The following is a 445,261-nucleotide window of genomic DNA, read 5'->3' as shown; positions in this document are numbered from 1 at the left end:
TGGGTGGTCCCCGGCCGTGGCTTCGCGGCTGAGCGGCATTAAGCCAAACTGTCACATTCCGCCCGACTAAAATCGGACACATTCTTAGGAGTTCTCCATGGGTTCTTTTTCCATCTGGCACTGGCTGATCGTGCTGCTCGTAGTGGTCATGATCTTCGGCACCAAGAAGCTGCGGAACATGGGTTCGGATCTTGGCGGCGCCGTCAAGGGCTTCAAGGACGGCATGAAGGACGGCGGCTCGTCCGACGCTGCCGCCGCTTCGTCGGCCCCCGCCCAGCAAGTGACCGGCCAGCCGGCCAACAGCGACAAGCCGACGATCGACGTCGAAGCGCGTCAGAAGTCCTGAGCGCGGACCGCACGTGCTCGACCTCGGCATTGAGAAGCTGGCGCTGATCGGCGTCGTGGCGCTGATCGTCATCGGCCCGGAAAAGCTGCCGCGAGTGGCCCGCACCGTTGGCACCCTGCTCGGCAAGGCGCAGCGCTACGTGAACGACGTCAAGGCCGAAGTCAACCGCTCGATGGAGCTCGACGAGCTCCGCAAGATGAAGACTACCGTCGAGGATGCGGCGCGCGACGTCGAGCACAGCATCCACACGGGTGCGAGCGAATTCGAGAAGCAGTTCAGCGGTTCGGGCGAAACCCTCTCGGCGCTGGCCGAACCCGAGCCATCGCCGCCCGAATACAAGCACCCCCGCAAGAACTGGCGCCTGAAACAGGGCGCCACGCCACAGTGGTACAAGGCGCGCAACGGCGTGCGCACCAAGGCGCTGTCGGGTGCCGCGCGCGTCGCCCGCTTCCGTCCGCACAAGATCAACTAGCGGACCCCCCACCACCGCGTTCCTCGGGCGCCGCACGCCGGCCGACGTCACGCTATCTTCTTTTCCAATGGCCGATTCCGACAACAAGAACAAAGACAAAGAAGACGAGCTGGCGGGCACCGAACAGCCGTTCGTGGCGCACCTGGTCGAGCTTCGCGACCGCCTGCTCTACTGCGTCTACGGCCTCGTGGTCGCGGGCATCCTGCTGGCCATCTGGCCTGGCCCGGGCGGGCTGATCGACCTGATCGCGATGCCGATCAAGGCGCACATGCCGCACGACGCGAAGCTGATCGCCATCGGCGTGTTCTCGCCGTTCTTCGTGCCGCTCAAGGTGCTGATGATGGCGGCCGTGCTGCTGGCGCTGCCCTGGCTCATGTACCAGGCGTGGATGTTCATCGCGCCGGGGCTCTACAGCCATGAAAAGAAATTTGCGCTGCCGCTGATCTTCTTCGGCAGCCTGCTGGCCTATGCAGGCATCGCGTTCGTGCAGCTCTTCGTGCTGGACAAGATGTTCAGCTTCATCCAGCGCTTCGCACCATCTGCGGTGCAGGCAACGCCCGATATTTCCTCGTACGTCGAGGCGATCCTGTCGCTCTACATCGCCTTCGGCGTGGCCTTCCAGGTGCCCATCGTCGTGATGCTGCTGGTGCGCTTCGAGATGGTGACCATCGAGAAGCTGAAGTCCTTCCGTGGCTACTTCATCGTGGTCGCATTCGTCGTTGCCGCGGTGCTCACGCCGCCCGACGTGGTGTCGCAGCTGGCGCTGGCGGTGCCGATGTGCCTGCTGTACGAGGTGGGCATCATCGGTGCCAGGTACTTCGCCAGTTCCGGCAAGAAGTCCGAGGAAGAGGAAAGCGCTGATTCAGCGCAATCCTGATCGACCAACCCGACAGCTCGTTATTCGGGCTGACTCGGCGGTACCTGCCGGACCGGGCTCTTCGGGCGCAGACCCGGCGTCACATCCAGCTCCATCTTGTCGCTGCCGCGCTGCAGCGCGAACCGCGAGGTGCTGCCGGGCTTCAGGCCGGCCACCGCGGTCAGCAGCGCCTGCACGTTGTCCGTCTTCTTCTCGCCTACCGAGGTGATCACGTCACCCGGGCGAATGCCGGCCTTGGCGGCCGGGCCGTTCTGCAGCACGCCGGTGATGATCACGCCCGCGTCCGCCTTCACGCCGAAGGTTTCGGCGAGTTCGGGCGACAGGTCGCTTGGCTCCACGCCGATCCAGCCGCGGCGCACCTGGCCCTCCTTCACGATCCCTTCGAGCACGATCTTGGCCATCGACACCGGAATGGCGAAGCCGATGCCCATGCTGCCGCCCGAGCGCGAGTAGATCGCGGTGTTGATGCCCTGCAGGTTGCCGTTGACGTCGATCAGCGCGCCACCCGAGTTGCCGGGGTTGATGGCTGCGTCGGTCTGGATGAAGTTCTCGAAGTTGTTGATGCCGAGCTGGTTGCGGCCCAGCGCCGAGACGATGCCGCTGGTCACGGTCTGGCCCACGCCGAAGGGGTTGCCGATGGCCAGCACCTGGTCGCCCACCTGCAGCGCGTCGGAATCGCCCAGCACGATCACCGGCAGCTTGTCGAGCTCGATCTTCAGCACGGCCAGGTCGGTGTCGGGGTCGGTGCCGATCACCTTGCCGCGCGCATGGCGGCTGTCGTTCAGCGTCACTTCGATCTCGTCGGCGCCCTCGACCACGTGGTTGTTGGTGAGGATGTAGCCGTCGGGGCTCACGATCACGCCGCTGCCCAGGCCCACCTGGGGCTGGTCGTCCTGGTCGCCGAAGAAGAAGCGGAACCACGGGTCGTTGCTGCGCGGATGGCGCTGCGCGGCCTTGCTGGTGTTGATGCTCACCACCGCCGGGGAGGCCTTCTTGGCCGGCACGCTCAGGCTGCCGGGCGTTGTCACGCCCGGGTTGCCGGCCGGCGCCTCGACGATCGACACCACGCCGCCCAGCGAGGTCGCGCGCTTGTTGATCCACTCGGGCTTGAGCGTCGCGACGACGAAGTAGGCCGCGAGCAGGACGGTCACGGCTTGGGCGAAGAGCAGCCAGGTGCGTTTCATGAAAGATTGGTGAAAAAGACGTTGGAAGGCCGCAGTGCAACGCAGCAATGTTGTCAATTGTCCCTCAACCGCCTGGTGCAGAAACCGCTCGCAGAGGTCGAGATTAAGACTTCCTGTGTACGTAAAGCCGGGTTAACACCTAGCATCGCAGGTCGGTCCCATCCGGCCCGTGTTTTTTCAGGCCTCCCGCGCTGCCCACCCGGTGGAAGCGGCCAGGCATTTCGCCAGCGCGCCATTTTTCCGTTTTCTCACCCGGTCTCACGGGCTGGCGCGCGATCACGATCTCCCTGCCAGCCATGACTTCAGAAGCAACCTTCCCGGACGGCGCGCAGCCGGCGCCGGCACGCACGCTCGACTCGAGCGACTACAAGACCCTCGGCCTGTCCGCCCTCGGCGGCACGCTGGAGTTCTACGACTTCGTCATCTACGTGTTCTTCGCCACCGTGCTGGGGGCGCTGTTCTTCCCGGTCGACATGCCCGACTGGCTGCGGCAGCTGCAGACCTTCGGCATCTTTGCGGCCGGCTACCTCGCGCGCCCGGTGGGCGGCATCGTCATCGCGCATTTCGGCGACATCTTCGGCCGCAAGCGCATGTTCACGCTGTCGATCTTCCTGATGGCTGCGCCCACGCTGGTGATCGGCCTGCTGCCGACCTACGCGAGCATCGGCGTCGCGGCACCCCTGCTGCTGCTGGCGATGCGCGTGCTGCAGGGCGCGGCCATCGGCGGCGAGATGCCCGGCGCCTGGGTGTTCGTGGGCGAGCACGTGCCGGCAAAGCGCTACGGCTTCGGCATCGGCATGCTGACCTCGGGCATCACCGGCGGCATCCTGCTGGGCTCGCTGATTGCGGTGGCCATCAACCGCCACTATTCGCCCGAGCAGGTGAGCGACTTCGCCTGGCGCATTCCCTTCATTTTGGGCGGCGTGTTCGGGCTGGTGTCGGTGTACCTGCGCCGCTTCCTGCACGAGACGCCGGTCTTCAAGGAACTGGCCGGCCGCCGCAGCGTGGCGCGCGAGATGCCGCTGCGCACCGTGCTGCGCGAGCACCGCATGGCTTGCGTGTACGTCGCGCTGCTGACCTGGGTGCTGTCGGCCGCCATCGTGGTCGTGGTGCTGTACACGCCCACGTATCTGCAGAAGGTGCACCACATTCCCGCTGCGCTGGCGCTCGAAGCCAACGCGCTAGCCACGCTCACCCTGACCATTGGCTGCATGCTGGCCGGCTGGGCCAGCGACCGCATCGGCACGCGCATCGTGATGCTTGTCGGCTGGGGCGGCCTGTTCGTTACGGCCTACCTGTTCTACAGCGGGCTGCCCGGCACGCCGGCCACGCTGTTCTGGCATTACGGGCTGGTGGGCTTGTTCGTGGGCACCATCGCCACCGTACCGATCGCAGGTGTGCGCGCCTTCCCGGCACCGGTGCGCTTCATCGGGCTTTCGTTCGCCTACAACATGTCTTACGCGGTCTTCGGCGGGCTGACGCCGGTGATCCTCACGCTCTGGCTGCAGCGTGACACGATGGCGCCGGCGCACTACGTCGCGGTGCTGGCCGGGCTGGGCTTCCTGCTGGCGTTCCTGCCCCTGGCCGCGCGCGGCCATGCCATGCGGGATGGCGCGGCCCCCGCGGGCGGCGCGACAATGGCGCGATGAGCACCACCCGCCACGAACTGCTCCACGCATTCGACCTGCTGCTGGCCCCCGGGCGCTTCAAGGATTACGGACCCAACGGCCTGCAGGTCGAAGGACGTACCGTGGTCCGCAAGATCGTCTCGGGCGTGACCGCCAGCCGCGCGCTGATCGAGGCCGCGATCCAGGCCGAGGCCGATGCCATCTTTGTTCACCACGGCCTGTTCTGGCGCGGTCAGGACGGCTGCGTCACTGGCTGGATGAAGCAGCGCCTTGGCCTGCTGCTGGGCGACGACGTCAACCTGTTCGCCTACCACCTGCCGCTCGATGCGCACCCCGAGCTCGGCAACAATGCGCAGCTCGGCCTGAAGCTGGGGCTCGTGGCCCATGCCGGTTCGGCGGGGCGCTTCGGCGAGCAGGAACTGGGCTTTCTCGGCACCACGGAAAACGGCGAGAGCTTTGCCAACGCCAAGGCGCTCGCCACGCATGTCGAAAGTGTGCTGAAAAGGCCGGTCACGCTCGTCGATACGGCGCATCGTGCTATTAAAAACATAGCTTGGTGCACGGGCGGCGCGCAGGGCTACTTCGAGGCTGCCATCGCGGCCGGCGCCGATGCCTTCATCACCGGCGAAATCTCGGAACCCCAGGCCCACTACGCGCGCGAGATGGGCGTGGCCTTCCTGGCCTGCGGGCACCACGCCACCGAACGCTACGGCGCGCCGGCTGTGGCCGGGCATGTGGCGGCGCAGCTCGGGCTGAAGCACGAGTTCATCGACATCGACAACCCGGCATGAGCGGTGCCATTGCCATCACCTTGGGGGATCCCGCGGGCATCGGCCCCGAGATCATCGCCAAGGCGTTTCGCGATGCGTCTGACGCCACGCGCGGTGCCTTCGTCGCTGGCGACGTGAGCACGATGCGCCAGGCCTCGCAGGCTCTGGCCGGACCGGGACAGCTGGCCTGGCCGGTGCTCGAGATCGAATCCGTCGCCGAAGCCGCGACCGTGCCGCCGGGCTGCATTCCTGTGCTGCAAGTGATCGCGCCACCTTCGCACATCGAGACGGGCCGCATCAGCGCCGAAGCCGGCCGTGTTGCGGGCGAGTGCGTGATCTGGGCCGCACGGGCCGCACTGCGCGGCGAGATCGGTGCCATCGTGACCGCGCCGCTGCACAAGGAAGCGCTGTCGGCCGCCGGCTTCCCGTACCCCGGCCACACCGAGTTGCTCCAGGCAGAGGCGGCCGCGCACCTGGGCCGCACCGTGGCCGACGTGCCGGTGCGCATGATGCTGGCCAACGACGAGCTGCGCACCGTGCTCGTCAGCATCCACATGTCGCTGCGCAATGCCATCGAGGCCGTGCGCTTCGAGGGCGTGCTCGAAACCCTGCGCATCACGCACCGCGCGCTGACGCATGCGCTGGGCCGCGCGCCGCGCATCGGCGTGGCGGGCCTCAACCCGCATGCGGGCGAGGGCGGTCTGTTCGGTTCGGAAGAGCGCGAGATCATCGCGCCGGCCATCGAGGCTGCGCGCGCCGAAGGCATCGACGCCAGCGGGCCCTATGCGCCCGACACGGTCTTCATGCGCGCACGCGCCAAGCACGGCGTGCCCTCCAGCGGCGAGTTCGACGTGGTGGTTGCGATGTACCACGACCAGGGCCTGATCCCGGTCAAGTACCTGGGTGTGGAGAAGGGCGTGAACGTGACGCTGGGCTTGCCGCTGGTGCGCACCAGCCCCGATCACGGCACCGCGTTCGACATCGCGGGAACGGGGCTGGCCGATGCGTCGAGCCTCGTCGAGGCGCTGCGCATGGCCCGGGTGCTGAAGGGCGCTTGATCAGGGGCGCTTGAGGCTGTCGCGGATCTCGCGCAGCAGCACCACGTCTTCGGGTGTCTCGGGGGCCGCGGCCGGTGCCGGCTCTTCGTTGCGCTTCAGGCGGTTGATCTGCTTGACCATGATGAAGATGATGAAGGCCAGGATCACGAAGTTGACAGCGATGGTGATGAAGTTGCCATACGCCAGCACCGGAACGCCGGCTTTCTTCAGGTCTGCCAGCGTGTTCGCCACGCCGGCGGGCGCTGTGCCCAGCACCACATAGAGGTTGGAGAAATCGAGCTTGCCGAACACCACGCCGACCAGCGGCATGATGATGTCGGCCACGAGCGAGTCGACGATCTTGCCGAACGCTGCACCGATGATCACGCCGACCGCGAGGTCGATGACATTGCCCTTGACGGCAAATTCCTTGAATTCACTGAGGATGCTCATGATTCAAAAGGCTGCTGGAGCTCTGCTGTTGAAGGAAAGTCGAGTATGCCCGCGATTGCTCACTTCTCCAGCGAGCGTGGTGCAACATCGACGTGCGCGGCCGGCAACCCTTCACGACTGCGCGCGGTAATTTGCCTGAAGCCGTCCTCGAGATGGCGCACGAAGCGCGGCGTGTCGAAGTAGCCGCGGCGCGCGTCCTTGGCCGCCGCGAGCCGTGCGCGCAGCGCCGCCAGCTCCTCCGGATGCGTGGCGTAGTGGGTGGCGTTCTGCACGTACTCGTCGTGGTTCGTGGCCACCAGCTCCGGCAGCCCGATGGCGCCGAGCAGACTGCCCGCCATGCGCGACACCATCGTCGTGCCCGTGAGCGCCAGCAGAGGCACGCCCGACCAGAGCACGTCGTTCGCTGTGGCGCCGCTGCTGTAGGGGAAGGTGTCGATGAACAGGTCGGCCAGGCCGATGCGCGCCAGATGCTGGTCGACCGGCATGCGCGGCGACACGATCAGGCGCTCGGCCGGCAGGCCCGCTTTGTCCCATTGCGCGCGCAGGTTGCGCTCGAAGCCGTGCGGGCCCTGTGCCAGCCACAGCACCGAGTTCGGAATGCCCTGCACGATGCGCACCCACGCCTCGAAGGTCTCGGGCTGGATCTTGAACGACTGCGAGAAGTTGCAAAGCACGAAGGCGTCTTCGGGCAGGCCGTGCTCGGCGCGCGTGGCCTTGTGCGGATTGACGGACCGCTTCGTGTCGATCACCTGGAAGGTCTCGGGCAGGCGCAGCAGCTTCTCGGTGTAGCAGTCTTCCGTGCCCGGCGGCGAGAGGAAGTTGTCGGACACCAGGTAGTCGTAGTTCGGCGTGCCGCTGGTGCCCATGTAGCCCAGCCACATGAGCTGCGCCGGCGCTGCGTGATAGGCCATGACCTGCGGCTTGGCGCCGCGCGTGTCGCCCGAGAGGTCGATCAGGATGTCGATCTCGTCCTCGCGGATGCGCTCGGCCATCTGCTGGATCGACTGGCCGTGCATGTCGACGAAGTGCTCGGCCGACGCGGCGATGCGCGCGCGCGCTGGGTGCCCGTCGTCGGGGCCGTAGGAGTAGACGAACACTTCGAACGCATTGCGGTCGTGCAGGCTGAACAGCTCGGCCGTCAGGTGCGCCACGGGGTGGTTGCGGAAGTCGAAAGAGTAGTAGCCCACGCGGATGCGCGGCGACGTGCGGCGCGTGAGCGCATCGCTGAAGGGCCTGATGCCCGTGCTCCGGCCGGCCAGCGTGGCGGAGCGCTGGGTCCAGTTCATCAGCCGGCGCGCATCGTCGTAGTTCGACATCAGGATGAACGACGACACGGTCTGGTCGTTGTTCGGGTTGTCCAGCAGCGCCGCGATCCTGGCGCGCAGTTCGGGCACGCCGTTCCAGTCGGCGATGTGCGCCTTTTCGCCCAGCATCCACACCATGGCCGGCATGAAGTCGGGGTCGTCGCGCAGGCACTGCTCGAACTCCGCGATGGCCGCCTCCGACTGGCCGGCCATCACATAGGTCACGCCCAGGTTGCAGCGTGCGAGCACCTGGCGTGGATGCACTTCGAGTGCCTTCTTGAGCACTTCGATGGCAGTGTCGAAATGGCCGAGCCGGAAGTTCACCGTGCCCAAGTTGTTCAGCAGCAGCTCGTGCTCGGGCAGGCTTTCCAGCGCTAGCTTGTAGAGCTCAGCCGATTCTGCAAAACGCATCGACACGCCCTCGAGCGCGCCGCACACGCCGTAGAGCGCGGCCACGCCTTCGGGGTCGGACAGCGCCTTGTGGCGCTCCTCGGGCGGCCAGTTGCGCATGGCGCGCTGCATGGGCGCGATTGCCTCCTCGGTGCGGCCGCAACTCTGCAGCGCCCTTGAGAGCATGAAGGCGGCCTCGCAATCCTGCGGGTCGGCCGCGGCCCGCTCGTACGAGTCGAGCGCGGCGGCCCAGTCTTTCTGGTGCGCGCGGATCTTACCGATGTTCTTGTGCGCGGCTGCATAGCCCGGGTCGAGCGCGAGCGCCTGGCGGAACTGCGCGATCGCTTCGTCGAAGCGGTCCTGCTCCATGTCGATTGCGCCGGCGTTGTTCCATGCTGCGGGCGCCTGCGGTGCGAGCCGCGTGGCTTCGGCCGCGGCCTCGCGGGCCTGGCGGAACTTCTTCTGCTGGCGGTACACCGCCGACAGGTTCACGTAGGCCTCGGGGTAGTTCGGCAGCGCCTTGATCGCGCGGCGAAGGTCTTGCTGCGCTTCGGCCGGCAGGCCCATGTGCATGAAGATCGTCGCGCGGGTGTTGAAGTAGAAGTGGTGCGGCGACCGCGCGATTGCGCGGTTCACGTAGTTCAGCGCCAGCTTCGGCCGTCCTTGCCGGTACAGCGCTTCGCCCGTCAGGTGCAGCGCGTCGGCATGCTCCGGAAAGCGCGACAGCAGGGCTTCGTAGACCTGGATGGCTTCGGCGAAACGGCCCACCCGGTGCAGCACCAGTCCCTGTTCCAGAAGGCTGCCGGCATCTGCTGCCGATGTGGAGGGTGCGGGGGCGAGAGAAGGTGAGTTCATGAAGCCGTGTGATGGACGGATCAGGAGGTCGGCCGCTGGAGGAAACGCCGGCCTTCATGCAAGTGAAAAAGGCCGATAACCCAGTATAGGGGCCGGCCTTGCCGCTGCTGTGTCCGCAAAGCCAACGCCCATACGGCTTTGCAGACATCGCGCAAATCGCGTGGTGACGTTCCGATACGCGTTCCGGAGCGCGTTTCGTGTGGCGCGGTGCTACGTAACACACGCAGTAACCCGCACGTAACAACGGCGGAAAAACGGTCTTTTCAAGGCCTCCTCAAGCCCTCGTTTTTCAGGTCGTTCGAGGCAATTTCTTCAATGAAATCAAAGTACTACACGCGCTGGCGCGCCATGCGCCCCGGTGTTCCTTCGCGTGGGCATCGTTCCTGCGGTATCTGAAACGAAAGTCAACATTTCGTCACTACCTGCGGGTAGCTACAGAGCCAGAGGACGCCGCGTGATCAATTTTTTCTTGGGCATTGAAAACACATGCAGCGCGGGCGAAGTCCGTTGCGTGCCGGCAGGAGAACGGTCATGGAAATGAACATGCAATACGCCGCCGTCGCGCGGCATGTGCCATCGGCCGCGCAGTTGTATGGCGGCGTTTTTCACGCAGCGTTGATCGTCGCGGACGATTCCATCGCCGCCGACCGCATGCGGCGCATCCTCGCCGAACTCGCACCGCATCGCCGCGTGGTGATCGCGTCGGGCCGGGCCGAGGCGCTCAACCTGCTGGCGGCATTGCCCTATGACCTCGTGCTGGTCGACATGCGGCTGCCGGGCAACGACGGCGCCGCGCTGCTTCAGCATGTGCGCCAGGCCTATCCGCGCATCGAGAGCATCGGCATGTCGGCAACCGACGACCAGGAACTCGTGAACGCGGCAATCGCTGCCGGCGCCATCGGCTACCTGCTGACTGAAGCCGACGACGCCGAACTCGCCTATCTGCTGCGCTCCATCGAGCGCGGCGGCTCGCCGATGGATTCGCGCATCGCGCGGCGCATCCTCGGCTCGATTGCCGCCTACGCGAAGGCGCGCACCATCGAGCCCATCCGCGTTCAGGCCCCGGTGCCGTCGTCGTCGTCGTCGGAGCAGGCTTCTTCCGCCAGGCTGCCGCAGGGCCTGCTGTCGCCACGGGAACTCAAGGTGCTGCGCCTCATCGCACAGGGCTGGAGCAACCGGCAGATCGCGGATGCGGTCTATCTGTCGGTCAACACCATCGAGTTTCATGCGAAGAGCATCTATCGCAAACTTTCCGTCAAGTCGCGGACCCAGGCGGTCCACGAGGCGATGCAGCACGGCCTTCTGAACTGAAGTCCCCGCGGCGACAGCCCTTGTCGCCCCCGGCGGGCGCCCCGCGAATGCGGCGCGCCTTGCCGTCGTTCGCCGGCCACGCGCATGGCGGCCATTGAATATCCCTTGAGCGCCCCGCTACAATCGCGGGTTGACTCCTGCTCCAGCGAAGAAGACAAGAGGATCCCCATGAGTGACATGACCTCCGGCTCGCCCCGGATCGACACCAGCAAGCGGACGTGGTTGATTGCATCCAGTTGCGCCGGCGTGGTGGGCGGCGTGGCAACCGCCGTTCCCTTTGTGAGCACTTTCCAGCCTTCCGAGAAGGCCAAGGCCGCGGGCGCCGCGGTCGAGGTCGATATTTCGGGCCTCAAGGTCGGCGAGAAAATCACCGTCGAATGGCGCGGCAAGCCGGTCTGGATCCTCAAGCGCACCCCCGCGCAGATCGCCGAACTTCCCAAGCTGGACGGCCAGTTGGCCGACCCCCTCTCCAAGCGTCACCCCGACGAATTCACCCCCAAGTACGCGCAGAACGAGCACCGCTCGATCAAGCCCGACGTGCTGGTCGTGGTCGGCATCTGCACCCACCTGGGCTGCTCGCCGACCGACCGCTTCCAGGCCGGTCCGCAGCCTTCGCTGCCGAACGACTGGGAAGGCGGCTTCCTCTGCCCCTGCCACGGTTCCACTTTCGACCTGGCCGGCCGAGTCTTCAAGAACAAGCCCGCGCCCGACAACCTGCCGGTGCCGCCGCACATGTACCTGTCGGACACCAAGCTCCTGATCGGTGAAGACTCCAAGAAGGCCTGAGGCGGAAGAAGAACATGGCTGAATTCCACGAGATTTCCCCCAACGCTCCTGCCAGCGAGAAGCTGCTGAACTGGGTCGACAACCGCTTCCCGCTCAGCAAGCTCTGGAACGACCAGTGGGGCAAGTACTACGCGCCGAAGAACTTCAACTTCTGGTACATCTTCGGCTCGCTGGCCATGCTGGTCCTGGTGATCCAGATCGTCACCGGCATCTTCCTCGTCATGCACTACAAGCCCGACGCGAACCAGGCGTTCGCATCGGTCGAGTACATCATGCGCGACGTGCCGTGGGGCTGGCTCATCCGCTACATCCACTCGACGGGCGCCTCGGCGTTCTTCATCGTGGTGTACCTGCACATGTTCCGCGGCCTCATGTACGGCAGCTACCGCAAGCCGCGCGAGCTGATCTGGGTGTTCGGCTGCGCGATCTTCCTGTGCCTGATGGCCGAAGCCTTCATGGGCTACCTGCTGCCCTGGGGCCAGATGTCCTACTGGGGCGCCCAGGTGATCGTGAACCTGTTTGCCGCCATTCCCTTCGTCGGCCCTGACCTGGCCCTGCTGATCCGCGGCGACTACGTGGTGAGCGACGCCACGCTGAACCGCTTCTTCAGCTTCCACGTGATCGCCGTGCCGCTGGTGCTGCTCGGCCTGGTGGTGGCCCACCTGATCGCACTGCACGAAGTGGGTTCGAACAACCCCGACGGCATCGAGATCAAGGCCAAGCGCGGCCCCGACGGCCATCCGCTGGACGGCATTCCGTCGCATCCGTACTACACGGTGCACGACATCTTCGGCGTAGTGGTGTTCCTCACGATCTTCTCGGCGGTGATCTTCTTCGCCCCTGAAGCCGGCGGGTACTTCCTCGAATACAACAACTTCATTCCGGCCGATTCGCTGAAGACGCCGAACCACATCGCGCCGGTCTGGTACTTCACGCCCTTCTATTCGATGCTGCGTGCGACCACCGACGACATGGTCAACGTGTTCGCGCTCATCGTTGCCGCGGCCGCCATCTGGAACCTCGTCAAGGGCAAGTCGGGCATGGGCCTGAAGATTGCCGGCGTCGTTGTGGCGGCTGTCGTGATCTTCCTGCTCAAGAACTTCGACGCCAAGTTCTGGGGCGTGGTCATCATGGGCGGCTCGGTCATCATCCTGTTCTTCCTGCCGTGGCTCGACCACAGCGAAGTCAAGTCGATCCGCTACCGTCCAGGCTGGCACAAGTACGTGTACGGCGTGTTCGTGTTCTTCTTCCTGATCCTGGGCTACCTGGGCATCCAGGCGCCCGGCGTCTGGGGCAACCTGGTCATCGGCTCTTTCGCCCTCGACATCGCGCAGACCATTTCGCAGATCGGCACGCTCTTCTACTTCGGCTTTTTCCTGCTGATGCCGTGGTGGAGCCGCAAGGGCGAGTTCAAGACCGTGCCCGAGCGCGTGGTCTTCGCCGCTCATTGAGAACCAGAAGCGCAAGAGAGCTGAGAGAAACACGATGAAGAAAAGCATTTCCGGCTGGCTCGCGGTCCTGGGTCTCGCACTGGGCCTGACCTTTTCCGCGGCGGCATCGGCCGAGTCCGAAGGCATCGCGTGGGACAAGGCGCCCAACAAGACGACCGACGTGGCTGCCTTGCAGAACGGCGCGAAGTTGTTCGTCAACTACTGCCTGAACTGCCACTCGGCGGCCTTCATGCGCTACAACCGCCTGCAGGACATCGGCATCACCGAGCAGCAGATCAAGGACAACCTTCTGTTCGCGACCGACAAGGTCGGCGAAACCATGAAGGCCAACATCGATGCGCGCCAGGCCAAGGAATGGTTCGGCACCACGCCGCCCGACCTGACGCTGGTCGCCCGCTCGCGCGCCGGCCACGGCGGCACCGGCGCCGACTACCTCTACACGTACCTTCGCACCTATTACCGCGACGACACCAAGGCCACCGGCTGGAACAACCTCGTGTTCCCGAGCGTCGCCATGCCGAACCCCCTGTGGGAACTGCAAGGCGAACGCCGCCCGGTCTACACCAAGGTCGAACAGCACGGCCACGAAACCGAAGTGTTCAAGGGCTGGGAGCAAGTCACTCCCGGCACCCTGACGCCCGTGCAGTACGACAATGCGGTCGGCGACCTGGTGAGTTACCTGCAATGGATGGCCGAACCGGCACAGAACACCCGCATCCGCATCGGCGTGTGGGTGCTGCTGTTCCTGGCCATGTCGGTGGTATTCGTGTGGCGACTGAACGCCTCGTACTGGAAAGACGTCAAGTAGTTCCGTCCACGCCGACCGGATACCCTCGGGCATCCGGTCCCACAGAGTGGGTTGCCAACGCGACCCACTCTTTTTGATTTTTAGGAGTCTCTCGCCATGATGGTCTTGTATTCAGGAACGACCTGCCCCTTTTCCCACCGCTGCCGCTTCGTGTTGTTCGAAAAGGGCATGGACTTCGAGATCCGCGACGTCGATCTCTACAACAAGCCCGAAGACATCAGCGTGATGAACCCGTACGGCCAGGTGCCGATCCTGGTCGAGCGCGACCTGATCCTGTACGAGTCGAACATCATCAACGAGTACATCGACGAGCGCTTCCCGCATCCCCAGCTGATGCCCGGCGACCCGGTCGACCGCGCCCGCGTGCGCCTGTTCCTGCTCAACTTCGAGAAGGAACTCTTCGTGCACGTCTCGACGCTCGAGAACCGCACCACCAAGGGCAACGAGAAGGCGCTGGAAAAGGCCCGCTCGCACATCCGCGACCGTCTCACGCAGCTGGCACCCGTGTTCCTCAAGAACAAATACATGCTGGGCGACAACTTCTCGATGCTCGACGTGGCCATCGCGCCGCTGCTGTGGCGCCTCGACTACTACGGCATCGACCTCAGCAAGAACGCGGCACCGCTCCTGAAGTACGCCGAGCGCATCTTCTCGCGCCCGGCCTACATCGAAGCACTCACGCCTTCTGAAAAGGTCATGCGAAAGTAAGTAAGCTTCGTGCCTGCTTCCATCGCTTCCCGCAGTTTTTCATGATCAACGCGCTCGAGTCGTCCTCCACCCGCCCGTACCTCATCCGGGCGCTGTACGAATGGTGCACCGACAACGGGTTCACGCCCTATGTCGCGGTGCAGGTCGACGACACCGTGCAGGTGCCGCGCGAGTACGTGAAGAACGGCGAGATCGTGCTCAACATCAGCTTCGACGCGACCAGCTCGCTCAAGCTCGGCAACGACTTCATCGAGTTCAAGGCCCGTTTTGCGGGTACGGCGCGTGAAATCAGCGTGCCGGTTGGGCGCGTGATTGCCATCTACGCACGCGAAAACGGACAGGGCATGGCGTTCCCCGCGCCGGCACCGTCGGTTCCCTCGGAGCACGATGGCAGCGATGGCCCGGTTTCCATGCCTTCGCCCCAGGGTCCGGCCCGCATGCCCTTGCGTGACGCCTCGCGCGGCACCGAAGGCGATGCCGGCAAGATCGTTCACCTGGTGACGGGCGAGGACGGCGACGAAACGGTCGATGCGGGCTCGCCCGCTGATCCGGTCGACGAGCCGCCGCGCCCGCCGGCCGGTGGCGGCACCAGGCCCTCGCTCAAGCGCGTCAAGTAGCGGCAGGAGCGAGCAGCCGGCCATGCCGGCTGGCGCTACTAGAATCACGCACTGGAATTTCGCCGCTTTAGCTCAATTGGTAGAGCACCCGCCTTGTAAGCGGAAGGTCGTCAGTTCGATTCCGACAAGCGGCACCAAGCAAAAAACCCCTGAGTCCTGAACCGGCTCAGGGGTTTTTTCATGCCGAGGCCGATTGCGCCACGCCCTGCATCAGCAAGCCCAGCATTGCCAGCTGCGCCACCAGCGCCGGCCTTTGCGCCGACCGCAAGTTTTCGAGCACGGCCTCCAGCAGCGTTGCGCCTCGCCCCAGCCCGGCCTGTTTCAGCCGCAGCACCTGCGCTTGCGCCTTCGACATTGCGCCACCGCCCTGATGGCGCAAGCCTTGGCGCAGCCACAGCGCCAGCAGTTCCAGCGTGTCGCCGGCCAGCGCGTTCAACGCGGGCACATCTTCGGCGTCGCTTTCCAGATCCAGTGGCTTCGGCGCGACCGCTTCGACCTGCAGCACCACCGCGCGTTGCGCCGTCAGCAGGCTCAGAGGCTGCATGACTGCCTGGCTGCCCTGCAGATGCACAGTGCCCGCCACGGCACGCAGCGCGCCGTATTCGCCGGCGAGCGTGCGTGCCAGCGCATCGACGGCACCGGGCGTGGCCGCGCGATGCGGCAACGCCAGGTGCAGCCATGCGTCTTCGGCCTTGGCTTCGTTCGCCTCGTCCGCCGCCGCCTGTCCAAGCCGCGCATGCAGCACCTGCGCCGCCGCATCCCAGTGACAAGACGCCACATCCATGCGTTCGAACGCCACCACATGCAGCTGCCCTGAGGCACCAGCCGATGCGCCACTCGCCGCCTGCCGCGGCCGGACGAAATCGGGCTGCGCTTCTTTCAGATGCGCCACCAGCCCCGCCACGCTGTCCTGCCGCAGCGGCGCGACCAGGTCGTCCCACGACTTCGGCGACAGCGGCAGTACGCCGGTCTGCCGCGCGCCTGCCGTGATGTCGACCAGCCCGTTGGCGCGCCGCGTCGCGGTCTTGGTGATGACCTGTCCGCTTGCCAGCTGCCGCAGCGGAAAGCCCGCGACACGCCGGTTCAGCAGGTTGGGTGCCGCGCCGCCGGCTGCGGCGTCGGCCTCGCGCGACCACTGGCGTTCCAGTACGGTCACGTTCTGCGTGTCGGGGTCGGCAAAGAGAATGTTCGCGCCTTCGGCCGCCTCGTCGGACCAGAGCTCCGCGCCGAGCGACACCAGCCGCAGATGGTCGAGTGCGACCTCGCCCTTCACGCCGATGCCTAGGATCTGGCTGGCCGGCAGCGCTGGCCGTGCGGAGCCATCCTGCGGCCGCCCGGCATGCGCCGCCGCCTGCAGCCGCGCCCACAGCTCGGTCAGCACGCGCACCAGCCGCAGCGGCTCGAATCGGCTGCTGCGCGCCTGCTGGGCCTGCAGCAGTTGCCAGAGCTCGTCGAGCGCGTCGTCGATCCAGTTCCAGCCCAGCGCGCGCGTCTGGCTGCGCACGGCCTCGAAGCGGGCCGCCAGCGCCATCAGCGGCTGGCTGGAACCGTCGAGCCAGAGCGACAGCAGCAGGGCGTCGATCTGCGTGCGCAGGGCTAGCGCGGCTTCGCCTTGCATTGCTGCGGGCTGCGGTGTGGGGTCCGCAGCATCCATGCCCGCCGATGCGGACGGCTGCACCTCGACCATCACCTCCGCCGAGCCGGGCGCCAGCGAGCCGGCCTGCCGGAAGGCCCACACCGCGATCACCACGTGCGCGCAGCCGCTGCCCTGCTTGCAATCGCAGCGCGCATGAACCAGCGAGCTGCGCGAGAAGAAGCGCACGCTGCACATCGGCAGCCGCGCCACGGGCGGCGCGCTGGCGCTGCGCCAGGCCTGCACGCCGACCACCGGGCGCGCGGCGGCGAGCTTGTTCGCCTGTTCGAGCACGGAGGGCGCGAGGCTCGCGGCCAGCGCAGCATCGTCGAACTGGGCGGGGCTCCATGCGCCGTCCGGCTCCGCTGAAACCTCGTCGGCCGCTGCCGGCGCATCGGCTTTTTCCGACGCAGCTTGTGCCTGGTAAGCCAGCACCAGCATCACCCGATGCCGGCACATGCCGCTGGCCGGACAACTGCACTGCGCATCGCGCAGCGTGCGCCCCGGCGGCAGGCTGGTGCGCACGCCGTCATCGAACTGCGCCTGCACTACGCCGTCGGCGCCGGTCTCCAACTTCGGCAGCAGGCCGGCGGCTACGTCTTTCTGCGCGCGCTTGACGAAGCCCGCGTTGGCCAGCGCCGTCAGCGCCTCGGGCGTCAGCTCGAGCAGGTCGGCACGCCATGTTGTCGTGGAGCCGCTCATCCCTGCACCTTCTCGGCCAGCCAGCCGGCGAGCTGGCCCGGCGTCATCGCGCCGATCTGCGCACCTTCGCGCACCAGCCGCGCTGCCATCTCGCGGTCGTAGTTGGGCTCGGCCTTCGAGTCGAGCGCAGCCAGCCCCAGCACCTTCGCGCCGGACTCGACCAGCGCCTTCACGCGGCGCACCAGTTCATGCTCGCTGCCGCCTTCGTAGAAATCGCTCACCAGCACCACGATGCTCTTGCGCGGATTGGCGACGAGCGACTGCGCATAGGCCACAGCCTTGGCGATGTCGGTGCCCCCGCCCAGCTGCACCTTCATCAGCAACTCGACCGGGTCCGACACGTCGGCGGTCAGGTCGACCACCGCGGTGTCGAAGGCCACGAGCCGCGTGCGCATGCCGGGCAGCTGCCACAGGCAGGCGGCCATCACCGCGCTGTGGATCACCGAGTCGACCATCGAGCCGCTCTGGTCGATCAGCAAGATGATGTCCCAAGGCTCGGCATGCCGCTTGGTGCGGCTGATGAACACCGGCCGTTCCACGTAGAGCTTGCGGCGCTGCGGGTCGTAGCGGTGAAGGTTGGCCGCCAGCGTCTGCTTGAAGTCGAAGTTGCGCGCCACCTTCATGCGCGAGCGGCGGCGCCGGTCGCGGCTGCCGCTGAAGGCCTGGCGCACTTCGGTGGCGAGCTTTTCCATGATGCGCCGCACCACCTCGGCCACCAGCTTGCGCGCGGCCGCCAGCACCTGCGGGTTCATCAAGTGCTTGGTGTGCAGCACCGCGCGCAGCAGCGATTCCGAAGGCTCGATGCGCTCCAGCACTTCGAGGTTCGTCACAACCTCGTCGATGCCGTAGCGCTCGACCGCGTCCTGCTCCAGCCGCTCGATCACTTCCTTCGGAAAGAGCGTGTGGATGGCGTTGATCCAGTCCGGCGTGGTCAGCGCCGACGGGCCCAGGCCCGCGCTGCGTTCGCCACGGGTCGCGCGGTCGCCGTCGCGGCCGTAGAGCCAGTCGAGCGCGGCATCGGCGGCCTGCGCCTCGGCGCTCAGGCTGCCGCAGGCCGATTCGGCCGGGTCGCCCAGCAACAGGCGCCAGCGCTGAAGCGGATCGGGAATGTCGAGGCTCATGGGTGGGGCCTTCCTTGCGCGTCTTCCAGTGTCACGCCCCAGGCTGCGAGGCGCGCGAGCACGGCGTCTTCCACGCGGCGTGCTTCGGCCAGCTGCTCGGGCGCAGCCTCGCCGGTGCGATGGGCCGTGAGCGCGCGGCGCGACAGGTGCGTGGCATCGTGCAGCGCCAGCACCTGGTCGGCCAGCAGCCCGCGCTCCTGCGGCGGCAGCCAGGCGAAGGCGGCGCGCAGGCTGGGCATGGCGCGCACGAAGTCGGCGTTGTCCAATGCCTGCACGGTGCGGTCCATGCCGGCGACGAAAGCGGGTTCGGACGACAGCGTTTCGCGCGCCAGCGCCAGCAGCCCGGTGAGCGCGTCGCCGAGCACCGGCGCGGGCAGCGAGTGCAGCAGCTGCATGGCTTCGCTCACACCGTGATCGCTGTGCGTTTGGGCATCGGTAATCCGGCCAGCGAGGCTCAGCGTTGCGCCCAGCGCCGCACCGCGGCTCACGGGCGCTGCGCTGGTGTCGGCGGCCTTGCGCTGCCACACGGCGAGCGCGCGGGCTGGCTCCACATCGAGCAGCGACGGTGCGTGCGCATCGTGCGCGTTGTCCTGCGCATGGGCCAGCACGTCGGCCACGATCCGGCGCAGCGCGAGGTGGCCTTCGAGGTGCGCCTGCATGTCTGCCGGTGTGATGGCGGCGGGCGGCTCCAGCAGCCACAGCGCACGGTCGAAGCCCGATTCGATCACCACGCGCAGCACCGGCGCATCGGCCATGCCCAGCATCTGGCCGTGGCGCAGCAGCGTGTGCAGCACCGACAGCGCAGGGCCCAGCGCCTCGAAGCGCGGCTCGCTGGCAATTGCGCCGCGCAACTCACGCAGCAGCGCATCGCTGAGCGCCGACAGTCCTGCCCACGCGGCCTGGTTGAGTCCGTCGGCCAGCGGGCCGATGCGGCCGTGGGCCTGGCGCAGATCGTCTTCGAGCCGGGCGCGCGCCGCATCGTGCAGGCTCGCGCCCCAGGCGCCGGCCTCGATCAACGCGGCCTGCTGCTCCAGCGGCTCGCTCAGCGACCAGAGTTCGGTGCGTTCGCCCGACATCGCGAGCTTCGGCCCCTGCGTGCGGCGCACGCCGGGCAGCCGCAGGATCGACAGCCGGTGCAACACGCGGCTCTTCGCGCGGTCGGTTTCGAGCAGCAGGTCGAGCTTGAGTTGGCCGCGCAGCACGATGCCATGCGCCGCGAGCTCGGCCTGCACGGCGGCCACCAGCGGCGGCTGCGGCGTGCCGGGCGCGAGGCGGCCGACGGTGTCGCCGGCCAGCACGTCCATGGCCTGCACCAGCACGGGGTCGGTGCCGGGGCGGATCGCGCCGCGATAAGTCCAGGGCAGGGGCGCATCGAGCGCGTCTTTCACCAGCGCGCCGGCCAGCGCGTCGAGCCAGTCGGAGCGCAGCGGCTTCTCGTGCCCGCGCAGCCGCGCGAGCCCTTGTGCGCGCAGGTGCACGGCCATCAGGTCGGCGGTGGAAGCGGGCAGTTTCTTTTCGCGCAGGCGCTGCATCACGTGTTGCAGCGCGCGGTGTGCGGCGCCTTCGGGGCCATGGTCCCAGACCCACTGGTAGTAGGCCGGGGAGGGCATGCCCGATGCGTAGCCCGCGAAGGCGTCGAGGCGCTTGAAGGTGTAGGGCACGAGGTAGGAGCCGAAGCGCAGCGTGGCCTCGGGGTCGGGCGTCCCCGGCGCTTCTTCATCGTCGGAGGATTCGAGCGAGGGCTGCGGCGTGGCGGGCAGTTCAGTCGGCACGCTTTGCCACAGCCGCGCCAACGCGGGCGCGTGATAGCCGCCGCACACCACCAGTGCCTGCGCCCGGCCCGGTTCGCCCGGCTGCGCCATCGCCCAGGCGATCCAGCGCGCCATCATCTGCTCGCGTGCCTGGTTGCCTTGCGAGCCGCGGTCTTCGCCGCGCAGGTGGTCGAAATAGGTCGAGAGGCGCTGCGCCAGCTCAGCCGCATCGCAGCCGTCCTCGAACAGGTGGTCCCACAGCGCATCGCGGCCCTGCACCGAGAGCTTTTCGGTCAGCGCGCGCTCGTAGGCTTCGGCGCGCTCCTCGTGCTCGTGGTCTGCCACGTCGGCGTAGCGGTTCTCCATGCGCGAGAAGGCGTCGTGCCAGGCCGGCAGGTCGATGAAGCGCACGGTGGCGCCGACCTCGCGCGCCACCTGCAGCGCCTGCCACTCGGGCGAATGTTCGGCAAAGGGCGACCACGAACCGCGGTGCGTCTGGTCGCCCGAGAGATAGCTGTAGATCGCCACCGGCAACTGGTGCGGCAGGTACAGCTCGTCGAGGCGTTCGTTGAAATCGGCCGGGCCTTCGATCAGCACGTACGCCGGGCGCAGCGTGCGAATGCGCTCGGCCACCAGCCGCGCGCAGGCCGGGCTGTGATGGCGCACGCCAACGATATGGGGTTGCTGCATCGGCGCGTGTTCAGGGCAGACGGTGGCGTGCTTCGTAGTACGCGCGCCAGTGGGCACCGTTGCGCTTGGCGGCCTTCTGCTCGAAGTAGCGCCGCAGCTTCGCGCGGTCGTCCGCGTTGTCCTTCACCACCGTGCCGGCGATGCAGTCGACCAGGTCGGCCGGCGAGCCTTCGCGCTGTTCGAGGAACCAGGCGCGCACGCCGACCGCATGCGCCACGTTCACGGCTTCGGCGGTGGACATCACGGCGGTGAGCCGGTCCATCGCGGCATCGCCTGCGTTGCCGTTGTCACCCTTGGTCGGCGCGCCACGCAGGTCGCGGAAGGTCGACACCAGCAGCTCCAGCACAGGTGCTGGCACGGTTTTCGGAATGCCGCTCTGCGCGAGCAGCCGCGTCGACGACTCCTGCACCAGCGCCAGTTCGCGGTCGAAGTCGAGGATGGGAAACACCGTCTCGAAGTCGAAGCGCCGCTTCAGCGCCGCGCTCATCTCGTTCACGCCGCGGTCGCGCGTGTTGGCGGTGGCGATGATGTTGAAGCCCTCGCGCGCATAGAGCATGCCGTGCTCGCCCGACAGCTCGGGCACCGCCATCACGCGGTCCGACAGCATGCCGAGCAGGCAGTCTTGCACTTCCAGCGGCGCTCGCGTGATTTCTTCGAAGCGCACCACCTGCCCCTGCTGCATGCCGAGGTACAGCGGCGCCGGCACCATCGCGCGCGGACTCGGGCCTTCGTTGATGAGCAGCGCGTAGTTCCACCCGTACTTGATCTGGTCTTCGGTGATCGACGCGCCGCCCTGGATGGTGAGCGTCGAGATGCCCGAGATGGCCGTGGCCAGCAGCTCCGACAGCATCGACTTCGCCGTGCCCGGCTCGCCCACCAGCATCAGCCCGCGGCCGGTAGCCAGCGTGACGAGCATGCGCTCGATGCTTGCCACGGGCGCGACGATCTTCGGTGCGATGTCGAGCGCCGCATCGCCGAGGATGAACGAGCGCGCGGCCTTCAGGCCCAGTGCCCAGCCGGGCGGGCGCGGGTCTTTGTCCTGCGCCTGCAGCCGCGCGAGCTGTGCGGCGTAGAGGATCTCGGCTGGCGGGCGCTGCAGTTGCTGCTGCTGCGCCGCGTCTTTGTCTTTGGTCTTGCTGGTGGTGGCCATCTTTGAAACAGGTCAGGTCAAATTTCGGGGAACACCGCGGAACCGGCTTTGCCGGGCCGCAGGTGTTGCCCCCGGTAGGGGGAAGGCGCAGCGACACGAAGTGCGCGAAAGCCTGGGGGCGAGCCTCATTCCACGAGCCTCATGCCCGAAGGCCCTCCATGTCACGAATGAGTTCGCTCGCGGAAATCGGATCGAGCTGGTGCAGCTTCTCCGCGTCCTGCATGTTGCCCCAGCCCGAAGGCTTGCCGACCTGCACCTCGCCGAGCTGCTGCTCGGGGTACTCGTCGACCATGCCGACGATGATGCCTGGGTCGAGGTACAGCTCGATCACCCGGTCGGTGCCCAGCGGCTTGGTGAAGTACCAGATGCCGCCGCCGTCCTGCGCCTCGCCGCGGCGCCAGCCCTTGTTGGCGAGGCCGAGCACGCGGCCCGTGGGCACCTTGGCGTTCTTCCAGCGTTCGAGCTTGTTGTTGTTCTTCTCTTCCTCGGTCAGCGTGTAGACGTCGCGGCCGATCTGCGCGAAGGGCTGCAACAGCTCGTAGTCGGCGAACACCTGGCCGAAGGCCGCGGCGTCGGCGGCCGAGAGGTCCAGCGCATGCGGCACGCCGATGCGGACGTTCTCGCCCGTAGGCAGCTCGAAGGCGTCGTCCTCCGCGGTGGTGTAGCCGCCGTCCTCGGCCACGCGGAAGCAGGCCTGCAGCCGGCCGCCGTAGCTGCCGCCGCCGTCGACCTCGTACACGGCCCAGATCAGGCGCTGCACCAGGTGGCGCACCAGCGGATGCTCAACCAGGAAGGTGCGGAACACCTCGGGCGTCCATCGGCGGCGCGCGCACATCGCGACCTCGAGGCGCAGCAGCTGCTGGCTCGCGATGGTGCGCGCGTCCTTCTTGAGCAGCTTGAAGCGCTCGACCGCTTCCTTGCCCAGTTCCGCGTCGTCGGTCTTCTTGGGCTTGGGCAGGTCGGGCAGGCGCGCGCCATCGACGCCGTCGGCGCCGGTTTCGCGTACATAAGGCTTGAGTGTCTCGTCGAAGCCGACCTTGAATGCGCGTGGGCCGAAGTCCAGACGCATCGTGCCCTGCTCGTCGAGGCCGAGGTCGGGCGCGAGCCGGTCCTCGAGTTCTTCGGTGCTCAGGCCGCGCGCCTCGGCAATGGCGTCGATCTTTTCGCGCGCCTTGTCCTGCAGGCCCTTGAACTTGACCTTCTGCGCGATGCCGTTGAGCAGCATCAGCGCCACGTCGCTGCCGATGTTGGCGAGCACGTCGAGCCCGGTGACGGCGCGCGCGTGGGCCGCCTCGCCGGGCCATGCCCGGATGAAGGGGGTGAGCTTGCGGGCCGTGTCGTCGTTGCCTAGCTGGCCCAGGCTGGTGAGGGCCCAGCCTTCCTTGCTCGGACCGCTGGCCTCGAGCCAGGCGGTGAAGGCGTCCCAGGCGAAGTCGGCGAGCGATTCCGCGTCGCAGGCTTCCTTGGCGACGGCAATGCCGCCGTAGATTTCCTCGTTGGTCGGAAAGGTCAGCATCTGGCCGAGGTTGTCGAGCGCGTCGTCGGGCAGGGCCTTGCCGTTCTTCAGCACCGGCCGGCGCCAGCCGCGCGGTTGCCAGAACTCGGGCAGCTTCGCGCGCTTGGTGGGGAAGCGGTCGAGCGGGCTCTCGTCGAGCACGGCACGCAGTGCTTCCACCACCTCGGGCTTGCCGTAGCGGCCTGCGACTTCGAGCAGCAGTGCCTCGTGGCCATTGGCCTGCAGCAGCCGCAGCGCCGAGCCCGCGCAGTCGCGCGCCTCGCCAGCCTTGCCGAGCGCCGGTGCGATCAGCCCGCAGGCGGCGTGCTCGGGGTACTTGAGCAGCCATTCGCGGCCGGTGGCGCGCAAGGTCTTGAGCTTCGCGAAGGCGCGCGCGGCGGGCAGCGCGAGTTCGGGAGCGCCGTAGTAGAGCGCGAAGGCCAGGTTCTCGCCCGGCTTGGCGCGCACCATCGACAACAGGCCCGGCAACACCGCCAGGCCGTGCGTCGCGAGGATGCGCCCGATGCCGTAGTCCTCGGCCTCGCCGGCGATCGCGTTCCAGAAGGGCACACCGACGGCGGCCGGCAGCATCGCCGCATAGGCCGACTGGAACCGGAACCAGTAGTAGCGCTCCTTCTTGCGCTCGGCCACCATGGCGCGCCAGCTGGCGACCAGCGCATCGGCATCGCCGGCGGCAACAGCTGCTGCTGCGGCATCGCCCAGGGGGCGCAGAGCCTGCTTGCTGCGGTCGAAGCCCAGTTCCTCGAGCAGGACATGCACGTCCTGCTGCGCGCTCGAGTGGCGGCTCTTCTGCCAGGTATTGGTGCTCAGCGCGTTCGCGTGCGCGGCATCGTCCCAGCGCTCGACAGGGGCCAGCGCCAGTGGCTCCAGCACGAGCGAGCCGGCCGCCTTCTTCTGTAGCTTGGCCAGCCATGGCGGCGCGGCCAGTACGCCCGGCAGCTCGTCCGCGCCGGCCACTTCGGCCGGGCCGGCCAGCAGCGCGAGCTGCCGGTCGATCACGGCCTGCGCGCCGGCGTCGAGCCAGGGGCGCAGCGCGTCGACCGAGCCTGCGTGCGCGCGCAGCAGCCGCGTGAGGCTGGGCGTGACGAGGTTGGCGTCCTTGCCGCCGGCCGCGACCAGCCGCGACAGCGCCACCAGCGCCGCCTGCGGCCAGCGGTCGACCGAGAGCGAGAAGCGCGCGAGCGCAGCCTTGGAACTGCCGGCCACGCGCGCCAGCGCCTGCACTGCCTCGGGTGTGCCGATGGCGGCGAGGCCGTCGCCGGCTTCATCGTTGGCGGCGCCGCGCTCCAGCCCTTCGACCGCATCGAGTCCGCGCTCCTGGATCAGCGTGGCCACCATGTTGTCGTGGCCCCAGAAGCCGGTGGAGTAGCCGACCCGCGCCTTCGCCGCCAGCGCGATGGCCGCGGGGTCGGTGGCGGTCAGCGCCAGCCAGTGCAGGGTCTCGGGCGTGTCGCTCTCGGCCGCGAGGGCGTGCGCCAGCGCATTCGAGATTTCTGGCGCGTCGGGCAGCAGCATCGCGATGACCGGGCGGCGGATCGCATGCAGTTGCGGCAGAGCGGCTTCGATACGGTCGCGGCACTCCTGCCAGACCTCGGGCCCGGCCGCGGCCAAGTGGCGCCGCATGGCCTGTTCGCCCTGGCCCAGCGGGCCGCGCCAGCCGTTGCTCATTGGCCGGGTCACGGTGCCGGAAAAACGGCTCTTGCGGGTCTTGGTCTTGTAGTCGTGGTCGGTCTCGATCTGGACGCGCTGCGCGTCCAGCATGATGTTCACGGCGTCGGCCAGGCCGTATTGCGCGACCAGGTAGTCGACGATCGTTTCAGCCGGCTCGTTCTCGCCGTAGTAGCCCGAGGTGGCCAGCGCCAGCGCGAGCATCAGCGCGTCGGCCTCGGCGTCCGGGCCGGGCGCCGAGCCGGTGGATGGTGCGGCCATGCGCTCGAGCAGGCGCTGCGCGGCGGGGCGCAGCGCGGCGTCGGTGCCGTCGAGGTCGATCGAGGCTTCGAGCTTGCGCTGCGCCAGGAACCACGCGGCTGTCTCGCCACGGCTCTCCACCGGCTGGGGGAAGCGGCGCGACGCGAAGGCCACGCGCCGCATCTCGGGCGTGAAGCGGATCGGCGTGCCGGCGGCCAGCCAGGGCGGCGTGTCGGTGCCGTTCGCGGCATCGACGGCAGAGGGCAGGGTGAGCGGCGCAGCGGTGCTGCCGGCCGTGGTCGCGAGCTGCCGCGCGATCTCCTTTGCGCGCTTGCCCGGCGTGGCGGTGGTACCCCAGCCGGAAAGCAGCCCCTGCTCTTTGAGCCGCTTGAAGGCGAGTGCCGCGCCCTGTTCGCTCACGCCGTGCTGGCGCTTGAGCACCGCCACCGACAGCGCGTCCGTCGGCTTGAGCTGGTCGGCTTCGAGTTGCGCGCGCACTGCCTCGAAGGCGCGGTCGGCCTGTGCGTCGATGCTTTCGGTGGGGGCCGCGGGTTCTTCCGCGGCTGTGGCTGCGCTCGATGGGACCTCGTGCGTCGTCGTTGCAGCTGCCTTCTCGGCCTTGGGCTTGGCCTCGACCTTCGGCTTCGCCTCGGTCTTGCCGATGGCCGCGCTGGCGGCCACGCCCACTTCAGAGTAACCCTTGCCGGTCTTCTCGGTTACCAGCTTGGTCAGCGCGGTGGCAGCCTTGGTGGCGTCGTCGAACGACTTGGTCTGGCTCTGGCCCGCGGTGCCGATGCGGCCCCAGCGAATGTTGAGCTCGGTGTCTGCCTGCTCGATTTCCCAGAATTTGCTGGCGGTTCCCTCGATGAGTTCAAAGCGGCGCATGGAAAAAACATCCTCCTGTGAGTTCGCCGCAAAGGATAAAGGGCCTGCGTGAAAGCTCGGCCCCTCTACAGCAAGAAGATTTCGCTCCGCGCGACAACGTTTACGAAGAAATCATTCACGTGCCGCCGCGCCGCCCGCATGTTCCCCCGCGAAGACGTAGGCCGGCCCCATGCGCTGCCGCTTGCAATGCTGAAGCGCGCGGCCGGCCGATTCGAGCAGGCCGGCCAGCGTGCTGCCGTCGGCAGGGTGGCAGGCAATGCCCATGCTGAGCTCGCCGCCCGCGAGCAGCCGGCCTTCGTAGGCCACCGGCCTGGCGCCTGCGGTCTCGATGCGGATGGCCATCTCCGCGAGCTTCTGCCGCGGCGGGCTGCCGACCAGAAGAATCGCGAACTCGTCGCTGCCGAGCCGGGCGACCATGTCGTCGGCGCGCACCTGCTCGCGCAGGCGCTGGGCGATGGCGGCCAGCACCGCGTCGCCGCCCGCGCGGCCATGCCGCTTGTTCACGGCCTCGAAGCCGTTCAGGTCGATCAGCATCAGCGAGAAAGGCCGGCCGTTGTGCAGCCATTCCTCGCCGCGTTTCTCGAAGCCGGCGCGGCTGGCGGCGCCGGTGAGCGCGTCGGTGCCCGAGTCTCCCGCCTTCTGCTGCGTGCGTGCCTCGCCGGCGCTATCGCCCCGCAGGCGCATGCCGAGCGCGAAGATGAAGACCACCAGTTCGGCGATCACCGCGGCCTGCACCAGGTTCGGCTGGGGCGGCGCCCACGCCGGCCCGATCCAGGCCGACATCCGCTCGGTCGAGAGGCCGCCGAGCAGCAGTGCCGCGCCGGCCAGGAACAGCGCTGCCGGCCACGGCTGGCGGCGCAGCACCTTCACAGCGCCCGCCGCGAGGACCATGGTGGAAGCCACAGCCAGCGCCTGCACCATGCGCAGTGTCCACAGGCGCTGCGTTTCGAGCGCGGCATAGAGGGTGGCGATCGCGAAGATGACCAGCGTTGCCTGCGCGACCCGGTCGAGTCGGGGCGCGAAATCTTCCAGCCGCAGCAATTGCCGCACGAACTGCAGACGGCATGCCGTCCACAGCACCAGCGCCGCCGCGGGCCATTGCGCGAATTGCGCGGAAGGCGCGAGGCTGTTCAACCCGGCGAAGGCCACCAGCGCGCACGCGCAACTCAACGCGTACCAGCCGTGGACCTGCGTGCCGAACACCAGCAGCAGCATCAGGCCGCTGGTCGTCAGGCCGGCCAGCAGGCCGTAGCTCACGCCGTCGAACATCGAGGCCCCTTAAAACTCAGCGCCTTCGACCAGGAAGCGCAGCCTGCGCACGCCCTGCCATTCATCGGCATCGAGCCGGAACGCCAGCTTGACCTTCGGCGGCAGCGGCTCGGTGTGGCTGAACCAGATCGCGTCGATAGGCTGACCCTGGTGCCTGAGCTTGAGCGAGAGGTGCTTCTCGCCCACCAGCCGCTGCGACACCACTTCCACTTCTTCGCTGAAAGTGGGCGGCGCAAAGCCCTGGCCCCACACCTCGCGGTGCAGCGTGTCGACGAGGTCGATGCGCATGTACTCGCGCTCGATCGGCCCGTCGGTCTCGATCTGCCGCGTGAGCGCGGCCTCGGCCAGCCATTCGCCGGCCACCTGTGCGAAACCTTTCTCGAAAGTCTCGAAGTGCTCGCGCGCGACCGTGCAGCCAGCCGCCATCGCATGGCCGCCGAAGCGCAGCAGCACGCCAGGGTGGCGCTTGGCCACGAGATCGAGCGCGTCGCGCAGATGGAAGCCCGGAATCGACCGGCCCGAGCCTTTCAGCTCCTGCTCCTTGCCCGGCGCGCCGCTCGCGGCGAAGACGAAAGTGGGGCGGTGAAAGCGGTCCTTGATGCGCGAGGCCACGATGCCCACCACGCCTTCATGAAAGCCCGCGTCGAACACGCTGATGGCCGGCGGCGGGGCTTCGATGCCCTCGCCGTCGGTGGCGAACAGCGATTCGGCCAGCAGCAGCGCCTGGTCGCGCATGCCGCCCTCGATGTCGCGCCGCTCGCGGTTGATGCCGTCGAGCATGCGTGCGAGTTCCTCGGCGCGGCCTGCGTCGTCGGTCAGCAGGCATTCGATGCCCAGCGTCATGTCGGCCAGCCGGCCGGCGGCGTTGATGCGCGGGCCGAGGGCAAAGCCGAAGTCGAATGTGGTGGCCGCCGATGCATTGCGGCCAGCGGCCTTGAACAGCGCAGCCACGCCGGCGGGCATCGTGCCGGCGCGGATGCGGCGCAGGCCTTGCGCCACAAGGCGGCGGTTGTTGGCGTCGAGCTTCACCACGTCGGCCACCGTGCCGAGCGCGACCAGCGGCAGCAGCACATCGAGCTTGGGCTGAGTGGCGGTGTCGAACACACCGCGCTTGCGCAGCTCGGAGCGCAGTGCGAGCAGCACATAGAACATCACGCCGACACCGGCGATGCTCTTGCTCTCGAACTCGCAGCCGGGCTGGTTCGGGTTGACCAGCACGTCGGCCGAAGGCAGCTCGGGGCCGGGCAGATGGTGGTCGGTTACCAGCACCTGCAGGCCGCGCACCTTGGCGGCGGCCACGCCTTCGACGCTGGCGATTCCGTTGTCGACGGTGATCAGCATGTCGGCACCGCTGTCGGCCACGCGCTCGGCAATGGGCGGCGTGAGGCCGTAGCCATCGACCACGCGGTCGGGCACGAGGTAGCTCACGTGCTTGGCGCCCAGCAGGCGCAAGCCGCGCACGCCGACCGCGCAGGCGGTGGCGCCGTCGCAGTCGTAGTCGGCGACGATGCACAGGCGCTTGTCTTGGGCGATGGCGTCGGCCAGCAGCACCGCGGCCTCGTGCGTGCCGCGCAGCGTGTCGGGAAGCAGCAGGCGTGCGAGGCCGTCGTCGAGCTCTTCCTTGGCGCGCACGCCGCGGGCGGCAAAGAGCCTTGCCAGCAGCGGATGCACGCCGGCCTGCTCCAGCGCCCAGACGGTGCGCGGGGGGATCTCCCGGGCGATGATCTTCATAGCGCCTCCAGCACGGTGGCGGCCCGCTTGCGGTCGAACAGGCTCCTGGCCCAGCCGGCCAGCCCGCGCGGCTGCACGGTGTAGCGTTGGGCGGTGCGGTCGCCGCACAGCGTGAGCGACACGGTGTCGCCGCGCGTGTAGTCGGCCAGAAGCGCGGCGACGGGGCCCGCATCGAGCTCTTGCCAGGCGGCGGCCCAGGCCATGCCGTCGTCGCGCAGGGCGGCGATGCGCAGGGCGTCGCTCACTGTCGGTGCCGCGGCAGGTGCGGCTTCTTTATTCAGCGCGCCGGTGCCGCTGAGCCAGAACGAATTGATGGGTGGCACGCCGCGCGCGGCGCGGTCGTCGTTCACGCGCTGCGTGTACAGCAGCATCTGCATTTCGTTCTGCAGCCGGCGCAGCGGCCGCGCGGCATCGGCCAGCGGCGACCATTGCGAGATCGGGTAGCCCACGGCGCGGTCGATGGAGGCGGTGGCCAGCCCGTCGAAGATGCGCGCGCGCGCCAGCCATCGGCCGGGCACGGGGGAGGGGTGCAGCACGATGCCGTCTTCCTCGAAGAAGGGACGCGCGGCTTCCAGCAGGGCGGTCGATTCGTCGGCGTCGATCTCGATGGCGGCGGGGTCGCCCAGCACCACGTCGTCGATGCCGACCTGCCAGTTGCACAGCATGACGACGCCCCAGCCTTCGGTGTCGCCGGGTGCGGCGATGCCCAGCCGCCGCGCATCGAGCGCGCCCCAGGGGATGCAGCCGTCGGCGGCCGTGATGCCCAGCGCCTGCGCCAGCGCGCGTTCATGCGGAGGCGAGCGCGTGCTTTCGTCTTGTGTGTCGGTGTCCGCGAGGGTGAGGCGCTGCAGCAGGGTTTCGAGATTGGGGAGCCGAAGCGTCGGCAGCGCCGCGCGGCATGCCGGGGAACCGCGGCCGGCAAAGGGGATCAACAAGTGACGTGGGAGGGTTTCGGCCATCTCCCTATTGTCCGGGAAGCCCTGAGGTCATCCGGAATGCCACAATTCCGCCGTATGACCTACCCCCTCGCTCCTCACTTCGTGTATTCGCTGCCCCCCGAGGGCGGGCAAATTTCCCTTGAGGCGGCTCGGCGGGAAATTTGATGCGACTCCCTTATGAACTGCAGCTCGGCTGGCGCTACACGCGCGCAGGCCGGGCGACGCGGCGCAACGGCTTCATCTCCTTCATCTCCGGTGTCTCGATGCTCGGCATCGCGCTGGGCGTGGCGGCGCTGATCATTGTGCTCAGTGTGATGAACGGCTTCCAGAAGGAGGTGCGCGACCGCATGCTCGGCGTGGTGTCGCACATCGAGATCTTCTCGCGCGACGGGCAGGCGCTGCAAAGCCTCGACCAGATCATGGCTGCGGCGCGCAAGCACCCCGAAGTGATCGGCGCGGCGCCCTTCATCAACACGCAGGCGCTGATTGCGCGCGGCGAGGACATGAAGGGCACGATCGTGCGCGGCATCGATCCCAAGCTCGAACCCGAAGTCACCGACATCAACGGCATCGCCTCGAAGGGCACCTTCGACAAGCTGGTGCCGGGCGAGTTCGGCATCGTGCTCGGCGCCGAGCTGGCGCGCTCGCTCTTCGTGCAGCCGGGCGACCAGGTCACGCTGGTGGCGCCGGGCGGGCAGGTCACGCCGGCGGGCGTGGTGCCGAGGCTCAAGCAGTTCACCGTGGTCGGCACCTTCGATTCGGGCCATTACGAGTACGACTCGGCGCTGGCCATGGTCCACGAGCAGGACGCGGCCAAGGTGTTCCGCCTCGAAGGGCCGACCGGCATCCGCCTGAAGCTCAAGAACCTCAACGAGGCGCGCGACGTGGCGGACCAGCTGGCAGTGACCCTGCCGGGCGAGTTCCTCATCCGCGACTGGACGCGCCAGAACAAGACATGGTTCGCGGCCGTGCAGGTCGAGAAACGCATGATGTTCATCATCCTCACGCTGATCGTGGCGGTGGCGGCCTTCAACCTCGTCTCCACGCTGGTGATGACCGTGACCGACAAGCGTGCCGACATCGCCATTCTGCGCACGCTGGGCAGTTCGCCGCGCAGCATCATGGGCATCTTCGTGGTGCAGGGCGCGATGGTGGGCGTGATCGGCACCGTGGCCGGGCTGCTGCTGGGGCTTGGCATCGCCTACAACATCGACGTGATCGTGCCCTTCCTGGAGCAGCTGTTCCACGCGAGCTTCCTGCCGAAGGACATCTACCTGATCAGCAAGATGCCGAGCGATCCGCAGCGCAGCGACATCATGCCCATTGCAATCATCTCCCTCGTGCTGGCCTTCCTGGCCACGCTGTACCCGAGCTGGCGCGCCAGCCGCGTGAACCCGGCTGAGGCCTTGCGCTATGAGTGAAGTTGTTCTGAAGGCCCGTGGACTCACCAAGCGCTTCCACGAGGGCCGGCTCGACCTGACCGTGCTGCACGGCGTGGACCTCGACGTGCATGCCGGCGAAACGCTGGCCATCGTCGGCGCCTCGGGCTCCGGCAAGAGCACGCTGCTGCATTTGATGGGCGGGCTCGACGAGCCCACGGCCGGCAAGGTCGAACTGCTGGGCAAGGACATCGCGCACGCCGATGCGGCGGAGCAGGGGCGGCTGCGCAACCAGCACCTGGGCTTCGTCTACCAGTTCCATCACCTGCTGCCCGAGTTCAGCGCGCTGGACAACGTGGCCATGCCGCTGAAGATCCGGCGCGTGGAGCCCCATGCGGCCGCGCAGTCGGCCACGAAGATCCTCGAGAGCGTGGGGCTGGGCCAGCGCCTGCATCACCGGCCGGCCGAACTGTCGGGCGGCGAACGCCAGCGGGTTGCGATTGCGCGCGCACTGGTCACGCAACCGGCCTGCGTGCTGGCCGATGAGCCCACTGGCAACCTCGACCGCAGCACGGCGGACACGGTGTTCGAGCTGATGCTCGAACTTGCGCACCGGCATGGCACGGCCTTCGTGATGGTCACGCATGACCAGGATCTGGCGAAGCGGTGTGATCGGGTGCTGCAGTTGGTGGCGGGGCGGCTGGCGGGCTAGACAGCCAGCAGTTCGGTCATTTCTTCCTGTTGCCGCACATCCAGCGGCAGCACGCACAACACCTTTCCACCCAGCGTGAGCACAAGGCCGAGCCGGCCGCCGATCTGCATCATCTGGCAGACCACGCGCGGAGCATCAGGCCTTGGGGCAGCCGTTGCCGACACTGCGACAGCACGCGTCGGCGGCTGCCGCAGCATCGCGAACAGCGTTCGTGCATCGCAGTCGCTCAGCGCCTGCCGATACACATGGAAGGCCGCTTCCGAGCCGCTTTCTGTTCCGTCCTTGTCCTGCCGAAGACGCAGCAGCGCCCGATGCAACTGCTGCCGGCAAGCCGCCTCGGTCTTGCCGCTGGCTTGGGCAATTTCCTTGAAGCTGGCTTCGAATACTTCGCGCAGCAGCACCGCGGCGCCGTCCGAAGGCGACAGCCTGGCGGCAATCAGGCGCAGCGCCTGTTCAATGGACTCGGCCTGCGCCGCATCGGCTTCCGCCGAAGGTGCTTCGGGCGCAAGCCCTTCAGCATCGCGCAGCCAGCGCTGCATCCAGTTCTCCCGCCGCAACTTGTCGATGGCAATGTTCTGCATCACCGTCGTCAGCCAGGCCTGCACCGAATCGGGCTCGGGCATGTCGCCAGCTTCGAGCGCGCGCAGGTAGCTTTCCTGCACCACGTCTTCGGCATCCGCCGGACCACCCAGCATTCGCGCCGCTGCGCGAACCAGCCGGCTTCGCAGCGCCGGGAATTGCGAGAGATAGCGTTCATCGAGCATCGCCGCAGCTTGCCATAGCGCGCAATGTCACGAAACTGTGGGCTTGTTCGTCAAGACAGTTCAACCACAGGAGCTTTCTCCATGCAGCCCATGTTTTCAATGGAATCCGAAGACGACACCAAGCCCGCCGCCACCGCCGAGCCGCGCAACTCCTATCTGGAGGAAAAGGCGTTCAAGTCGCGCACGCTGCTGATCTTCGGGACCATCAGCGATTCGGTGGCGGCCGATGTGACGCGCCGGCTCATCGCACTCGACGCCGACAGCCCCGACAAGCCCATCGACATCCTCGTGAGCTCGCCGGGCGGGCACCTGGAGTCGGGCGATGCCATTCATGACATCGTGCGTTTCATCAGCGCGCCGGTGAACATGATCGGCACCGGCTGGGTCGGCAGTGCGGCCACGCACCTGTTCCTGGCGGCGCCGCGCGAGCGCCGCGTGTGCCTGCCGAACACGCGCTTCCTGATCCACCAGCCCAGCGGCGGCGCGGGCGGGCAGGCGACCGACATCGCCATTCAGGCGCAGGAAATCATCAAGGCCCGCCAGCGCATCGCGCACGAGATCGCGCGCGAAACCGGCAAGCCCATCGACGTGGTGCTGGCCGACATCGAGCGTGACCGCTGGCTCTCGGCCACGGAGGCCGTCGAGTACGGGTTGGTCTCGCGCATCATCCAGCGCAAGACCGAACTGCAGGCCTGATCAGGCCTTGGGCTTGTAGGCGACGACGTCGATCTCGACCTTGGCGTCGACCATCAGCCGCGCCTCGGTCGTCGAGCGCGCCGGCTTGTTTTCACCGAAGTAGCTCATGTAGATGCGGTTGAAGGCACCAAAGTCGCGCGCGTCCTGCAGCCAGACGGTGCTCTTGCACACGTCGTCGAGCGTGGCGCCGGCCAGCGCGAGCACGGTCTTGAGGTTTTCCATCACCTGGCGCGTTTGCGCCTCGATGCCGCCCACCACGATCTCGCCGTCCTTGTTGGCGGGCACCTGGCCCGACACATAGACGAAGTCGCCGGCGCGCACGGCCGGGGAGAAGGGGCGAACCTGGCGGTCGGAGGCAAGGGGCGGGGCGCCGAGGTATTCGAGAGGCATGGGAGGGCTCCTGGGGTTGAAGTGAACGATGGAAGGGGATTGGCGAGTATCCATCCAATCTGAAAATCTATTTCAGAGAAACCCTCTATCGAGGGTTAACACGGATGATTTGGCATGAATACTGCTTCAAAGTCCGGGCCGAAGAGAAATTTTCTTTCACAAACTCGCCCGCCCCATCAAGGAGTTCCCCATGCCCCACGTCGGTCTTGTCCAGCGCCTGCCCATGCTGTCGAAGCGCAGCCTGCTGGGCGCTTCCTTGCTCGCGATGCTGTGCGCCGCGCTGCCCTACCAGAGCGCCCAGGCCCAGGGCCCGCGCAACTTCGCCACGCTGGCGATGGTGGCCGAGCCGCAGACGCTCGACCCGATGGCCTCGACCGCCGACCTGGTCGGAACCATCATGCAGCACGTGTACGAGACGCTCTACACCTTCGACGCCAAGTGGAACGTGGTGCCGATGCTGGCCGAGGGCATGCCGAAGATCTCGGCCGACGGCAAGACCTACGCCATCACATTGCGCCGCGGCGTGATGCTGCACAACGGCCGCGAACTCACGGCCGACGATGTGGTCGCCAGCCTGCAGCGCTGGATGGAACAGTCGCCGCGCGGCAAGGCCGTGGGCAAGGAAATCGACAGCCTCAAGGCCAAGGGCCCGCTGGCGGTCGAGGTGGTGCTGAAGGAACCGTATGCACCGCTGCTCTCGCAGCTCGCGCTGCCCAGCGGCATGGCCGCCATCATGGCCAAGGACTCCATCGCCTCGCCGCTGAAAGACTTCGTCGGCACCGGCCCCTACAAGTTCAAGGAGCGCCGCCCCGACCAGTTCGTGCTGCTCACGCGCTTCGACAAGTACACGGCGCGCAAGGAGCCCGCGAGCGGCTACGGCGGCAAGCGCGAGGCGGCCATCGAAGAGCTGCGCTTCGTGCCCGTGCCCAACGCCAGCACGCGCGTCGAAGGCGCGCTGGCCGGCCAGTACGACTTTGCCGACCTGCTGCCGGTGGAGGCCCTGCCGCGCCTGGAAAAGTCCGGCGGCAAGACCGTGCCGATCATGACGCCCTCGTTCGGCTTCCCGTACCTCGTGCTCAACACCAAGGAAGGCGTGGCCGCCAGCCAGCCGGTGCGCCAGGCGATCCAGACCGCGCTGGGCGAAGGCGAAATGCTCGCGGCCGGCTTCGGCGACACGCGCTTCTTCGTGGCCGAGGGCAACCATTTCCCCAAGGGCTCGCCGTTCTATTCAACGGCCGGCACCGACCAGTACAACCAGCGCAATGCCGCCAAGGCCAAGGAAGCCGCGGCCAAGGCCGGCTACAAGGGCGAGCCGATCCGCGTGCTCACCAGCCGCCAGTACGATTTTCACTACAACATGGCGCTGCTGATGGCCGAGCAGCTCAAGCGCGCCGGCTTCAAGGTCGACCTCAACGTGGTCGACTGGGCCACGCTGGTGCAGCGCCGCAACGACGCCAAGCTGTGGGACATCTACGTCACGCACTCGGGCCAGTTCCCCGAGCCGATGCTCTCGCCGCCGCAACTCGGCGACGGCGCACCCGGCTGGTGGGACACGCCCGCCAAGAAGTCGGCGCTGCAGGCTTTCAACGTCGAGAGCGACCCTGCCAAGCGCGGTGCGCTGTGGGGCAAGGTGCAGCAGGTCGTGTATGACGAAGTGCCGTACATCAACGTCGGCAAGTTCAACGGCCTCTCGGCCAAGAGCCCGGCGCTGGACAACTACACGCCCGCGACCTGGCCGTTCTTCTGGAACGCGAAGATCAAGTAAGGCCGCAAGGAACCCCGCCATGCCATCGCGTCGCCAACTTCTGCAAGCCAGCGCACTGGCCTCCGGCCTCGGAGCCCTCGGCCTCACGGCCTCTACCGTCCAGGCCGCAACCTCCGGCCCCGTCTACGCCTACGTCGGCACCTACAGCGACGGCGGCAAGCCGTGGCGTGGCGGTCGCGGACTGGGCGTGCACCAGTTCGTGCTCGACAGCGCCACCGGAGCGCTCAAGCCCATCCTCGGCGCGCCGCCGGCGGTGACCAGTGCGGGCGAGGGCGCGAAGCTGCGCAACCCCGCGTCGCTCGCGCGCCATCCGAAGTTGCCGATGCTCTATGCGGCCAACGAGTTCGAGGCCGGCTCGGTCTCGGCCTTTCGCATTGGCGCGGACGGCGCGCTGTCGTTCGTCTCTGAGACGGCCTGCGGCGGCAAGGACCCGGCCTACATCAGCGTGCACCCCGACGGCCGCTTCCTGTTCACGGCCAACTACGCGAGCGGCGACGTCAGCGTGATCGCGCTGCGCGCCGACGGCACGCCCGATGCCAATGTTCCCGCAGTCGTCTACAAGGACATCGAGGCCTGCGGCGCATCCACGCCCTGCAAGCCCGGCGCCGACGTGGTGCCTGCAGCTGCGCGCTCGCACGAAGGCTTTGCCACCAGCGACCACGACGGCCCGCACGCGCACATGGTGCACGCCGACCCGAAGGGCAACTTCGTGCTGGTGGCCGACCTTGGGCTGGACCGCGTCATTTCCTACCGCTTCGACCGCATCACCGGCGTGCTGAGCCAGCCGAGCACGGTGGCCGTGTCGGAAAGCTCGGGCGCGCGGCATTTCGTGTTCCACCCGAACGGCAAGTGGCTCTACCTGGTGAACGAAGAGGCATCGACCATCGCCTTCATGCGCTACGACAACGCCACGGGTGTGCTCACGCTGGTGAGCGAAACCTCGGCGCTGCCCAAGGGCTTCAAGGGCACCAGCTACGCATCGGGCATCCGCATGCTGCCGGACGGCCAGCACTTCGTGTCGCTCAACCGCCTGCACGACTCGATCTCGCTCTTCAAAATCGACGCACGCACCGGCGCACCCACGCTGGTGCGCGAGGAGTGGTCGCGCGGCAACTACCCGCGCAGCTGCACGCTCGACCCGAGCGGCAGGTTCCTCTACGTGTGCCACAACAAGCAGGGCGACAACGTCACCGTCTTCCGCGTGCAGGGCGGCGACATCAAGTTCACCGGCCAGTACGTTGCGGTAGGCAGCGCCGCCGCCATCGAGTTTTCCGCGTGATGAAGAAATCGATGTTCCGCTACATCGCCTCCCGCGCGGCCGGCATGCTCGTCGTGCTCGCCATCGTGGCGGTGCTCGTCTTCGTGCTCACGCGCGCGGCCTCGGGCGATCCGGTTTCGGTGCTGCTGGGCGACCAGGCCACCGCGGCCGACATCGCCCGCGTGCAGAAGGAGTACGGCCTCGACAAGCCGCTGCCCGTGCAGTTCGGCTACTGGCTGCGCGAGGTGCTGCAGGGCAACCTGGGCACTTCCATCTTCCTGCAGCGCCCCGTGACGCAGGCGCTGTGGGAGCGCTCCGAACCCACCACGCTGCTCGCGCTGATGGCGGTGGCTATCGCGGCGCTGATCGGCGTTCCGTGCGGCATCGTCTCCGCCGTGTTCCGCGGCCGCGTTATCGACCAGCTGTTCACCGGCGTCGCGATGCTGGGAGCGAGCATTCCGAGCTTCTGGCTCGGCATCGTGCTGATCCAGATCTTTGCCGTGTCCTTCGGCTGGTTCCCGGTGTCGGGCTATGGCGCGCCCGATGCGGCGCTGGCCGAACGGCTGCATTCGCTGGTGCTGCCGGCGACGGTGCTGGGCCTGCTGAACTCCGCGCTCATCATCCGCTTCACGCGCGCCTCCATGCTCGACGTGCTCGGTGAAGACTATGTGCGCACCGCGCGCTCCAAGGGCCTGAGCGAAAGCACGGTGGTGCTCAAGCACGCGCTGCGCAATGCGCTGGTGCCCATCGTCACGGTGATCGGCCTCACGGTCGCGCTGATGATCGGCGGCGCCGTCATCACCGAAACCGTGTTCGGCCTGCCTGGTGTGGGCAACCTCGTGGTCAGTGCCGTGCTGCGGCGCGACTACCCCGTCATTCAAGGTGCGCTGCTCGTGATTGCCGCGATCTATGTGCTCATCAATTTCTCGATCGACCTGCTGTACGCGGTGGTCGATCCGCGCGTGAAGGTCTGAGCGATGCGTATGCCCCGAATGCTCCGTCAGCTGATGCATCGCCGCATCGTGATGGTTTCTGCCCTGGTGCTGCTGGTGATCGCGGTGCTCGCGATCGGCGCGCCGCTGTTCGCCTCCATCGACCCCAACGACACGGCCGTGCTGGAGCGCCTGAAGGCGCCGAGCGCCGAGCATCTGCTCGGCACCGATGAACTGGGCCGCGACTTGTATTCGCGCATCGTGCACGGCGCGCGCTACTCGCTGGCCATCGCGGCGCTCACCGCGCTGGGCGCGGTCATTGCCGGCACGGTGCTGGGCTTGATGGCCGGCTTCTTCCGCCGGCTCGACGCGCCGCTGATGCGCGTGGTCGACGCGATGATGTCCTTCCCCGACATCCTGCTGGCCATTGCGCTGGTGGCCATCCTCGGGCCCTCGCTGATGAACACTGTGCTTGCGCTGGTGCTGGTCTATACGCCGCGCGTGGCGCGGGTGGTGCGGGCCTCGACGCTGGTGGTGCGCGAACTGCTGTTCGTCGAAGCCGTGCGCGCGCTGGGCGTACGCACCTCGCGCATCCTGTGGCGGCACATCTTGCCGAACCTGATGTCGCCGATCCTTGTGCAGGTGTCGTTCATCTTCGCGTACGCGATCCTGGCGGAGGCGGGCCTCTCCTTCCTCGGCGTCGGCGTGCCGCCCGAGATCCCGACCTGGGGCACCATGGTCGCGGGCAGCCAGCAGTACGCGCACCAGGCCTTCTGGGTGGTGCTGTTCCCGGGGCTCGCGATCATCTTCACGGCGCTGTCGCTGCAACTGCTGGGCGATGGCGTGCGCGACCTGCTCGACCCGAAGCTCAAGAAGACATCGTGATGAACAACGCCACCAACACCCCGCGTCTCACGGTCAGCAACCTGAGCACCAGCTTCCCCACCGAAGATGGCCTCGTGCGTTCGGTGGCCGACGTGAGCTTCTCCATACAGCCCGGCAAGACGACCGCGCTGGTCGGCGAATCGGGCTCGGGCAAGTCGGTTACCAGCCTCACGCTGATGCGTCTGCTGCCCAAGACCGCGAACGCGCAGGTCAGCGGCACAGCTTCTTTCGTGACGCGCGAAGGCAAGACGCTCGACCTGCTGCAGATTGGCGAGCGCGAGATGCGCTCGCTGCGCGGCAACCAGCTGTCGATGATCTTCCAGGAGCCGATGACCAGCCTGAACCCGGTGTTCACCATCGGCGAGCAGATCGCGGAAAGCGTGCGCCTGCACAAGGGCCTCGACCGCAAGGCAGCGCTGGCGCACGCACTGCGCATGCTGGAGCTGGTCGAGATACCGGCCGCCGCGCAGCGCATTCACGAGTATCCGCACCAGCTCTCGGGCGGCATGCGCCAGCGCGTGATGATCGCGCTGGCCATGGCCTGCGACCCGACGCTGCTGATCGCCGACGAGCCCACCACCGCGCTCGACGTGACCATCCAGGCGCAGATTCTCGAACTCATGCGCCGGCTGCAGGCCGAGACGGGCATGAGCATCCTCTTCATCACGCACAACCTCGGCGTGGTCGCGCACCATGCGGACGACGTGGTGGTGCTGTATGCGGGCCGCGTGGTCGAAAGCGCGCCGGTGCGGCCGCTGTTCGCGCAGCCCGAGCATCCTTACACGCAGGGCCTGCTGGCCTGCCTGCCGGGCAAGGCGCGCCTGCCCGGCCAGCCCAAGCCCAAGCGCCTGTTCGCCATTCGCGGCCAGGTGTCGAGCCCGCTGGCACCGCCGCCGGGCTGCGCCTTCGAGCCGCGCTGCGACCTCGCGCTGGCCGGCTGCGCCGCCGAGATGCCACCGCTGATCGAAACGCACCACGGCCGCCAGGCGCGCTGCATCCGCGTGCAGCCGGCGCAACCATTGGCGAGGGTCGCATGACGCGCACGCCGCCTCCGTCTTGCTCCCTCTCCCGCTTGCGGGAGAGGGCTGGGGTGAGGGTGACCCCAGCGGCCTTCGCATGCACCCTCATCCCCCGCCTTCTCCCGCAAGCGGGAGAAGGAGCCAATACCGAATACCCACGATGACCACCGCAGCTCCCCTCATCGAAGTCCGCGGACTCAAGAAATACTTCGGCAGCAGCGACCGCCCGGTGCGTGCGGTCGACGACGTGTCGTTCGCCATCCAGCCCGGCGAAACGCTGGGCCTGGTCGGCGAATCGGGCTCGGGCAAGAGCACCATCGGCCGCACCGTGCTGCGCCTGCTCGAACGCACCAGCGGGCAAGTGCTGTACCGGGGCGACGACATCGGCACGCTGTCGGGCGAGCGCATGCGCAAGCTGCGCAGCAAGCTGCAGATCATCTTCCAGGACCCGTACGCCAGCCTGAACCCGAAGATGCGCATCAGCGCCATCCTCGGCGAGGCGCTGTCCACGCACGGCCTGCACAAGGGCGCGGCGGCGCGCGACAAGCGCATTGCCGAACTGCTCGAGACCGTGGGCCTGCGCGCCGAGCATGCGAGCCGCTTTCCTCACGAGTTCTCGGGCGGGCAGCGCCAGCGCATCGGCGTGGCGCGCGCGCTGGCCGTGGAGCCCGAATTCATCGTGGCCGACGAGCCGCTGTCGGCGCTCGACGTGTCCATCCAGTCGCAGGTCATCAACCTGCTGGCCGACCTGCGCGAGCGGCTGGGCCTGACGATGCTCTTCATATCGCACGACCTCGACGTGGTCGAGTACCTGTGCGACCGCGTGGTGGTGCTGTACCTGGGCAAGGTGATGGAAGTCGCCACCACCGAGGAGCTGTTCGCGCGGCCCTCGCACCCCTACACGCAGGCGCTGCTGGCTGCGAGCCCGAAGCCCGACCCCGAGGTGGCGACCGAGCGCATTGCGCTCAAGGGCGACATTCCCAGTCCCATATCGCCACCCTCGGGCTGCGTGTTTCGTACGCGCTGCCCGCATGCCATCGAAGCCTGCGCGCAGACCGTGCCGCCGCTCGAAGAAATTTCGGCAGGACACTACAGCGCCTGCATCCGCAAAGAACTGCTCTCCAACATTGCCGCATAGACCATGACTGACAAAGCCGTCGCCGCCAACGATTTCAACGACCCGCTGCTGGGCAGCAACTTCAAGGGCTACCCGCGCACCCAGGCGCCGCGCCGCCGCAGCGAGATCGGCGCTGCCGGATGGAACGTGCTCGCCGGTGACCTGCCGCTGCCACTGGCTGTGCTCAAGCGCGAGGCGCTCGAACACAACCTCGCGTGGATGCAGTCGCGCGTGCGCGAGTGGGGCATCGACCTCGCGCCGCATGGCAAGACCACCATGTCGCCGCAGCTCTTCCAGCGCCAGCTCGACGCCGGCGCGTGGGGCCTGACCTTTGCCACAGTCACGCAGCTGGCTGTTGGCGTGGCGGCTGGCGCGCGTCGCACGGTCATCGCCAACCAGGTGGTGAGCGACGAAGACCTCGCGGGCATCCAGATGCTGCTGAGCGAGCATGTCGACCTGCGCATCGTGTTCCTGGTCGATTCGCTGGCGCAGCTCGCGCTGATCGAGGACTGGGCGAAGCGCCACCCCGCGAGCGTGCCCTTCGAGGTGATGATCGAGATCGGCGTCGACGGCGCGCGCACCGGCTGCCGCACGCACGAGCAAGCCGTGGCGCTGGCCACGCGGCTGCGCGCGAGCGATGCAGTGAAGCTTGTGGGCATCGAGTGCTACGAAGGGCAGGGCGCCACCGGCCAGAGCGAGCCCGACGCGGCCTATGCGAAGACGCTGATGGACCGCGTGGAAGCCGTTGCGCGCCATTGCGATACCGAGAAGCTTTTCGAGACCGGCGAGGTGCTGGTTTCGGCCGGTGGCTCCGCCATCTTCGATCTCGTGGCTGGGCGCCTGAAGCCCGCGCTCGGCGCGCCGGTGCGCGGCCTGCTGCGCTCGGGCTGCTACGTTACGCACGACCATGGCTTCTACAAGCGCATGGTGAGCGCGGTCGATGAGCGCCTGGGCTGTGGTTGTGGCGAGAGCCTGGTGCCCGCGATGGAGGTCTGGGCCACGGTGCAATCGCGCCCCGAGCCGGGCCTGGCGATTCTTGCGGTCGGCAAGCGCGACATCTCCTTTGATCTTTCGCTGCCCGTGCCCATCGCACGCGCGGCACGCGGCGCGCTGCAGCCGCAGGTCGTGCCTGCGGGCTGGAAGATCACCGCGCTCAACGACCAGCACGCCTACCTGCGCTGGGATGCGAACGAGGAAGCCGAAGCGCCCAAGGTCGGCGACCGCGTCGGCCTCGGCATTTCGCACCCCTGCACCACTTTCGACAAGTGGCACTGGATGCCCGTGGTCGAGAACGACTACCGCGTGAGCGACGCCGTCGCCATGCACTTCTGAGCACGCTGCGATGACACCCTCCCTGCTTCAGAAAATCGCGCAGATCCGCAGCGACGCCCCGGCGACGCGGCGCGCGATTCTCGACCTGATCCTCGAAGACCCCGACCGCGTGCTTGAAGAAAGCTTCGAGCAATTGGCCGAGCGCTCGCGCAGCTCGGTGCCCACCATCATGCGCACCTGCCGCGACCTCGGCTTTGCCGGGCTGCGCGAGTTCAAGCTCGCGCTCGCGCAGGAGCTGGCGCTCGGCGGCTCACCGCTGCACCGCCGCGTGAACATCGAGGACGCGGCCGACGAAGTGGTCGGCAAGATCGCGCGCAGCGCGGCGGCCTCGGTCTCCGGCGTGCGCGGCCAGCTCGACATGCAGGTGCTCGATGGCGCCGTGGCGGCCATTGCAGCGGCGCCGCACGTGGATCTGTACGGCGCGGGCGCCACATCATGGTTCATGGCCAACGACCTTCAGGCGCGGCTCTTCAGGCTGGGCCTCTCGGCCAATGCCTGGGCCGACTACCACCTGCAGCAGGTGGCCGGCGCGGCGCAGCGGCCGGGCGGCGTGGTCATCGCCATCTCGCACGTGGGCGGCATGCCCTCGCTGCTCGATGCGGTGGACATTGCGCGCGGGCAGGGCGCCAAGGTGGTCGCGCTCACGCGGCCCGGCACGGCGCTCGCGGCCAAGGCCGACTTTCTGCTTGGCCTTTCGGTGCCCGACGACGCGGTGATGCACGTGGGCATCGACGCCTACCTGACGCACCTCACGGCCATCGAGATTCTTACCGTGCTCGTGGCCCAGCGCCGCGGCGAGCCCGCCGTGCAGCGCCTTCAGCGCGCGCGCGAGGCCTTTCAGCGCCACGGCATCGACGCCACTACACACCCGCTGCAAAGCTGGGACGGCGGCGGCATCAATAGCAACAAGGGAGCCGCATCGTGAGTGCGACGACAGGCAAGGCCATCCTGCTCGAAGCTGGCCTGGTGGTCGACGGCTCGGGTGGCCCTTCGTGGCCCGGCGACGTGCTGCTGCAGGGCGACCGCATCGTCGCACTCGGCGAAGGCCTGCGCGAACGGCTGCCCGATGGCCTTGCACTGGCCGACGTCGAAGTCGTCGACTGCCGCGCCAAGGTCATCGCGCCCGGCTTCATCGACGCGCACACGCACGACGACGCCATCGTGCTGCGCGACCCGCTGTGCCTGCCCAAGGTGTCGCAGGGCATTACCACGGTGGTGACGGGCAACTGCGGCATCTCGCTCGCGCCCTACCGCACGCCGCAGTCGCTGCCGCCGCTCACGCTGCTGGGTGCCGATTCGTTCAAGCACGCGACCATGGCGGAGTACCGCGCTGCCGTCGATGCGACGCAGCCGGCGCTCAACGTGGCAGCGCTGGTCGGCCACACCACGCTGCGCTTTGCCACCATGGAAGCCCTGGACCGCCCCGCCAGCGCCGACGAGCTGGCGCGCATGGAAGCGCTGCTCGACAGCTGCATGGCCGACGGTGCGCACGGCATGTCGTCGGGCCTGTTCTACGAAGAGGCCTTTGCTGCGCCCGCCGAAGAGGTGACGGCGCTGGCGCGCGTCGTGGCCCGCCACGGCGGCGTGTACGCCACGCATCTGCGCAGCGAGATGCAACAGATCATCGAGGCGCTGCACGAGGCCGGCGACTCGGCCTTCAACGCAGGCGTGCCGCTCGTCATCTCGCACCACAAGTGCGCCGGCCCCGCCAACTGGGGCCGCACCAAGGAGACGCTGCCGCTGATCGAGTCGCTGGCGCAGCGCCAGAAGATCGCGATGGACGTGTATCCCTACGTGGCCGGCTCGACCGTGCTGCGCGAAGATCTTGTCGATGGCGTGATCGATGTGCTGCTGACTTGGTCCGATCCGCATCCGGAGATGATGGGGCGCCTGGTCTCCGACATCGCGCGCGAGTGGGGTGTCACCGAGCAGGAAGCCTGCCTGCGCCTGAAACCGGGCGGCGCCTGCTACTTCCAGATGCAGGAAGAAGACGTGGAGCGCGTCATCGCGCATCCGCTCACCATGATCGGCAGCGACGGCCTGCCGCACGACCGGCATCCGCATCCGCGCCTGTGGGGTGCTTTCCCTCGCGTGTTCGCGCGCTACTGGCGCCAGCGCAGGCTGTTCACGCTGGAGCAGGCGGTGCACAAGATGACCGGCATGACCGCGCGCAACCTGCGCATCGCCGACCGCGGACTGCTGCGCACCGGCGCGATGGCCGACGTGGTGGTGTTCGACCCCGAGACCATCGCCGACACCGCGACCTACGACCAGCCGCATGGCGTGAGCCTGGGTGTGGAGCGTGTGTTCGTGAATGGCGTGCTGGCCTACCGCGGCGGCGAGGCCGAAGCACGGGTGCTGGCGCGTGCGGGCAAGATGCTCACGCGCGGGAACTGACTAGGCAAACACCAGGCAGGCCGGTGTCGGCACTTGTGCCACCTGCACCGGCTGGTCCAGCTTGCCGCTCGCGGGGTCGATGCGCAGACGCAGGATGGTGTCGCCTTTCTGGCTGAGCGCGTAGAGGTGACTGCCACTGGGCGCCATCGCCAGCGCGCGCGGGAAGCGCAGGCCTTCGCTCCAGTGCTGCAGCGGTGTCAGCGTGCCGCTGGTTGCATCGACGCGGAATGCTGCAATGCTGTCGGCCAGCGGGTGCTCCGATTTCAGCCGGCGGTTGCTCGCGTAGAGAAACTGCCCGGAGGGATGCATCACCAGCGCCGCCGAATTTCTCTGGCCGGTGAAGCCTTCCGGCACGGTCGAGATCTGCTGGCGTTGTTCGCCTACCTTGCCACTCGCCGCGTCGTAGCCGAAGCAGGCGACGGTGGCATCGAGTTCGTTCACCAGATAGAGAAAGCGCTGTGACGGATGCAGCGCCAGGTGGCGCGGGCCGCTGCCGGGCTGCGTGGCCGTGCGGCCGAGCAATGCCAGCTTGCCATCGGCGAGCGTGAAGACGTTGATGCGGTCGCTGCCGAGGTCGGTAGCGAGCACGCGCTGGCCCGAGGCATCGAACTGCACCATGTGCGGGTGCGGCGATTCCTGCCTTTCGGTGTCGGGGCCGGAGCCGGTTTCCTTTTCAATGCTCGAGACCTTGCCGAGCTTGCCGTCTGCATTGATCGGCAACACGTTGTAGGCGCCGCCGCCATACAGCGCCACGACGAGGGCGCGCCCGTCGGGCGACACGGCGAGATGTGCCGGGATCACTCCCGACAGTGACAGCGGCTGGCGGTTGATCAGCGTCAGGCGGCCACTGCGCTCATCGATGGCATAGGCTTCGGCCGTTCCGGTGGGCAGGCCCTGGTAGCTATCGATTTCGTTGATCGCGTACAGAAATCGCTGGCTGGGGTGCACGGCGAGAAACGAGGGGTTCGCGCTTGGGACCGCTTGCACTTGCGTCCAGGCACCGTCGTTGATGGCGAGCACATAGATGCCCTTCGATGCTGGTCCGCCGGCTGTGCCGCCCGGGGCGTCGCTGGTATAGGTGCCGACATAGGCGAAACGCGGTGTGGGTGTGTTGCGGCTGGCAGCTACGTCTGGAGCTTGCGCATTGGCAGGCAGCCATGGCGTCAGGGCACCGAGGGCGGAGGTGCTGCCGATCCATTGCATGACTGTGCGGCGTTGTGTCATGGGGTTCCTCTCTTGATTGGACTCAGTGGCTTCTGTTCATGGTGTGTGCGAATGACACCGGGTACTCCCCTCCGCGAATGTCCCCCGGCCTGCGGCCTCCTCCTTTATTTCGCTGCGGGGAGCACCCGGTGCCATTCGCACATGAGCGTGGTCGTTGTGCCGGCCGTACAAGCGCTGCGCCCATCGATCACGCCGATGGGGTGCCTTGCGCAGCGAAATAAAGGAGGAGGCCGAAGGCCGGGGGACATTCGCGGAGCAAGGTACCCCGTCGGCGTGATCGCGCCCCGAAACGCAGCGCCTCGAAAAGCCGGGATTCATTTCAGGGCCGTACCGACATGGCGTGATGAAAGATGTTGTTCGGGTCATACCGACGCTTCACCTTCCGCAGGAAGTCATAGAGCCCCTGGTCGCCGTAGTAGAGCTGCGACCAGAACGGGTAGGCCAGCATGTCGCTGTCCGGGTAGTTGATGTAGCAGCCCTCGTAGCGCTCGCCGGGGTAGGGCGTGCCGGCGTAGCGTTCGGGTACGTCGGGCGTGCCGTACACGTCGCGGAAGAAATCGCCGATCCAGCGCAGATGCCCGGCATCGTCCTTCGCATCGCGCCAGTAGGTCTGGTACTGCAGCTTCATGATCGAAGCGCGCTGCGGCACCGCGGTGTCGGCGATGCGTTCGGGCTTGTTGACGGCGCCGCCGTACGAATCGACCTGCACCAGCGACTGGCTGAGGTCGACACCCGGTATCACGCGCGTCAGGTGCGTGTAGATGCGCTGCGCCTCGCGAGCGCTGAAGTTCTGCTTCATGTAGGCCGACTTGTATTTGCCGCGCTGGTTGTCGCCCGAGCCGTTGAGGTACTGGGTGGCCGTGAGCCAGTCGTAGCGTGTCACCGTGTGTGGCTTGGAGCACAGGAGCTGCCCCGCGTCGCGCTGCGGTGCCGGGCCCACGCCCGGCGGCCGGCCCTTGGCGGGCACCGGCGCGCAGGCGCGAAAGCGATCGAGGAATTCGTTGAGCACCGTCAGGTCGTTGCAGGTGCCGTCGGGGTTGCAGAACTGCGTCAGCATCACGATCTGGCCCGACGAGCGATGCGTGAGCTTGAGCAGCGAGAACATGCCCCAGGTGTCGGGCGATTTGCCGCGCGTTGCCCAGTATTCGCCGTAGGTGGAGAGCAGGGCGGCAAAGCGCTCGGGCGTCATGGTGGCCCAGTCGAACGCGACCACCGCCAGCGCGACCTCGCGCGGCGCGGGCGGCAGGGTGTCGAACACGTAGCTGGTGATCGCGCCGAAGTTGCCGCCGCCCGCGCCGCGGCATGCGCGGAACAGATCGGGCTCGCGGCTCGCATCCACGGTGCGTGGCACTACCTTGCCGCGGGAGTCGACCGTGAGGATGTCTACCGCCGAAAGCCAATCGACCGTCAGCCCCTGCAGGCGCGACAGCAGGCCATAGCCGCCGCCGCAAATGTGCCCGCCCGCGCCGACCGAATAGCAGGAGCCGCCAGGCAGCGTGACGTTGCTGCGCTTGTACAGGTCGAGGTATTCGTTCCAGTTCTGCGTGCCGGGGCCGACGCGATAGCGCCCGTCGCCGCTGGTGGGGCTCGCCTGGTTGAGCAGGCTCAGGTCGAGGATCGCGCCGTCGGGGTTGTTGGAGACGAAGTCTTCATAACAATGCCCACCGCTGCGCAACGTGGGCCGAAGGCCAGCATCGACGATGCGCTGCAGGGCAGCGGCTGCATCGCCAGCGTTCTCCGCCAGTTCGATGCGCGAAGCGGCGTCTGACTCCGTTGCAGGCCATCGCAGGTTGAAACCCTTTTTCAGGGTGTTGTAGCGAGCATCCTGGCGTGTCACGGTGATGGTCATGGGCACTTTCTGATGGTCGTCTTGCGACGGTGAGCGGGAAGCAGGCGCCTGAAATGAAAGACTTTTTCTTAATTTACTTGATTTGACGAAAATGTCGCGTAACGCCGTCTATATTGACGTCAATTATTGGATTGTTTGAAAGATATTTTCATAAGGACAACCCCGAATCAGCGGTCCTCAAAGTCAGCGGCTGTGGCACCGGCACTGCGTCGTATCCAGTTGGATATGACCCCACGACCCCTAAAGTTCTAACGCTCCCGGCAAAAATCGGTCAAACTGACGCACTCACCGGCCGTCGAATTCCGACTTGGAGCAAAGATGGACAAGGACGCTGAAGGCCTTGGCGCCGATTTCGAGCTGTGGCAGCAGCTCACTGACGACTACGAAGCAGCATTGGGCGCACTGGCCCGGGGTGAGCCGGGGGCGCGGGAGCGAGTGCTCCAGTTGTCGCTGGCGCTGCGGCAATTGCACCCGGACCTGTCCCCCGTCGAGCACAACGACTGAGGTGTTCCCCGCAGGGGCGCCACACAAGTCCGGCCCGGTAGGATGTGGCTCCCATCGCCACATCACCGCATACATGCACCCCGCCGCGCGTCACCTCGTCTTCCATGGCGCCATCGTTCTCCTGTTCGGGCTGTTGCTGGGCGCACCCTATGCGAAGGCGATCAAGTGTGAAGCCGCCGCTCACATCGTCAACTCGTGGCGCGTCGCGCATCTGAGCCTGCCCATTGGTGCGACGCTGATGCTCGCGACGGCGGCCGTGCTGCCCTGGCTCACCGTTCCTGCATGGATGCTCTGGCTCATTGCCGTTGCGCTGATCGTGTCGGCCTACGGGTTCTGCGTGTCGACGCCGCTGGCGGCGATCTCGGGGCAGCGTGGGCTGTCTTCCGAAGGCACGGCAGGGTGGGGGAAGCTGGTCTATCTCGGCAACATGGTCGGCGCCGTGGCGTCGATCGTCGCTGCAGTGGCATTGCTGATCGCCGCCTTTCTGACGCTCTGACGGCAACGAGGCAGGCGTTCTCACCCGCGATCAATCCCGCACCGACTCCTCATCCGCCTGCGCCTGGAACATCCGAGTGAAGTCGCAGCATTCCTGCGCCAGCATCACGATGGACGAAGTGAGCGCGCTGCGGTGTTCGCCCTTGTGCATCGCCACGTAGCGCACCACCGGCAAGGCTGGCGTCACGTCGATCACCGTAAGCATGCCCGCCGCCACCAGCGGCTGCAGGCACTCGCGCGGCAGGTAGCTCACGCCCAGCCCCGACACGGTGAGCCCGGTCAGCGCCACCAGGTTGCTCACCACGATCACGTTGGCGGGCTGCACGCCTTGCTCTTTCATCCACGCGTCGTAGGCGCGGCCCGTGCCCGAGTTGTTGCCCTGCACCAGCATGCGGTGTCGCGCCAGTTCGTGCAGCCGCAAGGTGCCATTGGCCGGCACCACGCCGGGCTTGCACATCCACGAGCTCTTCACCTGGCCGATGACCTTGTGCGGCAGGCGCGAGTCGGCAAAGGTGTCGGGCACGATGACCAGGTCGAGCTCGTCGGCCAGCAGCTTGTCGCGCAGTTGCAGGCTGTCGTCCACGTCGGGCTCGAGGATCACCTTGGGGTAGTGCTGCTGGATGAGTCCGACCAGCCGCGGCAGCCACGTCATCGCGGTCAGCTCGGTCACGCCGACGCGGATACGGCGTTCCACCACGCCGGGCTTGCCGAACTGCTCGACGGCGGCGTCGCGCTGCTCCAGCAGCTTCCGGGCGAGCACGAACATCTCTTCGCCCTTCTCGGTGAGCCGCGCGGCGCGCTGGCTGCGGTCGAACAGTTCGGTGTCGAACAGCTGCTCCAGCTCGTGCACCCGCTTGGAGATGGCCGACTGCGATGTGTTGAGCTGGTTGGCCGCCTGCGCGAAGCCGCCGAGCCGGGCGATCCAGTACAGGGCTTCGAGTTGCTTGAAGGTCATCACGGTGCGTTGCTCCTGTGAAGGCTGGCCGAAAGAACGCTTTTATTCATGCAATTCGATCACAAAAAATCGCTTTTAGAAATTCATCGCGAAGCCGAAGATTCGCCAAAACCACCGCGTTCGACCAACGTCATCGACTCTTCAAGGAACTCTCCATGGACTTCAAGAAACTGCCCCTCGCGCTCGGACTTGTCTTTGCCTTCACCTGCGGCGCCGCCAGCGCCCAGGACGGCGGCACGCTGCAGAAGATCAAGGAGAGCGGCACGATCCAGATCGGCGCGCGCGACAGCCAGATCCCGTTCTCGTACAAGCTCAGCGCCGACAGCGCACCCATCGGCTTCACCAACGACATCTGCCTGAAGATCGTCGACGCCGTGAAGGCCAAGCTGGGCCTGGCCAAGATCGAGGTGCGCTACACCATGCTCAACTCGACCAACCGCATTCCGCTGCTGCAGAACGGCACCGTCGACCTCGACTGCGCCACCACCACCAACACCACGCAGCGCCAGCAGCAGGTCGACTTCGCGCCCAGCCACTTCGTCACCAACATCACCGCCGCGGTGAAGAAGGCTTCGGGCATCAATGCACTGGGCGACCTCAACGGCAAGAACGTGGCTACCGTCTCGGGCAGCACCTCGATCCAGCTGCTGCGCGGCGCGCGCAAGAGCGGCACCATCGAAGTGAACGAGATCGCCGGCAAGGACACTTCCGACGGCTTCCTGCTGTTGTCCACCGGCCGCGCCGACGCCTATGTGCTCGACGACGTGCAGCTCGCCGGCATGATCGCCAGCGCGACCAACCCGGGCGACTACAAGATCCTGAAGGAATCGCTGCGCCAGGAGCCCTACGGGATCATGCTGCGCAAGGACGACCCGCAGTTCAAGGCGCTGGTCGACGAGACCGTCACGGGCCTCATGAAGTCGGGCGCCATCGAGCAGCTCTACACCAAGTGGTTCCTCTCGCCGATCCCGCCGAAGAACGCGAACCTCAACTTCCCGATGACGGACGCGGTGCGCGAGATCTACAAGAACCCGAACAACAAGGGCGTCTGAGCGATGACTCTCCAGCTTCCTGATCTCGACCGCGGCCAGGCTTTTTCCGATGCGCTGATGCGCGAGGTGAAAGCCCGCTTCCTGCAGGTCGACCATGACCACCACGGCCGCGAGCGCCTGTACTTCGACAACGCCGGCGGCTCGTTCCGCCTGAAGGCCGCGGTCGAGCGCTTCGCGCAGGTCGATGCCATTCCCGACAACGCCGAGCGCATCCACGCCACGGCCGTCGAGCTGCAGGACATCCAGGCCAAGGGCAGCGCAGACCTGCGCACCATCCTCAACGCCACGGGCGGCAGCGTGTACGCCTCGTTCAGCGCCTCGGGCGCCATGTTCGACATGGTGCGCGCCATCGCCGAGAACGTGCCGGGCACGAACATGGTCACCACTGTGCTCGAACACCCGTCGGCCTTCGATGCGATGAGCCTCTACGCCCAGCGCCTGGGCCGCGAGCTGCGCGTGGCGCAGAGCAACCCCGTCACCGGCGGTGTGGACGTGGAAGAGATCGTGCGGCTGGTCGACAAAGACACTTGCCTGCTCAACGTGATCTATGCGTCGAACATCTCCGGCGCCAAGCTCGACATGGCCGAGATCGTGCGCCGCGCGCGCGAGATCAAGCCCGACCTCTACATCCTGGTCGACGCCGTGCAGCACGCGCCGCACGGCCTCATCGACCTGCAGAAGACGCCGGTGGACGGCATCAACCTCGCGCCCTACAAGTTCTTCGGCTGCCGGGGCTCGGGGCTCTCATGGGTGTCCGAGCGCGCGGCCGTGCTGCCGCACCACAAGCTGGCGGGCAAGAAGCCCGACTACTGGGACCTGGGCAGCGCCGCGCCGTGGCAGTTCGCGGTGCTCACCGAAATCGTCGACTACGTTTGCTGGCTTGGTGGCCACTTCAGCGATGCCACCGACCGCCGCGCATTGTTCGTCGCGGGCATCACGCACATCGAGCTGCACGAGCGCGCGCTGCTGGCGCTGCTGCTCGACGGCAACGCGAACGCCACCGGCATGCGCGAGATGAAGGGCGTCAACGTCTTCCTCGATCACGAAGACCTGACCAAGCGCGACCTGATCCTGGGCATAGGCTTCGACCGCATCGACTGCACGCAGGCCGTGGTCGAGTACGGCAAGCGCGGCGTGACGGTCTACGAGCGCGTGGCAACCAGCATCTACTCGAAGCGCATGCTCGAATCCTTCGGGCTCGCGGGCACTGTGCGGGTGTCGCCGCTGCATTGCAATTCCGTCGCCGACATCGAGAAATTCCTGCGCATTACCCAGGAAATAGCCACCGACATCTGACTGTCACAAACCGTCATATTCGGTAGTTAGCATGTTTCTCGACCCCCGCTCACAGGGGGCGAGGAGCATGAGATTTGGAAATCCGCAAGCTGATCGCACCAGCGCTGGCCGTCGTCCTGCTGGCCGCGGTCGGGTCCGGCGTCTGGTATTCGAACACCCGCCTGCACGATGAATCGGCCACCGCCGCCGCTGCGCGCATCGAGCAGCAGAAACAGGTCACGCTGCGCGGCCTGATCGGCTCGGAAAAAGAAACCTTCTTCGCCGACCCGCGCGTGCAGAAGGCGCTGGCCGCACAGGGCATCACAGTCACCGTCGAGAAGGCCGGCTCGCGCGCCATTGCCAGCCGCTACGACGCCAGCAAGTTCGACTTCGGCTTTCCCTCGGGCGCGCCCGCGGCGGCGCAGCTCAAGACGCTGGCCAAGGCGCCGAATGTCTTCAATCCGTTCTACACGCCCATCGTGCTGGCCAGCTGGCGGCCGATTGCGGAAATTCTCGTGGCCAACGGCATCGCGCAGAAGCAGGGCGACTTCTACTACGTGGTCGACCTGCCGGGCCTGATGGCCATGATCGAGAAGGGCACGCGCTGGAAAGAGCTCAAGGCCAGCAGCGCTTTCTCCACCAGCAAGTCGCTGCTCATCAACTCGACCGACGTACGCACCTCCAACTCGGCGGCGATGTACCTCGCGCTGGCGAGCTACCTCGCCAACAGCCAGCAGATCGTGCAGAGCCAGGAAGACGTGGACCGCGTCATGCCCGTGGTTGCGCCGCTCTTCCTGCGCCAGGGCTTCCAGGAGCAGTCGTCGGCCGGGCCCTTCGAAGACTACCTGGCGCTCGGCATGGGCAAGGCGCCGCTGCTGGTGGCCTACGAGTCGCAAATGATCGAGTTCTGGCTCAAGAACCCCGACCGCCTCAAGAGCGACATGGTGCTGCTCTACCCCAAGCCCACCGTCTACTCCAAGCACGTGCTGGTGCCCTACACGCCCGGCGGCGCGCGGCTCGGCGCGGCACTGGAGAACGACCCGGCCCTGCGTGAGCTCGCACACGAATACGGCTACCGCACCGGCGGCGACACCAAGGGCCCCGAGACCTGGGCCGCGCGCGGCGTGAAGGTGCCCGACGTGCTGGTCGACGTGATCGACCCGCCGAGCTTCGAGTGGCTCGAACGGATGACCACGGGCATCGAAGCCCGCTTCAAGTGAACGAACCGAACGAATGAACGAATCAAGGAACGACCTCATGAACGCGCCTGTCACCGCAACCACCACCACCACCACCGCAACAGCCCCCGCGCCCATCGACCTGCAGCCGCCGCAGGCCTTCACGCTCGAACCGCCCGCGCCCGTCGCCCTGGTGCCGGTCGAGTCGGCCAGCGGCAAGGTACGGCTGAAGCCTGAGGACGTGGCCGAGCTCGATGCGCAGGTGGCGCGCTTCATCGACGACATCACCGCGCACGACAGCCAGCATCCGCAGTTCAAGGAGGCCGTGGAGCGCATCCACTCGATGGGCAACAAGGACATCGAGGCCTCTGCATCGGTCTCCAACCGCATGCTCGACCGGCCCGTGGGTTCGCTGCGCAACGGCCTGTTCGACAAGGGCGCGCAAATCGGCCAGTCGCTGATCGACCTGCGCCACCAGGTGGAAGACCTCGACCCTTCGAAGCAGGGCGACCTGTTCTCGGCGCGCAAGCTGCTGGGCATCATTCCGCTGGGCAACAAGCTGCTGGCGTACTTCGAGCGCTACCAGTCGTCGCAGACGCACCTGAACGCCATCATCGAATCGCTCAAGCGCGGCAAGGACGAACTGTTGCGCGACAACACCGCCATCGAGCAGGAAAAGGTCAACCTCTGGACGCTGATGGAGCGGCTCGAGAAATACGTGCACATCGGCAAGGCCCTCGACGGCCAGCTCGACGCCAAGGCTCGCGCGCTGGAAGCCACCGACCCCGAGAAGGCCCGCGTGATCCGCGAAGAGATGCTCTTCTATTCGCGCCAGAAGGTCACCGACCTGCTCACGCAGCTCGCAGTGAACATCCAGGGCTACCTTGCGCTGGACATGATCCGCAAGAACAACCTGGAGCTGATGAAGGGCGTGGACCGCGCCACCACCACCACCGTGGCCGCACTGCGCACCGCCGTGATCGTGGCGCAGGCGCTGTCCAACCAGAAGCTGGTGCTCGACCAGATCAGCGCGCTCAACGCCACCACCGGCAACCTCATCGCCAGCACCAGCGAGATGCTGCGCGACCAGAGCAGCGCCATTCACCAGCAGGCCGCCTCCAGCACCATCGAGATCGCCAAGCTGCAGCAGGCCTTTGCCAACATCTACCAGACCATGGACACGATTGCCGACTTCAAGAGCAAGGCGCTTGACTCCATGCAGACCACGGTGGACACGCTGACGAATGAAGTCGCCAAGAGCCGCACCTACCTCGACCGCGTGCGCCGCCAGGAAACGACCGAGGCGCTGCAATCGCCGCGCGGCGAGGTCGCGCTGTGAGCTTGCTGCCCCGGTTGACGCGGCTGTTCGCACTGGCTGCCCTGGCACTGGGCCTCGCTGCATGCGGCAAGGAAGAGCCGCCGCAGGCGATGAATGCAGCGCCGGCTACGGCGTCCACCGCGACCTTCACCATCCTCGCGGGCTCGGAGCTCAAGGACCTCGAAGCCCCCATCGTCGCAGCCGCAAAGGCAGCCGGTGTGGACGTGAAGCTCTCGTACGCCGGCACGCTCGACATCGTCGAGCGCATCAACGCTGGCGAGCGCTTCGACGCCATCCTGCCGCCCAACGGCGCGTATCCTGCGCTTGCGCTGCAGACCAAGCCGCTGGCGCGCGACAAGCTCTTCTATTCGCGCATCGCACTCGGCGTGAAAAGCGCAAAGGCCGCGCAGCTCGGCTGGAACAAGAAGCCGCCGGGCTGGGCCGAAATCGCGAAGGCCGCGGGCGCAGGCCAACTGCGCTACGGCATGACCAACGCCACCAGCTCCAACACCGGCATGAGCGCGCTGTTCGCGGTGGCCTCCGCGCTCGCGGGCAAGACCGAAGACCTGACCGCGCAAGACGTGGACGAGAAAACGCTGAAGGCCTTTCTCTCCGGCCAGAAGCTCACCGCCGGCAGTTCGGGCTGGCTGGCCGACGCCTACATCAAGGACCCGTCCGCCATCGACGCGATGGTCAACTACGAAGCCGTGATCCTGCGTGCCAATGAGAAGCTGCCCGCCGCCGACCAGCTCACGCTGATCTACCCGCGCGACGGCATGATCTCGGCCGACTATCCGCTGATGCTGCTCAACGCCGACAAGCGCGAGGCCTACACCCAGCTCGTGGCCACGCTGAAGGCCGCGCCGTTCCAGCGCGATGCGCTCTCGGCAGCCTTCCTGCGCCCCGCCAACCCCGAGGTTGCCGCCGCCGGCGCCTTGCCTACCGCCGCCGTGGCCGAGCTGGGCTTTCCCAACCGCCTGGAGGTGATCGATGCGGTGCTCGGCACCTACCAGTCGAAATGGCGCAAGCCCGCCACTTCGATCTTCGTGCTCGACCTCAGCGGCTCGATGGCGGGCAAGCGGCTGGCCTCGATGCGCGAGGCGCTCAAGCTGCTCTCGGGTGCTGACGAAGCCACCACCGCCAGTGCCCGATACAGCGCCTTCCAGAGCCGCGAGCGCGTGGTGCTGATCACTTTCTCCACCGAGGTGCAGGAGCCCGTGTGGGTGCGCTTCGACGCCGACCGGATCGACGCGGCCCGCGCCACGCTGCGCGAGCAGGCCGACGCGATGACGGCCAACGGCGGCACGGCCATCTATTCGGCGCTTGCCGCCGCCGAAGAACTGGCGCGCAAGGAACAACAGCGCGAGCCCGACCGCTTCGTGAGCATCGTGCTGCTGACCGACGGCGAGAACAACGCGGGCCTGAAGCCGCGCGAGTTCCGCGAGCGGTACGCGGCGGGCGGCCTGCCCGCGCGCATCTTCCCCATCCTCTTCGGCGAGGCCAACGTGAGCGAGATGCAGGAGATCGCGCAGCTCTCCGGCGGGCGCGAGTTCGACGGCCGCAAGCTGCAGCTGGGGCAGGTGTTCAAGGAAATCCGGGGCTACCAGTGATGCCGGAGCGCTCGCTCAAACTGCGCGCGCTGCTGTTTCTCTACGGCAACGGCAACATCCTCGGCTGCGCGCTGGCGCTGCTGGGGCCGGCACTGCTGTTCGCCGGCGTCATCGACAGCGGGTGGCTGCTGATTACCGCCGGCCTGTACGTGGCCGGCTGGCTGCTGGGCCGCAGGGCACCCGAACTCGAACGCCGCATCGAAGACAGCCTCAGCGTCGAGCAGACGCTGGAGCGCCTGGACCGCGTGGTCGCGCAGGCGCAGCCGCACCTCACCGAAGACATGCGCAAGAGCCTCGACAACGTGCGCGGCTCGGTGGGCGAGGTGCTGCCGCGCCTCGTCGGTACGGGCTCGCATGGCGATGACCTGTTCACCGTGCGCGAGACCGTGCTGCGCTACCTGCCCGAAACCCTCGCCAACTACGTTGCGCTGCCGCCGGCCTTCCGCATCACCCATGCCGTGAAAGACGGCAAGACCGCGCGCCAGCTGCTCGGCGAACAGCTGGGCCTGCTCGATGCGAAGCTGCGCGAGATCGTCGCCAACGTGGCTTCGAGCGACGCGGCCGCGCTGGTGGCCAACGGGCAGTTTCTTGAGAAGAAGTTTCGCCAGCCGGACTTCCTGGCGGGCTGAACGCAGCCGCTCAGAACGGATAGTGCCGCGGCGTTGTCTGCACCGTGATCCAGCGCAGCTCCGTGAAGGCCTCCACGCCGGCCCGGCCGCCGAAGCGCCCGTAGCCCGATGCCTTGACACCGCCGAAGGGCATCTGCGCCTCGTCGTGCACCGTGGGGCCGTTGACGTGGCAGATGCCGGACTCGATGCGCTGCGCCACGTTCCACGCACGCGCCACGTCGCGGCCGAACACGGCCGATGAAAGGCCGAACTCGTTGTCGTTGGCAATGGCCACGGCTTCTTCCACGCCGCTCGCGCGCACCACCGCCTTCACCGGCGCGAAGGATTCCTCACGGTAGATCTCCATTGCGGGCGTCACATGGTCGAGCACGGTGGCGGGCATCAGCGTGTTCTGGGCCTTGCCGCCGCACACCAGCTTCGCGCCCTTGGCCAGTGCGTCGTCGATGAGCGCATTGCAGCGTTTCACCGTGCTCATATCGACCACCGAGCCGAGCACCACCGGGCCTTCGCGCGGATCGCCGAGCGGCAGTGCCTGCGCGCGGGCCGCGAACTTCGCGACGAATTCATCGGCCACCGCGTTGTCGACCACGATGCGCTCGGTCGACATGCAGATCTGCCCCGAATTGGCGAACGAGCCGAAGATGGCAGCGTTCACGGCCGCGTCGATGTCTGCGTCGTCCAGCACCACGAAGGGCGCCTTGCCGCCGAGTTCGAGAACTGCGGGCTTCAGATACTTGGCGCAGGTCTGCGCGATGAGCCGTCCCACGCGCGTCGAGCCCGTGAAGTTGACGCGCCGCACGGCCGGGTGCGCCACCATCGCCTCGACCACCGCGCCGGCATCGGCAGGCGCGTTGGTGACGAAGTTGACGACGCCCTTGGGCAGCCCGGCCTCGCTCAGCGCTTCGATGATCAGCGCGTGCGTCTCGGGGCACAGCTCCGAGCCCTTCAGCACCACCGTGTTGCCGCAGGCCAGCGGCGTTGCGATGGCGCGGGTGGCGAGGATCACCGGTGCATTCCACGGTGCGATGCCGATCACCACGCCGGCCGCCTGCCGCACGCCCATTGCCAGGCTGCCGGGCACGTCGGACGGAATCACCTCGCCCGCGATCTGCGTGGTGAGCGAGGCTGCTTCGGTGAGGATGCCGGCCGCGAGGTGCACGTTGAAGCCGGCCCACAGCGCCGAAGCGCCGGTCTCGCGCGCCATCGCCTGCACGAAGGCGCCGGCGCGCGCTTCGAGTGCATGCGCGGCCTTCAGCAGCAATGCACGGCGTTCGTTGGGTCCGGCTGTCGACCATGCGGCGAAGGCGCGGTGCGCAGCCTCGACGGCAGCGACTGCGTCGGCTGGCGTGCCGGCCGGTGCGCGCGTGGCGATGCCGCCGTCCAACGGGTTGCGGCGCTCGAAGATTGCGCCGCCTGTGGCAGCGCGGCGTTCGCCGTCGATGAGCATGGAGATGTCGGTCATGGGTGTCCTTTGCAAAAAGAGGGGAGGGGTTGTTCAGGCGACGCCCAGGTAGGCCTGGCGCACCGCGTCGGAATGCAGCAGCGCCTGCGCCTCACCCGAGGCCACGACGCGGCCGCGTTCGAGCACATAGCCGCGGTCGGCGGCTTGCAGCGCCTTGCGCACGTTCTGCTCGACCATCAGCACGGTCACGCCCTGCGAGGCGATGCGTCGCACGATGGCCAGCAGCTCGTCGACCATGCGCGGTGCGAGGCCCAGCGAGGGCTCGTCGAGCATCAGCAGGCGTGGTCCGCTCATCATGGCGCGCGCCACCGCGACCATCTGCTGCTCGCCGCCGCTCATGGTGCCGGCGAGCTGCGTGGCGCGTTCCTTCAGGCGAGGGAAGTCATCGAAGGCGCGCGCGAGGCGTTCGGTGCGCAGCCGCGCCGGAATGAGCCAGCCGCCGAGTTCGAGGTTCTCGGTGACGGTCATCTGTGGAAACAGCTGGCGGCCCTCGGCGACCAGCGCAAGACCACGCCGCACGCAGGCCGTGGCATCGGCCGAAGGCAGTGCCGCGTCGTCGAGCAGAACTTCTCCGGTTCGCGGCAGCAGCCCGGCCAGCGCCTTCAGCAGCGTGGTCTTGCCTGCACCGTTCGGGCCAAGCACGACAGTGATGCCGGGCTGCACGTCGAGGTCCATGCCTTGGATGACCTGGAAGCCGTGATAGCCGGCTGACAGCCCGCGCACGCTCATCTGGCTGGTGCTCATGCTGTCGCCTCCATCTCGTCGCCGAGATAGGCCTCGACCACCTCCGCATTGCGCACCACCTCGGCCGGCGTGCCATCGGCGATCTTGCGGCCCTGGTGCAGCACCAGCACGCGCTCGACGTACTTCAGCAGCGTGGTGGCCGCATGCTCGATCCACACGACCGTGAGCCCGTGCTCGTCGCGCAGCCGGCGGATGCGCCGCGCCATCGCATCGACCTCGACTTCGGTGAGGCCCGCGGCCACCTCGTCGAGCAGCAGCACGCGCGGCCGCGTGCCAAGCGCCATGCCGATCTCCAACAGCCGCTGCTGCGACGGCGTCACATCGGCGGCGATGTTCTGCGCCAGGCCTCCCAGGCCCAGCATATCGAGAATCTCGCCCGTGCTGCCCAGCCCCGCGATGGGTGCGCGATGCCGCCCCGCGAACTGCATGCCGAAGCGCACGTTGTCTTCGAGCGTCATGTCGGCCATCACGCGCGGCGTCTGGAAGGTGCGCGCGATGCCGTGGGCGGCGTAGAGATGCGGGCCACGCCGCGTCAGGTCGATTCCGTTCTCGACCAGCAGCGTGCCGGATGTCGGCATGACTACGCCCGAGATCGCGTTGAAGAAGGTCGTCTTGCCCGCGCCGTTCGGTCCGATGATTCCGACGATCTCGCCCGCATGCAGCGTGGCGCTGACCGCATCCACGGCTGTGAGGTCCCCGAAGCGCACCGTGAGTTCGCGGGCTTCGAGCAGGAGCTGCCGGCTACTCATGGCCGTGCCTCCGCAACACCATCGCCTTGCGCTGCCACAGCGACGCGAGGCCGTTGGGCAGGTACATCACGCACAGGATCAGCAGCAGCCCGAGCACCATCATGTAGCCGTAGGGCAGCTGCAGGCGCAGCGTTTCCGACAGCAGGCTGAACACGATGGCCGCGGCCACCGGACCGCCGATGCTGGCCGCGCCGCCGATCATCGCGATCAGCACCGTCTGGAAGCCGATGAAGGGGCTGAACACTGCGGGCGGGTCGATGTAGGTCCAGCGCACCGCCATGGCCGCGCCGACTGCGCCGGCGAAAGCGGCGGTGAGCGCGAAGCCCATGATCTTCACGCGCCGTGTGTCCACGCCCAGTGTCTGCGCCCGCTGCTCGTCCGCGCCGATGCCCGACAGCGCCAGCCCGAAGCGGCTGCGCTTGACCAGCAGCGCCGTGGCAATCGCCGCACCCGCAATCGCAAGCACCGTGAGATACACCGTCTCGTTCGACGGCACGACAGTCAGCACGCGCCCGACCGTGCCCGACACCTGCTTCTCGACGAAGGTCACGGCATGGCGGATCAGCTCCGTCATGCCGAAGGTCAGCACCGCGAAGTAGGTGCCGCGCAAATGCAGCACCGCCGCGCCCATCAGCACCGCGACCGCGCTCGCGATGGCCGCGCCGCTGAGGATGACCAGCGGCCACGGGAGCAAGTCGAGCAGCGTCGCACTCGCATACGCGCCGAGCCCGAAGAAGGCCGAGGTGGCGAGCGACAGGTAACGCGTGGCGCCGCAGAACAGCGACCAGCTGGTGGCCAGCGCGATGTACATCAGGCAGCCGAGCGCCACCGAGGCCATGAACTCCGACGCGACCCACGGCACGCCGGCCGCCAGCACGAGGCCGATGCACAGTACCCACCACGGCTTGTTTCGGGAAAGGGAAGGAATCATTTTCTGGAGAACAGTCCGTTGGGCCGCCAGATCAGCACGCCGATGAACACGGCATACGACAGCAGCATCTTGAGCGAGGGGCTCGTGAAGTACATGCCCAGCGCTTCCACCACGCCCAGCAACAGGCCGCCGACAAGGCTGCCCGCGATGCTGCCGAAGCCGCCGAGGGTGATGACGATCAGCGCCGTCACCGTGTAGGGCTCGCCCATCGAGGGAGAGATTTCATAGGTCATCGACAGCAGCGCGCCGGCCACACCCGACAGGCCCAGGCCGATGCCGAACATCAGCGGATGCAGCCGCTTCGTGTTGATGCCCACGAGTTGCGCGCCGGTGGGTGACTGCATCAGCGCGCGCACCGCCTTGCCCAGCAGCGTGAGCTTGAGCAGCGCGATCAGCACAAGGCTCAGTGCCAGCGCCACGCCGAACAGCACCAGCTTGTTGGCGGTGAAGCGCATCTCGCCCAGCTGCACCGGGTCGGCCAGGTAGTCGTAGCCGCGCAGGTCGCCGCCCCACACCAGCAGTGCAGTGTTCTGCACCAGGAACATCAGGCCGAAGCCCACCATCAGGCTGCGTGCCTCGAATACGTCGACGTTCGGTGCGCGCGCCGCCACCTGCCGGAAGCACAGCCAGTGCACCGCCATGCCCAGCGCCATCAGCAGCACGAAGGCCACCGGCATGAACAGCAGCGGCGAGATGCCCCAGGTGCTGTGCGCCCACCATGTCGCGAAGGCGCCCAGCATCAGGAACTCGCCGTGCGAGATGTTCATGATGCGCATCAGCCCATACTGCAGGTTCAGGCCGATAGCCACCAGCGCGTAGATGCCGCCCGTGATCAGTCCGCCGGCGAGGAGTTCGGCCCATCCAGAGAAAGACACGTGCTTACTTCCAGGCCGGCTTTGGCATCAGCTGCGCGGTGGCGCGGTCTTTGGGCCACACGACCTCGAACTCGCCGCCCTGCCATTGCGACACGGTGCCCGGAATGGACGCGTTCTCGCTTCCCTCGAAGCGGATCGGCCCGAGGATGGTCTTGAACTCGTTCTTCGCGATCTGCTCGCGCAGCGCCTTGCGGTCGAGGCCCACTTTCTCCACGGCCTGCTGAAGAATCTGCAGGCCCGCCCACGCGTGGCCGCTGGCCCAGCGGTCGGGCTCCTTGCCGAACTTCTTCGTGTGTGCGTCGAAGTACGCCTTGGCCTCGGGGCTGGTCTTGCTGTTCCACGAGCCCATGCCGATCACGCCTTCGGTGTTGGCCGCCAGCACGTTCTTGTAGAGCTGGAAGGCCGTGCCCACCGAGGCATAGAAGTACTTGGGGTTGAAGCCAACTTCGCGCGCCTGCCGGCTCGCGAGGATGGTGTCCGGCGGGTAGGTGATGCCGATGAAGGCGTCGGGGTTCAGGTCTTTCATGGCGCGCAGCACCGGCGCTAGGTCTTTCACGCCCAGCGGATAGCTCTTGCGGTCGAGCACCTGGATGCTTGTTTTCTTCAGCGCGTTGTTCAGCGCCGCGAAGTTCTCCAGCCCGAACAGGTCGTCCATGTAGACGATGGAGATGGTCTTCACGCCGTTGGCCACCAACATGTCGACCAGTGCGCCCATCATCTTGTCGGGCTGCTGCAGCAGCGAGAAGAAGAAGGGCAGGCGCATGTCGATCAACTTGCGCGACAGGGCAGTGGGCGCCAGCAGCGGATAGCCGAAGCGGTTGGCCAGCGGCGCAACCGCGAAGTTGGCGCCCGAACCCCAGGGCGGCAGCACCAGGTCGACCTTGTCGCTGCCCATGAGCTTTTCGAAAGTGCGCACGCAGGTCTCGGTCTCGCTGCGATCGTCGTAGCCGATCAGCTCGATGGGGCGCTTCGCACCCTTCACCGAGAGCCCGCCCGCCGCGTTGACCTGCTCGGCCCACAGCAGGTAGTTGGGCTCCTGGCTCACCTGCGCGCCGGCCGCCCATGGGCCGGTGCGCGCGATGGCGTAGCCGATCTTCACGGGGCCGCCCGGACTGCTTTGTGCGAACAGCTGCGGCGCGACGGCGGCGGCGCCCAGCGCGGTGGCGGTGCCCTGTATCCAGCGGCGGCGATTGGGGTGGTTGTGCATCGAAGTCTCCTGCCGGGCGTCGACATGCGCCCGCTGCCTGGAATCGTAGAAACGGGCGCCTCCGGCCGCTGTGCCCGCCGTGCACAAAGCACTTGACGCAGCGTGCACGCGCCTAGTGGTTAACCCGCAAAGCCGGGGGGCTTGCATGCGCTTCACAATGCGCAGCAATCTGGCCCCGATCTGCAAGCTTTCGTTTTCCTCATGACCGCCTCCCTGCTCCTGTCCACTGACGAGATCCCGCCCAAGGAGCGCGGGCCGCTGTGGTGCGAATGGGTGTGGCGCCACTTCGGCGGCCTGGGCTCCGACCTGTACGACGACAGCGAATTCGATGGTCACCTCGCGGCCTCGCATGCGGGCGACGTGATCCTCACGCGGCTCGAGGCCAACCGCCACCGCGTGCTCAGAACGACGCAGATGGCGCGCCTGAGCGAAGCGCCCTACCTGAAGATCGTCGCGCCCTGGCAGGGCTCGGCCGAGGTCACGCAGCGCGGCCGCGCCGCCGCCGTGCGCTCGGGAGGATGGACGCTCTACGACACCACCGCCGACTACACCGTGGCCAACCCCGAGCGCAGCGACCACCTGATCGTGATGTTGCCGAAAGACCAGATCGCGTCGCCCGCGTTACCGCTCAACGACCTGGTGGCGCGCCGCATCGGCGGTGGCAGCGGCATCTCGCGTGTGGCGCTGGAGACCATGCGCAGCACATATCTCGAACTGCCCTTCATGAGCGAGGCAGCGGCGCGCGGTGCGGGCGAACTGCTGATACAGCTGGTGCGCCTTTCGTTGATGGAGCTGGCAGGCCAGGAAACGCCGCAGACGCAGCGCGAGGCCCTGAAAGACCGCATCCGCCGCCACGTCGCGCAGAACCTGCATGACCCGGCCTTGTCGATAGACAGCATGGCGCTGGCCCTGCGCTGCAGCAAGCGCCTGCTGCACAGCGCCTTCGCCGACGATGATGAAACGCTGAACGGCTACATCCAGCACCAGAGGCTGGCTGCGAGCATCCGCGAACTGCTCGACCCGGCGAACGCAGCAAGGTCGATCACCGACATCGCGCTGGCTTCGGGCTTCGGCAACCTCTCGCACTTCAGCCGAGTGTTCCGCGAGCACACGGGCGGCAGCCCGAGCGAATTCAGGCGGCAGGCGGCGTTGCGCTGATCGACGCAAATACTGCGTCTGCGGTGACGCAGAAAAGCGGCAACTCGGGCCGCAACAAATCAATGTTCGGGTCGATATCATCCTGGGCGGGTGCATCGAAGCAAGCCTGCAGGTTGATGACTTGCATGTTCCGGGGTACCCACATCAACAACGAGAAATTCATTTCCGGGAGGCCGTATGGCAATTCAAATTGACACGGATGGAATGATCATTCACGCGAAAGTCCGCAATGCGCGCAGCCCTGCGATCGAACGCGGTAGACGTACGAGCACGATCACAGGCATCGTTGTGCACCAGACCGATGCGGACACTTCAGCATCCTCGCTGAACAGCTACAAACGCCCAAAGGCCAATGGCGCGCACTTTCTTGTCGACACCGATGGAACTATTTACCAGACCGCCGCGATCTACCAGCGCACGAACCATGTCGGGCCACTGAAGGCGAGGTGCCTGATCACCGGGAAGTGCTCTCCGCGAGACTACCCTGCGGGCGTGAACGCGGTGGATCCGATGCATCGCATCGAGATGCGCAGGGCACCCAGCGACCGGTATCCAGGCAACATGGAGGGCATTGGTATCGAGATGGTGGGCAGGGCCAGACTACCAGCAGGGTTCCAGGTACCACGAAACAACAAACTCTCCACGGATGAATTGAGAGGACGGTACGGTGTATACGACACGCCGACCACCGCCCAGAACCAAGCACTCTCGTGGCTTGTCAAGGCGCTCGAGGACTCCATGCAGATCGCACCGAGCGAGATATTTCGACATCCAGAAGCCAGCAGAAAAAATACGACCGAGGCACAAGGTGCGAATTGGAATCTGGTGGTCCCGACGCCATGAGAAAAGTCATCGTTCTTGCGGTAACGCTGGCTACCGTAGCTATGGCCCTGTCAGTTCACGCGGCAGACAAGCGCTATCCGGCAGCCTTCGTAAAGTCGATCAAGATCGACAACCCGTCGGGGAAAACAGCGTGGGAGAACAAAGATTTTCTAGATTGTCAGGATGTTGTTTTGACCGTCGAAGATGTGTTCTATGCGCTACGTCATATGCGGAGGGTCTCAAAGAGGTCGTATCTCGTGCCGCAGGCGCAAGAAACCGGATGCGAGGGCAGTGCGCTTGTTACATTCAAGAACGGAAAAATCCTCGCTATCGGCATTGAGCCCACGGGGAGAATCAGTACCGCGGAGTTGGACGAGGCGCTTGGGCCCACGACTGATCCCGGAAGCTACTACGACTGCGAACCCTGCAACGATCGCAAGATGGCACTGCTCAAAGATGCTCTCAATCGGGCAGATGAACGGCGCCTCAAGCGACTGGAGGCAGAAGGTCGGATTCCACCAGGTCAGGCGGAACCACGGCTTAAAACTCTGCGGGAAAGCCGCGAGCCCAAGCCACCCCCCAAGAGCTGAAATCCACACGGTTGAACACGCTGCCTCCGACGGCAGGTGATCAAGAAGACCGTGGCGTCCTGTTTTCTGGTTGCACCGCATCGTCGACGCTCCAGGGCGCGTACACCTCAGCATGCAGGTCGGGCGAATTCACCTTCGCGAGCAGATCGCGCACGTCGTCCTTCACGCGCGCCAGCGACAGGCGCAGGCCGCGCACCCGCACGTATGCAGCGAAGTCGCACAGCGCCTCGATGCTCGTCGCGTCGAGGTCGGCCGACTCTTCCAGGCTCAGCACCATGCGCTGCAGCCCCGGCGTCGCGTCGATGCGCGCGCGGATCGATGCGAACACCGCATCCGCATTGCCGAAGAACAGCGGCACATCGGGCCGCGCGATCAGCACGCCTGGCGGCACCACGGCCTCGGGGTGGCGCGCGGTGTCTACAAAGTCGTGGCTCTGCCCAAGCCGGCCGAGCCAGCTCACGGTGGTGCGCGAGAAGCCGCGCAGCAGCAACAGCAGGCTCACGCCGATCGCAGCCAGCAGCCCGTTGAGCACGCCCAGCAGCAGCACCGCGGCAATCGCCACCAGCGCCACCAGCCGGTCGCGCCGCCACTGGAAATACGGCCGCAGCGCCGCCGGGCTCAACGTGTGGCTCACCGCGTGGATGACGATGGCTGCCAGCAGCGGCTCGGGCGTGTGCGCGATCCACGGCAGCAGCGTGAGCACCGCCACCAGCACCACCAGCCCCGCCACGATGCCGGCCGCGCGAGTCTTCGCGCCGGCCGATTCGTTGGCCGACGTGGCCGAGTAGCCCGCACCCACCGGCATGCCCTGGAACAGCGCCGACAGCAGGTTCGCACCGCCGAGCGCCAGCAGGTCGCGGTTGGCCGACACGTTGTCGCCATGGCGCATCGCGAAGGTGCGGATAGACCCGTAAGACTCGGCATAGAGGATCAGCGCCATCGCGAAGGCCAGCCCGCCGAGGCTCTGCCACTGTTCCCGGTCGAGCTGCGGCACACCCGGGTGCGAGAAGTCGAGCGAGATCGGCCCCACCGCCGCCACGCCCCAGGCATGGCATAGGCCATTCACGTCGAGCACGATACCGGCCACGATCACCAGCAGGGCCGCCGGCACCGCGCGCCATCGCGCCAGGCCGCGCAGAAGCACCAGCGCGACAAGCGCCATGGCCGCGCCCGCAAGGTTCCAGTGCCGCCATTCGACCACCAGCCCCGCGGCAAGGCGGAAGAAATCGCTGTGCGCCGGCGGCACCGCAAGCACCTTGGGCAACTGCTTGACCACGATGGTCAGCGCCAGCCCCAGCGCGAAGCCGCGCAGCACCGGCTTGGCGATCAGGCTCGACACCGCGCCGAGCCTGGCGACGCCCGCGATGACGAAGAACACCCCGGCCAGCAGCACAATGCCCGCGCCCAACGCCAGCCGCGTGACCGCATCCACACCTGTCACCGACATCGTGGCCGCGAACAGCACGGCGGCGGAAGACGAAGTGGCCGAGACGATCGCGAAGCGGCTGCTGCCGAAGAGGCCGTAGACAAGAAGGCCCGCGAACAGCGCGATCACGCCGGCCTGCGGTGGCAGCCCTGCAATGCCTGAATAAGCCACCGCCTCGGGCAGCAGCAGGCCCGCGATGGAAACGCCCGCGACGATGTCGGCAAGGCCAGGGCGGCGTGGGGCGGTCGTGGGCGTGGGCATCAGGGAAGTTTCCGCGGTCATGGGCAAGTTTGTTGTTGTCGCTTCATGCTGGCAATGGGTAGCGGACCGGAACCTGACGGCGCAGGGGGATACCGGCGCGCGACCGTGCATACTCTCGCGCGCCCTAAAAACCATATTTCAGCAAGGATCCCATGTCAGGACACGGCTTTCACGTGCACGGCCCGCACGACCACGAACTGGAACACGCTGCATCAGGCGGCCATGGCAGCGGCCATGACGACACAGCAGCAGCGCATTCCGGCGGCATGAGCATGACGAGCAAGATCGCGGTGTGCACCGCCGTGATCGCCACCGTCGGCGCGATCTTCTCGTATATGGGCGGGGCCACGCAGGCCAACGCCGGCCTCTACAAGAACAACGCCGCCATCAAGAAGACCGAGGCTTCGAACCAGTGGAATTACTTCCAGTCGAAGAGCACCAAGCAGGCGCTGGCTGAGTTTGCGCGTGACACCGCGACCGACGATGCTCGCAAGCAGGGCTGGCAGGTCAAGGTGGCGCGCTACGAGCAGGAGAAGACTGAGATCCAGACCGAGGCGAAGAAGCTGGAGGCGGAGGCGAGCAAGTGGGATGCGCAGTCTGATGAGCAGATGCATCAGCATCATCGGTGGGCTCAGGCTACTACTGTGTTGCAGGTGTCGATTGCGCTGGCTGCCATTGCGTTGCTGACGAAGAAGAAATGGCTTGAGCGGGCGATGTTTGGTGTGGCGGCTGCGGGGCTTGTGGTGGGTGGGTTGGCGGCGTTTCACATCTAGCGCGCACCGCCTTCGCTCAAGGCGGCACGCCACGACTGGATCGTGGCTTCGGCCGCTTCAATTCGCCGTTGCAGTTCCTCATTGACCACCCGCACCAGCGCGCTGAGTTCGGTGCGGGTCGGATAAACCTCTTCCGTGTCATTCACGCCCTGTGGAACGATGAGCTTCTCGAGGCCCGCATACGCACGCTGCACCTCGTGAAGGCTGTCGATGTCATCGCAGGCTTGCAGCGCAAGCGATTCAACGCTCGTGGCTTCAGGAGATTCAGGAAGTGAAGAGACATGCGCGGACGCGCGAGCAAATGCAGCCATGAATGGCCTCCAAGGGTTTCGGTTTGCTGAAACCGACGCACCCGAGGCCAATCGGAGGCGGCGGCTCGACGGGTTGGCCTACCGGGAAACCACTTGCGTGAAACCGGCCGGGCTCGCGCCCGCCCATCGAGCCGCCAAAACTGGAGGCACGAACGACGAAGCCGCAGACCCTGCGGGGTGACTGCGGCTTGCGTCGCAGTGATTTCAGCGGGAGGCCAATCCCGATCACGCCTCTGTTTGACGTGACGGGCGCAGTATAGCCACGCAGGTCAAGCGCCTACGACCCGCGCATGCGCGATGTGCGCAGCACCAGCCACCGCTCATCGATCAAGCAACGCCCGCGCAAGCCGCCCCAGCCGCCGTACACCAGCGTCGATCCGCTCGGTCCAGGCGTGCCCCGCGCTCAGCCGCAGGCAATTGCGAAAGCGCCGGCTTGCAGAGAACACATCGCCGGGCGCAAAGCAGATGCCATGCTCCAGCGCTTCTTCAAACAGCGCGCGCGAGTCGAACTGTTTGGGAAGCTCAAGCCAGAGCATGAAGCCGCCAGCGGGCCGGCTCACTTTCGTCTCAGCCGGAAAACTGGCCTCTATCGCACGCACCATGCGCGTGAGGTTTTCCTCGAGGATGCGCCGAATCCGGCGCAGATGAATGTCATAGGCGTTGCTCGCCAGGAACTCCGCGACCGCGAGTTGCGGCAGGACCGGGCTGCAAAGACTGAACGCTAGCTTGCGCTCCATCACCTGCTGCGAATAGGCACCAGGCACGATCCAGCCGACCCGGTATCCCGGCGCAAGGCTCTTCGAGAAGGAACTGCAGTAGATGACCTTGTTAGCGCCCTGAGCCAGCGCGATGAATGGCTTGTGCCGGTCGCGGCCGAAGTGGATGTCGCCGTAGACGTCGTCTTCGATCAAGGGGATGGAGTGTTCCGACAGCAGCGCAAGCAGCGACCTCTTGTCTGCTTCAGCCATCGCGGACCCCAATGGATTGTTGAAGCTCGACGAAAGCACGCAGGCCGCTACTGGCTCTTTTCCGAGCAGGCGCGCCAGCGCCGCGATGTCGACGCCACGAGTTGGGTCCATTGGCAGTTCCAGCGCCTTCAGGCCCAGAACCTCGAGGGTGTGCAGTAGCCCGAAGTAGGTGGGTGATTCGACGGCTATCGTGTCGCCCGGCTTGGCCACGGCGCCGAGTGCGAGCGTCAGCGCCTCGGTGCAACCACTGGTGATGAGCACGTCGTCCGGAGAGAGTGCATGTCCGATGCGCATTGACCGCTTCGCGATCTCGCGGCGCAGGCTGGGCTCGCCGCGCGGCGGGCTGTAGACGTTGTGGCGCGAGCCGTGCTGGCGCGCCATGCGTGCGAGCGTGAAGTCGAGCCGCTGCGACTGCAGCAAGCCCGCATCGGGCACTGCGCATCCGAGCGGAACGAGCGACATGTTCGAGGCGTGCTCGAGCAAGGTTGCAACAACACCGCTGATCGAAACGGTCGATGCCCTCGCGCGAGGCCGGGAGGTGGAAGGCAGGGCGAATGCTGCATGGCGCGCATTCGAAACGTAGAAGCCCGACTGCGGCCTCGCCACAAGAATCCCCTGGTCCTCTAGCATGCGATATGCCTGCAGCGCAGTCGCAATGCTGATCCGGTGCTGTTCGCTGATGGCGCGAACGGACGGAACGCGCATCCCTGGGGAAAGCGCGCCGTTGTCGATCATGTCGACGATGAGGTCGGCCAACTGCTCGTATCGGTAGGGTGCGTGCACGTCCATGGTTGCGCTCATCGTGAAGACGAGTGCGATTGTCGATTGCATGAGTGCGCTTTGCCAAGCGAACTGTGCTGGTCGAAAAAGCACAAAACTGTGGCTGTTGCGGTTGCCTCCTGCTCGATACGATTCGCCCGTTCCAGTATTGAAAACGGGATCAAGGCGAAAGAATGACAGCTGTTCAAGAGAGTCTTGCCGATGGCCGGCGAGCCAACCTGCGAGAGGCAACTCCTTCGGTATGGCGTGGAAGGTTTCCCTACAACGAGATCATTTCTCTTCTCGATGTGAACCGTCCGTTCAACCTGGCGGAAAGCACGTCGCAGGACCTGAGCCTCGGCGAGTTGCTGGACTTCCCCGGCCTGGAAAACATTCGCGACCTGAAGCTTGGCTACGGCACGTCTGCCGGTGCACTCGCTCTTCGCCAGGAGATCGCGGATGCCTGCAAGGTTTCGGCAGAACACGTCATCACGACGCAAGGCACGGCGCTGGGGCTTTTCCTGCTTGCGTTCGAAGTCTGCCGTTCCGGCGACGAGGCGGTGCTGGCGACACCGTGCTTTCCGCCCAGCCGCGACTGTCTCCTGGGGGCCGGCGTGACCGTACGCGAGGTGAAGCTTTCGTTCGAGAGCGGCTACCGCTTGGACCTGAATCAGATCGAGGCGAATCTGACATCGAAGACAAAGCTGGTGAGCATCGCCTCTCCCCAGAACCCGAGCGGTGTTCGAACCTCTCGCGCTGATGTAGAGAAGCTCCTAGGATTGATGGAGCGCCTGTCTCCGGATGCGCTTCTCTTCATCGACGAGACCTATCGCGAGGCCACTTACGGAGACGACGCGGCGGCCGAGAGTTTTGCAAGTCTCGATCCACGCATCGTGACCGGCGCGTCTGTTTCCAAGGCGCTCGGCGCGCCGGGGCTGCGGACCGGTTGGCTCACGGTTGCGGACGCCGAGCTCAGGTCACGCCTCACGATCGCGAAGATGAACACCGTGATCTCCGGATCGGTTCTCGATGAAACACTCGCTGCTGCGTTGTTGCGCCACAGGGAACGCGTGCTTGCGCCGAGACGCCGGCTTCTTGCTGGCGCCCTGCAGGAACTGTCGGATTGGTGTCAGGGTGAGCAAAGGCGCATCGAGTGGATAAGGCCGGAGGGTGGCGCGCTGTGCTGCCTCAGGCTGCGCGCCGATGCGCTCGACGATGCCGCCGTCTCGCGCTTCTGGAGCCTGCTGCCTCAGCACGACTTGCAGCTTGCGTCGGGCAAGTGGTTTGGCGAAAGCGACAGGGTGTTCCGGCTGGGCTTCGGGTATCTGCCTCCCGCACGGCTGGGGGCTGCGTTGGCCGCTCTTTCGTCGAGCCTCGACGCCGCTGCAGAGTGATCGACACATGAGCCGTGTGTTTCCCTTCAAGAAAGTCGAGCAAAGCATGAAAGTACGAATCGCATACATCGAGGAGCCACCTTTCTACTGGACAGGCCCGAATCGAACGGCGACCGGGGCAGACATCGAACTGGCCAATGTGGTGCTTCGAGCGATCGGGGTCTCGAGCATCGAGCACCACCTGACCTCTTTCGAAGAACTCCTGCCCGGTGTGCAGGAAGGACGCTGGGACATGAATGTGCCGATCTTCGTGACGCCCGAGCGCGCCAGGAAAGTCACGTTCAGCGAGCCGGTCTGGGCGATCGGCGATGGGTTCCTGGTTCCGCGCGGAAATCCGAAGGCGTTGACGGGCTACCAGGCAATCGCGTCCCACCGCGATGCCCGCTTGGGCGCCGTCGTCAGCACCGTGCAGATTGATGCGGCAAAGTCTTCAGGAGTCACTGAAGACCGGATCGTGACGTTCAAGGATCAGCCTGCCGCTGTTGTCGCACTCCTGGCGGGGAAGATCGACGCATACGTGAGCACCACGGTCGGCAGTCGCGTTCTTGCAGCGACCCACAAGGACCTGGAGATGGTTGCGAATGAAAATAGCGCGGGCGGACGGCTCCCTGTCGGGGCCTTCTCGTTCAACAAGAACAACCTGGAACTCGTACAGGCGGTGAACAAGCAACTCCGGGCCTATCTGGGCACAACCGACCATCGAGCCCGGATGGCAAGGTACGGTATCGAAGCGACAGAAATCGATGGCGTAGTCGCGAGCGAGAGCTAGAAAGCCGAATCATGAAAAGATCCTACAGAGTGGTCGATGTCTTCACCTCCAGGCCTTTCCTGGGCAACCCGGTTGCGGTGGTCCTCGACGCCGAGGGGCTCGATACCGGCGAGATGCAGGCCATCGCGGGCTGGACCAATCTGTCGGAGACGACCTTCGTGCTTCCGCCCTCGTCGGGGGAGGCCGACTATCGCTTGCGGATATTCACTCCACGCAGCGAGCTTCCCTTTGCCGGTCATCCCACGCTCGGCAGCGCTCATGCGGCGCTGGAGGCCGGACGTGTCGTGCCGCGCAGCAGTGGGCGATTGATTCAGGAGTGCAGCATCGGCCTTGTCGAACTGACTGTTGCGCAAACGAGCGACGACCGCCGCCTGAGCTTCGCGCTACCACCGGCAAGGTTGGACGCCTTGGGCAAGGCAGACCTGGCAGAGCTGGAGTCGATTCTCGGAAGCAAGCTGAAGATTGAACCGGCTATCGTGAATGTGGGGCCGGTCTGGCTCATCGCACACATGGACGATGCGAGCAGCGTCATCGGTTTGCATCCGGATCTTGCGAAGCTGGCTGATCTCGAACGCCGCCTGGGCGTCACGGGTCTGACAGTGTTCGGACCGCATCAGGCCGGAGATGCCGCAATAGAAGTTCGCACCTTTGCGCCTTCGTGCGGCGTGACGGAAGACCCCGTGTGCGGAAGCGGCAACGGCAGCGTGGCCGCATTCCTGTGGGCGCGAGGCCTGTTGCCCGCCGATGGAAAGGACTACCTCGCGACCCAGGGGCGCTGTGTCGGTCGGGATGGACGCATCGAAGTGAACGTGGATGCAGGCGGGCGCATTCGCATCGGCGGTTCTTGCGTCACATGTGTCGAAGGCTCGATAGTGGGATGCGAGCTGGGCGCATGACAGGTACGATTTCGCCGTGACCGGCGCCAATGCGTTGCGCATCCGCCCAGTCACCGTCCGCCGGCTGCCCCGCGGACGAATCCCAACCTGAGCAAGCTCGCCTATGACCGCCTCCCACCGCCAGCCCGTTGCACTGAACAAAGCCTACCGCCTGCTGAACCACGGCCCCACCGTGCTGGTGAGCGCCGCGCATGGCGGCCAGCGCAACATCATGGCCGCAGCTTGGGCCATGCCGCTCGACTTCGATCCGCCCAAGGTGGCGGTGGTGCTCGACAAGAGCACCTGGACGCGTGTGCTGCTCGAAGGCGCAGGCAGCTTCGCGCTGCAGGTGCCGGTGCGTGCGCAGCTCGACCTGACCGAAGCGCTGGGCAACAGCTCGGGCCGCGAGATCGTCGAGAAGTCGGGGCAGGACAAGTTCGCCGCCTATGGGCTGGAGACTTTCGCGGGCACGGCCACCGATGCGCCGCTGCTCGAAGGTTGCGCGGCCTGGCTCGAATGCCGGCTGCTGCCCGAGCCCTCGATCCAGCAGCGCTACGACCTGTTCCTTGGCGAGGTGATCGCCGCGCAGGCCGATTCGCGCGTGTTCGCCAACGGTCGCTGGAACTTCACCGGGCACGACGAGCTGCGCACCTTGCACCATGTGGCGGGCGGGCACTTCATCGTCGATGGCGATGCGGTCGATGCGCAGCCTCTGCCGCCGCTGTCTCGCTAGAAGAAGTTCAGGCCGAAGTGCCCCGCGCCGCGCGCGGCACCAGCATCGCCCGCAAGGCCAGCACGCCGCACACGGCTGCCGCCAGCGCCAGCAGCACGGCCCACAGCAGGCGCGACGGCGACGCAGCGTCCAGCCGCTCGGCCAGCAGCAATGTGGTGATGTTGTAGGTGGCGTGCAGCGCAATGCACGGAATGAGCGAGCGCGTGCGCTCGTACAGCCATGCGAGCACGGTGCCCATCACGAAGCCGACCACGAACTGGTAGATGTTCATGTGCGCCGCGCCGAAGAACAGCGCCGACATGAAGATCGCCTGCCCCCGCGGATAGCGCTGCAGGAAGCCGCGCAGCACGATGCCGCGGAACAGCATTTCCTCCAGCAGCGGCGCCAGCACGCACACCGCGAGCACGGCGGCGATGCTGCCGTCGGCCATGCGGCTAAACATCGATTCTTCCCAGGCCGACAGCGGGACAACGCGCATCAGCAGGTTGAGCGCGGAAGTAATCGTCAGCAGCAGCGCGGGCACAAGCAGCAGCACCGGCGGCACCACGAGCATGAGCACTGCCCCGGCGGAAGCCGGCGACTGGTGGAACAGTTCGCGGTACGTGAGCTTCTGGGCGTGCATCACTACCGCGAACACGCAGCCGTTGCCCAGCACGGCTGCGAGCACACCGATCTGCATGGTGTTGAGCTCCAGCCATCCGTTGGCGTCGCGCAGCGCTGCACCAATGACGAACTCGCAGAGGAACAGCGCCACGAACAGGAGGGCGGCTTGCGCCACCGAGGGAAAGGCGGCGCTTTTCGGGGAGGGCATTGGGCAGGGCGCGGAGGGAGGGTGGCGCGGATGTTACGCGACCGGCTTGTCAGCCTCGCCGCAGGTGTTGCGAGAGCGGCGCGAGCGCTATCCCGTTGCTGCCGTCCTGCGGCGCCAGCACCAGTTCGCGCAGCAATGCGTACTCGCGCAACCGGGCAGCACCGTGCGGGTCGCCCGGCTCGATGCCGGCGGAGGGGTGGCACATGAGCACGTCGCCGGTATTGCACGCCGAGATCCATTCGGACAGGCGCTGCTCGTGTTGCTGCATGTCGCCCGAAAAATCGTAGACGCCCAGCAGGTGGCTGCTCATGGGAATGCCGCGTTGCGCGGCCAGTGTGGACAGTCGCGCGCCACCCAGGGCGTGGATGACCCGGGCCTTCAACCGGTCGGGGCCCCGGCGCAAGCCTGGTGCTGTGCTGCGGATCCAGGGCGGCAATGCGGCATAGCGCCGCGTGATTTCCTCCACCAGCAGATCGCGCACGACCGGAAACTGGTGCACGTGCCGGTGCCCGTCGACGAAGGCGGGCGCGCGGCCCATGGCGTCCTCGAAGCGCGTCAACTGGTCGCGGATGTCGGCCTGCAGCCCCGGTGCGAACGCCGTGCGTGTGTACGTCCGCGCGAGCAGCCCGAACAGGCCGGGTTCAGTGCCACCGGCACGCGCGGGCCGCGTGAGGTCCAGATGCAGGCCGGTATCGAACCGGGCCGGGTCGATGCGCCGCAGCATCCTCGTTCCGGTCAACCAGGCATCGCGTCGCACCATGCAACTGGTCGCGGAGATCTTTCTCTGCTCGGCCAGGTCGAACACGGCGGAGTTGATGCCCGCGCTCATGCCGAAGTCGTCCGCGCAGATGCAGAGGTAGCGCAGGGCCTCACTCATCGCCGTTCGTTCCAGAGGTTGGGGCGGGCGTGGCATCCAGGCAGTGTGGGTCGCTCGTGGCGCTGCCAGCGAAACGCCAGGCGGCGACGCCGTCGTTCACCGCCACCAGTTGCGCGCGAAAGAGCCAGGGGTGCGTGAGCTGCGCCGTGTTCGAAGCGACGAGCCATGTGGTGCGGGGCACGCACAGCGTGGCTGCGAGCTGCGTGTGGTCGATCAGCGTGCGGGCTGCGCGCTCCGGCTCGAAGCGGCCGGCGTCGGAGATCTCCTTGCGCCAGTTGTCGCGTGTGTCCAGTGCTGCGGCTTTCCAGTCGTCCGACACCAGCACCGGTTCGCGCAGGTTCCAGTAGAAGGGAATGTCGTAGTAGTAGCTGTCGAGCATCAGCACCTGGTCGCCGGGTGCGACCACCTGCCCGGCCGGCAGCCGCAGCCTTGTGCCCGGCGGCGATGAAAGGATCGAAATGGCAACCACGCAGGCGATGCACACGGCGGCGGCCCCCAACGCCATTGCGCGCACCTTGGGCAACAGCGTTTCCAGCGCGCGGCCCGCGAGCACGCGCTGCGCGATCAGGTAGGCCAGCGGCGGCAGGGCAGGCAGCACGTAGCCGACGAGCTTGGAGCGCGGCAGCGAGAAGAACACGACGATGACCGCCAACCAGATCCACATCAACCAGTCGACATCGCCGAGCCGGGCGCGCGCGGTGCCGTCCTTGCCCCTGGGCACGAACACCCAGGCGAACCATGGCAGCGTGAAGCCTGCGAGCACCGGCAGGTAGAACCAGAAGCCATGCTCGTTGTTGAAGCCCGATGAGGCAAAGCGGCGGAAGTGCTGCGTGATGACGAAGTAGTCGAAGAACTCCGGGTACTTCATCTGCATCGCGACGAACCACGGGCCGGCCACTGCCAGCACGATTGCCCAGCCGGGTAGCCACAACGCGAGCCGCAGTGTTGCGAGCCTGCGCGTTGCCGCGCACCAGATCGCGATCACCATCGCGGGCAGCACGAGGCCGATCAGGCCCTTGGCCAGCAACCCGGCCGCGGCGAACAGGTAAGCGCCAGCCAGCAGCGCGCGCCATGGTTCCTCGCGCTCCTTCGCCATTGCGGCGCCGGCCGCCAGCAGCACCGTGGCAGAGATGCAGCCGGCCACCAGCATGTCGAGGTTCGCGAACTGCGCGCCCAGGAAGAAGAAGGGCGTGGTCACCAGCACCACCGTCGACAGCAGCGCCTGCGGCACTGTCGTCCATCGGCGCAGGAAGAAGAACAGCGAAGCCGCCGCCGCACCACCACCAAGGACGGACGGCAGCCGCGCCGCCCATTCCACCGGCCCGGTCACCGCCATCGCGGCGGCGCCGATCCAGTAGAAGAGCGGTGGCTTGTGGAAGAAGGGCAGGCCGTCGAGCCGCGGCACCAGCCAGTCGCCGGAGTGCAGCATCGCGAGCGCGACGCCGCCGTAGCGGCCCTCGTCGGGCGCCATCAGCGGACGGAGCCAGGCGGTGGCCAGCAGCCACGCGAAGAGCGCGGCAATGAGCCACAGCGGCCGGGGCACGGTCCGCCATGGGGGGGCGAATTGCTTCATGGCTTGCCGGTCTCGATTCCCGTGCCGTGCTCTTCGCGCACCACGTACAGCGGACGGCCCTTGACCTCCTCGTAGATGCGCGCGATGTATTCGCCCACGATGCCGGTAGAGATCATCTGGATGCCGATGAAGAACATCAGGCTCACGACGATGGTGGTCCAGCCCGAGACGGCATTGCCGAACAGCAGGTGGTCGATCGCCACGAAGGCGCCATAGCCGAAGGCCGGCAACGCCAGAAGCAGGCCCACCACGCTGACCATGCGCAGCGGCCAGGTGGTGAAGGCGGTGAGCCCGTCGATGGCCAGGCGCACCAGCCGGCGTGCGTTGAAAGTGCTGCGGCCCTCAGCGCGCGGCGCGGGCGTGTAGGGCAGCGCCACGGCGCGAAAGCCTACCCAGGCGTACAGCCCCTTCATGAAGCGGCTGCGCTCGGGCAGGCTCATGAGCGCATCGACCACCTTGCGGTCCATCAGCCGGAAGTCGCCCGCATCCTTGGGGACGGCAAAGCGGTCCGACGAATTGACGAGGCTGTAGAAGAGCCGGCTGCCGAGTTGCTTGAAGCGGCTTTCATCGCTGCGCTCTTCGCGCACTGCGTACACCACCTCCGCGCCGGCCACCCACTGTGCGACCATCGTGTGGATGAGCTGCGGCGAGTGCTGCAGGTCGCCGTCGAGCAGCACCACCGCGTCGCCCGTGGCCGCTGCGAGGCCTGCTGTGAGCGCGGCCTCCTTGCCGAAGTTGCGCGACAGCGAGATGCAGCGAAAGCCCGAGAGCTCGCACCACGCCTCTGCTACCGCAGCGGTGTCGTCAGTGCTGCCGTCGTCCACCACGATGATCTCCCAGTGCATGTGCGTCGCCCAGAGGATGTCTTCGAGCAGCGGCAGCAGGTGCCGCAGGTTGGCCGCCTCGTTGAAGCAGGGGATCACACAGGAGATGCTGCGCGCTCCGGCCGGTGGGGTGAAAGGCGTGGCCGTGCGTGGCGCAGGAACCTCGGCCTGCGGCAGCCTGGCCGGTGCGCGCGAATGCCTGCTGGCGTTGGTCGGGGAGATCATGGATGCCTCCAGAAAGAAGCGGCCGCTGTCTTGTCGTCGCGCGTGCGGCCAGCGTGCGACGCCGGAAAAGAAATGAACCGGTGCGCGAGCCATTGCGCTGCGGCGAGCAGCCCTGCGATCGCGACCGCGAGCAGCAGGCCGGCTGCGATGTCGAGCGGAAAATGAACGCCCACGTAGACGCGCGCCCATCCGGTGACGGCTGCCAGCACCAGCAGCGGCACGCTCAGCCTGCGTAGGCTGGGGCGCAGCAGGAAGGCCAGCGCCACCATGAACATCACCGTCGCGTGCGTGCTGGGCAGCGAGCCGCGGCCCGCATGCTCGATGTACGACGGCACCAGCCCCAGCATGAAGGGCCGCGGCGCGTTGAGCGACAGCGCAATCGCGTGCGAGGCCATCGAGGCGAAGCCCGCGAGCGCTGCCACGATGCAAAGGTAGGCCCGGTCGGCGCGATGCCGCCACAGCGCCACGATGAGCACGCCCGCGCACAGCCAGCTGCCCCAGAGCGCGAAGGCTGATGCAACCGACAGCACCCACGGCGTCGGCTGGCTGCCGGCCGTGAGCCATTGAAAGAGTGTGAGGTTCAGCGCGTTCATGGCGCCACCTTCTTCGGCAAGCTGGAGAAAACAGTGGGCGTGCGACAGCACCCGGTGCGACGCGCGCACCAGAAAAAACCGGACATGGTCAAACCTTTCGAGAGGGACGCAGGAGCCCGCAGCGCGAAGCAGCGGACCACCAGACGCGGGAGGCGTCGTGTCTCAGATCCCGGAAGGTGGTGCAGCAGTGGGCGGCAGAAGCCGCCAGGGCTGCGAGAGAGGCGGAGCACCGCCGTGCGGCGGCACGTGCTCGGGCGCTTCGCGCACGATGGGCACCACCAGCCGCGCGACAGCCACGGCCAGCGGCAGCAGTGCCAGCACCATCGCCATCAGCGTGTTCAGCCCGAGCTTGAAGGCATCGGGGTGATCGATGCTCGCCGGCGCCTGGGTGAACACCGTCGTCTCGCGGTCGGACGGATGATCCGCGCGATCGTCGGCTTCGAACTGCGTGGTTTCGCTGAGGTTGCGCAAGCGCAGCATCGGCTCGTCTTCCAGCCCGTCGCAGCGGAAATGCACCGCGATGAAGGGCTGCAGAAAGATCAGCAGAATGCCCGCGACGCACCACCCCTTGTGGTGCGCTTCAGCGAAACGGCGAACGCGTGCGAGCAGCATGCGCGGATATTAGGAGTGCCGTGTGAACAGAACCTGATCGGGCGGGTCAGCATCCCGCAAGGTTGTGGATGACGTGCGTGTGAAAAGGCCTTCGTGGGCTGCTTCATCGACCCCTCGTGCCGCAAGGCTGCTTCTTGACCCTGGAGTGGCTTTGGGGCTTTCAATCGCCTGCATGAATCCAGCTCTTCAGCATCAGGCTTTTGACCGTGAAATGTCATTCGCGCGCGCCGCACTGGCAAACGGCGACACCGCACAAGGGTGGCGTGCACTCGAACTTGCACACGTCATCGGGCAGTCGCGCTTCCTTCTGCATCTGCGCGTCCATATGGCGATGCTCGGTGTCGCGGTGCGGCACAACGACCTGAAGGAAACGGGCGCACAACTGTTGCGCTTGGCCTTGGTTCCATTGGGTCACATGCTTGGCCGCCTGCCCGCCTTCAACCCCGGCAGTGGCCGCGTGAGTGCGCTATCGCCTGCTGACTGGCCTGGCGAACTCGACCCTCACTCTCTCGAGCGGATCGATCCTTCGGCATCACCACGCCGCCGTTAAACAGCGCTTACGCTTAGACGAATGTCAAAAGCTCGCTAGAGCAAGAACGGAATAAACCGCCGCGTACCCCGCATGTAAGCATGGTAGTCATCGCCGAAGTGCGCGATGCACTCCTGCTCGTCGCGCAGCGCCGTCAGAAACAGCAGCACCGTGGCCGCAACAACCAGCGCCAGCGTGAGCCAGGTGAACTGCTTGAGAAAAGCGCCCCAGGCCAGCAGCATCAGCGCCGTGTACATCGGATGGCGGATGTAGCGGAAGGCGCCGGTGCTGACGATGGTCGAGGTTTTCTCGAAACCGTACAGCGCGGGATCGTCGCTGCGCGCCTCGGTCGGCTTGCCCTGCGCCTTGAGCAGCCGCACCGCGTGGATCGGCAGCCAGATCGACAGCACGAAGAAGAGCGACGAGACGATCTGCTTCGGCGAGAACGGATCGTCATGCCACATGGGCAGGTTCACGACGATCAGCACCAGCATGCATTCCCATGCGAAGAAGCGGTAAAAACCGTGCGAGCCGGGCTGGCTCAGCGGGCCGCGCGACACGTACAGCAGCGCGGCCGTGCCGGCGACGAAAAGGAAGAGCTGAATCCAGAAGAGCATGGCGGGCGAATTTACACGGCCCGCGGGCTTCAGCCCGAGATGGAAAACCCGCCGTCGACGGGAATGGCCGTGCCCGTGACGTAGTCCGACGCGGGACTCGCGAGGAACACGGCGGTGCCGGCAATGTCGGCCGGCTGGCCCCAGCGGCCGGCGGCGGCGCGGGCCTTCACCCGCTCGTACAGGCCCGGAACCTGGCTGCGCGCGCCATCGGTCAGTTCTGTCTCGAACCAGCCCGGCAGGATCGCGTTGACCTGGATGTTGTCGGCCGCCCACGAAAGCGCCGTCGACTTGGTGAGTTGCACGATGCCGGCCTTGCTCGCGGCATAGGCCGGTGCGTAGGCCGCACCGAAGATCGACATCATCGAGCCGATGTTGATGATCTTGCCGCCGCCCGCGGCCTTCAGGTGCGGGTGCGCGGCGCGGCTGCACAGGAAGGCGCTGGTAAGGTTGGTGTTCATCACCTTGTGCCACTCGTCCAGCGAGAGCTGGTCGACCGGCTTGCGTATGTTGGTGCCGGCGTTGTTGACGAGGATGTCGAGCCGGCCGCAGCGCGCGGCGGCATCGTCGAACAGCTTCTGCACCGAGGCTTCGTCGCTCACGTCGGCTTCGAGCGCGAAGCTGTCGCTGCCCAGTGCCTTCAGCGCTTCGACGGCAGCGGCCGACTTCTGCGCATTGCGCGCGGCGACGATGACACGCGCGCCGGCCTTGGCAAGGCCCTGCGCCATGCCGAGGCCGATGCCCCCGTTGCCGCCCGTGACGAGCGCGACTTTGCCAGTGAGATCGAACATCAGGTAGAGGCTGGAGTGGAGGTGGTTTCGGGCTTCTTGGAAACGAGCGTCAGGATATCGTAGCTGGCGACCAGCTCGCCGTCCTGGTTCGTCACCTCAACGTCCCATGCCACCACGCCCTGGCCCTGGCCGCTCGCGTCCTTCTTGTTGCGGTCGATCTTGCGCTTGCAGGTCAGGCGCGCCTGGATGGTGTCGCCGATACCCACGGGCTTGGTAAAGCGCAGCGTGTCGAGGCCGTAGTTGGCCAGCACTGGGCCCGGCGACGGCGACACGAACAGCCCGGCCGCGGCCGACAGCACGAAGTAGCCGTGCGCAATGCGCTTGCCGAAGGGCGACTGCTTCGCAGCCACCTCGTCGAAGTGCATGTAGAAGTAGTCGCCCGAGATACCGCCGAAGGCCACGATGTCGGCCTCGCCGACAGTGCGGCGGTGCGTGAGCAGCGAGTCGCCGATGCGCAGGTCTTCGAAGTAGCGGCGGAAGGGATGCACATCGCTCTCGCGCACGGCCGCGCCGCGCACGTGCTCGCCGGTGATGGCGGCCAGCATGGTGGGCGAGCCCTGCACGGCGGCGCGTTGCAGGTAGTGCTTCACGGCGCGCAGGCCACCGAGCTCTTCGCCGCCGCCCGCGCGGCCGGGGCCGCCGTGCTTGAGCTGCGGCAGCGGCGAGCCGTGGCCGGTCGACTCGGCCGCGGCCTCGCGGTCGAGCACCAGCAGGCGGCCATGCCATGCGGCAGCAACCGGAATTGCCTTGGCCGCGATGGCCGGGTCGCGCGTGACCAGCGTGCCCACCAGGCTGCCACGGCCGCGCGCGGCCAGTGCCAGCGCCTCGTCGATGCCGTCATAGGGCATCAGCGTGCTGACGGGGCCGAAGGCTTCTACGTCGTGCGCAGCGTCGTGTTCGAGCGGCTTGCGGCTCAGCAGCAGCGTGGGCGCGAAGAACGCACCTTCGCTCACGCCGTCGCCCACCGGCGAGAAGCCGTCGCGCTCGCCGTACACCAGTTCCGCGCCCTTCAGCAGCGTGGCCACGCGTTCGGCCACGTCGGCCTGCTGGTCGCGCGAGGCGAGGGCGCCCATGCGCACTTCTTCGCGCGACGGATCGCCGACCACAGTCTTCGCGAGCCGCGCGCGCAGGCGCTCGGCCACCGCATCGAGATGCTGGCGCGGCACGATCGCGCGGCGGATGGCCGTGCACTTCTGGCCGGCCTTGGTGGTCATCTCGCGCGCCACTTCCTTCACGAAGAGATCGAACTCCTCGTCGTCGGGCGTCACGTCGGGCGCGAGGATCGCGCAGTTCAGCGAGTCGGCCTCGGCGTTGAACGGGATCGACTGGCGCACGATGTTCGGGTGTACGCGCAGCTTGGCGGCTGTGTCGGCCGAGCCGGTGAAGGTGACCACGTCGGGGCCTTCGAGCCGGTCGAGCAGGTCGCCCGTGCTGCCGATGACCAGTTGCAGGCTGCCCGCCGGCAGGATGCCCGACTGCACGATGAGGCGCATCAGCGCTTCGGTCAGGTAGCTGGTGGCCGTGGCCGGCTTGCCGATGCAGGGCATGCCCGCGAGGAAGCTGGGCGCGAACTTCTCGAGCAGGCCCCAGATAGGAAAGTTGAACGCGTCGATGTGCACCGCCACGCCGCCGCGCGGCACCAGGATGTGCGTACCCGCGAAGCCGCCCTTCTTGCCGAGCGGGAAGGCCGGGCCTTCGTGCACGAGATTGCCCGAGGGCAGCTCGTTGGTGCCGATGCTGGCGTAAGCGCTCAGCGTGCCTGCGCCGCCCTCGATGTCGATCCAGCTGTCGGCGCGCGTCGCACCCGTGTGGGCCGAGACGGCGTAGAGCGTTTCCTTGTTCGCGGCCAGGTACTTGGCCAGCGCCTTCAGGCGTTCGGCGCGCTGCTGGAAGTCGAGCGCCATCAGCGCGGGAATGCCGGTGCGGCGCGCATAGGCCAATGCTTCGGCGAAGTCGATGGCCTCGGCGTGCGTGCTTGCCACGGGCTGGCCGTTGACGGCGCTGCGCAATTGCTGCGCGGCCTGCTGGCCGATCCAGCGGCCGGCGATGTAGCTTTGGAGGGTGGTGGTCATGGTGCGTGTCCTTTGGTCAATGGCGCCGGGTCGAAGACTGGGTCAGTCTTTCTTGCCGATGCCCAGGTAGGTGTCGATGATTCGTTGGTCGTGCAGCAGGTCGCGCGCCTTGCCTTCGAGCGCCACGGCGCCCATTTCGAGCACATAGGCGCGGTCGGCCACTTGCAGCGCGGCGCGGGCGTTCTGCTCCACCAGCAGCACCGACACGCCATGGCTGCGCAGTTGCGACACCACGCGCAGCACTTCGCGCACCACCAGCGGGGCGAGGCCGAGCGAGGGCTCGTCGAGCATCAGCAGGCGGGGCCGCGCCATCAGCGCGCGGCCGATGGCCAGCATCTGGCGCTCGCCGCCCGAGAGCGTCGAAGCCATCTGCGGACGGCGCTCGCGCAGGCGCGGGAAGATCTCGAAGATCTCGTCCATGCGCGCGCGCTGGTCGCGCTTGCCCTTGCGCCACTGGTAGAAGCCGCCGAGCAGCAGGTTGTCTTCGACCGACATCTCGCCGAACAGCTCGCGCCGCTCGGGCACCAGCGCCACGCCGCGCGCCACCATCGTCTCGACGCCGGGGCGCGCGATGCGCTCGCCGCTCAGCATCAGCTGGCCGGTGGACTGCAGCAGGCCCATGGCAGCGCACAGCAGCGTGGTTTTGCCGGCGCCGTTGGGGCCGATCACGGTGACGATCTCGCCCTCGTTCACCTGCAGGCGCACGCTGTGCACCGCTTCCACGGTGCGGTAGGCGACGCAGAAGTCCTCGAGTTGAAGCAAAGGATGGCTCATCGTGCGTCTTCCAGCAGTTCGTCGTCGGCGCCGCCCAGGTAGGCTTCGAGCACGCGCGGGTTGGCCTGTACTTCGGCGGGCGTGCCGGTGGCGATGACAGTGCCGAATTCGAGCACCGTGATGCGGTCGGCGAGGTTCATCACGAACTCCATGTCGTGTTCCACCACGAGGATGCCGAGGCCCTCGGCGCGCAGCTGGCTCAGCAGCACAGAGAGGGCGCGCTTTTCAAGATGGCGCAGGCCGGCGGCGGGTTCGTCGAGCAGCAGCACCGAAGGCTGGCCGGCGAGCGCGCGGGCGATTTCGACCACGCGCTGCTGTCCCAAGGAAAGCGATGCGGCTGGCGTGTCGGCATGTGGGCCTAAGCCGCAGCGTTCGATCTGCTTGCGGGCTTCGGCCATCAGCGCGGCTTCTTCGGCGCGGTCCAGCCGCAGCATTGCCGCGAGCCAGCCACGCTTGGCGCGCAGGTGGGCGCCAAGCGCTACGTTCTCGACCACGCTGCGCTGCCCCAGCAGGCGCACGTGCTGGAAGGTGCGGCCCAGGCCCAGTGCGGCGAAAGCGCGCGAAGGCTTCGTGGTCATCGACTGGCCTGCGAGCTTCACCTCGCCCGAGGTGGGATCGTCCACACCCGAGATCATGTTGAAGAAGGTGCTCTTGCCCGCGCCGTTCGGACCGATCAGCGCGTGGATCTCGCCGGCCTTGAGCGTCATCGAGATCGCGTTGTTGGCGACCAAGCCGCCGAAACGCTTGCTCACGTCGCTGGCCTGCAGCAGCAGTTCGCCGCTGGGTGGCAGGGCGCGTTGTGCGAGCTGCACGGTAGGAGCCTTGGCGGTCGCTGCTGCTGCGGCTTTCTTGCCCGCCGAGTCATCGCGCACCCAGCGGCGCACGATGCGCGCCAGCGTGGGCCACAGGCCATCGGAGAAGCGCTGCAGCACGAAGAGCATCAGCAGACCGAACACGATCACTTCGAAGTTGCCGCTGCTGCCGAGCAACGCGGGCAGGATGTCCTGCAGCTTTTCCTTCAGCAGCGTGATCAGCGTTGCCCCCAGCACAGCGCCCCACAGATGGCCGGCACCGCCGACCACCGCCATGAACAGCAGCTCGATGCCGATGTTCAGGTTGAAGGGCGTCGGGTTCACGAAGCGCTGCAGGTGCGCGTAGAGCCAGCCCGACACCGCCGCGAGCAGCGCGGCCAGCACGAACAGCTTGATGCGGTGGCGTGCCGTGTCCACACCCATCGACTCGGCCACGAGCCGCCCGCCCTTGAGCGCGCGGATGGCGCGGCCTTCGCGCGAATCGAGCAGGTTGTGAAGCGCCCAGAGCGCGAGCAGCAGCGCCGCCCAGATCACCACGCCCAGCATGCGCGGCGTGGCCAGCGACACGCCGGCCACCACCAGCGGCGGCACGCCGGTGATGCCGGTCTGCCCGCCGAGGAAGTCCATGTTGCCCAGCAGGTAGTACAGGCTCAGGCCCCAGGCGATGGTGCACAGCGGCAGGTAGTGGCCTTGCAGCTTGAGCGTGACCGAACCCAGCGCCCAGGCGAGTGCGAAGGTGAACACCAGCCCAAGCAGCAGGCCGGCCCATGGAAGCAAGGCCGGGCTGACCGCGCCGCCCAGCCACGCGGCGGCGGTGGGCGACGTGCAGATCCATGCAGTGGCATACGCGCCCATGCCCACGAAGGCGGCCTGACCGAAGGATGTCATGCCGCCCACGCCGGTCAGCATGACCAGCCCGGCAGCGACCAGCGCATAGAGGCCAATGTTGCTGAGCACCGAGACGGTGAACTCGGGCAGGAAGCCCCAGGCCAGCGCCAGCAGCACCACGCACACCAGCGTGAGCTGGCGCGGCGTGACCAGCGGCTTGCCTTCGGGTTGTGCGGGCACGGCAATGTTGTTCGAAGAAGACGCGCTCATTCTTCGTCCTCCACATGATGGCTGTTGAGCGAACGCCACCACAGCACGGGAATGATCAGGGTGAAGACCAGCACTTCCTTGAACGGGCTGGCCCAGAAAGAGGCGAACGATTCGAGCTGGCCGACCAGCAACGCACCGGCCAATGCCAGCGGATAGCTTGCGAGCCCGCCGACGATGGCGGCGACAAAGCCCTTCAGGCCGATCAGGAAGCCGGTGTCGTAATACACCGTGGTGATCGGCGCGATCAGCAGGCCCGAGATGGCGCCGATGAGCGCTGCGAGCGCAAAGCTCAGGTCGCCCGACAGTTCGGTCGGAATGCCCGAGAGCCGTGCGCCCACCCGGTTGATGGCGGTGGCGCGCAGCGCCTTGCCCACCATCGAGCGGCCGAAGAACAGGAACATGGCAATCACCAGCAGCAGCGTGACACCAACCACCACCAGCGATTGCCCGCTGACCGGAATGCCGCCGATGTCGAAACGCGCCTCGGAGAACGGCGTGGTACGCGAACCCTCGGCACCGAAGAACAGCAGGCCCAGGCCGACCAGCACGCCGTGCAGCGCGACCGAGACGATCAGCAGCATCAGCACGTTGGCATCCGCCAGCGGCCGGTAGGCCAGGCGATAGAGCAGCGGGCCGAGCGGCATGATGAGCAGCAGCGTGGCGAGCGTCTGGCCCGCCATCGAGGTCGGCTTGAGCAGCAGCACCAGCGCGGCCGCGGCTGCCGGCAGCACCACGCACCAAGCGAGCGCGGAGGCCCAGTCGACCACCGCGCCGCGCTTCCAGCGCCAGAACTCCACCAGCAGCACCGCGACAGCCAGCACCAGCAGAAGCCACAGCGTGGCCGGCACGCGGCCGGCCTGCAGCATCGCCATGGAGAGCGCCCCGAAGGCGACGAACTCGCCCTGGGGAATGAAGATGACGCGCGTGACTGAAAACACCAGCACCAGCGCGAGCGCCATCAAACCGTAGACGGCACCGTTGACGATGCCGTCCTGCCCCAGTAACAGGGCGATCTGCAGATCCATACGAAAACTTTCGATCGGGCTCGGCCCGCTTCTCAACAAGTCAGGTCAGGCCGGATCGGCCGGGCGATATCAGGGCTGGTATTTCCAGGCGCCGTTTTCGATCTTGACCATCACGCGGGCGCGTTGGTCCAGGCCCAGGTGGTCCTTCTCGGTCATGTTGAAAACGCCATGCGCGCCGGACACTTCCTTGGTCTGCTCCAGCGCATCGCGCAGTGCGGCGCGGAACTCAGGCGTGCCAGGCTGTGCCTTCTTCAGCGCGACCGGCACGGCCGAGCTCATCAGCAGGCCGGCGTCCCAAGCGTGCGCGCCGAAGGTCGACACCGTGCCCTTGCCGTAGGCGGCTTCGTAGGCAGTCACATAGGTCAGGGCCGACTTCTTCACCGGGTTGCTGGCGGGCAACTGGTCGGCCACGAGCACCGGGCCGGCTGGCAGGAAGGTGCCTTCCACGTCCTTGCCGCCGACGCGCAGGAAGTCGGCGTTTGCCACGCCGTGCGTCTGGTACATCTTGCCGGTGTAGCCGCGCTCCTTGAGCGCCTTCTGCGGCAGCGCAGCCGGCGTGCCCGCACCCGCGACCAGCACGGCGTCGGCCTTGGAGGCCATCATCTTCAGGACCTGGCCCGTGACCGAGGTGTCGGTGCGCGCATAGCGCTCGTTGGCCACCACGGTGATCTTCTTCAGCGCAGCGGCCTTGGCGAATTCTTCAGACCAGCCTTCGCCGTAGGCATCGGCAAAGCCGATGAAGGCGACGGTCTTCACGCCGTTGGAGGCCATGTGCTCGGCAATGGCGAGCGACATCATGATGTCGTTCTGCGGCGTCTTGAACACCCAGCGCTTCTTGGCGTCCACGGGCTCGACGATGCGGGCCGAGGCGGCCACCGAGATCATCGGTACCTTGGCCTCGCTGACCACGTCGATCATGGCGAGCGAGGTGGGCGTGGTGGAAGAACCCAGCACGATGTCGACCTTGTTCTCGGTGATGAGCTTGCGCGTGTTGGCCACGGCTGCGGTGGTGTCCGATGCGTCGTCGAGCACGATGTAGTTGATCTTCTGGCCCCCGAGGGTCTTGGGCATCAGCGAGATGGTGTTCTTCTCGGGGATGCCGAGCGAGGCGGCAGGGCCGGTGGCCGAGACCGTCACGCCGACAGTGACGTCGGCCCACGATGCGGCGGCGGTGGCGCACAGCGCGGCGATCAGCAGGGGCTTGAAGAAGAATTTCATTTGGTCTTGTCTCCGGGTTGAAAAAACGTTGAAGTGCTAGCGCTCGTCGAATGAGAGCGTTACTCGTTCGGTCAGGGGGTGGGCCTGGCAGGTCAGGATGAATCCCGCGGCTACTTCATTCTTGTCGAGCGCGAAGTTTCTTTCCATGCGGACTTCCCCGTCAACGCACTTGGCGCGGCAGGTGCCGCACACGCCCGAGGTGCACGAGAAGGGCACTTCAAGGCCCGCGGCCGATGCCGCATCGAGGATGCTGGGCTGCCCTTCGGTGTAGGTGATCTCGCGCTGCAGGCCGTCGCGCACGATGACGATGCGCGCCTGCCTGGCGTCTCCGGGCTGCGCCTCGTGCACCACTGCACCAACCTGGGTGGCCGAAGGCAGGGCAACGCCGAAGCGTTCGATGTGGATGCGGTCTTCGGGCACGCCGGCCGCGAGCAATGCGGCCTCGGCTTCGTCGTTCATCTGGAACGGGCCGCACACGTACACGTGGTCGATCTGCGCGGCCGGCACCACGCTCTTGAGAAACTCGCCGATCTTCTCGCGATTCATCACGCCGAAGCCCAGCGGTGAATCGGTGTGCTCGTCGGAGAACACATGCTGCAGCACGAGGCGCGTCATGTAGCGGTTCTTCAGGTCTTCGATTTCTTCCTTGAACATCGTGGACTGCAGCTGCCGGTTGCCGTAGATCAGCGTGAAGCGGCTCGCGGGTTCGCGCGCCAGCACCGTCTTCATGATCGACAGGATGGGCGTGATGCCGCTGCCGCCCGCAATGCCGACGTGGTGGCGCACCGAGGCCGGCTCGATGGGCACGAAGAAGCGGCCCTGCGGCGCCATCACCTGCAGCGTGTCGCCGGGCTGCAGGCTGGCGTTGATCCAGTTGGAGAACACGCCGCCGCGCACCTTGCGCACGCCGACGCGCAGCTCGCCGTCGTCGAGGCCGGCGCAGATCGAATAGGAGCGGCGCAGGTCCTGGCCGTCGATGTCGTGGCGCAGGGTGAGGTACTGGCCCTGCGTGAAGCCGAAGACTTGCTGCAGGTCGCCCGGCACTTCGAACGAGACGATGACGGCCTCGGCCGTATCGGGCTCGATGGCCTTCACGCGCAAGGGGTGGAAGAGGGTGCTCATCGCTTGGGGCGCTTTTTCAGATTGGCTTGAAATGTTCGAAAGGCTCGCGGCAGGCCATGCAGCGATAGAGCGCCTTGCAGGCGGTCGAGCCGAAGGCCGAAAGGCGCTCGGTACGTTCGCTCGCGCAGCGCGGGCAGGCGATGCGTTCGCCTGCGATGCGGCCGAAGAGCTTGATCGGCATTGCGGTGTTGGCCGCGGCTTCGGGTGTGAGGTGGGCCGGCGGCGCGATGCCGTAGGCCTTGAGCTTGGCGCGGCCTTCGTCGCTGATCCAGTCGCTGCTCCAGGCGGGGGCGCGGCGCAGGGTGGCGCGGGCGTGACCGAGGCCGGCTTGCTCGATTGCGGCCAGCACGTCGTGCTCGATGGCTTCGGTCGCGGGGCAGCCGGAGTACGTTGGCGTGAGCACGATCTCCAGGCCGTCGTCATGCTCGATCACGTCGCGCACGATGCCGAGGTCGCAGACCGACACGGCCGGCACCTCGGGGTCGAGCACGGTGTGCAGCACGGCCCACGCGGCATCGACGTGCGAGGCTGCCATGAGGTCGGCCGTGGTCACCACACGCCCCCGGGGTAGCTGCGCTGCAGGTGCTGCATCTCCGCGAGGATGTAGCCCATGTGCTCGCTGTGCACGCCGCGCTTGCCGTTGCTGCGGAAGGCGGCTTCCTTCGGAATGGCGAGGCCGGCTGCGTCGAGCACCTGCTGCATCTCGCCCAGCCAAGGGTCGCGCAACTCGCTCCATGCCGGGCCGAGGCCGCTGGCGCTGGCTTCGGCATCGACCGCATCGCTTTCGAACAGCTCGGGCATGTAGAGCCACAGCTGCTTCAGCGCTTTTTCAGTGCGTTGGCGCGATTCGTCGGTGCCGTCGCCCAGGCGCACCACCCAGTCGCCCGAGTGCTGCTGGTGGTAGCGCGCTTCCTTCACGGCCTTGCCGGCGATGGCGGCCACTTCGGCGTCGTTCGACGCGGCGAGGCGCTGCCACAGCAGCTTGAGCAGAGTCGAAACCATCGTGTTGCGCACCACGGCAAAGGCGAAGTCGCCGCGCGGCAGTTCGGCGATGGTGAGGTTGAAGTAGTCGCGCTCGTCGCGCAGGTAGGCCAGCTGGTCTTCGTCGTGCTCGCGGCCGGCTCCTTCGAGCTTGCCGGAGTGCGTGAGCAGCGCGCGCGCCTGGCCGACGAGGTCGAGCGCGATGTTGGCCATCGCGATGTCTTCTTCCAGCACAGGTGCGTGGCCGCACCATTCACCCAGGCGCTGCGCGAGCACGAGGCAGGTGTCGCCGATGCGCAGCAGGTACTGCACGGCGGGCGTGCGGTTCAGTTCGATCGATGCTTGCATGGTCCTGGCCTTGCTCACATGTGGTCGACCGACTTGGGCAGCGCGTAGAAGGTCGGGTGGCGGTACACCTTGTCTTCCGCCGGGTCGAAGAACATGTCCTTGTCGCCCGGGTCGCTGGCCACGATCTGCTCGGAGCGCACCACCCAGATGCTGCTGCCTTCCTGGCGGCGGGTGTACACGTCGCGCGCCATCTGGATCGCCATCTTCGAATCGGCCGCGTGCAGGCTGCCGCAGTGCTTGTGGTCGAGGCCGGCCTTGCTGCGAACGAACACTTCCCACAGGGGCCACTCTTGCTTGCTGTCTTGGGTATTTGGGGCGCTCATGCGGCCTCCTTCATTGGTTGCTTGTTGGCGTGGGCCATCGCGGCTTCGCGCACCCATGCGCCGTCTTCCCATGCGTCGACGCGAGCCTGCAGGCGTTCGCGGTTGCAGGGGCCGTCTCCGGCGATCACGCGCCAGAACTCGCTCCAGTCGATGGCGCCGAAGTCGTGCGCCTGGCGCTCTTCGTTCCACTTCAGGTCGGGGTCGGGCAGGGTCACGCCGAGGATGGCGGCCTGCTCGACGGCGGCGTCGATGAACTTCTGGCGCAGCTCGTCGTTGCTGAAGCGCTTGATGCCCCAGCGCATCGATTGCGCGCTGTTGGGCGACTGGTCGTCCGGCGGGCCGAACATCATGATCGACGGCCACCACCAGCGGTTGACCGCGTCCTGCACCATCGCCTTCTGCGCGTCGGTGCCGTGGGTCATCATGGTGAGCAGGGCTTCGTAGCCCTGGCGCTGGTGAAAGCTCTCCTCGCGGCAGATGCGGATCATGGCGCGGGCGTACGGCGCGTACGAGCAGCGGCAGATGGGCACCTGGTTCATGATGGCCGCGCCGTCGACCAGCCAGCCGATGGTGCCCATGTCGGCCCAGGTCAGCGTGGGGTAGTTGAAGATCGAGCTGTACTTGGCCTTGCCGCTGTGCAGCGCGTCGAACATCTGGTCGCGCGAGGTGCCCAGCGTTTCGGCAGCGGCATACAGGTAGAGGCCGTGGCCGCCTTCGTCCTGCACCTTGGCCAGCAGGATGGCCTTGCGCTTGAGCGTGGGCGCGCGGCTGATCCAGTTGCCTTCGGGCAGCATGCCGACGATTTCGGAGTGCGCGTGCTGGCTGATCTGGCGCACCAGCGTCTTGCGGTAGTGCTCGGGCATCCAGTCTTTTGCCTCGATGAAGTCGCCGGCATCGATGTGCGCGTCGAAGCGCTCTTCGAGCCGCATTTCCTCTGCGGAGCGCACGGCCTTCTGCTTGCCGTCGCCTGCGTCCTTGCCCATGGTGTCCATTGCCTGGGTGTACATGTGCGTGTCCTTTCGGTGGGGTGTGAGGGGCGGCTCAGCGCGGACGCGTGTCGATCACGCGGCGTGCCTTGCCGGTCTGGGTGCGTTCCATCTCGTTGGGCGCATGGACCACCACGCGCGTGGAAATGCCGATGAGCGTCTTCACGCGGTGCTGCACCCATTCGCCGATGGCGGCGCGGTCTGCCGAGGCGGCGTCGGCGGGGTTGAGCTCGCAGTGCACTTCGACCTGGTCGAGCTTGTCGGCGCGGCTCACGTGCACCTGGTAGAGGCCCGACAGCGCCTTGTGCGCGAGCACGATTTCTTCGACCTGCGTGGGGAAGACGTTGACTCCGCGGATGATCATCATGTCGTCGCTGCGCCCGACGATCTTGCCCATGCGGCGGAACGAGCGCGAGGTGGGCGGCAGCAGGCGCGTGAGGTCGCGCGTGCGGTAGCGCACGATGGGCATGGCCTCCTTGCTCAGCGAGGTGAAGACCAGTTCGCCTTCTTCGCCGTCGGCCTTCAGCTCGCCGGTCTCGGGGTCGATGATCTCGGGGTAGAAGTGGTCTTCCCAGATGACGGGGCCGTCCTTGCTTTCGACGCATTCGCTGGCCACGCCGGGGCCCATCACTTCGCTCAGGCCGTAGATGTCGACGGCGTCGATGCCGGCCTTGGCCTCGATGTCGCGGCGCATGGCTTCGGTCCATGGCTCGGCGCCGAAGATGCCGACCTTCAGCGAGCTCTCCTTCGCGTCGAGGCCCTGGCGCTCGAACTGCTCGATGATCACCTGCATGTAGCTGGGCGTGACCATGATGATGTTCGGCTTGAAGTCCTGGATGATCTGCACCTGCTTCTCGGTCTGGCCGCCCGACATCGGGATGACGGTGCAGCCCGCGCGCTCGGCGCCGTAGTGCGCGCCGAGGCCGCCGGTGAAGAGGCCGTAGCCGTATGACACATGCACCATGTCGCCGGGCCGCCCGCCCGCAGCGCGGATGGAACGCGCCACGAGGTTGGCCCAGGTGTCGATGTCCTTCAGCGTGTAGCCGACCACGGTCGGCTTGCCGGTGGTGCCCGACGACGCATGGATGCGCGCGACGTTTTCGCGCGGCACGGCGAACATGCCGAAGGGGTAGTTGTCGCGCAGGTCGCTCTTCACCGTGAACGGAAACTTCGACAGGTCGGCGAGCGACTTCAGGTCGTCGGGGTGAACGCCCTTGGCGTCGAAGGCCTTGCGGTAGTGCGGCACGTTGTCGTAGGCGCGCTGCAGCGTGGCGCGCAGCCGGGTGAGCTGCAGCGCGGCGATCTCGTCGCGGCTGGCGGTTTCGATGGGGTCGAGGTCGCCGGGGGCGGGGTGCTTCACGGTCATGTCTGTTGTCTCCTCAGGCGGCAGCGGCGTTCGGGACGGCGGGGCGGCCCTTGGCTGTGTAGGAACGGCCGCGGAACATCGCGATGCGCTCGCCGCGCTGGTTGGTGATTTCGGTGTCGTACACGCCGGTGCGCCCGGCCTTCGACACTTCGTGGCAGCGCGCGGTGAGCAGGTCGCCCTCGCGCGCCGGGGCGATGAAGTCGATGGAAAAACCCGAGGCCACGGTCAGCTCGTTGTACGAGTTGCAGGCAAAGGCGAAGGTCGAGTCGGCCAGCGTGGCCATGAAGCCGCCGTGGCAGATGGCGTGGCCGTTGAGCATGTCGGCGCGCACGCGCATCTCGATGGTGGCCTGGCCGGGGCCGACCTCTACGATGCGCATGCCCAGGCCCTTGCTGGCGTTGTCGTTCTCGAACATGCCGTCGCGGACGTACTCGGCCGTCTGCTGGGGGGTGCGGGTGGTGTCGGTCATGGCTCAGCGATCCTTGAACACGGGGGCGCGCTTGGCGCGGAAGGCTTCGACGCCTTCTCGGTAGTCGTTGGCGTTGCCCATGTCGCGCTGGAGGCGGGCTTCTTCGGCGAGTGCCGCGTCGAGGTCCATGTCTTGCGCGGCGGCCATGGCCTGGCGCGTGGCGACGAGGGCGCGGGTCGGCATGCCGGCGAGCTTCAGTGCGAGCGCTGCCGTGGTTTCGGTCAGCGCCGCGTCGTCCACGCACTGCCAGATCAGGCCTATGCGCGCTGCTTCTTCAGCCGGCAGCTTGTCGCCCAGCAGCGCGATGCCGAGCGCGCGAGCCGAACCCACAAGGCGCGGCAGCAGCCAGGTGCCGCCGGTGTCGGGTACGAGGCCGATCTTGGTGAAGGCCTGGATGAAGCTGGCCGAACGGGCCGCCACCACGAGGTCGCAGCACAGCGCGAGGTTGGCGCCCGCTCCGGCCGCAACACCGTTGACGGCGGCGATCACCGGCACCGGCATCGAGCGCAGGCGCGCGACCAGCGGGGCGTAGTAAGTGGAGATGACGTGGCCCAGGTCCTTGGGCGCGGCGCCGGGCGTCGGGTCGGGGGCGACCGAAGGGTCGGCCAGGTCTTGCCCGGCGCAGAAGGCGCGGCCGGCGCCCGTGAGCACCACGCAGCGCACGCTCTCGTCTTGAGCCGCCAGCTCCAGCGCCGCCATGAGTTCGGCGTGCAGCTGCGTCGTGAAGCTGTTGAGCGCCGCGGGGCGGTTGAGGCTCAACGTGCGCACGGCGCCGGCGTTGCCGGTGAGTACCAAAGGCTCAGTCATCGCGTGTCTCTTTCATCCTTTGTGGGAGCGGATCGGAGTGCAAACACTATTGACCGACCGTTCGGTTGATTTTAGTATCGAGCCTGCAACCGGCACAAGCTGGAGCTATTCAGGGCAAACCCTGAGTCCCGCAAAAAATAAAGGAGACCGAATGCCCAGCTACTCCATCGACGGCGTGATCCCGGTCGTCGACCCGAGCGCGTACGTGCACCCCACTGCCGTGCTGATCGGCGACGTGATCGTCGGCCCGAACTGTTATGTAGGCCCCTGCGCCAGCCTGCGCGGCGACTTCGGCCGCATCGTGCTGGAGGAGGGCTCGAACGTGCAGGACCACTGCTGCGTGCACGGCTTTCCCGACAACGACACGGTGATCGAGGTCAATGGCCACATCGGCCACGGCGCGATCCTGCACAGCTGCATCGTGCGGCGCGACGCGCTGGTGGGCATGAACGCTGTGGTGATGGACGAGGCCGAGATCGGCGAGAAGGCCATCGTCGCGGCCTGCGCCTTCGTGCCGGCCGGCATGAAGGTGCCGGCGCGCTCGCTGGTCGCGGGCATTCCGGCAAAGGTGAAGCGCGAGCTGAGCGAGGACGAGATCGCGTGGAAGCTCGAAGGCACGCAGACCTATCAGGAGCTCACGGTGCGCAGCCTCGCGAGCCTGCATGAAGTGGCGCCGCTCGCGCAGGTGGAAGCAGACCGCCCGCGCCTGCCGGCCACCGAGGTGCGTTCGCTCATTGCCACCAAGCGGGGCTGACCCCATTCGCGCTTCGTGCAAGATCGCGCGTTGTCTCCAACAGTCCAACCCAGGAAACCGACCCGATGCCGCGTGGAAGATCCGCCACTTACGACGATCAGCGTGAACTGATCCTCGCGCAGGCCGCCCAGCTGTTCGCGCGCAGCGGCTATCCCGCCACCTCGATGAACCAGGTGGCCGAGGCCTGCGGCCTCTCGAAGGCCACGCTCTATCACTACTACAAGGACAAGAGCAGCCTGCTGATCAGCATCGCCGAGACGCACGTCTCCAAGCTCGCGGCGCTGGTGGCCGAGGAAGAGGCCTCGACGCATACCGACGAGCAGCGCCTGCGCCGCTTCATCTATCGCATCGTCGAGGAATATGCCGGCGCGCAGGACGCGCACCGCGTGCTGACCGACGACGTGCGCTTTCTCGCGGAAGCCGACCGCGAACGCGTGCTCGACAAGGAGCGCGAGGTGGTCGCGGGCTTTGCGCGCGCCGTGTCCGCGCTGCGCCCCGGTGCGCCGAGCGACGACCTCGCCAAGCCGCTGACCATGCTGCTGTTCGGCATGATCAACTGGATGTTCACCTGGATGAAGCCCGGCGGGCGGCTCGACCACGCGGCCATTGCGCCGATCGTGGCTGATCTGTTCCTGGGGGGCATCGGGGCGGTCAAGACGCCCGATGCGCCGGCTGCCAAGCCGCGAAGGCCTGCTAAAGAATCCGGTTGAACCAGAGCAGTGACAGCCCCGCCGACAGCAGCGTCAGCACCGCCGCGCACATCGCGAACAGCGCCGAGATTTCGGTTTCCTTTTTCTCCACCGTGAGCTTGGAGCTCAGTGTCTCGTAGACCTTCTTCAGGTCGTTCGCGGTGCCGGCGTAGAAGTACTCGGCGTTCGTCTTGTTGGCGATGGCCTTGAGCGTGTCTTCATCGAGCCGCACGCGCATCGACCAGCCTTCGAAGCCGATGGTTTCGCCATCGACCGTGCCCACACCCACCGTGTAGATGCGCACGCCGCGGTCGGCCGCGGCCTTGGCCGCATCGAGCGGGTCGACGCCGGTGGTGCGCTGGCCGTCGGTCAGCATGATGATCGCGGCCGAGGTGAATGAGCCCGGCGCCACGGGCGTGAAGTCCTTGAGCTTCTTCTCGTTCTGGTCGATCGGCATGCCGCGCTGGCGGCTCGGTGCGCTGAACTGTTCGACGTCGATGCCCGCGTCGGGGAACAGCGTGGCCAGCGACACCACGATGGCGTTGCCCGTGGCGGTGGCGCGCTGCAGCTGGAAGCTGTCGATGGCGGTCACCAGGTCTTCGTGGTTGGTGGTGGGCAGTTGCGCCACCTGCGCGCTGCCCGCGAAGGCGACGATGCCCACCTTCACGCTGCGCGGCAGGTCCTTGATAAAGCTCTTGGCCGCCTCCTGCGCCGCCACGAGCCGGTTGGGCAGCACGTCGGCCGCGCGCATGCTGCCTGACACGTCCATCGCCAGGATGATGGTCTGCTGGTTCGACGGCAGCACCACCACCGCCATCGGCCGCGCCGCGGCCACCAGCATCGCTGCCATGGCCAGCAGGAACAGCAAGGGCGGAATGTGCCGCCGCACGCTTTGCCCGGCGCCCATGGCCTCGCGCACGATCGACAGGCTGGCGTAGCGCACCGCCAGCTTCTTCTTGCGCCGCAGCAGCCAGAGATAGAGCAGGATCAGCAGCGGCAGGGCCGCCAGCAGCCAGAGGAATTGAGGCCAGAGAAAAGTCATGCTGCCACCGCCTTCATGCCAGCTGGGCCGCCGATGCGCGTGCGGCGCTTGCGCATGTCGGCGAAACGGACGATGGCTTCCACCAGGTCGTCCTGGGTAGAGAGCTCGAGTGCGTCGACGCCTGCCCTTGCCAGCGCCTCGCGCAATGCGGTTTCACGCTCGGAGGCCAGGCGCGCGAAGCGCTTGCGAAAGCCCGCGTCGTGGGTGTCGACCCACAGCTGCTCGCCGGTCTCGGCATCGCGCAGCGGCACCAGGCCGAGGTCGGGCAGTTCGAGTTCGAGCGGATCGAACAGGCGCACGGCGACCACTTCATGGCGCTGCACCAGTTGGCCCAGCGGGCGCTCCCAACCGGGCTCGCTCAGGAAGTCGGACACCACGAACACGGTGGAGCGGCGCGGCATCAGCGTGGCGGCTGACTTGAGCAAGTCGTCCAGCCGCGTCATGCCTTTCTGCGTGGGCGCGGTCTCGGCCTTGCCGGAGCGCTTTTCCATCGCATGCAGCAGGTGCAGCACGTGGCGTCGTCCGCTGCGCGGCGGAATCACTGCTTCGAGGTCGCTGCCGTAGACCAGCGCGCCGACCCGGTTGCCGTGCCGCGTGAGCAGCCGCGCCAGCACGCCGACGAAGCCCGCCGAGATCTCGCGCTTGGCCTTCAGGCCCGAGCCGAAGTCGACCGAGCGGCTCAGGTCGAGCACGAACCACGCGGCCATCTCGCGGTCTTCGGTGAACACGCGCACATGCGGCGTCTGCAGCCGCGCGGTGACGTTCCAGTCGATGTGGCGCACGTCGTCATGGTGCTGATACTCGCGCAGGTCGGCCAGGTCGAGCCCGGTGCCGCGCATCAGCGTGCGGTAGTCGCCCTGCAGCAGGCCGTCGAGGCGGCGGATCACGGTCCATTCGAGCCGGCGCAGCGCGCGTTCGGCCCCACCGGCTTCTGCGGCGAGCCGTTCGTCGTTTGCGGCCGCGGGGGCCTTACGCCACCAGCTTTTCATGTTCGAGAGGCTTGGGAGGGGCGGGGACTGCACGCATGATCTTCTCGACCAGGCCGTCGGGCGTCAGGCCCTCGGACAAGCCTTCGTAGGAAAGCGTCACGCGGTGGCGCAGCACGTCGGGCACCAGCGCCGTCATGTCTTCCGGCAGCGCATAGCTGCGGCCGCGCAGCAGCGCCAGGGCGCGCGCGCCCTCGGTCAGGCTGATGCTGGCGCGCGGGCTGGCGCCGAAGGTGATGAAGCGGCGCAGATCCTTCAGCCCGTGCTTCTCGGGCGTGCGCGTGGCCGACACCAGCTTCACGGCGTATTGAATGAGCGAAGGGTCGACGTACACGCGCCGCGCCTCGGCCTGCAGCGCCGCGAGCTGCTCGGTGGTGGCGACCGGCGTGGCGTTGACGGGCGGGCCGATCACGCGCTGGACGATGACGAATTCTTCCTCGTCGCTCGGGTAGTCGACCAGCACTTTCATCATGAAGCGGTCGACCTGTGCCTCGGGCAGCGGGTAGGTGCCCTCGGTCTCGATGGGGTTCTGCGTGGCCATCACGAGGAAGGGGCGCGGCACCTTGTGCGTTTCGCCGGCGATGGTGACCTGGCGCTCCTGCATCACTTCGAGCAGCGCGCTCTGCACCTTGGCCGGCGCGCGGTTGATTTCGTCGGCCAGCAGCAGGTTGGCGAACACCGGGCCCAGCGAGGTGCTGAACTCGCCGGTCTTCTGGTTGTAGATGCGCGTGCCCACGAGGTCGGCGGGCACAAGGTCGGGCGTGAACTGGATGCGCTTGAACTGGCCGCGCACGGTGTCGGCCAGCGTCTTGATGGTGAGCGTCTTCGCAAGGCCCGGCACGCCTTCGACCAGCAGGTGCCCGCCCGCGAGCATGCCGACCATCACGCGCTCCAGAAAGCGGTCCTGGCCCACGACCACGCGCTTCACCTCGTAGAGGATCTGCTCCATCAGTTCGGCGGTGCCGGCGGGCGTGGGGTTGGCGGTCTCTGCTGTGCTCATGCGAAGGACTTTCGAAGAAGGATCGGTCAGAACGGTGGAGAACCTGCGGCGGAAGCGGCGTTCTCGATGGGCACAGCGAAGCCGATGCCGATGAAGGTGCGCTGCTGCGTCGGGTTGAGGATGGCGGTGACGATGCCGAGCACCTCGCCATCCATGTTGATCAGCGGACCGCCCGAATTGCCGGGGTTGGCTGCGGCATCGAACTGGATCAGGTTGCCCAGCTCCTGCTTGCCCTCGGGCGAGCGGAACGAGCGCTTCAGGCCCGACACCACGCCAGCCGACACCGACGGCCCGATGCCGAATGGAAAGCCCACGGCCGCCACCTGGTCGCCGGGGCGCAGGTCGGCGGTCGAACGCATGGTGGCGGGGATCAGGTCGTCGGGAATCTTTTGTGCCTGCAGTACCGCGAGGTCGTTCTCGGGCTGCACGCCGGTGATGGTGGCGATGGCTTCCAGCCCGTCGTAGAAGGTGACCTTGATCTTGTCGGCGCCTGCGACCACGTGCAGGTTGGTGAGGATCACGCCCTTGTCGACGATCACCACGCCCGTGCCCACGCCGCGCTCGACCTCGCCCGGGGCCTCGCCGTCGTTGGGGGCTTCGGGCGGCTTGCCCTTGGCGATGTTGCGTCCGCGCTTCTGGGTCTTGGCTTCGGGCGTGTGCTTTTCTTCGCCGTAGCTCACCACCCGCACCACCGAGGGCCGGATGATGTCGGCCGCCTTGGCCGCGGGCGAGGGCAGGGTGTTGGTCTGCAGCGTGCGCAGCACGGCCGCGTCGATGTCTTTTTGCGTGAGTGCCTTGGCGCCTGGGCGCGGCATCCACAGCGCGGCGCCGGTGACCAGCGCGGCTGACAACATGATGAGCAAGGCGAAGCTGCGGCGGCCGGGTTGCCAGCCGGGTTTTTTCGCGGGAGCAGCCTGCAGGGCCTGACCCCCGCCGGCGTTTTCGGCCGATGCTGGCGCATCCGCCCGTTCGGCCGCCTCGTCTGCGGCCGGTGGCAGCGTGCGGGGCGAACGGCTGTAGAAAGCGGGCCTGCGCATCGGAGCACCTCCGGCTAAAAAATCGCGTGAAGGAGTTCACAGTAGCACGCTTTCCGCGCCTGCGCATCCCATCAGGCATCATCGTGCGATGGCTACCTTCGTCGATACCCACTGCCATCTGGATGCGCCCGAATTCGGTGCGGAGATGCCGGCCCTGCGCGTCCGCGCCGCCGGGCGAGGGGTGGCGATGTGCGTGATCCCGGCGGTGGCCGTCTTCAATTTCGCCACCGTGCGCGAACTGGCCCACGCGCAGGGCGATGCCTACGCGCTGGGAATCCACCCGTTGTGCACCGGCGAGGCGAAGGACGAAGATCTCGAAACCCTCGATGCCGAGCTGACCGCGCGGCGCGGCGACCCGCGGCTGGTAGCGGTCGGCGAGATCGGGCTCGACTACTTCGTCGAGGGGCTCGACGGCCCGAAGCAGGAGCGTTTTTTTCACACTCAGTTGCAACTGGCACGCAGGCATGGGTTACCCGTGCTCATCCACGTGCGGCGCTCGGTTGACAAGGTGCTCAAGCATCTTCGCCAGACGGCGGGCGGCAGGCCGTGGCAGGGCATTGCCCATGCCTTCAACGGCAGCGAGCAGCAGGCCCATGCGTGCATCGATCTCGGCCTGAAGCTGGGCTTCGGCGGCGCGGTGACCTTCGAGCGGGCCCTTCAATTGCGGCGGCTGGCCTCCACGCTGCCGATCGAATCGATCGTGATGGAAACCGATGCGCCCGACATCCAGCCGCACTGGCTGTACCGCACGCAGGCCCAGCGCGATGCCGGCGAGTCGCAGGGCCGCAACGAGCCGGCCGAGCTGCCGCGCATCGCCGAAGTGGTGGCCGGCCTGCGGGGCATGGGCATCGACGAACTGGCCGCGGCCACCACCCGGAACGCGCTCGAAACGCTTCCGCGTCTCGAAAACCTCATGGCCATGTCGGAACGCCCGCCGCAACCCGCGTAGGCCAATGCCCCGACCTGCCCGGATGCGTGCAGATGGCGTGGATTTGCTGTCATCCTTGAACTTCACCAGTTCGTTGCTGGTTCAGTGGCAAGTCAGTCACTCAAAACTTCATCCAACAAGGAGCTTTACATGACCACGTCTTTCATTCGCACCGTGCCCGTCGTCCTCGCGCTGGCGCTCGCCTCCATCGGCGTGTCGGCCGTGGCCCAGACCACCGCACCCGCTGCCACCGCCCCGGCCCCGGCCGAACCCTCCACCACTGAAAAAGTGAAGGAAGCCGGCAAGGACGCCGTGGACGCCACCAAGCGCACGACCAAGAAGGCCGTCGCCGCCACCGAAAAGGGCACCAAGAAGGCCTGGAGCGCCACCAAGCGCACCACCAAGAAGGCCACCACCGCCACCAAGCATGCGGCCACCAAGACCGGCGAAGTCGTCGAGAACGCCGGCCACAAGACGGCCGACGGCATGCGCAGCACCGGCAAGGCCATCGGCGAGAAGATCCCCGGCACGGCCGAGAACGAAGCCGCCAAGAAGTAAGAGCTGACAAGCCGGCTTCGGCCCTCGCGAAAGAACCCGCTTCGGCGGGTTTTTTCATGGGCCGCGCAAGTGCGTGCGAGACGGTGGCACGATGCCGGCCATGAATCCCCCCGCCACATCCGATGCCGCCAGCTCCATGCTCACGGGGTTGGCGCCCATCGTCTCGCCCGCAACGGCCGTGCTCATCCTCGGCAGCTTCCCGGGCGTCAAGTCGCTCGAACGGCAGCAGTACTATGCACACCCCCAAAACCAGTTCTGGAAGATCTTGCAAGCTGTCTGGCCCGAAGTCCCTTTGCCGTCGGGTGTAGACAGCTACGCGCAGCGCTGCCGCTGGCTGCTCGACCGCGGCCTGGGCGTGTGGGACGTGTATGCGTCCTGCGAGCGCGAGGGCAGCCTCGACTCGGCCATCCGCGCGCCCGTGGCGAACGACATTGCCGGCCTGCATCTGCCGAAGCTCGCCGCCATTGCGCACAACGGCGGCGAGAGCTTCAAGCATGCGCGCCACACGCGCACCCTCGGCGTGCCGGTCTACCAGCTGCCTTCCACCAGTCCTGCCAATGCGTCGTGGAGCTTCGAGCGCAAGCTTGCGGCGTGGCGCGAGGTGCTGGCCACCCACAAACTAGTCGTCTGACGGCATCGATGGCATCGAGCAAAACTTCTATTTCTCTCCCCGAAGTCAATTTCTCCGACTGGGGCGACATCCGCTACCTGCACCTGGGCACCGAATGGGTCCAGGGTTCGATGAAGCTCGACGCGCCTTTCGAGATCGAACTCGAATACGTGCAACGCATGATGGCTTGGCTGCTGTTCGCCGACGGCAAGACCGTGGCCAGCCGCCATGCGATGCAGCTCGGCCTGGGCGCGGCCACGCTCACCAAGTTCAGCCGCAAGATCCTGCGCATGCGCACCACCGCGATCGAGCTCAATCCGCAGGTGGTGTCGGCTTGCCGCGGCTGGTTCAAGCTGCCGCCGGACGACCCCAAGCTGCGCGTGGTGATTGCCGACGCAGCCGCCGAGATCCGCAAGCCCGAATGGCACGGCACTGTCGATGCATTGCAGGTCGACCTGTACGACCACGAGGCCGCCGCGCCCGTGCTCGACAGCGAAGACTTCTACGTCGACTGCCGCGCGCTGCTCACCGAAGACGGCTGCATGACGGTCAACCTCTTCGGCCGCTCTTCGAGCTACGAGCGCAGCCTCGAAAAGATTGCAGGCGCATTCGGCGCCGATGCCGTCTGGGCCTTCAAGCCGACGCGCGAAGGCAACACGGTGGTGCTCGCGCAGCGCACCCCGAGCCGTCCAAAGCGCGATGCGCTTGCCGAGCGCGCCCAAACGATCCAGACTCGCTGGGGCTTGCCCGCGCCGAAATGGTTGCGTGTCTTCAAGCCTCTGAATATTTCAATCACTCGACCTGCCGGCCCATGAGCGCTGTTCCCGCTGTTTCTGCTCCCGCCCCCCTGGCCGCCCGCCATGAAGGCCCGCTCGACCTTCGGCGCCTTATTGAATGGCTCGCCGCCGATGGCGTGATTTCCCCGGTCGAAGCCAAGCGCACCATCGCGCGCTGCGCGCAGGCCGAAAGCCGGCAGGCGCCGCTGGTGCGGCTGGCCAACGTGGCCATGACGCGGGAGAGCGACAACAAGCCGCTCGACCTTGAAATGCTCACGCAATGGCTCGCGGGCCGCGCCGGGCTCACGTACCTGCGCATCGACCCGCTCAAGGTCGACGTGGGCAAGGTGGCCGACACCATGAGCGCCGCGTATGCCGAGCGCCACAAGGTGCTGCCTGTGCAGGTGCTGCCCAACGAGGTGGTGGTGGCCACGGCCGAGCCCTTTCTCACCGACTGGATCGCCGAGGTCGAGCGGCAGGCGCGCCGCTCGGTGCGCCGCGTGGTCGCCAACCCGGCTGACATCCAACGCTACACGGCCGAGTTCTTCGCGCTGGCGAAGTCGGTGCGCGCCGCGCAGAAGGCCGGCGGCAACACCGGCGGCGCGAGCTTCGAGCAGCTGGTGGAGCTCGGCAAGAGCAACAAGCAGCTCGACGCCAACGACCAGAGCGTGGTGCAGGTGGTCGACTGGCTGTGGCAGTACGCCTTCGACCAGCGCGCGAGCGACATCCACCTGGAGCCGCGCCGCGAGCAGGGCGTGATCCGCTTCCGTATCGACGGCATCCTGCATCCGGCCTACCAGATGCCGATGGGCGTGATGAACGCAATGGTCGCGCGCATCAAGCTGCTCGGCCGCATGGACGTGGTGGAAAAGCGCCGCCCGCTCGACGGCCGCATCAAGACCCGCAACATGCGCGGCGACGAAGTCGAAATGCGCCTGTCGACCCTGCCGACCGCCTTCGGCGAGAAGATGGTGATGCGGATCTTCGACCCCGACACCGCGGTGAAAGACCTCGACGCGCTGGGCTTCGCGCAGCACGACGCGCAGCGCTGGGAACAGCTCGTCACGCGGCCCAACGGCATCATCCTGGTGACCGGGCCCACGGGCTCGGGCAAGACCACCACGCTGTATTCCACGCTCAAGCGCGTGGCGACCGAAGAGGTCAACGTGAGCACGGTGGAAGACCCGATCGAAATGATCGAGCCCTCGTTCAACCAGACGCAGGTTCAGCCGCAGCTGGACTTCGGGTTTACCGAAGGCCTGCGCGCGCTGATGCGGCAGGACCCGGACATCATCATGGTCGGCGAAATCCGCGATCTCGCCACCGCCGAGATGGCGGTGCAGGCCGCGCTCACCGGCCACCTGGTGTTCAGCACGCTGCACACCAACGACGCGCCGAGCGCCATCACGCGGATGATGGAACTGGGCGTGCCTTCGTACCTCATCAACGCGGTGATGCTGGGCGTGCTCGCGCAGCGGCTGGTGCGCACGCTGTGCCCCAACTGCAAGCAGCCCGACGACACCGTCACCCGCGAGAAGCTGGAGACCATCGTCAAGCCGTGGCAGATCACGGGCTCGGTGCGCGCCTACAAGCCGGTGGGTTGTGTCGATTGCCGCATGACCGGGTACATGGGCCGCATGGGGCTGTACGAACTGCTGAGCATCAGCGAGGCGTTCAAGGCGCAGGTCACGAAGGAGCCCAATCTGGGCGGGCTGCGCAGGCAGGCCGTGATCGACGGCATGCGGCCGCTGCGGCTGGCCGGCGCGCTGCGCGTGGCCGAAGGCGTGACGACCATCGAAGAGGTGCTGAGCGCCACGCCGCCGCTGGAATAATCCGGCGGTTCAACATCCGGGAGGCCGCTGAGACCTTTCGGGTTATCCCTAGGCCGGTGGTTAGTGGAATCCACATCAGTCTGACCGGAAGCTGACTCGACAATCCCGCATCGAAATTTGTTCGAGGAGACTGTTCGTGAAGATCAAGAGTCAGAAAGACTTTTTCTCGGGTCTGATGTTCACGGTGGTGGGTGTGGCGTTCGCATGGGGCGCCACTACCTACACCGTGGGCACCGGGGCCCGCATGGGTCCGGGTTATTTCCCGTTGATGCTCGGCATCCTGATGGCCCTCATCGGCCTCGGGATCATGTTCAGCGGGCTCACCGTTGAAACCACCGACGGCGAAAAGATCGGCAAGTGGGCCTGGAAGCAGGTGGTGTTCATCCTGGGCGCCAACCTTGCATTCGGCATCCTGCTCGGCGGCCTGCCGAGCATCGGCGTTCCTGCCATGGGCATGATCATCGCCATCTACGCGCTGGTGATCATCTCCAGCCTTGCGGGCCATGAGTTCAAGCTGCCCAGCGTGCTCGTCCTGGCCACTGTGCTGGCCGTCGGCAGCTATGTCGCGTTCATCTGGGCGCTGAAGCTCCAGATCCAGGTCTGGCCGACCTTCATCACCGGCTGAGAAGAAAGCTGCTCACATCATGGAATTGGTTGAACACCTCTCGATGGGTTTTGGCGTTGCCTTTACCTTCACCAACCTGCTGTACTGCCTCGTCGGCTGCATTCTGGGCACGCTGATCGGCGTGCTCCCGGGCATCGGCCCGGTCGCGACCATCGCGATGCTGCTGCCGGCCACGTACGCGCTGCCGCCCGTGTCGGCGCTGATCATGCTGGCCGGCATCTACTACGGCGCACAGTACGGCGGCTCCACCACCGCGATTCTGGTCAACCTGCCGGGCGAATCATCGTCGGTGGTGACCGTGATCGACGGCTACCAGATGGCGCGCAAGGGCCGCGCGGGTCCGGCGCTCGCCGCGGCCGGCCTGGGCTCGTTCTTCGCGGGTTGCGTGGGCACGCTGATCCTGGCCGCCTTCGCACCGCCGCTGACCGAGCTGGCCTTCAAGTTCGGCCCTGCCGAATACTTCTCGCTGATGATCCTGGGCCTGATCGGCGCCGTGGTGCTGGCCTCGGGCTCGCTGCTCAAGGCCATCGCGATGATCGTGCTGGGCCTGCTGATGGGTCTGGTCGGCACCGACGTGAATTCGGGTGTCGCTCGCTACAGCTTCGACATTCCGGAGCTCACCGACGGCATCGGCTTCGTGGCCATCGCCATGGGCGTGTTCGGTTATGGCGAAATCATTGCCAACCTCTCGCGCCCCGATGACGAGCGTGAAGTGTTCACTGCCAAGGTCTCGGGCCTGTTCCCGACCAAGGAAGACTTCAAGCGCATGGTTCCCGCGGTGCTTCGCGGCACGGCACTGGGCGCGGCTCTTGGCATCTTGCCTGGCGGCGGCGCGCTGCTGGCAGCTTTTGCGGCCTACACCATCGAGAAGAAGACCAAGCTGAAGCCGGGCGAAGTGCCCTTCGGCAAGGGCAACATCCGCGGCGTGGCGGCTCCCGAGTCGGCCAACAACGCCGGTGCGCAAACTTCCTTCATCCCGTTGCTGACGCTGGGCATTCCGCCCAACGCGGTGATGGCGCTGATGGTGGGCGCCATGACGATCCACAACATCCAGCCCGGCCCGCAGGTCATGACCAGCAACCCCGAGCTGTTCTGGGGCCTGATCGCCTCGATGTGGATCGGCAACGCGATGCTGATCATCCTGAACCTGCCGCTGATCGGCATGTGGATCAAGCTGCTGTCGGTGCCGTACAAGTACCTGTTCCCTGCCATCGTGCTGTTCTGCGCGATCGGCGTGTACTCGACCAACAACAACACCTTCGACATCTGGATGGTGGGCATCTTCGGTCTGGTGGGCTACACCTTCTTCAAGCTGGGTTGCGAGCCTGCGCCGTTGCTGCTGGGCTTCATCCTGGGGCCGATGATGGAAGAGAACCTGCGCCGCTCGCTGCTGCTGTCGCGTGGCGACTGGAGCGTGTTCGTGACGCGTCCGATCTCGGCGAGCCTGCTGGCTGCGGCTGCATTGCTGCTGATCATCGTGCTGCTGCCGGCTGTGAAGTCGAAGCGCGAAGAGGCCTTCGTCGAAGACTGACGGCGTTCTGCTCCCTTCAAGACGGCGCCTTCGGGCGCCGTTTTTCGTTTATGCGACGACTCTCTAGGTGCGCGTTCGGGGCGGCTTCATATGCTGCCGAGCCATCGCCAGAAAAGCCATGGCAGCCGGATTGAGCGGATGCTTGGCCAGCCGAATGGCAACCACCGGATATTCCAGCGTGGGCCGCACCACGCCCAGCGCGCGGAGGTTGGCCGGCATCAGCACTTCCACATAGCGCGGCAGCAGCGCCACTCCCGCGCCCGCCTGGATGAGGCCGAAGGCCGTCGACAGCATCGACACATGATGCACCACGCGCGGGTACACGTTGGCCATGCTCGAGAGTTGGCGGCTCACGGCACGCCACACATTGGCGTCGGGGTTGACGTGGATGAAGGGCAGCGCCTCCAGGTGCCGGGCCTCGACCACGGCGTGCTGCGCCAGCGGATGGTCGTCCCGCACGAAGAGGGCCATGCGGTCGGAGAACAGCGGCTCCGTCGCCAGCTCCGAATGCTTCTGGCCGATATCGGAGCCGAAGCCCAGGTCTGCCTCTTGCGAGAGGATGCGCGAGATCATCTGATCCGCCGTGCTGTCGAGCAGCGTGGTCGCGAGCGTCGGGTGCTTCTGCGAAAAGCGGCCGAGCAGCGGCGGCAGCAGGGCGCCTGCGGTCAGGTGGCCCACCGCCAGCACGATGCGGCCTTCGCGCAGTTGCGACTGCGAGCGGCAGGCATCGACGGATTCATCGATGAGGCGCAGTGCACGCACGGCCGTGTCGACCATCATCTGGCCCGCATTGGTCATGCGGATGCGGCGGCCGCGCACCACCAGCGGCTGCGCCAGCTCTTCTTCCAGGCGCTTGACCAGATGGCTGATGGCCGGCTGCGTGAGCTGCAGGGCCTCGGCCGCCAGTGTGAAGCTGCCTGTTTCGGCCACCGCCGTCAGCGCCCGCAACTGCTGCAGCGAGATCTCTTCAGCGGTGTTCCTTGCCATAAACAGCTTTGATAGTTGAATAAGCAGAATTATCTGGCTTGATGCGCTGCCGCTGCATAGCATCCTTTTTTCGTTCACAGGCACAGAATTCCGTACATGAAACGCCTCCAGTTCCTCCAGGTGCTCGCCGTTGCGCTCGGCATGGCCGCCTCGTCCGCCAGCCTGGCCCAGGGCTACCCGAACAAGCCGATCCGACTGATCGTGCCGTTCCCGGCGGCCGGCGCCACCGATCTCTTCGCCCGCACGCTGGGACAGAAGATGGGCGAGAAGCTCGGCACCGCGCTGGTGGTCGACAACAAGCCCGGCGCTGGCGGGGCCATCGGTTCCGACCAGGCTGCCAAGGCCCCGGCCGACGGCTACACGATCCTGCTGGCCACCACCAGCACGCACTCGATCGGCCCCGCCGTCAGCAAGCTGCCCTACGACACGGTGCGCGACTTCACGCCCATCGCGCACGTGGGCGACGCGGCCAGCATCATGCTGGTGCCGGTCAATTCGCCCGCCAAGACAGTGCGCGAGTGGATCGACTACGCGAAGAAGAACCCCGGCAAGCTCAACTACGCATCGAGCGGCAACGGCACCATCGTGCAGCTCACGGCCGAGCTGTTCAAGGCGCAGGCCGGCGTGTTCGTCACGCACATTCCCTACAAGGGCACGGCGCTGGCCATTCCCGACCTGATCAGCGGCAAGATCGACGTGCTGTTCGACTCGCTGCCCACCGGCATGCCGCACGTGCGTGACGGCCGCCTGCGTGCATTGGGCGTTACCTCGCTCAAGCGCAGCCCGCTGGCGCCCGAACTGCCGCCCATTGCCGACACGCTGCCGGGCTACGAGTCGAACACGTGGTTCGGCTTCTATGGCCCGAAGAACCTGCCGGCGGACATCGTCGCGAAGATTAACAAGGCGGCCAACGAGGCGCTGGCCGATCCTGAAGTGAAAGAGAAACTTGCGCGCCTGGGCATCGAGACCGCGACGCCGGGTACGCCCGATCAGTTCGCGAAGATGGTCGCCGCCGACGCCGCCAAGTGGAAGAAGATCGTCGTCGACCGCAAGATCACCAACGAATGAAGAAGAGAAAGAAGAGCACGCCGAAATGAACTTCGATTTCAACAACCCCTACCTCTCGACCCGCATCCCGATCTTCGCGCGCAACGTCGTGTCGACCTCGCACCCCTTGGCCTCGCAGGCCGGGCTGCGCATCCTGCAGCAGGGCGGCAACGCGGTCGATGCTGCCATTGCCACTGCCGCCGTGATGACGCTGGTCGAGCCAGTGAGCAACGGCCTGGGCAGCGACGCCTTCTGCATCCTGTGGGACGGCAAGGAACTGCACGGCCTCAACGCCTCGGGCCCCGCGCCCAAGGCCTGGACGCCGGAGTACTTCAAGTCCAAGTACGGTGCCGACGCGGCCAATCCGCCCATGCGCGGCATCGACTCGGTCACGGTGCCGGGCGCTGTGCGTGGCTGGGTTGCCATGAGCGAGCGCTTCGGCAAGCTGCCGTTCGCCGACCTGCTGGCGCCGGCCATCGACATCGCCGAGCGCGGCTATCTGGTGCCGCCGGTGGTGCAGGGCAAGTGGGCCGCGGCCACGCCGTTGCTGGGTTCGCAGCCGGGCTTTGCGCAGACCTTCCTGCCGTGGGGCCGTGCGCCCGAGGTGGGCGAGCTGTTCCGTTTCACGGCCGCCGCGCGTGCGCTCAAGGCCATTGCCCGCACCAAGGGCGAGGCCTACTACAACGGCGAAATCGCCGAGGCGCTGGCGAAGTTCTCGGCCGAGCAGGGCGGTGCGCTCACGGTGGCTGACCTCGCGGCCTACCAGCCCGAGTGGGTCAAGCCGATCTCGCGCGACTACCGCGGCCACACGCTGCATGAGATTCCGCCTAACGGCCAAGGCATTGCCGCGCTGATCGCGCTCGGCATTCTCGAAAAATTCGACATCGCCTCGCTGCCGGTCGACTCGGTGCAATCGCAGCATCTGCAGATCGAAGCGATGAAGCTGGCCTTTGCCGACGTGTACCGCTACGTGTCGGAACGCAAGACGATGGAAGTCACGACCGAGCAGATGCTCGACGATGCGTACCTCGCCTCGCGTGCCCGCCTCATCGACGCTCAGCGCGCACAGGACTTCAAGGCCGGCAACCCCGTGAAGGGCGGCACCATCTACCTCACGGCCGCCGACGAGAGCGGCATGATGGTGAGCTTTATCCAAAGCAACTACATGGGCTTCGGCTCGGGCTGCGTGGAGCCCGAATTCGGCATCAGCCTGCAGAACCGCGGCCACGGCTTCAGCCTGAAGGCCGAGAGCCCGAACGTGGTGGCCCCGGGCAAGCGCCCGTTCCACACCATCATCCCGGCCTTCCTCACCAAGGACGGCCAGCCGGTGATGAGCTTCGGCGTGATGGGCGGCAACATGCAGCCGCAGGGCCACATGCAGACGCTGGTTCGCATGCTCGACTACAAGCAGAACCCGCAGGCCGCCTGCGACGCGCCGCGCTGGCGCTTCAACGCGGGGCTCGAGATCAACGTGGAGGCCGCGATGAACCCGGCCACGGTACAGGGCCTGCGCGACCTGGGCCACCACCTGGAAGTGATCAACGACTCGTACCAGGACTTCGGCGCCGGTCAGTTCATCTGGCGCGCGGGCGAGCCATCGGTGGAGGGCTATGTGGCCGCCAGCGATCCGCGCCGCGACGGCGTGGCTGCGGGGTACTGAGCAAAAGCAAGGGTTTGAAGTTGCCGCGATGATCGGGGGATGAACAAGACAGCCGCATCGCTCGGCATCCCCACTCACGACGGCGCAAGAAAAGGCTATGCGTCCGGTCTGATCCTTGCCACGCTGGGCGCCATCGCGTTCAGCGGCAAGGCCATCATCGTCAAGCTGGCGTACCGCTACGGCGTGGACGCCATCACGCTCATCATGCTGCGCATGCTGTTCGCGCTGCCGCTCTTTGCCGTGATGGCATGGTGGGCGGGGCGCGGCAAGCCTGCGCTGACGGGCCGCGACTGGATCGGCGTGATCGGGCTCGGCTTCTCGGGCTACTACCTCGCGAGCTTTCTCGACTTTGCGGGGCTCGCGTACATCTCGGCCAGCTTCGAGCGGCTGATCCTGTATCTCAACCCCACGCTGGTGCTGCTGTTCGGCTGGCTGATGTACCGGCGGCGCGCCACGCGCCCGCAGGTGCTGGGCATGATCGTGAGCTATGCCGGCGTGCTGCTGGTGTTCGGCCACGAACTGTGGACCGGGGGGGGCGGCGGCAAGGGCGGCGGGGCGGCGGCGTGGGGCGCGTTCCTGGTGTTCCTGAGCGCGGTGAGCTATGCGGGCTATCTCGTCTACAGCGGCGAGTTCGTCAAGCGCCTGGGGTCGCTGCGGCTCGTGGGACTGGCCACCACCGTGGCTTGCGTGCTGTGCATCCTGCAGTTCGTGCTGACGCGGCCGATGAGCGTGGCGATGCAGGTGGCGCCCGAGGTGATCTGGCTGTCGGTGCTCAACGCCACGCTTTGCACGGCGGTGCCCGTGCTGATGGTGATGATGGCCATCGAACGCATCGGCCCCGCCGTGGCCGCGCAAACCGGCATGATCGGGCCGCTGTCGACCATCCTCATGGGGGTGGTCATACTGGGCGAGCCGTTCACGCCGTGGATCGCGGCCGGCACTGTGCTCGTCATTGCGGGCATTTTCGTTTTCACACGCAAGGGGCGCTGAAGCCCCTTGCCGTACTGACTGACTCACAGGAGCAACAACATGGATCTGGGTATTGCAGGCAAGACCGCGCTGGTGTGCGGCGCGAGCAAGGGGCTGGGCTACGGCTGCGCCGAGGCGCTGGTGCGCGAGGGCGTCAACGTGGTGATCGTGGCGCGCGGCGCCGAGGCACTGGAAGCAGCTGCGACGAAGCTGAACGAGGCGGCCGGTGCATCGGGCCCGTTCGTCAAACATGTGGCCGCCGACATCACGACCGAAGCCGGCCGCGCCGCAGTGTTCGCGCTGGGCCATGACTTCGACATCGTCGTCACCAACGCAGGCGGCCCGCCGCCCGGCGACTTCCGCAACTGGGACCGCGAGGCGTGGATCAAGGCGGTCGATGCCAACATGCTCACGCCCATCGAGCTGATCAAGGCCACGGTCGACGGCATGGCCAAGCGCGGATTCGGCCGCATCGTGAACATCACGTCGAGCTCGGTGAAGTCGCCCATCGACATCCTGGGCCTGTCGAATGGTGCGCGCAGCGGCCTCACCGGCTTCGTGGCCGGCGTGGCGCGCACGCCCATCGCGGCGCAGGGCGTGACCATCAACAACCTGCTGCCGGGCTCCTTCGACACCGATCGCCTCAAAGGCACGATGGCCGGCGCCGCGCAGAAGTCAGGCCAGGACTTCGACACTGTGTGGGAAGCCCGCAAGAAGAACATTCCTGCGAAGCGCTTCGGCACGCCGGCGGAGTTCGGCGCCATCTGCGCATTTCTGTGCAGCATGCAGGCCGGCTACATGACCGGCCAGAACGTGCTGGCCGACGGCGGGGCCTACCCGGGAACTTACTGAGCTCGCCCCCAGGCTGCGCGAGGCCCGGTGTTTTCAGCGCCGAGACGCCACCACGATTCCGCCCACGATCAGCAGGAACGCCGCGCCGTGATACCAATGTGGCGGCTCCCGCAGGAAGGCTGCTGACAGCACCGCCGCGAACAGCGGCGTGAGGTTCATGAAGATGCTTGCCGCCTGCGGGCCCGCGCGTTGCACGCCCGTGCCCCAGCAGCGATAGGCCACCACCGCGGGCCCGATGCCGATGAACAGCATCGCGGCGATGAGTGGCCAGCCCAGGTCGATGTGGGCGGGTGTCAGCGTCCATTCACCGGCGGCCAGCGCGCCCGACCATGCGACGCCGAACACCAGCTGCGACATCAGGAACGCGGCCCAGTCCTGCCGCACGGCCTTGGGCTCGTGCGTGCGCGCAAGCAGCCAGCTGTAGAAGGCCCAGGCGATGGTGCCCAAAATCATGTAGAGGTCGCCCGGCACCAGCCGCAGCCCAAGCAGTTGCTGCCATTCGCCGCGGCTGAGCACCAGCAGCACGCCCACCATCGACAGCAGCGCGCCGCCGATCTCGCGGGCACTGATGCGAGCGCCGAAGAACAACGCCCCGGTCGCGAGCATCCACAGCGGCAGGCTGGAGCCGACCAGCGTCACGTTGATGGGCGTGGAGGTTTGCAGCGCCAGGTACTGGAACGCGTTGTACAGGCCGATGCCCAGCAGCCCGAGCACCGCGTAGCGTTTCCAGTGCTCCCACAGCGGGCTGTTGCGGCGCAGCACCGGCGCAGCCAGCGGCAGCAGCAGCACGAACGCGATGACCCAGCGCACGAAGTTCAGCGTGAGCGGCGACACCATGTCGCGCACCAGCCGGCCGACCACGGCATTGCTGGCCCAGAGCAGCGGCGGAACGATGAGCAGGAGAACGGTAAGGGGAGCGAGGCGCTGCGGCTGTGTCTGCATGGCCGCCGACTCTACCGGGCAATGATGCCCCGCGCCGCCACGGGAAACCCAGACGTGGCAGGATGCCCATCCTTCTTCTTTTCCTGTGTGTGGAGACTGCAACGATGATGAGCAAAGCCGTCCGTATCGACCGCCATGGCGGCCCCGAAGAACTGAAGATCGTCGACGTGGAAGTCGGCGAGCCCGGCCCCGGCGAGATCCGCATCCGCCACAAGGCCGTGGGCCTGAATTTCATCGACACCTACCAGCGCAGCGGGCTCTACCCGTTCGCGATGCCGCTGCAGTTGGGCATGGAAGCCTCGGGCATCGTCGAGGCGGTGGGCGAGGGCGTGACGCACCTGAAGCCCGGTGACCGCGCCGCCTATGCCAGCCCGCCCCCGGGTGCCTACTGCGAACTGCGCGTGATGCCGGCCAAGTGCGTGTGCAAGCTGCCCGACGACATCTCCTTCGAGACCGGCGCGGCCATGATGCTCAAGGGCCTGACCACCCAGTACCTGCTGAAGAAGACGCTGCCGGCCGAAGGCCTGCAGGCCGGCGACTTCATCCTGTTTCATGCTGCGGCCGGCGGGGTGGGCCTGATCGCCTGCCAGTGGGCCAAGGCGCTGGGCCTGCAGCTGATCGGCACGGCCGGCAGCGACGCCAAGTGCAAGCTCGCGCTGGCGCACGGCGCGGCGCACGCCATCAACTACAGCACCGAGAACTTCGCGGCCCGCGTGAAGGAAATTACCGGCGGCAAGGGCGTGAAGGTGGTGTACGACTCGGTGGGCAAGGACACCTTCGAAGGCTCGATCGACTGCCTGCGCCCCTTCGGCCTGCTTGCCATCTTCGGCAACGGCTCGGGCCCGGTGCCACCGGTCAACCTCGGCTTGCTCGCGTCCAAGGGCTCGCTCTATCTGACGCGGCCGACGCTGTTCACCCACATGGCCACGCGCGAAAGCACGCAGGCGATGGCCGACGACCTGTTCGCGGTGGTGCGAAGCGGCGCGGTGAAGATTCCGATCGACCAGCGCTATGCATTGGCCGACGTGCAGCAGGCGCACCGCGACCTGGAAGCGCGCAAGACCACGGGCTGCACGATCCTGACGCTCTGAATGGCTCCGTGGGACAGGGCGCCAGTCTTGTCCTACCGGCGGTGGGGTGTCATGCCTTCGACTTGTGCCGGGTGCACTTTGTAGCCTGTGAACACAGCGTAGAGACGAGCCAGCCCATGACCACAGTTCGCACCTTCATCGTTGAAGACAACCCCACCATCCGCAAGAGCCTTGTGGGCACGCTGCGCGAGGTGGCACGGGTCGATCCGGTCGGCGAGGCCGAGTCGGAGGAGGAAGGCTCGCGCTGGCTGTCGGACAACTTGTCGCAATGGGACCTGGCCATCGTCGACCTGTTCCTGAAGGACGGCACCGGCTTTCGCGTGCTCGAGGCGTGCCGTCACCGCGGCCCGTCGCAGAAGATGGTGGTGCTGAGCAACTACGCCACGCCCGATATGCGGCGCAAGTGCGCACACCTCGGCGCCGATGCCGTGTTCGACAAGGCCACCGAAATCGACGACCTGATCGACTATTGCCTGCGCCATCGTCAGGCGCAGTTCAGTTCGCCCGCCGCACACTGAGGCAGGGGCATTTTTCGCTGACCGGCAGCCGCTGCCGGACTTCGCCGAAAATGCATCTCCAAAGGCGCGAGGAGCACGCGCCGGGCTCCGCAAATTGGCGACGAGATTCATGCGCGGAAATCACACATTCCCCTGCTGAGTCGGCCTGCGCGCCTGCAACGCGCGCAGCGCCCCAAGTTGCAACATGTCCCGCCCCCGTTTTCTTCCCGACAACTTCACCTTCGCGCTACTCTCGGTCGTGACCTTTGCCAGCCTGCTGCCCGCAAGCGGCAAGGCTGCACATTTCTTCGAGCTGCTGACGACTGCCGCCATCGGCCTGCTGTTCTTCCTGCATGGAGCCAAGCTGTCGCGCGAGGCGATCGTGAACGGGCTCACGCACTGGCGGCTGCACTTGCTGGTGTTCGGCAGCACCTTCGTGCTGTTTCCGATGCTCGGGCTGGCGCTCAAGCCTTTGCTCCTGCCGCTGGTGACGCCCGAGTTCTACACCGGCGTGCTGTACCTCTGCGTGCTGCCTGCCACGGTGCAGTCGGCTATCGCATTCACGGCGATGGCTCGGGGCAACATGCCCGCCGCCATCTGCAGCGCATCGGCCTCCACGCTGCTGGGTGTGTTCATCACGCCAGTGCTGGTCAACCTCGTGGTGCTGCCGAACGGCGGCCATGCAAGCTCGTCGCTGGACTCGATCGGACGCATCCTGCTTCAGCTGATGGTGCCCTTCGTCGTGGGGCACCTGCTGCGGCCGTTGATCGGCAAGTGGATCCAGCGCCGCGCCGCGGTGCTGAAATTCGTCGACCAGGGCTCGATCCTGCTGGTCGTCTACACGGCATTCAGCGCGGCCGTGATCGAAGGCCTGTGGAAGCAGGTGCCCGCGCATGCGCTGGTCGGGCTGCTGGTGGTGTGCGCGGTGGTGCTGGGGCTGGCGCTGAGCCTTACGACGCTGCTGGCGCGCAAGCTGGGCTTCGATACCGAGGACGAGATCACCATCGTGTTCTGCGGCTCCAAGAAGAGCCTGGCTAGCGGCATACCTATGGCGAAGGTGCTGTTCGCTTCGCACGCTGTGGGCGCGATCGTGTTGCCGCTGATGCTGTTCCATCAGATGCAGCTGATGGTCTGCGCCGTGCTGGCGCAGCGGTATGCGCGGCGGGGGCGCAAGGCTTCCGTGCTGAAGACGGCCGAGCAGGCCGACTAGTCGGTCAGCCCTCGATCTTTCCCAGCCGGGATTCCCTCAGCCGGCTGGGCGCCAAGGCTCCGGCCGACTCCAGGATCGGATACGCAATCGAGCAGATGTGCGAGTTGATCCGCTTCAGGTCGCTGATCAGGTCAATGTGCAGCGAGCTGGTCTCGATGCTCAGCGTGGTCCGGTCCGACAGCCGGTCCAGGTGGGTCGTGGCGTAGGCCCGCTCCAGGTTCCGGAAGCGCACCTTCTCTTCGAGCAGCTTCTGCGCATCGCGCACGTTGCCGTTCAGGAACACGCTCATGCTCAGCCGCAGGTTGGCCACCAGCCGCCCATGCAGCTCGACGATTTCCGCCATGCCCGCTTCAGAGAAGTTGCGCTGCGGTTTGATCTTCTTGTCTTCCACGTCGATGATCACGCGCTCGATGATGTCGCCGATCTGCTCCATGTTGATCGTGAAGCTGATGATGTCGGTCCAGCGCCGGCTTTCCTCTTCACCCAGCGCCTCGCGCGAGATGCGCGTCATGTAGTACTTGATGGCCGAGTACAGCTCGTCCACCGTGTCGTCGAGCTGCCTGAGCTCCTGCGCCAGCTTCAGGTCGTTGTGGCGAATCACGTCGAGCGTGCCGATCAGCATGGTCTCGACGATGTCGGCCTGGTGCAGCGCCTCGCGCGCCGCATTCGAAATGGCGAGCGACGGCGTCGACAGCGCCGATGGATCGAGGTGATGGGGCCGTGATGTGCCGGCCGGCTGCTGCGGCACCGGCAGCATGCGCGTTACCAGCTTGGCGACCCACTGCGTGAGGCCGATGAACCCCACGCTGATCACGATGTTGAACGCCAGGTGGAACAACACCACGCCGTGCGTCTGGTTGGGCAGCTGCGGTTGCACATAGCGGATCCACAGCCCGATGAAGGGTGCGACGACGGCCACGCCCAGCGCCTTGAAGAGCAGGTTGCCGACAGTCACCTGCCGCACCGACACCGCCGACTTGGCCGTGGTCAGCACCGCGAGCAGGCCGCTGCCCAGGTTGGCACCGAGCACCAGGCCGAGCGCCACGTCCAGCGGCACCACGTTCGACGTGGCCATGGCCGCGACCAGCAGCACCACCGCGAGGCTCGAATAGGCCACGATGGCCAGCACCGAGCCGATGGTGATTTCAAGCAGCACGTCGCTGCTGATCGATGCGAGCAGCGCGCGCACTGCCGGCGAGGAGAACAGCGGCTCGGTCGCCTCCACCACCAGCTGCAGCGCCAGCAGCATCAGCCCGAGCCCGATCAGCACCCGGCCGACGCGCCCCGCCACAGTGGCCGAGCGCGTGATGAACAGCACCACGCCCACGAAGATGAACATTGGCGAAAGCCACGACAGGTCTGCCGAGAACAGCACCGAGATCAGCGCAGTGCCCACGTCTGCGCCCCGCATCACCGCCAGCGCCGCCGGCAGCGTGACCAGGCCCTGCCCGACGAAGGACGAGGTCATGAGCGAGGTGGCGGTGCTCGACTGCACCAGGGCCGTCACGCCGATGCCCGAGAGGGCGGCCGTGAAACGGTTGCGCATGCTCTGCACGAGGATCTTGCGCAGGTTGGCGCCGAACACACGCAGCACGCCGGTGCGGACCAGGTGCGTGCCCCATACCAGCAGGGCTACGGCCGCCAGCAGATTCAGGAGATGCTTCATGGGGGTCGGGTTCTATCCTTTTCGTTTTGCTTCGTTTCGACCCCATTTTCCACAAGTGAGCGCTTCAGTCGATCAGTGCTCCGTTGTCGTGGAAAGGATAGGGGCCTTCGAAGCTGCCTGATGCCGCGAGGTGGGTGACGAGCCGGCGTCCTCGCGCTGACCACGCGTGCACCCGGAAAGAAGGCGGCTCCAGCGTCCAGGCCGAGTCAGCATCGGGGGCCAGGTCGAGGCAGACCTGATGAGCCTGCGCCGGCGAGGTGGAGGCGATAGTGCCGCCGAAGCGCACGTCGATAGCACGGTGCAGGTGGCCGCAGATCACGCGTTCGACGTTGCCGTAGCGCGAGAGCAGGGCTTCCAGCGCATCGGCGCCTTGAAGCAGGCCGATCTCGTCCATGTGGCCGATCAGCGTTTCGAAGGGCGGGTGGTGCATGGCAACGACCACAGGCTCGTCGCGGCAGGCGTCGAGCTGTGCCTCGAGCCAGGCCAGGCGCTTCTCGCATAGCGAGCCGTGGCTGGCGCCGGGCACGCAGGTGTCGAGCGTGAGCAGCCGCAAGTCGCCGACGCGCACTGAGTACTGGATGAAGCCGTCGGTATCGGTGCCCGTGCCCATGTAGGTATGGCTAGGGAAGCTGCGGCGCAGCTGGTCGCGGTCGTCGTGGTTGCCGGGCATGAGGTAGACCGGCATGGTCAGCGGGGCCAGCAGGCGGGCGAGGTGCTCGTACTCGGCGGCGCGGCCGAAATCGGTCAGGTCGCCGGTGACGACCACCGCGTCGGGCTGCTGGCGCAGGGCCAGCACCGACTGCACGGCGCGCTCGAGGTAGGGCGCGGTATCGATGCGGCCATAGGCCAGCCGGCCCGGCTCGCGGATATGCAGGTCGGTCAGCTGAACCAGGAAGGTGTTCTTGCTCTGAGTTGTCGTCATGCGCTTGTTTCCTGCGACGTCATCAGCCGGTCGGGGTGGATGCGAAGACCCACTGCGTCGCCCGGCCCGAAGGGATTGTCGCGCCCCACGTCGGCCACCAGCACGGGCTGGTCTCGCAGTCGCAGGTGCAACTGCACGCGGTCGCCGAGGAAGGTGCGGCGCTCTACGGTGGCGGCGCCCCAGTCGGGCTGCGGCGCGCCGACCTCGATGTCTTCAGGCCGCACGAGCAGCATCGCATGGCTTTGCCACGCGCCCGGGCAGGGCACGGTTGATCCACCGAGTCGGACAACGCCTTGCGCGATGGCATCGGCCTCGCGCTCCAGGCGATTGACCCGGCCCAGGAATTCGGCAACGAAAGGATGCGCGGGCGCGCGGTACAGGTCTTCGCCACGGCCCACCTGCACGATGCGGCCGGCGCGCATCACCGCGAGCCGGTCGGCGATGGCCAGCGCCTCCTGCTGGTCATGCGTGACGTGGATGGCCGTGATGTGCAGGCGGCGCAGCAGCTCGGCCAGTTCGTCGCGCAGCGATTCCTTGAGCTTGGCGTCTAGAGCGGCCAGCGGCTCGTCGAGCAGCAGCACGCGCGGGCGCACGGCCACGGCGCGCGCCAGGGCCACGCGCTGGCGCTGGCCGCCGGAGAGTTCGGCGGGGCGCTTGTTCTCCAGGCCGCCGAGACGCACCAGGTCGACCAGCTCGCCGACGCTGCGCTTTTCCTCATCGGGCGAGACGCCGCGAATGCGCAGGCCGTAGCCGATGTTGGCCGCCACCGTCATCTGCGGAAAGAGCGCGTAGCTCTGGAACACCATGCCCACGCCGCGGTGCTCGACCGGGCGCTGCGTGACGTCTTGCCCGCCGAACACGATGCGGCTGCCCGCGTCGGGTGCTTCGAGCCCGGCGATCAGCCGAAGCAGTGTGGTCTTGCCGCAGCCCGAGGGGCCAAGCAGCGCGAGCACCTCGCCAGCCTCGACCTTCAGGTCGGTGGGCTGCAGGCCGCGCGTGCCGTCTGCGTAGGTCTTTGCGCAGTTCGTAATGTCGACGGGGATACGTTCAAGTTCCATGGCGTTTCTGCATTAGGTTGGCAAGGTACTGCAGGCCCCACAGCACCGGAAGAATCACGGCGAAGAAGACCAGCGTGTAGGCCGATCCGATCTCGATGCGCATCGAGGCATAGCTGTCGGCCAGGCCCACGGGCAGCGTGCGGGTGAGCGGGGTGTGCAGCATCCACGTGAGGTTGAATTCGCCCACCGACAGCGTGAACACCATCAGGCTGCCGGCCACGATGGCCGGGAACACGGCCGGCACCAGGATGCCCATGAAGCGCTGGCGGAAGTTCGCACCCAGCGAGCGCGCGGCCTCTTCGAGCGCGAGCAGGTCGTCGCGCTGGAAGGCCGAACTCACCGTGCGCACCATGAAGGGCAGCGTGAAGATCATGTGGCCGACGAGGATGAAGGCGAAGCTCTGGCGAAAGGCAGTGAGCTGGCCATAGGCGAGGATCAACGCCAGTGCCGTCGCAAGGCCCGGCACCGCGACCGGCAGCGTCAGCAGCTCTTCGAAGATTCGCGCCGCGCGCGAGCGGCTGCGCGCCAGCGCATAGGCGCAGGGCACGCCCAGCAGCACGGTGCCGATGACGCAGGCCACGGCCAGCGCGAGCGACCAGCCGACGGTGCCGCCGTAGTTCTCCCACACCTCGCCGAGCCAGCGCAGCGTAAGGCCGCTCTTGAGCCCGGTGCTGTAGTTGTTGACGAGCCCCGCCATCACCGACAGCAACATCGGCGCGATCATGAAAAGGCTCACGATCACCGTGACGGCGAGCAGGAAAGGGGCCTTCGGTTGTGTGTTCTTGCGCATGTGCGTAGGCCTCAGCGTGCGACGGGATTCGCGCCGAAGCGACGCGCCACGAACAGCACCAGCCAGGTCACGATGCCCAGCGAGATCGACAGCGACGTGGCGAGCGCGAAGTTGGCGTAGTTGGTGAACTCGTTGTAGATGGTGATCGGGATCACCTCGAACTTGCTGGCCAGCGTGAAGGCCGTGCCGAAGGCGCCCATCGACGTGGCGAACAGGATGGCGCCGCAGGCCAGCGTGGTGGGCGCGAGCTCGGGCATCCACACGTCGCGCGCCACGCGCAGCCGCGAGGCACCGAGCGAACGCGCCGCTTCTTCGAACTGCGTGTTCATCGACTCGGCCGCCGCTGCATAGGTGGCAATGGCGCGCGGCAGCGAGAAATAAAGGTACGCCAGAAACAGCCCGAGCAGGCCGTAGGCGAAGGTGATGCGCTCGCCGAACAGACTGTCGCCGATGTCGGCCACCACGCCTTGCCGCCCGCCCAGCAGGATCACGAAGAAGCCGATGATCACGCCCGGAAACGACAGCGGCAGCGTGAGCAGCGACAGCAGCACGCGCTTGCCGATGAAGGCATGGCGTGCGAGGTAGATGCCCACCGCCGCGCCCAGTACCAGCGTGGCCAGCGTCACGGCCACAGAGAGCGCGACCGTGTTGGCCATGCTCGTGAGGTAACGCGCGTCGGTCAGCACGGCGAAGTAGGTGGCCCAGCCTTTGTCGGCCGGCAGCGTGAGCAGGCGCACCACCGGCAGCAGCCAGAAGGCCGCGAAGAAGGCGGCCGCGGGCGCGACGCAGGCCAGCAGGCGCCAGCGCGGGTTCCAGGCGTTGGAAGAAGCGTTGGAGATGGTGGCTTGCGTCATCGCTTGTGGCGTCCGCTCAGCGGACTTCCTTCAGGTACTCGTCGGAGAAGGCGCGCTGCGCTGCGGCCATGCGGCCGTAGTCCACGCTCTTGGCGCGGGCGTATTCGCTCGCGGGCAGGAACTGCGCCTCGATGTCCTTGGGCATCGCATTGGCGCGCACCGGCCGCAGGTAGGCCTTGGCCCAGATCGCCTGGCCTTCGTCGGACAGCGTGAAGTCGAGCACCTTCTTCGCGTCGGCCGCGTGCGGGGCCTTGGCGACCAGGCTCATCACGTAGGGCACTGCCAGCGTGCCTTCGCTCGGGATCACGAAGGCGACGTTGGCCTTGTCCTTGTACTTGGCGCGGTAGGCGTTGAAATCGTAGTCGAGCAGGATCGCGATTTCGCCCGACAGCACGCGCGCGTACGAGGTCTGCTTCGGCACGATGGGCTCGTTCTTCTGCAGTGCCTTGAAGTAGTCGATGGCCGGCTTGAAGTTGTCGAGCGTGCCGCCGCGCGCTTCGTTCACAGCAACTGCACCCACGTATCCGACGAAGGCCGAGGCCGGGTCGAGATAGCCGATCAGGCCCTTGTACTCGGGCTTGAGCAGGTCGGCCCACGACTTCGGAATCGGCTTGCCCTTGAGCGCGTCGACGTTGACCATGAAGCCGAGCGTGCCCGAGTGGATGGTGAACCAGTTGCCGGCCGGGTCCTTCAGGCCGTCGGGAATGTCTTTCCATGCGGCCGGCTTGTAGGGCTCGACCAGGCCGTCCTTGGCCGCCTGCACCGCGAAGGTCACGCCGAGGTAAGTGACGTCGGCCACGGGGCTGGCCTTCTCGGCCGCCATCTGAGCGAGCGACTGGCCCGAGTTCTTGTTGTCGGGCGGCACGGTGATGCCGGTCTTGGCCTTGATGGCCTTCAGCTGCGTGCCCCAGTCGGCCCATTCGGTCGGGCAGTTGTAGCAAATGGCGGTCTGCGCCATGGCGCTGCCGGCGACGAGCGTGGCGGCGAGCAGGCCGAGGCGGGCCATGCGGTGGAAGCGAAGAGACATGATGAAGAAGCTCCTTGGATGGATGTAGGCAAAGAACGAGAGAAGGGTCGGGGTCAGGAAATTGCGGCGTTGTTGTCGTCTTCGTGCACTGAAGCGCACGACTCGCCGTCTCGGAAGGCATGGGGAAGCAGCAGGCTTGCATCGGCCTGCAGCGTGGCGCCGCCGGCCATGGCCTGGATCAGCAACTCGACGCTGTGGCGGCCGATGTCGCTGTTGGGTTGGGTGATGGTGGTGAGCGCGGGCGTGAGGTCTTCACCGAGTGCGATGCCGTCGAAGCCGACGACGCTGAGGTCGCCAGGCACCGACAGGCCGCTGAGGTGCGCGGCGCGGATGCTGCGAATGGCCAGCAGGTCGTTGGAGCAGATCAGCGCGGTGGGGCGGTTGCGCGCCTGCAGCTGGCTGGAGAGTGCATCGACAGCTGTTTCGACGAAGGGCACTTCGATGAGTGCGGGCGCGGCGAGCCCGGCCTCGGCCATGCCCTTCAGGTAGCCGCGATAGCGCTGCTGCGCGCGGTCCGACGCGGCGAGCGTGCCGCTGACCATGGCGATGCGGCGGTGGCCCAGCAGCACGAGGCGCGTGACCGCGTCGGCAACCGCGCCTTCGCTGTCGACCGACACGCAAGGGTGGTCCGGGTGCCGGTTGTAGGCGAGCACATAGGGCACGCCGGCTGACTGGAGACGGGGCAGGGCGGCCGAGGTGGAAGGGTTCGACACCACGAGGATCAGCCCGTCGACATTGCCGGCGAGCAGTAGACGCACGGCGCGCTCTTCTTCGTCGAGCTTGTAGCCCGTAGTGACGGGAATGATCGCGTAGCCACCCGCGACGGCCGCGCGCGCGATGCCCTGCAGGCATTCGGCGAAGGTCGGGTTCAGGAGCGTGGGCAGCACCACGCCGAGCACGCGGCTGCGCTGGGTGCGCAAGGTGCGCGCGCTGGCGTTCGGCACGTAATTGAGTTCGCGCGCTACGCGCTCCACCAACTCGCGCGTGGCGGGCGTCACCTTGCCGGGAAAGTTGAAGGCGCGCGAGACGGTGGCCACGGAGACCCCGGCTTTGGCTGCAACGGCTTGAATGCTCATCGTGCGGTGTTCATGTAATCGATTACATTGAACCGCAGCAGTATGACTTTGTTATGACATCGCAAGAAGGCGGGAGAAACCCTCGGGGCTTTGCGAAGATGGACCGCCCCAAAGAAGAAGGGGCCCATCGGGCCCCTGAGAAAACTTACTTGCCCCGGCGAACCCGTCGGATCTCATCCAGGATCAAGCAGATAGCCCCGAGCGTGATCGCACTGTCCGCAGCATTGAAAGCCGGGAAGTACCAGTTTCCCGCATGAAAGCTCAGAAAGTCGACGACATAGCCGTGCATCATCCGGTCGACCACGTTCCCGATGGCCCCGCCCAGGATGCAGGCCATGGCGAACGAGAACAGCTTCTGCCCTGCGTGCGACTTCAGCATCCACACGATGAACACCGCGGCCGCCACGCCGATGATCGTGAACAGCCAGCGCTGCCACCCCGAGTGATCCGCGAGGAATGAAAAAGCCGCTCCCGTGTTGTGCGCACGCACGACGTTGAAGAAGCTCGTCACGTAGGTCGCGTCGCCGAGCTTGTAGTAGCCCAGGATCAGCGTCTTGGTGAACTGGTCGATGATCACGATGATCACCGCCAGCCCGAGCCACGGCCAGATGCTGCCGCCGCGCGAACGCGATGCAGAAGACATGGAGCGGGTGGCGGCCATCAGGCAACGCTCCGCGATTCGCCGGCGCCGAACAGGTTGCTCGTGCAGCGCCCGCAGATCGTCGGGTGTGCCGCATCGTGGCCCACGTCGTCGCGGTAGTGCCAGCAGCGCTCGCACTTCTGCGCGGCGCTTGGCGTTACCACCGTCGACAGCGCTTCACCGGCGGCCAGTGCAATGGCCGAGGTGATGAAGACGAACTTCAGGTCGTCGCCCAGCGAGCCCAGCAGCGCGAAGTCGTCGGCAGGCGCCGTCAGCTGCAGATTGGCCTGCAGCGACGAGCCGACCTTGCCTTCGGCGCGCACCGCTTCGATGTCCTTGTTCACCGCGTCGCGGATCTCGCGGATGCGGCTCCACTTGGCCAGCAGGGCTTCGTCGGGCGCGGCGAACTGGCTGTAGGTCTGCGCGAAGATCGATTCGCCCGGCTTGCCGGTGCTCACGAACTTCCAGGCTTCCTCGGCCGTGAAGCTCAGGAACGGTGCCATCCAGCGCAGCATGGCTTGCGAGATGTGCCACAGCGCCGTTTGCGCACTGCGGCGAGCCAGCGAGCCCGGGGCCGTCGTGTAGAGCCGGTCCTTCAGGATGTCGAGGTAGAAGCCGCCCAGGTCTTCCGAGCAGTAGATCTGCAGCTTGGCCACCACCGGGTGGAACTCGTACACCTTGTAGTGCGCGAGGACCTCGGCCTGGAACTGCGCAGCGCGCGACAGCGCATAGCGGTCGATCTCGAACAGCTGGTCGAGCGGCACCGCATCTTTGGTTGCGTCGAAGTCGCTCGTGTTCGCGAGCAGGAAGCGCAGCGTGTTGCGGATGCGGCGGTATGCATCGACCACGCGCGCCAGGATCTTGTCGTCGCCCGCGATGTCGCCTGAGTAGTCGCTCGCGGCCACCCACAGGCGGATGATTTCCGAACCCAGCTTGTTGCTGATTTCCTGTGGATCGATGCCGTTCTTGAGCGACTTGCTCATCTTGATGCCCTTGGCATCGACCGTGAAGCCGTGCGTCAGCAGGCCCCGGTACGGCGCGCGGTCTTCCAGCGCGCAGGCGATCAGCAACGACGAGTGGAACCACCCGCGATGCTGGTCGTGGCCTTCGAGGTACAGGTCGGCTTCCGGCCCCGTGTCGTGGTGCACGGTGGGGTGCGTGCCGCGCAGCACGTGAGAGAAGGTCGAGCCCGAGTCGAACCACACCTCGAGGATGTCGGTGCTCTTCGTGTAGTGCGGCGCGTCTTCGGCGCCGAGGATTTCCTCGACCGTGGCGCGGCTCCAGGCTTCGATACCGCCCTTTTCGACGATGTCTGCAGCCTGGTCGATGATTTCCATCGTGCGCGGATGCAGCTCGCCCGAATCCTTGTGCAGGAAGAACGGGATCGGCACGCCCCAGCTGCGCTGGCGGCTGATGCACCAGTCGGGCCGCCCGGCGATCATGTCGTGCAGGCGCGCCTTGCCGTTCTCCGGATAGAAGCTGGTCTGCTCGATGGCGTCGAGTGCTGTCTGGCGCAGCGTCTTGGGCGCCTTGTCCTTGGTGAACACGCCTTCGCCTTCGTCCATGCGGATGAACCACTGCGCCGCGGCGCGGTAGATCACCGGCGTCTTGTGGCGCCAGCAGTGCGGGTAGCTGTGCGTGATGGTCTCGGTGGTCAGCAGGCGGTTGGCATCGCGCAGCGCGGCGATGATTTCCGGCACGGCCTTCCAGATGTTCTGGCCGCCGAACAGCGGGAAGTCGGCCGCGTAGCTGCCGTTGCCCTGCACCGGGTTCAGGATGTCGTCGTATGCCACGCCGTGGGCGATGCAGGAGTTGAAGTCGTCCAGGCCGTAGGCGGGCGAGGAATGGACCAGGCCCGTGCCGTCGGTGGCGGTGGCGTAGTCGGCCAGGTACACGGGCGACAGGCGCTTGTAGCCCGCGTCGGCGTCGTACAGCGGGTGCTCGAATTCGAGCCCGCCGAGCTTCTCGCCCTTGACCGTGGCCAGCACCTTGCCGTCGAGCGCATAGCGCGTCATGCACATCTCGACCAGCGAGTTGGCCAGGATCAGCAGGCCGCGCTCGGTATCGACCAGCGAGTACTCGAGGTCGGGGTTGAGGTTGATCGCCTGGTTGGCCGGGATGGTCCACGCGGTGGTGGTCCAGATCACGGCGAAGATGTCGCCGAGGATCGTGTGGTCGGTGCCGAAGGCCTTGAGCACCTTCTCGCGCTCATGTGCCTTGAAGGCCACGTCGACGGTCTGGCTCTTCTTGTCGGCGTATTCGATTTCGAACTCGGCCAGCGAGGAGCCGCAATCGAAGCACCAGTACACCGGCTTCAGGCCGCGGTAGACAAAACCGCGCTCGATCACGCGCTTGAACGCGCGCAGCTCGCCGGCTTCGTTGGCGAAGTCCATCGTCTTGTAGGGATGGTCCCACTCGCCCAGCACGCCCAGGCGCTGGAAGTCGACCATCTGCTGGGCGATCTGCTCGGTGGCGAAGGCGCGACTCTTGGCCTGCATCTCGTCGCGGCTCAGGTTGCGTCCGTACTGCTTTTCGATGGCGTTCTCGATCGGCAGGCCGTGGCAGTCCCAGCCGGGCACGTAGAGCGCGTCGTAGCCTTCGAGCTGGCGCGCCTTGGTGATCATGTCCTTCAGGATCTTGTTCACCGCGTGGCCCATGTGGATCTGGCCGTTGGCGTACGGCGGGCCGTCGTGCAGGATGAACTTGGGCGCGCCGTGGCGGGCGTCACGCAGGCGGTGGTAGCGGCCTTCGTCGTTCCATTCCTTCACCCAGCCCGGTTCGCGCTTGGGCAGGTCGCCGCGCATCGGGAAGGGGGTGTCGGGCAGGTTCAGCGTGGAACGGTAATCTTTGGGGGAAGCAGCGTCAGACATGTTGGGGTGCGAAACAGGGGGCTTCGACAGGCTCAGCCCGAACTGCATGAAGCGTGTCGGTGCGGAAGGTAAAGCCGTTCGCCCTGAGCTTGTCGAAGGGCGGCAGCACGGTGCGTGCAGGGCTAAATTCGGTCGCGCGTGGTCTGGCGGTGGGTTTCGGCGTGGGTCGATGCAAAGAATGCGCGCGCGTCGCGGCCATCCTTCGCGATGCCCGCAGTAAGGGCCTCGAGGCTGGTGTAGCGCAATTCGTCGTGCAGTTTGTGCAGAAGTTCCACGCGGACGATTTTACCGTAGGCCCCTTCGGCGCCCAGATGGGAGGGCCACTCGAGGCAATGGGTCTCCAGCAAAACGCGTCCGGCGTTGACGTCGTTGGCGTCCAGCGAGGGGCGCACGCCGAGGTTCGCCACGCCCGGCAGCGGCTGGTCAGCCAGGCCGTGCACCAGCACTGCGAAGATGCCGTTGGCGGCCGGCTTCCAGTGCTTGAAGCGCAGGTTGAGGGTGCGGAAGCCGTCGTCCTTGCCTGGCGCCGAAGCGCCCAGCGCCCGGCCCAGCTTGCGGCCATGGACCACATGGCCGGAGATGGTGTACGGCCGCCCGAGCAGTGTCTGGGCGTCGGCCATGCGGCCTTCGGCCAGCGCCTCGCGCACGGCGGAACTCGAAACCCGCAGGCCGTGCACTTCGTAGCTGTTCATGCGCGCCACGTCGAAGCCACGGGCATCGCCGGCCGCGTCGAGCATGGCGTAGTCGCCGGCCCGCTTGGCGCCGAAGCGGAAGTCGTCGCCCACCAGCACGTAGCGCGCGCCCAGGCCGTCGATCAGCACGTTCTGGATGAATTCCTCGGGTGACCGGGAGGCCAGCCGGCCGTCGAATGGCAGCACGATGGTCTGCGCCACGCCGCAGGCAGCCAGCTCGCTGAGCTTGTCTCGCAGCGTGCCGATGCGCGCCGGCGCCAGGTCGGGCTTCTTCGTGATTGCGGCGAAATAGTCGCGCGGGTGGGGCTCGAAGGTGAGCACGCAACTCGGCAGCCCGCGCTGGCGGGCCTCGGTCTGCAAGAGCGCGAGCATGGCCTGGTGGCCGCGGTGCACGCCGTCGAAATTGCCAATGGTGAGGGCGCAGGCAGGAGCTACGCCCGGGTGCCGGAAGCCGCGAAAAACCTGCATCGGTGAGTATCTTTTTGATAGCGCCTTTCGCCCGTCAAATGGGCGAATCAGGCCGATTTGTCACAAAGCCGGTATATTGTGACGTAGTGCGTTGATTGGCGTGGCCTCCAATGTGCTCCGTGTCCCTGGTCTTTCCGTGTTCTCTCACTTTTCGAGGAGGCGTGTGTGAAGGTCTTGAAGCTGTCGGCCCAAGGGCTGCCCCAGTCATGGATTTCGCTGGAACAGGCGGTGATCCACTACGCGGCGGACGAAGTTCGCTGGGAAGTGGGCGCGCAGGTGGCGGTGTTCCGTGGCGGCCACAATGCGATCACGGGCGAGCAGTCGCAGATTGCGATCAACAGCATCATCGGCACCAAGGGCGTGCCGCGCATCAACCCCTTCGCGCAGCGGCCCGGGCTCACCAACAGCAAGCTTTTCTCGCGCGACCGCAACATCTGCGCGTACTGCGGCGGGCATTTCCACGAAGACGAGCTCACGCGCGAGCACATCATTCCATTCGCCCAGAAGGGCATCGACACCTGGATGAACGTGGTCACGGCCTGCAAGCCGTGCAACCACCGCAAGAGCAGCCGTACGCCGGAGCAGGCGAACATGCCGCTGCTGTATGCGCCCTACGTGCCCAGCCTCTGGGAAGATTTCATTCTGCGAAACAGGCGCATCCTGGCCGACCAGATGGAATTCCTGATGGCGCATCTGCCGCAAAGCTCGCGGCTGCACGACACTTAGCTTCAGCGCTTCCAGTCGGGCGGGCGCTTCTCGATGAAGGCCTGAACGCCTTCGAGTGCGCTCTCGTCCATCATGTTGCAGGCCATGGTCTGGCTGGCGTCGGCCAGCGCGGCCTCGATGCCGGTTTCGAGCTGGCGGTAGAACAGGGCCTTGCCCAGTGCAAGCGCCTGGCGGGGCTTGGCGACGATGCTGGCCACCAGCGCCTCGACCGCAGCGTCGAGTTCTCCGGGCGGTGCCACCCGGTTGACCAGCCCCTTTTCGCGCGCTTCCTGCGCGTTGATGAATTCCCCCGTCACCAGCATCTCGAAGGCTTCCTTGCGGCCGAGATTGCGCGAGAGCGTGACGCTCGGCGTGGCGCAGAACAGCCCCACGTTCACGCCGCTGACCGCAAAGCGCGCCTCGCTCGAGGCCACAGCCAGATCGCAGACCGCGACCAGCTGGCAGCCCGCCGCCGTCGCGATGCCGTGCACGCGCGCAATCACTGGCACGGGGAGCTTCTGGATCGACAGCATCATCGCGCCGCAGCGTTCGAACAGCTGCTGGTAGTAGCCAAGCGAAGGTTCCGCGCGCATTTCCTTCAGGTCGTGGCCGGCGCAGAAGGCCTTGCCCGCCGCAGCGATGACGACGGCGCGCACGGTTTCGTCGGCCGCGATCTCGCCGAGCGCCTGTTCGAGCGCGCCCAGCATGCCTTCGGAGAGCGCGTTGAACGAGGCCGGCCGGTTCAGCGTCAGCGTGACCACGTCGCGCTCGTCGCGTGCCTGCAGGACGAAGGGGGTGCCTGTGTCGGTCATGGCCGCCTGTGCCTCAATAGGTCAGCTCGAGCACGGTCGTGTGTTCGCTCGTGGCCGGCCAGGTCAGGCCCGTGATGCGCTCGCCGTTGAACTCACCGCTCACAGCGCGCGGCGCGCCGCCGCCCTCGATGCGCAGCCGCGATGTCGACACGCCCGACCCCTTCGGCGGCACGCCGGCGGGCGGGCTCTTGCCGTCGAAGCGCATGGTGTCGCGCTGCGCATCGAAGTAGCCACGCGGGCGCGTGAACACGACGACGGCGCTGGCCCCGTTGTCGGCGGGTATGACGCGCTCCGGCCGCAGGTTCACGACGCTGCTGCTGCGCGGGAACGGGCTGCGGTAGATGTGCGTGGTGCCGTAGCTGGGAGTGGCCAGGACGAACTCGTAGGCTGCGTCGCCGCGCGCCTTGAAAGGGCCCCAGCGACCATCGGCGCCGACTGACTTGGTGAAGACGGCTTCGCCGAGTCGCGCGCCAGTAGCTGGGTCGACGGCGTATACGGTCACCTTCGCACCGTTCAGCGAAAGGTTTTCCGCGCCGATTGCACGGCCGTTGAGCACCACATCCGCCTCCGCCGCGACATCCGTGCTGCGCGGCGCCTGACCCGTCAAAAATTGCCACGTCGCAGCGAACGCGGCGGGCGAGAACGAAGTCTCGCGGTGGTCGACGCGCGGCAGCACGATGTTGGTCGCACCCTTGAGCGCTGGCCCGTCGAAGCCGATGTTGGTCGGCTTGCCGGGCGCGCCGATCCACACGCCGTCAGGCTGTGCGTACTTGTCGTTGTTGTCGGAGCGCAGGGTCATCCATTTAACGCCCGGCGTGACTTCCTCGCCATTCGGTCCCTTCGGCGCATTGAGTTGCTGCATGAAGCCCGACAGCCCCGAGAACTCGTTGTTCTCGCGGAAGCCCTTCACCGCCCAGATGCCGTGCGCTGGATTGCCGCCCAGCACCACATGGCTCACCACTGCCGCGCCACCGCCGTTCTGCACGTAGTTGCGGATGGTGTTGCCGCCCCGCGAGTTGCCGATCAGCACGACCTTGCTGGCGCCCGTTGCCTTCAGCACCTTGTCGACTTCGGCCTTGAGGAATACCGCCGACTCGCCGGTCGAGCTGCGCCCGGGCTGGGCCACGGCGTCGTCGTCGCGCGCGACCGGATTGGGTTGGTCGACCGTGAAGAGCCGGTCGCGCGGCCAGCCGTTCGACTCGAAGCGCCAGATCGTCGTTTGCCAGAGCGCGGCCGAGTCGCCGTTGCCGTGCATGAACACGATGGGCGGGCGCTCTGTGTACGAAGGCGTTGGGGAGGTGGCGCAGGCGGTCAGCATGACGGTGGCGGCTGTCCCTGTGACGGCCATGGCAAGAAGAAGGGTGCGGCGGGATTGCATGTTTCGTTCCTGGGTTCCTGGAGTTTTGGGTTCCAAGTGAAAACGCCCGCCGGCGCGAAGGCGGGCGGGCGTTGGATGCTAGGGGAAAAAGTCCGTCAGGCGAAGACGCCAGCCGTGTCCTGCATGCGAGCCGACACTTCACCCAGATGGTGCAGCGTGTCGCCGAAGGTCATTTCCATCTGCGTGAGCTTGCGGAAGTAGTGGCTGCCGATGTATTCGTCGGTCACCCCGATGCCGCCGTGCAGCTGCACCGAGTTGGCGGCGACGTAGCGCATCGACGTACCCAACTGGTACTTGGCGCGGGCCAGCGCCTGGCGGCGCTCGTCGGCCGGGGCGTTGAGCTTGAGCGTCGCGTAGTAGCTCATCGAGCGCGCGAGTTCGAGCTGCATCTTCATGTCGGCGACGCGGTGGCGCAGCGCCTGAAAGGTGGAGATGGTCACGCCGAACTGCTTGCGCTGGTTCATGTAGTCGATGGTGACGGCCACGGTCTTGTCCATCACGCCGACCGCTTCGGCGCAGGTGGCGGCAATGCCGACGTCCACGGCGTACTCGAGCGCGGCCAGGCCGTCGAGCGTTACCAGCGTGGCGTCGGCCTTGTCGAACACCACTTCGGCTGCACGTGCGCCGTCCTGCGTGCCGTAGCCGCGGGCTTCGACGCCGCTGGCGCTGCGCTCGACCAGGAAGAGGGCGATCTTGCCGTCGACCTTGGCGGGCACGAGATAAGCGTCGGCTTCGTCGCCGACGGGCACCACGCTCTTGGCGCCGTTCAACGACCAGCCGGTGCCGGCCTTTGCTGCGTGGGCGTCGCACACGTCGAGGCGGTAGCGTGCCTTGCGCTCCTGGTACGCCAGCACCACGATGGCCTGGCCGCCCGCGATGCGCGGCAGCCAGCTGTCCTTGGTGTCGGCAGCGGCATAGCCGCTGAGCACCGCGCCGGCGATCAGCGTCTGCGCGAAGGGCTCCAGCACGATGCCGCGGCCCAGCTCTTCCATCACGACCATGCCGGCCACCGGGCCCATGCCCAGGCCGCCGTCGTCTTCGCTGATGTACAGGCCGCCCAGGCCGAGCTCGGCCAGTTCGTCCCAGGCCTCGCGCGAGAAACCGCCCTTGGCCTCGATGCCGCGGCGGCGCTCGAAGTCATAGCCCTTGTCGACCCACTTGCGAACGGCGTCGCGCAGTTGTTCCTGGTCGTCGGAAAAATTGAAATCCATGTGCGTGTCTCCTCAGCCCAGAACCGTCTGCGCGACGATGTTGCGTTGCACTTCGTTCGAGCCACCGTAGATGGTGGTCTTGCGCATGTTGAAGAAGGTCGACGTCAGCGGCGCGAGCGCCGGGTTGCCGCCCGGGAAATTGCCTTGCCAGCCGGCCTCCATCGCCTCGCGGATCAGCGGCAGCGAGTACGGGCCGCCGGCCAGCATCATCAGTTCGCTGTAGCGCTGCTGGATCTCGCTGCCGCGGATCTTGAGCAGGCCGGCCACGTCGAGCGAGTTCTTGCCCGAGGTGGCTGCCGACAGCACGCGCAGCACCATCATCTCGAGCGCGACGATGTCGACTTCGAGCTTGGCGATCTCGTCGCGGAAGCGCTGGTCTTCGTAGACGCCTTCGCTCCTGGCGATGCGCTTGAGGCGCTCGAGCTCGCGCTTGGCGCGGTTCACGTCGGCGATGTTGGTGCGTTCGTGCGAGAGCAGGTGCTTGGCGTAGGTCCAGCCCTTGTTCTCTTCGCCGATCAGGTTCTCGGCGGGCACTTCGACGTTGTCGAAGAACACTTCGTTCACTTCATGGCCGCCGTCGAGCAGCTTGATCGGGCGCACGGTGACGCCGGGCGACTTCATGTCGAGCAGCAGGAAGCTGATACCGGTCTGGGGCTTGCCTTCGTTGCTGGTGCGCACGAGGTTGAACATCCAGTCGCCGTACTGGCCGAGCGTGGTCCAGGTCTTCTGGCCGTTGACGATGTACTTGTCGCCTTTGCGCTCGGCCTTGGTCTTGACCGAGGCGAGGTCGGAGCCCGAACCGGGTTCGCTGTAGCCCTGGCTCCACCAGACTTCGCCGCTGGCGATGCCGGGGAGGAAGCGCTTCTGCTGCTCGGCATTGCCGAAGGCCATGATCACCGGCGCGACCATCACGGGGCCGAACGGGACAATGCGCGGTGCGCCGGCGAGGGCGGTTTCTTCTTCGAACAGGTGGCGCTGCACGGCGGTCCAACCCGGGCCGCCGAACTCGGTGGGCCAGCCGTAGCCCAGCCAGCCCTTCTTGCCGAGGATCTTGGCCCAGCCTTGCAGATCGTCGCGCGTCAGTTCGAGCGCGTTGTGCACCTTGTGCGAAATCTCCTTGGGGAGGTTTTCTTTGACCCAGGCGCGAACCTCTTCGCGGAACTTCTGTTCTTCGGGTGTGAAGCTCAAATCCATGCGTGCCTCGCTGTGTTGATCGGTTCACCGCAGACGCGGTGTGTCTCCGGAACTGCGAGTTTTAGCACGGTCGTGCTGTGATCTGGTGTCCGCGCGGCGACAAGACACGCGCCACGGATAATCCCGCCTCCCATGAAGAACATCGTGATCCTGATCTCCGGCGGCGGCTCCAACATGGCGGCCATCGTGCGCGCCGCCGGGCGCGACCGCTGGGCCGAGCGTTTCGGCGCGCGCATTGCAGCGGTAGTGAGCAACAAGGCCGAGGCCGGCGGGCTGGCGATTGCCAAGGCCCACGGCATCGACACCGCGGTGGTCCCGCACAAGGACTTCGCTTCCCGCGAGGCCTTCGACGAGGCGCTGGCGAAGGTAGTCGACGGCTACGCGCCGGCGCTGGTGGTGCTGGCGGGGTTCATGCGCATCCTGACGCCGGGCTTCGTCGGCCGCTATGCCGGTCGGTTGGTGAACATCCATCCCTCGCTGCTGCCGGCGTTTCCGGGGCTCCACACGCATCAGCGCGCCATCGAGGCGGGCTGCAAGGTGGCGGGTGTGACGGTCCACCAGGTGACCACCGAACTCGACCACGGGCCGATCCTGGCGCAGGCCGTCGTGCCGGTGCTGCCCGATGACACCGCGGCCACCCTGGCCGGGCGGGTCCTGGCGCAGGAGCATCTGTTGTATCCGCGTGCCATCGCCGGATGGTTGTCAGATACATCGAGTCACAAACCTTAAAGTTGTTTATATTCGCGGGTTTTCGGGAGTCCAGAAAGTGAAAACCAAATCGTTGCTGTTGGCCGTTGCCGGCGCTGCCCTGATGGCGGGCTGTGCTGCTCCGGCGCCCGCGCCCGCCCCGGCACCTGCGCCGCCGCCTGAACCGGTCTACCAATGCAACGCAGATGGCGCCCGCTTTGCCGTAGGCCAGCCGCTGACGCCCCAGCTCGAAGCTGCTGCCCGCGTGCGCTCGGGCGCCGGAGTCGTGCGCGTGCTGAAGCCTGGCGATGCGGCCACGATGGAACTCAACGGCGGCCGGCTCAATCTCGATGTCGACGCCCGCAACCGCGTGACGGACGTCCGCTGCGGTTGAAGGAATGCGGGTTGCTACTAAAAATGTAGCAACCTTTTGAGTCAGGACGGGCGTGCGCAGCCCGACTGACTAGATCGGAATGAATCTTCGCCGGAGCGCGCCGTCAATCTCGACGGTTTCGCCGAACATGGCGGCTGGCCGGACCCAGAGGCCGTGGGCGCCATACAGGGCACGGTACAGCGTCATCGGCTCCAGCGTCTCGCTGTGCCGCACGGTGCCGAGCACTTCGTATTCGCCGCCCTTGTAGTGGCGGTAGCGGCCAAGGGGCGTTTCGATCAGGGGTGGGAGGTCTTCGTCGTTCAACGGGGCTTCTTTCTTCAAAAACTGTCGGGGCTTGATTTGACGGGAGTCGGATGGATCGCGCTGATTTTGTTCACCTGGTTCGACTGAGCGAGCATGCCAGTGCGGACGACAGTGCGCGCTATCGACGCAGCGTCGCGGCCTTTGCCGCGCTCGGCTACCTGTGGGTGCTGAGCTGCCTCGGGCTCTCGGTAGGCCTCATCGTCTGGGTGCTTTCCTCGATCGGAGAGGTGCGATTCAACTTCACGCGGGGCTGGCTGCTGCTGTTCGCCACGGGCCTGCTGTGGGCCACGCTGCGCGCGCTCTGGGTGCGCTTCGATGAGCCTGAGGGCATCGAGCTCCATCGGGAAGACGCGCCGGCACTCTTCGAGGCGCTGGACCGCATTCGCAGCAAGATCAAGGGGCCGCCGGTCCACCACGTCTACCTAGACGACGAATTCAACGCCAGCATCCGGCAGGTGCCGCGCTTCGGGCTGTTCGGCGGCGCGGTCAACTCGCTGAGCATTGGCCTGCCGCTTCTGATGATGCTCGACCGGCGGCGGCTGCTGTCGGTGCTGGCGCACGAGTACGGCCATCTGCGTGGCAACCACGGCAAGCTGAGCGCGTGGATCTACCGTACCCGGCTGTCGTGGCTCAAGCTCGACGCCAACCTGCAGCGCAACGAGGGCGTGATGGCGCTGTTCTCGCAGGCCTTCTTCCGCTGGTACTTCCCGCGCTTCGCAGCCAAGACTTTCGCGCTGGCTCGCCAGGACGAGTACGAAGCCGACCGCATCTCGGGCAGGCTGCTGGGCGCTTCCGTGGCGGCGGCCGCATTGACCGAAATCGCGATCAAGGGCAACTGGTACGCCAACGAATTCTGGCCCTGGCACTGGGCCCGCGCCGAGCATGAACCGCAGCCGCCGGGTCCGTTCGCGGCCCTGCGCAAGCGCGTGCGCACACCGCCTGGCGACGACTTCGCACGCCAGGCGCTGCGAGAGGCAATGCGCCGTGTGAGCGATCTGGAGGACACTCACCCGGTCTTGCGGGACCGTCTGGAGGCGCTCGGCCAGAGAGCGGTCATGCCCGAGTGGTCGATGCATCCGGCATTCGAACTGCTGGCTGACCGCAAGAAGTGGATCGAGTATTTCGACAGCCAGTGGCGCCGCGCTCATGCTGCCGACTGGAAGCAGCACCATGCGCATCGGGCACGCATCCGAGAGCGCATCGCGGTGCTGGCTGCGCGCGGCGAGCGCAACACGCCGGACGAGATGGTTGAGTGGGCCGACTCCGAGCGGCGGCTCGATCCGGCGGCTCCTGTGCGCTTGCGTTACGAGAGCGCCCTGCAGATCGCACCGGAGCATCCCGGCGCGCTGCGGGGGCTGGCCCAGATGCTGCCCGCCAGCGATCGCGAGGCGCGTCTTGCCGTGCTCGAGCGCTTGCATGGTTCTGGCGCGGCCAGCCGGTGGTGGGCGGCCAGGAGCGCCGTGGCCTCGCTCGAAGACCCCGACGCGGGCCCGCACGATGAAGAGGCGCTGAAGCTGTGGCGCGGCCGTCTCAAGGAAGCGGAAGAGGCCGAGGAGCGCGCCTGGGAAGAGATTACCGGCACACCATTCTTCAGCCAGATCTCGCGGCACGACCTCAACGACTACGAGCTGGGCGAACTGCGGGCTGACCTCGTGCGTTGCCTGTCCGCCTCGCGGGCCTGGCTGGTGCGCAAGAACTTGCGCGAATTCCCGTGGCGCCGTGCCTACATCGTGTTCGTCGAACTGCCGGGGCTCGACGACGAAGACCGCTGGAACCTGTGCCGCCAGCTGGAGCAGACCCTTACCCTGCCGGGGGCTGCGCTGGTGCTGTGGGCCGGCCATTCGCCCAAGCTGGAAGACATCGAACGGGAAGCCTTCGGGGCGGTCTGGACGCGCGGCGCATAGCCCTTCGGGGCGGACAGGGCGGCGGCTGAGACAATCGGGGGATGCACCCCAAAGCCCTGTTGGAGGCCACCGCCGATCTGGTCGGCCTTGTCCTGAAATTCGATCACCCGGCCGACCAGGTCGTTTCGCGGTTCTTCCGCGACCACCGCGAGTTCGGTCCGCGCGAGCGCGCGACGCTTGCAGAAACCGTCTACGCCGTGCTTCGCAAGAAGCTGTTGTTCGACCACCTCTCGCCCTCGGGCAGTGGCTCGAAGGAGCGCCGCATGGCGATCCTGGGCTTTCACGGCCCGCGCGACTTTTTGAAGAGCGCACTCAACGACACCGAGAAGCGCTGGCTCGACAACTGCGACGCCGTGAAACCGGACGACTTGCTGGAGCGCCATCGCCACAACCTGCCCGAGTGGCTGGTGGCCCCGCTGAAGGCGCAACTGGGCGATGGTTTCTGGCCGCTGGTCGAAGCCCTGCAGCAGCCCGCTCCGCTCGACCTGCGCGTCAACGCGCTGACCGACAAGCGCGCCGAAGTGAAGGCTGAGCTTGCCAAGGCTGCTATTAAATCGGAAGCAACACCATTCTCGCCCTGGGGCTTGCGCATCGACGGTAAGCCGGCGCTGACCAAGCTGGATGCCTTTGTCCGTGGCGCCATCGAGGTGCAGGACGAGGGCTCGCAGCTGCTGGCGCTGCTGTTGGATGCCAAGCGCGGCGAGATGGTGGTCGATTTCTGTGCCGGCGCGGGCGGCAAGACGCTGGCCATTGGCGCGACGATGCGCAACACCGGGCGGTTGTATGCCTTCGACACGTCGGCACACCGGCTCGACGCGCTCAAGCCGCGGCTGGCGCGCAGCAAGCTCTCGAACGTTCATCCGGCCGCCATCGCCCATGAGCGCGACGACCGCATCAAGCGGCTGGCGGGCAAGATCGACCGCGTGCTGGTCGACGCGCCCTGTTCGGGGTTGGGCACGCTGCGGCGCAATCCCGACCTGAAATGGCGCCAGTCGCTCAAATCGGTCGAGGAATTGACGGTCAAGCAGACCGCCATCCTGCAAAGCGCGGCGCGGCTCGTGAAATCGGGCGGTCGTCTGGTTTACGCCACTTGCAGCGTGCTGCCGGAGGAAAACGAGGCGATTGCGGAGGCTTTCAGCGCCGCCAATCCCGATTTCATGCCCGTGGATGTGGCGGAATTGCTGCAGGGCCTGAAAATCGAAGGTTTCGAGGCGCTTTGCGCCGGCGGGGAGGGCGCAAAGCGCTACCTGCGGCTGTGGCCGCACCGCCATTCGACCGACGGTTTCTTTGCCGCGGTGTGGAACCGCAAATAGGGGCGGGACTCCAAACTAGGGTTAATCTGCGCTTTTCTTGAAGGTTTAAAGGCTTTGTTTTAGGCCTGCCGCTTTAAAATCGCGGGTTATCTGAAGGCTGCACCTTCGTGTGGCCATGGAGTACCTGACTCAATGTTGCTTCCTGACTCCGCCGTTTTGAACGCGGCCATCCAATGGCTCGGACACGGCCTGTGGGACATCGCATGGTGGCAAGTCGTGCTGTACACGCTCGTCACCACGCACATCACGATTGCCGCGGTCACGATCTTCCTGCACCGCACGCAAACACACCGGGCCATGGATCTGGGCCCGATCCCGTCGCATTTCTTCCGCTTCTGGCTGTGGCTCGGCACCGGCATGGTGACGAAGGAATGGGTCGCCATTCACCGCAAGCACCACGCCAAGTGCGAAACCCAGGACGACCCGCACAGCCCGCAGGTCAAGGGCATCGACGAAGTGCTCTGGCGCGGCGCCGAGCTGTATCGCGCCGAGTCGAAGAACAAGGAAACGATGGAGCGCTACGGTCACGGCACGCCCGATGACTGGATCGAGCGCAACCTGTATTCGCGCTACAGCTGGCAAGGCGTGGGCCTGATGCTGGTGATCAACCTGGCGCTGTTCGGCACGCTCGGCATGGCCGTGTGGGCTGTGCAGATGCTCTGGATTCCCATCACCGCTGCCGGCGTTATCAACGGCATTGGTCACTACTGGGGCTATCGCAACTTCGAGGCGCCCGACGCCAGCCGCAACATCATGCCCTGGGGCCTGATCATCGGTGGCGAAGAGCTGCACAACAACCACCACACTTACCCGACTTCGGCCAAGTTCTCGGTCAAGAAGTACGAGTTTGACATCGGCTGGATCTACATCCAGGCGTTCCAGAAGCTCGGCTGGGCCAAGGTCAAGAAGGTGCCACCGAAGATGCTGATGGGCGACATCCAGCCTGTGGCCAACGAGAAGACGCTCGAGGCCGTCATCGCCAACCGCTACGAAGTCATGGCCGGTTATGCGCGCGAAATGCGCCGTGCCACCAGCCAGGAGCTGGATGCGTTGAAGACCAAGGGTGCCGACCTGTCGGTGCTCAAGGCAGCCAAGCGCTGGCTGCACCGCGACGACGACAAGGTGCCTGCTTCGGCCCGCTCGCATGTCGTGCAGGCCCGCGCCGCCCACCCGGTGCTCGACAAGATGGTCACGATGCGCGAAGAGCTGCGCCAGCTCTGGCTGAACACCTCGCAATCGCGCGAGCAGTTGGCGGCCGATCTGGCGGCTTGGTGCCATCGGGCAGAAGCCAGCGGCATTGCCGGTCTGCGCGACTTCTCGACCCGCCTGCGCGCTGCTCGCGCTTAACGGTTCCGCGCTCAATGAAAAGCCGACCTCAGGGTCGGCTTTTTTGTGCCCGCCATCCTTGCATTGCAAATCGACGGGCAACAAAAAACCCGCTGGGTTAGCAGCGGGTTTTTATTGAGAAAACCGGGGAGCCGAATTACTTCAGCTTGATTTCCTTGTATTCGACGTGCTTGCGCGCCTTCGGGTCGAACTTCATGATCGACATCTTTTCAGGCATCGTCTTCTTGTTCTTGCTGGTCGTGTAGAAGTGGCCGGTACCCGCGGTGGATTCCAGCTTGATCTTTTCGCGTCCGCCTTTGCTCGTTGCCATGTTTCAGCTCCTTAAGCTTGGCCGCGTGCACGCAGGTCTGCGAGCACGGCGTCGATGCCGTTCTTGTCGATCAGGCGCAGTGCAGCGCTCGAAACACGCAGGCGAACCCAGCGGTTTTCAGTCTCGACCCAGAAACGGCGGTATTGCAGGTTCGGCAGGAACCGGCGCTTGGTTTTGTTGTTGGCGTGGGAAACGTTGTTTCCGACCATCGGGCCTTTGCCCGTTACGTCGCATACGCGTGCCATGAGGACACTCTTTCTTGAACAGCTGGCACCGGCGCAATCAGGGCGATTGCAGGGTGTTTTGCAGCTTGACCTCGCCAGAAACGGGTGGCGGTACCCCGACTTTGCCGAAGCTCGTGAAAGAGCCCAGTTTCGGCAAAGCCTCGGATTATAGCCCTTTTGGGCCCCGCACTGGCTACAGGGCGCCGTCCTGCTCCAGGAAGCGTTGGGCGTCGAGTGCCGCCATGCAGCCGGTGCCCGCGCTCGTGATGGCTTGGCGGTACACGTTGTCCTGCACGTCGCCGGCGGCAAAGACGCCCGGAATGCTGGTCATCGTGGCAAAACCCTGCAGGCCCGAGCGGGTCAGGATGTAGTTGTCCTTCATCTCCAGTTGGCCCTGGAAGATGTCGGTGTTGGGGTGATGCCCGATGGCGATGAAGCAGCCCTTGAGGTCGATCTGCTCGGTGGCGCCGGTTTGCGTGTTCTTGATCCGGATGCCCGTCACGCCCGAGTCGTCGCCCAGCACCTGATCGAGTTCGTTGTGCAGCTTCAACACGATCTTGCCTTCGGCGACCTTCTCCTTGACCTTGTCGATCAGGATGGGTTCGGCGCGGAACTTGTCCCGGCGATGGACCAGCGTCACCTTGTTTGCGATGTTGGCGAGATAGAGTGCCTCTTCGACGGCCGTGTTGCCGCCGCCGATCACGCAGACCTCCTGCTCGCGGTAGAAGAAGCCGTCGCAGGTCGCGCATGCGGAGACGCCGCGGCCCATGAACTTCTGTTCGGAATCGAGGCCCAGATACTTCGCGGAAGCACCCGTGGCGATGATCAACGAGTCGCAGGTGTAGGTGCCGCTGTCGCCGGTGAGAGTGAAGGGGCGCTTGCTCAGGTCGACCTTGTTGATGTGGTCGAACACGATCTGCGTCTTGAAGCGTTCGGCGTGCTCCAGAAAGCGCTGCATCAGGTCGGGGCCCTGCACGCCATGAACGTCGGCCGGCCAGTTATCGACCTCGGTCGTGGTCATCAATTGCCCGCCCTGGGCGATGCCAGTGATGAGCAGGGGCTGAAGGTTTGCGCGGGCTGCGTAGACGGCTGCGGTATAGCCGGCCGGACCGGAGCCGAGAATCAAAACCTTGGCGTGTTGGGAAGCGGACATGGGTAGAAAACCTAGGATATGCGCTGCGTCAGCGTGTACATTTTCAGGGTGGTAGCGATATATATGGAGTATCACTGCCCGGTTCAACACCGGGTGAACGGTGTTTTCAATGCGCGCGATTGTAGTAATCCATTGGCTTGCCTTCTGGAACGCTCCGTGCGCTGTCTCAGGGATTGATAAATGTCGATGCTGTCCAACCTCGAATTGCTTCGGCGCGTTCCTTTGTTCGCGTCGCTGACGGCCACGCAGTCCGCCAGCATCGCGGACGCGATCATCAAGAAGCGCTTCAAGCGCGCAGAAGTCGTCGTGGAGCAGGGCAAGAAGTCCGATGCGCTCTACATCATCCTGACCGGGCGCGCACGCGTCACCAGCGCCGACAGCCGTGGGCGCGAGGTCATTCTTGCCACGCTGCATCCCGGCGACTACCTGGGCGAGATGAGCCTGATCGACGACGAGCCGCACTCGGCCACCGTGCGCACCGAAATCCAGTGCGACGTGCTCATGCTGGGCCGCGACGCCTTCGCGCGTTGCCTGCCCGAGAACTCCTCGATGGCCTACAACATCATGCGCGGCCTGGTGCAGCGCCTGCGCCATGCCGACCGCAAGATCGAGTCGCTGGCGCTGATGGACGTCTACGGACGCGTGGCCCGCTCGCTGCTCGAATTCGCAATCGACGACGGTGCTGGCAATCTCAAGGTGCGTGACAAGATCTCCCGCCAGGACCTGGCCAAGATGGTCGGTGCCTCACGCGAAATGGTGAGCCGCGTGATGAAGGATCTCGAAGAGCGCGGCTTCGTGCAGACCATGGATGACGGATCGATGATCGTCAAGGAACGGCTCCTGTCACTGGCTTGAGCCTCCGGGGCCGGGCCCGCCGTTGCCGGCGGTCCCGGCCTTTTGTTGTAGTGTTCGTGCCTCCGGCCCTCGATTTCCCGGGCCGGGTGCCGTGTTTTTCATGACCTATTCGCTCAATACGCTTCAATCTTCTTCTGCTGCCGAGGGGCAACCCGTGCGCATGCGCGCGATGCGCTTCGCCCACGAAATCACGCTGATCGCAGGATTTGCCGCGCTGTTGTTCTGGCTGCTCGCGATGCTGAGCTTCACGCCTTCCGACGCCGCCTGGTCGACTTCAGGCACCGGGGGCGAAATCAAGAATTGGGGCGGCCGCATCGGCGCCTGGCTGGCCGATGGCAGCTACTACGTTGCAGGCTATTCCGTCTGGTGGTGCCTGTTCGCCGGGCTGCGCGCCTGGCTGTCGTCGCTGGCCAACTGGCTGCGTGGTGGCGAGCCGTCGTCCGGCGAACAACCTGTGCCGCGCGGTCGCTTCAATCGCAGCCGTCTCGCCTTCTGGTTCGGTCTCATCCTGCTGCTGTGCGCGAGCACCGTGCTCGAATGGTCGCGCCTGTACCGGCTCGAAGCCCATCTGCCGGGCTCTGGTGGCGGCGCACTGGGTTACCTCGTGGGGCCGGCCAGCGTGCGCTGGATGGGCTTCACGGGTTCGGCGCTGGTGGCCATCGCCGGCGGCGTGATCGGCTCGGCGCTGGTGTTTCGCTTCTCGTGGAGCCTGATTGCCGAGCGCATTGGCGCGCGCGCATACTCGTTGTTCGAGTCGCGCCGCGAGAAGCGTGAACTGGCCGCCGACATCGCCATGGGCAAGCAGGCCGCCCGCGAGCGTGCCGAGGCTGACGAACCGGCGTTCACGCGCGGCGGCGATCAGGGCCGCTCTGAGCCCTCGCTGGCGCCTTCGTCCGGCGCTTTCGCCGACGACGAAGAAGAAATCCGCGTCGAGCCACGCCCGAAGCGCCGCCCCCCTTCGCCGCCGGTGCAGATCGAGCCCGCGATGACCGAAGTGCCCAGGAGCGATCGCGTCGTCAAGGAACGCCAGAAGCCGCTCTTCAAGGAACTGCCCGACAGCAAGCTGCCCCAGGTCGACCTGCTCGACGCTGCGCAGACGCGTCAGGAAACGGTGTCGGCCGACACGCTCGAGATGACCTCGCGCATGATCGAGAAGAAGCTGAAGGACTTCGGCGTCGAGGTGCGCGTGGTGCTCGCTTCGCCGGGCCCCGTCATCACGCGTTACGAAATCGAGCCCGCCACCGGCGTCAAGGGCTCGCAGATTCTTGGCCTGGCCAAGGACCTGGCGCGTTCGCTTTCGCTGGTGTCGATCCGTGTGGTCGAAACCATTCCGGGCAAGAACTACATGGCGCTCGAACTGCCGAACGCCAAGCGCCAGTCGATCAAGCTCAGTGAAATCCTGGGCTCGCAGATCTACAACGAAGGCAAGTCGATGCTCACCATGGGCCTTGGCAAGGACATCATCGGCAACCCCGTGGTGGCCGACCTCGCGAAGATGCCGCACGTGCTGGTGGCCGGTACCACCGGTTCGGGCAAGTCGGTCGGTATCAACGCAATGATTCTTTCGCTGCTCTACAAGGCCGAGGCACGCGACGTTCGCCTGCTCATGATCGACCCGAAGATGCTCGAAATGTCTGTCTACGAAGGCATCCCGCACCTGCTGGCGCCGGTGGTCACCGACATGCGCCAGGCCGCCCACGGCCTCAATTGGTGCGTGGCCGAGATGGAGCGCCGCTACAAGCTCATGAGCAAGCTCGGCGTGCGCAACCTGGCCGGCTACAACACCAAGATCGACGAAGCCAAGGCGCGTGAGGAGTTCATCTACAACCCCTTCAGCCTCACGCCCGACGATCCGGAGCCGCTCAAGCGAGAGCCGCACATCGTCGTCGTGATCGACGAACTGGCCGACCTGATGATGGTGGTCGGCAAGAAGATCGAAGAGCTGATCGCCCGTCTCGCGCAGAAGGCGCGCGCCGCCGGTATCCACCTCATTCTGGCCACGCAGCGTCCCAGCGTCGATGTGATCACCGGCCTCATCAAGGCCAACATCCCGACCCGCATCGCGTTCCAGGTGTCGAGCAAGATCGACAGCCGCACCATCCTCGACCAGATGGGCGCCGAAGCGCTGCTCGGCATGGGCGACATGCTCTACATGCCCAGCGGCACGGGCCTGCCGATTCGCGTGCACGGCGCCTTTGTCAGCGACGAGGAAGTGCACCGCGTGGTGGCCTACCTCAAGAGCCAGGGCGAGCCCGACTACATCGAGGGTGTGCTCGAAGGCGGTACGGTCGATGGCGACGGTGAAGGCGATCTGCTGGGCGGCAGCGACAGCGAGAAAGACCCGATGTACGACCAGGCGGTCGAGGTCGTGCTCAAGAACCGCAAGGCCAGCATCTCGCTGGTGCAGCGCCACCTGAAGATCGGCTACAACCGCGCCGCGCGCCTTGTCGAGGACATGGAGAAGGCCGGCCTAGTCAGCGCCATGAGCGGCAGCGGCCAGCGCGAAATTCTGGTGCCGGCACGCGCAGCGGAGTAATTCGCTGCGAGCTTTCGTAATTCAGGTTACGTGCTGAAAGGCAATTTGCAAAAACGCCTTGCGGCATTGCAAATCTTCATCAAGGCCTACACCTGCCGCAATTCGCGGCGGGTAGGGTCGAAGCCCAGTGCCACAGCTATTTGAGGAATCCAAATTGAAATTGCGTCATTGGCTATTGATCGGCCTCCTGAGTTCCGCCAACGCCTGGGCCGGCGGGCTCGAAAGCCTTGAAACCTTCGTGAAGACGGTCAAATCCGGCCGCGCCGATTTCACCCAGACCGTGACCGCCCCGGCGCGCGAAGGGCAGCCCGGCCGCACAAAGACATCGACCGGCACCTTCGAATTCCAGCGCCCCGGCAAATTCAAGTTCGACTACCAGAAGCCCTTTGCGCAGAACATCGTGGCCGACGGCAAAACGCTGTGGCTCTACGACGCCGACCTGAACCAGGTCACGCAGCGCGCACAGGCGCAGGCGCTGGGCTCCACGCCCGCGGCGCTGATTGCCGCCGCGCCCGATCTGCGAGCCCTGCAGGCCGATTTCACGCTCGAAGCCGCGCCGGAGCGCGATGGCCTGCAGTGGGTCAAGGCCACGCCGAAGAACAAGGACGGCCAGTTGCAGAGCGTGCAGGTCGGCTTCCAGGGCGATGCGCTGGCGGCGCTTGAGATTCTCGACAGCTTCGGCCAGCGCTCGGTGCTCAAGTTCAGCAAGGTCGAGGTGAACCCCTCGCTGCCGGCCAGCGTGTTCGACTTCAAGCCGCCGGCCGGCGCGGATGTCGTCAAGCAGTAAGCCTACAGGCTTGGCCAACACCGCCCACCAACCCCTCGCCGAGCGCCTGCGTCCCAAGACGCTGGGCGAGGTGATCGGCCAGCAGCACCTGCTCGGCCCGGGCATGCCGCTGCGCATCGCCTTCGAGTCGGGTCAGCCGCATTCCTGCATCCTCTGGGGGCCGCCAGGCACCGGCAAGACCACCATCGCGCGGCTCATGGCCGATGCCTTCGATGCGCAGTTCCTGAGCATCAGCGCGGTGCTTGGCGGCGTGAAGGACATCCGCGAAGCCGTCGACCGCGCCACCTCCGCGCGCGACGGGCTGGAGCAGCGGCGCACCATCATCTTCGTGGACGAAGTGCACCGCTTCAACAAGAGCCAGCAGGACGCCTTCCTGCCGCACGTGGAGTCGGGTCTCTTCACCTTCATCGGCGCGACCACCGAGAACCCTTCGTTCGAAGTCAACTCGGCACTGCTCTCGCGCGCAGCCGTGTACGTGCTGCAGTCGCTCGGCGAAGACGATCTCAAGCAGATCGTGGCGCGCGCGCAGGCCATCCAGGCCGTGCCCGCCATCGATGCCGCGGCGGTCGACCGCCTCGTGGCCTATGCCGACGGCGATGCGCGCCGGCTGCTCAACACCCTTGAGACACTCGCCGTCGCGGCCCGTGCCGAAAAGCTCGACCACATCACCGACGAGTGGCTGCTGCGCGTGCTCGGCGAGCGCATGCGGCGCTACGACAAGGGCGGCGAACAGTTCTACGACACCATCAGCGCGCTGCACAAATCCGTGCGCGGCAGCGACCCCGATGCGGCGCTCTACTGGTTCGTGCGCATGCTCGACGGCGGTGCCGATCCGCGCTACATGGCGCGCCGGCTGGTTCGCATGGCCAGCGAAGACATCGGCCTGGCCGATCCGCGCGCGTTGCGCCTGGCGCTCGATGCAGCCGAGGTGTACGAACGCCTGGGTACGCCCGAGGGCGAACTGGCGCTGGCCGAATGCGTGGTCTACCTCGCGATCGCGCCCAAGTCGAACGCCGTCTACAAGGCCTACAACGCGGTGCGCGCCCTCGTGAAGACGGACAGCACACGCCCGGTGCCCATGCACCTGCGCAATGCGCCCACCAAGCTCATGAAGGAGCTCGACTACGGCAAGGGTTATCGCTATGCGCACGACGAGGAGGGCGGTTTCGCCGCTGGCGAACGCTATCTTCCCGACGGGCTGGAAGGCCAGGTTTTCTACGAACCTGTAGAGCGTGGGCTCGAGATCCGAATCGCGGAAAAGTTGCGCGAACTGCGCCGCCGGAACGCCGAAGGCAACGGCTGACAAGAACGTCGATACCCGCATCGATACCGTCTTGCAGCATGCGCGCAAAGCGTGCATGACCCCACGCGCATACAGCATGACGTGAGCGGGTAAACCCCGGTCCGTGCGCACCAAATCAGCGCTGGTGCGTGCTTACAATCCCGCCCACAAATCCGCCAGCGACACATGTTGGCTGGTTTTTTGCTTGTCAGCTCAGGGGCGCCAAACCGGTGCCCTGGTGGGTGAATGGCACCCCGCAACGGTGCAACACATAGGGAATCGCGATATGGACATTTTGCTGCAGCAGATCATCAACGGTCTGGTTCTCGGCAGCATGTATGCCTTGATAGCCTTGGGCTACACCATGGTGTACGGCATCATCAATCTGATCAACTTTGCGCATGGAGAAGTGCTGATGGTCGGGGCTCTCACGAGCTGGACCATCATCGGGCTCATGAAGGACGGCATGCCCAACACACCGGGCTGGCTGATCCTCCTCATCGCGTTGATCATTGCCTGCGTTGTCGCGGCAACCCTCAACTTCGTGATCGAGAAAGTGGCCTACCGGCCGCTGCGCAACAGCCCCAAGCTCGCGCCGCTGATCACCGCCATCGGCATGTCGATCCTGCTGCAGACGCTGGCAATGATCATCTGGAAGCCGACCAACAAGGCGTACCCCAACCTGCTGCCGACCGACCCCATCCACGTGGGCGGTGCGGTGATCTCACCCACGCAGGTGATGATCCTCAGCGTCACGGCGTTCTCGCTCGTGGTGCTCATGTGGCTGGTCAACTACACCAAGCTCGGCCGCGCAATGCGCGCCACCGCGGAGAACCCGCGCGTCGCTGCGCTCATGGGCATCCGCCCCGACATGGTCATCTCGGCCACCTTCATCATCGGCGCCGTGCTCGCGGCCATCGCCGGTGTGATGTACGCGTCCAACTACGGCATCGCGCAGCATGCGATGGGCTTCCTGCCCGGCCTGAAAGCCTTCACGGCTGCCGTGTTCGGCGGTATCGGCAACCTGGCCGGCGCGGTGGTCGGCGGCATTCTGCTCGGTCTCATCGAGGCCATCGGCTCGGGCTACATCGGCACCATCACGGGCGGTGTGCTGGGCAGCAACTACAGCGACATCTTCGCGTTCATCGTGCTGATCGTCATGCTCACGCTGCGTCCGTCCGGCCTGCTCGGCGAACGCGTGGCGGACCGTGCGTAAGGAGCGAGACATGAAGAACAGCAAGAACCTCGCCCTCTACGTCATCGGCATCATCGCGGTGCTCGCGCTGCCCCTGCTGCTGCAGATGCAGGGCAACGCCTGGGTGCGCATTGCCGACATCGCACTGCTCTACGTGCTGCTGGCCCTGGGCCTGAACATCGTGGTCGGCTACGCCGGCCTGCTCGACCTGGGCTACGTCGCCTTCTTCGCGGTGGGGGCCTATCTCTTCGCGCTCATGGGCTCGTCGCACCTGACCGAGACCTTCCCGTGGTTCGCCCAGATGTTCCCGAACGGCATGCACACCTCGCTGCTGATCGTGATACCGCTGGCGCTGGTGGTGGCCGGCTGTCTCGGCGTGCTGCTCGGCGCGCCCACGCTCAAGCTGCGCGGCGACTACCTCGCCATCGTCACGCTCGGCTTCGGCGAAATCATCCGCGTGTTCCTGAACAACCTGGACCAGCCGGTGAACATCACCAACGGTCCGAAGGGCATCACCGCCATCGACTCCATCAAGTTCTGGGGCCTCGACCTTGGCAAGGCATGGAAGTTCGACGGCTTCACGATCTCGTCGGTCTCGCTGTACTACTACCTGTTCCTCGCGCTGGTGGTCGCCACGGTGATCATCTCGCACCGCCTGCAGACCTCTCGCGTCGGCCGCGCCTGGATGGCCATCCGCGAAGATGAAATCGCCGCCAAGGCGATGGGCATCAACACCCGCAACATGAAGCTGCTGGCCTTCGGCATGGGCGCCAGCTTCGGCGGCGTGTCCGGCGCGATGTTCGCGGCCTTCCAGGGCTTCGTGTCGCCCGAGTCCTTCAGCTTGATGGAGTCGGTGATGATCGTGGCCATGGTCGTGCTCGGCGGCATCGGCCATCTGCCCGGCGTCATTCTCGGTGCCGTGCTGCTGGCAGCGCTGCCGGAAGTGCTGCGCTACGTTGCCGGCCCGCTGCAGTCGCTGACCGGCGGCCGCCTTGACGCGTCCATCCTGCGCCAGCTCTTCATTGCGCTCGCCATGATCATCATCATGCTGGTGCGTCCGCGCGGCCTGTGGCCGTCGCCGGAGCATGGCAAGTCCCTGACCAAGAAGGGCGGCGTGCCCGTCGACCCGACCCATGCGGCCGTGGCCCCCGGGTCGCTGCAAACGCATGCGCCGGGCATTGACTCTCCCGCTGACGAACTGCCCGGCGGTGCCGAGCGTCCCATGTCGATCAATCCCTGAACGCCGAAGGAAAAAATCAACATGACGACAGACACCATCCTCGACGTCCGTGGAATTTCAAAACGCTTCGGCGGGCTGCAAGCCCTGTCCGACGTGGGCATCACCATCAAGCGCGGCCAGGTCTACGGCCTGATCGGCCCCAACGGCGCAGGCAAGACCACCTTCTTCAACGTGATCACCGGGCTGTACACGCCCGACAGCGGCACCTTCGAACTCGCAGGCAAGCCCTACCAGCCGACGGCCGTGCATGAAGTGGCCAAGGCCGGCATTGCACGCACCTTCCAGAACATCCGCCTCTTCGCCGAAATGACGGCACTCGAGAACGTGATGGTCGGGCGCCACATTCGCACGCAGTCGGGCGTGTTCGGCGCGATGCTGCGCACCGGCAGCTTCAAGGCCGAAGAAAAAGCCATTGCCGACCGCGCGCACGAACTGCTCGACTACGTTGGCATCGGCAAGTTTGCCGACTACAAGGCGCGCACGCTGTCGTACGGCGACCAGCGCCGCCTCGAAATTGCACGCGCACTAGCCACCGACCCGCAGCTCATCGCGTTGGACGAACCCGCCGCCGGCATGAACTCCACCGAGAAGGTACTGCTGCGCGAGCTGATCGACCGCATCCGTCGCGACGACCGCACCATCCTGATCATCGAACACGACGTCAAGCTCATCATGGGCCTGTGCGACCGCGTCACCGTGCTGGACTACGGCAAGCAGATTGCCGAAGGTACGCCCGCCGACGTGCAGAAGAATGAAAAAGTGATTGAGGCCTACCTCGGCACGGGAGGCCACTGAAATGAGCACCGCAACCATGACAAGCGCTGAAGAAGCAACCCGGGCCAATGCCGCACAAGCCAAGGCCACCGGCAAGACGCTGCTGAAGGTCTCCGGCCTGAAGGTCGGCTACGGCGGTATCCAGGCCGTCAAGGGCGTGGACTTCGAGGTGCGCGAAGGCGAACTGGTTTCGCTGATCGGCTCCAATGGCGCCGGCAAGACCACCACCATGAAGGCCATCACCGGCACGCTGCCGGCCGGGGCCGGCAACATCGAGTTCCTGGGCCGCAGCATCAAGGGCCGCGGCGCGTGGGACCTGGTGGAAGAGGGCCTCGTGATGGTGCCCGAAGGCCGTGGCGTGTTCACGCGCATGACCATCACCGAAAACCTGCAGATCGGCGCCTACATCCGCAAGGACAAGGCCGCCATCGCGAGCGACATGGAGCGCGTGTTCGTCACCTTCCCGCGCCTGCGCGAGCGCAAGGACCAGCTGGCCGGCACCATGTCGGGCGGCGAACAGCAGATGCTCGCCATGGGCCGCGCGCTGATGGCGCGCCCCAAGGTGCTGCTGCTGGACGAACCCACCATGGGCCTGTCGCCGATCATGTGCGACAAGATCTTCGAGGTGGTGCAGACCGTGGCCTCGCAGGGCGTGACCATCCTGCTGGTGGAGCAGAACGCCAACCGCGCACTGCAGCTGGCCGACCGTGGCTACGTGATGGAGTCAGGGCTCATCACCATGAACGGTGATGCCAAGGAACTGCTGAGCGACCCGCGCGTGCGGGCCGCGTACCTGGGCGAATAACTCAGTCGACCTTCGCGCCGGTGGCTTTCACCACCGCTTCGTACTTCGAGAGTTCGGTCTTCATGAAAGCGCCGAACTGCTCCGGCGAGCTGGCCACCGGCTCCGCCAGCAGTCCGGCGAAGCGCGTCTTCGTTTCCGGCGCATTCAGCGCTGCCACGAAGGCCTGATTGAGCTTCACGACCACGTCGTGCGGCGTGCCCGCCGGCGCGACCAGGCCCCACCATGTGTCGATCGAGAAGCCCTTGAGCGTGTCGGCGATGGGCGGCACGTCTGGCAGCGAGGCGCTGCGCTGCAGCGTCGTCACCGCAATCGCCTTCAGCTTGCCTGAGCGGATGTTCGGTGCGGCGGTGGCGAGGTTGTCGAAGTTGAAATCGACCTGCCCCGAGATCAGCGCCAACTGCGCGGGGCTACCGCCGTTGTACGGAATGTGCAGCGCGAAGATGCCCGCTTCCTTCTTGAACAGCTCGCCCGCGAGGTGGCCGGCGCTGCCGTTGCCGCCGCTGCCGTAGTTGAGCTTGGCCGGGTTGGCCTTGGCATAGCGGATCAGGTCGGCCACGCTGTTGATGTTCAGGCGCTTGGCCGTGTCGGCGTTCATCACCAGCACGTTGGGCACGCGGACCATCTGCGTGATCGGCGCGAAGTCGGTTACGGCGTTGAACGGGATCTTGTTGTAGAGCCACGGATTTACCGCGTTGGTAGCGGTGGCCGCGATGCCGATCGTCAGGCCGTCGGTGGGCGCCTTCGCCACGATGTCGGCGCCGATGTTGCCGCCCGCACCGGGCTTGTTGTCGATGATGACCGGACCCAGCGTGTCCTTGACGCGTTCGGCCAGGATGCGAGCCGTGTTGTCGATCGGGCCGCCGGCTGCGTAGGGAACGACGAGGCGGATGGGGCGCTGTTGCTGCGCCATGGCATGGCCGGCGCCCAGCAGGGCGGTGGTGCTTGCGATCAGGGTGAGGAGGAAGTGTCTCGTTTTCATTTTTTCTTGGGGATCTTTTTCGGGTTTGTCTCAGGGAAGGGCCTTGTCGGCCTCTGTGGTGAACGCGTCGGCAAAAAATTCTTCTTCGGGCAGGCCCGCCAGCGCCACGTAGTCGCGCTTGGCCGAGTCGACCACGATGGGCGCGCCGCAGGCATAGACCTGGTGGCCCGACAGGTCGGCGAAGTCTTCGAGCACGGCCTGGTGGACGAAGCCGGTGCGACCGGTCCAGTTGTCTTCGGGCGTGGCGTTGGAGATGACGGGTACGTAGCGCAGGTTCGGCATCTGTGCCATCTGCTCACGCACCCATGCGTCCATGTACAGGTCTTCGGGCCGGCGGCCGCCCCAGTAGAGCGTGGCGGGCCGGTCGATGGCCTTGAACTTCATGTGCTCCAGCAGTGCCTTGATTGGCGCGAAGCCCGTGCCCGAGGCCAGCAGGATCATTGGCTTGGCGGAGTCCTCGCGCAGGAAGAAGCTGCCGAAGGGGCCTTCGATGCGCAGGATTTCCTTTTCCTTCATCGTGCCGAACACATGGTCGGTGAACTTGCCGCCGGGCAGGTGCCGCAGATGCAGTTCGATGCCCGTGCCGGGCTCGCCCAGCGTGTGCGGCGCATTGGCCATCGAGTAGCTGCGGCGCGCGCCGTCGCGCAGGATGAACTCCACGTACTGGCCTGCGTAGAACTGCAAAGGCTCACCGGCCGGCAGCTGCAGGCGCACCATCATCACGTCGTGCGACTGGCGCGTGAGGGCCAGCACCCGCACCGGCATCTTGCGGATTGGCAGCGCCCCGGCCTCCGTGACCTGGCGCGATTCGAGCACCACGTCGCTCTTGGCGTGCGCGCAGCAAGTCAGCACGTAGCCGGCGAGCTGTTCTTCGGCGCTCAGGGCCTTGCTCTGGTGCGGGCCGAGAGTGACCTCGCCCGAGAGCTTCTTGCACTTGCACGAGCCGCAGGCGCCGTCCTTGCAGCCATAGGGAAGGCCGATGCCCTGGCGAATGCCGGCTGCCAGGATGGTTTCGTCGCCGTGGACCACGAAATGGCGCCCGCTGGGTTCGACGTGGATGGAAAAGCCCGCCTCATGCGGCGCTGTAGCAGTCATCGGTATTCTTCGAGGGTGAACTCAGCCCGGGCCGTGCGTAAGACCCGGTGAGCACTGAATTGGGACAGGAACAGGATTTTGCCTTCAATCAATAGCCCCTCCGGCGCTCTGCCAGCGCGTTTCCGGCGCGAACGCCTGCTGATCGTCGGATGCGGCGACGTCGGCCAGCGCGTGGCGCGCGACCTGCGCGGCCGCATGCAACTGGTGGCGCTCACTTCGTCGGCCGACCGCGTGGGCACTCTGCGCACCGCTGGCATCCGCCCGCTGGTGGGCAATCTGGACGACGCAGCCACCCTGCGCCGCCTGGCGGGCATCGCCACGCGGGTGCTGCACCTGGCACCGCCCGCCCGTGACGGCGGCGCGGCCTGGTGGCGCGACCAGCGCACCACCGCACTGGCGCGGGCACTGCGGCTGCGGTCGGTGCCTTCCACCTTCGTCTACGGCTCGACCAGCGGTGTGTACGGCGACTGCGGCGGCGCCCGCGTGAGCGAAACCCGCGTCGTGCGCCCTGACACCCCACGCTCCCACCGCCGCGTGGACGCCGAACGCGCCGTGCGCTGGCTGGGCCGCAGCGCCGGCGTGCGCGCCAGCATCCTGCGCATTCCGGGCATCTACGCGCCCGACCGCGAAAACGGCACCCCGCGCGGCCGCCTGCAGCGCGGCACGCCCGTGCTGAGGCACGAAGACGACGTCTACACCAGCCACATCCACGCCGACGACCTAGCCCGCGCTTGCGTGGCGGCGCTGTTCCGCGGCAAGCCGCAGCGCATCGTGCATGCCTCGGACGACACCGAACTGCGCATGGGCGACTACGTAGACCTGGCCGCCGACATGTACGGCATGCCCCGCCCGCCGCGAGTGGCCCGCGGCGAGGCCGAGCGGCAACTGCCGCTGCAACTGCTGAGTTTCATGGGGGAGTCGCGCCGGCTGGACAACACACGTCTCAAGCGCGAACTGCGGGTGCGGCTTTCGCACCCGACGGTGCATACAGGCCTGCGCGAACAGAACGAGCCGACATAGGGGAGAGCAGGGCCCATTCCAGGGACACCGTGGAACCGGCTTCGCCGGGCCACCGGTGTCGCCCCCGGTAGGGGGAAGGCGAAGCGACACGAAGTGCGCGTAGCCTGGGGGAGAGCCAAAGTGTGGTGCCCGGGGCCGGAATCGAACCGGCACACCTTTCGGTGGGGGATTTTGAGTCCCCTGCGTCTACCAATTTCACCACCCGGGCAGGGTTCTGAACGAAGCCTAAAATTATGGCACAGTGGCTGCCATGAATTATCCGACGATCGAAGACGCCATTGGCAAGACCCCCCTGGTCGCACTGCAACGCATCAACGCCGCAGAAAACGCCAAGCGCGGCAACGTGATTCTCGGCAAGCTCGAGGGCAACAATCCCGCCGGTTCGGTCAAAGACCGGCCGGCCCTCTCGATGATCCGGCGCGCCGAAGAGCGCGGCGAGATCAAGCCCGGCGACACCCTCATCGAAGCCACTTCCGGCAACACCGGCATCGCTCTGGCCATGGCCGCGGCCATCAAGGGCTATCGCATGGTGCTCATCATGCCGGAGGACCTCTCGGTGGAGCGCGCCCAGACCATGAAGGCCTTCGGCGCCGAGCTTGTGCTCACGCCCAAGAGCGGCGGCATGGAATACGCGCGCGACCTCGCCGAGCAGATGGTCGCGCAGGGCAAGGGCCGCGTGCTCGACCAGTTCGCCAACCCCGACAACCCGCGCATCCACTACGAGACCACCGGCCCCGAGATCTGGGCCGACACCAAGGGCAAGGTCACGCACTTCGTGAGCGCCATGGGCACCACCGGCACCATCACCGGCGTCTCGCGCTTCCTGAAAGAGAAGAACCCGGCAGTGCGCATCATCGGCGCGCAGCCGGCCGAAGGCTCGCGCATTCCGGGTATCCGCAAATGGCCTGCCGAATACATGCCGAAGATCTTCGACCCGAGCCGGGTCGACGAAGAAATCAGCGTGAGCCAGGACGACGCGGAAGAAATGTGCCGGCGTCTCGCGCGCGAAGAGGGCATCTTTGGCGGCATCTCGGCCGCAGGTGCGTTGTGGGCCGCGCTCGAAGTGGCGAAGACGGTCGAGAACGCCACCATCGTGTTCGTGGTCTGCGACCGGGGCGACCGCTACTTGTCGACCGGCGTTTTCCCCGCATAAGCAACGACCGGCAGCAGCGCCCGCTCAAGGCGCTCAGGCAGCCACAAAAAAGAAAAGAGACCCCATGCCCCATCCCAAGTTCTGCCAGGTCTGCGCCACGCCGCTCGAGTGGATCGCGTTGATGGAAGACGGCGGCCCCAAGGAGCGCCTGCGCTGCCCCAACTGCGGCCATACACACTGGAACAACCCGACCCCCGTGCTTGCGGCCATCGTCGAGTACCGCGGCCAGGTGCTGCTGGCGCGCAATGCGGCATGGCCGGGCAAGATGTTTGCGCTGATCACCGGGTTCATGGAAGCCGGCGAGACGCCCGAGGAAGGCATTGCGCGTGAGGTGAAAGAAGAAACCAACCTCGACGTCAGCGCCACCAAGCTCGTCGGCGCGTACGACTTCCAGCGCATGAACCAGATCATCATCGCGTACCACGTGGTGGCCGATGGCGACGTGAAGCTCTCGCCCGAACTGGTCGACTACCGCCTCTATGACCTGCCCGATCTCAGATGCTGGCCCGCCGGCACCGGCTATGCGCTGGCCGACTGGCTGCGCACGCGCGGGCACGAGCCCGTGTTCTTCACCGCCGCCGAAAACGAAGAGCGCCGCCGCGGCCTGAACCTGCCGCCGGAGCCGGGCAATGCAAGTTGACCGTGAGCTCGACACGCGCGGGCTGAACTGCCCGTTGCCCATTCTCAAGGCGAAGAAATCGCTCAACGAGATGCTGAGCGGGCAATTGCTGAAGGTGGTGTCGACCGACCCGGGATCGATCCGCGACTTTCAGGCTTTCGCGCGCCAGACGGGCAACGAGTTGATGGAGCAGGAAACCGTCGGCAGCGACTTCATCCACGTGCTCAAGCGTCGCTGACAAAGCAAAAGAAACAAAACAAAAGGGCCGCAGCAGCGGCCCTTTGTTCGTGATGGCACCTCGAAGCAGAGGCGAGGCGATTACAGCTTCAGGCTCTTGAGGTATTCGCGGAATTCCGCGCCCACTTCGGGGTGCGCCAGCGCCAGTTCCACCGACGCCTGCAGAAAGCCTTCCTTGCTGCCGCAGTCGTAGCGGATGCCCTTGTACGAATAGGCGTAGACCGATTCCTTCTTCATCAGCGCCGCGATGCCGTCGGTCAGCTGGATCTCGCCGCCTGCGCCCTTGGGCTGGTTGCGAATCTCATCGAACACGCCCGGCGTGAGGATGTAGCGGCCCGCCACGCCCAGGCGCGAGGGTGCGTCTTCGGGCTTCGGCTTCTCGACCATGCGGTTGACCTTTATCAGGCCTTCTTCGACCGCGTCGCCGGCCACGATGCCGTAGCGCTTGACGTGCGCCAGCGGCACTTCCTGCACCGCCAGCAGCGAGCCGCCGAGGCGGGCGAAGGCCGAGGTCATCTGTGCCAGCACGGGCTCGCCGCCATCGGGGCCGACCATCAGGTCGTCCGCGAGCAGCACGGCAAAGGGTTCGTTGCCCACCAGGTGTTCGGCGCACAGCACCGCATGGCCCAGGCCCAGCATGCGCGGCTGGCGCACGTAGGAGCAGGTCATGTCGTCGGGCATGACCGAGCGCGCGATGTTGAGCAGGGCGGTCTTGCCGCTGGCCTCGAGCTGGCTTTCTAGCTCGTAGGCGGTGTCGTAGTGGTCCTCGATGGCGCGCTTGTTGCGGCCGGTCACGAAGATCATGTCGCGGATGCCCGCGGCGTACGCCTCTTCGACGGCGTACTGAATCAGCGGCTTGTCGACCACCGGCAGCATTTCCTTTGGCTGCGCCTTGGTGGCTGGCAAGAAGCGAGTACCAAAGCCTGCAACGGGGAATACGGCCTTGCGGATGCGGGTCGAGGAAGTGGACATGGGCAGCTCAGCGTCTTTCTTGAAGAGGGGAGTTAGGAGGCGCAGCGGCGCGCAGCCGCTCTTGGAATCCTAAACGCCTTCGAAGCCCTGCGTCTGTCAGCCGAGGCGCACAAGCTGGTCGCGCAAACGCTCCAGCATGGCCGTGAAGTCAGTCAGACGTTTACGTTCTTGCTCGATAACGGCCGGCGGAGCCTTTGCGACGAAGGCTTCGTTGCTGAGCTTGCCGTGCACCTTGGCGATCTCGCCTTCGATGCGCGCGATTTCCTTGCCGATGCGAACTTTCTCTGCAGCCTTGTCGATCTCCATGTGCAGGCACAGGCGCGCAGCGCCCACCACCGCCACCGGCGCCGCTTCGGCAGCGGCCGACCACGAGGCCTCGTCGTCGAAGACCTTCACTTCCTTCAGCTTGGCGAGTGCCTGCAGTACCGGCGCCGATTCGCGCAGGAAGGCCGCGCCCTCGGCATCGTCGGCCACTGCGTACAGCGGCAGGCGCGTTGCGGGCGAGACATTCATCTCGCCGCGCAGCGTGCGGCATGCATCGACCAGCGCCTTCAGCCGCGCCACATGCGCCTCGGCCGCTTCATCGATCTTCTCCGGCTGGCTCTTCGGATAGGCCGCGATCATGATCGACTCGCCCTCACGTCCTGCAACCTTCGACACCTTCTGCCACAGCTCTTCCGTGATGAACGGAATCACCGGGTGCGCCAGGCGCAGCAGCGTTTCGAGCGTGCGGATCAGCGTGCGGCGCGTGGCGCGTTTCTGTGAATCGTCGCCGGTCTGGATCTGCACCTTGGCAATTTCCAGGTACCAGTCGCAGAACTCGTCCCAGGCGAACTGGTAGATCGCATTGGCCACGTTGTCGAGGCGGTATTCCTCGAAGCCCTTGGCCACCTCGGCCTCCACGCGTTGCAACTGCGACACGATCCAGTAGTCGGCGCGGCTGAACTTCAGGTAGCCATGCGCCGGTCCGCCGACCTTGCACTCTTCCTTCGTGTGCTCCAGCAGGCCGCAGTCCTGGCCTTCGCAATTCATCAGCACGAAGCGCGTGGCGTTCCACAGCTTGTTGCAGAAGTTGCGATATCCCTCGCAGCGCTTCGAATCGAAGTTGATGCTGCGGCCCAGCGAAGCCAGCGAAGCGAAGGTAAAGCGCAACGCATCCGCGCCAAAGGCCGGAATGCCGTCCGGAAACTCCTTCTGCGTGTTCTTGCGCACCGCAGGCGCCGTCTCGGGCTTGCGCAGGCCTTGCGTGCGCTTGTCGAGCAGCTCGGGCAACTGGATGCCGTCGATCAAATCGACCGGGTCAAGCACGTTGCCTTCGGACTTGCTCATCTTCTTGCCCTGCGCGTCGCGCACCAGGCCGTGGATGTACACGTGCTTGAACGGCACCTTGCCAATGAAGTGCTTGGTCATCATGATCATCCGGGCGACCCAGAAGAAGATGATGTCGTAGCCCGTCACAAGTACGGTCGAGGGCAGGTACAGGTCGAGGTCCTGCGTCTTTGCAGGCCAGCCGAGCGAAGAGAAGGGCACCAGCGCCGACGAGTACCAGGTGTCGAGCACGTCCTCGTCGCGGCGGAGCGTCTTGCCCGGCGCCTTGGCTTGCGCGTCGGCCTCGTTCTCGGCCACGTAAACGTTGCCTTCCTCGTCGTACCAGGCCGGGATCTGGTGGCCCCACCACAGCTGGCGCGAGATGGTCCAGTCCTGGATGTTCTCCATCCAGTGGTTGTAGGTGTTGACCCAGTTCTCGGGCACGAAGCGCACCTCGCCCGACTTCACCACGTCGATGGCCTTCTGCGCGATCGACTGCCCGTCGGCGCCGGGGCGCGTCATGGCCACGTACCACTGGTCGGTGAGCATCGGCTCGACGATGGCGCCCGAGCGCGCGCAGCGCGGCACCATCAGCTTGTGCTTCTTCACCTCGACGAGCAGGCCCAGTGCGTCGAGGTCGGCCACGATGGCCTTGCGCGCCACGAAGCGGTCCAGGCCGCGGTACTTCTCGGGTGCGTTGTCGTTGATGGTCGCGTCCAGCGTCAGCACGCCGATCATCTCGAGCTTGTGGCGTTGGCCGACTGCGTAGTCGTTGTAGTCGTGGGCGGGCGTGACCTTCACCACGCCGGTGCCGAATTCCTTGTCGACGTAGTCGTCGGCAATGATCGGGATGAGCTTGTCCACCAGCGGCAGCTTCACGCGCTGGCCGATCAGGTGCTTGTAGCGCTCGTCTTCCGGGTGAACCATCACGGCCGTGTCGCCCAGCATGGTTTCGGGCCGGGTGGTGGCCACGGTCAGCGTGCCGCTGCCGTCTTCCAGCGGGTAGGCAATGTGCCAGAGCGAGCCGTCTTCTTCTTCGCTCTCGACTTCGAGATCGCTCACAGAGGTCTTGAGCACCGGGTCCCAGTTGCCCAGGCGCTTGCCGCGGTAGATCAGGCCTTCTTCGTACAGCTTCACGAAGGTCTGCGTCACGACTGCCGAAAGGTCGTCGTCCATCGTGAAGTATTCGCGGCTCCAGTCCACCGTGTCGCCCATGCGGCGCATCTGCTCGGTGATGGTGTTGCCCGACTTTTCTTTCCACTCCCACACGCGCGCCACGAAGTTCTTGCGGCCCAGGTCGTGGCGGCTGACCTTCTGCTCCTGCAGCTGGCGCTCCACCACGATCTGCGTTGCGATGCCGGCGTGGTCGGTGCCCGGCACCCACAGCGTGTTGTCGCCCTTCATGCGGTGATACCGCGTGAGGCTGTCCATGATCGTCTGGTTGAACGCGTGACCCATGTGCAGCGTGCCCGTCACGTTGGGCGGCGGCAGCTGGATCGCGAACGAATCGGCGCCTTCCTTGGGCTGCTGCGTGCCGCGGAAGCCGGCCTTGGCGTAGCCGCGCTTTTCCCATTCCGGGCCCCAGTGCGCCTCGATGGCGGCGGGTTCGAACGATTTCGACAGGCTGTCGAGGCCGGGCTGGGCGGAAGGGGTGATGGGTTCGCTCATGGGAAATGCAGAACGGCCCTTCAGGGAGCCGTTGGGGGACAGGGTGGGATAGCCCGCGATTTTACCGGGGCGGCCTGGCGTCACGGCAGCCACTGATAATTCCGGCATGCTCTTCCTGCTTTCCCCTGCAAAGTCGCTCGATTACGACACCCCGCTCCCCTCCGAACTCCCCTCCACCCAACCCCATTTCGAGTCTCCGCGCGGCCCCTCGGTCGAGCTGATCAAGCTGCTGCGCGAGAAGTCGCCCCAGCAGATTTCTGAGCTCATGCACCTGTCGGACAGGCTCTCGGCCCTGAACGTGGCCCGCTACGAGGCCTGGTCCAGCAAGAGCAGCGCGAAGAATGCCCGCCAGGCTGCCTTTGCCTTCGACGGTGACGTCTACGGCGGCCTCGACGCTCGCACGCTCACGAGGGCGCAGCTCGACTGGGCGCAAGACCACGTCTGCATCCTCAGCGGCCTCTACGGCCTGCTGCGCCCGCTCGACCTGCTGCAGCCCTACCGCCTCGAAATGGGCACGTCGCTCGCCAACCGCCACGGCAAGGACCTCTACGCCTTCTGGGGCTCGCGCATCGCCGAGCACCTGAACGAGCGCCTGGCGGCCGACCGCACCCCGGTGGTCGTCAACGTCGCCTCGCAGGAGTACTTCAAGTCGGTCGACAAGAAGGTGCTCAAGGCCCGTGTGGTCGAATGCGTGTTCGAGGAGTGGAAGGGCGACAAGTACAAGATCGTGAGCTTCTTCGCCAAGCGAGCCCGCGGGCTGCTGGCGCGCTGGGCCGTGCAGCACAAGGCGGCCACGCCCAAGGCACTGGAAAAGTTCGACCTCGAGGGTTATGGTTTCGACGCCGATGTGTCCACAGCCGAAAGGCTGGTGTTCAGGAGAAAAGTCTGATGTCCCAACCAATCAGTCCGGAACTGCGCGAGTGGCTGGTGGCCCAGCTCGCGGCCGGGCACTCGGTGCCGGCGCTGCGTGCGTCCATGCGCGCGGCCGGCTGGCACGATGCCGCCGCCGACACGGCGCTGGCCCAGCTCGAAGCCGGCTTCCCCAATGTGGAAGTGGCCTTGCCGCCCGTGCACACCGAAATGCCCGGGCCCGACCTCGACGGCGCGCCGCTGCACCTCGATGCGGGCGACCGGCAAGTGCAGGTGCTGCAGACCATGCGGCATCCGCGCGTCATCGTCTTCGGCAACCTGCTGTCTGGCGAAGAGTGCGAAGGCCTGATCGCGGCTGCGCGCGTGCGACTCGCCCGTTCGCTCACCGTTGAGACGCGCACCGGCGGCGAGGTGCTGAACGTCGACCGCACCAGCGACGGCATGTTCTTCGAGCGCGGCGAGAACGAGATCGTCGCGCGGCTGGAGCAGCGCATCGCGATGCTGCTGCGCTGGCCGCTCGAATTCGGCGAAGGCCTGCAGATCCTGCGCTATGCCCCCGGCGCGCAGTACCGCCCGCACTACGACTACTTCGACCCGAACGAGCCGGGCACGCCCACCATCCTCAAGCGTGGCGGCCAGCGCGTTGCCACGCTCGTGATGTACCTGCAGGAGCCCGAAGGCGGCGGCGCCACCACCTTCCCCGACGTGGGCCTCGAAGTGACGCCCGTGCGCGGCTGCGGCGTGTTCTTCAGCTACGACCGGCCCGACCCCGTCACCCGTACCCTGCACGGCGGCGCGCCGGTGCTGGCGGGCGAGAAGTGGGTCGCCACCAAGTGGCTGCGCGAGCGCGAGTTCAAGTAGAAGACCAAGGAAAGAAGACCAGGGAACCAATGAAAGTCACCGCCAACGGGCTGCAGATCGAAGTCGACGACACCGGAGGCGAAGGGCGCCCAGTCATCCTGCTCATCATGGGCCTGGGCATGCAGCTGGTGGCGTGGCCCACCGGCTTCGTGCAGCAACTGGTGGAGGCGGGTTTTCGCGTGGTGCGCCACGACAACCGCGACATCGGCCTGAGCCAGGGCTTCGACCATGCAGGCGTCGGCAACCTGGTGTGGGAAACGATTCGCCACCGCCTCGGCCTGAAGGTGCGCTCGGCCTACACCCTGCAGGACATGACTCTCGACTCGCTCGGCGTGCTCGACGCGCTGGGCATAGCCAAGGCCCACATCGTCGGCGCCTCCATGGGCGGCATGATTGCCCAGCGCCTGGCCGCCACCGCGCCGCAGCGCGCGACCAGCCTCGTGAGCATCATGAGTTCGAGCGGTGCGCGCGGCCTGCCCGGCCCGCGCCGCGAAGTCACCTCCATGCTCATGCGCCGTCCGTCGGGCAACAGCGAGCCCGAACTGGTCGCGCACAGCATCAGGCTGCTGCGGCTCATCCAGAGCCCCGCCTACCCGCAGACCGACGAAGAACTGGCCGAGCGCCTTACCTTCGGCATGCGGCGCTCGTACCACCCGGCCGGCCTGATGCGGCAGATGCTGGCCATCGGCGCCGATGCCGACCGCCCCCAGGTGCTGCCGCGCATCCAGTCGCCCACGCTGGTGCTGCACGGCGAGGCCGATGCGCTCGTGCCCATCGCCTGCGGGGAGGACACTGCCAAACGCATTCCGGGCTCGAAATTCGTCCCCATTCCCGGCATGGGCCATGACCTGCCGCCCGAGGTGTGCACCATCCTCGCCAACCACATTGCTCCGTTCGCGCATGCGGCCGAAGTCAAGGTATCCAGAGAAGCCAAGCCATGAGCCACGACCCGACGAACCCCAACACGCCCGAGCAATCGCAGCTCGGCCGCGCCTCGGCCTACGCCGACCACTACGACCCTACGCTGCTGTTCCCCATCGCGCGCGCCACGCAGCGCGAGGCCATGGGCATCAAGACCGGCGCCTTGCCGTTCTTCGGCGCCGACCTGTGGAGCGCCTTCGAAGTGAGCTGGCTCAACCTGCGCGGCAAGCCGCAGCTGGCCATCGCGCACTTCACCATTCCGTGCGAGACGCCCAACATCATCGAGAGCAAGAGCTTCAAGCTCTATCTCAACAGCTTCAACAACAGCCAGTTCGCGAGCATCGATGCGGTGCGTGAGCGCCTGCGCGCCGACCTGTCCGAAGCCGCATGGCGCGGCAGCGACCAGTCGGCCGGCATCGGCGTGAAGCTGCTGGCGCCCGACATGTTCGACCGCGAGCCGGTGCACGAACTCGACGGCCTCGACCTCGACCGCCTCGACATCGAGTGCACCCACTACCAGCCCGCGCCCGAACTGCTGAGCAGCGACACCACGCAGGCCCCGGTGAACGAAACCCTCACCAGCCGTCTGCTCAAGAGCAACTGCCTCGTCACCGGCCAACCTGACTGGGGCAGCGTGCAGATCCGCTACAGCGGGCCACCCATCGACCAGGCCGGGCTGCTCGCGTACATCGTGAGCTTTCGCAACCACAACGAATTCCACGAGCCCTGCGCCGAGCGCATGTTCACGGACATCTGGAACCGCTGCAAGCCGACCAAGCTCATGGTGTATGCGCGCTATACGCGGCGCGGCGGGCTGGACATCAATCCGTTCCGCACGAGTTCGCCGCAGGCGCTGCCGTTGAATATCCGTACGGCGCGGCAATAGGCCGAAGCTTCCCTTAAGCCCCTCTTCGGAAACCCGAAACCCGCTCCTGTCCCGCCTGTGGCATTCTGAAATTCGCCCGCGAACCCGCGGTCGAACGAACATCCGGAGCAGAGACAACATGGTTGAAGGAAAAGTGGTCGTCGTCACGGGCGCGGGCGGCGGCATCGGGCGCGACATTGCGCTGGCCATGGCGGCCCACGGCGCGAAGGTGGTGGTCAACGACATCGGTGCCGCGCTCGATGGCGCACTCGACGCCGAAGGCGGCGGCCCAACCCGCAGCGCAGGCCCTGCCCAGCAGGTGGTCGACGAGATTCGCGCGGCCGGCGGGCAGGCCGTGCCCAACACCGACAACGTGGCCGACGCCGCCAGCGTGGCGCGCATCGTGCAGTGCGCGGTCGACAGCTTCGGGCGCATCGATGTGGTGGTCAACAACGCAGGCATCCTGCGCGACCGCTTCTTTCACAAGATGTCGGCCGATGAGTGGGACTCGGTGCTCAAGGTGCACCTGTACGGCTCCTACTACGTGAGCCGCGCAGCAGCCACGCACTTCAAGGAGCAGAACTCGGGCGCGCTGGTGCACATGACATCGACCTCGGGCCTCATCGGCAACTTCGGCCAGGCCAACTACTCGGCCGCCAAGCTCGGCATCGTGGCGCTGTCGAAGTCGATTGCACTCGACATGCAGAAATTCAACGTGCGCTCCAACTGCATCGCACCTTTCGCCTGGAGCCGCATGATCGGCGCCATTCCCACCGACACCGACGAGCAGCGCGCCCGCGTCGACAAGATCAAGCAGATGACGCCAGCCAAGGTCGCGCCGCTTGCGGTGTATCTCGCGAGCGATGCGGCCGGCGCGGTCAACGGCCAGATCTTTTCGGTGCGCAACAACGAAATTTCGCTCATCAGCCAGCCGCGCCCGGTGCGCTCCATCCACCGCTCCGAGGGCTGGACGCCGCAGAGCATTGCCGAGCACGCCATGCCCGCGATGCGCGCCAGCTTCTTCCCGCTGGACCGCTCGGCCGACGTGTTCAGCTGGGACCCGGTCTGAGGACAAACCCGCAAGAGGGCGTACGCGGCACCATTCGCCGGACAATGCGCGTTCCCTTCCTCTTTGATGCCCGCGCCCGGTGAACCTGCACTTCGACCTGTTCGACCTGAAACTGTTCGTCTACGTGGCGGACGCGCGCAGCCTCACGCGCGGCGCCGAGAAGGTCTGCATCTCGCTGGCCGCCGCCTCCACCCGCATCAAGCAGATGGAAGAGGCCGTGGGCGGCAAGCTGCTGCACCGTAGCGCGCAGGGCGTGAGCCTCACGGCTGCGGGGCAGGCGGTGCTGTACCACGCCAAGCGCGTGATGCAGCAGATGGAGCACCTGCGCTGCGACATGCAGGATTTCGGCAAGGGCATCAAGGGCCACGTGCGCGTGTTCGCCAACACCACCTCGATCACCGAATACCTGCCGCAGAAGCTGGCCGGCTTTCTCACGCAGCATCCCGCCGTGCAGGTCGACCTGCGCGAATACCTGAGCGAAGAGATCGTGCGCGCGGTGGCCGACGGCGAGGCCGACATCGGCATCCTTGCTGGCGACGTGCACACGGGCGATTTCGATGCGCGCCCGTTTGGCAGCAACCAGCTCGTGCTGGTCGTGCCCACCACGCACCACCTTGCGGGTGCGTCTTCGGTGGCCTTTGCCGACACGCTCGACGAGCAGCACGTGGGCCTGCACCACGGCAGCGCCATCCACCGCTTCCTGCAGCGTCGCGCGGAGCTGGCGGGGCGGGGCTTCAACCCGCGCATCCAGGTCAGCAGCTTCGAGGCCATCTGCCTGATGATCGAAGCGGGCGTGGGGGTCGGCGTGCTGCCGGCGTCTTCCGCGCAAAGGCTGTCGATGGCGATGCGCATCTCGACCGTGGCGCTCAGCGATGCCTGGGCCGAGCGCGAGCTGAAGCTGATTGCGCGCAATCGCGAGCAGTTGCCGGCCTCAGCGCGCGAACTGTTCGATCACCTAGTCGCGCATTGAGGGCGCTCACGCCATGTCTGCCGACCTGAAGTCGCTGCGCCTGTTCGTGGCCGTGGCCGACCACGGCAGCATCAGCGAGGGCGCCAAGCGCTGTCACATCGCGCTCGCGGCGGCCAGCAAGCGCATCTCCGATCTCGAAGCCCGCGCGCGGTTGCCGCTGCTGGTGCGCCATGCACGCGGCGTCACGCTCACGTCGGCGGGGCATGGCCTGCTGCTGCATGCGCGCGCGGTGCTCTCGGCCATGGACCGGCTCGGCGCCGAGCTCGACGATTTCCAGAACGGCGTGGCGGGCGTGGTCAGCATCACGGCCAATGCATCGACCATCGCGCAGTTTCTGCCGGCGCAGATCGGCTCCTTCCTGCGTCTGCACCCGGTGCTGAAGATCGACCTGCAGGAGCGCGCCAGCACCGAGGTGGTGAAGGCCGTGCAGGCCGGCCTAGCCGACATCGGCGTGATCGAGGGCAACACGCCTGCCGACGGCCTCGAATGCCTGCCCTATCGAAACGACGAGCTGGCCGTGGTGATCGCGCGCGACCACCCGCTGGCGCGGCGCAAGCGCATCGATGTAGACGAGGTGCTGCGCCATGACCATATCGTGGTGCGCGAAGGCACGGCCCTGCACCGCGTGCTGCTGGCCGCCGCTCTGGAGGCGCAAGTGCCGCTCAAGGTGCGCATGCAGGTGGGCAGCTTCGACATGGTGTGCCGCATGGTGGAGCAGGGCGTGGGCATCGGCGTGCTGCCCTATGCGGCCATCCTGCCGCAGCTGCAGATACTGAAGCTGCGCTGCCTGAAGCTCGATGCGCCCTGGGCCATGCGCCGCCACCTGCTGTGCGTGCGCAGGCAGCAGGACCTGACCGTGGCCGCGCGCTCGGTGCTGGAGCACTTGGGCCGGCCCGACTGAGCACGAGCCTTCGCGCCGCGCGAAGCCTCGCGCCCGCCAAAAACGAATTGTTCTCCCGCGGCCCGCGCGCAAAGATCGCGCAAACCAAAGGAGACACCCTTGAAGATCGTTCGCGTCAGCGCCACGCCGCTGAACATCCCCGTCACCATCGACGTGGTCGGCCTGAACAAGCAAACCTCGCTGTCTCTGTGCCTCACAGAGATCGAGACCGACACCGGCCTCGTCGGCCACGGCATGACTGCCATCACCGAGGAAGAAATCGTCGCCGCAGCCGTGCGCGAAGTGGCCGGCCCTGCACTCATCGGCGAAGACCCGATGGCCACCGAGCGCTTGTGGGAGAAGCTCTATTGGCTGCTCTCGCCGCGCGGCCAGACCGGCTACGCCAGCCACACCATCGCCGCGCTCGACATCGCGCTGTGGGACATCAAGGCCCGCGCGCTGGGCCAGCCGCTGTGGCGCCTGCTCGGTGGTGCGCGCGCCAAGGTGCCGGTGTACGCCACCTTCGGGTTCGGCTTCTTCGAGCGCGACCAGCTCGCGGCCGCCGCCAAGCTGTGGGTCTCGCAGGGCTTCCAGCGCCTGAAGATGACCGTCGGCAACCACGCGCTCGCGCGCCGCGACGAGCCGCGCCCGCTCGACGAAGTCATCGCCGAAGACGTGCGCCGCGTCGCGGCCGTGCGCGAGGCCGTGGGCCCCGACGTGAAGCTGTACGTCGACGCCAACTGCGGCCTCGACCTGTTCCATGCCACCGAACTGGCACACCGCATCGAGCCCTACGGCATCAGCTTCTTCGAGGAGCCGCTCACGCAGAACGACGTGCACCAGATGGCCCAGTTGCGTGCACGCACCCGCATTCCGCTCGCGTGCGGCCAGAACGAAGGCCTGGCCTTCCGCTTCCGCGATCTGCTGGTGAATCAAGCGGCCGACGTACTGCAGCCCAACGTGACCATCTCGGGCGGCTATTCGCAGTGCCTGAAGATCGCGGGCATGGCACAGGCCTTCAACGTGCCCATCGACAACGGCGGCGCCTGGCCCTTCCACAACATGCATCTGCACGCGGGTGTGTCGAATGGCGGGCTGGTCGAGTACCACTATGTCGCGGTGCAGATGCTCAAGCAGATCTTCGACGGCCTGCCGGTGCCCGAGCAGGGCTGGCTCACGCTGCCCGAGACGCCAGGCCTGGGCTTTGCACCCAATGCCGAGCGCGTGCGCGAGCTGGCGAAGCTGCCGACCTCGCACGGCAAGGGCAAGGCCTGAGCCGCCCTGCGAATCAAAAAATAAGACGGAGACACGATGAGAGCCAGACAAGCGATTCGCGCGGCAGTGGCCCTGGGCCTTATCGGCGCACTGCTCGCCACGCCCATGGCCTGGGCCCAGAAATATCCCGACAAGCCCATTCGTCTCGTGGTCGGCTACTCGGCCGGCGGCGGCGTCGATGCCGCCGCGCGGCTGCTGAGTTCGCGTCTTTCCACGGTGCTGGGCCAGCAGGTGATGGTCGAGAACCGCACCGGCGCCACCGGCATCATCGCCGCCGACTTCGTTGCCAAGGCGGCGCCCGATGGCTACACGCTGATGATGGGCGAGAGCGCACTGCTGATCGCCAAGCTGCTGCAGCCGAAGATCCCGATCGATCCGCTGACCAGCTTCAAGCCGGTGGCGGGCGCGTTCATCGCGCCGCTGATGATCGTCACCGGCAACGACTTTCCTGCGAAGACGCCGGCCGAACTGGTCGCGCAGCTCAAGGAGAATCCGGGCCGCTTCTCTTTCGGCACCTCGGGCGTGGGCACCGTGCAGCACCTGGGCTTCGAGATGCTCAAGCAGTCCACCGGCAGCCTGGCGGTGCATGTGCCGTACCGCGGCGCCGCGCAGATCGTGCCCGACGTGATCGGCGGGCAGATTCCCATCGGCGTGGTGAGTGCCACGGCCGGCATGGCGCAGGCCAAGGCGGGCAAGCTGCGCGCTCTGGCGTTGATGAACACCGCCAAGCTCGAAGGTGTGGAGAGCGTTCCGCCGCTGGCCGATGCGGTGCCGGGTTTCGACGTGGCGCCGCGCATCTTCGTGCTTGCACCGGCCGGGACACCGAACGAGATTGTCGAAAAGCTTTCGGCGGCTGTGAAGGCGGTGCTCGATACGCCCGAGGCCGTCGCTGCCGCCGCTGCACAAGGCACGCTGCGCGCTTACGTCACGCCGGCCCAGCTTGGCAAGGACATGGCCGAGGAGACTGCGCGCTGGAAACGCATCATTGCCGAGCAGCACATCGTGGCGGAAGGGAACTAGGGTGAAACCTTGCCCTTCGATTCGCTGCGTTTTTTCGGGGCGCGCTCACGCCGACGGCGTGCTCTGCTCCGCGAATGTCCCCCGGCCTGCGGCCTCCTCCTTTATTTCGCTGCGCAGAGCACACCATCGACGTGATCGATGGACGCAGCGTTTGATCCGGCGGCACAACGACTGCGCTCATGTGCGAATGGCATCGGGTGCTCCCCGCAGCGAAATAAAGGAGGAGGCCGCAGGCCGGGGGACATTCGCGGAGGGGAGTACCCGGTGTCATTCGTACGCACCCTGAACACAAGCAACACATCACTCCACGGAGCCACTGAAATGAAGCAACCCCACCTGGGCCTGATAGTCCCCCCCGCAGCCGGCGCGGTGCCGGTTGACGGCCCGCTGCTCTACGGCGACCGCATCCGCTTCAGCGCGCGCGGCCTCGGCCTTGGAGAAATCTCCACACGCGGCTACACCGAAGTGATCGACTCGGTGGTCGAAAAGGCGTTGGCGCTCAAGGAGGAGGGCGTGACCGCGGTCTCGCTCATGGGTACATCGCTGAGCTTCTTTCGTGGCGCGGCTTTCAACCGGCAGCTCGAGATCGAGATGGCGCGCGCCACCGGCTTGCCCTGTACCACGATGAGCAATGCCATCGTCAACGGCCTGCGCCACATGAAGGTGCGGCGCGTGGCGGTGGCCACCGCCTATATCGATGAAGTCAACGTGCACTTGCAAAAGTACCTGGAGCAGAGCGACTTCGAGCCGCTGGCGCTCGAAGGCCTTTCCATCTCCGACGTGCAGGCGGTCGGCAAAGTGCCGACGCGGGAACTGGTCGACCTGTGCGTCAAGGTGTTCGAGGCGCAACCCGGCGCTGACGGCGTCCTGATCTCGTGCGGCGGACTCGTAACGCTCGACGCAGTGCGCGAGGTCGAAGCCCGTCTGCAGGTGCCCGTGGTGTCCAGTTCGCCCGCTGGCTTCTGGGATCTGGTGCGCACCGCGGGACTCGATGCGCGCTCGCCGGGCTGGGGGCGGCTCTTCGCCTGGAGCCTCGTCTGAGCCCTTTCAGGCCAGCCAGCGTTCCACGCGCGGCGTGTCGGCCAGTTGCCAGATGCGCTTGCACAGCGCCTTCGCTTCGTCGGCCGTCGCGCCTTCGCCGTAGTACGCCAGGCGCTGCATCTTGTCTTCGATCTCCGCGCGGTTCAGGCTGTTGCCGGGGTCGCCCTTGGGTTCGTCCACGCGGCCTTGCAGCGTGCGGCCGTCGGTGGTCTGCACGCTGACCTTGCCGATCCAGCGTGCGGGGTAGGCGGTGTCGACTTCTTCGTCGAGCTGCATCGTCACCTTGTCGCGGAAGGCAGAGACCTCGGGCGCTAGAAAGTCGCGGTCGAACTCGCCGAGACCCGCGCGGCCGTGCACGGCGATGAGGCCCAACACTGTGCCCATCGAGAACTTGCCCTGGTGCACGGTGGCCGGCACGGTCACGCGGCCGAGCACGTCGATGGCGCCCTGGTGCACGTGCGTGGTCACGTGCGACACGTCGGTGGGCTTCAGCTTGTTCTGCGTCATCACCTGCAACAGCGCGTCGGCGGCGGGGTGGGTGTGGCGGCAGGAGGCGTGGTATTTGAAGGAGGTCTCGGCCAGCGTCCAACGCGTGCCGAGGCCGTCGGTGAGCTTTGCCGGGTCTGCATCGCTCGACATGCCGGCGCCCAGGCCCTGCGCGCCTTCGAGGATCTTCGCCGCGCCGGTGAAGCCGTCCTGAGCTAAGTAAGCCGACATCAGCCCGCTTGCTGCGGCATGCGCGCAGTGCAGTTGCTTGGAGTCAGCCGCGTCGCGCAGGAACTCCCACACTCCGGCCGATTGGGTGCCGGCCGAGCCGAAGGCATGCAGCATCTGTTGCGGCGTGAGGTCCAGCAAACGGCCCACTGCGGCGGCGGCTGCGAGCGTGCCTGCCGTCGCGGTCGTGTGGAAGGTCTTGTAGTGCGAGCGGCCGAGGAATTCGCCGACACGGATGCCAACCTCGTAGCCCGCGACAACAGCGGTCAGCAGTTGCGCACCGCTCGCTCCGATGCTCTGCGCAACGGCGAGTGCTGGCGCAATGACGACTGCCGCCGGGTGGAACACCGAGCCGTTGTGCACATCGTCCTGCTCCACGAAATGCGAGGCCGCTGCATTGACCAGTGCCGCGAACACAGGCGAGCTGGTGCGGCGCGAAGTCAGTATCTCGCTGGGCCCGTCAGCGGGGCCCATCATCTGCGCGAAGCGTTCGATGCTGCGCACCGGCCGTGCCGTGCGGGCCGCGAGCACGGAGCCCAGCCAGTCGAGCATCAGGTCTTCGGTGCGGCGCAGCACTGGGGCAGGAATGTCGGCGAACTGCAGCTCGGCCGCGAAGGTCGCGAGCACTTTGCTCGGATGGTCGACTGGGTTCATGGCAATGAAGTCCTTCAGAACGAACGGGGCAGGCCGAGCATGTGCTCCGCCACATAGCTGAGGATGAGGTTCGTCGAAATCGGCGCCACCTGGTACAGCCGTGTCTCCCTGAATTTGCGCTCGATGTCGTATTCGCACGCAAAGCCGAAGCCCCCGTGGAACTGCAGGCAGGCATTGGCCGCCTCCCAGCTCGCCTTGGCCGCAAGGTACTTCGCCATGTTGGCCTGCGCGCCGCAGGGCTGGTGCGCATCGAACAGGCGACAGGCCTCATAGCGCATCAGGTTCGCCGCTTCTACTTCGATGAATGCCTCGGCGATCGGAAACTGCACGCCCTGGTTCTGACCGATGGGCCGGCCGAACACAACGCGCTCCTTGGTGTAGGCCGTCACACGGTCGATGAACCAGTAGCCGTCGCCAATGCATTCGGCCGCGATCAGCGTGCGCTCGGCGTTGAGTCCGTCGAGGATGTACTTGAAGCCCTGGCCTTCCTCGCCGATCAGATTCTCCGCCGGAATCTCGAGGTTCTCGAAGAACAGCTCGTTGGTCTCGTGGTTCACCATGTTCAGGATGGGCTGCACCGTGAGCCCCTTGCCGATGGCCTCGCGCAGGTCGACGATGAAGATCGACATGCCTTCGGACTTCTTCTTCACGTCCGCCAGCGGCGTGGTGCGCGCCAGCAAAATCATCAGGTCCGAATGCTGGATGCGCGAGATCCACACCTTCTGGCCGTTGATGACGTAGCGGTCACCCTTCTTCACCGCCGTGGTCTTGATCTTGGTGGTGTCGGTGCCGGTGGTGGGCTCGGTCACGCCCATCGACTGCAGGCGTAGCTCGCCGTTGGCGATCTTCGGCAGGTAGTTGCGCTTCTGCGCCTCGCTGCCGTGTCGCAGCAGCGTGCCCATGTTGTACATCTGGCCGTGGCAGGCGCCGGAGTTGCCGCCGCAGCGGTTGATTTCTTCCATGATCACCGAGGCCTCGGTCAGCCCCAGGCCCGAGCCGCCGTACTCCTGCGGGATCAGCGCGGCCATCCAGCCGGCCTTGGTGAGCGCGTCGACGAATTCGGCGGGGTAGCCGCGCGCCTCGTCGATCTTGCGGAAGTAGGCATCGGGAAACTGCGCGCAAAGGTCGCGCACGGCGTCGCGGATGTCGGGAAAGCTCTTGTCGTTGGCGTTGTTCATTGGTCGTTACTGCTCAGTCCTGGCGGGGGCCACCGGCTTCTTTTTCCACGCGTTGCCAGATCTCGATGGCCATCGGGTCGTCGATCTCTTCCAGGATGTGGCCCACGAGGCCGATGGCGCGCGCCATCACGCCGAAGCCGCGAATGATCTTCCACGGAAAGCCGAACTCGGCCGCAATCGCGCCAATGGCTCCGGTCGCGTTGATCGGCAGCGACTTGCCCGATACGCGCTCGGCTTCTTCCTGCACCGCCTGCATCAGCGCGACGTAGTGCGTGGAGAGCCCGTTCTCCGCCGCGATCTGAAAGAGGCGCGGCGTGCGTGGGTCGATGGGCTTGTGCAGCGGATGACCGAGGCCCGGCACGATCTGCTTGCGCGCGCGGTGGTCGGCCACGATGTCTTTTGCCATGTCGGCGAGCGGGCGCGTGGGCTTCTCGCCGAAGGGAATCGCTTCGTAGAGCATCTTGGCGGCGCCCTCGGTGCTGCCGACGAACACCGTGCCCAAGCCGCAAAGACCGGCTGCCACGGCGGCTTGCAGCGCTTCGGGTGCGCCGGCATAAGTGAGGCGCGCGGCCAGCGCGCTGGGCGTGATGCCGTGCTCCACCAGCGTAACGACGATGGCGTTGAACGTGACGGATTCCTGCGGCGTCGGGATGCGCCCGGTCAGCTCCAGGAAGGCCATGTCGCCGAGGTTGAGGTGGCCGAGGATTTCCGAAGGCAGGTCGCGCCCGCGCACGGTGATCTTGTCGGGCGTGCTGTGGCCCAGTTCGGTGTGCAGGGATTTCTTGATCTTGGTCATGGCAGCGAATCTAGCCCGCCCTCGCGCGGGGTGGTTCTCTGATTGCGAAACCCTCCCTTCGGCAAATGCAAATGCTCGTTGGCGGGGTCTTCAGGCACGCTGCGGCGATGGATCTTGAATCACTTTCGGCAGTGCGCGAATCGGCGCTCGACTACTTCGTTCGCAGTCGCGCCATCCAGCGGCGGCGCGCATGCATGGAACAACCTGATGCCGACGAGGCCGAAGGCTGGGGCGACGTCGTCGCGCTGGGCTGGCCCGGCATGCTGGCGCCCGAATCGGCTGGCGGGCTCGCGTTGGGGCTCGACGGCGCCGCGGAAATCCTGCGGGCCGCGGGTGAGCATGTCGCGCCCGAGTCGCTGCTGGCCGTGGCTGGCCTCAGCGCGCTGTTGTTGGCGCGGCTCGGCACGCCGGGCGCGGATGCCTTGCTCGCCGAACTGGTCGCGGGCCGCAGCCTGCCCGCGCTGGCATGGCAGGAAAGCGCGGGCGACCTGAGCGCGGTGCCGCTGGCCTGCGGCTGTGAGGCCCGGCCCGGGCACACAGGCGGCGTGCTGCTGCAAGGCGAAAAACTCATGGTGCTGCCCGGCGCGGCTGCCAGCGGCTGGCTGGTGTCGGCGCGCGGTGAAGACGACGCGGTGCTGCTGTGGGTGCCGCGCGGCACCGAAGGCGTGACGGAGGTGCTGGTGCCGCTGGTCGATGGCAGCAAGGCATCGAACCTGCGCTTCGAACAGGTCGCGCTGCCGGGTAGCGCAGTGCTGGCCGAAGGCCCGGCTGCGCAAGACGCCTTGCGCCATGCCCTCGCAGCCGGCCAGATACTGCAATCGGCCGAACTGCTGGGTGCGGGGCAGGCCATGCTGGCGCAGACGCTGGCCTACCTGCGCACCCGTTCGCAGTTCGGCAAGCCCATCGGCAGCTTTCAGGCGCTGCAGCACCGCTGCGTCGACATGTTCATCCACCTCGAAGTGGCACAGGCCACGTTGAACGAGGTGCTGGCTCTGGCGGCACAGGGTTTGCCGGCGGAGCGGATGGAAGCCGAGGCGAGCCGCGTCAACGCGCGCTGTACAGCTGCCGCACTACAGGCCTCCCGTGCGTCCGTGCAGTTGCATGGCGCCATCGGCTACACGCAGGAGTGCGACCTGAGCCTGTTCTACAAGCGCGTGCTGTGCCTGTCGGCCTGGCTGGGCAACGTCAGCGCGCACCAGCGCCGGCATGCGTCACTGTCGGGCGATGTGGAAGCCACGGTGGGTGCGGCCGAGTGGAGCGGCGAGTTTCCGCGCACCGCCGACTGGTCCGCTATGCCCGAGGCCGACTTCCGCCGCATGGTGCGCGCTTTCCTGCAGCAGCGCTATCCGCAGCAGCTGCGCTACCTCTCGCATCGGGCGCGCTGGGGCGAGATGCGCGAGTGGTATCTCACGCTGTCGGCGCAAGGCTGGATCGCGCCCGCATGGCCGCAGGCGCATGGCGGCATGGGCCTGCCGGCGGACAAGCTCATCGCGTGGATCGAGGAGCTGGAGCAGCACGGCGTGGCGCGCGCGCCCGACCAGGGCATCGTGATGATCGGACCGCTGCTCATCCAGCACGGCACGCCCGAGCAGCAGCAGCGCTTTCTGCCGCGCATTTTGAGCGGCGAGCATGTCTGGTGCCAGGGCTATTCGGAGCCCAATGCCGGTTCCGACCTGGCGGGCCTGCGCACCGAAGCCTTGCCTGCGCGCGATGCGCAAGGCGATCATTTCGTCGTCAACGGCCAGAAGATCTGGACCACGCTCGCGCAGGACGCCAACCACATCTTCATGCTCGTACGCACCGACAAGGACGCGCGCAAGCAGGAGGGCATCAGCTTCCTGCTGTGCGACCTGCGCACGCAGGGCATCACCATCCGGCCGATTCATACGCTGGCCGGCGAGCCCGAGTTCTGCGAAGTGTTCTTCGACAACGTGCGCGTGCCGGCAGAGAACCTCGTGGGCAAGCTGCATGGCGGCTGGACCATCGCGAAGGCACTGCTGGGCTTCGAGCGCATCTTCCTGGGCAGCCCCAAGCAGTCGCAGTACGCGCTGGGCCAGCTGGCGCGGCTGGCGCAGGCGCGGCGCCTGTTCGCCGACCCGGTGTTCGCGCAGCGCTTCGCGGCGCTGCGGCTCGACGTGCTCGACCTGTCGGCCGCCTACACGGGCTTCGCGAACATCGTGCGCGCCGGCAAGCCGCTGCCGGCTTCGGTGTCGCTGCTGAAGATCTGGGCGAGCGAGACCTATCACCGCATCGGTGCGTTGCTGGTCGAGGCGGGCGAAGAGCAGGGCGCCGTGGCCGGCGACCAGGTGCTCGACGGCCAGAGCTTCAACGTGCTCTCTCCGCTCATCGGCTCCACCGCCGCAATGATCTACGGCGGCACCAACGAGATACAGCGCAACATCCTCGCGCGGCAGGTTCTGGACTTGCCGGCCTGAGCGGTGCCGCAGCCGAAGAAATAAACAACAGGAGACAACGCTCATGACATCGACTCACTTCTCGCGCCGCCAACTGATGGCCGCGATGGCAGGCAGCGCGGCGCTGGCCACACTGCCGCATCGTGCTTTCGCGCAGCAGCCCCTGCCGCCGCTCATCAAGCTGGTGGTCGGCTATTCGGCTGGCGGCCCAGTCGACGGCGCCGCGCGCCTGCTCGCGCCCGCACTGAGCCAGGAACTGGGCACGCAGGTCATCGTCGACAACCGCCCTGGCGCCAGCGGCTCGCTGGGCGGCGACGCGGTCGCCAAGGCTGCGCCCGACGGCACGATGCTGTTCTTCGGCGCGAGCCCGACCATCACCATCAACCCGAACGTGCAGCGCAAGATGGCCTTCGACCCGATGAAGGACCTGACGCCCATCGCACCGCTGGTGGACTACACCAACGTGCTCGTCATCAACAACGAAGTGCCGGTGCGCAACCTCGCCGAGCTGCTGGCCTACGCGAAGGCGCGGCCCGGCAAGGTGTTCTACGGCTCGGCGGGCGTGGGCGCGTCCAACCACCTGAGCGGCGCGCTGCTGGAGAAGATGACCGGCGTGCAGCTCACGCACGTGCCCTACAAGGGCAGCGCACCGGCGCTCGCCGACGTGATGGGCGGCACCGTGACCATGATGTTCGACATCATCGCCACCTCGAAGCCCTTCATCCAGACGGGCAAGGTGCGCGCGCTGGCCGTTACCTCGCGCCAGCGCAACCGCATGCTGCCCGATGTGCCGACCATGATCGAGTCGGGCGTGCCCGGCTATGACGTGGGCGGCTGGTTCGGCCTCTACGGCCCGGCGCGCATGGACCCGGCGCTGGTCGCGCGCGTGAACGCCGCGGCGCAGAAGATGCTGGCGCGCGAAGACATCGCGAACCGGCTGCGCGAGCAGGGCTACGACGTGTGGTCTGGTGCGGCTGATCTGCTGGCGACAAAGGGCAAGTCAGACCGCCAGCTCTGGGCGACGGCGTCCAAGGGCATCGAGGCGGAATAGACGATGCAGAAAATTCATCAGTTGTTGGAGGCACGCGCGGCTCGCACGCCGGAGGCTGTCTTTCTTTTCGAACCCGGTGCAACGACGACGTATGCGGCGCTGCAATCGATGGTCGATGCCGCCACAAACGACCTGCTGGTCGCCGGCGTGAGGCCGACCGACCGCGTGGTGCTGGTGGCCGAGAACTGCGCCGCGCATATCGCGCTGCTCATGGCCTGCAGCCGCGTCGGGGCGTGGTCGTGCGGCGTGAATGCGCGCATGTCGCCGGGTGAGGTCGCGGCCATTGCCGAGCGTGCGGATGGGCGGCTTTGCTACTTCACGACCGGGGTATCCGAAGCCGCTGAAAAGCATGCGCAGAGGGCCAGCGCGATGCCGTCCGCGCTACCGGGCGTGATGCGCTCGACGGTGCGCGACGAAGCGCGTACCGAGCCCGATCCGGCATTGGCCGACACGGCCGCCATCATCTTCACTTCCGGTACCTCAGGCACGCCCAAGGGCGTGATGGTGTCGCACCGCGGCCTGCTGCATTTCGGCCGCGTCTCGGCCCAGGTGCGAGCCCTGAGCGAGCATGACCGCGCCTATGCCTTCCTGCCGATGACGCACATCTTCGGCATCGGCACGGTGCTGATGGCCGCGCTCACGGGCGGTGCCGCGCTGGTGCTGCGCGGCAGCTTCTCGCCGGCCGATATGCTGCAGGCGCTGGCGCACGAGCAGGTGTCGAACCTGCTCGGGCCGCCGACGATGTATGCGCGCCTGCTGGCCCACATCGAGGCGGAGGGTGTGGCGCCGCGCTTTCCGCAGTTGCGCTACGTCTACACCGGCTCTGCGCCGCTCGACCCGGCGCTCAAGCAGCGCGTGGAGCAGTTGTTCGGCCAGCCGCTGCACTATGGCTACGGGCTGTCGGAGTACGCGGGCTCGGTGTTTCTCACGCGCACCGAATCGCCGCGCGCGGACACCTCGGCGGGCTACGCGGTGGAAGGCGGAGAGGCCCGCATCGTGACCCTCGACGGCAACGACGCCGCGCCCGGCGATACCGGCGAGATTTGGCTGCGCGGCCCCGGCCTCATGCTCGGCTACTTCCGCGACGCCGCTGCCACGGCGCAGGTGATGCGCCCCGGCGGCTGGTACGCCACCGGCGATCTCGGGCGCTTCGGCAGCGACGGTGCGCTGTTCGTGGTCGGCAGGCTGAAGGAAATGATCATCCGTTCGGGCTTCAACGTGTACCCGGCGGAAATCGAGGCGGTGATCGGCCGTTTCGACGGCGTGCACCTGTGCGCGGTGGTCGGCGTGCCCGAGGCCGATGGCAACGAGCAGGTCGTCGCCTTCGTCGAGCTGAAACCCGGCGCCGCGCTCGACGAAGCGGCTCTGCGCGCGCACCTTGTCGAGCACCTGTCGCCTTACAAACGCCCGGCCCGCATCGAGGTGATCGATGCGATGCCCACCACGGCCAATGGGAAGCTGCTCAAGCGCGAATTGCAGGCGCGTTGCGCGCCGTTTTCGGACATTCCCAACCGGTGAGCGGGGCCATCGTAGGCACGCTCCTACACCCGCACCCGGGGGCGGGCACGATACTTGTTAACTCCCCCGTTTCAGGAAGTACCTCGTGACCGTGCCGATGAACCCGACGCCCGTGGCTGCTGCGCAATGAAGGCCTCGCCCAGCGCGCGCAGCTGGATCGCCGCCGGCGTGCGCCACGAACTGCTCACACGTGCGTTGCCCGCCTTGCGGCACGACATGGCGGCACCCGTCTCGGTGATCCGCATGGCGCTGCTGATGCTCAAGCGGCAGGTTGGCGCCGCCACCATCGACGCCGCGGCCTGCGAGGAGCGGGTGGCGCTGATCGACAACCAGGTGTCGGAGCTGATCGAAGCCATCCGCTCGCTGCGCGACTGGGAACTGGCCACCACCGACGACGGCATTACCCGCAGCGCGCTGGTGGCGCAATGCGTGGCGCTGATGCGCTCGGCCTTCGACCTGCACGGCGTGTCGCTCGACGCCGATGCCTCGCTCGATCCGCAGGAAGACGAGCACCGCTGGCCCGCCGCGGCCGCGCTGCGCTACCTGTTCCTCGGGGCGCTGGGCTACTTGCACGACGGCGCGGCCGAGGCAGGGGCGATCCGTGTCGAGGCGGATGGCGCGAATGCACTGCGCCTCACGGCCCTGCCGCGCGAGCCCGGCGGCACGCCTGCCGTGCTCGACGCGCACCGCGCACCGCGCGCCCTGGCCATCGATGCCGTCGCGCTGCAGAACCTGGCCGAAGACCTTGGCTACGCCGTGGCGCTGGATGGCGACAGCGTGCGCCTCGTGCTCGCGACCGGTAGCTGAGTCTTGCTGCTGCGGCTGGTGCCGCACACCGCTTGCCTCCGCTGTGGCGCTCGCAGGAAGGCCAGCAGCCGCCGTTCGGCCGCATGCAGCCCACGCGATGGCCTGGCCGTGCCGTGCCCGGTGATCTTCTCGAACAGCGCGCCGGTGGCTTCGTCGCCGTCCGACAGTGCACTGCCCAGCGCCAGCACAGCCGGGTGCACATACGCCTTCTTGCAAACCGCGGGCGTGTTGCCGAGCTGCCTGGCGACGGCCGCGAGGATGTCCTTTGCGCTGTAGCGAGTGCCGTCGGTCGCGGTGCGGCCCGGCTCGCAGGCCAGCCGGGTGAGTTCCAGCGCCTGCACGGTGCCGTGCCAGGTGCGGAAATCTTTCGCGGTGAAGCGCTCGCCTTGCGCGGCTTCGGCCAGGTAGTCGTTCACGTCGGTGGACGAGACGCTGCGCAGTTCGCCATTTCCGCCTCCGTCTGCATCCTCGTCCACGTACTGGAACAGCGCCTGCCCCGGCAGTTGCTGGCATTGCCGTACCACCCGGGCCACGCGCGGGTCGTCGAGCTTCGCCTCGTGCATCACGCCGCTCTTGCCCCGAAAGCGCAGCCGCAGGGCCTGGCCCTGTACGGCCGCATGCCGGTTGCGCAGCGTGGTGAGGCCGTAGGAGCCGTTGCTGCTCGCGTATTCCTCGTTGCCCACGCGCAGCAGCGTGGTGTCGAGCAGGCGCACCACCGCCGCGAGCACCTGGCTGCGGCCCGGCGCCTTCCGGCCCCTTGGCAATTTCAGGTCGCGCGCCACCCGGGCGCGGATGCGCGGCAGCGCGAGCGCGAAGGCTTCGAGGCGGTCGAACTTGGTCTCGTCCTTCATCGAGCGCCAGTCGGCGTGGTAGCGGTACTGCTTGCGCCCGCGCGCGTCGATGCCGGTGGCCTGCAGGTGGCCGTTGGGCAGCGGGCAGATCCACACCTGGGTGTAGGCCGGTGGAATGGCCAGCGTGCGGATGCGCGAGTTCTCGTCCACGTCGCGCAGCCATTGGCCCTTGGCATCGCGGTAGCGAAAGCGCTCGCCGTGCTTCAGGCGGCGGATGCCGGGCATGTCGGGGTTCACGTAGACGAGGCCGTTGGCGATGGGCGTCGGCTTCGAGGGAGGCTTCGAAGAAGGCTTTGCAGGAGTGGAAGAGTCCGGCATGGGGTTTGCGTGATGGCGTTACATCGCGCTTTTGCCAGCACCGACAATTGCCGCTTGTAGGACGCCGGGCGCGCTTGCTGTCCTTGTCCTGCCGTCTTTGTCTTTCTTACCGGGTTCCAGAATGACTTCTTCCAGGTCCTCCCTTTTCACCGCTCGCTGGCTGGCTGTGCCCGCCGCGGCGCTGCTGTTCACGGCCTGTGCTTCCACCTCCACCCCGACCGCCTCGGCCCCGGCCGCGCCCGTGAAGGTCAAGGTCTTCGTCGCCGCCATGTTCGAGATCGGCCAGAACACCGGCGACCGTGCCGGCGAGTTCCAGCACTGGTACGAGCGCTACTGGAAGGGCGCCAAGCCCATTGCGGTGCCCGGTGCGCTGCAGCCCGTGTACTGCAACACCGACGGCGTGTGCGGCGCGGTGCTCGGCATGGGCAAGGTCAACTCGTCGTCGTCGATGCAGGCCATCTTGCTGAATCCGCAGTTCGACTTCTCGCAGAGCTACTACGTGATCTCGGGCGTGGCCGGCACGCCGCCCTCGCGCGGAACCATCGGCGAAGTGAGCTGGGCCACCTGGCTGGTCGACTACGACCTGGGCCACCGCTGGGCCCCCGAAGAGAACAAGCCCGGCGAGCCGACCTTCATGCCGCGCAAGGGCTACGAGGAATACCGCCGCTTCAAGCTCAACCCCGACCTCGTGGGCTGGGCCATGAAGCTCTCGGCCGACACGCCGCTGAAAGATGCCGACTCGGCCCGCAAGTACCGCCTGCGCTACCCCGACGCCGCGGCCCGCCGCGCGCCCTTCGTGGGCACCGGCACGCACATGACCGGCGACACCTTCTTCCACGGCCCCGGCATGTCGAAGCAGGCGCAGTACATCGCCAAGCTCTACGGTGCCGACGACTACGTCATCACCGAAATGGAAGCCGCCGCCATCACCCTGGTCATCAAGCGCACCCACGGCACCGACCGCGTGATGAGCCTGCGCGGCGCCGTCAACTTCGACCAGGGCAGCCCGAAGGAAACCACGCTGCAGCACCTGGACCCGGCACCGGGCGAAACGGCCGGCGGCTTTGCGGAGACGGTGGAAAACATCGAACTGGTGGGCAGCCGCGTGGTCGATCACATCGTCGCGAACTGGCCGCAGTGGTCGGCCGGCGTGCCGAAGCCCTGAGCTTCGTCGCTCAGGGCCGCGCAGGCCTCAGGTGCCACGTCACCGTGAAGTCGAAGGGCGTCCAGCGGCTGACGGTGACGCCCGAGCGCCGCAGTCCGCGCCCGATCCAGGTGTTGCAGGTCTCGAAGAGGTTGTAGCCGCCTTCGGCTTCGTAGAAGGCGTCCTGGCTGTCGTAGTGCGCACCCGCAATGGGCGTGGCCTGGCCCGATGGCAGGGCGGCGCGCACGTAGCCGGCCAGCTGCGCGTACTGCGCCTGCGAGAGCGGCAGGCTGTAGGCGCCGCGCCCCAGCTGGTTGCGCCGCAGGTAGCTCACATGCATCAGCGCGCGGTTGCCGCCCGACAGCGCCCCGAAGGCGCGCGCCGCCGTGAGGTCGCCCCAGGTGGGCGTGTTCAGGTAGAACTCGCGGTCGCCCCAGCCGATGGCGATGAACTCGGCATCGGGCGGCGGCGCCTTGAAGTCCTTCAGCGGAAACACCTGCAGCCAGTCGACGGTGGCCGAACGGATGGGGAACACGTAGTCGGTGTGCACGCCGTTGCTCAGCACCCAGGCTTGCGCGTCGGCGGTTGCATCATTCGAGGGCTTTGCATTGGCTGGCCAGAACACCAGCACGCAGGCCGTGGCCACGTAGAGGCCGACCAGCGCGACGAAGCCCAGCAGCGTGAAGGCGATGCGTCGCAGCCAGCGTTTCACCATGGCGTGTTCAGAACAGCGACGCGGTGGTCGCCGCCGGTTCCGAGGCGGCGCGATGCGCACCGGCCCCGGCAGGCGCCAGCGCCTCGGGGCTGCCCGCCTTTGCCAGCGCGCCCACGCGCACGCCCAGCAGGCGCAGCGGGCGCTCCAGCGGCACGCGCTTCAGGCACAGACCGCCCGTGTGGCGGATGGTCTTCGCGTCGTCCGTGAAGCGGTCGATGGTCTGGTCGCGCGTGGCGATCTTGAAATCGTCGTAGCGCAGCTTGATGCCGATGGTCTTGCCCACGTAGCCCTTGCGCTGCAGGTCGGCGGCGAGCTGCTCGCACAGCTGCGTGAAGATCGCGCCCAGCTCGGCGCGGTCGCGCACTGCGTGCAGGTCGCGGTCGAAGGTGGTCTCGCGGCTCATCGACACGGGTTCGCTCTCGGTCACCACCGGGCGGTTGTCGCGACCCCAGGCCACCTCGTGCATCCACGCGCCGGTGGCCTTGCCGAAGGTGGCAACGAGCCAGTCGCGGTCGCGCGCCGCGAGCTGGCCCACGGTCTCGATGCCGAAGCGCTTGAGCTTCTCGTCGGCCTTGGGGCCGATGCCGTTCACCTTGCGGCAGGGCAGCGGCCAGATGCGCGATTCGAGATCGTCCTCGTAGACCACCGAGATGCCGTTGGGCTTGTTGAACTCGCTCGCCATCTTGGCGATGAGCTTGTTGGGCGCCACGCCGATGGAGCAGGTCAGGCCGGTGGCATCGAAGATGGCTTTTTGCAGCAGCCGCGCCAGCGAGCGTCCGCCGTCGCGCTGGCCGCCGGGCACGTCGGTGAAGTCGATGTACACCTCGTCCACGCCACGGTCTTCCATGAGCGGCGCGACCTCCAGGATGAGGTTCTTGAAGGCGCGCGAATAGCGCCGGTATTCGTCGAAGTCCACCGGCAGGATGATGGCCTGCGGACACAGCTTGGCGGCCTTCATGAGCCCCATGGCCGAGCCCACGCCGAACTGCCGCGCCGGGTAGGTGGCGGTGGTGATCACGCCGCGGCCGGTGTAATCCTTCAGCAGCGGAAAGGACTCGACCGGAATGTCGGCCAGCGTGCCGCCCTCGGGCAGGTTGCGGATGGCTTCGTCCACACGCCGCCGCCCACCGCCGATGACCACCGGCAGGCCCTTGAGCTGCGGATAGCGCAGCAACTCGACCGACGCGTAGAAGGCGTCCATGTCGAGGTGCGCGATGCGGCGGATCGGCGGTGTCGCAGGTGGCGGTGGCTGGGTCTGTGAACTCACGGCCACGATTGTCTCGCGGTCGGGCGGCGTGTGCCTGCGCGGGGGAGATACGGTCAGCGGGTTTCGACGGTCACGAGCAGAGGCGATTCGAACATCGCCACCGGCGAGATCACCGGCTCGTCCATCGGCACCTTGTCGCCATAGCGTTCGCGCATCTTGGCGCGCACAGCGGGGTCGCCCAGGTTGAATTCGCGGATCTTCTGCAGCTCGCCGATGCGCACGCCCAGCGCGCGCTGGTAGAGCTTCCACACCAGCTCGGAGCAGTAGATGCGCTTGTCCGACCACTCGAAGGTCAGGTCGTAGGGGCGGCCCTCGAAGTCCGAGGTGCCTGCGCGCAGTTTGGCCACCGCGCCCGGTGTCAGCAGCGTGTCGGCATTGCGCAGCCGCTTCACCACGTAGTGCCCGCCGTTGCCGCGTGCCGTCCATTGCGCGAGCGGCGTGTAGCGCACCGTCGACACCGCCTCGAACACATAGGGCTTGCCGCCCCGCAGCAGCACGATGCCCATGTGGCTGTAGCGCGAGCCGGTGGCGCGTTGCACGGCGATGCTCTGTGCCGAGCGCGAGGTGTGGAAGATGATGTCGCCGTCTTTCAGCGCTGCCGCATGGCTGGCACCGAAGGACAGGACCAGTGCGAATGCGAGTGCGACGGGGAGCTTGAAGGTCATACGCCGCGCATTGTGCGGCACGCCGCGGCGCTATTTCTCCTCTGGTGGAGCGGCGCTGTCGCCGGTGTCGGGCGGAGCCATCTCGCGCATCAGGCGGTCCACCGCTTCATCGTTCATCGGCTCGGCGGGCGCGAGCGCGGTGGGCGAGGTGCGCAGCCAGCGCGTGGTCTCGGGCAGCGCCATCACCAGCGCGGTCACGGTGGCGAGCACCGCCAGGTAAGGCGCCAGCGCCCGTGCCACGGCAGCCACCGGCGGGCGCGGCGAGACCTGCCCGCGCGCCAGCACCAGCGCATAGCCGAACGGTGGCAGCAGGAAGCCGGCTTGCAGCACCAGCAGGGTCAGCGTGGCGATCCAGGCCGCGTCGTCGAGCTGGGCGAGCACCGGCGGCATGACGATGGGCACGATGAGGAAGATCAGCTCGAAGGCGTCGAGCACGAAGGCGCAGGCAAGCAGCACGGCCAGCACCGCCATGAGCCCGACCATCGGGTGGCCCTGCAGCGACAGCATAAGCCGCGCGATCAGCCCGTCGGTGCCGAAGCCGCGCAACAGCAGCGAGAAGGTGGTGGCCGCCACCAGCAGCGCATACAGCGCGCCGGTGAGCGCCATGGCGTCGTCGAGTACCTGCCACAGCACCGCTCGCGTGAGCTGGCGCGACACCAGGCCCCAGCCGAGCAGCAGTACGCAGGCGGCGGCCGCACCCTCGACCGCGCGCACCCTGCCCAGCGTGATCAGCACGAGCAGGGCGCCGATCAGCAGGGGTACGAGCAGCAGAGTCCAGCCTTCGCGCTGCTGCATCGGCTCGCGCGGCACTGCCGTTGCGGCGGGCTTGTTGCGCCGTGCGCCGAAGCACGCGACCGCGAGCCAGCCGATCAGTAGCGCCGCTGCCGGTACCAGCGCGGCCTGAAGGATGTCCTGCGTGTTGACGATGCGGTTGGCGGCCATGGGCAGCGCCAGCGTGCGCGCCATGTTCACGCCCTCGGTGTGGGCGCGCAGCATCGCGTCGCCGAGCAGCAGCAACACCAGCGAGGGCGGCACGATCACGCCCAGCGTGCTGGTCACCGCCACGAGCGCGGTGCGTTGTGCAGCGGGCAGGCCTTCGGCTGCCCAGCCCTTGCCGGCCGTGCGCGCCAGCGTCAGCAGGCTGGCGCCGACCGAGCCGTTCATCGGCGCGAGCAGCAGGCCCAGCACCATGCCGGCCAGCTCCGATGCAGCGCGCGGTGCGACGAAAGCCAGCGCCTTGCGCAGGCCGTTGTACAGGTGCTCGGCCAGCGCCAGCCGGTTGAGCAGCGCGCCTACCAGCGCATAGAGCGCCAGCGCCTGAAGCAGGTCGTGCTCCAGCAGGCCGACGATGCGCCACGGCAGGTTCTGCAGCAGCGCCGCATCGAACGCGCCCAGCGCCAGTCCGGCCACCGCGCCCAGCGTGCACACGCCCAGCAGCACGGCGTAGGTCGGCCAGCCGGTGGTCATCATCAGCGCCAGGGCCAGCGCGAGCAGGGCGAGTCCGAGCCAGGCCATTCAGCGCCCGGGCGGATGAAGTTCGTGCCAGAGATCGAGCGCGCTCTGCACCGCCAGCAACACCGCGAGCAGCAGCAGTGCCACCTTGATCATGAAATAGCCGGGGTTGAAGGTGTCGGGGAACAGCTCGAACGCAGCCACCGAGCGCCACACCGGCACCGTGGCCGTCACGATCAGGAACAGCGCCCACGGCAGCACGCACAGCGCCGCGCCGATGCGGCGTGCCCGTGCAAAGCGCCCGCTGGTGTCGGCAGCCAGGTCCGGCCGTGCCACGAGGTGCGCGCCGCGGCGCCCGGCGTGCCGCAGCGCCACGGCCACGTACAGCGCGAACAGCCACTGCGCGAGGTCGTTGGCCTGCGTCGGCCCATTGCCCGAGCCGGCCAGGTCGCGCAGCGGCCATTGGGCGAACAGCAGCAGGGCGATGGCAATGGCAAAGGGCATCGCCGCGCGGTCGATCCAGTCGAGCCAGCGCGGCGCCGGCGGCGGGGGAGGGGCTGGAAGATCGGCTGGTGGCGGTGTCATGCGACGCCGATCGTCTTCCCGGAACCTGACCACCACCTGCGGCCGCGCGGGTCATTGCTTGCGCGGTGCAGCATGCCGGTGCCATCATCCGCGCCATGCAAACAGTCGCCTCCATCCTCTGGCGCAGGCTCGATGTACCGGGCCACGACGCCTGCCGTCTAGAACGCAATGCCTCGGCCTGGCAACTCGATGGCGCGGCCGTGTTCCGACAGGAAGACGGCCGCATTGGCCAGCTGCACTACCGCGTGCGCTGCGATTTGCACTGGCACACCCAATGGGGCACCGTGCGCGGCTGGCTGGGCGACGCGGCCGTCGACCTGTCGATTGCCCGCGACGCGCGCGGCCACTGGAAGCTCAACGACGAGGCGGTGCCCGACCTGTCGCACTGCGTGGATCTTGACCTGGGCTTCACTCCCGCCACCAATCTGCTGCAGCTGCGCCGGCTCAACCTGGCGAAGGGCGAGGGTGCCGATGCGCCGGCGGCCTGGGTCGACCTGGACGGTGGCGGCGTGCTGAGCGAGCTGGCGCAGCGCTATGAGCGGCGCAGCGAGAGCGAATATGCCTACGAGGCGAAGCGCTTCGACTACGCGGCGACGTTGAGCGTGACGGAAGACGGCTTCGTGCGCGACTACCCGCGGCTCTGGATCGCCGAGAAGTAGTCAGTCGAACTGCGAGCGGTCGCCCGCGACCAGTTCGCGATTGCGCCGCCGGTCGAGTGCTATCTCGTGCGCGAAGTCATCCGTGCCACCACCAGCCGGCAGGTTGTAGGCCCCACGCAGCCGCGCGCGCACCACACTGCTGTCCAGCACACGATTGATCTCCGCATTGAGCCGCTGCACCACCGCCACCGGCGTGCGCGCAGGCGCGAAGATGCCGAAGAGCGAATCGCGGTTCGCCTTCTCGAAGCCCAATTCCGCAAGCGTAGGCACCGCGGGAAGTGCCTCGATGCGTGCAGGCGCGCCTACTGCAAGCGCCTGGAAGCGCCCGCCTTCGATGTACTGCAGCTGCTGCGCCGCAACGTTGGTCGACAGCACTTCGAACTGTCCGCTCAGCGCATCGTTGAGCTGCGGTCCGCCGCCCTGGTAGGGGATGTGCGTGATGTCGGTGCGGCTTTGCACGCGCACCTGCGCCAGCACCAGGTGGCCGATGGTCGCCACGCCCGATGTGGCCCAGCGCACCTCGCCTGGTTGCCGGCGCGCCTGCGCGATCAGCTCGCCGAAGCCGTGCCCCGTGAAGGCCGGAGTGCCGACCACCAGCACCGGCGTGCGCATCACGCTGGCCACGGGCACGAAGGCGCGCTGCGGGTCGTAGGGCACGCGGGCCAGCAGCGGGTGCAGGGTGAGCGGGCTGATGGCGGAAAAGGCCAGCGTGCAGCCGTCGGGCGTAGCGCGCGCGAGCGCGTCCATGCCGAGGCTGCCGCCCGCACCGGGACGGTTTTCGATCAGCACCGGTACGCCCAGCGACTGCGCCAGCGGCTCTGCCAGCACACGCGCCATGCCGTCGCTCACGCCGCCGGGCGGGTAGACCACGATCAGGCGCACCGGTCGGCTTGGCCACGGCGCGGCATGCAACACCCCCGGCAGGGCGCACATCGCCGCGAGTGCGCCGCCCGCGCGCTGGATGAAATGACGGCGCCGCAGCAAGCTCATGACCCCGGGTTCTCGACAGCCAGCCTGCGCAGCAGCTCCGCGAAATGCTGCGCCGGCAGGTTGTCTTCCTCGACGCGCGACACCAGCGTGAGCGGTGCATCGAGCTGGCCGCCATCGGCCAGCCGCGCATAGGCGATGGCGTGTGCGTGCACGCCGGTCATGGAGGCGGGCACCACCGACAGGCCGACTCCGGCTGCAACAAGGTTCAGGTTGGTCATCATGCGATCGACTTCGGCCACCACGCGCGGGCGCAAGCCCTTGGCATGGCACAGCGCGAGCAGGTCGGCATAGAGGCCGGGCGCGCCCGGGCGGCGCACGAGGATGATGCCTTCCTCGCACAGCTTCGCGAGCGGCAGTGGGCGCGAAGCCTTGTTGCGGCCCAGGGCAAGGCGATGGTCGCTGGGCATGGCCACGAGCACAGGTTCGCGCAGCAGCGTCTCGAACACCAGCCCCTCGGGCCGCGCGACCGGCACGCGCAGCAGGCCGCAATGCAGGCGGCCCGCGGCCAATGCCTCAGTGAGTTCGGCGGCGTTGTCTTCGCGCAGCTGAAGCTCCACCGCTGGGTACGCGCGGCGGAACTCGCGCAGCGCCTCGGGCATGAAGCGATGCGCCGCGGCCGAGCTGGTGAAGCCGACCGCGAGCGTGCCGGCCTGGCCCTTGGCTACGCGCGCCATGCGCTGCTTCATGGCGTCCATGTCCTGCAGCATGCGCAGTGCCTCGGTCTGGAAGAGGCGGCCCGCATCGGTGAGCGCCACGCCGCGCGGATGGCGACGGAACAGCAGCACACCCAGCTCGCGCTCGAGCGCCTTGATCTGCTGGCTCAGCGGCGGCTGCTGGATGCCCAACTGCTCGGCCGCGCGTGTCATGTGGCCGGTCTCCGCGACGGCGGCGAAGTAGCGCAGTGCCCGTATGTCCATATTTTTTTCGTATGAAGAGTGCCTTGTTATTTTATTTGACCCTAAGTCACCCTGAACCTATCGTCCGGCCGCCTATTCAAAAAGCGGCCCACCGAGGCCGCATGCCGGAGACAAATCCATGCGCAAAACGCGCCCTGCCTCGATGCTTCGTGCAGTCCTTTGCACGATCGGTGTTTCGCTGATCCTTGCCGCCTGTGGCGGCGGTGGTGGGGGAGGCGGCGGTGCCGGCTTCCTCCCGATCTTGCCCACAACCCCGCCCGCCAGCGACGGCAATAACCCGCCCGCCGACAGCCCTCCGGACAACCCTCCCGACAACCCGCCGCCCCCGCCCGTGCAGCCGGTCGTCTCCTGTGCCGACCTGTCCGGCAAGAGCCTGCCCGCCTCGCTCATCAGCCTGCCCACGCAAGGCGCCACCGTCACCAGCGCCACGCCCGTGGCCGCCAGCGACGTGGGCAACACGCTCGGCGACTACTGCCGCGTGCGCGGCACCATCCAGCCGGTGGACCCCGCTTCGCAGGTCATCAACTTCGCGGTGAACCTGCCCGAGAAGTGGAACCAGAAGACCATTCACTTCGGCGGCGGCGGCTTCGACGGCGTGCTCATCGACGGCACCGAGGTCATCCGCTTCGGCCCTGCCGACAAGCCCGCGCCGCTGGCGCTGGGCTACGCCACCTACGGCGACGACTCGGGCCACCAGTCGGGCAGCATCACCGACGGCAAGTTCGCGGCCAACGACGAGCAGTTGGCCAACTACGGCGGCCTCTCGCTCAAGAAGACGCGCGACGTGGCGCAGGCGCTGGTGCTCGCGCGCTACGGCATGGCGCCCAAGCACGCCTACTTTCTCGGCACCTCGACCGGTGGGCGCGACGCGCTGAGCTACATCCAGCGCTGGCCGCTCGACTACGACGGCGTGATCGCCAATGAACCCGCGCTCAACTACACCGGCACGCGCCTGTCGAACGTGGCCGTGGGCCGTGCCCTGTACCGCAACGGCGGCGCGGGCTGGATGAACGTGACCAAGACGCTGCTGGTGCAGAAGACCGTGATGAACGCCTGCGACAAGCTCGACGGCGCGGCAGACAACCTCATCAGCAACGTGGAAAGCTGCCGCCTGCTGAACACGCAGATCCTGGCCTCGCTGCGCTGCCCCGGCGGTACGGACACGGGCAACACCTGCCTGTCGGACGCGCAGCTCGACACCGTGCGCGCCATCGAGAACCCGCTGGACTTCACGACCTACTCGCTGGCCAATGGAGTGAAGCGAGCGGGCGGCTACAACATCCTCGAAGGCACGCTGGTGGCCGGCCCGTACACCACGCGCGACCTCGGCACGCGCGCTGTGCCGGGCAACCCGGTCACCTCGCTGGACGCCAACATGTACGTCACCGGCGACCAGTGGGTGAAGTACTTCGTGACGCGCATCGATACCTTCGATTCGCTCACCTTCGATCCGCTCGACCCGGGCGCCTACGCCGCACGCGTGACCGAGGTATCGAACCTCACGGACGCGACCAACCCCAACCTGGCGCCGTTCTTCGGCCATGGCGGCCGGCTCATCATGCTGCACGGGCTGGCCGACGAGGTGATCAGCAACAACTCGACCATCGACTACTACAAGCAGGTCATCGCCACGCTGGGCCAGGCGGCGGTCGACCAGGGCATGCGCTTCTACACCGTGCCCGGCATGGGCCATGGCACCGGCAGCTTCATTCCCAACTGGGACTCGCTCGCCGCGCTCGAAGGCTGGGTGGAGGGCGGCCTCGCGCCCGCCACCGGCATCGCGGCCGACGCGGTGGCCGGCACCTACGGCCGCACGCGCCCGCTGTGCCGCTTTCCGGCATGGCCCAAGTACCGCGGCAGCGGCAGCCTCGACGCGGCCGTCAACTACAGCTGCGTGACCGAGGTCGGCGACCCGCTGGCCTGCCCGAACCTGCCCGCCTCCGTCACCAGCTACAAGGGCGGCAACAGCTTCGGTGAAGAGCTGCGCGTGCAGATCGACCCCGCCGCCATGACCTACGCCATAACCATCGACGCCAGCCTGCAGCGCACCGTGGGCACGCAGCGCACCGGCTCGCTCATTGCCGAGGGCAACTGCAGCTATTCGAGCGCCGAGAGCGGCGCGGTGTTCAGCTTCGGGCCCGGCGGCGTGGTGTCGGGCGGCGTGAACGCGCCCAGCGGCGGCGGCTTCGCGCCCCTGGTGGCGTTCCAGAACACCTTCGCGGCGGCGCCGGTGTCGGGCGACTTCAAGTCGGTGGCGAACATCTTCAACGCGGTGGGCGTGCAGCAGGGCACGGGCGGCAGCAGCGCGCAGTCGATGGCGGTGCGGCTGCGCAATGCGGGCACCTTCCAGTACTGCCGCGACCCGGTGTCGGGCGGCTTCATGATCTACGACGCCAACTGCACGCAGACCGAGAAGGGCTATGTTGCCTACAACACCACGCGCGCCTCGTTCGACCTGTTCACCACCTCGCCCACGGGCAGCGCCGTGACCACCGGCGGCACGCTCACCGGCTCCATGGTGATCGGCCTGGTCAACGGCGTGGCCGTGCCGGTGCACCTGGTGCGCGAGTCGGCCGCGAATGCGGGGCTGCGTGTGTTTGGCCTGCAGCAGAGCCTGACGCCGGGCACGGCCGACGGGAGCTATGCGCTGGTCAGTGTCAAGGGCGAGAACCACGATGCCACGGTGGCCGGCAACGGTTTCAATCTGGCGGGTGCGGCCGCGGTGCTGAGCTACGACGCGCCCGTGCTGGGTGCGGTGCAGGCCGATGCGGGCCGGCCAGGCAATTTCATCTTCAACAGCGGCGTTCTCGCCTTCGTCTCCGACCCGGGAGCGAACGCGGCGCTCGAATTCGGAGTACGCCATTGAAAAAACGACTGTCCAGCCTCGCGGCATTCGCACTGATCGGCACGGCGCCGATGTTGTCCGCGCATGCGGCGGCGACCGCACCCAGGGCCGCCACCTGCCCCGCGCCGGTGCCCGAGGCCGCGCGCTGCTACACAGGTGAGGACGGCACGGGCGCCCTCTACTGGATAGCGATCCCGAAGGACTGGAACCGCGGCGTGCTCGTCATGCACGCCCACGGCGGCCCCGAGACCGGGCCGCCCAAGCTCGAGCGCAGCGCGGAAGACCTCAAGCGTTGGGCCGTCACCGTGAAGGCCGGCTATGCCTGGGCCGGCTCCACCTACAGGCGCGGCGGCTACGGCGTGACCATGTCGGCCGAAGACACCGAGCGGCTGCGCCAGATCTTCGTGAGCCACTTCGGCCAACCGCGCCGCACGCTGCTGCACGGGCAGAGCTATGGCGCGGGCGTGGCGGCGAAGGCGGCCGAGCTGTATGCGCCGGCCGGCGGCGCGAAGAGCCCGTACGACGGCCTGCTGCTGACCAGCGGCGTGCTCGGCGGCGGCAACAGCGCCTACGACTTCCGGCTCGACCTGCGCGTGGTGTACCAGTACGTCTGCCGCAACCATCCGCGCCCCGACGAGCCGCAGTACCCGCTGTGGATGGGCCTGCCGATGGACTCGAAGCTCACGCGCGCCGACCTCGCAGAACGCGTGAAGGAATGCACCGGCGTCGGCTTGCCCGCCGCGCAGCGCACGCCCGAGCAGGCGGCGAAGCTGAAGACCATTCTCTCGGTCGTGAAGATCCAGGAGCGCTCGCTGCTGGGTCACCTCACATGGGCGACCTGGCTGTTCCAGGACCTGGTGCAGAAACGGCTGAACGGCCGCAACCCCTTCGGCAACATCGGCGTGGTCTACAGCGGCTCGGCCGACGACGCGGCGCTGAATGCCGGCGTGGCGCGCTATGCGGCCGACCCGCAGGCCAAGGGTGCACTGGCGGCCGACAGCCAACCCACCGGCCGCACCGCGCTGCCCACCGTGGGCCTGCATGCCATCGACGATCCAACCGCCTTCGTCGAACTGGAAAATTCCTACCGCCGCATTCGCGATGCGGCCGGCACCGGCGACCTGCTGATGCAGAGCTTCAGCAACGAGCGCGAGCACAGCTACCTCAGCGACTCGGAATACCCCGCGCTCTTTGCCGCGCTGCTCGACTGGATCGACAAGGGCGAGAAGCCCACGCCCGAAAGCCTCGCGCACCGCTGCAAGTCGCTGATGCCACGCTACGATGCCGACGGCAAGAACGGCTGCCACATCCAGCCCACGTGGCAGCCGCCCGCGCTCGAAAGCCGCGTGCCGTCACGCGCGCCCTGATCCACTTTTTTCATCCTCTTTTTCCAACGTCTCGGAGACTCCATGAAGAAACTGTTCGCCCTCGCGGCGATCGCCGCTGCCGCCGTCGCTGCCCATGCGCAGGACTTTCCGGGCAGCAAGCCCGTTACCATCGTCGTGCCCTTCGCTGCGGGCGGCCCGACCGACCGCGTAGCGCGCGACCTCGCCGAGGCGCTGCGCAAGCCGCTCGGCGGCAACACCGTCATCATCGACAACGTGCCCGGTGCCGGCAGCTCCATCGGCGCGGCCAAGGTGGCGCGCGCCGCACCCGACGGCTACACGCTGCTGCTGAACCACATCGCGATGGCGACCGTGCCGAGCCTGGTGCGCAACGTGCCGTTCAAGGTCGAGACCGACTTCGAATACCTGGGCATCGTCAACGATGTGCCGATGACGCTCATCTCCAAGCCCAGCATTCCCGCCAGCAACTACAAGGAGCTGAGCACCTGGATCGCCGCCAACAAGGGCAAGATCAACATCGGCAACGCGGGCGTGGGCTCGGCCTCGCACCTGTGCGGCCTGCTGTACCAGAGCGCCACCAAGACCGAGATGACGCCCGTGCCCTACAAGGGCACGGCCCCGGCCATCACCGACCTGATCGGCGGCCAGATCGACTTGCTGTGCGACCAGACCACCAACACCACGCCGCAGATCCAGGCCGGCAAGGTGAAGGCCTTTGCCGTCACCACGCCGAAGCGGCTTGCGCTGCCGATGCTGAAGGACTTGCCGACGCTCGACGAAGCCGGGCTGAAGAACTTCCAGGTCACGATCTGGCACGGCCTTTATGCGCCGAAGGGCACGCCTGCGCCGGTGCTGAAGAAGCTCAACGACGCTCTGAAGGTTGCGCTGAAGGATCCGGACTTCATCCACCGCGAAGAGCTGCTGGGCGCTGTGGTGGCCACCGACGGGCGCATCGAGCCTGCGGGTCACAAGAAGTTTGTGATCGACGAGATCGCGAAGTGGACGCCTGTGATCAAGGCGGCTGGCGTCTACGCGGACTGAGGGCTGGCTCCCTTTCCTCGCTGCGGATGATCTGGTGCAGGGTGCGCAGCAGCACCTCCGGCTGAACCGGCTTGAACATCACGACCAGGCCGCTGGCGTAGGCGGCACGCACACGCTCAGGGTCGGTATCGCCCGTGACCAGGATGGTGGGCACGCGGCGGCCGGCAAGCTGGCGCAGCTCCGCGGTCGCCTCGATGCCGTCCTGCGGGTCAGCAAGCCGAAAGTCGACGATGAAAGCGTCGAAGTCTTCCGGCGTTGCCCGCACCTGTGCGCAGGCATTGGCCAACCGGGTGGTGATTTCGATGCGCTCGCAGTAGGGCGCCAGCCACATGCGCACCGCCTCACCCACAGGTTGCTCGTCGTCGAGCAGCAGCACGCGTGGTGGCACCAGCGGTAGTTCCGTGGTGTCGATCGCGGCGGGAGCAGGCGCAGCCGTGGGCGCGAGGGCCAGGGCTGCCGGTGCTGCTGGTGGCCGGCGTGGCAGGTCGACCCAGAACACGCTGCCACTGTCCTGCCGGGAACGCACGCCGATTTCACCGCCGAGCAGGTCGACCAGGCGCTTGACGATGGCCAGCCCGATGCCCAGGCCACGCGCGACATCACGTTGCGGGTTGTCGACCTGGTAGAACTCGTCGAACACATGAGGCAGATGCTCGGGTGCGATACCCAGGCCTGTGTCCCACACGGCCAGGCGCAGGCGGTCGCCGCGTGGTCGCGCGCTCACGAGGATGCCGCCGCTGCGCGTGTACTTGAGCGCGTTGTCGACGAAGTTGGTCAGCACGCGCAGCAGCAGGTCGGCATCGGTCTGCAGCCATTCGGGCCCGGTATGGAACCGCAGCGAAAGCCCTGCCTGCTGGGCACGCGGCTCGAAGAGCTGCGACAGCCGCAGGAACAGCGGGTCCACTGCAAACTCCATGGGCTGGGGCACCACCGTGCCCGCGTCGATCTTGGAGATGTCCAGCATCGCGTTGAGCAGGCCGCTCACTGCGTCGGTCGCCTGCACGACGCGGCCGGCCACGGGGGCGAGCGGGTGGTCCGCGAGGTCGCGCTCCAGCGAGCGCGAGAACAGTGCCAGTGCATGCACGGGTTGGCGCAGATCATGGCTGGCCGACGCGAAAAACCGGCTGCGCTCGCGGTTGAGCCGCTGCAGCTCGAACGATTGGCGCAGCAGCTGCTCGCTCAGCAGTTCCTTGTCGATCTGGTCGGACAGGCTGCGCCGGATGAGCTGGTGCTGCGACAGTGCGTAGCGCGCCATCGAGCCGCCGAACAGCAGGCCGACCACGCAGGTGAACCAGCCGTCCGTACCGCCCATCCACGCGAAGCGCGTCACCACTCCCAGCGTGAGCGGAATGGTGACCACGGGCACCATGGCGCGCCATGTGGCGATCACCGGTACCGAGCCCATCAGCACGGCGAACATGCCCAGCAGCAGGATCAGGATGCGCATGGGCGATTCCGTGCCCGGCGGCATCAGCGCCCAGGGCGCCAGCGTCCACATGGACATGTAAGCGCCCAGCGGCAACATGAAACGCCACGCGCCGTCGGGCTGGCGCAAGGTGAACTCGGGCTCCGGGTACAGACGCGCGTTCCAGCGCATGAACACCAGTCTCAGGCCGAGCAGCGCGCAGATCACGAAGCCCCAAATCAATGCGCCGAGGCCGCGCGTCATCCAGAAGAACACGGCGGCCATCGCGATGGCCGCGGCCAGCGCTGTGAGCACCGTGGGCGGGCCCATCACGAACATGCGGCGCAACAGGCGTTCGCGAACCAGCTGGGCATGGGAGTCGCCGGGGCCAGGCGGTGCATCTGCGCCCGTGATCGTGTTGCCTGGCGCGGATGAGGGTGAGCCCTGCGTACTCATGAAGGGCAGTGTAAGGGAGGCGATACGTGTGCAAGGCTTGCAGGAGTTCGCGCGGTGCGCTCCGGTGCTTTCAAGGTGCGCGTGCAACGACCATCCAGCAAGCCGCGGTCAGGCGCACTTCGTCACCATGCACAAAAGGTTCGAAGGCGGCACGCACCGTGTCGATGACCTGTGCACGCACGTGCTCATCCGCCTGCTGAAGCACATTGCCGACAGGGCCGAGCCGGCTCAGGTAGCCGAGCAGTTCTGTCTCGCGCATGGTGCAGGGCACGTCGATGGGCTGGATGTCGATGTCGGCCCAGCCGCTCTCTTCGAGGATGGCTTGGACCCGGCGCTTGTCGCCGAAGGCGAACTGGCCCGGCGCATCCGGCCGGCGGGCGGGGAGGTTGGGCAGCAGCGGCGCGGCCGCGCGCTCGGCGGTGGTCATGAAGGGGTTTTCCGCCGCGCTGCGCCAGGCGATGAAGCGCAGCTCGGCGTTGTCCCTTGCGGCAGTCCGCAGGTTGGCAAAGGCCCGCACGGGGTCGTCGAAGAACATCACGCCGAAGCGCGACATGACGCTGTCGAAGCTCGCGGGCTCGAACGCGTGGGTCTGAGCGTTGGCGCAGATGAAGCTCGCCGGCGAGCCTTCGCGCTCGGCGCGGCTGCGGGCGACGGCGATCATCGGCTCCGAGATGTCGATGCCGACGCAGCCTGCTTCGGTGCCATGCAGCCGCGCGAAGGCGAGTGTGGTGCTGCCGGTGCCGCATCCGACATCGAGCACGCGGCTTCCCGGGCGGGCGGACGCAGCCTTGACGAGCAGGTCTTCGAAGGGCTGGAACAGGCGGTCGAGCGTTGCCTGCGTGTCGACCCAGGCGCGTCCGGCCGAGCCGTTCCAGAGCCTTGCCTGTTCGTCGCCGGCCTGCGGGGTGGTGTCGTCCATGGTCGTTTCCTTTGGCTTGCCTTCGTGAGGCGGAAATCGCACTATGCAAGTTCAAGTCGACTTGAGGTCAAGAGGGCAATGAAACATCTGGATATCGGCGAGGTTGCGCAGCGCTCCGGCGTGCCCGCCTCGACGCTGCGCTATTACGACGAGAAGGGGCTGATCGCCTCGACCGGACGGCAGGGCCTGCGCCGCCTGTTCGATGCCGGCGTGCTGGAGCGGCTCGCACTCATTGCGTTGGGGCGCGCCGCTGGCTTCTCTCTGGACGAGATCGCGCGCATGTTCGGGCCCAACGGGCAGCCGCGCATCGACCGGTTGATGCTCACGGCCAAGGCGGAAGAACTGGACAGGACGATCCGCAGCCTGAGCGCCATGCGCGACGGCCTGCGGCACGCGGCCGTGTGCCGCGCGCCCAGCCACATGGAGTGCCCTACCTTTCGCCGCATCCTCGGGGCTGCGGCGTCCGGGGCTATCGGCGGGCGAAAGAAGAAGGCGCCCAAGCCGCCCGGAAACTAGGCGTTCGCCAGCAGCGACAGGTCGCGCGCAGCCTGCAGCATCAGTTCGCGCGCGCGGTCCAGCGACGGAATGGCATGGCGGTCGATACGGCGGATGTACGGCGTGGTGAGCACCGCCAGCGCATGCCCGTGCGGGCCGAGGATGGGGCAAGAGATATCGATCACGCCGAAGTACTGCATGCTCTCGCGCTGCCGGTAGCCGGTGGCGCGCACGGCTTCGAGCATGTGCTCCAGTTCGTCGGGCGGAATCTGCACTTCGCCGTCGAGTGCCACGTGCTCGGCCACCATCTGCTTGCGCCGCTCATCCGATTCGCAGGCCAGCAGCACCTGGCCCGAACCGGTGTCGAGCAGGTTCACGCGCGTGCCGGGCCGCACTGTCATGTTGCTCGCGGCCGGGCTGTTGACCTGCGCCACGATCTGAACGTTGCCCCGGTCGTACACGCCCAGGTGGCACGACTGCTCGGCCTCCTTCACGTAGCGGTCCATCACCGGAAGCGCCTGCGTGACCAGCCGGTGGTTCGGCGGGTAGCGGTGCGCCAGGTCGAACATCTTCAGGCTCAGGCTGTAGCGGTCGCCCGCAAGCGAGCGCAGCACGTACTGCCGCGCCACCAGCCGTTCGAGCATGCGGTAGATCTCGCTCGGGCCGCGGTCGAGCGCCTTCACGATCTCGCCGCGCGTCAGGCCTTCGGGCTGGTCGGCCAGCAGTTCGAGGATGTCCAGGCCCTTGTCGAGCGCGGGCGCGCGGTAGCGCTCAGGGTCTTCGGCGGGCTTGCTCAGGATGTCAGTTTGAATCGATTTGTTCACTGATGAATTTCAACAGCAGACATCGCTTTTTGCAAGTTTCGTTCTACGGGTAAGCACCCATGAAGTGCGCTTGACGCCAAAAGTTCGTATGTAAATACTCTGTTCATACATGGACTAAAGAGGCAAGCCGCTCGGCAGCACATTTGCTGCCCGCGACCAGACATGATCCAGCGCATCGACTCGCACCAGCATTTCTGGCGGCCCGCACGCGGCGACTACACGTGGTTGCGCGCGGACGTGCCGGCTCTGGCGCCGTTGCTGCGCGACTTCCTGCCCGACGACCTCGCGCCGCTGCTGCAGGCGCACGGCGTGGGCCGGACCGTGCTGGTGCAGGCCGCCGAATCGACGGCCGAAACCGACTTCCTGCTCGACCTGGCCACGGCGCACGACGTCATCGGCGGCGTGGTCGGCTGGGTCGACCTGAGCCGGCCCGGCGCCGTCGCCTCACTGGAGCGGATGGCGCGGCACCCCGGGTTCAAGGGAGTGCGGCCGATGCTGCAAGACCTGCCCGACGACGACTGGATCGCGCACCGGCCGCGTCCCGATGCGCTGCGCACCCTGCTGCGGCTCGGCCTGCGTTTCGATGCGCTGGTGAAGCCACGGCACCTGCCGTCGCTGCTGCGCTTCCTGGAGCAATGGCCGGAGCTGCCGGTGGTGGTCGACCATGGGGCCAAGCCACCGGTCGGCGCGCACGGCAGCGAAGACTTCGAGCGATGGCGCAAGAGCATTGCAGCGGTCGCGGCACTGCCGCAGGTGTGCTGCAAGTTCTCGGGGCTGTGGGGCGAGGCGCCAGCGTCCACGCACGGCGATGTCGATGCGGCGGTGCACGCCGTGCGCCCGGTGTGGGAGCACCTGCTCGACGCGTTCGGCCCCGATCGCCTGATGTGGGGCAGCGACTGGCCCGTGCTCACATTGGCCGGCGACTACGCGGGCTGGATCGCCGTGAGCGAGGCCTGCATCGGCAGCCTTTCGCCGAGCGAGCAAGCCAGCGTGTGGCACGGCACCGCGCAGCGCTTCTACGACCTGTCACTGCACTGAGATCGATTGCCCATGACGCAACCCATCGTCACCCTTCGCGACCTGAGCAAGTCTTTCGCCGGCGTGCGCGCGCTCGACAAGGCGCAGTTCGATCTGCTGCCCGGCGAAGTGCATGCGCTCATGGGCGAGAACGGCGCCGGCAAGTCCACGCTGATGAAGGTGCTGGCCGGCGTGTACCGCAAGGACTCGGGCGAGGTGCTGCTCGACGGCCAGCCCGTGGACATCGCGAGCCCGCGCGCTGCGCAGGCCCTGGGCATCGGCATCATCCATCAGGAGCTCAACCTGATGAACCACCTGAGCGCCGCGCAGAACATCTTCATCGGCCGCGAGCCGCGCGGGCGCTTGGGCCTCTTCATCGACGAAGAGGCCATGTGCGCCGAGACGCAACGCATCTTCGAGCACATGAACCTGCGGCTCGATCCGCGCACGCCGGTCGGCGAGCTCACGGTGGCCAAGCAGCAGATGGTGGAGATCGCCAAGGCGCTGTCGTTCGATTCGCGCGTGCTCATCATGGACGAGCCCACCGCCGCGCTGAACAACGAAGAGGTGGCCGATCTGTTCCGCATCATCGGGCGGCTGAAGTCGCGGGGCGTGGCCATTGTCTACATCTCGCACAAAATGGACGAGCTCAAGCGCATCGCCGACCGCGTGACCGTGATGCGCGACGGCCAGTACATCGCCACCGTGCCGATGGCCGAAACGCCGATGGATTCGCTCATCGCCATGATGGTGGGCCGCCAGCTAGCCGAGGTGGAAACCGACATGCCCGACACCTCCGGCAACGAGATCGTGCTCGAAGCCAGGGGCATTTGCCGCGGAACGATGGTGCGCAACGCGAGCTTCGTGCTGCGCCGCGGCGAGATCCTCGGCTTCGCGGGCCTGATGGGCGCGGGCCGCACCGAGCTGGCGCGCGCGGTGTTCGGTGCCGACCGTATCGACGCGGGCGAAGTCTTCGTGCACGGCAAGAAGGTATCGATCAAGTCGCCCGAGGACGCAGTGGCCCATGGCATCGGCTACCTGTCGGAAGACCGCAAGCACTTCGGCCTGGCCACTGGCATGGACGTCGAAACCAACATCGCGCTGCCGAGCATGAAGAAGTTCCTGTCGATGGGCCTGTTCATCGACCAGGCCGCCGTCGAGGCGGCCGGCGAGCGCTACGTGAAGCAGCTCAGCATCAAGACGCCTTCGGTGCGCCAGCAGGTGCGGCTGCTGTCGGGTGGCAACCAGCAGAAGATCGTCATCGCCAAATGGCTCCTGCGCGACTGCGGCGTGCTCTTCTTCGACGAGCCCACGCGCGGCATCGACGTGGGCGCCAAGGCCGAGATCTACCGCCTGCTCAACGAGCTTGCCGCGCAGGGCAAGGCCATCGTGATCATCTCTTCCGAGCTGCCCGAGATATTGCGCATGAGCCACCGCGTGCTCGTGATGTGCGAAGGCCGCATCACCGGCGAGCTGCCGGCGCGCGAAGCCTCGCAGGAAAAGATCATGCAGCTCGCCACCCGGCGTGAAACCACCGCTGCTGCTGCCGCCACCGCATGACGATTGGAGACACCCTTTGACGACCCCCACCGCCACCACCGCAGTCACGCCCGGCTTCTCGCTGAGGGCCCGGCTTTTTCGCCCCGCCACCAGGCAGAAGCTGCTGGCCTTTGCCAGCCTCGTCGCGCTGATGGTGTTTTTCAGCGTCGCGTCGCCGCAGTTTCTGCAGGCCGACAACCTCGTGAGCATCCTGCAGTCGACCGCGGTGAACGGCGTGCTGGCCATCGCCTGCACCTTCGTCATCATCACCGCGGGCATCGACCTCTCGGTGGGCACGCTGATGACCTTCTGCGCGGTCATGGCCGGCGTGGTGCTCACCTACATGGGCATGCCGCTCGCACTCGGCATCGCGGCGGCGATTCTCTTCGGCGCGCTGGCCGGCTTTGTCTCGGGCGTGCTGATTGCCAAGCTCAAGATACCGCCCTTCATCGCGACGCTGGGCATGATGATGCTGCTCAAGGGCTTGTCATTGGTGATCTCGGGCACCAAGCCGATCTACTTCAATGACACGCCGGACTTTCCGGCGATCTCGCAAGACTCGCTCATCGGCTACTTCATTCCGGCGCTGCCCATTCCGAATGCGGTGCTCATCTTGTTCCTGGTGGCGGTGGCCGCGAGCATCGTGCTCAACAAGACCATCCTGGGCCGCTACACCTTCGCGCTCGGCAGCAATGAAGAAGCGGTGCGCCTGTCGGGCGTGAACACCGACTTCTGGAAGATCGTGGTGTACACGGTGAGCGGCGGCATCTGCGGCATTGCGGGCCTCCTGATTGCTTCGCGGCTGAACTCGGCGCAGCCCGCGCTGGGGCAGGGCTACGAGCTCGACGCGATCGCGGCCGTGGTCATCGGCGGTACATCGCTCAGCGGCGGCACCGGCACCATCGTCGGCACGATCATCGGCGCCTTCATCATGAGCGTGCTCACCAACGGCCTGCGCATTCTTTCGGTCGCGCAGGAGTGGCAGACGGTGGTCACGGGCGTGATCATCATCCTGGCCGTGTACGCCGACATCCTGCGCCGCCGCGGCAGCAAGACGCACTGATCCCCGGTTTTCGTTTCGTTCTACAACCACAGGAGACTTCGCATGATCCAGAGAAGAACAGCCGTTGCGTGCACGCTGGGCGCGGCGCTCATCGGCCTTGCCGGCATCGCGCAGGCGCAGACCCAGGAGGTCTACATCCCGCTCGTGTCCAAGGGCTTCCAGCACCAGTTCTGGCAGGCCGTGAAGTCGGGCGCCGAGCAGGCGGCCAAAGACTACAAGGTCAAGGTCACCTTCGAAGGCCCCGAGACCGAGGCCATGGTCGACAAGCAGATCGACATGCTCTCGGCCGCGCTCGCCAAGAAGCCGCAGGCCATCGGCTTTGCCGCGCTCGACAGCCAGGCGGCCATTCCGCTGCTGAAGAAGGCGCAGGCCGCGAAGATTCCGGTGGTGGCCTTCGACTCAGGCGTGGACAGCGACATTCCGGTAACCACCACAACCACCGACAACAAGGCTGCCGCCGCGCTCGCAGCCGACAAGATGGCCGAGCTGATCGGCAAGAGCGGCGAAGTCGCGCTGGTGGTGCACGACCAGACCAGCCGCACGGGCGTCGACCGGCGCGACGGTTTCGTGAACCGCATCAAGTCGACCTACCCGAACATCAAGATCGTGAGCGTGCAGTACGGCGGCGGCGACCAGCTGAAGTCGACCGAGATCACCAAGTCGATATTGCAGGCCTCGCCCAATCTCAAGGGCATCTTCGGCGCCAATGAAGGCTCCGCCATCGGCGTGGTCAATGGCGTGAAGGAGATGAAGCGCAACGGCAAGGTCGTGATCATCGGCTACGACTCCGGCAAGCAGCAGAAGAACGCCATCATGGACGGCAGCATGGCCGGTGCCATCACGCAGAACCCCGTGGGCATGGGCTACAAGACCGTCGAAATGGCCGTGAAGGCCATCAAGGGAGAGAAGCTGCCGAAGGTGGTCGACACCGGGTTCTTCTGGTACGACAAGACCAACATCGCCGATCCGAAGATCGCTTCGGTGCTGTACGACTGATCGCTCGCCTGCAAAGTCCCATGACCATCGTCCGATCCATGCGCGTGCTCGACGTGCGCTTTCCCACCTCGCAGCATCTGGACGGCTCCGATGCGATGAACCCCGACCCGGACTATTCGGCGGCGTACGTCGTGCTCGAAACCGACCAGCCGGGGCTCGAAGGCCACGGCCTCACCTTCACCATCGGCCGCGGCAACGAGATCTGCTGCGCTGCCATCGAGGCGATGCGCCATCTGGTCGTGGGGCTCGACCTGGCATGGGTGGCCGAGGACATGGGGCGCTTCTGGCGGCACGTGACTTCTGACAGCCAGCTGCGCTGGATCGGTCCCGACAAGGGCGCGATCCATCTTGCGACCGGCGCGGTGGTCAACGCGATGTGGGACCTGTGGGCCAAGTCCGAAGGCAAGCCCGTGTGGCAGCTGGTGGCCGACATGAGCCCCGAGGAACTGGTGCGATGCATCGACTTTCGCTACATCACCGATTGCATCGCACCGGATGAGGCACTGGCCCTGCTGCGCGCGGCGGCCGTCGGCAAGTCTGAGCGCATCGCCGCGCTGTAGGCCGAGGGCTACCCCTGCTACACCACATCGGCCGGCTGGCTGGGCTACTCCGACGAGAAGTTGCGGCGCCTCGCACAAGAGGCTGTGGATGCGGGCTTCAACCACATCAAGCTGAAGGTGGGGCGCGACCTGCAGGACGACATCCGCCGCCTGCGCGTGGCGCGCGAAGTACTCGGGCCCGAGCGGCACCTGATGATCGACGCCAACCAGATGTGGGAGGTCGGCCAGGCCATCGACTGGGTGCGCCAGCTGGCGTTTGCCAAGCCGTGGTTCATCGAGGAGCCCACCAGCCCCGACGACGTGGAAGGCCACCGCAAGATTCGCGAGGGCATCGCGCCGGTGAAAGTGGCCACGGGCGAGATGTGCCAGAACCGCATCATGTTCAAGCAGTTCATCATGCGTGGCGGCATCGACGTGGTGCAGATCGACGCGTGCAGGCTCGGCGGTGTGAACGAGATTCTTGCGGTGATGCTGATGGCCGCGAAGTACAGGCTGCCCGTGTGCCCGCATGCAGGAGGCGTGGGGCTGTGCGAGTACGTGCAGCACCTGTCGATGATCGACTACCTTTGCATTTCGGGTACGCGCGAAGGCCGCGTGGTCGAGTATGTGGACCACCTGCACGAGCATTTCGTCGAACCCTGCGAGATTCGCAATGCGGCCTACATGCCGCCCAAGGGCGCGGGCTTCTCGATCACGATGAAGCCCGAGTCGCTGGAGCAGTACCGCTTTCGCGGGTAAGAGATTAGGAAAGGCATCGCACAGCATGGACCTGAATCTGAAAGACAAGGTGGTGATCGTTACCGGCGGCGGCAGCGGCATTGGTGCGGCCATTTCGATGACGCTGGCGCAGGAGGGTGCGGTGCCCGTGATCTGCGGGAAGAACCCGCTCGAAGCGCCTTTTGAAGAAGCATTGCTTGCATTGCAGCCGCGTGCGCGGTTCTTCCAGTTCGAGCTGATGGAAGAGGCCGCCTGCGCGAAGGCCATTGCCGATACCGCCGCCGAGTTCGGCCGCATCGATGGCCTGGTCAACAACGCAGGCGTGAACGACAGCGTGGGGCTGGAGGCGGGACGCGAGGCCTTCGTACGTTCACTCGAACGCAACCTCATTCATTGCTACGTGATGGCGCACTACTGCCTGCCGCACTTGAAGGCCAGCCGTGGCGCTATCGTCAACATCTCGTCGAAGACAGCGATAACGGGGCAGGGCAACACCAGCGGCTACACCGCGGCCAAGGGCGGGCAACTGTCGCTGACGCGCGAATGGGCCGCTTCGTTGCTGGAAGACGGCGTTCGCGTGAACGCGGTGATTCCGGCCGAGGTGATGACGCCGCTGTACCAGCGCTGGATTTCCGCGTTCGACGAGCCCGATCGCAAGCTCGCGGAGATCACAGACAAGATTCCGCTCGGCCGCCGCATGACGACGCCGCAGGAGGTTGCGGACAGTGTCGTGTTCCTGCTCTCGGAGCGCGCCTCGCACACCACGGGGCAATGGGTTTTCGTGGACGGCGGCTATACGCATCTGGACCGGGCGCTGACCTGATTGATTCCCTGCTTTGATCGGAACAAGCCATGCGCCATTTCCTGGCCCTCGATTTGAAAGACGACCCCGCGCTGATCGCCGAGTACGAGGCTTATCACCGCAGCATCTGGCTCGAGGTGCGCGAGCACCTGAATGCGCACGGCATAACGGGCATGGAGATCTACCGGCTCGGCACGCGGATGGTGATGCTGATGGAAACGGACGATGCACGCTACGACGCCGATGCCATGGCGCTTGCCACGCAGAACAACCCAAAGATCAGGGAGTGGGAAGACCTGATGTGGAAGTTCCAGGCGCCCACGCCCTGGACGCCTGAAGGGGAGAAGTGGGTCGCAATGACGCGGATCTTCGCTTTGTAATCAAAAGATTCAAATTTGATCCAAGATTTGACATTCTTGTCCCGTGTTTACATTTGCTGGGCACAATGCCGGCATGCCAAACATTGCATCCATCCTTAAATCTGAAATCTCGCGCGTCGCCCGCAAGGAAGTTCGCGCAGAAATGGAAACCCTCAAGAAGGCATCGGTTCATCACCGCGCGGCCATAGCGGCATTGCGCCGCCAGGTGAGTTCGCTGGAGAAGGAACTGCGCAACGTTGCCAAAGGCACGGCCCGCAGTGCACGCGCCAGCGAACCCGACGAGTCGGATGAAGGCGGAACCAAGCGCCGGTTCAGTGCCGGGCGCCTGGCTGCGCATCGTACGAAGCTGGGTATTTCTGCCGCGTCTTATGGAAAGCTGGTGGGTGTGTCGGGCCAGACGATCTACCACTGGGAACAGGGCAAGGCCCGGCCCAGGGCCGCGCAACTCGAGAACCTTGCTGCGGTGCGCGGGCTGAGCAAGCACGAAGTGGTGCAGCGGCTGGAAGCCGAGTAGCCGCGAATAGCCGTCAGTGATCGTGATGAAGGTAGCTCGCTTGCCTCGGCAGGCGCAAGCTCACCAGGAACGCGATCACCATCATCGCGCTCACGTACCAGAAGAACGCCGACTCATGTCCCAGTGACTTGAGCCCCAGCGCCACGTATTCCGCCGATCCACCGAAGATCGCGTTGGCCACGGCATAGGCCAGACCTACGCCCAGGGCCCGCACCTCGGGCGGGAACATCTCCGCCTTCACGATCCCGCTGATCGACGTGTAGAAGCTCACGATGGCCAGCGCCACAATGATCAGCACGAAGGCCATCACCGGGCTCGTCGTGTGCTGCAGTGCGGTAAGGATGGGCACGGTCGTCAGTGCCCCCAGTCCGCCGAACAGCAGCATGTTGTTGCGCCGCCCGATGCGGTCAGACAGCGCGCCGAACACCGGCTGCATGCACATGTAGGCGAACAGCGCCCCGGTCATCACATAGCTCGCGGTCTTGATGGGCAGGTGCACCGTGTTCACCAGGTACTTCTGCATGTACGTGGTGAAGGTATAGAAGATCAGCGAGCCGCCGGCCGTGTAGCCCAACACCGTGAGGAAGGCGGGCGTGTGGTGCCTGAACAGGCCGGCCATGCTGCCGGCCTCCTTGTTCTTCTTCGCTTCGTCGGTTTGCGTTTCATGCAGCGTGCGGCGCAGCAGCAGCGCGACAACCGCTGCGATGGCGCCGATGACGAACGGAACACGCCAGCCCCAGGCCTTGAGTTCGGCCTCGGTCAGCAGCTGTTCGAGCACCACGATCACCAGCACCGCGAGCAGCTGCCCGCCGATCAGCGTGACGTACTGGAACGACGAGAAGAAGCCGCGCTGGCCGCGCAGTGCCACCTCGCTCATGTAGGTGGCGGTGGTGCCGTATTCGCCGCCAACCGACAGCCCTTGGAACAGGCGGCAGATCAGCAGCAGGAAGGGCGCCCACGCGCCGATCTGCGCATAGGTCGGCAGGCACGCGATGACGAGCGAGCCGGCGCACATCATCGTCACCGAGATCAGCATCGACGTCTTGCGCCCCAGCCGGTCGGCCACGCGGCCGAAGAGCCAGCCGCCGATGGGCCGCATCAGGAAGCCGGCCGCGAACACGCCAGCGGTGTTCAGCAACTGCGCAGTAGGGTCCGATTTGGGAAAGAAGGCCGGCGCGAAGTACAGCGCCGAGAACGCATACACATAGAAGTCGAACCACTCGACCAGGTTGCCGGAAGAGGCCGCCATGATCGCGAAGACGCGATGGCGCTTTTCTTCGGCCGTGTAGTGCGGGGGTGGCGAAGCAGAGGCCGCTGGGCCTCCCGGAACAGGCGTGACTGCGCTCATGGTGCCTTCTTGTGCCGTGCAGGCAATGTTGTTGTTGCCAAAACATTCTGCGCCGGCAGGGGGCTGCGGCGTGTCGGTCAACGCCGCATCGGCCTACCCCCGAAGTGGCCTTCGGAAGGCCCTCAGGCAAGCCTAGAACGTACCGGGCAGCAGGATGCTCGAATCGACCTCATCGATGTTCGTGCGGCCGCAGAAGGCCATCGTGATGTCGAGCTCCTTGTGAATGAGCTGCAGCGCGCGCGTCACGCCCTCTTGCCCGTAGGCGCCCAGGCCATACAGGAAGCTGCGGCCGATCATGGTGCCGCGTGCACCCAGCGCGCGGGCCTTGAGCACGTCTTGCCCGCTGCGGATGCCGCCGTCCATCCACACCTCGATCTCGGTGCCCACCGCGTCGACGATGGCGGGCAGCGCCGCGATGGACGATGGCGCGCCGTCGAGCTGCCGGCCGCCGTGGTTCGACACGATGAGCGCATCGGCGCCGCTCGAGGCTGCAAGGCGCGCGTCTTCCACATCCATGATGCCCTTGAGGATGAGCTTGCCGCCCCAGAGCTTCTTGATCCATTCGACGTCGGCCCAGCTCAGCGCGGGGTCGAACTGCTCGGCGGTCCACGAGGACAGCGACGACAGGTCTTTCACGCCCTTGGCGTGGCCCGCGATATTGCCGAAGGTGCGGCGCTTGGTGCCCAGCATGCCCATGCACCAGCGCGGCTTGGTCGCGAGGTTGATCAGGTTTTTGATGGTGGGTTTGGGCGGCGCCGTAAGGCCGTTCTTGATGTCCTTGTGGCGTTGGCCAAGGATCTGCAGGTCGAGCGTGAGCTGCAGGGCCGTGACGTTGGCGGCCTTGGCGCGCTCGATCAGGCGCTCGATGAAATCGCGGTCCTTCATCACGTAGAGCTGGAACCAGAAGGGGTGCCGGTCGGTGCCTTCGGCAATGTCTTCGAGCGAGCAGATGCTCATGGTCGACAGCGTGAACGGAATGCCGAAGGCCTTGGCCGCGCGGGCCCCAAGAATTTCGCCGTCGGCGTGTTGCATGCCGGTGAGCCCGGTGGGCGCAATGGCCACGGGCATTGCAGCCTCCTGGCCAACCATGGTGGTGCGGGTGGAGCGGCCTTCCATGTTCACGGCCACGCGCTGGCGCAGCTTGATCTTCTGGAAGTCGCTCTCGTTGGAGCGGTAGGTGCCCTCGGTCCAGGCGCCGGAGTCGGCGTAGTCGTAGAACATCTTCGGCACACGCCGCTTGGCGATCACCCGCAGGTCTTCGATGCTGGTGATCTTGGAAAGGTCGGACACGGGCTGTCTCCTGGCTGGTTCTTGTGGGTTGACGAAGGCGAACCGGCCATTATCGGCAGGCGCCCCGGCGCGCCATCTGAAAAAAGCCGGGCTCGCAACTGAAAAAAATTCAGATCGACCGCTTCACTCGCGCAGGGCCTCGCGCAGCCACTCGACGAAGGTCGCGCACTCCCAGCGTTCCATGGCACCGGGCCGCCAGCACAGGAAGTAGGCGTTCGGCGAGGGCACGCTGCGCGGCGACAGCCGCACCAGTCGCCCGTTGTCGAGCCAGGCGCTGCCCAGCCGCAGGTGCATCAGCACCACGCCGAAATCTTCAGCGGCCGCGTCGAGCGCCAGCCCGAGGTCGTTGAACTGGTGCCCCGTGGCCGGCTCGGGCAGGCCCACGCCGCAGGCCTTGAACCAGGTGCGCCACGACTCCAGCGGCGTGCGCAGCAGTTGCGCGCGCGACACCTCGGCATCGGTGGCAAAGCCCTCGAATGGGCCGTGGCGCTTCAGGTAGGCGGGGCTGCACACCGGCGAGACCTCGTCGGCCAGCAGTTGGAAGAACTCGCGGTCGTGAAAGGGCCCGGTGCCGAAGCGCAGTTCGATGTCGGCTTCTTCGACCGTGATGTTGCGCACCGGCGTGGTCACCTGCAGCATCAGCTCGATGTTCGGGTACGCGTCGCGAAACCGCGCGAGCCGCGGCAGCAGCATCTGCCGCGAGAAGGTCGGCGTGACCGCCACGCGCAGCCGCCGCACCTGCGACTCGGGCTCGCGGCCCGGCACCTGCTGCAGCGCCGCAATGGCCTCGCGCACGCGCGCCAGGTAGGCCATGCCGTCGGCGCTGAGGCTGAAATCGCTACCCACGAAGAACTTCAGGCCCAGCAGCAGTTCGAGCTGGCGGATGCGGTGGCTCACCGCGCTGGGCGTCACGCTGAGCTCTTCGGCGGCGAGGTTCACGCTGCGCAGGCGTGCAACGGCCTCGAAGGCCTGCAGGCCCTGGGTCGAGGGGAGACGCGGAGAAACCATCTTTTGCTGGCGAGGGGAGCGGGTTAGGATGGTAGCGAACGCTTTCGGCCGCTCGTGGCAGGACCATTCCCGCCTCGTGTTGCCGACTCAAAAAGATTCCAACAACGAGGACAAGCGCATGGTCTGGCAACAGGTTTACAACCCGTTCGGCAACATGATCGTATCGACGGCACTGGCCGCGATACCGGTGGTGGTGATGCTGGTGTGCCTGGGGTTGCTTCACGTCAAGGCGCACTACGCGGCGGGGCTCGGCCTGCTGAGTGCGGTAGTCATCGCGGTGTTCGCGTTCGGCATGCCGGCCGACATGGCGGGCAAGGCGGCCTTTCTGGGCGGCATCACCGGCCTGCTGCCCATCGGCTGGATCGTGCTGAACATCATCTTCCTGCAGCAGCTCACGCAGCAGAACGGCAGCTTCCAGATACTGCAGGACTCGATTGCCGGCATCACAGAAGACAGGCGCCTGCAGCTGCTGCTCATCGCCTTTGCCTTCGGCGCCTTCTTCGAAGGTGCGGCGGGCTTCGGCACGCCGGTGGCGGTTACGGCCGCCATCCTCATCGGACTTGGCTTCTCGCCGCTTGCGGCATCGGGACTCTCGCTCATCGCCAACACGGCGCCGGTGGCCTTCGGCGCGCTGGGCACGCCGGTCATCACGCTGGCCAAGGTGCACGGCTACGACCTGATGGCGGTCACCGCAATGATCGGGCGGCAGCTGCCGTTCTTCTCGCTGCTGGTGCCGTTCTGGCTCATCTGGGCCTTCGCCGGGCGCAAGGGAATGGCTGAGGTGTGGCCGGCCATCCTGGTGACGGGCGTGTCCTTCGCGATTCCGCAGTTCCTGGTGTCGAACTACATCGGGCCCGAACTGGTGGACATCATCGCGGCCATCGTGTCGATGGTGTGCCTGGTGCTGTTCCTGCGCGTGTGGAAGCCGAAGAAGATCTGGACCTCGGTGTCGCTCAAGGGGCACGAAACCGACGGTGGCGAGGCCGGCCCGGCCGTTGCGCCCGCGAAGCATTCGAGCGCTGCCGTGATTCGCGCCTGGACGCCGTGGCTCATCCTCACCGTGTTCGTGTTCATCTGGGGCCTGCCGGTGGTGAAGACCTGGCTCAACGGCATCTTCGCGCCCAACTTTCCCATCGACGGGCTGCACAACATGATCGAGAAGGTGGCGCCGGTGGTGCCCAAGCCGACGAAGGAAGGCGCGGTGTACCAGTTGCTGCTGCTCTCGGCCACGGGCACCGGCATCCTGTTGTCGGCCGTCGTGGGTGGGCTGGTGATGAAGTACAACCCGATCCAGCTCGTGGCCGCCTATGGCCGCACGCTGTGGCTGGTGAAGTTCTCGCTGCTCACCATCATGCTGATGCTCGCGCTGGGCACGCTCACGCGCTACTCGGGGCTGGACACCACACTGGGCCTGGCCTTTGCCAACACCGGCGTGTTCTATCCCTTCTTCGGCACGCTGATGGGCTGGCTGGGCGTGGCGCTCACGGGCTCCGATACTGCGTCGAATGTGCTCTTCGGCGGCATGCAGAAAGTGGCGGCCGACCAGCTGGGCCTGAGCCCGAACCTGATGGGCGCGGCCAACAGTTCGGGCGGCGTGATGGGCAAGATGATCGATGCGCAGTCGATCGTGGTGGCCTCCACCGCCACGCGCTGGTTCAACCATGAAGGCGAGATCCTTCGCTACGTGTTCTTCCACTCCATCGCGCTGGCCTGCCTCGTGGGCTTCTACGTGACCTTGCAGGCTTATGTGTGGCCGTTCACGCTGATGGTCGTGAAGTGACGAGCGTGGCTGTCAGCGCCTGAAGCAAGCGGCGCAGGTCGTCGACCGCTTCGCGCGCGAGTGCGGCGTTGCCCATCTGCGCCTTGACGATCGCGCCGTCGACACCCAGCGCAGCCGCTTGCGCAATCGCCATGCGCTGTGGTCCGTCGGGCATGAGGCCCGCAATTACCTCGACCATCTCGCGCTTGTGCTCGCGCGCGATGTCGCTGGCGCCGGCCACGCTCGTGCCCACTTCCACCACCGAGTTGATGAACGCGCAGCCGCGGAACACCGGGTCGGCAAACCACTCGGCCATCACATCGGCCAGCATCTCCAGCGCCTGCGCATCGCCGATGCGCTGTTGCGCGCCGCGCCGGCCCAGCGCATCGATGAACCATGCCATCCATCGTCCGTGCCGGTGGTCGAGAAAGGCACGCACCAGATCGTCCTTCGAAGGAAAGTGCCGATAGAAGGTGACCTTGGTGACGCCCGACGCGGCAATGACGCGGTCGATGCCGGTGGCGCGAATGCCGTCGGCATAGAAGAGGTCGTGCGCGGTGAGCAGGATGCGCTCGCGTGCGGGGAGCGCAGAGATGGCGGAGATGTCCATGCCGCGATTGTAGGCATGTAGACAGGTCTGTCTACGTGTGGCACATTGCGGCGCATTCCCCTTCACCACTTCAACGAAAGACCCTCATGGAATCCCGCCCGCCGCTGCCGCCCTTCACCCTCGAATCGGCCACGAAGAAAGTCCAGGCCGCCGAAGACGCCTGGAACTCGCGCGACCCCGTGCGTGTGAGCCTGGCCTACACGCCCGACACCGAATGGCGCAATCGCGCGGAGTTCGTCAATGGCCGCGAGCAGGTGGTCGAGTTCCTGTCGCGCAAGTGGGTGCGCGAGCTCGACTACCGGCTGAAGAAGCAGCTGTGGGCTTTCATGGACAACCGCATCGCGGTGCGCTTCGAGTACGAATGGCACGACGATGCGGGCCAGTGGTATCGCAGCCACGGCAACGAGAACTGGGAGTTCGCGGAGAACGGCCTGATGCAAAGGCGCTTTGCGAGCATCAACGACCAGCCCATCAAGGAGGCGGAGCGCAAGTTCCATTGGACCCGTTGACCCCGTATTGTTCCCTCTCCCCTTGGGGAGAGGGCTAGGGTGAGGGCAGCAGCCTCGACATCGTCGCGCTCCATCCATCGCCGACGCACCCTCACCCCAACCCTCTCCCCAAGGGGAGAGGGAGCAAGACCCCCAGGCACGGCTGTTGCTTGCTTTTGGTGCATGGAGACGCCCGTACTGAACCCCACCGCCAGCCACCCGCTCTGGCAGCACCAGCTTGGCCTGCTGCTGGAGTCGACGGGCGAGGGCATCTTCGGCATCGACCTCGACGGTCATTGCATGTTCATCAACCGGGCAGGCGCGCAGATGCTCGGCCACGAGGTGCGCGACGTGCTCGGCTCGAACATGCACGAGCTCACACACCACTCGCACCCCGACGGCTCGCACTACGCCGACACCGACTGCCCCATCTTCAACGCCTTCAGACGCGGCCTGCCGTGCCGCATCGACACCGAGGTGTTCTGGCGCCGCGACGGCACCGCCTTCGCAGTCGAGTATTCGAGCCACCCCATCATGGACGGCGCGCAGGTGCGCGGCGCCGTCATTACCTTCGTCGACATCACCGAGCGTCGCCGCCAAGCTGAAGCATTGCAGCAGGCAAAGGACGAACTCGGCCTGCGCGTGCAGGAGCGCACCCGCGAACTCAGCGACGCGCTGGTGCAGCTGCGTGAACTATCTGCCTGGCTCGACAAGGTGCGCGAGGACGAACGCACCCGCATCGCGCGCGAGGTGCACGACGAGCTCGGAAGCCTGCTGGTGGCGCTGAAGATGGACGTCAACTGGATCGGCAAGCGCTTGGGCGAACAGCAGGAGCGCACGCCCGACGCGGCACAAGCCATGCGCGACCAGATGCGCTGCAAGTGCACGAACATGAGCCAGCTCATCGAACGCGCGGTAGACAACGTGGGGCGCATCATCACCGACCTGCGTCCCAGCATCCTCGACCACCAGGGTCTGTGGGCCGCGCTCGAATGGCAGGCGCACGAGTTCGTGCAGGCGGCGGAGCTCGAACTGGATTGGCGCTTCGACGTGCCGCCCGGCGTGGAGCTGCCCGAGCCTGCGGCTATTGCAGTGTTCCGTATCTTCCAGGAGATGCTGAGCAACGTCGGCCGGCATGCGCGGGCGCACAGCCTCGACATTCGCATCGGTGTCGAACAAGGGCAGTTGGGCATCAGCGTGCGTGATGACGGCGTCGGCGCACCAGCGCAGGCCTTCGAGGCGGCCACTTCCTACGGTGTGCTCGGCATGCGTGAGCGTGCGCGCCACTTCGGCGGGCGCATAGATATCGAAAGTCGTGTGGGGGAGGGCAGCACCTTCTGCTTGCACCTGCCGCTGCCATGAAGCCCTGTCTTTCGATTTGCTGCGTTGGTTCGGGGCGCGATCACGCCGATGGGGTACCTTGCTCCGCGAATGTCCCCCGGCCTTCGGCCTCCTCCTTTATTTCGCTGCGCAAGGCACCCCATCGACGTGATCGTTCAGCGCAACGGTTGATCGGCCGGCACTACAGCCGCGTCCATGTGCGAATGGCATCGGGTGCTCCCCGCAGCGAAATAAAGGAGGAGGCCGCAGGCCGGGGGACATTCGCGGAGGGGAGTACCCGGTGTCATTCGCACGCACCCCGAACAAGAAGAACAAGCACGGACCAATGAGATGACCGACATCCGCGTACTGATAGCCGACGACCACCGCATCGTGCGAGAGGGCCTCAAGCAGATGCTCGGCGATGTCTCCAACGGTCTCCCTACCATGACCGTACGAGCCGAAGCGCAGACCGGCCAAGAAGTGCTGGAGGCGGTACAGGCGCTCGGAGGCCAGGAAGGACTCGACGTGGTCCTGCTCGACATCGCGCTCCCGGGCCGCGACGGCCTCGACGTGCTGCAGGCCCTGCGCAAGCAGTGGCCCACGCTCCCGGTGCTGATGCTCAGCACCTACCCCGAGAAGCAGTACGCCGTGCGCTGCATCAAGCTAGGCGCCTCGGGCTACCTCAACAAGAGCGCCGATTCCGACGACATGGTCGGTGCGGTGCGCAAGGTAGCGGCCGGTGGGTTGTACGTGTCGGCGGCCACGGCCGAGGCGCTGGCCACTGCCGTGGGCCGTGGCGCAGGGCAGGGCGCCGAGATGCTCTCGCACCGCGAGCATCAGGTGTACCGCCTGCTCAGCGCCGGGCACAGCGTGAGCGAAATCGGTGCACAGCTGGGCCTGGCGCCCAACACCGTGAGCACCTACCGCGCACGCATCCTCGAAAAGACCGGCACCAAGAACGACGTGGAACTCGCCCTGTATGCCGAACGCCACGGCAAGCAGGGTGCGACTGGCTGAAAACACGGCCGGCGTGCACCGGCTTGTAGTGCCAGCCCTACAAGGCCTCGACATCGGCGGCACGATCTGAAGCCGCACCGCGCCGGACGGCCGCAAACGGGGCATTTCCGGCCCGGCGCTTGCAACGGCTGCTGCATCTTTCCAACGAGGTGCACCACCATGTCCAGCCCGCTCGAACCGACCGCCTGCGATCCCTACGATGCCGACCGGCCACTGAACATGCGCTGCGCCTGCGGGCGCGTGCACGGCGCGGGTGTGCTGCCAGAAGACAAGCTCGAAGCCAGTCTCATGAAGGCGCTGTTCCCCGTCGACAGCGTGCGGCGCGGCTTCCTGCGCGCCGTGGGCGCCAACACCGCGCGCGCCGCCATCGCCTCGGTGTTTCCGCTCGGCGCGCTGCAGGCCATGGCGCAGGAGAAGGCGCCGCTGGAGAAGACCAAGCTCAAGATCGGCTTCATTCCCATCACCTGCGCTACGCCGCTCATCATGGCCCACCCGCTGGGCTTCTATCAGAAGCAGGGCCTCGACGTGGAGGTGGTGAAGACGGCGGGCTGGGCGCTCATCCGCGACAAGATGCTCAACAAGGAGTACGACGCCACGCACTTCCTGTCGCCCATGCCGCTGGCCATTTCGATGGGCGCGGGCTCCAACGCGGTGCCCATGAACGTCGCGACCATCCAGAACACCAACGGCCAGGCCATCACCCTGGCCAACAAGCACAAGGACAGGCGCGACCCCAAGACCTGGAAGGGCATGAAGTTCGCCGTGCCCTTCGAGTACAGCATGCACAACTTCCTGCTGCGCTACTACGTGGCGGAAGCGGGCCTGAACCCCGACACCGACATCCAGATCCGCGTGGTGCCGCCGCCCGAGATGGTGGCCAACCTGCGCGCCGGCAACATCGACGGCTACCTCGGCCCCGATCCGTTCAACCAGCGCGCCGTGTTCGAGGAAATCGGCTTCATCCACCTGCTCACCAAAGAGCTGTGGAACGGCCACCCGTGCTGCGCCTTCGGCTCCTCGACCGAGTTCATCGAGAAGAACCCCAACACCTTCGCCGCGCTGGTGCGCTCGGTGCTCACCGCATCGGCCATGGCGCGCGACCCGAAGAACCGCGAGCTCATCGCGAAGGTGATCGCGCCCGCGCAGTACCTGAACCAGCCCGAGACCGTGCTCATGCAGGTGCTCACCGGCAAGTTTGCCGACGGGCTGGGCAACATCCGCACCGTGCCCGACCGCGCCGACTTCGACCCTATCCCCTGGCAGTCGATGGCCGTGTGGATGCTCACGCAGATGAAGCGCTGGGGCTACGTGAAGGGCGACATCAACTACAAGCAGATCGCCGAGAAGGTCTTCCTGCTCACCGACGCGAAGAAGCGCATGAAGGACCTGGGCCAGGCCGTGCCCGATGGCGCCTACCCCAAGTTCACCATCATGGGCAAGGTGTTCGACCCCGCGAAGCCAGACGACTACGTCAAGAGCTTCGCCATTGCGAAGATGGCCTGAGCCATGCCGAAGAAGGCCCTCTCGCTCAAGGCGGCGCTGGTGTCGCTGCTGATGTTCCTGCTGCTGGTCGGCGTGTGGCAGCTGGCTACCGCGCCGACTACCGGTGCCTCCGCCGCGACTGGCATGACAGCCGAGCAGATCGAATACCAGAAGATGCTCGGCAAGGATCCGACGCAGGGCCAGGTGAAGAGCTCGGGCTTTCCCACGCCGGCCGAGATGGGCGCCACCGCGTGGAAGCACCTGTCGAATCCGTTCTACGACAACGGCCCCAACGACAAGGGCATTGCCATCCAGCTGGCCTATTCGCTGGCGCGCGTGGGTCTGGGGTTTGCGCTGGCGTGCCTGGTTGCGGTGCCGCTGGGCTTCGTCATCGGCATGTCGCCGCTGCTGCACAAGGCCTTCGATCCGTTCATCCAGGTGCTCAAGCCGATCTCGCCGCTGGCGTGGATGCCGCTGGCGCTCTACACCATCAAGGACTCGTCGGTCAGCGGCATCTTCGTGATCTTCATCTGCTCGGTGTGGCCGATGCTGCTGAACACGGCCTTCGGCGTGGCCTCGGTCAAGCGCGAATGGCTCAACGTGGCCAGCACGCTCGAGGTGAAGCCGCTGCGCCGCGCGTTCCGTGTGATCTTGCCGGCGGCAGCGCCGACCATCCTCACGGGCATGCGCATCAGCATGAGCATTGCGTGGCTTGTCATCGTGGCGGCCGAGATGCTGGTGGGCGGCACGGGCATCGGCTACTTCGTGTGGAACGAGTGGAACAACCTGTCGCTCACCAACGTGATCTTCGCGATCTTGCTGATCGGCGTCGTGGGCATGCTGCTCGACCAGGCCTTTGCGGGCCTGCAGCGGAAGGTGACGTATGTGGAGTGAGCGCACCGATCTTCCGACTCAAGGCGAAGTCATGACCGAACCCGTTGCATCCACTGCCATCGCCGAGGCGCCGGGCGCCCGCGGCTTCCTGCGCATCGAAGGGCTGGCCAAGGCCTTCGTGCCCGCGCGGCCCGTGTTCGCGGACGTGTCGTTCACGCTCGACCGTGGCGAATTCGTCTGCATCATCGGCCACTCGGGCTGCGGCAAGACCACCATCCTCAACGTGCTGGCGGGCCTCGACCAGGCCAGCGCGGGCCACGTCTTCATGGATGGGCGAGAGGTGGCGGGCCCCAGCCTGGAGCGCGGCGTGGTGTTCCAGAGCCATGCGCTCATGCCGTGGCTCACCGTGCGCAAGAACATCGCGTTCGCCGTGGTCTCGCGCTGGCCCGACTGGTCGGCCGCGCAGGTCGATGCGCAGGTGGAGCGCTTCGTGGCCATGGTCGGCCTGCAGGCAGCCATCGACAAGAAGCCATCGCAGCTTTCGGGCGGCATGAAGCAGCGCGTGGGCATTGCGCGCGCCTTTGCCATCCAGCCCAAGATGTTGCTGCTCGACGAGCCCTTCGGCGCGCTCGATGCGCTCACGCGCGGCACCATTCAAGATGAATTGATGGCCATCGTGCGGCAGACGCAGCAGACCGTCTTCATGATCACGCACGACGTGGACGAGGCCATCCTGCTGGCCGACCGCATCCTGCTGATGACCAATGGCGCCGACCTGCCGCAGGGCGGCTACCGCGCGGGGAACATCGTCGAGACGGTGGTCAACCCGCTGCCGCGCGAGCGCACGCGTGCCTCTCTGCACCACCTCGACGGCTACTACGCGCTGCGCAATCACATCGTCGACTTTCTCGTCACGCGCGCGAAGGCGTCGTGAGCCTTCCGCTTTTCTTCAATCCAATCAGGAGCAAACCCGCATGAACCGCAACGACGTCACCGAGAAGATCATCACCGTCAAGGTGAGCAAGGGCATCCAGTGGGCCGACGTGGCCAGGAAGGTCGGTCTCTCGAAAGAATGGACCACCGCCGCCTGCCTCGGCCAGATGACGCTCGACGACAAGCAGGCCAAGATCATCGGCAAGATCTTCGGCCTTACCGTCGAAGAGCAGAAGTGGCTGCAGGTGGTGCCCTACAAGGGCTCGCTGCCCACGCCCGTGCCGACCGATCCGCTCATCTACCGCTGGTACGAGGTGGTGAGTGTGTACGGCACCACCATCAAGGAGCTGATCCATGAAGAGTTCGGCGACGGCATCATGAGCGCCATCGACTTCAGCATGGACATCCAGCGCCAGGCCGACCCGAAGGGCGACCGCGTCAACGTGGTGCTGTCGGGCAAGTTCCTGCCCTACAAGACCTATTGAATTACTACTGAACGTACACGGAGGGATGCGGCTTCTGCCTGCCGGGCGGCCGCATCGTTCCGGCCGTGATGCCGTAGCCCTCGATGGCCCCGGCAATCGACCGGGCCACCGCATCCACCGGCACTGCAAGGCGCCGGTTCGTGCGCATGCGTTCGCGGGCGTAGCTGGCCGCGATGCGTTCAGCCAGCGGATCGCTTGGGCCGTGCACGTCGGGGCTCACCACCGTCACGTGCAGACGGCCGGCGTGCTCCTGCCGCAGCCCTTCGGAGATCGCGTTCACCGCGTACTGCGTGCCGTGGTACACGGCCGAGTTGGGCGACACGCCCTGCATCGCCACAGGCGCCACGTTCACGATGTGGCCCCAGCCCTGCTCCTGCATCGTCGGCAGCACGGCTGCGATGCCGAGCAGCACGCCGCGCAGGTTCACGTCGATCATGAGTTCCCACTCCTCGATCTTGCGGTTCCACAGCGGCGACATCGGCATCACGCCCGCGGCGTTGACCAGCACGTCGATCTGCTCATGCGTTTCGAGGGCGAACTCGGCAAAGGCTTCCACGTCGGGCCGGTGCGTCACGTCGAGCCGCTGAAAGCTCGCCGTGCCGCCCGTGGCCTCGATCTCGGCCACGAGTGCCGCGAGCCTGTCGGTGCGGCGCGCACCGAGCACCACCTTGGCGCCGCGCCGCGCAAGCAGCCGCGCGGTCGCTTCGCCGATGCCGCTGCTCGCGCCGGTGATGAGAACGACTTTTTCCTGGATTGCGGTCATGGAGAACTCCTCGTGCTGGTCTGGTTGCCGTGGGGCTCACACAGAAAGGAGCGTGAGCCGGGCATGGAAAGAAGTTTCGCTTCCGAGGTGCCTGAGGTGGTATCCGAATCGAACGTGGTTTTTGCCTGATCCTGCAAAACGCGAGGCCGATCCGGTTGCCGCTCAGCGCCGCATAGTGCTTTTGCTTTCGCGGTAGAGCACCATGCCCGCGTGGTACAGCACGCCGTTGCGGAACTCGCCGTCGGCCGTGAAGCCGGTGTCGTCGACGTAGTCGATGTGATTGCCGGTGAGCGTGTAGCGGCCCTGGTAGGCGCTTTGGCGCGTGCCGCGGGCTTCGTCGTAACGGCCGTTTGGAAGCAGTTCGTGGCGGATATGGCCGTCTTGTGTCACCCACATGCCCACGTAGCGGTTCGGGTCTTCGAGCAGCCTGGGGCGTTGCGACTGGGCCTGCGAAGGCCCGGAGGCCATGGCGAGGGACAGCGAGAGCGCGGTGAGTGCGCCGGTGCGATGTGCGGTGTTCATGGTGCGCCTTGGTTCGTGAATGGAGGGAGCGTCCATTCTTGAAAAAGGCGCGGGCGGGGCGGTAGTCGCTTTATGCGAGTTTCTTGCCTGATTCCCCGGTGGTTGGAGTTCTGTACAAGAGGACGGTAGCGCTGCCTATGGCACTGATTCGCTGTTGAGGCTCAGTGTTGGCAAAGCACTCTTCGAGGCCTAAAGAGGTGCGAGGTGCGTCGCGCCCCGAATCTCGGTCTTCCCACTAGCGGCAAGAGGACAGGCCCAAGCGCGGACTTGCCGCATTACGCAATGCCGCCCTGACGCCGTTGGCCTCGCTCGAAGTGAGCATCGGCGTTGAGGCCATCAATGATCTTGAGTTGGCACGTCCAAATGTCGGCGTGAGACAAAGTGAGGTAGGTATCTTGATTGAGGTAAATCACTAGGGCCAATTTCGGAATGCAGGGCTTACGATAGTTAGGTTTGCCGCGTAGTGCTTAAAAATAATTGACCGAAATAGTCATTGAAAGCAGTGTTGAACGGTTGATGGGGCGAAAATTTTCTGAGCGAAATGCGATAAATCCGTTGACTTCACTGGCAGTTGGAGGTGTTTGGGTAATTCTTGCGAGGCTCTCATCTTGAGGTGTTGTTTACCGTCGAAAATTGACCCAGCTAGCGCAGTAATTTCCGTCTAAGACTGACCCACGTAAAACCCTACCCTGCTGTTTTTTAAAGCAGGGGATCCTAGGAGTGATAGACGTGGCGACATTGAGTGTCATCAGACGTTGGGCCCTGCGCGAGCAGATGTCCATCCGCGAGATAGCCAGGCGTACAGGCCTGTCTCGCAACACCGTAAAGAAGTACCTGCGAGGCGGCGAAGAAATGCCGCGCTACGCCAAGCGGACGGGCTCGAGCAAGCTCGATCCCTATGCCGAGAAGCTCGCGACCTGGCTCGCGATCGAGGCCACCAAATCGCGGAAACAGCGGCGCAATCTGCGGCAGATCCACACACTCAACCTAAAAAGGAGAACACCAAGCACTTATCCACACCGTGAAGCCTTCAAGCTCACAAAGCGGGTGGGTCAGTATTCAATGGAAATCTAGGGTCAGAGATCGGCGGAATTCAACACACTGGGCTTAGTTGAAGCCATAGGAATGGTCGAGGTTATTGGACGTCAGAAATTCGAAACAAAAAATCGTGTTTCGCTTATTTTGTTGGATAGCAATTTTGAAATTGCGCTGAAAGAATTCATTGTTCATCGTAAAGATTTATTCCCTTCTTATAAGTACAACAATGTAAAACTTGGTCAGCTTTTTGGGAATCGAACGGAAGTGGTTAAGGAGGTTTCAGTCCATGTGAAATTCCCCAAGGTTCTTCTTGCGAAGGTTGGGCACTACTACGATCTGCGGAACAATCTAGTTCACCAGAGAGCTACGATCCCAATTTCGGATGCGGACATCCAGGACTACCGGGATGTAATCGAAAAAGTACTCAAGAAGCTCTTCAACTTGAAGTTTCCAGACGAATGAGGTAGTCGCGATTGGCAAACTTGATTCATACTATTTAGCTCATATTGAGCTGAGCATAAAAATGAAAGATGCTCTGTTGATGAATGAATCTCTTGAAACTTCGATGCGTCCGTGGATTTATCTGGCTGGCCCCGATGTCTTTCGTCCAGATGCAAGAAACCATTTCGTCAGACTCGCAGCAACTTGTGAATCGCTGGGCCTCGCAGCACTACTGCCCGCCGACGGCAACGAGGAGCAAACCCCCGACGCCCCGGAAAAGCAGATCTACCAAGCCAACATGCAGCGCCTTCGCAGTGCAGACGGTGTCGTTGCCAACCTCCAGTGCTTCAGAGGCATGGAGCCCGATTCCGGCACGGTGTTCGAAGTCGGCGCGGCGATCGCGCTGGGGATTCCGGTGGTGGCCTACGGCGTGCCCGAGGGCAGCTACGCAGATCGCGCGCGTGTGGCTTTGCGATGCGAGGTCGACGCGAACGACGTGCTGCGCGAAAGCGGCACCGGCATCGCGGTCGAAGACTTCGGCCAACCGCTGAACCTGATGCTGGCCTGCTCGATCCACATCGAGCCGACGCCGGAAGCGGCGCTGAAGAAGATGGCCCAATTGCTCGCTACCCGGTGACAGCGTCGCGTTGTTCCGAGCAAGGCATCCGCAACGTCTGCCGCCTCGACCAACCAGAAAGCCGGATTCGCGATTTTGCTGCCCGCTCTTGACTTAGAGCGCGCTCCAACTTTTAGCATCGTTTCCATGGCATCCCATCCAACCATTGCCGAGGTCACGCAGCGAACTGGTCTGGGTACGCACACGCTGCCCTGCCGCGAGCGGACGGGCCCGATAGCGCCGGTGACGAGGGCCCCTGGTGGTTAGCGTCGTTGTGCGGTCTCGGACATGGACTGGATCGGATTCCTGCCGCGCTTGCGTGGGAACTGCATGCCCATAGGGCAGACGCAGGCCTTCGCCAAGCTTCGCGGTGAGGGGAGCGCAACGGCATCCGGACGCCGCCGGACGATCGAGGCTTCCCTTCAGGCCGCATCCACGCCAACTGAAAGGAAACCCCGTGCCAAACATTCATCTCCCATCGGACCGCTGCCGCAAAGGGCTCGCGAAGCGGCGCGGGATTGCCGTCACCGCCGCGCTCAACGTGGGCTTCACGCGTGAGGAAATCGTTGAGGTCATCGTGCAGACGCAAGCCGAAGGAGTATCTGCATGAAGCGCCGCATGTTGCTCGGTGGTCCTGCCGTTCTATGCGCAACCGCCGCCTTGACGATTGCCCGTGCTCAGTTGGCAAGTCCAGCGGCTTGGAGACTGGAGTCGCAGCCGATTCACGATGGCTTGAGTTCGCCGGTGGGCACAGGCTATGACCGCGCGGGCCAACTGTACGTGGCGAACTGGTCGGCTGGTACGGTGTTGCGCTTCTCGCCGTCGGGCGAGCGCAGTACCTTGGCCAGTGGGCTCAGTGGCCCCTCGGGCTTGGCAATCTCTCGGACTGGAGACATCTTCGTCGCGTCGTACAACGATGATCTGGTGTGGCGATTCACCCCTGAAGGCAAGAAAGCGGTCTTCGTGCGTGGGCTTGCGACTCCGGCCGGTCTGTCCTTCGACGCGCGTGGACGCCTGCTGATCGCCAATCGGCGTACGAACCAGATCCTGGCTGCCAATCCGGAGGGGCGCATCGAGGTCGCCGCCGAGGGCTTGCAAACACCGGTGGGTGCGGTTGAACTGGCCAACGGCGATCTGATGGTCAGCAACATCGCAGGGGGCATCTCGCTCGTGCGCTCGGATCGCCAAGCCCGCACGGTGAACGCCGACCTGCGTAGCCCCGGCCCCGGCATCGTGCGTGCGGCCGACGATGCGGTATATGTGGTGGACTACGGTGGTAGCACCGTTAGCCGAATCGACACCCAAGGGCGTCGCAGCATCGTGTCTGACGGGCTGTCCAGCCCGGTGGGGCTGACGCAGGCGCCCGACGGGCACCTGATGGTTGCGACGTGGGGCGCCAATGCGGTGTTCAGGGTTCGCCGATCCTGACTGGGGCAGGATGCCTTGAGGTCGCCGCTTTCAACTTGCGAGCGGCCATGGAGTGCAAACGAGAACGAGCAGGAAAGCCCTGATGCCGGGCGCAATCGGCACGCCATAGGATGACAGCCCATTTTCACCGGAGCCCTGCATGCCAACCACCGAGACGCACTTCGAACTGACCGCCAACGATGGTGTCACGGTGGAGGTCCATCGCTGGCAGGGCGCGACGCAGCGGGCCGTCATCCAGCTGGCGCACGGCATGGGCGAGCATTCGCTGCGCTACCGGCATCTGGCGGATGCGCTGGTGCAGGCCGGCTACGTGGTCTATGCGAACGAGCACCGCGGCCATGGCAAGGGCGCTTCAGAGCGCGGCGAACTGGGCGAGTTCGGACCGCGCGCGTTCGACGGGCTGGTGGACGACATGGCGCTGCTGAGCCACCACGTGCGCGGTGTGCATCCCGGGCTGCCGCTGATTCTTGTGGGCCACAGCATGGGCTCGTTCGCTACGCAGTACTACCTCGTCAAGCACAGTGCGCTGCTGGCGGGTGCGGTGCTCTCGGGCACTTCGGCGCTCGACCTGCTGGGTGCAGCCTTGCAGTCAGGCTTCAAGCTGGAAGACATGAACGCGGCGTTGCCCGAGGTTCGCACGCCCTTCGACTGGCTCAGCCGCGATCCGGCGCAGGTCGATGCCTACATTGCCGATCCGCTGTGCGGGTTCACAGTGTCGGCCGAGGGGCTGGGTTCGATGTTCGCGAATCTTGCCGACCTGACGTCTGCCGCGATGCAGAAGCACATTCGGCCCGAACTACCGCTCTATCTCTTCATCGGTGATGAGGACCCGGTCAGCAACAAGGCCGAGTGGTTCTATCCGCTGGTGCAGCGCTACCGCGAGGCGGGGCTGCGCGATGTGTCATGCCACGTGTTCGGTGGCGCGCGTCACGAGACGCTGAATGAGGTCAATCGTGAGGAAGTCGAGGCGGTGTTGCTGGCGTGGATTGCGCGGGTGGTGGGGAAGCGCTGAGCGCTGCCCCATCTACTTCCTGCAGTCGCCGCCGACGGACACGGTGCCGTCCTTGCATTCGGTGAGGATCGGTTCGCCCGACGATGTAGGCGGGACCGCCGGAGCCGAGCCCGGGCCGGTCCCGGCGTCCTTCAGGTACACGACCTTCTTGCTGCCGAGCTCGCAGCTGCCCACCACCTGGCCGCTCGCCGATGCGTTGGCATCGACGACGGTGACGGTGAAGCGCGCCACGCCGGCCGCGGCGATCTTCGATTCGACGCGGGTGCGCAGGGCTTCGCAGTCTTCGGCCCCGTGCGCAGTGCCCGCCGCGCCAGCCAGGGCCAGCGCGGCGGGAAGCATTGCGAGCCAGGGCTTCACGGCTGCCACCCGCTCGATACCCATCAGCCCTGGGCCGACGCCAGCGCCGCGTTGAGCGTGGCGCTCGGGCGCATCACGGCTTCGAACTTGGCGGGGTCCGCCAGGTAGTAGCCGCCGATGTCCACCGGCTTGCCCTGCACGGCCGAGAGTTCGTCGACGATCTTCTGCTCGTTGCTGGCAAGCGTGCCGGCCAGCTTCACGAACTGGGCCTGCAGTTCCTTGTCGTCCGTTTGCGCGGCGAGTTCCTGCGCCCAGTACATGGCCAGGTAGAACTGGCTGCCGCGGTTGTCGAGCTGGCCGGTCTTGGGCGACGGGTTCTTGTTGTTGTCGAGCAGCTTGCCGGTGGCGGTGTCGAGCGTCTTGGCCAGGATGGCGGCTTTCTTGTTGCCGGTCTTCAGGCCCAGGTCTTCCAGGCTCACGGCCAGCGCGAGGAATTCGCCCAGCGAGTCCCAGCGCAGGTGGTTTTCTTCCACCAGCTGCTGCACATGCTTGGGGGCCGAGCCGCCCGCGCCGGTCTCGTACAGGCCGCCGCCGGCCATCAGCGGCACGATCGACAGCATCTTGGCCGAGGTACCCAGTTCCATGATGGGGAACAGGTCGGTCAGGTAGTCGCGCAGGATGTTGCCGGTGGCGCTGATGGTGTCCAGGCCGCGCACGACGCGCTCCAGCGTGTAGCGCATGGCGCGCACCTGGCTCATGATCTGGATGTCCAGGCCCGAGGTGTTGTGCTCGTGCAGGTACATCTTGACCTTGGTGATCAGCTGCGCCTCGTGCGGGCGGTAGGCGTCCAGCCAGAACACCACCGGCATGCCCGAGTTGCGCGCACGGGTAACGGCCAGCTTGACCCAGTCGCGGATCGCGGCGTCCTTGACCTGGCACATGCGCCAGATGTCGCCTTGCTCCACGTTCTCGCTCATCAGCACTTCGCCGCTGTCCAGGTCGGTGATGTTGGCGACGCCGTCCTCCGGGATCTCGAAGGTCTTGTCGTGCGAGCCGTATTCCTCGGCCTTCTGGGCCATGAGGCCCACGTTGGGCACCGTGCCCATGGTCTTGGGGTCGAAGGCGCCGTGCCACTTGCAGAAGTTGATGATCTCCTGGTAGATGCGGGCGAAGGTCGATTCGGGCATCACGGCCTTCACGTCCTTCAGGCGGCCGTCGGCGCCCCACATCTTGCCGCCGTTGCGGATCATCGCGGGCATCGAGGCGTCCACGATCACGTCGTTGGGCGAGTGGAAGTTGGTGATGCCCTTGGCCGAGTCGACCATGGCCAGCTCGGGGCGGCCCTCGTGGCAGGCGTGCAGGTCGCGCTTGATCTCGTCCTGCGTGCTCTGGGGCAGAGTGGCGATCTTGTTGTAGAGATCGATCATGCCGTTGTTGACGTTGATGCCCAGCTCGTCGAACAGCTTGCCGTGTTTCTCGAAGGCTTCCTTGTAGAAGATCTTCACGCAGTGGCCGAACACGATGGGGTGCGAGACCTTCATCATGGTGGCCTTGACGTGCAGCGAGAACATGACGCCGGTCTTGTGCGCGTCCTCGATCTCCTTTTCATAGAAGGCCAGCAGTGCCTTCTTGCTCATGAACATGGAATCGATGACCTCGCGGTCCAGCAGCGCGACCTTGGGCTTGAGCACGATGGTCTTGCCGCTCCTGGTGATCAGCTCCATCTTGACGTTGCGCGCGCGGTCCAGCGTCATGGACTTTTCGCCATGGTAGAAGTCGCCGCCGTGCATGTGCGAGACGTGCGAGCGCGAGGCCTGGCTCCAGTCGGCCATGCTGTGCGGGTTCTTGCGTGCGTATTCCTTGACGGCCTTGGGCGCGCGGCGGTCGGAGTTGCCTTCGCGCAGCACCGGGTTCACCGCGCTGCCGGTGCACTTGTTGTAGCGCGCGCGGATGTCCTTGTCCTCGTCCGAAGTCGGGTTCTCCGGGTAGTCGGGGATCTTGTAGCCCTTGCCCTGCAGTTCCTTGATAGCCGACTTGAGCTGGGACACCGAGGCGCTGATGTTGGGCAGCTTGATGATGTTGGCCTCGGGCTTGAGCGTGAGCTTGCCCAGTTCGGCCAGGTTGTCGGACACCTTCTGGTCGTCGCTCAGGAATTCGGGGAATTCGCCCAGGATGCGGGCCGCCACGGAGATGTCGCTGGTGGCTACGTTGATGCCGGCCGGGTTGGTGAAGGCGCGGATGATGGGCAGAAACGCGTAGGTCGCCAGGAGGGGCGCCTCGTCGGTGAGGGTGTAGACGATGGTGGGTTGCTTCGAGCTCATGCGCTTGCTTCCGTAGATCCTGGGTTGTCGGGTTGGCTGGAACTTCCGGCGGAAAGAGGGATAGGGGTGTTTTCGCCGGAATCCCCGATTGTCGCCCGGCTGGGGCCGGGTTCGGCCAGACGGGGCCCGATGACCCCCTTCGGCGGGCGTTTTAAGGCGCCGGGCGGCCGGCTTCAGCCCAGCGGCAGCTCGACGGTGCCCGCGAGCGGCACCGTGTCGACACGCGCCGCGCTGGCCACGATGACCGCCTGTTTCGACTGCGCCGCAAAGCCGGTGAGCGTGGCCCACAGGCAGCGGGTCGACGGTGCATCGAGCCCGGCCGTCGGCTCGTCGAGCAGGATGAGCGGGCGGCCCGATGCAAGCCCGGCCGCCATCCACACCTTGCGCTTCGAGCCTGTCGAGAGCATGAACATCTTCTTGTCCAGATGCGGGGCGAGCGCAAAGCCGTCGGCAATGGCCTGCCACTTCGCTTCGCTGAAGCCAGCGTCGCCCTCGACGAGCGAGGTCGTGCATTCGCGTGCGGTGAGCTGGTCGAAGCGGTCGGTCACCGGATCGACGAAGAACACCTGGCGGCGATACGCCTCGGGCGCGGCATCGAGGCTCGCCCCCGCCACCGTCAGCCGCCCGGCGGCGGGCAGCGTGCCCGCGATCACCTGGAGCAGCGCCGATTTGCCGGTGCCCGTGTCGCCAAAAATCAGCGTGATGCCCGGGCCGATGGATGCGTTCCAGTTCGACACCAGCGCAGGCTGGTCAGGGTAGGCAAAGCGCAGCGCATCGATCCGGAGGAGGGGAGCAGAAGAGAGATTCATGGTCGGAGCCGACTTTAGCAAGCGACCCTCGCGCAACGCCCGGGCCGTGGCTACCATTCGGCTCCATGAAAAAGCTGTTGCCGCTGCTGCTCGCCCTGCCGTTCGCCGCCCCCGTGCTTGCCGCGCCGTCCGCGCAGGTGTTCGATGCCGTGAAGAAGCCCGAGTCGCTCGATGCGCAATGGCGAGCGCACCTCTGTGCCTTGCTGCCGCAGCCCTGCGACGTGCAGGAGCTCGGCCTGTACCGCCCGCGCGGCGCTTCGCCCAATGACTACGTTGTGCTCTCTGGCGAGCCGTTGGTCATGGCGCGCATCAAGCGAGGCGCCGATGCGAAGAGCTGGCAGCTCGATCGCCTCCATGACTTCTCGGACTATGTGCAAGGCCTGAAGAAGGACGCCGACCGACCCGACACGCACCTGTCGCTCGCGCCCGCGCTCTACCCGCTGGCCGAGGGCAAGTGGGCCGTGGCCGTGCTGCAGACCGTGTTCGAAGGGTATTCCGGCGGCGGCGCCTCGTTCGACACGGCCGACTTCGTGCCGCTCGAAGGCGGCAAGGCTGTGCAAGAAGGCATTCCGTTCTCGTGCTTCAAGATGATCCGCGCCTGCTTCAGCGAGAAGGAATACAAGACTTCGAAGCACTGCCACGACGAAAGCAACGGCAGCCTGCGCATCGCCTACGGCGAAGCCGCGAAGCCGGGCGCGCCGTACGAGTGGCAATACACCTGGCTGCAGAGCGAGTGGCCGCAGAACGAGCCGAAAAGCTCCGCGAGCACCACGCGCATCCGCTTCACCGCGAAGACCACCGAGCGCGCGGATTTCTGCGGCGGGCCGCAGTAAGGAAGCAGACCTGCTCAGTGCCGGGGCACGGTCGTCGTGCCCACGTGCATCGTGCGGCCGGCGCCCAGCCCCGCGATGACGAGCGCGATGCCCAACCCGATGAAGAGCCACGACGAGGCGCGAAAGCTCCCCGTCCAGCCGTGCAGCAGCCCGGCCACCAGCGGACCGAAAGCCGCCACCATGTAGCCCACGCCCTGCGCCATGCCCGACAGGTGCGCGGCCACGTGCGAGTCGGGCGAGCGCAGCACGATCATCGTGAGCGCCAGCGCGAAGGTGCCGCCCTGCGCGATGCCCAGCAGCACGGCCCAGGCCCATACCCCGAGTGGCCCGCCGAGCGGCGCGAACAGCATCGCCAGCATGGCGCCCACCGTGAGCATCGCCAGCACCACGGCCAAGCCGCGCTGGTTGCGCAGCTTCACCGCCAGCGCCGGCACCACGAGGCAGGTGACCACCTGAGTCATGACCGACAGCGACACCACGTAGCCGGCCGTTTCGCTACCTAGCCCGCGCTCGCGCAATATCGGCGCGAGCCAGCCCATCACGATGTAGGCGAGGGCTGATTGCAGCCCCATGAAGAAGGTGACCTGCCACGCCAGCCTGTCGCGCCACAGGCCGCGCACGGTGAAACCCGATTCGCTCGCCACCGGCTTCAGCGGCAGCGCCTGCGGCGCCCAGATGAGTGTGACCAGCGCGGCCGGCAGCGCCCACATTGCGAGCGCCATGGTCCAGCCGCCGCCCATCACGTGCTCGATGGGTACCGTGAGGCCGGCGGCGCTGGCCGCTCCGCCGCACACGGCCATGGTGTACAGGCCCATCATCAGCGCTGCCTGCGCCGCGAAGTCGCGCTTCACAAGACCCGACAGCAGCACGTTCGACACCGCGATGCCGCTGCCCGCGATGGCCGAGGCCAGGAACAGCAGCGGAATGTTGCCGGTGCCGCGCAGCACCGTGCCGACCAGGATCAGCACCATGCACGCGAGCAGCGTGCGCTCTGTGCCGAAGCGCCGGCCCAGGCCGGGCGCGAGCGGCGCGAACACGCCGAGGCAGACGATCGGCAACGTGGTCAGCAGGCTCGCGGCGGTGGACGAGAGCCCGGTGGCCTTGATGATTTCCGGCAGCACCACCGAGAGGCTGGCGAACACCGGGCGCAGGTTGAAGGCGATCAGCACCACGCTCGCGCCGAGCAGGATTCGGCGGGCGAGGGTGGGCGCGGGTGTGGGGCGCGGCATGGGCAGGCTGTCGGCTTCGGCGTCGATCAGCAGGTCGTTGCTTGCATGGCGCGCGGTGGCGCCGTTGCCCGACGCTAGAGCGGCTGAATTCATCACGTGCCCAGCGCCAGCGCGTTGATCATCGGCGCCATGAAGGTGCGCACCGCCGCGGCGGCCACGTCGGGGTCGCGGCTGGCAATGCCTTCGACGATGGCGCGGTGCGCGGCCACGTCGGGCTCGGGCAGGCTGCCGCTGCCCAGCGAGCTCGCGATGGTCTCCTTGATGTAGCCCGTGATGAAACGGCAGGTTTCGGCCAGTGCGAGATTGCCCGACACGTCGACGATGGCGAGGTGAAAGGCGAGGTCGCGTTCGATGAAGCCCGCGCCGTTGTCGCTGGCGTCGAACGCGCCGCGCTTGTCGAGCAGGGTGTGCAGGCGGCGCAGGTCGCGCGCCGTGTGACGCACGGCGGCAAGCCGCGCGGCCTCCACTTCGAGCGCGCGGCGCACTTCAAACTGGTCGCGCAGGCTGGCCAGGCGCATCTTCTGCAGGCTGGAAGACGGGTCGAAACCCGAGCGAACGTAGGTGCCCGAGCCCTGCCGCACTTCGAGCAGCCCGCGCGACACCAGCGTCTTGACCGCCTCGCGCACCGTGCCGCGGCTCACGCCCAGCAGTTGTGCGAGCTGCGGCTCGATGGGAATGCGGGAGCCGACGGCCCAGCGGCCGGCGGAGATTTCGGCGCGGATGCTGTCTGCGGCGGTGTCCGCCAGGGAAGTGCGAGGGGCTTGGGCGAGCATCAGGTGGGCCTGGTCATTCAATGATTGGACGAATTTTGCCGTCCAAAGCCCGGACTGTACATCCGGTGATTGGCCCGGACGGCAACCGGGCCAATCACCGGCGCGCGCTTTTCGTCACCACGCCCGCGCCGCGCACTTCGAGCCGGCGCTGGTCGACCACCTTGCCGCTGGCGTCCACCAGCTCGATCACGTGGCGCCCCGGCCAGGGAAACCACTGCACGCTGTTGCCGCGCGCAAACGGCTTGCCATCGACGCGCCACTGCACGCCGCGGCCTTCCGAGTCGAAGCGCACGCGCTGGCGCAGGGGCGGGATGTCGGGGTCGAGCGCGATGATGGTGCCGTCGGTCGGCGCGGTGATGCGCGCCGAGACGGTGTCGGCCGCCATGCCGGTGTCGAGCGCGAACAGCGGCTGCTCGGTGCCTTGCAGGAACCATTCGCTGCGCGCCGCTTCGAGCGGGTTGCCGTCGGCGCCGGGGCCGAAGCTCACGCGCGCTTCGACGAGACCCGGCGGCGGCGCGGGCGCGCGGCTCGGCTCGCGTGCGTGCAGGAAGCGCATCACCTCGGCCCACACCGGCGCGGCGCCGCTGGTGCCGCTCACGTCCCACATCGATTCGCCGCTGGCGTTGCCGACCCACACGCCCACCGTGTAGCGCTGCGACCAGCCCACGGCCCAGTTGTCGCGCATGTCCTTGCTGGTGCCGGTCTTCACGGCCGTCCAGAAACGGGTGGAGAGGATGCTGTCGAGGCCGAAGGTGCGCGTGCGCGCGTTCGGGTCGGAGAGGATGTCGCCGACGATGAAGGCGGCGCGTGGGTCGAGCAGCGGCGGGGCGCTTGTCTTCGTCTTGTCCGCAGGCACAGGTGGCCGCGCGGTCAGGGTCGTCGTGCCGTAGCGTCCGCCGTTGGCCAGCATGCGATAGGCATTGGTGAGCGACAGCAGCGACACCTCGGCGCTGCCCAGCGCGAGGCTGTAGCCGTAGTAGTCGCCGCTCTCGCGCAGTGGCAGACCGGCGGCGCGCAGTTCGCGCGCGAAGGCCTCGGGCGACACCATCACCAGCGTGCGTACCGCCGGCACGTTGAGCGAGGCGGCCAGCGCGGTGCGCGCCGACACCGGGCCCTTGAAGCGGCGGTCGTAGTTCTGCGGAATGTAGAGGCCGCTGGCGGTGCTGATCTGCGCCGAAGAGTCCTCGATCAGCGAGGCCGCGGTGATGCGCCGCTCGGCAATCGCCTGGCCGTAGAGCAGCGGCTTGAGCGTGGAGCCGGGCTGCCGCAATGCGGTAACGCCATCGACCTCGGCGGCCTGGCTCAGCGGACCGGAGGAGCCGACCCAGGCGAGCACTTCGCCCGTTGCGTTGTCGAGCACGACGAGCGAGCCGTCTTCCACATGGCGCTCGCGCAGTTCGCGCAGGTGGCGCTGCAGGGAGTCGAGCGCAAAGCGCTGCAGCGGTGCGCGCAGCGTGGTGCGCACACCGACTTCCTTGTCTTTCTCCTTCGGCCGCTGGGGGAGGGCCGGGGTGGGGGCTGCTCCCGCATTCGCGTCCCTCAGTTCCCGCAGCACACGTCGCGCTGCATGTGGCGCAATCCCCTCGTTCGCTTCGAAGGCCTTTCGCTGCACCGCCGCGCTGGTGAACATGTCGAGCGCCTCGCAGTCGGTCTTCTGCTGCGGCTCCATTGCGCGCAGCACCTCGCAGGCGCGCTGCGCCACCACGGCGGGCTTGGCATTCGGTGCACGCACCAGCGCCGACGCAACGGCCGCCTCGCGTGCATCGAGCCCGCTCGGAGCCTTGCCGAACAGCGTGCGCGAGAGCGCGTCGATGCCCACGATCTCGCCGCGGAACGGCACGGTGTTGAGGTACGCCTCCAGGATCTGGTCTTTGCGCCAGTTGCGCTCCAGCTGCGCGGCCGCCACCGTCTGCCCGATCTTCTGCGTGAAGCTGCGCCCGCCCGAGTTGCGGCGCAGGTCTTCGTCGAGCAGGCCCGACAGCTGCATCGTGATGGTCGAGGCGCCGCGCGTGCGCGTGTTCCACAAGTTGCCCCAGGCAGCGGCCGAAGCTGCGCGCCAGTCGATGCCGCTGTGCTCGTAGAAGCGCTTGTCCTCGCTCAGCACCATGGCCGTGCGCAGCGCGGGCGACACATCGGCCAGCGCGGTCCACTGGCCGCGACGCACGGTGGGGTCGGTGCGCACGCGCTGCAGCAGCTCGCCGTTGCGGTCGAGCACTGCGGTGTCGGACGAGCGGAAATCGCGCTTCACTTCCTCGAAGCTCACGAGAGCCCAGGCAGGGTGCGCGCAAGCCACGGCCAGCAGGGCAGCGGCGAGGGTCTTGCGGGCGGGAATGAGGGGCGCGAGCTGCATCGAAAAGATTCGTGTCCGAAAGGCGTGAGGCCACGACATTCTCGGCGATGCACCACGGGAACCGCGCCTACTCCCGGACGGGCGGCCCGCCGCCTTGCCGGAGCTGGAACTCCGGCTCAGAGTTCTCTACAGGTTCCACATCCGGTAACGAACTTCACGCGGGGGCTTCAATGCGGAAACCCAACGCGTACCGGCGTGGCCTTCAATGCAGTACCGGCTCGCAGGAGGCGAACCCCGGTTTCACAAACACTCCAAGGAGAACTCACATGACGAAGACATTGGCGATCCTGCTGGCCGCATCGGCCATCCTGGCCGGCTGTGTGGTCGCACCCTACGACCGTCCGCCACCGCCGCGTGGCCAGCACTACGGCGACCGCGATCGCGACGGCGTGCCGAACCGCTATGACAGGGACCGTGACAACGACGGCGTTCCCAATCGCTACGACCGCAATCCGAACAACCCGTACCGCAACTGATCGACGAGAAACAAAAAGGCCGCGAAGCATGGCGCTTCGCGGCCTTTTTCACGGGCTGCGCGGGGTGGCTACACCGGCCGGCGTGCCATCAGAGCCCAGACGCCCGCCGCGCTCAGCAACGAGCCACCCGCGAAGTTGAAGCGCCGCTGCGCGCGCGGCGACGACAGCAGCTTGCGCGCCGATCCCGCGAACACCGCATAGAGCGTGGCATTGGTCGCTGCCAGCACGACGAAGGTGACGGCCAGCACCCAGAGCTGGCGTGTTACGTCGGCCGCCGGGCTGATGAACTGCGGCAGGAAGGCCACGAAGAACACGATGCCCTTCGGGTTCAGCGCCGTCACTAGGTAGGTGTTGGCGAACAGGCGCAGCCGCGAGGCGGGCGCGGCCGGCGCGGCGACTTCGGTGGACGAGATGCCCGCGCGCAGCAGCTTGATGCCGAGGTACAGCAGGTACAGCCCGCCCACGCACTTGACCACCGTGAACCAGAAGGCCGATGTGGCCAGCAGCGCGCCCAGCCCCAGAAGCGACACCACCAGCGCCGTCGAGTCGCCGAGCGCCACGGCCGCTACCAACGGCACGTTGGCACGGCGGCCGTGCGACATGGAATAGCTGATCACCGTGAGGATGGTCGGCCCCGGAATGATCAGCATGACGGCGGAGGCCGCGACGAAGGCGAGCCAGAGTTCGATGGGCATGTGCATATCTCCAGATGGTGGGTTGTGCGGGAAGCGATTCTCTTCGTCAGATTCCGATGGCTGTGCGCGCGATGTGCCAGGTGCCGCGGTGTCCGTCCACGTAGCTTATCGGCGAGTTGGCGAGGTCGTCGAGGTCCACGTCGTCCAGGCAGGTCACGTTCACGCCATAGGCGCTCGCGCCGGTCTCGGGGGAATGGCCCACGCCGAAGGAGCGCACGCTGCAATGCCTGCAGACGATGTAGTGGCTGTTGCGGGTGTCGAGCATCTGCTCGCTGAGTTCGGATTCGCCTTCGATCAGCCGGAAGGCATCGGTCGCGACGATGGCGGGCCAGAAGCGGGTCTTGGTGCAGATCGAGCAGTTGCAGCGCAGGGTGCCCAGGCTCAGGTCGATATCGGCTTCGAATCGAACGGCGCCGCAATGGCAGCCGCCCGTGTAGGTCTTTTTCATACGCTCGGAATTCGCATGGTGGTGCTTTAGAGCACCATATCAAAGGCGATGCCGCTACGCTGGCGGCAGGTTATCCGGCAGGGCTGCTGCCGAAGCGCATGGCGGCGCGGGCCCTGGCGCGCTCGGCCTCGATGGCGCGGTCGCGCGGCTCGGCCGTGGTGACCAGCGAGTCGATCAGCCGCGCCGCGGTGGCGGCCACTTCATCGACCGCTCGCTCGAAGGCTTCCTCGTTCGCCCTGGACGGCACGCTGAAGCCGCTGAGCTTGCGCACGAACTGCAGCGCGGCGGCGCGGATCTCTTGCTCGGTGGCGGGCGGCTCGAAGTTGTAGAGGGTCTTGATGCTGCGGCACATGGGCACTCTCCATTTGGTTCATGCGCGACATTCATGCACGGATTCGCGCTTCCAGTTGCTGTTCAACCGCCGGCCACTCGTCGTCGATGATGCTGAAGCGCACCGAATTGCGCTTGCGGCCGTCGGGCATGATGCGTTCGTTGCGCACGACGCCTTCCTGCTTCGCACCGAGCCGCAGGATGGCCGCGCGCGACTTGGCATTGATCTCGTCGGTGGTGAGCTGCACGCGCACGCATTGCAGTTCTTCGAAAGCGTAGCGCAGCATCAGCAGCTTGGCCTCGGTGTTGACGAAGGTCTTTTGCCACGAGGCCGCGATCCAGGTGCTGCCGATTTCCAGCTTGCGGTTGACGCGGTCGATCTTCCAGAAACGCGTGGAGCCGATGACCTTGCCGGTCTCGCGCAGCACGGTGGCAAAGGGCATCACGGTGCCGGCGTCCCGGCCGGCGAGGGCGTTGCCGATGTAGGCGTCGACGGTTTCGGCCGAAGGCACGACGGTGAACGGCAGGCTCCAGAGTTCGCCGTCGGAAGCGGCCTCGACCAGCGCCGCCGCATCTGAAGCGAGCAGCGGGCGCAGCGTAAGGCGGGGGCCGGTGAGTGAAGGTTGCGCGAGCGACATGAACAGGACGATAGCCGATGGCCCGGGGGCAGGGCAGCCACCAGTGGACGGCGGCGGGCCAATGCCCATAATGTGCCGGTCGTCCCAAGCCCCATGGCGTGGAGGAAAACCAAGATGTCTGCTGCCATGTTTGCCGCCCTGTTCTTCACGGTGGCACTTCTCGTCACGACGGCTTACTTCATCATGGGTTCCATCCCGCTCCTGGTGCTGAAGCACGACACGCCGCTAGACGCCCGCTTTGTGCGTGGCTTCTTCAACATCTATTACCGCGCCGCGTTCCTTACCGCGGCTGCAACGGCGATCAGCTTTGCATTTGCGGGTCGCCCGGGGCTTGCGGTGGGTGCTGCGGCGCTGGCGTTGATTGCCATCGCGCTGCGCAAGAAGGTCATTCCCAAGATGGACGCGCTCGGGGAGCAGATCCAGTCCAACTACATGGATGCGATCCCGGGATTTCGCAGGACTCACATCACCGCAATCCTGATCAACCTCGCCCAGCTCGTGGCGATCGTGTGGAGCCTCATCGCCCTGAGCCGGTAAAGGGCGGCTCAGGGGGCGATGAAGCGGGCCGCACGCTCCGCCACCATCACCGTCGGCGCATTCGTGTTGCCCGAAACCATGCAAGGGAACACCGAGGCATCGGCCACATACAGGCCTTCGATGCCATGAACCTTCAGCGTCGGGTCCACGACTGCCAGATCGTCGATGCCCATCTTGCAGGTGCTGGTCGGGTGATACAGGGTGGATGCGTGACCGCGAACGAAATCGCGCAGCTGCGCATCGGTGACCGCGCCCGCACTGGCCGAAATCTCATCGCCGAGGTGTTCGGCGATGGGCGCCTGGCGCAGGATCTCCCGGTTGAGGCGGATGCCTTCCACCAGAAGCTGCAGGTCGCTGCCCTGCGCGTCGCTGAAGTACCGCGGATCGATGGCCGGCGCCTCGAGCGGATCGGCGGAACGCAGGCGCAGCTCGCCGTGGCTCTGCGGTCGCTGCAGGACCGAGAAAAGCGTGATGCCCGGGCCTGCCGAGAGATGGCGGTTGTGGTCGCGGTTGGCGCTCGGGATGCAATAGAGCTGCAGGTCGGGGTCGCCGGTGCCGAGTCCGACGCGCGCGAAGCCCCCGCATGAAGACCAGTTCGAGGCGAGCGGTCCGCTGCGGTCTTGCTCCCACAGCTTCATGTGAAGCGCCGCCTCTTCGTCCGAAGCCTGTGCAATGCCGAACCGCTCGTGCGTGGCACAGGTGATGGAGGCGTTGACGTGGTCCTGCAGGTTCTTGCCGACGCCGGGCAGGTCGATCAGCGGGCGTATGCCGACACGGGAAAGCTCGTCGGCCGCACCGATGCCCGAGTTCAGCAGCAGGTGAGGCGAGCCCACGGCGCCTGCACAGAGCACCACCTCGCAAGAGGCGGTAACGCGTCCGGGAACCCCGTTGTGAAGAAACTCCACGCCGGTCGCCCGCGTACCTTCGAAGATCAGGCGCAGGAGCGTCACGCCAGTGTGCAATGACAGGTTGGAACGCGCCAGCGCGGGCGCCAGGAATGCACTGCCGGTGCCGAAGCGCGCGCCGTCCTTCACCGTGGCCTGGAACAGCCCGACGCCTTCCTGGCCCGGGCCATTGAAATCTTCGTTGGCCGGCAAGCCAGCCGCCTGCGCGGCCTGCAGCCAGAGGCGCTCCACCGCGTCGACGTGCGCGATGTCGGAGACGACCAGTTCCCCTTCGCAGCCATGCAGGGGCGAAGCCGCAAGCCGAAGGTTCTGCTCGGACCGCTTGAAGAACGGCAGCACCTCCTTCCAGCTCCACCCGGCGCATCCGGCCGCTGCCCAGCGGTCGTAGTCGGAGGGCAGGCCGCGCATGTAGATCATCGCGTTCAGCGCGCCCGATCCGCCGACCATCCTGCCTCTGGGCCAGTACAGGCGCCTTCCCTTGCAACCCGGCTGCGGCTCGGTATGAAAGCTCCAGTCCACCTCAGTGTTCAACATCGACGACCACAGCGCCGGAATGCTGGAGGCGCGGGGCGCGGCCCTGCCCGCCTCGAGCACCAGCACATTGCGGGCCGGATCGGCCGAGAGCCGGTTCGCCAGCACGCAGCCTGCGGTGCCGGCACCCACGATGATCGTGTCGTACGTCTTCAAAGCGCCGGATGCCGCTGGTGCCAGTCGGTCGCCTGCTGAAAGGCCCAGCCCGCGCGCACAAGCAGTTCTTCCTCGAAATGGCGGGCGACGAACTGGAAGGCAACCGGCGTGCCGGCCTCGGTGAAACCGCCCGGCAGCGTGATGGTGGGGCTGCCGCTCATGTCGAAGGGGCAGGTGTAGCGCAGCATGGCGGACATCAGCGCGGCGTCCTCGCCGAAGGTGGCCATGCGTGCGAGCGTGGGCGACGCCACGCCGTGGGCCGGGACCAGCAGCAAGTCGATGCCCTCGAACATCGCCCGCACCCGGCCGCTGAAGGCATGGCGGTTCAGCACGATCTTCTGGTAGTCCATGCCGCTCTGTGCGCGGCCGAGGTCGAGCAGGCCGGACAGGGCCGGGCCGTACATGTCCTTGCGTGCGGGGTAGGTCGACTCGTGCACCACGGCCGCCTCGATGCCGCAGAGCGGAAACCAGTCGGCGATGACCTGCGCCGGGTCGGGGAAGGCAATTTCGCGCACCTCGGCGCCGAGCTCGCGCACAGCCGCGAGCGCGCCTTCCATCACTTTCAGGGTCTGCGCATCGACGCCCTCGCCATTCCAGCGTGCATCGATGCCTACGCGCAAGCCGCGCAGGCCCCGCTGCATTCCCGCCAGGTAGTTGGGCACGGCCGCCAGGCTCGCGGTCGGGTCCTTGGGGTCGGCGCCAGCGATGGCACCGAGCATCGCGCCCGCATCGGCGGCGCTGCGCGTCATCGGGCCGATGTGGTCGAGTGTGGCGGCCAGCTCGAAGGCGCCGTGGCGGCTCACGCGGCCCCAGGTCGGCTTGAGGCCGGTGAGCCCATTGGCGGCGCTGGGGAAGCGGATCGAGCCCCCCGTGTCGGTGCCCAGCGAGCCATAGCAAAGTCCCGCCGCGGTCGCGACGCCCGAGCCGCTGGACGACGCACCCGACCAGTGCGCCGCATTCCACGGATTGACCGGCGGCGTGACCGTGGGGTGGTGGTCGGCATATGCGCTCTCGGTGAGCTGCAGCTTGCCGAGGATCACGGCGCCCGCCTCGCGCAGCCTGCGCACGGCCGTGCCGTCTTCGGTGGGCACGAAGTCCCGGTAGAGCGTCATGCCGGCGGCGGTGGCCACGCCCTCGGTCCAGCACAGGTCCTTTACCGCGACCGGCACGCCATGCAGTGGCCCTCGGATCTGTCCCTTTGCGATCTCGGCTTCGGCGCGGCGCGCTTCGGCCAGCGCCTGCTCGGCCATCACGATCGCGTAGCTCTTCAGCGCGCCGTCGACCTTTTCGATGCGGTCGAGTTGCGCTTGCGTGACCTCGACCGGCGAGAGCTCCTTGCGCTGGATGCGCTGGCCGATGTCCACCAGCTCGAGGTAATGCAGTTCGTTGCTCATCCATGGACTCCTGTGTATTGACTCATGATTTCGAAATCGCCGAGGTGCTCGCGCGGAATCTCCCCGCCGATCTGGCCGCGCTTGATGACGAGCACCCGCTGCGACACGGCGGCGATGAATTCGAGGTTCTGCTCCACCAGCACGATCGTGAGCTTCATGCGGTCGCGCAGCGCCGCCAGCGTTTCGGCGATCTCCTCGATGATCGAAGGCTGGATGCCTTCGGTGGGCTCGTCGAGCAGCAGCAGCGTGGGCTTTCCAGCCAGCGCGCGGGCCAGCGCCAGCAGCTGTTGCTCGCCGCCCGAGAGCGAACCGCCGGGCCGTTCGAGCAGCGGCTTGAGGCGCGGAAAGTCCTCCAGCAGTGCCTCGATGGTGTGCAGCGTGCGCTCGCCGGTCTTCACCAGGCCCATGCGCAGGTTGTCCATCGCGCTCAGCGTCGGAAAGATCTCGCGTCCCTGCGGCACGTAGGCCATGCCCAGGCGGGCTCGCGCATGCGGCGCGAGGCGCGTGACGTCGGCATCGCCGAAGCGCACGGTGCCCGATGTGGCACGCAGTGCGCCGATCAGCGTGCGCAGCATGGTGGTCTTGCCCATGCCGTTGTGGCCGAGGATGCCGACCGATTCGCCCTGGGCGATCTTCAGCGAGATGTCGTGCAGCACGGGAATGGCCCCGTAGCCTGCGTGAAGACCCGATACGTCCAGCATGTTGTGGTGCGCCTTCGGGGTCAGTGCGGCTTCTTGCCGAGGTAGATCTGCTGGATCAGCGGGTCGCTCATGATGCGGTCCGGCGTGTCCTCCTTGATCACGGCGCCCTGGTGCAGCACGGTGACTTTCCTGGCGATCATGCGGATGAAGTTCATGTCGTGTTCCACCACCACCAGCGCATGCTGGCGGTTGATCTCCAGGATGAGCTCGGCCGTGCGCGCCACCTCGCCGTCGCTCATGCCGGCCGCCGGTTCGTCGAGCAGGATCAGCGGCGGATCGGCCGCGATCACCACGCCGATCTCGACCCACTGCCGCATGCCGTGCGCCAGCAGCCCGGCCGTGACGTCGCGGTAGGCATGCATGCCTACGCGTTCGAGCGTCTCGCGCGTGATGCGGTCGGCCTGCGCGGTGCTGTTCAGGCGCCGCGCCGAGAGCCACACGTTCTCCCACACGCTCAGCCCGTTGAACAGGCTGGGCACCTGGGTCTTGATGCCGATGCCCAGACGGCCTGGGTCGTGCGGCTGCATCTTCGAGATGTCCTGGCCGCGGAACAGGATCTGGCCCGAGGTCGGCTTGACCTGGCCGGTCAGCAGCTTGAAGAAGGTGCTCTTGCCGGCGCCGTTCGGGCCGATCACGCAGCGCAGCTCGGCTTCGGCCAGCGTGAAGTTCACGTCGCGCGTGGCGTGCACGCCGCCGAAGCGCACGTTGAGGTTGCGGGTCTCGATCAGGGGCGTCGTCATGGGGCCGTCTCCGTTGCTGTCAGCGCGTGCGGCGCTTCGACCGGGGCCTTGGGGGCCGCCGCGGGCGAGGCCACCTTCGGGGCATGTGCCGGCGTCTTGCGCAGGCGGCGCCACGCCATGTCGATCAGGTCGCCGAGGGTCGGTACGATGCCGCGCGGCACCAGCAGCACGAAGACCACCAGGATGCCGCCGAGCACCAGGTTGGAATTGAAGGTCTGCTGCGTACCGATCTGCGAGGTGAGCCACTGGATGGCGATGCAGCCGACGATCGGCCCGACCAGTGTGCCCAGGCCGCCGACGATGACCCAGATGATGATCTGCGCCGACTGCCCGAGGCCGAAGATGGTGGGGCTCGTGAATGCACCCCAGTTCGCGAACAGGCAGCCCGCCAGGCCCGCGATGGCGCCGCCCAGCGTGAAGCTGAAGAGCTTGTAGGCGCGCGCGTCGTAGCCCAGCAGCAGCACGCGCTGCTCGTTCTCCTTGGCCGCGACGATCACGCGGCCGATCTTCGAGCTGATCAGCACGCGCAGCCCCAGGTAGACCAGCAGCAGGCAGCTGAAGGTGACGTAAAACAGGTCCTTCGGTGTGAGCACCTCGTCCTGCTGCCCGGGCCAGTTGAGCGTCGGTATCGCCGGGATGCCATTGAAGCCGCCCAGCGGCGCACTGCCGATGCGCCATTCCGGCCCGGCGGTCGAGTTGATCAGGTTGAACAGGATCAGCGTGACGGTGAGGGTGATCACGCCCATGTACACGTCCGACAGGCGGCCGTAGAAGATCACGTAGCCCAGCAGCGCGGCGAACAGCGCGGGGACCACGATCGCGAGCAGGAAGGGCACGGTGCTGTCGCCCATGTTCATCATCGCGATCGCATAGGTGTACGAGCCGAGGCCGAAGAAGGCTGCCTGCCCGAAGCACAGGATGCCGCCGAAGCCCCAGATGAAGGCAAGGCTCACGCCGAGGATCGACATGACGGCGTAGATCGTGACTTCGATCAGCGTGTAGTCGTCCATCACGCCGGGCAGGCCGAAGAGCAGCGCGACGCCCACGGCCAGGCTGACCGCCGCGCTGGCCCAGGACTTGGCAAAACGGTTCACAGCGACCCCTTGAAGAAACGTCCGGTGATGCCTTGCGGCAGCAGCCGCAGCATCACGATCGCGGCCACGAGCAGCGCCACCTCGCCCAGCACAGGCGTGGTCACGAAGGTCGCGAGCTGGTTGATGGCGCCGAAGAGCGTCGATGCACCGATCAGGCCTGCCAGGATGGCCGGCCCGCCGCCGATCACGGTGATGAAGGCCTTGGCCACGAAGGCGGCGCCCATGGTCGGCACCACGCCGGTCAGCGGCGCGAGCAGCCCGCCGGCCAGGCCGGAGAGCGCGGCGCCCACCGCGAAGGTGACCGAGTACACGCGGCTCGGGCTGATGCCGAGTGCGTTCGCCATATCGGGCTTCTGCATGGTGCCGCGCGCGATCAGGCCCAGCTGCGTGCGCGTGAGCACGAAGCGGATCGCCAGCGACAGCGCCACGGCAACCGCGATGATCACCAGCGTGTAGCCGCTGACCGAGTAGGCGCCGATGGAAAAGCTGCCCAGCGGCGCCGAGACGCCGGCCGTGGTATTGCCCGCCACCGAGGTGACGATGCCCACCAGCAGCAGCGACAGCCCCCAGGTGGCCAGCATGGTGTCGACCATGCGGCCGTAGAGGCGGCGAATGACCAGCCGCTCCAGCACCACGCCGACCAGGCCCACCGCGATCGGCGCGACGATGAACATCGCGATCCACAGGTTGATGCCGATCTTGAGCGCCGCGATGACGGCATAGGCACCGAGCATCATGAACTCGCCGTGCGCGAGATTGATGACCTTCATCATCCCGAAGATGACGGCCAGCCCGGCCGAGACGATGACCAGGCTCGCCACCGCGTAGAGCACCTGGATGAGAACGACGAGTGCGAGATCCATGCCGGTGCCTTGCCTTCAGACCTTGATCACGTACTGCTGGTTGTCCTTCGGGTTCTTCACGAGGTTGCAGACCGCGCTGGTGTCCACCGGCTGCTGCTGCTGGAAGGTCTCGACGATGTTGAGCTGCTTGTTTCGCACCTCCGCGATGCTCACGTTCAGCACGCAGTGGTGGGTGGCCGGGTCGAGCGAGACCTTGCCGCTTGGGCCGTCGATGCTGATGCCGGTCTCCAGGGCGGCGATCATCTTCTCGCGGTCGAGCGAACCGGCCTTCTTCACGCCCTCGGCCCAGAGCTTGAAGCCCTGGTAGGTGCCCATCGCGAGTTCGGTGATGTTGGGATAGTCGGCACCGAAGCGCTTGTAGAAGCGCTCCTTGAAGGCCTTGTTCTGCGGCGTGTCGAGGTTCTGGAAGTAGTTGTAGGAGATGAGAAAGCCGTCGGCCTCGGCCTGCGACAGCACGATGTGCTCGTTGCCGCCGGCGAAGGTGGTGGACGCGAGCGGGATCTTCTTCGTCAGGCCCGCGGCCGCCCACTGGCGGTAGAAGGAGATGTGCGCGCCGCCGACCAGCGCCGAGACGATCATGTCGGGCTTGGCCGCCTCGATCTTCGAGATGGTCGGGCCGAAGTTGGTCACGTCGAGCGGGAAGAAGTCGATGGAGGCGACCGAGCCGCCGTTCTCCTGCACGAACTTCTTGACCCATTGCGAGGTGATCTGGCCGTAGTTGTAGTCGGCCGCCACCACGTAGACCTTCTTGCCCCACTTCTTCATCGCGTAGGGAATGAGCTTGGCGACGGTCTGGCCGGGCGTGACGCCGGTGCAGAAGGTGTTGCGGTCGCACACGCCTCCTTCGTACTGCGTGTTGTAGAAGTACAGCGTCTTGTTGCGCGTGAGCACCGGCCGGATCACCTCGCGCGAGGCCGAGGTGATGCCGCCCATCACGACCGTCGACTTGTCCTTCAGCGCCGATTGCTGCGCGAACTGCGCATAGAGCTGCATGTTCGACTGCGGGTCGTAGGTGGCCAGCCTGATCTTCTTGCCCAGCAGGCCGCCGGCGGCGTTCTGCTCTTCGACCGCGAGCGTCATGCAGTCGGCCATCGGCTTGCCGTAGATGTCCAGCCCGCCCGACATGTCGACGATGCTGCCGACGACGATCTCGTCGGCGGCCATGGCTGCCATCGGAAACAGCGGCACCGCAGTGCCCGCCAGGGCAGCGGCCGAAGACTGGATGAAGGAACGACGATCCATGGAACTAACTCCTCGTTGCTCGGCGGGCGCAGCCGCCGCTGTGTTGTTGAGAAAGGCAGGAACAGAAGAAAAGCGGGCGAAAGCGTCAGATGGCTTTCCAGTCGCCGGCCTGCTCGAAGGCATAGGCGGCGCGGTAGATGGTGGCCTCGTCGTAGCAGCGGCCGGTGAGCATCATTCCGACCGGCAGGCCGTCGATCAGCCCGCAGGGCACGCTCATCGAGGGATGGCCGGTGACGTCGAAGGGGCAGGTGTTGGGCAGCACCTCGAAGGCGCGCGTGACCACCTCCTCGATGCTGGCGCCGGGCGCCGGCAGCGGCGTGGCCGTGATCGGCAGCGTGGGCATCAGCAGCAGATCGACATCGGACAGGGCGCTGTCGTAGGCCGCGGTCAGCTGGCGGGCCAGGTTCTGCGCCTTGGCGTAGTAGTGGCCACGGTAGTGCTTGATGAAATACTCGCCAAGCACCATGGTGAGCTTGAGCGTTTCGGAGAGCTCGTCGGCGCGGTGCTTCCAGCCGGCGTGGAAGTCGACCATGCTGGTGACGTAGAGCCCCTTCCAGTTGAAGCCGTGGCCGTTGTCTTTCATCATCTGCTGGGTGGCGCCCTCGGCGGCAATCGGTAGCCAGATCGCCGGGCCGACCGAATGCATGGGGACCGACACCTCGCTGACGATCGCGCCCAGCCGGGTGAACACCTCGGCCGCCTTGCGCACCTTGGCGCCGACGGCGGGGTCAGACTGGGGCCAGCCGAAGCCTTCTTTGACGATGCCGATGCGCAGGCCGCGCACGCCGTCCTTCATGAGCTCGCTGTAGGGCTTGGCGGCCTGGCCCGCATGCTGGCGCGGATCGAGCCCGTCGGGGCCGGCCAGCACTTCGAGCATCAGCGCGTTGTCGGTCACGTTGGCCGTCATCGGGCCGGTGTGGTCGATGGTCAGTTCGATCGGCATCACGCCGGTGTAGGGCACCAGGCCGTGGGTGGCCTTCATGCCGTAGATGCCGCAATAGGACGCCGGCATGCGGATGGAGCCGCCCTGGTCGCCGCCGATCGCCAGGTCGACCTCGCCCGCGGCCACCAGCGCCGCGCTGCCCGACGAGGAGCCTCCGGCCGAGTAGCCCATGCGGTGCGGGTTGTGGACCGGCCCGGAGGCACTGGTGTGCGAGCCGCCCGAGAAGCAGAAGTATTCGCAGACCGACTTGCCCACCACCGTGGCGCCGGCATCGAGCAGCCGGGTGACGACGGTGGCGTCGACGTTCGGCACATAGCCTTCGAGCGTGGAGGCGCCGTTCATCATCGGCACGCCGGCGAGGCAGACGTTGTCCTTGAGCACCACGGTCTTGCCGGCGAGCTTGCCCTCGGCCTTGCCCTTGATCGTGGTCTTGACGTACCAGGCGCCGTACTTGTTTTCTTCGCCCAGGGGGCGGTAGCCGGGCGTGCGCGCATAGCTCACGACAGGCAGGTAGTCGGGCATCGCGTCGACCGCGTCGTAGGCATCGAAGTTGGCCTGCAGCAGCGCGTTGTAGCTGCTGGCCTGCGCTTCGGACAGATGGATGCCCAGGCCCAGGGCAACGTCCTGCAACTGGTCGAGGGTGGGGCGCTTGATGGCCATGAGCGGACTCCGCGTTCTTCGTTGAATGGGCGCCGGCAGCCCCGAAGAGGCGGCCGGATCGGCGTTGCGTCGGCCTTGCCGCACCGTGCGAAACAGCGGGCGCCTACAGGCTCGTCACAGCCCGATTTTGTGTGCCGATATTTTCCAAGTCAAGGATTTTGTTTTCCTTGGAAAATAAAACACAACTGTTTTCCGATCGCTCAAAGTCGCGTGATGACGCGAAACGCATTGCCTTCGGCCCGGGCCAGATAGATCGGCGTGCGGTTCACTCCGCCGCCCTGGTAGCTGGCTTCCCGCGCACTGCGGTAGTGAATCGGCGTGCCGCCCGGGTGTTCCAGGCAGGCCATGGGCTGTCTGCTTCCGGCGAACAGCGCGCCCAGGAAATGCATGCCCTCGTAGGTCGACTGGCCGAAGGTGTTGAGGGTCGGCGCGCGCTCGCCGAAATGTGCGTGGTAGCGCTCCTTGAAGGCCAGGTTGGCCTCCGTGTCGAGCGTGGCGAAGTAGCCGCAGGCCATGTAGAGGTCTTCCGCGTTGTCGGCGCCGATGCCCAGGAGTTCGTTCTCCCCGATGGCGCAGGACAGCCGCAGCATGGCGCGCGACAGGCTCGTGCGGCCGAAGGCCCGGTTGAACTCGATGGCATCCTGTCCGATGAGCGAGAGCAGGACGGCGTCGACGCTGCCCTTGTGGAGCGCGTCGAGCACCTGCGAGAAATCCGTGGTTCCGAAGGGAACGTACATCTCGCCGACCAGCTCGCCGCCGGCTTGCGCGATGTAGCTGCGCGCCATCCGGTGCGAGACGTGCGGCCAGATGTAGTCGTTGCCGACCGCGAACCAGCGCCGCGGGTGCTTGTGGCGGCCCAGCCAGCCGATCGCCGGCTGCAACTGGCGTGCGGCGGTCTCGCCGATCGCGAAGACGCCTGGCGTGGATTCCCCGCCTTCGTACAGCGGCGTATAGACGATCGGGATCTGTCCCCCCACGGCGCGCAGGATGCGATGGCGCACGGCGCTGGTGTGCATGCCGATGATGGCGTCGATGTCGCCGGCCTGCACCAGTTCGGTCAGCGTGGCTTCGATGTCGGCCGAATCGCCCGCGGCATTGACGGTCAGCAGCCGGCATGAGCGGCCCCCGATGCCCGCGTCGCGGTTGAGCTCGGCCTGCGCCAGTTTGGCGCAGGCCAGGGAAGAGGGTGCCCATATGCCGGCCGTGCCGCCCAGCGGCACGCACAGCGCGATGTTGAGTTCCTGGCGCGCAAGCAGGGGCCGCGGCCGTTGCGCGCGGGCCGCAATCCTGTTCGATGAGAGGGCGGGCATGGGACGGGTGACCGGTGCGGAGGATGGAAGGACGGCGACTGGGGGCTGAGCATGCTGCAAAAATCGCGCCAATACTTTCCAAGGCAAACGATTCTGCGTAGACTCGCCCGCATCCGATTCCGACGCAGACCGCCCCGCCGCCCATGCCCGAGCAAGACATTTCCCAGTACCTGGCCTACCTGCTGGCCTCCGCCAACCGGCGCATGCGCATCGGCCTGGCCCAATCCATCGCCGCGGAAGAGGTGACGGAAGAGCACTGGCGCATCCTGCAGGTGCTGGCCGACGAGCAGGGGCGTTCCATGGGCGACCTGGCGGAAACCGTCCTGCTGAACCACCCGGCGCTGACCAAGAACATCGACAAGCTGGTGAGCCGCGGGCTGGTGCAGCGCGCAGCCGACGCCACCGACAGCCGCAGGGTGCTGGTCTACATCAGCGACCTGGGCCTGGAAACGGTCTCGCGCCTGAAGAAAAGCGTGGACGCGCACCACGATGTCATCGAAGAAGCGCTGGGCCCGCGCAAGACCAGCCAGCTCAAGAAGCTGCTCGAGAACTTCATCGACGAGTGCGAAGCGCCCTGACGCAGCGCCCTACAGCGCCGCGGTCACGATGATCTCGACGCGCAGGTCGGGCGCTGCCAGCCTGGCCTCGCAGGTGGCCCGTGTGGGCATGGCATCGGCGGGAATCCACTCTGCCCAGGCGGCGTTCAGGCCGGCGAAATCTCGGTCGATGTCCTGCAGCCAGATCTGCACCGACAACAGGCGCGACTTGTTCGTGCCGACGCTCGCAAGGTAGCCGTCGATCTTGGCGAGGATGTCGGCGGCCTGCGCCTGGGCATCACCGCTGCGGTCGTTCGCAGTGACGCCTGCGACGTAGACCACCGAGTTGTGCACGACGATGCGGGAAAGGCGTGCGTTGGAGTCGTAGCGCTGGATGTCGCTCATGATGGTTGTCCTTGCTGGAGTGGTTGAAAAGTTGCGGCCGCCCGACGCGCGAAGCGGTCGACGGCAAAGGCTTCGATGGGCAGCGTGCTGCGGCCTTCGGTCACGAGCTCGGCAACGATCTGCCCGCCGATCGGCCCGAGCTCGAAGCCGTGCGCAGAAAAGCCGAATGCATGCACGAGGTTCGGCGCCGCGCGGCTCGGGCCGATCACGGGAATACCGTCGGGCATGAAGGCCTCGACGCCGGCCCACGCTCGGTTGACGCCCAGCGGCTTCAGGTGCGGGAACAGGTCGGTCACCGTGCGCGCGCTGCGGGCGAGCTTCGGCATGTCGACGATGCCATGCCGCGCGTCGAGGTCCGCGGTGCAGCGCAGCCCACCGCCGATCAGCACGGTGCCGTTCGCGAACTGCTTGAAGGACAGCGGCCGGCCGGTCGCGCCGAGCACCGGCGTGACGAAGGGCGGTGCACGGTGCGTGATCATGAGCATCAGCCCGCCCCCTTCGACCGGCACCGGGTCACCGGCCTGCGCGGCCAGCGTGCCGGCCCAGGCACCGGCGGCGTTGACCAGATGGGTGGCATCGAAGCTGCCACGCGTGGTTGCCACGTGCCAGCGGCCGGTGCGATGGTCGATGCGTTCGACGCGCGTCTCCTCGTGCACTTCTGCGCCGGCGCGCTGGGATGCCAGCCGGAATGCGGTGACGGCGCGGTACGGCAAGGCATGGCCGTCATCGCGCACCCAGATGCCGCCGACGACGTGCGGCGCAATGGCGGGCACGAGTTCGCGCACCTGTTTGGCGTCGACGAGTTCTTCATGGCCGAAGCCAAGCGAATGCAGACGCGCAACGGTGTCGCGCAGCGTCTGCAGTTCCTCATCGGTCTCGGCAACCTTCAGCTGGCCGCTGGGCGCAAAACCCGCGTCATCGCCGACGAGTTCGGCCAGCCGGTGCCACATTGTTCGCGACGCCAGCGCGAGCGGAATCTCGGCGACGTGGCGCCCGAGGGTTCGCACGCCGCCCGCGTTCACGCCGGAAGCATGGCGGCCACAGAACTCGGCCTCGAGCACGATGACCGCCAGCCCGCGCTGCGCAAGATGCAGCGCGCTCGACAGGCCGTGCAGGCCGCCGCCAACGACGATCACATCCGCCGATCGCTTCATTCCGCGCCCGCGAGTTCGCCCAGCGAGATCGGCTTGATCGGCGGCCGGATGCGGTAGTAGCCCACTTCGGCCGGCGTCACGCCGCGCGCGTCCGCGATCAGCTCGGTCACGGTCAGGCCGCACTGGCGCCCCTGGCACGGGCCCATGCCGCAACGCCCGAAGGCCTTCGCCTGGTTCGGTCCGTCGCAGCCGAGCGCCACGAAATGCCGGATGGCGCCGGCAGCGACTTCCTCGCAACGGCACACGATCACGTCGTCTGCCGGAATGCGGTTGGCCTTCTTGGGCCGGTACAGCGCATCGAGGAAGGGGCGGATGCGCAGGTGCTCGCGCAGCGCCGCGCGAAGCGGCTCGGCAAGCTTGTCGCGCTCCGCGGTCGTGATCCGGCTGAGCCCGTGCATCGCGCCGAGCGCCGCAAGCTCGCCCTGCTGCGCCGCCGCCAGCGCACCACCGATGCCGAGGCCGTCGCCGGCGACGTGGATGCCGGGCACGTCGAGTGCACCCCAGGCATCCGCCTCGGGCCGCCAGCACAGTTGTGCATCGTCCCACGTGTGCCTGGCCCGCAGCGACCAGGTGAATTGCGTGTTCGGCACCACGCCGTGGTGCAACAGAAGGGTCGAGGTTTCGATGCGATGCGCCTTGCCGCCGGCCGTGAAGCGCAGCGCCTCCACGCCGTCATCGCCTTCCGCTGCGAGGTTCTCGGCACCGGTGTGGAAGGGCACACCGGCGCGCTTCAGCACACGCATGAGCGACAGCCCTTTCTTCAGGTAGCGCCAGCCGGCCAGCGCGCCGCCGAGGTGCGAGAGCGCGCGGCGGTAGTCTTCCATCGACGTCGTGTCGACCAGCGCGCGAATGGGCACGCCCGCGCGCACGTACTGCCAGCCGAGCAGGTAGAGCAGCGGTCCGCAGCCCGCGAGCACGACGGGCTCGGCCGGCACCACGTCGGCGCTCTTCAGCAGGATTTGCGCAGCGCCAGCGGTGAGCACGCCCGGCAGCGTCCAGCCCGGGATCGGGAACGGACGCTCCATGGCGCCCGAGCAGAGCACGACGCGTCCGGCCTGCAGCGTTGAGGTCGCGCCGTCGCGCAGGTAATGCACAGCGCCTTCGGGCGTGACCTGCCAGACGGCGGCGTTGGTCAGATGCCGGGCGCCGCTTGCGGCGAAGGCATCGGCGAGCGAGCGGCCGGCGGCGTAGTCCGGCCCGAGCAGGTCGACCCGGCGCGCCGGCGCGTCGGTGATGGCGCGATAGATCTGCCCGCCTGCACCGCGTTGCTCGTCGAGCACGACGACGCTGGCGCCGAGCCGCGCGGCAACGATGGCGGCCGACATGCCGGCCGGTCCGGCGCCGACGATGGCGATGTCGCAACGCTCATTCGACATGCGCGGCCTCTTCGGCAATCACGGCATCGGCGCCGTCGAAGGAACGCAGGCCGGCCTGCGTCTTCACCTGCATGCCCTCGGCCACTGCGACGAGGCAGCTCTGGCGGTTGGGCTGGCCGTCGATCTCGACCAGGCAATCGAAGCACGCGCCCATCATGCAGTAGGGCGCGCGCGGCGCCCCGCTCACGGGCGTGGTGCGAAAGGTCGAGACACCGTTGGCGAGCAGGGCCGCGGCCACGCTGCAGCCGGCCGGCACCTGCAGGGCACGGCCGTCGAAAAACAGGTTGACCATCGGCTCGCCGCGCGGCGAAGCATCTACCGGAACCAGGGAGCGAAAGCGGACGTTAGTGGGCATGTTGGAAGGTCTCGTTGCCGTTGAGGAAGCGGTCACCGCTGAAAGATTCGATGCCGGCCGGTGCGCCGTCCCCGGCACTGCCGGTGATCCACGGCGCGATGGAGAACGCATGGTTGGCGGCCAGCGTCACGCCGCTGTGGCAGGTCACGACGAAAGCGCCGGGACATTGCGTCGATGCCTGGTAGATCGGAAAGCCGTCGGGCGTCATCACCCGCAGCGCGCCCCATGCGCGCACCAGCCGCAGGCTCTCCAGCACCGGAAAGCTGCGCACGCCGCGACGCGCGATGGTGCTCAGTACGTCGGCGGTCGTGCTGTCGTCGAGGCCGACGTCCTCGAGCGAATCGCCGAGCTGGATCGTGCCTTCGTCCGTCTGGCGCACGTAGGTGGTCGGATGGTCCAGAAAGCGGGCGACGCGTTCGCCGACCAGCACCTGGCCCCGGTTGGGCTGCACCGGCGCATGGAGGCCGATCTGCGGCGCCAGCTCGCGGTTGCCGAGGCCGGCCGCGAGCACCACGCGCGGCGCGTGCCATATGGCCGCGCCGGCCTCGATCTCGAAGCCGCCGGCCTGCGGCGTGATCCGCGTCGCCCGGCTGCCTTGCGCGAAGCGCACGCCGTGATGGCGGCAGGCCGCGTGCAGTGCCCGCAGCAGCTTCAGCGGATTGGCGTGGCCGTCCATCCGCGTGTAGCTCGCGCCCGCGACCGCGGGCCCGATGCCGGGCAGCCGTGCCTTGAGCGATGCGTGGTCCAGCATCTCGAAGGCGTAGTTGCCGTCGAGCGCGTCGCTGATGCTGCGCATGCGCGCTTCGCGTGCCTGCATCTCCTCGTCGGAAAAGCAGAAATGGAATCCACCAGGCTGGCGCAGTTGCACGTCGATGCCGGTGTCGGCGTTCAGTGCCTCGGCGAGCTGCGGCCATCGCGCGGCCGACCTCATCGTCCAGCGCGCATACGGCGTCATGCCGAAGCCCTTGCCCTGGACCCATACGAGTCCGAAGTTGCCGCGCGACGCACGAAAGGCATCGTCGCCCTCGTCGAGGACGGTCACGCGAGTGCCGTTGCGCGCCGCGCCGTAGGCCAGCGCGGTGCCGACCAGGCCGCCGCCGACGACGATCAAATCACTTGTGTTCATGGAATGCAGAAAAAGAAATGCCCGGATGCGAGCAGATGGGCAGAGATGGGCAGAGGCGGGCAGGGCGCGCTCAGCCCTTGCCGATCAGCACGCGGTCGAGGCCGACGAGGCGGTCGAGCAGCACCATCAGCACCACCGTGCCGGCGATGAGCACGGTCGATACCGACGCCACCAGCGGGTCGATGGTCTGCGCGATCTGGTTGTACATGGCGACCGGCAGAGTCGTGGTGCCCGGCGTGGCGACGAACACCGTCATGGTGAGCTCGTCGAAGCTCTGGATGAAGGCGAGCATCCAGCCGCCGACCACGCCCGGCAGGATCAGCGGCAGCACGATGCGGCGGAACGCGGTCATGCGGTTCGCGCCGAGCGAGAGCGCGGCCTTCTCTGCATCGCGATCGAGGCCCGTGGCCGAGGCCAGCACCAGCCGCAGTGCGTAGGGCATGACCACCACCACGTGCGTCAGCGCGAGCCACGCGAACGACCCCGACACGCCCACCGTGGTGAAGAAGCGCAGGAACGCCACGCCCAGCACCACATGCGGAATCATCAGCGGCGACATGAAGAAGGCCGCGAGCACGCCGCGCCCCGGAAAGCGGTAGCGCACCAGCGCCAGCGCGGCCGGCACTGCCAGCACCACGGCGACGGTCGCGCTCGCAAGGCCGAGCCAGAGCGAGATCCAGAACGCGTTGACCAGCTCGGTGGCGCCGCCGATGGCGCGGAACCAGCGCAGCGAGAAGCCGTCGGTCGGCAGCGAGATATAGCCCTTGCCGGTGAACGACACCAGCACCACCACGACCAGCGGTGCCAGGATGAAGGCGATGAAGATCGCGTGGTAGACGAGGGAGAGCAGTCCGTTCTTGCGCATGTCGTGCCTCTTTTTCTCAGCCTTCGAAGACCTGCGCGTAGCGCCGCTCGAGCCAGCGGTTGAAGCCCGCGATGACGATGACGTTGGCCACCAGGAGCAGGATCGCGATCGACGCGCCCAGCGGCCAGTTCAGCGTGCTCAGGAACTCGTCGTACGCGGCCGTGGCCACCACCTTGAGCCGGCGCCCGCCAAGAATGGCCGGCGTGGCGAAGGCCGAGGCCGCCAGCGCGAACACGATGATCCCGCCCGACAGGATGCCTGGCAGGATCTGCGGCAGGATGACCCGGCGAAACACCGTGAAAGGCGCCGCGCCGAAGGAGAGCCCTGCGTTCTCGACCTGCGGATCGAGCTTCTGCAGCGAGGCCCACACCGAGATCACCATGAACGGCATCAGCACGTGCGTGAGCGCGATGACCACCCCGGTCATCGTGAACAGCAGGCGTACCGGTTCGTCCGTGAGGCCGAGCGCCCGCAGGCCCGCATTGATGAGCCCGTTGTTGCCCATGAGGATGGCCCAGCCCAGCGTGCGGACCACGACCGAGACCAGCAGCGGCCCAAGAATGACGATCAGGAAGATGCCCCGCCACGGCGCCTTCATGCGCGACAGGATGATGGTTTCCGGCACGCCGAACAGCACCGACAGCAGCGTGACCGCGAGCGCCAGGCCGGCCGTGCGCAGGAAGATCTCGTAGTAGTACGGGTCCGAGAAAACCTCGAGGTAGTTGCGAGCAGTGAAGTCCGGCAGCACACCGCGCGTGCCGTCGAACGAATGGAATGACAACACCGCGGTGAGCGCGAGCGGAATCACCAGCAGCCCGAGAAACAGCAGCAGCGCGGGCGCGCTGAGGAACCAGGGCGCAGAACCCGCGCGCGGCCCGGAGGCTGCCTCAGCCATTCGCGGCCTCCGTGTCGAGCAGGCGCAGGTCGTCGTCCAGCCAGTGCAGCGCGACGGCTTCGCCTTCGGCCGGTGGCACCGCGCCGATGTTGGGATGGCTTACGCGCATCGGCCCGAGCGCGCTGTCGACCTCGACCAGCCAGTGGTTGCCCAGGAAGAGCCTCGTGCGGATGGTGGCCGGAATGCCGTTCGCGGCCGAGGCCGGCGCAAGCTGCACCTTCTCGGGCCGAACATAGACGTTGACCTCGCGCGCAAGCGGCTTTTCCTGATGCGGCACGTGCAGCAGCGAATCGCCGACGCGTACCTCGCAGCAGCGCATGTTGCGGGCTTCGACGATGCCCTTCAGCACGTTCGTCTTGCCGAGGAAGGACGAGGCGAATGCGGATTCGGGTCGCTCGTACGCCTCGTAGGGCGTGGCGAGCTGCACGATGCGCCCGCCGTGCATGACCGCGATGCGGTCGCTCATGGTCATGGCCTCGACCTGGTCGTGCGTGACCAGGATCGTGGTGATGCCAAGCTGCCGCTGGATGCCGCGCAGCTCGACGTGCATGTCCTCGCGCAGCTTCGCGTCGAGGTTCGACATCGGCTCGTCGAGCAGCAGCACCTCGGGGCGCACCGCCAGCGCACGGGCGATGGCAACGCGTTGCCGCTGGCCGCCCGAGAGTTCCTTTGGATAGCGCTTGCCCAGGCCCGGCAGCCGCACGAGCTCGAGCGTCTCGTCGATGCGTTTCAACTTCTCGGCACCACGCATGCCGCGCATCTCGAGGCCGAAGCCGATGTTGTCGGCCACGGTCATGTGCGGAAACAGCGCATAGCTCTGGAACACCACACCCATGCCGCGCTTCTCCGGCCGCATGGCCGTGATGTCGACGCCGTTCAGGCGGATGCGTCCGCGCGTCGGCTCGACGAAGCCCGCCACCATCTGCAGGGTGGTGGTCTTGCCGCAGCCCGAGGGGCCGAGCAGCGAGATGAACTCGCCGCGCTCGACGTCCAGGCTCAGGCTCTCCACGGCGCGAAAGTCGCCGAAGGTCTTGCCGAGTTGATCGAGTTGAAGGAAGGTCATGCGCTGCTCAGCGTTCGACGGTGCGGTTCCAGCGGTTGGTCCACTCGGCGCGCTTCTCGTTGACGAGCGTCCAGTCGGTGGGCAGCAGCTTGTCCATCTGCTCCTTGCCGTACGGCACCTTGGCCGCGACCGCCGGTGCCAGCTTGGTGGTCGAGTTGGCCGGGCCCCAGCCCTGCGTGTCGGCGAGGATGGCCTGCACTTCAGGCGTCAGCAGGTAGTTGACGAAGGCCTGCGAGAGCGCCGGGGCCGTGTTCTGCGCCACCGGGCAGGCAGCTATCAGCAGGGCCGGCGCGCCTTCCTTCGGAATCACGAACTGCACCGGGAAGCCCGTGTCCTTCAGCGCCTGCACGCGGCCGCTGCCCCACACGGCCAGCATGATGTCGTTGTTCTGGAACAGCTCCGTCATCTTGCCCGGCGACGGTTCCCACGCCAGCACGTTGGGCCCGACTTCACGTGCCATTGCCGTGAAGCCCGGGTCGATGTTCTTGTCGCCGCCCTTGCGCAGCTTGGCGAAGGTCAGCAGCGTCTGCAGGCCGTAGGTGTTGCTGATCGGCGGGATCGCGACCTTCTGCTTGAAGCGCTTGTCGGTGAGCACCTCCCACGAATCCGGCGGAGGCAGGTTCGCCTTCTTGAAGGCTTCGGTGTTGTAGGCGATGCCGGCGGCGACGATGCCCACGCCGACTGCGCTGTCGGTCATGCGTGCGACGGGGTACAGGTCTTTCAGTACCGGCTGGTTGCCCAGCTTGTCGCAGAAGCCGAACTGCACGGCCTGGTACATCGGGCCGTCGTCGAGCAGCACGACGTTGAGTTCCTGCTTGCCCTTTTGTGCCTGCAGCTTGGCCAGTGTGTCGGTCGAGTTGCCCGACACGTAGACGATCCTGGCGTTGTGCTTGGCCTCGAACGCGGGGATCAGTTTCTCCTTGAAGGCCTTCTCGGTCGAGCCGCCGTAGGAGCCAACGTAGAGCGTGGTCGGCTGCTGGGCCGATGCGGTGGTCGCAGCGGTCAGGGCGCAGAAGGCCAGCACGGTGGACAGCGCCGCATTCACGGCCGCGGAAACGGGACGAAGCATCATGGGATTTCCTTTGTTGCGCACCAAAAAGTCCGGGTTTTCCCTATCGTGATGCGTTTCTCTTATGGCGCACCAGAATGGGTTCTGCAGTTCGTTTCACTCGAAGAACGCAGATTAACGATGCGTTCGTTCGCTGAACAATCGTTTTTTTTCGGAAGGCCATAACATTCATGTATGGAGTGCCAGACATGAAGATTCGTCAATTGGAGGCCTTTCGCGCCGTGATGCTGTGGCAAACGGTGACACGCGCGGCCGAGTCGCTGCACGTGTCGCAGCCCGCCGTCACGCGGTTGATTGCCGACCTGGAGGAAAGCGTGGGCTTCCCGCTCTTTTTGCGTGTGCGGGGGCGCCTGCAACCCACCGCGGAGGCCGAGGCGCTGAACGAGGAGGTCGAGCGCTCGCTGCTCGGCATGGAGCGCATTGCGCGAACCGCCGAGGAGATCCGGTCGCTGCAGCGCGGCGCGCTGCGCATTGCCGCCGCGCCGGCACTGGCGCTGTCTTTCCTGCCGCGCGCAATTGCGGGCTTCCTGGCCGAGCACAACGACATCCGGGTGTCACTCGCCAACCATTCCTCGCGCACGGTGGTGGACCTGGTGGTGGGCGAGCGCTGCGACGTCGGATTCGTCATCCTGCCGGTAAGCCATTCGAGCACGCACGGTGAGCGGCTGATCGCGACCCGGATGGTCTGCGTGATGCGCAGCGATCACCGGCTCGCGAAGAAAAAGGTGATCCGCCCTCCGGATCTGGCCGGCGAGCACTTCGTCTCGCATCCGCATGTGATCGAATCGCGGCTGCACGTCGACGCGCTCTTCGCGTCCTACGGCATCGAGCGCAAGCTGCAGGTCGAGACACAGGTGTCGGCCGGCGTTTGCGCCATGGTGGCTGCCGGCCTCGGCGTGTCGCTGGTGGACCCGATCACCGCGCTGGAGCACGCCGGCCAGGGCCTGAGCTTCCTGCCCTTCGAGCCGGAAATGGTGACGGATTTTTCCGTGCTCACGCCGGTGCGGCGGAGCTCGTCATTGCTGGTGAGCGCCTTCGTCGATCACGTGCGCAAGTTCGCCGTGGCGCAGCTCGACCCGAGATTCGTCAGCCCCTGACTTTTGTCCCAGACTCGGGTAGCGCAGCCTCCACGGCCAGCGCCACCGCCGCGAGCCGCGCGTCGTCGCCGCGCACCGAGGCCAGCATCAACCCCACCGGCAGTTCGCCCGGTGCATGGCACGGCAGGCTGAAGGCGCAGCCGTCGAGCAGGTTGATTGCGAAGGTGTTGCGCAGCAGCAGGCCGTTGGCCCTGAAGAAGGCCGCGTCTTCCGCCAGCGCCGCAATGGGCGGCGCGACGATCGGCACGGTCGGGCACACGAGGGCGTCGAAGCCTTCGATGGCGCGCTCGACGCGGCCGATCCAGTCGCGCCGGCGGTCCTGCATGGCGATGTAGTCGGCGGCGCGCACTTCAGTGCCGAGCGCGATGCGGGCGGCCACGCGCGAATCGAAGCCGCTGCGCTTTGCGGCGAAGCGCTCGCGGTGCACCGCAGAGGCCTCGACCGGCGAGAAGCCGCCGGGCGCGTTGACGGTCGCGATCTCGGCGAGTTCGGCCAGCGTGATGTCCACGATCTGCGCACCTGCGGCCGAGAGGGCCTGCAGCGCGCGGTCGAAGGCGCGAGCCACGGCGGGCTCGATGTCGTCGAACATCATCGTGCGCGGCACGGCAAGGCGCATGCCCTGCAACGGGCGGCGGCGCACCGCGAGCGCGGCATCGGCAATGGCTGCGTCGGCAATCAGGCAGTCTTCCACGCTGCGGGCCATGGCGCAGACCGTGTCTAGCGAGCGCGCCAGTTCGAAGGCACCCGTGCGCGGCACGCGCGACTGCGTGCTCTTGAAGCCCACGAGTCCGCACAGCGCGGCGGGAATGCGGATGGAGCCGCCCGTGTCCGAGCCCAGCCCCGCGACAGCGAGGCCGAGCGCCACCGACACCGCAGCGCCCGACGACGAACCGCCCGGAATGCGCGCCGTGGCCGCGTCGGCCGGATTGCGCGGCGTGCCGTAGTGCGGGTTGATGCCCACGCCCGAGAACGCGAACTCGGTCATGTTGGTCTTGCCGACGATGGCAGCGCCTTGCGTGCGCAGCCGCGTCACGGCGACTGCATCGTGCGTGGCCGGCGGCTCGCCTGCGCAGACGGCAGAGCCGGCCATGGTGGTCTCGCCGGCCACGTCGTAGAGGTCCTTGACCGACACGGGCAGGCCGGCGAGTGGGCCGAGTTCGACGCCGGCCTTTTGCGCGGCATCGGCATGGCGCGCTGCGGCGCGAGCCGCATCGGCGTAGAGCCGCGTGAAGACGTGCTCGGCGGCGGGTTGCGTGGCCGCTTCGAGCACCTGTTCGATCAGCGCCTCGTGCGAAAGCTCGCCGCGCGCGATGCGTTCGCGCAGGGCTGCGATGGTGAAACTGCTCTTCATCACGCCACCACCGGCAGTGCTTCCACCGCATAGCGATGCACGATGCGGCGCCGCAGCTTCGGGTCGTGCAGTTCGATTTCCATCTGCCCGGCGGGCCGGATGCCTTCGCCCTTCGCGTTGGGCAGTGCGCCCAGCGTGCCGCAGGTCATGAACAGGCCTTCGGGTGCGCTGCCGGCGCCGGGCATGCCGTCGCGCAGTGCGGCCAGCGGTCGGATCGATGCGAGCGTGCCGCGCTGGTAGTCGGTCCAGCGGCCGTCCTCGAAGATGCGCGAGCGCAGCTCGAGTGTGTCCTGGTGCGCCTGCACGTCGCGCCAGCGCCATGCGGTCTCGGCAACGGGCTTGGCGCACATCTGCTTCGACACGGCAACCGAGTAGCTCTCTACATGCCGGTCGGTGTGGTCAGAGGCCACGCTCAGCCACCACTCGCCCTGCGAGAAGAAGAACACGGGCTCGGCCTCGCCGGAGCTCTGGTCACCCAGCGCCTCGATGGCTGGCGATTGCGTCAACAGCTGGGCCGCGACGCGGTAGTACAGCGGCACGCTCGAAGGGCGCGGCACGCCGAGCTCCGCCAGTTCTTCGATGTGGTGCTCGATGGCCGCGATGTCGCGGCCTGTCCAGCCCGCCACCACCAACGCGCGGGGCGCGACGCTGTGCAGGGCGGTGGAGCGCGTGCCGTCTTCGGAAATGCTCTCGCAGGCGAAGCGCAGGGAATGATGCATGTTCGTCGTCATCAGTTCTCCAGCGGGCGCTTGGCGGTTTCGCGGGCCACCACGAGGGCGATCAGCGTCAGGCCCAGCGCGGCCACCACGTACAGCGACACGGCTACCGTGGTGCCCCACGACTTGAACAGGCTCGCGATGATCAGCGGCGCAAAGCCGCCGCCTACGATGCCGGCCAGCGTGTAGGCCAGCGAGGCGCCTGCATAGCGCACGCGGCCGGGGAACTGCTCGGTCACGAAGGCGGCCTGCGGGCCGTACATCATTGCGTGGATCAAGAGGCCCACCACCACCGCCGCGCAGATGGCGACCGGTTGCGCGCTGTCCATCAGCACGAAGAACACGAAGGCCCACACCATGCCCAGCAGCGCGCCGGCAATGTAGACCGGCCGGCGGCCGATGCGGTCAGACAGGCTGCCGAACCACGGCACCGCAATCGCGTTGCAGGCCGCGCCGATCATCGTTGCGGTGAGCGCCAGCGGCCGCGACAGGTGCAGCACCGTCGTCACGTAGGTCAGCGTGAACACCACCACCAGCGCGTACAGCACGTCGGAGCCGATGCGCGAGCCGCCGGCCACCAGCAGGCTGCGCCAGTGCTGGGTGAACACTTCCTTGATGGGGGTCTTGGCGGTGGCCTTCTTCTCTTCCATCTCGCGGAACACGGGCGTCTCGTCCACACCGCGGCGCAGCCACAGGCCGAACAGCACCAGCGCGACGCTGGAGATCAGCGGCAGGCGCCAGCCCCAGGCCTGGAACTCTTCCGGGCTCAGCCAGGCCGACACGATGGCGATGAAGCCGGTGCCGATCAGCGTGCCGCACGACGGACCGACCTGCGTGAAAGAGGCATTGCGGCCGCGCTCGTCGGGTTTGCCGTGCTCCATCGACAGCAGCACCGCGCCGGCCCATTCGCCGCCGAGCGCCACGCCCTGCACGAAGCGCAGCGCCACCAGTGCCACCGGCGCCCAGATGCCCCACGTTGCATAGGTGGGCAGCAGGCCCATCAGGCCCGTGGACACACCCATGATGACCAGCGTGGCCACCAGCACGAAGCGCCGGCCCAGCCGGTCGCCGAGGTGGCCGAACACCATGCCGCCCAGCGGGCGCGAGATGTAGCCGACCGCATAGGTCGAGAACGCGAGGATGGTGCCGGTGAGCGGGTCGAACGACGGGAAGAACACCGCGTTGAAGACCAGCGCGGCCATGATGTTGTAGACGGTGAAGTCGTACCACTCCAGCGTGGTGCCGATGGAGCTGGCCATGGCCAGGCGGCCCATCTTCGCGGACCCGGAACTGGAACCGGGTGTGGGCGGCGTGGCTGCGGTGGTCGCAGCGGGGAGAACATGTTCGGTCATTGAAATACCTTTGTTCAGGAAAGAGATGGAAGTCGGGTCAGCCCAGCTCGGCCGCGCTCAGCTTCCAGCCGAGAGCGAGCAGCCAGCCGGTGGCGGGATCGGCATCGAAAGCGGTGGCGGCCGTGGCACGCGCGGTGCGCGCGGCGTCGGCGCTGCTGGTCTCGATCACCAGCAGCGGCTGCAGCACGCGGCCTTCGGTGGATTCGCGCGGCAGCGGCGTGCTGAGCGCGGTGTCGGGTACGAGCAGGTATGACTGCACGAAGCCTGCCTGCTCTTTCTTCAGCTGAAGGCCGGTGCGGGCGGCGCTTGCCACCAGCGCTTCGGCATCGGCGGCCACCGGCAGGGGCAGCACGACCACGTGGCTACCGCTACCGAAGCCTGTGACGGCGCGCACGGCGCAGACGCGACGGATCGGCTGGCGCATACGGTCGAGGTTGGCGATGGACCACGGCGTCTGCTTCTCGAACGCGGCGCGGTAGCCGGGCGAACCGAACACCGCCAGCGATTCGGTGCGGTACAGCCCGAGGTACTTGCGGCCACCCTCGAGCGAGAAGTAGCGCGCGCCCGAGAGAAAGCCGGGGATGCGCACGCGTTCTTCGACGTGCTCCTGGTCGTACCAGCGGTTGAAGTCGGCATCGTCGGCCGGCTCGACATCGGAAGCGACGAACAGCAGGCCGTTCGCGTTCGCTGCGGGGAAAGAAAGGTCAGGTGTGTTCATGGCGGCGGAAGAGCAGGCGGGCCTTCGAAAAATGAAGGCGCGATCTTCCGTCGCGGGGGCGAACTGTCACAAACGAGTTTTTCTGGGCTGCAGCCACAAGAATTACTGGCCCCTTTTCGGGGCTGAAATGCGCTGTTTTGAGGGTTAACCCTCTGCCGATGCGCTCCAGGTTGGTGCGATTGCCGACGTGGTGAACTGGTCGGAAGCCCGGCACGCCAGCTCGGCCACGAGCCGGATGGCGTCGGAGTCGGCGGCTTCGAGGTGGCTCACCACGATGCGCTGGGGCGAGATGAGCGCATCGCACTCGATGATCCGCACGTCGCCGATGGCCACATATTCATAGCAGGGCGGCAGCGGCACCATTGCGTTGCCGAAGCCCGCCTTCACCAGTCGCGCCAAGGCAGAGATCGAGCTCACGCAGTGCACCTTGCCCAGCGGAATGCCCGCCGCGCGAAACAGGTTCTTCAGCGCTTCGTGCGGCTGCGAGCCGGGGCTCATCGTGAGCACGGGCTGGCGCAGCAACTGCTCGACGGTCTGCGTGGGCTCGGCGCCGGGTGGCCCGACCCAGCCCATGGGCATCGGCAGGCAGGGGGTGCTCACGATGCCCGCGCCGGCGATGTGGTCGGTCTGCAGCGCGATGTCGAGCGCGCCCTCGCGCAGGCCGCGGTGCAGGGCCAGCGTGGTCTCGGAGGTCAGCTGCACCTCGATGCCCGGGTAGGTGGAGCGCAGGTTGGTGAGAAAGCCCAGCAGCCACGTGTGGACGACGGTCTCGATGGCGCCGATGCGCACCAGACCTAGGATGTCGCCGCGCGGACGGCCGAGCGAGACGATCTCGCGGCGCAGCTCGAGCAGCCGCTCGCCGTAGTCCATCAGCCGCACGCCCACCGGCGTGAGCCGCAACTCGCGTGCATCGCGTTCGAACAGGCGCGCGCCGATGTCTTCTTCGAGGGAGGCCACGCGGTTGGACACCGCCGCCTGCGTGATGTGGAGCCGGTCGCTCGCCGCGCGGAAGCTGCCGAGCCGTGCGGCCCAGAGAAAGGCTTCTACAAATCGTGTGTTCATGGGGGCACCTGCGGGCATTTTGCCGGTGTTCGTGCCCCGGGGCGCCTCAGCCTCCCATCGAATAGAAGAACTCTTCTCGCACGATGGCCCCGTCCTTCACGGTGTAGAGGCCTGCTTCTTCCATCTGGAAGCGCTGGCCCGTGGGCTTCATGGTCACGTCGAAATCGAAGCCGACGATGAAGCGGTCGTCATGCGGCCAGGGGCCGGTGATCTTGAACGAATGCACTTCGTGGTTGTCGCTCCACCACTTGCCCTTGGCCTCGATGGCCGCCAGGCCGACGGCTTCGCGCTGCTGCCCGGACGGGGCGCCCGCCTCGACGCTCACCGCGTCATCGGCGTAGAGCGATTTCGCGTCCTCGAACTTTCCTTCTCTGCACAGCGCGACGAGCTTGTTCGCGATTTCGAGCGTGGTCATGGTTGTCTCCTGAGGAAGGGGGGAGTGGGAAGGCAGTTTAGGCCGATGGGCGCGTCAGAGGGCGTTCAACACTGCCTGTGTCGCGGTCAGCCGGGGTTCAGTGACGGCCTCAGCAGAAAACAATCGCCGCTTTGTGCGCAATGCTCAGCCGAGCAGATTCGTACAGCAGCAGCCACGACACGTATTCCCGATACAGGCCACCGTCTTCCTCGATCAGCGCGTCGATGCGTTCCGCTTCCTCGTCCGAGAGCTTGCCGTTGTCGAGGTGGATGCCCAGGGCCGGGGCCACGAACACGAGTTCTTCGAGCAGGCGGTAGGACGAGCCGAGCATGCCGCCAGGAAGGCCGGTTTCCTTTTCTTCACCCTCCTCGTCTTCGCCGTCCTCCTCGCAGCTGTCATCTCCGTCGAACAGCACATCCTTGAAATCGACAGGAACGTAGAAGCCTTCTGCATCCGAATGGCACAGCAGGTGGCTCGCCGAGCCGTCGAGCAGGGCCTGGATCTTCGGGTCCGCCGTGGGATCGACGTCGTCCGGCAGCGGTGTTGCCACCCAGTCGGGCGCCAGCAGGCGGTGGGCGTAGGCGCGGCGCAGGTAGTGGATGAAGGAGTACGGGAAGCCGTCGATCGAAGCGCGCGAGTCGAGCTCCAGCGGCTCGCGCGGCTCCGTGTGCTGGGGAAGCCCCGCGGCGGCCAGCACGCGGTTGGCTTCGGCCAGTTCCTCCTCGAAGCCCTCGGCGCTTTCGGGATCGTCCTCGAGCAATTCGGCGAGCATGCCGACACAGACAGCCAGACCCATGATCTTTTCCTCCAGGTTGTTGGTTCGCCGCGATGGTGACGACCGCCGGTGAAGAAGCGATGACCGCTAAATTGTTACTTCGCCGCCTCCACCTTCACCCGCGCATTCGGCGCCTCGCCGAACATCTCCGGCGCATACATCGCCTCGACGCGGCTCGGGGGCAGAGCGAAGTCGCCGACGTTGTTCAGGCGCACGGTGTATTCCATCTTCACCACGCCCTTGGGCAGGTACTCGTAGTAGCTGCGGAAGGCTTCGAAGCTGCGTTCTTCGAAGGCCGCCCAGCCGGCGCCCGACTTCTTCTCGCCCTGGGTGGCGATCTGCGAGTCGCGGCCGAGGCCGCCGCCGAGGATGGTGGCACCGCCAGGAATCGGGTCGCTGATGACGACCCAGGTCATGTCGGTGCTGGCGTTCACCTCCAGCGTTACGCGCAGCACGTCGCCGCGCGTGTATTTGCCGGCGGTGGCCTGCTCGACCGGCGTGATGGTCTTCTTGATGGCGTAGCCGGCCGCGAACGGCGCCTTCAGCTGCACGGCGGCAATCGACTGCAGCGTGAGCCACGGCTTGCCGGTGCCCTGCTGCGTTACCAGCAGGGTGTCGCGCACCGGTGCGCCTGATGGCGATGCAGCCCACGGCAGGAACATCGTGTTGTTCTTCAGGTTGCCCGGCGAAGCGGGCGCGCCGAAGAAGGTGGTCTGGTTCGGTGCGCCGGCCGGGTCGCTGGTCTTCACGCGTTCGACCTGGCTCCAGTTGACCTGAGCCTTGACGGCGCCGAGCGTTGCGGCCGTGACGCCTGCCACCGGCGTGCTCTCGAACACCTTGCTGAATTTCTCCAGCGCCAGTCCGCCCCACAGGTTGGCGGTGGTGGTGTGCCATGCGCCGTTCTGCTGACGGCCGATGAAGCCGTTGGCGAGCTTGCCGATGTCGTCCTTCCAGCTCGGGTCGTCCATCACGCTGAGCAGCAGGCGGGCGGTGTTGACGTCGCCATTCGTCATCAGCCACCACCAGTAGTCGTCCTGCTCGGTGCTGAAGATCAGCTTGGTGCCCTGGTACGAGAGGCGCGCCTTCAGCACGTTGTTGGCTTCGTCCAGGCGTTGCTGGCGCTGCGGCACGTCGTTCACGCGCTTGAGGATGTTGAGCCAGTCGATCACCGCGCTGGTGGGCCACTGGTTCGGCGCGATGGTGATGCTGCCGAGCATGCTGCCCTTTGCCTTGCCGTAGCGCGAGAGCGCTTCGAGCGCGGCGAGCTTGCGCACGTCGAGGTCCTTGCGCGGGCTCCAGAACTCGCGCGTGATGCGGCCTTCGACGAAGGCGATCAGGCCCGACTCCATCGGCGCGCGCACGTCGTCTGCCAGCGCAAAGGCCGGGTTGAGCTGCGCAGCCTCGTTCGTCGCCGCGAGCAGGTACGAAGTGAGGATGTCGCTGCCGCGGTTGGCCTCGCCGTCGCGCGGCGGGAAGTAGTTGGCCAGGCCGTCGCTGTCGAGGTAGGTCGGCAACTGGGCCAGCACACCCTGCCACATCTTCGCGTCGCGCAGGCCGACCGACTTGCTGGTCTTCTGTTCGAGGCAGATGAAGGGGTAGTTCGCGAACCAGTCCCGCACGCCCGGCAGGCCTTCGGCCAGCTTGGGCTGCAGAGACAGCTTGAGGCCGCCGCGGCCGGGGAGGGCGTCGGCGGGCGGGGCCACGTCGAGCGTGAATGGTCCATCAACCTGCAACAGCGTGGCCTGCTGCACCGTGAGCGGCACCGAAGGCACGATGCGCTGGCGTACCTTGAGCGCATCTCTCGCACCTTGCGCGCCGCCGATGATGTCTTTCGCCTCGATCTCCCACAGGATGGCTTCGGCGCGCGTCTGCGCGAGCTGTGCGGGCGCGGTCACGGTCCAGGCCACTTCACGCGCCTCGCCGGCCGGGATGTCCACGGTCTGCGGCTCCAGCGTGAGCAGGGTGGCGCGCGGCGTGGCCTCGACCTTCATCGGCTTCTGCGTGGTGTTGCGCAGCGTGATCTGCGCGCGGAACTGGTCGTCCTCGCGCACCAGCGGCGGCAGGCCGCTGATGATCTGCAGATCTTGTGTGGCCTGGATGCTGGCCTGGCCGGTGCCGAACAGGCTGGTGCCTGAATCGGCCACCGCCACGATCTTGAAGGTGGTGAGCGCGTCGTTCAGCGGCACCGTCACCACGGCCTGGCCGTTGGCATCGAGCACCACCTTCGGGTTCCACACGAGCAGGGTGTCGAGCAGCTCGCGCGTCTGGCCCTTGCCGCCGCCGCCGCCCGCGGGCACGGCCTTGCGCCCGTAGTGGCGCCGGCCGACGATTTCCATCTGCGCGGTAGAGGTGCTCACGCCCCAGCTGCGGCGTTGCAGCATGGCGTTGAGCAGGTTCCAGCTGTCGTTGGGCATCAGCTCCAGCAGGGCCTGGTCGACTGCGGCCAGCGCCACTTCGGCGCCTGCCGCCGGCTTGCCGTCGGGCAGCTTGGCGCTGATGGTGACCTGCGCCTTGCTGCGGATCGGGTAGCTGGGCTTGTCGCTGGTGACGGTCACGTCGAGCTGATGGGCGCGCGTGCCGACGCGAATCTCGGCCATGCCGAGGCGGTAGGCGGGCTTGCTCAGGTCGACCATGGCGGTCGGCGCCACGTATTCCTTGCCTTCGTACCAGAAGGCCGTCCACCACTCGCGCGGCGACTTGAAGCCCCAGGTGAAGAAGCTGTACCACGGCACTTCGCGCAGGCGGCCGCGCAGGGCGAGCACGCTCACGTAGGCGTTCGGGCCCCACTCGGGCTTGACTTGCAGGGTGACGGTTGGGTCCTTGCCGTCGAGCTGCACCACGTGCGTCTCGATGATGCCTTCGCGTTCCACCGCGACCAGTGCGGTGGCAAAGCGGAAGGGGCTGCGCACCTGGAACTTGGCGACTTCGCCGGGCTGGTAGCTCTTCTTCTCGGGCAGCACGTCGATGCGGTCGTTGTCTTCGCCGCCGAACCAGAGCTCGCCCTGCTTCGTCACGTAGACGGAGCTCACGGCCTTGGCGTCGCGGCCTTCGCTGTCGGTGGCGCTGGCGATGAGTTCGACTTCGCCGGCTTCCTTCAGCTCAGACTCGCACAGCAGCAGGCCGCGCGCGTCGCTCTTGCCGCTGCAGACGGTGCCGATGTCTTTGGTTTCGGTCTTGTTGTCGTAGGTGTAGAAGCCGCCCACCATGCGCTTGCGGCTGGTGGTGGTGATGCGCGCCACGGCACGCACGTTGAGCGTCACGTTGGCCTGGGGCTTGCCCGCGAGGTCGAGTGCGAGCGCCTGGAACTTCAGCTTCTGGGCGGTGGAAACCCAGCCCTCGGTCTTGATGCCGGCGATGACGGATGCGGGCCACAACGTCTGCGTGCTGCGGATGGTCTGCACCTCGCCGTTCGGGTCGGCGTACGTGGCTTCGAGCAGCAGCTCGCGCGCGGCCTTGACCTTGGGCACCTTGTCGATCGTGACCTTGCCGCCGCCGTCCTTGTTCAGCGTGAGCGGCAGCTTGTCGGCGATCACGCGGGTGTCGTTCACGCTGTTGAGGTCTTCCTCGCCGGCGCTCGTGTCCGCGGCCGGGGTGGCGGCCTCGGTGCCGTCGCCCGGCGTAGCGCGCGGCGGGTTGAAGCTGAAGGCGTCGTAGTCGGAGAAGCTCAGGGCCTTGCCGCGCACCATGGCCGACACGCGCACCGGCAGGTTGGCTGCGCCGCCACCGGCCACGTAGTTGATCTGCACGTCGGTCGGCACGCTGGTGGCTGCTACCAGCGGCTTCTTCTCGGTGGGCGTGATGCGGCCTTCGAGCACGGGCAGGCGGAATTCCTCGACGCGGAACATGCCGGTGCTGAAGCTGCGGGCGTAGTCCTCGTCGCCGTCGGACTCGCCTTCTCCGTTGGCGTCCTTGCCTTTGCCGGTGCGCAGCATCACCTCGTACACGCCGAGCTTGGCCGCGGGCGGAATGGGGAATGTGTTCTCCGCGCTCAGGCCGCCGGTGGCGGTCTTGCGCCAGTTCAGCGGCTGCGTGAAGCGCTGGCCGCTGCCCGTGTGGGTAATGACGAGGGTGTCGGGCCGGTTCTCCGGCAGGCCGAAGCCCTTGTTGGTCTGGGTGCGGATCAGGCTCTTCATCGACACCGTTTCGCCGGCGCGCAGCAGCGTGCGGTCGAAGATGGTGTGGGCGATGCGGTCGGGCTCGGCCTGCATGTTGGTCGGCACGTTGAAGCGCCAGGGCTCGATGCCGCGCTGCCAGTCGCTCCAGGTGAAGGCGAGGTCTTCCACGCCCTTGTCGTCCTTGGCGCGGGCGCTGACGAACCAGGCGCCCGTTTCGTATTCGTTCGGGCCGTTGCACGACGGCGGCTGCGGCGACACGCCATTCAGCATGACGATGCCGTTCGCGTCGGTGGTGCCGCTGGCCACGGCCTTGCCGTCGCAGCCGGACACGCGCACTTCGGCGCCGGCCACGACCTTGCCCTTGTCGAGCGTGGTCACCCAGGCCATCGAGTTCTCGCGGCCCAGCTTGAAGTGCACGGCCAGGTTGGTGGCCAGCGCGGTGGTGCGCACGTACATCGTGCGGCCGGCGTTGTAGCGCTCGTCGAGCAGCGCCTCGCCGAGTTTCTGCGAGGCGATTTCAAGCACGTGGAAGCCGGGAGTCAGCGGAATGCCGATGACTTCGAAGGGGCGCGGATCGCCCGCGTCCGACTTGGGCATGTCGAGCGCCTTCACGCCCTGCTGGCCCGCCAGCAGCGACAGCATGCGGGTCTGCAGCGTGGTGCGGTCGTCCTTGTCGATGACCGGGGGCAGCGGGCCCTTCACGTCCTTGCGGGCTTGCTCGCGCGAGATGGTGAAGCTGTCGTAGCGGCGCACCTTGCGGAACCACCCGATGATTTCCGCGTCGGTCTTCGGGTTCATGTCGCTCACCTTGCCGGGCGTGAGGGCGTTCACCAACAGCTTCGGCTCCACGCGGCGCACGGTGACCGGCATCATGGCCGGGGTGTCGGGCTCGGCCAGTCGCTCGACCACGCCGAAGGGCGAGGCGGCGAACTTTGCGAGCGGCGGCATCATGCCGGTCGCCACCTTCAGCGGGAAGGTGCCGGGCGAGGCCAGCGGTCGGCCCGAGGCGTCTTCGAACTTCGAGGGCAGCTCGATGCTGTACTGCGTGCTCTCGGCCAGCGGCGGCTCGAAGCTCACGCCGTTGACCACGTCATCGTCGCTCTGCGCGCCGCCCTCGTTCTCGAGCTTGGCCTTGATGGTCTTGTCGCCCTTGAGCTGGATCTGCGCGGCTAGCTTGCGCGTGACCGGTGCATTGAACGTCAGCTGCATCGGGCGCAGCGGCAGGCAGGCAGCCTGCGCGTTCTCTCGCTCGCAGGTAAACGAGACGGCGAAGGGCTCGCGCACCTGGAAGTCGAGGCGGCGCTCCACGTTGTTGGGCACACCGGAAGGCGTGGCCACGCCCTTGCCGTAGACGACCTGCACCTTGGCGCCGGGCGTCAGCGTGCGGTTGCACTGCATCGTGACGAAGCGCAGCGGGTCTTTCTCGGCCGCCTTGTCGCGGCCGAAGGCCTTGAGGAGGCCTGCGCGCTGTTCGCCGTCGAGCAGCTTGACGGGAATGCGCTCGCCCACGCCGTCGGCCGCGCACCAGATGTTCTGGCGCACGCTGTCGAGCGTGGCCGCGCCGTTGAGCTCGAGCATGAACATCTGCTGTTCGTCGATGCGGCTGTAGCTGCCCGGCATGTAGTTGCGCACGAAGGGGCCGCCGGTGTTGAACTGGTAGCGCTCGGGGCCGGTCAGCTCGCCGCTGGCGGGCTTGAAGGTGGGAATGCGGGTGACCGTGCAGCGCACGCCGGGCGGCAGGTCGTTCTCGAAGTCGTAGACCCAGGCCTTGGCGTCGGTCCAGCGGCCGGTGCCCTTGGCGGCCTGCGCGTCGGTGCAGCTCACCGTGAGCGGGGCGGGGGCCTTGGGGTCACCGAAGTTGACGGCGGCCTGGTCGAACTTGGCGACGACCTGGCGTACGCGCGCGACCTCGCCCTGGGGCGTGAGGCTGGTGATCTGGAGGGCAAAGCCCGGGCCGGCCATGAGGACGCCACCGGCCAGGAGCAATGTTGGAAGGAAACGGTTCACTTTTTTGTATCTCCACCTTGAGGCAGCGCGCAGCGTAGCCGATTTGCGCGACGCTTCGGCAGTGCCAACAGTCATAGGCCGTCGGCGCTGTTCGGAGGCGCGCTCACGCCGACGGTGTCATTCGTATGCGCTCCGAAACGTCTTTACACCGGCCTTCTTACAATCAGCCGCTGTCGTGCGTGCGCCGCGCGGACCGCCACCAAGACCTCGCCGCCGACCGATGAAACGCTACTGGGAAATAGACGCCTTGCGCGGGCTGATGCTCGTGCTGATGACCGTCACCCACCTTCCCACCCGGCTGACCGATCCGTTGGGCCAGCCCTTTGGCTTCGTTTCTGCCGCCGAGGGCTTTGTGCTGTTGTCGGCCTTCGTGGCCGGGCTGGTGTACAGCCGCATCGGCTACCTGCGCGGGGTCGATTCGATGCGCCAGGCCTTCTGGCGGCGCGTGCTCAAGGTTTACCTGTGCCAGGCGGCGATCTTGCTGTTCCTGTTCACGGTGATCGCGGCGGTGGGGCTGCACATCGACCAGCCGGCCGTGAAGAACCTGGTGTCGTACTACCTGGCGGAGCCGCGAGAGGGCTTTCTGTTCGGGCTGCTGCTCATCTACGAGCCGGCGCTGCTCGATATCCTGCCGATGTACATCTTTTTCATGCTTTTGAGTCCGTGGGTGCTGGCCTTCGCCATGCGCCACGGTTGGACCTGGGTGATGGTGGCGAGCGCGACCGTGTGGGCGGCGGCGCAGTTCGGGCTCAGCGAATGGGTCTACGGGCTGGCTGAGCGCTACCTGGGCGTGCCGGTGCCGTTCCACGAGATGGGCGCGTTCAACACCTATGCCTGGCAGTTTTTGTGGTTCGCGGGGCTGTGCATCGGCGCCACCCGCAACGGGCCGGAAGCCCGGCCGCTGCGTTTTCCGGCGTGGCTGCTGGTGCTGGCGGCGGGCATCGCGCTGTACGGCGTCTACTGGCGCCACACCGGCATCAACGGGCAGGCGCCGTTCGGTGGCGACGTGGAGCTGAACCTGTTGTTCGACAAATGGCAGCTCGGGCCGCTGCGGCTGGTGAACCTGGTGGCGCTGGGCATCCTGGCGGTGCGCTTCGGGCCGTGGCTGATGCGCCGGATTCCGCGGCTACGCTGGCTGGAGGCGATGGGCTCGGCCTCGCTGCCGGTGTTCTGTGCGCACCTGGTGGCGGTGCTGCTGGTGCTGGCTTTCTACGGCGACAGCCAGACGGCACGGCCGTGGTGGGGCGACGGCCTGCTGCTGCTGGCGGTGTTCTCGGGGATGTATTTCGTGGCGCGTTTCACGCGCGGGGCGGACGTTCCGCCGCCGGCGGACGACGTGCCGTCGGAGCCCGCGCCGGCCTGAGCGCCCAGGTTCAGGGCAGGCTGGCCGTCGGCGGCGCGGGCGGAACGGGCAGATGCGGCGCGATCACCGAATGCCAGAGGCGATAGCCCTCGTCCGTCATGTGCAGCCTGTCGCCACGGAACAGCTCCATGCGCGGGCGTCCATCCGCACCGAGCATCGGCGTGTAGATGTCGATGAACTCGCTGTTGGGCAGCAGGTTCAGGTAGGCCGAGATCACGTGGTTGGTCTCGCGGATCTGCGGCATCAGCTGCTCGCGCGAGGGGCTGGGCTTGACCGAGATGAAGCTGATGCGCGCATCCGGCAGCTCGGCGCGCACCGCGTTGGCAAAGCGCGCGAAGCTGTCGAGCACCTGCAGCGGCGTGCGGCCCTCGGCCAGGTCGTTGTCGCCGGCATAGACCATCACCTGCCGCGGCTTGTAGCGCACCACCAAGTCGCGCGCGAACAGGCTGCAGTCTTGCAGCGTCGAGCCGCCGAAGCCGCGGTTGATCACGCCGCCGGGCACGCGCGCGAAGTCTTGTGAGAGGCGCGTCCACATGCGCACCGTGGAACTGCCGACGAACACCACGCCGCCGGGCGCCGGAAAGCGCTCCTGGTCGGCGCGCGCGAAGGCCGCGAGCTCGTTGTGCCAGCGGTCCTTGGCGGCCAGGTAGTCGCGGGCGGTCGCGGCCTCGGCGGCGGCCGTCTCGGATTCCTGGGGGAAGAAGCTGGACTGGGCGTGCGCTGTGAGCGCTGCGGCGAGCAGGGCGATCGCGGCCAGCGCGGTTTTCATCGAATGCATCGGAAGAACGGAAGAAGGGCGGGGAGCGAGCGGTAGGCGGATTTTCCATCACGACGCCCCAGGGGCCGTGATCGTTGACAGCCGAGTCTCGCCTAGATGGTTTTCTCGATGAGCGCGCCCTTGAACAGGACCGGTCCTTTCGGCCCGCTACCCGGCGGGACGCCGCCCTTGGCTTCGAGCGTGATGGCCAGCGCAGGCACGGCATGCACATCGGACTCCGATGCCGCGAGGCGCAGGCCCGGGGCGTTGTCGAGCACACCCAGCGATCGCGGCGCGCCGCCCGGCGGCAGGGCCCAGAGCTGCAGCGACTTGTCGTTGCCTTCATTGAAGCCGCCCACGCGCTGAAGCACCAGCTGCTTCTTCTTGGGGTCGAAGGTCACGAGCATCGAGGCTGCGTCCTTGTCGTCGCTCAGCACGGCCACGTACTGCACCGCCGGGGCGTTGTGCAGCTGGTCGCGCAGGTTCAGGCCGACCGCCACGGCCAGCACCGTGGCCAGCGCGCCGGCGGCGGTGGCGCCGCGCCACAGCGCGAGGCTGCGCAGCCAGCCGCCTTGCTGCGGCTTGCTGTCTGCCCTGGCATTGGCGGCATCGCGTTGCCGTCCGATGGCGAGCGCGGACTGCTCGGCGTCGATCATGTTGCGGATGCGGGTCCACACGGCCGGGTCGGGCACGACCGAGGGCTGCAGTTCGGTCATGCCCGCGAGCCGGCCTTGCCAGACCAGCGCAGCCGCGCGCACCGGCGCCTGTTCACGGGCCAGGGCTTCGAAACGACGGCGGGCACCGCCGCGCAGGGTGCCGAGCGCATGGCTCGCGGCCAGCAGTTCGAGCAGTTCGGGGTGAGCGATAAGGTTCATTGGGAGGCTGCCTTGTTCGTCGTCATCGCTCTCACGCAAAGCGCCCCATGCAGACGCGCAGCTTTTCCAGCCCGCGCCGGATCCACGTCTTGACCGTGCCTAGCGGCAGCTTGAGCTGTTCGGCCAGCTCGCCGTGGCTCATGTCGCGCAGGTAGGCCAGGCTGACCACCTCGCGCTGGCGGCTCTCGAGCTGGCTCAGGCACTGGTGCAGAGCCCAGGCCTGCTCGCTCGCATCGGCGGTGTCGGCCGGGTTGGGCGCGTCCGATTCGAGCTGGTCGGCCATGAGCTCGTCGAATTCCTGGGTCAGCTGGGCGCGGTCGGCGGTGCGGCGGCGCAGCAGGTCGAGCGCCCGGCTGCGCACGATCAGCCCGAGCCATGCGAGCGGCGGGCTGAGCGAGGCGCGATAGTCGCCGGCGACTCGCCAGACAGTCAGGAAGGCCTCCTGGAGCACGTCCTCGGCCCATTCGCGCTGCCGCACGACGCGCATCGCCAGGCCCATCAGTCTGGGCGAGGTGCGGTCGTACAGCTGGCGCAGGGCGGCTTCGTCGCGATGGCCGATCCGGTCGATCAGCGCCATCAGTTCGGCGTCGGGGCTGGGAGCTGGCATCCGCGGATTGTGGGGCATCGATGCACATGCCAGATATACGGGGCGCCCGGGTGGCCGGATTCATGCCGCAGGCCCGATTTGAGGCCGGATGCAGTCTTTAGGAAACATTCGGCAACGTATACTGCCCGCAAAATTCAGAGGGACGCGCACACGCGCGAGCGGGGAAATGAAGCAAATTGCGATTGCGATCGTGCTCTGCGTGGGCGCGTGGTATTTCTTTATTGGCGGTCGCAAGCTCGACGAGCCGATGGTGCGCGACTACTACCAGAAGGAAGCGCGCGCCATTGCCGCCCGCGACGCCGACAAGCTGTGCAAGCAGCTCAGCCGCAAGGCCGTCATCGACAGCAAGACGACCATGATGGGCCGCACGGAGGAGACCTCGCACAACCGCGACGAAGCCTGCGAGGCGCAGCACAAGACTTTCGAGATCCTGCGCCGCGTCGGCGACCAGATGGGCGGCATCCTCACCCTCGACTACGACTACCACATCGATTCCGTCGAAGTGGCGCCCAACCGCAAGAGCGCCATCGTCAAGGGCACTAGCGTGTTGCAGATGGGCGAGTCGGTCATTCAGCTCAAGACCAGCTTCACGCAGCGCCTGGAGAGCGAACTGGGCCAGATGCGCCTGGTGCATGCCGAGGAGGCCACCGTGGTGCGCCTGGGCGGCCGCGGCGCCATGAGCCAGAGCGATTTCTTCCGCAAGTAAGCGGATCCATAAAAAAATCAGGGAGTCGTTGCCATGATCGTCATCAAGGATGCGGCGCCGCCGCCACCGCCGTTCTGGCACCGCCTGAACAGCTTCTTCGCTTTCCCGTTCCAGATGCGGCCGCTGGCCTACGGGCTGCTGCTGTCGTTCTGCAGCCTGTTCTTCGACGCGATCTTCTTCCTGCCCGACGCGCTGGCGCTCTTCGTCATCGAGGTCGGCATCATGCTGGCGGCCAGCCGCTACGGCTTCAAGATCATTGCGCTGGGCGCGCGCGGCATCCGCGATTCGGCCGACTTCGGCCGCGAGTCCAGCGACGACTGGACCTACCTGCCGTGGAAGCTGTTCGCGATCACGCTGGTGCAGGCCTTCCTGATCGGCTGGCTCGCCTGGTACGCGCCGATCCTGGGTACGGTGGGGCTGTTCGTCATGTCCTTCACCTTCCCGGCGGCGGTGATCGTGCTGGTGCAGTCGGCCAGCTTCTTCCAGGCGATGAACCCCGGCCACGTGATGGACGCGATGCGCATCATCGGCTGGCCGTATGCGCTGCTGTGCTTCTTCCTGTTCCTGCTGAGCACGGGCGCGCAGGTGGCGCTGTCGATGCTGCTGCCGATGTTCGACGGGCGCATTGCGCTGCCGGTCGTCAACTTCGCCTTCATCTACTTCGGCTGGGTCATGGCGAGCCTGCTGGGCTACGTGATGTTCCAGCACCACGACGCATTCGGCTTCGACGCCGTGCCGGGCAGCGAGCTGGGTGACGGCGCCACGGTCGATCGCCGCACGCCCGAGCAGATCGCCGCGCAGCGCATGGACGCAGAGGTGGCGCAGCTGATCACCGAGGGCGACCTCGCGGCCGCGCTGGGCTCGGCCTACGAGGCCCAGCGCACGGCCGCGTCCGACGACCTCGCGGCGCAGCGCCGCTACCACCGCGTGCTGGCGCTGATGCCCGACAAGAAGGACACGATGCTCGACCAGGCGCGGCGCTTCATCCCGCTGCTGATGCGGCGCGACCTGGCCTCGGAGGCGCTCAAGGTCTTCAAGGCCTGCAAGGAAAAGGACAAGGCCTTCGCGCTCGACGATGCCGCCATGGTGATCGCGATGGCGCGCGCCGAATGGCGCAACGGCGACGCGCACGCCACGCTGGCGCTGCTGTCGGGCTTCGACAAGCGCTTTCGCGGCAACGAGGCGATCCCGCAGGCCTATGAGCTGGCAGCGCGCGCGCTGGTGCAGGGCCTGGGCCGGGCCGACATGGCGCAGCCCATCCTCACCACGATGGAGTCGCGCTACCCCGACAGCGAGCAGACGCAGGAAGTGCGCTGGCTGCTGCGGCCGACCCCGGCGGCCTAGCGCGGTACTACGAGGCGCGGCGCCACGGCGGCGCCCTCGATGCCGTGCCGCCTCAACGCTTCGGCCACGAAGCCTGACGCCTTCATCTCCTCGACGAAATCGCTGAGCCAGGCCTGCGCGGCGACCCGGCCCTTCGGCACGCCCATGGCCTGCTCGATCACCATGAAGCGGCCCGGCAGCAGGCGCACGCCACCCACTCGCGCGGCATCCGCTTCAAGCTGCTGCTTTACCCCGGCGGCCACGTCGAGGTTCTGGGCCAGGAACTGGTTCGTGACCTCGGGCGAGGTCGGTGCGCGCACCAGCGTGGCGGCCTTCAGTTCGCGCGTGAGGAACAGGTCGTAGGCGCTGCCGCGGCCCACCACGACGCGGGTTCCCGCGCGGTCGACATCGGCGTTGCGCTGCAGCGGCGAGCCGTTGCGGACTAGGTAGGCGCCTTCGATGATCACGTAGGGCGCGGTGTATTCCATGTCCGCCGCGCGCACCGGGTCGATGGCGACAAAGGCCATGTCGACCTGCCGCGCCTTGACGGCCTCGACCACGTTGCCGGCCGAGTTGAACTGCACCAGCTCGACGGCCAGGCCGAGGCGGCGCGCCGCCTCTCGCGCGAGGTCCACCGAGACGCCGCTCGGCACGCCACCCGCGCCGCGGCTGGCGAGGATCGGGTTGCCGAAGTTGATGGCGGCGCGCAGCTTGCCGGTGGCGCCGAGCTCCGCCGCCGCGGCTGCCTGCGAGCTGGCCTTGGTGCCGGCGCAGCCCGTCAGCAGGAGTCCGCCCGCGGCGCAGAAGGCGCGGCGGTCGATGGCGTGGGAGAGCACGGGCTGTTTCATGCGTGTCTCCTTGCTTGTCAGGCGCGCTGCAGGGCGCGCGTCACCATGTCGTTCGGCGCCAGCCGCAGCAGGTGCGGCAACAGGCCCAATGCCTTTTCGCGTTCGCCGGCATGCAGCAGTCCGTTGGCGCACACGGAGAGTGTGTCGGCCAGCTGCGGATGGTCGGGCGCGGTCTTCAGCAGGATGCGGCACAGCATGTCGGCATCGCCGAACTCGCGGATGCGGGCGAAGCGGCGCGCGAGCCGGGCCATGTCGTCGGGCTTCAGGCGCAAACCCGGCTTGGCCTGGTCGAGGTAGGTCTTGTAGCTGGTGTGCTGCAAAGCGATCGTCTCGGGGTCGGTGCCAGGCAGGCGGAAGATGCGGCGCGCGGCTTGATGAAAGTCGTCGCTCGCGGGCTGCAGCCGCGCGGTGTTGAACCAGGCGCGCAGCGTGTCGGCGTCGTTGGGGCGCAGGGCGGCGGCGGCGCGCCACTCGGCGCAGGCGGGCTCGAACTTCATCGCGGCGGCCAGCCGGCGTGCGGCGGCCACGTGCGCATCGAAGTGATCGTCGTCGTTCGTCATTTCCGACTTGACGGTTTCGGGCGTCTTCACGCGGCCCAGCAGCATGGCGCCGGTCATCAGCGCGGCGCCGGTCAGCAGGCCGCCCAGGTGGGCCATGTAGGCGATGCCCTGGCCGCCCAGCCAGTGCTGCATCAGCTCGTTGACGATCCAGGCCGGCAGCAGCAGCAAGGCCGGCGCTGTGACGTAGTTGAAATAGAAGAACAGCTGGTAGAAGAAGCGGATGCGCCGCAGCCGGTACATCACCGCGTACATGCCCATCAGCGCCGAGATGGCGCCCGAGGCGCCGAGCCCGTAGCCTTCCTTCCCGGCATAGGCCCAGCCGGCCAGCGCCGAGGCGCCGACGGCGCCCAGCAGGTAGAACGTCAGGTAGGTGCCGCGGCCCAGTGCCAGCTCCACCGAGAAGCCGAACAGGAAGAGGAACAGCATGTTGCCCAGCAGGTGGCCGGTGCTGCCGTGCAGGAAGGCGGCGGTGATCCAGGTCCAGGGCTTGAACTCGGCATCCTTGTTGTAGTCCTGCGACCAGCGCTCGGTGAAGGGCGCCGGCAGCATCGCCTCGTACTGCTGGCGGTCGCGCTTCCATTCGCCGTACTGCGGGTTCGTGGGCTTGATGACCTCGTCGGCCCGCAGCTTCGCCAGGAACTTCTTGTCGTTCTGCAGGCCTTCCAGCAGCTGCGGATAGGCCTCTTCATGCGGCAGCATGCGCCGTGCGAGCTTGCCGCGCTTTGGGTCGGTTTTTTCCAGCCATTCGACGAAGGGCGGCAGCTCCAGTTCGGGCAGCACGCTCTTCGTGTAGTAGTTGGCGGCACGCTCGCGCGTGTTCTCTTCACTGCGCTGCGGCCCCCAGAACACGAGCATGTTCAGGAGGATCAGCAGCACCGTCATCCACGGTGGGTTGCGCCAGCTCGGTTTGTTCTCGAGCGGGATGGCGTAGAACACGGTGCGGCCGCCGGTGCGATCAGCCGAGGCGGGCGCGGTGGCGCGCCACTTGCGCCTTCACCTGCGCCGGGGCGGTGCCGCCCAGGATGTTGCGTGCGTTCAGCGAGCCGCGCAGGCTCAGCACGTCGTACACGTCCTTCTCGATGCCCGGGTTGAACTGCTGCAGCACGGCCAGCGGCAGCTCGGCCAGGTCGACCTTGTGCGAGGTGGCGGCCTTGACGGCATGCGCCACCGTTTCGTGCGCGTCGCGGAAGGGCAGGCCCTTCTTCACCAGGTAGTCGGCCAGGTCGGTGGCGGTGGCGTAGCCGCGCAGCGCAGCCATTTCCATGGCTTCGGGCTTCACGGTGATGCCGCCGATCATCTCGGCAAAGATGCGCAGGGTGTCCTTGAGCGTGTCGACGGTGTCGAACAGCGGCTCCTTGTCTTCCTGGTTGTCCTTGTTGTAGGCCAGCGGCTGGCCCTTCATGAGGGTGATGAGCGCCATCAGGTGGCCGACCACGCGGCCGGTCTTGCCGCGCGCCAGTTCGGGCACGTCGGGGTTCTTCTTCTGCGGCATGATCGACGAGCCCGTGGTGAAGCGGTCGGCGATCTGGATGAAGCTGAAGTTCTGACTCATCCACAGGATGAGTTCTTCGCTCATGCGGCTGATGTGCACCATGCACAGGCTGGCGGCAGCGGTGAATTCGATGGCGAAGTCGCGGTCGCTCACGGCGTCCAGGCTGTTTTGGCAAACGCCGTCCATGCCCAGCGTCTTGGCGACCAGTTCGCGGTCGAGCGGGTAGCTGGTGCCGGCCAGCGCGGCGGCGCCCAGCGGCAGGCGGTTGACGCGCCTGCGCACCTCGCCCATACGTTCCGCATCGCGGCTGAACATCTCGACATACGCCAGCATGTGGTGGCCGAAGCTCACCGGCTGCGCCACCTGCAGGTGGGTGAAGCCCGGCAGGATCACGTCGACGTTCTTCTCGGCGATGTCCACCAGTGCCTTCTGCAACTCGACCAGCAGGTCGCCGATGAGGTCGATTTCGCCGCGCAGCCACAGGCGTACGTCGGTGGCGACCTGGTCGTTGCGGCTGCGGCCGGTGTGCAGGCGCTTGCCGGCGTCGCCGACCAGCTGGGTCAGGCGGGCCTCGATGTTCAGGTGCACGTCTTCGAGGTCGAGCTTCCACTCGAAGGCGCCGGATTCGATTTCGGCGCGAATCTGCGCCATCCCGCGTTCAATGGCGGCGTGGTCCTGCACGCCGATGATCCCCTGTGCGGCGAGCATGCCGGCATGGGCCAGGGAGCCCTGGATGTCGGCCTGCCACAGGCGCTTGTCGAAGAAGACGCTGGAGGTGTAGCGCTTCACCAGGTCGCTCATCGGTTCGGAGAAAAGGGCCGACCAGGCTTCGGATTTCTTGTCGAATTGGTTTTGGGTCATGGGAGCCGTCCAGGAGGCAATAATGGGTTGGTCACCCGATGGATCTGATGTCTGCGATGCGCAACCCGGCGATTTTATCGGCCAGCTCTACCCCCACGCCCCCGTCATCGTCGGAAAGGGTGCGCATGCCCCTGCGCGGCGACCCATCTATCTTCGACGCCTGCCAGATCGGGGTGGTGCTGCGCACCGTGGTGTTCGTCGAGGCGGTGGTGGCCATCGCCACCCTGTTCGTGGCCTCCACGCCCGGCGAATGGCTGGTGCAGACGGCCACGGTCACGGGCGGGGCCCTGCCAGCCACCCTGATGTGGCTGGTGAGTGCCTGCGGGCTCAAGAAGCCGCTGCGGCGCCTGCCGAAGCAGGGGCAGTACGCGGCCGGGGCCGTGCTCGGTGCGGTGTCGGCGCTATATGGCTGCGGCCTGCTGCGGCTGACGGGTGTGCTTGCCAGCGCGCCGTGGCTGGCCAGTGCGCTGACCGGCGCCCTGTTCGCGGGGCTGGTGATGGCCGCGATGGTGCTGCGCGCCCGTGGCCAGACGCCGGCGGCGACCACCGCCCGGCTGGAAGAACTGCAGTCGCGCATCCGCCCCCACTTTTTGTTCAACACGCTCAACAGCGCCATCGCGCTGGTGCGCGAGGAGCCGGCCAAGGCCGAGACCATGCTCGAAGACCTGGCCGAGCTGTTCCGCCAGGCGCTGGCCGACCCGGGCGAATCGTGCACGCTGGCCGACGAGATCGCGCTGGCCGAGCGCTACCTGGCCATCGAGCAGGTGCGCTTCGGCGACCGCCTGCGCATTCGCTGGGACCTGGACGCCGCCGCCAGCAACGCGCGCCTGCCGCCCCTGCTGCTTCAACCATTGGTCGAGAACGCCATCAAGCACGGCGTGGAGCCCAGCCCCGAGGGCGCCAGGCTGCGCATTCGCACCGAGCGGCGCGGTTCCATGGTGGTGATCGAGGTGGTCAACAGCCTGCCGCCGCTGCGCTGGGCCGACGAGCCGCTGCCGCGCGGCCACGGCATTGCGCTGGCCAACGTGCGCGACCGCCTGCGGCTGCTGCACGACATGCAGATGCAGTTCAGCGCCGGCATGGACCAGAAAAGCTACCGGGTGCGCATAGCGATCCCCGCCGAATCATGACCCTCAAGACACTCATCGTTGACGACGAAGCCCTGGCGCGCTCGCGCCTTCGCACGCTGCTGCGCGACTGCACATCGCCCGCCGCCGAGGTGGTGGCCGAGGCCTCGCAGGGCGCCGAGGCGCTGCAGCACCTGACCACGATGGCGCTCGACCTGGTGCTGCTCGACGTGCACATGCCCGGCGTCGACGGCATCGAGGTGGCGCGCGCGTTGCGCAGCCGCTCCGATGCGCCGGCCGTGGTGTTCGTGACCGCGCATGCGACCCACGCGGTGACGGCCTTCGACCTCGATGCGGTCGACTACCTCACCAAGCCCGTGCGCGCCGAGCGGCTGCAGCAGGCGCTGCAGAAGGCAGAGCGCTTCCTGAAGGAGCGTCGCGCGCTGCAGGCCGAGGCCGTGCCCGAGACGGTGCTGATCCAGGACCGAGGCCGCGCCGAGCGTGTGCCGCTGTCTGAAGTGCTCTATCTCAAGTCCGAATACAAGTACCTCACCGTGCGCACCGCCACGCGCAGCCACATCCTCGACGGCTCGCTCAACGAGTTCGAGGAGCGCTATCCGAACCGCTTCCTGCGCGTGCACCGCAATGCGCTGGTGGCGCGCTCGGCGATTCGCGCGCTGGAGAAATACGACGACGGCGAGGACGCCGAAGGCTGGGCCTTGCGGCTGGACGCCATTCCCGAGCCCGTGGCCGTGTCGCGCCGTCAGCTTGCCGCAGTGCGCGAAGTGCTCAAGGAAGCGCGATGAGCGACGACAAGCCCGCGGCTGCCGAGGCGCCACCGCCGCCGGAACTGAAGCCGGAGCCGGCCACCGAGCCACCGCAGGCCGCAGCGGTCGAGCCCGCACCTGCGCCCGAGGCGCAAGAGCCCGAACCGGTGACCGAGCCTGAACCGGAGCCAGAGCCGCCCGCACCCGCACGCGACCGCCTGCTGCTGCACATGCCCGTCGACGTGCGTAGCGCCTCGCTGGTGGTGCTCGCCGTGCTGGCCAGCGTGTTCGCGCTGCAGTGGGGCCAGGCCGTGTTCATTCCGCTGATGCTGAGCCTGCTGCTGACCTACGCGCTGTCGCCGCTGGTGGACCTGCTCCATCGCTGGAAGCTGCCGCGCTGGATCGGCGCGGCGCTGATTCTCGTGGGGCTGTTCGGTGGGCTGGGCTGGACCGGCTATTCGCTCTCGGGCAGCGCCTCGCAGCTGCTCGATTCGCTGCCGGTGGCCGCGCAGAAGCTCGGCCAGGCCATGCGCCGCGACAAGGGCGCCAGCGCCACGCCGCTCGAAAGCGTGCAGCAGGCCGCCGCGCAGCTCGAAAAAGCCGCCGAAGAAAACTCCGCCCGCGTCGCCGCGCGCAAGGGCGTGGCGCGCGTGGTCATCGAACGGCCGGGCTTCAATGTGCGCGACTACCTGCTGAGCGGCACCGTCGGGCTGTTGAGCGCGATGGGGCAGCTCACGCTGGTGGCTTTCCTCACCTACTTCGCGCTGTGCTCGGGCGACACCTTCCGCCGCAAGCTCATCAAGATCACCGGGTCGAGCCTGCAGAAGAAGAAGGTCACCGTGCACGTCCTGGACGACATCACCCGCAACATCGAGCGCTACCTGCTGGTGCAGATACTGGTGAGCGGGGTGGTGGGCGTGGCGACCGGGCTGGCGTTCTGGGCCCTCGGCGTGGAGAACGCGGCGGTGTGGGGAATCATCGCGGCCGTGACCAACCTCATTCCCTACATCGGCTCGGTGATCGTGCTGGCGGCCGCGGGGCTGGTGGCCTTCCTGCAGTTCAACAGCCTGCAGATGGGGATCGTGGTGGGCGGCGTGTCGCTGGCGATTCACACGATCATCGGCAACCTGCTGATGCCCTGGCTCACCAGCCGCACCAGCCGCATGAACCCGGTGGCAGTGTTCGTGGGCGTGATCTTCTGGGGCTGGCTCTGGGGCATCTGGGGCCTGCTGCTGGGCATTCCGATCACGATGGTGATCAAGTCGATCTGCGATCGGGTGGAAGACCTGCAGCCGATTGGAGAGCTGCTGGGGGAGTAGGCCTGGCCCAGCAAGGCCTTCAACTCGCCCGCCGCAGCGGTGAGGATCTCCCGCGAAAGAGCCTCGTCGTTGACCGCGCGCGACAGCGACACTGCACCCACCAGCGAAGACAGCGCCGAGAATCGGGCGACCGGCTGCAGCTGTGGCTGCTTTTCCCGTTCATCAGCGAGAGCCTGCTTTAGACGGCAGCTTCTTTACGAAGGTAAGGTCCGGGTCCAGCGGCTTTCCGTCGCGCGTGCGCAGGTCGATCTTCGGCACCGGCTTGCCGCTGTCGCGCTCGAGCAGCACCGAATGCCGCTCGCCCTTGGCGTACAGGTGCGCCTCGCCCCAATGCCGCAGGCCCACCACCACGGGGAAGAGGCCCTTGCCCTTGGCCGTCAGCACGTACTCCTGGTAGAGCGAGCCGTCGGAGGCGGGCACCAGGTCGAGCACGCCTTCCTGCACCAGGTTTTTCAGCCGGTCCGACAGGATGTTCTTCGCAACACCCAGGCTCTGCTGGAACTCGCCGAAGCGCTTCATGCCGTCGAACGCATCGCGGATGACGAGCAGCGACCACTGGTCGCCGACGATCTCGAGCGCGCGTGCCATCGGGCATGCGTCGGTTTTGAGGCTTCTTCTTCGGGCCATGGCTTTCTTCCTGCGTTGGGCGCGAGTTTAGACCGCAATGGCCGTTCGGTTGCAGAGTAAAACCGCAATGACTAGGATCAGCCTGAAGGAATCCCCACATGCCCTATCTCCAACTCGACGTGAACGGCCGCCATCCCGTGGCCGACAAGAAACGCCTTGCAAGAAAACTCAGCGAAACCTATGCGCAGATGATGAGCGTCGACATCCGCCGCATCAGCATCGCGATCCGCGAAGTGGGCGAGGGCGGCGTGTGGCGCATGGTGGACGGCGAGCCCGCCGAGGTGTCGGTGCTCATGTGCGACATCCGGCGCGGCCGTTCGGCCGAACTGCGGCTCGAAGTGGCCAAGGCGTTGTGCCGCGACTGCATCGAGATCCTGGGCCTGCGCGAAGACCGGCTCAATGTCGAGTTCACCCAGCATTCGGGCGACGAGATGTACCACCCGACGCTCGGCGGCTACAGCCCCGAGTGGTCGGAAGGCGAAGAAGCTCAGTGAGCAGCAGCCGCGTGCGCACGGTGCAGCCGTGAGAAGCGCGCGATCATCAACGGCCCCAGCAGCGCGCCCAGCCCGACCGAACTCCACGCTGCCACCCAGCCGTGCGTGCTGCCCAGGCCGAAGCGCGTCTGCCCCCAGTCCAGCGCGAGGCCGAACACCCACGGGCTGAGCGCACCCGCGCCGAAGCCCATCACCGAACGCACCGAGTACGCCACGCCCAGCCGGTGCGGCGCCACCACGTCGGCCAGCGCGGTCGAGTAGACCGAAGAATCCGCAATGGCGAGCAGGTTGTAAATGGCGGCGGCTGCTGCCAGCAGCCACAGCGGCCAGCTCCACATCCAGCCGAAGGCGAAGGACATGCACAGGCTCGCGACGGTGGCGATCATCATCACCCGCGCGCGGCCGAGCCGGTCGGAAGCCGCGCCGCCCGCGATGCTGCCGAACACGCTGACGAGGTGCGCCAGCGCGGCAAGCGCGATGCCCGCGCCTTGCCACGACGTCGTCGTGCCCGACGACGCCACCAGATAGGCCGGCAGCCACGCCCACAGCGCCATGAGCTCCCAGCAATGGAAGGCGTAGGCCCAGTTGCCCGCCATCGCGGGCTTGTCGCGCACCGTGGCGGCCAGCGCGTGCCAGGTGCCTTCGCGGACCGCGCCGGGCACGGGCACCAAAGGCGGCCGCATGCGGCGCAGCGCCTGCAGCGTCAGCAATGCGCCCGCCACGGTGCAGCCCGCCGCGACCAGCAGCCCCAGCCGCCAGTGCTGCAGATGGCTGAATGCCGCCACCACCGCGAGCGAGAGCGCATAGCCCATCGACGACGAACCGATGAAGAGGCCCATCGCACGTCCGCGCACGGCGGGCTCGGCGTTGCGCGCCAGCAGCTGCAGGCCCGGCGTGTACGAGGCCCCCGCGCACAGCCCGGCCAGGCCGTAGAGCAGCATCGCCGAGAGATGGTCGCGCGCGAAGACGGCGAAGGCCAGTGCCGCCATCGCGCTGATGGCGCTGCCGGCGAAGAAGATGCGGTGCGGCCCGTAGCGGTCGGCCAGCAGGCCCACGGCGAACAGCGAGCTCATGTAGCCCACGTGCCAGGCGCTCTGGATCGAGCCGGCCTGCGCGGCCGTCATGTGCCAGTCGGCCATCATGAAAGGGAGCACGCCGGAATAGGCCGTGACGATCATCGCCTGCAGCAGCCGGCTCGTGCACAGCAGCGCCAGCCAGCCGCGCTGCGGGGCGGGCTCAGCGCAATGCACGTTGCAGGAGCACGGTGTCGACCCACTGCCCGAACTTGAAGCCGATGTCGCGCAGCACGCCGACCTGCTCGAAGCCCAGGCTTTCGTGCAGCCGCAGCGAGCCCGTGTTGGCGCTGTTGCCCACGCACGCCACCATCTGCGTGAAGCCGCCGTCGGTGCAGCGCCGGATCACTTCGCGCAGCAGTGCCTTGCCGATGCCATGGCCGTGCATGCCTTGCGCGACGTAGATCGAGTCTTCCACCGTGTGGCGGTAAGCGGAACGGGCACGGTAGGCGGTGGCGTAGGCATAGCCGACCACCTGGCCGTCCTTCAGTGCGACAAGGTAGGGAAGGCCGCGCTGGAGCACATCGGTGCGGCGCGCCTGCATCTGCTCGACGGTGGGCACTTCTTCCTCGAAGGAGCACAGGTCGTGCAGCACGTAGTGGCTGTAGATGGCCTGCACCGCGGCCATGTGGTGCGGCTCGGCGTCGAGGATTTCAACGGTAGCGGAAGTGAGGCATGGAGATGACATGGCCCGATCTTGACGATCCACACTTGATAAGTGAAGCTTCGCTGACCTATGCGAGGCATAAGAAATACTTTGGACAAATCACTGAACCTCGACCAGCTCAAGTCCTTCGGGCTGGTGATCGAAACGGGCAGCTTCTCGGCGGCGGCCGACCGGCTCGGCATCTCGCAGCCGGCTGTGAGCCTGCAGATTCGCCAGCTGGAGCGCCACCTGGCGGTGCGCCTCGTCGAGCGGGTCGGCAAGCGCGCGAAGGCCACGCCCGCGGGCATGGAGCTGCTGCGCCACGCGCAACACATCGAGACCGCGGTGGAGAACGCCGTCGATGCATTGGCCGACCACGCCAGCGGCATCGCGGGCCGCGTGCGGCTTGGCACCGGCGCGACGGCCTGCCTGCATTTCCTGCCGGCCGTGCTGCGTGGCCTGCGTGAACAGTTTCCGGAGCTGGGCGTAGTGGTCAGCACCGGCAACACCGAAGACCAGGCGCGCAAGGTGGAAGAGAACAGCCTCGACCTTGCGCTGGTCACGTTGCCGGCGGCTGGTCGTCCATTGACGGTGATTCCGGTGCTCGACGACGAGTTCGTCGCCATCGGCCGGGCGGACCTCGCACCGCTGAAGGCGAGGGTGGCACCGGCCGATCTGGGCGCGCTGCCGCTGGTGCTGTTCGAGCCCGCCGCCAACACGCGCAAGCTGGTCGACCGCTGGTTCGCCGCCGGTGGCCTGCAGCCGCAGCCAGTGATGGAGCTGGGCAGCGTCGAGGCGATGAAAGAGATGGTGGCCGCGGGGCTGGGCTATGCCATCGTGCCCGGCATGTCGATGGTGGGGCGCGGCGCCCACCCGGAGCTGAAGACCAGCCGCCTGAATCCCCGCATGCACCGCACGCTGGCCGTGGTGATCCGGCGGGACAAGCCCGTCAACAAGGCCTTGCGCGTGGTGCTCGATGCGATCGTGGCGGCCGGAAAGAAGCCCGGCCGCCGCTGATCGGTCTTCAGTGCCGTGTTATTCCGGAACCGCAGTCAGCGATGCACCGCCGCGTGCCCGGCCCAGCGTGCCGACGATCAGCGCCGCAATCAGCACCAGCACACCGCTGAGCACCATCGCGCTGGAGATGCCGAAGCTGTCGACCGTCACGCCACCGATCAGCGCGCCGGAGGCAATTGCCACCTGGAAGCCGCTCACCAGCAGGGCCTGGCCGGCTTCGGGTGCGTCGGGCACCGCTTCCATCATCCAGCCCGTGAGCGCCACCGGGATCAGGCCGAAGGCCACGCCCCAGATCACGACCACCACCGCGCCGGGCACGAAGCCGGAACCGATCACCGTCGTCAGCAGCAGGGCGGTGGCGAGCATCAGCGCCGCCAGCAGGGTGGTGCCGCGCACGCTGCGCGCCACCAGGCTGCCGCCGACGAAGGTGCCGACGAAGCCCACCGCGCCGTAGACCAGCAGCAGCGTCGAAACCGAGTTGGGCGCCAGACCGAACACCTGTTGCAGCAGCGGCTTCAGGTAGGTGTAGGCCGCGAAGTGGCCGGCGATGAAGAACAGCACCGCGAGCAGGCCGACCTGCGCCATGCGGCGCGTGAGCGGCGTCAGCAGGTCGCGTGCGCCGATGGCGCGCACCGGCGGAATCGCGGGCAGCAGCCACAGCTGCACCAGCAGCACGACGGCCGCCAGCGCACCGGTCACGGCGAACGAGGCGCGCCAGCCGAACAGCGTGCCGAGGAACGAGCCTGCCGGCACCCCGAGCACCGTGGCGGCCGACACACCGGCCAGTACCAGCGACATGGCGCGTGCCTGCGATGCATGTGGCACCAGCTGCGTGGCAGCGGCGGGCGCAAAGGTCCAGAAGCCGCCCACGCACAGGCCGAGCAGCAGGCGCGCCACCAGCATCGTGCCGAAGTTGGGCGCGAAGGCGGCGAGCAGGTTCGAGGCAATCAGCAGCGTGGTGAGCGCGATCAGCACGGTGCGGCGGTCGAGCTTGCCCGACGCCACGATCAACGCCGGGCCGGCGAAGGCGGCCAGCACGCCGGGCATGGTGACCATCAGGCCGGCCGTGCCGTCGGACACGTTGAGCCCGCGCGCAATGTCGGTCAGCAGGCCGATGGGCATGAACTCGGTCGAGACCATCGCGAAGGTGCCGACGGCGATAGAGCTGACGGCGAGCCATGCGGAGCGGGACGCAGGAGCCGGTGCGGAGACCGGCGCCGATGCAGCGAGGTCGTCGATGCACGGGTTGCTGCTTGGGGAATTCATCATGGGAAGCGGTCCTTGGAAGCATCGGCGACGCGTGGGCCAATGCTGGTGAAGAGGCTTTGGAGTGTGCGAGCCGTCGCCTCCGCGACAAAGACACCGGGGAGCAGTAGTCAGTTTCCCTGGGGCGAACAATCGACCCTTTTGATGGCTGTAGCCATCCGCGTATCCGTATTTGCTGGCTTTGCTGGCACGGTCCGCAGCTACAGCACCCGGCCGTCGGCGATGAACGAGTCGCCGATCAGTACACGAAAGGCCGCACCCTGCGCAAACTTCGGTTGCGCCACGGCCGGTGAGAGGAATTCGACCTCCAGCGCCGCAGGCTTGCCGCGCTCCAGCGCATCGCCCGGTGGAACGACCCAGCGCGCCGAGAAGCCTTCCTTGTCGATCACCAGCGCGCAGCGGTATTCACCCGGCGCAATCGGCACGTCCTGCGAGGGCAGCGCGGGTTTGCGGAAGATGAGCTCTACGCGTGCATGCGGCGTGAAGGTACCGGCCGTGTCGAAGCTCGGCGACGCGACTGCCGGTGCGCGCGGCGCACGGCGCGGGCGCTTGCTGATGAGCCATGCAATCACGTTGCCGATGATCGGCACCCACAGCACCATCAGCAGCGTGGCGATGTCGCGTGTGGTGGTGCCGGGTGTCGCGTAATGCTGGACGACGGCGCCACCGACGGCCACGCACAGCAGGACGATGACGATGACCTTGCGGCGGAACTGGATCTTGGTGGTGCTCATGTTCTGGGTAGCGCCGCTTCGGGAAACGATGGAATGTCGGATGCGTGATCGAGTCACGGCACCTCATGCGAGGTCTGGTTGCGAGTCTAGGCCCACCGTGAGTGCCGGCTCATCCCACCCGCAGCACCGCATCGGCCGGCAGCGCCTGCCAGTCGATCCATTCGCCCACCGCCAGCTGATGCGTGGAGGCGGCAGCACCTTGCACATCGCCCCATTGCAGCGTGAGCTTGCGCGCGCCGAGTCGCAGCGCGATCTCGAAGCCCGGCCAGTGCGCGGGCACGCGCGGCGTCAGCGAGAGCTGGCGGCCTTTCACGCTCAGGCCCAGCAGCGTTTCGACCGCCGCACGATGCAGCCACGCGGCCGAGCCGGTGTACCAGCTCCAGCCGCCGCGGCCCACGTAGGGCGCGGCACCGTAGATGTCGCCCGCCATCACGTAGGGCTCCAGTTCGTAGGCCGGCCCGCGCTCGGGGTGTTGTGCGCGATGTGCGGGGCTCAGTCCCTCGAAGCTCCGCCACGCGGCCTCGTGGTCGCCCTGCAGCGCTTGCGCCATCAGCGCCCACACCGCACCGTGCGAATACTGTCCACCGTTCTCGCGCACGCCGGGCGGGTAGGCCTGGATGTAGCCCGGGTTGTTGCCCGAACGCGCGAAAGGCGGCGTCAGCAGGCGCAGCAGTCCGGCCGGTTCGTCGTGCAGCAGTTTCTTGACGGATTCCATCGCCGGCCCCGTGTGCGCCGCGTCCGAGGCGCCCGACAGCACCGACCACGCCTGCGCAATCAGGTCGATGCGGCATTCGTCGTTGGACGACGAACCCAGCGGCGCGCCGTTGTCGAAGAAGGCGCGGCGGAACCACGCGCCGTCCCAGCCGGCATCGTGCAACGCGGCGATCCAGCCGGTGCGCGCCGCCGTCCAGCGCGCGACGCGTTCGTGTTCGCCGCGTGCCTGTGCCAGCGGCGCGAACTGCGCGACCACGCTGCACAGGAACCACGCGAGCCACACCGATTCGCCGCGGCCTTCGTTGCCCACGCGGTTCATGCCGTCGTTCCAGTCGCCGGTGCCCATCAGCGGCAGGCCGTGCACGCCGGTCTTCAGGCTGCGGTCGATGGCGCGCGCGCTGTGCTCGAACACACTGGCCATCTGGCCGCTGCGCTGAGGTGCGTAGTAGGCGTCTTCGGCGCCGTCGGGAATGGCGGGGCCTTCGATGAAGCCGGCCATCTCGTCGAGCAGAGACGGGTCGCCCGTCACCTCGACATAGTGCGCCGACGCATACGGCAGCCACAGCAGGTCGTCCGAGAAATGCGTGCGCACGCCGGCACCGCCGGGCATGTGCCACCAGTGCTGCACATCGCCTTCGGGAAACTGCCGCGCCGCGTTGACCAGGATCTGCTCGCGCAGCCGCGCCGGGTCGGTGAGTGCGAAGGCCATTGCGTCCTGCAGCTGGTCGCGAAAGCCGAAGGCGCCACCCGCCTGGTAGAAGCCCGCTTTCGACCACAGCCGGCAGGCCAGCGTCTGATAGATCAGCCAGCGGTTGACCAGCGCGTCGAACAGCGGGTCGGGCGTGCGCACCTGCAGGCGGCCGAGCAGCTCGTCCCAGAAGCCGCGCACCTGCGCCAGTGCTTCGGGCACGTCGCGCTGGCGCCAGCGGCGAGAGAGTTCGAGTGCGGCGTCTGCGCTGTTCGCATGGCCCAGCACGAAGGTGAAGCTGGCGGTGTCGCCGGCCGCCACCACAAATTCGCCGCCGATGGCCGCGCAGGCGTCGAGTCCGCTGCCGGCACGCCGTGCGAGCGTGTCGGGCACTTCGACCATGCCGCGATCGCCGAAGAATTCATTGCGGTCGCAGGTCCATTGCGTGGCACCTTGCAGCCCCGCCAGCAGCATGAAGGCAGTGCTGCCGCCGAAGCCCGCGCCCGATTCGCGCTGCTGGCCGAACACGGTCGGCTGGTCTTCCGGCTTCCAGCAATGCACGGTGCGCCGCGTGCCACGCGCATCGCCAAGCTGCCACTCGGCCATGGCCAGTGCGCGCAGGCGGCGCGTGCCGGTGCCGCTGTTTCGCACGCGCACATGCACGAGCTTGACGGCCTCGTCGCGGTCGGCGAAGAAGGTGGTTTCCAGCGCGAGACCATTCGCCTTGTGCTCGAACACCGTGTAGCCCTGTCCGTGTCGCACACGGTGGCGTGCGCTGCCTGAGTTGCCACCAGCAGGTGTCAGCGGCAGCATCTCGCGCGAAGCAAGGTCCTGCAGCAGGTAGTGCTCGAAGGCCGGGTCCTGCACCGGGTCGTTCGACCACGGCGTCACCTGGTGCATGCGGCTGTTGCCGGCCCAGGTGAAGCCCGTGCCCCACTCGGACACCTGGAAGCCGAAGCCCGCATTGGCGATCACGTTGATCCACGGCCGCGGCGTGCGCCGGCCCGCGCCGACCTCGAAGCAGAACTCGCCGGTGCCGGCGTCGAAGTCACCGGTCGGGGCGTTGGCCGATGGCGTCGGGGCGGGGCGCGGCAGCAGGGGCACGCTTGGCAGCGCGGCGGCGGCGGCGACCGTCGATGCCGCCGTGTCGTTGCGGGCCTCGTGCAGCGCAGCCACCTGCACTTCGAGCGGGCGCCCGTCGGCCGTGAAGACCGCGCGCGCCAGGCTGGAGAACGCGGCCTTTTCCGAAGGCACAACGTCCTGGTCGCGCAGCAGGTAGAAGCCGGCCGTGTCGTTGCGCGGAAAGCTGTTCTGCGTCTGCTGCGCGACGCGCGCGCGCAGGCTTTCTATTTCACGCTGCAACGGCATCAGGTACGAATTGGGCTCGCTGTTGAGCACCACCAGGTCGCAGGCCACGCCGCCGAAGCCCCACCAGGGCTGGGCGCGCAGCAGCGTGTTGATGAGCCCCATGCCGATCATCGAGTGGATGTGCACCAGCACGATGGGCTTGTCGCCCGAGATGCCGAAGCGCCAGATCTGCCGCAGGTCGATCAGCCCGCGGTCGCGCATGACGCGCGGCGTGGTGTAGGTGAGGATGGTCGTCAGGTCCTGCAGCGCCAGGTTCTGCGCGGGCGCGATGCTCAGGTCGCGCAGCCGCACCTGCGCCAGCGTGGCGGCCATGCGGGTGGCGCGCTCCACGTGCATCGGCTGCATGTAGCGGTCGATGCCGGGCATCAGCGCGTCGATGTTCTTGTCGGCTGCGGTGGCAAAGCTCAGGCGCGCGGTGGTGCCGGGCGCAATCGACAGCCGCACGCGCAGGCAGGCGATGGGGTCCAGCCCGTTGACCTGCTTGCCGTTGGGCGTGAGCGGCTGCGCGTCGAGCGCGGGGTTGGCCAGCGTGCGGTTGCGCCCGATGAAGGCGCGCCGGTCGGTCATGCAGTCGACCGAGAGCACGTGCGCGTCCGCCGAGGCCAGGAAGTGCGCGGCGGCCATCACCGCGTCGCCATGCAGGCGCGGCTTGCGCGACATCAGCAGCGCGCGCCACGCGGGCTCCCAGCGCGACTCGACGAACAGGTTGGCGAAGGCCGGATGCGCCTCGTCGGCCTTGGGGTTCGACAGCACCGGCTCGAAGTACGAGACCAGTTCGAGCGTGCGCGTTTCCTCGCCCGAGTTGTGCAGCGTGATGTTGCGCAGCTCGGTGTCGTCCTCGGGGCTGATGAGCACAGTGGTACGCACCTGCAGGCCGGGGCCGGTCGCGTCGAACTGCACGTGGTCGGCCAGGAAGCGGGTGCGGTAGCGCCAGCCGTCGCCCGGCGCGGGCAGGGCGGTGAGCGAGGTGAGTTCCTGGGTGCCCTCGTCGCGCACGAAGAAGAAGGTGCCGTAGCTGTCGCGCAGCGGGTCGTCGCGCCAGCGCGTCACGTTGAACGAATGCCAGCGGCTCACGCCGGCGCCGTTGGCGCGCAGGGCAACGGTGTAGCGGCCGTTCGACAGCAGGTGCGTGGGCTGAAAGCCGGGTGCCATCGGGTCGACCAGGCGGGGCTGGAACAGCGGCGCCAGCTCGGCCTGGCTGGGCTCGGGCGGCGTGCGCGGATCGGCGCTGCCGATGATCTGCCGCGGCGTGCGCTCGTGCAGCAGCGACTCGTGCGCCTGCACCAGCGCGGCGCTGCCGAACCAGCGGCGCGGCGCGTCGGCGCACAGCAGGTTGCACAGCGCCACCAGCGACATGCCCTGGTGGTGCGCCATGAAGTTGCGCACCACGGTGAAGTCCTGCCCCTCGGGCTGGCGCGAGACGGTGAAGTCGACCGCGTCGTGAAAGCCGAACTCGCCGCGCGCACCGAGCGATTCGAGCAGTTCAAGGTTGATCACCGCCGCCCCGGGCGCGAACGGCGCGGCCATGGCGCTGGCATAGGGCGCCACCACGCGGTCGGTGGGCGGCGTGCGCCGCAGCGCGAGGCGCGGCACGCCGAAGGGCGAGTACTGGTAGGCCAGCGAGTGGTCTTGTGCGAAGTAGGCCGATTCGGAAACGCCCCACGGCAGGTTCTGCGCCCGCCCGAAGGCCTGCTGCTCGGCAATGGCAGCGGCGTTGGCCACTTGCAGCAGGCCATCGGTGGGCTCGGTCATCACCAGCGCGGGCATCACGTACTCGAACATCGAGCCCGACCACGACTTCAGGCTGGGCTGGAAGCCGACCAGCAGGAACGGCCGGCCCAGCGCCATCCAGTGGCGGCGCGGTACGTCGCCCTTGGCAATCGCCAGGAAGCTCAGCAGCCGCGACTCAGAGGCCAGCAGGTCGTAGTAGCTCGCGTCGAGCACGTTCTCCTCGACCCGCAGGCCGATGTGGAACAGGTGGCGCTTGGGGTCGTAGAGGCCGCTGAAGTCCATGCCGGCGTGCAGCGCGTCGCAGCGCACGGCCAGTGCTTCTAGCGCGGGTGCTTCATGCGGCTGGCAGCCTTCGGACGCGAAGGTGCGGCAGGCCTGCGCCACGGCCACGAGGTGGCCCGCGAAGTTGCCGCTGTCCACGCTCGATACGTAGTCTGGCGGCAGCGGCTTCAGCGTTTGCGTGTCGTACCAGTTGAACAGGTGGCCGTTGTGCTTCTGCATGCGGTCCACGCTGTCGAGCGTGGCGGCGATGCGGGCGAGCAGGGCGGGGGTGTCGATCCACCCGAACTCGCGCGCGCAGCAGGTGGCCAGCAGGTACATGCCGATGTTGGTCGGCGAGGTGCGATGCGCAACGGTGGGCTGCGGCTCCAGCTGCAGGTTGTCGGGAGGCAGGTGGTTGTCGTCCGGGCCCACCACGTGCTCGAAGAAGCGCCAGGTGTCGTGCGCAAGCTTTTCGAGATACGTGCGCTGATCGGCGTTGAGCGGGTCTGGCGCTTTTGCCTCGGTGCGGCTGCCCCACCAGGCCGCGACCGGCGCCAGCGCCCACAGCACGAACAGCAGCGCGCCGATCACCGGGTAGGCGCTCCAGAGCGCCGCCACCGCGAGTGCGACGCACACCACGCTGCTCGCGGCGGCATTGCGCAGGAAGGGCGTGAGGCGACCGCTCGATTGCGCCTGTGCCTGCGCGGCCGTAGTCCATTCGAGCAGGTGCCGGCGGCTGACCACGAGGCGCCACGTCGCGCGGAACCATGCGTCGAGCAGCAGCCGAGTTTGCGCCGCGAGTTGCACGAACTGCCAGGCCGCACCGGCCATGGCGCGCAGCAGCTCGACCGCGCCCACGTCGAAGAAGTGGCGCAGCTCGATGGCGCGGCGCGTGGGCACCAGCCCGGCCAGCGCACCGAGCAGTGGCCCCAGCGTGAGCGCCGACGCCACTGCCGCCAGCGCCCAGCCCAGCGGCATGGCCTGCGTGAAGACCACCAGCACCAGCAGCGCGAAAGAAGCCGGCACCACCAGCGAGCGGCGCAGGTTGTCGCTCATCTTCCAGAGGCCCAGCGCGTCGATGCCGAAGCGGCGCGCGCGCCACATCAGCGGCAGCAGCTGCCAGTCGCCGCGCACCCAGCGGTGCACACGCGACGCCGCAACGCCGGCATGGTGCGGATGGTCCTCGACAAGTACTACGTCGCTCACCATCGCGCAGCGCGCGACCGTGCCTTCGAGCAGGTCGTGGCTGAGCACCGCGCCGTCGGGCAGGCGGCGATCGAGCGTGGCGTGCAGCGCACGCACGTTCAGCAGGCCCTTGCCGGTGAAGGAGCCGCTGCCGAACACGTCCTGGTAGATGTCGGAGGCGCCGCTGCCGTAGGGGTCGAGCCCGCACTGGCCGGCGAACACCCAATGGAAGAAGGAGCGCTCGTGCCGCTGTGGAAACGGCGTGACGATGCGCGGCTGCAGGATGCCGAAGCCGGCGACCACGCGCTGGCGTTGCACGTCGATTTCGGGTGCGTTGAGCGGATGCGCGGCAATCGACACCAGGTCGCGCAGGGCGCCGGGCGGCAGGCCGGTGTCGCTGTCGAGCGTCAGCACATACGGCGTGCGGCCGGCGGCGAGCCGCAGGCCCGGTGCGAGCGGCAGGAAGCCGCTGGCGTCGCCGGCTGCGAGCAGGCGCACCAGCATTTCCAGCTTGCCGCGCTTGCGCTCCCAGCCCATCCAGCGCTGCTCGGTGTCGCTCCAGCTGCGCGGGCGGTGCAGCAGCAGGAAGCGCGGCGCCTCACCGGGCGCCACGGGGTATTTGGTGTTGAGCGCGGCGATGCGTTGCAGGGCGTCGTCGAGCAGCGGGCCGTCTTCAGGCAGCGAGGCCAGCGGTGCATCGGCCCAGTCGGTGAGCAGCGCGAACTGCGCGTGCGTTTCGCGGTTGGCGAGCCAGTGCAGTTCGAGCCGGTGTGCGAGCTGTGCGTTGTTCGCGTTCGAGCCCAGCAGCGTGGGCATGACGACGAGCGCGCGGTGCCGCTCGGGAATGCCGTTCGCAAAATCCAGACGCGGCAGGCCCTGCACTCGCACCGACTCGGCCATGATGCGCTGCGCAAGCGCGAGCAGCGCTTCGGACAGCGGCCATGCCAGAAGGACGAGCGCCAGCACGGTGGTCCAGTCTTCGCGGTGCGGCAGGCTGTGCACCACGGCGAACAGCAGCAGCGCGGTGCCCAGCGCCACGGAGCCGACGTAGACAGGCAATCGCCAGCCGCGATGGCTGCGTGCCTGTCGCGTGTCGGGCGCCCGCCCGGCGCGGCCCGCATGGCCGTTCGATTGCAGCGCCGCGATCAGCGCGCGCCTGCCCTTGCCGAAGAGGTAGTAGCCGGCGGTGCCGTCGGCGCGGTCGGTCTCCGCGCCCGCGTCGTCGGCCGGCGCGCTGGCGGCCAGTTGCACCACGGCTTGCGCGACGGCGCGCTCGGGCTGTTCGCTGCTGCGCGCCACCTGCTCCATCGCATGCGTGATCTGCTGGCGCGTGAGCTCGCTCTCGTTGGCGAAGCTCGGCAGTTCGCGCAGTACGCGCAGCGAACGGCTCACAGGCTCGATCAGGTCGCTCCACTCGACCTGGCCGATCATGCGCAGCGTGGTGATGATGTTGCCGACCGTGAGATTGGCGGCGGCCTGCGCGTTCTGCGCTTCGCCGATCAGCGCCGGTCCGTTGGGGCAGTGCTGCTCGGTCCAGCGCACCAGCGCGGGCATGTCTTCGCCATGCTCGACGGGCAGGCGCTGCCACAGCTGCGTGAGGTAGTTGTCCTGCAGGCCGTGGCTTTGCAGCGCGCGGTAGAGCACGTCGAGGTCCTGCACCGAAAGGTGCGGCGCGGCGTCCCATGCGGCATGCGCGATCTCGCGCGCCACCTTGTTCTCGGCAATGCTCTCGGCCACGCGGCGCAGGTTTTCGAGCAGCACCACGCGCAGGGTGGTGGGCAGCGCCCACAGCTCGCCGAGCGTGAGCTCGTCGATGTCCTGGTAGGCGTTGAGGAAGGCTGTGAACAGCGTCTTGTTGAGCACGCTGTCGGTGTGGGCCACGTAGGCCCAGGCAATGCCGTACACGCGCGGCAGGCCCGCCAGCGGCGGCGCGGCGAGCTTGGGCAGGCGCGCGTAGTAGCTGCGCGGCACGCCGTCGTGAATCTGCTGGAGCTGCGCCTCGACCAGGTGGAAGTTGTCGAGCAGCCACTCGGCCGCAGGCGACACATAGCGACCGCTGAGCGAGATCAGCGCGATGTAGTCGAAGGCGTTGCGCAGCGACGCGAGGTTTTCGTCCACGCGCGGAAAGAAGGGCGCCCCCTCGCGCGCGAGGCGGCGGTCTTCTTCCACCGCCTGGGCGCGGGCGAGGCTGTGGCCGTGCTGCTCGAAGCGCTGGATGCCGAAGAGTTCGGCGCGGATCGGTGCGGCTACCGGATCATGCGGGCCGAGCAGCAGCGCCCGGGCGTACGGACTGAGTCCCTGGAGACGATCGACGACGGCTGCGGCGCTCAAGCGATGGCGAAGAGACCGATACCCAGCACCACGGCCACGCAGGCGATCGTGACGATGCGGCCCGCAGCGAGCGCGCGCACCCGTTGCATGTGGCTTCGCAGCGAGAACCAGCGCCCGTGAGCGCGCGCGCAGTGGCGCATGTGGGAGGCCAGCGCCTTGGCGTCGTTGCCGACGAAGTCGATGGGCGAATGGGTGAGGGACTGCGGGACTGGCATGGCAACGGGCTCCTTGTAACGACTTCGAGCTGCCGCGCGATTGCGAGAACTGTGAACGTGTCCGACCGTACCCTTTTAAATGACCTTACAGGTGCCTGATTGCCGATGCCGGACGTAGGAAAGGGCGCCGAAGCGCCCTTTGCCGTGGCCGGAATGGGTGTGGTCAGCCCGTATTGCGCAGCCCCGCTGCCACCCCGTTGATCGAGATGTGGATGCCGCGCTGCAGCCGCTCGCCGCCGTCGCCCGCGCGGTAGCGCCGCATCAGCTCGACCTGCAGGTGGTGCAGCGGGTCGATGTACGGAAAGCGGTGGCGCACCGAGCGCTGCATTTCGGCATTGCCTTCGAGCCGCTGCTTTGCGCCGGTGATGAGCGTGAGCGCATCCGACGTGCGGTGCCATTCGGCATCGATCATCGAGAACACCTTCTGGCGCAGCTTGCGGTCGGTGACCAGCTCGGCGTAGCGCGAAGCCAGTGCGAGGTCGCTCTTGGCCAGCACCATGTCCATGTTCGACAGCAGCGTGCGGAAGAAGGGCCACTGCTCGTACATGCGCTGCAGCAATGCCTGGCGCTCCTTCTTCCCCGCGGCCGTGCCCGCTGCAGCGAGGAACTGTTCGACGCCCGAGCCGAAGCCGAACCAGCCCGGAATGGTCAGGCGGCACTGGCCCCAGCTGAAGCTCCATGGCACCGCGCGCAGGTCGTCGATCTTGTGGCTGGGGTTGCGCGAGGCGGGGCGCGAGCCGATGTTGAGTTCGGCGATCTCGCGGATCGGTGTGGAGCCGAAGAAGTAGTCGCCGAAGCCCGGGGTTTCGTAGACCAGCTTGCGGTACGCGGCCATGCTCGCGGTCGAAAGCTCGCCCGCGGCCGAGAGGAAGGTGGCGGGCGCCGACTTGCCCTGCGGCAGCAGCGTGGCTTCGAGCGTGGCGGCCACCAGCGTTTCGAGGTTGCGCCGGCCGATCTCGCGGTTGGCGTACTTCGAGCCGATGACTTCGCCCTGCTCGGTCAGGCGGATCTGGCCACGCACGGTGCCGGGCGGCTGCGCGAGGATGGCCTGGTAGCTCGGGCCGCCGCCGCGTCCCACGGTGCCGCCGCGGCCATGGAACATGCGCAGGCGAATGGGGTTGGCCTTCTTCTTGTTGAGCTCGTCGAACAGCGACACCAGCGCGATGCCCGCGCGGTACAGCTCCCAGTTGCTGGTGAAGATGCCGCCGTCCTTGTTGCTGTCGCTGTAGCCTAGCATCACGTCCTGCTCGGCGCCCGAGCGTTCGACGAGCGCCTGGATGTTCGGCAGTGCATAGAAGGCGCGCACGATTGGCGCGGCGTTGCGCAGGTCTTCGATGGTTTCGAACAGCGGCACCACGATCAGGTCGCAGGTCGCGTTGCTGTCCATCGCGCCGCGCAGCAGGCCCACTTCTTTCTGCAGCAGCAGTGCTTCGAGCAGGTCGCTCACCGTTTCGGTGTGGCTGATGATGTAGTGACGGATGGCCGCGGCGCCATAGCGCGCACGCGCAACGCGAGCGGCGGCGAAGATGGCCAGCTCGCTCTTCGCAAGCGGCGAGTAGTCGGCGTCGGGCACGCGTAGCGGGCGGGCGTCGTCGAGCAGCCTGAGCAGCAGTGTCTGCTTGGCTTCTTCGGCAAGCGACGCATACGAGGGCTCGATGCGCGCGGTGGCCAGCAGCTCGGCGATCACCGCTTCGTGCTTGTCTGAGCTCTGGCGCAGGTCGACCGTGGCCAGGTGAAAGCCGAACACCTCGACCGCTCGAATCAGCGGCAGCAGGCGCGGCGCGGCGAGCACGTTGCCGTGCTTTTCCTCGAGCGACTCGGCCACGGTGCGCAGGTCGGCCAGGAAGTCTTCGGCCTTGGCGTACGGGTTCTGGGGCGCGACGGCATGGCGCGCGGCCTCGCCGCCGGTGAGCTCGCGCAGCGTGGCCGCCAGGCGCGCATACACACCGGTGAGGGCGCGGCGGTAAGGCTCGTCCTTGCGGTGCTCGTTGGTGTCGGGCGAGCGTTCGGCCAGCGCCTGCATCTCGACCGTCACATCGACCAGCGTGGCCGACAGCGACAGCTCGCCGCCCAGGTAGTGCACTTCGGTGAGGTAGTGGCGCAGCGCCAGTTCGCACTGGCGGCCCAGGGCGTATTCGAGCGTCTGGGCGGTGACGTTGGGGTTGCCGTCGCGGTCGCCGCCGATCCACTGGCCCATGCGCAGGAAGGGCGCGACCGATGGCGTGTGGCCGCCCTGGGCGAGGGCTTTTTCCAGGTCGGCGTAGACGCGCGGAATCTCGCGCAGGAAGGTGGCCTCGTAGTAGCTCAGCGAGTTCTCGATTTCGTCGGCCACGGTGAGCTTGGAAAAGCGCAGGATGCGCGTCTGCCAGATCTGCGTGACGCGGGTGCGCATCTGCGTTTCGTTCTCGGCAAATTCGAGCGGCGAGAGCGCATCCTTGCCGCCCGCATAGGCACTCTGGCGCAGCCTGATTTCGTCGCGCACCGTGAGCAATTGCGCGATGGCGCGCTCGGCATCGAGGATGCTCTTGCGCTGCACTTCGGTCGGGTGCGCGGTGAGCACCGGCGAAACGTAGCTGTGGGCCAGCGAGGCGACGATGTCGTCGGGCTTCACGCCGGCCTTGCGGATACGGGCGAGTGCCGTTTGCAGGTCGCCCTCGACGCTTTCGCCGGCGCGTTCCGTTTCCGTGCGGCGGCGGATCTGGTGGCGGTCTTCAGCGAGGTTGGCCAGGTGGCTGAAATAGGTAAAGGCGCGAATCACGCGCACCGTTTCGGCCGCGCTCAGGCCCTTGAGCAGGTTCTTCAGCGCGCGGTCGGCGGCGTGGTCGGCATCGCGGCGGAAAGCCACGGACAAGGTGCGGATCTTTTCGACCAGCGCGTAGGTCTCGTCTCCTTCCTGCTCCCGGATCACGTCGCCGAGGATCCGGCCCAGCAGCCGGATATCGTCGATCAGTGGCTGGTCTTCGGCCTGGCGGCGCTTGGGGGGAGCAGGGGTCTTGCTGGCTTTCATTCGATGTTTGTCCTGGACTTTTTGACTTCTTGAATGGATGCGCCGCCTGCGTTGTTGCGGCGCAACATGCTAGCATTCCGGCGGTTTAGAACATGTACTTTTGGAACCGGTCTTGAGCAATATCGTGATCGCCACGCGCGAAAGCCGCCTGGCACTGTGGCAAGCCGAACACGTCCGGGCGCTTTTGCAAGAAAAGGGCCACACGGTCAGCCTGCTCGGCCTGACGACCACCGGCGACCAGATCCTCGACCGCACGCTCAGCAAGGTGGGCGGCAAGGGGCTCTTCGTGAAAGAGCTCGAACTCGCGCTCGAAGAAGGGCGCGCCGACATCGCGGTCCATTCGCTCAAAGACGTGCCGATGGACCTGCCCGAAGGCTTCGCGCTGGCCTGCGTGCTGGAGCGCGAAGACCCGCGCGACGCGCTCGTCTCCCCCCGCTATGAATCGCTCGACGCACTGCCGCAGGGTGCGGTCGTCGGCACTTCGAGCCTGCGCCGCGTGGTGCTGCTGCGCGCGCTGCGGCCCGACCTGCGCATCGAACCGCTGCGCGGCAACCTCGACACCCGCCTGCGCAAGCTCGACGAAGGGCAATACGACGCCATCGTGCTGGCGGCGGCCGGGCTCAAGCGGCTGGGGCTGGAAAGCCGCATCCGCGTGGCCTTCGATCCCGACACCATGCTGCCGGCCGCAGGGCAGGGCGCATTGGGCATCGAGGTGCGCGCGGATCGCACCGAACTCATCGAACTGCTGCGCTCGCTGGCCCACCAGGGCGACTGGCTTTCCACCGCCGCCGAGCGCGCTGTGAGCCGCGCAATGGGCGGCAGCTGCTCCATGCCGCTGGCGGCCCATGCGCGCTGGCAGGCCGACGGCGCGCTGCGCATCGACGCCGCTTGGGGCGACCCGGAAGGCAATGCGCCTCTGGTGAAGGTGCATGCGCTGGCGCAGGCCGGCGATTTCGCGCAGGCCGATGCGCTCGGCGAGCACGCCGCGGCGCTGCTGCGCGACGCCGGGGCCCACTGATACCGGTGGTCATCGTATGACCGCCCGTCCCGTCATCGTCACGCGGCCGGCGCGCGAGGCGGCGCAATGGGTGAGCGACCTGCGCGCCGCGGGGCTCGATGCGGTGGCGCTGCCGCTCATCGTGATCGAACCGGTGGCCGACGCCGAGCCGCTGCGCGCCGCGTGGCGGCAACTGGCGGATTACGCGGCGCTGATGTTCGTGAGCGCCACGGCCGTCGAACATTTCTTCCAGCACAAGAACGCTGCCGATACGCTGGCAGGGCGCCGCTTCTGGGCCACGGGCCCTGGCACCACGCGCGCCTTGCTTCGCGCCGGCGTGCCGTCGGAACTCATCGACGCGCCGCCCCCCGAGGCCACGCGCTTCGACTCCGAAGCGCTGTGGGAGCGCGTGCAGGCCCAGGTGTCGGCCGGTGTGCGAGTGCTCATCGTGCGTGGCGGCGACGAAGCCGGACACCCCACAGGGCGCGACTGGCTCGCCAATGAAATCGATGCCGCGGGCGGCTATCGCGACACCGTGGTGGCCTATCGCCGGTTGCCGCCATCGCTGGATGTCGTACAACATCAGCTGGCTATCGACGGTGCCGAAGGCCGCGCGATCTGGCTCTTCAGCAGCTCAGAGGCCATCGGCAATCTGCAGCGCGCGATGCCCGGTGTGCAGTGGCATGCCGCGAGTGCGGTCGCCACGCATGCACGAATCGGCGAAGCCGCGCGGGCTGCGGGTTTCGGGGCGTTGCGTGTATGCACACCGCTGCGGGATGCGCTGATCGCGTCTATAGAATCCTTGGCATGAGCGCCGCGTCCCCGTCAGACGATTTTTCCTCTCCTTCCCCAACCGCTGCCACGGCGCCGGTGCCCGCCACGCTGGCACCGCACCAGACGCCAGCCGCACAGGCAGCGGGGGCGCTGATCCTCTCCCGCATCGCATTCGGCCTCGTGGCCCTCTTGGCGCTGGCCGCCTTGCTGATGACGATCGCACTGTGGCAGAAGGTTGGCGGCATGAAGGAACAGCTGGCTCGCCAGAGCGCCGATGCCATCGCGCAGTCGATGGAGGCGCGCACGCTGGCCCGCCAGGCAAGCGACACCGTGCGCGAGGCTTCGGCCCGCGTGGCCCTGGTCGAGACCCGCGTGGCCGAAGTCGCGCTGCAACGCTCGCAGCTCGAAGAACTCATTCAAAGCCTCTCGCGTTCGCGCGACGAGAACCTCGTGGTCGACATCGAGTCGGCCGTGCGCCTTGCCCTGCAGCAGGCGCAGGTCACCGGCAGCGTCGAGCCGCTGCTGGCTGCGCTGAAGGCCGGCGACGTGCGCATCGCGCGAGCCGCGCAGCCACGGCTGACGCCACTGCAGAGGTCCATGCAGCGCGATGCCGACCGCCTGCGCAGCACCGCAAGCACCGACAGCGCCGAAGCGCTGCAGAAGCTCGACGAACTGATGCGCGGCGTGGACGACCTGCCCACGCTCAACGCCGTTGCCGTGCGCGGCACCGGCACCAACGCCTGGCAGGCCGAACCGATTCCTGCCGATGCGCCGTGGTGGCGCCGCGTGCTGCTCACCGTGCGCGGCGAGGCCCGCTCGCTGGTGCGCGTCGGCCGTATCCAGAGCCCGGAAGCAATCCTGCTGGCTCCCGAACAGTCTTACTTCCTGCGCGAGAACCTGAAGCTCAAGCTGCTCAATGCGCGCCTGTCGCTGCTGTCGCGGCAAATGGAAGCCACGCGCGGCGAGCTGTCGCAGGTAACTGCCTCGCTCAACCGCTACTTCGACCCCGCATCGCGCCGCACCCAGGCCGCCGCCACGCAGCTGCAGCAACTGCAGGCGCTGGTGAAGACGGCCGAGCCGGTCCGCATCGACGACACGCTCGCGGCACTGGCTACCGCCGCAGCAGGACGCTGATCGGACATGCGCGCAGCAATCTGGCTCCTCGCACTGTTCGCTGTTGCAGCAGCAGTCGCCCTGTTCGCAGGCAACAACCAGGGCACGATCACCGTGTTCTGGCCGCCCTGGCGTGTCGACCTGTCGCTGAACCTCGTGCTCGTGATCCTGCTGGTGGCCTTCGTGCTGATGCACGTGGCTTTGCGGGCACTGGCAGCGTTGTTCTCGCTGCCGACGCAGGCGCGCCAATGGCGGCTGCAGCAGAAGGAGCGCACGTTGCATGCAGCCCTGCTCGATGCGATGGTGCAGCTGATCTCGGGGCGCTTCTCGCGTGCACGCAAGGCCGCGCAGGCCGCGCTCACGCAAGAGAAAACGCTGTCGGCGCTCGGCGCCAGCCTGCCGCAGGCTCAACAGGTGCGCGTGTTGTCGCACCTGCTGGCGGCCGAGAGTGCACAGGCCTTGCAAGACAAGCCAGCGCGCGACGCGCATCTGCAGCAGGCCCTCAATGAAAGCGCCGACCGCGCCGTGCTCGCCAGCCCGGAGACGCGCGAAGGCGTGCAACTGCGCGCGGCGCGCTGGGCGCTCGAAGACCGCGACGCAGCCGCGGCACTCGCGCGGCTCGAAGAACTGCCGCAAGGCGCGCAGCGCCGCACGCTCGCATTGCGCCTGCGGCTCAAGGCGGCACGGCAGGATCGCCGCACGCTCGAGGCGCTCGAAACCGCGCGCCTGCTGGCCAAGCACCGCGCCTTCTCGGACGCCGCGGCTCAGAGCATCGTGCGCGGACTGGCGACCGAGCTGCTGACGGGTGCGCACGATCCGGCACAGCTGCTTCGCGCGTGGACCGAACTCGATGCCAACGAGCGCGATATGCCCGAAGTGGCGATTCACGCGGCCCAACGCATGGTCGCGCTGCGTGGCGACCTTGCTCTGGCCCGCGGCTGGCTGCTGCCGGCCTGGGAGCGCATGGTGGCCAACCCGCGCGCGCTCGGCGATGCGCTGCGTGTCAAACTGGCGCGTGCGCTCGAAGCGGGGCTCGACTCGGTCGATGCCGACTGGCTGGCGCGCATCGAAAGCGCGCAGCGCAACAACCCGCGCGACCCGAACCTTCAGTACCTCGCGGGCATGGCTTGCATGAAGCGCCAGTTGTGGGGCAAGGCCCAGCAGCTGTTGACGCAGGCCGGTCTTGGGCTGCAGGACACCGATCTGTACCGCCGTGCCTGGCTTGCGTTGGCCCAGTTGGCCGAAGACCGCGACGATGCCGAGCAGGCTGCCGAGGCGTGGAAGCGCGCGGCGCAGATCGAGAACAGCTGAGCGTTTTCAGGGGCAGGACCTCTCGGCGTTCAGGCCCGATGACCGCGCCAATGGCTTGCCACTGCCGAAGATCAGCAGACTGACGCCGGCCAGCACCCAGACGCCGACACCCCCGTAGAGCATCACCAGCCCGAAGCTATGCACCAGCGCCGCATGCACGACGGCGCCGGACGGGTCCGCCTGCGACAGCGCCGGAAAGCCTTCGGCAAGCGACGCGAAGTTGCCGGCTGCGATCTTCTCCGCCAGCGCGCGCAATTGCATTGCGTCCAGCGATGCCGACAACGCGCCGCGCAGATGCGCATGAATGCCTTCGAGCAGGATGAAGCCCATCAGCGCGATGTTGATGGCCAGCGTGATCAGCCGCGCGCTCATGTCCATGCCCGAGGCCATGCCCGCGCGCGAACTGGGCACCGAGCCGGTAGTGGTGTTGGTCACTGGCGTGTTGGTCAGGCCCAGCCCGATGCCGGCCAGCAGGCAGCCGGGCAGCATCGTCATCCAGCTGGCGTGGGCCATGCCGCTGCCGTAGCGCATTGCCATGAAGCCGAGCCCGATGACGAACAGGCCCGCCGGAATTACCACGCCTGGTCGGTAGCGCACCGACAGTCGCTCGGCCAGCGGCGGCAGCACGAGCGTGGGCAGCGTGTAGGCCAGCAACGCAGAGCCGACCGTGACCGCGTCGTAGCCCAGCGCGCCCTGGAAGTAGATGGGCAGGTAGATCATGAACGGCCAGAAACTGAAGTTCATGCCGATGGAGCCGATGATCGAACCCGAGAAGTTGCGGATTTTGAAGACCGAGAAGTCGAACATCGGATGCGGGTTGATCTTCTCCACCCATAGGAAGATCACGAAGCTTGCGGCCGAAGCCGCGATCACGCCAATGGCCAGCGGGCTCGCAAAGCCGAGGCCCGGCCCCTGCGTGATGAAGTACGTCAGGCCCAGCACCGCAAGCGACAGCGTGACGATGCCAGGCAGGTCGAGCCTTTGCGCGTCGGGGTCGCTCGACTCTTCCACGCTGCCGAGCACGAGGGCAACGGCCACCGCCGCCAGCGGCACGTGGACCAGGAATACCCATTGCCAGCTCGACAGCGCCACGATCGCCCCGCCGATGATCGGCCCGAACCCCAGGCCCATGCCGAAGACCACGCCCCAGATGGCGAAGGCCCTGCTGCGTTCTTTGCCCTGCTGGAACTGATGCGAGAGCACGGCAAGCTGGCAGATCAGCATCGCGCCGCCGCTCAGGCCTTGGAGGAACCGGCTGGCGATCAGCAACGGCGCGCTTTGCGCCAGCCCGCAGGCCAGCGAGGTGAGGCCGAACAGCACCACGCCGACGACGAGGATGCGCTTGCGGCCGTAGCGGTCGGCCAGCGTGCCCGCGGCCATCAATACGGTGGTGCAGGCGATGGTGTAGGCGTTCATGATCCACTGCATGTCGCTGAAGTCGGCGTGCAATGCCTGTTCGAGCGAGGGAAGAATGACCGGCACGCTGGAGATTTCCAGGCCGAACATCAGGGCAATGAGGCAGATCGCGGCCAGCGCGATCCGGTTCTTGCCGGTATGGGAGAGAGGCATCGGAGGTCTTTCGGGAGTCTTTGGCAAAGAGGTCCGGGCGATTCTGGGGAAGGCCTCTTCATGATGGAAATGATTTAATTTCCTAGAATCCATGACGATTCATCATTGACTGGTTGATTGCCATGGATTTCGACCCCGCGCTGCTGCGAGCCTTCGTGGCCGTCAAGGAAACCGGCGGCTTCACGCGTGCCGCCCAGCGGCTGCACCTTACGCAGTCGGCCATCAGCCACCAGATCCGTCGGCTCGAAGAGCAGGTGGGCCGGCCGCTGCTGCATCGCACGACACGCCGCCTCACGGTGACGGAAGACGGCGAAGACTTCCTTCGCTATGCGCAGCAGATCCTCGACACGCTCGACACGATGACGCGGCGCTTTCAACCCTCGCTGATCTCGGGCGTAGTGCGCTTCGGCGCACCGGACACCTTCATGGGCGACCGGCTGCCGCCGCTGCTCTCGCAGTTTGCGCGCTCGTTTCCCGCCACGCGCATGGAGGTCAGCGTGAGCATGCACCTCGACTTTCGCGCAATGATCAAGGCGGGTGAGCTCGATCTTGCGGTGGTGATGTCGAGGTCCGATTGCGAGGAGGGCACGCGCCTGCGGCGCACGCAGCTGGTGTGGGTGGCGGCAGAGACTTTTGAGCCGCCCGCCGGCGCGTCGCTGCCGCTGGCGTACTTTCCGAAGCCCTGCGTCAACCGTGAACTTGCCGGCGCAGCGCTGGATGCGACGCCGGTCGACTGGCACGTGGTCTTCACTTCCGCGAGCCAGCACGGCATTCGCGCTGCCGTGCTGGCGGGGTTGGCCGTGACGGTGCTCACGCGCGAGGACGTGGAGCCGGGCATGAAGATCGTCGACGGCCGCTACGGACTGCCGCCCTTGCCGAACGTGGATTTTTCGCTGATCTGGAGCGAGGGCGGCAAGACGGAATGCGCCTGCCGGTTCGGCCAGTTGATCCTGGAGATGCCCGAACTGCCGGCGCACGACAAGGCATAAAAAAACGGCGCCACTGGCGCCGTTTTTACTTGGGAGCGTGTATCGCTCAGAGGCTGCGTTGCTGCTCTTGCTCGAACGGCAGCGACATCGAACCGAGGTCGCGGCGGGTTTCGACCAGCACCAGCGGGCCTTCGTCGAGCACGACCACCGGCGGGCGTTCGCGCGGCACGTGCACCGGCTTCGGCTCGGCTGCGATGGCAGCGCGGGCTTGCGCGATGCGCTCGGCATCCGAGTTGACCCACTGCAGGCCCGAGCTCTCGGCAATCTGCGCGAGCTCGTTCAGCGGCAGCTCGAAAGGCTGAACCTTGGGCAGTGCGCGGCCGTTGGCGGCGACGGGCGCCTTGGCGCTTTCGACGACGATCGGCGCAGCTGCTGCCACGACAGCCGGTGCCGGCGCGGGGCGCTCGGTGCGGACCTGCTGCGGCGCTGCCACGGGTTCTCGGACTTCCGGTGCCGCAGCAGCTTCGACTGCTTCGAAGCGTTCCGACGCCAGCGGCAGTTGCTGCTGCGGGGCTTGCTGCTGTGCGTCGCCCGTGGCTTCCGTTGCGGCGCCTTCGGCGGTGGCTTCGGCTTCATCGCGCGGGCCGCGTTCGCGGCGGTCACGGCCGTAGCGGTCACGCGAACGGCCGCGGCGTTCGTCGCCTTCGCGGCGCGGTGCCTGCTCGTTGTTGCCGTTGATGCTGGCTTCGCTGCCTTGATCGACATCGGCTGCTGCGGCTTCGGCGCCGCGTGCATCCGCTTCGGCTTGAGGCGCGTCGTTGCGGCGTTCGCGGCGGCCGTCGTTGCGGTCGCTGCGTTCGCCACGCGGTGCGCGCTGCTCGTCGCGGCCGTTGCGGGGCTGGCGTTGCTCGCCTTGCGCGGCGCCTTCGCCGGCTTCGGCGTTGCGTTCGCGGGCGCCGTTGTTGTCGGCGCCATTGCGCTCGCCACCACGTTCACCGCGCTCGCCACGTTCACGGCGTTCGCCGCGGGCGCGGGGTGCGCGTTCCGCTGCGTTGCCTTCGTCGCCTGCAACGGCGCCGGTCGCCAGTTGCTGGGCTTCGAGGTTGACGTTGCCGTCGAGTGCTTCGGCCGGTGCGTTGTTGCGACCTTCGCGGCCTTCGCCTTCGCGGCGCTCGCCGCGACCGTTGCGGCGTTGTTCGCCGTCGCGCGGTGCGCGCGCTTCACGCGGCTCGCGGGGCTCACGCTGCTCGCGCGGTTCGCGTTGTTCACGCGGCTGGTTGGCGGCGTCGTTGCGCAGTTCGCTGCTGCGGCCTTCACGGCCTTCGCGGCCTTCACGGCGCTCGCCGCCACGGCCGCCACGGCGTTCGCCGTCGCGACCGCCGGAGCGTCCGCCGTTTTCGCCGCGGCCTTCACCACCGCGGCCGCCACGGCGCTGTTCGCCGTCACGTGCGCCGCCGCGTGCTTCGCCATCGCGGCCAGGACGGCCGTCGCGACGGGGCTTCGGTGCCTCGACCGGAATCGCGGACGGCGCAGGCGCCGCAGCGGGGGCCGGCGTGCCGCCGAACAGGTTCTTGATCCAGGCGAAGAAGCCGGTCTGCGCCGGAACCGGCGCGCTCACCACGGGCGGTGCGACCGGTGCGGGTGCTGCGACAGGCGCGCGCACTGCTTCGGGCTTGGGCGGCACCACGGGCGCGGGCGCATCGGGCAGCACGCCCTTGATGACTGGCGTCTGCTTGTTGGTGGGCTCTTGCGAACGGCGCGTGACCGAGGTCGGGTCTTCGATCTCGTCGGCCATCTTGTAGCTGGCTTCGATGTGGTCGAGGCGCGGATCGTCGTGCTTCAGGCGCTCGAGCTTGTAGTTCGGCGTTTCGAGCGTCTTGTTGGGCACCATCAGCACGGTGACGCGCTGCTTGAGTTCGATCTTCGCGATTTCGGGGCGCTTTTCGTTCAGCAGGAACGATGCGACTTCCACGGGCACCTGCACATGCACGGCGGCCGTGTTGTCCTTCATGGACTCTTCCTGAATGATGCGCAGGATCTGCAGCGCGCTCGATTCGGTGTCGCGGATGTGGCCCGAGCCGCCGCAGCGGGGGCAGGGGATCGACGAGCCTTCGGAGAGCGCCGGCTTCAGGCGCTGACGGCTCATTTCCATCAGGCCGAACTTGCTGATCGAGCCGAACTGCACGCGGGCGCGGTCCTGGCGCAGCGCGTCGCGCAGGCGGCTTTCGACTTCGCGGCGGTTCTTCGACTCGTCCATGTCGATGAAGTCGATGACGATCAGGCCGCCCAGGTCGCGCAGGCGCATCTGGCGGGCCACTTCGTCGGCGGCTTCGAGGTTGGTGCGGGTGGCGGTTTCTTCGATGTCGCCGCCCTTGATGGCGCGGGCCGAGTTCACGTCGACCGAGACCAGTGCTTCGGTGTGGTCGATCACGATGGCGCCGCCCGAGGGCAGCTGCACGGTGCGGGCGTAGGCCGACTCGATCTGGTGCTCGATCTGGAAGCGGCTGAACAGGGCGGCGTCGTCGCGGTAGCGCTTCACGCGGGCGGCATGCTCGGGCATGACGTGCGCCATGAATTGCTGCGCCTGGTCGTAGATGTCGTCGGTGTCGATCAGGATGTCGCCGATGTCGTGATTGAAGTAATCACGGATGGCGCGGATGACGAGCGACGATTCCTGGTAGATCAGGAAGGCGCCCTTGCCGCCCTTGGCCGCGCCGTCGATGGCGGTCCAGAGCTTGAGCAGGTAGTTCAGGTCCCACTGGAGTTCGGACGCGATGCGGCCGATGCCGGCGGTGCGCGCGATGATGCTCATGCCCTTCGGGTACTCGAGCTGGTCCATCGCCTCCTTGAGTTCGGCGCGGTCGTCACCTTCGATGCGGCGCGAAACGCCACCACCACGGGGGTTGTTCGGCATCAGCACGACATAGCGGCCGGCCAGCGAGATGAAGGTGGTGAGGGCTGCGCCCTTGTTGCCGCGTTCTTCTTTTTCGACCTGGACGGTGAGTTCCTGGCCTTCGCGGATCGCGTCCTGGATGCGGGCCTGGCTGGCAGACACGCCTTCGGCGAAATATTGCTTGGAGATTTCCTTGAACGGCAGGAAGCCGTGGCGGTCTTCACCGTAGTCGACGAAACAGGCTTCGAGCGAAGGCTCGACGCGCGTCACGACGGCTTTGTAGATGTTGCCCTTGCGCTGTTCGCGCCCTTCGATTTCGATTTCGTAGTCGAGCAGTTTCTGCCCGTCGACGATGGCCAGGCGGCGTTCTTCGGCCTGCGTGGCATTGATCAGCATCCGCTTCATGATGCGTTGTCCTTATATGTATCGTTCTACCGGCCCTTGATGGGCCAACGATGCACGGACGACGCCCGCGAAACCAGGGAATTGCCGCTTGGGCCCCGGATGCTGTTCACTGCCGCGCCAGGCGCGAGCAGGCCTCTCGAGCGTTAGCTCAAGAAGACAGCCGGGGTGGGGGCGCGTGGATGGGCGCGAGCCAGATTCGGTGTTGGCCGGCTATCTTTTTGATAGCTGGTTGCGCAAGAGTGGCGCACGCTGCCAACGATTCAATGCCTGAGGCCACTGGTCGAAACCAGGTCGGCCAGCGCAGGCACATTTGAATCAGCAGCATCAACACAACAAGGGACTCGCTTCGATCCGCCGGCAGCTTGGAAGCTGCAGGCTGGGTATTCCGTATCGGTGTTTCGTGGGTGTCGGCTTGACTTGGGTGCCTGGTCTGCCACTTTGCGCAATTGCGCGGGGTTTGCAGCTCGGCGCCAAAGCGGCATCGACCTCACAGCGCCGTCCTGGGTATTTGATGGCAGTGGACTAAACTTCTGTCTAATCAAGCACTTACATGACCGCGCTGGTGAAAAACATTATAGGTGCGAAGCAAGGCCCCGCGGCTGCTCCAAATCCCGCAGGCCGAAAAGCCCCAGGCGAAGCCGGGGCGCCGCATTCGGCCATCACATTCCTCACGGTCGACGCCGAATCTGCCGGGCAGCGGCTCGACAACTTCCTTTTCCGCCATCTGAAAGGCGTTCCGAAGACGCACGTCTACCGGATCATCCGGTCGGGCGAGGTGCGCATCAACAAGGGCCGGGTGCAGGCCGAAACCCGCATCGAGACGGGCGATGTGCTGCGGCTGCCGCCGATTCGCATCTCGCCGCGCGCGGAAGAGGGCGGCACCCCGCCGGCCCCGGCGCGCGAATTTCCGGTACTGCTCGAAGACGAAGCCGTGCTGGCCATCGACAAGCCGGCCGGCGTGGCTGTCCATGGCGGCAGCGGCGTGAGCTTTGGCGTGATCGAGCAACTGCGCACGGCGCGGCCTGCCGCCAAATTTCTTGAACTGGTGCACCGGCTGGACCGCGAAACCTCCGGCATCCTGCTGGTCGCCAAGAAGCGCAGCGCGCTGGTCGCGCTGCAAGACCAGTTCCGCGAACGAGAAACCGGCAAGACCTACCTGGCGCTGGTCGAAGGCGCCTGGCCGGCCAACAAGAAGGTGCTCGACGCGCCGCTGGCCAAGTATTTGCTGCCCGACGGTTCCGGCGCTGGCGCCGGCGAGCGCCGCGTGCGCGTGGTCGCCAAGGACCATCCGGACGCCATGCGCGCCGTCACGCTGGTGCGGGTGCTGGCTCGGCTTTCGCTGCCTGGCGATGCCGCGTCGCTGTCGTTGCTGGCGGTGACGATCAAGACCGGGCGCACGCATCAGATTCGCGTTCACCTTGCGTCGGCCGGGCATCCGATTGCCGGCGACGACAAGTACGGCGAGTCGGAGCGCCAGCGCGCATTTCAGAAACTCGGCCTTAAGCGCATGTTTCTTCACGCGTGGCGGCTGCAATTCAACCATCCGGCCAGCGGCGACCGCGTGGCGCTGCAGGCCGACCTGCCGCCCGAACTGCACGCGCTGATGCCGCTCGCTGCCCTCGAGGCGCTGGCCCAACACCCCACTCCCACGGCCCATGACTGATTCTTCCAGACCCCTTCGCTTCGACCTGATCGCCTTCGACTGGGACGGCACGCTCTATGACTCCACGCGCCTGATCGTGCGCTGCATCCAGGCCGCGGTGATCGACGTTGGCGGTGCCAAGCCGAGCGAGAACGACGCCGCCTGGGTGATCGGCCTCGGCCTGGCCGAGGCGCTCGCGCGTGCGGCGCCCGACGTGCCGAAAGAAAAGTACCCCGAGCTCGGCGCCCGTTACCGCTACCACTATCTTCAGCACCAGGACGACCTCGTGCTGTTCGATGGCGTGCTGCAGATGCTCGATGCCCTGCGCGCGCGCGGCCACAAACTGGCCGTGGCCACCGGCAAGTCGCGCCGCGGCCTCAATGAGGCGCTCAAGTCGGTCGCGCTGCGCGACCGCTTCGATGCCTCTCGCACTGCCGACGAAACCTTCGGCAAGCCGCATCCGCGCATGTTGCTGGAATTGATGGAAGAACTCGACGTGCCGCCGGAACGCACCCTGATGATCGGCGACACCACGCATGACCTGCAGCTTGCGCAGAACGCCGGCTGCGCCAACGTGGGTGTGAGTTACGGCGCGCATGAACCCGCCAGCTTCGACGAATTCAAGCCGCTGCACATCGCGCATTCGGTAGCCGACCTCGAGGCGTGGCTCCTCGGAAACGCCTGAAAACTCCCGCCATGAGCGACGAAGAACGCATCCCGCTGTGCAATGCCGCCGACCTGACCGAAGGCGGCCTGGCCGTGCCCTTCGACGTGGTCTATGGCGGAGAAACCTGCCGCGCCTTCGCGATACGTTTCGAGGGGCAGCCGCATGCGTTTCTCAACCGTTGCAGCCACGTTGCGATGGAACTCGACTTCCAGCCCGACCGCTTCTTCGACGACACCGGCCAGTGGCTCCTGTGTGCGACGCACGGCGCGGTCTACAAGCCCGACACCGGCGAATGCGCGGGCGGGCCGTGCCGCGGCGGCCTCGTGAAGATCGCCTTGAGCGAGCATGACGGCGTAGTGCACTGGCATACTGGCTGGAACCTTCACCCCCTGACCTTCTGACATGACCGACCCGAACCGAACGGAACCCGCCGGGTTCGAACCATTTGAGCCGGCCCCTCCCACGAACATGGCCAAAGATCCCACGCAGCGCCCCGGTTGGGAGCGCGCCACCCTCGAAAAGCTCGCCTTCGCTTCGTTGAACGAACAGAAGGCCACGCGCCGCTGGAAGACCTTCGTGCGTCTGTCCTGGCTTGCTTTCTTCATCTTCCTGGCGTGGTTCGCGCTCTCGCGCAGCGCGCCGAGCACGGCCAAGACGACGGCGCACACCGCCGTCGTCGAGATCAAGGGCGAAATCGCCAATGGCGGTGATGCGAGCGCGGAGTTCGTTGTGGCCGCGATGAAGACGGCCTTCGAGGATGAAGGCGCCAAGGGCGTGGTCCTGCTGATCAACTCGCCCGGCGGCAGCCCGGTGCAGGCCGGCATCATCAACGACGAAATCAAGCGCCTGAAGGCCAAGTACAAGAAGCCGGTATATGCCGTGGTCGAGGAGACCTGCGCCTCGGCTGCCTACTACATTGCCGCCGCCGCAGACAAGATCTACGTCGACAAGGCCAGCATCGTCGGAAGCATCGGCGTGCTGATGGACGGCTTCGGTTTCACCGGCGTGATGGAGAAAGTCGGCGTCGAGCGCCGCCTGCTGACGGCCGGCGAGAACAAGGGCTTCCTCGATCCGTTCAGCCCGATGAGCGATGCGCAGCGCGCGCACGCGCAGACGATGCTCAACCAGATCCACACGCAGTTCATCAACGTGGTGAAGGCCGGTCGCGGTGATCGCCTGAAGCTCGACACGCCCGGCTTGTTCAGCGGTCTGTTCTGGAGCGGCGAGCAGGCTGTTGAATACGGCCTGGCCGACCAGCTGGGCAACGTCGACTACGTGGCGCGCGAAGTGATCAAGGCCGAAGAAGTGATCGACTACACGCGGCGCGACAACGTGGCCGAGAAGCTGGCCAAGAAGTTTGGCGCGGCGATGGCCGAAACCACCGTGCGCCTGATGCACACCGCGCCGGCCCTGCGCTGATCTCTTATTTGTTTTTGCCGCTGGCGGTGTAGCGCGCAGATGCCGCCAGCGCCGCGGCGAAGACCACGACCACATAGAGCGCGGCGGTCAGCGAGGTCGCCCGCGCCAGCAGCCCGATCACTGCCGGGCCCGCCATGAACCCCAAGTAGGCCAAGGCCGAGACCGACGCAATGCCGCGTGCGGGCTCTATGCCCGGAACTTTCGCCGAGGCGGAGAACAGGATCGGCACCACGTTCGCAAAGCCGACCCCCACGCCCGCGAAGCCGACCAGCGCCAGCCAGGGCAGGTCGGTAATGAGCACCAGCGCCATCGACGCCGCGGCCAGCAGGCCGCTGCCGAGCAGCAGCGTGCTCGGCGAGAAACGGGCGCGCAGCGCGTCGCCGCCGAAGCGCGCCGCGGCCATCGCTGCCGAGAAGCTGGCATAGGCCAGGGCGGCCTGTTGCTGCGGGCTGCCGATTTCCTGCTGCATATAGAGAACGCTCCAGTCGTAGATCGCGCCTTCGGCGATCAGGCCCAGTGCGGCGAGCACGCCCAGTACTGCGAGCGTGCCACGCGGCAGCAGGAAGCCGTGATCGGCCTCGGTGGCGCCGCTGGTGGCGGGGCGGGGCAGCATGCGTGTCGAGGCCAGGGCGACGAGCAGCACCATCGCGGTCGCGACCAGCAGCAGGTGCGCCTGCGCGCCGAGCCCGGCTGCCAGCGCGGCACTGCCGCTCGCGGCGCCGGCCATGCCGCCCAGGCTGAACATGCCGTGCATGCCGCTCATCAGGGGTGTGTCGCTGTGCAGTTCGAGTTGGGCGGCCTCGGTGTTGATCGACACGTCGAACACACTGGTCACGAGGCCGAAAGCCGCCAGCAGAAGCAGCAGCGCGGCATAGCCGGGCATCGCGATCAGGCCGGCCAGAAGCAGCGCATAGATGCAGCCGCAGATGCAGGCCACGCGGCGCGGGCCATGGCGGCCGATCCAGCGGCCTGCACTGGTCAGGCCGAACATCGCGCCGGCACCGGCAGCGAGCATGGCCAGCCCGAGCTGTGCTTCGTCGATGCCGTAGTGCGCCTTGACCGTCGGCACATGCACGCCCCAGGTCGCGAAGATGAAGCCGGCGGCAAAGAACTGCGCGCGCGATGCCCAGCGCGTGGCTGCGGTAACACCCACCATCGTCAGCGGCCGATCGCGAACACAGCGGGCAGGCGTTCGTCTGTCGTGGCTTGGGGCTTGGCGCGCCAGGATTTGACCGTCTCGCTGCGCACGTGGGCCGTGGCGAGCGTCAGGCCGCGCGCCACGGCGAGCCGGGTGTTGTGTTGCAGGGTCTGCACGAGGGCCTGTAGCAGCGCGGCGTTGCGATAAGGCGTCTCGATGAACAGCTGCGTCTGGCCCGACTTGAGCGCGAGCGCTTCGAGCTCGCGGATGCGGGTCTGGCGCTCGCCGGCGTCCTGAGGCAGATAGCCGACGAAGGCGAAGTTCTGGCCATTGAGCCCGCTCGCGGCCAGCGCGAGCAGCAGCGAGACCGGGCCGGTCAGTGGCACCACGGTAAGGCCCAGGTCGTGCGCGGCGCGCGCCACCGAGGAGCCCGGGTCGGCCACCGCTGGCATGCCTGCCTCGCTCAGCAGTCCGATGTCGTGGCCTTCGAGCGCGGCGGCCAGCAGGGGGCGGGCGTCGAACTGGCCTGCGTGATCGCCTTTCTTGTGCACTTCGCGCGGCAGTTCCTGGATGTTCTGCGCCTGCATCGGAGCGGCCAGTGGCGCCACTTCGTCGATGCGTTTCAGGTAGGCGCGCGCGGACTTCGCGTTTTCGCAGATCCAATGGGTGATGCCGGCGGCTGTCTGCAGGGTGCCCAGCGGCAGGGCGTCTTGCAGCGGGGCTTGCACGTCGCAGCCGAAGTCGAGCGGCGCGGGGATGAGGTAGAGCTTGCCTTTTTGTTGTGTCACAGCAGATCGACTCCAGCGGCGCGCAGCATCCGGCAGGTACGGATCAGCGGCAGGCCGACCAGTGCGGTCGGGTCGTCGCTGTCGATGGCGCTCAGCAGCGCGATGCCGAGGCCTTCGCTCTTGGCGCTGCCGGCGCAGTCGTAGGGTTGCTCGGCCTGCAGATAGTGCTCGATGGCGGCGTCGCTGAGGTCGCGGAACACCACGCGCACGGGCGCGATGTCGCGCTGGACGAAGCCGGTGGCCTTGCAGACGACGGCCACGGCCGTCTGGAAGATCAGCGTCTGGCCGCGCATGCGGCGCAGCTGGGCGGTGGCGCGGGCATGGTCGCCGGGCTTGCCCAGCGCCTCGCCGGCCAGGTCGGCCACCTGGTCCGAGCCGATGACGACGGCCTCTGGGAAGCGGGCGGCCACGGCGTTGGCCTTTTCCAGCGCGAGGCGCACGGCCAGGTCGTGCGGCGTTTCGCCGGGCTGGGGCGTTTCGTCGACTTCCGGCGAGTGCACATCGAAGGGCAGGCGCAGGCGGGTAAGCAATTCGCGGCGGTAGCGCGAGGTCGAGGCGAGGATCACAGTGCGTTGCATGGGGACGATTGTGCGTGAGCCGCCCAGAACTCTCAGGTATGCCCCAAGCCGGTGAAATGGCCGGCGCGCTAGACTGGCGCAGATGAAGAGAGAATTTGCCCCCGAACGGCTCAATGTGCCCGGCTTTACCGCCGCTGCCGCCACCCTGGAAGCCGCCGATCCGGTTCCGAAATATGTACGCCTGGTCGCCGAACTGGCGGCTCCGGCGCCTGATGCGGTGGTCCGATGGGAGGCCCACGGGGAAGAGCGCCCCGGTGCGGATGGCAAGGCCGCGCCCTGGCTGCACCTGGAGGCTGAAGCCACCGTGCCATTGGTTTGTCAGCGTTGCCTGTCGCCGGTCGACACGCTGCTTTCCGTGGATCGCTGGTTCCGCTTTGTGGCAGATGAGGCCACTGCCGAGGCGGAAGACGAGGAATCCGAGGAAGACCTGCTCGTCATAAGCCGGGATTTCGACCTGCATGCGCTGATCGAGGACGAACTGCTGATGGAAATCCCTGTCATGCCCGTCCACGATATCTGCCCCACGCCGGTGCAGCTTTCGTCCAGCGACGAGGACTTCAAGGCTGCCGAAGAGGCCAAGCCGAACCCCTTCGCAGTGCTCGGCGCGTTGCGTTCGCGCAAGCCAGAAGAGGGAAAGTAGCCCTTTCCCTCAGGCTGGGCTATAATCATGGGCTTCGCGCGCGCCGCCGTGAGCAGCAGTACAGATAAAGGCATTCCATACATGCCGTTAAATTTTTTGTATTGCCACCGCTTGAGCCCGCATCCAATCACTCACCTAACAGTCCAGGAGCCATCATGGCCGTCCAGCAAAACAAGAAGTCGCCTTCCAAGCGCGGCATGCACCGTTCCCACAATGCGCTGGTCGTGCCCGGCATCGCCGTGGAACCGACCACCGGCGAAACGCACCTGCGCCACCACATCAGCCCGAACGGTTTCTACCGTGGCCGTCAGGTGCTCAAGAACAAGTCCGAAGCCTGATCTCGCATTCCAAGGCCAAGGCCCGAAGCTACTTTTGCTGTAGCGTCGGGCCTTTGTTTTGATGGCTACGCCTTCTTCCCCCGAAATCACCGCTGCGCCCTCTGCAATCACGCTCGCCGTGGATTGCATGGGAGGCGATCATGGGCCGCGCGTCACGCTCGCGGCCTGCCGCGCGTTTCTCGAGCGGCACAGCGAAGCCTCGTTATTGCTGGTCGGCGCGCCGGCCGCACTGGCGGGGTTTGCCGCGCATCCGCGTGCCCGTATCGTCGCTGCAAGCGAAGTGGTGGGCATGGATGACCCGGTTGAAATCGCCCTGCGCAAGAAGAAAGACTCTTCGATGCGCGTCGCGATCCAGCAGGTCAAGGACGGCGCCGCCCAGGCGGCCATCTCTGCCGGCAACACTGGTGCCCTCATGGCGATCGCGCGCTACCTGCTCAAGACGCTTGAAGGCATCGACCGCCCCGCGATCGCGCCGCAGCTTCCCAATGCCAAGGGCGGGGCGACGACCGTGCTCGATTTGGGTGCAAACGTCGACTGCGACGCTGAAGACCTGCTCCAGTTCGCTGTGCTCGGCTCGGCCCTGGTGTCGGCGCTGACCGGCAACGAGGCGCCTTCGGTTGGCCTGCTCAATATTGGCGAAGAAGCCATCAAGGGCAGCGAAACGATCAAAAAAGCGAGCCAACTGCTGCGTACGGCTGCCAACTCCAAGGATCTGAATTTCTACGGAAACGTGGAAGGCAACGATATCTTCAAGGGCACGACCGACATCGTCGTCTGTGACGGCTTCGTCGGAAATGTGGCGTTGAAGGCCAGCGAAGGCGTGGCTTCGATGATCGGCGAATTCATTCGCGTCGAATTTTCCCGGAGCATTTTTACCAAGGTGGCAGCAATTGTTGCTTACCCGGTTCTAAAAGCGTTCAAAAGTCGCCTGGATCACCGTCGGTACAATGGCGCAGCCTTGCTGGGGCTACGCGGCCTGGTTTTCAAGAGCCATGGCTCGGCTGACGAAGTGGCTTTCGGCCATGCGCTGGATCGCGCTTATGATGCCGCTCGCAACAACCTGCTCGATCGCGTGCGGGCCCGCATCGCCCACGCCGCGCCTTTGCTAGCGCGACAGGAACCGGCGGCGCCGGTCGACGCGACGGCCCTTCACGTTTGATGACCCCTTCTTATTCACGCATTACCGGCACCGGCAGCTATCTGCCCCCACGCCGCGTGACCAATGACGATCTCGCCAAGGATCTGGCGACGCGAGGCATCGAAACCTCCGACCAGTGGATCGTCGAGCGCACCGGTATCCACGCGCGGCATTTCGCTGCGCCGGATGTCACGAGCAGCGACCTTGGTCTTGAAGCGGCCCGGCACGCCCTGGAGGCTGCCGGCCGTAAGGCCAGCGACATCGACCTGATCATCGTCGCGACCTCGACGCCCGACATGGTGTTTCCGTCGTCGGCTGCAATTCTCCAGAATAAACTCGGCATTGCCGGCTGTCCGGCGTTCGACGTCCAGGCGGTTTGCAGCGGTTTCGTCTACGCGCTGACCGTCGCCGACGCGATGATCCGCACAGGCACAGCGCGTTGCGCGCTGGTGGTGGGCGCCGAAGTTTTCTCTCGCATCCTCGACTTCAACGACCGCACCACCTGCGTGCTGTTCGGCGACGGCGCGGGCGCGGTGGTGCTCGAAGCCAGCGAAGAGCCGGGCATTCTGGCCAGCGATCTGCATGCGGATGGCAAGCACGTCGGCATTCTTTGCGTGCCAGGTCACGTTTCAGGCGGCAATGTGCTGGGCACGCCGCTGCTGCACATGGACGGCCAAGCTGTCTTCAAGCTCGCGGTTCGCGTGCTCGAAGAGGCGGCGCGCGCCACGCTGGCGAAGGCCGGCAAGGTCGACACCGACATCGACTGGCTCATTCCACATCAGGCCAACATCCGCATCATGGAAGGCACGGCGAAGAAGCTGAAGCTTCCGCGCGAGAAGCTGGTCGTCACGGTGAACGAGCACGGCAACACTTCCGCCGCCTCGATTCCCCTGGCGCTCGACGAGGCCGTGCGCTCCGGCAAGGTGAAGAAAGGCGAAACGCTCATGCTCGAAGGCGTGGGCGGCGGCTTCACCTGGGGCGCGGTGCTATTGAATCTGTAGTGCGTTGCGGCGCCCTGGAAGAGGGTGACTGCAATGCGAGATGGCGCATACAACAATGAAATCCTTTGCTTTTGTCTTTCCGGGTCAGGGCTCGCAGGCGGTCGGCATGCTCGACGCCTGGGGCGATCACCCGGCCGTGGCCGAAACGCTGCGCGAAGCTTCCGAGGCGCTCGGCGAAGACGTCGGCGCGCTGATCAAGAACGGCCCCAAGGAAGAGCTGGCGCTCACCACCAACACTCAGCCTGTGATGCTGGTGGCCGGTGTTGCCGCATGGCGCGCTTGGTTGGCCGAGGGTGGCGCCGCGCCTTCCGTCGTGGCTGGCCATTCGCTCGGCGAGTATTCGGCGCTGGTGGCTTCGGGCGTGCTGACGCTCGCGCAGGCCGCGCCGCTCGTGCGTTTCCGTGCGCAAGCGATGCAACAGGCGGTGCCCGTCGGTGTCGGTGCGATGGCCGCGGTGCTCGGCATGGAGTCGGGCAAGGTGGTTGCAGGCTGTGCGGAAGCCACTGCGAGCTTTGGCGCCGGCAGCGCGGAAATCGTCGAGGCGGTGAATTTCAACGACCCCATGCAGACCGTGATCGCAGGCAGCAAGGCCGCGGTCGACAAGGCCTGCGAGCTGCTCAAGGCCAGCGGCGCCAAGCGCGCGCTGCTGCTGCCGGTCTCGGCGCCGTTCCATTCGAGCCTCATGAAACCTGCCGCGGAAGCGCTGCGCGAGAAGCTGGCTTCCATCACGCTGGCCGCGCCGCAAATTCCGGTGCTGAACAATATCGACGTCGCCATCGAGACCGATGCCGACCGCATCCGCGACGCCCTGGTGCGCCAGGCCGCCGGCCCGGTGCGCTGGGTCGAGAGCGTGCAGGCCTTGAAACTGCGCGGTGTAGCCGCCATCATCGAGTGCGGTCCCGGCAAGGTGCTGGCCGGCATGGTGAAGCGCATCGCCCCCGATCTGGAAGCCGCGTCGGTGTACGACCCGGCCACGCTCGCGGACACCCGACAATCGCTCGCCGGCTGACCGGCGCAAGGCTCCGACACTTTTTCTTATGAGCATTCCCAAATTTGAAGGGCAAGTCGCCCTGGTCACCGGCGCAACGCGCGGCATCGGCGCGGCGATCGCGCTGGAGCTGGCGCAGCGCGGCCTCAAGATCGTGGGCACCGGCACCACCGACGATGGCGCGGCCAAGATCACTTCGGCCCTGAGCGCCTACGGCGGCCGCGGCCGTGCGCTCGACGTGAACGACGGCGCCGCCGTCGAGGCCCTGATCGACGAGATCGTGCAGGCCTACGGCGCCATCCACGTGCTGGTGAACAACGCCGGCATCACGCGCGACACGCTCGCCATGCGCATGAAGGACAGCGACTGGGACGCAGTGCTCGACACCAACCTCAAGGCCGTCTTCTCCCTCTCGCGCGCCGTGATCCGCCCGATGATGAAGCAGCGCTACGGCCGCATCATCAGCATCACCAGCGTGGTCGGCGCTTCCGGCAATGCCGGCCAGGCCAACTACGCCGCTGCCAAGGCGGGCGTTGCGGGCATGACCCGAGCACTGGCCCGCGAACTGGGCAGCCGCAACATTACCGTCAACTGCGTCGCACCCGGTTTCATCGAAACCGACATGACGGCCAGCCTCCCCGAAGCCCAGCAACAGGCGCTGCTCCAGCAGATCCCGTTGGGCCACTTGGGCAAGCCGGCCGACATCGCGCACGCGGTGGCTTACCTCGCATCGCCCCAGGCGTCCTACGTCACGGGGCAAGAGCTGCACGTCAACGGCGGCATGCACATGTAGCCGCAAGGCGCAAGTTTTTCCCGTACCGGACGCGCGGCAAATGCCACAATGCGCCCGGCTAAAATCCACCGATTACCTACAACCCTCAGAGGGAACCAAATGAGCGATATCGAAGCACGTGTCAAGAAAATCATCGCCGAGCAGCTCGGCGTGGAAGAGTCCCAAGTGACGAACGAAAAGGCTTTCGTGGCCGACCTCGGCGCTGACTCGCTCGACACGGTCGAACTCGTGATGGCACTCGAAGACGAATTCGGCATCGAAATTCCCGACGAAGATGCCGAGAAGATCACCACGGTGCAAAACGCCGTCGACTACGCCACCAAGAATCAAAAGGCCTGATTGGCCAGCTGACAACACTGCAACTGCGGCCGGCGGCTTTTCCTTTAAAAACCGCACGCGCCGACAGGCAACTGTTCAGCGCTTCCAGAAAGGTTTGCCGGCATGACCAAACGCCGCGTCGTCGTGACCGGACTCGGTTGCATCGCTCCTGTCGGAAACACCGCAACCGAATCCTGGGCCAACCTGTTGGCCGGGAAGTCGGGTATTGCGAACATCACCGCGTTCGATGCAAGCGCCTTCGCCTGCAAGTTCGCCGGTGAGGTCAAGGGTTTCGACATCACCCAATACATCTCGGAGAAAGAAGCGCGTCACATGGACCGCTTCATTCATCTGGGGCTCGCCGCCGCCATCCAGGCGGTGCAGGACAGCGGACTGCCAACTGGCGAAGCGCTGTCTTATGAAAAGGCCGTGCGCATCGGATGCAACATCGGCTCTGGCATCGGCGGTCTGCCGATGATCGAGGAGACGCACGGCGAACTGATGAGCCGCGGCCCGCGCCGCGTGTCGCCGTTCTTCGTGCCGGCATCGATCATCAACATGATCTCGGGCCACGTCTCGATCAAGTACGGCTTCAAGGGCCCGAACATCGCGGTCGTGACCGCCTGCACCACCGGCCTGCATGCCATCGGCACGTCTGCACGAATGATCGAGTACGGCGATGCCGACGTGATGATCGCGGGCGGCGCGGAGTCGACCATTTCTCCGCTCGGCATCGGCGGCTTCACCGCGCCTCGCGCGCTCAGCACCCGCAACGACGATCCCGCCACGGCCTCGCGTCCGTGGGACAAGGACCGCGACGGCTTCGTGCTGGGCGAGGGGGCCGGCGTGCTGGTGCTCGAAGAGTACGAACATGCCAAGGCACGTGGCGCCAAGATCTACGCGGAAGTCGCGGGCTTTGGCCTGACGGGCGACGCGTATCACATGACCGCGCCCGACGTCGACGGCCCGCGCCGCTCGATGGCCATGGCGCTGGCCAATGCGGGCGTCAACGCCGACCAGGTGCAGTACCTCAACGCGCACGGCACCTCGACACAGATTGGCGACGTCAACGAAACCAATGCGGTCAAGCTGGCATTCGGCGATCACGCGAAGAAGCTCGTCGTCAATTCGACCAAGTCCATGACCGGCCACCTGCTGGGCGGCGCGGGCGGCATCGAATCGGTGTTCACGGTGCTGGCGCTGCACGAGCAGAAGAGCCCGCCGACCATCAACATCTTCAACCAGGATCCGGAGTGCGATCTCGACTACTGCGCCAACGAGGCGCGCGATCTGAAGATCGATGTCGCGGTCAAGAACAACTTCGGCTTCGGCGGCACCAACGGCACGCTGGTGTTCAAGCGCGCTTGAGCACTGCTCTTTCATGCACAGCGCACCGTCGGTGACCTATCCGGTGGGGCGCTCGCGTGGTGCAACCCGGATTCTCGTTGTCCTCTGGGCCCTGGGCGCTTGCTGCGCGGGCGCATCCTGCTATCTCTTCGATAGCGCCGGATGGCGCCAGCTGCTGTTGGTTCTCAGTGTCGTGTTTGCGGGTGTCGCCGCGGGCTTCGGCTTGCGACGCGATGGCGCGGGCGTTCTGCATTTCGACGGCCTCTACTGGTCGTTGACGGGAGGCCATGCCTCTCGGGCCGTGCATGCTGCCAGGGCGTTCGTGGCGCTCGATTTCCAGTCGCTGATGCTGGTACGGCTCAGCGAGCCGGGCCGCGCCCGCCGCTGGGTCTGGATCGAGCAGCGGGCCATGCCTGAGCGCTGGCGCGACGTGCGCCGTGCGGTATATTCGCGCGCCCCGTCCGCAGCACCTGCGGGCGACCCATGGCGCGCGACGGCTCCCGCCGACGCGCCCTGATCCTCCGTCGATGACCACTTCTCCGCCTGTGCCGCCGGATTCCGGCCTGACCGATGCGCCCGCCGTGGCGCGTCCGGGCGAGGTCGATTTCCAACTGGTCCAGCGCACCGTCGCGGGCGACCAGAAGGCGTTCGAACTGCTGGTCATCAAGTACCAACGCCGCATCGAGCGCCTCATCGGGCGGATGGTGCGCGATGTCGACCTGGTCGAGGACATTGCGCAGGAAACCTTCATTCGCGCGTACCGCGCGCTGCACCAGTTCCGCGGTGAGGCGCAGTTCTACACCTGGCTCTACCGGATCGCCGTCAACACCGCCAAGAAGGCGCTGGTGGACATGAAGCGTGATCCGACTGTCTCCGAGGCCGCTCTCAGGCCTTCTTCTGAGGACGACGATGAAACTTACCGTCCCGGAAACGAACCAACCACCGACGAAACCCCCGAATCGGTCATGGCGGCGAATGAAATCGCCAGTGCCGTCGAGGCGGCCATGGAAGCACTCCCTGCCGAGTTGCGCCAGGCGGTCACGCTGCGCGAAATCGAGGGCATGAGTTACGAAGAGATTGCCGAGGTCATGGATTGCCCTATCGGCACGGTGCGTTCGCGTATTTTCCGGGCGCGCGAGGCCATTTCGGCGAGGGTCAAACCGCTGCTGGACAACCAGTCCGGCAAGCGTTGGTAAGTAAGCAGGTGAATGAAATGAATCAGACGATGACGGTTCGGGAACAGGTGTCCGCACTTGCGGATGGTCATTTGCAGGGCGAGGCGTTCGCGCAGGCGATCGAAGCTGTCTGCGCCGAAGGCGAATCGCGCGCGGCTTGGCAGGCCTACCACGTGGTGGGCGATGTGCTGCGTTCGGGCTCTCATTCGCCGTGCAGCGACACCTCGGCATTCCTGGCGCGCTTCCAGCAACGGTTGGCGGCGGAGCCTGTGATGGTCGCCCCCATGCCGGCGCCGGTCGCCGCACCGGTGGCACTGCCCGTGCAGCGCAGGGCGGAAGCGGCCAACGAGCCTGTATTCCGCTGGAAACTGGTGGCCGGTGCCGCGTCGCTGATGGCTGTGGCAGCTATCAGCTGGACCTTGGTCGGCAACGGCACAGCGGTGCCGCAGGGCGGCGCGCAGTTGGCTTCGGTCCAGCAGCAACAGCAGCCGGCGGTCAATTCGGTTTTGGCGGCGGCTGCGGTCAACAGCCCGCAACCCACGAGCAACACGCTGACCCCCACCCGCGTGATCGTGGGCAACGGCAATCCGCAGGTCATGCTGCGCGACCCGCGGCTCGATCAACTGCTTGAAGCGCATCAGCAAGCCGGCGGCGCTTCGCAAATGCCTTCCGGTTTCCTGCGCAATGCCACTTTCGAGGGCCCGACGCGCTGAGCGCGCGCACCCCTAGCTGCCCGTAATGACCGTTCCGATGCCGATCTCCGCACGCGCTTTCGTGCTTGTGTTTGCCGCTTTTTGCCTTGCGCAGACTGCCACCGCGCAGACCCGCTCGGGCGCTGCGAATACAAGGAGCGCGGCAACTGCGCAGACGGACGAGCCGCCGGCAATGAGCGTGACCGAGTGGCTGCAGCGTATGCATGCGGGCGCCCGGCAGCGCAATTACGTGGGCACCTTCGTGGTGTCGGCGCCGGGCGGCGACCTGTCGAGCGCACGCATCTGGCATGTGCGCGACGGCGAGCATCAGATCGAACGCATCGAAGCTCTCTCGGGGCCGCCGCGCTCGACTTTCCGGCGCAACCGCAATGTCATGACCTTCCTGCCGGAGGCGAAGGTGGTGAAGGTCGAGAAGCGCGAGAACCTCGATCTCTTCCCGAACCTGCCGGACAAGCCCGATTCGTCGATCGGTGATTTCTACGACGTGCGCGCGATCGGCAAGGACCGCGTGGCCGGCTTCGACGCCGACGTGGTGCAACTGGTGCCGCACGACGCGCTGCGCTTCGGCTATCGCATCTGGAGCGAGCGCCGCTCGGGCCTGGTGGTGAAGCTGCAGACCATCGATAGCGACTCCCGCGTGGTGGAGCAATCGGCGTTCTCCGAGCTGCAGCTCGACGCGCCGGTGAAGGCGCAGGCGCTCTCGCAGATGATGTCCAACACCTCCGGCTATCGCATCGAGAAACTGGAGCTCGAGCGCAGCAACGCGCAGGACGAAGGTTGGACGCTGCGCACGCCCGTGGCCGGATTTAAGCCCCGAAGCTTCTTCCGTCGCCCGACAGCGGGCGGTGATGGCGACAGCAGCGGCAAGTCGAAGCAGGACGCGGCCACGGTCCAGTGGACCTTCTCCGATGGCCTTGCCTCGGTGTCGCTTTTCATCGAGCGCTACGACGCTGCGCGCGCGCCCCGCGACGGTGTGCTGACCATCGGAGCGACCAACGCCATTCGCCGGCGCCTGCCCGAGCCGGCCAGCGACTGGTGGCTGACCGCAGTCGGCGAGGTGCCGCAGCAGACGCTCAATGCATTCGCCCAAAGCCTCGCGCGCACGCGCTGACAGGCTAAATAAGCGCGAATTGCGCTGAACCAAGCACACAGCGCAAACTCATAGCACTTGTTTTCAGCCGCTCTGTTCTTTTGAAAGAAAACCGATGATCTTCAAAGTCGAGGGACACAAGTTTCGTTCCGGTCTGCTGGCTTGCGCGCTTGCACTGACAGCAGGCGCCACATTCCTTCCGGTCGAGCCGGTCCACGCGCAAACGCGCACGCTGCCCGATTTCACCGATCTGGTCGACCAGGTCGGCCCTTCCGTCGTCAACATCCGCACCGTCGAGAAGGTCGCCCAGCGCGGCGGCAACGGTGAGATGGACGAGGAGATGCAGGAGTTCTTCCGCCGTTTCTTCGGCCAGCCTTTGCCTGGCCAACCGCGTCAGGGCCCGACCCCGAAGCGCCCGCAGCAGCCGCAGGAAGAAGAGCGTCCGCGTGGCGTCGGATCCGGCTTCATCCTGACGGCCGACGGCTACGTGATGACCAATGCGCACGTGGTCGAAGACGCCTCTGAAGTGCTGGTCACGCTGCCGGACAAGCGCGAGTTCAAGGCCAAGATCGTCGGCGCGGACAAGCGCACCGACGTCGCGGTCGTCAAGATCGAAGCCACCGGCTTGCCAGCGGTGAAGGTTGGCGACATTTCCAAGCTGCGCGTCGGCGAATGGGTGATGGCCATCGGCTCGCCATTCGGCCTCGAGAACACCGTTACTGCCGGCATCGTGAGCGCCAAGCAGCGCGACACGGGCGAATACCTGCCGTTCATCCAGACCGACGTGGCCATCAATCCCGGCAACTCGGGCGGCCCGCTGATCAACATGCGCGGTGAAGTGGTCGGCATCAACAGCCAGATCTACTCGCGCTCGGGCGGCTTCATGGGCATCTCGTTCTCGATTCCGATCGACGAGGCGATTCGCGTGAGCGATCAGTTGCGCACCTCGGGCCGCGTCTCGCGCGGCCGCATTGGCGTGCAGATCGACCAGGTCACCAAGGACGTGGCCGAGGCCATCGGCCTGGGCAAGGCACAGGGCGCGCTGGTGCGCGGTGTCGAAGCCGGCTCGCCGGGCGAAAAGGCTGGTGTCGAGCCGGGCGACGTCATCACCAAGTTCGACGGCAAGCCGATCGAGAAGCCGAGCGACCTGCCGCGCCTGGTGGGCAACACCAAGCCGGGCACCAAGAGCACGCTCACCGTGTTCCGCCGCGGCGCTTCGCGCGACCTCAGCGTGACCATTGCCGAGATCGAGCCAGACAAGCCAGGCAAGCGCGCGGGCGACCGCGACGAACCGGCGCCGAAGCCGCCGGCATCCGCCGCCGCCAAGTCGCTCGGTCTGGCTGTGAGCGATCTCACCGACGCGCAGAAGAAAGAGCTCAAGCTGAAGGGCGGCGTGAAGGTCGATGCCGCCAATGACGCCGCAGCCCGTGCAGGCCTGCGCGAGGGCGACATCATCCTGTCGGTGGGCAATGTCGAGGTGTCGAACGCGCGTGAATTCGAGTCCGCCATCGGCAAGGCCGACAAGAGCAAGGCGCTCAGCGTGCTGTTCCGTCGTGGCGATTGGGCGCAGTACGCCCTGATTCGTCCCGCACGCTGATCTGGCGCTGGCGTCAAGTGGCCCCACCCGGCAGTCGGGTTTGGGGCCGTTTTTTTGAGGTGTTTACGACGTTCAGGCGCCGGCCCCTAAAAAAATCTGAGGGCTCGGAAATGCCGATATTTGTTTGTGTTCACTAACTTTTAAACAGGCTAAGGACGGATTTCGGTAGAATAGGGTGCTCTCGGCGGTCGGTCGGCGCATAAGGAGTGCCCTGACCTTCACCATGCGAGATGTCAGACAGCAGTCCACCGGTGCTCCACAGATCGCCCACAAGTTGTTCAGTGACTGCTCCACCGATCCTGTTGATAACCTGTTCATATCTTTCATGTTGTGGACCTGCAACGACCCCTTTGGACCCCGTTCCCGGATGTACGCGCTTCCCTTTTTGCCTACAATGAAGTTCCAACTACTGCAGTTGCCATTGCTTGTTGGTTCAGGGCGCGTCTCCAGAAGACGCGCCCTTTTTTCTTGCCTGTCGCACTCTGCGCACGAGCCAATTCAAGTACTTAAGCGTTCCCGTTGATGAATCACATCAGAAATTTTTCGATCATTGCGCACATCGACCATGGCAAGTCGACGCTCGCAGACCGTTTGATCCAGCGTTGCGGCGGCCTCGCAGACCGCGAGATGGAAGCGCAGGTGCTCGACTCGATGGACATCGAAAAAGAGCGTGGGATAACCATCAAGGCGCAGACCGCTGCGCTGCACTACAAGGCACTCGATGGGCAGGTCTACAACCTCAATCTGATCGACACGCCGGGCCACGTCGACTTCTCGTATGAAGTGAGCCGCTCGCTGTCGGCATGCGAAGGCGCACTGCTCGTCGTCGATGCATCGCAGGGTGTCGAAGCTCAGACAGTGGCCAACTGCTACACCGCGCTCGACCTCGGTGTCGAAGTGGTGCCCGTGCTCAACAAGATCGATCTGCCCAACGCGGATCTCGACAACGCACGCACCGAAATCGAAGACGTGATCGGCATCGACGCGACCAATGCGATCCCGTGCTCGGCAAAGACCGGCGTGGGCATCGACGACATTCTTGAAGCCATCGTTGCCAGGATGCCCGCGCCGCGCGGCAATCCCGACGGCCCGCTGCGCGCGATGATCGTCGACAGCTGGTTCGACCCGTACGTCGGCGTCGTCATGCTGGTGCGCGTGGTCGACGGCCGGCTCGCAAAGGGCGAACGCATCAAGATGATGGCGTCGGGTGCGATGTACAACGCCGACAGCGTCGGTGTCTTCACGCCCGCCAACGAACCCCGCAATTCGCTCGAAGCGGGCGAGGTGGGCTACATCATCGCGGGCATCAAGGAACTGCAGGCTGCAAAGGTCGGCGACACGGTCACGCTGATCAAGCCCGGCACCGGCGGCGCTGCGGCAACGGCGACCGAGGCGCTGCCCGGCTTCAAGGAAATCCAGCCGCAGGTGTTCGCGGGCCTGTATCCCACCGAGGCGAGCGAGTACGACTCGCTGCGCGACGCGCTCGAAAAGCTCAAGCTCAACGATTCGTCGCTGCGCTACGAGCCCGAGGTGAGCCAGGCGCTCGGCTTCGGCTTCCGCTGCGGCTTCCTCGGCCTGCTGCACATGGAAATCGTGCAGGAGCGCCTGGAGCGCGAGTTCGACCAGGACCTGATCACGACCGCGCCGAGCGTGGTCTACCAGGTGGTCAAGAACGACGGCGAAGTGATCATGGTCGAGAACCCATCCAAGATGCCCGACGTCGGCAGGATGGCGGAGATCCGCGAGCCGATCGTGACCGTCCATCTCTACATGCCGCAGGAATACGTCGGCTCCGTCATGACGTTGGCGAACCAGAAGCGCGGCGTGCAGATGAACATGGCCTACCACGGCCGCCAGGTCATGCTGACCTACGAGATGCCGCTCGGCGAGATCGTGCTCGACTTCTTCGACAAGCTGAAATCGGTGAGCCGGGGCTACGCTTCGATGGACTACGAGTTCAAGGAGTACCGCGCGTCCGACGTGGTGAAGGTCGACATCCTGCTGAACGGCGACAAGGTCGATGCGCTGTCGATCATCGTGCACCGCAGCCAGTCGCAGTACCGCGGCCGGGCGGTGGTGTCGAAGATGCGCGAGATCATTTCGCGCCAGATGTACGACGTAGCGATCCAGGCGGCTATCGGCGTCACCATCATTGCGCGTGAGACAATCAAGGCGCTTCGCAAGAACGTGCTGGCCAAGTGCTATGGCGGCGACATCACCCGCAAGAAGAAGCTGCTCGAGAAGCAGAAGGCGGGCAAGAAAAGAATGAAGCAGATCGGCTCCGTCGAGGTCCCGCAAGAGGCCTTCCTCGCCATTCTGCAAGTCGAAGACTGATCAAAAAAATGGCATTCATCACCACCCTGGTCCTCGCGGCCTTCGCCGCCTATGTCGGCGCCTGGTACTTCAACGCGATCGAAGGCAACTTTGCCTTGCTGCTGTTCCTGGCGACGGTGGTCACCGGCCTTTACTGGCTGGCCGAGCGCTTCTATTTCCTGCCCCGGCGCGAACAGGCCGCCGCCAAGCTGGAAGCCTCGCTGACCGAGCGCAATGCGCGCCTGGCCGGGCAGGGTATCAAGCAGGTCGACACGGCCGACGCAAAGGCGAGCGAACGGCTGCTGATGCAGCCCTGGTGGCTCGACTGGACCGCTGGCCTGTTCCCGGTGATCCTGGTGGTGTTTCTGCTGCGCTCGTTCCTCTACGAGCCCTTCAAGATCCCGTCGGGCTCGATGATGCCCACGCTGCTGACCGGCGACCTGATCCTGGTCAACAAGTTCACCTACGGTCTGCGCCTGCCCGTGATCAACACCAAGATCACCGACGGTACGCCGCTGGCGCGCGGCGACGTGGTGGTGTTCCGCTACCCGCCCAAGCCGAGCATGGACTACATCAAGCGCGTGGTCGGCGTCCCGGGTGATGAGGTGGCCTACCTGAACAAGAAGCTCACGATCAACGGCCAGCCGGTGTCCAAGGAGGCGGATGCCGACTACCTCGACGGCGAATCGATGCGCCTGCTCAAGCAGTACACCGAGAACCTCGGCAGCAAGCAGCACAAGATCCTCAACGACGAAACCACACCGTCCTACATTCCCGGTGCCAGTGGCTTCAATTTCCCGGGTATCGAAAACTGCCGCTACTCGGTCGAGGGCGTGGTCTGCAAGGTGCCGGCCGGCAACTATTTCATGATGGGCGACAACCGCGATAATTCGGCGGACTCGCGTTTCTGGGGCTTCGTGCCGGACAAGAACATCGTGGGCAGAGCGTTCTTTGTCTGGATGAACTTCGGCGATCTGGGTCGCATCGGTCCGTTTCAATAAGCATTCATCTGAATAGTTCAGTTCGAGGGGTATGAGGGCATGAGAACACATCGGTTCGTTCGCAGCAGGGCTGCGCAACAACGCGGCATTTCGTTCATCGGCTTGGTGTTCGTCGCGGTCGTGCTCGGGTGTCTGGGCGTGGTCGTCGCGCAGGTCATCCCGACGCTGATCGAATGGCAGGCCATCGACAAGGCCGCCAACAAGGCCAAGGAAGGCGCGACCGTGCCTGAAGTGCGCGCCATCTTCGATCGCGCCCAGGCCATCGACGACTTCAAGTCGGTCAGCGGCAAGGATCTCGACATCAAGAAGGTCGGCGACAAGGTGGTCGTGTCGTATTCATACGAGCGCGAGATTCCCCTGTTCGGCCCGGCCTACCTGACGCTCAAGTACAAGGGCGAATCCCGCTGAACACGGCGCCCAAAAAGGTGGAGGGCAGCCTTGCCGCGCTGCAGGCGCGCCTCCAGCACACCTTCTCCGATCCGCGGCTGCTCCAGCTCGCGCTCACGCACCGCAGCTTCTCGGCCGACCACAACGAGCGCCTCGAGTTTCTCGGCGACTCGGTGCTGAACCTGGCGGTTTCGCACCTGCTCTACATGCGCCTGTCGGCCCTGCCTGAAGGCGACCTGTCGCGCGTGCGGGCGAACCTGGTCAAGCAGGACACCCTACACCGCCTGGCGGTAGGGCTGGCGCTATCGCCGCTGCTGCGTCTCGGCGAAGGCGAGGCGCGCTCGGGCGGGCCCAACCGGCCGTCGATCCTGGCCGATGCGCTCGAAGCGTTGATCGGCGCCGTCTATCTCGATGCCGGCTTTGCTGCCGCGCAGTCGTTGGTGCACCGGCTCTACGAGGCGGTCGAAATCAATCCGCGCATGGAAGCCGCAGCCAAAGATCCGAAGACCGAATTGCAGGAATGGCTGCAGGGTCACAAAATGAAGCTGCCGGTGTATCGCGTGGCCGCCACACTGGGCGCAGCGCACAAGCAGACTTTCGATGTCGAGTGCGAGGTGCCCGAGTTGGGGCTTCGCGAACGCGGCATCGGCGGCTCGCGCCGCGCCGGCGAGCAGGCGGCCGCGGCCGCCATGTTGATCCGGCTCAAGGCACGCGGCGCCGCGTGAAATCAGAATGAACGATGCTATCAATCCCGTAGCGGGACCCGAAGACACTGCAGGCGATGCGCCTGCCGCTGGACCTCAACACTGCGGCCTCATCGCTATCGTCGGCAAGCCCAATGTAGGCAAGTCGACGCTGCTCAATGCGCTGGTCGGCCAGAAGATCAGCATCACTTCGCGCAAGGCACAGACCACGCGCCACCGCATCACCGGCATGCGCACGCTGGGCGCCACGCAGTTCGTGTTCGTCGACACGCCGGGCTTCCAGACCCTGCACGCCAACGCGCTGAACAAGTCGCTCAACAAAACGGTGCAGGGCGCGGTCGGCGACGTGGACCTGATTCTTTTCGTGGTCGAGGCCGGCAGCTTCACGCCGGCCGACGAGCGTGTGCTCAAGCTGCTCGGCAAGGGCATCCCGACCGTGTTGCTGGCCAACAAGCTCGACAACGTGCACCGCCGCGGCGACATCGCGCCCTGGCTGAAGACCATGCAGGAGAAGCACAGCTTCGCCGAGTTCGTGCCGATGTCGGCGAAGAATGCCAAGGACGTCGAGCGCCTGTTCGGCATCTGCGAGAAGTACCTGCCCGAGCAGCCCTGGTTCTACGACGAGGACGAGCTGACCGACCGCAGCGAAAAATTCCTCGCCGGCGAGCTCGTGCGCGAGAAGCTGTTCCGCCTCACCGGCGACGAGCTGCCCTACACCTCGACCGTCATCATCGACAAGTTCGAGGAAGAGCCGCCCCAGAAAAAGGGCCAGAAGCGCCTGCTGCGCATTGCCGCCACCATCGTGGTCGAACGCGATGGCCACAAGGCCATGGTGATCGGCGACAAGGGCGAGCGCATCAAGCGCATCGGCATGGAAACCCGCGTCGAGCTCGAGAAGCTGGCCGACGCCAAGGTGTTTCTCGAACTGTGGGTGAAGGTGCGCTCGGGCTGGGCCGACGACGAAGCCCGTGTCCGTTCGTTCGGCTACGAATGAAGTGGCCGCTGCCCACCGCGTTTCGCACGAACCGGCTTACGTTCTCCATCGCTACGACTGGAGCGAGTCGAGCCTGATTCTCGAAGTCTTCACCCGCCACCACGGGCGCATCGCGCTCGTGGCCAAGGGGGCGAAGCGGCCGAGTTCCAACTTCCGGCCGGTGCTGCTGCCGCTGCAGCCCCTGCAGCTCAACTACGGCGGCGACGCCGAGATCCGCACGCTCAAGGGCGCCGAATGGATGGGCGGCCATGTGATGCCGACCGGCGAGGCGCTGCTGTCGGGCTACTACGTCAACGAGCTGCTGCTGCGCCTGCTGGCGCGCGACGATGCCCACGAAGCGCTGTTCGACGCCTACGCCGGGATCGTGCAGGTGCTGGCAGGCGACCACGTCGGCGCGCAGGCCGCGACCCAGGCTGCTGCGCTGCGTGCTTTCGAACTGCTGCTGCTGCGCGAAGTCGGCCTGCTGCCGTCGCTCGATGTGCAGACTCTCACACTGGAGCCGCTTGCCGCCGAGCAGCGCTACAGCCTCATGCCGGAAGCCGGCCTGCGCCAAGCCGCCGACGACGAGGCCGCACTGAACGGTGCCGACTGGCAGGCTCTGCAGGCAGTTCTCGACGACCGCGCCCCTTTTACCGCCACGTTGCGTGAAATTGCCACCATGAACGCCGGCAGCAACAGTGCCCTGCGAAACCAGTTGCGCACCTTGCTCAACTACCATTGCGGCGTGTCCACGCTGCGCACGCGGCAAATGATGAGAGATCTGCAAGCACTATGAGCACTTCAGGCACCACCGGCACTGCCACCTCGCTGTCCGTCAACCTCAACAAGGTCGCCCTGGTCCGCAACACGCGACACCTGGGCATTCCGAGCGTGGTGAAAGCCGCGCAGGCCTGCCTGGCAGCCGGTGCGCATGGCATCACCGTGCACCCGCGGCCCGATGCCCGCCACATTCGCGCACACGACGTGAGCGACTTGTCGGCGCTGCTTGCCAAAGACTGGCCCGCGATCGAATTCAACATCGAGGGCAACCCCTTCCAGAACCTGATGGACTTCGTGCGCACGCTGAAGCCGCATCAGGCCACCTTCGTGCCCGACAGCGAAACCCAGTCGACCAGCGACCACGGCTGGACCTTCCCCGACGACGCCGAGCGCCTGCGCCCCCTGATCGCCGAAGCCAAGGCGCTGGGCGTGCGCGTCAGCCTGTTCATGGACCCGATTCCCGAAATGATGGCTGCGGTCAAGGCCGTGGGCGCCGATCGCGTCGAGCTCTACACCGAAGGCTATGCCGCATCGCGCGGAACGCCCGACGAGCAGGCCGTGCTCCAGCGCTATGCCGATACGGCGCGCGCGGCCCATGCCGCAGGCCTGGGCATCAACGCCGGCCACGACCTGAGCCGCGACAACCTGACGGCTTTCCTGCGCGCAGTGCCCGGTGTGCAGGAGGTCTCGATCGGCCATGCCTTCGTGGCCGACGCGCTGGAGCTCGGCTATACGGCCGCCACGCGCGACTACCTGCGCTGCATCAACGAGGCGCAATGAACGCCCGCGCCGCATGATCTACGGCATCGGCACCGACATCTGCGACCTGCGTCGCATCGCCGCGACCTTCGAGCGCCAGGGCGAACGCTTTGCCCGCAAGGTGCTGAGCGATGGCGAATTCGCGGTCTGGAAAGCCCGCAGCGAGCGCTGGCCCAAGCGAGGCCTGAGTTATCTGGCGACCCGCTTCTCCGCCAAGGAGGCCTTCAGCAAGGCCATCGGGCTGGGCATGCGCATGCCGATGAGCTGGCGCCTGTGCGAGATCGCCAACCTGCGCAGCGGCAAGCCTGTCATCGTGCTGCATGGCGGCCTGAAGGACTGGTTCGAGGCGCAGGGCCTCACCGCCCACGTGACCGTGACCGACGAAACCGAATACGCCGCGAGCTTCGTGGTGGTGGAGAAGCTATGACTGCCGGGCCCGCTGCTCGCCCCCATGCGCCGCTGATCATCGATGTGGCGGCCACCGAGCTCAACAACGCCGACCGCCGCCGCCTCGCCAATCCGCTGGTCGGCGGTGTGATCCATTTCGCCCGCAACTGGCAAGACCGCGCGCAGATGACCGCGCTCAATGCCGAGATCAAGGCGATCCGCCCCGACCTGCTGATCTGCGTCGACCACGAGGGCGGCCGCGTGCAGCGCTTTCGTACCGACGGCTTCACGCACCTGCCATCGATGCGCGTGCTCGGCGAGCTGTGGATGCGCGATGCCATGCGCGCCACCCAGGCCGCGACCGCGGTCGGGCAGGTGCTGGCGGGCGAGCTGCGCGCCTGTGGCGTCGACTTCAGCTTTGCGCCGGTGCTCGACCTGGACTACGGCGGCAGCAGCGTGATCGGCAGCCGCAGCTTTCATCGCGATCCGCGCGTGGTGGCGCTGCTGGCCAAGAGCGTGATGCACGGCATGCTGCAGATGGGCATGCGCAACTGCGGCAAACATTTTCCGGGGCATGGCTTCGTGCAGGCCGATTCGCATGTCGAGATCCCGGTGGACAAGCGCGGCCTCAAGACCATCCTGGATGACGATGCGCGGCCCTACGACTGGCTCTCAGGCACGCTCGGCGCGGTGATGCCGGCGCACGTGATCTATCCGAAGGTCGACAAGCGGCCGGCAGGGTTTTCGTCGAAATGGCTCAAGGCGATCCTGCGGCAGCGCTTTGCCTTCGGCGGGGCGGTGTTCAGCGACGACCTGAGCATGGAGGCGGGCCGCTACATCGATGGCCGGCTGCTCAGCTTTACCGATGCGGCGCTGGCCGCGCTCGACGCCGGTTGCGACATGGCGCTGCTGTGCAACCAGAGCATCGGCGAGGGGCGTCTGCTCGACGACTTCCTCGAGGGCTTCGAGGCTGCCGCGCGCGCGGGCCGATGGCAGCCGGACGCGAGCAGCGAGGCGCGCCGCCAGGCGCTGCTGCCGCAGGGCGCCGCACCCGATTGGCCGACGCTCGTCACTTCGCGCGGGTACCGCGATGCAAGGCGGACGGTGGACGTTTGAAGGCTGTTCAGTCGATCCGGAATTGGCGCATTTGTGAACAAGCTGGCAAATACGCTAGATAAGTCGGCCGCGCCGTCCTATAGAGTCAAATGTTCTGAATCAGGCAGTTTCGGGGGGCATTTCTCATGGCGCACATCGGCGAATCCTGGCTGACTTTCGACAGCTTGACTCAGCACGTCGTCAAGACGATCAATCCCAAGCGCATCCTGGACATCGGTGCCGGGGGCGGCAAATATGGCGCCTTGCTCAAGAACGTCGTGCCCGAATGCGAGCTGACCGCGCTGGAGTGCGACGAAGTGGCATTTCCTCAACTGCGCGAGGTCGGCTACCACCAGATTCTTCCGATCACGGCTGACAAGCTCTATGAACGCAGCGGCGATCTCTACGACGTGGTGATCCTGGGCGATGTCATCGAGCACATGCTCCACTCGCAAGGCCGCGACCTGCTGGAATTTCTCAACTACCGCTCCCGCTATCTCATCATTTCCACGCCGGAATGCATGCCGATGAGCCGTCCCATCTTCTTCGAAGGCCACAACTCGTTGTGGCGTCCGGATTCATTTGGCTGGCACGACTACTGGGCGCACCAGCAGTGCGGCGTGATGCACTTCTATCTGCTCAGGGGGCACGACAACTGGGCTGGGCCCGGTCTGGCGGAGGTAGTGAGTGCGGTCAATGGAGCGGGAATTTTCAACGACCATTCCAGCGACAAGAAGCAGGCCGTCAACCTGACGATTCACGACACGCGCTACAAGGAGCCGGCCGACGAACACAACGTCGTGCTGTACCGCCCCTTCTGACGGACGTTGTTTCATGACGGCAACCGACAAGATCTCCCTTCGCGATATAGACATCATCGTTTCGTACAGGGAGGCGACCGAAGAGCGGCGCGAGAACCTCTATGCCGTGCTGGCGCATCTGGCCTACACCTATACCGACTACCGGCTGTGGTTGATGGAGGCGGCAACGGCGCCGCGCTTCGACTGGCAGCGGCTGCGCGATCCGAAGATCCGGCATGTCTTCATCCATCACGACGGGCCGTTTCCCAAATCGATGCTCTACAACACGGGCGTCCGGCTGGCCCGCAGCCCTGTGATCTGCTTCCACGACGCCGATTCCATTGCCCAGCCTTCAACGCTGCGTGGCTGTGTCGATGTGCTGCTGGACCGGGACAGCAGCGAGGTGCTGTGCCCCTACTGGAGCGTCATCAACGTGACGGGTGAACTCAAGCGCAATTTCATGCAGTTGCCCGACTACGCCCGATTCGCGTCGATCAACGTGGAGCAACTGCCTCCGGATGCCGGCGTGCTGTACTCGAATGCCAATGGGGGCATCGTGCTGTTCAAGCGCAGCGAGTACATCCGTGTCGGCGGGTACAACGCACGCCTGGAAGGATGGGGCGGCGAGGACGACGAACTGCTGCGCAGGGCAGGGCGGCTGGGTCTGCGTTGGCACTCGATGCACGTGCCCCTTTTCCACTTGCACCACGACTCGGGCTCGCGCAATGAATTGATCGAGAGCCTTCATGGCACCGAGAACCTGCGTGCGTCGCATGCCATCGAGACCATGTCCCAGGAAGAGGTCGAGGTGCTGGCGCGCGAGTTGTCCGCGTTCTTCGCGTCCGACTGATCAGGGCCGGGCGCTGGCGTCCCAGAGCCGACGGCCGTTCATGTCCAGGTGCGTCAGATACAGCCGCAGGTCGAATTCAAGCTGCTGGTAGTCCGGCTCCATGTGCGTGCACAACGCATAGAAGGCCTTGTCGTGCTCCCGCTCCTTCATGTGCGCCAGCTCGTGCACGACGATCATCCGCAACCAGGCCAGCGGCACGCCCTTGAACAGGCTCGCCACCCGAATCTCCCGCTTGGCCTTGAGCTTGCCGCCCTGCACGCGCGACACCGTGGTGTGCGTGCCCAGCGCGTTGCGGATCACGTGCAGCTTGTTGTCGAACATCACCTTCGACAGCGGTTCGGCCTTGCGCATGAACTCGCTCTTGAGCTCGCTCACGTACTCATAAAGCGCGCGGTCGGTCTGCACGTTGTGCGCCCCGTCGGGGTAGCGCTTGCCGAGCAGCGCGGCGAGCTTGTCTTCGGCGATCAGCTGGCGGACCTGGTCCAGCAGGGGCGCCGGATAGCCCGCCAGGTATTTCATGCGCGACGGCGCTCCGTGCGCGCCGCGCAGGCCAGCCCCGTGGCCACGCCGCCGAACAGGTCGCCTTCGACCAGGTTCACGCCCGCAAAGCTCTTGCGCAGGGCGTGCTGGAACGGTCGCAGCGCTGAAGAGCCGCCGGTGAGGTAGATCGCGTCGAGGTCGCCGCTGCGCAAGCCCGCGCGCTTGACGCAGGCGTGGGCGCACGCAATCACGTTCTCGAGTGGTCCGGCCAGCTGCTGTGCCATGTCGTCCGGCGTGAGCGAGGCCTCCAGCCCGCGCTCGGCGCAGGAAAGGTCGATGGCCGTCGCTGCATCGGTCACCGAGGCATCGATCTTGGCGGCTTCCACCGCACTCGCGATGCGGTGCCCGTGCCGCTCTTCGAGCACGGTCATGAGCCGGTCGTGCAGTCGCGTGTCGCTGTAGCTCGTGCGCAGGTCTTTCGCCTGGCGTACCGCCTTGGCGGCGTAGAGCCAGTTGATCAGGTGCCAGGACGAAAGCTCGAAGAACACCTTGCTCGGCACCTCGCGCCCCTGTGGCCCGTGGTGGCGAAAGCCGAATTGCGGCATCACGCGCTCGAGGTTCAGGCGCTGGTCGAAGTCGGTACCGCCGATGTGCACGCCGCTGGTGGCCAGCACGTCGTCGCTGCGGTCCTCGCGCGCGGCACGCTCGGGGCCGACGCGCACGACGGTAAAGTCCGAAGTGCCACCGCCGATGTCGACGATGAGCACGATCGACTCCTTGGCGATGCGCTGTTCGTAGTCGAACGCGGCTGCGATCGGTTCGAGCTGGAAGGCGATCTCGCGGAACCCCGCCGCGCGCGCTGCGTGGCGCAGGCTTTCCTCGGCACGTTCGTCGCGCTTGGCATCGTCGTCCACGAAATGCACGGGCCGCCCGATCACCACGCGCTCGGGCATCCGGCCGAGCTCGCGGCTGGCGCGCATGGCCAGTTCGCGCAGGAAGCGCGCGATGATGTCCTCGAAGCTCACGAGGCCGTCGTAGATGGCAGTCTTCTCCTGCATCAGCGCGCTGCCGAGCAGGCTCTTCAGCGAGCGCATCAGGCGGCCTTCGGTGCCCGAGAGGTACTGGCCGATGGCATCGCGGCCAAAGTGGGTCGTGCGGTCTTCGGCGTTGAAGAAGATCGCGGTGGGCAGGGTGGTGGCCGCGCCTTCGATGGGCAACAGGCGGGCCTCGCCGTCGACCCGGCAGGCCACGGCGGAATTGGAGGTGCCGAAGTCGATGCCGATCGTCGGCAGCGACGACGGTGACAGCACGCTCAAGATTCCCTGCGCAGCGCCGGGAACAGGATCACGTCGCGAATGCTCGGCGAGTCTGTCAGCAGCATCATCAGCCGGTCGATGCCGATGCCGCAGCCGCCGGTGGGTGGCATGCCGTATTCGAGTGCACGCACGAAGTCGTGGTCGTAGAACATGGCTTCGTCGTCGCCGCTGTCCTTGGCGGCCACCTGCGCGTTGAAGCGCGCAGCCTGGTCTTCGGCGTCGTTCAGCTCGCTGAAGCCGTTGCCGAACTCGCGGCCGGTGATGTACAGCTCGAAGCGCTCGGTGACCTCGGGGCGCTCGTCGTTGGCGCGCGCCAGCGGCGAGATCTCGGTCGGGTGCTCCATGATGAAGGTCGGCTGCCAGAGCTTCTCTTCCACGGTTTCTTCGAAGTACATCACCTGCAGGCTGGCGAGGCTGCGCTGCGAGAGCTTGTCCTTCTCTTCGCTCAGGCCGATCTTGCGCAGGGCGTTGATGAGCCAGGCGGCGTCGTCGACGCCCTGGGCCACGCCCTCGGCGTCGGTGTACTTCAGGATCGCTTCGCGGATCGTCAGGCGCTCGAAGGGCTGGGTCAGGTCGACCGGCTTGCCCTGGTAGGTGAGCTGCTGCGTGCCCACGGCCTTGTCGGCGATGGTGCGGATCAGCGTCTCGGTGAAGTCCATCAGGTCGCGGTAGTTCCAGTAGGCTGCGTAGAACTCCATCATCGTGAACTCGGGGTTGTGCCGCACCGAGATGCCCTCGTTGCGGTAGCTCCGGTTGATTTCGAACACGCGCTCGAAGCCGCCGACGATCAGGCGCTTGAGGTACAGCTCGGGCGCGATGCGCAGGAACATCTCCTGGTCGAGCGCGTTGTGATGCGTCTTGAAGGGCTTGGCGTTCGCGCCGCCCGGAATCGGGTGCAGCATGGGCGTCTCGACTTCGAGGAAGTCGTTGGCCACCATGAATTCGCGCAGGGCGCTTACAGCCTTGCTGCGCGCGGTGAAGCGCACGCGCGCCGATTCGTCGGTGATCAGGTCGACGTAGCGTTGGCGGTACTTCTGCTCCTGGTCGGCCATGCCGTGGAACTTGTCGGGCAGCGGGCGCAGGCTCTTGGTGAGCAGGCGAAGCTTGGTTACCTTGACCGAGAGCTCGCCGGTCTTGGTCTTCATCAGCGTGCCTTCGGCGCCGACGATGTCGCCCAGGTCCCAGCGCTTGAAGTCGGCGTAGATTTCTTCGCCGACCGCGTCGCGCGTCACGTAGAGCTGGATGCGGCTGGTGGCGTCTTGCAGCGTGGCGAAGCTGGCCTTGCCCATCACGCGCTTGAGCATCATCCGGCCGGCCACACTCACGGAAACGGCTTGCGCCTCGAGGGCTTCGGCCTCGGTGGCGTCATGCGCTTCGGCGAGTGCCGCTGCACGGTGGCCAGGCTTGAAGTCGTTCGGGAACGCAACGCCTTTGCCCTCGGCCTGCGCCGTGCGCAGCAGCTTGAGCTTTTCGCGGCGTTCTGCGATGAGCTGGTTTTCGTCGACGGGGGGCGGAGGAGGCGAGGGGGTCTTTTGATCGGACATGGGAGGCGGGTGGCGCGCATCCGGGAGCGTGCGCGGGGCTGGCATTTTAGCCCATCGGGTTTGAATAAAACCTGCGCCCAGCGCCCGTCAATCCTGTGCAATGTGCTACAAAAAAAGTAGCGACCTATTCAGTGATGCCCGTGCGTGCGAGCAGATCGCTGACCAGCTCGAGCCGCATCAGCGGACTGTCGAGCTCCATCAGGCGCTGGCGCAGTTCGAGTTGCATCGGCACCAGTTCGCACCAGCGGTTGGCCACCCAGCCGCAATCGTTGAGCTGGTAAGGTGCGCCGATCGGCAGCCGCACCGCTTCGCCTTGCGCGCGGCGGCGCTCTTCCAGCGTGTCGATCAGGCGCTGCAGCGCGGCGGCGGTATGCCGCAAGTCGTCGGGAATTTCGAGCGCGATGTCGTCGCTCACGGCCTCGACCTCGGCGACCCACAGGCCGTGCTTCTGCAGCTCGTTGCTGCGAACCCGAAAGCGTTGCGTGCCCACGCATTCGATCTGCAGCAGGCCGCTCTGCGGCGATTCGAACTCGCGGATCATGGCCAGCGTGCCGATGGCGGCAAAGCTTTCCGCGTCGGCACCAGCCTTGCGCACTTCGCTGCCGCTGGTGAGGCTCACCACACCGAAGGGCGCATCGGCCTTGCGGCACTTGCCGATCATGTCGAGATAACGAACCTCGAAGATGCGCAGTGGAAGAAGGCCACCCGGAAACAGGACAGTACCGAGCGGGAACAATGGCAGTGAATGCAAAAAGGGTTGTGTCGTCATCGAAGAGCCTTGCGTGGCTATCATCGCATTCCGCTCACGGCCACGCCCCATGCTCTATCAGATTCCCTCGTTCCTTCTCGACGTGATCGTCGGCCTCCTCGGCGGCGCATGTCTGCTGCGGCTCTACATGCAGTACCACCGGGTGCCGTTCGGCAATCCGCTCGGGCGCTTCGTGTTCGCCATCACCGACTGGATCGTGCTGCCGCTGCGGCGCATCGTGCCCGCGGTGAAGCGCTGGGACCTGGCAAGCCTGATCGCGGCCTGGCTGCTGGTGATGCTGAAGTTCCTGCTGCTGTGGCTGCTGGTGGGCAACCTGGGGCGCATCGCGACCTTGCCGCTGGTGTCGCTGGTCGGGCTGATGCAATTGGCGGTTTCCGGCCTGACCGCGCTGCTGGTGGTCTACGCGGTGCTGTCTTGGATTCCAAACGCCTCGCCGATGCTGCTCGACCTGATCTCGCGCCTGGCCGAGCCACTGGTGCGGCCGTTTCGCCGCTTCATTCCGCTGATCGGCGGGGTCGATCTGTCGCCGCTGGCCGCCATCGTCGTGCTGCAGGTGATCGCGATCGTGCTGGGCAACCTGCTGGTGTTTGCCTATCAACTGACTTTCTGAACTTCTGAATTCCCCAAGAAAAAGGGCCCGGGTGCGATGCACCCGGGCCCTTTTGCTTTTGACCTGTCTCGTTCAGCTGACCGCGTCGGCCGGCTGGCGCAGCAGCATGGCCAGCGTGCTGGCGATGGTCTTGCGCAGTTCGCGGCGGTCGCTGATGAAGTCGATGGCGCCCTTGGTCTGCAGGAACTCGGCACGCTGGAAGCCTTCGGGCAGCGTCACGCGCACGGTCGATTCGATCACGCGCGGGCCGGCAAAGCCGATCAGCGCCTTGGGCTCGGCGATCACCACGTCGCCCACGAAGGCGAAGCCTGCCGACACGCCACCCATGGTCGGGTCGGTCAGCACGCTGATGTAGGGCAGGCCCTTCTTCGCCAGGCGCGTGAGCGCGGCATTGGTCTTGGCCATCTGCATCAGCGAGAGCAGGCCTTCCTGCATGCGCGCGCCGCCGGTGGCGGTGAAGCAGATGAAGGGCACCTTCTGCTCGATGGCGGTCTCGACGCCGCGCACGAAGCGCTCGCCGACCACGCTGCCCATGCTGCCGCCCATGAATTCGAACTCGAAGCAGGCCACGACCACGCTGATGCTATGGACCGAGCCGCCCATGACGACCAGCGCATCGGTCTCGCCGGTGTTTTCCAGGGCTTCCTTCAGGCGCTCGGGGTACTTGCGGCTGTCCTTGAACTTCAGGGCGTCGACCGGCAGCACTTCCTGGCCGACTTCGTAGCGGCCCTCGGCGTCGAGGAACGCGTCGAGCCGCGCGCGGGCGCCGATGCGGTGGTGGTGGCTGCAGCTGGGGCAGACGTTCTGGTTGTGCTCGAGGTCGGTCTTGTACAGAACGGTCTCGCAGGCGGGGCATTTGATCCACAGACCCTCGGGCACCTGGCGGCGCTCGGACGGGTCGGTTTGTGCGATCTTGGCGGGTAGAAGTTTTTCAAGCCAGCTCATAAGGGGCTCCTTGTGTTGGCGGTGATTATCGACCAGCCGCGTTCTTGGCCGTGGCGGCAGGCAGTGCATCGAGCGCCTCGCGGATGCCCGCAAGGAATTCGCGCACCGCCGGCACCACCCGCTCGCGGGGCTGGTCTTCGATGAGTTGAATGATCTTGGTGCCGATGATGACCGCATCCGCGGCCGATCCGACCGCCTGCGCGGTGCGCGCGTCGCGGATGCCGAAGCCCACGCCGACCGGGATGCTCAAGTGCTGGCGGATGCGCGGGACCATCTGGCCGACCGCCTCGGTGTCGAGGTGGCCGGCGCCCGTCACGCCCTTGAGCGACACGTAGTAGACGTAGCCGCTGGCGATGCGCGCGACCTGCGCCATGCGCTCGTCGGTGCTGGTCGGGGCCAGCAGGAAGATCAGGTCGATGCCGGCCGCCTTCAGCTCGGCGGCGAAGTCTTCGCATTCTTCCGGCGGGTAGTCGACCACCAGCAGGCCGTCGACGCCGGCTGCGACCGCATCGCGGATGAAGGCCTTCTTGCCGTGCACGAGGTCGTAGCGCTCGACGGGGTTGGCATAGCCCATCAGCACCACGGGCGTGGTCGTGTCCTTCTGGCGGAAGGCGGCCACGATGGCGAGCACCTGCTTCATGCCGATGCCCAATGCCAGCGCGGCTTCACCGGCCTTCTGGATCACTGGCCCGTCGGCCATGGGGTCGGAGAAGGGCACACCCAGCTCGATCACGTCGGCGCCGGCCTCGACCATGCCGTGCATCAGCTCGGGCGTGATGTCGGTAAAGGGGAAGCCGGCGGTCACGTAGGGAATCAGGGCGCGGCGGCCGTCTTTTTTCAGCGCGTCGAAGGTGGTGGCAATGCGGCTCATCACTTGCCTCCCTTCACGCTCAGACCGCGCATCGAGGGCCGGTCGTAGAAATCGACACCCGACAGGTCGGCGACGGTGCCGATGTCCTTGTCGCCGCGGCCCGAGAGGTTCACCAGGATCGACTGGTCGGGGCGCATGGTCTTGGCGAGCTTCATTGCATGGGCCAGGGCATGGCTGGATTCGAGCGCGGGGATGATGCCCTCCGTTCGGCACAGGTAGTGGAAGGCTTCGAGCGCTTCGGTGTCGGTGATGCCGACGTATTCGGCACGGCCGATGTCGGCCAGGTACGCGTGCTCTGGGCCCACGCCAGGGTAGTCGAGGCCCGCGCTGATGCTGTGGGTCTCGGTGATCTGGCCGTCTTCGTTCTGCAGCAGGTAGGTGCGGTTGCCGTGCAGCACGCCGGGGCTGCCGCGCAGGATCGACGCCGAGTGCTTGCCGCTGTCGAGCCCTTCGCCAGCCGCTTCGACGCCGATCAGGCGCGTGCCCGCGAACGGAATGTACGGATGGAAGATGCCCATGGCGTTGCTGCCGCCGCCCACGCAGGCGACGACCACATCGGGCTGTTTGCCTTCGGCCTCGCCGGTGATGCCGTCGGCTGCGAGCATGGCCGGCATCTGCTCGATGCACTCGGTGCCGATCACGCTCTGGAAGTCGCGCACCATCGTCGGATAGGGGTGCGGGCCGGCGACGGTACCGATGATGTAGAAGGTGTTTTCCACGTTGGTGACCCAGTCGCGCATTGCCTCGTTGAGCGCGTCCTTCAGCGTCTTGCTGCCGGATTCGACGGGCACCACGGTCGCGCCGAGCAGGTTCATGCGGTAGACGTTGGGGCTCTGGCGCTTCACGTCCTGGCTGCCCATGTAGACCACGCATTCGAGGCCGTAGCGCGCGCAGATGGTGGCGGTTGCCACGCCGTGCTGGCCGGCGCCGGTTTCGGCGATCACGCGGGGCTTGCCCATGCGGCGCGCGAGCATCGCCTGGCCGATCACGTTGTTGATCTTGTGCGCGCCGGTGTGGTTCAGGTCTTCGCGCTTCAGGTAGATCTGCGCGCCACCCATTTCACGGCTGGTGCGCGCGGCGTGGTAGATCGGCGAGGGGCGGCCGACGAAGTGCTTCAGCTCGTAGTGGAATTCGGCGAGAAACGCCGGATCGTCTTTGAACTTCGCATACGCGTCGCGCAGTTCGTTGATCGCGTGGGTGAGCGTTTCGCTCGCGAAGGTGCCGCCGTAGTTGCCGAAGTGGCCGGTGGCGTCGGGTTGCTGGTAGTCCTGGAATTGGCTTTGCATGGTTCTCGATCGGTGAGCCGCAGCCCGACGACGATCGGCTGCGGCGGCTAACTGGAGAAGGACGCGTCGGCAGCCCTGACGGCTGCGACGAATTGCCGGATCTTTCCGGCGTCCTTGAGGCCCTTGTTCCCGGGACCGTCGATTTCGACGCCCGAGCTCACATCAACGGACAGCGTCTTGCAGCGCGTCCGCAGGATGCGAATGCCATCGCTCACGTTTGCAGGTGTGAGCCCACCACTCAAGACGAGGTGAGCGTCGACGGCGGGTGGAAGAAGTGACCAATCGAATGCCTTGCCGCCACCGCCATAACCTTCGACATGAGCGTCGAGCAGGATGGCCTGGGCGTGGGAGTAATCGGACGCGTATTTTACGAGGTCGAAGCCGGCCCCGGCAGCCCCCAGCGGAATGCGGGCCGCGCGCATGTAGCGAAAGCGCCCTGGGCCGCTGGCTTCTTCGCATTGTTCGGGCGTTTCCTCGCCGTGGAATTGGGCGATGGCGCCCTTCACACGGGTGAGTGCCGCTATGACTTTGGGAGCATCCTCATTCACGAACAGCAGCACGGGCGTGATGAACGGGGGCAGGCGCGAGGCCAGTTCGGCGGCGCGTTCGAGCGTCACGGCGCGGGGGCTCTTCGCATAGAGCACGAAGCCGATGGCATCGGCGCCGGCTTCGATTGCCGCATCCACGTCGGCCTCACGTGTCAGGCCACAGATTTTGATGCGGGTGCGGGGAACGGAAAGCGCGGTCATGGCGGGCCATCATACGGAGCCCCGCCGGCCTGCAGCGTGGCTTCCGCCGGCAGACCCCACTTGGCGTCGTACAGCGGGCCCAGGAAGTACAGGCCGTCCGCGGAGAAGGTGGGCGCCGCCACCTTGCGGCTGCGTGCCTCGAGCACTTCAGAAATCCACTCGGGCCGTTCGTCGCCATGGCCGATGCGCACCAGGCAACCCATCAGGTTGCGGATCATGTGGTGCAGAAAGGCATCGGCCTCGAATTCGAAATGCCAGCGGCAGCGTTCGCCGTCGCCCACGCGCGTGATCTCGATGCGCCGCAGGTCCTTGACCGGCGAGCGCGCCTGGCAGGCCGAGGCGCGGAACGAACTGAAATCGTGCTGCCCGACGAGTAGCGCGGCCGCGGCGCGCATCGCATCGCCGTCGAGCGCATGCATCGACCAGCCGACCCGGCCCGAATCGAGGCTGGGCCGCACGGGCGATTGCGAAAGCACGTAGAGGTAGCGGCGCGCCAGGGCGCTGGCACGGCAATGGAATTCATCGGGCACCGGCTGCGCCCACTGCACCGCGATGTCGTCGGGCAGGAAGCGGTTGGTGCCGCGCATCCAGGAGAAGGGTTCGCGCTCGACGGTGGTGTCGAAGTGCACCACCTGCATCAGCGCGTGCACGCCGGCATCGGTGCGACCGGCGCACAGCGTACCGATGGGCTGCGCGGCGAACTTCGTGAGGGCCGCTTCGAGCTTGTCCTGCACCGTGCGGCCCGAGCGCTGGCTTTGCCAGCCCTCGTACGCTTGGCCGTTGTACCGGATGCCGAGCGCCAGCCTCACGAATTCAGGAAGAACGACAGGAGCGGCAACCGCTCAGCGCAGTTCTGCGAGCAGTTGACGGGCTTGCGACTTGAGGTCGCCAGCGCTTTCGGCTTCGACTTCCTCGACCAGCGAGCGGGCGCCTTCGACGTCGCCGATGGCTTGCAGTTCGCGAGCGAGAGACAGCTTGACGGCGTGCGGGCTCTCATCGCCTTCGTCGTCGGGCGCGGTAGCTGCAGGCCTTGCGGTTTCGGCCGAGCGGGCAGCGGGCAGGCCAGCCAGTGCGCTCATGTCGAATTCGATGAAGCCCGAGTCGGCCGGCAGCGCATTGCGTAGCGCGGCGGGGCGGGTGTTGTGTTCCGCGTCGCTCAGCGAGCTGGGGAGCGTGTCTGCCGACAGCGCGCCGGGGGCGGTGTCGAAGTCGTTCTCGAGATCGACAGGCGTTGCGGCGTGGCCGTTCGACAGGGGTGGTGCGGGGCGTGCTGTCGTCGGAGCGGGCGCGTAGACCGACTTCGGCAGGCTGGCACCGACCGGTGCGTGCTGGACCGGCGCAGGGGCGGGGGCCGGCGGCGTGGTCAGGTCGAGGTCGAAGTCCAGCGGTGCCACCGAGGGCACGAAGGCGGGCGGTGCAACGGCCGCCGGTGGTGCTGCGGGAGGCGGAACTGCTGCCGGCTTGGCGGCCGAGGCGAGGGCGCCCGCAAAAGCAGCCGTCTCGGCAGCGCTGGCGCCGCCACTGCTGCGGGGAGCACCCGATTCGTACAGCGGGTTGCCCGGATCGAGATCCTTGCCCATGTCGACCACGCGGGTCCAGTCGGAGCCGAGGCCGCCAGTCAGCTTGTGCACTTCGGTGGCCAGGCCTTCGTAGGCGCGCACGTCGCGGCGCTTGGCGTGGATTTCGAGCAGCTTGAGGTGGATGGCGGTGCGGTCCGGGTTCAGGCGCAGCGCTTCACGCAGGATTTCCTCGGCCTGCAGGTCGCGGCCGTAGGCCAGGTACACGTCGGCTTCGGCCACGGGGTCGACATCGCCCGCGTCGAGTTGGCTCGGCGAGTACGACAGCGACGAAACGGTGGAGTCGCCGCGGTGCTTGGTGTCGACCGATTCACCGCCGCTGGCGCCGAAGAACGAATCCTTCGGGATGCGGCTTTCGAGGAACACGCTTTCGCTCATTTCCTCGCGCCGACGGCCCAGCACGCGGTACAGCAGGAAGCCGATCAGCAGCGCGATCAGCGCCGCGCCAGCCAGCATCAGCGGGTTGTCCAGCAGCTCTTCGAGGAAGGTGGGCTCCGGCGGGGGCGGCGGAGCGGGCTTCTTCACGGCTGGCTTCGGTGCAGCGGCGGCCACTGCAGCGCTCGCTGCCGCCGTTGCGGGAGCGGCGCCGGCGTCGGTTGCAGCTGGCGCGGCTGCGACTGCGGCCTCGGCCGTCTGGGCAGGAGCGGCAGCAGCAGGGGCTGCAGCCGTTGCTTCGGGTGTGGGCGCGGGGCTCGGTGCTGCTGCGGCGGGAGCGGCCGGTGCGGCTGCCGCAACGGGGGCGGGAGCCGGGACTGGTGCAGCGGCAGGTGCCGGAGCAGGGCTTGTGACCGGGGGAGCGGTCGTGGCACTGGTGGTCGGTGCCGGAACCGGGATGCCCGGCGTCGACGGTGCTGCCGGCGCAGCGGCTGCGGCAGGTGCCGACGAACCGGTGCCCGTTGCAGCCTTGAGCTTGTTCAGCTCGTTGATGTTCTTCGACAACTCCGCAACGCGGTTGTTGTTGTCTTGTGCCTGACGGGTCTGCGCGACCTTTTCGTCGGCGGCGCGGGTAGCCGCGTTGCCTTGCGAGATCGTGAGCTTGTCGGGTGCGCTGGCCGCTGCATTGCGGTCTTCGACGTTGGCTTGCAGCTTGCCCGAGGCCTTGCGGCTCGCGGCTGCCACGTTCGAGGTCGGCGCGTTGTCGGCCAGGCGCTGGCGGTAGGCGCCGAAGTCGCGGCTCTGTGCCGTGACCGTGCGACGGGCTTCGTCCGGCAGAATGGCCGCCGCCTCGGCACCGCTCGGCAGATCGAGCACCGCGCCGGCGCGCATGCGGTTGACGTTGCCGCCAACGAATGCATCGGGGTTGGTGAGCAGCAGCGCCACCAGCATCTGGTCCAGGGACACGTCGGCTGGCTTGTGGGCGCCGGCGATCTTGCTGGCGGTGTCGCCGCGCTGAACGGTGACCTGTTCGCCGCCACCGCTGCGAATCGCCGGAGCGGCTGCAGTGACGGGGGCGGGGGCTGCCGCGGCCGGCGCAGGTGCGGCTGCTGCGGGGGCTGCCGAAGGCGCAGCCGCCACTACGGGGGGGCGTTCGCGGCGAGCACGGGCTGCCGGGGCAGCGCGTTCGGTCGGCGTGGCGATCTGGGGCGAAATGGGCGTGGCCGGTGCGGCCGCCTGGCGCGTGGCCGGCGGATCGAGCAGCACGGTGTAGTCGCGCACGATGCGGCCCGACGAACCGTTGGCCTCGAGCAACAGGTCGATGAACGGATCGTTCAACGGGCGGTTACCGCTCAGGCGCACCACGTACTGGCCGCCGGCGCGGCGCTGAAGCGTTGCCTTGACGTCGCTCAGGGCCGAGTTGTACGGAACGCCCGCGTTCTTGAAGGCTTCGGCCGTGGCGATGTTGATCTTCAGACCGTCCGCCTCGTTGGCGGCGATTTCGGTCACGTCGATCTCGGCGCGCAAGGGTTCGCCCAGCGCCGATTGCACCTTCAGCTGACCCAGCGCGAATGCGCTGGCGTCGGTGCTGACGATGCCCAGTGCCACGGCTGCCGCCGCACCAAGGATGGAAAGGCGCCAACCGTTTGATGGCAGAGGCGGGCGAGCGGCCGATGGGCTGGCCGCAGGCAACAGATGTCTTGTCATGCTGATAGGGGGCGGCTCAGGCCCAGAATTTGTAAGAGGACGTTAGCACCATCACCGGGCACTGACAAGGCAATGCGCTTGTTCTACCCAGTGCGCGCATACTTACGCACACATTGGATGTTGCCGTAAGGCAACAATTCATGTTTCAAAAGGCCCTGAGCAGCCCGCATCAGGCTTCGAGCAGGATACGCAGCATGCGGCGCAGCGGCTCCGCGGCGCCCCACAGCAGTTGGTCGCCGATGGTGAAGGCACCGACATACTCCGGGCCCATCGCCAGCTTGCGGATACGGCCGACCGGGATGTCCATGGTGCCCGTCACGGCCACCGGCGTCAGGTCCTTCAGGGTGGCTTCGCGCGTATTCGGCACGACCTTCGCCCAGGGGTTGTCGGCGGCGATCATCGCTTCGATGTCGGCGACCGGCACGTCCTTCTTGAGCTTGAAGGTCAGGGCCTGGCTGTGGCAGCGCATCGCGCCAATGCGAACGCAGAAACCGTCGACCGGCGTGGCAGCGGTGCTGAAGCCCGGGCCCTGGCCGAGGATCTTGTTGGTTTCGGCGCCGCCCTTCCACTCTTCCTTGGACATGCCGTCGCCCAGGTCCTTGTCGATCCAGGGGATCAGCGAGCCGCCCAGCGGCGCACCGAAATTGGCCGTTTCAGCAGCGCTGAGGGTCTGCTGCTTGTGCAGCACCTTGCGGTCGATTTCGAGGATGGCCGACTTCGGGTCGTCCAGCAGGGCGCGCACTTCGGCGTTGATGGTGCCGAACTGGGTCAGCAGCTCGCGCATGTGCTGTGCGCCGCCGCCCGAGGCTGCCTGATAGGTCATGCTGGTCATCCACTCGACCAGGCCGGCCTTGTAGAGGGCGCCCACGCCCATGAGCATGCAGCTCACGGTGCAATTGCCGCCGATCCAGTTCTTGCCGCCCTTGGCGAGCGCGTTCTCGATGACCGGCAGGTTGACCGGGTCGAGCACGATGATCGCGTCGTCCTGCATACGCAGGGTGGAGGCGGCGTCGATCCAGTGGCCGTTCCAGCCGGCGGCGCGCAGCTTGGGAAACACCTCGCTGGTGTAGTCGCCGCCCTGGCAGGTGATGACGATGTCGCACTTCTTCAGTGCCTCGATGTCGTTCGCATTCTTCAGCGCGGTTTCGTTCTTGGCCATCGCCGGGGCCTTGCCGCCGGCGTTGGAGGTCGAGAAGAAGACCGGCTCGATGAGACCGAAGTCGCCTTCGGCCTGCATGCGGTCCATCAGGACCGAGCCGACCATGCCACGCCAGCCCACGAGGCCGACCAGAGGTTGAGATGCGTTCGCCATTTCAGTTTGCCCTTATGAAAAAAGAAAAATTTGTCTTTTCTTGCCCCCGACTCGTCGAGCCGGGGAGGGGCGTGACGAAGCGGGCTGCGGTTAGCCGGTAATCGTCTTTTTGGTGATTGCTGCAACGACCGCGTCGCCCATTTCGCGGGTGCCGACGCGCTTCGTACCTTCTGACCAGATGTCGCCAGTGCGCAGCCCGGAGGCGAGCACATCCTTGACCGCCGACTCGATACGGTCGGCAGCCTCGGCTTGGTTGAGTGAGAAGCGGAGCATCATGGCAGCGGACAGGATTGTAGCCAAAGGATTGGCAACCCCTTTGCCGGCAATGTCGGGAGCGCTGCCGTGGCTGGGCTCGTACAGGCCCTGGTTGCTCGAATTGAGCGATGCCGAAGGCAGCATGCCGATGGAGCCGGTGAGCATCGCGGCCTCGTCCGAGAGGATGTCGCCGAACATGTTGCCGGTGACCACCACGTCGAACTTCTTGGGCGCCTTCACGAGTTGCATGGCCGCGTTGTCGACCAGCATGTGGTCGAGTTCGACGTCCGGATATTCCTTCGCGATGTCGAGCATCACGTCTTTCCACAGCTGCGAGGTTTCCAGCACGTTGTTCTTGTCGACGCTGGTCACGCGCTTGCTGCGCTTGCGTGCCGCCTCGAAGGCCACGCGGGCGATGCGTTCGATCTCGGGGCGCGAGTAGCGCATCGTGTCGAAGGCTTCCTCGGCACCCGGGAAGTGGCCGTCGACGGCGGTGCGGCGGCCGCGCGGCTGGCCGAAATAGATGTCGCCGGTCAGCTCGCGAATGATCAGGATGTCCAGGCCGGCGATCAGCTCGGGCTTCAGGCTCGACGCGCCCACCAGTTGCTCGTAGCAGATTGCAGGGCGGAAGTTGGCGAACAGGCCCAGGTTCTTGCGCAGCCCCAGGATGGCCTGCTCGGGCCGCAGCGGGCGGTCGAGCTTGTCGTATTTCCAGTCGCCGACGGCGCCGAACAGCACCGCGTCGGCTTCCTTCGCCAGCTTGAGCGTCGATTCGGGCAGCGGGTGGCCGTGCGCCTCGTAGGCCGCGCCGCCGACCAGTGCCGACTCCATCTCGAACTTCAGGTCGAGCACGTCGAGCACCTTGACGGCTTCCGCCACAATTTCGGTGCCGATGCCGTCACCCGGGAGAACTGCGATTTTCATAAATTGGTCTGAGGTTTTTTGAAAACGGAAATGCGCGCGATCAGGAAATCATCGTGTGCGCGAGCCACGGCTTCTGCGCCAGGCGCTCGGCCTCGAAGGCCTTGATCTTGTCCTTGTGGCGCAGCGTGAGGCCGATGTCGTCCAGCCCGTTGATCAGGCAGTACTTGCGGAAGGCCTGCACGTCGAACGCGAACTCCTGCCCATCGGGCTTCACGACCACCTGGCGCTCCAGGTCGATGGTCAGCTGGTAGCCTGGGAACGCGAAGGTCTCGTCGAACAACTGGGCCACCTGCGCTTCGGGCAGCACGATCGGCAACAGGCCGTTCTTGAAGCTGTTGTTGAAGAAGATGTCGGCGTAGCTCGGCGCAATGATTGCGCGAAAGCCGTATTGGTCGAGCGCCCACGGTGCGTGCTCGCGCGACGAGCCGCAGCCGAAGTTCCTGCGCGCCAGCAGCACCGAGGCGCCGGCGTAGCGTGGCTGGTTCAGCACGAAGTCGGGGTTCGGCTTGCGGCTGGCCGGGTCCTGGCCCGGAAAGCCGGCGTCGAGGTAGCGCCACTCGTCGAACAGGTTCACGCCAAAGCCGGTCTTCTTGATCGACTTGAGGAACTGCTTCGGAATGATCGCGTCGGTGTCGACGTTCTCGCGGTCCATCGGGGCCACGAGGCCCTTGTGCACGGTGAATTTCTGCATGTGTTGTCTCCAGATCAGGCGAAGGTGCGCACGTCGACGAAGTGGCCGTGCACCGCAGCGGCGGCGGCCATGGCCGGGCTCACGAGGTGGGTGCGGCCGCCGGCGCCCTGGCGGCCTTCGAAGTTGCGGTTGCTGGTGGATGCGCAGCGCTCGCCGGGTTCGAGCCGGTCGGCGTTCATCGCCAGGCACATCGAGCAGCCGGGCTCGCGCCATTCGAAGCCAGCGGCCTTGAAGATCAGGTCGAGCCCTTCGCGCTCGGCCTGTTCCTTCACCACGCCCGAGCCGGGCACGACCATCGCGAGCTTCACGTTCTTCGCAACCTTCTGGCCGAGCTTCTTCACCACGGCCGCGGCTTCGCGCATGTCCTCGATGCGGCTGTTGGTGCAGGAGCCGATGAACACCTTGTCGATGAAGATGTCGTTCATGGCCTTGTTGGGCTCCAGGCCCATGTAGACCAGCGCGCGCTCGATGGCCCCGCGCTTGTTCGCATCTTTTTCCTTGTCGGGATCGGGCACGCGGCCGTTGATGTCGACCACCATTTCGGGCGAGGTGCCCCAGGTCACCTGCGGCTGGATCTGCGTGGCGTCGAGCTCGACCACGGCGTCGAAGGTCGCGCCTGGGTCGGACTGCAGCGTGCGCCAGTAGGTCACGGCCTGGTCCCACTCCACCCCGGTGGGCGCGAGCGGGCGGCCCTTCACGTAGCTGACGGTCTTCTCGTCGACCGCCACCAGCCCGGCGCGCGCGCCGGCCTCGATGGCCATGTTGCAGACCGTCATGCGGCCTTCCATGCTCAGGTCGCGAATGGCCGAGCCAGCGAACTCGATGGTGTAGCCCGTGCCGCCGGCCGTGCCGATCTTGCCGATGATGGCCAGCACGATGTCCTTGGCGGTGCAGCCGAGCGGCAGCTTGCCCTCGACCTTCACGAGCATGTTCTTCGCCTTCTTGCCCAGCAGCGTCTGCGTGGCCATCACGTGCTCGACCTCGCTGGTGCCGATGCCGTGCGCGAGCGCGCCGAATGCGCCGTGCGTGGAGGTGTGCGAGTCGCCGCAGACGACAGTCATGCCCGGAAGCGTCGCGCCCGACTCGGGGCCGATCACGTGCACGATGCCCTGGCGTTTGCTCAGGAACGGGAAGAACGCGGCTGCGCCGAATTCGGCGATGTTGTGGTCGAGCGTGGTGACCTGTTCCTTGCTGGTCGGATCGGCAATGCCTTCGTAGCCGCGCTCCCAGCCCGTGGTGGGCGTGTTGTGGTCGGCGGTGGCCACGACCGAACTGATGCGCCACAGCTTGCGGCCGGCTTCGCGCAGGCCTTCGAAGGCTTGCGGGCTGGTGACTTCATGCACCAGGTGGCGGTCGATGTAGAGGATCGCGGTGCCGTCTTCCTCGGTGTGGACGACGTGTTCGTCCCAGATCTTGTCGTAGAGCGTGCGTGCCATGTCGGTCTCTTGTCTTTCGTGGGGAAATGGATTGTCTGTGTTCGTGGTTCAGGCCGCGAGTTGTTCCGTGCCGTCCGCAGCCGCGTGCAGGTGATTCACCAGCGAGCGCGCAGCCACTGGCAGGGTGGAGAAGTCGCGCGCCACCAGGCGGATCTCGCGCGCCGCCCAAGCGTCGTTGAGCGCTACGCTCACGAGGCCGCGGCCGATGCCGTTCTGCATGAGCTCGAAGGCGCGCTGCGGCATCACGCCGATGCCCAGGCCGTTCTCGATCATCCGGCACATGGCGTCGAGACCCGTCACGTGGATGCGCAGCTTGATGCTGCGGCCGGCGTCGAGCGCGGCCTCGTGCATCGCGACGTAGATCGAGCTGTTGGTGTGCAGGCCGACATGGTCGAAGTCGAGCGAATCGATGAAGTCGATGGCGCCCTGCGCCGCCAGCGCATGCCCCGTGGGCACGATGAGTGCGAGGCGGTCGTGCCGGTAAGAAAGGCTTTGCAATTCGCCCGCGCCGCCGGCCACGTGGCACACGCCGAGGTCGGCCGCGCCTTCCTGCACCGCGCGGATCACCTCGCTGCTCAGGTGTTCTTCAAGGTCGATCTTGATGGCCTCGTGGGCGCGTGTGAACACGCCCAGGTCTTCGGGCAGGAACTGCACGATCGCCGAGATGTTGGCGTGCACCCGCACGTGGCCGCGCACGCCGTCGGCGTACTCGCTGAGCTCACCCTGCATCTTCTCCAGGCTATAGAGCACCGAGCGGGCGTGGTGCAACAGGCTTTCGCCGGCGGGCGTGAGATCGACGCCGCGCGCGTGGCGGTAGAGCAGGGTGGTGCCGAGCGTGGCCTCGAGGTCGGACAGCCGCTTGCTGATGGCCGAGGCCGCGATGAACTCGCGCTCCGCCGCACGGCCGATGCTGCCCAGTTCGCACACGGCAACGAACAGCTGCAGCGACGTGAGGTCGATGCGGCGGGCGAAGTTGCGTTCGGATGTGCTCATGGGGCTGTGGGGCATCGCGTCTGGCGATGAGGAGGCTATTTTCTCCTTGTTTTTATGTGTCAGGCATCGTGATACGAGATGACCTTGTTGCCGGGAGGCGACGGCAATCGGCAGCTGCGGTGGGCTGCCTTGCGAGCCCGGATCAGTCCGCGGGAACCCCCGCGCTCCAGGCAGGCCAGTTGCCCACGATAGCGTCCACCAGAGGACGGCCTGCGATCAGGAGATTGCCGGTGGCGATGGGGAAACCGCCCGACTCGACATTCAACGAGGCGTAAGCGGTCTGCCCCTGGTAGGGCCGGTCGAAATTGGAGGCCGTGCGGAGAACCGCCACGCGCTGCAGGTCGAGCAGCCCCGCGCTGGCGCCTCGCTTCAATGCCTCGTAGGTGGCGTTGTCTTCCTGCTGGGTGGTGCAGTACTTGCCCTGCCCGTCGGTCACGAGTGAAACCCAGCGCGTGGCGGTTTCGCCCAGGAACCTGCCGTGCCAGTAGGTGTCCCCGGCCGCGGTGTCGCATTGCAGGACCGATGGGCGAGCCTTGGCGGTTGGCTGCGAATACCTGGCGCGGTAGGCGCGTGCCTTGTCGTTGTCGGCCAGCGGCGCATTGGCCGAGAGCTTCAGGGCCTTCTGCAGCAGCTTCTCGTTGAGGCGGAAGACCTCGGTCCGGTATTCGAACTTGGGCTTCGAGTCCGGATCCTTGGCGCCGATGCCGAAATAACCTGTGCGCCAGGTCGATGGCATTTCACGCGCATCGATCTCGTGCGCGATGCCGAAGTCGACCAGGAACCGGGCCCAGGTGGCAGAACCGATGGTCGAGACATTCGGGTCGACGCCCGCGATGCCGGCCACCAGGAAGTAAGTCTTCGAGAGGTCGAACTTCCCGCTGAACACCAGTGCCGTGATGGAAGCAGCCGCGTTGGTATGGCCCATGCCGGTGGTCACCTGGCACACCGAATCGGCGTTGCACCTGACCAGCGGATCGTCGGCGGACAGGCCCGGCACCTTGATCTCCCGGGTCAGCTTCAGCGGCTCGAACCACACCTGCGCCTCGGGCTTGAACATGCTGATGATGAGAACTTTCACCGCAATCTGCTGCGGCGGCTTTGCGCCGGGAGCATCGGTAGCGCAGCCGAACAGCAGCGTTGTCGCGAAGGCGATGAATGCCGCCCTTGCGCCAAACCATGTCACGCGTTGAAAAACTGACATTCGCCTTCTCCTTCTTGAGCCCAAAGAGATCGCAATTTACAGGCCAAAAAAAAGCTGCCCGAAGGCAGCTTTTCTGATCATCGAGATTCGACGGAAGCTCAGCGAGCCGTGATCGGCTTCACGTCGCGCTTCGGCGAACCTTCGAACAGCTGGCGCGGGCGGCCGATCTTGTACTCGGGGTCGCCGATCATTTCGTTCAGCTGGGCGATCCAGCCGACCGTGCGGGCCAGCGCGAAGATCGCGGTGAACAGCGGCACCGGGATGCCGATGGCGCGCTGCACGATACCCGAGTAGAAGTCGACGTTCGGGTACAGCTTGCGCGACACGAAGTACTCGTCTTCCAGGGCGATCTTCTCGAGTTCCTTGGCGAGCTTGAACAGCGGGTCTTGTTCCAGGCCCAGCTCGGTCAGCACTTCGTTGCAGGTTTCCTGCATCAGCTTGGCGCGCGGGTCGTAGTTCTTGTACACGCGGTGGCCGAAGCCCATCAGCTTGACGTTCGAGTTCTTGTCCTTGACCTTCTTGATGAACTCGCCAATCTTCTCCACGCCACCTTCCTTCTGGATGTCGTAGAGCATGTTCAGCGCCGCTTCGTTGGCGCCGCCGTGGGCGGGGCCCCAGAGGCAGGCCACGCCGGCCGCGATGGCCGCGAAGGGGTTCGTGCCCGACGAGCCGCACAGGCGCACCGTCGAGGTCGAGGCGTTCTGCTCGTGGTCTGCGTGCAGGATGAAGATGCGGTCGAGCGCGCGCTCGAGCACCGGGTTCACCTTGTACTCTTCGCACGGCGTGGCGAACATCATGTGCAGGAAGTTGCCGGCGTAGCTCAGGTCGTTCTTCGGGTACATGTACGGCTGGCCGATCGTGTACTTGTAGGCCATGGCCACGAGCGTGGGCATCTTCGCGATCAGGCGGATCGCGGCGATCTCGCGATGCTCGGGATTGTTGATGTCCGTGCTGTCGTGATAGAAGGCCGACAGGGCGCCCACCAGGCCGGTCATGATGGCCATCGGATGCGCGTCGCGGCGGAAGCCGCGCAGGAAGAACTGCATCTGCTCGTTCACCATCGTGTGGTTGGTCACGAGCTTGGTGAAGTTGGCCTTCTTGGCGGTGTCCGGCAGTTCACCGTACAGCAGCAGGTGGCAGGTCTCCATGAAGTCGCAGTTGGTCGCGAGCTGCTCGATGGGGTAGCCGCGATACAGCAGCTCGCCCTTGTCGCCATCGATGTACGTGATGGCCGACTGGCAGGCGGCGGTCGACATGAAGCCCGGGTCGTAGGTGAACATGCCGGTCTGTGCGTACAGCTTGCGGATATCGATCACGTCGGGGCCCACGGTGCCCTTGTAGATCGGCAGTTCGACGCTGTCGCCGCCGTTGCTGAACGACAGCGTGGCCTTGGTATCGGATGCTTTCATTTCGGTTTACTTTCAGAGGTGGATTCAGGACGAAGGAGAGATTGCGGGACGCTGCGCGCCGTCGGTACGCATCAGCTGCAGCAATGCGACCACCTCGGCCCCGGCCCATTCGGGCTCGGGCTCCTTCCTGCGCAGAAGGAGGTCAAGGAGGTCGTTGTCCGACAGGTCCATCAGTGTCTCCATCGCTCCCGCTTGACCCACGGTCATGCGGAATTCGTGCCGCTCGAAGAAGCGGGCGATGAACAGGTCGTTCTCGAGCAGTCCGCGCCGGCAGCGCCATTTGAGCTTGCTCAGAGCACGTTCACTGAGCAGGTCGGCAGAGTCGGCGGCGGGTTGCATGGTGGCTTCTCGAACAAATGGATCAGGGTCAGATGGCGCGGCGCACCATCAATTCCTTGATCTTGCCGATGGCCTTGGTCGGGTTCAGGCTCTTCGGGCACACGTCCACGCAGTTCATGATCGTGTGGCAGCGGAACAGGCGGTACGGGTCTTCCAGGTTGTCCAGGCGCTCGGCGGTGGCTTCGTCGCGGCTGTCGGCGATGAAGCGGTAGGCCTGCAGCAGGCCGGCGGGGCCGACGAACTTGTCGGGGTTCCACCAGAAGCTCGGGCAGCTCGTGGAGCAGCTCGCGCACAGGATGCACTCGTACAGGCCGTTGAGCTCTTCGCGCTCTTCGGGCGACTGCAGGCGTTCCTTTTCGGGCGGCACGGTGTCGTTCTGCAGGTACGGCTTGATCGAGTTGTACTGCTTGAAGAACTGCGTCATGTCCACGATCAGGTCGCGGATGACGGGCAGGCCCGGCAGCGGCTTGAGCACGACGGTGCCCTTGAGCGTGTTCATGTTGGTCAGGCAGGCCAGACCGTTCTTGCCGTTGATGTTCATCGCGTCGGAGCCGCAGACGCCTTCGCGGCACGAGCGGCGGAACGACAGCGTAGGGTCTTGCGCCTTGAGCTTCATGAGGGCGTCGAGCAGCATGCGCTCGTGGCCGTCGAGTTCGATCTCGACTGTCTGCATGTAGGGCTTGGCGTCCTTGTCCGGGTCGTAGCGGTAAATCTGGAATGTGCGCTTCATCGTAGTGACCTTGTGAATGCTTTGTATGAGCTGACTGTGAGCCGCGTTCTCTTACTTAGAACGTGCGGACCTTGGGTGGAACCGAGGCCACGGTGAGCGGCTGCAGCTTGACCGGCTTGTACGAGAGGCGGTTGTCCTGGCTGTACCAGAGCGTGTGCTTCATCCAGTTGACGTCGTCGCGGCCGAGCGGTGCGACAGGGTCGTCCGCCGGGCGTTCGTAGTCTTCGACCGTGTGGGCGCCGCGGCATTCGCGGCGGGCGGCGGCCGAGACCATGGTGGCCTGCGCCACTTCGATCAGGTTGTCGACTTCCAGCGCTTCGATGCGGGCGGTGTTGAACACCTTCGACTTGTCCTTCAGGCCGATGGCCTTGACGCGCTCGCGCACGGCGGCGATCTTGGTCACGCCTTCGTCCATCGAGGCCTGCTTGCGGAACACTGCCGCATGTTGCTGCATGACGGCGCGGATCTCGCCGGCCACGTCCTGGGCGTATTCGCCAGTGGTGGTCGACTCGAGGCGGTTCAGGCGCTCCAGCGTGCGGTCGGCCGCATCGTTGGGCAGGGGCTTGTGTTCCTTGAGCTTGTCGTTGAACTCGACGATGTGGTTGCCAGCCGCGCGGCCGAACACCAGCAGGTCGAGCAGCGAGTTCGTGCCCAGGCGGTTGGCGCCGTGCACGCTCACGCAGGAGCATTCGCCGACAGCGTAGAGGCCGTTCACCACGGCGCTGTTTTCTTCGCCCTTCTGGATGACGACCTGGCCATGGATGTTGGTCGGGATGCCGCCCATCTGGTAATGGATGGTCGGCACGACGGGAATCGGTTCCTTGGTGATGTCGACGTTGGCGAAGTTGACGCCGATTTCGTACACCGAGGGCAGGCGCTTGTGGATGGTCTCGGCACCGAGGTGGTCGAGCTTCAGCAGCACGTAGTCCTTGTTGGGACCGCAGCCTCGGCCTTCCTTGATTTCCTGGTCCATCGAGCGCGAGACGAAGTCGCGCGGCGCCAGGTCTTTCAGGGTGGGCGCGTAGCGCTCCATGAAGCGTTCGCCGTTGCTGTTCAGCAGGATCGCGCCTTCGCCGCGGCAGCCTTCGGTCAGCAGCACGCCCGCGCCGGCCACGCCGGTCGGGTGGAACTGCCAGAACTCCATGTCCTGCAGCGGGATGCCCGAGCGGGCCGCCATGCCGAGGCCGTCGCCGGTGTTGATGAAGGCGTTGGTCGAGGCCTGGAAGATGCGGCCTGCGCCGCCGGTGGCCAGCAGCACGGTCTTGGCCTGCAGGATGTGCAGGTCGCCGGTTTCCATTTCGAGTGCGGTCACGCCGACCACGTCGCCTTCGTCGTCACGGATGAGGTCGAGCGCCATCCATTCGACGAAGAACTGGGTGCGGGCTTCGACGTTCTTCTGATAGAGCGTGTGCAGCATCGCGTGGCCGGTACGGTCGGCCGCGGCGCAGGCGCGCTGCACGGGCTTTTCGCCGTAGTTGGCCGTGTGGCCGCCGAACGGGCGTTGGTAGATCGTGCCGTCGGGGTTGCGGTCGAAGGGCATGCCGAAGTGTTCGAGCTCGTACACGACCTTCGGGGCTTCGCGGCACATGAACTCGATCGCGTCCTGGTCGCCGAGCCAGTCGGAACCCTTGATCGTGTCGTAGAAGTGGTAGTGCCAGTTGTCCTCGCTCATGTTGCCGAGCGATGCACCCACGCCGCCTTGAGCGGCGACGGTGTGCGAACGGGTCGGGAACACCTTGGAGAGCACGGCCACATTGAGGCCGGCACGTGCGAGTTGCAGCGAGGCGCGCATGCCGGAGCCGCCGGCACCGACGATCACGACGTCGAACTTGCGCTTGGTGATTTTTTCTTTTGTGTAGGTCATGGTGGGGTCAGATCTTCCAAAGCACTTGAATGGCCCAACCCGCACAACCGACAAGCCAGACGATGGTGAAAATTTGCAGCACGAGACGGATGCCGACGGGCTGGACGTAGTCCATCCAGACGTCGCGCATGCCGACCCACACGTGATAGAGCAGGGCGATGATCACGGAGAACGTCAGCACCTTCATCCACTGCGCGGCGAAGATGCCGGCCCAGAGGTCGTAGCCGATGGGGCCGCGGGTGAAGATCAGTTGCGCGAGCAGCACGATCGTGAAGAGCGCCATCAGGCCGCCCGTGATGCGCTGGCTGAGCCAGTCGCGCAGACCGTAGTGCGCGCCGACGACGATGCGCTTGGAGCCGTAGTTCACAGACATGGTTGGCTCCTTCTCAGTACAGGCCGAACAGCTTGGCGCCGAGCACCAGCGTGAGGATGATGCTTGCGCCCAGCGTGAAGAGGGCCGAGGTATGGCCGAACTCCTTGGTCACTGCGGCGTGGCTCACGTCCATCCACAGATGGCGCAGGCCGGCGATGAAGTGGTGCAGGTAGGCCCAGATGAGCGCGAGCGCGACCAGCTTGAAGAACCACCCCGGAACGAAACCAAGGCCGCTGTTGAAGGCGGCCTTGAACTTGGCGAACGAATAGTCGGAAGACAGCGAGGTGTCGAACATCCAGATGATGAACGGCAGCAGCAGGAACATCAGCACGCCGCTGACGCGATGCAGGATCGACACGATGCCGGCCGGCGGCAGCCGGTAGGTCGTGAGGTCGGTGAAGGCATTGATGTTGCGGAATTCGCGACGCGGAGGCCGGGGGGGAGTTGCAAGCTCTGTCATTGGGGGAAGTGCTTTCGTGGCTTTTGTGACTTGTTGGCTTGTTCTGAGAGCGAACGCTTTTGTTTCTTCTGCGGAAATGCAAACAACGCAAAATTCTATTGCAATGCACCATCGGGCAGCGGACACGCACGAGTCGGCGCACCGTTGCAGTCGGATGCTATTGACTTCGTAGCGCAATGCGCAGCTTGTATGCGCACATCCGCGCGGCGGTATTCGGCCTTCGTCTGCATCGGGATCAGCCCAGCTGGTTCCTGTAGTGGTGCGTGTCGGTGCGATAGAGCCCGCGGCGCAGCTCCATCGGCATGTCATGGTAGGTGTGCGCCACGCGTTCCACGCTCAACAGGGGCATCTGCAGCGTCACGTCGAGCAGCGCGGCCTGTTCGGCATCGGGCAGCACGGCGCGAATTTTTTCTTCGGCACGCACCATGCGCACGCCGAACTCGGTTTCGAACAGCGCGTACATCGGACCGGGCCATGCGCGCAGCCGCTCGGCGGTGAGTCCCTTGAAGGGCGCGCCGGGCAGCCAGAGGTCTTCGAGGATGGTGGGCACGCCGCTGTAGGCGAGCACGCGCCGCACCTGCAGTACCGCGTCGCCCGTGCGCAGGCCGAGCGCGCGCGCCACGTCGGCCGATGCGCGCTGGCGCTTGCAGTCGACGATGGTGCGCACCGCCGGGCCCTCGGTGTTCGGGTCGCCCGCATCGGGCACGAGCTTGAGGAAGCGGTACTGCACATGCTGCTCGGCATGCGTGGCGACGAAGGTGCCCTTGCCCTGGCGGCGCACCACGAGGTTTTCGGCAGAGAGTTCGTCGATAGCCTTGCGCACCGTGCCCTGGCTCACGCGATAGCGCACGGCCAGGTCCATCTCGCTCGGGATGGGTTCGCCAGGCTTCCACTCGCCCGCCTGCAGGCTCTGCAGGATCAATGTCTTGATCTGCTGGTAGAGCGGACTGAAGGACGGCGTCGCGGGCTCGTCGAATGTGGTGGGCGTGTTCATGGCAGCGGTGGGGTGCGCCTTGGCGGACCCCCGGAGGATATCTTATATAAGACATAAGACGAGGCTCATTGAATCGGCTTAAAATGCGGCCGGTCTCGCGCTGCGGGAAGTATTCCCAGCCCGCAGAACCCCTGGCGCCCCACGAGAGCGCCGACACCGTTTCATTACCTTCTGGAGTCTTCCCATGAGCAAAAAGCCCGTCCGCGTTGCCGTCACCGGTGCCGCCGGTCAAATCGGTTACGCCCTGTTGTTCCGTATCGCCTCCGGTGAAATGCTCGGCAAAGACCAGCCGGTCATCCTGCAACTGCTCGAAATCCCCGACGAGAAGGCCCAGAAGGCGCTCAAGGGCGTGATGATGGAGCTCGACGACTGCGCCTTCCCGCTGCTGGCCGGCATGGAAGCCCACGGCGACCCGATGACCGCCTTCAAGGACGCCGACTACGCGCTGCTCGTCGGTTCGCGTCCCCGCGGTCCCGGCATGGAACGTGCCGAACTGCTGGCCGTCAACGGCGCCATCTTCACCGCGCAAGGCAAGGCCCTCAACGCCGTCGCCAGCCGCAACGTCAAGGTGCTGGTGGTCGGCAACCCGGCCAACACCAACGCCTACATCGCGATGAAGAGCGCCCCCGACCTGCCGCGCAAGAACTTCACCGCCATGCTGCGCCTGGACCACAACCGTGCTGCCAGCCAGATCGCTGCCAAGACCGGCAAGGCCGTGGCCGACATCGAGAAGCTCACCGTCTGGGGCAACCACTCGCCCACGATGTACGCCGACTACCGCTTCGCCACCATCAACGGCGAAAGCGTCGCCAAGATGATCAACGACCAGGAATGGAACGCCAACACCTTCTTGCCGACCGTCGGCAAGCGCGGCGCGGCCATCATCGAAGCACGCGGCCTGTCGTCGGCTGCCTCGGCTGCCAACGCCGCCATCGACCACATGCGCGACTGGGCCCTGGGCACCAACGGCAAGTGGGTCACCATGGGCATCCCGTCGGACGGCCAGTACGGCATTCCGAAGGACGTGATGTTCGGCTTCCCCGTTACCTGCGAAAACGGTGAATACAAGCTGGTCGAAGGCCTCGAGATCGATGCATTCAGCCAGGAACGCATCAACAAGACCCTGGAAGAACTGGAAGGCGAACGCGCCGGCGTCGCTCACCTGCTCTAAGCACGGTCAGCCAGCATGCTCGATTGGAACCCCGCGCTCTACCGTCGCTACGAGGACGAGCGCACCCGACCTGCACAGGAACTCCTGGCGCGGGTGCCACTGACCGAGGCCGCCCGCGTGGTCGACCTCGGGTGCGGACCGGGCAACTCCACCGAGCTGCTGGTCAACCGGTTTCCGAAGGCGCAAGTCCTCGGAACCGACAACTCCGAAGCCATGCTGGTCAGCGCGCGCGAGCGCCTGCCGCAGGCGCGCTTCGAGTTGAGCGACATTGCGACCTGGGCGCTGCAATCCCAAGAAGAAGCGCCCGACCTCATTTATGCCAACGCGTCCCTGCAGTGGGTGCCCGATCACGAAAAGCTGATCCCGCGCCTGTTCGATGCGCTGGCCCCGGGTGGCGTGCTTGCCATCCAGATGCCCGACAACCGCCAGGAGCCCACGCACCGCCTGATGCGTGCGGTGGCCGCTGAAGCACCGTGGGCCGAACGCATCGGCGACGCCGACAAGCTGCGCACCCTGCTGCTCGATCTCGGCGGCTACTACGACCTGCTGGCGCCACGTGCGGTGCATGTCGATGTCTGGCACACGATCTACCAGCACCGCATGGCCGATGCCGCATCCATCGTCGAATGGGTGCGCGGCACGGGGCTGAAACCTTTCGTCGACCGCCTGCCGCCGGACCTGCAGGCGAGCTATCTCGCCGAGTACGAACGTCGCGTGAACGAAGCCTATGCGGTGCGCACCGACGGCAAGCGGCTGCTCGCCTTCCCGCGCATGTTCATCGTGGCGCAGAAAAAGGCATGACCAAGACGGCTCATCCCGCTGAAGTGCTGCTCGGCGCACAGGCCGGCGCCGTGACGCTGCCTGTGTGCGACCACTACAGCGGCGTCGAGGCGCGCATGAAGAAGAGTCTCGCGCTCCAGGCCGAAATGGCCGAGGAGTTCGGCGCCTGCGTGTTCGACGTCACCCTCGATTGCGAAGACGGCGCCCCGGTGGGCGGCGAAGCCGAGCATGCCGCGCTCGTTACCGAACTGGCGCTGGCCGCCAGGCCCGGCATGCGCGTCGGCGTGCGCGTGCATCCCGTCGACCATCCCGCCTTTGTCGGCGACGTGATCACCATCGCCGGCCGTGCCGCCCAGCGCCTGAGCCACCTGATGGTGCCGAAGGTCGAGTCGGTGGCCGATGTGTTGCAGGCTGTCGCGGCGCTCGAGGCGGCCGATGCCGATGCATTGCCGCTGCACGTGCTGATCGAGTCGCCGCTCGCCGTGCACAACGCCTTCGAGATTGCCGCCCATCCGCGCGTGCAGTCGCTGAGCTTCGGCCTGATGGATTTCGTCTCGGCCCACGCTGGTGCGATCCCCGCCGATGGCATGGGCGCGACAGGGCAGTTCAGCCACCCGCTGGTGGTGTGCGCCAAGCTGGCCATCGCATCGGCCGCGCATGCCTACGGCAAGGTGCCTTCGCATTGCGTGGTCACCGAGTTCAGCAACACCGATGCCATGCGCACGGCGGCCCGCAAGGCGGCCACCGAATTCGGCTACACGCGCATGTGGAGCATCCATCCGAACCAGATCCGCCCCATCCTCGAGGCCTTTGCGCCCGACGAGGCGCAGATTCAGGTTGCCACACAAATCATTGCAAAAGCGGCGCTTGCCGATTGGGCTCCGACACAAATTGATGGCACATTGCACGACCGCGCGAGCTACCGCCACTTTTGGCAGGTCTTGACGCGCGCCCACGCAACAGGGCGCGCGTTGCCCCCCGAGGCGAAAGCCTGGTTTGCGCTCGCGGCCTCCTGAAACTCTCTGAATCCAGCCTCAAGGAAACCCACACATGAAGAAAATTGCCCTGATCGCCGCCGTCGCCCTGGCCCTGCCGCTTGCAGCAGTCGCGCAGGACGCCAAGCCCGCGGCCAAGCCTGCGGCAAAGGCCGAAGCCAAGAAGACGCCTCCCAAGCGCCAGGTCACCCGCAAGGCGGCCAAGGCTGTCGAGGAAGTCACGCCGATCGCTGACGACACCAACGTCGTGCTCACCGACGCTGACCTGGCCGTTGCCCAGCGCGTGTCGATCGGCCGCGCCCAGTGCGAACTCGGCGCCGACGTGACCGTCACGCCCGACGAAAAGAAGCCCGGTTTCTTCACCGTCACCACCAAGGGCCTGAAGTACCGCATGCACCCGGTCGAAAGCCGCACCGGTGCCATCCGCCTCGAAGACCCGCGTGCCGGCGCCATGTGGCTCCAGCTCGGCAACAAGTCGATGCTGATGAACCAGAAGGCCGGCCTGCGCATTGCCGACGAATGCCAGACCGACGCCCAGGTCGCATTTGCCGCAGAAATGAAGAAGAACCCGCCGAAGGCCCTGTTCGAAGGCGCCGACGGCGAAAAGAAGTAAGTAACGAAACGGCGTGCGGCGCGGCTCTTGCTTGCCGTACTGCACGCCCGCCAGCTCAGTTTCCGGAGAAAAGAAGATGTTGCAAGCCTACGTTGACCATGTTGCCGAACGCGCCGCGCTCGGTATCCCGCCGCTGCCCTTGAGCGCGAAGCAGACCTCTGAAGCGATCGAGCTCCTCAAGAGCGCGAACGCCAAGGACGGCGCCTTCCTGCTCGACCTGCTCACCTATCGCGTGCCCGCCGGCGTTGATGACGCCGCCAAGGTCAAGGCGAGCTACCTCGCGGCCGTGGCCCACGGCACCGAGAAGAGCGAGTTCATTTCGCGCGCCCGCGCGACCGAACTGCTCGGCACCATGCTCGGCGGCTACAACATCAGCCCCATGATCGACCTGCTCGACGACGCCGAAGTAGGCAGTACGGCAGCAGAAGGCCTGAAGAAAACCCTGCTGATGTTCGACCAGTTCCACGACGTCAAGGAAAAGGCCGACAAGGGCAACGCCAACGCCAAGGGCGTTCTGCAGAGCTGGGCCGACGCCGAGTGGTTCACCAGCCGCCCCGAAGTGCCCGAAAGCATCACCGTCAGCATCTTCAAGGTGGCTGGCGAAATCAACACCGACGACCTGTCGCCCGCGCCCGACGCGACGACCCGTCCCGACATTCCGATGCACGCGCTCGCGATGCACAAGAACGCGCGCCCAGGCATCGTGCCCGAGGAAGACGGCAAGCGCGGCCCGGTGAAGTTCATCGAAGACCTGCGCGCGCGCGGCCACCTCGTGGCCTATGCCGGCGACGTGGTCGGCACGGGTTCGTCGCGCAAGAGCGCCACCAACTCGGTGCTCTGGTTCACCGGCGAAGACATTCCCTTCGTGCCGAACAAGCGCTTCGGCGGCGTCTGCCTCGGCGGCAAGATCGCTCCCATCTTCTACAACACCATGGAAGACTCCGGCGCGCTGCCGATCGAACTCGACGTGGCGCAAATGAACATGGGTGACGTGGTCGAGCTGCGTCCCTATGAAGGCAAGGCGCTGAAGGACGGCAAGGTCATCGCCGAGTTCCAGGTCAAGAGCGACGTGCTGTTCGACGAAGTGCGCGCCGGTGGCCGCATTCCGTTGATCATCGGCCGCGGGCTCACGGCCAAGGCGCGCGAAGCGCTGGGCCTGCCCGTTTCGACGCTGTTCCGCCTGCCGCAAAGCCCGGTCGACACCAAGAAGGGCTTCTCGCTCGCACAGAAGATGGTCGGCCGCGCCTGCGGCCTGCCTGAAGGCCAGGGCGTTCGCCCGGGCACGTACTGCGAACCCAAGATGACCTCGGTCGGCTCGCAGGACACCACCGGCCCGATGACGCGCGACGAGCTGAAGGACCTGGCTTGCCTGGGCTTCTCGGCCGACCTCGTCATGCAGTCGTTCTGCCACACGGCGGCGTACCCCAAGAAGGTCGACGTCAAGATGCACCACGAACTGCCCGACTTCATGGCCAACCGCGGCGGCGTGTCGCTGCGCCCCGGCGACGGCGTGATCCATTCCTGGCTCAACCGCCTGCTGACGCCCGACACCGTGGGCACGGGCGGCGACAGCCACACGCGCTTCCCCATCGGCATCAGCTTCCCGGCGGGCTCGGGCCTCGTGGCCTTTGCTGCCGCCACCGGCGTGATGCCGCTGGACATGCCCGAATCGGTGCTCGTGCGCTTCAAGGGCAAGATGCAACCCGGCGTGACGCTGCGTGACCTGGTCAACGCCATTCCGCTGTACGCCATCAAGTCCGGCCTGCTGACGGTCGAGAAGAAGGGCAAGAAGAACATCTTCTCGGGCCGCATCCTCGAAATCGAAGGCCTGCCCGACCTGAAGGTGGAGCAAGCCTTCGAGCTGAGCGACGCCTCGGCCGAACGTTCGGCCGCCGGCTGCACGGTGCACCTGAACAAAGAACCGATCATCGAGTACATCAACAGCAACATCACGCTGATGAAGTGGATGATTGCCGAAGGCTATGCAGATGCCCGCACGCTGGCACGCCGCATTGCCGCGCAGGAAGCCTGGCTTGCGGACCCGCAACTGCTCAAGGGCGATGCCGACGCTGACTACGCCGCCGTGATCGAGATCGACCTGGCCGAAATCCACGAACCCATCGTGGCCTGCCCGAACGACCCCGATGACGTGAAGACGCTCAGCGACGTGGCCGGCGCCGTGATCGACGAAGTGTTCATCGGCTCGTGCATGACCAACATCGGCCACTTCCGAGCCGCATCGAAGCTGCTCGAAGGCAAGCGCGACATCCCGGTCAAGCTGTGGATCGCGCCGCCCACCAAGATGGACGCGCAGCAGCTCACCGAGGAAGGCCACTACGGCGTGTTCGGCAATGCCGGTGCCCGCACCGAAATGCCGGGCTGCTCGCTGTGCATGGGCAACCAGGCACAAGTGCGCGAAGGTGCGACGGTAATGTCGACCAGCACCCGCAACTTCCCCAACCGCCTGGGCAAGAACACCAACGTGTACCTCGGCTCGGCCGAACTGGCCGCCATCTGCTCGCGCCTGGGTCGCATCCCGACCCGCGAGGAGTACATGGCCGCCACGGGCGTACTCGACGCGTCCAGCGCGCAGATCTACCAGTACCTGAACTTCGACAAGATCGAGGATTACAAGGGCGTGGCGGATTCGGTCGCGGCCTGATCTTCTTCGGATCGCTCCAATCAAAAAGCCCCGCTTCGGCGGGGCTTTTTTGTGGGCGATGCGCCTTCGTTCAGCTCAGAGCGACGGTGCGTTGGGCTGCAGGTACTCCTGGCCCGTGAGCACCATCTTTGCGCCGACCGGGCCGCCCACCGCATGGGGCAGGGAGGTCAGCAGCGAGTTGGCGAAGTCGCCGCGATACAGCTTGGCGCCCTGGTGCGTCAGGTTGGAGTTGGCGTCGATGTAGATCGACTCGCCCAGCCCTGACCACAGGCGGCAGAAGCCGTAGTCTTCCGAGAGATAGCGGCGCGTCTGCGGGTCGACCATCACGTCGAAGAAGCGGTAGTGCAGGCCGAGGTCGGCCTCGCCGATGCTATCGGGCACATAGGCGAGATCGGGGTAGCTCGCCATGAGCCGCTCGAACACGGCGCGCTTGATCACCATGAAACCGGTCGGCGCCTCGGTCATCTCCATGAAGCCGTCGGGCTGGATCTTGAGTTCGACCTGCGAAGTGGTCTCCGAAGCCTTGGCGTTGACCGTGTAGCGGGTGAAGGTGGCCTCGAACTGCTGCTGCGTCGTGCCCGCGGCCACGCCGCCATCGGGCCAGTTCTCCCGCTTCAACGGGTAGACGCCGGCCGCGATGTCGTAGCCCGACAGCAGCAGCCGGAAGGCCGCCTGCGCCGAGAAGCCGATGTCCGCGTCGATCCAGAACAGGTGGGTCCATTGTGGATTGGCGAGGAACTGGGCCACGCAGTTGTTCCGCGCGCGCGTCACCAGGCTCTCTCCCTGGTGCATCAGCACCTGCATCCGCATGCCGGCGCGCTCGGCCTGGACAGTGAAGTTCAGCATCGAGGCGACGTAGTTCTGGAAGAACTTGCCGTCGTGACTCGGTGTCACGACCACGGGAAAGAACTGCTGGAGTTCGGACGGGTCAAGCATTTCGGGGCTCCGTGTCTATTGGGCGGGGCGCTGCATCAGGCCGAGCAGCAGGTTGTTGTAGACCTCGGTGGCCTCGGCGTTGCCGGGGAGGTAGCGGTCGATCAGGCTGCGCTGGCGCTTGCGATAGGCGGCTGCCTGCGCATCATGGGTGTCGATGGCTTCGAGCACCCGGGCGCTGCCGCCGGCCACGTCGTTGCCCTGGTAGTAGTAGCCGAGGTCCGCGCACAGGTGCGCGTTGTGCACCAGCGGATAGCCCTGCCAGCAGGTCTCGAGGTAGAAGTAGTTGAGCGGGTTCTCCCACTGGTGCGAGACCACGATGTCGGTGTTCTGTGCGAGGAACACGGGCGTTTCATGTCGGCCCAGGAAGACCGCCTTGTGCTCGCGCACCAGGTCGAGCTGGTTCATCAGCGTGATGAACTCCATGTTCTCTTTGGCCAGCCGCTCGGCATTGGTGACCTGCAGCAGCGCGATGGCTTCGGGCCGCGCGCGGTAGGCCAATTCCGCGATCAAAACCGGGTAGAGGCAGAACTTCACCACGTTGATGTTCGGCTCCATCACGCTGAGACGGCGCGGCCCGGCGTGCGGCTGGTAGACGCCGGCATCGGGCAGGCCGCGCGTGCGTTCGTCCAAAAACAGCGGGCTCCACACGAAAGGCACGGGGCGCGCCTCGGCCCGGCGCAGCACCTCGAAGTACGGCTGGCTGATGTTCGCCACCTGCGGAACCATCCAGATGTCGTCATAACGCTGGTTCACGAACAGGTTCTGTCCCCAGAGCGGCTTGTTGAACAGCATCGACTCCATGGCGTGCACGTATTCGAAGCCGCAGCAATAAGACACCAGCCGCGCGCCACGCTGCTTCAGGTAGTCGGTCTGCGCCGCGTCGATCTGGCCGCCGAGCTCGATCAGCACGTCCACGCTGTCTTTGGCTGCCTCGAAGGTCACGGTGGGCCAGCGTGTCTGGTCCCAGGGCAGGGCCGGGGTGATCGGGATCGCCGTGGTGTTGACCAGTACCACCGAGGCCACGTCCGGGCAGTGCTTCAGCGCTTCCGCCAGGAACACGGCGTTCTGCTTGATGCCGTTGTTCCAGAGGGTTTCGGCCTCGTGGTGGAGGCCGATGGTGATGCCGATGCGCAGTTGAATGGCGGACCTCATTTAATTGTTTCAAAAATGTTAATTGCCACCCTCGGCGATTGGAGATCGCTTTCTGGAATTGGCGATTAATTAACTGCTGTGTGACGAAATTCCTATTTTGGCGGGCTTTGTCATTCTTTGAGGCTTGCAAAGAGTAGATGCACTGTTCTTTGAGGCGGCCGCGAGAAGAAGGAAAAAGAGGGCTTATCGGCGAAGTTGTGTGAAAAAAGTCCGCTGAAGCCGAACTTTGGATTCTATGTGGCCTCCCGCTTTCAGTGGCTTGTCGGCAACCCTCAGGCCTGAATGAGTTCACTCATATTTCATTTTTGTGAACTAAATCATTGGTTCGAAATTTCCCTATTGCGGCATGCGAACTGAAATGTAAACAAGTCCGTACATTCCAGCATTCCTGTAATCGAGGCACTCCCAAGCGCGTGCCTTCAGCGATGGAACCTGACGCAGGGGCATCGCATTTTTTGTCGATCTGAACCCGTCAATCCATTCACCGCGAGCCGAATAGCAAATGAACAAGTCATACAGAAGCATATGGAACGAAGCCCTGGGAGCATGGGTGGCGGCTTCCGAGCTCACCTCGGCGCGCGGCAAGCAAAGCGGTAGCGCGAAGCGGTCGACGTTCCGTCTCCTGGCCGTGGCCGCCATCTATGGGGTGATGCAGGGCGGAGCCGGGGTGGCGTACGCCAACGTCATCAATACGGACGGCACCTGCGTGACGGGATCGAGTGGCATCGTCGGCCGCGTGAATCCCGGGAGCACCAGTGGAGCGACCGGTGCACCGACGCAAGACGGTACCGGCACCTACTCGCTGGTGTCGGGATGCAACGCGACCGGTACGGGCTCGACTGCAGTGACTGTGTACGGCGCATTCGCCCAGGGCCGGGCAACCGGAGCTTCCGCATTCGGCTTCCTCAGCAACGCGAGCGGCAAGTGGAGCAGCGCCTACGGGCTGGAGTCGAACGCGGGCGGCATCTCCAGCATCGCGATGGGCTTCGGCAGCAATGCTGCCGCGCTCAATGCCGTAGCCATTGGCGGCGCGGGCGGGGACGGCACTACCCCGCTGACCGTTGCCAACTCGACCACCGCCTCGGGCAGCGGGGCGGTGGCCATCGGCAGCAACGCGACCAAGGGCGCGCAGGCGACCGCGACGGATTCCATCGCCATCGGCGGCCAGGCTTTTGTCAGTTCCGGGGCCACTTCGGGCGTAGCCATCGGCCGCGGCGCCAACGTCGCGGGTACCAGTGCGATTGCGCTCGGTGACGGCGCGAACGCGATCGGCAGCAATGCCATCGCCATCGGCACGAATGCCAATGCTGCGACTACCGGCGCCTCGAATCTTGCGATCGGCTGGGGCGCCGTGGCGACGGGTACGGCTGCTGGGTTGGGCGATTCCACCGCCGTTGGCACAGGTGCCAAGGCCACCGGCCAGGATTCGACCGCCGTCGGCGGCCAGACCACGGCCAGTGCCTTGAACACGCTGGCGATCGGCAACAACGGCACCACGGCTTCTGCCAGCGGCGCGACCGCCTTCGGGGTGGGAGCCAAGGCCACGGGCCAGAACTCGCTGGCAGCGGGCAATGGCACGCTGGCTTCGAACACCGGCTCCATCGCCATCGGCAGCAACACTACCGACGTGGCCAAGTCGGCGGCCGTCGACGGCATCGCCATCGGCGGTCAGTCTTCGGTGGCGGCTGCCGCCAACTCCGGTATCGCGGTCGGTCGCGGCTCGATCGTCAGCGGCACAGCCGGTGTTGCCGTTGGCGACGGCGCCAATGCAGCGTATGCAAACAGCGTCGCAATCGGCGCGGGCAGCGTGACCGGCGCCGCGGCGCCTACCGGCAAGGGGTTCCTCACCAACACCAACGCGCCTGCGTCCGAGGTTTCGGTGGGTTCGTCTTCCGCCCTGCGGCGAATCACGAACGTTGCCGATGGCGCGGCGCCCCAGGACGCCGTGACCGTGGCTCAGTTGAGCACGGGCATGAGCACTACCGCGAGCAGCATCGGCAGCCTGTCCACGGGCCTGAGCACGACGAACAGCAACGTGACCAGCCTGTCGACTTCGACGTCTACCGGCCTGAGCACTGCGACGAGCAACATTGGCAGCCTTTCGACCGGGCTCAGCACGACCAACAGCAGGGTTTCCAGCCTGTCGACCTCGACTTCGACCGGTCTGAGCACTGCGACGAGTGGTATCGGCAGCCTGTCGACTGGCCTGAGCACGACCAACAGCACCGTCAGCAGCCTGTCCACGTCGACCTCGACGGGTCTGAGCACGGCGACGAGCAGCATCGGTAGCTTGTCGACTGGCCTGAGCACCACGAACAGCAACGTGACCAGCCTGTCGACGTCGACCTCGACCGGTTTGAGCACGGCGACGAGCAGCATCGGCAGCCTGTCGACTGGCCTGAGCACCACGAACAGCAACGTGACCAGCCTGTCGACGTCGACCTCGACCGGGCTGAGCACTGCGACGAGCAGCATCGGCAGCTTGTCGACTGGCCTGAGCACCACGAACAGCAACGTGACCAGCCTGTCGACGTCGACCTCGACCGGTCTGAGCACAGCGACGAGCAGCATCGGTAGCTTGTCGACTGGCCTGAGCACCACGAACAGCAACGTGACCAGCTTGTCGACCTCGACGTCGACCGGTCTGAGCACAGCGACGAGCAGCGTCGGCAGTCTGTCTACAGGCCTGAGCACGACCAACAGCAACGTTGCGAGCCTGTCGACTTCGACCTCGACGGGTCTGAGCACCGCCACGAGCAGCATTGGCAGCCTGTCTACCGGCTTGAGCACGACGAACAGCAACCTGACCAGCCTGTCGACTTCGACGTCGACAGGTCTCAGCACTGCGACGAGCAGCATCGGCAGCCTGTCAACGGGCCTGAGCACGACGAACAGCAACGTCTCCAGCCTGTCCACCGGCTTGAGCACCGCAACGAGCGGCATCGGCAGCCTGTCGACTGGCCTGAGCACGACCAACAGCAACCTTGGCACCCTGAGCTCGTCGGTCAGCTCAATCTACAACACCGGTACGAAGTACTTCCACGCCAACAGCATTGGCGCGGACAGCCAGGCCAACGGCGCCGACAGCGTGGCCATCGGCCAGAACGCGATCTCCAACGGCGACAACAGCGTGGCGGTCGGCAAGAACGCCCAGACCACCAAGCCCGACAGCGTGGCGCTGGGTGCGAACTCGGTTGCGAGCGTGGGCGCGTTGGCCAACTACGACGCGTTCGGCTTGACGAGCAAGCAAAGCTCGTCGGGTGAAGTGAACGTGGGCAACCGCCAAGTCACAGGCGTGGCGCCGGGCAGCGCGGACCAGGACGCCGTCAACGTCCTGCAAGTCAAGACCGTCACAGCTTCGTTGTCGAGCAGCATCGGCACCGCAACGAGCAGCATTGCCAGCCTTTCGACCGGCCTGAGCACGACGAACAGCAACGTGACCAGCCTGTCGACCTCGACGTCGACGTCGACCGGTCTGAGCACGGCGACGAGCAGCATCGGCAGTCTGTCGACCGGCTTGAGCACGACGAACAGCAATGTGACCAGCTTGTCGACTTCAACGTCGACCGGTCTGAGCACTGCCACGAGCAGCATTGGTAGCTTGTCTACCGGCCTGAGCACGACCAACAGCAATGTGACCAGTCTGTCGACCTCGACGTCGACTGGTCTGAGCACTGCGACGAGCAGCATCGGCAGCCTGTCTACCGGCTTGAGCACGACGAACAGCAATGTGACCAGCTTGTCGACTTCAACGTCGACCGGTCTGAGCACTGCCACGAGCAGCATTGGTAGCTTGTCTACCGGCCTGAGCACGACCAACAGCAATGTGACCAGTCTGTCGACCTCGACGTCGACTGGTCTGAGCACTGCGACGAGCAGCATCGGTAGCCTGTCGACTGGCCTGAGCACCACGAACAGCAACGTGACCAGCCTGTCGACGTCGACCTCGACCGGTCTGAGCACTGCCACGAGCAGCATTGGTAGCTTGTCTACCGGCCTGAGCACGACCAACAGCAATGTGACCAGTCTGTCGACCTCGACGTCGACTGGTCTGAGCACTGCGACGAGCAGCATCGGTAGCCTGTCGACTGGCCTGAGCACCACGAACAGCAACGTGACCAGCCTGTCGACGTCGACCTCGACCGGGCTGAGCACTGCGACGAGCAGCATTGGTAGCCTGTCTACAGGTTTGAGCACGACGAACAGCAATGTGACCAGCCTGTCGACCTCGACCTCGACGGGCCTGAGCACAGCCACAAGCAGCATCGGCAGCCTGTCCACGGGCTTGAGCACGACAAACAGCAATGTGACCAGCCTGTCGACCTCGACGTCGACCGGTCTGAGCACAGCCACCAGCAGCATCGGCAGCCTGTCGACGGGCCTGAGCACGACGAACAGCAACGTCACCAGCCTCTCGACTTCGACTTCCACGGGCCTGAGCACGGCGACGAGCAGCATTGGCAGCCTGTCTACCGGCTTGAGCACGACCAACAGCAACGTGACCAGCCTGTCGACCTCGACCTCCACGGGCCTGAGCACGGCGACCAGCGGCATCGGCAGTCTGTCGACCGGCCTGAGCACGACGAACAGCAATGTGACCAGCCTGTCGACCTCGACCTCGACGGGCCTGAGCACAGCCACAAGCAGCATCGGCAGTTTGTCGACTGGCCTGAGCACGACAAACAGCAACGTGACCAGTCTGTCGACCTCGACGTCGACCGGCCTTAGCACCGCCACCAGCAACATCGGCAGCCTGTCCACCGGCCTCAGCACCGCCAACAGCAGCATCGGCAGCCTGTCCACGGGCGTCGCGAACTCGGTCCAGTACGACGATGCGACTCACACCAAGGTCACGCTGGGCGGCGTCGGTGCGACATCGCCGGTCATCCTCACCAACGTTGCCGCGGGTGTGAACCCCACCGACGCGGTGAACTTCGGCCAGCTGACTTCGCTGTCGACCTCGGTTTCCAGCGGTATTGCAAGCCTGTCGACTTCCACTTCGACTGGCTTGAGTACCGCGACGAGCAGCATCGGCAGTCTGTCTACCGGCCTGAGCACGACCAACAGCAACGTTTCCAGCCTCTCGACTTCGACCTCCACGGGCCTGAGCACTGCCACGAGCAGCATCGACAGCCTGTCTACGTCGACTTCAACGGGCCTGAGTACCGCGACCAGCAGCATCGGCAGCCTGTCTACCGGCTTGAGCACGACGAACAGCAGCGTCTCCAGCCTGTCGACTTCGACGTCGACCGGTCTGAGCACAGCCACCAGCAGCATCGGCAGCCTGTCGACCGGCCTGAGCACGACCAACAGCAACGTTTCCAGCCTCTCGACCTCGGTCTCCACGGGCCTGAGCACTGCCACGAGCAGCATCGACAGTCTGTCCACGTCGACTTCAACGGGCCTGAGCACGGCGACCAGCAGCATCGGCAGCTTGTCGACCGGCCTGAGCACGACAAACAGCAATGTGACCAGCCTCTCGACCTCGGTCTCCACGGGCCTGAGCACTGCCACGAGCAGCATCGACAGCCTGTCCACGTCGACTTCGACGGGCCTGAGCACGGCGACCAGCAGCATCAGCAGCCTGTCTACCGGCCTGAGCACGACGAACAGCAATGTGGCGAGCCTGTCGACGAGCCTGAGCGGTTCGACGAGCGCTATTGCCAGCCTGTCGACTTCGACCTCGACCGGCCTGAGCACGACAAACAGCAGCGTTGCCAGCCTCTCGACCTCGACCTCCACAGGTCTGAGCACTGCCACGAGCAGCATCGACAGTTTGTCCACGTCGACTTCGACGGGCCTGAGCACCGCGACAAGCAGCATCGGCAGCCTGTCGACCGGCTTGAGCACCACCGACAGCAGCCTCGCAAGCCTGTCCACGTCGACCTCGTCGGGCCTGAGCACTGCGACCAGCAACATCGCCAGTCTCTCGACGGGCGTCGGTAGCCTGTCGACCAGCCTGAGCACGACCAACGTCAACGTCAACAGCCTGAGCACGTCGGTCAACAACATCTACAACACCGGCACCAAGTACTTCCACGCCAACTCGACGGCGGCAGACGCAGACGCCTCCGGCCAGGAAGCCGTGGCGATTGGCCCGCAGTCGGTGGCCAGTGGCGCCAACTCCTTCGCGGCCGGCAACGGTGCGAAGGCGACGGCCGACGGCGCGGTGGCGGTGGGCTTCGGCGCGCAGGCCACGGGTGCGAACGCGATCGCCATCGGCACCGGAGCGCTGGCCACGGGCTCGCAGGCGATCGGCGTGAACTCCCGCGCGGGCGGCGGCGGCGTGGCGCTGGGCGACAACGCGGATGCCGGCGGCACGCAGCTGAGCAAGGCGCAGAACATCTCGCAGGGCACGGCCATCGGCTTCGGCGCGATCGTGACGCAAAGCGGCGGCGTGGCGCTGGGTTCGGGCTCGGTGGCTTCCACCGCGGCGGGCGTGGCCGGTTACGTGCCGGGCGGTGCGTCGGCACAGCAGCAAGCAGCCGTCAATGCGACCACCAGCACGCAGGCCGCGGTGTCGGTGGGCGATGCAGCCAACGGGCAGTACCGCCAGATCACGGGCGTAGCAGCAGGCACGGCCGACAGCGACGCGACCAACGTGGCGCAGCTCAAGGCATCGGCAGCCGCCGCGAAGGCCGGCAGCGTGCAGTACGCGACCAACCCGGACGGCTCGGTCAACTACAACCAGATCACGCTGGGCAACGGCCAGGCAACTGGCGGCACGCGCATCAGCAACGTGGCACCGGGCATCCTGCCGGGCGACGCGGTCAACGTGCAGCAGCTGAACCAGGTGCAGAGCCAGGTCGGCGACGTGGCCCGCATCGCCTACTCGGGCACGGCCATGGCCTTCGCGATGTCGGGCACCTATCTGCCGACGCTGTACCCCGGCGAGAAGACGGTGGGCGTGGGCCTCGGCAGCTACAAGGGCTACAGCGCGGTGGCGCTGACCTTCAAGGCGCTGTCCGACGACGGCAAGATGTCCTGGGGCGCGGGCCTGACGACCACGGGCAAGGAGTGGGGCGTCAACGCCGGCATCGGCTGGAAGTGGAAATAAGCCACTGAATCGGCCAGCGACCGGCCGGCTCCCGCGCTGTGATGGTGCGGGAGCCTTTTCTTTTGGTACACACTTCGCCCCCATGCGCATTGGTATTTCAGTCCTCACCCACGCAGGGCAGAACATCTGGGAGAACGGGATGGGGCAGAACGTCCTGTTCCTCGCCCGGCTGCTGCAACGCATCGGGTTCGTCGAATCCGTCACCCTGATCGACGCCGGCGACCAGCCGAACATGCCCCCTCAGGTCGACTTGGCTGCCATGGGCTTGACCTTCGGGCGGGCGCGCGAGTTGACCGATGCGCTGGACGTGGTCATCGAGATGGCCGGCGCGCTCGACGTGCAATGGCTCTCCTACTTTCGCGCATGCGGCGGCCGCGTGGTGTTCCATTGCGTGGGCCAGCCTTTCGCGGCGCTGGCCGAGCCGATCGTGTTCACCGACAAGGGCCACTTCAGCAAGCCCGACCGCTGCGACGAGGTGTGGCTGCTGCCCAAGGACGAAGTGTTCACGCCCATGATGCGCACCATGCACCGCTGCCCGGTGTTCGAGGTGCCGTACCTCTGGTCGCCGCAGTTCCTGGCCCAGCGCGTCGCGGAGGTCGAGGCTGCGGGCCATCGTTTCGGCTACACGCCGCGCACGGTGGAGCAGCCGGGCTTTCGGGTGGCGATCTTCGAGCCCAACATCTCGGTGGTGAAGTCCAGCAGCGTGCCGATGCTGATCTGCGACGGGGCTTACCGCGCCGACCCGGCGGCAGTGACCTCGATGCAGGTGCTCAACACCCTGCACATCAAGGACCACCCGACCATGCTGTACTTGGCGAACTCGCTCGACATCGTGCGCCAGCACAAGGCGATCTTCCACGGCCGGCACGACTTCGCGGGCTTCATGGTGCAGTTCGCCGACGCGGTGGTTTCGCATCAGTGGCAGAACGACCAGAACTACAGCTACCTCGATGCGCTCTACGGCAACTACCCGCTGGTGCACAACTCGCCCTGGCTGCGCGATGCGGGCTACTACTACCCTGATTTCGACGTGGCAGCTGGCGCGGCACAGCTGCTGCAGGCCGTGCGCGATCACGACCGGCAGCTGGGCGACTACCGCGCCCGCTCGCAACGCGTTTTCGATGCGGTCGATCCGCTCAACCCCGCGAACGTCGACGGCTATGCGCAGCGCCTGCTGCACCTGGTGGGCGGCAATGCCGCATTCCGTGCCGACGGCGTGAGGGCCGCCGCATGATGCCGGCCAAGCTGAAGGTCGGCGTTTCCATCTTCATCCGCAAGGGCGAGCAGAGCCTGTGGGAGAACGGCGTCTACCAGAACTGCCTGTTCCTCGTGATGCTGCTGCTGCGCTCGCCGCGCGTGGAAAGCGCCGTGCTGGTTGCCGGCGGTGGCGACGGCGGCCCGGCTGACGCCACCAACTTCCTCGCCGATTCGCCGGTGCCCATCATCGACATGCCCACGGCAGCTCAGGAGCTCGACCTCATGATCGAGATGAGCGCCCAACTGGCCATGCCGTGGTCCGTGGCGTTTCGCGAGCGTGGCGGCAAGGTCGTCTCGATGCGCGTGGGCAACGACTACGTGATCGACATCGAGCGCATGATTTTCAACAAGCCGCACGGCCTGCTGATTTCGGGCGCGCCCTACGACGAGGTCTGGACGATTCCCGAGTACGAGGTGTCGTGCAAGCCTTACTTCGAGAGCACCTTCCGCGCGCCGGTGCGGCTCATGCCGCATCTCTGGAGCCCGATGGTTCTCGAACGCGCCATGACCCGCGCGCCGGCGGACAGCCCGGCCTTTGCCTACAAGCCCGGTCGCAAGCAGTGGCGCGTGGCCATCTTCGAGCCCAACATCTGCATGGTGAAGACCAGCTTCATCCCCATGCTCGGCTGCGAGGCGGCGCACCGCGCGCAGCCGCGGCTGATCGAGAAGATGTGGGTCTACAACAGCTTCCACCTGAAAGACAAGCCGCTGTTCATCGGCTTCGCACAGAGCCTGGACATCGTGCAGCACGGGCTGGCCACCTTCGAGGGGCGCTTTCCGGTGTACCAGGTGATGCCCGGCAAGATCGACGCCGTGTTCGCGCACCACTGGGAGAACGCGCAGAACTACCTCTACTACGAGGCGCTGTACGGCGGCTATCCGCTCGTCCACAACTCGCACCTCATCGGCGACTGCGGCTACCGCTACCACGGCTTCGACTGCGAGGAGGGCGGCCGCGCCCTGCAGCGCGCCTTTGCCGAGCACGACGCCGACCTGCCGGCCTACCGCGAGCGCGCGCGCCGCTTCATCGCCACGCTCGACCCCGAGGGCGAGGACAACGTGCGCGCCTACACCGCCGCCATCGAAAACCTTTACGCATGAGGACCGGGATGAAGCCGACCCAACGAATTTCCCGCCTGCTGATTACCACCGCTGCATGGGCCGCCGCCGGCACCGCGCTTGCCCAAGGCGTGCTGGTGCCCCAGGCCCCGCCCGCGGCGCCGCAGGACACGCTCACGCGCGCCGCCACCAGCGTGGGCATCAAGCGCTGCCTGCCGGCCATCACGCGGCTTTCCACGCTCGCCGTGCAGGGCGCCCGCAGCCACGACGTGCTGCTCGACTGGGACCGCAAGCGCCCCGACGGCGGGCCGATGTTCTCGCTGATCGGCATGGAGTTTCCCAACGCCGGCGTGGCCGCGTCGATCACCGCCATTCCCGATGAAAGCGGCGCCTGCACCGTGTCGGCCGAGCGCATCTCTGTGGCGCCCTTCACCTGCGCAAGCGTCGGCCAGCAGGAGTTGGCGAGCTACAAGATGACGCGGCTGCTGCCCAACTACGCGGTCTACACCGACGAGAAGGAGCCGACCTCGTCGGTCTCGCTGATCGATTCGCCGCCGGGCTGCCTGGTCATCCGGCGCTATGTCGAATATGGCTGGCGGGATCCGGCTGCTGCTGCGGCGGCCCAGCCTCCGAAGAAGCGGTAGGCGCGTCCGTCTCCGACAGGCCGGGGAGCCCTTGACCGGCCCTCGGGGCCAGTCACAAGCCTCAAGAATGGTGCCAATCCGCGCGCATTCGTCGCGGAAGGAGACGCACCATGCCTCTGGCGACACTGATCGGCCGATGGGCCATGCAGCCATTCTCGAAGGCGCTCCCGCCGTTGGGCGACACCGAGCGCGCCGCGCTCGAGGCGGGCACCGTCGGCTTCGAAGGCCAGCTCTTCGCAGGCCGCCCGGACTTCGATGCACTGGCGGCCATGGGCCCTAACCAACTCACCGAACGCGAGCAGGCCTTTCTCCACAACGAAGTGCGCGAGCTGTGCCACATGCTCGACGACCACGCCATCGACCAGGCGCACGACCTGCCGCCCGAGGTGTGGCGCTACCTGCGCGAGAAGCGCTTCTTCGGAATGATCATTCCCGAGAAATTCGGTGGCCTCGGCTTCGGTCACCATGCACACGCCACGGTGGTGGCGCGCATCGCCACCGTCAACGTGGCCACAGCCGTCACGGTGATGGTGCCCAACTCGCTCGGCCCGGCCGAACTGCTGCTGCGCTATGGCACCGATGCGCAGAAAGGCCACTACCTGCCGCGCCTTGCAGACGGCCGCGAGCTACCGTGCTTCGGCCTGACATCGCCGTATGCGGGCTCGGACGCGGCATCGATTCCTGACCGTGGTGTGGTGGTCGAGCGCGAGTTCAACGGCAAGCCGACGCGCGGCTTCCTTGTCGATTTCGACAAGCGCTACATCACGCTCGCGCCGGTCGCCACCGTGGTCGGGCTGGCCTTCCACGCCATCGACGAAAGCAGGCCTGAAGCCGAGCGCGAACTCGGCATTACCTGCGCGCTGATTCCCGTGCCGCACGAGGGCATGGAGATCGGCCGTCGCCATCGCCCGATGGACAGCGCCTTCATGAACGGTCCGATCCACGGCCGGCAGGTGTTCGTGCCGATGGACTGGATCATCGGCGGCGAGAGGCAGGTCGGGCAGGGCTGGCGCATGCTGATGGAATGCCTGGCCGCGGGCCGCGCAATCTCGCTGCCCGCGCTGGGCTCGGCGATGCAGCAGACCGCGCTCTACGTGAGCAATGGCTACGGCCAGATTCGCGAGCAGTTCGGCATGCCGGTCGGCAAGTTCCATGCGGTCGCGGGGCTGGTGGCGCAGATGTCGGCCGAGTTGTATGCGACCGATGCGGCGCGGCGCTTCACGGCCGCCGCGCTCGACAAGGGCGAGCGGCCCAGCGTGGCGAGCGCCATCCTCAAGGTGCAGCTGACCGAAGCCGGGCGCCGCGCGGTCAACCACGGCATGGACATCCTCGGCGGCAAGGGCATCATCTCCGGCCCCTCGAACCTGCTCGGCGTGTCCTACCGGCAGGCGCCGATCGCGATCACGGTGGAGGGCGCGAACATCCTCACGCGCGCGCTCATCGTGTTCGGGCAGGGCGCGGTGCGATGCCATCCGCATGTGCTCGACGAAATGGCGGCCGTGCAGGCGAAGGACGAGGCCGCGCTCGGCAAGGCGCTGATGGCGCACGGCAGGCACGTGGCGTTGAACCTGTGGCACAGCCTCTTCGGCGCACCGGTGCTCGGCACGCCGCCCGATGGACTGGCGCACGAAGCGCGGCTCCTCGCGCGCATGAGCGCCAAGTACGCGCTCACGGCCGATCTCGCGATGGGCATGCTTGGCGGCAAGCTCAAGCGCATGGAACTTCTGTCGGCGCGCCTGGGCGACGTGCTCGCGCACCTGTACCTGGCCAGCTCGTGCATCTGGCGCTATCGCGCCGATGCGGCGCCTGAGCTGCTGCCCTTCGCGCGGGCTGCGATCCGCCTGCAGATCGACGAGGCCGGCAGGATCCTGCGCGATCTCTACGCGAACCTGCCGACGGCGGGCCGGCGCGTGATCGGTGCGCTGGTGCAGCGCCGCACCGCGCACCTGGCACCGCTGCGCGACGTGCAACTGCTCGAACTGGCCGACCTGCTGCGCAAGAACCCGCGCATCGTCGAACGCCTGGCGCCCGACCTGAGCGAGCCCGCCGCGGGCGGCCTGCGCGACCTGATGTATGCGATGGAATTGGGCGCACAGCTAGGCGACGCCACGGCCGCGCTCAACAAGGCGCTGCGCCGCACGAACTCGCTCGAAGAAGCGGCCCACTCGGCGCCTGACCCCGAACTGGCGCTCGCTTATCTGAAGGCGGCCGACAAGGTCATCCAGGTGGACGACTTCGAAGGCCCGCCGCGCGATGCAGACGGCAGGGCCGACCTCAGCCCGCCTGTTGCTGCTGCGCAGCCAGTGCCATCAGCGCCGCAGCCGTCTGCTCATCTGCCGGAAAGAACGACTCCACCGCGAGTTCCTGCAATGTGACGTCGACCGGCGTGCCGAAGATCGTGATGGTGCTGATGAAGCTCAGCACGCCGCTGGGCATGACCACCTGAAAGGGCACGGCCACCGCCGACAGCGCGGTGTCGATGATGGGTGCGTCATGGCTCACGGCGGGCGGGGGATAGGCCGCGAGTTCGTCGTGCAGCTCTTGCAGCACCACGTCGCCGGTGGCGGCGATCTGCTGTTGCAGTCGTTCGAGCAGATGAGTGCGCCACTGCGCGAGATTGGCGATGCGCGGCGCCACGCCGTCGGGGTGCAGGCTCAGGCGCAGCACGTTGATGGGCGGCTTCAGCAGCTCGGGCGAGGCGCCTTCCATCAGCAGCGGCACCAGCGCGTTGTGCGCCACCAGGTTCCAGTGGCGGTCCACGGCCAGCGCGGGGAAGGGCTCGTGGCCCTTCAGCACCAGGTCGATGGCGCGGCGCGCGGAGGCCATTGCCGGGTCGTCGAGCGAGCGCTGGCGGTACATCGGAGCAAAGCCGGCGGCCACCAGCAGCGCGTTGCGCTCGCGCAGCGGCACCTCGAGCCGATCGGCCAGGCGCAGCACCATCTCTCGGCTGGGCGCGGCGCGGCCGGTTTCCACGTAGCTCAGGTGGCGGGTCGAGACCTCGGCCTCCTGCGCCAGGTCGAGTTGGCTCAGGCGGCGGTGGGTGCGCCAGTGCCGCAGGTGGGCGCCGAACGGATCGCGCGCGCCGGGCTGGCTGGCCTTGGTCGGGTGGGAGCGGGTGGTGTTCATGAGCCGCATTCTGGCGTGACGGCGGCGCGGCGCCATGACCTCCCAGGTCATCGACGCGATCCACGCCCGCCGGAATCATTGGCTCCAACGCGGCAGGACTGGCTTGCGGCGTAACCACCCAGACCCAAGGAGATTCACATGTCCGTCTTCGCATCCCCCCGCTTCCTGCCCGCCGTGATGTGGGCCGACGCCGCCTCCTGCGCCGCGACCGGTGCGCTGCAGGTGGCTTTCACCGGCGCGCTGGCCGGCTTGACCGGACTGCCGGCGCCGCTGCTCATGGGCACCGGTGTGTTTCTTTTGGCTTACGCCGCCCTCGCGGCCTTCATGGCCAGCCGCAGCACGCCGCCGCGCATGCTGATCGGCTTGGTCGTCGCCGGCAACTTCGGCTGGGCCGTGGCCTGCATTGCGCTGCTGGTGAGCGGCATGTTTGCGGTCACTGCGCTGGGCATGGCATGGGTGCTGGCGCAGGTGGCGTGCGTGGTTGTGTTGGCCGAGCTGCAATGGACTGGCTTGCGCCGCACCCGTGGCGGCTCGAACATGGCCCTTGCCTGAAGGTGGTTGCGAGGAATGCCGGCGACGCCTTTGCACCCGGCATTTTTCGCCATGAGGAACGTGGCATTGCACAGGCGTGGCGGCGAAGGCCGACTACAACAGTTGACATTCATCCCCGCTATCCTTGAGGAGCTTCCACGAACAAACAGGAGTCCCTCCATGGCCAAAGCCCCGGCGCATGCCTTTGCGTCCACCCTCAAGACCTTCAAGACCCCGTCTGGCAAGTCCGGCAAATACTGGTCCCTGAAGGAGCTGGCCAAGCAATACCCCACCATCGACCGCCTGCCCGTCTCCATCCGCATCGTGCTCGAATCGGTGCTGCGCAATTGCGATGGGCAGAAAGTCTCGGCCAAGCACGTCGAAGAGCTGGCCCACTGGGCGCCGAACGCCGAGCGCGTAGACGAAATTCCCTTCGTCGTTACCCGCGTGGTGCTGCAGGACTTCACCGGGGTGCCGCTGCTGGCCGACCTGGCCGCCATGCGCAGCGTGGCCGCCAAGCTGGGCAAGTCGCCCAAGACCATCGAGCCGCTGGTGCCCGTCGACCTGGTGGTCGACCACTCGGTGATGGTCGACTACTACGGCACGCCCAAGGCGCTCGACCTGAACATGAAGCTGGAATTCCAGCGCAACAACGAGCGCTACCAGTTCATGAAATGGGGCATGCAGGCCTTCGACACCTTCCGTGTCGTGCCGCCGGGCTTCGGCATCGTGCACCAGGTCAACCTCGAATACTTTGCGCGCGGCGTCTACAAGAGCCCGAGCGACAAGGGTGACAAACCAACGTACTACCCCGACTCCCTGGTCGGTACCGACAGCCACACCACCATGATCAATGGCATCGGCGTGGTCGGCTGGGGCGTTGGCGGCATCGAGGCCGAGGCGGCCATGCTGGGCCAGCCGGTCTACATGCTCACGCCCGACGTGGTGGGCTTCGAGCTCACCGGCAAGCTGCGCGAAGGCGTCACGGCAACCGACCTGGTGCTGTACGTCACCGCCATCCTGCGGGCCGAGAAGGTGGTCGGCAAGTTCGTCGAATTCTTCGGCCCCGGCGCTGCATCCATCGCCGTGCCCGACCGCGCGACCATCGGCAACATGGCGCCCGAATACGGCGCGACCATGGGCTTCTTCCCGGTCGACGACATGACCGTGGCGTATTTCGAAGGCACCGGCCGCACCAAGGAAGAAGTCGAGCGCTTCGCCGCCTACTACAAGGCGCAGGGTCTCTACGGCATGCCCAACCCGGGCGACATCGACTACACGAAGATCGTCAAGCTCGACCTGGGCACCGTCTCGCCCAGCCTGGCCGGCCCGAAGCGCCCGCAGGACCGCATCGACCTCGGCCACCTCTCCACCAAGTTCTCTGAGCTCTACAGCAAGCCCAACGACGCCAACGGCTTCAACCAGCCGGCCGACAAGCTCAAGCTGCGCTATCCGCTGGTCGCGGCCGGTAAGGCCGGTGACGAAGAAGCCGCCCCGCCGCCGGCAGGCGCGCCGCTCGACGTGGTCGAGATGGTGGCGAACCGCTCGACCAACGCCGCCGCGCACGTGAGCGCCACCGCGCCTTCGGCGCCCAAGGGCGAAGTCACCATCGGCAACGGCGACGTGCTGATTGCTGCCATCACCTCGTGCACCAACACCTCGAACCCGAGCGTGATGCTGGCCGCCGGCCTGCTGGCCAAGAAGGCCGTTGAAGCCGGTCTCACGGTCAAGCCGCACATCAAGACCTCGCTGGCTCCCGGCTCGCGCATCGTGACCGAATATCTCGAGAAGGCCGGCCTGCTGCCGTACCTCGAAAAGCTCGGCTTCTACCTCGCGGGCTACGGCTGCACCACCTGCATCGGCAATGCCGGCGACCTCACGCCCGAGATCAACGAAGCGATCACCAAGAACGACCTGATCGGCGCGGCCGTGCTGTCGGGCAACCGCAACTTCGAGGCGCGCATCCACCCGAACCTGAAGGCCAACTTCCTCGCCTCGCCGCCGCTGGTGGTTGCCTTTGCCATTGCCGGCAACGTGATGACCGACCTGATGACCGAGCCCGTGGGCAAGGGCAAGAAGGGCAAGGACGTGTACCTCGGCGACATCTGGCCCACGCCGAAGGAAATCGACGACAACCTGCGCTACGCGATGAACGCCAAGTCGTTCCGCGAGAACTACGAAAAGGTCAAGACCGACCCGGGCAAGTTCTGGAGCAGCATCAAGGGCACCAACGGTCAGGTGTACGACTGGCCGAAGTCGACCTACATCGCCGAGCCACCGTTCTTCGAGGGGTTCAAGATGAAGCCGCATGCGTCGGACGCGGGCTTCAAGGGCGCGCGCGTGATGGCGCTGTTCGGCGACTCGATCACCACCGACCACATCTCGCCTGCAGGCTCCATCAAGGAAAGCTCGCCCGCGGGCATCTGGCTCAAAGCGCACGGCGTGCCCAAGGCCGACTTCAACAGCTATGGCTCGCGCCGCGGCAACCACGACGTGATGATGCGCGGCACCTTTGCCAACGTGCGCATCAAGAACCTGATGATTCCGCCGGATGCCAACGGCACGCAGGAAGAGGGCGGCGTCACGCTGTTCCAGCCGGGCAACCAGAAGATGTTCATCTACGACGCCGCCATGAAGTACATGGAGCAGGGCGTGCCCACGGTGGTGTTCGGCGGCGAAGAGTACGGCACCGGCTCCTCGCGCGACTGGGCTGCCAAGGGCACGCAGTTGCTGGGCATCAAGGCCGTGGTGGCGCGCAGCTTCGAGCGTATCCACCGCGCCAACCTGGTCGGCATGGGCGTGCTGCCGCTGCAGTTCCGCGGCGCCGATTCATGGCAGACGCTGGGCCTCACGGGCGACGAGCAGATCGACGTGGTGATCGGCAGCGAGCTGAAGCCGCAGATGGACGTGAAGCTGGTCGTGCACCGCCCCGACGGCACGCACCAGGAGGTGACGGTGCGCCTGCGCATCGACACGCCTATCGAGGTCGACTACTACAAGCACGGCGGCATCCTGCCCTTCGTGCTGCGACAGCTGCTGGAATAACTCCCGGGAGCACGCCCGTCGGTGCTGCTACTTCGAGGCGGCGTCCAGCCGCTGCGCAAGCTGGTCGAGCACCGGGCGGATCTTTTCGCCCACGCTGATCTGAGGGTTCGAGAAGCCGTCTTCCTTGCCGGCCTCGATCTCGCGCTGCTTGATCAGCGGCACGGCCGCTGCGAAGGCGGTTTCGAAGGAGCGAGTCTTGCGCAGTTCCTCGTTGAACATCGCGCGGCCGAAGAAGGTCAGCTCCGACAGCCGGCCGCATCCGTACGAGGTGTGCGTGGCGTCGGCGGCGGTCATCACCAGCGTGTTTTCGTTGGCCAGCGGTTCGATCCAACCCCCTGAATAGCAAGCCGACACTGCCACCACCCGGTGGCGAATGCCGGCTTCATCGAGAGCCTTGCGCAGTTCTTCCGGCGTGAGCCAGGGCACCGCCAGCGGCCAGTGCGCGGCGGCCAGCTGGTGGTCGCGCGCACCGTGCGAGGTGAGGTAGACGATCAGCACGTCGTTCTCGCGGTCCATGCGCTCGGCCAGCGCGGCGATGGCGCGCTGCAGGTTGAGCGGGGTGGCCCAGGGCAGCGTCTCGGCTGTGGTCGCGTGGTTCATCAGGTGGATCACGCGGCCCTTGGCGTCGAAGCGTTCTTCCAGCAGTTGGGTGACCATGTTGCTTTCGCGCAGGAACACGTCTTCAGACGCGTAGGGCGCAAACACCAGCCCGTAGACGTTGGTTTGCCCCGGCTTGCCGGCGGGCAGCGCCGCGACCGTGCGCTCCCACAGCGCCTGCTGCTCCTCGAAGAGTTCCTGCGTCAGCTGCATGCGCGCACGCTCGGGCTCGGTGGATGCGGTGCTCGCATCGGGCTGCCACATGCGGTCCTGCGTGTTGAGCGATTGCCAGAAGGTCAGCGTCAGCAAGGCCACGAACGCGGGCGCGAAGATCGCGAGCCGCCAGCGTGCGCCGGCTTCGCGCGCGGTGAACCGCACCAGCGCCAGCACCATCCACGCGCATCCCAGGCCGAAGACAACCCAGTAGCCAGGCGAGGTGGCGATTGCCGACGGCAACCAGCCGCGCGTGTAGCCCAGCGCCAGCACGCCGAGCGCCAGGTTGGCCGGGAACATCGCCCAGGTGGCCAGCACAAACCAGCGCGCCAGTCCGCCGCCGCGGGCCCGCCCGGACAGCGCGAACCAGCCCAGCCACGCGAGCACGCCCAGCACCCAGAGCGTGTTGAGGCCGACGGTTTCGTAGAGCCGTGCGGGGCCGGCGATTTCGAGGCGCGCCAAGCCGGTCCAAACGAGTTCGGGCAGCAGCACGAGCAGCAGCAACTGCCAGGGCGCGGGCCGTGCATCGACGCGCGGCTCCAGCAGGAGCGAGGCGCGCAGGCCGCCGGCCAGCCAGCGCAGCAGGCTCGCGCGCGGCGGGGTGTCCTGCGTGGGCGATGGCGAAGCGGGGGCTTCTTCGGTGTTCTCGGTGGGCTGTTGCGGTGCGATGATGTCTTCGGGCATGTCGTCGATCATGCCCTTGGGGGCCGTGCTTCTTGCCGGCTGTCGCCCCGGGTTTGCCTGAATAACTTTCTTCTTCTTCTGCCCATGCTTCGCATCGGTCTCATCTCCGACACGCACGGGCTCCTGCGGCCCGAGGCCATCGCCTTCCTGAAGGGCAGCGACTTCATCGTGCACGGCGGCGACATCGGCAACGTCGGCATCCTCGAAGCGCTCGCGGCCATCGCGCCGCTGACGGTCGTGCGCGGCAATAACGACCGTGAGCCGTGGGCAGATGCCATCGCGGAAACCGAACTCGCGAAGTTCGGCGGCGTGCACCTCTATGCCATTCACGATCTTGCGCAGCTCGACATCGACCCGCCCGCGGCCGGCGTGCGCGTGGTCGTCTCGGGTCATTCGCACAAGCCGAAAGTCGAAGAGCGCGATGGTGTGCTCTACGTCAATCCAGGCAGCGCGGGCCCGCGACGGTTCAAGCTGCCGATTTCCGTCGCCGAACTCGTTATCGACGGTGCTTCAGTGACTGCGCGCGTCGTCTCGATCGACCCGCAGGGTGGTCTTCCCTCTACCGGGGGAGGCACCTGAGATCCGGCCTTGAGCCGGTTTCTTGATGTTTCTGGGCCGATAGAGCCTGATTTCGAGGGGTTGGTCAGGTATTTGTGAGTGAGAATTGCTAGCATCTAGGTTTTGCTTACCGGCGCGCCCGATATCCCGGGCGTCCTCTCACCGTGCGAACCAACGATTTCGGCGCAGCGCCGACCACCGCCGTCGCCCTGCGCCTCGACCAGCTTCCGAACAATCAATGGGCCACCGTGCTTGACGTGGCGCGCCCCGACAACGCCGACGACCGGGAACTCGTCCTGCGCCTGACCGAAATCGGCTTCGTGCCGGGCGAGGCCGTGCGCATCGTCGCCAGCGGCATTCCGGGCCGCGAGCCGCTGGCGGTGCGCCTCGGCCACACCACCTTCGCGCTGCGCCGCCACGAGGCCGCGCTGATCCACGTCACGCCGGGAGCCACAAACCATGGTTGAAGCCGTCATCCAGGGCCCGGGCCGCCTCGCAGCCACCGCGCAGCCGGGCCGCATCGCCCTGCTGGGCAACCCCAACTGCGGCAAGACCGCGCTGTTCAACCTGCTCACCGGCAGCCGCCAGAAGGTGGCCAACTACGCCGGCGTGACCGTCGAGCGCAAGGAGGGCACGCTTCGCACGCCCTCGGGCCGCCGCGTGTTCGTGCTCGACCTGCCGGGCGCCTACAGCCTGAACGCGCTGAGCGCCGACGAGGCCGTCACCCGCGACATCGTCACCGGCCAGAGCAAGGAAGCCTTGCCCGACCTGCTGGTGTGCGTCACCGACGCCACCAACCTGCGCCTGAACCTGCGGCTTGTGATCGAAGCCAAGCGGCTTGGCCTGCCGATGGTGGTGGCGCTGAACATGACCGACATGGCGAAGAAGCAGGGCATCGTGGTCGACACGGCCGTGCTCTCGCGCGAGCTGGGCGTGCCGGTCATCGAGACTGTCGGCGTGCACACCGGCGGCGCGCAAGGCCTGCTCGCAGCGCTCGACACGCCAGTGGCCGCCGCCACGCCGCAGCCCTGGCAGGCGCCGGGCCTCGACGACGTGCTGGCCACGCAGCGCGAGGTGCGCCGCATCCTCGGTCTCACGGTGAAGGAGCCGGTCGGCAGCCTGGCCACCAGCGACCGCATCGACCGCGTGGTGCTGCACCCCGTGTGGGGCATGCTGGTGCTCGCCGTCACCATGTTCCTGATGTTCCAGGCCGTGTTCAGCTGGGCCAATGTGCCGATGGACGCCATCAAGGCCGGCACCGAGGGGCTCGGCAACCTGCTCAAGACGGCCATGCCCGAGGGCATGCTGCAGAGCCTGCTGGTCGACGGCGTGATTGCAGGCGTGGGCGGCGTGATCGTCTTCCTGCCGCAGATCCTGATTCTTTTCTTGTTCATCCTCGCGCTCGAAGACTCGGGCTACCTGCCGCGCGCGGCCTTCCTGCTCGACCGCGTGATGGGCACCGTGGGCCTGTCGGGCCGCTCGTTCATTCCGCTGCTGTCGAGCTTTGCCTGCGCCATTCCCGGCGTGATGGCCACGCGCACCATCAGCAACTGGCGCGACCGCATCACGACCATCATGATCGCGCCGCTCATGACCTGCTCGGCGCGGCTGCCGGTGTATGCGCTGCTCATCGCGGCCTTCATTCCGGCGCGCACCGTGGGCGGCGTGTTCAACCTGCAGGGCGTGGTGCTGTTCGCGCTGTACGTGTTCGGCATCGTCTCGGCGATGGCCGTGGCCTGGGTGATGAAGCGCTTCCGCGACAACACGCAGCATTCGCCGTTGCTGATGGAGCTGCCGGCCTACCGCTGGCCCAACCCGCGCAATCTGGCGCTGGGCCTGTACGAGCGTGCGTGGATCTTCATCCAGCGCGTGGGCACGATCATCCTGACGCTGACGATCCTGCTGTGGTTCCTGTCGACCTTCCCGTCGCCGCCCGAGGGCGCGACCGGCCCGGCCATCCAGTACAGCCTGGCCGGCATGATCGGCCGAGGGCTGGAGCACATCTTCGCGCCCATCGGCTTCAACTGGCAGATCTCTATCGCGCTGGTGCCGGGCATGGCTGCGCGCGAAGTGGCGGTGGGCGCGCTCGGCACGGTGTACGCGTTGTCGGCTACGGGCGACGACGTGGCGGGCCAGCTGGAGCCGCTCATTGCTGGCAGCTGGTCGCTGGCTACCGCGCTGTCGCTGCTGGTCTGGTACGTGTTCGCGCCGCAGTGCATCTCGACGTTGGCCGCGGTGAAGCGCGAGACGGGTTCGTGGAAATACGTCTGGATCATGGCTGGCTACCTGTTCGCGCTGGCCTACGCCGCCTGCTTCATTACGTACCGCGTTGCAGTGGCACTCGGAGCGGGTTAAAACCTGTCATGAAAGGTTTGAAGAAGAAATGGCACAGCAACTGATCGTCGGATTGATCGTCGCGGCCGCCGCGTTCTACGCGGTCTGGCGCTGGATGCCCGCAGGCTGGCGCCGCGGCGCCGCACAGAAGCTCGCGGCCGGCACGCATCGCGCGGGCTGGGTCGACGAAGAACGCGCCAGGGAACTGGCTGCATCGCTCGCCAAGACCTCGGGCTGCGGCTCGTGCGACAGCTGCGGCAGCTGCGCTCCCAAGACCCCCCTCAAACAACCGGAAGCCGACCAGGCCACCACCAGCCCGTCCATGCACGGCCGCTGAGACCGATGCCCGCGCACATCCTCGTCGCCGGGGGCGGCATCGGGGGGCTGGCCACTGCGCTGGCGCTTTCCAAGGGCCGGCACCGGGTCGATGTTTTCGAGCAGGCGGCCGTCTTCGGTGAAATCGGCGCCGGCGTGCAGCTCGGGCCCAATGCCACGCGGCGTCTTCAGCAACTCGATCTGGGTCCCGGGCTCGCGGCCATCGCGGCGCGGCCCGATGCGCTGGTGGTGCACAGCGCCGAAAGCGGCTCCGAACTCGCCCGAATGCCGCTCGCCGATGCCATGCAGCAGCGCTACGGCTCTCCCTACTTCTGCGTACATCGCGCCGACCTGCACGGTCTGCTGCTCGATGCCGTGCGCGCGCGCGGCACCGGCACGCTCGTGACTGGCGCGCAGATCAAGCAGGTGGAAACCAGCGACGACCTCGTCTGCCTGTCGAGCACCGACGCGCGCGCCTGGGAGGGCGAAGCCGTCGTCGGGGCCGACGGCCTCTGGAGCATGGTACGGCGGCAGCTCGATTGCGCGTCTGCCGCGCAGCCGCCGCGCGTTACCGGCCACACGGCCTGGCGCGCGCTGATCGAGCAATCGAGCCTGCCCGCCGCATTGCGCCGCAAGCAGGTCGATGTGTGGCTCGGTCCGCGCCTGCATGCGGTGGCGTACCCGGTGCGCGGCGGCGACTGGCTCAACGTGGTGGTGATCGCCGAATCGGCCCCGGCCGGCGATGCGCGCGACTGGGACCAGTCCAGCAGCATCGCCGCCCTGAAGCAGGCCATGGGCCGCAGCTGCGCTGGACTGCAGTCGTTGCTCGATGCCATGCCCGGCTGGCGCGCATGGTCGCTCGGAGACCGGGCCCCCGTGACCAGCGCAGCCGAGATGGCGCATGAACGTGTCGCGCTGGTGGGCGATGCCGCGCATCCGATGGTGCCGTACCTCGCGCAGGGCGCGGGCATGGCCATCGAGGATGCAGTGGCGCTGGCCGATGCGCTCGGTGACAGCAGTGCGACCGGCGTGCCCGCTGCCTTCGCGCGCTATGCCGAGGCACGCTGGGCACGCAACGCGCAGGTGCAGGCGCGTGCGCGCCGCAACGGCGAGATCTTCCACGCCACGGGGGCAGTGCGCCTGGGCCGCGACATGGCGATGCGCCTGCTGGGCGCAAAGCTGCTCGACCAGCCCTGGCTGTACGGCGGCTGAGCGAACGACGCGCCGGCGCCTTTCAGAGCCGGAATGTCTGCAGATGCTCGATGCGTTCCGCGAGCCCCTCTTGCCCGAGGTAGTGCCCGTGCGTGCCGTCCTGCATCTGCGCGAGCGTGGTCTCCAATTCGAGCAGCATCGCATCGCGCTCCGCAACGAATGCGGGTGCCACGTCGATGCCCGCCTGCGCGCAGGCATCCGCGATCAGGTGCGCGCTCGCGGGTGCACCACACGCCGCGCACTTGACGATGGCCGTCACGTTGGGCTCCGCGCCGTTGGCCAGCAGGGCGCTCGTGAGTTCGGGGGCGATTTGCCCGTCGATGTTGCGCAGTGCGTCGGCCGCCACTGGCGCACCTGCGCGCACCAGCGCTGCTGCGGCGGCGAAGGCGCCGTGCCCCACCGCGACATCGGTCGCGAGCGCGCTGCCCTGATGAGGCCCGTTGAAGCCCACGCCCGAGGCGGCGAGTTCGGCGACCAGCCCGGCGTCGTCGGCCGCGATCGCATGGCGCAGGGCCACGCGCGCGATCGCTGGATGGTGGCGCAGCGTGCCTTCGGCCAGCGGCGTGCGCCAGTCGACCACGGCGTGGCAATAGAAGGTCACCAGCTTGTCCATCAGGTCGAGGTCGAGCCCGTGGTCCTGGTGGCGGTCGTCGAGGTAGCCGAGCAGTGTCTGCCCCGAGAAGTAGTCGCTCGTGGGCGCCAGCGGGTCTTCGTCGAGCTGCAGCGCCGCGAATGCGCCGCGCAAGTCGGGCGCGATGGTGTTCACGCTGTCTTCATGCAGCGCGTGCGTCCAGGCCGGTGGCAGGCCCTTCTTCCACGCGACGATCTGCCCGTGCCCGGCACCGGGTTCGACCACTGCGTAGATGCGGTCGGTGTACTCGAAGCCGCCGAAGGGCAGGTGCGTGAGCTTGCCGCTCGATGGCTTGCCGCCGTCCTCGGCGGCTTCCTTGGCCAGCTCCAGTTCGTGCTCGATCCAGCCCTGCAGGCCGTGGTAGCCGTCGCTGCCGTTCCAGAACAGCTCGTTCCAGCTGATGGCTTCGAGGTTGCCGTTCATTTCGAGCGACAGGTCGTAGTCGAGCCGACCGCCCGCCGTCTGCTGCCACAGCGCGAGCAGCGCTTCGGGAATGGGGCCTGCGCACAGGGCCTGCACGGCGTCGATCTGCTGCGGCGGCATTGGCGGCTGCGCGTCGAAGATCACGCGGTCGGCGAACAGCACGACGCCATGTTCGCGCAGGGTGGAGAGCTCGTCGGGTGTGAACCGGATGTCGTGCATGGCGTAGGCCTCCGTTGTTTTCAAAACTGTAGCGCTTTGCGCCGACGGAACAATCAGGTCCACCCCAGCTTCATGAGGGCGTTTATGAGGAAGTTCGGGTAGTGCCCGTCCAGTCGATGCGGTCGAAAAGCCTCATCAGCCGTGCCTTGCGCGTCGGGCTGAACTGGCCGATCCACGCGATGTGGCCCAGCAGGTGGCCGCGAAAGTCGACCACCTTCGCGCGGTTCTGGCCGGCGGGGCCGTCGAGCGCGCAGCGATGCAGCACGGCCTTGAGCCGGTCGAAGTCTTCGCGAGGCGCATTGGCCTTGTCGTTGACGACCACGCCGGTCACGTGCTGCTGGCGGTGTTGAGGCATGCAGCGCACCTTGCGTGGATGCAGCTCGAAGCCCTCGTCGGCCGCGATGCCATCAACCCAGGCGCGCAAGGCGGTGAACCGCGCGCGCAGCGAGGCCGGCCCGGAGAACACCAGGTCGTCGGCATAGCGCGTGTAGGTGGCGCCGAAGACCCACGCCAGGCCTTCGAGCCGCAGGTCGAGCCTGAAGGCGCAGAGGTTGGCCAGCGCGGGCGAGCAGGGCGAGCCCTGGGGCAGGTGCGGCGTGGCCAGGCGCTTGGCGCCCATCCAGTCGAGCCCGCCGTCGTCGCGCAGGCGCTCGATCACGTCGGCGTCGGTGCGGTGCGTGCACAGCGCGGTGAGGGCGCGCGCCACGCCTTCGGGGTAGCCCAGCGTGCGCCAGGTGGCATGCACGCGCGAGGCGCGAACGGCGGGGAAGAAGTCGCGCAGGTCGAAGCCGATCACGACCTCCTTGCCGGCATGCGCGGCTGCGTGGCTCGCGACTGAGCGGCCCGGCACGAAGCCGTGCGCTGCTTCGTGCACGGGCACGTGCTGCAGAAGGTCGTCGAGGATGCGGCGCTGCGCGCGCTTCAGGTCGGCCTTGGGAATCTCGAGCAGGCGCAGGCCGCCGAGGCGCTTGGGCTGCAACTGGTAGCGGTAGTGCGATGCGGGCTGCACGCTGGGATCGGTGGGGGCGCGAAAGGCCTGTGCCGGCGATGTGAGCCAGGCCAGCCGATCCGGGTCGAGTTCCAGCCACTGCGCGAGATCGGCGAGCGTCGGGATGTTCGGCAGTGCGAAATGGTCCAGCCCCATCGGGCGCGGGAACATCTCCGCGGGCCGAAGGATGATTCGCCGCACGCGTGGCTCCTCGTCCTGCTCGAAGGCCGCATCGAACTCGGGCATTTCATGGATCGCCTTCGCCAGCGCGGGCAGATCGGTGCGCCGCCACGTGGCTTGCGACCGGTTGCCGAGCGCTTCCGCCAGCGGCTTCAGCCAGGGCGCGTCGGCGCCCAGCGTTGCCGCGGCCCGCGCACGCAACGCACCGGGCGCGGTGCCGCCGGGCTGCCTTGCATCGGCAAGCAATGCGCGCGCTAGGCTTTGGGCGATCCATTCGCTGTAGCTCAGTTCACGCGTCATGAATGATGGTGCGAGGACGTTGAAGGTGGGTGGCAACCAGCCCGTCAACCAGCCGGTGATGCGTTAGCTGCGCTGCGCGGTAGCGCAGGTCCGCTTGCGCGCCGAAATGTGTAGCCATCCATCCACCACGGGGTTCCCCCGCAGTACAAGACCGGGCGACGAATCGCAAAGCCTTGTCGAGTCTTGAAGTGCCGGTGCCGCGCGGATTGTAGGAGTCAACTTCGCGCCCGGCCTCGCGGGCTAAAGATCGGTGCGCAGCTTCCAGATTTCCGGGAACAGCACCACGTCGAGCATCTTGCGCAGGTAGCTCACGCCGCCCGTGCCGCCGGTGCCGCGCTTGAAGCCGATCACGCGCTCGACCGTCGTCACATGGCGAAAGCGCCAGAGGCGGAACGCGTCTTCCAGGTCGGTGAGTTTTTCGCCGAGCTGGTACAGGTCCCAGTAGTCGTGCGGATTGCGGTAGACCGTGAGCCACGCCGCTTCGACGCCGTCGCTCGATTCATAGGGTTGCGTCCAGTCGCGCTCCAGCCGGTCGGCGGGCACCGGCAGGCCGTGGCGTGCCAGCAGGCGCAGCGACTCGTCGTACAGCGAAGGCGCGCGGTAGGCTACCTCGACTTGCGCAAGCAGATCGGCGCGGTGCGCGTGCGGCTTGAGCATGGCGGCGTTCTTGTTGCCGAGCGCGAATTCGATGCAGCGGTACTGCGCGCTCTGGAAGCCGCTGGAGTTGGCAAGGTAGGGGCGCATCGCCGTGTACTCGGGCGGCGTCATGGTCGAGAGCACGGTCCATGCGCTCACCAACTGCTCCATGATGCGGCTCACCCGCGCGAGCATCTTGAAGGCGTCGGCCAGCTTCTCTTCGGCGATGTGGGCGGTGGCGGCGCGCAGTTCGTGCAGCATCAGCTTCATCCAGAGTTCGCTGGTCTGGTGCTGCACGATGAACAGCATCTCGTCGTGTGCGGGCGAAAGCGGGTGCTGCGCGTTGAGGATCTCGTCGAGGTGCAGGTAGTCGCCGTAGCTCATGGACTTGCTGAAGTCCAGCTGCGCTTTTTCCTCGTGGACGATGTTCTCGGGGGACTTGTCGGTGTTCATGATGTTTGCTGGCGGGTCAGCGCCAGACCACGGCGGTATAGGAAGGAAGGCCCATGCCGGACTCCTTCTTCGGATAGACGAAGCGCACGACCTCGTTCTTGCGCTTGTATTCCTGGTAGGTCTCGCCGCCGGGAATGCGGCCCTTCTCGCCCGGCTTGTAGCCGGTGTCGCGTGCCTCCTTCACGAGGCGCTCGAAGGCGGCCTTGTCGGTCAGCGAGAGCTGCACGCCGTCCTCGCTGCGGCGGCTTTCCACGTAGGTGGACTTCATCAGGTGCGTGGTCTGGCCGTCGACGAACTTCTCGTACTCGATCATGCTGACCTCGTCGGTCACGGTCTTGTCGGCATACGAGAAGCCCTGGCTCTTGATCTGCTGGCGAAAGGCGTCGGGCGTCAGTTCGGCGAAGGCCTTCAGTTGCGGCAGCGTGAACGCCGGTTGCTGTGCAAGGGCGGGTGCCGCCAGCATCAGCAAGGCGGTGTACAGAATGATCAGTCGGGATTTCATGGCTGGCTTCGTCTCAGGTTACGGCGTTCTTGCGGTTGAATTCTTCGCGCTTCCACTCGCCCGTCTCCAGCACCTGCGCCAGGTGCTCGACCGAGTTCCACACGTCTTCGAAGCTCAGGTACAACGGCGTGAAACCGAATCGCAGGATGTCGGGCATCTGCGAGTCGCCAGCGCGGTAGTCGCCGATCACGCCGCGTGCGATCAGCGCCTGCACGATGGCGTAGGCACCTTCTTCTCGGCTCAGGCAGACCTGCGAGCCGCGCAGTGCGTGGTCGCGCGGGGTGACGAGCGAGAGGCCCTGGCCGGCGCAGCGCTCTTCGACCAGTGCGATGAACAGGTCGGTGAGCGCGAGCGACTTGGCGCGCAGCGCGGCCATCGCGCCGTTCGTGCCGTTGAAGGCTTCGGCCGCGAGCACGGTGTCGAGCCCGCATTCGAGCCCAGCCAGCGCGATGATCGGCTGCGTGCCGCAGAGATAGCGGCCGACACCCGGGGCAGGCCGGTAGTGCGGCGTGAACTCGAAGGGTGCCGCGTGGCCCCACCAGCCGGACAGCGGCTGCTCGAACTGCCCTGCGTGCTTCGTGTTCACCCACGCGAACGCCGGCGCGCCGGGGCCGCCGTTCAGGTACTTGTAGCCGCAGCCGATGGCGTAGTCGGCCTCGCTGTCATTGAGCGCGACCGGCACGGCGCCCGCGCTGTGCGCGAGGTCCCACACGGTCAGCGCGCCCGCGGCGTGAGCGGCGGCGGTGATGGCCTTCATGTCGTGCATGGCGCCGGTGCGGTAGTTGACGTGCGTGAGCATCAGCACGGCCACTTCGTCGGTGAGCACCGAATCCGGGCCTTGCAGCTCGCTCGCGTCGATCAGCTTCAGCGTGAAGCCGCGCTCGCGGCACAGCGATTCGGCGATGTAGAGGTCGGTCGGGAAATTGCTGCGCTCGCTGATCACCAGCTTGCGGCCGCTGTCCTTCTGCTGCGAGAGCGCGGCGAACAGCACCTTGTAGAGATTGACCGAGGTGCTGTCGGTGCACACCACTTCGCCGGGCGCGGCGCCGATCAGGCGGGCCACCTTGTCGCCCAGTCGTTGCGGCAGGTCGAACCAGCTCGCGGTGTTCCACGAACGGATCAGGCCTTCGCCCCATTCCTTCGTCACCACCTCGGCGATGCGCGCCGGTGCGGCTTTGGGCATCACGCCGAGCGAGTTGCCGTCGAGGTACAGCACGCCTTCGGGAATGGTGAATTGGTCGCGCAGGGCGCGCAGCGGGTCTTGCGCGTCGAGCGCGCGGCAGTCTGCAAGTGTCGTCATGGTGGAGGTTTCAGCGGGGGAGTTCGCGCAGCACGGCGCGAACGGGGGAGGCATCGGCGCTGACCAGCTTGAGCGGCAGCGCGATGAGTTCGTAGTCGCCCTCGGGCACGTCGTCGAGCACGAGGTTCTCGAGCACGCGCAGGTCGAGGCGGCGGATGCGTTGGTGGCTTTCCAGCGTCTTGCTGTCGGCCGGGTCGATGCTGGCGGTGTCGATGCCGATGAGTTTCACGCCCATGGCCGCGAGGCGCTCGACGGTGGCGGGGGCATAGGCCGCGAGCTGCGGGTCCCAGTGGCCGACCGGCATGGTGGTGTAGGTGCGCACCAGCACGCGCGGGGGCAGGGTGCTGTCGACGGCATGGGCGATGTGATCCCACTCGATCAGCGGGCCCTTGTCGATCGCATGGATCACCCGGCACGGGCCGAGAAAGGGCGTGAGGTCGACGTTGCCGATGGTCTGGCCCTCGGGGTCGTAGTGCAGCGGCGCATCGGCGTGCGCGCCGACGTGGGGCGAGAGCTTGATCTCGCTGACGTTCACCGGGCAGTCCGGCGAAATGGTCGCCGCCCAGCGCTGCTGGTAGGGCGTGTCGCCGGGAAAGACCGGCGCGCCTTCATGCACGGGCGGCGAGATGTCCCAGATGCGTTGCTGATGTGATGGAGCCATGGCGCGAAGTTAGCGCCGGGCGAGGGGTCGTGGTGTCGGTTATTTCCAACACCGAACGTGACGAGTTGAACCGACTCAGTGCGACGACGACAGCGCGGGCAGCCCGTGCCGGGCCCGCGCCCGCTCGCAGGCGTCGCTGCCGGCCTGCAACTCGTGGCACGGATTGGGGCGCCATTCGTAGATGCCGCAGCCCACGGCCTGGCCGATCTTGCCGGTGAGCGCGGCGCAGCGCATGGGCGTGTGGTCGGTGCCACGCATGCGGCAGATGGCGTCGTTCACTTCGACGGCGAGGCCCGAAGGCACCTTGCCGCCGTTGTCGTCGAGCTCATGCACGCTGAAGTCGACGCGATAGCTGGCGCAGCAGGCGCCGCATTGCTGGCAATCGGACATGCGGCTGCGCCTTGTGCTTCAGAGAATCAGAGCCTGCCGAGGAGCAGGAACTCCATCAGCGCCTTTTGTGCGTGCAGGCGGTTCTCGGCCTCGTCCCACACCACCGACTGCGGCCCGTCGATGACTTCGGCCTGCACTTCTTCGCCGCGGTGGGCGGGCAGGCAGTGCATGAACAGGGCTCCGGGCTGGGCGATGCGCATCATGTCTTCGTCGACACACCAGTCGGCAAAGGCCTTGCGGCGCGCTTCGTTCTCGGCCTCGTAGCCCATGCTGGTCCAGACGTCGGTGGTGACGAGGTCGGCGCCGCGGCAGGCTTCCATCGGGTCCTTGAAGACCTTGTAGCTGTCGCCCGAGCGGATGCCGGCGATCGACTGGTCGACCTCGTAGCCACTGGGCGTGCTCACGTGCACCGTGAAGCCCAGGATCTCGGCCGCCTGCAGCCAGGTGTTGGCCATGTTGTTGCCGTCGCCCACCCACGCCACCGTCTTGCCCTGGATGGAGCCGCGGTGCTCGATGTAGGTGAAGATGTCAGCGAGGATCTGGCAGGGGTGGAACTCGTTGGTCAGCCCGTTGATGACGGGCACGCGCGAGTGCGCCGCAAAGGTGTCGATCTTGGTCTGCTCGTAGGTGCGGATCATCACGATGTCGACCATGCGGCTGATGACCTTGGCGCTGTCCTCGATGGGCTCGGCGCGGCCCAGTTGGCTGTCGCCCGTGGTCAGGTGGACCACGCTGCCGCCGAGCTGGTACATGCCGGCCTCGAAGCTCACGCGGGTGCGCGTGCTGGCCTTCTCGAAAATCATGGCCAGCGTGCGGTCGACCAGCGGCTGGTGCTTTTCGTAGGTCTTGAACTTCTTCTTGATGATCGCCATGCGATCGAAGAGGTAGGCGTACTCGTCGGCGGTGAAGTCCGAGAACTGCAGGTAGTGCCGGATGGCGGCGGGTGCGGTCGTCGTGGCGGTCGTCATTGGGCGGCAGGCTCCGACAGGAAGTTTTTGACGATGGGCGCGAGGATGGCGACGATCTCGTCGGCCTCGGCGATGCTCAGAATGAGCGGCGGCACGAGACGGATCACCTTGTCGGCCGTCACGCTCAGCAGCAGGCCGGCGTCGCAGGCGCGGTTCAGGATCACGCCGCAGGGACGGTCGAGCTCGATGCCGAGCATCAGGCCCTGGCCGCGGATTTCCTTCACGCCGGGCAGGCTGCCGATTTCGCGCTCCAGCGCGGCCTTCAGGTGGGCGCCGACGGCGGCGGCGTTCTCGAGCAGCTTGTGCTCTTCCATGATGCGGATGGTTTCGACACCTGCGCGCATGGCGAGCGGGTTGCCGCCGAAGGTGGTGCCGTGGTTGCCCGGGCCGAAGATGTTGGCGGCCTTGGGGCCGGCCACCACGGCGCCGATCGGCACGCCCGAGCCCAGGCCCTTGGCCAGCGGCATCACGTCAGGCAAGATGTCCGCCCATTGGTGGGCGAACCACTTGCCGGTGCGGCCCATGCCGCATTGCACCTCGTCGATCATCATGAGCCAGTCGCGCTCGTCGCACAGTGCGCGCACCTGTTTGAGGTATTCGACGCGCATCGGGTGGATGCCGCCTTCGCCCTGGATGGTTTCGAAGAACACGGCGACCACGTTCGGGTTGCCTTCAGTGGCCTTCTTCAGCGCCTCGATGTCGTTCAGCGGCACGCGGATGAAGCCCTCGACCAGCGGGCCGAAGCCGGCCTGCACCTTGGGGTTGCCGGTGGCCGAGAGGGTGGCGATGCTGCGGCCGTGGAAGGCGGCTTCGTAGACGACGATTTCGGGGCGCTCGATGCCCTTGTCGTGGCCGAACTTGCGCGCCAGCTTCAGGGCGGCTTCGTTGGCTTCGAGGCCGGTGCAGCAGAAAAACGCGTTGGTGAGGCCCGAAATCTCGGTCAGCTTGGCGGCGAGCTGTTCCTGGCCGGTCACGTGGTAGTAGTTGGAGCTGTGGATCAGCTTGGTCAGCTGGTCCTGCAGGGCGGGCACCAGCTCGGGGTGGTTGTGGCCCAGCGTGTTCACGGCGATGCCGCCGAGGCCGTCGATGTAGGCCTTGCCCGTGGTGTCCCAGACTCGGCAACCCTGACCGTGCGACAGTGCGATCGGCAGGCGACCGTAAGTGTTCATGACGTGGGGCGAGGTGGGCTGGGCGGTAGCGCTCATTCGGGTTCTCCAGATAGGGAAGGCGGATTCTAGGCGTGCCGTTTGACGGCTTCGTTGAGGATTCCGCATTACAGCAATGCCCCATGTTCAGGATGCAAAAAGTGCCGCGGATAGAATCGCTTGCTGCACCGCAGCACCCGCTCCGGTCGCCTCATTCAACGATGATTTCCCCCACTGCCAAAGAAATCTTCATCCAGGGCATCACCAAGGATGGCCGGACATTCCGCCCCAGCGATTGGGCCGAGCGTCTGGCCGGTGTGATGTGCTCTTTTCGCCCCGGCGGCGCCTATCCGGGCAGCCACCTGAGCTACTCGCCCTGGTGCATTCCGACGACCATCAACGGCGTGAAGTGCGTGATCGTGAACCGCGAGCTGCGCGATGCCGAGCCGATGGCCTGGGATTTCTGCGTGAACTTCGCCAGGGACAACGATCTGCAGGTAGCCGAAGCCTGCCTGGTGCCCGACACGCCCATCCCTCCCAAGAAGGCCTGACGGGCCTTTTTTCTTGTCCATCCGCCCGGGTTCATGAATCGAACGGGCATGAAAAAACCGCCCGAAGGCGGTTTTTCACTTTGCTGCAGCGCACCCCGATCAAACGGCGGACTGGAGAATTCCGGTCCGGGCTTGCCTGACAGGTGTCAGGCGGCGGCCTTTTCAGGCGCGAGGGCGAGGGCCTTGACCTTGGCCGACAGGCGGCTCTTGTCGCGGGCTGCCTTGTTCTTGTGGAAGATGCCCTTGTCGGCGACGGTGTCGACGATGCTCTGGGCCTTCGCGAACAGTTCGCTTGCCTTGGTCTTGTCGCCAGCCAGAACAGCCTTTTCGACGTTCTTGACAGCGGTACGGTATTTGGAGCGCAGCGAGGTGTTCGCAGCGTTGAGCTTGGTGTCCTGGCGGACGCGCTTACGGCCGGAGGCGAGGCGCGGGTTCTTCTTCTTGGGCTTGGCGGATGCCATATTTAATGTTCCTTAGGTGTCTGAGGATGATGCAGCAAAGCCCTCCATTATAGGCCGGGTTGGCCCTTTTGCCCAATTCGCGCCTGAATCGGCCCATTTCGGCACCTTCGCGGGCCCTACACTCGGCCTCCGTGTCCCTGCTCAAATCCGCCTCCACCGTCTCCCTGCTGACTCTCGCTTCGCGGATCACGGGCCTTGTGCGCGACGTGCTGTTTGCCTCGGTTTTCGGCGTCAGCGCGCTGACCGACGCCTTCAACGTCGCATTCCGCATCCCCAACCTGTTCCGGCGGGTCTTCGGCGAAGGCGCCTTCAGCCAGGCCTTCGTGCCGGTGCTGGCCGCGCGCAAGGCCGAAGACGGGGAAGAGGGCGCCCGGCAGCTGATCGACCATGTCGCCACGCTGCTCACCTGGACGCTGCTGGTCGTGTGCGTGGCCGGCGTGGCCGGAGCGCCGCTGCTGGTCTGGGCCATGGCGAGCGGACTGCCCGGCTTCGACTCGGCCGTGATCATGACGCGCTGGATGTTCCCGTACATCGGCTTCATGTCGCTGGTGGCGCTGGCGGGCGGCATTCTCAACACCTGGCGCAAGTTCGCGGTGCCGGCGGCGTCGCCGGTGCTGCTCAACATCGCGCTGATCCTGGCGATCGTGGTCGGGGCGCCGCTGTTTCGCCGCTGGGGTATCGAACCGATCTACGCGCAGTGCGTGGGCGTGCTGGTGGGTGGCGTGCTGCAGCTGGCCCTGCAGATTCCGGCGCTGCGCAAGCTCGGGCTGATGCCGCGCGTCGGCGCGAGCTTCAGGGCGCTGCGGACCGCGTGGACCGACCCGGCCACGCGCAAGGTGCTCAAGTTGATGCTGCCCGCGCTGCTGGGCGTGAGCGTGGCGCAGATTTCGCTGCTCATCAACACGCAGATCGCCTCGCACCTCGCGGTGGGCAGCGTGACCTGGATCACCAACGCCGACCGGCTGATGGAATTCCCCACCGCCATGCTCGGCGTGGCGCTCGGCGTGGTGCTGATGCCGCAACTGGCCGGCGCCCGCGCCGCCAAGGACGACGCCCGCTATTCGTCGCTGCTCGACTGGGGCCTTCGCCTCGTCGTACTGCTTTCGGCGCCTTGCGCCGTCGCGCTGCTGCTGTTTGCCAAGCCGCTGGTAGCGGTGCTCTTTCACAACGGCGCGTACACCGGCGAGGACGTAGGCCGCACGACCCTGGCGTTGATGGGCTACGGCGTCGGGCTGGTCGGCATCGTGGCTGTGAAGGTGCTCGCGCCCGGCTACTACGCCAAGCACGACACGCGCACTCCGATGCTCATCGCAGTCGGCGTGCTGGTGCTCACGCAGGTGCTCAATATCTTCCTGGTGCCGGTGCTGCAGCACGCGGCGCTGACCCTGACCATCGCCATCGGCGCGCTCGTCAATTCGACCTGGCTGCTGGTTGGCCTGATGCGCCGCGGCAGCTACAAGCCCGAACCGGGCTGGGGCAAGTTCGCGCTGCAGGTGCTGGCGGGCACGCTGGTGCTGGCCGGCCTGCTGTTCTGGGGCTCGGGCCATTTCGACTGGGTCGGCCTGCGTGAGCAGCGCCTGTTGCGCATCGGCCTGCTCGCCGCGCTGATCGCCGGCTCGGCGCTGCTGTATTTCGCCGTGCTCGCAGCCGTCGGCGTGCGGCTGCGCAGCTTTCTGCGCCGCTGAGGCCCGCGGGCGGGACGTTGGCAATACGCACGTGTTCCGCCTTGACGCTCCCTGAATGCTCCTCTACAAAGACACATGACGTTCAGCTTTCAGGTTCCTACCGCACTGGAGTATTTCGAATCGCTGGTTCGCAGCGACGATCAATTTCCGCTGCTCGAAGCCGCCGCCAGCCTGGCGCAGGACGAATACCCCGATCTCGACGTGCAGCAGGTGCTGGGCGATGTAGACCAGCTCCTGGCCCGCCTCAAGCGCCGCCTGCCGGCCGACGCCGCACCGCTGGCCCGCCTGCGCGCCCTGAACCAGTTCTTCTTCAATGACCTGAGCTTCGGCGGCAACGTCAACGACTACTACGACCCCGACAACAGCTACCTGAACGCCGTGCTGCGCACCCGCCGCGGCATTCCGATCTCGCTGGCCGTGCTGTGGATGGAGCTGGCGCAGGGCCTGGGCCTGCAGGCACGCGGCATCGGGTTTCCGGGGCATTTCATGCTCAAGGTGACGCTGCCCAAGGGGCAGGTGGTGATCGATCCTTTCACCGGCAAGTCGCTGTCGCGCGAAGAACTCGGCGAGCGGCTCGAGCCCTACAAGCGCAGCAATGGCCTGGTCGGCGACTTCGACGTGCCGCTGGGCCTGTACCTGCAGCCCGCAAGCCCGCGCGAAATCATCGCCCGCATGCTGCGCAACCTGAAGGAAGTGCATCACGCGCAGGAAGACTGGCAGCGCGTCATCGCCGTGCAAGACCGCCTGATCGCCCTGCTGCCCAGCGCCTGGGGCGAGTACCGCGACCGCGGCATCGCGCATGCCGAACAGGGCAACACCGCGCAAGCCGTGCGCGACCTGGAAACCTACCTGGCGAAGGCCGAGGACGCCCTCGACATCGACGCGATCGCCGAGCGCGTCGCCATGTTGCGCCGAATGGCCAGCTGAAATGAACACCAAGGCCGGTGTGAGCCCGGCGCCCGACCTGGGCACCCTGCATGAATTCCACGGCGTGCAGCCGGTGCTGCCGGTGTCGGACGTGTCGCGCGCCGCGCGCTGGTTTCGCGACGTGCTGGGCTTCGAGCTCGACTTCATCGCGGGGGAGCCCCCCAGCTACGCCCGGGTGAAGAAGGGCGACCGCAGCTACGGCGACCCGGTCTACCTGAGGCTGTGGCAATGCAACTCGCGCGAGGCCAAACCCTGGCGCGGTGAAATCGTGATCCACGTGGGCAAGGACATCGACGGCCTGCACGCCGCCTACGTGAAGCGCGGCGTGACGGTCATCGAGCCGCCGACCTCCCAGCCTTGGGGGCTGCGCGAGTTCGCGATCCGGGAGCCTGACGGCCACATCCTGCGCTTCTGCGGCTACCTGCCCTGAAGCCTCAATTTCAGAAACACAAAATTACAAATAGATCGATGCGATCGTGTCGATCCGTCTTCCGCTCGTCCGACGTGTGAACAGGAGCAGGCAAATTTCATTCGTCAGCCGCTCCCAGTCTCATCAACCTTCAGGAGAAACGACATGCGATTCATGATTCTGGTCAAGGCCAACGCCGATTCCGAAGCCGGCGTGATGCCCAGCACCGAAATACTCACCGCCATGGGCAAGTTCAACGAGGAGCTGGTCAAGGCCGGCGTGCTGCTGGCGGGCGAAGGCCTGCACCCCAGCTCCAAAGGCGTGCGCGTGCGCTGCGAAGGCCCGACCAAGCGCACCGTCATCGACGGCCCCTTCGCCGAAACCAAGGAGCTGCTGGCCGGTTTCTGGCTGTTCCAGGTCAAGTCGAAGGAAGAAGCCATCGAGTGGATCAAGCGCAGCCCCTTCCAGGAAGGCGAGATCGAGATCCGCCAGGTGTTCGAGGCTGCCGACTTCGGCGACTCCATGACGCCCGAGCTGCTCGCCCAGGAAGACCGCCTGCGGGCCGAGACCGAGGCCCACATCAAGGCCGGTACCAAGGCCGGCAGCTGAAGCAGCCGCAACCGGATCGAACCCAAGGAGACCCACCATGCGATTCATGCTGCTGATGATTCCCCACGGCTACGAAACCGCCGCGCCCGGCACCATCCCCGAAGACGTCGATGCGGTGTCGGCCATGATGGCCTACAACGAGTCGATGCAGAAAGCCGGCGTGCTGATCAGCTGCGACGGCCTGCATCCGCCCTCGATGGGCGCGCGCGTGAGCTTCAAGGACAAGAAGCCCAAGATCGTCGACGGCCCCTTCGCCGAGGCCAAGGAAGTGCTCGGCGGCTTCTGGATCATCGACGTGCCTTCTCGCGCCGCCGCCATCGAATGGGCCGCGCGCTGCCCCGGCTCTGACAACGAGGTCGTCGAGGTGCGCCAGATCCAGGAAATCGGCGACTACCCGGCCGACGTGCAGGCGCTGACCAGCGAGTTCGCGTCGATGCAGACCGTCAAGAAGACCGCGCCGTAAAGCCGTGATCAGGGAAGAGGGCCGCGCCCATGTTGCCGCCATCCACCGCACCATCGAGGCGGTGTGGCGCATGGAGTCCGCCAAGATCATCGCCACCGTCGCGCGCATGGTGCGCGACGTGGGCCTGGCCGAAGAGCTGGCCCAGGACGCGCTGGTCTCGGCCCTCGAGCAATGGAGCGAATCCGGCGTGCCCGACAACCCCGCGGCCTGGCTCACGGCAGTGGCCAAGCGCCGCGCGCTCGACCGCCTGCGCCACCTGCAGCTGGCCGAGCACAAGGCCGGTGAAATCGGCCGCGAGATCGACGCACAGCACGAGATGGCACAAGACGATTTCGCCGAAGCGGTCGATGCCGCGCTTGACGACGACATCGGCGACGACCTGCTGCGGCTGGTGTTCACCGCTTGCCACCCGGTGCTGTCGACCGAAGCCCGCGTGGCGCTCACGTTGCGGCTGATGGGCGGCCTCACCACCGACGAGATCGCGCGCGCCTTTCTCGTGCCCGAAGCCACCGTGGCGCAGCGCATCGTGCGTGCCAAGCGCACGCTGGCCGAGGCGCGCGTGCCCTTCGAGGTGCCGCGCAGGCACGAGCTCGAAGTCCGGCTCGCCTCGGTGCTCGAAGTGATCTACCTGGTCTTCAACGAAGGCTACTCGGCCACCGCCGGCGACGACTGGATGCGCCCCACGTTGTGCGATGAAGCCCTGCGCCTGGGCCGCATCGTGGCCGAGCTGGTGCCGAAGGAGGCGGAGGTGCACGGCCTCGTGGCGTTGATGGAAATCCAGGCCTCGCGAACGGCAGCGCGCATGGGACCTTCGGGCGAGCCGGTGCTGCTGCTCGAACAGAACCGCGCGCGCTGGGACCAGATGCTGATCCGCCGCGGCCTCGCGGCGCTCGCGCGTGCCGAGGCGCTGGGCGGCGCGCTTGGCCCCTATGCGCTGCAGGCCGCCATCGCCGTCTGCCACGGCCGCGCGCGCACCGCCGGGGAAACCGACTGGGGCCGCATCGCCGCGCTCTACGACGCGCTAGCCGAACTCACGCCGTCACCCATCGTCGAGCTCAACCGGGCGGTCGCGTTGTCGATGGCCTTCGGGCCGGCGACGGGGCTGGAGGTGGTCGATGCGCTCATGGACGAGCCTTCGCTCAAGGGCTACCACCTGCTGCCGACCGTGCGCGGCGATCTGCTCTTCAAGCTCGGCCGCCGCGACGAGGCGCGCAAGGAATTCGACCGCGCCGCCGCGCTCACGCGCAACACGCGCGAGCGGGCGCTGCTCCTCGCACGTGCGCGGGCCTGCCTCCTCGATGGCACTGCCGGGTGAACTGAGCGCCTGCTGAAGCTGCGCTGGCTCGCGCGGCCGGTGCCGGGAGAAAATGCGCGCCATGCTGCGCACCCCCTCCCTCCGCCTCCTGTGCGTTTCCTGCCTGGCCCTGCTGCCGGCTGTTTCTGCCTTGGCCCAGTTCGATCCCGCCAAGGTGTGGGTCGAGCCGCCGACCATCGCCGCGCGTTTCCCAGATCCGCCGGTGAGCTACGCCACGCCGGGCTTTCGCGCTGGGCGCACCGACTTTCCCTCGCACGCCGAGGTGCTCGCCTTCTTGAACGACCTTGCGCGCCAGTCGCCGAACGTTCGCGTCGAGCGCCTGGGCCTGTCGCAGCAGGGGCGCGAGATGCCGCTGGTGGTGCTGGCCGACCAGGGGCGAATCGATCCCGTGCGGCCCACCGTGATGGTGATCGGCCAGCAGCACGGCAACGAGCCGGCCGGTGGCGAAGCGGTGTTGGCATTGGCGCAGCAGTTCGCCAGCGAGCCCGGCGCCGCGCTGCTGAAGAAGGTGAACCTAGTGCTGGTGCCGCGCGGCAACCCGGACGGCGCCGAGCGCTTCACCCGCGTCACCGCCAACGGCATCGACGTGAACCGTGACCACCTGCTGCTGCGCACGCCCGAGGCGCGCATGCTCGCGGCCGCCACCTTGCGCTACCAGCCGCAGGTGGTGCTCGACTTGCACGAGTTCACCGTCGGCGGCCGTTGGATCGACAAGTTCGGCGCGGTCATGAAGTACGACGGCCTGCTGCAGCCCGCCACCGTAGGCAACCTCGACCCGGCCATTGCCGTGAGCGCGCAGCGCGACTATGTCGACGCCATCCAGGTCGCATTCACGCAGGCCGGATTGCAGGGCTTCAAGTACCACACCACCTCCGGTGGCAAGAGCGAGGACCGCACGGTGTCGATGGGCGGCGTGCAGCCCGACACCGGACGCAACGTGAGCGCGCTGCGCCAGGCCGTGAGCCTGCTGCTCGAAGTGCGCGGCGTGGGGCTCGGGCGTGCGCACTTCGCGCGTCGCGTGCACACGCAGGTGCTGGCCGCCACCACCGTCATCGAGACGGCCGCGAAGCAGGGGCCGGCGCTGATGCAGCTCACCGCGCAGGCCGGCCAGCGCGCGAAGGCCGAAGCCTGCCATGGCGATCTGGTGGTTGAGGCCTGGCAGACGCCGACGCGGCAGCGCCTCGACTTCCTCGACGCGAAGAGCGGGGAAGACAAAAGCATCGACGTCGAATGGCGCGCCGCCGAGCCGCTCAAGATTGCCAACGCCCGCCCGCGCCCCTGCGGCTATCTGCTCGCGGCCAGCGAGACCACGGCCGTGCAGCGCCTGCAGATGCTGGGCGTGCGGGTGGAGCGCATCGACAGCGCGGCGCCCTGGCAGGTGGAGCGCTACGAGATCCTGTCGCAGACCGACGGCCAGCGGCAGGATGCGCGCGGCGCCATCGAGGACGGTGAGGCGATCCGTGCCTTCCGCGTGCGGCCGCGGGCTGGTCGCGCTGTGGTGCAGCCGGGGAGCTTCTACGTGTCGCTGGCGCAGCCGCTGTCGCCGCTGGTCAGCGCGGCGCTGGAGCCCGATTCGCAGAACAGCTATGCGGCCAACCGGCTGCTCGAGATCGGCGACGACAGGCTGCTGCGCGTGCCAGGCCCCGCGCCCGCCGGCGTCTGGCACTGAGCGTCTTCAGGCCTTGAAGGCCGAGTTCGCCTCCGAAGGCGAGCCCGGCAACCCGAACTGGTGCCACGCGCGGCGTAACTGCGTGTCCGAGCCGAAGCCCGACTGCTCCGCCGCCCGCGTCACGCTCGCGCCCGAGGCCAGCGCGAGTTGCGCAGCCGCAAGCCGCAGCCGGCGCAGATAGGCCAGCGGTGCCACGTCCGCATGCTCGACAAACAGCCGTGTGAGATGCCGCGCCGAGGTGTGCGCCACCTCGGCCATGCGCGGCACGCTCCAGTCGGCCTGCGGCTGTTCGCTGACCGCGTCCTGCACGCGGTGCAGCGCGGCATGCAGGTGGTTGCGGTAGGCAAGAAAGGGCGACAGCTCCGGGTCGTGCGGGCCGCGGCGCAGCGCCACCACCATGGTCTGCGCGACCTGCGCCGCGAGCGCTTCGCCGCACAGCCCGGCGATGCGGTGCAGGACCAGGTCGATGCCGGTCGTCACGCCCGCGCTGCTGTACAGCGGCGGATCGATCACGAACACGCGGTTGCTGACCACGTCGCAGCGCGGCTCCACGGCACGCAACTCGTCGAGGTGCTGGTGGTGCGTGGTGGCGCGCCGGCCCGCCAGCGCGCCGGCATGCGCGGCCAGCACCGCGCCGGCGCAGATCGTCAGCAACTCCAGCCGGTCGCGCTCGAAGCGCAGGCCGCGCAGCCAGTGCAGCAGGTCTTGCGCCTCGGGGTTGTCGATGGCAATGGTGTCGCCGGGCAGGCCGACCAGCACGATCCAGCCGGGGCCGTCCCACTGCGTCGGCAAGGGCGAGAGCCCGGCCAGCGCGACGCCGACCGAGCCCATCGCCGTCGGCCGGGGGCTCGCGAACTCGATGGCAAAACGCTCGGGCTGGCCCATTGCGCGCAGCCGCTGGTTGGCGATGCGCAGCGCCTCGGCCGGGCCGGCCCAGTCGAGCACGATGCTGCCGGGCAGGAGGACGAAGACTACGCGGATGGGTTGTGGCTGGGGTTGCGGGTCCATGCGTAGTCCATCTGGCGCGCGGTGCGCTCGGCCAGTTCGCGCCCGGCCAGCCGCTCGACGAGGTGCAGGCTCATGTCGATGCCGGCGCTGATGCCTGCGGAACTGACGATGCGGCCGTTGTCGACCCAGCGCACGCCGTCGCGCACGTCGAGCAAAGGAAAGCGCTCGCGCAGGTCGGCGATGTCTTCCCAGTGGGTGGTGACTGTGTCGTTCGTGATCACGCCGCTTTCGGCCAGCAGGAACGCGCCGGTGCAGACTGAGGCGACGACCTGCGCGCCAGCGGCGCTGCGGGCGATCCAGCGCAGCGTGTCGGGGCTGGCCATCGGCGCGTCGACCACGCCGCCAGGGACGATCAGCACGTCGGCCTTCGGGCTGTCGGCCAGCGTGTGGTCGGCCAGCAGTTGCAGGCCGGCGCGCGCCTGCACGGGCTGGCCGCCTGCCGCATGGGCCACCGATGCGACATCGAACGGCGCCGCCGTGCCTGGCTGCATCCGCTGGCTGACCCGGCTCGCAGTGGTGAACACCTCGAAGGGGCCGGCGAAGTCCAGCGCCTCGACGCCGTCGAAGGCGAGGATGAGTACGCGCAAGCTCATGCCGCTCACGCCACGGCCCGTTCGAGCGCCTGCGCCACGGTGCAGACGGTGGCGAAGCGGCCTTGCAGCACGGTGGCGGTGCGGGCCTTGATGTCGGAGGCCGAAAGCGGCCGGCCGTCGGGCTGCACCATGTCGAAGGTGAGCGTGGCGTCGGTCACGTAGTCGACCTCCCAGCCCAGGTCCGAGGCGTGGCGGGTGGTGGTTTCGCAGCACTGCTCGGTGCGGATGCCGCTCACGATCAGCCGGCCGATGCCGTTCTGCGTGAGCCAGATGTCCAGTCCGCTGTTGACCAGCGCGCTGTGGCGGTGCTTGGTGAAGGTGCCCGTGGCAGCGAAGTCGGCAAGCCCGCCGATGGGGCGTACGTGGCCCGATTCGACGGCAAACGGGTTGCTCGCATCGGACGGCTCGTCGGTGTGAAAGACCCGCACGATCGGCACGCCAGCGGCGGTGCAGCCTTCGATCAGCGCGTTCTGCGCGGTGAAGTAGGGAGCGGCCTGGCTTTCGGACCAGTACGCGCGCTGGCGGAACGATTCCTGGGCGTCGATCACAATCAGACAGGTTTTCATGGCGGGGCTCGCAGGGGCGAAGTGGATGATGCCGCCTATTCTTCTGCCTTGCCAGCCCGCAGTCCGCTCACGGCCGGACCAAAACCGATCAGATCAGGACATTGCTGCCTGATGGCCTCGTCAGACCAGCGACGCGGCCTGCAGCTCTTTCTTCAGGTACGCGTAGTACAGCGGCGCCGCCACCAGCCCGGCCGGCCCGAACACCGCCTCGGCCACGAACATCACGGCCAGCAGCTCCCAGACGCTCATCTGTGTGCGTGCGCCGACCACTTTGGCGTTGATGACGTATTCAGCCTTGTGGATCACGATCAGGAAGATCAGGCACGCCGCCGCCGTGACCGGCGACACCGACAGCCCGACCAGCGTGATCACAGAGTTGCAGACCAGATTGCCCACGATCGGCACCAGCCCCGCCAGGAAGGTGAGGGTGATGAGCGCTGGCGTGTACGGCAGGTGCGCGCCCCACGTCGGCATGATGAACAGCAGGAAGATGGCCGTGAGCAGCGTGTTGAAGGCCGCGATCCAGAACTGGGCCGCCACGATCTGCCCGAAGGCCTCGCCGAAGGTCCGCACGCGCTGGTGCAGTTGGTCGGCCAGTGGCAGGCGGCGCAGCGGCGCGTGCCCCACGGCGGCCAGGCCGCCCACGATCAGGCCCACGTACGAAAAGAGAATGCCATGCAGCCAGGCCCGCCCGGCCACGGCCAGCGAGCCGGCCTGCGCGCGCAGGTAGTTGGCGATCACCCGCTGCACCTCGGCGGCGCCCTCGGGGAGGTACACCGCGATTTCGACTGGCAGCTTGGAGCGCAGCTCGAGCACCGTGCGCGCCGTGTAGTCGAGCAGTTCGCGGTACTGGTCGGGCGCATCGACGATGTATTCGCGGGCCTGCGACAGCAGCAGCGTGATCAGCGCGATCGGCCCCACCAGCACGAGGATGACGGCCAGCACGCCGGCCCAGCCATCGGCGCGCTGGCCGCCGAGTGCCGGAATGCGCCGCATGCCCGCGCTCAGCACGCGCGCGAACCACCGTGTGGCCAGGAAGCCGATGCAGACGCACAGCAGCCCAGGCAGCAGGTGCTCCCACATCACCAGCAGCAAAGCGCCCAGCATCAGCAGGTAGCTTGCGATCATCACGCCGCGCGAGGCGGGCGGGCGGTGGACGGGGGCCGTTGTCACGGCGGGGCTGATGGGTTGTGGCTTCTTGGCCATCCGGGGCGTCGCGTGCTCTGTTCAGGACATTGTGAATGGGCGGCCGGCGCTCAGCCGACGACTACCGCGGCGCCTTCGCCGCGCTCGGCAATCACGCCGATCTCGTGCACCGACTCGCCGGCAGCGCGCAGCGTGGCGGCGCAGGCGGCGGCTTCGGCCGCGTCGATCACGACCACCATGCCGATGCCGTTGTTGAAGGTGCGGTTCATCTCGATGTCGTCGATGCCGGCCACCTTCTGCAGCCAGGCGAACAGCTCGGTCTGCGGCCAGCTGCCCTTCTTCAGGTGGGCTGCGGTGCCTTCGGGCAGTACGCGCGGGATGTTCTCGAGCAGGCCGCCGCCGGTGATGTGGGCCAGCGCCTTGATCGGGTGCTTGCCCAGCGCTTCAAGCACCGGCTTCACGTAGAGGTGGGTGGGTTCCATCACGGCTTCGCGGAAGGGCTTGCCGTCGAGGGTGGCGGGCAGGTCGGCGCCGGCGCGTTCGATCACCTTGCGCACCAGGCTGAAACCGTTGGAGTGCACGCCGGCCGAGGCCAGGCCCAGCACCACGTCGCCGGGCTTGACGTTCTGGCCCGTGAGAATCTTCGACTTTTCGACCGCGCCGACCGCAAAGCCCGCCAGGTCGTATTCGCCGGCCGGGTACATGCCGGGCATTTCAGCGGTTTCGCCGCCGATCAGTGCACAACCAGAGAGTTCGCAGCCGCGGGCGATGCCGCCGACCACGGCTGCGGCCGTGTCCACGTCCAGCTTGCCGCAGGCGAAGTAGTCGAGGAAGAACAGGGGCTCGGCGCCCTGCACCAGCACGTCGTTGACGCTCATTGCCACCAGGTCGATGCCGACCGTGTCGTGCATGTTCCATTCGAAAGCCAGCTTGAGCTTGGTGCCCACGCCGTCGGTGCCGCTCACCAGCACCGGCTCCTTGTAGCGCTTGGGCACCTCGAACAGGGCGCCGAAGCCGCCGATGCCGGCCAGCACTCCTTCGCGCATGGTCTTCTTGGCCAGGGGCTTGATGCGGTCGACCAGCGCGTCGCCGGCATCGATGTCGACACCGGCATCCTTGTAGCTGAGAGGAGTGGGCGTAGGGGAAGTCATGGGTGGTCGAGGTCGGGAAGGACGCGAAGAGTAGGAGCGGAAGGCGGCGCCGGTAACCATGGTGGCCGGGCCGATAGAATTCCTCACGATTTTAAGGGCCCTCGCGGCCCCCTCCATGAACCTTCCCGGGATGAAACAGCTCGCGCTCGATATCGGCATTGCGACGGGCCCCAGCTTCGACGCCTTTTTTGCCGGCCCCAACGAGGCGGCGCTGCGGCACCTGCAAGTGTGGGTGGGCGGCGCCGGCAGCCCCACGCTGCACTCGCCGGTGCCCACATATCTTTGGGGCGAAGGCGGCAGCGGCAAGAGCCATCTGCTCGAATCGGTGCGTGTCGCACTGCGCGAGCAGGGCGCCAGCGTGGGCTGGCTGCACGCCGGCCTGCTGGAGCCGCCCGAGTTCGACGAGCGCTGGGGCGCCGTCCTGCTCGACGACGTGCACCTCTACACCGCCGTGCAGCAGCACGCGGCCTTCAACTGGTTCGTCAACGCCCAGACCCTGCAGCGCGGCGTGGTCGCCGCCGGCGCCTTGCCGCCGGCCGACCTGCCGCTGCGCGAAGACCTGCGCACCCGCCTCGGCTGGGGCCACGTGTTCCACTTGCAGGTGCTGAGCGAAAGCGAACGCCGCGCGGTGCTGCGCCAGGCCGCCGATGCGCGCGGCGTGATGCTGTCCGACGACGTGCTCGACTACATGCTGCACCGCTTCAGCCGCGACCTCGGCAGCCTGATGGAGCTGCTCACGCAGCTCGACGGCTATGCCTTGCAGACGCAACGCGCGATCACCATTCCGCTGATCCGCTCCATGCTCGAGAACGAATAAAAGAGCGAACTAGGCTTTCAACCAACAATGATCAAGAAATTCATCGACAAGCTGCTCGGCAAATCTGCCGGCGGCACGCAGGGCAAGAGCCGCTTCGGCAAGCGCCAGGAGGTGCCGGCAGAGGTTCACAAGATCGATCCGGCCCTGGTCGACGAACGCGCGAAGAACGTGGTCACGACGCTGCAGCAGGCCGGCTACGAGGCCTACGTGGTGGGCGGCGCGGTGCGCGACCTGCTGCTGGGGCTGCGCCCCAAGGACTTCGACGTGGCCACCAATGCCACGCCCGAGCAGGTCAAGTCGCTGTTTCGCCGCGCCTTCATCATCGGGCGGCGTTTTCGCATCGTGCACGTGGTGTACGGCCGTGGGCGCGAACACGAGGTGATCGAAGTCTCGACCTTCCGCGCCTACATGGACAACACCGCCTCCGAGCAAGTGGCGGGCAACGAGCGCACCAGCAAGGGCGAGCTTGCCAGCATGAAACACGCCGTGGACGCCAGCGGCCGTGTGCTGCGCGACAACGTCTGGGGTCCGCAGGAAGAAGACGCGGCGCGGCGCGACTTCACCGTGAACGCCATGTACTACGACCCGGCCAACCAGGTCGTGGTCGACTATCACAACGGCATCAAGGACGCGCAGAAGCTCACGCTGCGCATGATCGGCGACCCGGCCACGCGCTACCGCGAAGACCCGGTGCGCATCATTCGCGCCATCCGCTTCTCGGCCAAGCTCGCCGCCCTGGGCTTCAAGATGGAAGCCAAGACGGCGGCTCCGCTGATCGAGTCGAGCAAGCTGCTGGCAGATGTGCCGCAAAGCCGCCTGTTCGACGAAATGCTCAAGCTGCTGCAGACCGGCCACGCGATTGCGACCGTCGAGCAGCTCAACAAGCTCGGCCTGGCTCGCGGCATCTATCCACTGCTCGACGTGGTGGTGGAGCGCGCCGACCAGCCCTTCGTGAAGGCCGCCCTGCAGGACACCGACCGCCGCGTGGGCGAAGGCAAGCCCGTGGCGCCCAGCTTCCTGCTGGCCTGTGTGCTGTGGGCCGACGTGCGCGACGGCTGGGCCCAGCGCCAGGAAGGCCGCCACGGCCAGCGCCCGCAGCCGCCATTCCCGGCCCTGCAGGACGCCATCGACGACGTGTTCAACGCCCGAATCGGCGATGTCTCGGGCCGCGGCAAGCTGGCCGCCGACATGCGCGAGATCTGGATGATGCAGCCGCGCTTCGACAAGCGCACCGGCTCCACGCCCTACAGCCTGGTCGAGCAGGCGCGCTTCCGCGCCGCGTTCGACTTCATGCGCCTGCGCGCCGACGTGGGCGAGGTGAGCGAGGCGATTGCCGAGTGGTGGCAGGAATTCAGCATTGCCGACGACGTGCGCCGCCAGGACCTGCTGGAGCAGGTGCGCGAGGAGCAGAAGGTGCGCCAGCGCGTGCGGGTGCGCGAAACCCCGGCGCCGAAGTCGCGCGGCGGTGAACCGGCCGTGCGCAAGAGCCAGGCCTCTGATTCGGAGCAGGACGACGAAGTCGAAGAGGTTGAAGTAGAAGCCGGCGCAGTGCCGCCCGATGGCGAGGCAGTGCCACGCAAGCGCCGGCGTCGCCGCAAGCCACGCACCGGAGGCGGTGGCGGTGCTGGTGGTGGGGGCGGCGGGAGCGCCGAAGGCGCATGAGCACGCCCAACCGGCCGAAGGACGGCAAGCCAGGCCCCAAGGCCAAGGCGGCACCGCCGCGCGCGGGTGGTGGCGCCAAGCCGCCGTCTGCAGGCGCCAAGAGCGGCCCGCCCGCGCGCCGCGCGCCCACCCGCGCTCCTTCGCGCAGCCCACGCGGTCCGCGGGAGGACTACCCCACGGCACAGGCCTTCATCGCCATCGGCGCCAACCTGGGCGATGCCGAGGTCGCTGTGAAGGCTGCCATGGCGGACATCGGCGCACTTCAGCGAACCGTGGTGACGGCCCGTTCGTCGCTCTATCGCAGCGAGCCGGTGGATGCCGAAGGCCCTGATTTCATCAACGCCGTGGTGGCGGTGCGCACCGGCCTGGATGCCGAGCAGTTGCTTGTGGCGTTGCAGCGCCTGGAGGCGCTGGCCGGCCGCGAAAGGCCGTTTCCCAATGCGCCGCGCACGCTCGATCTCGATCTGCTGATGCACGGCAACTCGGTGATCGACACACCGACGCTGACCTTGCCGCACCCCCGCATGCGCGAGCGCGCCTTCGTGCTGAAGCCGCTCGCCGAAATCGCCCCCGACAAGGTGCCGCGGGCTGCGCTGGCACGCGTTACGGGTCAGGTGGTCAAGCGCATCGTTTGAAGGCCGTGCTGCTCTACGTCCTCGATCTCGCCGGTGTGGCGGTCTTCGCGGTCAGTGGGGCGCTGGGGGCCGGTCATGCGGGCCTCGACTGGCTCGGCGTGGTGGTGATCGCTTCGGTCACCGCGGTGGGCGGCGGCACGCTGCGCGACCTGCTGCTCGACCGCCATCCGGTGTTCTGGATCCGCGACACCCGGTATGTCTACGTGATTCTCGCGGCGGCGGCGCTCACGATTGTCTGGGTGCACCTGTTGCCGGTGCCGGAGCATGCGCTGGCCGTTGCTGACGCCCTGGGGCTCGGCCTGTTCGCCATCACCGGTGCGCAGGTGGCCGAGGAGCGGCGCCTGCCGGCCGTCATCGTGCTGCTGGTCGGCACCATGACCGGCGCGGCCGGGGGGCTGTTGCGCGATGTGTTCACAGCCCGCATCCCGCTGCTGCTGAGCAGCGGCATCTACGGCTCGGCCGCCATCGCGGGCATTGCGGCCTACCTGCTGCTGCAGGCGGCCGGAACGCCGCGGCGCTGGGCTTTTCATGCCGGCGTGCTGCTGATCGTGGCGCTCCGCCTGGGCGGAATCTACGGCGGTTGGCACCTGCCGGTGCTGCGCTTGCCGGCCTGAAAGTCGGGTGTTCCGGCAGCCCCGAAAAGCCTGCCCGGCCGGGCAGGGCCCGCGCGCCCGTTAAACTTCGCCGGTTTTTCATCAAGGCGTCATGAAAATGTGATTGGCGCTCCCCCTGGAGTTTTCATGTTCGGCAAGCTGCTGCCCCGCGAGGGCAATTTCTTCGAGATGTTCAACCAGCACGCCGAGCGCATCGTGGAGGCGGCGAGGGCCTTCGAGCAGCTCGTTGCCAACTACAGCGACGTGCACCTGCGCGAGCAGTACAACCGCGACGTCGACAACGCCGAGCGCGCCGCCGACCGCGTGACGCACGACGTCAACCGGCTGATCCACAAGACTTTCATCACGCCCATCGACCGCGAGCAGATCCACAAGCTCATCAACACGATGGACGACGTGGCCGACCTGATCCAGGACTCGGCCGAGACCATGGCGCTGTACGACGTGCGCCACATGACCGACGAGATCGTGCGCCTCACGGCACTGAGCGTGAAGTGCTGCGACCGCCTGAAAGACGCCGTCAAGTTCCTCGGCAAGATCGCCGACCCGGCCGTGGCCGAGGCCACGCTGAAGACCTGCGAGGAAATCGACCGCCTCGAATCGGACGCCGACCGCGTGATGCGCAGCGCCATGAGCAAGCTGTTCCGCGAGGAGCCCGACGTGCGCGAGGTGATCAAGCTCAAGGCGATCTACGAGTTGCTCGAGACGATCACCGACAAGTGCGAGGACGTGGCCAACGTGATCGAGGGCATCGTCCTCGAGAATTCCTGAGCGGGCAGCGCTGATGGCAACGGTTCAGGTCGCCCTCTGGGTGGTGATAGTGCTGGTCGCGCTGGCGATCCTGTTCGACTTCATGAACGGGTTCCACGACGCCGCCAATTCGATTGCGACGGTGGTGTCCACCGGGGTGCTCAAGCCGGGGCAGGCCGTGGTGTTCGCGGCCTTCTTCAACCTGATCGCGATCTTCATCTTCCATTTGAGCGTGGCGGCGACCGTGGGCAAGGGCATCGCCCAGCCCGGGGTGGTCGACGTGCACGTGGTGTTCGGTGCGCTCGTGGGTGCCATCAGCTGGAACCTCGTGACCTGGTACTACGGCATTCCGAGCAGCTCGTCGCACGCGCTGATCGGCGGCATCGTGGGCGCGGTGATCTCCAAGACCGGTACCGGCGGCCTGGTGGCATCGGGCATCTGGAAGACGGTGGCCTTCATCTTCGTGTCGCCGCTGCTGGGCTTTTTGCTGGGCTCGATGATGATGGTCGTGGTGGCCTGGAGCTTCCGGCGCGCCACGCCGTCGCGGGTGGACCGATGGTTTCGCAGGCTGCAGCTGGTTTCGGCCGGCGCCTACAGCCTGGGCCACGGCGGCAACGATGCGCAGAAGACCATCGGCATCATCTGGATGCTGCTCATCGCCACCGGCTATGCCAATGCCGGCGACGCGAGCCCGCCGACCTGGACCATCGTGAGCTGCTACGCCGCGATTGCGCTGGGCACGATGTTCGGCGGCTGGCGCATCGTGAAGACGATGGGCCAGAAGATCACCAAGCTCAAGCCCGTGGGCGGCTTCTGCGCCGAGACGGGCGGAGCGCTGACGCTTTTCCTGGCGACGGCGCTGGGCATTCCGGTGTCGACCACGCACACCATCACAGGCGCCATCGTCGGCGTTGGCTCGACGCAGCGCGCGAGCGCGGTGCGCTGGGGCGTGGCGGGGAACATCGTGTGGGCGTGGATCTTCACGATCCCGGCCTCGGCCTTCGTGGCCGCGATCGCCTACTGGATCAGCATCCAGCTGTTCTGACGGCTACTGCGAGATCTTCCGGCCCTCTTCGACCTGGTGCTCGAAGTAGCGCTGGAAGCTGAACACGATGCTGGCCATCAGGATCGTGCTGCCGAAGAAGAGCGAGAGCACCACGGCGCCGATGGTGAACCAGTTCGTGCGGCCGGGTTCCGCGTCGGCCGGCGCGCTGGCGTTGAATCGGGCATTCCACTTCTCGGGTGTCATCAGGCCATAGATGATGGCCATCAGCGCGCAGCCTGCGATGGTGAAGCCCAGCAGTGGGATCAGTGCCCAGCTAACGCCGTCGTCCACGCCGTACATGCGCACGCGCTCGATGCCGTAGATGCCCAGTGCCGTGGGAATGGGCAGCAGCCAGCCGAGCAAGTCGCCCATGCCGCGCAGGTAGAAGCGGTGCAGGCCGAGCGGGCCGCCGAGGAAGGAGAGCCACGCGGCAACAGTCTTGTTTTTCATTCGGGTTTGGTGGTGCTGCCTTCGCCGAGCACTTTTTCCATCAATACGACATCGCGCCATTCGCCGAACTTCCAGCCACAGTCTTTCAGCACGCCCACATGCGTGAAGCCCTGGCTGCGGTGCACACCGACGGAGCCGGCGTTGGCCGAATCGCCGATCACCGCGATCAGTTTGCGCACGCCGGCTGCTTCGGCGGCCTGCGACAGCGCTGCCAGCAGCTTGGCGCCCAGACCCTTGCCGCGTGCTGACTCCGACATGTAGATCGAGTCTTCGGCCGAAAAACGGTAGGCCGGGCGCGGCTTGAACCAGTTGCAGTAGGCAAAACCCAACACTTCGCCATTTTCTTCGGCGACCAGGTACGGCAGGTTCTTGCCCAGCACGTCGGCGCGGCGGGTGGCCATATCGGCGGGGGAGGGAGGCTCTGTTTCGAAGGTGCCGGTGCCGTGCAGCACGTGATGGGCGTAGATGGCGGCGATGGCCTCGACGTCTTCGTCGCGGCTGGGGCGGATGGTGAGGGGCATGCGGTGGAAACGGGTGGCGCAAGGCCGGAATTCGGAGAAAACGCGGGTCGGGCTATAATCGCGGGCTTTTCAGCGTGTCGCTGGCCGGGTGGCCATGTCGCGTGTCTCGACGCTGGAAGAACATTGTGAGCGGGCCTCTTCTTCATCCATAAGGCCTGCTGACCACCCAAGGATAAATCATGGTCGTCATTCGACTCTCCCGCGGCGGCTCCAAAGGCCGTCCGTTCTTCAACATCGTCGTGTCGGACAAGCGCGTTCGCCGCGATGGCCGTTTCATCGAGCGCCTGGGTTTCTACAACCCGACCGCCAAGGAAAACGAAGAAAGCATCCGTATCGCCCAGGACCGCCTGGCGTACTGGAAGAGCGTCGGCGCACAAGCTTCGCCCACCGTTCTGCGCCTGATCCGTCAAGCTGCCTCGGCAGCTCCCAAGGCGGCGGCCTAAGCCGTCCGCACGGCGATGCTGCCCGCACTCGAAACCGCCGAATTGCCGGCGGATGCGATTGAAGTAGGGCGCATCGCCGATGCATGGGGCATCAAGGGCTGGTTCAAGGTCTTGCCCCACAGCGCCCAGCCCGAGGCGCTTTTTTCTTCCAAGCGCTGGTTCCTGCAGGCTCCTGGAGCCTCGGCAAGCACCGCTTTCCGGCTCGCTATCCGCGAGGCCAAAGAACATTCCGACTGCATCGTCGCCACGTCCGAGGACGTGCCCGACCGCAATGCGGCCGAGGCGCTGCGCGGCGCGCGCGTGTTCGTGCCGCGCTCGAGCTTTCCCACGGCCGGCGACGACGAGTACTACTGGGTCGACCTGATCGGCCTGTCGGTGGTCAACCGCGAAGGCGTTGTTCTCGGCACGGTGCGCGAGCTGCTCGCAACCGGCCCGCAGACCACGTTGGTGCTCGCCGCCGAAGAAGACGGCAAGGCCATCGAACGCATGGTGCCCTTCGTCTCGGTCTTCGTCGACAAGGTCGACTTGCCCGGCCGACTCATCACGGTCGACTGGCAACCCGATTTCTGATCCGGACCTTGCGCGCATGCGCTTCGACGTCCTCACGCTTTTTCCTGAACTGTTCGCTCCTTTCATGGCCAGCGGCGTGACGCGCCGTGCCTACGAGTCGAAGCAGGTCGAAGTCGTCTTCTGGAATCCGCGCGATTTTGCGCAGGGCAATTACAAGCGCGTGGACGATCGCCCCTTTGGCGGCGGTCCAGGCATGGTGATGATGGCGGAGCCGCTGGCGGCCTGCCTCGACGCAGCGCTGGCTGCACGCGGAGCACAGGCGCCCGTCGTGTTGTTTTCTCCGATCGGAGAGGCGCTGCGCCATGAGGCGGTCGAGAAGTGGTCTGCCAGCGAAGGCGCAGTGCTGATCTGTGGCCGCTACGAAGGCATCGATCAGCGCTTCATCGACGCGCGCGTCACCCACCAGATCAGCCTCGGCGATTTTGTTCTCTCCGGCGGCGAGATCGCAGCCATGGCGCTGCTCGATGCCGTGGCCAGGCTGCAGCCGGGCGTGCTCGGCGACGAGGCCAGCCACGTGCAGGACAGCTTCAATCCCGCGCTCGACGGCCTGCTCGACTGTCCGCACTACACGCGGCCCGAACAGTGGAACGGGCAGGGCGTGCCGGCGCCGCTGCTCTCGGGCCACCATGCACAGATCGAGCGCTGGCGGCGTGACCAGCGGCTGGCCATCACGGCCGCACGGCGCCCCGACCTGATCGACGCAGCCCGCGCAGCGGGGCGTCTTGGCAAAGCCGATGAGGCCGCGCTGAAAAAAAAGCTATAATCCCCGGTTCCCCGATCCTCTGCCCGGCCGCGCCCGGTCTCTTTACGGTCATCCCGTGAAAGCCAAAGGCGCCTTTTGTGTAGCCCGACACGATCGACTATCAGGAAATCATGAACCTCATCCAGACCCTCGAGCAGGAAGAAATCTCCCGTCTCGGCAAGACCATCCCCGATTTCATGCCCGGTGACACGGTCATCGTCAGCGTGAACGTCGTCGAAGGCACCCGCAAGCGCGTGCAGGCCTACGAAGGCGTCGTGATCGCCAAGCGCAACCGTGGCCTGAACAGCGGCTTCACCGTGCGCAAGATCTCCAGCGGCGAAGGCGTGGAGCGTACGTTCCAGACCTACAGCCCGCTGATCGCCGGTATCGAAGTCAAGCGCCGTGGCGATGTGCGCCGCGCCAAGCTGTACTACCTGCGCGACCGCAGCGGCCGTTCGGCACGCATCAAGGAAAAGCTGCCGAGCAAGTCGACGGCTGCAGCGGCTGCCAAGTAAGCAGCTCGCCTGTCGTGCAAAAAAGCCGCCGCTCTGGCGGCTTTTTGCATTGTTGCCCCCGCTCAGCGACAACCTTCCTTTTTTCCGCTCTACTTCTTTCTTTCCTCCGCCTCAGGTACGTTTCATCTCTTGACCAACTCATCCATTCCTCCGCAGGCCGCATCCGTCGAACCCGTCAACGTCGTGGCGCCGCCCACGCTGCTGCAGTTCGACCCGCGCAAAGTGCCGTTTGTGGCCGGAGGAGTCGAGGGATTGCCGGCGGTGCCGGCCGTGCAGCTGACGGCGCAGGCGTTGCGAGCCCGCTTCGCGACACCGCCCGTTTGGACGCCCGAGCTGCGGCGTGATCCGCGGATGACCGATCGCGTTCCCGCGCAGGCTGCAGTGCTGGTGCCGGTCGTGCAACGCCCGCAGGGCGCGACCGTGCTGCTGACCGAGCGGACCTCGAATCTGTCGACGCATTCGGGGCAGGTTGCGTTTCCCGGTGGCCGAGTCGACCCGGAGGACGCCAACATCGCAGCCGCCGCTTTGCGCGAGGCCTGGGAGGAGGTCGGCCTTTCGGCTCAGTACATCGAGGTGCTTGGGAACCTGCCGACCTACACGACAGTGACGTCGTTCATCGTGACGCCGGTGGTTGCGCTGGTGCAACCTGACTTCGAGCTCACCATCAATCCTTATGAGGTCGCGCAAGCCTTCGAGGTGCCGCTCGCGTGGCTGATGGACCCGGCCAACCATCGTCACCACACCGTGCCCGCGCCCGATGGCACCCGGCGCCAGTGGTACTCGATGCCCTACCAGGACGGACCCGACGAGCGCTTCGTCTGGGGCGCGACCGCGGGCATGCTGCGCAATCTTTACCGTTTCCTCGCGGCCTGACTGAATCCGCGGCTCGAATGAAGATGGCCTGAACCTTCAGGCGCTCTCGCTATCATCGAAGGATGAGCTTTTTTGCCATCCTGTGCGCGCTGCTGATCGAGCAGGTGCGGCCCCTGGGCCCGCACAACCCCGTGTACGGCGCGGTGCTGGCGTGGACACGCTGGACCAGCCGCAACTTCGACGCGGGCAAGCCGCATCACGGATGGATCGCCTGGGGCCTCGCGGTGTTCGTGCCCACGCTCGGCGCGCTGGGTGTGCACTGGCTGCTGGTGCTCACGCTCGGCCTGCCGTTCGCGGTGCTCTGGAGCATTGCGGTGCTCTACGTCACGCTGGGCTTCCGGCAGTTCAGCCACCACTTCACCGACATCCGCGACGCGCTCGACGAAGGCGACGAGCCGCTCGCGCGCTCGCTGCTCGCGCATTGGCAGGGCGTGGATGCGGCCAACCTGCCGCGCAGCGAGATCGTGCGCCACGTGATCGAGCATTCGGTGATCGCAGCGCACCGCCATGTGTTCGGCGTGCTCGCGTGGTTCTCGATCATTGCGGCCATCGGTCTCGGGCCGGCAGGCGCGGTGTTCTATCGCATGAGCGAGTTCGTCTCGCGCTACTGGGCGCACAAGAACGGCGCCGCAGTGCAGCCGTCGAGCGTCTCGGTGCAACAGGCCGCGGATCGCGCCTGGCACATGATCGACTGGCTGCCCGCGCGCATCACGGCGCTGGGTTTTGCGGTGGTCGGCAGCTTCGAGGAGGCGATCGATTGCTGGCGCAACGACGCACAGCGCTTTTCCAACGAGAACGACGGTGTGATCCTCGCGGCCACGTCGGGTGCGGTCAACGTGCGCCTGGGCGGCGGCACACTGCGCCCGATCCCGGTCACCGACCCGCTGCCGCGCGCCCAGGCCGGCGAATCACTGGCCGACGGCCGCCGCACCGACACCGGCAGCACGCCGGGGCGCGAGCCGGAGCCCGGCCACCTGCGCAGCGTGGTGGGCCTGGTCTGGCGCTCGGTCGTGATGTGGATGGTGCTGCTGGCTCTGCTCACCCTGGCTCGCCTGCTCGGCTGAACGAAGCGGCGAACGAGCCATGACACATCCAGTGCCGGCCTTCTGGAGCCCGCGCATCGGCGCGCTCGAACCTTATGTGCCCGGCGAGCAGCCGCGCATCGCGAACCTCGTCAAGCTCAACACCAACGAGAACCCGTACCCGCCGTCGCCGATCGCCATCGAGGCCATCCGGCGTGCGGCCGAGAACGGCCTGGAGCGCTATCCCGACCCCACCTCGCTCGCGCTGCGCGAAGCGGTCGCGCGGCGGCATGGCCTGCGGGCCGATGAAGTGTTCGCGGGCAACGGCTCGGACGAGGTGCTGGCCCACGCCTTCTTCGCGTTCTTCCAGCAGGCCGAGCCGCTGCTGATGCCTGACGTGAGCTACAGCTTCTACAAGGTCTACGCGCAGCTGTACGGCATCGCCTGCGAGCAGCAGCCGGTGGACGACGGCCTGCGCATCGACATCGACGCCCTCGCGGCGCGTGCCCGCCAAGGTTGCGCAGGCATCGTCATCGCGAATCCGAACGCGCCGACCGGCATTGGCCTGCCGCTGTCGCGCATTGAGCAACTGCTCGAAGCCTGCCCCGATCGCGTGGTGCTGGTCGACGAGGCATATATCGATTTCGGTGGTGAGAGCGCGCTGCCGCTGATCGGCAAGCACCCGAACCTGCTCGTGGTGCAGACCCTCTCCAAGTCGCGTTCGCTGGCTGGCCTACGGGTCGGCTTTGCCTGCGGCCAGGCGCACCTGATCGACGCGCTGGTGCGCGTCAAGGACAGCTTCAACTCGTACCCGCTCGACCGGCTGGCCTCGGCCGGCGCCGTTGCCGCGCTCGAAGACGAGGACTGGTTTCGCAGCACCCGAGACAAGATCGTCGACACCCGCGAGGGCCTCGGTCTCCAGCTCGAAGACCTGGGATTCGAGGTGCTGCCGTCGCAGGCCAATTTCGTCTTCGCACGCCATCCGCAGCGCGATGCCGCCGAATTGGCAGCCCTGCTGCGGGAGCGTGCGGTGCTGGTGCGGCATTTCAAACAGCCGCGCATCGCGCAGTACCTGCGCATCAGCATCGGCACGCGCGAGCAATGCAGCACGCTGGTTCAGCGCCTGCAGGAAATTCTCACTCCAACCCCTTGAAGGAACCCCTGGCGATGCCGACCCACGACACCGATCCGCGCACAGCGGCCTGCACAGGCTTCTGGCAAGCAGTGAGTGCCCAGCTCGAGAGCCTGCGCGCCTTGCCCGCTCGCGAATTGATGGATGGGTTGAACGAACTGCTGGAGCCCTTTTTCCCGCGGCTAGCGGCCGAGGTGGCCGGTGAGCCGCCCGAGTTCAAGCTCGTGCTGACGGCGCATGGCTCGGTAGACGACTTTGAGGATCTGATGGCACTGGTGCAAAGCAGCCCCAGATTGCCGCAGGTCGAGGTGGAGGCCTTTCGTCAGCGTTCGAGCGATGGCTTCGGCATGCGCATGAACGACTTCGAATTGGCAAGCTCCGAAGTCCTAGTGAAGCACGAACTCTATCGGGGTCGGGTGGCGCTGGAGATCGGCTTCGCCAAGCCTATTCCGATGGACATGCAGGACCATGCGCGCCACATGAGCCTCATCATGCTTGACCATATCCTGGGCGAGTACGACTTCGCGGTGAAGGTTGGAGCGGTCGACTACGTCGAGGCCGACGCGCACGCGGATTTCGATGGCGTGCCGCTCGACGATTTCGTGCCCGTGTTCGATGCCTGCTGGCGCGACGAACTCGGCCACACCGGTGTGTTTCCCCAGGGGGAACACGCCTGGTCAGGCATGAACGCGACGCGCACGGCCGAGGACGGTCGCGAGATCGAGGTGATCGTGATGCGCAACGACGCGGCCACTGCCTTGGTGGGGCGAGCCGACCTATGTCATCGCCTGTCGGCGGCGGTGCCGGTCGAGTCGGGCGAGGAGTTGGAAGAAGCGCGCGTCTATGAAGACCGGCTGACAGCACGGCTGCAGACGCACGAAGCAGGCTGCTGCACGCACGTGGTGCTGGAGGAGGGTGTTCGCACCGTTCACTTCCAGGTGGCCGACCCCGAGGCGGCGATCTCGCATGCGCAATCGCTGCAAGACGACATTGACTTGCCGGTGACGCTGGGCCTCGTCTTCGACCCGACCTGGAAGTCCTATCGCATCTGGCTCGGCTGAAGCTGCCTTTCGGTCAGTACCGCTTCTGGCTCAACTCGGCGAACAACTCGCCATAGATCTTGTAGCGGCTCGCGCTGATGGCGCCCGGTCTGCTGCTCGCCGTTTCCACGTTCGCAATCACGCCGCAGCCCGGCTCGTGCAGATGCGTGCAGTTGTAGAACTTGCAGTCGTTCGCATGCTCGGCAATGTCTGGCATGAGCCCGGCGAGCTGCATCGGCGCGATGTGGTTCAGGCCGAATTCCTGGAAGCCCGGCGAGTCGATCAGGCCGGTGGTGCGGGCTTCATCGATCCAGTACCAGGTGGTGCTCGTGGTGGTGTGCTTGCCCGAGTTCAGCGCCTGCGAAATCTCCTGGGTCAGCACGGTTGCGCCCGGCACCAGCAGATTGGTCAGCGTGCTCTTGCCCGAGCCGGACGGGCCGAGCACCAGGGTGGACTTGCCGGCGAGAAGCTTCATCAGCGAGGCGTAGTCCGCCTCGCCTGACGCCTTCAGCGACAGCGGCAGCACGCCGTGGTGCATGCGGCGATAAGGCACCAGCTTGGTCCACGCGCGCTCGAAGGGCTCGACCAGGTCGCTCTTGTTGAGCGCGATGATCGGCGTGATGCGCTCAGCCTCCGCCGCGATCAGCGCGCGGGCCAGTTGATGTTCGGAAAACTCCGGCTCGGCCGCGATCAGGATCAGCACGTGGTCGAGGTTGGCCGCGAACGACTTGGTGCGAATCTCGTCCTGCCGGTAGAACAGGTTGCGCCGTGGCAGCACCTGCTCGATGGTGCCTTCGTCCTCGCTGGCCTGCCAATGCACGCGGTCGCCGACCACGGCCTGGCTCTTCTTGCCGCGTGGGTGGCAGATCAGCCGTTCACCCGTGGGCGTTTCGACGAGGCAGTGACGTCCGTGGCTGGCAACGACAAGGCCGTCGTGGAGTGCCTTCGCAGCGGCGGCTGCGGGCGCGGCGCGGCCGGGCTTAGCCAAGGGCGCGTTCCGTCATGCGGCGGGGGCCGCGACCAGCGCGTCGGCCTGGCGGGCGCAGTCGAAGTCGGTGACCGACAGGCCGCCCACGTCATGCGTGTTGAAGCGCACCACGCAGCGGTTGTAGTGCACCGCCAGGTCGGGGTGGTGGTCTTGCGTGTGAGCCACGAAAGCCAGCGCGTTCACGAAGGCGATGGTCTCGAAGTAGTTGGCGAAGCTGAAGGTTTTCTCGATGGCGACGTTGGCACCGTCGCCAGTGAGCATCCAGCCGTCGAGGCGCGCCAGGCCGGCCACGATCTCGGTGGCGCTCAGGGCCTTGCGTGGAGGGAGGTTCTTCCAGTCCTTGGGCTTGAACATGCTGCTCATGATGGGCTTCTTCGAAATGAGGGGAGTCGGGTCAGGCGGCCGTCATGCGCGCAAGGCGCTCTGAAGCCGGCGGGTGCGAATAGTAGAACTTGACAAACACCGGGTCGGGCGTGAGCGTCGACGCGTTGTCCTGGTAGAGCTTGAGCAGGGCGGCCGACAGGTCGGCGCCGCTGGTTTGCGCCACTGCGTAGGCGTCGGCCTCAAACTCGTGCTTGCGTGACAGTCGTGCTGGCAGCGGGGCAACGAAGAAGCCGAACACCGGCACGGCAATCATGAACAGCAGCAGCGCCAGCGCGCTATTGGGTGCCGTCATGTTGGGCTGCACGCCCAGGCCTGTGTAGAACCAGACCTGCGTCGACACCCAGCCCAGCAGCGCGAAGCCAGCCAGGCTCAGGGCGAACATCGCGACCAGCCGCTTCACGATATGGCGGTGCTTGAAGTGGCCCAGCTCGTGCGCGAGCACGGCCTCGACCTCGCCAGCGTTGAGCTGGCGCAGTAGCGTGTCGTAGAACACCACGCGCTTGCTGGCGCCGAAGCCGGTGAAGTAGGCATTGGCATGGGCGCTGCGCGTGCTGCCGTCCATCACGAACAGGCCCTTGGCCGCGAAGCCGCAGCGCTTCATCAGTGCTGTCACGCGCTCCTTGAGCATGGGGTCGTCGAGCGGCTTGAACTTGTTGAACAGGGGCGCGATGAATGTCGGGTAGATCAGCATCAGCAGCAGGTTGAAGCCCATCCACGCGCCCCAGGCCCACAACCACCACAACTGCCCGGCCGCGCCCATGAGCCAGAGGATCAGCGCGGCGATCGGCAGGCCGATCACCGCGCCCAGCAGCGTCGACTTGAGCGCATCGGTCAGCCAGAGCTTCCAGGTCATCTTGTTGAAGCCGAAGCGCTCTTCGAGCCTGAAGGTCTGCCAGAGCGTGAAGGGCAGTTCGAGCAGGCCGCCAAGGGCCGCGAAGGCTGCCAGCAATGCCAACTGCTGCACCATGCCACCGCCGATCCACACCAGCAGAAGCCTGTTCAGCACATCGAGGCCGCCGAGCAAGGTCCAGCCCAGAAGCAGCGCTGCGCCCCAGGCCATCTCGACCAGGCCGAAGCGCGCCTTGGCGATGGTGTAGTCGGCCGCTTTCTGGTGGGCGGCGAGGGTGATGGTCTGTGCGAAAGCGGCTGGCACGGCGCCGCGGTGCTGCGCCACGTGGCGCACCTGCCGCGTGGCCAGCCAGAACTTCACGAGCAGGCCTGCAACCAATGCGGCCGCGAAGGCGATGGTGAAGATGAGCGAATAGGACATGGAGCGGCGAGTTTAGTCCCCGCTATCTGGGCCGCAGCCCTTCGACGACAATCCTGCGATGCCTGAATCCCTTGAACCGACGCCCCCCGCAGCTGTGCCCACCCTGAAGAAAAGCGACCAGAACCTGGTCTGGCTGGACTGCGAAATGAGCGGCCTCGACCCCGAAAAAGAGCGCCTGCTCGAAATTGCCGTGGTCGTCACCGGCCCCGACCTCACGCCCGTCATCGACGGCCCCGTGCTTGTCATTCACCAGAGCGACGCCGTGCTCGACGCCATGGACGCCTGGAACAAGGGCACTCATGGTCGCAGCGGCCTGGTCGACAAGGTCAAGGCGTCAACCCTCGACGAAGCCGCCGCCGAGCAGCAACTGCTGGAATTCATCGCCAAATACATCCCGCGCAGCGGCTCGCCCATGTGCGGCAACACCATCGGGCAGGACCGGCGCTTCCTGGTCAAGTACATGCCCAAGCTGGAGGCGTACTTCCACTACCGCAACCTGGACGTCAGCACCCTCAAGGAGCTGGCCAAGCGCTGGAAACCCACGGCCTACAGCAGCTTCAAGAAGCAGCAAGCCCATACCGCACTGGCCGATGTGCACGAATCCATCGAGGAACTGGCGCACTACCGCGAGACCTTTCTGCGCCTGACAGATTGAGCAAAGCCGGGGATTAGGTAAAAACCCGAATCCATGCCATAATCGCAGGCTTCGCTGATCGGGAAGGTATTTCAAGCCCGGCCAGCGTCTCTTGCATCTCCCTATCTTGCACACCGCGCCCGATCGCATTCGCTGATCAAAAAGGGCCGCAACCTCAGGCGTCAGCCCGAAGTTGAATGTCGTTGGATGGTTGATGTTTTTAACCACCAACGGGGCGCCGCCTACGGCAGCGCTCGCGTTTGAGATTGATATTCATGACCGACGCTTTTGAAGCGCAGGGCGAGTTCGCGCCTGTGCAATCCGCTACCCACAACGAATTCACCGCCGCCACGGACACCATGTCCGAAGCGCCCATCCTCGAGGCGCTGGATGCAGCTTCCCCCGAAGCTGCCGCGGCCGAAGAACCCGCCAAGCCCAACGGCTTCATCAAGCTGGGCCTTGCGCCCGAGCTGATCGCCGCCGTGGCTGACCTGGGCTTCACCCAGCCCACCACCGTGCAGGAAAAGGTCGTGCCGATCGCCATGGGCGAAGAGGGCGCTGCCCGCTTCGTCGACCTGATGGTGTCGAGCCAGACCGGCTCGGGCAAGACCGCCGCCTTCCTGCTGCCCGTGCTGCACACGCTGCTCAAGCGCCAGGCCGAGGCAGAAGCCGAAGCCAAGGCCGAGTTCCAGCGTCTGGCCGCCGAAGCTGCCGCCCGCGGCGAAGCCCCGCCCAAGAAGCCGAAGCGCAAGGACCCGACCAACGCCCGCCATTTCAAGGCTGCCACGCCCGGCGCCCTGATCCTGTGCCCGACGCGCGAACTCGCGCAGCAAGTCGCACACGACGCCATCGAACTGGTTCGCCACTGCCGCGGCCTGCGCATCGCCAACGTGGTGGGCGGCATGCCTTACCAACTGCAGATCGCCAAGCTGCAGAACGCCGACCTCGTGGTTGCCACGCCCGGCCGTCTGCTCGACCTGCAACGCTCGCAGCAGCTCAAGCTCGACCAGGTCAAGTTCCTGGTGGTCGACGAAGCCGACCGCATGCTCGACCTCGGTTTCTCCGACGACCTGGCCGAAGTCAACCAGCTCACCATCGAGCGCCAGCAAACGATGATGTTCAGCGCCACCTTCGCGCCGCGCATCCAGCAGCTGGCCCAGCGCGTGATGCGCGAACCGCAGCGCATCACCATCGACAGCCCGCAAGAGAAGCACGCCAACATCAAGCAGTCGCTGTACTGGGCTGACAACAGCCAGCACAAGCGCAAGCTGCTCGACCACTGGCTGCGCGACACCAGCATCAACCAGGCGATCGTGTTCGCGAGCACGCAAGTCGAGTGCGACGGCCTCGCCAACGACCTGCAGCAAGAAGGCTTCAGCGCCGTGGCGCTGCACGGCGCCCTGAGCCAGGGCCTGCGCAACCGCCGCCTGATGGCGCTGCGCCAGGGCCAGGTGCAGATCCTGGTGGCCACCGACGTTGCCGCCCGTGGCATCGACGTGCCGACCATCACCCACGTCTTCAACTTCGGCCTGCCGATGAAGGCCGAGGACTACACCCACCGCATCGGCCGTACCGGTCGTGCCGGCCGCGACGGCCTGGCCGTCACGTTCGCCGAGTTCCGCGATCGCCGCAAGATCATGGACATCGAGCACTACAGCCGCCAGCAGTTCAAGGCCGAAGTGGTGCCGGGCATGGAGCCGCAACAGCGCATGCCGCAATCGCGTCCGCCGCAAGGTGAATTCCGCGGCGGCCGTGGTGACAACCAATCGCGCGACCGCAAGTTCGGTGGTGGCGGCGGCGGTGGCTACCGCGGCGGCAACGGTGGTGGTAATGGCGGCGGCTACGCTGGCGCCAGCGGCTTCAATGACCGTAACTCCCGTGGTCCGGCCGCACCGGGCCCGCGTGGCTTCCAGGGCGGCCAGAACGCCGGTTTCGGCGGCGGCCGTGACGAAGGCGGCAACGGTGGCGGTGCCGGCTACGGCCGCAAGCCGGGCTGGGGCGACAGCGCTCCGCGTGGCGGCCATGGTCACGGTGGTGGCCGCGGCGACGGCGGCTTCGCACCGCGCGAGGGCTTCGCGCCCCGCGGCAATGGCGCTGCCGGTCATGGCGGCCCGGGCAAGGTGTTCGTGCCCCGTGACGCGCAAAAGCGCGCGTTCAAGCCCAGCCGCTGATCCTGCTTCCCGGGCGGCCCGACAGCCGCCTCGCCCCCAGAAAGCCCGCGCTTCTCACGAACGCGGGCTTTTTCATTTCGGGTTTCCGAGCAGTCAGGCGTCATCGAATTTGATTGACATATGAATCGATGAAAAGTAATGTAATAAGGCATTATTTCCCCGGGGCCGTCCTGCGGCCGCCGGTTCATCGACACCTGCTTTTCGACTTTCGACATGAAAATTGCGATTCTTGGGGGTGGCCATGGCGCCTATGCGGCCGCCGCGGACCTGTCTGAAACCGGCCATGAAGTGCGCCTGTGGCGCCGCGACGCCGCCGCGCTCGAGCCGCTGGTGCGTGCCGGCTCGATCACGCTGAAGGACGCCGACAGCGCGCGCGAAGTGCCCATTGCGCTGGCCACCGCCGACATCGGTGCGGCCCTGAGGGGGGCCGAGCTGATCGTCATTCCCACGCCCGCGATCGCCCAGCACGACATCGCCCTCGCGATGGCGCCGCACCTGGTCGACGGGCAGGTCGTGTTCCTGCCGCCGGGCACCTTCGGCAGCTACGTGATGGCCAAGACGGTGAAAGAGGCCGGTAGCCGCGCCGACGTCGCCTGGGCCGAGACCGGCACCTTGCCTTACCTGGCGCGCAAGCATGGTGAGCGCGAAGTCAACGTCACCATCCGCGCCATCCGCCTGCCTACCGGCGTCTATCCGGCCCGCAAGGAGGCGCAGGCCATCGAGGTGATCCGCAAGGCCTATCCGTCCGTGCACGGTTGCGGCGATGCGCTCTCCGGCGCGCTGATGAACGCCGGCCCCGTCATCCACCCGCCGCTGATGGTGATGAACGCCGCGCCGCTGCAGCACTTCGAGCGCTGGGACATCCACAATGAAGGCACGCAGCGTGCGGTGCGCGACGTGACTGACCGGCTCGACCAGGAACGCATTGCCGTGCGCGAAGCCTTCGGGCAGGGCGCGCCGCACTATCCGCTGGCCGACCACTACAACAACGACCAGTGGATGTACGGCGACGCGCACAAGCAGCTCGTCAAATCGGGCGACTGGCGCGAGAACATCGACCTGCATACGCACCGCTACATCACGGAAGACACCGAACTCGGCCTGGCCTTCCTGGCCTCGGCCGCGCGCCACGCAGGCGTGGACGCACCCATCGCCCACGGCCTGCTGGCCATCGTCGGTGGCTTTCTCGGGCGCGATCTGCGGCGCGGGCCGCGCACCTTCGAAAGCCTGGGCCTCGCCGATCTGAGCGCGGTGCAACTCAAGCAGAGGCTGCACGATGGCGAATGACGCCGCGCTCCCCCGGTTCGCGGCGGTCGGCGCGGGCCGCATGGGGCGCGGGATCGCCATCGCATTCGCCTATGCCGGCCACCGCATCTCGCTGATAGACCTGCGCCCGCGCAGCGACGAAGCCTGGCAGCGCCTGCGCGACGAGGCAAAGGCCGAGATCGAAGCCAGTCTCTCGGGTCTCGCGCAACTCGGCGTGATCGACGCATCGCAGATCGAGCGCATCGCCGCGCGCGTGGACTTCGTCAACGCCGCGGCCGCCCCGCAGGCGCTGGCCGCAGCCGAGCTCGTGTTCGAAGGCGTCCCCGAAACCATGGAAGCCAAGCGCGAGGCCTTCGAGCAGCTCAACCGCCATTGCCGCGACGACGCCATCCTCACCTCGACCACCAGCAGCATCCTCGTGACGCAGCTCGCGTCATTGGTGCGGCTGCCCGGGCGCTTCCTCAACATGCACTGGCTCAACCCCGCCTACGTGATCCCCGTGGTCGAGCTGAGCTGTCACCCCGGCACCGACGCCGCCGTGCTCGCGCGCACCAAAACGCTGATGGAAGAGATCGGCAAGCTGCCCGTGGTCTGCGGCGCCTCCCCGGGCTACATCGTGCCGCGCCTGCAGGCGCTGGTGATGAACGAAGCCGCGCGAATGATCGAAGAGGGCGCCGCCACCGCCGAGGAAATCGACAAGGCCACGCGCTACGGCCTGGGCCTGCGTTTCGCCGCGCTGGGCGTGGTCGAGTTCATCGACTTCGGCGGTTGCGACATCCTGCATCACGCGAGCCGCGAGATGTCGGCCTCGCTCGACGCCGGCCGCTACACCGCGCCGGCCATCGTCGGCCGCATGGTCGAGCAGGGCCGGCTGGGCCTCAAGAGCGGCAGCGGCTTCTACGACTACGAAGGCCGCGACATCGCTGCCTACCGGCGCGACGTGCTCTCGCGCACGCTTGGCGAACTGCGGCATGCGGGCCTTTGGCGCGCGCCGGCTGACGAGACCTTGCCATGAGCATCCGCCGCGCCTTTGCCGACCTGTCGGTGGGGCAGGTGCACTACGCGGCTTGTGGCGACCAACAGGCGCCGGCCGTGCTGTTGCTGCACCAGTCGCCGCGCAGCTGGGCCGAGTACCGCGCCGTGCTGCCGTTGATAGGCGCGCATCGTCGGGCCATCGCGATGGACACAGCCGGCTTCGGCGATTCGGCAGACGGCGGAGTGCCAGCGAGCATCGGGCAATGGGCACGCGTGGCCTGCGAACTGCTGGATGCGCTGGGTATCGCGCAGGTCGACGTGGTGGGGCATCACACAGGCGGCGTTATCGCGGTCGAACTCGCGGCAGCGTTTCCTGAGCGCGTTCGCAGCCTGCTGCTGTCCTCCACGCCGTACACCGACGAGCCCTTTCGCAAGGCGCGAGCACAACGTCCGCCCATCGACGAAGTCGCACCGAGCGAAGACGGCTCTCACCTCGCTGCGCTGTGGCAAAAGCGCCAGGGTTTCTATCCGCCGGGACGCCCCGACCTGCTCGAAGCCTTCGTGCTCGATGCATTGAAGGTCGAGCGTGTCGAAGAGGGCCATCGCGCCGTCGCGTCGTACCGCATGGAAGAGCGCATCGGGCGCGTCACGCAGCCCACGCTGATCGTTCGTGCCACGGCCGATCCGTTCGCCGCGCCGCATGCCGAGGAGCTGCAGCACTACCTGCCGCAAGCGCGCATCGTCGACATCGAAGGCGGCATGGTGCCGCTACCCGACCAGATGCCCGAAGCCTTCGCACGCACGGTGCTCGACTTCCTGGAGACGCTGCCGTGAAGGCCGTGCGCATCCACGGATTCGATGCGGTTCCTGTGCTGGAGGAGATTGTCGACCCTGTTGCGCGGCCGGGCCGCACCCTGGTGCGCATGGAGGCCGCGACGGTCGGACACATCGACCGCACAGTGTGGCGCGGGAGTTTCCTTCGCCATCCGCCGCTGCCCTACACGCCTGGCGTGGAGGCGGCGGGTGTAGTGATGGCAAGCGAGCGATACGCCATCGGCCAGCGCGTGTGGCTGCGCGGCAGCGGGCTCGGCACGCTCTTCGACGGCACCTGGTGCGAGCAGATCGATGCGCCCGATGAAGCGCTGGGCCTGTTGCCTGATGCCGTGCCGATGACACTGGGTGCCGCGTTCTTCTCGCCAACGACCTCGGCATGGGTGGCGCTGCACGAAGTCGCGAAGCTGCAGGCCGGTGAGCAGGTGCTGGTGACCGGCGCGAGCGGTGCCGTCGGCTCGCTCGTGATGCAACTCGCACGCGACGCAGGTTGCACGGTGACGGCAGTGGATCCGAACACCGCGCCACCATCCGCTGCCAGCGCCGATCTGCTGATCGACACGGTCGGCGGAGATGTGCTCGCCAAGGTCTTGCCTTCGGTGCGGCCGGGCGGCCGTGCCGTGCTGATCGGCTACACCGCCGGCCCGACGCTGCAGCTCGACATCGCGCACTTCCTGCAACGCGACGTTGCGCTTTTGCCTCTCAATATGTTTCGACGTGAAGCTGCAGGTCGTGCCGCAGCGCCCGAGCTGCTGGCGAGGCTGGCCGATGGCCGCCTGCATCTCGACGTGCAGCCGTTCGCGCTTGCCGATGCGGCCCGCGCGCTTGAATGGATCGCACAGCGCGGCCACCGGGGCCGCGCCGTCCTCGTGCCCCGCCTCTGAGTGGAGAGGCGAGCAAGCAAGCTCAGTCTTCTTCTTGCGGCTCCTCGACCGGTACATGCACGTGCAGGTCGATCATCTGCCGCAGCGTCTGCTTGAGCTCTTCGGCGCGTCGCAGCCCGAAGGGTTCGAGCACGCGTCGCTCGTGGTCGCGCGCAAGTTCCATCAGGTGCTCGACCGCCTTCAGCCCCTTGCGCGTGATGCGCACCAGCGTGATGCGGCGATCACTTTCGTGGGGCAGGCGTTCGACCTGTCCGCGCGATTCCATGCGGTCCAGCAGCCGCGTCACCGTGGGTTGCTTGGTCACCGTCACCTGCGCGAGCTGGCCGATGCTGATCGGCTCGCTGCCTGCGAGCGATGCCATCACGCGCCATTCCGACACGGAGAAGCCCTGCTGACGCGCGACCTCGTGGAACTCCGAGGAGATCAGCTGGCTGGCCTGCGCTAGCAGCGCCGGCAGGTAGTCATCAACGAAGCGATGCGATTCGACGGGTTGTTCTTCAGCCATGAAGGCACCTCACAGTCGCCGTGGGCACGCTGTTTGCATGTCTAGGGTAATTCATGATTGTGGATACATTCATTTGTCAACATTATATGAACCGCGATGTGCCGCTGAAGCGCATCGTCCCACGATAGACAACAAGGACCCAGATGGCCGAGCGTTCATTCGTTGAAGAAGTCAAGAAGCTGCGGCTTTCTGGTGGGGAAGTCTTCCGTGGGGAGGGCATTCTGGCGGTTACCAAGGCCTTGCTCGAATCGGGAGTTTCCTATGTGGCGGGCTACCAGGGTGCACCCATCTCGCACCTGATGGACGTGCTGGCCGATGCACAGGACATCCTTGCCGAGCAGGGCATCCGCTTCGAGAACAGCGCGAGCGAGGCCACCGCCGCCGCCACGCTGGCCGCTTCCGTCAACTACCCGCTGCGCGGCGCCGTCACCTTCAAGGCGACCGTGGGCACCAACGTCGCGTCCGACGCGCTGGCCAACCTGGCATCCGGCGGCGTCACCGGCGGCGCGCTCATCATCGTGGGCGAAGACTACGGCGAAGGCTCGTCGATCATGCAGGAGCGAAGCCATGCCTTCGCCATGAAGTCGCAGATCTGGCTGCTCGACCCGCGCCCCAACCTGCCGAGCATCGTCGATGCGGTGAAGCAGGGCTTCGATCTTTCCGAGGCCAGCAACACACCGGTGATGCTGCAGCTGCGCATCCGCGCCTGCCACGTGCACGGCCACTTCATTGCCGGCGACAACCGCCGCCCGAAGTTCACGCTGAAAGACGCGCTCGAGAACCCGCAGCGCGACGTCAGCCGCATCGTGCTGCCGCCCGCGAGCTTCGTTCACGAACAGGAGAAAGTAAAAGACCGCTGGCCCGCCGCCGTGCGCTTCATCGAAGAGCGCAAGCTCAACGAGTTCTTCTCCGAAGACGCCGACGACATCGGCATCATCGTGCAGGGCGGCAGCTACAACACGCTGCTGCGCGCCCTCGAGCGCCTGGGCCTGGCTGATGTCTACGGCAACACACAGGTGCCGCTCTATGTGATGAACGTGGCGTACCCCGTCATCGAGAGCGAGGTGATCCGCTTCTGCGAAGGCAAGCGCGCGGTGATGGTCGTGGAAGAGGGGCAGCCCAACTTCGTCGAGCAGAACCTCGCAACGATCCTGCGCCAGGCCGGCTCGACCACCGCGCTGCACGGCAAGGACATGCTGCCGGTGGCCGGTGAGTACACGGCATCCGAATTGCTCAAGGGCGCGCGCAGCTTCTGCGAGCGCTACGAACGCCTGGCACCGCTGCCGGTGCCAGCGCCGGTGCGCAAGGTGATTCCGTTGAAGGAAGTGGCTGCCATCGGTGTCGATGCCGCGCCCGAGCCTGCGCAGCCATCGACATCGCTGGGTGAAGTGGTCCATGCCCGCCCGCCGGGCTTCTGCACCGGCTGCCCCGAGCGCCCCATCTTCAGCGCCATGAAGCTGGTCGAGCGCGAACTCGGAGCGCACCACGTGAGCGCCGACATCGGCTGCCACCTGTTCTCCATCCTGCCGCCCTTCAACATCGGCAACACCACCATGGGCTATGGCCTGGGCGGCGCCGGTGCCGCTGCGCTCAATGCGCCGGCAGGCAAGCGCGCGATCTCGATGATGGGCGACGGCGGCTTCTGGCACAACGGCCTCACCAGCGGTGTCGCGAACGCGGTCTTCAACAAGAGCGACAACCTCACCATCGTCGTCGACAACAACTACACCTCGGCCACGGGCGGGCAGGACATCCTGTCGTCGCACGCCGTCAACAAGACGCGCAGCACCGGCCATGAAATCGAGCGCGCGGTGCGCGGCGTGGGCGTCGAATGGGTCAAGACGCTGCGTCGCACCTACGACGTGGCAGGCATGCGCGACGCGCTGAAAGACGCACTCACCACGACGAAGAAGGGCCCCAAGGTCCTGATCGCGCAGTCGGAGTGCATGCTCAACAAGCAGCGCCGCGAGAAGCCGCTGGTGCGCAAGGCCATCGCCGACGGCAAGCGCATGGTGCGCGAGAAGTTCGGCGTCGATTCCGACACCTGCACCGGCGACCACTCCTGCATTCGCCTGTCGGGCTGCCCGTCGCTATCGATCAAGCCCAACCCCGATCCGCTGCGCACCGACCCGGTCGCGACCGTGCTCGACAGCTGCGTGGGCTGCGGCGTGTGCGGCGAGGTCTCGCACGCAGCCGTGCTGTGCCCGTCGTTCTACAAGGCCCAGATCGTGAGCAACCCCAGCCGCTGGGACGTGCTGCGCGAACGCGTGCGTGCCGCCGTCATCGGCTGGCTGCAACGCGGCGAGGCGCGCCGCCGTGAAGCCTATGCCTTCTGAAGCAATGACGAGAAACGCACAACCCATCAAGATCGCGATCCTGGCCATGGGCGGGGAGGGCGGCGGCGTGCTGGCCGACTGGATCGTCGACATGGGCGAGGCCAACGGCTACGTCGCCCAGACCACTTCGGTGCCGGGCGTGGCCCAGCGCACCGGCGCGACCATCTACTACGTCGAGCTGTATCCCACGGCGCAGGCCGAGGCCGATGGCGGCCTGCCGGTGCTCGCGCTGATGCCGCTGCCGGGTGATGTCGACGTGGTGCTGGCGTCGGAGCTCATGGAGGCGGGGCGCGCCGTGCAGCGCGGCCTCGTCACGCGCGACCGCACCACGCTGATCGCATCCACGCACCGCGTTTTCTCCATCGCGGAGAAAAGTGCCTTGGGCGATGGCCGCGTCGACAGCGACCAGCTTCTCGCACACACCGCCAAGGCGGCCAAGCGCTTCATCCGTTTCGATATGGCGCAGGCAGCTGAAGCCTCGGGCAGCGTGATCAGCGCCGTGCTGTTCGGCACGCTGGCGGGCTCGGGCGTGCTGCCCTTCAGCCGAGCGCAGTTCGAGGCGACCATCGAGCGCGGCGGCGTGGGCGTGAAGCCCAGCCTCAAGGCCTTTGGCGCAGCGTTTGCTCGCGCACAGGGCGGTGACGACGGTGAGCCTGCGAAAGAAGTGCCTATCGCCGCGCCAGCACCGCAACCGCGCCACCCGGCCGTGCGCGCATTGGTCGAGCGGGTGCAACACGACTTCCCGGCGCAAGCGCAAGACTTCCTGCTCGAAGGCGTACGCCGCCTCATCGACTACCAGGACCTGGCCTACGCCAGCCTGTACCTGGGCCGCATGGCCGCCATCGCCGCGCTGCCAGGCAACGACGACCATCGCCTGCTGCGCGAAACCGCGCGCCACCTCGCGCTCTGGATGTCCTACGAAGACACTGCCCGCGTCGCGGCCCTGAAGACCCGCGCCACCCGCTTCGAGCGCGTGCGCGGCGAGGCCCGCGTACAGCCGGGCCAGGTGCTCGCCATCAACGAGTACATGCACCCGCGCCTGCAGGAAATCTGCGAGACGCTGCCCGGCGGCATCGGCCGCTGGCTCATGAACTCGACCATGCCCAAGAAGCTCGTCGAGCGCTTCACGCAGCACGGCCGCGTGATCCAGACCAGCTCGCTGCGCGGCTACCTCATGCTGCGCATCGTGGCCGCCTGCAAGCGCTGGCGCCTGTCCACGATGCGCTATGCCGAAGAAAACCGCCGCATCGAGGAATGGCTGCAGCGCATCGCCACCACCGCGCAGCGCAACCCCGAGCTCGCCGTCGAACTGGCCCAGTGCCAACGCCTCGTCAAGGGCTACAGCGACACGCACGAGCGGGGCATCCGCAACTACGACACCGTGATGCGCGCTGTCGAGCGCGCAGGCGCCGCGCTGGCACCGGCCACGCTGCGCGAGCTGCGCGACGCGGCCCTGGCCGACGAACACGGCCACAAGCTGCAGGCTGCACTGGCGCAGCACGCACTGGCCTGAAGAGACAAGACGAAGATGACCGCACCCTCAGCCACCCTCTCACTGCGCGTCGTCGAGGCGCGGGCGTTGAATCCGCTGATCCGCATGCTGCGCCTGCGCGCCGAAGATGGCCGCGCGCTGCCCGGCTTCGCGGCCGGCGCCCACATCCGCGTGCAGGTGTCACTGCCCGACGGCAAGACCGACTGGCGCCACTACTCGCTCATCAACTTCGACACCGCGCGCAACGCCACCAACGCGCCGGCGGAATACGTGATCGCCGTGCGCAAGGAGGCCGAAGGCCGGGGCGGCTCGCGCTTCATGCACGAGCAGCTGAAAGAGGGCGACACCCTCGCCATCGAGGCACCCAAGAACGACTTTCCGCTGCACGCCGGCCCCGGCGGCACCGTGCTGGTGGCCGGTGGCATCGGCGTGACGCCGCTCGCTACCATGGCCGCCCGCCGCCGCGCCGAAGGTGCAGCCGTGCGCATGCACTACGCCGGCCGCAGCCGCGATCTGATGGCCTTCCTGCCCGAGCTGCAGGCGCTGCTCGGCGACGACCTGCGCGTACATGCCGACGCCGAGGCCTGCACACCGCTCGATATCGACTCGCTGCTCGACAGCGTTCCCACCGGAGACCGCCTCTACGTCTGCGGCCCCAAGGTCATGCTCGACGCCGTGCTCGAGCGCACCCAGGCGCGCGGCTGGGAACACGACCGCGTGCACTTCGAGCTTTTCACCGAGCCGGTCGCGGAAGAAGGCGACCAGCCTTTCGAGGTGGAGCTCGCCCAGTCGGGCCAGCGCTTCACCGTGCCGGCCGACCAGAGCATCCTCGACTGCCTGATCGAGAACGGCTGCGACCCGATGTTCGACTGCAAGCGCGGCGAATGCGGCGTATGCGCCGTGCCGGTGCTCGAAGGCGAGATCGACCACCGCGACTACGTGCTCACCGCCCGCGAGAAGGCGGAAGGCAACGTCATGCAGATCTGCATCTCGCGCGCCAAGGGTGCGCGGCTGGTGCTGGACATCTGAAGCCAGGAGCCACAAGAACCATGACCTCGTACCGAGACAACCCCGATGCCATTCGCGCGCTGGTGCAGCATGATCGCGTGCACCGCGACCTGTACACCAGCCAGGAGCTGTTCGAGCTGGAGCAGGAGCACTTCTTCGCCAACACCTGGAACTACGTCGGCCATGAAAGCCAACTGCCCAAGCCCGGCGACTGGATCAGCAACGAGATCGCGGGCCGCCCGCTGATCATCGTGCGCCACTCCGACGGCAGCGTGCGCGCGATGATGAACCGCTGCGCCCACAAGGGCTCGCGGCTCGTGAACGGGCCCTGCGGCAACACGGGCAAGTTCTTCCGCTGCCCGTACCACGCCTGGACCTTCAAGACCGACGGCGCACCGCTGGCGATTCCGCTGAAAACGGGCTACGAGCACACGCAGCTGCACGAATGCGAATCGGGCAAGGGCCTCACCACCGTGAAGCACGTGCGCAGCCACCGCGGCTTCATTTTCGTGAAGATCAACGACGCGGGGCCCGACTTCGACGAATACTTCGGCGACTCGCTGAGCTCCATCGACAACATGGCCGACCGCTCGCCCGAAGGCGAACTCGAAATCGCGGGTGGCTGCCTGCGCTTCATGCACCAGTGCAACTGGAAGATGTTCGTCGAGAACCTCAACGACACCATGCACCCCATGGTGGCGCACGAGTCTTCTGCCGGCACCGCCAAGCGCATGTGGGCCGACAAGCCCGAGGACGAGCCCAAGCCCATGGCGGTAGAGCAGTTCGCGCCCTTCATGTCCGACTACAAGTTCTTCGAGGACATGGGCATCCGCACCTACGACAACGGCCACAGCTTCACGGGCGTGCACTTCAGCATCCACAGCAAGTACAAGGCGATCCCCGCGTACGACGACGCCATGAAGGCGCGCTATGGCGAGGAGAAGACGGCGCAGATCCTGGGCATGGCACGGCACAACACCGTGTACTACCCGAACCTCACGATCAAGGGCGCGATCCAGGCGATTCGCGTGGTGAAGCCGATCTCTGCCGACAAGACGCTGATCGAGAGCTGGACCTTCCGCCTCAAGGGCGCGCCGCCCGAGCTGCTGCAGCGCACCACCATGTACAACAGGCTCATCAACTCGCCGTTCTCGGTGGTCGGGCATGACGACCTGCAGGCCTACCGTGGCATGCAGGCCGGATTGCACGCGAGCGGCAACGAGTGGGTGAGCCTGCACCGCGACTACGACCCTTCGGAGCTGAAGGGTGGCGAGATCACCACGGGCGGCACCAACGAGTTGCCCATGCGCAACCAGTACCGCAGCTGGGTGCAACGCATGACGGAGACCATGTAATGGCCGGCACCGAAGTCACTCGCCAGGACCTGATCGACTTCGTCGTGAACGAAGCGCACTTGCTCGACACGCGCCGCTACGAAGAATGGAACGCGCTCTTCACCGACGATGCGTTCTACTGGGTGCCGCTCGTGCCCGACCAGGAAGACGGCCTCAACCACACCTCGCACCTGTACGAAGACAAGCTGCTGCGCGACCTGCGCATCGAGCGCCTCAAGAGTCCGCGTGCCTTCTCTCAGCAACCGCCGAGCCGCTGCCACCACCTGCTGCAAGTGCCGGTGGTCGAGCAGTTCGATGCAGAGGCCAATCGCTACGTGGTGCGCACCGGGTTCCACTACACCGAATCGCAGGGCGATGAACTGCAGTTCTATGTCGGCACCTTCTTCCACCACCTCACGGTGCAGGACGGCGCGCTGCGCATGACGCTCAAGCGCGTCAATCTACTCAACTGCGACGCGGCCCTGCCGGCCGTGCAGCTCTTCATCTGACAGAGACGAGATGCCACACGCCACCGTCCATCAAGTCTTTGCGGCCACCGCTGCGCGCACGCCGCAAGCCGAATTCCTGTTCACCGAATCGGTGACTGCGGCCGCCTATGGCATCGAAGCGGGCGCCATCCGCTGGGGCGATGCTGCCGCACAGATCGAACGCCTGCGCGCAGCCTACGCGCAAGCCGGCTACGGCCACGGCCATCGCGTCGGCCTGCTGCTGGAGAACCGGCCTGCCTTCATCTTCCACTGGCTCGCGCTGAACGCATTGGGCGTGAGCGTGGTGCCGATCAACGCCGAGATGCGCTCGGCCGAACTGGTCTACCTGATCGGCCACAGCGAGATCGGCCTGGCCGTGACGCTGCCGGCGCGCGCGGCCGACCTGCGTGCCGCGGCAGCTCAGGCGGGCGTGGCTTTCGAGACGATGGGGCCTGAAGACGCCGTGCCGCCAGCGAAGACCGCCGCACCGCGTGCCCATGAGCCCGTGGGCACCGACACCGAATGCGGCCTGCTCTACACCTCGGGCACCACGGGCCGGCCCAAGGGCTGCATCCTGAGCAACGCCTATTTCCTGCGCGCGGGGGAGTGGTATGCGTCGCTCGACGGTGTGTGCAGCATCCGTCCCGATGCAGAGCGCGTCATTACGCCGCTGCCGCTCAACCACATGAACGCGATGGCCTTCTCCACCATGGTGGTGCTGGTCGCAGGCGGTTGCCTGGTTCAGCTCGATCGCTTCCACCCGAAGACCTGGCTGGCGAGCGCGAAGGAGAGCGGCGCGACCATCGTTCACTACCTCGGCGTGATGCCAGCCATGCTGCTGTCCGCGCCCGCATCGCCGGCAGACCGAGACCATGCCATCCGCTGGGGCTTCGGCGCCGGCGTCGACCGCAAGAACCACGCGCCTTTCGAAGAGCGCTTCGGCTTCCCGCTGGTCGAGGCCTGGGCCATGACCGAGACCGGCGCGGCCGCCTGCATCATGGCCAACCGCGAGCCGCGCCTCGTGGGCACCAGCTGCTTCGGACGGCAGGAAGACTTCGTCGAGATCCGCCTCGTGGGCGAGGACGGCAGTGACGTCGGCGTCGATGCACCGGGCGAGCTGCTGGTGCGTTCGGCCGGCAACGACCCGAAGCGCTATTTCTTCTCCGGCTACCTGAAGGACGAGGACGCCACGTGCGAAGCCTGGGCCGACGGCTGGTTCCACACCGGCGACCTGGTGCGTCGCGACGCCGAGGGCAACTTCTTCTTCGTCGACCGCAAGAAGAACGTGATCCGCCGCAGCGGCGAGAACATCTCCGCCGTCGAGGTCGAGAGCGTGCTCAATCAGCACCCGGCAGTGAAGACCTCGGCCGTGGCAGCCACGCCCGACGCGGTGCGCGGCGACGAAGTGTTGGCCTGCATCGTGATGCGCGAAGGCGTCGATGCCTCGCAGCGCACGCAGATCGCCGCCAGCATCGTCGAACACGCACTGGCCCAACTGGCGTACTACAAGGCGCCTGGCTACGTGGCCTTCGTCGATGCGCTGCCACTCACGCCTTCGCAGAAGATCCAGCGCGGGCAACTCCGCGAGATGGCGCAGTCGCTGCCGGGCCAGGGCCATTGCGTCGACACACGCGCCATGAAGAAGAGGCAGGCATGACGACCAAACGACGGCTCTCCTACGAAGGTGTCGCGGTCGCGGTGCCCGTCACCGTGCCCTATGTGCGGTACTCCACGCGCACGGCGCACTGGTTCATCGGACAGGCCATCGAGGCGCTGGTCGATGCCAGCGGCGTGGCCAAGGAGCAGATCGACGGCCTGTGTCTCAGCAGCTTCTCGCTCGCGCCCGACACGGCCGTGGGCGTCACGCAGCACCTGGGCCTGTCGCCGCGCTGGCTCGACCATGTGCCCACAGGTGGTGCCTCAGGCGTGATGTGCCTGCGCCGTGCCGCGCGGGCGGTGCAGGCGGGCGATGCCGACATCGTGGCCTGTGTGGGCGCCGACACCAACCACGTCGACTCCTTTCGCCAGACGCTGGGCAGCTTCAGCAACTTCGCGCGCGACGCGAGCTACCCCTACGGCTCGGGCGGCCCGAACTCGATCTTTGCGTTCATCACCGCCAACTACATGCGCACCTACGGCGCGAAGCGCGAAGACTTCGGCCGCATCTGCGTCGACCAGCGCACCAACGCGCTGGGCAACCCAAACGCGATGTTCAAGAAAGGCCTGACGCTCGACGAGTACATGGCCGCGCGGCCCATCTCCGACCCCATCCACCTGTTCGACTGCGTGATGCCCTGCGCGGGCGCCGATGCCTTCCTGGTGATGAGCGAGGAGCGCGCACGCGACCTGGGCCTGGCGCACGTGGTGATCCGCGGCGCCATCGAACGCCACAACGCCTACGCCGAAGACCCTGTGATGGTGCAGGGCGGATGGCGAAAGGATCGCGATGACCTGTATGCGCAAGCCGGCATCCAGCCCGCCGAGCTCGACTTCGTGCAGACCTACGACGACTACCCCGTCATCGTGATGATGCAGTTCGAAGACCTGGGCTTCTGCGAGAAGGGCGAGGGCGCGGCCTTCGTGCAGGCCAACACCATGACCTTCGATGGCAGCTTTCCGAACAACACCAGCGGCGGGCAGCTCTCAGCCGGGCAGGCGGGCGCGGCGGGTGGCTTCCTCGGTATGGTCGAGGCGATCCGCCAACTGACCGATC

General features: G+C 66.7%; 413 protein-coding genes, 2 tRNA genes and 3 pseudogenes (2 of these 418 only partly in view). 219 read left to right on the top strand and 199 right to left on the bottom strand.

The features are described 5' to 3' along the window. The 4 genes from ACSFCA_RS06455 to tatC form a co-directional block, all read left to right on the top strand. Nucleotides 1–32, top strand: partial view of a histidine triad nucleotide-binding protein gene (locus tag ACSFCA_RS06455; RefSeq protein WP_278881648.1) — the 3' end only. 328 nt of this gene lie to the left of the window's left edge; 32 of the gene's 360 nt are visible here — the last part of the coding sequence; its start codon lies off the left edge, out of view; its stop codon occupies nt 30–32. A 65-nt stretch (nt 33–97) separates the two neighbouring features. Then, the gene (tatA, locus tag ACSFCA_RS06450) at nt 98–346 is read left to right on the top strand and encodes a Sec-independent protein translocase subunit TatA (protein WP_258350952.1); all 249 of its coding nucleotides are present in this window, start codon (nt 98–100) and stop codon (nt 344–346) included. A 13-nt stretch (nt 347–359) separates the two neighbouring features. Next, the gene (gene tatB / locus ACSFCA_RS06445) at nt 360–818 is read left to right on the top strand and encodes a Sec-independent protein translocase protein TatB (protein ID WP_435458993.1); all 459 of its coding nucleotides are present in this window, start codon (nt 360–362) and stop codon (nt 816–818) included. A gap of 67 nt (nt 819–885) precedes the next feature. After that, entirely contained in the window at nt 886–1,695 is an 810-nt protein-coding gene (gene tatC, locus ACSFCA_RS06440; RefSeq protein ID WP_093048652.1) for a twin-arginine translocase subunit TatC, read from the top strand. A 20-nt stretch (nt 1,696–1,715) separates the two neighbouring features. On the opposite strand, the gene ACSFCA_RS06435 is transcribed toward tatC, so the two are convergent. After that, entirely contained in the window at nt 1,716–2,879 is a 1,164-nt protein-coding gene (locus tag ACSFCA_RS06435) for a trypsin-like peptidase domain-containing protein (RefSeq protein ID WP_093048655.1), read from the bottom strand. 296 nt (nt 2,880–3,175) lie between these two features. Here ACSFCA_RS06435 and ACSFCA_RS06430 point away from each other — a divergent pair, with 296 nt between their 5' ends. From ACSFCA_RS06430 to pdxA, 3 genes are read left to right on the top strand one after another with little or no spacing between them, the layout of a single operon-like run. Beyond that, a complete protein-coding gene (locus tag ACSFCA_RS06430; protein ID WP_435458992.1) occupies nt 3,176–4,528 on the top strand; it encodes an MFS transporter in 1,353 nt (450 codons plus the stop codon). Then, complete coding sequence (locus tag ACSFCA_RS06425; RefSeq protein ID WP_435458991.1) at nt 4,525–5,298, top strand: Nif3-like dinuclear metal center hexameric protein; 774 nt, start codon at nt 4,525–4,527, stop codon at nt 5,296–5,298. Before ACSFCA_RS06430 ends, ACSFCA_RS06425 begins: the two co-directional genes overlap by 4 nt. After that, nucleotides 5,295–6,335: a 4-hydroxythreonine-4-phosphate dehydrogenase PdxA gene (pdxA, locus tag ACSFCA_RS06420; protein WP_435458990.1), complete on the top strand. Its 1,041-nt coding sequence runs from the start codon at nt 5,295–5,297 to the stop codon at nt 6,333–6,335. The genes ACSFCA_RS06425 and pdxA overlap by 4 nt, the downstream gene beginning before the upstream one ends. Here the strand turns inward: pdxA and mscL are convergent, their stop codons facing one another. Both mscL and ACSFCA_RS06410 read right to left on the bottom strand, forming a co-directional pair. Then, complete coding sequence (gene mscL, locus ACSFCA_RS06415) at nt 6,336–6,767, bottom strand: large conductance mechanosensitive channel protein MscL (protein ID WP_093048667.1); 432 nt, start codon at nt 6,765–6,767, stop codon at nt 6,336–6,338. Between the two features lie 59 nt (nt 6,768–6,826). After that, nucleotides 6,827–9,316: a tetratricopeptide repeat protein gene (locus ACSFCA_RS06410; protein ID WP_435458989.1), complete on the bottom strand. Its 2,490-nt coding sequence runs from the start codon at nt 9,314–9,316 to the stop codon at nt 6,827–6,829. Between the two features lie 531 nt (nt 9,317–9,847). Here ACSFCA_RS06410 and ACSFCA_RS06405 point away from each other — a divergent pair. The 7 genes from ACSFCA_RS06405 (at nt 9,848) to ACSFCA_RS06375 (ending at nt 15,134) form a co-directional block, all read left to right on the top strand. After that, nucleotides 9,848–10,627: a response regulator transcription factor gene (locus ACSFCA_RS06405; protein ID WP_435458988.1), complete on the top strand. Its 780-nt coding sequence runs from the start codon at nt 9,848–9,850 to the stop codon at nt 10,625–10,627. 168 nt (nt 10,628–10,795) lie between these two features. Then, the gene (petA, locus tag ACSFCA_RS06400; protein WP_093048676.1) at nt 10,796–11,413 is read left to right on the top strand and encodes a ubiquinol-cytochrome c reductase iron-sulfur subunit; all 618 of its coding nucleotides are present in this window, start codon (nt 10,796–10,798) and stop codon (nt 11,411–11,413) included. Nucleotides 11,414–11,427: 14 nt separating this feature from the next. Then, nucleotides 11,428–12,864 carry a cytochrome b gene (locus ACSFCA_RS06395; protein WP_093048679.1) on the top strand — a complete coding sequence of 479 codons (1,437 nt, stop codon included), beginning with the start codon at nt 11,428–11,430 and terminating at the stop codon, nt 12,862–12,864. A gap of 34 nt (nt 12,865–12,898) precedes the next feature. Next, nucleotides 12,899–13,672: a cytochrome c1 gene (locus ACSFCA_RS06390; RefSeq protein ID WP_093048682.1), complete on the top strand. Its 774-nt coding sequence runs from the start codon at nt 12,899–12,901 to the stop codon at nt 13,670–13,672. A gap of 96 nt (nt 13,673–13,768) precedes the next feature. Continuing rightward, complete coding sequence (locus tag ACSFCA_RS06385; protein ID WP_007835362.1) at nt 13,769–14,380, top strand: glutathione S-transferase N-terminal domain-containing protein; 612 nt, start codon at nt 13,769–13,771, stop codon at nt 14,378–14,380. Nucleotides 14,381–14,421: 41 nt separating this feature from the next. After that, nucleotides 14,422–14,997 (top strand): ClpXP protease specificity-enhancing factor, encoded by a 576-nt coding sequence (locus tag ACSFCA_RS06380; RefSeq protein WP_435458987.1) that lies wholly within the window; start codon nt 14,422–14,424, stop codon nt 14,995–14,997. A gap of 61 nt (nt 14,998–15,058) precedes the next feature. Then, nucleotides 15,059–15,134, top strand: a tRNA-Thr gene (locus ACSFCA_RS06375). A 41-nt stretch (nt 15,135–15,175) separates the two neighbouring features. Here the strand turns inward: ACSFCA_RS06375 and ACSFCA_RS06370 are convergent. The 8 genes from ACSFCA_RS06370 to ACSFCA_RS06335 form a co-directional block, all read right to left on the bottom strand. Further along, nucleotides 15,176–17,332: an SWIM zinc finger family protein gene (locus ACSFCA_RS06370; RefSeq protein ID WP_435458986.1), complete on the bottom strand. Its 2,157-nt coding sequence runs from the start codon at nt 17,330–17,332 to the stop codon at nt 15,176–15,178. Further along, nucleotides 17,329–18,453, bottom strand: coding sequence for a VWA domain-containing protein (locus ACSFCA_RS06365; protein ID WP_258350942.1), 1,125 nt, complete (start codon nt 18,451–18,453; stop codon nt 17,329–17,331). Before ACSFCA_RS06365 ends, ACSFCA_RS06370 begins: the two co-directional genes overlap by 4 nt. Continuing rightward, complete coding sequence (locus tag ACSFCA_RS06360; RefSeq protein WP_435458985.1) at nt 18,450–20,894, bottom strand: DUF5682 family protein; 2,445 nt, start codon at nt 20,892–20,894, stop codon at nt 18,450–18,452. Before ACSFCA_RS06360 ends, ACSFCA_RS06365 begins: the two co-directional genes overlap by 4 nt. Nucleotides 20,895–20,904: 10 nt before the next feature. Beyond that, nucleotides 20,905–22,044, bottom strand: coding sequence for an ATP-binding protein (locus tag ACSFCA_RS06355; RefSeq protein ID WP_435458984.1), 1,140 nt, complete (start codon nt 22,042–22,044; stop codon nt 20,905–20,907). A gap of 139 nt (nt 22,045–22,183) precedes the next feature. Next, complete coding sequence (locus ACSFCA_RS06350) at nt 22,184–26,353, bottom strand: WGR and DUF4132 domain-containing protein (RefSeq protein WP_435458983.1); 4,170 nt, start codon at nt 26,351–26,353, stop codon at nt 22,184–22,186. A 111-nt stretch (nt 26,354–26,464) separates the two neighbouring features. Next, a complete protein-coding gene (locus tag ACSFCA_RS06345) occupies nt 26,465–27,622 on the bottom strand; it encodes a GGDEF domain-containing protein (protein ID WP_435458982.1) in 1,158 nt (385 codons plus the stop codon). A gap of 9 nt (nt 27,623–27,631) precedes the next feature. Continuing rightward, a complete protein-coding gene (gene recJ / locus ACSFCA_RS06340) occupies nt 27,632–29,353 on the bottom strand; it encodes a single-stranded-DNA-specific exonuclease RecJ (RefSeq protein WP_435458981.1) in 1,722 nt (573 codons plus the stop codon). Next, on the bottom strand, nt 29,350–30,312 hold the full coding sequence (locus tag ACSFCA_RS06335) for a hypothetical protein (RefSeq protein WP_435458980.1): 963 nt from the start codon (nt 30,310–30,312) through the stop codon (nt 29,350–29,352). The genes recJ and ACSFCA_RS06335 overlap by 4 nt, the downstream gene beginning before the upstream one ends. Before the next feature lie 143 nt (nt 30,313–30,455). Here ACSFCA_RS06335 and ACSFCA_RS06330 point away from each other — a divergent pair, with 143 nt between their 5' ends. Together ACSFCA_RS06330 and lolD are read left to right on the top strand one after the other, a co-directional pair. Continuing rightward, the gene (locus tag ACSFCA_RS06330) at nt 30,456–31,712 is read left to right on the top strand and encodes a lipoprotein-releasing ABC transporter permease subunit (RefSeq protein ID WP_435458979.1); all 1,257 of its coding nucleotides are present in this window, start codon (nt 30,456–30,458) and stop codon (nt 31,710–31,712) included. Further along, nucleotides 31,705–32,382, top strand: a complete 678-nt coding sequence (lolD, locus tag ACSFCA_RS06325; RefSeq protein WP_307613754.1) for a lipoprotein-releasing ABC transporter ATP-binding protein LolD — start codon at nt 31,705–31,707, stop codon at nt 32,380–32,382. Before ACSFCA_RS06330 ends, lolD begins: the two co-directional genes overlap by 8 nt. Here lolD and ACSFCA_RS06320 read toward each other — a convergent pair. Beyond that, nucleotides 32,379–33,146 carry a sigma-70 family RNA polymerase sigma factor gene (locus tag ACSFCA_RS06320; RefSeq protein WP_435458978.1) on the bottom strand — a complete coding sequence of 256 codons (768 nt, stop codon included), beginning with the start codon at nt 33,144–33,146 and terminating at the stop codon, nt 32,379–32,381. The two genes, lolD and ACSFCA_RS06320, sit on opposite strands and share 4 nt — an antisense overlap. 81 nt (nt 33,147–33,227) lie before the next feature. On the opposite strand from ACSFCA_RS06320, the gene ACSFCA_RS06315 reads away from it, so the two are divergent. Next, nucleotides 33,228–33,842, top strand: coding sequence for an ATP-dependent Clp protease proteolytic subunit (locus tag ACSFCA_RS06315; protein ID WP_435458977.1), 615 nt, complete (start codon nt 33,228–33,230; stop codon nt 33,840–33,842). Here the strand turns inward: ACSFCA_RS06315 and ACSFCA_RS06310 are convergent, their stop codons facing one another. After that, the gene (locus ACSFCA_RS06310) at nt 33,843–34,232 is read right to left on the bottom strand and encodes a RidA family protein (RefSeq protein ID WP_093048728.1); all 390 of its coding nucleotides are present in this window, start codon (nt 34,230–34,232) and stop codon (nt 33,843–33,845) included. Nucleotides 34,233–34,422: 190 nt separating this feature from the next. Here ACSFCA_RS06310 and ACSFCA_RS06305 point away from each other — a divergent pair, with 190 nt between their 5' ends. The 9 genes from ACSFCA_RS06305 to ACSFCA_RS06265 all read left to right on the top strand — a co-directional run bounded on the left by ACSFCA_RS06305 (nt 34,423) and on the right by ACSFCA_RS06265 (nt 44,937). Next, entirely contained in the window at nt 34,423–35,997 is a 1,575-nt protein-coding gene (locus tag ACSFCA_RS06305) for an ABC transporter substrate-binding protein (protein WP_435458976.1), read from the top strand. Nucleotides 35,998–36,016: 19 nt separating this feature from the next. After that, entirely contained in the window at nt 36,017–37,276 is a 1,260-nt protein-coding gene (locus ACSFCA_RS06300) for a lactonase family protein (RefSeq protein WP_435458975.1), read from the top strand. Nucleotides 37,277–37,287: 11 nt separating this feature from the next. Then, the gene (locus ACSFCA_RS06295) at nt 37,288–38,229 is read left to right on the top strand and encodes an ABC transporter permease (protein WP_258355349.1); all 942 of its coding nucleotides are present in this window, start codon (nt 37,288–37,290) and stop codon (nt 38,227–38,229) included. Nucleotides 38,230–38,232: 3 nt separating this feature from the next. Then, nucleotides 38,233–39,072 carry an ABC transporter permease gene (locus ACSFCA_RS06290; RefSeq protein WP_093048736.1) on the top strand — a complete coding sequence of 280 codons (840 nt, stop codon included), beginning with the start codon at nt 38,233–38,235 and terminating at the stop codon, nt 39,070–39,072. Beyond that, nucleotides 39,072–40,109 (top strand): ABC transporter ATP-binding protein, encoded by a 1,038-nt coding sequence (locus ACSFCA_RS06285; RefSeq protein WP_435458974.1) that lies wholly within the window; start codon nt 39,072–39,074, stop codon nt 40,107–40,109. The genes ACSFCA_RS06290 and ACSFCA_RS06285 overlap by 1 nt, the downstream gene beginning before the upstream one ends. 142 nt (nt 40,110–40,251) lie before the next feature. Continuing rightward, nucleotides 40,252–41,229 carry an ABC transporter ATP-binding protein gene (locus ACSFCA_RS06280; protein ID WP_258350927.1) on the top strand — a complete coding sequence of 326 codons (978 nt, stop codon included), beginning with the start codon at nt 40,252–40,254 and terminating at the stop codon, nt 41,227–41,229. Nucleotides 41,230–41,232: 3 nt separating this feature from the next. Further along, the gene (locus ACSFCA_RS06275; RefSeq protein WP_435458973.1) at nt 41,233–42,540 is read left to right on the top strand and encodes an amino acid deaminase; all 1,308 of its coding nucleotides are present in this window, start codon (nt 41,233–41,235) and stop codon (nt 42,538–42,540) included. 10 nt (nt 42,541–42,550) lie between these two features. After that, nucleotides 42,551–43,465, top strand: a complete 915-nt coding sequence (locus ACSFCA_RS06270) for a MurR/RpiR family transcriptional regulator (protein WP_093048748.1) — start codon at nt 42,551–42,553, stop codon at nt 43,463–43,465. Beyond that, nucleotides 43,462–44,937 carry an N-acyl-D-amino-acid deacylase family protein gene (locus tag ACSFCA_RS06265; protein WP_435458972.1) on the top strand — a complete coding sequence of 492 codons (1,476 nt, stop codon included), beginning with the start codon at nt 43,462–43,464 and terminating at the stop codon, nt 44,935–44,937. The genes ACSFCA_RS06270 and ACSFCA_RS06265 overlap by 4 nt, the downstream gene beginning before the upstream one ends. Here ACSFCA_RS06265 and ACSFCA_RS06260 read toward each other — a convergent pair whose 3' ends face one another. Together ACSFCA_RS06260 and ACSFCA_RS06255 are read right to left on the bottom strand one after the other, a co-directional pair. Then, complete coding sequence (locus ACSFCA_RS06260; RefSeq protein WP_435458971.1) at nt 44,938–46,161, bottom strand: lactonase family protein; 1,224 nt, start codon at nt 46,159–46,161, stop codon at nt 44,938–44,940. Nucleotides 46,162–46,480: 319 nt separating this feature from the next. Further along, complete coding sequence (locus ACSFCA_RS06255) at nt 46,481–48,010, bottom strand: FAD-binding oxidoreductase (RefSeq protein WP_435458970.1); 1,530 nt, start codon at nt 48,008–48,010, stop codon at nt 46,481–46,483. Nucleotides 48,011–48,328: 318 nt separating this feature from the next. Here ACSFCA_RS06255 and ACSFCA_RS06250 point away from each other — a divergent pair, with 318 nt between their 5' ends. Together ACSFCA_RS06250 and ACSFCA_RS06245 are read left to right on the top strand one after the other, a co-directional pair. After that, a complete protein-coding gene (locus ACSFCA_RS06250; protein ID WP_258350921.1) occupies nt 48,329–48,514 on the top strand; it encodes a hypothetical protein in 186 nt (61 codons plus the stop codon). Nucleotides 48,515–48,587: 73 nt separating this feature from the next. Next, nucleotides 48,588–49,010, top strand: a complete 423-nt coding sequence (locus tag ACSFCA_RS06245; protein WP_435458969.1) for a styrene oxide isomerase — start codon at nt 48,588–48,590, stop codon at nt 49,008–49,010. Nucleotides 49,011–49,040: 30 nt separating this feature from the next. Here the strand turns inward: ACSFCA_RS06245 and ACSFCA_RS06240 are convergent, their stop codons facing one another. Then, nucleotides 49,041–49,964 (bottom strand): LysR family transcriptional regulator, encoded by a 924-nt coding sequence (locus ACSFCA_RS06240; protein ID WP_435459060.1) that lies wholly within the window; start codon nt 49,962–49,964, stop codon nt 49,041–49,043. Nucleotides 49,965–50,119: 155 nt separating this feature from the next. On the opposite strand from ACSFCA_RS06240, the gene ACSFCA_RS06235 reads away from it, so the two are divergent. The 6 genes from ACSFCA_RS06235 (at nt 50,120) to ACSFCA_RS06210 (ending at nt 57,026) form a co-directional block, all read left to right on the top strand. Continuing rightward, a complete protein-coding gene (locus tag ACSFCA_RS06235) occupies nt 50,120–51,016 on the top strand; it encodes a transporter substrate-binding domain-containing protein (protein ID WP_097199933.1) in 897 nt (298 codons plus the stop codon). 3 nt (nt 51,017–51,019) lie between these two features. Further along, nucleotides 51,020–52,312 carry an aminotransferase class V-fold PLP-dependent enzyme gene (locus ACSFCA_RS06230; RefSeq protein ID WP_435458968.1) on the top strand — a complete coding sequence of 431 codons (1,293 nt, stop codon included), beginning with the start codon at nt 51,020–51,022 and terminating at the stop codon, nt 52,310–52,312. Nucleotides 52,313–52,386: 74 nt separating this feature from the next. Further along, on the top strand, nt 52,387–53,511 hold the full coding sequence (locus tag ACSFCA_RS06225; protein WP_258350915.1) for a hypothetical protein: 1,125 nt from the start codon (nt 52,387–52,389) through the stop codon (nt 53,509–53,511). A gap of 37 nt (nt 53,512–53,548) precedes the next feature. Continuing rightward, nucleotides 53,549–54,808, top strand: a complete 1,260-nt coding sequence (locus ACSFCA_RS06220) for a toxic anion resistance protein (RefSeq protein WP_435458967.1) — start codon at nt 53,549–53,551, stop codon at nt 54,806–54,808. Continuing rightward, nucleotides 54,805–56,397, top strand: coding sequence for a vWA domain-containing protein (locus tag ACSFCA_RS06215; protein WP_435458966.1), 1,593 nt, complete (start codon nt 54,805–54,807; stop codon nt 56,395–56,397). Before ACSFCA_RS06220 ends, ACSFCA_RS06215 begins: the two co-directional genes overlap by 4 nt. Beyond that, nucleotides 56,397–57,026, top strand: coding sequence for a hypothetical protein (locus ACSFCA_RS06210; protein WP_258350912.1), 630 nt, complete (start codon nt 56,397–56,399; stop codon nt 57,024–57,026). Before ACSFCA_RS06215 ends, ACSFCA_RS06210 begins: the two co-directional genes overlap by 1 nt. 10 nt (nt 57,027–57,036) lie before the next feature. Here ACSFCA_RS06210 and ACSFCA_RS06205 read toward each other — a convergent pair whose 3' ends face one another. Genes ACSFCA_RS06205 through ACSFCA_RS06180 form a run of 6 tightly spaced genes read right to left on the bottom strand, consistent with a single transcriptional unit; the run spans nt 57,037 to nt 62,994 of the window. Beyond that, nucleotides 57,037–58,488, bottom strand: a complete 1,452-nt coding sequence (locus ACSFCA_RS06205) for an aldehyde dehydrogenase (RefSeq protein ID WP_435458965.1) — start codon at nt 58,486–58,488, stop codon at nt 57,037–57,039. 33 nt (nt 58,489–58,521) lie between these two features. Next, nucleotides 58,522–59,232, bottom strand: a complete 711-nt coding sequence (locus tag ACSFCA_RS06200; RefSeq protein ID WP_435458964.1) for an ABC transporter ATP-binding protein — start codon at nt 59,230–59,232, stop codon at nt 58,522–58,524. Continuing rightward, complete coding sequence (locus ACSFCA_RS06195) at nt 59,229–59,981, bottom strand: ABC transporter ATP-binding protein (RefSeq protein ID WP_435458963.1); 753 nt, start codon at nt 59,979–59,981, stop codon at nt 59,229–59,231. Before ACSFCA_RS06195 ends, ACSFCA_RS06200 begins: the two co-directional genes overlap by 4 nt. Further along, a complete protein-coding gene (locus ACSFCA_RS06190) occupies nt 59,974–60,912 on the bottom strand; it encodes a branched-chain amino acid ABC transporter permease (protein ID WP_097199926.1) in 939 nt (312 codons plus the stop codon). The genes ACSFCA_RS06195 and ACSFCA_RS06190 overlap by 8 nt, the downstream gene beginning before the upstream one ends. Beyond that, nucleotides 60,909–61,787 (bottom strand): branched-chain amino acid ABC transporter permease, encoded by an 879-nt coding sequence (locus ACSFCA_RS06185; RefSeq protein ID WP_435458962.1) that lies wholly within the window; start codon nt 61,785–61,787, stop codon nt 60,909–60,911. Before ACSFCA_RS06185 ends, ACSFCA_RS06190 begins: the two co-directional genes overlap by 4 nt. 4 nt (nt 61,788–61,791) lie before the next feature. Continuing rightward, nucleotides 61,792–62,994 (bottom strand): amino acid ABC transporter substrate-binding protein, encoded by a 1,203-nt coding sequence (locus tag ACSFCA_RS06180; protein WP_435458961.1) that lies wholly within the window; start codon nt 62,992–62,994, stop codon nt 61,792–61,794. A 201-nt stretch (nt 62,995–63,195) separates the two neighbouring features. Here ACSFCA_RS06180 and ACSFCA_RS06175 point away from each other — a divergent pair, with 201 nt between their 5' ends. Next, nucleotides 63,196–64,152, top strand: a complete 957-nt coding sequence (locus ACSFCA_RS06175) for an AraC-like ligand-binding domain-containing protein (protein WP_435458960.1) — start codon at nt 63,196–63,198, stop codon at nt 64,150–64,152. Here ACSFCA_RS06175 and ACSFCA_RS06170 read toward each other — a convergent pair. Continuing rightward, nucleotides 64,127–64,279: a hypothetical protein gene (locus ACSFCA_RS06170; protein WP_435458959.1), complete on the bottom strand. Its 153-nt coding sequence runs from the start codon at nt 64,277–64,279 to the stop codon at nt 64,127–64,129. The two genes, ACSFCA_RS06175 and ACSFCA_RS06170, sit on opposite strands and share 26 nt — an antisense overlap. A 50-nt stretch (nt 64,280–64,329) precedes the next feature. Between ACSFCA_RS06170 and ACSFCA_RS06165 the strand changes: the two genes are divergently transcribed. Both ACSFCA_RS06165 and ACSFCA_RS06160 read left to right on the top strand, forming a co-directional pair. Continuing rightward, complete coding sequence (locus tag ACSFCA_RS06165) at nt 64,330–64,995, top strand: peptidoglycan recognition protein family protein (RefSeq protein ID WP_426391685.1); 666 nt, start codon at nt 64,330–64,332, stop codon at nt 64,993–64,995. Continuing rightward, on the top strand, nt 64,992–65,564 hold the full coding sequence (locus tag ACSFCA_RS06160; protein ID WP_435458958.1) for a hypothetical protein: 573 nt from the start codon (nt 64,992–64,994) through the stop codon (nt 65,562–65,564). The genes ACSFCA_RS06165 and ACSFCA_RS06160 overlap by 4 nt, the downstream gene beginning before the upstream one ends. A gap of 40 nt (nt 65,565–65,604) precedes the next feature. Here ACSFCA_RS06160 and ACSFCA_RS06155 read toward each other — a convergent pair whose 3' ends face one another. After that, nucleotides 65,605–67,272, bottom strand: a complete 1,668-nt coding sequence (locus tag ACSFCA_RS06155; RefSeq protein WP_435458957.1) for a SulP family inorganic anion transporter — start codon at nt 67,270–67,272, stop codon at nt 65,605–65,607. A 131-nt stretch (nt 67,273–67,403) separates the two neighbouring features. Between ACSFCA_RS06155 and ACSFCA_RS06150 the strand changes: the two genes are divergently transcribed. After that, entirely contained in the window at nt 67,404–68,024 is a 621-nt protein-coding gene (locus tag ACSFCA_RS06150) for a DUF4337 domain-containing protein (RefSeq protein ID WP_435458956.1), read from the top strand. On the opposite strand, the gene ACSFCA_RS06145 is transcribed toward ACSFCA_RS06150, so the two are convergent. Then, nucleotides 68,021–68,335 (bottom strand): hypothetical protein, encoded by a 315-nt coding sequence (locus ACSFCA_RS06145; protein WP_435458955.1) that lies wholly within the window; start codon nt 68,333–68,335, stop codon nt 68,021–68,023. The two genes, ACSFCA_RS06150 and ACSFCA_RS06145, sit on opposite strands and share 4 nt — an antisense overlap. 320 nt (nt 68,336–68,655) lie before the next feature. Continuing rightward, entirely contained in the window at nt 68,656–70,134 is a 1,479-nt protein-coding gene (locus ACSFCA_RS06140; RefSeq protein ID WP_435458954.1) for an aminotransferase-like domain-containing protein, read from the bottom strand. Nucleotides 70,135–70,256: 122 nt separating this feature from the next. Here ACSFCA_RS06140 and ACSFCA_RS06135 point away from each other — a divergent pair, with 122 nt between their 5' ends. From ACSFCA_RS06135 to ACSFCA_RS06120, 4 genes are all read left to right on the top strand, one after another. Then, entirely contained in the window at nt 70,257–71,456 is a 1,200-nt protein-coding gene (locus ACSFCA_RS06135) for a pyridoxal phosphate-dependent aminotransferase (RefSeq protein WP_435458953.1), read from the top strand. Nucleotides 71,457–71,502: 46 nt separating this feature from the next. Beyond that, complete coding sequence (locus tag ACSFCA_RS06130) at nt 71,503–72,225, top strand: transporter substrate-binding domain-containing protein (RefSeq protein WP_435459059.1); 723 nt, start codon at nt 71,503–71,505, stop codon at nt 72,223–72,225. An 11-nt stretch (nt 72,226–72,236) separates the two neighbouring features. Further along, nucleotides 72,237–73,121 carry a PhzF family phenazine biosynthesis protein gene (locus ACSFCA_RS06125; protein ID WP_435458952.1) on the top strand — a complete coding sequence of 295 codons (885 nt, stop codon included), beginning with the start codon at nt 72,237–72,239 and terminating at the stop codon, nt 73,119–73,121. A gap of 103 nt (nt 73,122–73,224) precedes the next feature. After that, on the top strand, nt 73,225–73,833 hold the full coding sequence (locus tag ACSFCA_RS06120) for a flavin reductase family protein (RefSeq protein WP_435458951.1): 609 nt from the start codon (nt 73,225–73,227) through the stop codon (nt 73,831–73,833). A 7-nt stretch (nt 73,834–73,840) separates the two neighbouring features. Here the strand turns inward: ACSFCA_RS06120 and ACSFCA_RS06115 are convergent, their stop codons facing one another. The 6 genes from ACSFCA_RS06115 to ACSFCA_RS06090 form a co-directional block, all read right to left on the bottom strand. Beyond that, nucleotides 73,841–74,644, bottom strand: a complete 804-nt coding sequence (locus ACSFCA_RS06115) for a CPBP family intramembrane glutamic endopeptidase (RefSeq protein ID WP_435458950.1) — start codon at nt 74,642–74,644, stop codon at nt 73,841–73,843. A gap of 49 nt (nt 74,645–74,693) precedes the next feature. Beyond that, nucleotides 74,694–75,521 (bottom strand): ChbG/HpnK family deacetylase, encoded by an 828-nt coding sequence (locus ACSFCA_RS06110; protein WP_258350900.1) that lies wholly within the window; start codon nt 75,519–75,521, stop codon nt 74,694–74,696. After that, on the bottom strand, nt 75,514–77,094 hold the full coding sequence (locus ACSFCA_RS06105; RefSeq protein WP_435458949.1) for an ArnT family glycosyltransferase: 1,581 nt from the start codon (nt 77,092–77,094) through the stop codon (nt 75,514–75,516). Before ACSFCA_RS06105 ends, ACSFCA_RS06110 begins: the two co-directional genes overlap by 8 nt. Further along, on the bottom strand, nt 77,091–78,143 hold the full coding sequence (locus tag ACSFCA_RS06100) for a glycosyltransferase family 2 protein (RefSeq protein WP_435458948.1): 1,053 nt from the start codon (nt 78,141–78,143) through the stop codon (nt 77,091–77,093). The genes ACSFCA_RS06105 and ACSFCA_RS06100 overlap by 4 nt, the downstream gene beginning before the upstream one ends. Beyond that, the gene (locus ACSFCA_RS06095; RefSeq protein ID WP_435458947.1) at nt 78,140–78,736 is read right to left on the bottom strand and encodes a phosphatase PAP2 family protein; all 597 of its coding nucleotides are present in this window, start codon (nt 78,734–78,736) and stop codon (nt 78,140–78,142) included. The genes ACSFCA_RS06100 and ACSFCA_RS06095 overlap by 4 nt, the downstream gene beginning before the upstream one ends. Nucleotides 78,737–78,898: 162 nt before the next feature. Then, nucleotides 78,899–79,348, bottom strand: a complete 450-nt coding sequence (locus tag ACSFCA_RS06090) for a hypothetical protein (RefSeq protein ID WP_435458946.1) — start codon at nt 79,346–79,348, stop codon at nt 78,899–78,901. 172 nt (nt 79,349–79,520) lie between these two features. Between ACSFCA_RS06090 and ACSFCA_RS06085 the strand changes: the two genes are divergently transcribed. Next, nucleotides 79,521–79,898: a DUF3703 domain-containing protein gene (locus ACSFCA_RS06085; protein ID WP_435458945.1), complete on the top strand. Its 378-nt coding sequence runs from the start codon at nt 79,521–79,523 to the stop codon at nt 79,896–79,898. A 35-nt stretch (nt 79,899–79,933) separates the two neighbouring features. On the opposite strand, the gene ACSFCA_RS06080 is transcribed toward ACSFCA_RS06085, so the two are convergent. From ACSFCA_RS06080 to ACSFCA_RS06010, 15 genes are all read right to left on the bottom strand, one after another. Next, the gene (locus ACSFCA_RS06080; RefSeq protein WP_435458944.1) at nt 79,934–80,494 is read right to left on the bottom strand and encodes a methyltransferase family protein; all 561 of its coding nucleotides are present in this window, start codon (nt 80,492–80,494) and stop codon (nt 79,934–79,936) included. Between the two features lie 29 nt (nt 80,495–80,523). Continuing rightward, nucleotides 80,524–81,282 (bottom strand): SDR family NAD(P)-dependent oxidoreductase, encoded by a 759-nt coding sequence (locus ACSFCA_RS06075; RefSeq protein WP_258350894.1) that lies wholly within the window; start codon nt 81,280–81,282, stop codon nt 80,524–80,526. After that, nucleotides 81,282–83,354, bottom strand: coding sequence for a phenylacetic acid degradation bifunctional protein PaaZ (gene paaZ, locus ACSFCA_RS06070; protein ID WP_258350893.1), 2,073 nt, complete (start codon nt 83,352–83,354; stop codon nt 81,282–81,284). The genes ACSFCA_RS06075 and paaZ overlap by 1 nt, the downstream gene beginning before the upstream one ends. A gap of 42 nt (nt 83,355–83,396) precedes the next feature. Next, entirely contained in the window at nt 83,397–84,128 is a 732-nt protein-coding gene (locus tag ACSFCA_RS06065) for an ABC transporter ATP-binding protein (RefSeq protein ID WP_435458943.1), read from the bottom strand. Continuing rightward, nucleotides 84,125–86,038, bottom strand: coding sequence for a branched-chain amino acid ABC transporter ATP-binding protein/permease (locus ACSFCA_RS06060; RefSeq protein WP_435458942.1), 1,914 nt, complete (start codon nt 86,036–86,038; stop codon nt 84,125–84,127). Before ACSFCA_RS06060 ends, ACSFCA_RS06065 begins: the two co-directional genes overlap by 4 nt. After that, nucleotides 86,035–87,063: a branched-chain amino acid ABC transporter permease gene (locus ACSFCA_RS06055; protein WP_258350890.1), complete on the bottom strand. Its 1,029-nt coding sequence runs from the start codon at nt 87,061–87,063 to the stop codon at nt 86,035–86,037. The genes ACSFCA_RS06060 and ACSFCA_RS06055 overlap by 4 nt, the downstream gene beginning before the upstream one ends. A 69-nt stretch (nt 87,064–87,132) precedes the next feature. Beyond that, on the bottom strand, nt 87,133–88,281 hold the full coding sequence (locus tag ACSFCA_RS06050) for an ABC transporter substrate-binding protein (protein ID WP_258350889.1): 1,149 nt from the start codon (nt 88,279–88,281) through the stop codon (nt 87,133–87,135). 36 nt (nt 88,282–88,317) lie between these two features. Further along, nucleotides 88,318–89,403, bottom strand: coding sequence for a 1,2-phenylacetyl-CoA epoxidase subunit PaaE (gene paaE, locus ACSFCA_RS06045; RefSeq protein ID WP_435458941.1), 1,086 nt, complete (start codon nt 89,401–89,403; stop codon nt 88,318–88,320). Nucleotides 89,404–89,419: 16 nt separating this feature from the next. Next, complete coding sequence (gene paaD, locus ACSFCA_RS06040) at nt 89,420–89,938, bottom strand: 1,2-phenylacetyl-CoA epoxidase subunit PaaD (RefSeq protein WP_435458940.1); 519 nt, start codon at nt 89,936–89,938, stop codon at nt 89,420–89,422. 14 nt (nt 89,939–89,952) lie between these two features. Then, nucleotides 89,953–90,732, bottom strand: a complete 780-nt coding sequence (paaC, locus tag ACSFCA_RS06035) for a 1,2-phenylacetyl-CoA epoxidase subunit PaaC (RefSeq protein ID WP_435458939.1) — start codon at nt 90,730–90,732, stop codon at nt 89,953–89,955. 14 nt (nt 90,733–90,746) lie between these two features. Next, nucleotides 90,747–91,055 carry a 1,2-phenylacetyl-CoA epoxidase subunit PaaB gene (gene paaB / locus ACSFCA_RS06030; protein WP_093048835.1) on the bottom strand — a complete coding sequence of 103 codons (309 nt, stop codon included), beginning with the start codon at nt 91,053–91,055 and terminating at the stop codon, nt 90,747–90,749. Then, nucleotides 91,052–92,062 (bottom strand): 1,2-phenylacetyl-CoA epoxidase subunit PaaA, encoded by a 1,011-nt coding sequence (paaA, locus tag ACSFCA_RS06025; RefSeq protein ID WP_258350884.1) that lies wholly within the window; start codon nt 92,060–92,062, stop codon nt 91,052–91,054. Before paaA ends, paaB begins: the two co-directional genes overlap by 4 nt. Before the next feature lie 34 nt (nt 92,063–92,096). After that, nucleotides 92,097–93,407, bottom strand: a complete 1,311-nt coding sequence (gene paaK, locus ACSFCA_RS06020) for a phenylacetate--CoA ligase PaaK (RefSeq protein WP_435458938.1) — start codon at nt 93,405–93,407, stop codon at nt 92,097–92,099. Between the two features lie 13 nt (nt 93,408–93,420). Next, on the bottom strand, nt 93,421–93,876 hold the full coding sequence (paaI, locus tag ACSFCA_RS06015; protein ID WP_258350882.1) for a hydroxyphenylacetyl-CoA thioesterase PaaI: 456 nt from the start codon (nt 93,874–93,876) through the stop codon (nt 93,421–93,423). Between the two features lie 3 nt (nt 93,877–93,879). Continuing rightward, a complete protein-coding gene (locus ACSFCA_RS06010; RefSeq protein WP_093075783.1) occupies nt 93,880–94,683 on the bottom strand; it encodes an enoyl-CoA hydratase-related protein in 804 nt (267 codons plus the stop codon). A gap of 151 nt (nt 94,684–94,834) precedes the next feature. Between ACSFCA_RS06010 and ACSFCA_RS06005 the strand changes: the two genes are divergently transcribed. Continuing rightward, on the top strand, nt 94,835–95,437 hold the full coding sequence (locus ACSFCA_RS06005; RefSeq protein WP_093048851.1) for a phenylacetic acid degradation protein PaaY: 603 nt from the start codon (nt 94,835–94,837) through the stop codon (nt 95,435–95,437). A gap of 65 nt (nt 95,438–95,502) precedes the next feature. After that, nucleotides 95,503–96,147: a TetR/AcrR family transcriptional regulator gene (locus ACSFCA_RS06000; RefSeq protein ID WP_097199909.1), complete on the top strand. Its 645-nt coding sequence runs from the start codon at nt 95,503–95,505 to the stop codon at nt 96,145–96,147. Here ACSFCA_RS06000 and ACSFCA_RS05995 read toward each other — a convergent pair. Genes ACSFCA_RS05995 through ACSFCA_RS05980 form a run of 4 tightly spaced genes read right to left on the bottom strand, consistent with a single transcriptional unit; the run spans nt 96,131 to nt 100,191 of the window. Further along, nucleotides 96,131–97,168 carry a VWA domain-containing protein gene (locus ACSFCA_RS05995; RefSeq protein WP_435458937.1) on the bottom strand — a complete coding sequence of 346 codons (1,038 nt, stop codon included), beginning with the start codon at nt 97,166–97,168 and terminating at the stop codon, nt 96,131–96,133. The two genes, ACSFCA_RS06000 and ACSFCA_RS05995, sit on opposite strands and share 17 nt — an antisense overlap. Then, nucleotides 97,165–98,157, bottom strand: a complete 993-nt coding sequence (locus ACSFCA_RS05990; protein WP_435458936.1) for a DUF58 domain-containing protein — start codon at nt 98,155–98,157, stop codon at nt 97,165–97,167. The genes ACSFCA_RS05995 and ACSFCA_RS05990 overlap by 4 nt, the downstream gene beginning before the upstream one ends. Continuing rightward, nucleotides 98,138–99,154 (bottom strand): AAA family ATPase, encoded by a 1,017-nt coding sequence (locus tag ACSFCA_RS05985; RefSeq protein WP_258350876.1) that lies wholly within the window; start codon nt 99,152–99,154, stop codon nt 98,138–98,140. Before ACSFCA_RS05985 ends, ACSFCA_RS05990 begins: the two co-directional genes overlap by 20 nt. Before the next feature lie 26 nt (nt 99,155–99,180). Further along, a complete protein-coding gene (locus ACSFCA_RS05980) occupies nt 99,181–100,191 on the bottom strand; it encodes a S1C family serine protease (RefSeq protein WP_435458935.1) in 1,011 nt (336 codons plus the stop codon). A gap of 88 nt (nt 100,192–100,279) precedes the next feature. Here ACSFCA_RS05980 and ACSFCA_RS05975 point away from each other — a divergent pair, with 88 nt between their 5' ends. The 7 genes from ACSFCA_RS05975 to ACSFCA_RS05945 all read left to right on the top strand — a co-directional run bounded on the left by ACSFCA_RS05975 (nt 100,280) and on the right by ACSFCA_RS05945 (nt 107,051). After that, on the top strand, nt 100,280–101,140 hold the full coding sequence (locus tag ACSFCA_RS05975; protein WP_435458934.1) for a TatD family hydrolase: 861 nt from the start codon (nt 100,280–100,282) through the stop codon (nt 101,138–101,140). A 129-nt stretch (nt 101,141–101,269) separates the two neighbouring features. Then, complete coding sequence (locus tag ACSFCA_RS05970; protein WP_093048872.1) at nt 101,270–101,677, top strand: hypothetical protein; 408 nt, start codon at nt 101,270–101,272, stop codon at nt 101,675–101,677. Between the two features lie 100 nt (nt 101,678–101,777). After that, on the top strand, nt 101,778–102,308 hold the full coding sequence (locus tag ACSFCA_RS05965) for a DNA-deoxyinosine glycosylase (RefSeq protein WP_258350872.1): 531 nt from the start codon (nt 101,778–101,780) through the stop codon (nt 102,306–102,308). 8 nt (nt 102,309–102,316) lie between these two features. Continuing rightward, complete coding sequence (locus ACSFCA_RS05960) at nt 102,317–103,102, top strand: class I SAM-dependent methyltransferase (protein WP_435458933.1); 786 nt, start codon at nt 102,317–102,319, stop codon at nt 103,100–103,102. Further along, entirely contained in the window at nt 103,099–104,895 is a 1,797-nt protein-coding gene (gene tfpB, locus ACSFCA_RS05955) for a type IV pilus assembly ATPase TfpB (RefSeq protein ID WP_093048880.1), read from the top strand. Before ACSFCA_RS05960 ends, tfpB begins: the two co-directional genes overlap by 4 nt. Nucleotides 104,896–105,031: 136 nt before the next feature. Next, a complete protein-coding gene (locus ACSFCA_RS05950; RefSeq protein WP_093048883.1) occupies nt 105,032–105,520 on the top strand; it encodes a tripartite tricarboxylate transporter TctB family protein in 489 nt (162 codons plus the stop codon). Nucleotides 105,521–105,539: 19 nt separating this feature from the next. Further along, nucleotides 105,540–107,051, top strand: a complete 1,512-nt coding sequence (locus tag ACSFCA_RS05945; protein ID WP_093048886.1) for a tripartite tricarboxylate transporter permease — start codon at nt 105,540–105,542, stop codon at nt 107,049–107,051. 63 nt (nt 107,052–107,114) lie between these two features. On the opposite strand, the gene ACSFCA_RS05940 is transcribed toward ACSFCA_RS05945, so the two are convergent. Beyond that, a complete protein-coding gene (locus ACSFCA_RS05940; protein WP_097199906.1) occupies nt 107,115–108,038 on the bottom strand; it encodes a LysR family transcriptional regulator in 924 nt (307 codons plus the stop codon). 96 nt (nt 108,039–108,134) lie between these two features. Between ACSFCA_RS05940 and ACSFCA_RS05935 the strand changes: the two genes are divergently transcribed. The 4 genes from ACSFCA_RS05935 to ACSFCA_RS05920 are packed head-to-tail and all read left to right on the top strand — an operon-like array spanning nt 108,135 to nt 112,566. Further along, nucleotides 108,135–109,106: a Bug family tripartite tricarboxylate transporter substrate binding protein gene (locus ACSFCA_RS05935; protein WP_435458932.1), complete on the top strand. Its 972-nt coding sequence runs from the start codon at nt 108,135–108,137 to the stop codon at nt 109,104–109,106. Nucleotides 109,107–109,131: 25 nt separating this feature from the next. Next, nucleotides 109,132–110,745, top strand: coding sequence for a gamma-glutamyltransferase family protein (locus ACSFCA_RS05930; protein WP_435458931.1), 1,614 nt, complete (start codon nt 109,132–109,134; stop codon nt 110,743–110,745). A gap of 39 nt (nt 110,746–110,784) precedes the next feature. Further along, nucleotides 110,785–111,735: a DMT family transporter gene (locus ACSFCA_RS05925; protein WP_435458930.1), complete on the top strand. Its 951-nt coding sequence runs from the start codon at nt 110,785–110,787 to the stop codon at nt 111,733–111,735. 39 nt (nt 111,736–111,774) lie between these two features. Continuing rightward, a complete protein-coding gene (locus ACSFCA_RS05920) occupies nt 111,775–112,566 on the top strand; it encodes an SDR family oxidoreductase (protein WP_435458929.1) in 792 nt (263 codons plus the stop codon). Between the two features lie 33 nt (nt 112,567–112,599). Here the strand turns inward: ACSFCA_RS05920 and ACSFCA_RS05915 are convergent, their stop codons facing one another. Then, on the bottom strand, nt 112,600–113,508 hold the full coding sequence (locus ACSFCA_RS05915; protein ID WP_258350865.1) for a DMT family transporter: 909 nt from the start codon (nt 113,506–113,508) through the stop codon (nt 112,600–112,602). Between the two features lie 107 nt (nt 113,509–113,615). On the opposite strand from ACSFCA_RS05915, the gene ACSFCA_RS05910 reads away from it, so the two are divergent. From ACSFCA_RS05910 to ACSFCA_RS05900, 3 genes are all read left to right on the top strand, one after another. After that, nucleotides 113,616–114,599, top strand: a complete 984-nt coding sequence (locus ACSFCA_RS05910) for a quinone oxidoreductase family protein (protein ID WP_435458928.1) — start codon at nt 113,616–113,618, stop codon at nt 114,597–114,599. Between the two features lie 116 nt (nt 114,600–114,715). Further along, a complete protein-coding gene (locus tag ACSFCA_RS05905; protein ID WP_258350864.1) occupies nt 114,716–115,117 on the top strand; it encodes a response regulator in 402 nt (133 codons plus the stop codon). A gap of 184 nt (nt 115,118–115,301) precedes the next feature. After that, nucleotides 115,302–116,306, top strand: coding sequence for a bile acid:sodium symporter family protein (locus ACSFCA_RS05900; protein ID WP_258350863.1), 1,005 nt, complete (start codon nt 115,302–115,304; stop codon nt 116,304–116,306). Between the two features lie 4 nt (nt 116,307–116,310). Here ACSFCA_RS05900 and ACSFCA_RS05895 read toward each other — a convergent pair whose 3' ends face one another. The 10 genes from ACSFCA_RS05895 to ACSFCA_RS05850 all read right to left on the bottom strand — a co-directional run bounded on the left by ACSFCA_RS05895 (nt 116,311) and on the right by ACSFCA_RS05850 (nt 128,369). Beyond that, on the bottom strand, nt 116,311–117,972 hold the full coding sequence (locus ACSFCA_RS05895) for a Na/Pi cotransporter family protein (protein ID WP_258350862.1): 1,662 nt from the start codon (nt 117,970–117,972) through the stop codon (nt 116,311–116,313). A 64-nt stretch (nt 117,973–118,036) separates the two neighbouring features. Beyond that, the gene (locus ACSFCA_RS05890; RefSeq protein WP_435458927.1) at nt 118,037–118,894 is read right to left on the bottom strand and encodes a phosphodiesterase; all 858 of its coding nucleotides are present in this window, start codon (nt 118,892–118,894) and stop codon (nt 118,037–118,039) included. Then, nucleotides 118,891–119,952, bottom strand: coding sequence for an ABC transporter ATP-binding protein (locus ACSFCA_RS05885; RefSeq protein ID WP_435458926.1), 1,062 nt, complete (start codon nt 119,950–119,952; stop codon nt 118,891–118,893). Before ACSFCA_RS05885 ends, ACSFCA_RS05890 begins: the two co-directional genes overlap by 4 nt. Further along, complete coding sequence (locus ACSFCA_RS05880; protein WP_435458925.1) at nt 119,942–120,742, bottom strand: ABC transporter permease; 801 nt, start codon at nt 120,740–120,742, stop codon at nt 119,942–119,944. The genes ACSFCA_RS05885 and ACSFCA_RS05880 overlap by 11 nt, the downstream gene beginning before the upstream one ends. 11 nt (nt 120,743–120,753) lie before the next feature. Further along, nucleotides 120,754–121,596, bottom strand: a complete 843-nt coding sequence (locus ACSFCA_RS05875; protein WP_435458924.1) for an ABC transporter permease — start codon at nt 121,594–121,596, stop codon at nt 120,754–120,756. 16 nt (nt 121,597–121,612) lie between these two features. After that, nucleotides 121,613–122,623 (bottom strand): ABC transporter substrate-binding protein, encoded by a 1,011-nt coding sequence (locus ACSFCA_RS05870; protein WP_435458923.1) that lies wholly within the window; start codon nt 122,621–122,623, stop codon nt 121,613–121,615. A 53-nt stretch (nt 122,624–122,676) separates the two neighbouring features. Next, nucleotides 122,677–123,699: a LacI family DNA-binding transcriptional regulator gene (locus ACSFCA_RS05865; RefSeq protein WP_258350856.1), complete on the bottom strand. Its 1,023-nt coding sequence runs from the start codon at nt 123,697–123,699 to the stop codon at nt 122,677–122,679. Between the two features lie 145 nt (nt 123,700–123,844). After that, entirely contained in the window at nt 123,845–124,360 is a 516-nt protein-coding gene (lspA, locus tag ACSFCA_RS05860) for a signal peptidase II (RefSeq protein WP_093048934.1), read from the bottom strand. Continuing rightward, nucleotides 124,360–127,209, bottom strand: coding sequence for an isoleucine--tRNA ligase (ileS, locus tag ACSFCA_RS05855; protein ID WP_435458922.1), 2,850 nt, complete (start codon nt 127,207–127,209; stop codon nt 124,360–124,362). The genes lspA and ileS overlap by 1 nt, the downstream gene beginning before the upstream one ends. Before the next feature lie 122 nt (nt 127,210–127,331). Beyond that, nucleotides 127,332–128,369 (bottom strand): bifunctional riboflavin kinase/FAD synthetase, encoded by a 1,038-nt coding sequence (locus tag ACSFCA_RS05850; protein ID WP_435458921.1) that lies wholly within the window; start codon nt 128,367–128,369, stop codon nt 127,332–127,334. Between the two features lie 165 nt (nt 128,370–128,534). Here ACSFCA_RS05850 and ACSFCA_RS05845 point away from each other — a divergent pair, with 165 nt between their 5' ends. Next, nucleotides 128,535–129,095, top strand: coding sequence for an HNH endonuclease (locus tag ACSFCA_RS05845; protein ID WP_093048940.1), 561 nt, complete (start codon nt 128,535–128,537; stop codon nt 129,093–129,095). Between the two features lie 2 nt (nt 129,096–129,097). On the opposite strand, the gene ACSFCA_RS05840 is transcribed toward ACSFCA_RS05845, so the two are convergent. From ACSFCA_RS05840 to ACSFCA_RS05825, 4 genes are all read right to left on the bottom strand, one after another. Next, a complete protein-coding gene (locus ACSFCA_RS05840) occupies nt 129,098–129,886 on the bottom strand; it encodes an enoyl-CoA hydratase (RefSeq protein WP_435458920.1) in 789 nt (262 codons plus the stop codon). 13 nt (nt 129,887–129,899) lie between these two features. Beyond that, nucleotides 129,900–131,264, bottom strand: a complete 1,365-nt coding sequence (locus ACSFCA_RS05835) for an alpha/beta fold hydrolase (protein WP_435458919.1) — start codon at nt 131,262–131,264, stop codon at nt 129,900–129,902. A 95-nt stretch (nt 131,265–131,359) separates the two neighbouring features. Then, nucleotides 131,360–132,475: an acyl-CoA dehydrogenase family protein gene (locus ACSFCA_RS05830; protein ID WP_258350851.1), complete on the bottom strand. Its 1,116-nt coding sequence runs from the start codon at nt 132,473–132,475 to the stop codon at nt 131,360–131,362. Nucleotides 132,476–132,487: 12 nt separating this feature from the next. Continuing rightward, nucleotides 132,488–133,669, bottom strand: a complete 1,182-nt coding sequence (locus ACSFCA_RS05825; RefSeq protein ID WP_435458918.1) for an acyl-CoA dehydrogenase family protein — start codon at nt 133,667–133,669, stop codon at nt 132,488–132,490. 132 nt (nt 133,670–133,801) lie between these two features. On the opposite strand from ACSFCA_RS05825, the gene purN reads away from it, so the two are divergent. Both purN and ACSFCA_RS05815 read left to right on the top strand, forming a co-directional pair. Beyond that, the gene (gene purN, locus ACSFCA_RS05820; protein WP_435458917.1) at nt 133,802–134,398 is read left to right on the top strand and encodes a phosphoribosylglycinamide formyltransferase; all 597 of its coding nucleotides are present in this window, start codon (nt 133,802–133,804) and stop codon (nt 134,396–134,398) included. Between the two features lie 37 nt (nt 134,399–134,435). After that, nucleotides 134,436–134,750, top strand: coding sequence for an I78 family peptidase inhibitor (locus ACSFCA_RS05815; RefSeq protein WP_435458916.1), 315 nt, complete (start codon nt 134,436–134,438; stop codon nt 134,748–134,750). A gap of 69 nt (nt 134,751–134,819) precedes the next feature. Here the strand turns inward: ACSFCA_RS05815 and ACSFCA_RS05810 are convergent, their stop codons facing one another. Continuing rightward, nucleotides 134,820–135,053: a DUF1653 domain-containing protein gene (locus tag ACSFCA_RS05810; RefSeq protein WP_258350847.1), complete on the bottom strand. Its 234-nt coding sequence runs from the start codon at nt 135,051–135,053 to the stop codon at nt 134,820–134,822. Between the two features lie 50 nt (nt 135,054–135,103). Between ACSFCA_RS05810 and ACSFCA_RS05805 the strand changes: the two genes are divergently transcribed. From ACSFCA_RS05805 to ACSFCA_RS05795, 3 genes are all read left to right on the top strand, one after another. Beyond that, nucleotides 135,104–136,957, top strand: coding sequence for a M48 family metallopeptidase (locus ACSFCA_RS05805; RefSeq protein WP_435458915.1), 1,854 nt, complete (start codon nt 135,104–135,106; stop codon nt 136,955–136,957). Nucleotides 136,958–136,998: 41 nt separating this feature from the next. Further along, complete coding sequence (locus tag ACSFCA_RS05800; RefSeq protein WP_435458914.1) at nt 136,999–138,270, top strand: RsmB/NOP family class I SAM-dependent RNA methyltransferase; 1,272 nt, start codon at nt 136,999–137,001, stop codon at nt 138,268–138,270. A gap of 132 nt (nt 138,271–138,402) precedes the next feature. Continuing rightward, nucleotides 138,403–139,617, top strand: coding sequence for a DesA family fatty acid desaturase (locus ACSFCA_RS05795; protein ID WP_258350844.1), 1,215 nt, complete (start codon nt 138,403–138,405; stop codon nt 139,615–139,617). Between the two features lie 136 nt (nt 139,618–139,753). Here ACSFCA_RS05795 and rpmG read toward each other — a convergent pair whose 3' ends face one another. The 3 genes from rpmG to trxB form a co-directional block, all read right to left on the bottom strand. Beyond that, nucleotides 139,754–139,927 carry a 50S ribosomal protein L33 gene (gene rpmG / locus ACSFCA_RS05790; RefSeq protein WP_007830291.1) on the bottom strand — a complete coding sequence of 58 codons (174 nt, stop codon included), beginning with the start codon at nt 139,925–139,927 and terminating at the stop codon, nt 139,754–139,756. Between the two features lie 11 nt (nt 139,928–139,938). Next, complete coding sequence (rpmB, locus tag ACSFCA_RS05785; RefSeq protein WP_007830293.1) at nt 139,939–140,172, bottom strand: 50S ribosomal protein L28; 234 nt, start codon at nt 140,170–140,172, stop codon at nt 139,939–139,941. Between the two features lie 172 nt (nt 140,173–140,344). Further along, nucleotides 140,345–141,304, bottom strand: coding sequence for a thioredoxin-disulfide reductase (trxB, locus tag ACSFCA_RS05780; RefSeq protein ID WP_258350843.1), 960 nt, complete (start codon nt 141,302–141,304; stop codon nt 140,345–140,347). Nucleotides 141,305–141,484: 180 nt separating this feature from the next. Here trxB and ACSFCA_RS05775 point away from each other — a divergent pair, with 180 nt between their 5' ends. The 8 genes from ACSFCA_RS05775 (at nt 141,485) to ACSFCA_RS05740 (ending at nt 150,778) form a co-directional block, all read left to right on the top strand. Further along, nucleotides 141,485–142,159: a Crp/Fnr family transcriptional regulator gene (locus tag ACSFCA_RS05775; protein ID WP_093048975.1), complete on the top strand. Its 675-nt coding sequence runs from the start codon at nt 141,485–141,487 to the stop codon at nt 142,157–142,159. Between the two features lie 100 nt (nt 142,160–142,259). Then, nucleotides 142,260–144,695, top strand: coding sequence for a DNA translocase FtsK (locus ACSFCA_RS05770; protein ID WP_435458913.1), 2,436 nt, complete (start codon nt 142,260–142,262; stop codon nt 144,693–144,695). A 154-nt stretch (nt 144,696–144,849) separates the two neighbouring features. Beyond that, nucleotides 144,850–145,482 carry an outer membrane lipoprotein periplasmic chaperone LolA gene (lolA, locus tag ACSFCA_RS05765; protein WP_093172343.1) on the top strand — a complete coding sequence of 211 codons (633 nt, stop codon included), beginning with the start codon at nt 144,850–144,852 and terminating at the stop codon, nt 145,480–145,482. Nucleotides 145,483–145,492: 10 nt separating this feature from the next. After that, nucleotides 145,493–146,785: a replication-associated recombination protein A gene (locus ACSFCA_RS05760; protein WP_093075747.1), complete on the top strand. Its 1,293-nt coding sequence runs from the start codon at nt 145,493–145,495 to the stop codon at nt 146,783–146,785. A 265-nt stretch (nt 146,786–147,050) separates the two neighbouring features. After that, the gene (locus ACSFCA_RS05755; protein ID WP_258350841.1) at nt 147,051–147,980 is read left to right on the top strand and encodes a branched-chain amino acid ABC transporter permease; all 930 of its coding nucleotides are present in this window, start codon (nt 147,051–147,053) and stop codon (nt 147,978–147,980) included. Between the two features lie 10 nt (nt 147,981–147,990). Further along, nucleotides 147,991–149,199, top strand: coding sequence for a branched-chain amino acid ABC transporter permease (locus ACSFCA_RS05750; RefSeq protein ID WP_258350840.1), 1,209 nt, complete (start codon nt 147,991–147,993; stop codon nt 149,197–149,199). A 21-nt stretch (nt 149,200–149,220) separates the two neighbouring features. Continuing rightward, the gene (locus ACSFCA_RS05745) at nt 149,221–149,994 is read left to right on the top strand and encodes an ABC transporter ATP-binding protein (protein ID WP_258350839.1); all 774 of its coding nucleotides are present in this window, start codon (nt 149,221–149,223) and stop codon (nt 149,992–149,994) included. Nucleotides 149,995–150,010: 16 nt separating this feature from the next. Next, nucleotides 150,011–150,778: an ABC transporter ATP-binding protein gene (locus tag ACSFCA_RS05740; protein ID WP_093050343.1), complete on the top strand. Its 768-nt coding sequence runs from the start codon at nt 150,011–150,013 to the stop codon at nt 150,776–150,778. Nucleotide 150,779: 1 nt separating this feature from the next. Here the strand turns inward: ACSFCA_RS05740 and ACSFCA_RS05735 are convergent, their stop codons facing one another. Together ACSFCA_RS05735 and ACSFCA_RS05730 are read right to left on the bottom strand one after the other, a co-directional pair. Continuing rightward, entirely contained in the window at nt 150,780–151,757 is a 978-nt protein-coding gene (locus ACSFCA_RS05735; RefSeq protein WP_435458912.1) for a Bug family tripartite tricarboxylate transporter substrate binding protein, read from the bottom strand. Between the two features lie 30 nt (nt 151,758–151,787). Then, nucleotides 151,788–152,852 carry a CDP-6-deoxy-delta-3,4-glucoseen reductase gene (locus ACSFCA_RS05730; protein ID WP_435458911.1) on the bottom strand — a complete coding sequence of 355 codons (1,065 nt, stop codon included), beginning with the start codon at nt 152,850–152,852 and terminating at the stop codon, nt 151,788–151,790. Nucleotides 152,853–152,930: 78 nt separating this feature from the next. Between ACSFCA_RS05730 and ACSFCA_RS05725 the strand changes: the two genes are divergently transcribed. Then, nucleotides 152,931–153,872, top strand: coding sequence for an NAD-dependent epimerase/dehydratase family protein (locus ACSFCA_RS05725; protein WP_435458910.1), 942 nt, complete (start codon nt 152,931–152,933; stop codon nt 153,870–153,872). 123 nt (nt 153,873–153,995) lie between these two features. Here the strand turns inward: ACSFCA_RS05725 and ACSFCA_RS05720 are convergent. Further along, nucleotides 153,996–154,080: transfer RNA gene (locus ACSFCA_RS05720), tRNA-Leu, on the bottom strand. A gap of 42 nt (nt 154,081–154,122) precedes the next feature. Between ACSFCA_RS05720 and cysM the strand changes: the two genes are divergently transcribed. The 3 genes from cysM (at nt 154,123) to ACSFCA_RS05705 (ending at nt 155,882) form a co-directional block, all read left to right on the top strand. After that, nucleotides 154,123–155,025, top strand: coding sequence for a cysteine synthase CysM (gene cysM / locus ACSFCA_RS05715; RefSeq protein WP_093049007.1), 903 nt, complete (start codon nt 154,123–154,125; stop codon nt 155,023–155,025). 64 nt (nt 155,026–155,089) lie between these two features. Continuing rightward, the gene (locus ACSFCA_RS05710; RefSeq protein ID WP_258350835.1) at nt 155,090–155,665 is read left to right on the top strand and encodes an NUDIX domain-containing protein; all 576 of its coding nucleotides are present in this window, start codon (nt 155,090–155,092) and stop codon (nt 155,663–155,665) included. After that, a complete protein-coding gene (locus ACSFCA_RS05705) occupies nt 155,655–155,882 on the top strand; it encodes a sulfurtransferase TusA family protein (RefSeq protein WP_093049013.1) in 228 nt (75 codons plus the stop codon). The genes ACSFCA_RS05710 and ACSFCA_RS05705 overlap by 11 nt, the downstream gene beginning before the upstream one ends. Before the next feature lie 80 nt (nt 155,883–155,962). Here ACSFCA_RS05705 and galU read toward each other — a convergent pair whose 3' ends face one another. Both galU and ACSFCA_RS05695 read right to left on the bottom strand, forming a co-directional pair. Next, complete coding sequence (galU, locus tag ACSFCA_RS05700; protein ID WP_435458909.1) at nt 155,963–156,853, bottom strand: UTP--glucose-1-phosphate uridylyltransferase GalU; 891 nt, start codon at nt 156,851–156,853, stop codon at nt 155,963–155,965. A 96-nt stretch (nt 156,854–156,949) separates the two neighbouring features. Further along, on the bottom strand, nt 156,950–159,829 hold the full coding sequence (locus ACSFCA_RS05695) for a valine--tRNA ligase (RefSeq protein WP_435458908.1): 2,880 nt from the start codon (nt 159,827–159,829) through the stop codon (nt 156,950–156,952). Nucleotides 159,830–159,935: 106 nt separating this feature from the next. Here ACSFCA_RS05695 and yaaA point away from each other — a divergent pair, with 106 nt between their 5' ends. The 10 genes from yaaA to ACSFCA_RS05645 all read left to right on the top strand — a co-directional run bounded on the left by yaaA (nt 159,936) and on the right by ACSFCA_RS05645 (nt 169,601). After that, nucleotides 159,936–160,718 (top strand): peroxide stress protein YaaA, encoded by a 783-nt coding sequence (yaaA, locus tag ACSFCA_RS05690; RefSeq protein WP_435458907.1) that lies wholly within the window; start codon nt 159,936–159,938, stop codon nt 160,716–160,718. Beyond that, nucleotides 160,718–161,560 carry a 2OG-Fe(II) oxygenase gene (locus tag ACSFCA_RS05685; protein WP_435458906.1) on the top strand — a complete coding sequence of 281 codons (843 nt, stop codon included), beginning with the start codon at nt 160,718–160,720 and terminating at the stop codon, nt 161,558–161,560. The genes yaaA and ACSFCA_RS05685 overlap by 1 nt, the downstream gene beginning before the upstream one ends. 29 nt (nt 161,561–161,589) lie before the next feature. Further along, the gene (locus ACSFCA_RS05680) at nt 161,590–162,501 is read left to right on the top strand and encodes an alpha/beta fold hydrolase (protein ID WP_435458905.1); all 912 of its coding nucleotides are present in this window, start codon (nt 161,590–161,592) and stop codon (nt 162,499–162,501) included. Beyond that, nucleotides 162,498–163,367, top strand: a complete 870-nt coding sequence (gene queF, locus ACSFCA_RS05675; protein ID WP_435458904.1) for an NADPH-dependent 7-cyano-7-deazaguanine reductase QueF — start codon at nt 162,498–162,500, stop codon at nt 163,365–163,367. Before ACSFCA_RS05680 ends, queF begins: the two co-directional genes overlap by 4 nt. Nucleotides 163,368–163,485: 118 nt before the next feature. Continuing rightward, nucleotides 163,486–164,415 (top strand): SDR family NAD(P)-dependent oxidoreductase, encoded by a 930-nt coding sequence (locus ACSFCA_RS05670; protein WP_435458903.1) that lies wholly within the window; start codon nt 163,486–163,488, stop codon nt 164,413–164,415. A 79-nt stretch (nt 164,416–164,494) separates the two neighbouring features. Further along, nucleotides 164,495–165,385 carry a LysR family transcriptional regulator gene (locus ACSFCA_RS05665; protein WP_435458902.1) on the top strand — a complete coding sequence of 297 codons (891 nt, stop codon included), beginning with the start codon at nt 164,495–164,497 and terminating at the stop codon, nt 165,383–165,385. A gap of 13 nt (nt 165,386–165,398) precedes the next feature. Then, complete coding sequence (locus ACSFCA_RS05660; RefSeq protein WP_097199882.1) at nt 165,399–166,286, top strand: LysR family transcriptional regulator; 888 nt, start codon at nt 165,399–165,401, stop codon at nt 166,284–166,286. Between the two features lie 99 nt (nt 166,287–166,385). After that, nucleotides 166,386–167,540, top strand: coding sequence for a mandelate racemase/muconate lactonizing enzyme family protein (locus ACSFCA_RS05655; protein WP_435458901.1), 1,155 nt, complete (start codon nt 166,386–166,388; stop codon nt 167,538–167,540). Between the two features lie 36 nt (nt 167,541–167,576). After that, on the top strand, nt 167,577–168,560 hold the full coding sequence (locus tag ACSFCA_RS05650) for a Bug family tripartite tricarboxylate transporter substrate binding protein (RefSeq protein WP_435458900.1): 984 nt from the start codon (nt 167,577–167,579) through the stop codon (nt 168,558–168,560). A gap of 321 nt (nt 168,561–168,881) precedes the next feature. After that, nucleotides 168,882–169,601, top strand: a complete 720-nt coding sequence (locus tag ACSFCA_RS05645; protein ID WP_435458899.1) for an arylmalonate decarboxylase — start codon at nt 168,882–168,884, stop codon at nt 169,599–169,601. A 6-nt stretch (nt 169,602–169,607) separates the two neighbouring features. Here the strand turns inward: ACSFCA_RS05645 and ACSFCA_RS05640 are convergent, their stop codons facing one another. Genes ACSFCA_RS05640 through ACSFCA_RS05630 form a run of 3 tightly spaced genes read right to left on the bottom strand, consistent with a single transcriptional unit; the run spans nt 169,608 to nt 172,943 of the window. Continuing rightward, entirely contained in the window at nt 169,608–170,969 is a 1,362-nt protein-coding gene (locus ACSFCA_RS05640) for an MmgE/PrpD family protein (protein WP_435458898.1), read from the bottom strand. A 14-nt stretch (nt 170,970–170,983) separates the two neighbouring features. Continuing rightward, nucleotides 170,984–172,147, bottom strand: coding sequence for an acyl-CoA dehydrogenase family protein (locus tag ACSFCA_RS05635; RefSeq protein ID WP_093049052.1), 1,164 nt, complete (start codon nt 172,145–172,147; stop codon nt 170,984–170,986). Nucleotides 172,148–172,160: 13 nt separating this feature from the next. After that, a complete protein-coding gene (locus ACSFCA_RS05630) occupies nt 172,161–172,943 on the bottom strand; it encodes a citryl-CoA lyase (protein WP_435458897.1) in 783 nt (260 codons plus the stop codon). Between the two features lie 107 nt (nt 172,944–173,050). Between ACSFCA_RS05630 and ACSFCA_RS05625 the strand changes: the two genes are divergently transcribed. The 4 genes from ACSFCA_RS05625 (at nt 173,051) to ACSFCA_RS05610 (ending at nt 178,733) form a co-directional block, all read left to right on the top strand. Further along, on the top strand, nt 173,051–175,378 hold the full coding sequence (locus ACSFCA_RS05625; RefSeq protein ID WP_435458896.1) for an acyl-CoA dehydrogenase family protein: 2,328 nt from the start codon (nt 173,051–173,053) through the stop codon (nt 175,376–175,378). A gap of 43 nt (nt 175,379–175,421) precedes the next feature. Then, nucleotides 175,422–176,408: a Bug family tripartite tricarboxylate transporter substrate binding protein gene (locus ACSFCA_RS05620; protein WP_435458895.1), complete on the top strand. Its 987-nt coding sequence runs from the start codon at nt 175,422–175,424 to the stop codon at nt 176,406–176,408. Between the two features lie 3 nt (nt 176,409–176,411). Beyond that, on the top strand, nt 176,412–177,926 hold the full coding sequence (locus ACSFCA_RS05615) for a class I adenylate-forming enzyme family protein (RefSeq protein ID WP_435458894.1): 1,515 nt from the start codon (nt 176,412–176,414) through the stop codon (nt 177,924–177,926). Between the two features lie 126 nt (nt 177,927–178,052). After that, entirely contained in the window at nt 178,053–178,733 is a 681-nt protein-coding gene (locus ACSFCA_RS05610; protein ID WP_435458893.1) for a hypothetical protein, read from the top strand. Here the strand turns inward: ACSFCA_RS05610 and ACSFCA_RS05605 are convergent. Continuing rightward, on the bottom strand, nt 178,676–179,902 hold the full coding sequence (locus ACSFCA_RS05605; protein ID WP_435458892.1) for a DNA topoisomerase IB: 1,227 nt from the start codon (nt 179,900–179,902) through the stop codon (nt 178,676–178,678). The genes ACSFCA_RS05610 and ACSFCA_RS05605 overlap by 58 nt on opposite strands. A 121-nt stretch (nt 179,903–180,023) precedes the next feature. Here ACSFCA_RS05605 and ACSFCA_RS05600 point away from each other — a divergent pair, with 121 nt between their 5' ends. Then, the gene (locus tag ACSFCA_RS05600) at nt 180,024–181,067 is read left to right on the top strand and encodes a purine-nucleoside phosphorylase (RefSeq protein ID WP_435458891.1); all 1,044 of its coding nucleotides are present in this window, start codon (nt 180,024–180,026) and stop codon (nt 181,065–181,067) included. Nucleotides 181,068–181,077: 10 nt separating this feature from the next. On the opposite strand, the gene ACSFCA_RS05595 is transcribed toward ACSFCA_RS05600, so the two are convergent. From ACSFCA_RS05595 to ACSFCA_RS05575, 5 genes are all read right to left on the bottom strand, one after another. After that, nucleotides 181,078–181,761 carry a TIGR02117 family protein gene (locus tag ACSFCA_RS05595; protein WP_435458890.1) on the bottom strand — a complete coding sequence of 228 codons (684 nt, stop codon included), beginning with the start codon at nt 181,759–181,761 and terminating at the stop codon, nt 181,078–181,080. 7 nt (nt 181,762–181,768) lie between these two features. Continuing rightward, complete coding sequence (locus ACSFCA_RS05590; protein ID WP_435459058.1) at nt 181,769–182,962, bottom strand: Y-family DNA polymerase; 1,194 nt, start codon at nt 182,960–182,962, stop codon at nt 181,769–181,771. A gap of 119 nt (nt 182,963–183,081) precedes the next feature. Continuing rightward, a complete protein-coding gene (locus tag ACSFCA_RS05585) occupies nt 183,082–183,693 on the bottom strand; it encodes a YiiX family permuted papain-like enzyme (RefSeq protein ID WP_435458889.1) in 612 nt (203 codons plus the stop codon). Between the two features lie 30 nt (nt 183,694–183,723). Further along, nucleotides 183,724–185,208 (bottom strand): TRAP transporter large permease subunit, encoded by a 1,485-nt coding sequence (locus tag ACSFCA_RS05580; protein ID WP_435458888.1) that lies wholly within the window; start codon nt 185,206–185,208, stop codon nt 183,724–183,726. After that, a complete protein-coding gene (locus tag ACSFCA_RS05575; protein ID WP_435458887.1) occupies nt 185,209–185,730 on the bottom strand; it encodes a C4-dicarboxylate ABC transporter substrate-binding protein in 522 nt (173 codons plus the stop codon). It lies immediately after the preceding gene. A gap of 95 nt (nt 185,731–185,825) precedes the next feature. Here ACSFCA_RS05575 and ACSFCA_RS05570 point away from each other — a divergent pair, with 95 nt between their 5' ends. Beyond that, the gene (locus ACSFCA_RS05570; protein WP_435458886.1) at nt 185,826–186,389 is read left to right on the top strand and encodes a putative glycolipid-binding domain-containing protein; all 564 of its coding nucleotides are present in this window, start codon (nt 185,826–185,828) and stop codon (nt 186,387–186,389) included. On the opposite strand, the gene ACSFCA_RS05565 is transcribed toward ACSFCA_RS05570, so the two are convergent. Continuing rightward, nucleotides 186,390–187,379: a Bug family tripartite tricarboxylate transporter substrate binding protein gene (locus ACSFCA_RS05565; RefSeq protein WP_435458885.1), complete on the bottom strand. Its 990-nt coding sequence runs from the start codon at nt 187,377–187,379 to the stop codon at nt 186,390–186,392. It abuts the gene before it with no gap. Beyond that, on the bottom strand, nt 187,376–188,296 hold the full coding sequence (locus ACSFCA_RS05560; protein WP_258350811.1) for a LysR family transcriptional regulator: 921 nt from the start codon (nt 188,294–188,296) through the stop codon (nt 187,376–187,378). Before ACSFCA_RS05560 ends, ACSFCA_RS05565 begins: the two co-directional genes overlap by 4 nt. Nucleotides 188,297–188,414: 118 nt before the next feature. On the opposite strand from ACSFCA_RS05560, the gene ACSFCA_RS05555 reads away from it, so the two are divergent. Genes ACSFCA_RS05555 through ACSFCA_RS05545 form a run of 3 tightly spaced genes read left to right on the top strand, consistent with a single transcriptional unit; the run spans nt 188,415 to nt 193,528 of the window. After that, nucleotides 188,415–191,162: a tannase/feruloyl esterase family alpha/beta hydrolase gene (locus ACSFCA_RS05555; protein WP_435458884.1), complete on the top strand. Its 2,748-nt coding sequence runs from the start codon at nt 188,415–188,417 to the stop codon at nt 191,160–191,162. A gap of 50 nt (nt 191,163–191,212) precedes the next feature. Next, nucleotides 191,213–192,508, top strand: coding sequence for an alpha/beta hydrolase family protein (locus tag ACSFCA_RS05550; RefSeq protein ID WP_435459057.1), 1,296 nt, complete (start codon nt 191,213–191,215; stop codon nt 192,506–192,508). 42 nt (nt 192,509–192,550) lie between these two features. Further along, nucleotides 192,551–193,528 carry a tripartite tricarboxylate transporter substrate-binding protein gene (locus tag ACSFCA_RS05545; RefSeq protein WP_435458883.1) on the top strand — a complete coding sequence of 326 codons (978 nt, stop codon included), beginning with the start codon at nt 192,551–192,553 and terminating at the stop codon, nt 193,526–193,528. Here the strand turns inward: ACSFCA_RS05545 and ACSFCA_RS05540 are convergent. After that, entirely contained in the window at nt 193,500–195,389 is a 1,890-nt protein-coding gene (locus ACSFCA_RS05540; protein WP_435458882.1) for an ATP-binding response regulator, read from the bottom strand. The two genes, ACSFCA_RS05545 and ACSFCA_RS05540, sit on opposite strands and share 29 nt — an antisense overlap. Before the next feature lie 70 nt (nt 195,390–195,459). Continuing rightward, nucleotides 195,460–196,308, bottom strand: a complete 849-nt coding sequence (locus ACSFCA_RS05535; protein ID WP_435458881.1) for a class I SAM-dependent methyltransferase — start codon at nt 196,306–196,308, stop codon at nt 195,460–195,462. A 78-nt stretch (nt 196,309–196,386) separates the two neighbouring features. On the opposite strand from ACSFCA_RS05535, the gene ACSFCA_RS05530 reads away from it, so the two are divergent. Continuing rightward, nucleotides 196,387–196,824 carry a helix-turn-helix domain-containing protein gene (locus ACSFCA_RS05530; RefSeq protein WP_093049114.1) on the top strand — a complete coding sequence of 146 codons (438 nt, stop codon included), beginning with the start codon at nt 196,387–196,389 and terminating at the stop codon, nt 196,822–196,824. On the opposite strand, the gene ACSFCA_RS05525 is transcribed toward ACSFCA_RS05530, so the two are convergent. Continuing rightward, entirely contained in the window at nt 196,821–197,600 is a 780-nt protein-coding gene (locus ACSFCA_RS05525; RefSeq protein ID WP_093050352.1) for an IclR family transcriptional regulator, read from the bottom strand. The genes ACSFCA_RS05530 and ACSFCA_RS05525 overlap by 4 nt on opposite strands. 189 nt (nt 197,601–197,789) lie before the next feature. Between ACSFCA_RS05525 and ACSFCA_RS05520 the strand changes: the two genes are divergently transcribed. The 8 genes and pseudogenes from ACSFCA_RS05520 to ACSFCA_RS05485 all read left to right on the top strand — a co-directional run bounded on the left by ACSFCA_RS05520 (nt 197,790) and on the right by ACSFCA_RS05485 (nt 205,215). Further along, a complete protein-coding gene (locus ACSFCA_RS05520) occupies nt 197,790–198,665 on the top strand; it encodes an amidohydrolase family protein (protein ID WP_258350805.1) in 876 nt (291 codons plus the stop codon). A 12-nt stretch (nt 198,666–198,677) separates the two neighbouring features. Further along, nucleotides 198,678–200,204, top strand: a complete 1,527-nt coding sequence (locus tag ACSFCA_RS05515) for a sugar ABC transporter ATP-binding protein (RefSeq protein WP_435458880.1) — start codon at nt 198,678–198,680, stop codon at nt 200,202–200,204. Between the two features lie 16 nt (nt 200,205–200,220). Further along, nucleotides 200,221–201,246 (top strand): ABC transporter permease, encoded by a 1,026-nt coding sequence (locus tag ACSFCA_RS05510; protein ID WP_093049123.1) that lies wholly within the window; start codon nt 200,221–200,223, stop codon nt 201,244–201,246. 42 nt (nt 201,247–201,288) lie between these two features. Further along, nucleotides 201,289–202,242: an ABC transporter substrate-binding protein gene (locus tag ACSFCA_RS05505; protein ID WP_097199861.1), complete on the top strand. Its 954-nt coding sequence runs from the start codon at nt 201,289–201,291 to the stop codon at nt 202,240–202,242. Between the two features lie 20 nt (nt 202,243–202,262). After that, a pseudogene (locus ACSFCA_RS05500) lies at nt 202,263–203,540 on the top strand (L-fuconate dehydratase). A gap of 25 nt (nt 203,541–203,565) precedes the next feature. Next, nucleotides 203,566–204,342 carry an SDR family oxidoreductase gene (locus tag ACSFCA_RS05495; protein ID WP_435458879.1) on the top strand — a complete coding sequence of 259 codons (777 nt, stop codon included), beginning with the start codon at nt 203,566–203,568 and terminating at the stop codon, nt 204,340–204,342. A 29-nt stretch (nt 204,343–204,371) separates the two neighbouring features. Then, nucleotides 204,372–204,701 carry an L-rhamnose mutarotase gene (locus tag ACSFCA_RS05490; protein ID WP_435458878.1) on the top strand — a complete coding sequence of 110 codons (330 nt, stop codon included), beginning with the start codon at nt 204,372–204,374 and terminating at the stop codon, nt 204,699–204,701. 73 nt (nt 204,702–204,774) lie between these two features. Continuing rightward, a complete protein-coding gene (locus ACSFCA_RS05485; protein ID WP_258350799.1) occupies nt 204,775–205,215 on the top strand; it encodes a helix-turn-helix domain-containing protein in 441 nt (146 codons plus the stop codon). A gap of 13 nt (nt 205,216–205,228) precedes the next feature. Here ACSFCA_RS05485 and ACSFCA_RS05480 read toward each other — a convergent pair whose 3' ends face one another. The 3 genes from ACSFCA_RS05480 to ACSFCA_RS05470 form a co-directional block, all read right to left on the bottom strand. Continuing rightward, complete coding sequence (locus tag ACSFCA_RS05480; protein WP_258350798.1) at nt 205,229–206,563, bottom strand: MFS family transporter; 1,335 nt, start codon at nt 206,561–206,563, stop codon at nt 205,229–205,231. Nucleotides 206,564–206,695: 132 nt separating this feature from the next. Continuing rightward, entirely contained in the window at nt 206,696–207,853 is a 1,158-nt protein-coding gene (locus tag ACSFCA_RS05475) for an alpha-hydroxy acid oxidase (protein WP_258350797.1), read from the bottom strand. 123 nt (nt 207,854–207,976) lie between these two features. Beyond that, nucleotides 207,977–208,861, bottom strand: a complete 885-nt coding sequence (locus ACSFCA_RS05470; protein WP_435458877.1) for a LysR substrate-binding domain-containing protein — start codon at nt 208,859–208,861, stop codon at nt 207,977–207,979. A 118-nt stretch (nt 208,862–208,979) separates the two neighbouring features. On the opposite strand from ACSFCA_RS05470, the gene ACSFCA_RS05465 reads away from it, so the two are divergent. Further along, nucleotides 208,980–210,641 (top strand): L-lactate permease, encoded by a 1,662-nt coding sequence (locus ACSFCA_RS05465; RefSeq protein ID WP_435458876.1) that lies wholly within the window; start codon nt 208,980–208,982, stop codon nt 210,639–210,641. Here the strand turns inward: ACSFCA_RS05465 and ACSFCA_RS05460 are convergent. Then, nucleotides 210,619–211,230, bottom strand: a complete 612-nt coding sequence (locus ACSFCA_RS05460) for a TetR/AcrR family transcriptional regulator (protein WP_435458875.1) — start codon at nt 211,228–211,230, stop codon at nt 210,619–210,621. The two genes, ACSFCA_RS05465 and ACSFCA_RS05460, sit on opposite strands and share 23 nt — an antisense overlap. Before the next feature lie 86 nt (nt 211,231–211,316). Here ACSFCA_RS05460 and ACSFCA_RS05455 point away from each other — a divergent pair, with 86 nt between their 5' ends. The 7 genes from ACSFCA_RS05455 to cynS all read left to right on the top strand — a co-directional run bounded on the left by ACSFCA_RS05455 (nt 211,317) and on the right by cynS (nt 217,792). Then, on the top strand, nt 211,317–211,739 hold the full coding sequence (locus ACSFCA_RS05455) for a nuclear transport factor 2 family protein (protein WP_435458874.1): 423 nt from the start codon (nt 211,317–211,319) through the stop codon (nt 211,737–211,739). A gap of 162 nt (nt 211,740–211,901) precedes the next feature. Beyond that, nucleotides 211,902–213,080: a sensor histidine kinase gene (locus ACSFCA_RS05450; protein ID WP_435458873.1), complete on the top strand. Its 1,179-nt coding sequence runs from the start codon at nt 211,902–211,904 to the stop codon at nt 213,078–213,080. 309 nt (nt 213,081–213,389) lie between these two features. Next, on the top strand, nt 213,390–214,058 hold the full coding sequence (locus ACSFCA_RS05445; RefSeq protein ID WP_258350791.1) for a response regulator transcription factor: 669 nt from the start codon (nt 213,390–213,392) through the stop codon (nt 214,056–214,058). A 219-nt stretch (nt 214,059–214,277) separates the two neighbouring features. Further along, entirely contained in the window at nt 214,278–215,561 is a 1,284-nt protein-coding gene (locus ACSFCA_RS05440) for a CmpA/NrtA family ABC transporter substrate-binding protein (RefSeq protein ID WP_435459056.1), read from the top strand. Between the two features lie 3 nt (nt 215,562–215,564). After that, nucleotides 215,565–216,434 carry a nitrate ABC transporter permease gene (ntrB, locus tag ACSFCA_RS05435; RefSeq protein WP_435458872.1) on the top strand — a complete coding sequence of 290 codons (870 nt, stop codon included), beginning with the start codon at nt 215,565–215,567 and terminating at the stop codon, nt 216,432–216,434. 31 nt (nt 216,435–216,465) lie between these two features. Beyond that, nucleotides 216,466–217,308 carry an ABC transporter ATP-binding protein gene (locus ACSFCA_RS05430; protein WP_435458871.1) on the top strand — a complete coding sequence of 281 codons (843 nt, stop codon included), beginning with the start codon at nt 216,466–216,468 and terminating at the stop codon, nt 217,306–217,308. A gap of 40 nt (nt 217,309–217,348) precedes the next feature. Beyond that, on the top strand, nt 217,349–217,792 hold the full coding sequence (cynS, locus tag ACSFCA_RS05425) for a cyanase (protein WP_093018895.1): 444 nt from the start codon (nt 217,349–217,351) through the stop codon (nt 217,790–217,792). Between the two features lie 4 nt (nt 217,793–217,796). Here cynS and ACSFCA_RS05420 read toward each other — a convergent pair whose 3' ends face one another. Further along, entirely contained in the window at nt 217,797–218,555 is a 759-nt protein-coding gene (locus ACSFCA_RS05420) for an SDR family oxidoreductase (RefSeq protein WP_258350787.1), read from the bottom strand. A 162-nt stretch (nt 218,556–218,717) separates the two neighbouring features. Then, the gene (locus ACSFCA_RS05415) at nt 218,718–219,077 is read right to left on the bottom strand and encodes an Atu4866 domain-containing protein (RefSeq protein ID WP_435458870.1); all 360 of its coding nucleotides are present in this window, start codon (nt 219,075–219,077) and stop codon (nt 218,718–218,720) included. Nucleotides 219,078–219,797: 720 nt separating this feature from the next. On the opposite strand from ACSFCA_RS05415, the pseudogene ACSFCA_RS05410 reads away from it, so the two are divergent. From ACSFCA_RS05410 to ACSFCA_RS05385, 6 genes and pseudogenes are all read left to right on the top strand, one after another. Continuing rightward, a pseudogene (locus ACSFCA_RS05410) lies at nt 219,798–220,055 on the top strand (helix-turn-helix domain-containing protein); the annotation flags it as partial. Nucleotides 220,056–220,202: 147 nt separating this feature from the next. Beyond that, nucleotides 220,203–220,577: a hypothetical protein gene (locus ACSFCA_RS05405; protein WP_435458869.1), complete on the top strand. Its 375-nt coding sequence runs from the start codon at nt 220,203–220,205 to the stop codon at nt 220,575–220,577. A gap of 61 nt (nt 220,578–220,638) precedes the next feature. Further along, nucleotides 220,639–221,193: a nucleoside 2-deoxyribosyltransferase gene (locus ACSFCA_RS05400; protein ID WP_435458868.1), complete on the top strand. Its 555-nt coding sequence runs from the start codon at nt 220,639–220,641 to the stop codon at nt 221,191–221,193. Nucleotides 221,194–221,629: 436 nt separating this feature from the next. Next, on the top strand, nt 221,630–221,782 hold the full coding sequence (locus ACSFCA_RS05395; protein WP_435458867.1) for a hypothetical protein: 153 nt from the start codon (nt 221,630–221,632) through the stop codon (nt 221,780–221,782). Beyond that, nucleotides 221,779–222,600, top strand: a complete 822-nt coding sequence (locus ACSFCA_RS05390; protein ID WP_435458866.1) for a Vgb family protein — start codon at nt 221,779–221,781, stop codon at nt 222,598–222,600. Before ACSFCA_RS05395 ends, ACSFCA_RS05390 begins: the two co-directional genes overlap by 4 nt. Before the next feature lie 139 nt (nt 222,601–222,739). Then, the gene (locus ACSFCA_RS05385) at nt 222,740–223,612 is read left to right on the top strand and encodes an alpha/beta hydrolase (protein WP_435458865.1); all 873 of its coding nucleotides are present in this window, start codon (nt 222,740–222,742) and stop codon (nt 223,610–223,612) included. Nucleotides 223,613–223,624: 12 nt separating this feature from the next. On the opposite strand, the gene ACSFCA_RS05380 is transcribed toward ACSFCA_RS05385, so the two are convergent. The 3 genes from ACSFCA_RS05380 to ACSFCA_RS05370 form a co-directional block, all read right to left on the bottom strand. Continuing rightward, a complete protein-coding gene (locus tag ACSFCA_RS05380) occupies nt 223,625–223,993 on the bottom strand; it encodes a DUF1161 domain-containing protein (protein ID WP_435476333.1) in 369 nt (122 codons plus the stop codon). Beyond that, nucleotides 223,993–226,230, bottom strand: a complete 2,238-nt coding sequence (locus ACSFCA_RS05375) for an NADP-dependent isocitrate dehydrogenase (protein WP_258350777.1) — start codon at nt 226,228–226,230, stop codon at nt 223,993–223,995. Before ACSFCA_RS05375 ends, ACSFCA_RS05380 begins: the two co-directional genes overlap by 1 nt. Nucleotides 226,231–226,403: 173 nt before the next feature. Further along, the gene (locus tag ACSFCA_RS05370) at nt 226,404–227,039 is read right to left on the bottom strand and encodes an ABC transporter ATP-binding protein (RefSeq protein ID WP_435458863.1); all 636 of its coding nucleotides are present in this window, start codon (nt 227,037–227,039) and stop codon (nt 226,404–226,406) included. Nucleotides 227,040–227,104: 65 nt separating this feature from the next. Here ACSFCA_RS05370 and ACSFCA_RS05365 point away from each other — a divergent pair, with 65 nt between their 5' ends. Further along, on the top strand, nt 227,105–227,872 hold the full coding sequence (locus tag ACSFCA_RS05365) for a hypothetical protein (protein ID WP_435458862.1): 768 nt from the start codon (nt 227,105–227,107) through the stop codon (nt 227,870–227,872). 14 nt (nt 227,873–227,886) lie between these two features. Here the strand turns inward: ACSFCA_RS05365 and ACSFCA_RS05360 are convergent, their stop codons facing one another. The 3 genes from ACSFCA_RS05360 to pbpC form a co-directional block, all read right to left on the bottom strand. Then, complete coding sequence (locus tag ACSFCA_RS05360; RefSeq protein ID WP_435458861.1) at nt 227,887–229,194, bottom strand: CynX/NimT family MFS transporter; 1,308 nt, start codon at nt 229,192–229,194, stop codon at nt 227,887–227,889. Next, nucleotides 229,194–229,874, bottom strand: coding sequence for a FadR/GntR family transcriptional regulator (locus ACSFCA_RS05355; protein WP_435458860.1), 681 nt, complete (start codon nt 229,872–229,874; stop codon nt 229,194–229,196). Before ACSFCA_RS05355 ends, ACSFCA_RS05360 begins: the two co-directional genes overlap by 1 nt. A gap of 94 nt (nt 229,875–229,968) precedes the next feature. After that, on the bottom strand, nt 229,969–232,224 hold the full coding sequence (gene pbpC, locus ACSFCA_RS05350) for a penicillin-binding protein 1C (RefSeq protein WP_435458859.1): 2,256 nt from the start codon (nt 232,222–232,224) through the stop codon (nt 229,969–229,971). A gap of 266 nt (nt 232,225–232,490) precedes the next feature. Here pbpC and ACSFCA_RS05345 point away from each other — a divergent pair, with 266 nt between their 5' ends. Beyond that, a complete protein-coding gene (locus ACSFCA_RS05345) occupies nt 232,491–232,700 on the top strand; it encodes a thrombospondin type 3 repeat-containing protein (protein WP_093049198.1) in 210 nt (69 codons plus the stop codon). Nucleotides 232,701–232,768: 68 nt separating this feature from the next. Here ACSFCA_RS05345 and ACSFCA_RS05340 read toward each other — a convergent pair whose 3' ends face one another. From ACSFCA_RS05340 to ACSFCA_RS05325, 4 genes are all read right to left on the bottom strand, one after another. Then, on the bottom strand, nt 232,769–233,395 hold the full coding sequence (locus ACSFCA_RS05340) for a LysE family translocator (RefSeq protein ID WP_435458858.1): 627 nt from the start codon (nt 233,393–233,395) through the stop codon (nt 232,769–232,771). A gap of 46 nt (nt 233,396–233,441) precedes the next feature. Further along, nucleotides 233,442–233,843 (bottom strand): GFA family protein, encoded by a 402-nt coding sequence (locus tag ACSFCA_RS05335; protein ID WP_435458857.1) that lies wholly within the window; start codon nt 233,841–233,843, stop codon nt 233,442–233,444. 70 nt (nt 233,844–233,913) lie between these two features. Beyond that, a complete protein-coding gene (locus ACSFCA_RS05330) occupies nt 233,914–234,195 on the bottom strand; it encodes a DUF2277 domain-containing protein (protein WP_435458856.1) in 282 nt (93 codons plus the stop codon). A 31-nt stretch (nt 234,196–234,226) separates the two neighbouring features. Beyond that, on the bottom strand, nt 234,227–234,811 hold the full coding sequence (locus ACSFCA_RS05325) for a GNAT family N-acetyltransferase (protein ID WP_258350769.1): 585 nt from the start codon (nt 234,809–234,811) through the stop codon (nt 234,227–234,229). Nucleotides 234,812–234,925: 114 nt separating this feature from the next. Here ACSFCA_RS05325 and ACSFCA_RS05320 point away from each other — a divergent pair, with 114 nt between their 5' ends. Then, the gene (locus ACSFCA_RS05320; RefSeq protein WP_435458855.1) at nt 234,926–235,348 is read left to right on the top strand and encodes a hypothetical protein; all 423 of its coding nucleotides are present in this window, start codon (nt 234,926–234,928) and stop codon (nt 235,346–235,348) included. An 8-nt stretch (nt 235,349–235,356) separates the two neighbouring features. Here ACSFCA_RS05320 and ACSFCA_RS05315 read toward each other — a convergent pair whose 3' ends face one another. The 9 genes from ACSFCA_RS05315 to ACSFCA_RS05275 form a co-directional block, all read right to left on the bottom strand. After that, nucleotides 235,357–236,940, bottom strand: a complete 1,584-nt coding sequence (locus ACSFCA_RS05315) for a GMC family oxidoreductase (RefSeq protein ID WP_435458854.1) — start codon at nt 236,938–236,940, stop codon at nt 235,357–235,359. After that, nucleotides 236,937–238,334, bottom strand: a complete 1,398-nt coding sequence (locus tag ACSFCA_RS05310) for an amidase (RefSeq protein ID WP_435458853.1) — start codon at nt 238,332–238,334, stop codon at nt 236,937–236,939. The genes ACSFCA_RS05315 and ACSFCA_RS05310 overlap by 4 nt, the downstream gene beginning before the upstream one ends. Next, entirely contained in the window at nt 238,331–239,035 is a 705-nt protein-coding gene (locus ACSFCA_RS05305; RefSeq protein ID WP_093049219.1) for an ABC transporter ATP-binding protein, read from the bottom strand. Before ACSFCA_RS05305 ends, ACSFCA_RS05310 begins: the two co-directional genes overlap by 4 nt. Nucleotides 239,036–239,055: 20 nt before the next feature. Then, nucleotides 239,056–239,775, bottom strand: a complete 720-nt coding sequence (locus ACSFCA_RS05300; RefSeq protein WP_258350764.1) for an ATP-binding cassette domain-containing protein — start codon at nt 239,773–239,775, stop codon at nt 239,056–239,058. Then, entirely contained in the window at nt 239,772–240,869 is a 1,098-nt protein-coding gene (locus ACSFCA_RS05295) for a branched-chain amino acid ABC transporter permease (RefSeq protein WP_435458852.1), read from the bottom strand. The genes ACSFCA_RS05300 and ACSFCA_RS05295 overlap by 4 nt, the downstream gene beginning before the upstream one ends. Further along, nucleotides 240,866–241,732 carry a branched-chain amino acid ABC transporter permease gene (locus ACSFCA_RS05290; protein WP_435458851.1) on the bottom strand — a complete coding sequence of 289 codons (867 nt, stop codon included), beginning with the start codon at nt 241,730–241,732 and terminating at the stop codon, nt 240,866–240,868. The genes ACSFCA_RS05295 and ACSFCA_RS05290 overlap by 4 nt, the downstream gene beginning before the upstream one ends. Before the next feature lie 15 nt (nt 241,733–241,747). After that, a complete protein-coding gene (locus tag ACSFCA_RS05285) occupies nt 241,748–242,974 on the bottom strand; it encodes an urea ABC transporter substrate-binding protein (protein ID WP_435458850.1) in 1,227 nt (408 codons plus the stop codon). Nucleotides 242,975–243,059: 85 nt separating this feature from the next. Further along, nucleotides 243,060–244,577, bottom strand: a complete 1,518-nt coding sequence (locus ACSFCA_RS05280) for an amidase (protein ID WP_093075653.1) — start codon at nt 244,575–244,577, stop codon at nt 243,060–243,062. A 200-nt stretch (nt 244,578–244,777) separates the two neighbouring features. Continuing rightward, a complete protein-coding gene (locus ACSFCA_RS05275) occupies nt 244,778–245,887 on the bottom strand; it encodes a substrate-binding domain-containing protein (protein ID WP_435458849.1) in 1,110 nt (369 codons plus the stop codon). Nucleotides 245,888–246,030: 143 nt separating this feature from the next. Between ACSFCA_RS05275 and ACSFCA_RS05270 the strand changes: the two genes are divergently transcribed. Beyond that, nucleotides 246,031–246,465: a MarR family winged helix-turn-helix transcriptional regulator gene (locus ACSFCA_RS05270; protein WP_093049237.1), complete on the top strand. Its 435-nt coding sequence runs from the start codon at nt 246,031–246,033 to the stop codon at nt 246,463–246,465. A gap of 9 nt (nt 246,466–246,474) precedes the next feature. Here ACSFCA_RS05270 and ACSFCA_RS05265 read toward each other — a convergent pair whose 3' ends face one another. From ACSFCA_RS05265 to ACSFCA_RS05225, 9 genes are all read right to left on the bottom strand, one after another. Beyond that, nucleotides 246,475–246,828 carry a RidA family protein gene (locus ACSFCA_RS05265; protein WP_093049240.1) on the bottom strand — a complete coding sequence of 118 codons (354 nt, stop codon included), beginning with the start codon at nt 246,826–246,828 and terminating at the stop codon, nt 246,475–246,477. Then, a complete protein-coding gene (locus ACSFCA_RS05260; RefSeq protein ID WP_435458848.1) occupies nt 246,825–247,982 on the bottom strand; it encodes an NAD(P)/FAD-dependent oxidoreductase in 1,158 nt (385 codons plus the stop codon). Before ACSFCA_RS05260 ends, ACSFCA_RS05265 begins: the two co-directional genes overlap by 4 nt. Further along, nucleotides 247,979–249,358, bottom strand: a complete 1,380-nt coding sequence (locus tag ACSFCA_RS05255; RefSeq protein WP_435458847.1) for an FAD-dependent oxidoreductase — start codon at nt 249,356–249,358, stop codon at nt 247,979–247,981. The genes ACSFCA_RS05260 and ACSFCA_RS05255 overlap by 4 nt, the downstream gene beginning before the upstream one ends. Next, nucleotides 249,348–249,713, bottom strand: coding sequence for a (2Fe-2S)-binding protein (locus ACSFCA_RS05250; protein ID WP_435458846.1), 366 nt, complete (start codon nt 249,711–249,713; stop codon nt 249,348–249,350). The genes ACSFCA_RS05255 and ACSFCA_RS05250 overlap by 11 nt, the downstream gene beginning before the upstream one ends. Further along, nucleotides 249,703–250,839, bottom strand: coding sequence for an NAD(P)/FAD-dependent oxidoreductase (locus tag ACSFCA_RS05245; RefSeq protein ID WP_435458845.1), 1,137 nt, complete (start codon nt 250,837–250,839; stop codon nt 249,703–249,705). Before ACSFCA_RS05245 ends, ACSFCA_RS05250 begins: the two co-directional genes overlap by 11 nt. Before the next feature lie 70 nt (nt 250,840–250,909). Then, nucleotides 250,910–251,704: an ABC transporter permease gene (locus ACSFCA_RS05240; RefSeq protein ID WP_093049254.1), complete on the bottom strand. Its 795-nt coding sequence runs from the start codon at nt 251,702–251,704 to the stop codon at nt 250,910–250,912. A 16-nt stretch (nt 251,705–251,720) separates the two neighbouring features. Further along, on the bottom strand, nt 251,721–252,599 hold the full coding sequence (locus tag ACSFCA_RS05235) for an ABC transporter permease (RefSeq protein WP_435458844.1): 879 nt from the start codon (nt 252,597–252,599) through the stop codon (nt 251,721–251,723). Beyond that, nucleotides 252,592–253,662 (bottom strand): ABC transporter ATP-binding protein, encoded by a 1,071-nt coding sequence (locus ACSFCA_RS05230; RefSeq protein ID WP_435458843.1) that lies wholly within the window; start codon nt 253,660–253,662, stop codon nt 252,592–252,594. The genes ACSFCA_RS05235 and ACSFCA_RS05230 overlap by 8 nt, the downstream gene beginning before the upstream one ends. A gap of 7 nt (nt 253,663–253,669) precedes the next feature. Then, on the bottom strand, nt 253,670–254,731 hold the full coding sequence (locus tag ACSFCA_RS05225; protein WP_258355345.1) for an ABC transporter substrate-binding protein: 1,062 nt from the start codon (nt 254,729–254,731) through the stop codon (nt 253,670–253,672). A gap of 188 nt (nt 254,732–254,919) precedes the next feature. Between ACSFCA_RS05225 and ACSFCA_RS05220 the strand changes: the two genes are divergently transcribed. Continuing rightward, complete coding sequence (locus tag ACSFCA_RS05220) at nt 254,920–255,828, top strand: LysR substrate-binding domain-containing protein (RefSeq protein ID WP_093075645.1); 909 nt, start codon at nt 254,920–254,922, stop codon at nt 255,826–255,828. On the opposite strand, the gene ACSFCA_RS05215 is transcribed toward ACSFCA_RS05220, so the two are convergent. From ACSFCA_RS05215 to ACSFCA_RS05180, 8 genes are all read right to left on the bottom strand, one after another. Next, nucleotides 255,818–257,179: an amidase gene (locus tag ACSFCA_RS05215; protein ID WP_435458842.1), complete on the bottom strand. Its 1,362-nt coding sequence runs from the start codon at nt 257,177–257,179 to the stop codon at nt 255,818–255,820. The two genes, ACSFCA_RS05220 and ACSFCA_RS05215, sit on opposite strands and share 11 nt — an antisense overlap. Further along, nucleotides 257,179–257,910 carry a DUF2848 domain-containing protein gene (locus ACSFCA_RS05210; RefSeq protein WP_258350751.1) on the bottom strand — a complete coding sequence of 244 codons (732 nt, stop codon included), beginning with the start codon at nt 257,908–257,910 and terminating at the stop codon, nt 257,179–257,181. The genes ACSFCA_RS05215 and ACSFCA_RS05210 overlap by 1 nt, the downstream gene beginning before the upstream one ends. Continuing rightward, complete coding sequence (locus tag ACSFCA_RS05205) at nt 257,910–259,247, bottom strand: MFS transporter (RefSeq protein ID WP_258350750.1); 1,338 nt, start codon at nt 259,245–259,247, stop codon at nt 257,910–257,912. The genes ACSFCA_RS05210 and ACSFCA_RS05205 overlap by 1 nt, the downstream gene beginning before the upstream one ends. 37 nt (nt 259,248–259,284) lie before the next feature. Further along, on the bottom strand, nt 259,285–259,965 hold the full coding sequence (locus ACSFCA_RS05200) for a DUF4286 family protein (RefSeq protein WP_258350749.1): 681 nt from the start codon (nt 259,963–259,965) through the stop codon (nt 259,285–259,287). Nucleotides 259,966–260,109: 144 nt separating this feature from the next. Next, the gene (locus tag ACSFCA_RS05195) at nt 260,110–261,027 is read right to left on the bottom strand and encodes a LysR family transcriptional regulator (protein WP_258350748.1); all 918 of its coding nucleotides are present in this window, start codon (nt 261,025–261,027) and stop codon (nt 260,110–260,112) included. Nucleotides 261,028–261,073: 46 nt separating this feature from the next. After that, nucleotides 261,074–261,442 (bottom strand): SnoaL-like domain-containing protein, encoded by a 369-nt coding sequence (locus ACSFCA_RS05190; RefSeq protein WP_435458841.1) that lies wholly within the window; start codon nt 261,440–261,442, stop codon nt 261,074–261,076. A gap of 109 nt (nt 261,443–261,551) precedes the next feature. Then, nucleotides 261,552–262,238, bottom strand: coding sequence for a hypothetical protein (locus ACSFCA_RS05185; RefSeq protein ID WP_435458840.1), 687 nt, complete (start codon nt 262,236–262,238; stop codon nt 261,552–261,554). Nucleotides 262,239–262,312: 74 nt separating this feature from the next. Beyond that, nucleotides 262,313–268,294 (bottom strand): alpha-2-macroglobulin family protein, encoded by a 5,982-nt coding sequence (locus tag ACSFCA_RS05180; RefSeq protein ID WP_435459055.1) that lies wholly within the window; start codon nt 268,292–268,294, stop codon nt 262,313–262,315. A 265-nt stretch (nt 268,295–268,559) separates the two neighbouring features. Between ACSFCA_RS05180 and opgC the strand changes: the two genes are divergently transcribed. Continuing rightward, entirely contained in the window at nt 268,560–269,702 is a 1,143-nt protein-coding gene (opgC, locus tag ACSFCA_RS05175; protein ID WP_093049285.1) for an OpgC domain-containing protein, read from the top strand. A 10-nt stretch (nt 269,703–269,712) separates the two neighbouring features. On the opposite strand, the gene ACSFCA_RS05170 is transcribed toward opgC, so the two are convergent. From ACSFCA_RS05170 to ACSFCA_RS05160, 3 genes are all read right to left on the bottom strand, one after another. Next, a complete protein-coding gene (locus ACSFCA_RS05170; protein WP_258355344.1) occupies nt 269,713–270,471 on the bottom strand; it encodes an SGNH/GDSL hydrolase family protein in 759 nt (252 codons plus the stop codon). A 101-nt stretch (nt 270,472–270,572) separates the two neighbouring features. Further along, nucleotides 270,573–271,334, bottom strand: a complete 762-nt coding sequence (locus ACSFCA_RS05165; protein ID WP_435458839.1) for an anti-sigma factor — start codon at nt 271,332–271,334, stop codon at nt 270,573–270,575. Nucleotides 271,335–271,365: 31 nt separating this feature from the next. Next, the gene (locus tag ACSFCA_RS05160) at nt 271,366–271,941 is read right to left on the bottom strand and encodes an RNA polymerase sigma factor (RefSeq protein WP_375338407.1); all 576 of its coding nucleotides are present in this window, start codon (nt 271,939–271,941) and stop codon (nt 271,366–271,368) included. 166 nt (nt 271,942–272,107) lie between these two features. Between ACSFCA_RS05160 and ACSFCA_RS05155 the strand changes: the two genes are divergently transcribed. Next, nucleotides 272,108–272,647, top strand: a complete 540-nt coding sequence (locus ACSFCA_RS05155) for a hypothetical protein (RefSeq protein WP_093049294.1) — start codon at nt 272,108–272,110, stop codon at nt 272,645–272,647. A gap of 33 nt (nt 272,648–272,680) precedes the next feature. Then, the gene (locus tag ACSFCA_RS05150; protein WP_258350742.1) at nt 272,681–273,991 is read left to right on the top strand and encodes a hypothetical protein; all 1,311 of its coding nucleotides are present in this window, start codon (nt 272,681–272,683) and stop codon (nt 273,989–273,991) included. Here the strand turns inward: ACSFCA_RS05150 and ACSFCA_RS05145 are convergent. From ACSFCA_RS05145 to argH, 3 genes are read right to left on the bottom strand one after another with little or no spacing between them, the layout of a single operon-like run. After that, nucleotides 273,988–274,818, bottom strand: coding sequence for an ABC transporter substrate-binding protein (locus ACSFCA_RS05145; protein WP_435458838.1), 831 nt, complete (start codon nt 274,816–274,818; stop codon nt 273,988–273,990). The genes ACSFCA_RS05150 and ACSFCA_RS05145 overlap by 4 nt on opposite strands. Before the next feature lie 17 nt (nt 274,819–274,835). Further along, nucleotides 274,836–276,314 carry a rhomboid family intramembrane serine protease gene (locus ACSFCA_RS05140; protein ID WP_258350740.1) on the bottom strand — a complete coding sequence of 493 codons (1,479 nt, stop codon included), beginning with the start codon at nt 276,312–276,314 and terminating at the stop codon, nt 274,836–274,838. A 19-nt stretch (nt 276,315–276,333) separates the two neighbouring features. Next, nucleotides 276,334–277,731 carry an argininosuccinate lyase gene (gene argH / locus ACSFCA_RS05135; protein ID WP_093049331.1) on the bottom strand — a complete coding sequence of 466 codons (1,398 nt, stop codon included), beginning with the start codon at nt 277,729–277,731 and terminating at the stop codon, nt 276,334–276,336. A gap of 56 nt (nt 277,732–277,787) precedes the next feature. On the opposite strand from argH, the gene ACSFCA_RS05130 reads away from it, so the two are divergent. Genes ACSFCA_RS05130 through ACSFCA_RS05120 form a run of 3 tightly spaced genes read left to right on the top strand, consistent with a single transcriptional unit; the run spans nt 277,788 to nt 280,884 of the window. After that, nucleotides 277,788–278,861 (top strand): sensor histidine kinase, encoded by a 1,074-nt coding sequence (locus ACSFCA_RS05130; protein WP_375338485.1) that lies wholly within the window; start codon nt 277,788–277,790, stop codon nt 278,859–278,861. Then, complete coding sequence (locus tag ACSFCA_RS05125) at nt 278,858–279,604, top strand: LytR/AlgR family response regulator transcription factor (RefSeq protein ID WP_093049334.1); 747 nt, start codon at nt 278,858–278,860, stop codon at nt 279,602–279,604. Before ACSFCA_RS05130 ends, ACSFCA_RS05125 begins: the two co-directional genes overlap by 4 nt. Further along, on the top strand, nt 279,601–280,884 hold the full coding sequence (locus tag ACSFCA_RS05120) for an AI-2E family transporter (RefSeq protein ID WP_258350737.1): 1,284 nt from the start codon (nt 279,601–279,603) through the stop codon (nt 280,882–280,884). Before ACSFCA_RS05125 ends, ACSFCA_RS05120 begins: the two co-directional genes overlap by 4 nt. 162 nt (nt 280,885–281,046) lie before the next feature. On the opposite strand, the gene ACSFCA_RS05115 is transcribed toward ACSFCA_RS05120, so the two are convergent. Beyond that, a complete protein-coding gene (locus tag ACSFCA_RS05115; protein ID WP_258350736.1) occupies nt 281,047–281,511 on the bottom strand; it encodes a winged helix-turn-helix transcriptional regulator in 465 nt (154 codons plus the stop codon). A 98-nt stretch (nt 281,512–281,609) separates the two neighbouring features. On the opposite strand from ACSFCA_RS05115, the gene ACSFCA_RS05110 reads away from it, so the two are divergent. Further along, complete coding sequence (locus tag ACSFCA_RS05110; protein WP_435458837.1) at nt 281,610–282,005, top strand: tautomerase family protein; 396 nt, start codon at nt 281,610–281,612, stop codon at nt 282,003–282,005. Here ACSFCA_RS05110 and ACSFCA_RS05105 read toward each other — a convergent pair. Both ACSFCA_RS05105 and ACSFCA_RS05100 read right to left on the bottom strand, forming a co-directional pair. Further along, nucleotides 281,999–283,255: an MFS transporter gene (locus ACSFCA_RS05105; protein WP_435458836.1), complete on the bottom strand. Its 1,257-nt coding sequence runs from the start codon at nt 283,253–283,255 to the stop codon at nt 281,999–282,001. The two genes, ACSFCA_RS05110 and ACSFCA_RS05105, sit on opposite strands and share 7 nt — an antisense overlap. After that, nucleotides 283,242–283,766 (bottom strand): GNAT family N-acetyltransferase, encoded by a 525-nt coding sequence (locus tag ACSFCA_RS05100; RefSeq protein ID WP_258350733.1) that lies wholly within the window; start codon nt 283,764–283,766, stop codon nt 283,242–283,244. The genes ACSFCA_RS05105 and ACSFCA_RS05100 overlap by 14 nt, the downstream gene beginning before the upstream one ends. Before the next feature lie 48 nt (nt 283,767–283,814). Here ACSFCA_RS05100 and ACSFCA_RS05095 point away from each other — a divergent pair, with 48 nt between their 5' ends. After that, nucleotides 283,815–284,741 (top strand): LysR family transcriptional regulator, encoded by a 927-nt coding sequence (locus ACSFCA_RS05095; RefSeq protein ID WP_435458835.1) that lies wholly within the window; start codon nt 283,815–283,817, stop codon nt 284,739–284,741. Nucleotides 284,742–284,759: 18 nt separating this feature from the next. On the opposite strand, the gene ACSFCA_RS05090 is transcribed toward ACSFCA_RS05095, so the two are convergent. The 5 genes from ACSFCA_RS05090 to ppc all read right to left on the bottom strand — a co-directional run bounded on the left by ACSFCA_RS05090 (nt 284,760) and on the right by ppc (nt 298,241). After that, entirely contained in the window at nt 284,760–286,010 is a 1,251-nt protein-coding gene (locus ACSFCA_RS05090; RefSeq protein WP_435458834.1) for an MFS transporter, read from the bottom strand. Between the two features lie 197 nt (nt 286,011–286,207). Next, nucleotides 286,208–286,741, bottom strand: a complete 534-nt coding sequence (locus tag ACSFCA_RS05085; protein WP_435458833.1) for a hypothetical protein — start codon at nt 286,739–286,741, stop codon at nt 286,208–286,210. A gap of 109 nt (nt 286,742–286,850) precedes the next feature. After that, complete coding sequence (locus ACSFCA_RS05080; protein ID WP_435458832.1) at nt 286,851–295,019, bottom strand: glycoside hydrolase family 94 protein; 8,169 nt, start codon at nt 295,017–295,019, stop codon at nt 286,851–286,853. Beyond that, complete coding sequence (locus ACSFCA_RS05075) at nt 295,016–295,234, bottom strand: hypothetical protein (protein WP_258350729.1); 219 nt, start codon at nt 295,232–295,234, stop codon at nt 295,016–295,018. Before ACSFCA_RS05075 ends, ACSFCA_RS05080 begins: the two co-directional genes overlap by 4 nt. Before the next feature lie 163 nt (nt 295,235–295,397). Continuing rightward, nucleotides 295,398–298,241, bottom strand: a complete 2,844-nt coding sequence (gene ppc / locus ACSFCA_RS05070) for a phosphoenolpyruvate carboxylase (RefSeq protein ID WP_435458831.1) — start codon at nt 298,239–298,241, stop codon at nt 295,398–295,400. Nucleotides 298,242–298,353: 112 nt separating this feature from the next. Between ppc and hemC the strand changes: the two genes are divergently transcribed. The 4 genes from hemC to ACSFCA_RS05050 are packed head-to-tail and all read left to right on the top strand — an operon-like array spanning nt 298,354 to nt 302,436. Then, on the top strand, nt 298,354–299,259 hold the full coding sequence (hemC, locus tag ACSFCA_RS05065; RefSeq protein WP_435458830.1) for a hydroxymethylbilane synthase: 906 nt from the start codon (nt 298,354–298,356) through the stop codon (nt 299,257–299,259). A gap of 16 nt (nt 299,260–299,275) precedes the next feature. Beyond that, nucleotides 299,276–300,049: a uroporphyrinogen-III synthase gene (locus tag ACSFCA_RS05060; RefSeq protein ID WP_258350726.1), complete on the top strand. Its 774-nt coding sequence runs from the start codon at nt 299,276–299,278 to the stop codon at nt 300,047–300,049. Further along, nucleotides 300,046–301,146, top strand: a complete 1,101-nt coding sequence (locus tag ACSFCA_RS05055) for a uroporphyrinogen-III C-methyltransferase (protein ID WP_435458829.1) — start codon at nt 300,046–300,048, stop codon at nt 301,144–301,146. The genes ACSFCA_RS05060 and ACSFCA_RS05055 overlap by 4 nt, the downstream gene beginning before the upstream one ends. A 6-nt stretch (nt 301,147–301,152) precedes the next feature. Then, complete coding sequence (locus ACSFCA_RS05050) at nt 301,153–302,436, top strand: heme biosynthesis protein HemY (protein ID WP_093049378.1); 1,284 nt, start codon at nt 301,153–301,155, stop codon at nt 302,434–302,436. Nucleotides 302,437–302,442: 6 nt separating this feature from the next. On the opposite strand, the gene ACSFCA_RS05045 is transcribed toward ACSFCA_RS05050, so the two are convergent. Next, nucleotides 302,443–304,005 carry an MFS transporter gene (locus ACSFCA_RS05045; protein WP_435458828.1) on the bottom strand — a complete coding sequence of 521 codons (1,563 nt, stop codon included), beginning with the start codon at nt 304,003–304,005 and terminating at the stop codon, nt 302,443–302,445. 122 nt (nt 304,006–304,127) lie between these two features. Here ACSFCA_RS05045 and ACSFCA_RS05040 point away from each other — a divergent pair, with 122 nt between their 5' ends. Continuing rightward, entirely contained in the window at nt 304,128–304,994 is an 867-nt protein-coding gene (locus ACSFCA_RS05040) for a LysR family transcriptional regulator (RefSeq protein WP_435458827.1), read from the top strand. A 46-nt stretch (nt 304,995–305,040) separates the two neighbouring features. On the opposite strand, the gene ACSFCA_RS05035 is transcribed toward ACSFCA_RS05040, so the two are convergent. Next, nucleotides 305,041–308,232 (bottom strand): Rne/Rng family ribonuclease, encoded by a 3,192-nt coding sequence (locus ACSFCA_RS05035; protein WP_435458826.1) that lies wholly within the window; start codon nt 308,230–308,232, stop codon nt 305,041–305,043. A gap of 562 nt (nt 308,233–308,794) precedes the next feature. Between ACSFCA_RS05035 and ACSFCA_RS05030 the strand changes: the two genes are divergently transcribed. Genes ACSFCA_RS05030 through ACSFCA_RS05015 form a run of 4 tightly spaced genes read left to right on the top strand, consistent with a single transcriptional unit; the run spans nt 308,795 to nt 311,960 of the window. Beyond that, nucleotides 308,795–309,895 carry an RluA family pseudouridine synthase gene (locus tag ACSFCA_RS05030; protein WP_435458825.1) on the top strand — a complete coding sequence of 367 codons (1,101 nt, stop codon included), beginning with the start codon at nt 308,795–308,797 and terminating at the stop codon, nt 309,893–309,895. Then, nucleotides 309,888–310,559 carry an HAD family hydrolase gene (locus ACSFCA_RS05025; RefSeq protein ID WP_093049389.1) on the top strand — a complete coding sequence of 224 codons (672 nt, stop codon included), beginning with the start codon at nt 309,888–309,890 and terminating at the stop codon, nt 310,557–310,559. The genes ACSFCA_RS05030 and ACSFCA_RS05025 overlap by 8 nt, the downstream gene beginning before the upstream one ends. An 11-nt stretch (nt 310,560–310,570) precedes the next feature. After that, nucleotides 310,571–310,942: a Rieske (2Fe-2S) protein gene (locus tag ACSFCA_RS05020; RefSeq protein ID WP_258350720.1), complete on the top strand. Its 372-nt coding sequence runs from the start codon at nt 310,571–310,573 to the stop codon at nt 310,940–310,942. Between the two features lies 1 nt (nt 310,943). Then, complete coding sequence (locus tag ACSFCA_RS05015) at nt 310,944–311,960, top strand: S49 family peptidase (protein ID WP_435458824.1); 1,017 nt, start codon at nt 310,944–310,946, stop codon at nt 311,958–311,960. Nucleotides 311,961–311,964: 4 nt separating this feature from the next. On the opposite strand, the gene ACSFCA_RS05010 is transcribed toward ACSFCA_RS05015, so the two are convergent. Genes ACSFCA_RS05010 through ACSFCA_RS05000 form a run of 3 tightly spaced genes read right to left on the bottom strand, consistent with a single transcriptional unit; the run spans nt 311,965 to nt 314,464 of the window. Next, a complete protein-coding gene (locus ACSFCA_RS05010; protein WP_435458823.1) occupies nt 311,965–313,116 on the bottom strand; it encodes an MFS transporter in 1,152 nt (383 codons plus the stop codon). A gap of 2 nt (nt 313,117–313,118) precedes the next feature. Next, nucleotides 313,119–313,886 carry an SAM-dependent methyltransferase gene (locus tag ACSFCA_RS05005; protein WP_435458822.1) on the bottom strand — a complete coding sequence of 256 codons (768 nt, stop codon included), beginning with the start codon at nt 313,884–313,886 and terminating at the stop codon, nt 313,119–313,121. Beyond that, nucleotides 313,883–314,464: a Maf family nucleotide pyrophosphatase gene (locus ACSFCA_RS05000; protein WP_435458821.1), complete on the bottom strand. Its 582-nt coding sequence runs from the start codon at nt 314,462–314,464 to the stop codon at nt 313,883–313,885. Before ACSFCA_RS05000 ends, ACSFCA_RS05005 begins: the two co-directional genes overlap by 4 nt. 82 nt (nt 314,465–314,546) lie before the next feature. Between ACSFCA_RS05000 and ACSFCA_RS04995 the strand changes: the two genes are divergently transcribed. From ACSFCA_RS04995 to ACSFCA_RS04880, 24 genes are all read left to right on the top strand, one after another. Next, nucleotides 314,547–315,104, top strand: coding sequence for a YceD family protein (locus ACSFCA_RS04995; RefSeq protein ID WP_435458820.1), 558 nt, complete (start codon nt 314,547–314,549; stop codon nt 315,102–315,104). A 155-nt stretch (nt 315,105–315,259) separates the two neighbouring features. Next, entirely contained in the window at nt 315,260–315,442 is a 183-nt protein-coding gene (rpmF, locus tag ACSFCA_RS04990) for a 50S ribosomal protein L32 (protein WP_007830466.1), read from the top strand. Between the two features lie 61 nt (nt 315,443–315,503). Beyond that, entirely contained in the window at nt 315,504–316,601 is a 1,098-nt protein-coding gene (gene plsX / locus ACSFCA_RS04985) for a phosphate acyltransferase PlsX (protein WP_093049410.1), read from the top strand. Next, nucleotides 316,601–317,581 (top strand): beta-ketoacyl-ACP synthase III, encoded by a 981-nt coding sequence (locus tag ACSFCA_RS04980; protein ID WP_258350713.1) that lies wholly within the window; start codon nt 316,601–316,603, stop codon nt 317,579–317,581. Before plsX ends, ACSFCA_RS04980 begins: the two co-directional genes overlap by 1 nt. 55 nt (nt 317,582–317,636) lie before the next feature. Then, the gene (gene fabD / locus ACSFCA_RS04975) at nt 317,637–318,590 is read left to right on the top strand and encodes an ACP S-malonyltransferase (RefSeq protein WP_258350712.1); all 954 of its coding nucleotides are present in this window, start codon (nt 317,637–317,639) and stop codon (nt 318,588–318,590) included. Nucleotides 318,591–318,618: 28 nt separating this feature from the next. Beyond that, the gene (gene fabG / locus ACSFCA_RS04970) at nt 318,619–319,362 is read left to right on the top strand and encodes a 3-oxoacyl-ACP reductase FabG (RefSeq protein ID WP_435458819.1); all 744 of its coding nucleotides are present in this window, start codon (nt 318,619–318,621) and stop codon (nt 319,360–319,362) included. A 99-nt stretch (nt 319,363–319,461) separates the two neighbouring features. Further along, a complete protein-coding gene (gene acpP / locus ACSFCA_RS04965) occupies nt 319,462–319,701 on the top strand; it encodes an acyl carrier protein (protein WP_007830471.1) in 240 nt (79 codons plus the stop codon). Between the two features lie 102 nt (nt 319,702–319,803). Beyond that, nucleotides 319,804–321,048 carry a beta-ketoacyl-ACP synthase II gene (fabF, locus tag ACSFCA_RS04960; RefSeq protein WP_093049422.1) on the top strand — a complete coding sequence of 415 codons (1,245 nt, stop codon included), beginning with the start codon at nt 319,804–319,806 and terminating at the stop codon, nt 321,046–321,048. A gap of 13 nt (nt 321,049–321,061) precedes the next feature. After that, a complete protein-coding gene (locus ACSFCA_RS04955) occupies nt 321,062–321,544 on the top strand; it encodes a hypothetical protein (RefSeq protein WP_435458818.1) in 483 nt (160 codons plus the stop codon). 10 nt (nt 321,545–321,554) lie between these two features. Next, a complete protein-coding gene (gene rpoE / locus ACSFCA_RS04950; RefSeq protein WP_435458817.1) occupies nt 321,555–322,223 on the top strand; it encodes an RNA polymerase sigma factor RpoE in 669 nt (222 codons plus the stop codon). A gap of 17 nt (nt 322,224–322,240) precedes the next feature. Then, nucleotides 322,241–322,915 carry a sigma-E factor negative regulatory protein gene (locus ACSFCA_RS04945; RefSeq protein WP_435458816.1) on the top strand — a complete coding sequence of 225 codons (675 nt, stop codon included), beginning with the start codon at nt 322,241–322,243 and terminating at the stop codon, nt 322,913–322,915. Between the two features lie 25 nt (nt 322,916–322,940). Then, nucleotides 322,941–324,026, top strand: coding sequence for a MucB/RseB C-terminal domain-containing protein (locus ACSFCA_RS04940; protein WP_435458815.1), 1,086 nt, complete (start codon nt 322,941–322,943; stop codon nt 324,024–324,026). Between the two features lie 94 nt (nt 324,027–324,120). Beyond that, the gene (locus tag ACSFCA_RS04935) at nt 324,121–325,602 is read left to right on the top strand and encodes a DegQ family serine endoprotease (protein WP_435458814.1); all 1,482 of its coding nucleotides are present in this window, start codon (nt 324,121–324,123) and stop codon (nt 325,600–325,602) included. 522 nt (nt 325,603–326,124) lie between these two features. Next, entirely contained in the window at nt 326,125–327,936 is a 1,812-nt protein-coding gene (gene lepA / locus ACSFCA_RS04930) for a translation elongation factor 4 (RefSeq protein ID WP_258350705.1), read from the top strand. Nucleotides 327,937–327,944: 8 nt separating this feature from the next. Next, the gene (gene lepB / locus ACSFCA_RS04925) at nt 327,945–328,916 is read left to right on the top strand and encodes a signal peptidase I (protein ID WP_258350704.1); all 972 of its coding nucleotides are present in this window, start codon (nt 327,945–327,947) and stop codon (nt 328,914–328,916) included. 39 nt (nt 328,917–328,955) lie between these two features. Further along, entirely contained in the window at nt 328,956–329,324 is a 369-nt protein-coding gene (locus ACSFCA_RS04920) for a DUF4845 domain-containing protein (protein WP_258350703.1), read from the top strand. 17 nt (nt 329,325–329,341) lie between these two features. Continuing rightward, nucleotides 329,342–330,028, top strand: a complete 687-nt coding sequence (gene rnc, locus ACSFCA_RS04915; protein ID WP_258350702.1) for a ribonuclease III — start codon at nt 329,342–329,344, stop codon at nt 330,026–330,028. 7 nt (nt 330,029–330,035) lie between these two features. Next, nucleotides 330,036–331,001 (top strand): GTPase Era, encoded by a 966-nt coding sequence (gene era, locus ACSFCA_RS04910; protein ID WP_258350701.1) that lies wholly within the window; start codon nt 330,036–330,038, stop codon nt 330,999–331,001. Nucleotide 331,002: 1 nt separating this feature from the next. Next, a complete protein-coding gene (gene recO / locus ACSFCA_RS04905; protein WP_435459054.1) occupies nt 331,003–331,776 on the top strand; it encodes a DNA repair protein RecO in 774 nt (257 codons plus the stop codon). Further along, nucleotides 331,773–332,540 (top strand): pyridoxine 5'-phosphate synthase, encoded by a 768-nt coding sequence (locus tag ACSFCA_RS04900; protein ID WP_258350700.1) that lies wholly within the window; start codon nt 331,773–331,775, stop codon nt 332,538–332,540. The genes recO and ACSFCA_RS04900 overlap by 4 nt, the downstream gene beginning before the upstream one ends. A gap of 13 nt (nt 332,541–332,553) precedes the next feature. After that, the gene (gene acpS / locus ACSFCA_RS04895; RefSeq protein WP_258350699.1) at nt 332,554–332,946 is read left to right on the top strand and encodes a holo-ACP synthase; all 393 of its coding nucleotides are present in this window, start codon (nt 332,554–332,556) and stop codon (nt 332,944–332,946) included. Next, the gene (gene nagZ / locus ACSFCA_RS04890) at nt 332,943–334,022 is read left to right on the top strand and encodes a beta-N-acetylhexosaminidase (RefSeq protein WP_435458813.1); all 1,080 of its coding nucleotides are present in this window, start codon (nt 332,943–332,945) and stop codon (nt 334,020–334,022) included. Before acpS ends, nagZ begins: the two co-directional genes overlap by 4 nt. 125 nt (nt 334,023–334,147) lie before the next feature. Further along, nucleotides 334,148–334,822, top strand: a complete 675-nt coding sequence (locus ACSFCA_RS04885; protein WP_354337301.1) for a class I SAM-dependent methyltransferase — start codon at nt 334,148–334,150, stop codon at nt 334,820–334,822. 13 nt (nt 334,823–334,835) lie between these two features. Further along, nucleotides 334,836–335,651, top strand: a complete 816-nt coding sequence (locus ACSFCA_RS04880; RefSeq protein WP_435458812.1) for a galactosyltransferase-related protein — start codon at nt 334,836–334,838, stop codon at nt 335,649–335,651. On the opposite strand, the gene ACSFCA_RS04875 is transcribed toward ACSFCA_RS04880, so the two are convergent. The 4 genes from ACSFCA_RS04875 to ACSFCA_RS04860 all read right to left on the bottom strand — a co-directional run bounded on the left by ACSFCA_RS04875 (nt 335,652) and on the right by ACSFCA_RS04860 (nt 339,760). Next, a complete protein-coding gene (locus tag ACSFCA_RS04875) occupies nt 335,652–336,170 on the bottom strand; it encodes a M48 metallopeptidase family protein (RefSeq protein ID WP_435458811.1) in 519 nt (172 codons plus the stop codon). Next, a complete protein-coding gene (locus ACSFCA_RS04870) occupies nt 336,167–337,447 on the bottom strand; it encodes an Hsp70 family protein (RefSeq protein WP_435458810.1) in 1,281 nt (426 codons plus the stop codon). Before ACSFCA_RS04870 ends, ACSFCA_RS04875 begins: the two co-directional genes overlap by 4 nt. After that, nucleotides 337,444–338,991, bottom strand: a complete 1,548-nt coding sequence (gene lysS / locus ACSFCA_RS04865) for a lysine--tRNA ligase (protein ID WP_435458809.1) — start codon at nt 338,989–338,991, stop codon at nt 337,444–337,446. The genes ACSFCA_RS04870 and lysS overlap by 4 nt, the downstream gene beginning before the upstream one ends. A 124-nt stretch (nt 338,992–339,115) precedes the next feature. Continuing rightward, nucleotides 339,116–339,760 carry an LON peptidase substrate-binding domain-containing protein gene (locus ACSFCA_RS04860; RefSeq protein WP_435458808.1) on the bottom strand — a complete coding sequence of 215 codons (645 nt, stop codon included), beginning with the start codon at nt 339,758–339,760 and terminating at the stop codon, nt 339,116–339,118. 49 nt (nt 339,761–339,809) lie between these two features. Between ACSFCA_RS04860 and ACSFCA_RS04855 the strand changes: the two genes are divergently transcribed. Beyond that, complete coding sequence (locus tag ACSFCA_RS04855) at nt 339,810–340,370, top strand: YggT family protein (protein WP_258350692.1); 561 nt, start codon at nt 339,810–339,812, stop codon at nt 340,368–340,370. Between the two features lie 72 nt (nt 340,371–340,442). Here ACSFCA_RS04855 and accD read toward each other — a convergent pair whose 3' ends face one another. The 19 genes from accD to ACSFCA_RS04760 all read right to left on the bottom strand — a co-directional run bounded on the left by accD (nt 340,443) and on the right by ACSFCA_RS04760 (nt 360,861). Then, nucleotides 340,443–341,315: an acetyl-CoA carboxylase, carboxyltransferase subunit beta gene (accD, locus tag ACSFCA_RS04850; protein WP_012746558.1), complete on the bottom strand. Its 873-nt coding sequence runs from the start codon at nt 341,313–341,315 to the stop codon at nt 340,443–340,445. A gap of 25 nt (nt 341,316–341,340) precedes the next feature. Beyond that, nucleotides 341,341–342,186, bottom strand: coding sequence for a tryptophan synthase subunit alpha (gene trpA, locus ACSFCA_RS04845; protein WP_435458807.1), 846 nt, complete (start codon nt 342,184–342,186; stop codon nt 341,341–341,343). After that, nucleotides 342,186–343,472 carry a tryptophan synthase subunit beta gene (gene trpB, locus ACSFCA_RS04840; RefSeq protein ID WP_258350689.1) on the bottom strand — a complete coding sequence of 429 codons (1,287 nt, stop codon included), beginning with the start codon at nt 343,470–343,472 and terminating at the stop codon, nt 342,186–342,188. Before trpB ends, trpA begins: the two co-directional genes overlap by 1 nt. Before the next feature lie 47 nt (nt 343,473–343,519). Further along, complete coding sequence (locus ACSFCA_RS04835) at nt 343,520–344,221, bottom strand: phosphoribosylanthranilate isomerase (RefSeq protein ID WP_258350688.1); 702 nt, start codon at nt 344,219–344,221, stop codon at nt 343,520–343,522. Further along, the gene (gene truA / locus ACSFCA_RS04830) at nt 344,218–345,030 is read right to left on the bottom strand and encodes a tRNA pseudouridine(38-40) synthase TruA (protein WP_258350687.1); all 813 of its coding nucleotides are present in this window, start codon (nt 345,028–345,030) and stop codon (nt 344,218–344,220) included. Before truA ends, ACSFCA_RS04835 begins: the two co-directional genes overlap by 4 nt. A gap of 33 nt (nt 345,031–345,063) precedes the next feature. Next, on the bottom strand, nt 345,064–347,781 hold the full coding sequence (locus ACSFCA_RS04825) for a FimV/HubP family polar landmark protein (protein WP_435458806.1): 2,718 nt from the start codon (nt 347,779–347,781) through the stop codon (nt 345,064–345,066). A 268-nt stretch (nt 347,782–348,049) separates the two neighbouring features. Beyond that, nucleotides 348,050–349,192 carry an aspartate-semialdehyde dehydrogenase gene (gene asd, locus ACSFCA_RS04820; RefSeq protein WP_435458805.1) on the bottom strand — a complete coding sequence of 381 codons (1,143 nt, stop codon included), beginning with the start codon at nt 349,190–349,192 and terminating at the stop codon, nt 348,050–348,052. A 90-nt stretch (nt 349,193–349,282) separates the two neighbouring features. Continuing rightward, nucleotides 349,283–350,371: a 3-isopropylmalate dehydrogenase gene (gene leuB, locus ACSFCA_RS04815; protein ID WP_435458804.1), complete on the bottom strand. Its 1,089-nt coding sequence runs from the start codon at nt 350,369–350,371 to the stop codon at nt 349,283–349,285. Between the two features lie 40 nt (nt 350,372–350,411). Then, nucleotides 350,412–351,062 carry a 3-isopropylmalate dehydratase small subunit gene (leuD, locus tag ACSFCA_RS04810; RefSeq protein ID WP_093075564.1) on the bottom strand — a complete coding sequence of 217 codons (651 nt, stop codon included), beginning with the start codon at nt 351,060–351,062 and terminating at the stop codon, nt 350,412–350,414. A gap of 14 nt (nt 351,063–351,076) precedes the next feature. Beyond that, on the bottom strand, nt 351,077–352,498 hold the full coding sequence (gene leuC / locus ACSFCA_RS04805) for a 3-isopropylmalate dehydratase large subunit (RefSeq protein ID WP_258350684.1): 1,422 nt from the start codon (nt 352,496–352,498) through the stop codon (nt 351,077–351,079). Between the two features lie 48 nt (nt 352,499–352,546). Further along, the gene (locus ACSFCA_RS04800) at nt 352,547–353,491 is read right to left on the bottom strand and encodes a LysR substrate-binding domain-containing protein (RefSeq protein WP_258350683.1); all 945 of its coding nucleotides are present in this window, start codon (nt 353,489–353,491) and stop codon (nt 352,547–352,549) included. Nucleotides 353,492–353,633: 142 nt separating this feature from the next. After that, nucleotides 353,634–354,692, bottom strand: coding sequence for a purine-nucleoside phosphorylase (locus tag ACSFCA_RS04795; protein WP_435458803.1), 1,059 nt, complete (start codon nt 354,690–354,692; stop codon nt 353,634–353,636). A 98-nt stretch (nt 354,693–354,790) separates the two neighbouring features. Continuing rightward, on the bottom strand, nt 354,791–356,101 hold the full coding sequence (gene gltA / locus ACSFCA_RS04790; protein WP_093049522.1) for a citrate synthase: 1,311 nt from the start codon (nt 356,099–356,101) through the stop codon (nt 354,791–354,793). A 24-nt stretch (nt 356,102–356,125) separates the two neighbouring features. Next, a complete protein-coding gene (locus tag ACSFCA_RS04785) occupies nt 356,126–356,440 on the bottom strand; it encodes an FAD assembly factor SdhE (protein ID WP_258350681.1) in 315 nt (104 codons plus the stop codon). 28 nt (nt 356,441–356,468) lie between these two features. Next, nucleotides 356,469–357,170 (bottom strand): succinate dehydrogenase iron-sulfur subunit, encoded by a 702-nt coding sequence (locus tag ACSFCA_RS04780; protein WP_093049529.1) that lies wholly within the window; start codon nt 357,168–357,170, stop codon nt 356,469–356,471. Nucleotides 357,171–357,225: 55 nt separating this feature from the next. After that, nucleotides 357,226–359,034 (bottom strand): succinate dehydrogenase flavoprotein subunit, encoded by a 1,809-nt coding sequence (gene sdhA / locus ACSFCA_RS04775; RefSeq protein WP_435458802.1) that lies wholly within the window; start codon nt 359,032–359,034, stop codon nt 357,226–357,228. Between the two features lie 7 nt (nt 359,035–359,041). Further along, nucleotides 359,042–359,407: a succinate dehydrogenase, hydrophobic membrane anchor protein gene (gene sdhD, locus ACSFCA_RS04770; protein ID WP_258350678.1), complete on the bottom strand. Its 366-nt coding sequence runs from the start codon at nt 359,405–359,407 to the stop codon at nt 359,042–359,044. Nucleotides 359,408–359,420: 13 nt separating this feature from the next. Then, nucleotides 359,421–359,867 (bottom strand): succinate dehydrogenase, cytochrome b556 subunit, encoded by a 447-nt coding sequence (gene sdhC / locus ACSFCA_RS04765; RefSeq protein ID WP_435458801.1) that lies wholly within the window; start codon nt 359,865–359,867, stop codon nt 359,421–359,423. A 235-nt stretch (nt 359,868–360,102) separates the two neighbouring features. Further along, nucleotides 360,103–360,861 (bottom strand): GntR family transcriptional regulator, encoded by a 759-nt coding sequence (locus ACSFCA_RS04760; RefSeq protein WP_435458800.1) that lies wholly within the window; start codon nt 360,859–360,861, stop codon nt 360,103–360,105. Between the two features lie 184 nt (nt 360,862–361,045). Between ACSFCA_RS04760 and ACSFCA_RS04755 the strand changes: the two genes are divergently transcribed. From ACSFCA_RS04755 to ACSFCA_RS04735, 5 genes are all read left to right on the top strand, one after another. Then, nucleotides 361,046–362,032, top strand: a complete 987-nt coding sequence (locus ACSFCA_RS04755) for a malate dehydrogenase (RefSeq protein ID WP_042578072.1) — start codon at nt 361,046–361,048, stop codon at nt 362,030–362,032. 15 nt (nt 362,033–362,047) lie between these two features. Next, nucleotides 362,048–362,833, top strand: a complete 786-nt coding sequence (gene tam / locus ACSFCA_RS04750) for a trans-aconitate 2-methyltransferase (protein WP_435458799.1) — start codon at nt 362,048–362,050, stop codon at nt 362,831–362,833. After that, nucleotides 362,830–363,828, top strand: a complete 999-nt coding sequence (locus ACSFCA_RS04745; RefSeq protein WP_435458798.1) for an HpcH/HpaI aldolase/citrate lyase family protein — start codon at nt 362,830–362,832, stop codon at nt 363,826–363,828. The genes tam and ACSFCA_RS04745 overlap by 4 nt, the downstream gene beginning before the upstream one ends. Nucleotides 363,829–363,862: 34 nt before the next feature. After that, nucleotides 363,863–364,420, top strand: coding sequence for a hypothetical protein (locus tag ACSFCA_RS04740; protein ID WP_093049550.1), 558 nt, complete (start codon nt 363,863–363,865; stop codon nt 364,418–364,420). A 76-nt stretch (nt 364,421–364,496) separates the two neighbouring features. Beyond that, nucleotides 364,497–367,082 carry a bifunctional aconitate hydratase 2/2-methylisocitrate dehydratase gene (locus ACSFCA_RS04735; RefSeq protein WP_435458797.1) on the top strand — a complete coding sequence of 862 codons (2,586 nt, stop codon included), beginning with the start codon at nt 364,497–364,499 and terminating at the stop codon, nt 367,080–367,082. A gap of 75 nt (nt 367,083–367,157) precedes the next feature. Here ACSFCA_RS04735 and ACSFCA_RS04730 read toward each other — a convergent pair whose 3' ends face one another. Beyond that, entirely contained in the window at nt 367,158–368,018 is an 861-nt protein-coding gene (locus ACSFCA_RS04730; protein ID WP_435458796.1) for a hypothetical protein, read from the bottom strand. Between the two features lie 15 nt (nt 368,019–368,033). Further along, nucleotides 368,034–369,170: a DUF2827 domain-containing protein gene (locus ACSFCA_RS04725; protein ID WP_435458795.1), complete on the bottom strand. Its 1,137-nt coding sequence runs from the start codon at nt 369,168–369,170 to the stop codon at nt 368,034–368,036. 502 nt (nt 369,171–369,672) lie between these two features. On the opposite strand from ACSFCA_RS04725, the pseudogene ACSFCA_RS04720 reads away from it, so the two are divergent. From ACSFCA_RS04720 to ACSFCA_RS04695, 6 genes and pseudogenes are all read left to right on the top strand, one after another. After that, nucleotides 369,673–375,489 (top strand): annotated as a pseudogene (locus ACSFCA_RS04720) (ESPR-type extended signal peptide-containing protein); the annotation flags it as partial. 60 nt (nt 375,490–375,549) lie between these two features. Beyond that, nucleotides 375,550–376,227, top strand: a complete 678-nt coding sequence (locus tag ACSFCA_RS04715) for a YadA-like family protein (protein ID WP_435476430.1) — start codon at nt 375,550–375,552, stop codon at nt 376,225–376,227. A gap of 82 nt (nt 376,228–376,309) precedes the next feature. Then, nucleotides 376,310–377,461, top strand: coding sequence for a DUF2827 family protein (locus tag ACSFCA_RS04710; protein ID WP_435458794.1), 1,152 nt, complete (start codon nt 376,310–376,312; stop codon nt 377,459–377,461). Next, complete coding sequence (locus ACSFCA_RS04705) at nt 377,458–378,585, top strand: DUF2827 domain-containing protein (RefSeq protein WP_435458793.1); 1,128 nt, start codon at nt 377,458–377,460, stop codon at nt 378,583–378,585. Before ACSFCA_RS04710 ends, ACSFCA_RS04705 begins: the two co-directional genes overlap by 4 nt. An 8-nt stretch (nt 378,586–378,593) precedes the next feature. Then, nucleotides 378,594–379,187 (top strand): hypothetical protein, encoded by a 594-nt coding sequence (locus tag ACSFCA_RS04700; protein ID WP_435458792.1) that lies wholly within the window; start codon nt 378,594–378,596, stop codon nt 379,185–379,187. 110 nt (nt 379,188–379,297) lie between these two features. Then, nucleotides 379,298–381,562, top strand: a complete 2,265-nt coding sequence (locus tag ACSFCA_RS04695) for an acyl-CoA dehydrogenase (RefSeq protein ID WP_435458791.1) — start codon at nt 379,298–379,300, stop codon at nt 381,560–381,562. Here ACSFCA_RS04695 and ACSFCA_RS04690 read toward each other — a convergent pair. Beyond that, on the bottom strand, nt 381,462–382,313 hold the full coding sequence (locus ACSFCA_RS04690; protein ID WP_435458790.1) for a helix-turn-helix domain-containing protein: 852 nt from the start codon (nt 382,311–382,313) through the stop codon (nt 381,462–381,464). The genes ACSFCA_RS04695 and ACSFCA_RS04690 overlap by 101 nt on opposite strands. A gap of 138 nt (nt 382,314–382,451) precedes the next feature. On the opposite strand from ACSFCA_RS04690, the gene ACSFCA_RS04685 reads away from it, so the two are divergent. Beyond that, nucleotides 382,452–382,865, top strand: a complete 414-nt coding sequence (locus ACSFCA_RS04685) for a hypothetical protein (RefSeq protein ID WP_435458789.1) — start codon at nt 382,452–382,454, stop codon at nt 382,863–382,865. Between the two features lie 159 nt (nt 382,866–383,024). Continuing rightward, entirely contained in the window at nt 383,025–385,889 is a 2,865-nt protein-coding gene (locus ACSFCA_RS04680) for an aconitate hydratase (RefSeq protein WP_435458788.1), read from the top strand. 27 nt (nt 385,890–385,916) lie between these two features. On the opposite strand, the gene ACSFCA_RS04675 is transcribed toward ACSFCA_RS04680, so the two are convergent. Continuing rightward, on the bottom strand, nt 385,917–387,395 hold the full coding sequence (locus ACSFCA_RS04675) for a C13 family peptidase (RefSeq protein ID WP_435458787.1): 1,479 nt from the start codon (nt 387,393–387,395) through the stop codon (nt 385,917–385,919). A gap of 72 nt (nt 387,396–387,467) precedes the next feature. Here ACSFCA_RS04675 and ACSFCA_RS04670 point away from each other — a divergent pair, with 72 nt between their 5' ends. The 5 genes from ACSFCA_RS04670 to ACSFCA_RS04650 all read left to right on the top strand — a co-directional run bounded on the left by ACSFCA_RS04670 (nt 387,468) and on the right by ACSFCA_RS04650 (nt 391,802). Then, complete coding sequence (locus tag ACSFCA_RS04670; protein ID WP_258350661.1) at nt 387,468–387,962, top strand: metallophosphoesterase family protein; 495 nt, start codon at nt 387,468–387,470, stop codon at nt 387,960–387,962. Nucleotides 387,963–388,105: 143 nt separating this feature from the next. Next, entirely contained in the window at nt 388,106–388,408 is a 303-nt protein-coding gene (locus ACSFCA_RS04665) for a FeoA family protein (protein ID WP_093075538.1), read from the top strand. Beyond that, nucleotides 388,401–390,296, top strand: coding sequence for a ferrous iron transporter B (gene feoB, locus ACSFCA_RS04660; protein ID WP_435458786.1), 1,896 nt, complete (start codon nt 388,401–388,403; stop codon nt 390,294–390,296). Before ACSFCA_RS04665 ends, feoB begins: the two co-directional genes overlap by 8 nt. Nucleotides 390,297–390,324: 28 nt before the next feature. Then, nucleotides 390,325–390,612, top strand: a complete 288-nt coding sequence (locus tag ACSFCA_RS04655) for a DUF6587 family protein (RefSeq protein ID WP_435458785.1) — start codon at nt 390,325–390,327, stop codon at nt 390,610–390,612. Nucleotides 390,613–390,617: 5 nt separating this feature from the next. Continuing rightward, nucleotides 390,618–391,802: an FAD-dependent monooxygenase gene (locus ACSFCA_RS04650; RefSeq protein WP_435458784.1), complete on the top strand. Its 1,185-nt coding sequence runs from the start codon at nt 390,618–390,620 to the stop codon at nt 391,800–391,802. Between the two features lie 22 nt (nt 391,803–391,824). Here ACSFCA_RS04650 and ACSFCA_RS04645 read toward each other — a convergent pair whose 3' ends face one another. From ACSFCA_RS04645 to ACSFCA_RS04605, 9 genes are all read right to left on the bottom strand, one after another. Then, nucleotides 391,825–393,075 carry an SMI1/KNR4 family protein gene (locus ACSFCA_RS04645; RefSeq protein ID WP_258350657.1) on the bottom strand — a complete coding sequence of 417 codons (1,251 nt, stop codon included), beginning with the start codon at nt 393,073–393,075 and terminating at the stop codon, nt 391,825–391,827. 82 nt (nt 393,076–393,157) lie between these two features. Further along, a complete protein-coding gene (locus ACSFCA_RS04640) occupies nt 393,158–394,543 on the bottom strand; it encodes a reverse transcriptase family protein (RefSeq protein WP_435458783.1) in 1,386 nt (461 codons plus the stop codon). Nucleotides 394,544–394,783: 240 nt separating this feature from the next. Next, nucleotides 394,784–395,632: a tryptophan 2,3-dioxygenase gene (kynA, locus tag ACSFCA_RS04635; RefSeq protein WP_435458782.1), complete on the bottom strand. Its 849-nt coding sequence runs from the start codon at nt 395,630–395,632 to the stop codon at nt 394,784–394,786. Between the two features lie 16 nt (nt 395,633–395,648). Beyond that, nucleotides 395,649–396,134: a hypothetical protein gene (locus ACSFCA_RS04630; RefSeq protein WP_093049603.1), complete on the bottom strand. Its 486-nt coding sequence runs from the start codon at nt 396,132–396,134 to the stop codon at nt 395,649–395,651. A gap of 13 nt (nt 396,135–396,147) precedes the next feature. Then, nucleotides 396,148–397,434, bottom strand: coding sequence for a kynureninase (kynU, locus tag ACSFCA_RS04625; RefSeq protein WP_435458781.1), 1,287 nt, complete (start codon nt 397,432–397,434; stop codon nt 396,148–396,150). A 10-nt stretch (nt 397,435–397,444) separates the two neighbouring features. Continuing rightward, complete coding sequence (gene kynB / locus ACSFCA_RS04620; RefSeq protein WP_426391842.1) at nt 397,445–398,095, bottom strand: arylformamidase; 651 nt, start codon at nt 398,093–398,095, stop codon at nt 397,445–397,447. A gap of 75 nt (nt 398,096–398,170) precedes the next feature. Next, a complete protein-coding gene (locus tag ACSFCA_RS04615; RefSeq protein WP_258350652.1) occupies nt 398,171–398,485 on the bottom strand; it encodes a YkgJ family cysteine cluster protein in 315 nt (104 codons plus the stop codon). Between the two features lie 26 nt (nt 398,486–398,511). Continuing rightward, nucleotides 398,512–399,453, bottom strand: a complete 942-nt coding sequence (gene argF / locus ACSFCA_RS04610) for an ornithine carbamoyltransferase (protein WP_093049615.1) — start codon at nt 399,451–399,453, stop codon at nt 398,512–398,514. Then, nucleotides 399,450–400,658 (bottom strand): aspartate aminotransferase family protein, encoded by a 1,209-nt coding sequence (locus ACSFCA_RS04605; protein ID WP_435458780.1) that lies wholly within the window; start codon nt 400,656–400,658, stop codon nt 399,450–399,452. The genes argF and ACSFCA_RS04605 overlap by 4 nt, the downstream gene beginning before the upstream one ends. A gap of 161 nt (nt 400,659–400,819) precedes the next feature. On the opposite strand from ACSFCA_RS04605, the gene ACSFCA_RS04600 reads away from it, so the two are divergent. Next, nucleotides 400,820–401,149, top strand: a complete 330-nt coding sequence (locus ACSFCA_RS04600; protein WP_093049621.1) for a DUF3579 domain-containing protein — start codon at nt 400,820–400,822, stop codon at nt 401,147–401,149. 146 nt (nt 401,150–401,295) lie between these two features. Here the strand turns inward: ACSFCA_RS04600 and rpsT are convergent, their stop codons facing one another. Beyond that, entirely contained in the window at nt 401,296–401,610 is a 315-nt protein-coding gene (rpsT, locus tag ACSFCA_RS04595) for a 30S ribosomal protein S20 (RefSeq protein ID WP_007831346.1), read from the bottom strand. A 131-nt stretch (nt 401,611–401,741) separates the two neighbouring features. Here rpsT and murJ point away from each other — a divergent pair, with 131 nt between their 5' ends. From murJ to ACSFCA_RS04560, 7 genes are all read left to right on the top strand, one after another. Continuing rightward, entirely contained in the window at nt 401,742–403,295 is a 1,554-nt protein-coding gene (murJ, locus tag ACSFCA_RS04590) for a murein biosynthesis integral membrane protein MurJ (protein WP_258350650.1), read from the top strand. Nucleotides 403,296–403,370: 75 nt separating this feature from the next. Then, a complete protein-coding gene (locus ACSFCA_RS04585) occupies nt 403,371–404,222 on the top strand; it encodes a SirB1 family protein (RefSeq protein WP_258350649.1) in 852 nt (283 codons plus the stop codon). A gap of 1 nt (nt 404,223) precedes the next feature. Beyond that, nucleotides 404,224–404,652, top strand: a complete 429-nt coding sequence (locus ACSFCA_RS04580) for a bleomycin resistance protein (protein ID WP_258350648.1) — start codon at nt 404,224–404,226, stop codon at nt 404,650–404,652. Between the two features lie 144 nt (nt 404,653–404,796). Then, nucleotides 404,797–405,240 carry a YciI family protein gene (locus ACSFCA_RS04575; protein ID WP_258350647.1) on the top strand — a complete coding sequence of 148 codons (444 nt, stop codon included), beginning with the start codon at nt 404,797–404,799 and terminating at the stop codon, nt 405,238–405,240. Nucleotides 405,241–405,277: 37 nt separating this feature from the next. Continuing rightward, nucleotides 405,278–405,703 carry a YciI family protein gene (locus tag ACSFCA_RS04570; protein WP_258350646.1) on the top strand — a complete coding sequence of 142 codons (426 nt, stop codon included), beginning with the start codon at nt 405,278–405,280 and terminating at the stop codon, nt 405,701–405,703. A gap of 70 nt (nt 405,704–405,773) precedes the next feature. Further along, nucleotides 405,774–407,018, top strand: a complete 1,245-nt coding sequence (locus ACSFCA_RS04565; protein ID WP_435459053.1) for an RNA polymerase sigma factor — start codon at nt 405,774–405,776, stop codon at nt 407,016–407,018. Between the two features lie 61 nt (nt 407,019–407,079). Continuing rightward, nucleotides 407,080–408,687, top strand: coding sequence for a M14 family metallopeptidase (locus tag ACSFCA_RS04560; RefSeq protein ID WP_435476285.1), 1,608 nt, complete (start codon nt 407,080–407,082; stop codon nt 408,685–408,687). Between the two features lie 6 nt (nt 408,688–408,693). Here the strand turns inward: ACSFCA_RS04560 and ACSFCA_RS04555 are convergent, their stop codons facing one another. The 5 genes from ACSFCA_RS04555 to purM all read right to left on the bottom strand — a co-directional run bounded on the left by ACSFCA_RS04555 (nt 408,694) and on the right by purM (nt 413,151). After that, complete coding sequence (locus ACSFCA_RS04555; RefSeq protein WP_435458778.1) at nt 408,694–409,695, bottom strand: GlxA family transcriptional regulator; 1,002 nt, start codon at nt 409,693–409,695, stop codon at nt 408,694–408,696. Further along, the gene (locus ACSFCA_RS04550) at nt 409,659–410,288 is read right to left on the bottom strand and encodes a DJ-1/PfpI family protein (protein WP_435458777.1); all 630 of its coding nucleotides are present in this window, start codon (nt 410,286–410,288) and stop codon (nt 409,659–409,661) included. Before ACSFCA_RS04550 ends, ACSFCA_RS04555 begins: the two co-directional genes overlap by 37 nt. A gap of 5 nt (nt 410,289–410,293) precedes the next feature. After that, the gene (locus tag ACSFCA_RS04545) at nt 410,294–410,854 is read right to left on the bottom strand and encodes a cysteine hydrolase family protein (RefSeq protein WP_435458776.1); all 561 of its coding nucleotides are present in this window, start codon (nt 410,852–410,854) and stop codon (nt 410,294–410,296) included. 120 nt (nt 410,855–410,974) lie between these two features. Then, complete coding sequence (locus tag ACSFCA_RS04540; protein WP_435458775.1) at nt 410,975–412,060, bottom strand: AI-2E family transporter; 1,086 nt, start codon at nt 412,058–412,060, stop codon at nt 410,975–410,977. Between the two features lie 50 nt (nt 412,061–412,110). Next, nucleotides 412,111–413,151, bottom strand: a complete 1,041-nt coding sequence (gene purM / locus ACSFCA_RS04535; RefSeq protein ID WP_093049650.1) for a phosphoribosylformylglycinamidine cyclo-ligase — start codon at nt 413,149–413,151, stop codon at nt 412,111–412,113. Nucleotides 413,152–413,281: 130 nt separating this feature from the next. Here purM and hda point away from each other — a divergent pair, with 130 nt between their 5' ends. The 6 genes from hda (at nt 413,282) to ACSFCA_RS04505 (ending at nt 418,674) form a co-directional block, all read left to right on the top strand. Next, nucleotides 413,282–413,968: a DnaA regulatory inactivator Hda gene (hda, locus tag ACSFCA_RS04530; protein WP_435459052.1), complete on the top strand. Its 687-nt coding sequence runs from the start codon at nt 413,282–413,284 to the stop codon at nt 413,966–413,968. 27 nt (nt 413,969–413,995) lie between these two features. Next, nucleotides 413,996–415,630 (top strand): polynucleotide adenylyltransferase PcnB, encoded by a 1,635-nt coding sequence (pcnB, locus tag ACSFCA_RS04525; RefSeq protein WP_435458774.1) that lies wholly within the window; start codon nt 413,996–413,998, stop codon nt 415,628–415,630. After that, nucleotides 415,627–416,265 (top strand): 2-amino-4-hydroxy-6-hydroxymethyldihydropteridine diphosphokinase, encoded by a 639-nt coding sequence (gene folK, locus ACSFCA_RS04520; RefSeq protein ID WP_435458773.1) that lies wholly within the window; start codon nt 415,627–415,629, stop codon nt 416,263–416,265. The genes pcnB and folK overlap by 4 nt, the downstream gene beginning before the upstream one ends. 5 nt (nt 416,266–416,270) lie before the next feature. Beyond that, a complete protein-coding gene (locus tag ACSFCA_RS04515; protein ID WP_435459051.1) occupies nt 416,271–416,879 on the top strand; it encodes a trimeric intracellular cation channel family protein in 609 nt (202 codons plus the stop codon). Between the two features lie 126 nt (nt 416,880–417,005). Next, nucleotides 417,006–417,650 (top strand): DUF47 domain-containing protein, encoded by a 645-nt coding sequence (locus ACSFCA_RS04510; RefSeq protein WP_012746613.1) that lies wholly within the window; start codon nt 417,006–417,008, stop codon nt 417,648–417,650. A 13-nt stretch (nt 417,651–417,663) separates the two neighbouring features. After that, nucleotides 417,664–418,674 carry an inorganic phosphate transporter gene (locus ACSFCA_RS04505; protein ID WP_435458772.1) on the top strand — a complete coding sequence of 337 codons (1,011 nt, stop codon included), beginning with the start codon at nt 417,664–417,666 and terminating at the stop codon, nt 418,672–418,674. 3 nt (nt 418,675–418,677) lie between these two features. Here ACSFCA_RS04505 and ACSFCA_RS04500 read toward each other — a convergent pair whose 3' ends face one another. Both ACSFCA_RS04500 and ACSFCA_RS04495 read right to left on the bottom strand, forming a co-directional pair. Next, nucleotides 418,678–419,124, bottom strand: coding sequence for a TM2 domain-containing protein (locus ACSFCA_RS04500; protein WP_093049669.1), 447 nt, complete (start codon nt 419,122–419,124; stop codon nt 418,678–418,680). Further along, the gene (locus ACSFCA_RS04495) at nt 419,121–419,645 is read right to left on the bottom strand and encodes a GNAT family N-acetyltransferase (protein ID WP_435458771.1); all 525 of its coding nucleotides are present in this window, start codon (nt 419,643–419,645) and stop codon (nt 419,121–419,123) included. Before ACSFCA_RS04495 ends, ACSFCA_RS04500 begins: the two co-directional genes overlap by 4 nt. A gap of 179 nt (nt 419,646–419,824) precedes the next feature. Here ACSFCA_RS04495 and rpsP point away from each other — a divergent pair, with 179 nt between their 5' ends. The 8 genes from rpsP to ACSFCA_RS04455 all read left to right on the top strand — a co-directional run bounded on the left by rpsP (nt 419,825) and on the right by ACSFCA_RS04455 (nt 426,003). Beyond that, nucleotides 419,825–420,088 (top strand): 30S ribosomal protein S16, encoded by a 264-nt coding sequence (rpsP, locus tag ACSFCA_RS04490; protein ID WP_093049676.1) that lies wholly within the window; start codon nt 419,825–419,827, stop codon nt 420,086–420,088. A gap of 15 nt (nt 420,089–420,103) precedes the next feature. Beyond that, nucleotides 420,104–420,658 (top strand): ribosome maturation factor RimM, encoded by a 555-nt coding sequence (rimM, locus tag ACSFCA_RS04485; protein WP_258350635.1) that lies wholly within the window; start codon nt 420,104–420,106, stop codon nt 420,656–420,658. Between the two features lie 16 nt (nt 420,659–420,674). Then, nucleotides 420,675–421,421 carry a tRNA (guanosine(37)-N1)-methyltransferase TrmD gene (gene trmD / locus ACSFCA_RS04480; RefSeq protein WP_093075514.1) on the top strand — a complete coding sequence of 249 codons (747 nt, stop codon included), beginning with the start codon at nt 420,675–420,677 and terminating at the stop codon, nt 421,419–421,421. Between the two features lie 110 nt (nt 421,422–421,531). Further along, nucleotides 421,532–421,915: a 50S ribosomal protein L19 gene (rplS, locus tag ACSFCA_RS04475; protein WP_093172085.1), complete on the top strand. Its 384-nt coding sequence runs from the start codon at nt 421,532–421,534 to the stop codon at nt 421,913–421,915. 129 nt (nt 421,916–422,044) lie between these two features. After that, nucleotides 422,045–422,788 (top strand): CoA pyrophosphatase, encoded by a 744-nt coding sequence (locus ACSFCA_RS04470; protein WP_435458770.1) that lies wholly within the window; start codon nt 422,045–422,047, stop codon nt 422,786–422,788. A gap of 62 nt (nt 422,789–422,850) precedes the next feature. Next, nucleotides 422,851–423,852, top strand: coding sequence for a CobD/CbiB family protein (locus ACSFCA_RS04465; protein ID WP_435458769.1), 1,002 nt, complete (start codon nt 422,851–422,853; stop codon nt 423,850–423,852). A 19-nt stretch (nt 423,853–423,871) separates the two neighbouring features. Beyond that, nucleotides 423,872–424,963: a histidinol-phosphate transaminase gene (hisC, locus tag ACSFCA_RS04460; protein ID WP_435458768.1), complete on the top strand. Its 1,092-nt coding sequence runs from the start codon at nt 423,872–423,874 to the stop codon at nt 424,961–424,963. Nucleotides 424,964–424,977: 14 nt separating this feature from the next. Then, nucleotides 424,978–426,003 carry a hypothetical protein gene (locus ACSFCA_RS04455; protein ID WP_435458767.1) on the top strand — a complete coding sequence of 342 codons (1,026 nt, stop codon included), beginning with the start codon at nt 424,978–424,980 and terminating at the stop codon, nt 426,001–426,003. A 13-nt stretch (nt 426,004–426,016) separates the two neighbouring features. Here ACSFCA_RS04455 and rsgA read toward each other — a convergent pair whose 3' ends face one another. The 3 genes from rsgA to ACSFCA_RS04440 are packed head-to-tail and all read right to left on the bottom strand — an operon-like array spanning nt 426,017 to nt 428,624. After that, a complete protein-coding gene (gene rsgA / locus ACSFCA_RS04450) occupies nt 426,017–426,970 on the bottom strand; it encodes a ribosome small subunit-dependent GTPase A (protein WP_435458766.1) in 954 nt (317 codons plus the stop codon). A gap of 12 nt (nt 426,971–426,982) precedes the next feature. Beyond that, a complete protein-coding gene (locus tag ACSFCA_RS04445; RefSeq protein WP_258350627.1) occupies nt 426,983–427,333 on the bottom strand; it encodes a 4a-hydroxytetrahydrobiopterin dehydratase in 351 nt (116 codons plus the stop codon). 31 nt (nt 427,334–427,364) lie between these two features. Then, nucleotides 427,365–428,624, bottom strand: coding sequence for a M48 family metallopeptidase (locus tag ACSFCA_RS04440; RefSeq protein ID WP_435458765.1), 1,260 nt, complete (start codon nt 428,622–428,624; stop codon nt 427,365–427,367). A gap of 58 nt (nt 428,625–428,682) precedes the next feature. On the opposite strand from ACSFCA_RS04440, the gene orn reads away from it, so the two are divergent. The 6 genes from orn (at nt 428,683) to ACSFCA_RS04410 (ending at nt 435,385) form a co-directional block, all read left to right on the top strand. After that, the gene (gene orn, locus ACSFCA_RS04435) at nt 428,683–429,279 is read left to right on the top strand and encodes an oligoribonuclease (protein ID WP_435458764.1); all 597 of its coding nucleotides are present in this window, start codon (nt 428,683–428,685) and stop codon (nt 429,277–429,279) included. A gap of 254 nt (nt 429,280–429,533) precedes the next feature. Next, entirely contained in the window at nt 429,534–431,429 is a 1,896-nt protein-coding gene (locus tag ACSFCA_RS04430) for a DEAD/DEAH box helicase (RefSeq protein ID WP_258350624.1), read from the top strand. 213 nt (nt 431,430–431,642) lie between these two features. Further along, nucleotides 431,643–432,716: an NAD/NADP octopine/nopaline dehydrogenase family protein gene (locus ACSFCA_RS04425; RefSeq protein WP_435458763.1), complete on the top strand. Its 1,074-nt coding sequence runs from the start codon at nt 431,643–431,645 to the stop codon at nt 432,714–432,716. Continuing rightward, nucleotides 432,706–433,710 (top strand): 3-hydroxybutyryl-CoA dehydrogenase, encoded by a 1,005-nt coding sequence (locus ACSFCA_RS04420; RefSeq protein ID WP_093049717.1) that lies wholly within the window; start codon nt 432,706–432,708, stop codon nt 433,708–433,710. Before ACSFCA_RS04425 ends, ACSFCA_RS04420 begins: the two co-directional genes overlap by 11 nt. After that, nucleotides 433,707–434,504: an alpha/beta fold hydrolase gene (locus ACSFCA_RS04415; RefSeq protein ID WP_435458762.1), complete on the top strand. Its 798-nt coding sequence runs from the start codon at nt 433,707–433,709 to the stop codon at nt 434,502–434,504. The genes ACSFCA_RS04420 and ACSFCA_RS04415 overlap by 4 nt, the downstream gene beginning before the upstream one ends. Then, on the top strand, nt 434,501–435,385 hold the full coding sequence (locus tag ACSFCA_RS04410) for a quinone oxidoreductase family protein (RefSeq protein WP_435458761.1): 885 nt from the start codon (nt 434,501–434,503) through the stop codon (nt 435,383–435,385). The genes ACSFCA_RS04415 and ACSFCA_RS04410 overlap by 4 nt, the downstream gene beginning before the upstream one ends. A gap of 22 nt (nt 435,386–435,407) precedes the next feature. On the opposite strand, the gene ACSFCA_RS04405 is transcribed toward ACSFCA_RS04410, so the two are convergent. Further along, nucleotides 435,408–435,890 carry a MarR family winged helix-turn-helix transcriptional regulator gene (locus tag ACSFCA_RS04405; RefSeq protein ID WP_258350619.1) on the bottom strand — a complete coding sequence of 161 codons (483 nt, stop codon included), beginning with the start codon at nt 435,888–435,890 and terminating at the stop codon, nt 435,408–435,410. A gap of 143 nt (nt 435,891–436,033) precedes the next feature. On the opposite strand from ACSFCA_RS04405, the gene ACSFCA_RS04400 reads away from it, so the two are divergent. The 7 genes in view from ACSFCA_RS04400 to ACSFCA_RS04370 are tightly spaced (at most 20 nt apart) and all read left to right on the top strand, a layout consistent with a single transcriptional unit that may run on beyond the window. Next, entirely contained in the window at nt 436,034–438,226 is a 2,193-nt protein-coding gene (locus ACSFCA_RS04400) for a thiamine pyrophosphate-dependent enzyme (protein WP_435458760.1), read from the top strand. Between the two features lie 4 nt (nt 438,227–438,230). Next, nucleotides 438,231–439,739, top strand: a complete 1,509-nt coding sequence (locus ACSFCA_RS04395; protein WP_258350617.1) for an indolepyruvate oxidoreductase subunit beta family protein — start codon at nt 438,231–438,233, stop codon at nt 439,737–439,739. A gap of 15 nt (nt 439,740–439,754) precedes the next feature. Further along, nucleotides 439,755–440,747, top strand: coding sequence for a PDR/VanB family oxidoreductase (locus ACSFCA_RS04390; RefSeq protein WP_435458759.1), 993 nt, complete (start codon nt 439,755–439,757; stop codon nt 440,745–440,747). Between the two features lie 20 nt (nt 440,748–440,767). Then, complete coding sequence (locus tag ACSFCA_RS04385) at nt 440,768–442,081, top strand: aromatic ring-hydroxylating dioxygenase subunit alpha (RefSeq protein ID WP_093049735.1); 1,314 nt, start codon at nt 440,768–440,770, stop codon at nt 442,079–442,081. Beyond that, a complete protein-coding gene (locus ACSFCA_RS04380; RefSeq protein WP_435458758.1) occupies nt 442,081–442,569 on the top strand; it encodes an aromatic-ring-hydroxylating dioxygenase subunit beta in 489 nt (162 codons plus the stop codon). Before ACSFCA_RS04385 ends, ACSFCA_RS04380 begins: the two co-directional genes overlap by 1 nt. A gap of 10 nt (nt 442,570–442,579) precedes the next feature. Continuing rightward, nucleotides 442,580–444,205, top strand: a complete 1,626-nt coding sequence (locus ACSFCA_RS04375) for an AMP-binding protein (protein ID WP_435458757.1) — start codon at nt 442,580–442,582, stop codon at nt 444,203–444,205. Then, nucleotides 444,202–445,261: the 5' portion of a thiolase family protein gene (locus tag ACSFCA_RS04370; protein WP_258350613.1), read on the top strand. 116 nt of this gene lie beyond the right edge of the window; 1,060 of the gene's 1,176 nt are visible here — the first part of the coding sequence; it begins with the start codon at nt 444,202–444,204; its stop codon lies beyond the right edge, outside the window. The genes ACSFCA_RS04375 and ACSFCA_RS04370 overlap by 4 nt, the downstream gene beginning before the upstream one ends.

It is taken from the genome of Variovorax multivorans (assembly GCF_051216835.1).
Classification (GTDB): Bacteria; Pseudomonadota; Gammaproteobacteria; order Burkholderiales; family Burkholderiaceae_C; genus Variovorax.
The sequence above is the reverse complement of the archived record's forward strand: the minus strand, read 5'-3'. Positions and strand labels throughout refer to the sequence as shown.

What these genes read in the sequence shown, in the direction of transcription:
- tatA (WP_258350952.1), top strand. Translation starts at nt 98, where the DNA reads ATGGGTTCTTTTTCCATCTGGCACTGGCTGATCGTGCTGCTCGTAGTG.
- tatC (WP_093048652.1), top strand. Translation starts at nt 886, where the DNA reads ATGGCCGATTCCGACAACAAGAACAAAGACAAAGAAGACGAGCTGGCG.
- ACSFCA_RS06435 (WP_093048655.1), bottom strand. Translation starts at nt 2,879, where the DNA reads ATGAAACGCACCTGGCTGCTCTTCGCCCAAGCCGTGACCGTCCTGCTC.
- ACSFCA_RS06430 (WP_435458992.1), top strand. Translation starts at nt 3,176, where the DNA reads ATGACTTCAGAAGCAACCTTCCCGGACGGCGCGCAGCCGGCGCCGGCA.
- ACSFCA_RS06425 (WP_435458991.1), top strand. Translation starts at nt 4,525, where the DNA reads ATGAGCACCACCCGCCACGAACTGCTCCACGCATTCGACCTGCTGCTG.
- pdxA (WP_435458990.1), top strand. Translation starts at nt 5,295, where the DNA reads ATGAGCGGTGCCATTGCCATCACCTTGGGGGATCCCGCGGGCATCGGC.
- mscL (WP_093048667.1), bottom strand. Translation starts at nt 6,767, where the DNA reads ATGAGCATCCTCAGTGAATTCAAGGAATTTGCCGTCAAGGGCAATGTC.
- ACSFCA_RS06410 (WP_435458989.1), bottom strand. Translation starts at nt 9,316, where the DNA reads ATGAACTCACCTTCTCTCGCCCCCGCACCCTCCACATCGGCAGCAGAT.
- ACSFCA_RS06405 (WP_435458988.1), top strand. Translation starts at nt 9,848, where the DNA reads ATGGAAATGAACATGCAATACGCCGCCGTCGCGCGGCATGTGCCATCG.
- petA (WP_093048676.1), top strand. Translation starts at nt 10,796, where the DNA reads ATGAGTGACATGACCTCCGGCTCGCCCCGGATCGACACCAGCAAGCGG.
- ACSFCA_RS06395 (WP_093048679.1), top strand. Translation starts at nt 11,428, where the DNA reads ATGGCTGAATTCCACGAGATTTCCCCCAACGCTCCTGCCAGCGAGAAG.
- ACSFCA_RS06390 (WP_093048682.1), top strand. Translation starts at nt 12,899, where the DNA reads ATGAAGAAAAGCATTTCCGGCTGGCTCGCGGTCCTGGGTCTCGCACTG.
- ACSFCA_RS06385 (WP_007835362.1), top strand. Translation starts at nt 13,769, where the DNA reads ATGATGGTCTTGTATTCAGGAACGACCTGCCCCTTTTCCCACCGCTGC.
- ACSFCA_RS06380 (WP_435458987.1), top strand. Translation starts at nt 14,422, where the DNA reads ATGATCAACGCGCTCGAGTCGTCCTCCACCCGCCCGTACCTCATCCGG.
- ACSFCA_RS06370 (WP_435458986.1), bottom strand. Translation starts at nt 17,332, where the DNA reads ATGAGCGGCTCCACGACAACATGGCGTGCCGACCTGCTCGAGCTGACG.
- ACSFCA_RS06365 (WP_258350942.1), bottom strand. Translation starts at nt 18,453, where the DNA reads ATGAGCCTCGACATTCCCGATCCGCTTCAGCGCTGGCGCCTGTTGCTG.
- ACSFCA_RS06360 (WP_435458985.1), bottom strand. Translation starts at nt 20,894, where the DNA reads ATGCAGCAACCCCATATCGTTGGCGTGCGCCATCACAGCCCGGCCTGC.
- ACSFCA_RS06355 (WP_435458984.1), bottom strand. Translation starts at nt 22,044, where the DNA reads ATGGCCACCACCAGCAAGACCAAAGACAAAGACGCGGCGCAGCAGCAG.
- ACSFCA_RS06350 (WP_435458983.1), bottom strand. Translation starts at nt 26,353, where the DNA reads ATGCGCCGCTTTGAACTCATCGAGGGAACCGCCAGCAAATTCTGGGAA.
- ACSFCA_RS06345 (WP_435458982.1), bottom strand. Translation starts at nt 27,622, where the DNA reads ATGTTCGACGGCGTGAGCTACGGCCTGCTGGCCGGCCTGACGACCAGC.
- recJ (WP_435458981.1), bottom strand. Translation starts at nt 29,353, where the DNA reads ATGAAGATCATCGCCCGGGAGATCCCCCCGCGCACCGTCTGGGCGCTG.
- ACSFCA_RS06335 (WP_435458980.1), bottom strand. Translation starts at nt 30,312, where the DNA reads ATGGCCGAAACCCTCCCACGTCACTTGTTGATCCCCTTTGCCGGCCGC.
- ACSFCA_RS06330 (WP_435458979.1), top strand. Translation starts at nt 30,456, where the DNA reads ATGCGACTCCCTTATGAACTGCAGCTCGGCTGGCGCTACACGCGCGCA.
- lolD (WP_307613754.1), top strand. Translation starts at nt 31,705, where the DNA reads ATGAGTGAAGTTGTTCTGAAGGCCCGTGGACTCACCAAGCGCTTCCAC.
- ACSFCA_RS06320 (WP_435458978.1), bottom strand. Translation starts at nt 33,146, where the DNA reads ATGCTCGATGAACGCTATCTCTCGCAATTCCCGGCGCTGCGAAGCCGG.
- ACSFCA_RS06315 (WP_435458977.1), top strand. Translation starts at nt 33,228, where the DNA reads ATGCAGCCCATGTTTTCAATGGAATCCGAAGACGACACCAAGCCCGCC.
- ACSFCA_RS06310 (WP_093048728.1), bottom strand. Translation starts at nt 34,232, where the DNA reads ATGCCTCTCGAATACCTCGGCGCCCCGCCCCTTGCCTCCGACCGCCAG.
- ACSFCA_RS06305 (WP_435458976.1), top strand. Translation starts at nt 34,423, where the DNA reads ATGCCCCACGTCGGTCTTGTCCAGCGCCTGCCCATGCTGTCGAAGCGC.
- ACSFCA_RS06300 (WP_435458975.1), top strand. Translation starts at nt 36,017, where the DNA reads ATGCCATCGCGTCGCCAACTTCTGCAAGCCAGCGCACTGGCCTCCGGC.
- ACSFCA_RS06295 (WP_258355349.1), top strand. Translation starts at nt 37,288, where the DNA reads ATGTTCCGCTACATCGCCTCCCGCGCGGCCGGCATGCTCGTCGTGCTC.
- ACSFCA_RS06290 (WP_093048736.1), top strand. Translation starts at nt 38,233, where the DNA reads ATGCGTATGCCCCGAATGCTCCGTCAGCTGATGCATCGCCGCATCGTG.
- ACSFCA_RS06285 (WP_435458974.1), top strand. Translation starts at nt 39,072, where the DNA reads ATGAACAACGCCACCAACACCCCGCGTCTCACGGTCAGCAACCTGAGC.
- ACSFCA_RS06280 (WP_258350927.1), top strand. Translation starts at nt 40,252, where the DNA reads ATGACCACCGCAGCTCCCCTCATCGAAGTCCGCGGACTCAAGAAATAC.
- ACSFCA_RS06275 (WP_435458973.1), top strand. Translation starts at nt 41,233, where the DNA reads ATGACTGACAAAGCCGTCGCCGCCAACGATTTCAACGACCCGCTGCTG.
- ACSFCA_RS06270 (WP_093048748.1), top strand. Translation starts at nt 42,551, where the DNA reads ATGACACCCTCCCTGCTTCAGAAAATCGCGCAGATCCGCAGCGACGCC.
- ACSFCA_RS06260 (WP_435458971.1), bottom strand. Translation starts at nt 46,161, where the DNA reads ATGACACAACGCCGCACAGTCATGCAATGGATCGGCAGCACCTCCGCC.
- ACSFCA_RS06255 (WP_435458970.1), bottom strand. Translation starts at nt 48,010, where the DNA reads ATGACCATCACCGTGACACGCCAGGATGCTCGCTACAACACCCTGAAA.
- ACSFCA_RS06250 (WP_258350921.1), top strand. Translation starts at nt 48,329, where the DNA reads ATGGACAAGGACGCTGAAGGCCTTGGCGCCGATTTCGAGCTGTGGCAG.
- ACSFCA_RS06245 (WP_435458969.1), top strand. Translation starts at nt 48,588, where the DNA reads ATGCACCCCGCCGCGCGTCACCTCGTCTTCCATGGCGCCATCGTTCTC.
- ACSFCA_RS06240 (WP_435459060.1), bottom strand. Translation starts at nt 49,964, where the DNA reads ATGACCTTCAAGCAACTCGAAGCCCTGTACTGGATCGCCCGGCTCGGC.
- ACSFCA_RS06235 (WP_097199933.1), top strand. Translation starts at nt 50,120, where the DNA reads ATGGACTTCAAGAAACTGCCCCTCGCGCTCGGACTTGTCTTTGCCTTC.
- ACSFCA_RS06230 (WP_435458968.1), top strand. Translation starts at nt 51,020, where the DNA reads ATGACTCTCCAGCTTCCTGATCTCGACCGCGGCCAGGCTTTTTCCGAT.
- ACSFCA_RS06220 (WP_435458967.1), top strand. Translation starts at nt 53,549, where the DNA reads ATGAACGCGCCTGTCACCGCAACCACCACCACCACCACCGCAACAGCC.
- ACSFCA_RS06210 (WP_258350912.1), top strand. Translation starts at nt 56,397, where the DNA reads ATGCCGGAGCGCTCGCTCAAACTGCGCGCGCTGCTGTTTCTCTACGGC.
- ACSFCA_RS06205 (WP_435458965.1), bottom strand. Translation starts at nt 58,488, where the DNA reads ATGACCGACATCTCCATGCTCATCGACGGCGAACGCCGCGCTGCCACA.
- ACSFCA_RS06200 (WP_435458964.1), bottom strand. Translation starts at nt 59,232, where the DNA reads ATGAGCACCAGCCAGATGAGCGTGCGCGGGCTGTCAGCCGGCTATCAC.
- ACSFCA_RS06195 (WP_435458963.1), bottom strand. Translation starts at nt 59,981, where the DNA reads ATGAGTAGCCGGCAGCTCCTGCTCGAAGCCCGCGAACTCACGGTGCGC.
- ACSFCA_RS06190 (WP_097199926.1), bottom strand. Translation starts at nt 60,912, where the DNA reads ATGATTCCTTCCCTTTCCCGAAACAAGCCGTGGTGGGTACTGTGCATC.
- ACSFCA_RS06180 (WP_435458961.1), bottom strand. Translation starts at nt 62,994, where the DNA reads ATGCACAACCACCCCAATCGCCGCCGCTGGATACAGGGCACCGCCACC.
- ACSFCA_RS06175 (WP_435458960.1), top strand. Translation starts at nt 63,196, where the DNA reads ATGACCGCCTCCCTGCTCCTGTCCACTGACGAGATCCCGCCCAAGGAG.
- ACSFCA_RS06170 (WP_435458959.1), bottom strand. Translation starts at nt 64,279, where the DNA reads ATGCAAGTCATCAACCTGCAGGCTTGCTTCGATGCACCCGCCCAGGAT.
- ACSFCA_RS06165 (WP_426391685.1), top strand. Translation starts at nt 64,330, where the DNA reads ATGGCAATTCAAATTGACACGGATGGAATGATCATTCACGCGAAAGTC.
- ACSFCA_RS06160 (WP_435458958.1), top strand. Translation starts at nt 64,992, where the DNA reads ATGAGAAAAGTCATCGTTCTTGCGGTAACGCTGGCTACCGTAGCTATG.
- ACSFCA_RS06155 (WP_435458957.1), bottom strand. Translation starts at nt 67,272, where the DNA reads ATGACCGCGGAAACTTCCCTGATGCCCACGCCCACGACCGCCCCACGC.
- ACSFCA_RS06150 (WP_435458956.1), top strand. Translation starts at nt 67,404, where the DNA reads ATGTCAGGACACGGCTTTCACGTGCACGGCCCGCACGACCACGAACTG.
- ACSFCA_RS06145 (WP_435458955.1), bottom strand. Translation starts at nt 68,335, where the DNA reads ATGGCTGCATTTGCTCGCGCGTCCGCGCATGTCTCTTCACTTCCTGAA.
- ACSFCA_RS06140 (WP_435458954.1), bottom strand. Translation starts at nt 70,134, where the DNA reads ATGCAATCGACAATCGCACTCGTCTTCACGATGAGCGCAACCATGGAC.
- ACSFCA_RS06135 (WP_435458953.1), top strand. Translation starts at nt 70,257, where the DNA reads ATGACAGCTGTTCAAGAGAGTCTTGCCGATGGCCGGCGAGCCAACCTG.
- ACSFCA_RS06130 (WP_435459059.1), top strand. Translation starts at nt 71,503, where the DNA reads ATGAAAGTACGAATCGCATACATCGAGGAGCCACCTTTCTACTGGACA.
- ACSFCA_RS06125 (WP_435458952.1), top strand. Translation starts at nt 72,237, where the DNA reads ATGAAAAGATCCTACAGAGTGGTCGATGTCTTCACCTCCAGGCCTTTC.
- ACSFCA_RS06120 (WP_435458951.1), top strand. Translation starts at nt 73,225, where the DNA reads ATGACCGCCTCCCACCGCCAGCCCGTTGCACTGAACAAAGCCTACCGC.
- ACSFCA_RS06115 (WP_435458950.1), bottom strand. Translation starts at nt 74,644, where the DNA reads ATGCCCTCCCCGAAAAGCGCCGCCTTTCCCTCGGTGGCGCAAGCCGCC.
- ACSFCA_RS06110 (WP_258350900.1), bottom strand. Translation starts at nt 75,521, where the DNA reads ATGAGTGAGGCCCTGCGCTACCTCTGCATCTGCGCGGACGACTTCGGC.
- ACSFCA_RS06105 (WP_435458949.1), bottom strand. Translation starts at nt 77,094, where the DNA reads ATGAAGCAATTCGCCCCCCCATGGCGGACCGTGCCCCGGCCGCTGTGG.
- ACSFCA_RS06100 (WP_435458948.1), bottom strand. Translation starts at nt 78,143, where the DNA reads ATGATCTCCCCGACCAACGCCAGCAGGCATTCGCGCGCACCGGCCAGG.
- ACSFCA_RS06095 (WP_435458947.1), bottom strand. Translation starts at nt 78,736, where the DNA reads ATGAACGCGCTGAACCTCACACTCTTTCAATGGCTCACGGCCGGCAGC.
- ACSFCA_RS06090 (WP_435458946.1), bottom strand. Translation starts at nt 79,348, where the DNA reads ATGCTGCTCGCACGCGTTCGCCGTTTCGCTGAAGCGCACCACAAGGGG.
- ACSFCA_RS06085 (WP_435458945.1), top strand. Translation starts at nt 79,521, where the DNA reads ATGAATCCAGCTCTTCAGCATCAGGCTTTTGACCGTGAAATGTCATTC.
- ACSFCA_RS06080 (WP_435458944.1), bottom strand. Translation starts at nt 80,494, where the DNA reads ATGCTCTTCTGGATTCAGCTCTTCCTTTTCGTCGCCGGCACGGCCGCG.
- ACSFCA_RS06075 (WP_258350894.1), bottom strand. Translation starts at nt 81,282, where the DNA reads ATGTTCGATCTCACTGGCAAAGTCGCGCTCGTCACGGGCGGCAACGGG.
- paaZ (WP_258350893.1), bottom strand. Translation starts at nt 83,354, where the DNA reads ATGACCACCACCCTCCAAAGCTACATCGCCGGCCGCTGGATCGGCCAG.
- ACSFCA_RS06065 (WP_435458943.1), bottom strand. Translation starts at nt 84,128, where the DNA reads ATGAGCCATCCTTTGCTTCAACTCGAGGACTTCTGCGTCGCCTACCGC.
- ACSFCA_RS06060 (WP_435458942.1), bottom strand. Translation starts at nt 86,038, where the DNA reads ATGAGCGCGTCTTCTTCGAACAACATTGCCGTGCCCGCACAACCCGAA.
- ACSFCA_RS06055 (WP_258350890.1), bottom strand. Translation starts at nt 87,063, where the DNA reads ATGGATCTGCAGATCGCCCTGTTACTGGGGCAGGACGGCATCGTCAAC.
- ACSFCA_RS06050 (WP_258350889.1), bottom strand. Translation starts at nt 88,281, where the DNA reads ATGAAATTCTTCTTCAAGCCCCTGCTGATCGCCGCGCTGTGCGCCACC.
- paaE (WP_435458941.1), bottom strand. Translation starts at nt 89,403, where the DNA reads ATGAGCACCCTCTTCCACCCCTTGCGCGTGAAGGCCATCGAGCCCGAT.
- paaD (WP_435458940.1), bottom strand. Translation starts at nt 89,938, where the DNA reads ATGGCAGCCTCGCACGTCGATGCCGCGTGGGCCGTGCTGCACACCGTG.
- paaC (WP_435458939.1), bottom strand. Translation starts at nt 90,732, where the DNA reads ATGCAAGCATCGATCGAACTGAACCGCACGCCCGCCGTGCAGTACCTG.
- paaB (WP_093048835.1), bottom strand. Translation starts at nt 91,055, where the DNA reads ATGAGCGCCCCAAATACCCAAGACAGCAAGCAAGAGTGGCCCCTGTGG.
- paaA (WP_258350884.1), bottom strand. Translation starts at nt 92,062, where the DNA reads ATGTACACCCAGGCAATGGACACCATGGGCAAGGACGCAGGCGACGGC.
- paaK (WP_435458938.1), bottom strand. Translation starts at nt 93,407, where the DNA reads ATGACCGTGAAGCACCCCGCCCCCGGCGACCTCGACCCCATCGAAACC.
- paaI (WP_258350882.1), bottom strand. Translation starts at nt 93,876, where the DNA reads ATGACCGACACCACCCGCACCCCCCAGCAGACGGCCGAGTACGTCCGC.
- ACSFCA_RS06010 (WP_093075783.1), bottom strand. Translation starts at nt 94,683, where the DNA reads ATGACTGAGCCTTTGGTACTCACCGGCAACGCCGGCGCCGTGCGCACG.
- ACSFCA_RS06005 (WP_093048851.1), top strand. Translation starts at nt 94,835, where the DNA reads ATGCCCAGCTACTCCATCGACGGCGTGATCCCGGTCGTCGACCCGAGC.
- ACSFCA_RS06000 (WP_097199909.1), top strand. Translation starts at nt 95,503, where the DNA reads ATGCCGCGTGGAAGATCCGCCACTTACGACGATCAGCGTGAACTGATC.
- ACSFCA_RS05995 (WP_435458937.1), bottom strand. Translation starts at nt 97,168, where the DNA reads ATGACTTTTCTCTGGCCTCAATTCCTCTGGCTGCTGGCGGCCCTGCCG.
- ACSFCA_RS05990 (WP_435458936.1), bottom strand. Translation starts at nt 98,157, where the DNA reads ATGAAAAGCTGGTGGCGTAAGGCCCCCGCGGCCGCAAACGACGAACGG.
- ACSFCA_RS05985 (WP_258350876.1), bottom strand. Translation starts at nt 99,154, where the DNA reads ATGAGCACAGCAGAGACCGCCAACCCCACGCCCGCCGGCACCGCCGAA.
- ACSFCA_RS05980 (WP_435458935.1), bottom strand. Translation starts at nt 100,191, where the DNA reads ATGCGCAGGCCCGCTTTCTACAGCCGTTCGCCCCGCACGCTGCCACCG.
- ACSFCA_RS05975 (WP_435458934.1), top strand. Translation starts at nt 100,280, where the DNA reads ATGGCTACCTTCGTCGATACCCACTGCCATCTGGATGCGCCCGAATTC.
- ACSFCA_RS05970 (WP_093048872.1), top strand. Translation starts at nt 101,270, where the DNA reads ATGACCACGTCTTTCATTCGCACCGTGCCCGTCGTCCTCGCGCTGGCG.
- ACSFCA_RS05965 (WP_258350872.1), top strand. Translation starts at nt 101,778, where the DNA reads ATGAATCCCCCCGCCACATCCGATGCCGCCAGCTCCATGCTCACGGGG.
- ACSFCA_RS05960 (WP_435458933.1), top strand. Translation starts at nt 102,317, where the DNA reads ATGGCATCGAGCAAAACTTCTATTTCTCTCCCCGAAGTCAATTTCTCC.
- tfpB (WP_093048880.1), top strand. Translation starts at nt 103,099, where the DNA reads ATGAGCGCTGTTCCCGCTGTTTCTGCTCCCGCCCCCCTGGCCGCCCGC.
- ACSFCA_RS05945 (WP_093048886.1), top strand. Translation starts at nt 105,540, where the DNA reads ATGGAATTGGTTGAACACCTCTCGATGGGTTTTGGCGTTGCCTTTACC.
- ACSFCA_RS05940 (WP_097199906.1), bottom strand. Translation starts at nt 108,038, where the DNA reads ATGGCAAGGAACACCGCTGAAGAGATCTCGCTGCAGCAGTTGCGGGCG.
- ACSFCA_RS05935 (WP_435458932.1), top strand. Translation starts at nt 108,135, where the DNA reads ATGAAACGCCTCCAGTTCCTCCAGGTGCTCGCCGTTGCGCTCGGCATG.
- ACSFCA_RS05930 (WP_435458931.1), top strand. Translation starts at nt 109,132, where the DNA reads ATGAACTTCGATTTCAACAACCCCTACCTCTCGACCCGCATCCCGATC.
- ACSFCA_RS05925 (WP_435458930.1), top strand. Translation starts at nt 110,785, where the DNA reads ATGAACAAGACAGCCGCATCGCTCGGCATCCCCACTCACGACGGCGCA.
- ACSFCA_RS05920 (WP_435458929.1), top strand. Translation starts at nt 111,775, where the DNA reads ATGGATCTGGGTATTGCAGGCAAGACCGCGCTGGTGTGCGGCGCGAGC.
- ACSFCA_RS05915 (WP_258350865.1), bottom strand. Translation starts at nt 113,508, where the DNA reads ATGCAGACACAGCCGCAGCGCCTCGCTCCCCTTACCGTTCTCCTGCTC.
- ACSFCA_RS05910 (WP_435458928.1), top strand. Translation starts at nt 113,616, where the DNA reads ATGAGCAAAGCCGTCCGTATCGACCGCCATGGCGGCCCCGAAGAACTG.
- ACSFCA_RS05905 (WP_258350864.1), top strand. Translation starts at nt 114,716, where the DNA reads ATGACCACAGTTCGCACCTTCATCGTTGAAGACAACCCCACCATCCGC.
- ACSFCA_RS05900 (WP_258350863.1), top strand. Translation starts at nt 115,302, where the DNA reads ATGTCCCGCCCCCGTTTTCTTCCCGACAACTTCACCTTCGCGCTACTC.
- ACSFCA_RS05895 (WP_258350862.1), bottom strand. Translation starts at nt 117,972, where the DNA reads ATGAAGCATCTCCTGAATCTGCTGGCGGCCGTAGCCCTGCTGGTATGG.
- ACSFCA_RS05890 (WP_435458927.1), bottom strand. Translation starts at nt 118,894, where the DNA reads ATGACGACAACTCAGAGCAAGAACACCTTCCTGGTTCAGCTGACCGAC.
- ACSFCA_RS05885 (WP_435458926.1), bottom strand. Translation starts at nt 119,952, where the DNA reads ATGGAACTTGAACGTATCCCCGTCGACATTACGAACTGCGCAAAGACC.
- ACSFCA_RS05880 (WP_435458925.1), bottom strand. Translation starts at nt 120,742, where the DNA reads ATGCGCAAGAACACACAACCGAAGGCCCCTTTCCTGCTCGCCGTCACG.
- ACSFCA_RS05875 (WP_435458924.1), bottom strand. Translation starts at nt 121,596, where the DNA reads ATGACGCAAGCCACCATCTCCAACGCTTCTTCCAACGCCTGGAACCCG.
- ACSFCA_RS05870 (WP_435458923.1), bottom strand. Translation starts at nt 122,623, where the DNA reads ATGTCTCTTCGCTTCCACCGCATGGCCCGCCTCGGCCTGCTCGCCGCC.
- ACSFCA_RS05865 (WP_258350856.1), bottom strand. Translation starts at nt 123,699, where the DNA reads ATGAGCATTCAAGCCGTTGCAGCCAAAGCCGGGGTCTCCGTGGCCACC.
- lspA (WP_093048934.1), bottom strand. Translation starts at nt 124,360, where the DNA reads ATGGCCGCCACCCGCTCCATGTCTTCTGCATCGCGTTCGCGCGGCGGC.
- ileS (WP_435458922.1), bottom strand. Translation starts at nt 127,209, where the DNA reads ATGTCTGACGCTGCTTCCCCCAAAGATTACCGTTCCACGCTGAACCTG.
- ACSFCA_RS05850 (WP_435458921.1), bottom strand. Translation starts at nt 128,369, where the DNA reads ATGCAGGTTTTTCGCGGCTTCCGGCACCCGGGCGTAGCTCCTGCCTGC.
- ACSFCA_RS05840 (WP_435458920.1), bottom strand. Translation starts at nt 129,886, where the DNA reads ATGACCGACACAGGCACCCCCTTCGTCCTGCAGGCACGCGACGAGCGC.
- ACSFCA_RS05835 (WP_435458919.1), bottom strand. Translation starts at nt 131,264, where the DNA reads ATGCAATCCCGCCGCACCCTTCTTCTTGCCATGGCCGTCACAGGGACA.
- ACSFCA_RS05830 (WP_258350851.1), bottom strand. Translation starts at nt 132,475, where the DNA reads ATGGATTTCAATTTTTCCGACGACCAGGAACAACTGCGCGACGCCGTT.
- ACSFCA_RS05825 (WP_435458918.1), bottom strand. Translation starts at nt 133,669, where the DNA reads ATGGATTTGAGCTTCACACCCGAAGAACAGAAGTTCCGCGAAGAGGTT.
- purN (WP_435458917.1), top strand. Translation starts at nt 133,802, where the DNA reads ATGAAGAACATCGTGATCCTGATCTCCGGCGGCGGCTCCAACATGGCG.
- ACSFCA_RS05805 (WP_435458915.1), top strand. Translation starts at nt 135,104, where the DNA reads ATGGATCGCGCTGATTTTGTTCACCTGGTTCGACTGAGCGAGCATGCC.
- ACSFCA_RS05800 (WP_435458914.1), top strand. Translation starts at nt 136,999, where the DNA reads ATGCACCCCAAAGCCCTGTTGGAGGCCACCGCCGATCTGGTCGGCCTT.
- ACSFCA_RS05795 (WP_258350844.1), top strand. Translation starts at nt 138,403, where the DNA reads ATGTTGCTTCCTGACTCCGCCGTTTTGAACGCGGCCATCCAATGGCTC.
- rpmG (WP_007830291.1), bottom strand. Translation starts at nt 139,927, where the DNA reads ATGGCAACGAGCAAAGGCGGACGCGAAAAGATCAAGCTGGAATCCACC.
- rpmB (WP_007830293.1), bottom strand. Translation starts at nt 140,172, where the DNA reads ATGGCACGCGTATGCGACGTAACGGGCAAAGGCCCGATGGTCGGAAAC.
- trxB (WP_258350843.1), bottom strand. Translation starts at nt 141,304, where the DNA reads ATGTCCGCTTCCCAACACGCCAAGGTTTTGATTCTCGGCTCCGGTCCG.
- ACSFCA_RS05775 (WP_093048975.1), top strand. Translation starts at nt 141,485, where the DNA reads ATGTCGATGCTGTCCAACCTCGAATTGCTTCGGCGCGTTCCTTTGTTC.
- ACSFCA_RS05770 (WP_435458913.1), top strand. Translation starts at nt 142,260, where the DNA reads ATGACCTATTCGCTCAATACGCTTCAATCTTCTTCTGCTGCCGAGGGG.
- ACSFCA_RS05755 (WP_258350841.1), top strand. Translation starts at nt 147,051, where the DNA reads ATGGACATTTTGCTGCAGCAGATCATCAACGGTCTGGTTCTCGGCAGC.
- ACSFCA_RS05750 (WP_258350840.1), top strand. Translation starts at nt 147,991, where the DNA reads ATGAAGAACAGCAAGAACCTCGCCCTCTACGTCATCGGCATCATCGCG.
- ACSFCA_RS05745 (WP_258350839.1), top strand. Translation starts at nt 149,221, where the DNA reads ATGACGACAGACACCATCCTCGACGTCCGTGGAATTTCAAAACGCTTC.
- ACSFCA_RS05740 (WP_093050343.1), top strand. Translation starts at nt 150,011, where the DNA reads ATGACAAGCGCTGAAGAAGCAACCCGGGCCAATGCCGCACAAGCCAAG.
- ACSFCA_RS05735 (WP_435458912.1), bottom strand. Translation starts at nt 151,757, where the DNA reads ATGAAAACGAGACACTTCCTCCTCACCCTGATCGCAAGCACCACCGCC.
- ACSFCA_RS05730 (WP_435458911.1), bottom strand. Translation starts at nt 152,852, where the DNA reads ATGACTGCTACAGCGCCGCATGAGGCGGGCTTTTCCATCCACGTCGAA.
- cysM (WP_093049007.1), top strand. Translation starts at nt 154,123, where the DNA reads ATGAATTATCCGACGATCGAAGACGCCATTGGCAAGACCCCCCTGGTC.
- ACSFCA_RS05710 (WP_258350835.1), top strand. Translation starts at nt 155,090, where the DNA reads ATGCCCCATCCCAAGTTCTGCCAGGTCTGCGCCACGCCGCTCGAGTGG.
- ACSFCA_RS05705 (WP_093049013.1), top strand. Translation starts at nt 155,655, where the DNA reads ATGCAAGTTGACCGTGAGCTCGACACGCGCGGGCTGAACTGCCCGTTG.
- galU (WP_435458909.1), bottom strand. Translation starts at nt 156,853, where the DNA reads ATGTCCACTTCCTCGACCCGCATCCGCAAGGCCGTATTCCCCGTTGCA.
- ACSFCA_RS05695 (WP_435458908.1), bottom strand. Translation starts at nt 159,829, where the DNA reads ATGAGCGAACCCATCACCCCTTCCGCCCAGCCCGGCCTCGACAGCCTG.
- yaaA (WP_435458907.1), top strand. Translation starts at nt 159,936, where the DNA reads ATGCTCTTCCTGCTTTCCCCTGCAAAGTCGCTCGATTACGACACCCCG.
- ACSFCA_RS05685 (WP_435458906.1), top strand. Translation starts at nt 160,718, where the DNA reads ATGTCCCAACCAATCAGTCCGGAACTGCGCGAGTGGCTGGTGGCCCAG.
- ACSFCA_RS05680 (WP_435458905.1), top strand. Translation starts at nt 161,590, where the DNA reads ATGAAAGTCACCGCCAACGGGCTGCAGATCGAAGTCGACGACACCGGA.
- queF (WP_435458904.1), top strand. Translation starts at nt 162,498, where the DNA reads ATGAGCCACGACCCGACGAACCCCAACACGCCCGAGCAATCGCAGCTC.
- ACSFCA_RS05670 (WP_435458903.1), top strand. Translation starts at nt 163,486, where the DNA reads ATGGTTGAAGGAAAAGTGGTCGTCGTCACGGGCGCGGGCGGCGGCATC.
- ACSFCA_RS05660 (WP_097199882.1), top strand. Translation starts at nt 165,399, where the DNA reads ATGTCTGCCGACCTGAAGTCGCTGCGCCTGTTCGTGGCCGTGGCCGAC.
- ACSFCA_RS05650 (WP_435458900.1), top strand. Translation starts at nt 167,577, where the DNA reads ATGAGAGCCAGACAAGCGATTCGCGCGGCAGTGGCCCTGGGCCTTATC.
- ACSFCA_RS05645 (WP_435458899.1), top strand. Translation starts at nt 168,882, where the DNA reads ATGAAGCAACCCCACCTGGGCCTGATAGTCCCCCCCGCAGCCGGCGCG.
- ACSFCA_RS05640 (WP_435458898.1), bottom strand. Translation starts at nt 170,969, where the DNA reads ATGAACCCAGTCGACCATCCGAGCAAAGTGCTCGCGACCTTCGCGGCC.
- ACSFCA_RS05635 (WP_093049052.1), bottom strand. Translation starts at nt 172,147, where the DNA reads ATGAACAACGCCAACGACAAGAGCTTTCCCGACATCCGCGACGCCGTG.
- ACSFCA_RS05630 (WP_435458897.1), bottom strand. Translation starts at nt 172,943, where the DNA reads ATGACCAAGATCAAGAAATCCCTGCACACCGAACTGGGCCACAGCACG.
- ACSFCA_RS05625 (WP_435458896.1), top strand. Translation starts at nt 173,051, where the DNA reads ATGGATCTTGAATCACTTTCGGCAGTGCGCGAATCGGCGCTCGACTAC.
- ACSFCA_RS05620 (WP_435458895.1), top strand. Translation starts at nt 175,422, where the DNA reads ATGACATCGACTCACTTCTCGCGCCGCCAACTGATGGCCGCGATGGCA.
- ACSFCA_RS05615 (WP_435458894.1), top strand. Translation starts at nt 176,412, where the DNA reads ATGCAGAAAATTCATCAGTTGTTGGAGGCACGCGCGGCTCGCACGCCG.
- ACSFCA_RS05610 (WP_435458893.1), top strand. Translation starts at nt 178,053, where the DNA reads ATGAAGGCCTCGCCCAGCGCGCGCAGCTGGATCGCCGCCGGCGTGCGC.
- ACSFCA_RS05605 (WP_435458892.1), bottom strand. Translation starts at nt 179,902, where the DNA reads ATGCCGGACTCTTCCACTCCTGCAAAGCCTTCTTCGAAGCCTCCCTCG.
- ACSFCA_RS05600 (WP_435458891.1), top strand. Translation starts at nt 180,024, where the DNA reads ATGACTTCTTCCAGGTCCTCCCTTTTCACCGCTCGCTGGCTGGCTGTG.
- ACSFCA_RS05595 (WP_435458890.1), bottom strand. Translation starts at nt 181,761, where the DNA reads ATGGTGAAACGCTGGCTGCGACGCATCGCCTTCACGCTGCTGGGCTTC.
- ACSFCA_RS05590 (WP_435459058.1), bottom strand. Translation starts at nt 182,962, where the DNA reads ATGGACGCCTTCTACGCGTCGGTCGAGTTGCTGCGCTATCCGCAGCTC.
- ACSFCA_RS05585 (WP_435458889.1), bottom strand. Translation starts at nt 183,693, where the DNA reads ATGACCTTCAAGCTCCCCGTCGCACTCGCATTCGCACTGGTCCTGTCC.
- ACSFCA_RS05580 (WP_435458888.1), bottom strand. Translation starts at nt 185,208, where the DNA reads ATGGCCTGGCTCGGACTCGCCCTGCTCGCGCTGGCCCTGGCGCTGATG.
- ACSFCA_RS05575 (WP_435458887.1), bottom strand. Translation starts at nt 185,730, where the DNA reads ATGACACCGCCACCAGCCGATCTTCCAGCCCCTCCCCCGCCGCCGGCG.
- ACSFCA_RS05570 (WP_435458886.1), top strand. Translation starts at nt 185,826, where the DNA reads ATGCAAACAGTCGCCTCCATCCTCTGGCGCAGGCTCGATGTACCGGGC.
- ACSFCA_RS05565 (WP_435458885.1), bottom strand. Translation starts at nt 187,379, where the DNA reads ATGAGCTTGCTGCGGCGCCGTCATTTCATCCAGCGCGCGGGCGGCGCA.
- ACSFCA_RS05560 (WP_258350811.1), bottom strand. Translation starts at nt 188,296, where the DNA reads ATGGACATACGGGCACTGCGCTACTTCGCCGCCGTCGCGGAGACCGGC.
- ACSFCA_RS05555 (WP_435458884.1), top strand. Translation starts at nt 188,415, where the DNA reads ATGCGCAAAACGCGCCCTGCCTCGATGCTTCGTGCAGTCCTTTGCACG.
- ACSFCA_RS05550 (WP_435459057.1), top strand. Translation starts at nt 191,213, where the DNA reads ATGTTGTCCGCGCATGCGGCGGCGACCGCACCCAGGGCCGCCACCTGC.
- ACSFCA_RS05545 (WP_435458883.1), top strand. Translation starts at nt 192,551, where the DNA reads ATGAAGAAACTGTTCGCCCTCGCGGCGATCGCCGCTGCCGCCGTCGCT.
- ACSFCA_RS05540 (WP_435458882.1), bottom strand. Translation starts at nt 195,389, where the DNA reads ATGAGTACGCAGGGCTCACCCTCATCCGCGCCAGGCAACACGATCACG.
- ACSFCA_RS05535 (WP_435458881.1), bottom strand. Translation starts at nt 196,308, where the DNA reads ATGGACGACACCACCCCGCAGGCCGGCGACGAACAGGCAAGGCTCTGG.
- ACSFCA_RS05530 (WP_093049114.1), top strand. Translation starts at nt 196,387, where the DNA reads ATGAAACATCTGGATATCGGCGAGGTTGCGCAGCGCTCCGGCGTGCCC.
- ACSFCA_RS05520 (WP_258350805.1), top strand. Translation starts at nt 197,790, where the DNA reads ATGATCCAGCGCATCGACTCGCACCAGCATTTCTGGCGGCCCGCACGC.
- ACSFCA_RS05515 (WP_435458880.1), top strand. Translation starts at nt 198,678, where the DNA reads ATGACGCAACCCATCGTCACCCTTCGCGACCTGAGCAAGTCTTTCGCC.
- ACSFCA_RS05505 (WP_097199861.1), top strand. Translation starts at nt 201,289, where the DNA reads ATGATCCAGAGAAGAACAGCCGTTGCGTGCACGCTGGGCGCGGCGCTC.
- ACSFCA_RS05495 (WP_435458879.1), top strand. Translation starts at nt 203,566, where the DNA reads ATGGACCTGAATCTGAAAGACAAGGTGGTGATCGTTACCGGCGGCGGC.
- ACSFCA_RS05490 (WP_435458878.1), top strand. Translation starts at nt 204,372, where the DNA reads ATGCGCCATTTCCTGGCCCTCGATTTGAAAGACGACCCCGCGCTGATC.
- ACSFCA_RS05485 (WP_258350799.1), top strand. Translation starts at nt 204,775, where the DNA reads ATGCCAAACATTGCATCCATCCTTAAATCTGAAATCTCGCGCGTCGCC.
- ACSFCA_RS05480 (WP_258350798.1), bottom strand. Translation starts at nt 206,563, where the DNA reads ATGAGCGCAGTCACGCCTGTTCCGGGAGGCCCAGCGGCCTCTGCTTCG.
- ACSFCA_RS05470 (WP_435458877.1), bottom strand. Translation starts at nt 208,861, where the DNA reads ATGGTTTCTCCGCGTCTCCCCTCGACCCAGGGCCTGCAGGCCTTCGAG.
- ACSFCA_RS05465 (WP_435458876.1), top strand. Translation starts at nt 208,980, where the DNA reads ATGGTCTGGCAACAGGTTTACAACCCGTTCGGCAACATGATCGTATCG.
- ACSFCA_RS05460 (WP_435458875.1), bottom strand. Translation starts at nt 211,230, where the DNA reads ATGGACATCTCCGCCATCTCTGCGCTCCCCGCACGCGAGCGCATCCTG.
- ACSFCA_RS05455 (WP_435458874.1), top strand. Translation starts at nt 211,317, where the DNA reads ATGGAATCCCGCCCGCCGCTGCCGCCCTTCACCCTCGAATCGGCCACG.
- ACSFCA_RS05450 (WP_435458873.1), top strand. Translation starts at nt 211,902, where the DNA reads ATGGAGACGCCCGTACTGAACCCCACCGCCAGCCACCCGCTCTGGCAG.
- ACSFCA_RS05445 (WP_258350791.1), top strand. Translation starts at nt 213,390, where the DNA reads ATGACCGACATCCGCGTACTGATAGCCGACGACCACCGCATCGTGCGA.
- ACSFCA_RS05440 (WP_435459056.1), top strand. Translation starts at nt 214,278, where the DNA reads ATGCGCTGCGCCTGCGGGCGCGTGCACGGCGCGGGTGTGCTGCCAGAA.
- ntrB (WP_435458872.1), top strand. Translation starts at nt 215,565, where the DNA reads ATGCCGAAGAAGGCCCTCTCGCTCAAGGCGGCGCTGGTGTCGCTGCTG.
- ACSFCA_RS05430 (WP_435458871.1), top strand. Translation starts at nt 216,466, where the DNA reads ATGACCGAACCCGTTGCATCCACTGCCATCGCCGAGGCGCCGGGCGCC.
- cynS (WP_093018895.1), top strand. Translation starts at nt 217,349, where the DNA reads ATGAACCGCAACGACGTCACCGAGAAGATCATCACCGTCAAGGTGAGC.
- ACSFCA_RS05420 (WP_258350787.1), bottom strand. Translation starts at nt 218,555, where the DNA reads ATGACCGCAATCCAGGAAAAAGTCGTTCTCATCACCGGCGCGAGCAGC.
- ACSFCA_RS05415 (WP_435458870.1), bottom strand. Translation starts at nt 219,077, where the DNA reads ATGAACACCGCACATCGCACCGGCGCACTCACCGCGCTCTCGCTGTCC.
- ACSFCA_RS05405 (WP_435458869.1), top strand. Translation starts at nt 220,203, where the DNA reads ATGGTCGAGGTTATTGGACGTCAGAAATTCGAAACAAAAAATCGTGTT.
- ACSFCA_RS05400 (WP_435458868.1), top strand. Translation starts at nt 220,639, where the DNA reads ATGAAAGATGCTCTGTTGATGAATGAATCTCTTGAAACTTCGATGCGT.
- ACSFCA_RS05390 (WP_435458866.1), top strand. Translation starts at nt 221,779, where the DNA reads ATGAAGCGCCGCATGTTGCTCGGTGGTCCTGCCGTTCTATGCGCAACC.
- ACSFCA_RS05385 (WP_435458865.1), top strand. Translation starts at nt 222,740, where the DNA reads ATGCCAACCACCGAGACGCACTTCGAACTGACCGCCAACGATGGTGTC.
- ACSFCA_RS05380 (WP_435476333.1), bottom strand. Translation starts at nt 223,993, where the DNA reads ATGGGTATCGAGCGGGTGGCAGCCGTGAAGCCCTGGCTCGCAATGCTT.
- ACSFCA_RS05375 (WP_258350777.1), bottom strand. Translation starts at nt 226,230, where the DNA reads ATGAGCTCGAAGCAACCCACCATCGTCTACACCCTCACCGACGAGGCG.
- ACSFCA_RS05370 (WP_435458863.1), bottom strand. Translation starts at nt 227,039, where the DNA reads ATGAATCTCTCTTCTGCTCCCCTCCTCCGGATCGATGCGCTGCGCTTT.
- ACSFCA_RS05365 (WP_435458862.1), top strand. Translation starts at nt 227,105, where the DNA reads ATGAAAAAGCTGTTGCCGCTGCTGCTCGCCCTGCCGTTCGCCGCCCCC.
- ACSFCA_RS05360 (WP_435458861.1), bottom strand. Translation starts at nt 229,194, where the DNA reads ATGAATTCAGCCGCTCTAGCGTCGGGCAACGGCGCCACCGCGCGCCAT.
- ACSFCA_RS05355 (WP_435458860.1), bottom strand. Translation starts at nt 229,874, where the DNA reads ATGCTCGCCCAAGCCCCTCGCACTTCCCTGGCGGACACCGCCGCAGAC.
- pbpC (WP_435458859.1), bottom strand. Translation starts at nt 232,224, where the DNA reads ATGCAGCTCGCGCCCCTCATTCCCGCCCGCAAGACCCTCGCCGCTGCC.
- ACSFCA_RS05345 (WP_093049198.1), top strand. Translation starts at nt 232,491, where the DNA reads ATGACGAAGACATTGGCGATCCTGCTGGCCGCATCGGCCATCCTGGCC.
- ACSFCA_RS05340 (WP_435458858.1), bottom strand. Translation starts at nt 233,395, where the DNA reads ATGCCCATCGAACTCTGGCTCGCCTTCGTCGCGGCCTCCGCCGTCATG.
- ACSFCA_RS05335 (WP_435458857.1), bottom strand. Translation starts at nt 233,843, where the DNA reads ATGAAAAAGACCTACACGGGCGGCTGCCATTGCGGCGCCGTTCGATTC.
- ACSFCA_RS05330 (WP_435458856.1), bottom strand. Translation starts at nt 234,195, where the DNA reads ATGTGCCGCAGCATCAAGACCCTCTACAACTTCGAGCCGCCCGCCACC.
- ACSFCA_RS05325 (WP_258350769.1), bottom strand. Translation starts at nt 234,811, where the DNA reads ATGTCGCTCGCGCAACCTTCACTCACCGGCCCCCGCCTTACGCTGCGC.
- ACSFCA_RS05320 (WP_435458855.1), top strand. Translation starts at nt 234,926, where the DNA reads ATGTCTGCTGCCATGTTTGCCGCCCTGTTCTTCACGGTGGCACTTCTC.
- ACSFCA_RS05310 (WP_435458853.1), bottom strand. Translation starts at nt 238,334, where the DNA reads ATGAGCAACGAACTGCATTACCTCGAGCTGGTGGACATCGGCCAGCGC.
- ACSFCA_RS05305 (WP_093049219.1), bottom strand. Translation starts at nt 239,035, where the DNA reads ATGCTGGACGTATCGGGTCTTCACGCAGGCTACGGGGCCATTCCCGTG.
- ACSFCA_RS05300 (WP_258350764.1), bottom strand. Translation starts at nt 239,775, where the DNA reads ATGACGACGCCCCTGATCGAGACCCGCAACCTCAACGTGCGCTTCGGC.
- ACSFCA_RS05290 (WP_435458851.1), bottom strand. Translation starts at nt 241,732, where the DNA reads ATGGATCTCGCACTCGTCGTTCTCATCCAGGTGCTCTACGCGGTGGCG.
- ACSFCA_RS05285 (WP_435458850.1), bottom strand. Translation starts at nt 242,974, where the DNA reads ATGGATCGTCGTTCCTTCATCCAGTCTTCGGCCGCTGCCCTGGCGGGC.
- ACSFCA_RS05280 (WP_093075653.1), bottom strand. Translation starts at nt 244,577, where the DNA reads ATGGCCATCAAGCGCCCCACCCTCGACCAGTTGCAGGACGTTGCCCTG.
- ACSFCA_RS05275 (WP_435458849.1), bottom strand. Translation starts at nt 245,887, where the DNA reads ATGCCCGCCCTCTCATCGAACAGGATTGCGGCCCGCGCGCAACGGCCG.
- ACSFCA_RS05270 (WP_093049237.1), top strand. Translation starts at nt 246,031, where the DNA reads ATGCCCGAGCAAGACATTTCCCAGTACCTGGCCTACCTGCTGGCCTCC.
- ACSFCA_RS05265 (WP_093049240.1), bottom strand. Translation starts at nt 246,828, where the DNA reads ATGAGCGACATCCAGCGCTACGACTCCAACGCACGCCTTTCCCGCATC.
- ACSFCA_RS05260 (WP_435458848.1), bottom strand. Translation starts at nt 247,982, where the DNA reads ATGAAGCGATCGGCGGATGTGATCGTCGTTGGCGGCGGCCTGCACGGC.
- ACSFCA_RS05255 (WP_435458847.1), bottom strand. Translation starts at nt 249,358, where the DNA reads ATGTCGAATGAGCGTTGCGACATCGCCATCGTCGGCGCCGGACCGGCC.
- ACSFCA_RS05250 (WP_435458846.1), bottom strand. Translation starts at nt 249,713, where the DNA reads ATGCCCACTAACGTCCGCTTTCGCTCCCTGGTTCCGGTAGATGCTTCG.
- ACSFCA_RS05245 (WP_435458845.1), bottom strand. Translation starts at nt 250,839, where the DNA reads ATGAACACAAGTGATTTGATCGTCGTCGGCGGCGGCCTGGTCGGCACC.
- ACSFCA_RS05240 (WP_093049254.1), bottom strand. Translation starts at nt 251,704, where the DNA reads ATGCGCAAGAACGGACTGCTCTCCCTCGTCTACCACGCGATCTTCATC.
- ACSFCA_RS05235 (WP_435458844.1), bottom strand. Translation starts at nt 252,599, where the DNA reads ATGGCTGAGGCAGCCTCCGGGCCGCGCGCGGGTTCTGCGCCCTGGTTC.
- ACSFCA_RS05230 (WP_435458843.1), bottom strand. Translation starts at nt 253,662, where the DNA reads ATGACCTTCCTTCAACTCGATCAACTCGGCAAGACCTTCGGCGACTTT.
- ACSFCA_RS05225 (WP_258355345.1), bottom strand. Translation starts at nt 254,731, where the DNA reads ATGCTTCGTCCCGTTTCCGCGGCCGTGAATGCGGCGCTGTCCACCGTG.
- ACSFCA_RS05220 (WP_093075645.1), top strand. Translation starts at nt 254,920, where the DNA reads ATGAAGATTCGTCAATTGGAGGCCTTTCGCGCCGTGATGCTGTGGCAA.
- ACSFCA_RS05215 (WP_435458842.1), bottom strand. Translation starts at nt 257,179, where the DNA reads ATGAAGAGCAGTTTCACCATCGCAGCCCTGCGCGAACGCATCGCGCGC.
- ACSFCA_RS05210 (WP_258350751.1), bottom strand. Translation starts at nt 257,910, where the DNA reads ATGACGACGAACATGCATCATTCCCTGCGCTTCGCCTGCGAGAGCATT.
- ACSFCA_RS05205 (WP_258350750.1), bottom strand. Translation starts at nt 259,247, where the DNA reads ATGACCGAACATGTTCTCCCCGCTGCGACCACCGCAGCCACGCCGCCC.
- ACSFCA_RS05200 (WP_258350749.1), bottom strand. Translation starts at nt 259,965, where the DNA reads ATGAACACACCTGACCTTTCTTTCCCCGCAGCGAACGCGAACGGCCTG.
- ACSFCA_RS05195 (WP_258350748.1), bottom strand. Translation starts at nt 261,027, where the DNA reads ATGAACACACGATTTGTAGAAGCCTTTCTCTGGGCCGCACGGCTCGGC.
- ACSFCA_RS05190 (WP_435458841.1), bottom strand. Translation starts at nt 261,442, where the DNA reads ATGACCACGCTCGAAATCGCGAACAAGCTCGTCGCGCTGTGCAGAGAA.
- ACSFCA_RS05185 (WP_435458840.1), bottom strand. Translation starts at nt 262,238, where the DNA reads ATGGGTCTGGCTGTCTGTGTCGGCATGCTCGCCGAATTGCTCGAGGAC.
- ACSFCA_RS05180 (WP_435459055.1), bottom strand. Translation starts at nt 268,294, where the DNA reads ATGGCCGGCCCGGGCTTTGCCCTCCAGATCACCAGCCTCACGCCCCAG.
- opgC (WP_093049285.1), top strand. Translation starts at nt 268,560, where the DNA reads ATGAAACGCTACTGGGAAATAGACGCCTTGCGCGGGCTGATGCTCGTG.
- ACSFCA_RS05170 (WP_258355344.1), bottom strand. Translation starts at nt 270,471, where the DNA reads ATGAAAACCGCGCTGGCCGCGATCGCCCTGCTCGCCGCAGCGCTCACA.
- ACSFCA_RS05165 (WP_435458839.1), bottom strand. Translation starts at nt 271,334, where the DNA reads ATGAACCTTATCGCTCACCCCGAACTGCTCGAACTGCTGGCCGCGAGC.
- ACSFCA_RS05160 (WP_375338407.1), bottom strand. Translation starts at nt 271,941, where the DNA reads ATGCCAGCTCCCAGCCCCGACGCCGAACTGATGGCGCTGATCGACCGG.
- ACSFCA_RS05155 (WP_093049294.1), top strand. Translation starts at nt 272,108, where the DNA reads ATGAAGCAAATTGCGATTGCGATCGTGCTCTGCGTGGGCGCGTGGTAT.
- ACSFCA_RS05150 (WP_258350742.1), top strand. Translation starts at nt 272,681, where the DNA reads ATGATCGTCATCAAGGATGCGGCGCCGCCGCCACCGCCGTTCTGGCAC.
- ACSFCA_RS05145 (WP_435458838.1), bottom strand. Translation starts at nt 274,818, where the DNA reads ATGAAACAGCCCGTGCTCTCCCACGCCATCGACCGCCGCGCCTTCTGC.
- argH (WP_093049331.1), bottom strand. Translation starts at nt 277,731, where the DNA reads ATGACCCAAAACCAATTCGACAAGAAATCCGAAGCCTGGTCGGCCCTT.
- ACSFCA_RS05130 (WP_375338485.1), top strand. Translation starts at nt 277,788, where the DNA reads ATGCGCAACCCGGCGATTTTATCGGCCAGCTCTACCCCCACGCCCCCG.
- ACSFCA_RS05125 (WP_093049334.1), top strand. Translation starts at nt 278,858, where the DNA reads ATGACCCTCAAGACACTCATCGTTGACGACGAAGCCCTGGCGCGCTCG.
- ACSFCA_RS05120 (WP_258350737.1), top strand. Translation starts at nt 279,601, where the DNA reads ATGAGCGACGACAAGCCCGCGGCTGCCGAGGCGCCACCGCCGCCGGAA.
- ACSFCA_RS05115 (WP_258350736.1), bottom strand. Translation starts at nt 281,511, where the DNA reads ATGGCCCGAAGAAGAAGCCTCAAAACCGACGCATGCCCGATGGCACGC.
- ACSFCA_RS05110 (WP_435458837.1), top strand. Translation starts at nt 281,610, where the DNA reads ATGCCCTATCTCCAACTCGACGTGAACGGCCGCCATCCCGTGGCCGAC.
- ACSFCA_RS05100 (WP_258350733.1), bottom strand. Translation starts at nt 283,766, where the DNA reads ATGTCATCTCCATGCCTCACTTCCGCTACCGTTGAAATCCTCGACGCC.
- ACSFCA_RS05095 (WP_435458835.1), top strand. Translation starts at nt 283,815, where the DNA reads ATGCGAGGCATAAGAAATACTTTGGACAAATCACTGAACCTCGACCAG.
- ACSFCA_RS05090 (WP_435458834.1), bottom strand. Translation starts at nt 286,010, where the DNA reads ATGATGAATTCCCCAAGCAGCAACCCGTGCATCGACGACCTCGCTGCA.
- ACSFCA_RS05085 (WP_435458833.1), bottom strand. Translation starts at nt 286,741, where the DNA reads ATGAGCACCACCAAGATCCAGTTCCGCCGCAAGGTCATCGTCATCGTC.
- ACSFCA_RS05075 (WP_258350729.1), bottom strand. Translation starts at nt 295,234, where the DNA reads ATGCCAGTCCCGCAGTCCCTCACCCATTCGCCCATCGACTTCGTCGGC.
- ppc (WP_435458831.1), bottom strand. Translation starts at nt 298,241, where the DNA reads ATGAAAGCCAGCAAGACCCCTGCTCCCCCCAAGCGCCGCCAGGCCGAA.
- ACSFCA_RS05060 (WP_258350726.1), top strand. Translation starts at nt 299,276, where the DNA reads ATGACCGCCCGTCCCGTCATCGTCACGCGGCCGGCGCGCGAGGCGGCG.
- ACSFCA_RS05055 (WP_435458829.1), top strand. Translation starts at nt 300,046, where the DNA reads ATGAGCGCCGCGTCCCCGTCAGACGATTTTTCCTCTCCTTCCCCAACC.
- ACSFCA_RS05050 (WP_093049378.1), top strand. Translation starts at nt 301,153, where the DNA reads ATGCGCGCAGCAATCTGGCTCCTCGCACTGTTCGCTGTTGCAGCAGCA.
- ACSFCA_RS05045 (WP_435458828.1), bottom strand. Translation starts at nt 304,005, where the DNA reads ATGCCTCTCTCCCATACCGGCAAGAACCGGATCGCGCTGGCCGCGATC.
- ACSFCA_RS05040 (WP_435458827.1), top strand. Translation starts at nt 304,128, where the DNA reads ATGGATTTCGACCCCGCGCTGCTGCGAGCCTTCGTGGCCGTCAAGGAA.
- ACSFCA_RS05035 (WP_435458826.1), bottom strand. Translation starts at nt 308,232, where the DNA reads ATGAAGCGGATGCTGATCAATGCCACGCAGGCCGAAGAACGCCGCCTG.
- ACSFCA_RS05025 (WP_093049389.1), top strand. Translation starts at nt 309,888, where the DNA reads ATGACTGATTCTTCCAGACCCCTTCGCTTCGACCTGATCGCCTTCGAC.
- ACSFCA_RS05020 (WP_258350720.1), top strand. Translation starts at nt 310,571, where the DNA reads ATGAGCGACGAAGAACGCATCCCGCTGTGCAATGCCGCCGACCTGACC.
- ACSFCA_RS05015 (WP_435458824.1), top strand. Translation starts at nt 310,944, where the DNA reads ATGACCGACCCGAACCGAACGGAACCCGCCGGGTTCGAACCATTTGAG.
- ACSFCA_RS05010 (WP_435458823.1), bottom strand. Translation starts at nt 313,116, where the DNA reads ATGGTGGGTGTTACCGCAGCCACGCGCTGGGCATCGCGCGCGCAGTTC.
- ACSFCA_RS05000 (WP_435458821.1), bottom strand. Translation starts at nt 314,464, where the DNA reads ATGCAACGCACTGTGATCCTCGCCTCGACCTCGCGCTACCGCCGCGAA.
- ACSFCA_RS04995 (WP_435458820.1), top strand. Translation starts at nt 314,547, where the DNA reads ATGAAGAGAGAATTTGCCCCCGAACGGCTCAATGTGCCCGGCTTTACC.
- rpmF (WP_007830466.1), top strand. Translation starts at nt 315,260, where the DNA reads ATGGCCGTCCAGCAAAACAAGAAGTCGCCTTCCAAGCGCGGCATGCAC.
- plsX (WP_093049410.1), top strand. Translation starts at nt 315,504, where the DNA reads ATGGCTACGCCTTCTTCCCCCGAAATCACCGCTGCGCCCTCTGCAATC.
- ACSFCA_RS04980 (WP_258350713.1), top strand. Translation starts at nt 316,601, where the DNA reads ATGACCCCTTCTTATTCACGCATTACCGGCACCGGCAGCTATCTGCCC.
- fabD (WP_258350712.1), top strand. Translation starts at nt 317,637, where the DNA reads ATGAAATCCTTTGCTTTTGTCTTTCCGGGTCAGGGCTCGCAGGCGGTC.
- fabG (WP_435458819.1), top strand. Translation starts at nt 318,619, where the DNA reads ATGAGCATTCCCAAATTTGAAGGGCAAGTCGCCCTGGTCACCGGCGCA.
- acpP (WP_007830471.1), top strand. Translation starts at nt 319,462, where the DNA reads ATGAGCGATATCGAAGCACGTGTCAAGAAAATCATCGCCGAGCAGCTC.
- fabF (WP_093049422.1), top strand. Translation starts at nt 319,804, where the DNA reads ATGACCAAACGCCGCGTCGTCGTGACCGGACTCGGTTGCATCGCTCCT.
- ACSFCA_RS04955 (WP_435458818.1), top strand. Translation starts at nt 321,062, where the DNA reads ATGCACAGCGCACCGTCGGTGACCTATCCGGTGGGGCGCTCGCGTGGT.
- rpoE (WP_435458817.1), top strand. Translation starts at nt 321,555, where the DNA reads ATGACCACTTCTCCGCCTGTGCCGCCGGATTCCGGCCTGACCGATGCG.
- ACSFCA_RS04945 (WP_435458816.1), top strand. Translation starts at nt 322,241, where the DNA reads ATGAATCAGACGATGACGGTTCGGGAACAGGTGTCCGCACTTGCGGAT.
- ACSFCA_RS04940 (WP_435458815.1), top strand. Translation starts at nt 322,941, where the DNA reads ATGACCGTTCCGATGCCGATCTCCGCACGCGCTTTCGTGCTTGTGTTT.
- ACSFCA_RS04935 (WP_435458814.1), top strand. Translation starts at nt 324,121, where the DNA reads ATGATCTTCAAAGTCGAGGGACACAAGTTTCGTTCCGGTCTGCTGGCT.
- lepA (WP_258350705.1), top strand. Translation starts at nt 326,125, where the DNA reads ATGAATCACATCAGAAATTTTTCGATCATTGCGCACATCGACCATGGC.
- lepB (WP_258350704.1), top strand. Translation starts at nt 327,945, where the DNA reads ATGGCATTCATCACCACCCTGGTCCTCGCGGCCTTCGCCGCCTATGTC.
- ACSFCA_RS04920 (WP_258350703.1), top strand. Translation starts at nt 328,956, where the DNA reads ATGAGAACACATCGGTTCGTTCGCAGCAGGGCTGCGCAACAACGCGGC.
- era (WP_258350701.1), top strand. Translation starts at nt 330,036, where the DNA reads ATGAACGATGCTATCAATCCCGTAGCGGGACCCGAAGACACTGCAGGC.
- ACSFCA_RS04900 (WP_258350700.1), top strand. Translation starts at nt 331,773, where the DNA reads ATGAGCACTTCAGGCACCACCGGCACTGCCACCTCGCTGTCCGTCAAC.
- acpS (WP_258350699.1), top strand. Translation starts at nt 332,554, where the DNA reads ATGATCTACGGCATCGGCACCGACATCTGCGACCTGCGTCGCATCGCC.
- nagZ (WP_435458813.1), top strand. Translation starts at nt 332,943, where the DNA reads ATGACTGCCGGGCCCGCTGCTCGCCCCCATGCGCCGCTGATCATCGAT.
- ACSFCA_RS04885 (WP_354337301.1), top strand. Translation starts at nt 334,148, where the DNA reads ATGGCGCACATCGGCGAATCCTGGCTGACTTTCGACAGCTTGACTCAG.
- ACSFCA_RS04880 (WP_435458812.1), top strand. Translation starts at nt 334,836, where the DNA reads ATGACGGCAACCGACAAGATCTCCCTTCGCGATATAGACATCATCGTT.
- ACSFCA_RS04875 (WP_435458811.1), bottom strand. Translation starts at nt 336,170, where the DNA reads ATGAAATACCTGGCGGGCTATCCGGCGCCCCTGCTGGACCAGGTCCGC.
- lysS (WP_435458809.1), bottom strand. Translation starts at nt 338,991, where the DNA reads ATGTCCGATCAAAAGACCCCCTCGCCTCCTCCGCCCCCCGTCGACGAA.
- ACSFCA_RS04860 (WP_435458808.1), bottom strand. Translation starts at nt 339,760, where the DNA reads ATGACGACACAACCCTTTTTGCATTCACTGCCATTGTTCCCGCTCGGT.
- ACSFCA_RS04855 (WP_258350692.1), top strand. Translation starts at nt 339,810, where the DNA reads ATGCTCTATCAGATTCCCTCGTTCCTTCTCGACGTGATCGTCGGCCTC.
- accD (WP_012746558.1), bottom strand. Translation starts at nt 341,315, where the DNA reads ATGAGCTGGCTTGAAAAACTTCTACCCGCCAAGATCGCACAAACCGAC.
- trpA (WP_435458807.1), bottom strand. Translation starts at nt 342,186, where the DNA reads ATGAGCCGCATTGCCACCACCTTCGACGCGCTGAAAAAAGACGGCCGC.
- trpB (WP_258350689.1), bottom strand. Translation starts at nt 343,472, where the DNA reads ATGCAAAGCCAATTCCAGGACTACCAGCAACCCGACGCCACCGGCCAC.
- ACSFCA_RS04835 (WP_258350688.1), bottom strand. Translation starts at nt 344,221, where the DNA reads ATGACCGCGCTTTCCGTTCCCCGCACCCGCATCAAAATCTGTGGCCTG.
- asd (WP_435458805.1), bottom strand. Translation starts at nt 349,192, where the DNA reads ATGGCGAACGCATCTCAACCTCTGGTCGGCCTCGTGGGCTGGCGTGGC.
- leuB (WP_435458804.1), bottom strand. Translation starts at nt 350,371, where the DNA reads ATGAAAATCGCAGTTCTCCCGGGTGACGGCATCGGCACCGAAATTGTG.
- leuD (WP_093075564.1), bottom strand. Translation starts at nt 351,062, where the DNA reads ATGCAGAAATTCACCGTGCACAAGGGCCTCGTGGCCCCGATGGACCGC.
- leuC (WP_258350684.1), bottom strand. Translation starts at nt 352,498, where the DNA reads ATGGCACGCACGCTCTACGACAAGATCTGGGACGAACACGTCGTCCAC.
- ACSFCA_RS04800 (WP_258350683.1), bottom strand. Translation starts at nt 353,491, where the DNA reads ATGAGCACATCCGAACGCAACTTCGCCCGCCGCATCGACCTCACGTCG.
- ACSFCA_RS04795 (WP_435458803.1), bottom strand. Translation starts at nt 354,692, where the DNA reads ATGTCAGTTTTTCAACGCGTGACATGGTTTGGCGCAAGGGCGGCATTC.
- gltA (WP_093049522.1), bottom strand. Translation starts at nt 356,101, where the DNA reads ATGAAAGCATCCGATACCAAGGCCACGCTGTCGTTCAGCAACGGCGGC.
- ACSFCA_RS04785 (WP_258350681.1), bottom strand. Translation starts at nt 356,440, where the DNA reads ATGCAACCCGCCGCCGACTCTGCCGACCTGCTCAGTGAACGTGCTCTG.
- ACSFCA_RS04780 (WP_093049529.1), bottom strand. Translation starts at nt 357,170, where the DNA reads ATGAAGCGCACATTCCAGATTTACCGCTACGACCCGGACAAGGACGCC.
- sdhA (WP_435458802.1), bottom strand. Translation starts at nt 359,034, where the DNA reads ATGACCTACACAAAAGAAAAAATCACCAAGCGCAAGTTCGACGTCGTG.
- sdhD (WP_258350678.1), bottom strand. Translation starts at nt 359,407, where the DNA reads ATGTCTGTGAACTACGGCTCCAAGCGCATCGTCGTCGGCGCGCACTAC.
- sdhC (WP_435458801.1), bottom strand. Translation starts at nt 359,867, where the DNA reads ATGACAGAGCTTGCAACTCCCCCCCGGCCTCCGCGTCGCGAATTCCGC.
- ACSFCA_RS04760 (WP_435458800.1), bottom strand. Translation starts at nt 360,861, where the DNA reads ATGAACACGCCCACCACATTCGACGAGCCCGCGACGCCGTCCTTCAGT.
- ACSFCA_RS04755 (WP_042578072.1), top strand. Translation starts at nt 361,046, where the DNA reads ATGAGCAAAAAGCCCGTCCGCGTTGCCGTCACCGGTGCCGCCGGTCAA.
- tam (WP_435458799.1), top strand. Translation starts at nt 362,048, where the DNA reads ATGCTCGATTGGAACCCCGCGCTCTACCGTCGCTACGAGGACGAGCGC.
- ACSFCA_RS04745 (WP_435458798.1), top strand. Translation starts at nt 362,830, where the DNA reads ATGACCAAGACGGCTCATCCCGCTGAAGTGCTGCTCGGCGCACAGGCC.
- ACSFCA_RS04740 (WP_093049550.1), top strand. Translation starts at nt 363,863, where the DNA reads ATGAAGAAAATTGCCCTGATCGCCGCCGTCGCCCTGGCCCTGCCGCTT.
- ACSFCA_RS04735 (WP_435458797.1), top strand. Translation starts at nt 364,497, where the DNA reads ATGTTGCAAGCCTACGTTGACCATGTTGCCGAACGCGCCGCGCTCGGT.
- ACSFCA_RS04730 (WP_435458796.1), bottom strand. Translation starts at nt 368,018, where the DNA reads ATGCTTGACCCGTCCGAACTCCAGCAGTTCTTTCCCGTGGTCGTGACA.
- ACSFCA_RS04725 (WP_435458795.1), bottom strand. Translation starts at nt 369,170, where the DNA reads ATGAGGTCCGCCATTCAACTGCGCATCGGCATCACCATCGGCCTCCAC.
- ACSFCA_RS04710 (WP_435458794.1), top strand. Translation starts at nt 376,310, where the DNA reads ATGCGCATTGGTATTTCAGTCCTCACCCACGCAGGGCAGAACATCTGG.
- ACSFCA_RS04705 (WP_435458793.1), top strand. Translation starts at nt 377,458, where the DNA reads ATGATGCCGGCCAAGCTGAAGGTCGGCGTTTCCATCTTCATCCGCAAG.
- ACSFCA_RS04700 (WP_435458792.1), top strand. Translation starts at nt 378,594, where the DNA reads ATGAAGCCGACCCAACGAATTTCCCGCCTGCTGATTACCACCGCTGCA.
- ACSFCA_RS04695 (WP_435458791.1), top strand. Translation starts at nt 379,298, where the DNA reads ATGCCTCTGGCGACACTGATCGGCCGATGGGCCATGCAGCCATTCTCG.
- ACSFCA_RS04690 (WP_435458790.1), bottom strand. Translation starts at nt 382,313, where the DNA reads ATGAACACCACCCGCTCCCACCCGACCAAGGCCAGCCAGCCCGGCGCG.
- ACSFCA_RS04685 (WP_435458789.1), top strand. Translation starts at nt 382,452, where the DNA reads ATGTCCGTCTTCGCATCCCCCCGCTTCCTGCCCGCCGTGATGTGGGCC.
- ACSFCA_RS04680 (WP_435458788.1), top strand. Translation starts at nt 383,025, where the DNA reads ATGGCCAAAGCCCCGGCGCATGCCTTTGCGTCCACCCTCAAGACCTTC.
- ACSFCA_RS04675 (WP_435458787.1), bottom strand. Translation starts at nt 387,395, where the DNA reads ATGATCGACGACATGCCCGAAGACATCATCGCACCGCAACAGCCCACC.
- ACSFCA_RS04670 (WP_258350661.1), top strand. Translation starts at nt 387,468, where the DNA reads ATGCTTCGCATCGGTCTCATCTCCGACACGCACGGGCTCCTGCGGCCC.
- feoB (WP_435458786.1), top strand. Translation starts at nt 388,401, where the DNA reads ATGGTTGAAGCCGTCATCCAGGGCCCGGGCCGCCTCGCAGCCACCGCG.
- ACSFCA_RS04655 (WP_435458785.1), top strand. Translation starts at nt 390,325, where the DNA reads ATGGCACAGCAACTGATCGTCGGATTGATCGTCGCGGCCGCCGCGTTC.
- ACSFCA_RS04650 (WP_435458784.1), top strand. Translation starts at nt 390,618, where the DNA reads ATGCCCGCGCACATCCTCGTCGCCGGGGGCGGCATCGGGGGGCTGGCC.
- ACSFCA_RS04645 (WP_258350657.1), bottom strand. Translation starts at nt 393,075, where the DNA reads ATGCACGACATCCGGTTCACACCCGACGAGCTCTCCACCCTGCGCGAA.
- ACSFCA_RS04640 (WP_435458783.1), bottom strand. Translation starts at nt 394,543, where the DNA reads ATGACGCGTGAACTGAGCTACAGCGAATGGATCGCCCAAAGCCTAGCG.
- kynA (WP_435458782.1), bottom strand. Translation starts at nt 395,632, where the DNA reads ATGAACACCGACAAGTCCCCCGAGAACATCGTCCACGAGGAAAAAGCG.
- ACSFCA_RS04630 (WP_093049603.1), bottom strand. Translation starts at nt 396,134, where the DNA reads ATGAAATCCCGACTGATCATTCTGTACACCGCCTTGCTGATGCTGGCG.
- kynU (WP_435458781.1), bottom strand. Translation starts at nt 397,434, where the DNA reads ATGACGACACTTGCAGACTGCCGCGCGCTCGACGCGCAAGACCCGCTG.
- kynB (WP_426391842.1), bottom strand. Translation starts at nt 398,095, where the DNA reads ATGGCTCCATCACATCAGCAACGCATCTGGGACATCTCGCCGCCCGTG.
- ACSFCA_RS04615 (WP_258350652.1), bottom strand. Translation starts at nt 398,485, where the DNA reads ATGTCCGATTGCCAGCAATGCGGCGCCTGCTGCGCCAGCTATCGCGTC.
- argF (WP_093049615.1), bottom strand. Translation starts at nt 399,453, where the DNA reads ATGACGACCGCCACGACGACCGCACCCGCCGCCATCCGGCACTACCTG.
- ACSFCA_RS04605 (WP_435458780.1), bottom strand. Translation starts at nt 400,658, where the DNA reads ATGAGCGCTACCGCCCAGCCCACCTCGCCCCACGTCATGAACACTTAC.
- ACSFCA_RS04600 (WP_093049621.1), top strand. Translation starts at nt 400,820, where the DNA reads ATGATTTCCCCCACTGCCAAAGAAATCTTCATCCAGGGCATCACCAAG.
- rpsT (WP_007831346.1), bottom strand. Translation starts at nt 401,610, where the DNA reads ATGGCATCCGCCAAGCCCAAGAAGAAGAACCCGCGCCTCGCCTCCGGC.
- ACSFCA_RS04585 (WP_258350649.1), top strand. Translation starts at nt 403,371, where the DNA reads ATGACGTTCAGCTTTCAGGTTCCTACCGCACTGGAGTATTTCGAATCG.
- ACSFCA_RS04580 (WP_258350648.1), top strand. Translation starts at nt 404,224, where the DNA reads ATGAACACCAAGGCCGGTGTGAGCCCGGCGCCCGACCTGGGCACCCTG.
- ACSFCA_RS04575 (WP_258350647.1), top strand. Translation starts at nt 404,797, where the DNA reads ATGCGATTCATGATTCTGGTCAAGGCCAACGCCGATTCCGAAGCCGGC.
- ACSFCA_RS04570 (WP_258350646.1), top strand. Translation starts at nt 405,278, where the DNA reads ATGCGATTCATGCTGCTGATGATTCCCCACGGCTACGAAACCGCCGCG.
- ACSFCA_RS04565 (WP_435459053.1), top strand. Translation starts at nt 405,774, where the DNA reads ATGGAGTCCGCCAAGATCATCGCCACCGTCGCGCGCATGGTGCGCGAC.
- ACSFCA_RS04560 (WP_435476285.1), top strand. Translation starts at nt 407,080, where the DNA reads ATGCTGCGCACCCCCTCCCTCCGCCTCCTGTGCGTTTCCTGCCTGGCC.
- ACSFCA_RS04555 (WP_435458778.1), bottom strand. Translation starts at nt 409,695, where the DNA reads ATGGACCCGCAACCCCAGCCACAACCCATCCGCGTAGTCTTCGTCCTC.
- ACSFCA_RS04550 (WP_435458777.1), bottom strand. Translation starts at nt 410,288, where the DNA reads ATGAGCTTGCGCGTACTCATCCTCGCCTTCGACGGCGTCGAGGCGCTG.
- ACSFCA_RS04545 (WP_435458776.1), bottom strand. Translation starts at nt 410,854, where the DNA reads ATGAAAACCTGTCTGATTGTGATCGACGCCCAGGAATCGTTCCGCCAG.
- ACSFCA_RS04540 (WP_435458775.1), bottom strand. Translation starts at nt 412,060, where the DNA reads ATGGCCAAGAAGCCACAACCCATCAGCCCCGCCGTGACAACGGCCCCC.
- purM (WP_093049650.1), bottom strand. Translation starts at nt 413,151, where the DNA reads ATGACTTCCCCTACGCCCACTCCTCTCAGCTACAAGGATGCCGGTGTC.
- hda (WP_435459052.1), top strand. Translation starts at nt 413,282, where the DNA reads ATGAAACAGCTCGCGCTCGATATCGGCATTGCGACGGGCCCCAGCTTC.
- pcnB (WP_435458774.1), top strand. Translation starts at nt 413,996, where the DNA reads ATGATCAAGAAATTCATCGACAAGCTGCTCGGCAAATCTGCCGGCGGC.
- folK (WP_435458773.1), top strand. Translation starts at nt 415,627, where the DNA reads ATGAGCACGCCCAACCGGCCGAAGGACGGCAAGCCAGGCCCCAAGGCC.
- ACSFCA_RS04510 (WP_012746613.1), top strand. Translation starts at nt 417,006, where the DNA reads ATGTTCGGCAAGCTGCTGCCCCGCGAGGGCAATTTCTTCGAGATGTTC.
- ACSFCA_RS04505 (WP_435458772.1), top strand. Translation starts at nt 417,664, where the DNA reads ATGGCAACGGTTCAGGTCGCCCTCTGGGTGGTGATAGTGCTGGTCGCG.
- ACSFCA_RS04500 (WP_093049669.1), bottom strand. Translation starts at nt 419,124, where the DNA reads ATGAAAAACAAGACTGTTGCCGCGTGGCTCTCCTTCCTCGGCGGCCCG.
- ACSFCA_RS04495 (WP_435458771.1), bottom strand. Translation starts at nt 419,645, where the DNA reads ATGCCCCTCACCATCCGCCCCAGCCGCGACGAAGACGTCGAGGCCATC.
- rpsP (WP_093049676.1), top strand. Translation starts at nt 419,825, where the DNA reads ATGGTCGTCATTCGACTCTCCCGCGGCGGCTCCAAAGGCCGTCCGTTC.
- rimM (WP_258350635.1), top strand. Translation starts at nt 420,104, where the DNA reads ATGCTGCCCGCACTCGAAACCGCCGAATTGCCGGCGGATGCGATTGAA.
- trmD (WP_093075514.1), top strand. Translation starts at nt 420,675, where the DNA reads ATGCGCTTCGACGTCCTCACGCTTTTTCCTGAACTGTTCGCTCCTTTC.
- rplS (WP_093172085.1), top strand. Translation starts at nt 421,532, where the DNA reads ATGAACCTCATCCAGACCCTCGAGCAGGAAGAAATCTCCCGTCTCGGC.
- ACSFCA_RS04465 (WP_435458769.1), top strand. Translation starts at nt 422,851, where the DNA reads ATGAGCTTTTTTGCCATCCTGTGCGCGCTGCTGATCGAGCAGGTGCGG.
- hisC (WP_435458768.1), top strand. Translation starts at nt 423,872, where the DNA reads ATGACACATCCAGTGCCGGCCTTCTGGAGCCCGCGCATCGGCGCGCTC.
- ACSFCA_RS04455 (WP_435458767.1), top strand. Translation starts at nt 424,978, where the DNA reads ATGCCGACCCACGACACCGATCCGCGCACAGCGGCCTGCACAGGCTTC.
- ACSFCA_RS04445 (WP_258350627.1), bottom strand. Translation starts at nt 427,333, where the DNA reads ATGAGCAGCATGTTCAAGCCCAAGGACTGGAAGAACCTCCCTCCACGC.
- ACSFCA_RS04440 (WP_435458765.1), bottom strand. Translation starts at nt 428,624, where the DNA reads ATGTCCTATTCGCTCATCTTCACCATCGCCTTCGCGGCCGCATTGGTT.
- orn (WP_435458764.1), top strand. Translation starts at nt 428,683, where the DNA reads ATGCCTGAATCCCTTGAACCGACGCCCCCCGCAGCTGTGCCCACCCTG.
- ACSFCA_RS04430 (WP_258350624.1), top strand. Translation starts at nt 429,534, where the DNA reads ATGACCGACGCTTTTGAAGCGCAGGGCGAGTTCGCGCCTGTGCAATCC.
- ACSFCA_RS04425 (WP_435458763.1), top strand. Translation starts at nt 431,643, where the DNA reads ATGAAAATTGCGATTCTTGGGGGTGGCCATGGCGCCTATGCGGCCGCC.
- ACSFCA_RS04420 (WP_093049717.1), top strand. Translation starts at nt 432,706, where the DNA reads ATGGCGAATGACGCCGCGCTCCCCCGGTTCGCGGCGGTCGGCGCGGGC.
- ACSFCA_RS04415 (WP_435458762.1), top strand. Translation starts at nt 433,707, where the DNA reads ATGAGCATCCGCCGCGCCTTTGCCGACCTGTCGGTGGGGCAGGTGCAC.
- ACSFCA_RS04405 (WP_258350619.1), bottom strand. Translation starts at nt 435,890, where the DNA reads ATGGCTGAAGAACAACCCGTCGAATCGCATCGCTTCGTTGATGACTAC.
- ACSFCA_RS04400 (WP_435458760.1), top strand. Translation starts at nt 436,034, where the DNA reads ATGGCCGAGCGTTCATTCGTTGAAGAAGTCAAGAAGCTGCGGCTTTCT.
- ACSFCA_RS04395 (WP_258350617.1), top strand. Translation starts at nt 438,231, where the DNA reads ATGACGAGAAACGCACAACCCATCAAGATCGCGATCCTGGCCATGGGC.
- ACSFCA_RS04390 (WP_435458759.1), top strand. Translation starts at nt 439,755, where the DNA reads ATGACCGCACCCTCAGCCACCCTCTCACTGCGCGTCGTCGAGGCGCGG.
- ACSFCA_RS04385 (WP_093049735.1), top strand. Translation starts at nt 440,768, where the DNA reads ATGACCTCGTACCGAGACAACCCCGATGCCATTCGCGCGCTGGTGCAG.
- ACSFCA_RS04380 (WP_435458758.1), top strand. Translation starts at nt 442,081, where the DNA reads ATGGCCGGCACCGAAGTCACTCGCCAGGACCTGATCGACTTCGTCGTG.
- ACSFCA_RS04375 (WP_435458757.1), top strand. Translation starts at nt 442,580, where the DNA reads ATGCCACACGCCACCGTCCATCAAGTCTTTGCGGCCACCGCTGCGCGC.